The 437,552-nt window shown below is 66.7% G+C and carries 399 protein-coding genes, 4 tRNA genes and 1 pseudogene; 224 read left to right on the forward strand and 180 right to left on the reverse strand.

All coding sequences use genetic code 11. The features are described 5' to 3' along the window. Nucleotides 1–532 precede the first annotated feature (532 nt). From SLQ30_RS14180 to SLQ30_RS14255, 16 genes are all read left to right on the forward strand, one after another. Nucleotides 533–1,996, forward strand: a complete 1,464-nt coding sequence (locus SLQ30_RS14180; RefSeq protein WP_319450297.1) for an EspA/EspE family type VII secretion system effector — start codon at nt 533–535, stop codon at nt 1,994–1,996. A gap of 25 nt (nt 1,997–2,021) precedes the next feature. Continuing rightward, entirely contained in the window at nt 2,022–2,339 is a 318-nt protein-coding gene (locus SLQ30_RS14185) for a type VII secretion target (RefSeq protein ID WP_319450296.1), read from the forward strand. A gap of 16 nt (nt 2,340–2,355) precedes the next feature. Continuing rightward, nucleotides 2,356–3,189 carry an ESX secretion-associated protein EspG gene (locus SLQ30_RS14190; protein ID WP_319450295.1) on the forward strand — a complete coding sequence of 278 codons (834 nt, stop codon included), beginning with the start codon at nt 2,356–2,358 and terminating at the stop codon, nt 3,187–3,189. A 16-nt stretch (nt 3,190–3,205) separates the two neighbouring features. Next, nucleotides 3,206–3,763, forward strand: coding sequence for a YbaB/EbfC family DNA-binding protein (locus SLQ30_RS14195; protein ID WP_319450294.1), 558 nt, complete (start codon nt 3,206–3,208; stop codon nt 3,761–3,763). After that, nucleotides 3,756–5,477, forward strand: coding sequence for a type VII secretion AAA-ATPase EccA (gene eccA, locus SLQ30_RS14200; RefSeq protein ID WP_319450293.1), 1,722 nt, complete (start codon nt 3,756–3,758; stop codon nt 5,475–5,477). Before SLQ30_RS14195 ends, eccA begins: the two co-directional genes overlap by 8 nt. Before the next feature lie 4 nt (nt 5,478–5,481). Beyond that, entirely contained in the window at nt 5,482–6,942 is a 1,461-nt protein-coding gene (gene eccB, locus SLQ30_RS14205) for a type VII secretion protein EccB (RefSeq protein ID WP_319450292.1), read from the forward strand. Next, nucleotides 6,942–9,170 carry a type VII secretion protein EccCa gene (gene eccCa / locus SLQ30_RS14210; RefSeq protein WP_319450291.1) on the forward strand — a complete coding sequence of 743 codons (2,229 nt, stop codon included), beginning with the start codon at nt 6,942–6,944 and terminating at the stop codon, nt 9,168–9,170. The genes eccB and eccCa overlap by 1 nt, the downstream gene beginning before the upstream one ends. Then, entirely contained in the window at nt 9,167–10,921 is a 1,755-nt protein-coding gene (gene eccCb / locus SLQ30_RS14215; RefSeq protein WP_319450290.1) for a type VII secretion protein EccCb, read from the forward strand. Before eccCa ends, eccCb begins: the two co-directional genes overlap by 4 nt. A gap of 168 nt (nt 10,922–11,089) precedes the next feature. Further along, on the forward strand, nt 11,090–11,386 hold the full coding sequence (locus SLQ30_RS14220) for a PE domain-containing protein (protein WP_319450289.1): 297 nt from the start codon (nt 11,090–11,092) through the stop codon (nt 11,384–11,386). 45 nt (nt 11,387–11,431) lie between these two features. After that, nucleotides 11,432–12,754, forward strand: a complete 1,323-nt coding sequence (locus SLQ30_RS14225) for a PPE family protein (RefSeq protein ID WP_319458320.1) — start codon at nt 11,432–11,434, stop codon at nt 12,752–12,754. Nucleotides 12,755–12,848: 94 nt separating this feature from the next. Further along, a complete protein-coding gene (locus tag SLQ30_RS14230; protein ID WP_319450287.1) occupies nt 12,849–13,151 on the forward strand; it encodes a WXG100 family type VII secretion target in 303 nt (100 codons plus the stop codon). A 28-nt stretch (nt 13,152–13,179) separates the two neighbouring features. Further along, nucleotides 13,180–13,467: a WXG100 family type VII secretion target gene (locus tag SLQ30_RS14235; protein ID WP_319450286.1), complete on the forward strand. Its 288-nt coding sequence runs from the start codon at nt 13,180–13,182 to the stop codon at nt 13,465–13,467. 93 nt (nt 13,468–13,560) lie between these two features. Continuing rightward, complete coding sequence (locus SLQ30_RS14240) at nt 13,561–14,976, forward strand: MinD/ParA family protein (protein WP_319450285.1); 1,416 nt, start codon at nt 13,561–13,563, stop codon at nt 14,974–14,976. Further along, nucleotides 14,973–16,499: a type VII secretion integral membrane protein EccD gene (gene eccD, locus SLQ30_RS14245; protein WP_319450284.1), complete on the forward strand. Its 1,527-nt coding sequence runs from the start codon at nt 14,973–14,975 to the stop codon at nt 16,497–16,499. The genes SLQ30_RS14240 and eccD overlap by 4 nt, the downstream gene beginning before the upstream one ends. A gap of 3 nt (nt 16,500–16,502) precedes the next feature. Further along, nucleotides 16,503–17,537 carry a hypothetical protein gene (locus SLQ30_RS14250; RefSeq protein WP_319450283.1) on the forward strand — a complete coding sequence of 345 codons (1,035 nt, stop codon included), beginning with the start codon at nt 16,503–16,505 and terminating at the stop codon, nt 17,535–17,537. After that, nucleotides 17,534–17,797 carry a type VII secretion target gene (locus SLQ30_RS14255; RefSeq protein ID WP_319450282.1) on the forward strand — a complete coding sequence of 88 codons (264 nt, stop codon included), beginning with the start codon at nt 17,534–17,536 and terminating at the stop codon, nt 17,795–17,797. Before SLQ30_RS14250 ends, SLQ30_RS14255 begins: the two co-directional genes overlap by 4 nt. Nucleotides 17,798–17,889: 92 nt before the next feature. Here SLQ30_RS14255 and SLQ30_RS14260 read toward each other — a convergent pair whose 3' ends face one another. The 11 genes from SLQ30_RS14260 to SLQ30_RS14310 all read right to left on the reverse strand — a co-directional run bounded on the left by SLQ30_RS14260 (nt 17,890) and on the right by SLQ30_RS14310 (nt 30,842). Next, entirely contained in the window at nt 17,890–19,140 is a 1,251-nt protein-coding gene (locus tag SLQ30_RS14260) for a secretion protein EccK (protein WP_319450281.1), read from the reverse strand. 1,036 nt (nt 19,141–20,176) lie between these two features. Next, a complete protein-coding gene (locus tag SLQ30_RS14265; RefSeq protein ID WP_319450280.1) occupies nt 20,177–21,139 on the reverse strand; it encodes a hypothetical protein in 963 nt (320 codons plus the stop codon). Between the two features lie 339 nt (nt 21,140–21,478). Continuing rightward, nucleotides 21,479–21,763 (reverse strand): hypothetical protein, encoded by a 285-nt coding sequence (locus SLQ30_RS14270; RefSeq protein WP_319450279.1) that lies wholly within the window; start codon nt 21,761–21,763, stop codon nt 21,479–21,481. Nucleotides 21,764–21,880: 117 nt separating this feature from the next. Further along, the gene (locus SLQ30_RS14275) at nt 21,881–22,216 is read right to left on the reverse strand and encodes a YbaB/EbfC family nucleoid-associated protein (RefSeq protein ID WP_319450278.1); all 336 of its coding nucleotides are present in this window, start codon (nt 22,214–22,216) and stop codon (nt 21,881–21,883) included. Continuing rightward, nucleotides 22,213–23,781: a PPE domain-containing protein gene (locus tag SLQ30_RS14280; RefSeq protein ID WP_319450277.1), complete on the reverse strand. Its 1,569-nt coding sequence runs from the start codon at nt 23,779–23,781 to the stop codon at nt 22,213–22,215. Before SLQ30_RS14280 ends, SLQ30_RS14275 begins: the two co-directional genes overlap by 4 nt. Nucleotides 23,782–23,806: 25 nt before the next feature. Next, nucleotides 23,807–25,204, reverse strand: a complete 1,398-nt coding sequence (gene eccE, locus SLQ30_RS14285; RefSeq protein ID WP_319450276.1) for a type VII secretion protein EccE — start codon at nt 25,202–25,204, stop codon at nt 23,807–23,809. Further along, on the reverse strand, nt 25,201–26,550 hold the full coding sequence (gene mycP / locus SLQ30_RS14290; protein ID WP_319450275.1) for a type VII secretion-associated serine protease mycosin: 1,350 nt from the start codon (nt 26,548–26,550) through the stop codon (nt 25,201–25,203). The genes eccE and mycP overlap by 4 nt, the downstream gene beginning before the upstream one ends. A gap of 218 nt (nt 26,551–26,768) precedes the next feature. Next, nucleotides 26,769–27,026 carry an HPr family phosphocarrier protein gene (locus SLQ30_RS14295; RefSeq protein ID WP_319450274.1) on the reverse strand — a complete coding sequence of 86 codons (258 nt, stop codon included), beginning with the start codon at nt 27,024–27,026 and terminating at the stop codon, nt 26,769–26,771. A gap of 36 nt (nt 27,027–27,062) precedes the next feature. After that, nucleotides 27,063–29,066 (reverse strand): fructose-specific PTS transporter subunit EIIC, encoded by a 2,004-nt coding sequence (locus SLQ30_RS14300; protein ID WP_319450273.1) that lies wholly within the window; start codon nt 29,064–29,066, stop codon nt 27,063–27,065. A 4-nt stretch (nt 29,067–29,070) separates the two neighbouring features. Further along, complete coding sequence (locus SLQ30_RS14305) at nt 29,071–30,066, reverse strand: 1-phosphofructokinase (RefSeq protein ID WP_319450272.1); 996 nt, start codon at nt 30,064–30,066, stop codon at nt 29,071–29,073. Continuing rightward, on the reverse strand, nt 30,063–30,842 hold the full coding sequence (locus tag SLQ30_RS14310) for a DeoR/GlpR family DNA-binding transcription regulator (protein ID WP_319450271.1): 780 nt from the start codon (nt 30,840–30,842) through the stop codon (nt 30,063–30,065). Before SLQ30_RS14310 ends, SLQ30_RS14305 begins: the two co-directional genes overlap by 4 nt. 42 nt (nt 30,843–30,884) lie before the next feature. Between SLQ30_RS14310 and SLQ30_RS14315 the strand changes: the two genes are divergently transcribed. Then, entirely contained in the window at nt 30,885–32,666 is a 1,782-nt protein-coding gene (locus SLQ30_RS14315; protein WP_319450270.1) for a putative PEP-binding protein, read from the forward strand. Between the two features lie 86 nt (nt 32,667–32,752). Next, a complete protein-coding gene (locus tag SLQ30_RS14320) occupies nt 32,753–33,730 on the forward strand; it encodes a pirin family protein (RefSeq protein WP_319450269.1) in 978 nt (325 codons plus the stop codon). 35 nt (nt 33,731–33,765) lie between these two features. Here SLQ30_RS14320 and SLQ30_RS14325 read toward each other — a convergent pair whose 3' ends face one another. Continuing rightward, nucleotides 33,766–35,922, reverse strand: coding sequence for an FUSC family protein (locus SLQ30_RS14325; protein WP_319450268.1), 2,157 nt, complete (start codon nt 35,920–35,922; stop codon nt 33,766–33,768). 88 nt (nt 35,923–36,010) lie between these two features. Then, nucleotides 36,011–36,592: a TetR/AcrR family transcriptional regulator gene (locus SLQ30_RS14330; RefSeq protein WP_319450267.1), complete on the reverse strand. Its 582-nt coding sequence runs from the start codon at nt 36,590–36,592 to the stop codon at nt 36,011–36,013. Nucleotides 36,593–36,783: 191 nt separating this feature from the next. On the opposite strand from SLQ30_RS14330, the gene SLQ30_RS14335 reads away from it, so the two are divergent. From SLQ30_RS14335 to SLQ30_RS14370, 8 genes are all read left to right on the forward strand, one after another. After that, a complete protein-coding gene (locus SLQ30_RS14335; protein ID WP_319450266.1) occupies nt 36,784–37,419 on the forward strand; it encodes a TetR/AcrR family transcriptional regulator in 636 nt (211 codons plus the stop codon). A gap of 111 nt (nt 37,420–37,530) precedes the next feature. After that, entirely contained in the window at nt 37,531–38,463 is a 933-nt protein-coding gene (locus tag SLQ30_RS14340) for a class I SAM-dependent methyltransferase (RefSeq protein ID WP_319450265.1), read from the forward strand. A 131-nt stretch (nt 38,464–38,594) separates the two neighbouring features. Next, on the forward strand, nt 38,595–40,013 hold the full coding sequence (locus SLQ30_RS14345) for an aldehyde dehydrogenase family protein (RefSeq protein WP_319450264.1): 1,419 nt from the start codon (nt 38,595–38,597) through the stop codon (nt 40,011–40,013). Between the two features lie 61 nt (nt 40,014–40,074). Then, the gene (locus SLQ30_RS14350; protein WP_319450263.1) at nt 40,075–40,938 is read left to right on the forward strand and encodes an SDR family oxidoreductase; all 864 of its coding nucleotides are present in this window, start codon (nt 40,075–40,077) and stop codon (nt 40,936–40,938) included. A gap of 4 nt (nt 40,939–40,942) precedes the next feature. Next, nucleotides 40,943–41,908: an NADPH:quinone oxidoreductase family protein gene (locus SLQ30_RS14355; protein ID WP_319450262.1), complete on the forward strand. Its 966-nt coding sequence runs from the start codon at nt 40,943–40,945 to the stop codon at nt 41,906–41,908. A 388-nt stretch (nt 41,909–42,296) separates the two neighbouring features. Continuing rightward, on the forward strand, nt 42,297–43,145 hold the full coding sequence (locus SLQ30_RS14360) for an FAD-binding protein (RefSeq protein ID WP_319450261.1): 849 nt from the start codon (nt 42,297–42,299) through the stop codon (nt 43,143–43,145). Between the two features lie 41 nt (nt 43,146–43,186). After that, on the forward strand, nt 43,187–43,909 hold the full coding sequence (locus SLQ30_RS14365; protein ID WP_319450260.1) for a haloacid dehalogenase type II: 723 nt from the start codon (nt 43,187–43,189) through the stop codon (nt 43,907–43,909). Between the two features lie 10 nt (nt 43,910–43,919). After that, nucleotides 43,920–44,402, forward strand: a complete 483-nt coding sequence (locus tag SLQ30_RS14370) for a DUF456 domain-containing protein (RefSeq protein WP_319450259.1) — start codon at nt 43,920–43,922, stop codon at nt 44,400–44,402. 24 nt (nt 44,403–44,426) lie between these two features. Here the strand turns inward: SLQ30_RS14370 and SLQ30_RS14375 are convergent, their stop codons facing one another. After that, nucleotides 44,427–45,143, reverse strand: a complete 717-nt coding sequence (locus SLQ30_RS14375) for a cutinase family protein (RefSeq protein ID WP_413468037.1) — start codon at nt 45,141–45,143, stop codon at nt 44,427–44,429. A gap of 177 nt (nt 45,144–45,320) precedes the next feature. Here SLQ30_RS14375 and SLQ30_RS14380 point away from each other — a divergent pair, with 177 nt between their 5' ends. Both SLQ30_RS14380 and SLQ30_RS14385 read left to right on the forward strand, forming a co-directional pair. After that, on the forward strand, nt 45,321–45,644 hold the full coding sequence (locus tag SLQ30_RS14380; RefSeq protein ID WP_319450258.1) for an EthD family reductase: 324 nt from the start codon (nt 45,321–45,323) through the stop codon (nt 45,642–45,644). After that, nucleotides 45,644–45,946 (forward strand): DUF503 domain-containing protein, encoded by a 303-nt coding sequence (locus tag SLQ30_RS14385; RefSeq protein WP_319450257.1) that lies wholly within the window; start codon nt 45,644–45,646, stop codon nt 45,944–45,946. The genes SLQ30_RS14380 and SLQ30_RS14385 overlap by 1 nt, the downstream gene beginning before the upstream one ends. Here the strand turns inward: SLQ30_RS14385 and SLQ30_RS14390 are convergent. The 4 genes from SLQ30_RS14390 to SLQ30_RS14405 are packed head-to-tail and all read right to left on the reverse strand — an operon-like array spanning nt 45,943 to nt 62,915. Then, nucleotides 45,943–46,758, reverse strand: coding sequence for a tyrosine-protein phosphatase (locus SLQ30_RS14390; RefSeq protein ID WP_319450256.1), 816 nt, complete (start codon nt 46,756–46,758; stop codon nt 45,943–45,945). The genes SLQ30_RS14385 and SLQ30_RS14390 overlap by 4 nt on opposite strands. Next, the gene (locus tag SLQ30_RS14395; protein WP_319450305.1) at nt 46,758–47,996 is read right to left on the reverse strand and encodes an acyl-CoA dehydrogenase family protein; all 1,239 of its coding nucleotides are present in this window, start codon (nt 47,994–47,996) and stop codon (nt 46,758–46,760) included. The genes SLQ30_RS14390 and SLQ30_RS14395 overlap by 1 nt, the downstream gene beginning before the upstream one ends. 33 nt (nt 47,997–48,029) lie before the next feature. Further along, nucleotides 48,030–50,417, reverse strand: coding sequence for a PEP-utilizing enzyme (locus SLQ30_RS14400; protein ID WP_319450255.1), 2,388 nt, complete (start codon nt 50,415–50,417; stop codon nt 48,030–48,032). Between the two features lie 6 nt (nt 50,418–50,423). Continuing rightward, nucleotides 50,424–62,915, reverse strand: coding sequence for a type I polyketide synthase (locus SLQ30_RS14405; RefSeq protein WP_319450254.1), 12,492 nt, complete (start codon nt 62,913–62,915; stop codon nt 50,424–50,426). Nucleotides 62,916–63,551: 636 nt separating this feature from the next. Here SLQ30_RS14405 and SLQ30_RS14410 point away from each other — a divergent pair. Continuing rightward, entirely contained in the window at nt 63,552–64,196 is a 645-nt protein-coding gene (locus tag SLQ30_RS14410) for a response regulator transcription factor (protein WP_319450304.1), read from the forward strand. A gap of 1 nt (nt 64,197) precedes the next feature. Further along, the gene (locus SLQ30_RS14415) at nt 64,198–65,388 is read left to right on the forward strand and encodes a sensor histidine kinase (protein WP_319450253.1); all 1,191 of its coding nucleotides are present in this window, start codon (nt 64,198–64,200) and stop codon (nt 65,386–65,388) included. Between the two features lie 70 nt (nt 65,389–65,458). On the opposite strand, the gene SLQ30_RS14420 is transcribed toward SLQ30_RS14415, so the two are convergent. From SLQ30_RS14420 to SLQ30_RS14430, 3 genes are read right to left on the reverse strand one after another with little or no spacing between them, the layout of a single operon-like run. Next, on the reverse strand, nt 65,459–66,604 hold the full coding sequence (locus tag SLQ30_RS14420; RefSeq protein ID WP_319450252.1) for an acyl-CoA dehydrogenase family protein: 1,146 nt from the start codon (nt 66,602–66,604) through the stop codon (nt 65,459–65,461). Between the two features lie 24 nt (nt 66,605–66,628). After that, nucleotides 66,629–68,077, reverse strand: coding sequence for a Re/Si-specific NAD(P)(+) transhydrogenase subunit beta (gene pntB / locus SLQ30_RS14425; protein ID WP_319450251.1), 1,449 nt, complete (start codon nt 68,075–68,077; stop codon nt 66,629–66,631). Between the two features lie 2 nt (nt 68,078–68,079). Next, nucleotides 68,080–69,612, reverse strand: a complete 1,533-nt coding sequence (locus SLQ30_RS14430; protein WP_319450250.1) for a Re/Si-specific NAD(P)(+) transhydrogenase subunit alpha — start codon at nt 69,610–69,612, stop codon at nt 68,080–68,082. Between the two features lie 153 nt (nt 69,613–69,765). On the opposite strand from SLQ30_RS14430, the gene SLQ30_RS14435 reads away from it, so the two are divergent. Genes SLQ30_RS14435 through SLQ30_RS14465 form a run of 7 tightly spaced genes read left to right on the forward strand, consistent with a single transcriptional unit; the run spans nt 69,766 to nt 75,056 of the window. After that, on the forward strand, nt 69,766–70,098 hold the full coding sequence (locus SLQ30_RS14435) for a hypothetical protein (protein ID WP_319450249.1): 333 nt from the start codon (nt 69,766–69,768) through the stop codon (nt 70,096–70,098). 38 nt (nt 70,099–70,136) lie between these two features. After that, nucleotides 70,137–71,306: an acyl-CoA dehydrogenase family protein gene (locus SLQ30_RS14440; RefSeq protein ID WP_319450248.1), complete on the forward strand. Its 1,170-nt coding sequence runs from the start codon at nt 70,137–70,139 to the stop codon at nt 71,304–71,306. A 6-nt stretch (nt 71,307–71,312) separates the two neighbouring features. Then, the gene (locus SLQ30_RS14445; protein WP_319450247.1) at nt 71,313–72,473 is read left to right on the forward strand and encodes an acyl-CoA dehydrogenase family protein; all 1,161 of its coding nucleotides are present in this window, start codon (nt 71,313–71,315) and stop codon (nt 72,471–72,473) included. A gap of 23 nt (nt 72,474–72,496) precedes the next feature. Further along, on the forward strand, nt 72,497–72,982 hold the full coding sequence (locus SLQ30_RS14450; protein WP_319450303.1) for a MaoC family dehydratase: 486 nt from the start codon (nt 72,497–72,499) through the stop codon (nt 72,980–72,982). Continuing rightward, complete coding sequence (locus tag SLQ30_RS14455) at nt 72,982–73,425, forward strand: MaoC/PaaZ C-terminal domain-containing protein (protein ID WP_319450246.1); 444 nt, start codon at nt 72,982–72,984, stop codon at nt 73,423–73,425. Before SLQ30_RS14450 ends, SLQ30_RS14455 begins: the two co-directional genes overlap by 1 nt. A gap of 13 nt (nt 73,426–73,438) precedes the next feature. Then, entirely contained in the window at nt 73,439–74,650 is a 1,212-nt protein-coding gene (locus tag SLQ30_RS14460) for a thiolase family protein (RefSeq protein ID WP_413468038.1), read from the forward strand. Nucleotide 74,651: 1 nt separating this feature from the next. After that, complete coding sequence (locus tag SLQ30_RS14465; RefSeq protein ID WP_319450245.1) at nt 74,652–75,056, forward strand: Zn-ribbon domain-containing OB-fold protein; 405 nt, start codon at nt 74,652–74,654, stop codon at nt 75,054–75,056. 17 nt (nt 75,057–75,073) lie between these two features. Here the strand turns inward: SLQ30_RS14465 and SLQ30_RS14470 are convergent, their stop codons facing one another. Then, nucleotides 75,074–75,709: a PadR family transcriptional regulator gene (locus SLQ30_RS14470; protein WP_319450244.1), complete on the reverse strand. Its 636-nt coding sequence runs from the start codon at nt 75,707–75,709 to the stop codon at nt 75,074–75,076. A gap of 91 nt (nt 75,710–75,800) precedes the next feature. Here SLQ30_RS14470 and SLQ30_RS14475 point away from each other — a divergent pair, with 91 nt between their 5' ends. From SLQ30_RS14475 to fadD1, 4 genes are read left to right on the forward strand one after another with little or no spacing between them, the layout of a single operon-like run. Next, entirely contained in the window at nt 75,801–76,745 is a 945-nt protein-coding gene (locus tag SLQ30_RS14475; protein WP_319450243.1) for an alpha/beta hydrolase, read from the forward strand. Further along, nucleotides 76,742–78,337, forward strand: a complete 1,596-nt coding sequence (locus tag SLQ30_RS14480; protein ID WP_319450242.1) for an NAD(P)/FAD-dependent oxidoreductase — start codon at nt 76,742–76,744, stop codon at nt 78,335–78,337. Before SLQ30_RS14475 ends, SLQ30_RS14480 begins: the two co-directional genes overlap by 4 nt. After that, nucleotides 78,334–79,032 carry an SDR family NAD(P)-dependent oxidoreductase gene (locus SLQ30_RS14485; RefSeq protein ID WP_319450241.1) on the forward strand — a complete coding sequence of 233 codons (699 nt, stop codon included), beginning with the start codon at nt 78,334–78,336 and terminating at the stop codon, nt 79,030–79,032. The genes SLQ30_RS14480 and SLQ30_RS14485 overlap by 4 nt, the downstream gene beginning before the upstream one ends. A gap of 18 nt (nt 79,033–79,050) precedes the next feature. Continuing rightward, nucleotides 79,051–80,649, forward strand: coding sequence for a fatty-acid--CoA ligase FadD1 (fadD1, locus tag SLQ30_RS14490; RefSeq protein ID WP_319450240.1), 1,599 nt, complete (start codon nt 79,051–79,053; stop codon nt 80,647–80,649). Here the strand turns inward: fadD1 and SLQ30_RS14495 are convergent. From SLQ30_RS14495 to SLQ30_RS14505, 3 genes are read right to left on the reverse strand one after another with little or no spacing between them, the layout of a single operon-like run. After that, entirely contained in the window at nt 80,633–81,781 is a 1,149-nt protein-coding gene (locus tag SLQ30_RS14495; protein WP_319450239.1) for a cytochrome P450, read from the reverse strand. The genes fadD1 and SLQ30_RS14495 overlap by 17 nt on opposite strands. Beyond that, the gene (locus SLQ30_RS14500; protein ID WP_319450238.1) at nt 81,768–83,177 is read right to left on the reverse strand and encodes an AarF/ABC1/UbiB kinase family protein; all 1,410 of its coding nucleotides are present in this window, start codon (nt 83,175–83,177) and stop codon (nt 81,768–81,770) included. The genes SLQ30_RS14495 and SLQ30_RS14500 overlap by 14 nt, the downstream gene beginning before the upstream one ends. Continuing rightward, nucleotides 83,164–84,579, reverse strand: a complete 1,416-nt coding sequence (locus SLQ30_RS14505) for an AarF/ABC1/UbiB kinase family protein (protein ID WP_319450237.1) — start codon at nt 84,577–84,579, stop codon at nt 83,164–83,166. The genes SLQ30_RS14500 and SLQ30_RS14505 overlap by 14 nt, the downstream gene beginning before the upstream one ends. A gap of 79 nt (nt 84,580–84,658) precedes the next feature. On the opposite strand from SLQ30_RS14505, the gene SLQ30_RS14510 reads away from it, so the two are divergent. Next, nucleotides 84,659–85,261 carry a TetR/AcrR family transcriptional regulator gene (locus SLQ30_RS14510; RefSeq protein ID WP_413468052.1) on the forward strand — a complete coding sequence of 201 codons (603 nt, stop codon included), beginning with the start codon at nt 84,659–84,661 and terminating at the stop codon, nt 85,259–85,261. Nucleotides 85,262–85,307: 46 nt separating this feature from the next. On the opposite strand, the gene SLQ30_RS14515 is transcribed toward SLQ30_RS14510, so the two are convergent. Further along, nucleotides 85,308–86,318 carry a magnesium transporter CorA family protein gene (locus tag SLQ30_RS14515; protein WP_319450235.1) on the reverse strand — a complete coding sequence of 337 codons (1,011 nt, stop codon included), beginning with the start codon at nt 86,316–86,318 and terminating at the stop codon, nt 85,308–85,310. Nucleotides 86,319–86,481: 163 nt separating this feature from the next. Here SLQ30_RS14515 and SLQ30_RS14520 point away from each other — a divergent pair, with 163 nt between their 5' ends. From SLQ30_RS14520 to SLQ30_RS14530, 3 genes are read left to right on the forward strand one after another with little or no spacing between them, the layout of a single operon-like run. Continuing rightward, a complete protein-coding gene (locus SLQ30_RS14520) occupies nt 86,482–87,345 on the forward strand; it encodes an ABC transporter permease (protein ID WP_319450234.1) in 864 nt (287 codons plus the stop codon). Then, the gene (locus SLQ30_RS14525; RefSeq protein WP_319450233.1) at nt 87,342–88,370 is read left to right on the forward strand and encodes a glycine betaine ABC transporter substrate-binding protein; all 1,029 of its coding nucleotides are present in this window, start codon (nt 87,342–87,344) and stop codon (nt 88,368–88,370) included. Before SLQ30_RS14520 ends, SLQ30_RS14525 begins: the two co-directional genes overlap by 4 nt. Further along, nucleotides 88,354–89,139, forward strand: a complete 786-nt coding sequence (locus SLQ30_RS14530; RefSeq protein WP_319450232.1) for an ABC transporter ATP-binding protein — start codon at nt 88,354–88,356, stop codon at nt 89,137–89,139. Before SLQ30_RS14525 ends, SLQ30_RS14530 begins: the two co-directional genes overlap by 17 nt. A gap of 91 nt (nt 89,140–89,230) precedes the next feature. Here SLQ30_RS14530 and SLQ30_RS14535 read toward each other — a convergent pair whose 3' ends face one another. Further along, entirely contained in the window at nt 89,231–89,341 is a 111-nt protein-coding gene (locus SLQ30_RS14535; protein WP_241402460.1) for a hypothetical protein, read from the reverse strand. Nucleotides 89,342–89,484: 143 nt separating this feature from the next. On the opposite strand from SLQ30_RS14535, the gene SLQ30_RS14540 reads away from it, so the two are divergent. From SLQ30_RS14540 to SLQ30_RS14550, 3 genes are read left to right on the forward strand one after another with little or no spacing between them, the layout of a single operon-like run. Then, nucleotides 89,485–90,141 (forward strand): TetR/AcrR family transcriptional regulator, encoded by a 657-nt coding sequence (locus SLQ30_RS14540; protein ID WP_319450231.1) that lies wholly within the window; start codon nt 89,485–89,487, stop codon nt 90,139–90,141. Between the two features lie 44 nt (nt 90,142–90,185). Further along, on the forward strand, nt 90,186–90,926 hold the full coding sequence (locus SLQ30_RS14545) for a metallophosphoesterase family protein (protein WP_319450230.1): 741 nt from the start codon (nt 90,186–90,188) through the stop codon (nt 90,924–90,926). Nucleotides 90,927–90,947: 21 nt separating this feature from the next. Next, nucleotides 90,948–92,744: an acyl-CoA dehydrogenase gene (locus tag SLQ30_RS14550; protein ID WP_319450229.1), complete on the forward strand. Its 1,797-nt coding sequence runs from the start codon at nt 90,948–90,950 to the stop codon at nt 92,742–92,744. On the opposite strand, the gene SLQ30_RS14555 is transcribed toward SLQ30_RS14550, so the two are convergent. Continuing rightward, on the reverse strand, nt 92,741–93,631 hold the full coding sequence (locus SLQ30_RS14555) for a mechanosensitive ion channel family protein (protein ID WP_319450228.1): 891 nt from the start codon (nt 93,629–93,631) through the stop codon (nt 92,741–92,743). The genes SLQ30_RS14550 and SLQ30_RS14555 overlap by 4 nt on opposite strands. A gap of 109 nt (nt 93,632–93,740) precedes the next feature. Between SLQ30_RS14555 and SLQ30_RS14560 the strand changes: the two genes are divergently transcribed. After that, nucleotides 93,741–94,598, forward strand: coding sequence for an adenylate/guanylate cyclase domain-containing protein (locus SLQ30_RS14560; protein WP_319450227.1), 858 nt, complete (start codon nt 93,741–93,743; stop codon nt 94,596–94,598). A 19-nt stretch (nt 94,599–94,617) separates the two neighbouring features. On the opposite strand, the gene SLQ30_RS14565 is transcribed toward SLQ30_RS14560, so the two are convergent. Both SLQ30_RS14565 and SLQ30_RS14570 read right to left on the reverse strand, forming a co-directional pair. After that, the gene (locus tag SLQ30_RS14565; protein WP_319458321.1) at nt 94,618–95,979 is read right to left on the reverse strand and encodes an HNH endonuclease signature motif containing protein; all 1,362 of its coding nucleotides are present in this window, start codon (nt 95,977–95,979) and stop codon (nt 94,618–94,620) included. A gap of 53 nt (nt 95,980–96,032) precedes the next feature. Continuing rightward, nucleotides 96,033–96,494, reverse strand: coding sequence for a nuclear transport factor 2 family protein (locus SLQ30_RS14570; RefSeq protein ID WP_319450225.1), 462 nt, complete (start codon nt 96,492–96,494; stop codon nt 96,033–96,035). A gap of 61 nt (nt 96,495–96,555) precedes the next feature. Here SLQ30_RS14570 and SLQ30_RS14575 point away from each other — a divergent pair, with 61 nt between their 5' ends. Together SLQ30_RS14575 and SLQ30_RS14580 are read left to right on the forward strand one after the other, a co-directional pair. After that, the gene (locus tag SLQ30_RS14575; RefSeq protein WP_319450224.1) at nt 96,556–97,791 is read left to right on the forward strand and encodes a thiolase family protein; all 1,236 of its coding nucleotides are present in this window, start codon (nt 96,556–96,558) and stop codon (nt 97,789–97,791) included. A gap of 16 nt (nt 97,792–97,807) precedes the next feature. Next, nucleotides 97,808–98,608: a class II aldolase/adducin family protein gene (locus SLQ30_RS14580; protein ID WP_319450223.1), complete on the forward strand. Its 801-nt coding sequence runs from the start codon at nt 97,808–97,810 to the stop codon at nt 98,606–98,608. On the opposite strand, the gene SLQ30_RS14585 is transcribed toward SLQ30_RS14580, so the two are convergent. After that, nucleotides 98,605–100,533, reverse strand: coding sequence for a heavy metal translocating P-type ATPase (locus SLQ30_RS14585; RefSeq protein WP_319450222.1), 1,929 nt, complete (start codon nt 100,531–100,533; stop codon nt 98,605–98,607). The two genes, SLQ30_RS14580 and SLQ30_RS14585, sit on opposite strands and share 4 nt — an antisense overlap. A 90-nt stretch (nt 100,534–100,623) precedes the next feature. On the opposite strand from SLQ30_RS14585, the gene SLQ30_RS14590 reads away from it, so the two are divergent. Next, a complete protein-coding gene (locus SLQ30_RS14590) occupies nt 100,624–100,980 on the forward strand; it encodes a metalloregulator ArsR/SmtB family transcription factor (protein WP_319450221.1) in 357 nt (118 codons plus the stop codon). A gap of 36 nt (nt 100,981–101,016) precedes the next feature. Here SLQ30_RS14590 and SLQ30_RS14595 read toward each other — a convergent pair whose 3' ends face one another. Together SLQ30_RS14595 and SLQ30_RS14600 are read right to left on the reverse strand one after the other, a co-directional pair. Beyond that, the gene (locus SLQ30_RS14595) at nt 101,017–102,267 is read right to left on the reverse strand and encodes a hypothetical protein (RefSeq protein WP_319450220.1); all 1,251 of its coding nucleotides are present in this window, start codon (nt 102,265–102,267) and stop codon (nt 101,017–101,019) included. Nucleotides 102,268–102,336: 69 nt separating this feature from the next. Beyond that, nucleotides 102,337–102,918 (reverse strand): helix-turn-helix domain-containing protein, encoded by a 582-nt coding sequence (locus tag SLQ30_RS14600; protein WP_319450219.1) that lies wholly within the window; start codon nt 102,916–102,918, stop codon nt 102,337–102,339. A 74-nt stretch (nt 102,919–102,992) separates the two neighbouring features. On the opposite strand from SLQ30_RS14600, the gene SLQ30_RS14605 reads away from it, so the two are divergent. Beyond that, nucleotides 102,993–103,928 (forward strand): TauD/TfdA dioxygenase family protein, encoded by a 936-nt coding sequence (locus SLQ30_RS14605; RefSeq protein ID WP_319450218.1) that lies wholly within the window; start codon nt 102,993–102,995, stop codon nt 103,926–103,928. A 58-nt stretch (nt 103,929–103,986) separates the two neighbouring features. Here SLQ30_RS14605 and SLQ30_RS14610 read toward each other — a convergent pair whose 3' ends face one another. Further along, entirely contained in the window at nt 103,987–104,841 is an 855-nt protein-coding gene (locus SLQ30_RS14610) for a ketopantoate reductase family protein (protein WP_319450217.1), read from the reverse strand. A 110-nt stretch (nt 104,842–104,951) separates the two neighbouring features. Further along, nucleotides 104,952–105,785, reverse strand: a complete 834-nt coding sequence (locus SLQ30_RS14615; RefSeq protein ID WP_319450216.1) for a hypothetical protein — start codon at nt 105,783–105,785, stop codon at nt 104,952–104,954. A 117-nt stretch (nt 105,786–105,902) separates the two neighbouring features. Here SLQ30_RS14615 and SLQ30_RS14620 point away from each other — a divergent pair, with 117 nt between their 5' ends. Both SLQ30_RS14620 and SLQ30_RS14625 read left to right on the forward strand, forming a co-directional pair. Continuing rightward, nucleotides 105,903–106,586 (forward strand): phosphatase PAP2 family protein, encoded by a 684-nt coding sequence (locus tag SLQ30_RS14620; protein WP_319450215.1) that lies wholly within the window; start codon nt 105,903–105,905, stop codon nt 106,584–106,586. A 29-nt stretch (nt 106,587–106,615) separates the two neighbouring features. Continuing rightward, nucleotides 106,616–108,034: a HAMP domain-containing sensor histidine kinase gene (locus tag SLQ30_RS14625; protein ID WP_319450214.1), complete on the forward strand. Its 1,419-nt coding sequence runs from the start codon at nt 106,616–106,618 to the stop codon at nt 108,032–108,034. Here SLQ30_RS14625 and SLQ30_RS14630 read toward each other — a convergent pair. The 4 genes from SLQ30_RS14630 to SLQ30_RS14645 form a co-directional block, all read right to left on the reverse strand. Further along, nucleotides 107,995–108,684, reverse strand: coding sequence for a response regulator transcription factor (locus SLQ30_RS14630; RefSeq protein WP_319450213.1), 690 nt, complete (start codon nt 108,682–108,684; stop codon nt 107,995–107,997). The two genes, SLQ30_RS14625 and SLQ30_RS14630, sit on opposite strands and share 40 nt — an antisense overlap. Nucleotides 108,685–108,793: 109 nt before the next feature. Further along, the gene (locus SLQ30_RS14635) at nt 108,794–109,099 is read right to left on the reverse strand and encodes a hypothetical protein (RefSeq protein ID WP_319450212.1); all 306 of its coding nucleotides are present in this window, start codon (nt 109,097–109,099) and stop codon (nt 108,794–108,796) included. 90 nt (nt 109,100–109,189) lie between these two features. Continuing rightward, the gene (locus tag SLQ30_RS14640) at nt 109,190–109,942 is read right to left on the reverse strand and encodes an ABC transporter permease (protein WP_319450211.1); all 753 of its coding nucleotides are present in this window, start codon (nt 109,940–109,942) and stop codon (nt 109,190–109,192) included. A 110-nt stretch (nt 109,943–110,052) separates the two neighbouring features. Then, nucleotides 110,053–110,259, reverse strand: coding sequence for a hypothetical protein (locus SLQ30_RS14645; RefSeq protein WP_319450210.1), 207 nt, complete (start codon nt 110,257–110,259; stop codon nt 110,053–110,055). A gap of 467 nt (nt 110,260–110,726) precedes the next feature. Here SLQ30_RS14645 and SLQ30_RS14650 point away from each other — a divergent pair, with 467 nt between their 5' ends. Next, nucleotides 110,727–111,314, forward strand: coding sequence for a sigma-70 family RNA polymerase sigma factor (locus tag SLQ30_RS14650; protein ID WP_319450209.1), 588 nt, complete (start codon nt 110,727–110,729; stop codon nt 111,312–111,314). A 1-nt stretch (nt 111,315) separates the two neighbouring features. Here the strand turns inward: SLQ30_RS14650 and SLQ30_RS14655 are convergent, their stop codons facing one another. The 4 genes from SLQ30_RS14655 to SLQ30_RS14670 all read right to left on the reverse strand — a co-directional run bounded on the left by SLQ30_RS14655 (nt 111,316) and on the right by SLQ30_RS14670 (nt 115,208). Next, complete coding sequence (locus tag SLQ30_RS14655) at nt 111,316–112,503, reverse strand: acyl-CoA dehydrogenase family protein (RefSeq protein ID WP_319450208.1); 1,188 nt, start codon at nt 112,501–112,503, stop codon at nt 111,316–111,318. An 84-nt stretch (nt 112,504–112,587) separates the two neighbouring features. Further along, nucleotides 112,588–112,782, reverse strand: coding sequence for a long chain fatty acid-CoA synthetase Faa4p (locus SLQ30_RS14660; protein WP_319450301.1), 195 nt, complete (start codon nt 112,780–112,782; stop codon nt 112,588–112,590). Nucleotides 112,783–113,058: 276 nt separating this feature from the next. Continuing rightward, nucleotides 113,059–113,844, reverse strand: coding sequence for an SDR family oxidoreductase (locus SLQ30_RS14665; RefSeq protein ID WP_319450207.1), 786 nt, complete (start codon nt 113,842–113,844; stop codon nt 113,059–113,061). Nucleotides 113,845–113,852: 8 nt separating this feature from the next. Next, nucleotides 113,853–115,208 carry an FAD-dependent oxidoreductase gene (locus tag SLQ30_RS14670; RefSeq protein ID WP_319450206.1) on the reverse strand — a complete coding sequence of 452 codons (1,356 nt, stop codon included), beginning with the start codon at nt 115,206–115,208 and terminating at the stop codon, nt 113,853–113,855. Nucleotides 115,209–115,407: 199 nt separating this feature from the next. On the opposite strand from SLQ30_RS14670, the gene SLQ30_RS14675 reads away from it, so the two are divergent. Beyond that, the gene (locus SLQ30_RS14675; RefSeq protein WP_319450205.1) at nt 115,408–116,598 is read left to right on the forward strand and encodes a metallophosphoesterase; all 1,191 of its coding nucleotides are present in this window, start codon (nt 115,408–115,410) and stop codon (nt 116,596–116,598) included. A gap of 4 nt (nt 116,599–116,602) precedes the next feature. On the opposite strand, the gene SLQ30_RS14680 is transcribed toward SLQ30_RS14675, so the two are convergent. Beyond that, complete coding sequence (locus SLQ30_RS14680) at nt 116,603–117,640, reverse strand: CobW family GTP-binding protein (RefSeq protein ID WP_319450204.1); 1,038 nt, start codon at nt 117,638–117,640, stop codon at nt 116,603–116,605. 44 nt (nt 117,641–117,684) lie between these two features. Between SLQ30_RS14680 and SLQ30_RS14685 the strand changes: the two genes are divergently transcribed. Beyond that, nucleotides 117,685–118,299 (forward strand): DUF3159 domain-containing protein, encoded by a 615-nt coding sequence (locus tag SLQ30_RS14685; protein ID WP_319450203.1) that lies wholly within the window; start codon nt 117,685–117,687, stop codon nt 118,297–118,299. Nucleotides 118,300–118,302: 3 nt separating this feature from the next. Next, entirely contained in the window at nt 118,303–118,791 is a 489-nt protein-coding gene (locus tag SLQ30_RS14690; protein ID WP_319450202.1) for a nitroreductase/quinone reductase family protein, read from the forward strand. Between the two features lie 136 nt (nt 118,792–118,927). Here the strand turns inward: SLQ30_RS14690 and SLQ30_RS14695 are convergent, their stop codons facing one another. After that, entirely contained in the window at nt 118,928–120,124 is a 1,197-nt protein-coding gene (locus tag SLQ30_RS14695) for an alpha/beta hydrolase family protein (protein ID WP_319450201.1), read from the reverse strand. 170 nt (nt 120,125–120,294) lie between these two features. Continuing rightward, nucleotides 120,295–122,124, reverse strand: coding sequence for a fatty acyl-AMP ligase (locus SLQ30_RS14700; protein WP_319450200.1), 1,830 nt, complete (start codon nt 122,122–122,124; stop codon nt 120,295–120,297). A gap of 77 nt (nt 122,125–122,201) precedes the next feature. Between SLQ30_RS14700 and SLQ30_RS14705 the strand changes: the two genes are divergently transcribed. The 7 genes from SLQ30_RS14705 (at nt 122,202) to SLQ30_RS14735 (ending at nt 130,688) form a co-directional block, all read left to right on the forward strand. Then, on the forward strand, nt 122,202–123,209 hold the full coding sequence (locus tag SLQ30_RS14705) for an NADP-dependent oxidoreductase (protein WP_319450300.1): 1,008 nt from the start codon (nt 122,202–122,204) through the stop codon (nt 123,207–123,209). Further along, nucleotides 123,206–123,670: a hypothetical protein gene (locus SLQ30_RS14710; RefSeq protein WP_319450199.1), complete on the forward strand. Its 465-nt coding sequence runs from the start codon at nt 123,206–123,208 to the stop codon at nt 123,668–123,670. Before SLQ30_RS14705 ends, SLQ30_RS14710 begins: the two co-directional genes overlap by 4 nt. A 237-nt stretch (nt 123,671–123,907) precedes the next feature. Then, nucleotides 123,908–126,202: an MMPL family transporter gene (locus SLQ30_RS14715; protein WP_319450198.1), complete on the forward strand. Its 2,295-nt coding sequence runs from the start codon at nt 123,908–123,910 to the stop codon at nt 126,200–126,202. Continuing rightward, complete coding sequence (locus tag SLQ30_RS14720) at nt 126,199–127,257, forward strand: type III polyketide synthase (protein ID WP_319450197.1); 1,059 nt, start codon at nt 126,199–126,201, stop codon at nt 127,255–127,257. Before SLQ30_RS14715 ends, SLQ30_RS14720 begins: the two co-directional genes overlap by 4 nt. 4 nt (nt 127,258–127,261) lie before the next feature. Then, complete coding sequence (locus SLQ30_RS14725) at nt 127,262–127,771, forward strand: isoprenylcysteine carboxyl methyltransferase family protein (RefSeq protein ID WP_319450196.1); 510 nt, start codon at nt 127,262–127,264, stop codon at nt 127,769–127,771. Next, on the forward strand, nt 127,768–128,784 hold the full coding sequence (locus tag SLQ30_RS14730) for an NAD(P)/FAD-dependent oxidoreductase (RefSeq protein WP_319450195.1): 1,017 nt from the start codon (nt 127,768–127,770) through the stop codon (nt 128,782–128,784). Before SLQ30_RS14725 ends, SLQ30_RS14730 begins: the two co-directional genes overlap by 4 nt. 164 nt (nt 128,785–128,948) lie before the next feature. Then, nucleotides 128,949–130,688, forward strand: a complete 1,740-nt coding sequence (locus SLQ30_RS14735; RefSeq protein ID WP_319450299.1) for a CocE/NonD family hydrolase — start codon at nt 128,949–128,951, stop codon at nt 130,686–130,688. Here SLQ30_RS14735 and SLQ30_RS14740 read toward each other — a convergent pair. Next, a complete protein-coding gene (locus tag SLQ30_RS14740) occupies nt 130,685–131,347 on the reverse strand; it encodes an SIMPL domain-containing protein (protein WP_319450194.1) in 663 nt (220 codons plus the stop codon). The two genes, SLQ30_RS14735 and SLQ30_RS14740, sit on opposite strands and share 4 nt — an antisense overlap. Nucleotides 131,348–131,447: 100 nt before the next feature. On the opposite strand from SLQ30_RS14740, the gene SLQ30_RS14745 reads away from it, so the two are divergent. From SLQ30_RS14745 to SLQ30_RS14790, 10 genes are all read left to right on the forward strand, one after another. Continuing rightward, nucleotides 131,448–133,925: an FAD-dependent oxidoreductase gene (locus tag SLQ30_RS14745; protein ID WP_319450193.1), complete on the forward strand. Its 2,478-nt coding sequence runs from the start codon at nt 131,448–131,450 to the stop codon at nt 133,923–133,925. Between the two features lie 28 nt (nt 133,926–133,953). Continuing rightward, complete coding sequence (solA, locus tag SLQ30_RS14750; protein WP_319450192.1) at nt 133,954–135,096, forward strand: N-methyl-L-tryptophan oxidase; 1,143 nt, start codon at nt 133,954–133,956, stop codon at nt 135,094–135,096. Further along, on the forward strand, nt 135,093–136,274 hold the full coding sequence (locus tag SLQ30_RS14755) for an aromatic ring-hydroxylating dioxygenase subunit alpha (RefSeq protein ID WP_319450191.1): 1,182 nt from the start codon (nt 135,093–135,095) through the stop codon (nt 136,272–136,274). The genes solA and SLQ30_RS14755 overlap by 4 nt, the downstream gene beginning before the upstream one ends. Next, nucleotides 136,271–137,764, forward strand: a complete 1,494-nt coding sequence (locus SLQ30_RS14760) for an aldehyde dehydrogenase family protein (RefSeq protein WP_319450190.1) — start codon at nt 136,271–136,273, stop codon at nt 137,762–137,764. The genes SLQ30_RS14755 and SLQ30_RS14760 overlap by 4 nt, the downstream gene beginning before the upstream one ends. Nucleotides 137,765–137,800: 36 nt before the next feature. After that, complete coding sequence (locus SLQ30_RS14765; protein WP_319450189.1) at nt 137,801–139,363, forward strand: APC family permease; 1,563 nt, start codon at nt 137,801–137,803, stop codon at nt 139,361–139,363. Continuing rightward, the gene (locus SLQ30_RS14770) at nt 139,305–140,912 is read left to right on the forward strand and encodes a GMC family oxidoreductase (RefSeq protein ID WP_413468039.1); all 1,608 of its coding nucleotides are present in this window, start codon (nt 139,305–139,307) and stop codon (nt 140,910–140,912) included. The genes SLQ30_RS14765 and SLQ30_RS14770 overlap by 59 nt, the downstream gene beginning before the upstream one ends. Next, nucleotides 140,885–142,741, forward strand: a complete 1,857-nt coding sequence (locus SLQ30_RS14775; protein WP_319450187.1) for a putative nucleotidyltransferase substrate binding domain-containing protein — start codon at nt 140,885–140,887, stop codon at nt 142,739–142,741. The genes SLQ30_RS14770 and SLQ30_RS14775 overlap by 28 nt, the downstream gene beginning before the upstream one ends. Nucleotides 142,742–142,752: 11 nt before the next feature. Continuing rightward, nucleotides 142,753–143,574 carry an IclR family transcriptional regulator gene (locus tag SLQ30_RS14780; protein WP_319450186.1) on the forward strand — a complete coding sequence of 274 codons (822 nt, stop codon included), beginning with the start codon at nt 142,753–142,755 and terminating at the stop codon, nt 143,572–143,574. Nucleotides 143,575–143,600: 26 nt separating this feature from the next. Beyond that, a complete protein-coding gene (locus SLQ30_RS14785) occupies nt 143,601–145,070 on the forward strand; it encodes an amidase (RefSeq protein ID WP_319450185.1) in 1,470 nt (489 codons plus the stop codon). Nucleotides 145,071–145,219: 149 nt separating this feature from the next. Next, a complete protein-coding gene (locus SLQ30_RS14790) occupies nt 145,220–147,376 on the forward strand; it encodes a PE-PPE domain-containing protein (protein ID WP_319450184.1) in 2,157 nt (718 codons plus the stop codon). Nucleotides 147,377–147,404: 28 nt separating this feature from the next. Here the strand turns inward: SLQ30_RS14790 and SLQ30_RS14795 are convergent, their stop codons facing one another. After that, the gene (locus SLQ30_RS14795; protein WP_319450298.1) at nt 147,405–149,399 is read right to left on the reverse strand and encodes an MFS transporter; all 1,995 of its coding nucleotides are present in this window, start codon (nt 149,397–149,399) and stop codon (nt 147,405–147,407) included. Nucleotides 149,400–149,784: 385 nt separating this feature from the next. Here SLQ30_RS14795 and SLQ30_RS14800 point away from each other — a divergent pair, with 385 nt between their 5' ends. Further along, the gene (locus SLQ30_RS14800; protein WP_319450183.1) at nt 149,785–150,570 is read left to right on the forward strand and encodes an alpha/beta hydrolase; all 786 of its coding nucleotides are present in this window, start codon (nt 149,785–149,787) and stop codon (nt 150,568–150,570) included. Nucleotides 150,571–150,579: 9 nt separating this feature from the next. Here SLQ30_RS14800 and SLQ30_RS14805 read toward each other — a convergent pair whose 3' ends face one another. Next, nucleotides 150,580–152,037 (reverse strand): protein adenylyltransferase SelO, encoded by a 1,458-nt coding sequence (locus SLQ30_RS14805; RefSeq protein ID WP_319450182.1) that lies wholly within the window; start codon nt 152,035–152,037, stop codon nt 150,580–150,582. Between the two features lie 42 nt (nt 152,038–152,079). Next, nucleotides 152,080–153,315, reverse strand: coding sequence for a cytochrome P450 (locus tag SLQ30_RS14810; RefSeq protein ID WP_319450181.1), 1,236 nt, complete (start codon nt 153,313–153,315; stop codon nt 152,080–152,082). A 220-nt stretch (nt 153,316–153,535) separates the two neighbouring features. On the opposite strand from SLQ30_RS14810, the gene SLQ30_RS14815 reads away from it, so the two are divergent. Beyond that, the gene (locus SLQ30_RS14815; protein ID WP_319450180.1) at nt 153,536–154,429 is read left to right on the forward strand and encodes a mycobacterial-type methylenetetrahydrofolate reductase; all 894 of its coding nucleotides are present in this window, start codon (nt 153,536–153,538) and stop codon (nt 154,427–154,429) included. 160 nt (nt 154,430–154,589) lie between these two features. Here SLQ30_RS14815 and SLQ30_RS14820 read toward each other — a convergent pair whose 3' ends face one another. After that, entirely contained in the window at nt 154,590–155,831 is a 1,242-nt protein-coding gene (locus SLQ30_RS14820) for a glycosyltransferase (RefSeq protein WP_319450179.1), read from the reverse strand. Further along, nucleotides 155,828–156,457: a helix-turn-helix domain-containing protein gene (locus SLQ30_RS14825; protein WP_319450178.1), complete on the reverse strand. Its 630-nt coding sequence runs from the start codon at nt 156,455–156,457 to the stop codon at nt 155,828–155,830. Before SLQ30_RS14825 ends, SLQ30_RS14820 begins: the two co-directional genes overlap by 4 nt. Nucleotides 156,458–156,672: 215 nt before the next feature. Between SLQ30_RS14825 and SLQ30_RS14830 the strand changes: the two genes are divergently transcribed. The 5 genes from SLQ30_RS14830 (at nt 156,673) to SLQ30_RS14850 (ending at nt 163,343) form a co-directional block, all read left to right on the forward strand. Then, entirely contained in the window at nt 156,673–157,080 is a 408-nt protein-coding gene (locus tag SLQ30_RS14830) for a hypothetical protein (RefSeq protein ID WP_319458322.1), read from the forward strand. Nucleotides 157,081–157,118: 38 nt separating this feature from the next. Further along, complete coding sequence (locus tag SLQ30_RS14835) at nt 157,119–157,502, forward strand: VOC family protein (protein ID WP_319448309.1); 384 nt, start codon at nt 157,119–157,121, stop codon at nt 157,500–157,502. Between the two features lie 25 nt (nt 157,503–157,527). Beyond that, nucleotides 157,528–161,427 (forward strand): ATP-dependent RNA helicase HrpA, encoded by a 3,900-nt coding sequence (gene hrpA / locus SLQ30_RS14840; RefSeq protein WP_319448310.1) that lies wholly within the window; start codon nt 157,528–157,530, stop codon nt 161,425–161,427. A gap of 158 nt (nt 161,428–161,585) precedes the next feature. Beyond that, complete coding sequence (locus SLQ30_RS14845; protein WP_319448311.1) at nt 161,586–162,038, forward strand: SRPBCC family protein; 453 nt, start codon at nt 161,586–161,588, stop codon at nt 162,036–162,038. A 24-nt stretch (nt 162,039–162,062) separates the two neighbouring features. Continuing rightward, nucleotides 162,063–163,343: a wax ester/triacylglycerol synthase domain-containing protein gene (locus SLQ30_RS14850; RefSeq protein ID WP_319448312.1), complete on the forward strand. Its 1,281-nt coding sequence runs from the start codon at nt 162,063–162,065 to the stop codon at nt 163,341–163,343. Between the two features lie 159 nt (nt 163,344–163,502). On the opposite strand, the gene SLQ30_RS14855 is transcribed toward SLQ30_RS14850, so the two are convergent. From SLQ30_RS14855 to SLQ30_RS14870, 4 genes are all read right to left on the reverse strand, one after another. Beyond that, the gene (locus SLQ30_RS14855; RefSeq protein ID WP_319448313.1) at nt 163,503–164,192 is read right to left on the reverse strand and encodes a hypothetical protein; all 690 of its coding nucleotides are present in this window, start codon (nt 164,190–164,192) and stop codon (nt 163,503–163,505) included. A gap of 65 nt (nt 164,193–164,257) precedes the next feature. Then, nucleotides 164,258–165,907 carry an NHL repeat-containing protein gene (locus SLQ30_RS14860; protein ID WP_319448314.1) on the reverse strand — a complete coding sequence of 550 codons (1,650 nt, stop codon included), beginning with the start codon at nt 165,905–165,907 and terminating at the stop codon, nt 164,258–164,260. A gap of 13 nt (nt 165,908–165,920) precedes the next feature. Then, nucleotides 165,921–167,165: a hypothetical protein gene (locus SLQ30_RS14865; RefSeq protein ID WP_319448315.1), complete on the reverse strand. Its 1,245-nt coding sequence runs from the start codon at nt 167,163–167,165 to the stop codon at nt 165,921–165,923. A gap of 75 nt (nt 167,166–167,240) precedes the next feature. Then, nucleotides 167,241–167,579: a DUF732 domain-containing protein gene (locus SLQ30_RS14870; RefSeq protein ID WP_319448316.1), complete on the reverse strand. Its 339-nt coding sequence runs from the start codon at nt 167,577–167,579 to the stop codon at nt 167,241–167,243. A gap of 449 nt (nt 167,580–168,028) precedes the next feature. Here SLQ30_RS14870 and SLQ30_RS14875 point away from each other — a divergent pair, with 449 nt between their 5' ends. Then, complete coding sequence (locus tag SLQ30_RS14875; RefSeq protein WP_319448317.1) at nt 168,029–168,196, forward strand: hypothetical protein; 168 nt, start codon at nt 168,029–168,031, stop codon at nt 168,194–168,196. 55 nt (nt 168,197–168,251) lie between these two features. Here SLQ30_RS14875 and SLQ30_RS14880 read toward each other — a convergent pair whose 3' ends face one another. Further along, nucleotides 168,252–168,902, reverse strand: a complete 651-nt coding sequence (locus SLQ30_RS14880; RefSeq protein ID WP_319448318.1) for an MOSC domain-containing protein — start codon at nt 168,900–168,902, stop codon at nt 168,252–168,254. 85 nt (nt 168,903–168,987) lie between these two features. Between SLQ30_RS14880 and SLQ30_RS14885 the strand changes: the two genes are divergently transcribed. After that, complete coding sequence (locus tag SLQ30_RS14885; protein ID WP_319448319.1) at nt 168,988–169,671, forward strand: GAP family protein; 684 nt, start codon at nt 168,988–168,990, stop codon at nt 169,669–169,671. Nucleotides 169,672–169,689: 18 nt separating this feature from the next. On the opposite strand, the gene SLQ30_RS14890 is transcribed toward SLQ30_RS14885, so the two are convergent. Beyond that, nucleotides 169,690–170,844, reverse strand: coding sequence for an acyl-CoA dehydrogenase family protein (locus SLQ30_RS14890; protein ID WP_319448320.1), 1,155 nt, complete (start codon nt 170,842–170,844; stop codon nt 169,690–169,692). Next, nucleotides 170,837–172,030, reverse strand: a complete 1,194-nt coding sequence (locus SLQ30_RS14895; RefSeq protein WP_319448321.1) for an acyl-CoA dehydrogenase family protein — start codon at nt 172,028–172,030, stop codon at nt 170,837–170,839. The genes SLQ30_RS14890 and SLQ30_RS14895 overlap by 8 nt, the downstream gene beginning before the upstream one ends. Before the next feature lie 98 nt (nt 172,031–172,128). Between SLQ30_RS14895 and SLQ30_RS14900 the strand changes: the two genes are divergently transcribed. Beyond that, on the forward strand, nt 172,129–172,560 hold the full coding sequence (locus SLQ30_RS14900) for a PPOX class F420-dependent oxidoreductase (RefSeq protein WP_319448322.1): 432 nt from the start codon (nt 172,129–172,131) through the stop codon (nt 172,558–172,560). A gap of 3 nt (nt 172,561–172,563) precedes the next feature. On the opposite strand, the gene lipE is transcribed toward SLQ30_RS14900, so the two are convergent. After that, complete coding sequence (lipE, locus tag SLQ30_RS14905; protein ID WP_319448323.1) at nt 172,564–173,802, reverse strand: lipase LipE; 1,239 nt, start codon at nt 173,800–173,802, stop codon at nt 172,564–172,566. Beyond that, nucleotides 173,799–174,284 carry a peroxynitrite isomerase gene (locus tag SLQ30_RS14910; RefSeq protein WP_319448324.1) on the reverse strand — a complete coding sequence of 162 codons (486 nt, stop codon included), beginning with the start codon at nt 174,282–174,284 and terminating at the stop codon, nt 173,799–173,801. Before SLQ30_RS14910 ends, lipE begins: the two co-directional genes overlap by 4 nt. 77 nt (nt 174,285–174,361) lie before the next feature. Between SLQ30_RS14910 and SLQ30_RS14915 the strand changes: the two genes are divergently transcribed. The 4 genes from SLQ30_RS14915 (at nt 174,362) to SLQ30_RS14930 (ending at nt 178,788) form a co-directional block, all read left to right on the forward strand. Continuing rightward, nucleotides 174,362–175,477: an FAD-dependent oxidoreductase gene (locus tag SLQ30_RS14915; protein WP_319448325.1), complete on the forward strand. Its 1,116-nt coding sequence runs from the start codon at nt 174,362–174,364 to the stop codon at nt 175,475–175,477. 127 nt (nt 175,478–175,604) lie between these two features. Then, the gene (locus SLQ30_RS14920; RefSeq protein ID WP_319448550.1) at nt 175,605–176,750 is read left to right on the forward strand and encodes a fused response regulator/phosphatase; all 1,146 of its coding nucleotides are present in this window, start codon (nt 175,605–175,607) and stop codon (nt 176,748–176,750) included. 50 nt (nt 176,751–176,800) lie between these two features. Next, nucleotides 176,801–178,351, forward strand: coding sequence for a sensor histidine kinase (locus tag SLQ30_RS14925; protein WP_319448551.1), 1,551 nt, complete (start codon nt 176,801–176,803; stop codon nt 178,349–178,351). Continuing rightward, nucleotides 178,348–178,788 carry a response regulator gene (locus tag SLQ30_RS14930; RefSeq protein WP_319448326.1) on the forward strand — a complete coding sequence of 147 codons (441 nt, stop codon included), beginning with the start codon at nt 178,348–178,350 and terminating at the stop codon, nt 178,786–178,788. The genes SLQ30_RS14925 and SLQ30_RS14930 overlap by 4 nt, the downstream gene beginning before the upstream one ends. A 2-nt stretch (nt 178,789–178,790) precedes the next feature. Here SLQ30_RS14930 and SLQ30_RS14935 read toward each other — a convergent pair whose 3' ends face one another. Further along, entirely contained in the window at nt 178,791–179,159 is a 369-nt protein-coding gene (locus SLQ30_RS14935; RefSeq protein WP_319448327.1) for a hypothetical protein, read from the reverse strand. A 112-nt stretch (nt 179,160–179,271) separates the two neighbouring features. Here SLQ30_RS14935 and SLQ30_RS14940 point away from each other — a divergent pair, with 112 nt between their 5' ends. The 7 genes from SLQ30_RS14940 to SLQ30_RS14970 are packed head-to-tail and all read left to right on the forward strand — an operon-like array spanning nt 179,272 to nt 184,845. Further along, nucleotides 179,272–180,189 carry an SDR family NAD(P)-dependent oxidoreductase gene (locus tag SLQ30_RS14940; RefSeq protein ID WP_319448328.1) on the forward strand — a complete coding sequence of 306 codons (918 nt, stop codon included), beginning with the start codon at nt 179,272–179,274 and terminating at the stop codon, nt 180,187–180,189. A gap of 11 nt (nt 180,190–180,200) precedes the next feature. Then, a complete protein-coding gene (locus SLQ30_RS14945) occupies nt 180,201–180,671 on the forward strand; it encodes an SRPBCC family protein (RefSeq protein WP_319448329.1) in 471 nt (156 codons plus the stop codon). 51 nt (nt 180,672–180,722) lie between these two features. Beyond that, on the forward strand, nt 180,723–181,673 hold the full coding sequence (locus SLQ30_RS14950) for a DUF4129 domain-containing protein (protein WP_319448330.1): 951 nt from the start codon (nt 180,723–180,725) through the stop codon (nt 181,671–181,673). Next, nucleotides 181,670–182,155 (forward strand): hypothetical protein, encoded by a 486-nt coding sequence (locus SLQ30_RS14955; protein ID WP_319448331.1) that lies wholly within the window; start codon nt 181,670–181,672, stop codon nt 182,153–182,155. Before SLQ30_RS14950 ends, SLQ30_RS14955 begins: the two co-directional genes overlap by 4 nt. A 14-nt stretch (nt 182,156–182,169) precedes the next feature. Next, nucleotides 182,170–183,129 carry a MoxR family ATPase gene (locus tag SLQ30_RS14960; protein WP_319448552.1) on the forward strand — a complete coding sequence of 320 codons (960 nt, stop codon included), beginning with the start codon at nt 182,170–182,172 and terminating at the stop codon, nt 183,127–183,129. Between the two features lie 37 nt (nt 183,130–183,166). Then, nucleotides 183,167–184,411 carry a DUF58 domain-containing protein gene (locus tag SLQ30_RS14965; protein ID WP_319448332.1) on the forward strand — a complete coding sequence of 415 codons (1,245 nt, stop codon included), beginning with the start codon at nt 183,167–183,169 and terminating at the stop codon, nt 184,409–184,411. Next, nucleotides 184,408–184,845 (forward strand): hypothetical protein, encoded by a 438-nt coding sequence (locus SLQ30_RS14970; protein ID WP_319448333.1) that lies wholly within the window; start codon nt 184,408–184,410, stop codon nt 184,843–184,845. The genes SLQ30_RS14965 and SLQ30_RS14970 overlap by 4 nt, the downstream gene beginning before the upstream one ends. Before the next feature lie 24 nt (nt 184,846–184,869). Here the strand turns inward: SLQ30_RS14970 and SLQ30_RS14975 are convergent, their stop codons facing one another. Further along, the gene (locus tag SLQ30_RS14975) at nt 184,870–185,589 is read right to left on the reverse strand and encodes a DUF4189 domain-containing protein (protein ID WP_319448334.1); all 720 of its coding nucleotides are present in this window, start codon (nt 185,587–185,589) and stop codon (nt 184,870–184,872) included. A 168-nt stretch (nt 185,590–185,757) separates the two neighbouring features. Further along, nucleotides 185,758–187,290, reverse strand: coding sequence for an RNA polymerase sigma factor (locus tag SLQ30_RS14980; RefSeq protein WP_319448335.1), 1,533 nt, complete (start codon nt 187,288–187,290; stop codon nt 185,758–185,760). Between the two features lie 216 nt (nt 187,291–187,506). Here SLQ30_RS14980 and SLQ30_RS14985 point away from each other — a divergent pair, with 216 nt between their 5' ends. After that, nucleotides 187,507–188,301 (forward strand): acyl-CoA thioesterase, encoded by a 795-nt coding sequence (locus SLQ30_RS14985; protein ID WP_319448336.1) that lies wholly within the window; start codon nt 187,507–187,509, stop codon nt 188,299–188,301. A 119-nt stretch (nt 188,302–188,420) separates the two neighbouring features. Further along, nucleotides 188,421–189,155, forward strand: a complete 735-nt coding sequence (locus tag SLQ30_RS14990) for a rhomboid family intramembrane serine protease (RefSeq protein ID WP_319448337.1) — start codon at nt 188,421–188,423, stop codon at nt 189,153–189,155. Between the two features lie 2 nt (nt 189,156–189,157). Here the strand turns inward: SLQ30_RS14990 and SLQ30_RS14995 are convergent, their stop codons facing one another. Then, nucleotides 189,158–189,535 (reverse strand): heme-binding protein, encoded by a 378-nt coding sequence (locus tag SLQ30_RS14995; protein WP_319448338.1) that lies wholly within the window; start codon nt 189,533–189,535, stop codon nt 189,158–189,160. A 255-nt stretch (nt 189,536–189,790) separates the two neighbouring features. Between SLQ30_RS14995 and SLQ30_RS15000 the strand changes: the two genes are divergently transcribed. Beyond that, nucleotides 189,791–190,846, forward strand: coding sequence for an esterase family protein (locus tag SLQ30_RS15000; protein ID WP_413468040.1), 1,056 nt, complete (start codon nt 189,791–189,793; stop codon nt 190,844–190,846). 27 nt (nt 190,847–190,873) lie between these two features. Further along, the gene (locus tag SLQ30_RS15005; RefSeq protein ID WP_319448339.1) at nt 190,874–191,302 is read left to right on the forward strand and encodes an SRPBCC family protein; all 429 of its coding nucleotides are present in this window, start codon (nt 190,874–190,876) and stop codon (nt 191,300–191,302) included. Nucleotides 191,303–191,318: 16 nt separating this feature from the next. Here the strand turns inward: SLQ30_RS15005 and SLQ30_RS15010 are convergent, their stop codons facing one another. The 4 genes from SLQ30_RS15010 to SLQ30_RS15025 form a co-directional block, all read right to left on the reverse strand. Further along, on the reverse strand, nt 191,319–191,975 hold the full coding sequence (locus SLQ30_RS15010; RefSeq protein WP_319448340.1) for an O-methyltransferase: 657 nt from the start codon (nt 191,973–191,975) through the stop codon (nt 191,319–191,321). Between the two features lie 56 nt (nt 191,976–192,031). Beyond that, complete coding sequence (locus SLQ30_RS15015) at nt 192,032–192,685, reverse strand: nitroreductase (RefSeq protein WP_319448341.1); 654 nt, start codon at nt 192,683–192,685, stop codon at nt 192,032–192,034. Nucleotides 192,686–192,724: 39 nt separating this feature from the next. Continuing rightward, on the reverse strand, nt 192,725–193,543 hold the full coding sequence (locus tag SLQ30_RS15020; RefSeq protein ID WP_319448342.1) for an alpha/beta hydrolase: 819 nt from the start codon (nt 193,541–193,543) through the stop codon (nt 192,725–192,727). Nucleotides 193,544–193,621: 78 nt separating this feature from the next. Further along, nucleotides 193,622–194,407, reverse strand: a complete 786-nt coding sequence (locus SLQ30_RS15025) for an oxidoreductase (protein WP_319448343.1) — start codon at nt 194,405–194,407, stop codon at nt 193,622–193,624. Between the two features lie 176 nt (nt 194,408–194,583). Between SLQ30_RS15025 and SLQ30_RS15030 the strand changes: the two genes are divergently transcribed. The 7 genes from SLQ30_RS15030 to SLQ30_RS15060 all read left to right on the forward strand — a co-directional run bounded on the left by SLQ30_RS15030 (nt 194,584) and on the right by SLQ30_RS15060 (nt 201,602). Beyond that, nucleotides 194,584–195,384: an esterase gene (locus SLQ30_RS15030; protein ID WP_319448344.1), complete on the forward strand. Its 801-nt coding sequence runs from the start codon at nt 194,584–194,586 to the stop codon at nt 195,382–195,384. Between the two features lie 136 nt (nt 195,385–195,520). Beyond that, the gene (locus SLQ30_RS15035) at nt 195,521–196,804 is read left to right on the forward strand and encodes an MFS transporter (protein WP_319448345.1); all 1,284 of its coding nucleotides are present in this window, start codon (nt 195,521–195,523) and stop codon (nt 196,802–196,804) included. Between the two features lie 110 nt (nt 196,805–196,914). Further along, nucleotides 196,915–197,895 carry a LacI family DNA-binding transcriptional regulator gene (locus SLQ30_RS15040; protein ID WP_319448554.1) on the forward strand — a complete coding sequence of 327 codons (981 nt, stop codon included), beginning with the start codon at nt 196,915–196,917 and terminating at the stop codon, nt 197,893–197,895. Nucleotides 197,896–198,006: 111 nt separating this feature from the next. Further along, a complete protein-coding gene (locus SLQ30_RS15045; protein ID WP_319448346.1) occupies nt 198,007–199,209 on the forward strand; it encodes a cytochrome P450 in 1,203 nt (400 codons plus the stop codon). Then, nucleotides 199,206–200,276, forward strand: coding sequence for a phosphotransferase (locus SLQ30_RS15050; RefSeq protein ID WP_319448347.1), 1,071 nt, complete (start codon nt 199,206–199,208; stop codon nt 200,274–200,276). Before SLQ30_RS15045 ends, SLQ30_RS15050 begins: the two co-directional genes overlap by 4 nt. A 24-nt stretch (nt 200,277–200,300) precedes the next feature. Then, nucleotides 200,301–200,561: a hypothetical protein gene (locus SLQ30_RS15055; protein WP_319448348.1), complete on the forward strand. Its 261-nt coding sequence runs from the start codon at nt 200,301–200,303 to the stop codon at nt 200,559–200,561. A 144-nt stretch (nt 200,562–200,705) separates the two neighbouring features. After that, nucleotides 200,706–201,602 (forward strand): DMT family transporter, encoded by an 897-nt coding sequence (locus SLQ30_RS15060; RefSeq protein WP_319448349.1) that lies wholly within the window; start codon nt 200,706–200,708, stop codon nt 201,600–201,602. 1 nt (nt 201,603) lies between these two features. Here SLQ30_RS15060 and SLQ30_RS15065 read toward each other — a convergent pair whose 3' ends face one another. Both SLQ30_RS15065 and SLQ30_RS15070 read right to left on the reverse strand, forming a co-directional pair. Continuing rightward, nucleotides 201,604–202,221, reverse strand: a complete 618-nt coding sequence (locus SLQ30_RS15065; protein ID WP_319448350.1) for a hypothetical protein — start codon at nt 202,219–202,221, stop codon at nt 201,604–201,606. A gap of 63 nt (nt 202,222–202,284) precedes the next feature. Further along, a complete protein-coding gene (locus tag SLQ30_RS15070) occupies nt 202,285–203,217 on the reverse strand; it encodes a class I SAM-dependent methyltransferase (protein WP_319448351.1) in 933 nt (310 codons plus the stop codon). Nucleotides 203,218–203,401: 184 nt separating this feature from the next. Between SLQ30_RS15070 and car the strand changes: the two genes are divergently transcribed. Further along, nucleotides 203,402–206,872, forward strand: a complete 3,471-nt coding sequence (car, locus tag SLQ30_RS15075; protein WP_319448352.1) for a carboxylic acid reductase — start codon at nt 203,402–203,404, stop codon at nt 206,870–206,872. Nucleotides 206,873–206,929: 57 nt separating this feature from the next. Here the strand turns inward: car and SLQ30_RS15080 are convergent, their stop codons facing one another. The 4 genes from SLQ30_RS15080 to SLQ30_RS15095 all read right to left on the reverse strand — a co-directional run bounded on the left by SLQ30_RS15080 (nt 206,930) and on the right by SLQ30_RS15095 (nt 209,652). After that, on the reverse strand, nt 206,930–207,994 hold the full coding sequence (locus SLQ30_RS15080; protein ID WP_319448353.1) for a dihydrodipicolinate reductase: 1,065 nt from the start codon (nt 207,992–207,994) through the stop codon (nt 206,930–206,932). A 71-nt stretch (nt 207,995–208,065) separates the two neighbouring features. Beyond that, entirely contained in the window at nt 208,066–208,365 is a 300-nt protein-coding gene (locus tag SLQ30_RS15085; RefSeq protein WP_319448354.1) for a hypothetical protein, read from the reverse strand. 260 nt (nt 208,366–208,625) lie between these two features. Next, nucleotides 208,626–209,024 (reverse strand): TIGR03668 family PPOX class F420-dependent oxidoreductase, encoded by a 399-nt coding sequence (locus SLQ30_RS15090; RefSeq protein WP_319448355.1) that lies wholly within the window; start codon nt 209,022–209,024, stop codon nt 208,626–208,628. 10 nt (nt 209,025–209,034) lie between these two features. Further along, on the reverse strand, nt 209,035–209,652 hold the full coding sequence (locus SLQ30_RS15095; RefSeq protein WP_319448356.1) for a hypothetical protein: 618 nt from the start codon (nt 209,650–209,652) through the stop codon (nt 209,035–209,037). Between the two features lie 216 nt (nt 209,653–209,868). Here SLQ30_RS15095 and SLQ30_RS15100 point away from each other — a divergent pair, with 216 nt between their 5' ends. From SLQ30_RS15100 to SLQ30_RS15115, 4 genes are all read left to right on the forward strand, one after another. After that, entirely contained in the window at nt 209,869–211,017 is a 1,149-nt protein-coding gene (locus SLQ30_RS15100) for an ABC transporter substrate-binding protein (RefSeq protein ID WP_319448357.1), read from the forward strand. Next, nucleotides 211,014–211,877 carry an ABC transporter permease gene (locus SLQ30_RS15105; RefSeq protein WP_413468053.1) on the forward strand — a complete coding sequence of 288 codons (864 nt, stop codon included), beginning with the start codon at nt 211,014–211,016 and terminating at the stop codon, nt 211,875–211,877. The genes SLQ30_RS15100 and SLQ30_RS15105 overlap by 4 nt, the downstream gene beginning before the upstream one ends. A gap of 65 nt (nt 211,878–211,942) precedes the next feature. Further along, nucleotides 211,943–212,632, forward strand: coding sequence for an ABC transporter permease (locus tag SLQ30_RS15110; RefSeq protein ID WP_319448556.1), 690 nt, complete (start codon nt 211,943–211,945; stop codon nt 212,630–212,632). Next, entirely contained in the window at nt 212,629–213,669 is a 1,041-nt protein-coding gene (locus tag SLQ30_RS15115) for an ABC transporter ATP-binding protein (RefSeq protein WP_319448358.1), read from the forward strand. Before SLQ30_RS15110 ends, SLQ30_RS15115 begins: the two co-directional genes overlap by 4 nt. On the opposite strand, the gene pyrE is transcribed toward SLQ30_RS15115, so the two are convergent. Continuing rightward, on the reverse strand, nt 213,666–214,241 hold the full coding sequence (gene pyrE, locus SLQ30_RS15120) for an orotate phosphoribosyltransferase (RefSeq protein WP_319448359.1): 576 nt from the start codon (nt 214,239–214,241) through the stop codon (nt 213,666–213,668). The two genes, SLQ30_RS15115 and pyrE, sit on opposite strands and share 4 nt — an antisense overlap. A 32-nt stretch (nt 214,242–214,273) precedes the next feature. Beyond that, entirely contained in the window at nt 214,274–215,074 is an 801-nt protein-coding gene (locus SLQ30_RS15125; RefSeq protein WP_319448360.1) for a HugZ family protein, read from the reverse strand. A 112-nt stretch (nt 215,075–215,186) separates the two neighbouring features. On the opposite strand from SLQ30_RS15125, the gene SLQ30_RS15130 reads away from it, so the two are divergent. Next, on the forward strand, nt 215,187–216,470 hold the full coding sequence (locus tag SLQ30_RS15130) for a maltokinase N-terminal cap-like domain-containing protein (RefSeq protein ID WP_319448557.1): 1,284 nt from the start codon (nt 215,187–215,189) through the stop codon (nt 216,468–216,470). A gap of 41 nt (nt 216,471–216,511) precedes the next feature. Next, nucleotides 216,512–218,404: an ArnT family glycosyltransferase gene (locus tag SLQ30_RS15135; RefSeq protein WP_319448361.1), complete on the forward strand. Its 1,893-nt coding sequence runs from the start codon at nt 216,512–216,514 to the stop codon at nt 218,402–218,404. Nucleotides 218,405–218,407: 3 nt separating this feature from the next. On the opposite strand, the gene SLQ30_RS15140 is transcribed toward SLQ30_RS15135, so the two are convergent. Genes SLQ30_RS15140 through SLQ30_RS15150 form a run of 3 tightly spaced genes read right to left on the reverse strand, consistent with a single transcriptional unit; the run spans nt 218,408 to nt 220,486 of the window. Next, nucleotides 218,408–219,229: an ABC transporter permease gene (locus SLQ30_RS15140; protein WP_319448362.1), complete on the reverse strand. Its 822-nt coding sequence runs from the start codon at nt 219,227–219,229 to the stop codon at nt 218,408–218,410. Beyond that, entirely contained in the window at nt 219,219–220,040 is an 822-nt protein-coding gene (locus SLQ30_RS15145; protein ID WP_319448363.1) for an ATP-binding cassette domain-containing protein, read from the reverse strand. The genes SLQ30_RS15140 and SLQ30_RS15145 overlap by 11 nt, the downstream gene beginning before the upstream one ends. After that, nucleotides 220,037–220,486: a MarR family winged helix-turn-helix transcriptional regulator gene (locus tag SLQ30_RS15150; RefSeq protein WP_319448364.1), complete on the reverse strand. Its 450-nt coding sequence runs from the start codon at nt 220,484–220,486 to the stop codon at nt 220,037–220,039. The genes SLQ30_RS15145 and SLQ30_RS15150 overlap by 4 nt, the downstream gene beginning before the upstream one ends. Before the next feature lie 131 nt (nt 220,487–220,617). Between SLQ30_RS15150 and SLQ30_RS15155 the strand changes: the two genes are divergently transcribed. Further along, the gene (locus tag SLQ30_RS15155) at nt 220,618–220,962 is read left to right on the forward strand and encodes a hypothetical protein (RefSeq protein WP_319448365.1); all 345 of its coding nucleotides are present in this window, start codon (nt 220,618–220,620) and stop codon (nt 220,960–220,962) included. A 6-nt stretch (nt 220,963–220,968) separates the two neighbouring features. On the opposite strand, the gene glgX is transcribed toward SLQ30_RS15155, so the two are convergent. Continuing rightward, the gene (gene glgX / locus SLQ30_RS15160) at nt 220,969–223,131 is read right to left on the reverse strand and encodes a glycogen debranching protein GlgX (RefSeq protein ID WP_413468054.1); all 2,163 of its coding nucleotides are present in this window, start codon (nt 223,129–223,131) and stop codon (nt 220,969–220,971) included. A gap of 126 nt (nt 223,132–223,257) precedes the next feature. Here glgX and SLQ30_RS15165 point away from each other — a divergent pair, with 126 nt between their 5' ends. Beyond that, nucleotides 223,258–224,109, forward strand: coding sequence for an enoyl-CoA hydratase/isomerase family protein (locus SLQ30_RS15165; protein ID WP_319448366.1), 852 nt, complete (start codon nt 223,258–223,260; stop codon nt 224,107–224,109). 59 nt (nt 224,110–224,168) lie between these two features. On the opposite strand, the gene SLQ30_RS15170 is transcribed toward SLQ30_RS15165, so the two are convergent. Then, on the reverse strand, nt 224,169–224,717 hold the full coding sequence (locus tag SLQ30_RS15170) for an isochorismatase family protein (RefSeq protein WP_319448367.1): 549 nt from the start codon (nt 224,715–224,717) through the stop codon (nt 224,169–224,171). Nucleotides 224,718–224,934: 217 nt separating this feature from the next. Here SLQ30_RS15170 and SLQ30_RS15175 point away from each other — a divergent pair, with 217 nt between their 5' ends. Further along, entirely contained in the window at nt 224,935–226,563 is a 1,629-nt protein-coding gene (locus SLQ30_RS15175) for a virulence factor Mce family protein (RefSeq protein WP_319448368.1), read from the forward strand. Here the strand turns inward: SLQ30_RS15175 and SLQ30_RS15180 are convergent. From SLQ30_RS15180 to SLQ30_RS15205, 6 genes are all read right to left on the reverse strand, one after another. Further along, nucleotides 226,560–227,891 carry a hypothetical protein gene (locus SLQ30_RS15180; RefSeq protein WP_319448369.1) on the reverse strand — a complete coding sequence of 444 codons (1,332 nt, stop codon included), beginning with the start codon at nt 227,889–227,891 and terminating at the stop codon, nt 226,560–226,562. The genes SLQ30_RS15175 and SLQ30_RS15180 overlap by 4 nt on opposite strands. Then, nucleotides 227,888–228,307, reverse strand: coding sequence for a hypothetical protein (locus tag SLQ30_RS15185; RefSeq protein ID WP_413468041.1), 420 nt, complete (start codon nt 228,305–228,307; stop codon nt 227,888–227,890). Before SLQ30_RS15185 ends, SLQ30_RS15180 begins: the two co-directional genes overlap by 4 nt. After that, entirely contained in the window at nt 228,304–228,492 is a 189-nt protein-coding gene (locus SLQ30_RS15190) for a hypothetical protein (protein WP_319448370.1), read from the reverse strand. The genes SLQ30_RS15185 and SLQ30_RS15190 overlap by 4 nt, the downstream gene beginning before the upstream one ends. After that, on the reverse strand, nt 228,489–230,312 hold the full coding sequence (locus SLQ30_RS15195) for a hypothetical protein (RefSeq protein WP_319448371.1): 1,824 nt from the start codon (nt 230,310–230,312) through the stop codon (nt 228,489–228,491). The genes SLQ30_RS15190 and SLQ30_RS15195 overlap by 4 nt, the downstream gene beginning before the upstream one ends. A 118-nt stretch (nt 230,313–230,430) precedes the next feature. Continuing rightward, nucleotides 230,431–231,810, reverse strand: coding sequence for an acyl-CoA dehydrogenase family protein (locus tag SLQ30_RS15200; protein WP_319448372.1), 1,380 nt, complete (start codon nt 231,808–231,810; stop codon nt 230,431–230,433). A gap of 56 nt (nt 231,811–231,866) precedes the next feature. Then, nucleotides 231,867–232,079, reverse strand: coding sequence for a TOBE domain-containing protein (locus SLQ30_RS15205; protein WP_319448373.1), 213 nt, complete (start codon nt 232,077–232,079; stop codon nt 231,867–231,869). A gap of 60 nt (nt 232,080–232,139) precedes the next feature. Here SLQ30_RS15205 and SLQ30_RS15210 point away from each other — a divergent pair, with 60 nt between their 5' ends. From SLQ30_RS15210 to SLQ30_RS15235, 6 genes are all read left to right on the forward strand, one after another. Then, nucleotides 232,140–232,688 carry a hypothetical protein gene (locus SLQ30_RS15210; protein ID WP_319448374.1) on the forward strand — a complete coding sequence of 183 codons (549 nt, stop codon included), beginning with the start codon at nt 232,140–232,142 and terminating at the stop codon, nt 232,686–232,688. A 7-nt stretch (nt 232,689–232,695) separates the two neighbouring features. Next, nucleotides 232,696–232,998 (forward strand): hypothetical protein, encoded by a 303-nt coding sequence (locus SLQ30_RS15215; protein WP_319448375.1) that lies wholly within the window; start codon nt 232,696–232,698, stop codon nt 232,996–232,998. A gap of 10 nt (nt 232,999–233,008) precedes the next feature. Next, entirely contained in the window at nt 233,009–233,464 is a 456-nt protein-coding gene (locus tag SLQ30_RS15220) for a PPOX class F420-dependent oxidoreductase (protein ID WP_319448376.1), read from the forward strand. Nucleotides 233,465–233,659: 195 nt separating this feature from the next. After that, nucleotides 233,660–234,895, forward strand: coding sequence for a glycosyltransferase family 4 protein (locus SLQ30_RS15225; RefSeq protein WP_319448377.1), 1,236 nt, complete (start codon nt 233,660–233,662; stop codon nt 234,893–234,895). Then, a complete protein-coding gene (locus SLQ30_RS15230) occupies nt 234,889–235,614 on the forward strand; it encodes a class I SAM-dependent methyltransferase (RefSeq protein WP_319448378.1) in 726 nt (241 codons plus the stop codon). Before SLQ30_RS15225 ends, SLQ30_RS15230 begins: the two co-directional genes overlap by 7 nt. Beyond that, nucleotides 235,607–236,680, forward strand: a complete 1,074-nt coding sequence (locus SLQ30_RS15235) for a prenyltransferase (RefSeq protein WP_319448379.1) — start codon at nt 235,607–235,609, stop codon at nt 236,678–236,680. The genes SLQ30_RS15230 and SLQ30_RS15235 overlap by 8 nt, the downstream gene beginning before the upstream one ends. Before the next feature lie 6 nt (nt 236,681–236,686). On the opposite strand, the gene SLQ30_RS15240 is transcribed toward SLQ30_RS15235, so the two are convergent. Next, a complete protein-coding gene (locus SLQ30_RS15240) occupies nt 236,687–237,355 on the reverse strand; it encodes a class I SAM-dependent methyltransferase (protein ID WP_319448380.1) in 669 nt (222 codons plus the stop codon). A 53-nt stretch (nt 237,356–237,408) separates the two neighbouring features. Here SLQ30_RS15240 and SLQ30_RS15245 point away from each other — a divergent pair, with 53 nt between their 5' ends. Then, a complete protein-coding gene (locus SLQ30_RS15245) occupies nt 237,409–237,978 on the forward strand; it encodes a TetR family transcriptional regulator (RefSeq protein ID WP_319448381.1) in 570 nt (189 codons plus the stop codon). On the opposite strand, the gene SLQ30_RS15250 is transcribed toward SLQ30_RS15245, so the two are convergent. Continuing rightward, complete coding sequence (locus tag SLQ30_RS15250; RefSeq protein ID WP_319448382.1) at nt 237,975–238,586, reverse strand: helix-turn-helix domain-containing protein; 612 nt, start codon at nt 238,584–238,586, stop codon at nt 237,975–237,977. The two genes, SLQ30_RS15245 and SLQ30_RS15250, sit on opposite strands and share 4 nt — an antisense overlap. A 101-nt stretch (nt 238,587–238,687) precedes the next feature. Between SLQ30_RS15250 and SLQ30_RS15255 the strand changes: the two genes are divergently transcribed. After that, a complete protein-coding gene (locus tag SLQ30_RS15255) occupies nt 238,688–240,055 on the forward strand; it encodes a cytochrome P450 (RefSeq protein WP_319448383.1) in 1,368 nt (455 codons plus the stop codon). Here SLQ30_RS15255 and msrA read toward each other — a convergent pair. Continuing rightward, nucleotides 240,052–240,561, reverse strand: a complete 510-nt coding sequence (gene msrA / locus SLQ30_RS15260) for a peptide-methionine (S)-S-oxide reductase MsrA (protein ID WP_319448384.1) — start codon at nt 240,559–240,561, stop codon at nt 240,052–240,054. The genes SLQ30_RS15255 and msrA overlap by 4 nt on opposite strands. Further along, complete coding sequence (gene msrB, locus SLQ30_RS15265) at nt 240,558–241,019, reverse strand: peptide-methionine (R)-S-oxide reductase MsrB (protein ID WP_319448385.1); 462 nt, start codon at nt 241,017–241,019, stop codon at nt 240,558–240,560. The genes msrA and msrB overlap by 4 nt, the downstream gene beginning before the upstream one ends. A gap of 168 nt (nt 241,020–241,187) precedes the next feature. Here msrB and SLQ30_RS15270 point away from each other — a divergent pair, with 168 nt between their 5' ends. The 3 genes from SLQ30_RS15270 (at nt 241,188) to SLQ30_RS15280 (ending at nt 243,645) form a co-directional block, all read left to right on the forward strand. Next, on the forward strand, nt 241,188–241,706 hold the full coding sequence (locus tag SLQ30_RS15270) for a nuclear transport factor 2 family protein (RefSeq protein ID WP_319448386.1): 519 nt from the start codon (nt 241,188–241,190) through the stop codon (nt 241,704–241,706). Further along, nucleotides 241,703–242,752 (forward strand): NAD-dependent epimerase/dehydratase family protein, encoded by a 1,050-nt coding sequence (locus SLQ30_RS15275; protein ID WP_319448387.1) that lies wholly within the window; start codon nt 241,703–241,705, stop codon nt 242,750–242,752. Before SLQ30_RS15270 ends, SLQ30_RS15275 begins: the two co-directional genes overlap by 4 nt. Before the next feature lie 107 nt (nt 242,753–242,859). After that, a complete protein-coding gene (locus SLQ30_RS15280) occupies nt 242,860–243,645 on the forward strand; it encodes a class I SAM-dependent methyltransferase (RefSeq protein ID WP_319448560.1) in 786 nt (261 codons plus the stop codon). Between the two features lie 54 nt (nt 243,646–243,699). Here SLQ30_RS15280 and SLQ30_RS15285 read toward each other — a convergent pair whose 3' ends face one another. Together SLQ30_RS15285 and map are read right to left on the reverse strand one after the other, a co-directional pair. Further along, entirely contained in the window at nt 243,700–244,110 is a 411-nt protein-coding gene (locus tag SLQ30_RS15285) for a nitroreductase family deazaflavin-dependent oxidoreductase (RefSeq protein ID WP_319448388.1), read from the reverse strand. A 70-nt stretch (nt 244,111–244,180) separates the two neighbouring features. Then, nucleotides 244,181–244,969 carry a type I methionyl aminopeptidase gene (gene map, locus SLQ30_RS15290; RefSeq protein WP_319448389.1) on the reverse strand — a complete coding sequence of 263 codons (789 nt, stop codon included), beginning with the start codon at nt 244,967–244,969 and terminating at the stop codon, nt 244,181–244,183. Nucleotides 244,970–245,054: 85 nt separating this feature from the next. Here map and SLQ30_RS15295 point away from each other — a divergent pair, with 85 nt between their 5' ends. Continuing rightward, a complete protein-coding gene (locus tag SLQ30_RS15295) occupies nt 245,055–245,321 on the forward strand; it encodes a helix-turn-helix transcriptional regulator (protein ID WP_319448390.1) in 267 nt (88 codons plus the stop codon). Nucleotides 245,322–245,324: 3 nt separating this feature from the next. Here SLQ30_RS15295 and SLQ30_RS15300 read toward each other — a convergent pair whose 3' ends face one another. Then, nucleotides 245,325–245,981, reverse strand: coding sequence for an enoyl-CoA hydratase-related protein (locus SLQ30_RS15300; protein ID WP_319448391.1), 657 nt, complete (start codon nt 245,979–245,981; stop codon nt 245,325–245,327). A gap of 41 nt (nt 245,982–246,022) precedes the next feature. On the opposite strand from SLQ30_RS15300, the gene SLQ30_RS15305 reads away from it, so the two are divergent. Next, nucleotides 246,023–247,396, forward strand: coding sequence for an FAD-dependent oxidoreductase (locus tag SLQ30_RS15305; protein ID WP_319448392.1), 1,374 nt, complete (start codon nt 246,023–246,025; stop codon nt 247,394–247,396). 3 nt (nt 247,397–247,399) lie between these two features. Here the strand turns inward: SLQ30_RS15305 and SLQ30_RS15310 are convergent, their stop codons facing one another. Further along, entirely contained in the window at nt 247,400–247,873 is a 474-nt protein-coding gene (locus tag SLQ30_RS15310; RefSeq protein WP_319448393.1) for an SRPBCC family protein, read from the reverse strand. 98 nt (nt 247,874–247,971) lie between these two features. Between SLQ30_RS15310 and SLQ30_RS15315 the strand changes: the two genes are divergently transcribed. From SLQ30_RS15315 to SLQ30_RS15325, 3 genes are all read left to right on the forward strand, one after another. Then, nucleotides 247,972–248,343 (forward strand): DUF427 domain-containing protein, encoded by a 372-nt coding sequence (locus SLQ30_RS15315; RefSeq protein WP_319448394.1) that lies wholly within the window; start codon nt 247,972–247,974, stop codon nt 248,341–248,343. A gap of 58 nt (nt 248,344–248,401) precedes the next feature. Further along, nucleotides 248,402–249,262, forward strand: coding sequence for a DNA-3-methyladenine glycosylase family protein (locus SLQ30_RS15320; RefSeq protein WP_413468055.1), 861 nt, complete (start codon nt 248,402–248,404; stop codon nt 249,260–249,262). A gap of 64 nt (nt 249,263–249,326) precedes the next feature. Beyond that, nucleotides 249,327–249,884, forward strand: a complete 558-nt coding sequence (locus SLQ30_RS15325) for a DNA starvation/stationary phase protection protein (protein WP_319448396.1) — start codon at nt 249,327–249,329, stop codon at nt 249,882–249,884. Between the two features lie 54 nt (nt 249,885–249,938). Here the strand turns inward: SLQ30_RS15325 and aqpZ are convergent, their stop codons facing one another. From aqpZ to SLQ30_RS15340, 3 genes are all read right to left on the reverse strand, one after another. Continuing rightward, nucleotides 249,939–250,706, reverse strand: a complete 768-nt coding sequence (gene aqpZ / locus SLQ30_RS15330) for an aquaporin Z (protein ID WP_319448397.1) — start codon at nt 250,704–250,706, stop codon at nt 249,939–249,941. A 127-nt stretch (nt 250,707–250,833) separates the two neighbouring features. Further along, nucleotides 250,834–251,478, reverse strand: a complete 645-nt coding sequence (locus SLQ30_RS15335; protein WP_319448398.1) for a DUF2461 domain-containing protein — start codon at nt 251,476–251,478, stop codon at nt 250,834–250,836. Further along, entirely contained in the window at nt 251,475–252,896 is a 1,422-nt protein-coding gene (locus SLQ30_RS15340) for a chloride channel protein (protein WP_319448399.1), read from the reverse strand. Before SLQ30_RS15340 ends, SLQ30_RS15335 begins: the two co-directional genes overlap by 4 nt. Before the next feature lie 99 nt (nt 252,897–252,995). Here SLQ30_RS15340 and SLQ30_RS15345 point away from each other — a divergent pair, with 99 nt between their 5' ends. The 3 genes from SLQ30_RS15345 to SLQ30_RS15355 all read left to right on the forward strand — a co-directional run bounded on the left by SLQ30_RS15345 (nt 252,996) and on the right by SLQ30_RS15355 (nt 261,495). Then, nucleotides 252,996–255,035 carry a heavy metal translocating P-type ATPase gene (locus SLQ30_RS15345; RefSeq protein ID WP_319448400.1) on the forward strand — a complete coding sequence of 680 codons (2,040 nt, stop codon included), beginning with the start codon at nt 252,996–252,998 and terminating at the stop codon, nt 255,033–255,035. A gap of 399 nt (nt 255,036–255,434) precedes the next feature. Further along, nucleotides 255,435–260,036 (forward strand): glutamate synthase large subunit, encoded by a 4,602-nt coding sequence (gltB, locus tag SLQ30_RS15350; protein WP_319448401.1) that lies wholly within the window; start codon nt 255,435–255,437, stop codon nt 260,034–260,036. Continuing rightward, nucleotides 260,029–261,495 carry a glutamate synthase subunit beta gene (locus tag SLQ30_RS15355; protein WP_319448402.1) on the forward strand — a complete coding sequence of 489 codons (1,467 nt, stop codon included), beginning with the start codon at nt 260,029–260,031 and terminating at the stop codon, nt 261,493–261,495. The genes gltB and SLQ30_RS15355 overlap by 8 nt, the downstream gene beginning before the upstream one ends. Before the next feature lie 437 nt (nt 261,496–261,932). Here SLQ30_RS15355 and SLQ30_RS15360 read toward each other — a convergent pair whose 3' ends face one another. After that, complete coding sequence (locus tag SLQ30_RS15360) at nt 261,933–262,778, reverse strand: LLM class F420-dependent oxidoreductase (RefSeq protein WP_319448403.1); 846 nt, start codon at nt 262,776–262,778, stop codon at nt 261,933–261,935. Between the two features lie 65 nt (nt 262,779–262,843). Here SLQ30_RS15360 and SLQ30_RS15365 point away from each other — a divergent pair, with 65 nt between their 5' ends. From SLQ30_RS15365 to SLQ30_RS15375, 3 genes are read left to right on the forward strand one after another with little or no spacing between them, the layout of a single operon-like run. Then, the gene (locus SLQ30_RS15365; protein ID WP_319448404.1) at nt 262,844–263,419 is read left to right on the forward strand and encodes a TIGR03086 family metal-binding protein; all 576 of its coding nucleotides are present in this window, start codon (nt 262,844–262,846) and stop codon (nt 263,417–263,419) included. A 29-nt stretch (nt 263,420–263,448) separates the two neighbouring features. Further along, nucleotides 263,449–264,459 (forward strand): PHP domain-containing protein, encoded by a 1,011-nt coding sequence (locus SLQ30_RS15370; protein ID WP_319448405.1) that lies wholly within the window; start codon nt 263,449–263,451, stop codon nt 264,457–264,459. Beyond that, nucleotides 264,456–264,884, forward strand: coding sequence for a hypothetical protein (locus SLQ30_RS15375; RefSeq protein ID WP_319448406.1), 429 nt, complete (start codon nt 264,456–264,458; stop codon nt 264,882–264,884). The genes SLQ30_RS15370 and SLQ30_RS15375 overlap by 4 nt, the downstream gene beginning before the upstream one ends. On the opposite strand, the gene dinB is transcribed toward SLQ30_RS15375, so the two are convergent. Further along, the gene (gene dinB, locus SLQ30_RS15380) at nt 264,881–266,101 is read right to left on the reverse strand and encodes a DNA polymerase IV (RefSeq protein WP_319448407.1); all 1,221 of its coding nucleotides are present in this window, start codon (nt 266,099–266,101) and stop codon (nt 264,881–264,883) included. The genes SLQ30_RS15375 and dinB overlap by 4 nt on opposite strands. A gap of 70 nt (nt 266,102–266,171) precedes the next feature. Further along, a complete protein-coding gene (gene pip / locus SLQ30_RS15385) occupies nt 266,172–267,149 on the reverse strand; it encodes a prolyl aminopeptidase (protein WP_319448408.1) in 978 nt (325 codons plus the stop codon). 252 nt (nt 267,150–267,401) lie between these two features. Between pip and SLQ30_RS15390 the strand changes: the two genes are divergently transcribed. Next, the gene (locus tag SLQ30_RS15390) at nt 267,402–269,000 is read left to right on the forward strand and encodes a PE-PPE domain-containing protein (RefSeq protein ID WP_319448409.1); all 1,599 of its coding nucleotides are present in this window, start codon (nt 267,402–267,404) and stop codon (nt 268,998–269,000) included. A gap of 2 nt (nt 269,001–269,002) precedes the next feature. Here SLQ30_RS15390 and SLQ30_RS15395 read toward each other — a convergent pair whose 3' ends face one another. After that, nucleotides 269,003–269,644 (reverse strand): TetR/AcrR family transcriptional regulator, encoded by a 642-nt coding sequence (locus SLQ30_RS15395; protein WP_319448410.1) that lies wholly within the window; start codon nt 269,642–269,644, stop codon nt 269,003–269,005. A 76-nt stretch (nt 269,645–269,720) separates the two neighbouring features. Between SLQ30_RS15395 and SLQ30_RS15400 the strand changes: the two genes are divergently transcribed. Continuing rightward, nucleotides 269,721–271,190: an NAD(P)/FAD-dependent oxidoreductase gene (locus SLQ30_RS15400; protein WP_319448411.1), complete on the forward strand. Its 1,470-nt coding sequence runs from the start codon at nt 269,721–269,723 to the stop codon at nt 271,188–271,190. A 33-nt stretch (nt 271,191–271,223) separates the two neighbouring features. On the opposite strand, the gene rraA is transcribed toward SLQ30_RS15400, so the two are convergent. From rraA to SLQ30_RS15445, 9 genes are all read right to left on the reverse strand, one after another. Further along, a complete protein-coding gene (gene rraA, locus SLQ30_RS15405) occupies nt 271,224–271,709 on the reverse strand; it encodes a ribonuclease E activity regulator RraA (RefSeq protein ID WP_319448412.1) in 486 nt (161 codons plus the stop codon). Nucleotides 271,710–271,761: 52 nt separating this feature from the next. Beyond that, nucleotides 271,762–272,187: a hypothetical protein gene (locus tag SLQ30_RS15410; RefSeq protein ID WP_319448413.1), complete on the reverse strand. Its 426-nt coding sequence runs from the start codon at nt 272,185–272,187 to the stop codon at nt 271,762–271,764. A 78-nt stretch (nt 272,188–272,265) separates the two neighbouring features. Then, nucleotides 272,266–273,186: a copper resistance D family protein gene (locus SLQ30_RS15415; RefSeq protein WP_319448414.1), complete on the reverse strand. Its 921-nt coding sequence runs from the start codon at nt 273,184–273,186 to the stop codon at nt 272,266–272,268. Beyond that, on the reverse strand, nt 273,183–273,695 hold the full coding sequence (locus SLQ30_RS15420; RefSeq protein ID WP_319448415.1) for a copper resistance protein CopC: 513 nt from the start codon (nt 273,693–273,695) through the stop codon (nt 273,183–273,185). Before SLQ30_RS15420 ends, SLQ30_RS15415 begins: the two co-directional genes overlap by 4 nt. Next, on the reverse strand, nt 273,692–274,372 hold the full coding sequence (locus SLQ30_RS15425; protein WP_319448416.1) for a YcnI family protein: 681 nt from the start codon (nt 274,370–274,372) through the stop codon (nt 273,692–273,694). The genes SLQ30_RS15420 and SLQ30_RS15425 overlap by 4 nt, the downstream gene beginning before the upstream one ends. A gap of 37 nt (nt 274,373–274,409) precedes the next feature. Beyond that, complete coding sequence (locus SLQ30_RS15430) at nt 274,410–274,943, reverse strand: hypothetical protein (RefSeq protein ID WP_319448417.1); 534 nt, start codon at nt 274,941–274,943, stop codon at nt 274,410–274,412. Nucleotides 274,944–274,950: 7 nt separating this feature from the next. Beyond that, complete coding sequence (locus SLQ30_RS15435) at nt 274,951–275,607, reverse strand: DUF6474 family protein (RefSeq protein WP_319448561.1); 657 nt, start codon at nt 275,605–275,607, stop codon at nt 274,951–274,953. Between the two features lie 581 nt (nt 275,608–276,188). Next, nucleotides 276,189–276,386: a hypothetical protein gene (locus SLQ30_RS15440; protein WP_319448418.1), complete on the reverse strand. Its 198-nt coding sequence runs from the start codon at nt 276,384–276,386 to the stop codon at nt 276,189–276,191. Nucleotides 276,387–276,401: 15 nt separating this feature from the next. Further along, nucleotides 276,402–276,656: a hypothetical protein gene (locus SLQ30_RS15445; protein ID WP_319448419.1), complete on the reverse strand. Its 255-nt coding sequence runs from the start codon at nt 276,654–276,656 to the stop codon at nt 276,402–276,404. A gap of 162 nt (nt 276,657–276,818) precedes the next feature. On the opposite strand from SLQ30_RS15445, the gene SLQ30_RS15450 reads away from it, so the two are divergent. The 3 genes from SLQ30_RS15450 to SLQ30_RS15460 all read left to right on the forward strand — a co-directional run bounded on the left by SLQ30_RS15450 (nt 276,819) and on the right by SLQ30_RS15460 (nt 278,996). Beyond that, nucleotides 276,819–277,319, forward strand: coding sequence for a hypothetical protein (locus tag SLQ30_RS15450; RefSeq protein WP_319448420.1), 501 nt, complete (start codon nt 276,819–276,821; stop codon nt 277,317–277,319). Nucleotides 277,320–277,386: 67 nt separating this feature from the next. Beyond that, on the forward strand, nt 277,387–277,878 hold the full coding sequence (locus SLQ30_RS15455; RefSeq protein ID WP_319448421.1) for a DUF955 domain-containing protein: 492 nt from the start codon (nt 277,387–277,389) through the stop codon (nt 277,876–277,878). Next, on the forward strand, nt 277,875–278,996 hold the full coding sequence (locus tag SLQ30_RS15460) for a hypothetical protein (protein ID WP_319448422.1): 1,122 nt from the start codon (nt 277,875–277,877) through the stop codon (nt 278,994–278,996). The genes SLQ30_RS15455 and SLQ30_RS15460 overlap by 4 nt, the downstream gene beginning before the upstream one ends. Before the next feature lie 49 nt (nt 278,997–279,045). On the opposite strand, the gene SLQ30_RS15465 is transcribed toward SLQ30_RS15460, so the two are convergent. From SLQ30_RS15465 to SLQ30_RS15475, 3 genes are all read right to left on the reverse strand, one after another. Beyond that, on the reverse strand, nt 279,046–279,444 hold the full coding sequence (locus tag SLQ30_RS15465) for a transcriptional regulator (RefSeq protein ID WP_319448423.1): 399 nt from the start codon (nt 279,442–279,444) through the stop codon (nt 279,046–279,048). Nucleotides 279,445–280,041: 597 nt separating this feature from the next. Then, a complete protein-coding gene (locus SLQ30_RS15470) occupies nt 280,042–280,575 on the reverse strand; it encodes a peptidase (protein WP_319448424.1) in 534 nt (177 codons plus the stop codon). Nucleotides 280,576–280,669: 94 nt separating this feature from the next. After that, nucleotides 280,670–281,011, reverse strand: a complete 342-nt coding sequence (locus SLQ30_RS15475; protein WP_319448425.1) for a S24/S26 family peptidase — start codon at nt 281,009–281,011, stop codon at nt 280,670–280,672. Nucleotides 281,012–281,033: 22 nt separating this feature from the next. Between SLQ30_RS15475 and sodN the strand changes: the two genes are divergently transcribed. Next, nucleotides 281,034–281,456 (forward strand): superoxide dismutase, Ni, encoded by a 423-nt coding sequence (gene sodN, locus SLQ30_RS15480; RefSeq protein WP_319448426.1) that lies wholly within the window; start codon nt 281,034–281,036, stop codon nt 281,454–281,456. 72 nt (nt 281,457–281,528) lie between these two features. Here the strand turns inward: sodN and SLQ30_RS15485 are convergent, their stop codons facing one another. Further along, entirely contained in the window at nt 281,529–281,687 is a 159-nt protein-coding gene (locus tag SLQ30_RS15485) for a hypothetical protein (RefSeq protein ID WP_319448427.1), read from the reverse strand. A gap of 383 nt (nt 281,688–282,070) precedes the next feature. Between SLQ30_RS15485 and SLQ30_RS15490 the strand changes: the two genes are divergently transcribed. The 3 genes from SLQ30_RS15490 to SLQ30_RS15500 are packed head-to-tail and all read left to right on the forward strand — an operon-like array spanning nt 282,071 to nt 284,338. Further along, nucleotides 282,071–282,418, forward strand: a complete 348-nt coding sequence (locus tag SLQ30_RS15490) for a rhodanese-like domain-containing protein (RefSeq protein WP_319448428.1) — start codon at nt 282,071–282,073, stop codon at nt 282,416–282,418. Nucleotides 282,419–282,437: 19 nt separating this feature from the next. Continuing rightward, a complete protein-coding gene (locus tag SLQ30_RS15495; protein ID WP_319448429.1) occupies nt 282,438–283,496 on the forward strand; it encodes a DUF4328 domain-containing protein in 1,059 nt (352 codons plus the stop codon). Nucleotides 283,497–283,501: 5 nt separating this feature from the next. Beyond that, on the forward strand, nt 283,502–284,338 hold the full coding sequence (locus SLQ30_RS15500; RefSeq protein WP_319448430.1) for a glycerophosphodiester phosphodiesterase: 837 nt from the start codon (nt 283,502–283,504) through the stop codon (nt 284,336–284,338). On the opposite strand, the gene SLQ30_RS15505 is transcribed toward SLQ30_RS15500, so the two are convergent. The 4 genes from SLQ30_RS15505 to SLQ30_RS15520 form a co-directional block, all read right to left on the reverse strand. Next, complete coding sequence (locus SLQ30_RS15505; protein ID WP_319448431.1) at nt 284,335–284,880, reverse strand: ferritin; 546 nt, start codon at nt 284,878–284,880, stop codon at nt 284,335–284,337. The genes SLQ30_RS15500 and SLQ30_RS15505 overlap by 4 nt on opposite strands. A 116-nt stretch (nt 284,881–284,996) precedes the next feature. Continuing rightward, entirely contained in the window at nt 284,997–286,286 is a 1,290-nt protein-coding gene (locus SLQ30_RS15510; protein ID WP_319448432.1) for an LCP family protein, read from the reverse strand. Between the two features lie 37 nt (nt 286,287–286,323). Next, nucleotides 286,324–287,088 (reverse strand): CPBP family intramembrane glutamic endopeptidase, encoded by a 765-nt coding sequence (locus SLQ30_RS15515; protein WP_319448433.1) that lies wholly within the window; start codon nt 287,086–287,088, stop codon nt 286,324–286,326. A 67-nt stretch (nt 287,089–287,155) separates the two neighbouring features. Then, on the reverse strand, nt 287,156–287,947 hold the full coding sequence (locus tag SLQ30_RS15520; protein ID WP_319448434.1) for a DUF2470 domain-containing protein: 792 nt from the start codon (nt 287,945–287,947) through the stop codon (nt 287,156–287,158). 116 nt (nt 287,948–288,063) lie between these two features. On the opposite strand from SLQ30_RS15520, the gene pheA reads away from it, so the two are divergent. Both pheA and SLQ30_RS15530 read left to right on the forward strand, forming a co-directional pair. After that, nucleotides 288,064–288,975, forward strand: a complete 912-nt coding sequence (gene pheA, locus SLQ30_RS15525; protein WP_319448435.1) for a prephenate dehydratase — start codon at nt 288,064–288,066, stop codon at nt 288,973–288,975. A gap of 28 nt (nt 288,976–289,003) precedes the next feature. Next, nucleotides 289,004–289,687, forward strand: coding sequence for a histidine phosphatase family protein (locus SLQ30_RS15530; RefSeq protein WP_319448436.1), 684 nt, complete (start codon nt 289,004–289,006; stop codon nt 289,685–289,687). Between the two features lie 4 nt (nt 289,688–289,691). Here the strand turns inward: SLQ30_RS15530 and SLQ30_RS15535 are convergent, their stop codons facing one another. The 3 genes from SLQ30_RS15535 to SLQ30_RS15545 are packed head-to-tail and all read right to left on the reverse strand — an operon-like array spanning nt 289,692 to nt 291,760. Next, nucleotides 289,692–289,880 carry a hypothetical protein gene (locus SLQ30_RS15535; protein ID WP_319448437.1) on the reverse strand — a complete coding sequence of 63 codons (189 nt, stop codon included), beginning with the start codon at nt 289,878–289,880 and terminating at the stop codon, nt 289,692–289,694. Between the two features lie 60 nt (nt 289,881–289,940). Then, complete coding sequence (locus tag SLQ30_RS15540) at nt 289,941–290,291, reverse strand: metallopeptidase family protein (protein WP_319448438.1); 351 nt, start codon at nt 290,289–290,291, stop codon at nt 289,941–289,943. Nucleotides 290,292–290,296: 5 nt separating this feature from the next. Then, nucleotides 290,297–291,760 (reverse strand): septum formation family protein, encoded by a 1,464-nt coding sequence (locus tag SLQ30_RS15545; RefSeq protein ID WP_319448439.1) that lies wholly within the window; start codon nt 291,758–291,760, stop codon nt 290,297–290,299. Between the two features lie 129 nt (nt 291,761–291,889). Here SLQ30_RS15545 and serS point away from each other — a divergent pair, with 129 nt between their 5' ends. Both serS and SLQ30_RS15555 read left to right on the forward strand, forming a co-directional pair. Further along, entirely contained in the window at nt 291,890–293,143 is a 1,254-nt protein-coding gene (serS, locus tag SLQ30_RS15550; protein ID WP_319448440.1) for a serine--tRNA ligase, read from the forward strand. Nucleotides 293,144–293,145: 2 nt separating this feature from the next. Then, the gene (locus SLQ30_RS15555) at nt 293,146–293,967 is read left to right on the forward strand and encodes a DUF5718 family protein (protein WP_319448562.1); all 822 of its coding nucleotides are present in this window, start codon (nt 293,146–293,148) and stop codon (nt 293,965–293,967) included. Here SLQ30_RS15555 and SLQ30_RS15560 read toward each other — a convergent pair whose 3' ends face one another. Genes SLQ30_RS15560 through SLQ30_RS15570 form a run of 3 tightly spaced genes read right to left on the reverse strand, consistent with a single transcriptional unit; the run spans nt 293,968 to nt 296,559 of the window. Further along, entirely contained in the window at nt 293,968–294,300 is a 333-nt protein-coding gene (locus SLQ30_RS15560; RefSeq protein ID WP_319448441.1) for a hypothetical protein, read from the reverse strand. After that, nucleotides 294,297–295,847 carry an MBL fold metallo-hydrolase gene (locus SLQ30_RS15565; RefSeq protein ID WP_319448442.1) on the reverse strand — a complete coding sequence of 517 codons (1,551 nt, stop codon included), beginning with the start codon at nt 295,845–295,847 and terminating at the stop codon, nt 294,297–294,299. The genes SLQ30_RS15560 and SLQ30_RS15565 overlap by 4 nt, the downstream gene beginning before the upstream one ends. Before the next feature lie 55 nt (nt 295,848–295,902). Beyond that, nucleotides 295,903–296,559: a phosphotransferase gene (locus SLQ30_RS15570; protein WP_319448443.1), complete on the reverse strand. Its 657-nt coding sequence runs from the start codon at nt 296,557–296,559 to the stop codon at nt 295,903–295,905. 954 nt (nt 296,560–297,513) lie between these two features. Between SLQ30_RS15570 and pks2 the strand changes: the two genes are divergently transcribed. The 8 genes from pks2 to SLQ30_RS15610 all read left to right on the forward strand — a co-directional run bounded on the left by pks2 (nt 297,514) and on the right by SLQ30_RS15610 (nt 312,118). After that, nucleotides 297,514–303,750: a sulfolipid-1 biosynthesis phthioceranic/hydroxyphthioceranic acid synthase gene (pks2, locus tag SLQ30_RS15575; RefSeq protein WP_413468056.1), complete on the forward strand. Its 6,237-nt coding sequence runs from the start codon at nt 297,514–297,516 to the stop codon at nt 303,748–303,750. A 13-nt stretch (nt 303,751–303,763) separates the two neighbouring features. After that, entirely contained in the window at nt 303,764–305,206 is a 1,443-nt protein-coding gene (locus tag SLQ30_RS15580) for a condensation domain-containing protein (RefSeq protein WP_319448445.1), read from the forward strand. Further along, nucleotides 305,206–306,546 (forward strand): hypothetical protein, encoded by a 1,341-nt coding sequence (locus tag SLQ30_RS15585; protein ID WP_319448446.1) that lies wholly within the window; start codon nt 305,206–305,208, stop codon nt 306,544–306,546. Before SLQ30_RS15580 ends, SLQ30_RS15585 begins: the two co-directional genes overlap by 1 nt. 35 nt (nt 306,547–306,581) lie before the next feature. After that, a complete protein-coding gene (locus SLQ30_RS15590) occupies nt 306,582–307,925 on the forward strand; it encodes a hypothetical protein (RefSeq protein ID WP_319448447.1) in 1,344 nt (447 codons plus the stop codon). 6 nt (nt 307,926–307,931) lie between these two features. After that, nucleotides 307,932–309,266, forward strand: coding sequence for a hypothetical protein (locus tag SLQ30_RS15595; protein WP_319448448.1), 1,335 nt, complete (start codon nt 307,932–307,934; stop codon nt 309,264–309,266). Further along, nucleotides 309,263–309,769 carry a DUF2505 domain-containing protein gene (locus SLQ30_RS15600; protein ID WP_319448449.1) on the forward strand — a complete coding sequence of 169 codons (507 nt, stop codon included), beginning with the start codon at nt 309,263–309,265 and terminating at the stop codon, nt 309,767–309,769. The genes SLQ30_RS15595 and SLQ30_RS15600 overlap by 4 nt, the downstream gene beginning before the upstream one ends. A 117-nt stretch (nt 309,770–309,886) precedes the next feature. Next, nucleotides 309,887–311,623, forward strand: a complete 1,737-nt coding sequence (locus SLQ30_RS15605) for an AMP-binding protein (RefSeq protein ID WP_319448450.1) — start codon at nt 309,887–309,889, stop codon at nt 311,621–311,623. 6 nt (nt 311,624–311,629) lie between these two features. Then, entirely contained in the window at nt 311,630–312,118 is a 489-nt protein-coding gene (locus SLQ30_RS15610) for a hypothetical protein (protein ID WP_319448451.1), read from the forward strand. Between the two features lie 29 nt (nt 312,119–312,147). Here the strand turns inward: SLQ30_RS15610 and SLQ30_RS15615 are convergent, their stop codons facing one another. Continuing rightward, the gene (locus SLQ30_RS15615) at nt 312,148–313,218 is read right to left on the reverse strand and encodes a GAP family protein (protein ID WP_319458323.1); all 1,071 of its coding nucleotides are present in this window, start codon (nt 313,216–313,218) and stop codon (nt 312,148–312,150) included. Nucleotides 313,219–313,245: 27 nt separating this feature from the next. Here SLQ30_RS15615 and SLQ30_RS15620 point away from each other — a divergent pair, with 27 nt between their 5' ends. Further along, entirely contained in the window at nt 313,246–314,244 is a 999-nt protein-coding gene (locus tag SLQ30_RS15620) for a hypothetical protein (RefSeq protein WP_319458324.1), read from the forward strand. 5 nt (nt 314,245–314,249) lie between these two features. Here SLQ30_RS15620 and SLQ30_RS15625 read toward each other — a convergent pair whose 3' ends face one another. After that, nucleotides 314,250–317,285, reverse strand: coding sequence for an RND family transporter (locus SLQ30_RS15625; protein WP_413468057.1), 3,036 nt, complete (start codon nt 317,283–317,285; stop codon nt 314,250–314,252). 207 nt (nt 317,286–317,492) lie between these two features. Between SLQ30_RS15625 and SLQ30_RS15630 the strand changes: the two genes are divergently transcribed. The 3 genes from SLQ30_RS15630 to SLQ30_RS15640 are packed head-to-tail and all read left to right on the forward strand — an operon-like array spanning nt 317,493 to nt 319,832. After that, nucleotides 317,493–318,269: a 1-acyl-sn-glycerol-3-phosphate acyltransferase gene (locus tag SLQ30_RS15630; protein ID WP_319448454.1), complete on the forward strand. Its 777-nt coding sequence runs from the start codon at nt 317,493–317,495 to the stop codon at nt 318,267–318,269. A gap of 4 nt (nt 318,270–318,273) precedes the next feature. Next, nucleotides 318,274–319,020 carry a lysophospholipid acyltransferase family protein gene (locus SLQ30_RS15635; protein ID WP_319448455.1) on the forward strand — a complete coding sequence of 249 codons (747 nt, stop codon included), beginning with the start codon at nt 318,274–318,276 and terminating at the stop codon, nt 319,018–319,020. Continuing rightward, the gene (locus tag SLQ30_RS15640) at nt 319,020–319,832 is read left to right on the forward strand and encodes an HAD family hydrolase (RefSeq protein ID WP_319448456.1); all 813 of its coding nucleotides are present in this window, start codon (nt 319,020–319,022) and stop codon (nt 319,830–319,832) included. Before SLQ30_RS15635 ends, SLQ30_RS15640 begins: the two co-directional genes overlap by 1 nt. 14 nt (nt 319,833–319,846) lie before the next feature. Here the strand turns inward: SLQ30_RS15640 and SLQ30_RS15645 are convergent, their stop codons facing one another. Further along, nucleotides 319,847–321,460, reverse strand: coding sequence for an N-acetylmuramoyl-L-alanine amidase (locus SLQ30_RS15645; protein ID WP_319448457.1), 1,614 nt, complete (start codon nt 321,458–321,460; stop codon nt 319,847–319,849). Nucleotides 321,461–321,595: 135 nt separating this feature from the next. After that, nucleotides 321,596–322,552, reverse strand: coding sequence for a hypothetical protein (locus tag SLQ30_RS15650; protein ID WP_319448458.1), 957 nt, complete (start codon nt 322,550–322,552; stop codon nt 321,596–321,598). 230 nt (nt 322,553–322,782) lie between these two features. On the opposite strand from SLQ30_RS15650, the gene glf reads away from it, so the two are divergent. From glf to SLQ30_RS15720, 14 genes are all read left to right on the forward strand, one after another. Then, nucleotides 322,783–324,003 carry a UDP-galactopyranose mutase gene (gene glf / locus SLQ30_RS15655; RefSeq protein WP_319448459.1) on the forward strand — a complete coding sequence of 407 codons (1,221 nt, stop codon included), beginning with the start codon at nt 322,783–322,785 and terminating at the stop codon, nt 324,001–324,003. A gap of 47 nt (nt 324,004–324,050) precedes the next feature. Beyond that, entirely contained in the window at nt 324,051–325,970 is a 1,920-nt protein-coding gene (locus tag SLQ30_RS15660) for a glycosyltransferase (RefSeq protein WP_319448564.1), read from the forward strand. Beyond that, the gene (locus tag SLQ30_RS15665) at nt 325,951–326,496 is read left to right on the forward strand and encodes a phosphatase PAP2 family protein (protein ID WP_319448460.1); all 546 of its coding nucleotides are present in this window, start codon (nt 325,951–325,953) and stop codon (nt 326,494–326,496) included. Before SLQ30_RS15660 ends, SLQ30_RS15665 begins: the two co-directional genes overlap by 20 nt. A gap of 28 nt (nt 326,497–326,524) precedes the next feature. Beyond that, on the forward strand, nt 326,525–327,442 hold the full coding sequence (locus tag SLQ30_RS15670) for a decaprenyl-phosphate phosphoribosyltransferase (protein WP_319448461.1): 918 nt from the start codon (nt 326,525–326,527) through the stop codon (nt 327,440–327,442). Next, the gene (gene zomB / locus SLQ30_RS15675; protein ID WP_413468043.1) at nt 327,420–329,432 is read left to right on the forward strand and encodes a flagellar motor control protein ZomB; all 2,013 of its coding nucleotides are present in this window, start codon (nt 327,420–327,422) and stop codon (nt 329,430–329,432) included. Before SLQ30_RS15670 ends, zomB begins: the two co-directional genes overlap by 23 nt. 200 nt (nt 329,433–329,632) lie before the next feature. Continuing rightward, nucleotides 329,633–330,790: an alpha/beta hydrolase gene (locus SLQ30_RS15680; RefSeq protein WP_413468044.1), complete on the forward strand. Its 1,158-nt coding sequence runs from the start codon at nt 329,633–329,635 to the stop codon at nt 330,788–330,790. A 103-nt stretch (nt 330,791–330,893) separates the two neighbouring features. Next, nucleotides 330,894–331,886, forward strand: coding sequence for an alpha/beta hydrolase family protein (locus tag SLQ30_RS15685; protein ID WP_319448462.1), 993 nt, complete (start codon nt 330,894–330,896; stop codon nt 331,884–331,886). A 151-nt stretch (nt 331,887–332,037) separates the two neighbouring features. After that, nucleotides 332,038–332,925 carry an alpha/beta hydrolase-fold protein gene (locus SLQ30_RS15690; RefSeq protein WP_413468045.1) on the forward strand — a complete coding sequence of 296 codons (888 nt, stop codon included), beginning with the start codon at nt 332,038–332,040 and terminating at the stop codon, nt 332,923–332,925. Nucleotides 332,926–332,979: 54 nt separating this feature from the next. Beyond that, nucleotides 332,980–333,429: a DUF732 domain-containing protein gene (locus SLQ30_RS15695; protein WP_319448463.1), complete on the forward strand. Its 450-nt coding sequence runs from the start codon at nt 332,980–332,982 to the stop codon at nt 333,427–333,429. Nucleotides 333,430–333,457: 28 nt separating this feature from the next. Continuing rightward, complete coding sequence (locus tag SLQ30_RS15700; protein WP_319448464.1) at nt 333,458–334,477, forward strand: cutinase family protein; 1,020 nt, start codon at nt 333,458–333,460, stop codon at nt 334,475–334,477. A gap of 245 nt (nt 334,478–334,722) precedes the next feature. Next, nucleotides 334,723–336,612, forward strand: coding sequence for a long-chain-fatty-acid--AMP ligase FadD32 (gene fadD32, locus SLQ30_RS15705; protein ID WP_319448465.1), 1,890 nt, complete (start codon nt 334,723–334,725; stop codon nt 336,610–336,612). 35 nt (nt 336,613–336,647) lie between these two features. Then, nucleotides 336,648–342,038: a polyketide synthase Pks13 gene (gene pks13, locus SLQ30_RS15710; RefSeq protein WP_319448466.1), complete on the forward strand. Its 5,391-nt coding sequence runs from the start codon at nt 336,648–336,650 to the stop codon at nt 342,036–342,038. Nucleotides 342,039–342,042: 4 nt separating this feature from the next. Further along, entirely contained in the window at nt 342,043–343,623 is a 1,581-nt protein-coding gene (locus SLQ30_RS15715; RefSeq protein WP_319448467.1) for an acyl-CoA carboxylase subunit beta, read from the forward strand. A gap of 24 nt (nt 343,624–343,647) precedes the next feature. Then, entirely contained in the window at nt 343,648–344,697 is a 1,050-nt protein-coding gene (locus SLQ30_RS15720) for a class I SAM-dependent methyltransferase (protein ID WP_319448468.1), read from the forward strand. A 3-nt stretch (nt 344,698–344,700) separates the two neighbouring features. On the opposite strand, the gene SLQ30_RS15725 is transcribed toward SLQ30_RS15720, so the two are convergent. The 4 genes from SLQ30_RS15725 to SLQ30_RS15740 are packed head-to-tail and all read right to left on the reverse strand — an operon-like array spanning nt 344,701 to nt 349,123. Next, nucleotides 344,701–345,768 (reverse strand): DUF2855 family protein, encoded by a 1,068-nt coding sequence (locus SLQ30_RS15725; protein WP_319448469.1) that lies wholly within the window; start codon nt 345,766–345,768, stop codon nt 344,701–344,703. 16 nt (nt 345,769–345,784) lie between these two features. Beyond that, nucleotides 345,785–347,239 carry an SDR family NAD(P)-dependent oxidoreductase gene (locus SLQ30_RS15730; RefSeq protein ID WP_319448470.1) on the reverse strand — a complete coding sequence of 485 codons (1,455 nt, stop codon included), beginning with the start codon at nt 347,237–347,239 and terminating at the stop codon, nt 345,785–345,787. Further along, nucleotides 347,236–348,129, reverse strand: a complete 894-nt coding sequence (locus SLQ30_RS15735) for a hypothetical protein (RefSeq protein WP_319448471.1) — start codon at nt 348,127–348,129, stop codon at nt 347,236–347,238. The genes SLQ30_RS15730 and SLQ30_RS15735 overlap by 4 nt, the downstream gene beginning before the upstream one ends. Before the next feature lie 31 nt (nt 348,130–348,160). Beyond that, complete coding sequence (locus SLQ30_RS15740; protein ID WP_319448472.1) at nt 348,161–349,123, reverse strand: hypothetical protein; 963 nt, start codon at nt 349,121–349,123, stop codon at nt 348,161–348,163. A 137-nt stretch (nt 349,124–349,260) separates the two neighbouring features. Between SLQ30_RS15740 and SLQ30_RS15745 the strand changes: the two genes are divergently transcribed. Beyond that, nucleotides 349,261–350,148 carry a hypothetical protein gene (locus SLQ30_RS15745; protein WP_319448473.1) on the forward strand — a complete coding sequence of 296 codons (888 nt, stop codon included), beginning with the start codon at nt 349,261–349,263 and terminating at the stop codon, nt 350,146–350,148. Here the strand turns inward: SLQ30_RS15745 and SLQ30_RS15750 are convergent. The 8 genes from SLQ30_RS15750 to SLQ30_RS15785 all read right to left on the reverse strand — a co-directional run bounded on the left by SLQ30_RS15750 (nt 350,145) and on the right by SLQ30_RS15785 (nt 354,702). Then, the gene (locus tag SLQ30_RS15750) at nt 350,145–350,405 is read right to left on the reverse strand and encodes a hypothetical protein (RefSeq protein ID WP_319448474.1); all 261 of its coding nucleotides are present in this window, start codon (nt 350,403–350,405) and stop codon (nt 350,145–350,147) included. The two genes, SLQ30_RS15745 and SLQ30_RS15750, sit on opposite strands and share 4 nt — an antisense overlap. Beyond that, entirely contained in the window at nt 350,402–350,779 is a 378-nt protein-coding gene (locus SLQ30_RS15755; RefSeq protein ID WP_319448475.1) for a hypothetical protein, read from the reverse strand. The genes SLQ30_RS15750 and SLQ30_RS15755 overlap by 4 nt, the downstream gene beginning before the upstream one ends. Nucleotides 350,780–350,802: 23 nt before the next feature. After that, the gene (locus SLQ30_RS15760; protein ID WP_319448476.1) at nt 350,803–351,906 is read right to left on the reverse strand and encodes an oxygenase MpaB family protein; all 1,104 of its coding nucleotides are present in this window, start codon (nt 351,904–351,906) and stop codon (nt 350,803–350,805) included. A gap of 40 nt (nt 351,907–351,946) precedes the next feature. Next, nucleotides 351,947–352,579, reverse strand: a complete 633-nt coding sequence (locus tag SLQ30_RS15765; protein ID WP_319448477.1) for a TetR/AcrR family transcriptional regulator — start codon at nt 352,577–352,579, stop codon at nt 351,947–351,949. 114 nt (nt 352,580–352,693) lie between these two features. Further along, on the reverse strand, nt 352,694–353,065 hold the full coding sequence (locus tag SLQ30_RS15770) for a DUF1801 domain-containing protein (protein ID WP_319448478.1): 372 nt from the start codon (nt 353,063–353,065) through the stop codon (nt 352,694–352,696). Next, complete coding sequence (locus tag SLQ30_RS15775) at nt 353,062–353,475, reverse strand: VOC family protein (protein WP_319448479.1); 414 nt, start codon at nt 353,473–353,475, stop codon at nt 353,062–353,064. Before SLQ30_RS15775 ends, SLQ30_RS15770 begins: the two co-directional genes overlap by 4 nt. A gap of 68 nt (nt 353,476–353,543) precedes the next feature. Further along, nucleotides 353,544–354,116: a YdcF family protein gene (locus tag SLQ30_RS15780; RefSeq protein ID WP_319448480.1), complete on the reverse strand. Its 573-nt coding sequence runs from the start codon at nt 354,114–354,116 to the stop codon at nt 353,544–353,546. A 130-nt stretch (nt 354,117–354,246) separates the two neighbouring features. Then, a complete protein-coding gene (locus SLQ30_RS15785; RefSeq protein ID WP_413468046.1) occupies nt 354,247–354,702 on the reverse strand; it encodes a helix-turn-helix transcriptional regulator in 456 nt (151 codons plus the stop codon). Between the two features lie 141 nt (nt 354,703–354,843). Between SLQ30_RS15785 and SLQ30_RS15790 the strand changes: the two genes are divergently transcribed. After that, on the forward strand, nt 354,844–355,083 hold the full coding sequence (locus SLQ30_RS15790) for a hypothetical protein (RefSeq protein ID WP_319448481.1): 240 nt from the start codon (nt 354,844–354,846) through the stop codon (nt 355,081–355,083). Nucleotides 355,084–355,090: 7 nt separating this feature from the next. On the opposite strand, the gene SLQ30_RS15795 is transcribed toward SLQ30_RS15790, so the two are convergent. Continuing rightward, nucleotides 355,091–355,969: an MBL fold metallo-hydrolase gene (locus SLQ30_RS15795; RefSeq protein WP_319448482.1), complete on the reverse strand. Its 879-nt coding sequence runs from the start codon at nt 355,967–355,969 to the stop codon at nt 355,091–355,093. Between the two features lie 39 nt (nt 355,970–356,008). Between SLQ30_RS15795 and SLQ30_RS15800 the strand changes: the two genes are divergently transcribed. Further along, nucleotides 356,009–356,872 (forward strand): PhzF family phenazine biosynthesis protein, encoded by an 864-nt coding sequence (locus tag SLQ30_RS15800; protein WP_319448483.1) that lies wholly within the window; start codon nt 356,009–356,011, stop codon nt 356,870–356,872. A gap of 74 nt (nt 356,873–356,946) precedes the next feature. On the opposite strand, the gene SLQ30_RS15805 is transcribed toward SLQ30_RS15800, so the two are convergent. Next, the gene (locus tag SLQ30_RS15805) at nt 356,947–360,162 is read right to left on the reverse strand and encodes an arabinosyltransferase domain-containing protein (protein ID WP_319448484.1); all 3,216 of its coding nucleotides are present in this window, start codon (nt 360,160–360,162) and stop codon (nt 356,947–356,949) included. Continuing rightward, a complete protein-coding gene (locus SLQ30_RS15810; protein ID WP_319448485.1) occupies nt 360,159–363,428 on the reverse strand; it encodes an arabinosyltransferase domain-containing protein in 3,270 nt (1,089 codons plus the stop codon). The genes SLQ30_RS15805 and SLQ30_RS15810 overlap by 4 nt, the downstream gene beginning before the upstream one ends. 179 nt (nt 363,429–363,607) lie before the next feature. On the opposite strand from SLQ30_RS15810, the gene SLQ30_RS15815 reads away from it, so the two are divergent. After that, entirely contained in the window at nt 363,608–364,441 is an 834-nt protein-coding gene (locus tag SLQ30_RS15815; RefSeq protein ID WP_319448569.1) for a class I SAM-dependent methyltransferase, read from the forward strand. On the opposite strand, the gene SLQ30_RS15820 is transcribed toward SLQ30_RS15815, so the two are convergent. The 10 genes from SLQ30_RS15820 to SLQ30_RS15865 form a co-directional block, all read right to left on the reverse strand. Continuing rightward, nucleotides 364,438–366,327, reverse strand: a complete 1,890-nt coding sequence (locus SLQ30_RS15820) for a glycosyltransferase (RefSeq protein WP_319448486.1) — start codon at nt 366,325–366,327, stop codon at nt 364,438–364,440. The genes SLQ30_RS15815 and SLQ30_RS15820 overlap by 4 nt on opposite strands. Nucleotides 366,328–366,474: 147 nt before the next feature. Beyond that, nucleotides 366,475–369,783, reverse strand: coding sequence for an arabinosyltransferase domain-containing protein (locus tag SLQ30_RS15825; protein WP_319448487.1), 3,309 nt, complete (start codon nt 369,781–369,783; stop codon nt 366,475–366,477). Further along, nucleotides 369,780–371,657, reverse strand: a complete 1,878-nt coding sequence (locus SLQ30_RS15830) for a galactan 5-O-arabinofuranosyltransferase (protein ID WP_319448488.1) — start codon at nt 371,655–371,657, stop codon at nt 369,780–369,782. Before SLQ30_RS15830 ends, SLQ30_RS15825 begins: the two co-directional genes overlap by 4 nt. 14 nt (nt 371,658–371,671) lie before the next feature. Continuing rightward, nucleotides 371,672–372,454 carry a decaprenylphospho-beta-D-erythro-pentofuranosid-2-ulose 2-reductase gene (locus SLQ30_RS15835; protein ID WP_319448489.1) on the reverse strand — a complete coding sequence of 261 codons (783 nt, stop codon included), beginning with the start codon at nt 372,452–372,454 and terminating at the stop codon, nt 371,672–371,674. After that, nucleotides 372,455–373,828: an FAD-binding oxidoreductase gene (locus tag SLQ30_RS15840; RefSeq protein WP_319448490.1), complete on the reverse strand. Its 1,374-nt coding sequence runs from the start codon at nt 373,826–373,828 to the stop codon at nt 372,455–372,457. Nucleotides 373,829–373,847: 19 nt separating this feature from the next. Beyond that, nucleotides 373,848–374,243 carry a GtrA family protein gene (locus SLQ30_RS15845; protein WP_319448570.1) on the reverse strand — a complete coding sequence of 132 codons (396 nt, stop codon included), beginning with the start codon at nt 374,241–374,243 and terminating at the stop codon, nt 373,848–373,850. Between the two features lie 24 nt (nt 374,244–374,267). Continuing rightward, nucleotides 374,268–374,711, reverse strand: coding sequence for a hypothetical protein (locus SLQ30_RS15850; protein ID WP_319448491.1), 444 nt, complete (start codon nt 374,709–374,711; stop codon nt 374,268–374,270). Between the two features lie 88 nt (nt 374,712–374,799). Continuing rightward, nucleotides 374,800–375,561, reverse strand: coding sequence for a GAF and ANTAR domain-containing protein (locus SLQ30_RS15855; protein ID WP_319448492.1), 762 nt, complete (start codon nt 375,559–375,561; stop codon nt 374,800–374,802). A 15-nt stretch (nt 375,562–375,576) separates the two neighbouring features. Further along, nucleotides 375,577–376,284 carry a GAF and ANTAR domain-containing protein gene (locus tag SLQ30_RS15860; protein WP_319448493.1) on the reverse strand — a complete coding sequence of 236 codons (708 nt, stop codon included), beginning with the start codon at nt 376,282–376,284 and terminating at the stop codon, nt 375,577–375,579. Nucleotides 376,285–376,402: 118 nt separating this feature from the next. After that, nucleotides 376,403–377,812: a PLP-dependent aminotransferase family protein gene (locus SLQ30_RS15865; protein WP_319448494.1), complete on the reverse strand. Its 1,410-nt coding sequence runs from the start codon at nt 377,810–377,812 to the stop codon at nt 376,403–376,405. 49 nt (nt 377,813–377,861) lie between these two features. On the opposite strand from SLQ30_RS15865, the gene SLQ30_RS15870 reads away from it, so the two are divergent. After that, nucleotides 377,862–378,332 carry a carboxymuconolactone decarboxylase family protein gene (locus SLQ30_RS15870; protein WP_319448495.1) on the forward strand — a complete coding sequence of 157 codons (471 nt, stop codon included), beginning with the start codon at nt 377,862–377,864 and terminating at the stop codon, nt 378,330–378,332. A gap of 10 nt (nt 378,333–378,342) precedes the next feature. On the opposite strand, the gene SLQ30_RS15875 is transcribed toward SLQ30_RS15870, so the two are convergent. Beyond that, nucleotides 378,343–378,729 carry a VOC family protein gene (locus tag SLQ30_RS15875; RefSeq protein ID WP_319448496.1) on the reverse strand — a complete coding sequence of 129 codons (387 nt, stop codon included), beginning with the start codon at nt 378,727–378,729 and terminating at the stop codon, nt 378,343–378,345. A gap of 58 nt (nt 378,730–378,787) precedes the next feature. Here SLQ30_RS15875 and SLQ30_RS15880 point away from each other — a divergent pair, with 58 nt between their 5' ends. Beyond that, nucleotides 378,788–379,225 (forward strand): DoxX family protein, encoded by a 438-nt coding sequence (locus SLQ30_RS15880; RefSeq protein WP_319448497.1) that lies wholly within the window; start codon nt 378,788–378,790, stop codon nt 379,223–379,225. Between the two features lie 24 nt (nt 379,226–379,249). On the opposite strand, the gene SLQ30_RS15885 is transcribed toward SLQ30_RS15880, so the two are convergent. Genes SLQ30_RS15885 through SLQ30_RS15905 form a run of 5 tightly spaced genes read right to left on the reverse strand, consistent with a single transcriptional unit; the run spans nt 379,250 to nt 384,314 of the window. Beyond that, nucleotides 379,250–380,080, reverse strand: coding sequence for an ABC transporter permease (locus SLQ30_RS15885; protein WP_319448498.1), 831 nt, complete (start codon nt 380,078–380,080; stop codon nt 379,250–379,252). Continuing rightward, nucleotides 380,077–381,000, reverse strand: a complete 924-nt coding sequence (locus SLQ30_RS15890; RefSeq protein ID WP_319448499.1) for a glycosyltransferase family 2 protein — start codon at nt 380,998–381,000, stop codon at nt 380,077–380,079. The genes SLQ30_RS15885 and SLQ30_RS15890 overlap by 4 nt, the downstream gene beginning before the upstream one ends. After that, a complete protein-coding gene (locus SLQ30_RS15895) occupies nt 381,001–381,822 on the reverse strand; it encodes an ABC transporter ATP-binding protein (protein ID WP_319448500.1) in 822 nt (273 codons plus the stop codon). Nucleotides 381,823–381,832: 10 nt separating this feature from the next. Beyond that, nucleotides 381,833–382,354: a bacterial proteasome activator family protein gene (locus SLQ30_RS15900; protein WP_319448501.1), complete on the reverse strand. Its 522-nt coding sequence runs from the start codon at nt 382,352–382,354 to the stop codon at nt 381,833–381,835. 16 nt (nt 382,355–382,370) lie between these two features. Next, nucleotides 382,371–384,314 carry a DUF6541 family protein gene (locus SLQ30_RS15905; protein WP_319448502.1) on the reverse strand — a complete coding sequence of 648 codons (1,944 nt, stop codon included), beginning with the start codon at nt 384,312–384,314 and terminating at the stop codon, nt 382,371–382,373. A 111-nt stretch (nt 384,315–384,425) separates the two neighbouring features. On the opposite strand from SLQ30_RS15905, the gene SLQ30_RS15910 reads away from it, so the two are divergent. Then, on the forward strand, nt 384,426–385,622 hold the full coding sequence (locus SLQ30_RS15910) for a cysteine desulfurase-like protein (protein ID WP_319448503.1): 1,197 nt from the start codon (nt 384,426–384,428) through the stop codon (nt 385,620–385,622). Nucleotides 385,623–385,640: 18 nt separating this feature from the next. Here SLQ30_RS15910 and SLQ30_RS15915 read toward each other — a convergent pair whose 3' ends face one another. After that, nucleotides 385,641–386,624, reverse strand: a complete 984-nt coding sequence (locus SLQ30_RS15915) for an NAD(P)H-quinone oxidoreductase (RefSeq protein ID WP_319448504.1) — start codon at nt 386,622–386,624, stop codon at nt 385,641–385,643. Nucleotides 386,625–386,669: 45 nt separating this feature from the next. Here SLQ30_RS15915 and SLQ30_RS15920 point away from each other — a divergent pair, with 45 nt between their 5' ends. Next, nucleotides 386,670–387,182, forward strand: a complete 513-nt coding sequence (locus SLQ30_RS15920) for a MarR family winged helix-turn-helix transcriptional regulator (RefSeq protein ID WP_319448505.1) — start codon at nt 386,670–386,672, stop codon at nt 387,180–387,182. A gap of 18 nt (nt 387,183–387,200) precedes the next feature. Here the strand turns inward: SLQ30_RS15920 and SLQ30_RS15925 are convergent, their stop codons facing one another. Both SLQ30_RS15925 and SLQ30_RS15930 read right to left on the reverse strand, forming a co-directional pair. Continuing rightward, nucleotides 387,201–388,859 carry a hypothetical protein gene (locus SLQ30_RS15925; protein WP_319448506.1) on the reverse strand — a complete coding sequence of 553 codons (1,659 nt, stop codon included), beginning with the start codon at nt 388,857–388,859 and terminating at the stop codon, nt 387,201–387,203. After that, a pseudogene (locus SLQ30_RS15930) lies at nt 388,849–389,418 on the reverse strand (IS607 family transposase). The gene SLQ30_RS15925 and the pseudogene SLQ30_RS15930 overlap by 11 nt, the downstream one beginning before the upstream one ends. A gap of 84 nt (nt 389,419–389,502) precedes the next feature. Here SLQ30_RS15930 and SLQ30_RS15935 point away from each other — a divergent pair. Continuing rightward, a tRNA-Ser gene (locus SLQ30_RS15935) sits at nt 389,503–389,592 on the forward strand. 6 nt (nt 389,593–389,598) lie between these two features. Here the strand turns inward: SLQ30_RS15935 and SLQ30_RS15940 are convergent. Together SLQ30_RS15940 and SLQ30_RS15945 are read right to left on the reverse strand one after the other, a co-directional pair. Continuing rightward, nucleotides 389,599–390,534, reverse strand: coding sequence for a 2-hydroxyacid dehydrogenase (locus tag SLQ30_RS15940; protein ID WP_319448507.1), 936 nt, complete (start codon nt 390,532–390,534; stop codon nt 389,599–389,601). After that, complete coding sequence (locus SLQ30_RS15945) at nt 390,531–391,046, reverse strand: nitroreductase family protein (RefSeq protein WP_319448508.1); 516 nt, start codon at nt 391,044–391,046, stop codon at nt 390,531–390,533. Before SLQ30_RS15945 ends, SLQ30_RS15940 begins: the two co-directional genes overlap by 4 nt. Before the next feature lie 184 nt (nt 391,047–391,230). On the opposite strand from SLQ30_RS15945, the gene SLQ30_RS15950 reads away from it, so the two are divergent. The 3 genes from SLQ30_RS15950 (at nt 391,231) to SLQ30_RS15960 (ending at nt 393,400) form a co-directional block, all read left to right on the forward strand. Further along, a complete protein-coding gene (locus SLQ30_RS15950) occupies nt 391,231–391,440 on the forward strand; it encodes a hypothetical protein (protein ID WP_319448509.1) in 210 nt (69 codons plus the stop codon). A gap of 89 nt (nt 391,441–391,529) precedes the next feature. Beyond that, nucleotides 391,530–392,738 (forward strand): sensor histidine kinase, encoded by a 1,209-nt coding sequence (locus SLQ30_RS15955; protein ID WP_319448510.1) that lies wholly within the window; start codon nt 391,530–391,532, stop codon nt 392,736–392,738. Continuing rightward, nucleotides 392,735–393,400, forward strand: coding sequence for a response regulator transcription factor (locus tag SLQ30_RS15960; protein WP_319448511.1), 666 nt, complete (start codon nt 392,735–392,737; stop codon nt 393,398–393,400). The genes SLQ30_RS15955 and SLQ30_RS15960 overlap by 4 nt, the downstream gene beginning before the upstream one ends. Nucleotides 393,401–393,418: 18 nt before the next feature. Here SLQ30_RS15960 and SLQ30_RS15965 read toward each other — a convergent pair whose 3' ends face one another. Further along, a complete protein-coding gene (locus tag SLQ30_RS15965; RefSeq protein ID WP_319448512.1) occupies nt 393,419–394,009 on the reverse strand; it encodes a TetR/AcrR family transcriptional regulator in 591 nt (196 codons plus the stop codon). 84 nt (nt 394,010–394,093) lie between these two features. On the opposite strand from SLQ30_RS15965, the gene SLQ30_RS15970 reads away from it, so the two are divergent. The 3 genes from SLQ30_RS15970 to SLQ30_RS15980 all read left to right on the forward strand — a co-directional run bounded on the left by SLQ30_RS15970 (nt 394,094) and on the right by SLQ30_RS15980 (nt 396,434). After that, on the forward strand, nt 394,094–395,035 hold the full coding sequence (locus tag SLQ30_RS15970) for a hypothetical protein (protein ID WP_319448513.1): 942 nt from the start codon (nt 394,094–394,096) through the stop codon (nt 395,033–395,035). Between the two features lie 83 nt (nt 395,036–395,118). Beyond that, on the forward strand, nt 395,119–395,412 hold the full coding sequence (locus tag SLQ30_RS15975) for a hypothetical protein (RefSeq protein WP_319448514.1): 294 nt from the start codon (nt 395,119–395,121) through the stop codon (nt 395,410–395,412). 467 nt (nt 395,413–395,879) lie between these two features. Further along, a complete protein-coding gene (locus SLQ30_RS15980; RefSeq protein WP_319448515.1) occupies nt 395,880–396,434 on the forward strand; it encodes a hypothetical protein in 555 nt (184 codons plus the stop codon). Here the strand turns inward: SLQ30_RS15980 and SLQ30_RS15985 are convergent. Further along, complete coding sequence (locus tag SLQ30_RS15985; RefSeq protein ID WP_319448516.1) at nt 396,382–396,891, reverse strand: GtrA family protein; 510 nt, start codon at nt 396,889–396,891, stop codon at nt 396,382–396,384. The two genes, SLQ30_RS15980 and SLQ30_RS15985, sit on opposite strands and share 53 nt — an antisense overlap. A 113-nt stretch (nt 396,892–397,004) precedes the next feature. On the opposite strand from SLQ30_RS15985, the gene SLQ30_RS15990 reads away from it, so the two are divergent. The 4 genes from SLQ30_RS15990 (at nt 397,005) to SLQ30_RS16005 (ending at nt 401,884) form a co-directional block, all read left to right on the forward strand. Beyond that, on the forward strand, nt 397,005–397,775 hold the full coding sequence (locus SLQ30_RS15990; protein WP_319448517.1) for a class I SAM-dependent methyltransferase: 771 nt from the start codon (nt 397,005–397,007) through the stop codon (nt 397,773–397,775). Nucleotides 397,776–397,911: 136 nt separating this feature from the next. Beyond that, nucleotides 397,912–400,113 (forward strand): adenylate/guanylate cyclase domain-containing protein, encoded by a 2,202-nt coding sequence (locus tag SLQ30_RS15995; protein WP_413468047.1) that lies wholly within the window; start codon nt 397,912–397,914, stop codon nt 400,111–400,113. After that, entirely contained in the window at nt 400,110–401,516 is a 1,407-nt protein-coding gene (locus tag SLQ30_RS16000) for a mechanosensitive ion channel family protein (protein WP_319448518.1), read from the forward strand. Before SLQ30_RS15995 ends, SLQ30_RS16000 begins: the two co-directional genes overlap by 4 nt. 74 nt (nt 401,517–401,590) lie before the next feature. Further along, nucleotides 401,591–401,884 carry a putative quinol monooxygenase gene (locus tag SLQ30_RS16005; protein WP_319448519.1) on the forward strand — a complete coding sequence of 98 codons (294 nt, stop codon included), beginning with the start codon at nt 401,591–401,593 and terminating at the stop codon, nt 401,882–401,884. 8 nt (nt 401,885–401,892) lie between these two features. On the opposite strand, the gene SLQ30_RS16010 is transcribed toward SLQ30_RS16005, so the two are convergent. Continuing rightward, the gene (locus SLQ30_RS16010) at nt 401,893–403,524 is read right to left on the reverse strand and encodes an acetolactate synthase large subunit (protein ID WP_319448572.1); all 1,632 of its coding nucleotides are present in this window, start codon (nt 403,522–403,524) and stop codon (nt 401,893–401,895) included. A gap of 84 nt (nt 403,525–403,608) precedes the next feature. Between SLQ30_RS16010 and SLQ30_RS16015 the strand changes: the two genes are divergently transcribed. Continuing rightward, on the forward strand, nt 403,609–404,013 hold the full coding sequence (locus SLQ30_RS16015; RefSeq protein ID WP_319448520.1) for a hypothetical protein: 405 nt from the start codon (nt 403,609–403,611) through the stop codon (nt 404,011–404,013). Between the two features lies 1 nt (nt 404,014). On the opposite strand, the gene SLQ30_RS16020 is transcribed toward SLQ30_RS16015, so the two are convergent. Genes SLQ30_RS16020 through SLQ30_RS16035 form a run of 4 tightly spaced genes read right to left on the reverse strand, consistent with a single transcriptional unit; the run spans nt 404,015 to nt 406,801 of the window. After that, a complete protein-coding gene (locus tag SLQ30_RS16020; RefSeq protein ID WP_319448521.1) occupies nt 404,015–404,839 on the reverse strand; it encodes a crotonase/enoyl-CoA hydratase family protein in 825 nt (274 codons plus the stop codon). Nucleotides 404,840–404,850: 11 nt separating this feature from the next. After that, nucleotides 404,851–405,258 (reverse strand): hypothetical protein, encoded by a 408-nt coding sequence (locus SLQ30_RS16025; protein WP_319448522.1) that lies wholly within the window; start codon nt 405,256–405,258, stop codon nt 404,851–404,853. Nucleotides 405,259–405,275: 17 nt separating this feature from the next. Further along, the gene (locus SLQ30_RS16030; RefSeq protein WP_319448523.1) at nt 405,276–405,749 is read right to left on the reverse strand and encodes a DUF4334 domain-containing protein; all 474 of its coding nucleotides are present in this window, start codon (nt 405,747–405,749) and stop codon (nt 405,276–405,278) included. Continuing rightward, entirely contained in the window at nt 405,746–406,801 is a 1,056-nt protein-coding gene (locus SLQ30_RS16035; protein WP_319448524.1) for a pyridoxal phosphate-dependent aminotransferase, read from the reverse strand. Before SLQ30_RS16035 ends, SLQ30_RS16030 begins: the two co-directional genes overlap by 4 nt. 131 nt (nt 406,802–406,932) lie before the next feature. On the opposite strand from SLQ30_RS16035, the gene SLQ30_RS16040 reads away from it, so the two are divergent. Continuing rightward, a tRNA-Ser gene (locus SLQ30_RS16040) sits at nt 406,933–407,024 on the forward strand. A 32-nt stretch (nt 407,025–407,056) separates the two neighbouring features. After that, nucleotides 407,057–407,129 (forward strand) — tRNA-Arg (locus SLQ30_RS16045). A gap of 61 nt (nt 407,130–407,190) precedes the next feature. Here the strand turns inward: SLQ30_RS16045 and SLQ30_RS16050 are convergent. Next, on the reverse strand, nt 407,191–407,595 hold the full coding sequence (locus tag SLQ30_RS16050) for a type II toxin-antitoxin system VapC family toxin (RefSeq protein WP_319448525.1): 405 nt from the start codon (nt 407,593–407,595) through the stop codon (nt 407,191–407,193). Then, nucleotides 407,592–407,870, reverse strand: a complete 279-nt coding sequence (locus SLQ30_RS16055; RefSeq protein ID WP_319448526.1) for a type II toxin-antitoxin system Phd/YefM family antitoxin — start codon at nt 407,868–407,870, stop codon at nt 407,592–407,594. The genes SLQ30_RS16050 and SLQ30_RS16055 overlap by 4 nt, the downstream gene beginning before the upstream one ends. A 73-nt stretch (nt 407,871–407,943) precedes the next feature. On the opposite strand from SLQ30_RS16055, the gene SLQ30_RS16060 reads away from it, so the two are divergent. The 6 genes from SLQ30_RS16060 (at nt 407,944) to SLQ30_RS16085 (ending at nt 415,150) form a co-directional block, all read left to right on the forward strand. Then, nucleotides 407,944–408,510 carry a M15 family metallopeptidase gene (locus SLQ30_RS16060; RefSeq protein WP_413468048.1) on the forward strand — a complete coding sequence of 189 codons (567 nt, stop codon included), beginning with the start codon at nt 407,944–407,946 and terminating at the stop codon, nt 408,508–408,510. 516 nt (nt 408,511–409,026) lie between these two features. Further along, nucleotides 409,027–410,352: a nucleotide sugar dehydrogenase gene (locus SLQ30_RS16065; protein WP_319448527.1), complete on the forward strand. Its 1,326-nt coding sequence runs from the start codon at nt 409,027–409,029 to the stop codon at nt 410,350–410,352. 137 nt (nt 410,353–410,489) lie between these two features. Further along, on the forward strand, nt 410,490–411,884 hold the full coding sequence (locus SLQ30_RS16070; protein WP_319448528.1) for a glycosyltransferase: 1,395 nt from the start codon (nt 410,490–410,492) through the stop codon (nt 411,882–411,884). Then, nucleotides 411,872–412,876, forward strand: a complete 1,005-nt coding sequence (locus tag SLQ30_RS16075) for an NAD-dependent epimerase/dehydratase family protein (RefSeq protein ID WP_319448529.1) — start codon at nt 411,872–411,874, stop codon at nt 412,874–412,876. Before SLQ30_RS16070 ends, SLQ30_RS16075 begins: the two co-directional genes overlap by 13 nt. A 13-nt stretch (nt 412,877–412,889) precedes the next feature. After that, nucleotides 412,890–414,407, forward strand: a complete 1,518-nt coding sequence (locus SLQ30_RS16080; RefSeq protein WP_319448530.1) for a polysaccharide deacetylase family protein — start codon at nt 412,890–412,892, stop codon at nt 414,405–414,407. Beyond that, nucleotides 414,404–415,150, forward strand: coding sequence for a hypothetical protein (locus tag SLQ30_RS16085; protein ID WP_319448531.1), 747 nt, complete (start codon nt 414,404–414,406; stop codon nt 415,148–415,150). Before SLQ30_RS16080 ends, SLQ30_RS16085 begins: the two co-directional genes overlap by 4 nt. A gap of 23 nt (nt 415,151–415,173) precedes the next feature. Here the strand turns inward: SLQ30_RS16085 and SLQ30_RS16090 are convergent, their stop codons facing one another. Then, on the reverse strand, nt 415,174–417,684 hold the full coding sequence (locus SLQ30_RS16090) for a phosphoketolase (RefSeq protein ID WP_413468049.1): 2,511 nt from the start codon (nt 417,682–417,684) through the stop codon (nt 415,174–415,176). Nucleotides 417,685–417,707: 23 nt separating this feature from the next. On the opposite strand from SLQ30_RS16090, the gene SLQ30_RS16095 reads away from it, so the two are divergent. Beyond that, the gene (locus tag SLQ30_RS16095; protein WP_319448533.1) at nt 417,708–418,100 is read left to right on the forward strand and encodes a nuclear transport factor 2 family protein; all 393 of its coding nucleotides are present in this window, start codon (nt 417,708–417,710) and stop codon (nt 418,098–418,100) included. Here the strand turns inward: SLQ30_RS16095 and SLQ30_RS16100 are convergent. Then, nucleotides 418,097–420,424, reverse strand: coding sequence for a putative bifunctional diguanylate cyclase/phosphodiesterase (locus tag SLQ30_RS16100; RefSeq protein ID WP_319448534.1), 2,328 nt, complete (start codon nt 420,422–420,424; stop codon nt 418,097–418,099). The two genes, SLQ30_RS16095 and SLQ30_RS16100, sit on opposite strands and share 4 nt — an antisense overlap. Nucleotides 420,425–420,582: 158 nt before the next feature. Between SLQ30_RS16100 and SLQ30_RS16105 the strand changes: the two genes are divergently transcribed. From SLQ30_RS16105 to SLQ30_RS16115, 3 genes are all read left to right on the forward strand, one after another. After that, on the forward strand, nt 420,583–421,074 hold the full coding sequence (locus SLQ30_RS16105) for a metallophosphoesterase (RefSeq protein ID WP_319448574.1): 492 nt from the start codon (nt 420,583–420,585) through the stop codon (nt 421,072–421,074). Nucleotides 421,075–421,110: 36 nt separating this feature from the next. Continuing rightward, a complete protein-coding gene (locus SLQ30_RS16110; protein ID WP_319448535.1) occupies nt 421,111–421,947 on the forward strand; it encodes an SDR family oxidoreductase in 837 nt (278 codons plus the stop codon). A 74-nt stretch (nt 421,948–422,021) separates the two neighbouring features. Further along, nucleotides 422,022–423,899 carry an alkyl/aryl-sulfatase gene (locus SLQ30_RS16115; RefSeq protein ID WP_413468050.1) on the forward strand — a complete coding sequence of 626 codons (1,878 nt, stop codon included), beginning with the start codon at nt 422,022–422,024 and terminating at the stop codon, nt 423,897–423,899. A gap of 64 nt (nt 423,900–423,963) precedes the next feature. On the opposite strand, the gene SLQ30_RS16120 is transcribed toward SLQ30_RS16115, so the two are convergent. Then, on the reverse strand, nt 423,964–425,016 hold the full coding sequence (locus tag SLQ30_RS16120) for a putative zinc-binding metallopeptidase (protein ID WP_319448537.1): 1,053 nt from the start codon (nt 425,014–425,016) through the stop codon (nt 423,964–423,966). A 19-nt stretch (nt 425,017–425,035) separates the two neighbouring features. Between SLQ30_RS16120 and SLQ30_RS16125 the strand changes: the two genes are divergently transcribed. The 3 genes from SLQ30_RS16125 (at nt 425,036) to SLQ30_RS16135 (ending at nt 427,585) form a co-directional block, all read left to right on the forward strand. After that, nucleotides 425,036–425,635 (forward strand): histidine phosphatase family protein, encoded by a 600-nt coding sequence (locus tag SLQ30_RS16125; RefSeq protein WP_319448538.1) that lies wholly within the window; start codon nt 425,036–425,038, stop codon nt 425,633–425,635. Between the two features lie 9 nt (nt 425,636–425,644). Then, nucleotides 425,645–426,664, forward strand: a complete 1,020-nt coding sequence (locus tag SLQ30_RS16130) for a phosphotransferase family protein (RefSeq protein ID WP_319448539.1) — start codon at nt 425,645–425,647, stop codon at nt 426,662–426,664. 93 nt (nt 426,665–426,757) lie between these two features. Further along, nucleotides 426,758–427,585: a transglutaminase family protein gene (locus SLQ30_RS16135; RefSeq protein WP_319448540.1), complete on the forward strand. Its 828-nt coding sequence runs from the start codon at nt 426,758–426,760 to the stop codon at nt 427,583–427,585. A 4-nt stretch (nt 427,586–427,589) separates the two neighbouring features. Here SLQ30_RS16135 and SLQ30_RS16140 read toward each other — a convergent pair whose 3' ends face one another. Then, the gene (locus tag SLQ30_RS16140; protein WP_319448541.1) at nt 427,590–427,997 is read right to left on the reverse strand and encodes a lipopolysaccharide assembly LapA domain-containing protein; all 408 of its coding nucleotides are present in this window, start codon (nt 427,995–427,997) and stop codon (nt 427,590–427,592) included. 104 nt (nt 427,998–428,101) lie between these two features. On the opposite strand from SLQ30_RS16140, the gene SLQ30_RS16145 reads away from it, so the two are divergent. Genes SLQ30_RS16145 through SLQ30_RS16165 form a run of 5 tightly spaced genes read left to right on the forward strand, consistent with a single transcriptional unit; the run spans nt 428,102 to nt 432,262 of the window. Then, entirely contained in the window at nt 428,102–429,052 is a 951-nt protein-coding gene (locus SLQ30_RS16145) for an ABC transporter substrate-binding protein (protein ID WP_319448542.1), read from the forward strand. Nucleotides 429,053–429,095: 43 nt separating this feature from the next. Beyond that, nucleotides 429,096–430,205 (forward strand): ABC transporter ATP-binding protein, encoded by a 1,110-nt coding sequence (locus tag SLQ30_RS16150; protein WP_319448543.1) that lies wholly within the window; start codon nt 429,096–429,098, stop codon nt 430,203–430,205. Nucleotides 430,206–430,209: 4 nt separating this feature from the next. Beyond that, entirely contained in the window at nt 430,210–430,884 is a 675-nt protein-coding gene (locus SLQ30_RS16155; RefSeq protein ID WP_319448544.1) for an ABC transporter permease, read from the forward strand. Beyond that, nucleotides 430,881–431,666 carry an ABC transporter permease gene (locus SLQ30_RS16160; protein ID WP_319448545.1) on the forward strand — a complete coding sequence of 262 codons (786 nt, stop codon included), beginning with the start codon at nt 430,881–430,883 and terminating at the stop codon, nt 431,664–431,666. The genes SLQ30_RS16155 and SLQ30_RS16160 overlap by 4 nt, the downstream gene beginning before the upstream one ends. Next, nucleotides 431,663–432,262: a putative glycolipid-binding domain-containing protein gene (locus SLQ30_RS16165; protein WP_319448546.1), complete on the forward strand. Its 600-nt coding sequence runs from the start codon at nt 431,663–431,665 to the stop codon at nt 432,260–432,262. Before SLQ30_RS16160 ends, SLQ30_RS16165 begins: the two co-directional genes overlap by 4 nt. Here the strand turns inward: SLQ30_RS16165 and SLQ30_RS16170 are convergent. Continuing rightward, the gene (locus SLQ30_RS16170; RefSeq protein ID WP_319448575.1) at nt 432,204–433,169 is read right to left on the reverse strand and encodes a prephenate dehydrogenase; all 966 of its coding nucleotides are present in this window, start codon (nt 433,167–433,169) and stop codon (nt 432,204–432,206) included. The two genes, SLQ30_RS16165 and SLQ30_RS16170, sit on opposite strands and share 59 nt — an antisense overlap. 105 nt (nt 433,170–433,274) lie before the next feature. On the opposite strand from SLQ30_RS16170, the gene SLQ30_RS16175 reads away from it, so the two are divergent. The 5 genes from SLQ30_RS16175 (at nt 433,275) to SLQ30_RS16195 (ending at nt 437,081) form a co-directional block, all read left to right on the forward strand. Further along, nucleotides 433,275–433,793, forward strand: a complete 519-nt coding sequence (locus SLQ30_RS16175; RefSeq protein ID WP_319448547.1) for a tRNA adenosine deaminase-associated protein — start codon at nt 433,275–433,277, stop codon at nt 433,791–433,793. Beyond that, the gene (locus SLQ30_RS16180; RefSeq protein ID WP_319448548.1) at nt 433,790–434,239 is read left to right on the forward strand and encodes a nucleoside deaminase; all 450 of its coding nucleotides are present in this window, start codon (nt 433,790–433,792) and stop codon (nt 434,237–434,239) included. The genes SLQ30_RS16175 and SLQ30_RS16180 overlap by 4 nt, the downstream gene beginning before the upstream one ends. 55 nt (nt 434,240–434,294) lie before the next feature. After that, nucleotides 434,295–434,385, forward strand: a tRNA-Ser gene (locus SLQ30_RS16185). A gap of 822 nt (nt 434,386–435,207) precedes the next feature. Then, on the forward strand, nt 435,208–436,530 hold the full coding sequence (locus SLQ30_RS16190) for a cytochrome P450 (RefSeq protein ID WP_319448576.1): 1,323 nt from the start codon (nt 435,208–435,210) through the stop codon (nt 436,528–436,530). A gap of 284 nt (nt 436,531–436,814) precedes the next feature. After that, entirely contained in the window at nt 436,815–437,081 is a 267-nt protein-coding gene (locus tag SLQ30_RS16195; protein ID WP_319448549.1) for a hypothetical protein, read from the forward strand. The last annotated feature ends 471 nt before the right edge of the window (nt 437,082–437,552 follow it).

Consider the following 437,552-nt stretch of genomic DNA (forward strand, 5'->3'; position numbering starts at 1 on the left):
CGGTCAACTCCACCACTGCCTGCACACCGGCCTGCACTACGACGAACACGTTGCGTTCCCACCTCCTCTCCAACTCGCGGCTTGACTCTTAACTTCGTGAGATGTCTTTCTCCGTCGGATCGGACGACGCGACTGTCGGGGTTTCTCCAAGTATCAACTACGGCGCAGTGATGGCGAGTGAGCGAGCTGCGAGCGGAGGCGTCAAAAGCCACTCCAGCAAACTCGAGTCCGGCTCTATCTTCTGTATCGGCGGGCGAACCCGTTGACGCCCCGCGTGGGCGAGCGACCGATCTGCCGGCCCGTTCGGGCATCGGTAGCTGCGGAATCGGTTGGCGCGGCTCAATCCGGCAAAGCGGCCCGGAATCGATCGAAAATGGGTAGCTGCACATCGAAAATCCCTTTTGAACCCGTTCGCTGACGTTGCCACCCGGCCCCGCGAGTGGCCCGCTCTCGTCGACCAGAGCAGCGGAATTGGTGCGTGAAGCACCGAAATCCGCTGGTACGCTCACATCCGGAGAAGGGGTTGAATCGCATGGGGCTGTGGGATGTCGTCGAGGATGTGGGCGACCTCGTGACCGACGTTGGCAAAGACGTCGGCGAGACCGTCATCGATGTCGTAGACGTCTTCGGCGACACCCCGTTGATCGATCTGGTCAACCCAGGGGTCGGGATCCTGGCTCAGCTGAACGAAGTGGTCGGGCTCGGTGGAAAGCTCGTCGACTGGGCCAGCAACATCGGCCTGGACAAGTTCTTGCTCGCGGCGACCTCACCGATTCTCGCCGCGGGCCAGGCCGCCATCGCAGACATGCGTGAGACGACTGGTAGTGGCGAGCCCGAAACGGGCGACCGTTTGGGCGACGCCGAACAACGCTTCCGCCAGGCGACCGACTTGCTGACGTCCGCACATCCCAGCGGGGATTGGTCCGGCTCCGGGTCGGACGCATACTCCGCCGCCGACACCAGGCAGGAACGACGCACCACCAAGCTGGCCCTGCTCGACCACCAACTTCATCAGGTCATCGCGCGCGAAGCCGGACAAATCGCGCGCACCAGAGCCAAGCTCGACGACGAATCCAACGGGCTCGCCGAGTTCGGGCTGACCAGCTTCGGTTATGGGCTCATTCCCGGAGTGGGACCGGCCCTCAAGCAAGCCGCGGAGTTCCAAGCTGTCCTCAAGGCGTTGAGTGCCTGCTCGGCGGAGCTTCAGAAGTTGGCCGCCGAGGTCGACGCCAACGCGGCCGCGGGACAGCAACTCGCCGGGCAGTACTCGAGCGCGGCAGGGGATACGGGCGATCCTGGCTGCGTTCCGGAGCACGGCGGCACGTATGGCGGACCTACCCGCTCCCAGCCGGATTCGAGACCCGGCCCAGGGCCCGGTTCCGGCCCAGGGCCACGTGCCGGTTCAGGTCCAGGCACCGGCGCAGGTTCAGGTACCGGCGGCGGCACTGGCTCGGGCGGTGGTTCGGGTTCGGGTGGCGCAGCGCGGTCCTCGGACACGCCCACCATGCCGGACATCCCCACCCCGACGATGCCCGAGCAGCCAGCGTCGGGCGAGGCGTCCGACGGGTCCGGTGGCGGCCCGGCCGGCGGGCTAGGGGGCGTGCCTTCGGCTTTGGGCGGAACACCCGCTGGTGCTGGCGGCGGTTTGGCGTCCCTGGTGGCCGAGGTGATCAAGGCCGCGACGAAGCATTCTTCGGACCCGAAGAGCCCCGAGGAACAAGCGGCCGAGCAGAAGAAGCTAGAGGAGCAGGCCGCCAAAGACGCTGAAGCAGCCGAAGCCGCCAAGGCTGGGCAAGAAGGCGCTGGGCAAGAAGGCGCAGAGCAGGACGACAAGGACGAGCACGGCAAGCCCGTTGCGGCGCCCGGTGATGTGCTTGGCGGGCGCGCACCCATCCACGTCGAGTTGGACGTCGATCCGGCTCGGCTTGACCAGCCGATGACAGTCACCTTGGATCGGGATCATCCGATCGTGCTGCCGTCCGCGACAACGACATAGCAAGATAGATAGAAGGGGGTTGTCCATGTCCACCGAGTTGCGCGTCACCGAGGCGCACCTGCGCGAGTTGGCGGCCAAGCAAGGTGACGCGGCCGCCGTAATCCGGTCCGCCACCGACGCGGCCGACGGCGTGGCCGGTGCGGTCGGCACCACCCACGGTCCGATCTCGTCGGCTACGGCGGTCGCGGTTGCGGCTGCCGAAAGCGCCCGCGCCAAGGCCGGTGCGCAAACCGCCGCGGAGTCGCGCCACATGCAGGATCGGTTGGAGGCGTCCGCCGCCTCCTACGCGGGTGTCGACAAGGCCGTCGGTGGCGCGATCAACGCACAGCTGCGTCCGGCCTAGAAGTAAGGGTTATGGCATGAGTAGCAATGGAGCCACCCACCTCGACGACGTGGTCGCCGTCGAGGTCACCATCGACGGGATGCTCGTCATCGCGGACAAGCTCCACCTGATGGAGTTCCCGCCCGCGCTCGCAATCCGGAACAACATCCCGCAGCTCGAACTGCGGAACATCGTCTGGGAACAGGTTGGCCGCGACCTGGCCGCGCAGGGGGTGCTCGACGTCTTCGGGACCCCGCACCCCGAGGTGGCGGCCATGGTCGACACGCTGAGTCGGGCCGATCGGACCCTGGAGGGGCGTTGGTGGCGGCGCAACCTCGGCGGCAAGATGGTGCGTTTCGTGGTGTGCCGCAAGGGCGATCGCCACGTCGTCGCGGCCCGCGACAACGAGCTGCTGGTGCTGCAACGCGTCGCACCGCAGATTGGGCTGGCAGGCATGGTGAACGTGGTGCTCGGCTCGGCGACTCCGGTCGACGTGGAACCGCTCACCGCCCCGTCCAGCATGTTGGCCGACGCGAAGACCGCAAACCAGTTGGGGCAGTTCGGCATCAATCCGGTGTCGGCTCGCACGTATGCGAATCTGATCACCGATCCGACCAGCTGGGTGGAGCTCACCGCCACCGAGCGCCATCCCGGCGGCACCACCACCACCACCGACGTTGCGGCCGGGGTGTTGGATTCCGGCCAGGGCCGCATCGTGTCGATTCCGCGCAGGGTCAACGGCGAGCTGTACGGAAGCTTCCTGCCCGGGAGCCCGGAGAACCTCCAGCGCGCAATCGACGGGTTGGTGGAATTCCTCCCTTCCGGGGCCTGGTTCGATCGGGCCGACGCCGACACCGCCTACCCGGACTGAGAAAGGCACTCCCTTCGTGGATGACTATCCGCCGCGTGACGACGACGATCACGACGAGCTCGCGGCCCTGGCGTTCTACGCGCCCGAGCAGACCGACGCGCCCGAGCAGTCGGACGCCTCGGGCCTCGATGCGCTGGAGGAATACGCGCCCACCTACGACGGCGGGGTGGCCGACGACGCCGCCGAAGACGACTACTTCGGCCCGGCCGACGAGGCTGCACCCAGCGCCGACCAGCCGGCGGTGCCACTGTTCACGGTGACGAACCCACCCGGAACCGTCACCGTGACTACGTTCACGGACGGACGCGTCCACGAGATCGACCTATCCCCGAAAGTAACCACCTTGACCGAAACGCAGCTAGCAGAGGAGATCGTCGTCATCGCCCGGCTCGCCACCCAGGACGCCCGAGCGGCGCAGTTCTCCTTCATGCTCGAGGGCATGAACCAACAGGGCCATGACGAGGTCGCGACGCGCGACTTCCTCAACCGGGACCTCGACCTACCCTCTCCGGAGCAGGCGACGGCGACGCGTGCGGAGGTCTTCGCGCACCGGTATGCGAGCGACCATGAGTGACCATTTGGCCGGGCTCTTCGGCAGCGCCGTGGGCATGCTCGAGAATTCCCCCGCGCGTTCGCTTGAGGTGTTCAGTGAGATCACGAGCCTGGATGAAACCGCTTGTGACGCATGGGTCGGGCGCCTGCGGTGCGGGGACGCCGACCGGGTGACGTTGTTCCGGGCGTGGTTCTCGCGGGCCAACTTCGGACGGCTGGCCGGCGCCGCCGAACTGTCGATGAACAGCCTCAACGCCCGCGTTCCCATCGGCGGGTTGTTCGGTGACATCACCTATCCGATCATCTCACCGCTGGCGATCACCATCGGCTTCGCGGTTCGCGAGGCCGCGGAGGGCAACTACGCCGACGCCATGGAGGCCCTCGACAGCGCGCCCACCGCGGGGGCCGATCACCTGGTGTCCTGGGTCAAGGCCGTCATCTACTCGGCCGCCGAACGCTGGACGGACGTGATCGACCAGGTCAAGGGCTCCGCGCAGTGGCCGGACAAGTTCCTCGGGGCCGCCGGTGGGGTCGCGCACGGGGTGGCAGCGGCCAACCTCGGACTGTTCACCGAATCCGAACGCCGGCTCACCGAGTCGAACTCGTCTCCCGCGGGAGAGGCGTGCGGAGTCGCGATCGCGTGGTATCTGGCGATGACGCGTCGCAGCCAAGGCAACGAAGAGTCCGCCGTCGCATTGCTCGAATGGTTGCAGGCCACCCATCCCGAGCCCAAAGTCACTGCCGCGCTGAGAGATCCGACCTATCGACTGGTCACCACGACGCCCGAGAAGATCGCGTCCCGCTCCGATCCGTGGGACCCGTCGAGTGTGTCCGCGGACAATTCCGGCCGCGAGCGACTGCTGGCGGAGGCCCAGGCTGAGCTCGACCGCCAAATCGGACTGAGTCGCGTCAAGGAGCAAATCGAAAGATATCGCGCCGCAACACAAATGGCGCGCGTGCGGGCCGCCCGCGGAATGAAGGTCGCGCAGCAGTCCAAGCACATCATCTTCACCGGACCCCCTGGTACCGGCAAGACGACGATCGCCCGCGTGGTCGCCAACATCCTTGCGGGACTGGGCGTGATCGCCGAGCCCAAGCTGGTCGAGACGTCGCGCAAGGACTTCGTCGCGGAGTACGAAGGTCAGTCGTCGGTCAAGACGTCACGGACCATCGACCGTGCGGTCGGCGGGGTGCTGTTCATCGACGAGGCCTACACGCTGGTGCAGGAGCGCGACGGGCGAGCCGACCCGTTCGGCACCGAAGCCCTCGACACCTTGCTGGCCCGCATGGAGAACGACCGCGATCGCCTCGTCGTCATCATCGCCGGGTACAGCGCCGACATCGATCGGCTGCTGGAAACCAACGACGGCCTGCGGTCGCGGTTCTCTACCCGGGTCGAGTTCGATTCGTATGGCCCGAACGAGATCGTCGAGATCGCGGAAGTGCTTGCCAAGGGCAATGATTCGACTTTGAGCGAGGAGGCCTCCAAGCGCATCCTCGAGGCCGCCACCTTACTCAGCCAGCGCACGCTCAACAACAAGCCCGCACTCGACATCGCAGGCAACGGCCGCTACGCGCGCCAGCTGGTGGAGGCCGGCGAGCAGGCGCGCGACATGCGCCTGGCCCGCTCGGTCGACTTCGAGACCCTCGGGGTCGAGCAGCTCAGCGAGATCGATGGCGAGGACATGGCCGCAGCCATCGACGGCGTCCACGCACGACTGAACGTCGGCGACTGAACACATGGCAGGCTTTCGACTCACCACCAAGGTTCAGGTCAGCGGCTGGCGCTTTCTGCTCCGTCGCGTCGAGCACGCGATCGTGCGCCGGGATACTCGCATGTTCGACGATCCACTGCAGTTCTACAGCCGGGCGGTGTCGGTCGGCATCGTGATCGCGGTGCTGGTCTGCCTGGGCGCTGCGCTGCTGGCGTACTTCAAGCCACTGGGCAAGCGTGGTGAGGACAGCCTGCTGGTCGACCGGACCACCAACCAGCTCTACGTCATCATGCCTGGCAGTGGCCTGCTGCATCCGGTGTACAACTTGACGTCCGCGCGGCTGGTGCTCGGAAATCCGGGGACGCCCAACGCGGTCAAGTCCGAAGAGTTGAACCGCATGCCGAAGGGCCAGCCGATCGGCATCCCTGGCGCGCCGTACGCAACACCCACCGCGAGCGCGCCCGAATCGATGTGGACGCTGTGCGACATGGTGACCAAGGTCGAGAGCGTCGCCCCGTCCATCGAGACGTCGGTGCTGGTGATGCCGCTGGTCTCCGACGGAGCCGTCGGGCCCATGCGGCCGGACCAGGGGCTGCTCGTCTCGTTCAAGGATCAAGACTGGCTCATCACGAAGAACGGCAGGCACTCCATCGACCTGACCGACCGGGCGGTGACCTCGGCGGTGGGCATTCCGGTGACCGCGAAGCCGACGCCCATCTCGGAGGGACTGTTTAACTCCTTGCCGAACGCGGGCCCGTGGCAGTTGCCCGCCATCGCCGGCGGAGGCCCGAATACCCTTGGCCTGCCGCCGAATCTGGTGATCGGGTCGGTGTTCCAGACTGTCACCGACGCGGGTGATCAGAAGTACGTGGTGCTACCCGACGGGGTGGCGAAGGTCAACGACACCACCGCTGCCGCGTTGCGCGCCACCAACTCCTTCGGGTTGGTCGCACCACCTTCCGTGGAATCCAGCGACGTGGCCAAGGTGGCCGAACAGGTCTACCCGTCGCCGCTACCCGACCAGCCGCTCAGCGTGATCCTGCGCGAGGAAGCGCCTGCGTTGTGCTGGTCGTGGCAGCGCGAGCCAGGTGACCAGGCTCCGAAGACGGTGGTCATCACTGGGCGCAGGCTACCCATCTCGGCCGGCTCACTGAACACCGGTATCAACCAGATCGGTGGCGACTCAACGGTGTTCATCAGCGGCGGCCAGTTCATCCGGCTGCAGTCGCCCGATCCCCGATACGGCGAGAGCCTGTATTACGTCGACCCTCAGGGCGTGCGCTACGGCATACCCAACCAGGACACCGCCAACGCGCTGGGGCTGACGGCTCCTACGACGGCGCCGTGGCAGGTCGTCAGCCTGCTTGTCGACGGTCCGGTGCTCTCCAAGCAGGCCGCGCTACTCGAACACGACACGTTGCCTGCCGATCCCAGCCCACGAAAGATGCCTGGCGGCAACTCACCGGTCCCAGCGGGAGGCGGCTGATGACAACGAAGAAGTTCACTCCGACCATCAAGCGCGGGCCACGGCTGACGCCCGGCGAGATCAACGTGACGCCACCCGACGACCTCGGGATCGAGATCCCGGCGTCGGGCATACAGAAAATGCTGCCGTACGTGATGGGCGGCGGCATGCTCGGCATGATCGCGATCATGATCTTCACTGGCGTGCGGCAACTTTCGCCCTACATGCTGATGATGCCGCTGATGATGATCATGGGCACCGTCGGGTTCATGGCGGGTGGCGGTCCAGGTGGCAAGAAAGTCCCCGAGATCAATGCGGATCGCCGAGAGTACCTGCGCTACCTCTCCGGGCTCCGTACCCGCGTGACGTCTTCGGCGGCAGCGCAGGTGACGTTCTTCAATTACAACGCACCACATCCGGACGATCTGCTGTCGCTCGTCGGGACCAACCGGCAGTGGTCGCGGCAGGCCAATGACGGCTTCTACGCTGCGACGCGCCTCGGGCTTGGCACCGCGCCCGCCGTCGACCGATTGTTGAAGCCCGCAGTCGGCGCCGAACTCGTCGGCCCGCAGGCCGCTCCGCAGCCTCACCTCGAGCCGGTCAGCCACATGTGGCTGACCAAGTTCTTGCGCACCCACGGCTTGATCCACGATTGTCCGAAACTCCTTCAGCTGCGCACCTTTCCGACCATTGCCGTGGGTGGCGACCCGGCAGGCGCCGCGGGTCTGCTGACGGCGATGGTCTGCCACCTGGCCGTGTTCCACCCACCGGACCTGCTCCAGATCCGCGTGCTGACCGACAACCCGGAGGACCCGGCCTGGGCCTGGCTGAAGTGGTTGCCGCACGTCCAGCACCAGACCGATTCCGACGCAGCGGGCGCCACCCGGCTGGTCTTCACTCGCCCGGACGGCCTCTCGGATCTGACGGCGCGTGGTCCGCATACCGCCGACGCGATGCCGACCGGTCCGTACGTCGTGGTCGTCGACCTGACTGGCGGCCGGGCCGGCTTCCCCGTCGACGGACGCGCAGGTGTCACGGTGCTCACCCTCGGCAACCACAAGGGTTCGGCCTACAAGCTGAAGGTCAACCCCGACGGCACGGCCGACGACAAGCTCCCGAACTCGCCGTTCCGGTTGACCACCAGCACTTCTGACTCCATGACGCCCGAACAGGCTGGCCGGATCGCGCGCAAGCTCGCGGGATGGTCCATCACGGGCACCATCATCGACAAGGGCAACCGGGTGCAGAAGAAGGTCGCCACCGAGTGGCACCAGATCGTCGGCGCCCAGACCATCGAAGAGGTGACGCCCAACCGGTGGCGCATGTTCAGCGACACCGACCGCGACCGGCTGCGCGTGCCCTTCGGGCACGAACTCAAGACCGGCGACATCATGTACCTCGACATCAAGGAGGGCGCTGAGTTCGGTGCCGGACCTCACGGGATGCTCATCGGTACGACGGGTTCGGGAAAGTCGGAATTCCTTCGCACGCTTATTCTTTCGCTGGCGGCCACGCATCATCCCGACCAGGTGAACCTATTGCTCACCGACTTCAAGGGCGGTTCGACATTCCTCGGCATGGAGAAGCTGCCGCACACCGCGGCGGTGGTCACGAACATGGAAGAGGAAGCCGAACTCGTCAGCCGCATGGGCGAGGTGCTCTCCGGCGAGCTGGACCGACGCCAGACGATCCTGCGGCAGGCCGGCATCCAGGTCGGTGCTGCGGGTGCGCTCTCTGGCGTCGCGGAATACGAGAAGCATCGCGAACGTGGCGCCGAACTTCCGCCGTTGCCAACGCTTTTCGTCGTCGTCGACGAGTTCGCCGAGTTGTTGCAGAACCACCCGGACTTCATCCAGTTGTTCGACCGGATCTGCCGCGTCGGCCGCTCGTTGCGCGTGCACCTGCTGCTCGCGACGCAGTCGTTGAACACCGGTGGCGTGCGCATCGACAAGTTGGAGCCCAACCTGACCTACCGCATCGCGCTGCGCACCACGAGTTCGGCGGAGTCGAAGGCCGTGATCGGAACGCCTGAGGCGCAGTACATCACCAACAAGGAAAGCGGCGTCGGATTCGTGCGGGTCGGCATGGAGGACCCGGTGAAGTTCCAGAGCGTCTACACCGGAACCAATTACGTGCCAACGGAGACGGTGGACGACGTCGGGGAGGTCGTGCCAAGGCATGCCGCCCAGGGTCGGGTGCGGATCCATCAGTTCACGGCAACCCCGATCGCAGAGGCGGTGACATTGTGACAGTAGAGCCCGAACAGCGCGTCCTACGCGAGGTTGTGTTGAGCCAGCTGGCCACCGGGGAGATCCGCGCCTACCGAATGTGGTTGCCGCCCTTGACGGATCCGGCACCGGTGAACGAGTTGGTCGAACGCGACCGTCGTCAGCCACTGCGGTTCGGGCTGGGCATCATGGACGAACCGCGCAGGCATCGCCAGGAAGTGTGGGGCATCGACGTATCCGCCGCGGGCGGCAACATTGCGATCGGTGGCGCACCCCAGACCGGTAAGTCCACGTTCCTGCAGACGATGCTGCTGTCGGCGGCCGCGACGCACACGCCGCGGCAGGTGCAGTTCTATTGCATCGACCTCGGTGGTGGCGGCTTGATGTACCTCGAGGACCTGCCGCACGTCGGTGGCGTCGCGACGCGGTCCGAACCCGACAAGGTCAACCGCATGGTCGCCGAGATGAAAGCGGTGCTGCGGCAACGCGAGGCGATGTTCAAGCAGCATCGGGTTGGGTCGATCGCCACGTATCGACAGCTGCGCGACGATCCCAGCCACCCGGCATCCGCCGACCCGTTCGGTGACGTCTTCCTGGTGATCGACGGGTGGCCGGCCTTTGTGTCGGAGTTCCCCGACCTCGAACCCGTCGTGCAGGACATCGCGGGCCAGGGCCTTGCGTTCGGCGTGCACACCGTCATCTCGACACCGCGCTGGACGGAGCTGAAGGCTCGCGTGCGCGACTATCTGGGTACCAAGGTCGAGTTCCGACTCGGTGACGTCAACGAGACGCAGGTCGACCGCATCACGCGCGAGATCCCGTCCAACCGGCCCGGTCGCGCGATCTCGATGGAGAAGCACCACCTGATGATCGGGGTGCCACGTCTGGACGGCGTGCACAGCGCCCTCGACATGGTGCCTGCCATGACGGCGGCCGTGCAGCACATCGGCACGCTGCACACCGACCAGGCACCCCAGGTGCGGGTGCTCCCCGATCGCATCTACCTGCGGGACCTCGATCCGGCGCCGCCAGGACCCGAGAGCGACTACCGCACGCGGTGGACGGTGCCGCTCGGGCTCCGCGAGTCCGACCTGTCGGTGGCGTACAACCCCATGCACACGACGCCGCACCTGCTGATCTTCGGCGCCCCGAAGTCCGGCAAGACGCGCATCGCGCACGCGGTCGCGTCGGCGATCTGCGCCCGCAACAGTCCGCAGCAAGTGCGGTTCATGCTGGCCGACTACCGGTCGGGCCTGCTCGACGCCATCCCGCAGAGCCATCTGCTGGACGCGGGCGGGGTGAACCGCAACAACGCCTCGCTCGAGGAGGCCATCAAGGCGCTGGCGACGAACCTGCAGAAGCGGTTGCCTCCGGCAAACCTCACCACCGCGCAGCTGCGGGCCCGTTCGTGGTGGACGGGTCCGGACGTCGTGCTGGTCGTCGACGACTGGCACATGATCGTCGCGGCCAGTGGTGTGATGCCGCCGATGGCACCCCTGTCACCGCTGCTACCTGCGGCGGCAGACATCGGGCTGCACGTCATCGTGACGTGCCAGATGAGTCAGGCGCACCGCGCCACCATGGACAAGTTCGTGGGGGCCGCGTTCGGGGCGGGTTCGCCGACGATGTTTCTTTCTGGCGAGAAGACGGACTTTCCGTCGAGCGAGATCAAAGTCAAACGCAGGCCTCCTGGCCAGGCGTTTTTGGTCACACCGGATGGCAAGGAAGTCATTCAGGCGGCCTATGTGGACCCACCCGAAGAAGAAGTGTAAGCACCACCCCCAAAGGGCCGGTAATATTTCCCGCAGACGTTCAGCAACGCTGGCGACAACGATGTAGCAAACGGATCGGGGGACGATCCAATGCGCATGACGCAAAGTCATCGTGTTCCCGATTCGGTGAACCTGTAGTCCGCTCGAATTACAAAGGGAGTATTCGCTATGCAACCCATGTCCCACAACCCAGCAGCAGTGGCAGTCGGCTCTCAGGTCGTCGCCAACGGCGCTCGCGGGCTCGCTGGCGGCACGGCCGCAGGGGCCGCGGTCACGGCACTCGTTCCCGCAGGTGCAGAAGAGGTTTCGATGCAGGCGGCGATGGCTTTCGCCACCGAGGGCATGGAGTCGATGGCGCTCAATGCACTGGCTCAGGAAGAGCTGACCAGGACCGGCGCGGCGTATGCGGAAGCGGCTGGTGTCTACACCACCGTTGACGGCGCCAACGCCACCGTCCTGTCGTAATAGACACATCACCTCTCTGACTTCGAGACGAGCCTCCAGCAAATCATGGTCGCACTACCCGCAATTCCCACCATGGATTGGCACGCGATGCCGCCCGAGGTAAACACCTCGCGGTTGATGGTCGGTGCCGGTCCGGCGCCGATGCTTCAGGCCGCGGCGGGGTGGGAGGCGTTCTCGATCTTGCTGGAGACTCAGGCCGACGAATTGCAGGCCAGCCTCGCCTCCTTGGCGTCGGCCTGGTCGGGTGCGGCAAGCGAGCGTGCGGTGTCGGCCACCATGCCGATGGTGATCTGGCTCCGCATGACGTCATTGCAGGCGATGAAGCGGTCGTTGCAGGCGGCGGCCCAGGCCACGGCGTACACCACCGCACTGACCACCACGCCACCGCTTCCCGAGATCGAGACCAACCGCGTCACGACGCAGGTGCTGTACGACACCAACTTCTTCTTCGTGAACACCGTGCCAATCGGCGTCCACGAGGTGGACTACTGGGTCCGGATGTGGACGCAGGCGGCCCTGGTGATGGACAGCTACGCGGCGGAGACGGGCCTGAACACGGTGTTCGAGCCGATCATGCCGCTGCAGCCGATGGTCATGTCGGGCGTCGGCGAGGGCACGGCGGCCAGCGCTGTGGGCATGACGGCGGCCATGGCGCCGGGTGCTGCGGTACGGGAGGCGTCCTTCGCTCACGTCACGGCGCAGGCCACCGTCGAGTCCGTCGGTTTGACGACGGGGCGGATGGTCGGCCAAGGCAACATGGTGGCTGAGCGAGGCGAGGGCGCGGCCCGGCAGGGGGCAAACGCCGGGCAGCAGGCCAGCCAGCAGAGCCAGCAGTCGCAACAGCCGGCTCAGATGGGTGTCCAGATGGCCACGCAGATGGCGTCGCAGCTGGGTTCGACGTTGGTCCAGCTCCCACAGCAGATGGGCCAGATGGTCACCCAGCCGATGCAGCAGTTGATGTCACCGCTGCAGCAGGTCACTTCGATGTTCAGCGGGTCCAACCAGCAGGTTGGCCTGATGGGGGCCAGCCCGCTGTCCAACCACCCGCTGGTCGGTGGCACGGGGATGAGCTCCGGCGCAGGGTTGGTGCGCGCCGCGTCCCTTCCCGGGGCGGGCGGAATGTCGTCGCGCACGCCGCTGATGTCCAACCTCGTCGGCAAGCCGGAAGTTCCGTCCACGCCCGTCGAGGCGGAGCCCGTCGGTGCCGCACCAGGGGCCAACGGCGCGGGCAAGGCACCCGTCGGGTCGGGCGGCGGCAACCCCGCGGGGATGGCCGGCGAACGCGGCAAAAGTGGCGGCACCCGGCAGGCGTTGCTTGCTCCGGCGCCGCTGCCCCAAAGCTTCGACGATGAAGACGACGAGTGGTAGCTCGTCACACAACAAAGACTTCCCGGCCCTAGGGGGCGGAAGGACTCGCCATTTCCCGTGGTGAGGACACAGGAAAGAGAAAAGGTAAATCACGATGGCACAGATGAATACCGATGCCGCTGTCCTCGCCAAGGAGGCAGCGAACTTCGAGCGGATCTCGGGTGAGCTCAAGAGCGTCATCGCTCAGGTCGAGTCGACGGCAGGGTCGCTGGCTGGGCAGTGGCACGGCCAGGCGGGTACGGCCGCTCAGGCCGCCATGCTGCGTTTCCACGAGGCGGCCGCCCGTCAGGTGCAGGAGTTGAACGACATCTCGTCCAACATCCACCAGTCCGGCACGCAGTACACCTCGACCGATGAGGATCAGCACTCTTCGCTGTCCTCGGCCATGAACCTCTGACCACCACACCAAGAAACGGAGACAGAATATGAGTGAACAGCTTTGGAACTTCGCAGGCATCGAGGGCGGATCGAGCGAGATCCAGGGGTCCGTCGCGACTACCGCGGGCCTGCTCGACGAGGGCAAGGGCTCGCTGGCCGCGCTGGGCGCGGTCTGGGGTGGCTCGGGTTCGGAGGCCTACCAGGCCGTCCAGCAGCGCTGGGACAGCACTTCGAACGAACTGAACCAGGCGCTGCAGAATCTGGCGCAGACTATCAGCGAAGCTGGTTCCACCATGTCGCAGACCGAAGCCGGCGTGACCGGGATGTTCGCATAACACGAACGAACATGAGGGTGGGCGGGCCGGTACTCTGGTTCGCCCACCTCATGTGCGCTTCGGCGTACACACACAACTCTTGAGAGGTTCCCCATGTCGGCCGACTATGACCGGCTCTTCCACTCCTCGGATCCGGCGCAGGTCGAAGACGAGACGGTGACGGTCGATCGCGAGTCCGTGGTTGGCGCCACACCCGCACCCAAGCCCGCAACACCGGGGCGCACCGACGGGCCGTCCGGCCCGATGCCTGTGGCGCCCACGCAGACCCAGGCGGCCGCCGCGCCGAAGACCGCGCCGCCGCCGCCGAACCCGGCCGAGGTCACCAGTCAGATGCGCCCGGCCGCCGGAACGCCGCGCGTCCAGAACGGGATGATGCGAGCGCCGCAGGCGCCGACGTCCGCGGGAGCGCGTTACGAGCCGGCCCGGCCGACGCAGGCCTCGCAAGCCCGGCAGGCGGCCACGCCGTCGCCGTCGCAGCACTTCGCCGAAGCGCAGGCCGAGACCCGGGCAGTGTGGGGCACGGCCGCGCAGCAGCAGGCGTCGGGCCCAGTGCCGACCTCGGCCGCCAGCATCGGCAATCACCGTGCCATTGACGCACTTTCACACGTCGGCGTGCGGTCGGCGGTCAAGATGCCGTCCCAGCACGGCTGGCGTCACGTCATCTACATGCTCACGCGGATCAACCTCGGCCTGTCGCCGGACGAGCTGTACGAGATGGATCTGCACGCGCGGATCCGCCGCAACGCACGCGACTCTTACCAGATCGGCGTCTTCGGGTTGAAGGGCGGCGTCGGCAAGACGGCCACGACGGTGGCACTCGGTTCCACGCTGAGCAAAATCCGCGGCGACCGGATTCTGGCCGTCGACGCCGACCCGGATGGCGGCAACCTGGCCGACCGGGCCGGACGGCAGTCCGCGGCCACCGTCGCAGACCTGCTTTCGGACAAGGAACTGAACCGCTACAACGACATTCGCGCATACACGAGCATGAATGGCTCCAACCTCGAGGTGCTGTCGTCGGAGGAGTACAGCGGCGCCCGCCGTGAGTTCAACGACGACGACTGGAAGGGCACCGTCGACGTCGTCTCGCGGTACTACAACCTGGTGCTGGCCGACGGCGGCGCAGGGTTGTTCCAGCCCGCGTCGCGCGGGGTGTTGTCGACGGTCGCTGGTTTGGTGATCGTCGCGAGCGCCTCGATCGACGGCGCGCGGCAAGCCGCGGTGACCATGGACTGGTTGCGGCAGAACGGATATCAGGATCTGCTCGGCCGCTCGTGCGTGGTCATCAACCACGTCGTACCCGGTAAGCCCAACATCGACGTCGAAGATCTGGTGCAGCAGTTCGAACGGCACGTGCCTCCTGGCCGCGTCATCGTGCTGCCCTACGACAAGCACATCGCCGCGGGCACCGAGATCCAACTCGATCTGCTTGGCGAAACGTTCCGCAGACGGATCACCGAGTTGGCCGCCGCGTTATCCGACGACTTCGACAGGCTCGAACGCCGTTGACCACCACGGCCGCCGCAACCAGCACGCCGGGCGTGACGCCCGGTCGGCCGTCGACGACCCGGGTCACGATCCTGACGGGCCGCCGCATGACAGACCTCGTTCTGCCTGCGGCGGCCAACATCGAGACCTACATCGACGAAACCGTGACGGTACTTGCCGACCTGTTGGAGGACTCTCCCGCAGATGTGTTGGCGGGCTTCGACTTCAAGGCGCAGGGTGAGTGGGCGTTTGCGCGGCCCGGGGCTCCGCCGCTGAAGGCCAGCGAATCGCTCGATGACGCCGGGGTGGTCGACGGTGCGCTGCTGACCCTGGTGTCGGTCAGCCGCACCGAGCGGTACCGACCGCTCGTCGAGGACGTCATCGACGCGATCGCGGTGCTCGACGAGTCGCCAGAGTTCGACCGGACGGCGCTGAATCGGTTCGTCGGACTGGCGATTCCGATCATTGCCTTCATCATTACGGGCTTGGCCCTGCGCGCATGGTCGGCGACGAACCACAGCTGGTGGTGGACGGTGGCGCTCGCGGTGGTCGGGCTCGGCGTGCTCGGCGGCAGCATGCTTGCGCAGAGCCGTTTCGGCAACATCGACATGACCGAGAGCCTGCTGGTGGCGGCGCTGCCGCTGCTCGCAGGCGCAGCGGCGCTGGCAATTCCGTTGCCGCAAGGGGTCGACGGGCTTGGTGCGCCACAGCTGGCGGGAGCCGCCGCCGTGGTGCTGCTCCTCGTCTTGGCAACTCGCGGTGGTCCGCGCAAGCGCGCCGAGGTCGCGTCGTTTCTTTCGGTGGCTGCCGTTGCGGCTACCGCGGCAGGCATCGCGTATGGCTACGGATGGCAGGAATGGGTGCCTGCGGGCGCCATCGCGTTCGGCCTCATCGTCGTCACGAACGCCGCCAAGCTGACTGTCGCGGTGGCCCGAATCGCCCTGCCGCCGATCCCGGCGCCGGGTGAGACCGTTGCCAATGACGAACTGCTGGATGCGGTTTCGAGTCGTGACGCGGAAGGCGAAACCCCGACGTGGCAGGCGATCATCGCCTCGGTTCCGGAGTCCGCCGCGCGGTTGAGCGAGCGCAGCCAGCTGTCGAAGCACCTGCTCATCGGGTTTCTGACGGCGGGCGCGCTGGTATTGGCGATGGGTGCGATCGCGGTGGTGGTGCAGGGGCACTTCTTCCTGCACAGCCTGATCGTGGCCGGCCTCGTCACCGCGGTCTGCGGGTTCCGCTCGCGGCTGTACGCCGAACGTTGGTGTGCCTGGGCGTTGTTGGGTGCCGCGGTCATCATCCCGACCGGCGTCACGATCAAGCTGTGCGATTGGTATCCGCAGAGCGCCTGGCTCGTCATCGCCATCTACGCGGTGCTGGTCGTCGTGGCGCTGATTTTGGTGGGCGCCACCGAAGGGGTGCGCCGGGTGTCCCCGGTGACCAAGCGGATCCTCGAGCTACTCGATGGCACCACCATCGCAGCGGTGATCCCGATGCTGCTCTGGATCGCCGGCGTCTACGACGCCCTCCGGAACATCAGGTTCTGATATATGCGTGGCACGGGTGGTTCGGCTGAGACGCTTGGTGTAGATGGAAAGTTGCTGAACAATGTGGGCAACGACCTGGTTTCCTCGGCGGGTAATATTCCCGCTCCCCCAGCACCTTTCGCCACTGCCGGCACCGACCCCATCTCGGCCAAGATCGCGACAGGATTGGCGAAGCTCGAGACTCCCATTCAAACCGGTCTGCCGGAACTAAAGACCAGCGCCACCCAGATCGGGGGCAAGATCGCCGCTGCCGGCGGAAAGTACGACCAGACGGACGAGCAACTGGCGAAGCAAATCGAACAGCACACGTTCGACAAGTCGGGTAGCCCCAGCGTTGGCGGCGGCCTCGGTGGTGCGCAGGGCGTGGTGGGTTTCAAGGGCGGCGGCCCGGTGGAGCGCACGGGCTTTTCCACCCCGAATCACGTGGGCGGCAAGGTCGGTGGGGATGCGCCCGTCAGCGCCCCGCCTGCCACCGCTAGTGCGCCTGCTTCCGTAGGCGGTGGGACGCCCGGTGCTGATGCGCCTGCTTCCGGTGCTCCGGGTTCGGGAGCGGCTGGGGCTGGGACGTCCAGTGGTGCGCCTGCAGCCGGGACGGCCGCCGCCGGAGCGCCCGGCGCCGCGACAGCCGCGTCCGCCGCGGGCGGCTCGGCCGCTTCGGGGGCGGGCGCAATGGGCCAAATGGGCCAGATGATCAGCATGCCGATGCAGATGGCGGGGCAGGCGGTCGGCATGGCGGCGGCGGTGCCGCAGACCGTCATGCAGGGCGTGGAGAGCGCGGTGCAGCAGGTCAGCCAGTTGACCGGAGGACTCGGGCAGGACGGCGACTCCTCCGTCAGTGATGCTCAACTGACCGGTGAGCACAAGGGCGACGAATCACGAACGCGTCCAGACGAACCGGCGAAGGCCGAGCAAGCGCACGAAGGCGCGGCTGCCGACCAGCCGCACGCCGCGGAGCAGGCTCCTGTCGCGCCGCCCGCGGACCAGAAGCCGCCCGCTCAGACCCGGCCCGCTGAATCAGGACCGGAGACGTTCGTATGACCACGCCCGGAGGCCCGGTACTCAAGGTCGAACCGAGCGTGCTGCGGTCCACGGGTGCACAGTTCGAACACGTCGGCAACGAGCTTTCCGACCTCCGGGCCGACGAGCCGCTGCACAATGCCGCATCAGGAGTGGCCCAATTGGCCACGGGCCCAGCGTGCTTGACGGCGGCGGAGAACATCGCTACGCAGATGAAATCTCTTGCGGACGGCGCGCGAACCTACGGACAGAGCTTGGAAAGCGCTGCGCAGCAATATTAGTCGACCGATCAATCGTCGGCCGGGGCACTCGGTGCGGTCGGTTTCTCGAACTAGCTTGCCGCTACTTCGGAATTGTCTGCAGTACTGACTTACTAGACGGATGCCTCGGCGCTGAGGGCGTCTGACATCAGCACGCCGAGGTGTTGCCAGTAGACCCAGTCGGCGATGGCTGCCCGTTGAGTTGGCCCGTCCAGTGCGGTGTGGGCCCGGTAGAGCGCGAGGTCTTGGGCGTGTTCGGCGTAGGTGACGAAGGCTTCGAGGTGCGCCACGCCGCGGTCGGGCATCGTGCTCATCAACGGCTTACACAGGTCGAACCACAGCATCGCCGAGTCGTCGGCCGGTGGTTGCGGATCCGCAGGCGCCGGGGGCAGCAGCTCCATCAGACCGCCATCGCTGACCGAGGCCAACCGCGACGCCGCTGCAGGTGCGATGACCTCGAGTCGGCTGCGGCCCTCCATCTTTCCGGTCTCGGGAATGTCGTCGGGCTGCAGCACTACCTTCGCGGTGCCCGGATCGAAGCTCGCGAACTGCGCCTCGGTCGCGATGATCGCGCGCAGCTTCTGGCTGTGCGCCTGGGCCCAACCCTGGATCGCCAGAATCGGATAGGTCGCCCACTTGGCCCGCTCACTGGGCGCAATCGATTCATCAGCGGTCACCAGCTGAACCTGGGCGGGCAGATTGACACCGTCGGGGACGTAGCCCAGGCCGTAACTGTTGGCCACCACGACGGTCCCGTCGGCACACAGCCCCGTCACCCAGAAGAACCCGAAATCCATCACCCCGACGTTGAGCGCGGCACCGATTCGCCGAGCCAATGTCAGCGCGTCGTTTCCGCCGTTCTTCTGACGACGCGCCGCACCCGCGGCCGCCGACGCAGCCATCGCATCGCGCTCCATGCGGGCCGCCGATACCGGAATCGGCGCCGGCGCAGCGATACCCGCCGCCGACGTGTTGGCCGTCGACGCAGCGTGCACGCCCGGACCGGTCGGCGTCGAACCCGGAGTACCGCTGACGGTGCCACCACTGCCGCTTCCGCTGCCGACGGGTGCCGCCGGTGTCGGAGTGGCCGGGGGACCCAGCGGCATCGGCGTCGGCGCAGGACCCGACATCCCACCGACCGGCGCCAGACCGGAGCTACCGCCGCCGCCGCTGGAAAGGCCTGTGCCGCTGGGCAATCCGCCCCCCGTTGCGCTGGGCCCCGCAGTGGCCGGCGGCGCAGCGGGCGCATCAACGGGAACTTGAGGATTGACGGGTAGTTGGGCAGCGTTGGCGGGCGAGACCATGGGGTTGGCCTGTGCGGCCTGAGTGCCTTGGTCGATGCCCTTGGAAATGTCGCTGAGCATCTGTTGCTGTTGCTGGGCGGGAGTCAAGTCAGCGTTCGGCGTCGTTGTGCTTTGGGCATTGTCTTTCTTCAGATCCGTCAACTGACTGGACTGCCCGGGTCCTGACGGCGAATTCGTTGTCGGGTTGGACGAGATGCTGCCAGGACCTGACGGCGAGGGTCCGCCTCCGCCACCGCCTCCGGGTCCAGACATCACGCTCGGTCCTGCTGTAGGTGTTCCGGGGTCAATAGGAGATGACCCCGGGCCTGGTTCTGCAGGTATGGCACCTGACCCGCCCGGGTGGCCAGGGCGATGCGGGGGCGGCGTACCGGATTCCTGAGGCGCCACCTGCTGGGTCGGGGTGGCGACGTGGGGGCGCGGTGGAGGACCTGCTGGCACTTGCGGCGTTTCGGCGGCCTCGGGAGCGACCGCTCTTCCTTGCTGGTTGAGGTGGCTTATCGGTGAGACCGTCGGGTCGGGCGGTAGCTGCTTGCCGGGAGGTCCACCCGGTCGAAAGCCGGCGGATACGAAACGATTGGGGGCCTTAGGCCCAGGCTCTCTTGCGTCAAGAGTGTTGGATTGAGAAGCTACGGTCTCTGTGTTTTTTTGATGAGTCTCGCGGACCTTGCTCTCGACCTTGTCGGCGAGCTCGATGGAATTTCCGACACCTTCTTGGTCTTCCAATTCATCGATATAGTCTTGGGCCGCGTTGGTGTCAGCGATTATCTCGTTCTTAGCATCCACGACAGCTTGTCTTGCCTTCGCGCAGAGGTCGATAGCATCTGAGAGGCTCTGCTTCATAGCCTCCATCTTCGCGATTTCCGCGTCGACCGTCCGTTCAGCTGCGTTTGCGGCTCCGCCGAACCAGCCGTTGTGATTAAAAATCGACTTTTTCTTACCGTTCCATGTATCCAACACTCCATCAACTTCGGTACGCAGATTTTGGAGCAGATCGATTCGTTGTTGAAGAGTGTCCTCGTCAGTTTCGGGCCATGCGGGCGGTGCTGTCATCTCGTCTCGCCGCCCCCCAGTGGGTTTAGGAATACTAGACATCTTCCTAAACCCCCGAGGCCTGACATGCAGATCTAATGACATTCTTCAGATCAAAACCGACATTTACCACATACGAATCGGCAACCGTATAGTTCTGTATCGCGTTGGCGAAAACCTGAAAGTAGAGCGCGGCTGTACCAGCAAAATCCGCGAATACGCCATTGCCGCTCGCCGAGCCTAGGGCTTCGATGTCGGAGGCGTATGCACCAATGGTTTTGGCTGCCGACTCCTGCAGATCACGTTGTTCAGGAGTCCATTGATCGGCCGAAATTGTCGTGTCAATATTCGACCACGCTTGTAAATTTGAATCAAATATCGCAGTTTTCTTGACCCAGTCATTACACACAGCGAGCGGTTTGGTCAAAAATCGAGCGGGCTTACTCAGATCACCGATATCTGCAATCTCAGACGGCATTGCAGCTGATGGTGCAGCAGCTGTCTTGCCGATGACTTCGCCGTGCTTAATCGCGTCACAGACCGACGATATCGCTGTGGACAGGCTCACATTGGTCTGCGCGAGGAAGTCGTCGCTGGGTTTGTAGGCAGCGATCGAATCGGCGTATGCCCGGCCGTAGGCGATGAACTGTTCGTAGAGTTCACGCATTACGCGATGGGGCGTCTGCCGGGCCAACGTCACGGCCTGGTCGGCGGCGGAGCGCATCCCGGTTCCTGCAGCTTCAAACTGCGAGCGCTGAACCGGAGTCCATTGTGACGAAGGAATCGACGGGTCGCGATTGCCCCACGCGTCGGACTGCGAGGCGGCAAGTGCGCTCTGTATTGGACGCCAGCTATCGCACGTCGGCTCAACGGTAATTATCGCAACCGGCCCCGTGTCGTTCGCACTGGCAATGTCGCTCGCTGCAGGCGTTGTCGTCCCACCACCGGAACCACGCGTGAAGAACAGCGTCACCCCAACGGTGATCGCAATGACGAGGAGCACCGCGACGGCAATCAGCAGCCACTTCAACCCACTGCCCTGCTTCGGGGGCGGAGGACCCCATCCCGGCTGCGGGTAGTAGCCAGGCGGCTGCTGCGGAGGACCGGGCGGCGGCTGGTAACCCTGCGGGGGACCTGACGGCGGCGGGTTACCAGGGCCCCATTGACCCGGTTGCGGTGGCAGACTCATGCGCCCACCCTCACCTGACGGCGACCCAATTTCATACTCCCCAAGTCCACGCAATGCTCGCGCTCGAACGTACTGGACAACATTGGGTACCAGCCTAAAGGACGGATAGCTGCGCAGTCCGCGGCAATCGGCCGACTGTTATCCAAAGGGTTCCGAGAATGGCACCGACGTGGCCATGAACTAAGCCCCGACGGTATCCAGGAATGAATGTGAAGCCGCCGGCGAAACAAAGCTGGCCGCGCCGGCACTACTCGATCCGCCGCTCACCAACACCGCGATGACGACCGCGACGACCACTACCACCACGGCGATCACCAACAGCGCCCACTTCAACCCGCTGCTCAACCCGCTGGACTTCGGCTTCGGCTCTTGCCCGGGCGCAAAGTAGAACCCTGGCGGCAACTGCTCCGGGTCGACGGGCTGGATGTCCTCATCCCAAGGATCCTGTGGTGCCGACATCGTCATGCGACCACCTGAATTCGTTGCGCGCGCATACACACTCCCGTTGGCATCCAGTACTCAATCGAGCCTAAGGGGTTTGCGGGCACCCCAAACGCAGCAATTTCCCTGGCTCGAAAGAACCTAGGTCCACGAGCTGTCGTTGTTGATCTCCGTGATCGCCTCGTCGATGCGCTCACGGTCGGCGTCAATCGAGAGCGACGCCTGGGCCGTCGCCTTCTGTAGCGCCTCGTTCACCCGGCTCTGGACGACTTCGGCACCGAGGCGCAGCAGCCCCGCTTCGATGTACACGTCCGTCAGCCAGTGATGGCCGTTGAGCGTGACCTCGACGGTGTCGGACTCGTCGGCCGCGGTGAACGTCTCGGCGTTCATCTTGGTGAGCTGCTCATCCATCAGCGACTGCAAGCGCTGGGCCTGCTTCAACACCGCCGCCACCTCGGGGTGCATGTCGTCGCTCACTTGGTGTCCTTGCCGTCAGCGGACGCCCGTCGCTTGGCCTGCTGACCAATGTAGTTCTCAGTCCACTCCCGATCCTCGGTGTAGATCACCTCGTCGGGAGTCAAACCGGGGGCGCGGCGCTTCTCCTTGGCGCCGCCGCCACCTTGGCCGTGCCCGCCCATGGGCATGCCACCGCCACCCATGCCGCCGGCCATGCCCCCGCCTGCCGATGCCGCGGCGGGATGACCTCCACTCGCGCCGCCCCCCGTCGGTGAGGTCCCGATGGCCGGACCGCTCGCGGCGGGCTGCAAGGGCATCCCGCCCCCGCCTCCAGCGCCGCCGCCACCCGACCCGCCGCCGCCACTACCGGCGGCCGCCGGCGACAAGTCCGGACTGTCGGGCAAGCCGGGCATGTCCGTCGACGGATCGCCACCGGGCAGGCTCGGCATACCGCCGCCCGACCCGCTGCCTCCGGACGGCGAGCCACCAGAGGGGGAACCGCCGGACGGTGAACCGCCGGACGGTGAGCCACCCGAAGGTTTTTCGCCCGACTGGGGTTGCTCCGCCGCCGGCGAAGTCGGCGCGGTCGGCGGCTGAGGCGATTCAGGTGATTGAGGTGCTTGGGGCGAATCGGGAGACCCTCCACCCTTGCCCGGCGTCTCGCTACCCGGCCCCTTCTGGTTCGGGTCGTTCATCTTGTGAATATCGGAATCCCGCGGATCGCCGTTCTCGGTGACCGGTGGCAGGCTGGGCGATCCAGACGGTGGCTTCGGAGGTTGGCACACCGGGATCTTCGCGCCGTTGGCGTACGCGGTCTGCACTTCATCTGACTTCGTCTGCAGCGCCTGGTAGGCCGCCATTGCCTCGGGACTGAACCCGTTGATCTGCATCGCCTGCATCAGCTGCTTGATCTGTTCGGTGGTGGGGTGATTGCTCTTGGCAATGCTGTGCGCATCGGCGAGGTCCTGCGCGCGATCAGCCAAATCGCGTGTCGTGTCGACTATTTGGAGCAACCAGGATCGGTGCTTGTCCAACGCAGCCATGGCGTTGTCGGCGGCTGGCCCGCTCCAGCTGAGGCCTGAATCCTTGAAATTGTCGGCGTGGACGATCAGGTCGTGCGAGTACATCTTCAGGTTGTCTGCGTAGTGCACGAGCGACGCGGCCTGGTCGGGTTGCTCGAGTTGCTGGGCAACCTGTTCCACGCTCGCGTAGGTCGCGACGGGGTCGCTGTTGAGCCCTGCGAAGTCGCCCGGAACCGGCAGTGAGTCCGACAGGATGGGCCTGGGCGTGACCGGGGAGATCTGGGGAGCGGTCTCGCCGTTCGCCAGTGCGGTGGCGGTCTCCACGTCTACCTGGCGGTAGGCTTCCGCGGCGGCGGTGAACGATTCGGAGAGCCGCTTGGCCTCGCGCTCGCCGGATTCCAGATAACCCTTGATCTTGTTCGCGCCCGATGTGAGTTGTTCCAGGCCGTCGGTGGCGATCTGCGTGCCATCGGCCGCGACCGGCTGCTCCGGCATCGCGGGCATAGGTTCGGCGATTGCGCGCGCCTTCCAGTCCAGCGTGTAGGGCTCGACTCTCACCGCCATGATGCTTCCTCCCCCGATCTGCACCTCATTGCTGCAGCGCCATCTGGTAACGACTCTCCTCACGCGGATTGATCAGCCGGATGGGCAGCTGACGATGCCGCGGTGTGTCAATGAAGTTGTGCCGCAGCACTACTCGGCCGATGCCAGGGTGCGGGCCCAGGTACGTCGTCGAGTTGGGCCACGCCACCTTGGCCGCCGCGCCCACGCGTGCGTTGATGAAGCCTGCGAATTCCCGGAACTGCGGACCGAGCGTGACGACCGCCCCGCACGCCGCCGACCGCACCACGAACTGGGTGAAAAGCCTTGCGTCACCGAGGTTGATGCTCACGTCGACGTCGTCGAACGGCATGTACACCGGGTATCGGTCGGCGGTCTCGCCCACCAGCACGCCCGCGGAGCCGATCGGAAGCTCGTAGTGGCGGTCGGTCAGCGGGCTCTGACCGTGCAGGGCGGCCCGCTGACCACCGAACAGGCAGGAAAAGCCGCGCGGTGTCGAAGGATTCGCCAGCGTGGTGAGCAACACCGTGGCAGTCGGGGCGGCGCCCGGCCGGATCCGGACCTGGGTGATGGTGTGGTCGGCGCGCGCAGACCACCAGACGTTGGGACCACCGGCCGCGGTGTAGGCCGCCGTGAAGGTGCTGCGGCCCTTGATGAAGGACCACGACTCACGCTCGAAGCTGATCTCGGTGGCGCGGTCGAAGTCGTCGAAGCTGCGGCCGCAGCGCGCGTCGATTCCGTTGCTGGCCAATTGATCTGCGATGCGGGTGGTCGACGCGACCAGGTATCGAGCCAGCCCGGCCACCCCGGCCTCGCGGCGCTGCGCAGCCTTGCGCGTCTCTTCGGGCTTGGCGCGCAAGACGATCCAGGTTCGCCGGTTCGCCGGTGCGGGATACGGCCCGACGACCTGTTCGTACAGCGCGACAAGGCTGGACGGCGCCGTCTTGCCCATGCGATAGCCGGCGGACACGACGTCGGCCTCAAGGTCGGGGCAGTACGCGGCGACGAGCTGCTCGACGAGCCTGGTGTCGACGACGTCGTCGGTGAAGGCCTCACCACTGACGATCACCGTCGGCGTGAACGGCCGCGGAACGAGTTCGATGACCGAGAGCAGATAGTCGCCCTGCCACCGCACCGCGACGTGGTCGCCGGGCATGACCGTCGCCCCGACCGCGGGTTCCGACGGTGCGTCGGGGTTGACGCGGTGCCTGCGCCGCCAGGCGAAGATGGCCGCAATCCAGCCGGTGAACCTACGGCCGCGCACGGTCAGTACGGCGCCGATCGCAATGAGTACCGACAGCGTGATGCCGAGCCACAGCAGGTGGAGTGGCAGGAACAGCGCGACGCAGGCAGGAATCAGGGCCGCCGCCCACAGCAGGTGCCCCGTCGTGATGCGCAACCCGAATTGAGCCAGGAAGTTCTTCATCGGCGCCTCAACGCACGTCGGGCCAGGGCTCCGAGTCCGAGCACCAGCGCAAGGCCGGCTCCGGCGATGACCACGATGGTGATCGGGCCCCGGTCAGGCGGCGGAATGTAGACCGGCGGAGGCAGCTGCTTCACCTTGAACGGCGCGGTCTTCGGCCCCTCGGGGACGTCCCACGTCAACGCGGCGACCGGGTCGATGGTGCCTGCGCCGACGTAGTTGTCGACGCCGCCGCCAGGATGCCGGGCCGTGGCGGTGATCCGGTTGATGATCTGGATCGCGTTCAATTCGGGGTACTTCTGGCGCACCAGCGCGGCGACCCCTGAGGCGTAGGCCGCGGCGAACGACGTTCCGTTGATCGGAATCGGACCGTCCTGTCCGGGTAAGGCGTTCACCGGGTTGCCATCGTATCCGAGGGCGGTGATGTTCTCCGCCGGTGCGGCGGCGCCGACCCACGGACCGGACATCGAGAAATTGCTCGGCTGGCCGTTCTGCGCGATCCCGCCGACAGTGAGCACCAACGGCGAGTACCAGGCCGGCGAGACGATGGTGCTCACCTGCTTCCAGCCGCGCGGATCGGCGGGAATGGACGGATCCGGCGGCGGATTCTGATTGCAGTCGGCGCCCGTGTTGCCCGCGGCGACGACGACCACCGCGTTCTTGACGTTGACCGCGTACGCGATGGCGGCACCGAGCCCCGTCTCGTCGATGCGGCGGGTGATCTTGTAGCAGGCCGCCTCGCTGATGTTGATCACCTGAGCGCCCAAGTTGGCGGCGTGCACGATCGACCGGGCGAGGCTGCGCAGCGAGCCCGCCGTCTGCGTGGTGTTGGGATCGTTCGGATCGGTGCGCGACCCGACGGGCTGGAAGTTGTCCGAGGTCTGACGCAGCGAAAGGATCCGCGCGGCGGGAGCGACCCCGACGAAGCCGTCGGTAGGCGAGGGCCTGCCCGCGATGATCGACGCGGTCAACGTGCCGTGCGCGTCGCAGTCGGACAAGCCATTGCCGGACTTGTCGACGAAGTCGCCGCCAGGCTCGGCGGGGACGCGCGGCGAGCCGTTCACTCCGGTGTCGATGACCGCGACGGTGATGCCGTCGCCATTGGCGAACTTCTGCGCGTCCGAGAGCCTGAGGTAGTCGCTGGCCCACGGCTTGTCGGCAAAGTTCGAATTGGGGAAGACCAACGGCGCACCGCACTGCCTGCGCAGTTCGGTGGGCTGATCTGGACCCGTTTCGTCGGGTGGAAGCGCACCAGGGTCGATGACCGGCGGCTCGATGGCAACGGCTGGTGGCGCACTGAGCAGCGCCAGCATCAGCACGGCGATCAGCACGCAGATGCGCCGTACCATTCGTCACCCCCTCCGACCCGAACGTTGATCATGGCCCGCTGAACTGGCCACAGCAAACTAAAGGCCGCCCCTTGGGCGGCGCTTCGGTTGACGTCAAGCCCCTCGACCTCTTGCACTGTGCAATCTTAAGGGGGCGCGAGGGGGTACAGCTCCGGTTTCTCTGGGGGGTGGCCGACGGCCCTGTTCAGACCGCCGCCGCAGCCGACGTTCGGACTAACTCACGCGTCGAGATCCTGCTGGACCAGCGCAGCGACGGCATCGAGCGCGGCCTGGTCGTCGGAGGCGACGGTGACCTGTGCGCCGTTGCTTGCGCCGAGAGTCATGATCATCAACGCCGAACCCGCGTCCACTGGCTCGCCACCGTCGACGGACAAGGTCACCGGGACCCCGGCGTTGACGACGGCCTCAGCGATGATGGCTGCGGGGCGGGCGTGCAGCCCGATTGACGATCCGACGATGACAGTCTTGGTGGGCATTGCTGGCTCCTCTTGGTGGTGGGTTTGGGTTCGGATTCAGGCGGCGACGAGTTCGGCAGACGTCTCGGCGCCCCCCTTCGGCTGGCTGAGTTGCTTTGCGGCGATGACCGCGATGGCAGCGACGACGGTTCCGGCGATGAGCGAAATCAACCACCCCAGCTTGTTGTCGATCGCGAAGAGCACGAAGATTCCGCCGTGGGGCGCCCGGCAGGTCACGCCGAACGCCATGCTCAACGCACCGGTCACCGCGCCCCCGGCCATCATGGATGGGATCACCCGCAACGGGTCGGCGGCCGCGAACGGGATGGCCCCTTCGCTGATGAACGATGCACCGAGAAGCCATGCGGCCCGGCCATTCTCACGCTCGGGCTCGGTGAACAACTTCGGACGCACGGTCGACGCCAGGGCCATGGCCAGTGGCGGCACCATGCCTGCCGCCATCACGGCGGCCATGATCGTGAAGGACGCCGTGGTGGCCGCCGCCAAGCCGGCGGTGGCGAACGCGTAGGCCGCCTTGTTCACCGGGCCGCCGAGGTCGAAGCACATCATCAGGCCAACGATCACGCCCAGCACGACGGCCGACGTGCCGGACATGCTGTTCAGCCAGCTGGTCAGGCTGGTGTTGACCCACGCCAGCGGGCGGCCCAACAGCATGAACATCAACAGGCCCATGACCAACGAGGCGAACAGCGGGATGATCACCACCGGCATCAGCCCGCGTAGCCACCGCGGCACGTCGAACCTGCTGATCCACAGTGCGACGAAACCGGCCATCACGCCCGCGACGATGCCGCCGATGAAGCCGCCGCCGACAAATACGGCCACCGCACCTGCGGTGAAGCCCGGTGCGATACCGGGGCGATCGGCGATGGCGAACGAGATGTAGCCCGCCAGTGCAGGCACCAGGAAGCCAAACGCCAACCCGCCCAACGTGAACAGGATTGCGCCGAGGTATTGCATGAACCCGCCGCTGGGCAGGTTGGTCAACGAGTTGTTCAAGGCGATGATGTTGCCGAGCGACTGCGTTGCTCCGTCCGGCTTGTTGGCGATGTCGTAGCCCGCGAACAGGAAGCCGAGCGCGATGAGCAGCCCGCCGGCGGCGACGAACGGGATCATGTAGCTGACGCCGGTGAGCAGGATCTGCCGGGTGCGGGTGCCCCAGCCGACGCCGCCCCCCGACGCCGCTGCGGTTGCGGGTGCGCCGCCTGCGGAGCCCTCGACGCGTGCGGCGTTGGGATTGTCCACTGCGGCAACGGCTTCGGCGATCATCTTGGCGGGTTCGTTGATCGCGCGCTTCACGCCGGAGGCGATGACGGGCTTGCCGGCAAAGCGGCCCTTGTCCTTGACGCCGACGTCGGTGGCGAAGATGACGGCGCCTGCGCCTGCGATGGTCTCGGCCGACAGCGGGGTGCTGCCCGACGAGCCCTGCGTCTCGACGTGCAGGGTGACGCCGGCTTCCTTGGCGGCGGCGGCCAGCGCGTCGGCCGCCATGTAGGTGTGGGCGATACCGGTTGGGCATGCCGTGATCGCCACCAGCGTCTTGGTCTGCTGGGGTGCGGCCTGTGCGGGTTCGGCCTGGGCGGCGGCAGGCGCCGGATTGACGACACCCTCGACCAGCGCCACCACCTCGTCGGCCGACGAGGCGTTGCGCAGTGACTCGACGAAGTCCTTGCGCACCAGCGCCCGCGCCAGACTGGACAGCAACTTCATGTGCTCGGCACCGCCGGCATCGGGCGCTGCGATGAGGAACGCGAGGTCGGCGGGGCCGTCCGGGGCGCCGAAGTCAACCTTGGGCGACAGCCGGGCGAACGCGATCGTGGGCGCGTCGACGTATGGCGAGCGACAGTGCGGGATGGCGATGCCGCCGGGCAATCCAGTGGCGGACTGCGCCTCGCGCGCCATCGTGGCTGCGACCAGACCGTCGCGATCGGTGGCGCGTCCGGCTGCGGCGAGTCGGGCGGCGAGCAGGCTGATGACGGCCTCCTTGTCGCCGCCTGCGTCGACGTCGAGGGCGACCAGGTCTCCGGTGATGATTGACATCTCGCTACTTTCCTGTCGGCAAATGGGGAAGGGTTGGTGCGGGCGTAAGTGCGTACACCCGAACGGCTTTGAGGTCGAGCTGGTCCGGTGACGGCAGTGCCGAACCCGGTAGTGCGGCGGCGGCGCTGCCGTAGGCCACGGCCATTTGAAGCCGTTGCGGCGGCTCTGCTCCTCCAACTTCGGCGCGGAGGTATCCGGCCAGCGAGCTGTCGCCTGCGCCGACGGTGCTGCGCGGAGTGATCGGCGGAGGAGCGGCCATCCAACTGCCGGTGCTGTCGACGAGCACCGCGCCAGCGGCGCCGAGGGTGACCAGCACGGTGCCGACCCCGTCATCGATCAACGTCCTGGCCGCGGCCACGACGGGCTCCGGATCTCCTTGAGCAGCCGCGGTTTCCAGCGCAGGGCCGGAGGCCCCGACGAGTCCTGCGAGCTCTTCGGCGTTGGGCTTGATGAGGTCGGGCGCGTGGCGACCGAACGCGGCCGCCAACGCGGCGAGCGGGCGTTCCGACGTGTCGACGGCCACGCGGCACGGGAGCGTGGCGAGCATGGCGACAACCTCGGCATACCAGTCGTCCGGGAGCCCGGGTGGCAGGGAGCCGGACAGCACCACCCAGGCGGCGTGTCGAGCCGCGTCGAACACTGCGCTCATGAGCGCGCCGCGGCCTGCTTCGTCGAGGTGCGCGCCAGGTTCGTTGAGTTTGGTTGTGGTGCCGTCGGATTCGGTGATGGCGAGGTTGGTACGGACCGCCCCGCCGGCGGGCACCAGCTGAAAGGGCACGGCGCTTGCGTGGAGGGCCGCGACGACGGGGTCGGACTCGGCGGCCGGGAGCAGGGCGACGGCGTCGACCGCGGCCAGACTCAGGGCGCGCGCCACGTTGACGCCCTTGCCGCCGGGCTCGCTGGTGACCGACGTGACGCGGTGGACGGCGCCGCGGGTCAACGGCGCGGCCAGCGTGACCGTGCGGTCGATGCTCGGGTTGGGCGTGACGGTGACGATCACGGTGTCGCTCCGGCGCAGACGACCTCGACGCCCTGTTCGGTGAACAGAGCGCGGTCGGCGTCGTCGAGTTCGGTGTCGGTGATGAGCGTGTCGACACTCGAGATGGGCGCGAAGCTGACGAAGTCCTCCCGGCCGACCTTGCTGGAGTCGGCAGCGACCACGACGTAGTTGGCGGCGCGCACCATCGCGCGTTTGACGGCCGCCTCCTCGCCGTCCGGGGTGGACAAGCCGTGCCGCACGCTGATGGCGTTGGTGCCGATGAACGCGATGTCGACGCGGATCGAATCGAGCACGCGAAGCGTCTGGTCGCCGACGGCGGCCTGGGTCACCCCGCGCACGCGACCGCCGAGCAGTTGCAGCGACACCGAGTTGGTGGCGGCGAGCCTGGCGGCGATGGGCACGGAGTTCGTGACGACGACGAGCTCGCGGTCGGTCGGCAGTAGGGCCGCGATGCGCGCCGTCGTGGTGCCGGCGTCCAGCAGTAGCGTGGCGCCCGTGCGGGGCACGTAGTCGATGGCGGCGGCTGCGATCGCGTCCTTGAAGTCGGCGCGGGTGGTCTCCCGTTCGCCGACGCCGGGCTCGACGAGGTGCAGGGCACGCGCGGGCACTGCGCCGCCGTGGACTCGTCGCACCACCCCGGCCTTGTCGAGGGCGGCCAGGTCCCGACGCACGGTCTCGGTGGTGACGTCGTAGGTCTGAGCGAGCTCGGCGACCGATGCGCGACCCTTGCTGATCACCAGTGCGGCGATAGCCTCTTGGCGCTCTTCGGCGTACATGCGTCTCCGTACGTGTGGGAAATTCGCTTCTGAAATGTTGATATGTGTTGTTTTACTCCCGACTGTGTTGACTTGTCAATCAATTCTTGTAATCTGACTCACATGAGTACGTCGCCCTCGACAACGTCACAGCACGCCGAGTCGCAGCCCACCCAGCTCGCCGCGGGCACCGTCCTGCACGGGGTGCCAGCCGTGGCAGGCGTCCAGTACGCACCGGTCATCAGGCCAGGGGCCAGGCCGCCCGTCGAGCAGGGCACCGCGCCCGCGCTGGAACAGTCCGCACGTCCGGCCGAGGCCGCACGCTTCGCGGGCGCCGCGGCTGCGGTCGCGGCCCGGCTCAGGGAGCGGGCCGCACACGCCACGGGGTCGGCCTCGGAAGTCCTCGCGGCGACGGCAACGTTGGCTCAGGACAGGGCGTGGATCGGCGCGGCGGAGAAACGGATCGGCGAAGGTAGCCCGGCGGTGGGCGCCGTCGTGGCAGCCGTCGAACAGTTCGTCACGATGTTCACTCAGCTCGGTGGCCTGATGGCCGAGCGGGTCACCGACCTGCGCGACATCCGCGACCGAGTCGTCGCCGAGCTCAACGGGCTGCCCGAACCAGGGGTGCCGGTGCCCGGCGTGCCGTCGATCCTGTGCGCCGAGGACCTCGCGCCGGTCGACACCGCGGGCCTCGACGCATCCTTGGTCGTCGCGCTTGCGACGACGCTCGGCGGCCCCACCAGCCACACCGCGATCATCGCGCGCCAGCTCGGCATCCCGTGCGTCGTGGCCGTCGACGGTCTGGACGCAGTGCCGGTTGGCACGATGGTCATGGTCGACGGAACGCTTGGCACCATCACCGTGTCGCCTGACGCAACCGCCGCGACCGAGGCGGTCGCCGTCGCACAGCGCGGCGCCGACCTTGCCAAGCAGTGGGCTGGCCCCGGTGCCACCGCCGACGGCCACCGGGTCGCGATCCTGGCCAACGTGCAGGACGGCGCGGCGGCGCGGTCGGCCAGTGCGACCCCGGCCGAGGGCGTGGGGCTCTTCCGCACCGAACTCTGCTTTCTCAACCGCGACACCGAACCCACCGTCGACGAGCAGGCGGCCATCTACGCCGAAGTGCTGACCGCGTTCGCGGGCCGCAAGGTGGTGGTCCGCACCCTCGACGCCGGGTCCGACAAGCCGCTCAAGTTCGCCGGGCACCCCGACGAGGCCAACCCGGCGCTCGGTGTGCGCGGCATCCGCATCGCCGACGGGAATCCCGGAATCCTGACGCGGCAACTCGAGGGCATCGCCGCGGCCGCGCAGGCGACAGGCAACGAGCCGTGGGTGATGGCGCCCATGATCGCCACCGCAGCCGAGGCCGCGGACTTCGCCACGCAGTGCCGTGCGCACGGGCTGACCCCAGGCGTGATGATCGAGGTGCCCGCAGCCGCGCTGCTGGCCCATCGCATCCTCGAGCACGTCGACTTCCTGTCGATCGGGACCAACGACCTGACCCAGTACACGATGGCCGCCGATCGGATGTCGGCCGAACTGGCGACGCTCACCGACCCTTGGCAACCGGCGGTGTTGGCCCTGGTGCGCATGGCGGTCGACGCCGGTGTCGCGGTGAACAAGCCCGTAGGCGTCTGCGGTGAGGCCGCGGCGGATCCACTGCTGGCGTGTGTGCTGGTGGGGCTGGGGGTGTCCTCACTGTCGGCGGCTGCAGCGGCCGTCGCCGGGGTGGGGGCCAAGCTGGCCCAAGTCACGCTCGCGCAGTGCCAGGCCGCCGCGACGGCCGCGCTGGATGCGGCGACGGCCGCCGATGCGCGCGCGGCTGCGATCCACGCGCTGGGTTGACCCCTACTCGCGGGGAAGACACCCCGGAATAAACGGACTGTAGTCCGGTTGTATCGGGTAGCTCTTCAACTCTCCAGGAGGTACCGATGCCCGCCGTGACCGCAGATACGTTCACCCTTCCCCGAATCGCCGCTCCCACGGTGACGCAAAGTGACCGCCCGGTGCGGTCGATCACCACCGGGCCCCGCGGCTACGAGGGCGAGGGCTTCCCAGTCGTGCGCGCGTTCGCAGGAGTCAGCGCGGCCGACCTCGACCCGTTCGTCCACATGGACCAGATGGGTGAGATCGAGTACCAACCCGGCGAGCCACGCGGCACCGACTGGCATCCGCACCGGGGCTTCGAGACCGTCACCTACATGATCGACGGGCGCTTCGCCCACCAGGATTCGCACGGTGGCGGCGGGCTCATCACCGACGGCGCCACGCAGTGGATGACGGCAGGCGCGGGCATTCTGCACATCGAGACGCCGCCCGCCGAACTCGTTGACAGCGGTGGCCTGTTCCACGGCATCCAGCTGTGGGTCAACCTGCCGCGAAAGGACAAGTTCGCGACGCCGAGCTACCAAGCCATCGAGGGCGGCGACGTGAAGCTGCTGGCGTCCGAGGACGGCGGCGCCCTGGTGCGGATCATCGCAGGCGACGTCGAGACGCAAGAAGGAGCCCGGCGCGGGCCAGGTCTAACGCACACGCCAATCAGCTTGGTGCACGCCACCATTCAACCTGGTGCGCGACTGAGTGTGCCGTGGAACCCGGGCTTCAACGCGCTGGTCTACGTGCTATCCGGCCGCGGCGCGGTGGGACCGGCTGCCCAACCCATCGAGCAGGGTCAGCTGGCCGTACTCGGTGCGGGCGACCGCATCACGATCAACGCTGCGGCGCAACAGGATTCACACCGTCCCGCGCTGGAGGTGCTCATGCTCGGCGGCCGGCCCATCCGGGAGCCCGTATTCCACTACGGACCCTTCGTGATGAACTCGAAGTCCGAGGTGGTCCAGGCGCTTGAGGACTTCAACGCAGGACGGTTCGGCACCATCCCGCCAGGCGCGCTGCGGCCCCACCGTTAGACGATTTCGGCGCGCTCAGTTGCGCTCACCGCAACTCAGCGCGCCGAAATCGCAAGGGGGGCCTCGGGTTCGGGGTATAGCAGTTCGAGCTCGCCGAGGCTGGCCGCGACGGTGACGAGCGGGAGCGCCGCCGACACCGACAGCGCACTACCGTCGGATTCGGCCCGCAAGGCCAACACGAAGTCGTCGCTGATCGGGCCACTGTCGTCGAAGGGTTCGGTGCCGCTCAACCGTGCGCACACCGAGGAGGAATGCTTCTCAAGCACTTGCCGCACCCGGGGGTAGGCCGTCAACGGTGGCGGCACGACGTCGGCGATCAACTCGGCGACGGCCCGGAGTCGCACCGCGCGGTTGGCCGCGCGAATCACCGGAGCGCGGCGATCCGTCGACCCGCCGCTTTCCGAAAGGTATTGCCGCACTGCGTCATCAAGCGTTCTCGACGCGGTCAACGCATCGTGACCGAGCGCACTGACCTGGTCGTTGGCGCCCTCGTATGCACCGCGGGTGACACGCCGCACCGTCGCCTCGAGGTACTGCGCCCCGACCGTGTAGGCCGCGTCGACGATCCTGGCCACCCGCGACGCGGCGCCTCTAGGCCACAGCAATGCCGACACGACCGCACCCACGGACGCGCCGACGACGACGTCCTGGATGCGGATGAGTCCGACGCTCCACCCGGTCGGCACGATCAGATTGAAGATGATCAGCACCATCATGGTGAACATCGCCTGGCCTGCAACGAATGACGCCACCTCGGGCACGTAGGCGGAGCCGAACGCGACCAGCGGCAGCATCACCCACATGACCGGGGGATCCACCCCCATCAACTCGATGAAGACCGCGCCGAGCACGAATCCGATCGCCGTGCCACCGACGGCGCGCACGACCCTGGTGCCTGTGGTGAGCGCGCTGCTCCGCAGCACCGACATCGCGCCGAGCACCACCCAGAAGCCGTGTTGCACGGGGAAGACGTGCGTGATCGCGACGGCCGCGGCCAGCCCGAGGCCGGTGCGCAGGCTGTTGCGCACGACCACCGCGCGGGTGGCGACGAAGCCGGTCGTCAAGGAGGCGATGGCCTGCGATTCCGACAGCACCCGATCGGATGCTCCGCTCACCGGTAGCCGCCGGCCCAGCACCCTGGCCCACACTGGGCGTGCGTCGGCCGCCGCCGCCAGCCGGATGACGCGTCCGGTCGCGCCGACGCACGCGGAGATGGTGCGCAGGCTCAGCAGCCGGCGCGCCGCTCCGATCGCGGCGGCGTCGCTCGGCTCGCCGAGTATCTCGACGATGTCGTCGCGATAGCGGCTCTGCGCCAAGGTCCGCTGCTCGTCGAGTGCCGACAGGAGTGCGTCCTGGTGGGCAGCCCGGTCGGCACCCTTCGGCGCGCGCAGCACGTCGGCGCTCTCGCGCAGCACCCGGACGATGGGGACGCGTAGCGCGAACAGCAGGGTCCCGGTGTTGTCGGCGATGCGATCCGACAACCACTGCAGGTCGTCCACGACACGCACCAGCGCCCGGCTGCCCGCGGTCAGCCCGACCGGCCGGTAGTCGGCGCCGAGGAAGTTGGCGCGCAGGTCGCCCATTGCGGTCGAGACGTCCTCGGCGGACGCATTGCCTTCGAGCCGGTCGGCCAGGGTTCGGCACACCTGCGCGGCGTGCCTGCGCAGTTCGTCGTGATGTCGCGGCGGCAGCAGGAACAGCGCCGCGGGCACGGCCAGCGCCAACGCGATCGCCCAGCCGAACAGCCGGTCCGGGATCGGGCCCACAGGTGTGCACGCAGGCAGTACGAACGTCAGCAGCGTCGAGCGTTGCCCGGCGGCCACGATTTCGCTGAGCACCCCCGTGAACGTCACGGCGACGCCAAGTACGAACATCGTCGCAACGGCCAGCCACGGGATCGGCGCGACCAACGAGCCCAGCGTGATCAACACGGCGCCGTTGAAGCCGAGCCCGCAGTAGGCGAGCGCCCGCGCAGGCCGGTTGCCGGGGAAGTCGACGGTGATCAGCAAGGACACCGAGCCGAAGATGGCGAACATCGGGGTCTGCGATCCGCCGCCCACCGCGAACCCGACGGCCGCGGCGATCGGCAGCACGATCGCCGCGCGGATGGCCCGTCTGAACGCGTCGCGCTCAGGGTCACGCTCGTCAATTCGATCGACTGTCCGGCGCCACACGACAGCCGCGGTCAGCATGCTCGCAGATGCTAGCCGGACCCGCCCGGCGACCTGGTCAGTCTGAAACGCTGGTCAGTCTGAACCGCTGGTCAGTCTGAACCGCTGGTCAGTCTGAAACGGTGGGAGTGACGTCGGAGATCGGACCGAACCGACCCGCGTCCAATGCCCCGAGCAGCTGTGCGGCGATCCAGGTCAGGTCGTCGTGATTGCGCGGTAACAACGTCTGCTCGTAGCCCACCAGCAGGTAGAGCCCCCACGCGGCGAACCGGCGCGCTTGGTGTTCGGAGTGCAGGAGTTCGAGCGCCGACTCGCGGAGCACGTCGAAACGCTGTTGGTCGACGGCGGCTTGCACGGCATACACCTCGGCGTCGATCGAACTCCACACCCGGATCGCGGCCTCAGCGCCGTGGGGGAGCGCCAGGGCTTCCTTGATGAGCGTGTCGATGCGCACGCGAGGGTCGGATTCGGACTGGACGGCCTCGATGATGCCGACGGTGCGGGCTTGGACCCAGTGCGCGACGAGGTCCGTCGTGTAGGCGGACCAGTTGGCAAAGTAGTGATAGAAGGAGCCAGTCGTGACGCCGAGGCGATTGCACACCTCAGCAAGCTTCAACCCGCCGTAACCGAGGTCGGACAGGACCTCGAGGCCGGTGCCGAAGTACGCCTCCCGAGAAACGACGGTGGCCATGGCAGGACACGATAGTTGGCCACCCCGCCGACGCGCCTCAATGTACGGGTGCCCAGCTACGTCGGACATTCGTAATATTTCGTGCCTCGACGTCAATATTGTGCGGAAGATAGTTTGCTGAGCGCCTTTCGTTGACGGCCCCGCAACCTATTCGCGTCGAAAGGCCAGGTGACATGTGGCACAATTTGACCGTGCCGTATACCGCGACCCGGGGTCCAGGACGTCCACCTGCAGCGAAGGCAGCTGAGACCCGTGAGCGCATTGTGCGGGCGGCGCGCGAAGTTTTCAGCGAACTTGGCTATGACGCAGCGACATTCCAAGCCATTGCGATTCGCGCCGATCTGACCCGCCCGGCAATCAATCATTACTTCGCGAGCAAGCGCGTGCTCTACCGCGACGTGGTCGAGAAGACCAACGAGTTGGTGGTTGCCGCGGGCATGGAGAAAGCGCACGGCGAGACCGGGCTTCTCAAGCGACTTACGGCGTTCTTCTCGGCCGCCATGCAGGCCGAATCCCGGGATCGTTCGGCCGCCGCATTCCTGGTGACGTCGGTACTCGAGTCCCAGCGGCACCCCGAGTTGAGCCGCGACGAGCACAACTCCTTGAAGGCGTCCCGCGCCTTCGTCACCTGGGCCGTTACCGATGCGATCGAGCGCGGTGAGCTCACCACGGACACCGACGTGGCCACCCTGGTCGAGATGTTGGTCGCCGTGATGTGGGGCATGGGTTTCTACGCGGGATACGTCGGTGGCCACGACGAGTTGGTCGTCATCGTCGAGACGCTGGAGAAGCTCTTGGCCAACAAGCTCTGGACGATTGCCGGATAGCTTTCTGTCACTGCCACGACGCTCCACCGCATAGCTAACCTAAGTTTTGCTCGCTACCATGGATAGCACCTTCCCGGCGCCGTGCCATGCGCCCGACTCGACTGGAGACACATGAGTTCGTTGCGCTCGCATGACGACACGTGGGACATCGCCACCAGCGTGGGATCGACGGCGGTGATGGTGGCGGCCGCGCGTGCGAAGGAAACGGCGCAACCCCAGCCGCTGATCCGTGATCCGTACGCCAAGCTGCTAGTCGCGGGCGCGGGCGCCGGGGTTTGGGAGTCGATGCTCGACGACGAGTTCATCGCCAAGGTCGCCAGCGAGGACGCCGAGGCCGCCGCGGTCTTCGAGCACATGAGCAACTACCAGGCCGTGCGGACGCACTTCTTCGACGAGTTCTTCGCAGGAGCGACCGCCGCAGGAATCCGCCAGGTCGTGATCCTCGCGTCGGGGCTGGATTCGCGGGCCTACCGGCTGGACTGGCCCGCGGGCACCACGGTGTACGAGATCGATCAACCCAAGGTGCTGGAGTACAAGTCGGCAGCGCTCGCCGAGCACGACGTGCAGCCGACCGCACAGCTACGCCACGTCGCTATCGACCTGCGGCAGGATTGGCCAAATGCGTTGCGCCAGGCCGGTTTCGACGCATCGGTGCCGACGGCCTGGTTGGCTGAGGGGCTGCTGATGTACCTGCCGGCCGACGCGCAGGACCGCCTCTTCGAGCAGGTCACCGAGCTCAGCGCGACGGACAGTCGCATCGCGATAGAGACCGTCGGCGTCCAGGCCGAGGACCGGCGCGAGCTGATGCGCGAACGGTTCCAGCAGCTTCGAGAGAAGTTCGGCATGGAAGAGCAGGTCGATGTCGCAGAACTCATGTACCACGACCCCGACCGCGCCGACGTCATCGAATGGCTGGATTCGCACGGGTGGGCGGCTGCGGGTGTGACGTCCCTGGAGGAGATGCGTCGGCTCGATCGCTGGGTGCTGCCCGAGGACACCGACCAGCGCGCGTTCTCGACGTTCGTCACGGCGCAGCGGCACTGACGGCGCGCAGCTCACCGAGCTGACGATCCGACCGCGCCCTGTTCGCCAACCACCCTGTTCGCCAACCACCTAGTTGGTTAGGATCGTGCGCATCCTCAGGGTCAGGATTTGACGTCAGGAAGGGCCTTGCCATGACCGCCGAAGCCGCCGCACCCCCCAGCGTCCCACCCACCTCGACGCAGGCCGTCGACATTCCCACCGTCGTCGCCCGGTTACGGAAGACCTTCGCCAGCGGCCGCACCCGCGACGTCGCGTGGCGCAAGCGGCAGCTGGAAGCCCTCGAGAAGTTGATGGTGGACAACGAACCCGCGATCGCGGCCGCGCTCGAGCAGGACCTGGGTCGCAAGCCGTTCGAGTCGTGGTTGGCCGACATCGCCAGCACGGCGAGCGAAGCGGCCGACGCCGCCAAGAACGTCGGCAAGTGGACCAAGCGCAAGCACCGGCTGCTGGAGAAGGCGCAACTGCCGGGCCGCGCCTGGATCGAGTACGAACCGTTCGGCACGGTGCTCGTCATCGGTGCCTGGAACTTCCCGTTCGCGCTGACGCTCGGACCGGCGGTCGGAGCCATCGCGGCGGGTAACACCGTCGTACTCAAGCCGTCGGAGGTGTCGCCGGCGTCGTCGGCGTTGATGGCCGAACTGATCCCGCGCTACCTGGACAACGACGCCATCGCCGTGATCGAGGGTGACGGCGCGGTCAGCCAGGAACTCATCGCGCAGGGCTTCGACAAGCTGTGCTTCACCGGAGGCACCGACATCGGACGCAAGGTCTACGAGGGTGCGGCGAAGCACCTGACGCCGGTCACGCTCGAGTTGGGCGGCAAGAGCCCGGTCATCGTGGCCGCCGACGCCGACGTCGAGGTGGCAGCCAAGCGCATCGCCTGGACCAAGCTGATCAACTCGGGCCAGATCTGCATTGCGCCGGACTACGTGCTGGCCGACGCCACGATCCGCGACGAACTCGTCAGCAAGATCGCCGACGCGGTCGCGACCTTCGAAGCGGGCAACTCGGGCGGCAAGCGCATCGTCAACGAGCGGCACTTCAATCGCCTAACCACGGCACTCGCCGCCACCAAGGGCACCGTCGCGCTCGGCGGAGGCTCGGATGCGGCGACCATCGAGATCCAGCCGACCGTCGTCGTCGATCCCGCCGTTGACGAGCCGTTGATGACCGATGAGATCTTCGGGCCCATCCTGCCGATCGTCACGGTCCAATCATTGGACGAGGCAATCGATTTCGTGAATTCGCGGCCCAAGCCGTTGGCGGCCTACTTGTTCACCAAGGCCAAGAGTGTCCGAGAGCGGGTCATCAAGGAGGTGCCGGCCGGCGGCATGTTGGTCAACCACCTGCTGTTCCAGTTCTCGACCACCAAGCTGCCGTTCGGCGGTGTCGGCCCGTCCGGGATGGGCGCCTATCACGGCAGGTTCGGCTTCGAGGAGTTCAGCCACCGCAAGTCGGTGCTGACCAAGCCCACCCGACCCGACTTAACTGCCATGATCTACCCGCCGTATACAGAGAAAGCGTGGAAGCTGGCGCGCAGGCTCTTCTGAGCCGACCCGCTTGCCGCTCAATCAACGAAGAGCTTGACCATCTTTAATCGAAAGGAACTTCATGTCCGGAGTGCAGGATCGCGTCATCGTCGTCACCGGAGCCGGTGGCGGACTGGGCCGTGAATACGCCCTGACCCTCGCCCGCGAGGGCGCCAGCGTCGTGGTCAACGACCTGGGCGGATCCCGTGACGGCTCAGGCGCCGGACACAACATGGCCGACGAGGTCGTCACCGAGATCAAGGAAGCGGGCGGCCGTGCCGTCGCCAACTACGACAGCGTCGCAGAGGCCGCGGGCGCCGAGAACATCATCAAGACCGCGATCGATGAGTTCGGCAAGGTCGACGGTGTGGTGAGCAACGCAGGCATCCTGCGCGACGGCACGTTCCACAAGATGACGTTCGAGGCCTGGGACGCCGTGCTCAAGGTGCACCTCTATGGCGGCTACAACGTGCTGCGCGCCGCATGGCCGCACTTCCGCGAGCAGAGCTTCGGCCGCGTGGTCGTCGCAACCTCGACCAGCGGCCTCTTCGGCAACTTCGGCCAGGCCAACTACGGCGCCGCTAAGCTCGGCCTCGTCGGGCTGATCAACACGCTGGCCCAGGAAGGCGCCAAGTACAACATCAAGGCCAACGCCGTCGCGCCGATCGCCGCCACCAGGATGACGCAGGACATCCTGCCGCCCGAGGTCTTCGAGAAGCTGACGCCCGAGTACGTCGCGCCGGTGGTGGCCTACCTGTGCACCGAGGAACTGCCCGACACGGACTCCATCTTCATCGTCGGTGGTGGCAAGGTGCAGCGCACGGCGCTGTTCCAGAACGACGGCGTGACGTTCTCCTCGGTGCCGTCGGTCGACGACGTCGCCGCCAAGTGGGGCGAGATCACCGACCTCTCGGCAGCGCAGTCAGCCAGCTTCAAGCTCGGCTGAGTCAGTGAAAGCGCTTGTTGCGCGAGAACTTTCGGGGCCGTCAGGCCTGGTCTACACCGACGTTGACGAGCCGGCCGGCGACGGCTTGGTCGTCGTCGACGTCGGTGCAGCCGGGGTCAGCTTCCCCGACCTGCTGCTGATCAAGGGCGAGTACCAACTCAAGCTCGATCCGCCGTTCGTCCCAGGGACCGAGGTCGCGGGCGTGGTGCGCTCCGCCCCCGCGGACTCGGGCTTCGCGGTGGGACAGCGAGTTACCGGACTGAGCATGCTCGGCGCATGGGCGCAGCGGGCGGCGCTACCACCGGCCAGCGTGACGCCGACTCCCGACGGCATCGACGACGGTGCAGCGGTGTGTCTGCTCGGGAACTACTACACGATGTACTTCGCACTTGCGCGCCGCGCTGCCCTCCAGCCTGGCGAGACCGTGCTGGTGCTGGGCTCGGCAGGCGGGGTGGGCACCGCGGCCATCCAGATCGCCAAGGCGATGGGCGCCACGGTCATCGCGATGGTGCACCGGACCGGGGCAGAAGAGTTCGTCGAGTCGTTGGGCGCCGACGTCGTACTGCCGCTGACGGAAGGCTGGGCCAAGGCGGTCCGTGACCACACCGGAGGACGCGGCGTCGACGTCGTGGTCGACCCGGTCGGCGGGGACGCGTTCGATGACGCGATTCGGGTATTGGCGACCGAGGGTCGGCTGTTGGTGCTGGGCTTCGCGTCGGGTGGCGGGATTCCGGCCGTCAAGGTCAATCGGCTGCTGCTGCGCAATGTCAGCGTGGTCGGCGTCGGACTGGGCGAGTTCATCAACCGCACCCCTGGCGCGCAGGCCGAATTCGGCGTCGGATTGGGCAAGCTCGTCGACGCAGGCTTGCGGCCGCCGCCACCGGTGCGCTACCCGCTGTCCGAGGGCCGCGCCGCGTTGGAGAGCCTGGCCAGTGGCGGTGTGCTCGGCAAGGTCGTGCTCGAGCCCTGAGCTTCCTGCGCTGAGCTTCCTGCGCTGAGGTGAGGCATTCGGTAGGTTTCGGAATGAATTTGCCCGCTCGCCAGACAGCCAAGCACATTTCGCCGAGCTCCGGCAGGCATCGCAGTGCTCTGGGCGGCAGGTTGCGGCTGGCCGCCCGACTCGCGACCGGTCTGTGATGCCGATCACCATCGCTCTACCAGTGCCGACGTGGCGCAATCGTCAATATATCGAGGGTTGCTAATCATTGCGGAAACCATCCGAATGGTATGTAATGAGCGAGTCCGCGACGCCAGCGCCCGGTAACTAGCAAATTACTGAGGCTGCGCTACAGAACGGACAGCGACACCGTGGGGCGACCGCCTCGGACCTGTTCACTCGACCTAGACAGCGGTAGGTAATGCGAACTACAGACGAACTGGAATGGGATCTGACAGTCGACTTCGTGTGTGTCGGCGCAGGCGCAGGCGGATTGGCCGCCGCGATCGTGGCGGTGGACGCAGGCGCGAGTGTGTTCGTCGCGAACTTCGCCCGACCGCTCGCTCGCACGCCGTCAGGCGGTTTGGGTCACGCGTTGGAACTAGAGGTCGCAGACGACGAGACCAGCGCCTACCTCGCTGCGTTGGTCGAGGACCTCGATGTGCCCGTCGCGACCGATGACGGTGTGCCCGTGCTGGCTGCGGGTGAGCTAGTGCCCGTCAGCACCAAGAAGCCCGGTAAGCGGGACCAAATCCCGCCGTTCTTTGGCGCCCGCCTGGGTGACTGGGCAGCAGAGTGCGTCGCATCACCGCTCGGGATCGTCTACAGCCGGGTGATCACGGACGCGACCACGCCGAAGCGGTCTCGCTCGGGCGCGATGGTCGAGGTCGCGCGGATCGGTTCGATCGAACTCGATCCCGACGCACCCGCACCGGCGCTCGACCAATGGTTGTCCGCCGTGGCCCACGCCCGCGGTGTCGACGTGGAGCATCAGAGCCGGTTGCGCCGCCTGGTGTTCGAGGGGGGCCAGGTCGTCGGTGCGGTCTTCGATACCCCGACGGCTACCTTCGCCGTTGAGGCCAGGCACGGGGTGATGTTGGCTTGCGACACCGATGGCGCCCAGCTCGCGCCACAGGTGGCAGCGTCAGTGCGCGAGCCGACCAACGCGGAAGTGTGCCTGGTACGCGAACCCCTCAGCCGCTTCAGCAGGATCGAACTGCACGTCACGGAATCCAGCGTGCAATCCTTCGTCAGCGCACCGGGTCGTTAGCCTGACTCCGCCGATGGTCGCGCTGTGACACTCTTGGCGAGATGACCCCATCGAATAAGCCGCGGGCACTGGCCTTCGACGTCTTCGGAACCGTGGTGGACTGGCGCAGCAGCATCATCGGTGAGCTCGAGATGTTCGGGGAAAGGCATGGGCTGGCGGAAGATTGGGCGAGGTTCGCAGACGACTGGCGGGCCGGCTACCCGTCGGCGATGGATCGGGTTCGCAAAGGCGAGCTCCCGTGGCTGAAGATCGACGCCCTGCACCGACTGATCCTCGACGACCTCCTCGACGCGGCCGGAATCGAACCCATCCCCGACGTGGACGTCGACGAGCTCAACCGGGCGTGGCACCGGCTGGACCCGTGGCCGGATTCGGTGGCGGGGCTGACCCTGCTCAAGCAGAACTTCGTGATCACGACGCTGTCGAACGGGAACGTTTCGCTGCTGACCAACATGGCCAAGCGGGCGGGCCTGCCGTGGGACTGCGTGATCTCCGCAGAACTGTTCCGTCACTACAAACCGGATCCCGAGGCCTACCTCGGATGCGCGGACGTGCTCGACGTCGCGCCGCACGAACTCATGCTGGTGGCCGCGCATCCCAGTGATCTACGGGCGGCGCGGGACTCCGGCCTGATGACCGCGTACGTCGCCCGCCCGCTCGAACGCGGCCCAGGTCGCGCGCTGCCCAGGGCGCAAGACGGCGAATTCGATTTCACCGCAGTCGACTTCCTGGACCTGGCGCGACAACTCGACGCAGCCCAATAGGCTCTTGCCAATGGACACCATCGGGCTCATCGGGGTTGCGGTGGCCATCGCGATCGGTCTGGTCGGCATCCTGGTGCCGTTGGTGCCGGGCAGCATCCTGGTGTTCGCGGCCATCGCGGTGTGGGCGTTCGTCGAGCGGACGACGCTGGGGTGGGTGACGCTCGGCGTTGTCGCGGTGGTTCTCGGCGCGGCGCTGCTGGTGAAGTACCTGTGGCCGATGAAGCGGATGCGCAGCGCCGACGTCGGTACGTGGACCCTGCTTACGGGCGGGGTACTCGGCATCATCGGATTCTTCGTCGTCCCGGTGGTCGGGCTGGTGCTGGGGTTCGTGCTCGGGGTGTACCTCGCCGAGCTGGCGCTGCGGCGCGACCACCGGCTGGCCTGGGCTTCGACGGTGCACGCGATCAAGGGCGTCGTGCTGTCGGTGGGCGTCGAGTTGGCCGGCGCGCTGCTGGCGACGGTGGTGTGGGTGGTCGCGGTGCTTACGTCCTAGGGCTGGCGTCCTAGGGCTGGCGTCCTAGAGCCTGCCAACTGCGAAGCTAGCCGCTTGCGCCGTCAAGCCGTTGGCCACGTAGGAACCGTGTGCGGCGGTCGGCGGCCCAGGGGGCGCGCCATTGCAGATGGTGTCGCCTTGCGCGCACAACTCGGTGGTCTTCGGAACGTACAGCGGGCCGATGGTGATCACCGGTGCGCCCGAGTCGCTCAGGAATCGATTCGAGGGCGTGCCGAAAAGTGCGACCGCGGCCACGTGGTTGGCCACCTCGGGAGGCATCGGCGGGGGCACCAAGAACGCGGGCACACCTGCCGGCACGTCGGCCGCCGTGACGAACGCCGCCACCGCCGCGCCCTGTGAGAAACCGCCAAGCACGATGCGGGTGTTCGGGCAGTCCGACACCGTCGCCTCGATGCGGTTGGTGGCGTCCCTGATGCCGTCGATGACCGTCAGGGCGAACTGCATGGTGTCGGAGAAGTCGGCGGCGGCGGCGTAGTTCACGGGGTAGACGTCGACGGACTTAGTTCCGGTCTTGGACCGCAACGCGTCGACGAAGCCCTGCCCGATCCCACCGACGCCAGGGGGTTCACCCGTGCCTCGGGCGAACACCACCTGCACGTCGGGGCACGAATCCGCGAGCGCGCGCGGCGCGGCCACGCCCAGCACCGCGCAACTTGCGAGCAGGGTGGCCACCACCAGGGCAAAGAGCCGGCCGAGGGGCGATGTGCGTCGGGCATCCACGGTGTCGATCTCCTTCTCGGTTTCCTCACGCGCGCAAGGCGTTTCCGGCCCCCTCCGGCATACCCGAGCCGCTGCCGTTCGTAACCCGCGATTCGGGGACATTCATTCCGGATTCACAGATTCACAGGAGACGTCCAGCCGACCCCGACTCGATGAGCCCGCGGCTAAGGTAAGTGTATGTCCGAAACCAAGATCACGGTCATCTACGACAACCCCACCGACCCGAACGCCTTCGAGACTGCTTACGAGGCAGAGCAATTGGAGGCAGCCCGCAAGATTCCCGGATACCTCCGACTCGAGGCGTCCAAGGTATGGCCCAAGGAGGACGGCTCACCGACCCCGGCCTACCGGATGATCGACCTCTACTACCCGAACTACGACGCCGTCAGCGTGGCCGTGACCACGCCGGAGGCCGGTGCGTTCTTCGAGGCGATGGGCCGGCTGTCCACGGGCGGCGTGCGGGTGCTGGTCTCGGATGTCGAGGTGCCCCAGACGCGCTGATGTCGACGTGGATCGGTTGGCTCGAATTCGACCTGCTGCTCGGTGACGTGCATTCGCTGAAGCAGAAGCGGTCGGTGGTGCGTCCGGTGGTGGCCGAACTACAGCGGCGGCTGAGCGTCTCGGCCGCCGAGACCGACGCCTTGGACCTGCACCGCCGGGCCGGTATCGCGATGGCGGTGGTGGCAGCCGACCGAGCGCACGTCGTCGACGTGCTCGATGCGGCCGAACGGCTGGTGGCCGCCCGCCCGGAGCTCGAACTGCTCTCGGTCAAACGGAGGCTGCATAACAGCGAAGACTTCTAACCGCGCAGGTTGACCCGCAGCCGATCCACTTGATCGGTCGTCACCCCGAGCGCCGCAAGATAGTTGGCCGGCGAGCTGTACTCCTCGTCGATGGTGCGCCATGCCGCCTCCAGGTAGTCCTCGCGCACCCCGAGCACCTCTTCGTTCAAACGCGCCTCCGCGAACGTGACGATCTCGTCGGTCGGCGGTTCTGCGTTGCGGTTGCGCATGGACTCGAGGATGCGCTCCCGCAGCTGTGGCACGGCGTCGTTGCTCCGTAGGAAGTCCGACACGATGACGTCACGTTCCACGCCCACCGTGTCGAGTACCAACGCCACGGTGAACCCGGTGCGGTCCTTGCCCGCGAAGCAATGCGTGATGACGGGCCTGCCCTCGGCCAGCAGCGAGATCACCTGGCGCACCGCGAGATGCGCGCCGGGCAGTGTCGGGAAGCGCTGATACTCCTCGGTCATGAAGCGGGCCGCGGCCACCGCGACACCCTCGTCGTCGGGCTGCTCGGTCATCATCTTCTCGAAGGCGCTCTCATGCGGCGCCTCGCCCGGGCTGGACTGGCTGGATGACAGCTCGTGGAACGGCAACAGGTGAACCTCCACGCCGGCGGGCACCAGCCCGGGTCCGCGCCGCTCGAGCTCGCGTACTGAGCGAAGGTCCGCGACGTCGGTGATGCCGAGGCTCGACATCGCCGCGCGGCCGCCGTCGTCGAGCGCGCTGAGTTCGCTCGACCGGAAGAACTGGCCGGGACGGATACCCGCTTCCTCTGCGACGTCGCGAAAGTTCCACGCGCCTGCCAGTTCCCCACCGCTGCTGCGCATTAGGGGGTCACCGCTTTGCTTGATGGGCCGCACACCGCCGCCGCGAATGCCGACTTCTCACGGCCGAGTTCGGCGCGCGCGATGCTGCGGATGTGCACCTCGTCGGGACCGTCGAAGAGCCGCATCGCGCGGTGCCAGCCGTAGAGCCGGGCCAGCACCGTGTCGTCACTGACCCCGGCCGCGCCGTGCACCTGGATGGCCCGGTCGATCACGTTGCAGGCCATCTGCGGTGCGACGGCCTTGATCATCGCGACCTCGTTGCGGGCCTCCTTGTTGCCCTTCTCGTCGATGACCCAGGCCGCCTTGTGACACAGCAACCGAGCCTGGTCGATCTCGTTGCGGGACAACGCAACCTGTTGCTGCACCACACCTTGCTCAGCCAGCGGCTTGCCGAACGCGATGCGCTTGTTGACCCGGTCGACCATCAGTGCCAGCGCTCGCTCGGCCACCCCGATGGCGCGCATGCAGTGGTGGATGCGGCCGGGGCCGAGGCGAGCCTGGGCGATCGCGAAGCCGCCGCCCTCCTCGCCGAGCAGGTTGCTCACCGGCACCCGCACGTTGTCGAAGACGACTTCGGCGTGCCCGTGCTGGTCCTGCCAACCGAACACCGGAAGCGAACGGACGATCGTCACGCCAGGGGTGTCCATCGGCACCAGGATCATCGACTGCTGCTGGTGACTAGCCGCGTCGGGGTTGGTGCGGCCCATCACGATCAGGATCTTGCAGCGCGGATCGTTGGCACCAGAGGTCCACCACTTGCGACCGTTGATGACGTAGTCGCCACCGTCGCGCAGCATCGTGGTCTGGATGTTGCGCGCATCGCTGGAAGCCACCGCGGGCTCGGTCATCGCGAAGGCGCTGCGGATCTCCCCGTTGAGCAACGGCTCGAGCCACTGCTTGCTCTGCTCCTCGGTCGCGAACAGGTGCAGCGTCTCCATGTTGCCGGTGTCGGGGGCCGCGCAATTGGTGGCCTCGGGGGCGAGCTCCATGCTCCAGCCGGTGAGCTCGGCCAGCGGCGCGTACTCGAGGTTCGTCAGCCCCGACTCCGAAGGCAGGAACAGATTCCACAGCCCGCGGTCCCGCGCCAGCTTCTTGAGCTCCTCGACGACCGGCGGGACGGTGTGGTCATCGGGGCCTGCGGCGTGCCGGTAGGCGTCGTACGATTCCTCGGCTCCGAAGACGTGCTCCGTCATGAACTCGGAGAGCCGATCGTGGTAATCCTGACCCTTGGCTGACATCGCGAAGTCCATGACCGTCACGATAGACACCCGTCAATCGTCGAGAACCGTCACCTCTCCCGTCGCGCCGTCGACCTCGATCAGGGCACCCGTGGGCAGCCGTGTTGCCGCGCCACGTGCGTTCACCACGCACGGCACTCCGAACTCCCGCGCGACGATCGCCGCGTGCGATATCGGGCCGCCCAACTCGGTCACCACCGCGGCGGCGTAGGCGAAGGCCGGGGTGTATCCGATGTCGGTGACCTTCGCGACCAGGACCTCGCCCGGCTGCAGGTCATCGATGTTCCACGGTTGTACGACGCGTACCCGCCCGCGAGCACGGCCTCCGCCTACGCCCAGGCCGTGGAGGGTTTCTCCGCCGCCAAGCGCGGCCGAGGGAGCGGGCGTCGGCCGCCATTGGCCGCTGAACGCCTCGGGTGGCAGCAGCTCTTCGAGCGCATGCTGCTGCGCCCTGCGCCTGGCCACCACGGCGGCGATGTCGGGTGGCGGCGCGTCGAGTTCGTCGACGAGCAGATAGAAGATGTCGTCGACGTCGGCCAGTTGGCCGGCCGTGATGAGTCGGCGGCCGTACTCCCGCAGCAGGTTGCGCAGTACCCAGATGGCCCGCACCATCCGATCGCGCCGCACCTCGCGTTCGCGCAGCTGGCTGGCGGCCGCCGCGCCGACCGGGAACATCCACTTCGGGACGCCGGACTTGTCGGCGACGCCCCTTGGCCCCGACGTCAACGCCTTGGCCACGATCCTCATCAACAGCGCAGGGTCGTCGGCATAGGTGGTGCTGCGCATTTCTACCTCGCCGGGGCCGCGATGACCGATGAGCCCTAGCTCGCGGTGCAATGCCGCTACGAAATGTGGTGCGCCCGTCGACAGGGTCTCGAGGTCGACGTCCGGGTCGGCCAGCAGTTCGGCGGCGGCCGGGTCGCTGCGGGCTACTGCGACGAGGCGGTGCACCGCCTCGAGCGACTGCGCGCTGGCCAACGCGGGCCCGGTCGTTGGCATCACGCCGCGGCCGGACAGCAGGCGCAGGATCACGCCGTATGCCGTGGACACCAGGATCGACGCCGAGGCCAACACCCACCCGTGCACCACGTCGTCGCGCGCGCGCAGTATCAGCGTGCGTAGTTGGCCGTCGTCCAGCTTGGCGGCGTCGGCCGCCGCCGACTCGAGCTTCGCCACGTCGCCGACGAAGTCGCGGGTGTCACGGAAGGAGCCCGCCGACAGGACGAGCAGGTTGTTCGCAAATGTCGCGACGGCGCGCAGCTGCTTGCCCACTCCGCGCGGCTCGACCGGCGGACGCTCGGCTCCGAAGAGTTCGAGCCCCTCGGCGGTGCGTCCGAAGAACCCCGACAGGATCAGTTCGGGGTCCACAAGCGGCACGGTCTGCGCCATGAAGTGGCCCGACGTGATGCCCGCATACAAGCGATGCCCGAAGACTCCCGTCGTGCGGACCGACATCTCGCGCTGTACTACGCCGCCTGGTCGCAGGCGCGCGGCGATCACCATGGCCGCCGCCCGTGTCCCGAGCACCGACACCGACGCCGACGACGGCGAGAAGGGCCCAGGCAGCGCTTCGGACAGGTTGGTCGCCACGAACGCTGGGAAGCGCGGATCGATGGGTGTGTCGAACTCGCCGTTGGCGTTGACCACCCCGGCCGGCACCGGCGCCACGCCGTCGGGCGCAGGTGCGTCGAACGCGGGGATCTGGCGGACCCTAGGTAGCCGCCAGGGCAACGCAAAGACCTTGCCGCCGAACGTCATCCGCCCGCGGGCGACGAGTGCGAAGTCGGCGACGCACTCCGCAGCACTCCAAGCCGTCGGCGCGTCGGTGTCGAGCAGTGGCGTTTGGTGCGAGCGCCGTCCCGGCACCCGCAGCACCGGACGTCCGATGGCCCTGGCGATTTCGCGCACGGTGGTGAACCCGTCGGATGTGACGTCGACGGTGCCCGGGGCGCGGTCCGGTTCGGTGAGTGCGCGCACGAACGCGCGCTGGACGTCCTCCGGGTGCACCACCTGCAGCGGAGCATCCGGCGAAGGGGCACGAACCACCGGGCCGACGAACGGGCGCAACGTCGCGTCGTCGACGTTGCGGCCCAACGTCATTGCTGAGCGAATCCGAATCACGCCAGGCTGCGCTGCCTCCGACACTACGACGATGCGGTCGATCCCCGCGGCGGTCGCGGTATCCACCAGCGCCGCAGTGCCTGCCGGGTCATGCCCGCAATGCGCGACCGCGTCGGCGCCGACGACCACGTGCTTGAGCGTCGCTGCGTCGGTGACGTCCGCCGTGATGAACACGACTGAGCCCGGCCAACTCTCGGGCCGACGGGGACCGATTCCGACGACGTCGTGTCCGAGGCTCACCAGACGCGCGGCGACACCCTGGCCGACGGGACCGTCGACCCCTGCGATGACAACTCTCATCGGCACCTAGTCGGCATCGGATTCGTCGTCGAACGCCGCGAGCAGGTCCTGGAGGTCCATGTCTGCGATGTCTTGCGTACGTCCGTCCGGCGCGGAGGCGGCCTCGGCGCTGCCTCCTCCAATACTGCTGTCCCCCGCGAGGTTCAGCAGCATGTCCAGGACGCCGGCCTGGCGCAACCGCTTGATCGGTATGGACGCCACGACGCGCTGCAGTTCGGCCTCGACGGCGTTGGCGGTGGGACCGACCTCGGGTTCGTCGCTGAGCTGGGTGCGGAAGTACTCCGCCAGCGCCGCTGGGTTGGGGTAATCGAAGATCAGCGTCGGCGACAACGTCAGCCCCGTCGCGGCCTTGAGCCGGTTGCGCAGTTCGACCGCCGTCAACGAATCAAAGCCGTGGTCCTGGAACGCCAGGTCGGCCCCGATCGCCTCCGGCGACGGCAGGCCAAGGACCGTCGCCATGTGCGAACGGACGAGGTCCAGCAGCACGCCGTGCTGTTCGTCGACGGGCAGCCCGGTCAACTGCGCCGCCAGCGCCGAACGCGATTGCGCCGCGGCCAACGAGTCTCCGACCTGGCGCCTGGCAGGGCCTGAGATCAACTCGACGAACATCGGTGGCAGCGTCCCAGCCGACGACTTGACGCGCAACGCGCCGCGGTCGATGCGGGCGGGTACCAGGAACGGCTCGTCGACCACCAACGCCTGGTCGAACAGCGCCAGCGCGTCGTCCACCGGCAGCGCGAGGATGCCGTCGCGGCCCAACCGGGCCAGGTCCGCCGACTCGAGGTGGCCGGTCATTCCGCTGGCCTGTTCCCACAGCCCCCACGCCAGCGACATCGCGGGCAGGCCGCTGGCCCGGCGGTGCGCAGCGAGCGCGTCGAGGTAGGCGTTGGCCGCCGAGTAGTTCGCCTGTCCCGAGCCGCCGACCAGCCCGGCCATCGACGAGAACAGCACGAACGCCGAGAGTTCCAGCTCGCGGGTCAACTCGTGGAGGTTGTCCGCCGCATCGACCTTGGCGCGGAATACGGTGTCGACCCGATCAGGGGTCAGCGAGGTCACGACCGCGTCATCGATGACGCCTGCGGTGTGGAAGACCGCCGACAGCGCGCGGCGGTGATCGATGCCCGCCAGCACCTTGGCCAGCGCGTCACGGTCGGACACGTCAGCCGCGACCACCGCGACGTTGGCGCCGGCCTCGGTCAGTTCGGCGACGAGCTCGGCCGCCCCATCCGCATCCGGGCCGCGGCGCGACACCAGCAGCAGTTCGCGCACGCCGTGGTGGGTGACCACGTGGCGCGCCACCGCGGCACCTGCCATGCCGGTTCCACCGGTGATCAGCACGGTGCCCGCCGCCCATGCGTCCGGCATCATCAACACGACCTTGCCGATGTGGCGGGCCTGGCTGAGATACCGCAGCGCGGCGGGCGCACGACGGACGTCCCAGGTGGTCACCGGCAACGGACGCAGCACCCCGGTGTCGTTCAATGTCGAGACGCCGGAAAGGATTTGAGCGACGCCGTCGGCCCCGGCTTCGAAGAGGTCGAAGGCCCGATAGCGCACACCGGGGTGGTCCGCCGCGACGGTGTCGGCGTCGCGGATGTCGGTCTTGCCCATCTCGAGGAACGCTCCCCCTCGCGGCAGCAGGCGTAGGGACGCGTCGACGAAGTCTCCGGACAGCGAGTCCAGCACCACGTCGACACCGCGACCGCCAGTGACGGTGCGGAACTTCTGCTCGAACTCCAAGCTGCGCGAGTCGCCGATGTGGTCGTCGTCGAAGCCCATGGCGCGCAGCGTGTCCCACTTGCCACGGCTGGCGGTTGCGAACACCTCGAGGCCCCAGTGCCTGGCCAGCTGGACGGCGGCCATGCCGACGCCGCCGGTCGCCGCGTGGATGAGCACCGACTGTCCGCGCTGCACGTCGGCCAGCCCGCGCAGCGCGAAGTACGCGGTGGCGAAACCGACCGTGAAGCCCGCGGCCTGCGCATCGCGCCAATCCGGTGGCACCGGCAGCACGACCCGCGCATCGGTGGTCGCGACGGTGCCCGTGCCTTCGGGGAACAACCCCATCACACGATCGCCGACCGCCACTTCGGTTACCGCGCTACCGATCTCGGTGACGATACCGGTGGCCTCGATACCCATGACCGCGTCACCGGGGTACAGCCCGAGCGTGATCATGACGTCGCGGAAGTTCGCGCCGATGGCGCGGATGGCGACCCGGATGCGGTCGGCAGGTAGCGGCGCGTCGGCGTCCGGAACCTCCTCGAGCACCAGGTCCTCGAATGTTCCCGACGTGCTCGCCGCATTGACCGCCAGCCGCCACGGCACGGCGGCCGGCGGTGGGGTCAGGAGCGCGTCGGCCGCCCGGCTGGGCAGCACGCGTGCGACGTGCGTGACACCACCGCGGATGACGACCTGCGGTTCGCCGGTGGCGACAATCGAGGCCGCGTCAACCGTATCGACCGGGCCGTCAACGTCGGTGTCCACCAGGATGATTCGGCCCGGATGCTCGGTCTGGGCCGCCCGGATGAGCCCCCATGCGGCCGCCCCCGCCAGGTCGGTGAGGTGTTCACCCGGAAGGGCCACCGCGCCTCGCGTCACGACGACCAAGGCGCCGGCGGGCTCGGCCAGCCACTGCTGGACCCGGTGGAGCGCCTGGTGGGTGGTCGTGTAGACCCCGGGCACGCCGTCGTATTCGGTTGCGGCGGAGCGCAGGTCGAACGTCGTCGGCTCGGCTTCGTGCTCGGGTAAGGGCACGGACTCGGCCGTCGAAGCGAGCGGGGTCCATACGACTTCGAACAACTCGCCGGAACTGGTGGCGCCACCGACGGCGGCCGCCAACTGCTCCGCTGAGACCGGGCGGGCCACCATCGCTCCCACGGACAACACCGGAAGCCCGAGGCCGTCGGCCAGCTCGATCGACATGGAACTCGGCCCGGTCTTGGCAATCCGTGCCCGCACCGCCGAGGCGCCGGACGCGTGCAGCGACACCTTCTGCCAGGAGAACGGCAGCTGGATTTCATTGCTGTCCATGCCGAGCACGACCGCATGCAGGGCACCGTCGAGCAACACCGGGTGCACGCCAAAGCCATTGGCCTGCAGATCCTTCGACAACGTCACTTCGGCGAACACCTCGTCGCCGCGCCGCCACATCGCCGTCAGCCCCTGGAAGGCCGGTCCGTATTGGTAGCCGCGCGCCGCGAGCTCGGCATACGCATCTGCGACGTCGACCTCACGTGCGCCGACCGGCGGCCACACCGCGAGTTCGGCGCCCGGCGCGGACACCTCGGTCCCGAGCTCACCCTCTGCGTGCAGCGTCCAGGTCGCTGCCGCAGTGGAGCCGTCGCCGTCCTGGCGCGAGAACACCGAGACGACCCGAGCGCCACCGGCGTCGGCCGCGCTCACCACGACCTGAACGGCTACGCCTTCCGGTGGCAGCACCAGCGGCGCGTGCAGCATCAGTTCTTCGACGACGCTGCATCCGACTTCGTCGCCGGCGCGGATGGCCAGTTCGACGAACCCGGCGCCTGGGAACAGCACGACGCCGCCGACCGCGTGGTCAGCCAGCCACGGCTGCGTCGCCACCGCGAGCCGGCCGGTCAGCACGACGCCGCCGGATTCCGGGTTCTCGATGACGGCGCCAAGCAGCGCGTGCTCGGCACCGCTCTGCCCCAATCCGATCACGTCGGTCGCGCCCGACCCACGGCCGGACAGCCAGAACTGGCGGCGCTGGAACGCGTAGGTCGGCAAGTCGAGCAACCGGCCAGGTCCGGACGAGCCGCACACGCTGCGCCACGCCACGTCGACGCCGGACACCGCCAGTTCGGCGAGTGCGGTCAGCAGTGTGGTCGGCTCGGGGCGGTCCTTGCGAAGCACCGACGCCGCTAGGGGTTCGGACGTGACAAGCGTCTGCTCTACCGACGCGGTGAGGCCGCTCACGGGTCCGACTTCGAGGAACCGCGTCACGCCCGCGGCTGCGAGCGCGGTGACGCCGTCGGCGAAGCGCACCGCCTGGCGGACGTGGCGACCCCAGTACTCGGCCGTACCGAAGTCCGGCCCCGCGACCGCGCCGGTCAGGTTGGACACGATCGGGATCGTCGGTGCCGAAACCGTCATGCCGCTGGCGACGGTGTTGAACTCCAACAGCATCGGCTCCATGAGCGAGGAGTGGAATGCGTGCGACACGGCGAGCCGGTGCACGCGGCAACCCCGCGCGCGCAACGTCTCCGCGAGCGCCGAGACGGGCTCTTCCGGCCCGGAGATGACCACCGAACCAGGCGCATTGACGGCCGCCACGTCTACTTGCGGGCCGCCGCCATCCGCCAGCAGCGCACGCACCTCGTCCTCGGTGGCCGCCACCGCCACCATGGCGCCGCCCTCGGGTTGGCGCTGCATCAGCCTGCCCCTGGCCACCACCAGCGCGGCGGCGTTCTCCAGCGACAGCACGCCGGCCACGTGGGCCGCCGACAGTTCACCGACCGAGTGGCCGATGAGGTAATCCGGTCGCACACCCCATGATTCGAGCAGGCGGAACAACGCGACCTCGACCGCGAACAGTGCGGGCTGCGCGAACTCGGTGCTGTCCAGGAGGGCCTCGTTGGCACCCCACATCACGTCGCGGATCGGGCGGAGCAGGTGCCGGTCCAACTCCCGTGCGCATGCGTCGAGCGCTTCGGCGAACACGGGGTAGGCGGCATGCAGTCCGCGGCCCATGCCCAGCGCCTGACTGCCCTGGCCGGGGAAGACGAAGGCGGTCTTGCCCGACACCGTGGCGCGGCCGCGGATCACGGTGTCGGAGGCCTGATCGTCGGCCAGGCTCGTCAACCCGTTCAGGAGCTCGGCGCGATCAGAGCCGAGCACCACGGCGCGATGGGCGAACGAGGCCCGGCCCCCGAGCGTCCAGCCGACGTCGGTGACGTCGAGGTCCGGTCGGGCACCCACGTGTTCGGCGATCCTACGGGCCTGAACTGCCAGTGCCTCAACAGATTTCGCGGACAGTGTCCACGGGGTCAGCGGCGCAGGGTGCTCGGTGCGCGCCGGTTCGGTCACCTCGGGCGGCTGCTCGATGATGACGTGGGCGTTGGTGCCGCTGATACCGAACGACGACACACCGGCCCGGCGCACGTGGCCGTTGGCGGGCCAGGCGACCGGCTCAGTGAGCAGCGAGATGGCGCCCATCGTCCAGTCCACGTGCGGGCTCGGCGCGTCGACGTGCAGCGTCGCGGGCAGGGCTTCGTGCCGCATCGACATGATCATCTTGATGACGCCCGCGACACCGGCCGCGGCCTGGCTGTGCCCCATGTTCGACTTGATCGAGCCCAGCCACAGCGGGTGCGGTCGGTCCTGGCCGTAGGTCGCGAGCAGTGCCTGCGCCTCAATCGGGTCGCCCAGCGTGGTGCCTGTGCCGTGACCCTCGACGACGTCGACGTCCGCAGGCGACAGCCCCGCGTTGGCCAGCGCTGCGCGCACGACGCGCTGCTGGGACGGGCCGTTGGGCGCCGTCAACCCGTTGGACGCTCCGTCCTGGTTGACGGCCGATCCGCGCACGATCGCGAGTATCTGATGGCCGAGCCGCCGTGCATCCGAAAGCCTTTCGACCAACAGCACACCGCCGCCATCGGCGAAGCCGGTGCCGTCGGCGGCGCCCGCGAACGCCTTGCAGCGTCCGTCGGAGGACAGTCCGCGCTGCCTGCTGAACTCGACGAAGATGTCGGGGGTGGCATTCACCGTGACGCCGCCTGCGAGGGCGAGGTCGCACTCGCCGAGGCGCAGCGCCTGTACCGCCATGTGCAGCGCGACCAACGACGACGAGCACGCGGTGTCGATCGACACCGCGGGCCCCTCCAGCCCGAGCACGTAGGACACCCGGCCCGACGCGACGCTGGCGGCCTGCCCGGTCAACCGGAAACCCTCGGCCCCAGCCGCACCTCCAGCCCCCATGCCGTAGCCCTGTGCGATCACGCCTGCGAAGACGCCGGTGGCGCTGCCGCGCAGCTGCGCCGGGTCGAAGCCGCCGCGTTCCAGTGCCTCCCAGGACAATTCGAGGAACAGCCGCTGTTGGGGATCCATCGCGAGTGCCTCGCTGGGCGACACCCCGAAGAACGACGCGTCGAAGCCTGCGACGTCTTCGAGGAAGCCGCCGGTGCGGGCATACGACTTACCGGGTGCATCGGGGTCGTCGTTGAACAGCCCGGCCAGGTCCCAGCCGCGGTCGGTCGGGAAGTCGGTGAGCACGTCGCGACCCTCGGCGACCATGTCCCACAACGACTCCGGTGAGTCGACGCCGCCGGGATAGCGGCACGACATGCCGACCACCGCGATCGGCTCGTCGATCACGGACAGTGCGCTTGGCGTCAGCTCGACCGCCTGGGTGGCGCCCGCGAGCTCGCCGCGAATGTAGCCGGCCAACGCCGCAGGCGTTGGGTAGTCGAAGATCAGCGTCGGTGACAGCGCGAGGCCGGTGGCGACCTTGAGCCGGTTGCGCAGTTCCACCGCCGTGAGCGAATCGAAGCCGTGGTCGGAGAACGCGAGTTCGGCGGCGATGGTATCGGGCTCCGTGTTGCCGAGCACCGTAGCCATGTGCGACCTGAGCAGGTCGAGCACGACCGCCTGCTGTTCCTGCTCGGAAAGCCCCTGAAGCCGTTGGGCCAGCGCCGATTTCGACTTGGCAGCGTGCAGTGAGTCGTCCACCCGCCGGCGTGCCGTCGAGGTAGCCAACTGAGCGAACATCGGGGGCAGCACGCCTTGCGCGGACCGGGCACGCAGGGCTCCGCGGTCGACGCGGGCAGGGGCGAGGAAGGGTTCGCCGACGATCAGCGCCGTGTCGAACAGCGCCATCGCGTCGGCGGTCGACAGTGCGAGGATGCCGTCGCGGCCGAGCCTGCTCAGTTCGGCCTCGGCGAGGTGACCGGTCATGTCGCTGGCCTGTTCCCACAGCCCCCACGCCAGTGACGTGGCGGGCAGGCCATGAGCGCGCCGGTGGGCGGCCAGCGCGTCGAGGAACGTGTTGGCGGCGCAGTAGTTGGCCTGCCCCGCCGAGCCGACGACACCGGCCATCGACGAGAACATCACGAAAGCAGCGAGATTCGATCCGGCAGTCAGCTCGTGCAGGTTCCACGCGGCGTCGACCTTGGCGCGCAGCACGGTGTCGACGCGCTCTGGGGTCAACGATCCGATGACGGCGTCGTCGAGCACGCCGGTGGCGTGCACTACTGCCGACAGCGGGACGTCCACCCCGGCCAGTACGGCTTTCATCGCGTCACGATCGGCGACGTCCGCGGCGACGGTGCGCACGTGCGCACCCGCCGCGGTGAGTTCGGCGATCAGATCCGGGGCGCCCGGTGCGTCCGACCCGCGCCGCGACACCAGCAGCAGGTTCTTCACGCCGTGGTTGGCGACGACGTGGCGCGCGACCGAGCCGCCTGCCATGCCGGTGCCGCCGGTGATCAGGACGGTGCCCTTGGCCCACGCGTCGGGCAGCGTCATGACGACCTTGCCGATGTGGCGCGCCTGGCTGAGGTAGCGCAGTGCGGCGGGGCCGCGGCGCATGTCCCACGTCGTGACGGGTAGCGGCTTCAGGATGCCCGCGTCGAACATCGAAGACAGTTCGACGATGAACTCGTGCATCCGGGGGCGACCCGGTTCGAAGAGGTCGAACGCGCGGTAGTTCACTCCGGGGTGAGCGGCGGCGATCGCGTCGGCATCGCGGATGTCGGTCTTGCCCATCTCGAGGAACATCCCGCCGCGCGGCATCAGCCGCAATGACGCGTCGACGAACTCGCCTGCCAGCGAGTCGAGCACGACGTCGAAGCCACGGCCACCGGTGACGGTCATGAACTTCTGCTCGAAGTCCAGCGTGCGCGAGTCGCCGATGTGGTCGTCGTCGAAACCCAACGCCCGCAACGTGTCCCACTTGCCGCGGCTGGCGGTGGTGAACACCTCCATGCCCCAGTGCCTGGCCAGCTGAATGGCCGCGAGCCCGACTCCACCGGTGGCGGCGTGGATGAGGATCGACTGGCCAGGTTGCACGTCGGCGAGTTCGCGCAGCCCGAGGTAGGCGGTGGTGAAGACGACCAGCACGGCCGCGGCCTCGGGGTCGGTCCAGCCGGCCGGGATGGGCGCGATGAGTCGCGCGTCGGCCGCGACGAGCGTGCCGGTGCCCTCCGGGAACAGGCCCATCACGCGCTGGCCGACGACGAAGTCCGTGACATCGGAGGCGATCTCGGTGACGACACCTGCGGCCTCGCTGCCGATCAGTGCATCGTGGGTGAACATGCCGAGCGTGATCATCACGTCGCGGAAGTTGGCCGCCACGGCGTGCAGTTTCACCCGGATGTGCCCCGGCGGTAGCGGCGCACCGGAGTTCGGCACCTCTTCGAGCGCGAGGTTGTCGAACGTGCCCGCGGTCGTGACGCCCAGCCGCCATGGTTTGCCGGAGTCCGGCGGGGTGAGGATGCCATCCACGCCGCGGCTGCGCACGACTCGCGCGGCGTACGCCGCGCCGTCGCGGAGCGCGACCTGAGGTTCGCCGAGCGCCAAGACGCCCGCTACGTCGACGTCGGTAGTGCTGTCGGCCAACACGATCCGACCCGGATGCTCGGTCTGCGCGGCCCGGACGAGGCCCCACACCGCGGCGCCGGCCAAGTCGGACACGTCCTCGCCGGGCAACGCCACCGCTCCGCGGGTGACGACGACGAGCACCCCGGCCGGTCCGGCCAGCCAGCTCTGCACCCGCTCGAGCGCGCGATGGGTGGCGCTGTGCACCAAGGACACCAGCTCAGCGGAATCGGTTGCCACGGGCTCGGATTCGAAGACCACTACACCGTCGGGCAGCGGGGGCACGGTCTCGGGCGCCGTCACGGGCACCCATTCGACCTCGAAGAGTTCACCGTCGGCGCTGCGCCCGGCGTGCGCCAGTTGATCGGCGGATACCGGACGGGCCGTCATCGATCCGACGGACAGCACCGGCAGCCCCAGGCCGTCCGCGAGTTCGATCGACACCGAGTTCACGCCCGTTGGCGCTATCCGTACCCGTACCGCCGACGCCCCCGCGGCGTGCAGCGCGACGTGCTGCCACGAGAACGGCAGCGCGAGCGCGTGTTCGTCGGCGGCCACTGCCACGGCGTGCAGCGCGGCATCGAGAAGTACTGGGTGGACGCCGAATTCGCCCGCTGCCAGATCCTGGGGCAGGGCTACCTCGGCGAACACTTCGTCGCCGCGCCGCCACATCGCGGTCAGGCCATGGAACGCGGGCCCGTACTCGTAGCCGCGTGCGGCGAGCGAGCCGTAGGCGTCCGACACGTCGACGGCGACGGCGCCAGGCGGCGGCCAGGCGGTGAGATCGGCGGCAGGGGACTGGGTGCCGGAGCCAACGACCGCCTCGGCGTGCAGGGTCCAATCGCCATCGGCATCAGTACGCGAGAACACTCCGACCGCACGTGAGCCGGCTTCGTCGGCGGACCCGACGACGACCCGAAGCGGAACCCCGGAGGGGTCGATCACCAGCGGGGCCTGCAGCGTGAGTTCTTCGATGACGGGGCAACCGACTTCGTCGCCTGCGCGGATGACCAATTCCACGAATCCGGCACCGGGGAACAGCACCACCCCGCCGACCGCGTGATCGGACAACCAGGCCTGCGACGACACCGCGAGCTTGCCGGAAAGCACGACCTGGTCGGAGTCGGGCACCTCGATGACCGCGCCAAGTAGGGCGTGCGACGTGCCGGCCAGTCCGAAGCCCGAGGCGTCCGAGGATCCGGAACCGCCGCCGGACAACCAGAAGCGACGTCGTTCGAATGCGTACGTCGGAAGGTCGACGAGTTCGCCGCCGGAGCAGGTTTCGCGCCACGCCACCGAAATTCCTGAGACGTAGGCCTGCGCGGCCGAAGTCATGAACCGGTCGAGTCCGCCGTCGTCGCGGCCCAGCGACGGCACCACGATCGGCTCGGCGCCGCAGTCGGCGACCGTGTCCTCGACGCCTGCGATCAGCGCCGGGTGCGAGCTGGCTTCGATGAACGCCCGGTAGCCATGCGAGCACGCGGTCCGGACGGCCTTGTCGAACTCGACGGTCTGGCGGATGTTGCGGTACCAGTAGTCGGCGTCCAACGTGGTGGTGTCCAAGAGTCCACCGGTGACCGTAGAGATGAAAGCCGTTCGGGTCGAACGTGGTTCGATGTCGGCGAGCGCTTCGATCAGCTGCTCGCGAATCGGCTCGACCTGCGCGGAGTGCGAGGCGTAGTCGACGTCGATGCGGCGCGCCCGCAGCTCGAGCGCCTCGCACTGCCGAACCAGCTCGTCGAGTGCAGAGCTTTCCCCCGACACCACGACGGCGTTGCGTCCGTTGACGACGGCGATGCCCGCCCGGTCACCGAGGTCGACCAGCAGTTCCCTGGCGCGTTCGGCGCTGCACGCCAGCGAGACCATGCCCGCGTCGCCGGCCAGCGCCACCAGGAGTCGGCTCCGCAGCGCGACGACCCGGGCGGCGTCGCGCAGGGACAGCGCGCCCGCCACGTACGCGGCGGCGATCTCACCCTGCGAGTGGCCGATCACGGCGTCCGGCGTCACGCCGAGCGAGCCCCACAACCGGGCCAGCGACACCATGATCGCGAACAGTGCGGGCTGCACGACGTCCACCCGGTCCAGTCCTGGCGCGCCGGGTGCGCCTCGCAGCACGTCGATCAGCGACCAGTCCACGAACTCGGACAGTGCTTCGGCGCACGCGTTGAGCTCAGCGGCGAAAACCTCTGAGCTGTCGAGCAATTCGACGCCCATGCCTAGCCACTGGCTGCCCTGGCCGGGGAACACGAAGGCCGTCTTGCTGGCGGGCGTGCCGTGCCCACGGATGGTGTGGGCGCCGAACTCGTCGGTGGCCAGTTCGGCCAGCCCGGCCATCAGCGCGGTGTGATCGGCGCCGAGCACCACGGCACGGTGCTCGAAGGTGGCCCGTCCGGCCAGCGTCCAGGCCACGTCGCGGTCGTCGACGCCGTGCTTGTCGATGTCGTGCTTGTCGATCCCTGAGTGGGCGTCCAAATGCGTTGCCAGCCGGGTGGCTTGGGCCGCAAGGCCGGTCGGGGACTTGGTCGAGAGCACCCACGGCAGGATGGGCGGTTTCGGCTCGGGCGTGGACTCAGCCGCGGCAGCCGCCTCCTCGACGATCACGTGGGCGTTGGTGCCACTGATGCCGAACGACGAGATGCCGGCCCGACGTGGCGCCGCCGACGACCACGGCAGCGCCTCACTCAACAACCGAACCGCACCGGCGGTCCAGTCGACGTGCGGGCTGGGCTCGTCGACGTGCAACGTCGCAGGCAACGTCTGGTTGCGCATCGCCATGATCATCTTGATGACGCCTGCCACGCCCGCCGCCGCCTGGGTGTGGCCCATGTTCGACTTCACCGAACCAAGCCACAGCGGCGCCGAGCGGTCCTGCCCGTAGGTCGCCAACAGCGCCTGCGCCTCGATCGGATCGCCGAGCGGGGTGCCAGTGCCGTGGCCCTCGACGATGTCCACCTGCGCGGTCGAGAGTCCGGCGTTGGCCAGTGCAGCGCGCACCACGCGCTGCTGCGACGGGCCGTTGGGCGCGGTCAGCCCGTTCGACGCGCCGTCCTGGTTGACCGCGGAACCCCGGACGACCGCCAACACCTGATGGCCATTGCGTAGCGCGTCCGACAGCCGCTCGACGGCGAGCACGCCGCCACCCTCGGCCCAGCCGACCCCGTCGGCCGCCCCGGCGTAGGGCTTGCAGCGGCCGTCGGGAGCCAGCCCGCGGTGACGGCTGAACTCCACGAAGATGGTCGGGGTCGCGTTGACCGTGACGCCGCCCGCCAGCGCTAGGTCGCACTCCCCGAGGCGAAGCGCCTGCACCGCCATGTGCAGGGCCACCAACGACGACGAGCACGCGGTGTCGATCGACACTGCCGGACCCTCGAGGCCGAGCACGTAGGCCACCCGGCCCGAGGTGACGCTCGAGGTCATGCCGGTCAGGCGGTAGCCCTCGATGCTGTCGGCGGACATGCCGTAGCCGCCCGCGATGACGCCTGCGAACACGCCGGTTGCGCTGCCCCGCAGCGAAGTTGGGTCGATACCGGCGCGCTCCAACGCCTCCCACGACAGCTCCAGCAGCATGCGCTGCTGGGGGTCCATCGCGAGCGCCTCGCTTGGGGCGATGCCGAAGAAGGCGGCGTCGAAGTCGGCCACGTGATCGACGAACCCGCCCGTCTTGGCGTACGTCTTTCCCGGGGCATCCGGATCCGGATCGAACAGCGAGGCCGTGTCCCAGCCGCGGTCGGCGGGGAACTCGGAGGTGACGTCACGCTGGTCGGCCACCATCTGCCAGAGGCTTTCGGGTGAATCGACCCCACCCGGGTAGCGACACGACATCCCGACCACCGCAATGGGCTCACCGGAGCGCTCCAGGAGCGTCCGGTTCTGGTTCTTCAGGCGCTCGACCTGGACCAGGGCCTTTCTGAGCGCTTCCGTTGCGTGTTCGAGTTGGTTGACCATGCGGTCCTATCTGTCGTCTGATCTGTCGTCTGATCTGTCGTCTGGTCTGTCGTCGGGCCGTCGTACCTGGACTATTCGACCCCCGAGTATTCGGTGCCGGGCCCGGATTGGATGAGCCCGCGCCTGCGTTGGGTACCCGGTTGGCAGCGCGGACCCGACCCGGACCGAGGACGGGGTGATGGGATGCCGATCGGCGAGGCAGCGGCTATTGCGGAGCTGTCGCGGACGGATTTCTTGGCCAGGGGTCATGAGCTTGGGCAAATGGTACGTAGGGCGTCGCCGACGGTGCCCGGCCCCTACGGCTTTTCTGGGGCTTTCCACCGGCTGCCGAGGGGGATCCAGACGGTCCAGTGAACTCGGCGCCAACGCCGACACCCCGCCACGTTGCTCATGACAGGTGCGGGGTGCTTCGGCGTTCACGTCACCAAGTCTCTGTCGGCTGCGGGGTATCGCGCTCTGGATGCGGAGTCGTCGCAGGTCGTGCAGGTGATGGCGAAGGCGCGCGGCCACGGTGACGGGTAAACCGTGCGCGCGCCCGCCCCTTCCCCGCCGAACGCGGATTACCGCCACGGTCCTGACGCCGGACGCGTGACGGTAATCCACGTTCGGCCCAAGCTGGTGTGGGAAGCTGTCGCCGTGACCGGTCCGGCGAAGGTGACCGTGGTGGTGGGGGATGACCACCCGCTCTTCCGCGACGGTGTGGTGCGCGCGTTGGCGTCCAGCGGAACCATCGACGTGGTCGGCGAGGCCGAGGACGGACTGGCCTCGCTGGAGCTCATCCGGGCGCACCGGCCCCAGGTGGCACTGCTCGACTACCGGATGCCCGGCCTTGACGGCGCGCAGGTCGCCGCCGCGGTGCGCCGCGATGAACTGCCGACCCGCGTGTTGCTGATTTCCGCACATGACGAGTCGGCGATCGTCTACAGCGCGTTGCAGGAGGGCGCCGCCGGATTCATCCCCAAGGAGTCCAGCCGCAGCGAGCTCATCGACGCGGTGCTGAACTGCGCGAAGGGCCGCGACGTCGTCGCCCCGAGCCTGGCCGCCGGACTCGTCGGCGAGATCCAGCGTCGCAACGTTGACGACACCCCGACGCTGAGCGCCCGTGAACGCGAAGTGCTGGCGCTCATCGCCAGCGGCAAGACCATCCCGGCGATGGCCAAGGAACTGTTCCTGGCGCCGTCGACGGTGAAGACCCACGTGCAGCGGCTGTACGAGAAGCTCGGCGTCGGTGACCGTGGCTCCGCCGTCGCCGAGGCCATGCGCCGCAAGCTGCTGGAATAGCGTGGAACGCCTCCCTTGGCGGATCGTCGACTACTTCGCCTCAGAACCAGTCCGGGTGTCGGCGCTGCTGCGGCTGCCGCTGATCGCGTTGATGGGGTTCCTGGTCTGGCTGTGGGAGGTCGACAGCTGGTTGCCCGAGGTCTACACCGTGATCCTCGGTGCGTACGCGTTGGCTGCGGCGCTGTGGGCCGTCGCGGTGTTCACCGGCTCGATGCCGTGGTGGGGCGGCTGGGCGTCGACGGCCGTCGACGTGTTGGCGGTCGTCGCGCTGTGCGTGGTGTCCGGTGGCGCCACCGCGGCCCTGCTGCCGGTGTTCTTCCTGCTGCCGCTTTCGGTGGCGTTCGGTGACCGCCCGATCCTGACGGGCTTTCTCGGCGTCTTCACGGCCATCTGCTACCTGGCGGCGTGGCTGATCTACGCGGTGCGCGACAACCACGTCGACATGCCCGACGTGGTGTACCTGCAGTTCGCCTTCCTGTTGTGGCTGGCGGTGGCGACGACGGCGCTGTGCCTGGTGCTCTCGCGGCGGGCCAACCGGGTGAGGGCGCTGCAAGAGGTGCGCCAGCGGCTGGTGTCAGAGGCCATGCAGGCCGACGACCGGCACAACCGCGAACTGGCCGAACACCTGCACGACGGTCCGTTGCAGACCCTGCTCGCCGCCCGGCTCGAGCTCGACGAGGCGCGCGAACGCAACCCCGACCCCGCCTTGGACCGGGTGTACTCCGCGCTGCAGGACACGGCGAAGGGACTCCGGTCGACTGTCACAGAGTTGCACCCTCAGGTGCTCGCCCAACTGGGGCTGACACCGGCGGTGCGAGAACTGCTCCGGCAGTACGAGACTCGCTTCGACGTCGTCGCCGACCTCGAGGACGTCGGGAAACCGGCTTCGCAGACGCTGATGTACCGAGCGACGCGCGAACTGCTGGTCAACATCAACAAGCACGCCCGCGCGACCACGGTCACCGTCCGGCTGTTCCGGCGCGACGACCGGATCGTGATGACCGTCGCCGACGACGGCACCGGGTTCGATCCGGCGAACATCGACAGTGCCGTCGCCGAGGGCCACATCGGGCTTGGCTCGCTGCTGGTGCGCTTCGACGCGATGGGCGGCGCGATCGACATCGACTCTCAGCTCGGCGGCGGGACGCTGGTGACCGTGACGTCGCCCCCCGAGGACGCGCTCACCGCCTAGCCCTACCACCCGCCGAGTGGCAATTTGGCGACGTTTTCGGGCCTGCGACGTCGTGAGGTTCCCACTCGCGCTAAGAACTCAGCCCCCGGGCGATGACCAACCGCTGAATCTGGTTGGTGCCCTCGAAGATCTGGGTGATCTTGGCTTCGCGCATGTAGCGCTCGACGCGGTAGTCGCGGGTGTAGCCGGCGCCGCCGAACACCTGTACCGCGTCGGTGGTCACCTTCATCGCGGCGTCGGTGCACACCAGCTTGGCCACACTGGCTTGCGACGAGTACGGCCGTTCGGCGTCCTTGCGGCGCGCCGCGTCGAGGTACGTCGCCCTGGCGCTCCCCACGGCGGCAGCCATGTCCGCCAACAGGAATCCGAGTCCCTGGTGGTCGATGATCTTGCGGCCGAACGTCGTTCGCTCGTTGGCGTAGCGCGTCGCTTCGTCGAGGGCGGCCTGCGCGATTCCCGTCGCGACCGCGGCAATGCCCAGCCTGCCGGAATCCAGTGCGCTGAAGGCGATCTGCAGGCCCTGGCCCTCGGCCCCGATGAGCCGGTCGGCGTCCACCCGTGCGTTGTCGTAGAACGCCGACGTCGTGGGCACGGCGTGCAGGCCCATCTTCTCCTCGGGCTTGCCGAAGCTCAGCCCGCCGAGGTCGCCGGGCACCAAGAAGCAGCTGATCGACTTCTCGCCGGTGCGCGCGAACAGCGTGTAGAAGTCGGCGATGCCGCCGTGGGTGATCCAGGCCTTGGAGCCGTTGATGACGTAGCCAGGCGTCGGCCCGGCAGCAACAAACTCAGCCGCGCATCGCAGTGCGGCGGCGTCGGATCCGGCCTGCGGCTCGGACAGGCTGTACGCGCCGATCTGCTCACCGGACAGCATGCCGGGCAGCCAACGCTGCTTCTGCTCGTCGGTGCCGAACGTCAGCAGTGGATGTGACGACAGGCTGTGCACGCTGACGGCCACCGCGACCGCGGCCCAGCGGGCGGCAAGTTCCTCGAGCACCTGGAGGTAGACCTCGTAGGGTTGCCCGCCGCCACCCCACTCCTCAGGCTGCGGCAGGCTCAGCAGACCCGCGGCGCCCAGTTGGGCGAAGACGCCGCCGGGGTACGTCTCGGACTTCTCGTGCTCGTCGACGATGGGATCGAGCACCTTGTCGGCCACGTCGCGGGTCAGCGCGATCAACTCGTCGGCTTCGGAGGACGGCAGCAACCTGTCGACTGGCATGGTTGCAGATCCTAGTTTCCGGTCCTAATGGCCTACCGTGGCAGCTTCCGACAGCTCCGCGTTGATCGCGTCCACCCGGTCCTTGGCGTCACCAAAGAGCATCTGGGTGTTCTCCCGGAAGAACAGCGGGTTCTGCACGCCGGCGTAGCCCGAGGCCATGGACCGCTTGAACACGATCACGTTGGCGGCGTTCCAGACCGTGAGCACCGGCATGCCGGCGATCGGGCTGCTCGGATCCTCGGATGCCGCCGGGTTGACGGTGTCGTTGGCGCCGATGACCAGGACGACGTCGGTGCTGCCGAAGTCGTCGTTGATCTCGTCCATCTCCAGCACGATGTCGTAGGGCACCTTGGCCTCGGCCAGAAGCACGTTCATGTGGCCGGGCAGCCGTCCCGCGACGGGGTGGATGCCGAACCGGACGTCGACGCCGCGATCGCGCAGCTTTCGGGTCAGGTCGGCGACGCCGTACTGGGCTTGGGCCACCGCCATGCCGTACCCCGGCGTGATGATTACCGAGTGGGCCGAGGCGAGTAGGTCGGCGGCACCGTCGGCGTTGATCTCGCGGTGCTCGCCGTAGTCCACATCGGACCCAGCCCCTGAGCTTTCCATCCCGAAACCACCAGCTATGACGGAGATGAACGACCGGTTCATCGCCCTGCACATGATGTAGGACAGGTACGCACCCGAGGAGCCGACCAGCGCGCCGGTGATGATCAGCAGGTCGTTGCCGAGCAGGAAGCCCGAGGCGGCCGCGGCCCAGCCCGAGTAGCTGTTGAGCATCGACACCACCACCGGCATGTCGCCGCCGCCGATCGAGGCGACCAGATGCCAGCCCAACAGCAGCGCCAGCAGGGTGACCACCCCAAGCAGCCACAGCTGCGGATCGATCACGAACCACACCGTGAGCGCTGCGAAAACCACGAGCGCGCCGACGTTGAGGAGGTTCTTGCCCGGCAGCATCATCGGGGCGGACTTGATGCGGGCCGAGAGCTTCAGGTTGGCGACGATCGAACCGGTGAACGTCACCGCGCCGATGAACACACCGATGACGACCTCGGCGGAGTGGATGCCGCCAAGGCCCTGGCTCTGTAGCAGGGCGGCTTCGGCGCCGCCGGGGTCGCCTTCCACCAGTAGGTAGCCGTTCCAGCCCACCAGCACCGCGGCCAGGCCGACGAAGCTGTGCAGCAGCGCGATCAGCTCGGGCATGCCGGTCATCTCGACGACCTTGGCGCGCCACAGTCCGATCGCGGCGCCGATGACCATGGCGCCCGCGAGCAGCGCCAGGCCGATGGGCTCGATGTGCCGGGCCAGCGCGAGTGTGATGGTCGCGACCAGCGCGATGGCCATGCCGGTGATGCCGAAGCTGTTGCCTGCCCGCGACGTCTCGTGCTTGGACAGGCCGGCCAACGCCAGGATGAACAACAGCGCGGCTACGACGTAGGCCGCGGTGGCGGCGGTTTCTACGGTGAACATGGTCAGCTCCTCGAGAACATGGCGAGCATGCGGCGCGTGACCGCGAAGCCACCGAAGACGTTGATGCTGGCGAGCAGGATCGCGACCGAGGCGATGGCTGTAATCACTGTCTCGCCGTGGCCGATCTGCAACAGCGCGCCGACGACGATGATGCCGGATATCGCGTTGGTCACCGACATCAGCGGCGTGTGCAGGGCGTGGTGCACGTTGCCGATCACGTAGTACCCGATGACGATCGCCAGCGCGAAGACCGTCAGGTGCACTTGCAGTGCGGCCGGCGAGAACGCGATCAAGGCGAACAGCACCGCGGCCGCGGCGAAGGTGATGCCCAGCCGGCGGCCCGTCGTCATCGGCACCTTGGCGGGTTTCGGCTCGACCGAAGCACTGACCGCTGCGGCCGGCGCGGCCGACACCTGTACCTGTGGCGGCGGCCAGGTGACCTCGCCGTCACGCACGACGGTCACCGACCGCTGCACCACGTCGTCGAAGTCCAAGGTGAGCAGCCCGTCCTTCTCGGGAGTGAGCAGCTTGAGCAGGTTCACAAGGTTGGTGCCGTAAAGCTGGGAGGCCGTTGCGGGCAGCCGCCCGGCGAGATCGGTGTAGCCGATGATCGTCACACCGTTGTCGGTGACGACGGACTGATCCTTGACGGTGCCCTCGACGTTGCCTCCGTTGGCCGCGGCCATGTCGACGATCACGCTGCCCGGCTTCATCGAGGCGACCATCTCCGCGGTGATGATGCGGGGCGCAGGCCGTCCGGGGATCAGCGCGGTGGTGATGACGATGTCGACGTCCTTGGCCTGCTCGGCGTACAGCGCCGCCTCGCGGACCTTGTAGTCGTCGCCCATTTCCTTGGCGTACCCGGTGGCCGAGACCTCTTTTTCCGCGGACTCGACGGACAGGTACTCACCGCCGAGCGACTTGACCTGATCGGCGACCTCGGGCCGCGGGTCGGTGGCCAGCACGATCGCGCCCATGCCACCTGCCGCGCCGATGGCGGCGAGTCCGGCCACTCCCGCGCCGACGACGAGCACCTTGGCCGGCGGCACCTTGCCCGCTGCGGTGACCTGCCCGGTGAAGAACCGGCCGAAGGCGTGGGCGGCCTCGACGACGGCCCGGTACCCGGCGATGTTGGCCATCGATGACAGCACGTCCAGCGACTGCGCCCGCGAGATGCGCGGAACGGCGTCCATCGCCAGCACCGTGATCGGGCGGGCGGACAGCTTCTCGACCAGGTCTGGGTTCAGTGCCGGTGAGATCAGGCTGACCAGGGTGGCCTTGTCCTTCAACGAGGCAATCTCGCTGTCGGACGGCGCGTTGACCTTGAGTACTACGTCGGCGGACAGTGCCTCTCCGCGATCACCGACACTGGCGCCGGCCTCGACGTAGGCGGCATCGGAGAAGGTGGAGGCATCGCCGGCACCGGACTCGACGACGACGGAGTAGCCCAGTTTGAGCAGTTGTCCGACGGTCTGCGGCGTGGCGGCCACACGCGTCTCACCCGCGTGAGACTCGCGCGGTATCCCGATAATCATGCGAAGAGTCTCCCATCTGCTCCCGGGGCACGCGCGAACCCCTCGGGCGGTAAGCGGTGTGCTTACCCACGCTGATCTCGGTTGCACACCGAATTCGCATCGAGATCCCCCGGTTGGGTGCATCAGCCGTTCCCTGGCTGGACGATTGCTGTCATGAACATCGTGGTCGAACGAGGCTTGGCGCGGTGTCCTCGGTGTGCGGCCTCCGCTGACTACTGCTTCACCGAATGCGGCACCGAAGCGATCCGCTACGAGATCGAGTGTCGGATGTGCGGGGAGCAGTACTGCGAGGAGAATTCCACCTCCCCAGTCACATTCAGCATCGCGAGCTTCGTGCCTCCGGCGCCGGCCGTCGAGCCCGCCCCTGGCGCTTCGGCCCAACTGGTCACCGAGCTACGGCGGTGGTGGTCCGCGGCTTCCAGCGCGACGGCCAGCGCAGCGTCGCGCGTGCGACGCCAGATTCGCCAGTCGTTCTTTTCGGAATAGTCCGTTAAGCACTAAGGCCGCGACTACTCTGACCGCTCGTGGACTTCGAACTGGATGCCGCGCAAGAGGCTTGGCTGGCCGAGGTCCGCGACTTTCTGGACGAGCACGTCACCCCCGAGCTGCGCGCCGAGCTGGCGGAACACGACCTCGAGTTCCCCGGTGGTGAGATTGCGGCCTTCCGGCGCAAGGTCGGTGCAAAGGGCTGGTTCGGGCTGAACTGGCCGACGGACTACGGCGGGCTTGGCCTCGGCGCCGTCCATCAGCATCTGCTGATGCGCGAGTTCGAATACGTAGGTGTCCCGGGGCCCGACCTGACGGTGACCTCCGTGGCGCCGATGATCATGCGGCACGGCACCGAGCAGAACAAGTTGGAGTTCCTGCCACCGATCGCCAGGGGCGAAATGATTTGCGCGGTAGGGTATTCGGAGCCCGACGCCGGAACCGACCTGGCCAGTCTGCGCACCAGGGCCGTCCGCGACGGCGATGAATGGGTCATCAACGGCGCGAAGATCTGGAACAGCGGCGCGCAACGCTCAACTCACGAATGGCTGTGTGTCCGTACCGATCCGAACGCCGCCCGCCACCGCGGCATCTCGGTGATCATCGTGCCCGTCGACCACCCTGGCGTGGAGATCCAGCCGCTGTACGCCTGGTCGGGCTACCGCACCAACGAGGTGTTCTTCCGTGACGTGCGCGTGCCTGTCAGCAACCTGATCGGCGAGGAGAACCGCGGCTGGACCTACATCACCGGCGCGCTCGATCTGGAACGCGGGGCGCTCACCAACGCGGGCCCGATGCGCCGCGCGCTCGACGACTTGCTGGCGCTCACACTTCCCGACGGCAGCAAGCCTGCCGATAACCCGGTGTTCCGGCGCAGGCTCGCGCAGGCCGAAGCCGACGTGGAAGTCGCCATGCTGATGGGATACGAGGCCGCGTCGATGCTCGACAGCGGCGTGATTCCGACGGTGGAGGTCAGCGTCGAGAAGATCTTCACCAGCGAACTTCGGCAGCGCATCGCCGACCTCGCGATCGACGTGCTCGGCACGGACGGACTTCTGGCGCACCGATATTCGGGTGCGCCGGAAGGTGGTCGGTTCGAACGGCTCTACCGCGCCTCACCGCTGATGAGATTCGGCGGCGGCACCAACGAGGTACTGCGGGACGTCATCGGGCAGCGCGGCCACGGCATGCCGTCGTACGGACGGTGATCTGACATGAGACTGCTGCCAGACCAGGATGAGCGCGACCTCGCCGCTGCGTTGCGTGGCCTGCTTGCCGCCGAGTGCCCGACCACCGTCGCCCGGCAGTGGAAGGACGCCCAAGCGCCGAGCGTGCCGCCGACGTTGTGGAAGGCGCTCGCGGCAGCGGGGGTGCTGGGTCTCGCGGTATCCGAGGAGTACGGCGGGTCGGGCGGCGGGTTGACCGACCTCGGCGTGTTCTACATCGAGGCGGGCCGCGCCCTGTGTCCCACGGTGGTGCACGGCACCGTGCAGGCGGGGTTGGCGATCCAGGCGCTCGGAAGCTCGGCGCAGCGCGCGACGTGGTTGCCCGGCCTGTGCGACGGAACCCGAACGGCGACGACCAGCCTCTGGAATCCCAACGACGCCAGCGTCATCACGCCCACGCTACGGGCCCATCGCGAGTCCGATGGCGGGTGGCGGTTGGACGGCAACGCGGAGTTCGTCGCCGACGCCGACGCGGCCGACCACATCGTCGCGTCGGCCGCGGACGCCGAGACCGGACGGACCATGGCGTTCGTCGTGCCCTTGCGGACCGAAGGCGTTCGCACCGAGGCACTTTCGGTGATGGGCGGGTACCGCGCGTTCCGCGCGCACTTCGCCGATGCCGCGGTCACCGACGAACGAGCGGCGCTCGGTGAGGTCGACGACGATGCGTTGCGGCGCTTGGCGAACACTGCGGTCGCCCTGTCGTCACTCGATCTGGTCGGGGTCGGTGAGGCAGCGTTGGCGCGCACCGTCGACTACACCAAGATGCGCCACCAGTTCGGCCGGCCGATCGCATCGTTTCAGGCCGCACAGCATCTGGTGGCCAACATGCACATCGCATTGAGCGCGGCCAGGCTGGCCGCGCGCTCGGCCGTGTTCTGGCTCGGGCGCGGTCACGTTGCGACGCGGGAAACGGCGATCGCGCGGATGCACGCCGCAAGCGCGGCCAAGCTCGTCACCCTGGACGCCCACCAATTGCATGGCGGCATGGGCTTCGTCGTCGACACCGACCTGCACCTGTTCTCGGAACGGGCCCGCGTGTTATCGACCATCGGAGGTGGCGCCGACGTGGCGGCTACCTGGTTGGACGAGGACGAGTTGGAAGAGGACAAGTTGGAAGAGGACGGGTTGGAGGAGGACGGTTCGTGACCGACGACGGTGTGATCGACAGTCTGATCGACGAGGAGTCCGCAGCGCAGGTCGGCACCGTCGCGGCGACCGCGACCGGCGAGGTCAACCGGCGGGACTGGCAGCGCTGGGCGGCCTCGGCCGGCGACCACAACCCGCTCTGGTTCGACGCCGTTTACGCCCGCACCAATGGATACGACGACGTCATCTGCCCGCCGCTGTACCTGCAGTACTGCGTGCTGCCGGTGACGTCGTTGCAGGGGCTGCGGCCGGACGGCTCGTCGGGCGCCGTGTCTGGCGGCCTGGCCTTCCCGCGCGCACCCAAGCGGATGGCGGGCGGTGAGCAGTTCACCTTCCACCTCCCGTCGTATCACCGCGACGAGATCGAAATGGTGCGCACGATCTCCTCGATCGTCGAAAAGCACGGCAGATCAGGACAATTCGTGTTGGTCACGTGGCACACCAGCTACCGCAACCAGCGCGACGAACTGGTTGCCGAGGCGACGACCTCGATGATTGCGCGGCCGTGATGACTGCTAGGACCCAGGTCTACTACGAGGACGTCGAAACCGGCGACGAGCTGCCCGCGCTGACCGTCAGCGTTGACGAGACGCAGATGTTCTTCTTCAGCGCGGCGACCTACAACGGCCATCGCATCCACTACGACAAGCAGTGGGCACGCGAGGTCGAGGGGTACGACGACGTGCTCGTCCAAGGCCCGTTGCAGTCGGCGCTGCTGGCGCGCGCGCTCACCGACTGGATCGGCGGGCGGGGCCGGCTCGTCGAGTACTCGGTGCAGAACCGCGCCGTCGCACATCCGGGTCAGGAGCTCGTGTTCGGTGGTGTGGTCACCGGAAAGCGCTTGGCGGACAACATGGGTCTGGTCGAACTGGACATCGCGGGTAGGCGCGGTGACACCGTGCTGATGCCGGGTACGGCCACTGTCGCGCTGCCGTTGCGGGGCGGGTCCTAGTGGCGGGGTTCTGATGGCGTTGCAGGGAACCGCCGCGATCATCGGCATCGCCGAGCTGCCCGCCGAGAAGAAGCAGACCGGTCCGCCGCTGTTCACGCTCGACCAGTACGCCCGACTGGCCAGGATGGTCGTCGAGGACGCCGGGGTCGACGCCACCCTGGTCAACGGTTTGATCACCCACGGCGTCGCCGAATCGACGATGTTCGCGCCCGCCACGCTGAGCGAATATTTGGGCCTGCCCTTGGATTTCGGCGAGCGGGTGGACCTCGGCGGCGCCTCGTCGGCCGGAATGGTGTGGCGGGCGGCGGTGGCCGTCGAACTTGGATTGTGCGACGCGGTGCTCGCGGTGGTGCCCGGCTCGCTGACAGTGCCGCTATCTCAGCCCCAGGCCCAGCGTGGCGCTGCGCCGACACCGGGCTGGTACGGGGCGTCGAGCAACGTATTCGGTTCCCCGCAAGCCGAATACGAGATCCCGTACGGCAACGTCGGACAGAACGCGCCGTATGCCCAGATCGCCCAACGCTACGCGGCGCAGTACGGATACGATCCGACGGCGCTTGCGAAGATCGCGGTCGACCAGCGCACCAACGCCTGCGCTCATCCCGGTGCGGTGTTCCACGGCAAGCCGTTAGTGGTCGACGACGTGCTCAACAGCCCGATGATCGCCGACCCCATCCACATGCTGGAGACCGTCATGCGAGTGCAGGGCGGCACCGGAGTACTCATCGCCAACGCCGACCTCGCCCGCAAGGCGCGGCATCGTCCGGTATGGATCAAGGGCTTTGGTGAACACATCGCCTTCAAGACCCCGACCTACGCGCAGGACCTGTTGACCACACCGGTGGCGCGCTCGGCCGAAAGGGCTTTCGTGATGGCGGGACTCGAAAGGTCGGACGTCGACATCGCGTCGATATACGACTGCTACACCATCACGGTGCTGATGACGCTCGAAGACGCCGGCTTCTGCGGCAAGGGCGAAGGCATGGCGTGGGTGCAGTCGCACGACCTCACCTTCGCTGGTGACTTTCCGCTGAACACTGCGGGCGGCCAGCTGTCGTTCGGCCAGGCCGGGATGGCGGGCGGCATGCATCACGTCGTCGATGCCGCACGGCAGCTGATGGGCCGATCCGGGGATGCGCAAGTCGCCGAATGCAATACGGCGTTCGTCAGCGGCACCGGAGGCATCATGAGCGAGCAGGTGGCCCTGTTGCTGGGAGGCGACTGACGTGAGTGAGTTTCCGCTCCCCGAGCCGACGCCCGTGTCCGCGCCGTTCTGGCACGGCCTCACCGAGCACCGGATCGTCATCCAGTTTTCGCCATCGCTGGACCGCTACGTCTTCTACCCGCGCACGCTGGCGCCCGGAACGCTGGCCGACGATCTCGAGTGGCGCGAAATCGATGGCGCCGGCGAGCTTTACACGTTCACCGTGGCGGACCGGCCGACGGGACCGCCGTGGGCCGACGCGCTTCCGCAGTTCCTTGCGGTGGTGCAGTGGGACGTCGGCCCGCGCATCAGTACGGAACTGGTCGACGTCGCGCGCGAGGACATCCGAATCGGAATGCGCGTGGCACCGGTGTTCTGCGACGTGCCGGACGCTGGCGTCACGCTGCTGCGGTACCGCCCGGCGTGACGGCTGGGGCTTGCGGCTCAGGGCTTGCGGCGCTTCTTCCCGGGTTTCGCAGCCCGGGCCGCGGCGAGCCTGTCCAGGTCGGCGAGCATCGTGTCGGCGCGCCGGCATTCGTCCTCGTAGTACTGCACCGACCAGTTCAGCACGACCTCGGGGTAGGCCCATTCCGGTACCGGGGCGGCCCCCTTGGCGTCGGCGAGCGCGCGGACCCGCATGCGTTCCGACTGCGCGCGATGCGCGACGAGCACCTCACGTAGCTTTTCCGGATCGGCCGTGTGGCCCAACCACATTCGCAACATCACGCCATGCTTGAGCACGGCGGGTTCGGCAGGCGACTCATTGGCCCAAGCCGTCACGGCCCGCTCGCCTTCCTCCGAAATCCGGTACAGCCGCTTGCCACGCACGTCGTTCTTGTCGACGATCCGCGACGTGACTAGCCCGAGCTCTTCCAGCTTCTTCAGCTCGCCGTAGATCTGGCTGTAGGACGGCGCCCAGTAGAAGAAGCGCAGGCTCCAGTCGGCCCACTTCTTCATGTCGTAACCCGAGAGTTCCTCGCCGAACGACAGGATGCCGAGCACCGCCCAACTCGTCGCCCGCAAGGCGGGATACGCCGGGGGATTCGCCGTGGGACCCGGCACAGTGCCCTCGTCAGCCATTGCGACACCATAGTTGAGCAGGATTCACCGATCGGGGATATCGCCGACATAGTTCTGATAGAAATAGTCCGCTTCGGAAGGAGGGCGGGCGATGGACGATGCGGTTTCGGCGATGCTGCAGACGCTCAACGACGGGTTCCCGCCGGTGGAGCGGATGTCGGCGGGCGACGCGCGTGCGGCGGTGGCCGCCAGGCGGCAGCCCGTGCGCAACCTCGACGACGTCGCGGCAACCCGCAACGCCCTCATCGACGGACCCGGCGGAGGGCTCGCGCTCCGGATCTACCAGCCACACCGACCTGACGGCGGCGCCGTCGTGTTCTGCCACGGCGGCGGATTCGTGCTGTGCGACATCGAAAGTCACGACGGCTTCTGCCGGGAGTTCGCCAAGGAGTGCTCGGCCGTCGTCGTCTCGGTCGGCTACCGGCTGGCGCCCGAACATCCGGCGCCAGCGGCCGCCGAGGATGCTTTCGCAGCGTTCCAATGGGTGGTCGAACACGCAGCCAACCTCGGCGTCGACCCGGAGCGAGTGGCCGTCGCCGGCGACAGCGCGGGTGGCAATCTCGCCGCCGTCACCGCCCTGATCTGCCGCAGCCGCGATGCACCCACGCCCGCGGCCCAGGTGCTGCTGTATCCCGTCATCGACCCATCCTTCGACACTGACAGTTACCGCACCCGCGCAGAAGGATTCTTCAATACCCGGGTGGCGATGCAGTGGTACTGGCGGCAGTACCTCGGCGGCGACGTGCTGCCCAAACCGTCGTGGTCGGTAGCACCGGCCCGCGCCGAGTCCCACGCGGGGCTGGCGCCCGCGGTCGTGGTGACGGCCGAATTGGACCCACTGCACAGTGAGGGCGTTGCGTATGCGGCCACGCTGAGGGCCGCTGGAGTTACCGTGGTGCACCGCGACTTTCCCGGACTGTTCCACGGATTCCTCACGATGATGCCGTTCGCCCCTGCGGTCGCGGCAAGGGCGCTGCTGTGGGGCGATGTCCGCGACCTCTTGGCGGTGTCCGCCGGTGCGGAGCCGGCGCGGTGAATTACGACGCGATCGTGATCGGTGCGGGGTTCGCCGGGCTGTACGCGGTACACCGACTGACAACGGCGGGCCTGTCGGTGCTTGGAGTCGAGGCCGCGAGCGGCGTCGGAGGCACCTGGTTCTGGAACCGCTACCCCGGCGCACGCTGCGACGTCGAAAGCGTGGACTACTCGTACTCCTTCGACGAGGAGTTGCAGGACGCGTGGACGTGGAGCGAGCGGTTCGCTGCCCAACCGGAGATTCTGGCTTACCTGGAGCACGTCGCCGACCGGTTTGAACTGCGCAGGCACTATCGGTTTGACACTAAAGTCGTTGGCGCGCAATTCGACTCGTCGCGGGGCGGCTGGAGCGTGCATACCGCAGCAAGTGGCGCGCACACGGGCCGTTTCCTGCTGTGCGCGACGGGGTGCCTTTCGGCGCTCAACCGCCCCGACATCGCAGGGGTGGACACCTTCGGTGGCGAGGTCCACTACACCGCTGATTGGCCGCGCGAGGAGCCGGACTTTCGCGGCAAGCGCGTCGGCGTCATCGGCACCGGATCGTCTGGCATCCAGGCGATTCCGCTCATCGCCGCGCAGGCCGAGGCGCTGGTGGTGTTCCAGCGCTCGCCAAACTACAGCGTCCCGATGCCCAACCGGCCGTGGAGCGCCGAAGACATCCAGCGGATTCGCACCGAGTATCCGGAGCGCAGGCACAAGTCCGCGTACGCCCCCGCCGGTACTCCGCACACCACCGACACCAGACCGGCCGCCGAGACCGATGAGCGCGAGCGGACCGAGGCCCTGTCGCAACGCTGGGCACAGGGCGGCGTGCTGTTTGGTAAGACCTTCCCGGATCAGCTGACCGATCAGGCCGCCAACGACATCGCCCGCGAGTTCGCCGAGGCCCGCATCCGCGACGTCGTCGACGATCCACGCGTCGCCGACGATCTGATCCCCACCGATCACCCGATCGGGACCAAGCGGATTTGCACCGACGTTGGCTACTACGAGACGTTCAACCGCGACAACACCCGGCTGGTCAACCTGCGCCGCGAGCCGATCGACGCGATCACCGTCGACGCCGTGCGCACCAGTGCGGCCACCTATCCTTGCGATGCACTGGTGTTCGCCACCGGGTTCGACGCGATGACCGGCGCGCTCACCCGTATCGACCCGGTCGGCCCGGCAGGCGACCGACTCACCGACATGTGGGCCAACGGACCCCTCACGTTTCTCGGTCTGATGGTGCCCCGACTGCCGAACCTGTTCAGCCTCAGCGGCCCTGGAAGCCCGTCGGTGCTGGCCAACATGGTGTTGCACGCCGAAGTTCAGGTCGACTGGGCCGTCGGGCTCATCGAGATGGCCACGGCCCGCGGCATCGACGAGGTCGAACCGCGTCGCGACGCAGCGCAGGCGTGGACCGACCACGTCGCCGACGTCTCGGAACGGACGCTGTTCCCCAAGGCACAGTCGTCGTGGTACTTGGGCGCCAACGTCGAAGGGAAGAAACGGGTATTCATGCCGTACGTGGGCGGGTTCGGCGTCTACCGGACGCACTGTGACGAGGTGGCCGAGCGTGGCTACGCAGGGTTGGTGTTCACGACGCGATGAAACCGGATCTGCTGAAGGACCTCGAGGGCAAGGTCGTCCTGATCACCGGCGCCGCTCGCGGGCAGGGCGCCGCGGAGGCCGAATTGCTGACAGCGCTCGGCGCCAGGGTGGTGGCCTGCGACGTGAGCGACGCCGACGGGAAGGGTCTCGTGCGCCTCGACGTCACCGATGCTGCCGCGTGGACGGCGGTGGTGTCCGACGTTGCCGCCACGCACGGCCGGATCGACGTGCTGGTGAACAACGCAGGCGTCTACCGCAAGGCGCCGCTCGGCGAATGGTCTGCCGACCAGATCCGAGACATGCTGGACGTGAACCTGGTGGGACCGATTCTCGGCATGCAGGCGGTGTCGACGGTGATGCCGTCGGGCGGAGCGATCGTGAACGTGGCCTCGATCGCTGCGCTGCGTGGGTTCGGGGGCGCGCTTCCGTACGCATCGTCGAAGTGGGGGCTGCGCGGTGCAAGCCGGTCGGCCGCACAAGAATTGGCGCCGTTGGGTATCCGAGTCAACTGCGTCTGCCCCGGCTCGGTCGACACGCCGATGATCGACGCGGCCGCGCTAGACCTCTCGCACCTGCCGATGCCACGCGTCGGCCGCCCGAGTGAGGTGGCGCAACTCGTCGCGTTCCTGGCCAGCGCGGCAAGCAGCTACTGCACTGGCGCCGAGTTCGTCGTCGACGGTGGCGCGACGGCATGAAAATCACGGAGCAACAGGATGTTTGAGACGGTTCAGGCGTTGCTGCGCAGCCGGGCCACCGACGACACCCCGGCCGTCCTATACGGAGACCGCACCTGGACCTGGCGCGAGCACCTGGCCGAGGCGGCGGCCGAGGCCGCCGCCTTGATCGGACTGGCCCACCCGGCCCGACCGCTGCACGTCGGTGCGCTGCTGGGCAACTCGCCCGCGATGCTCCGCGCCATGGCCGGGGCGGCATTGGGCGGCTATGTCTTGTGCGGGTTGAACACCACGCGCCGCGGGGACGGCCTGCTTTCCGATATCCGCCGGTCCGATTGCCAACTGCTGCTTGTCGATCCGGAGCATCAGCCCCTGCTGGCAGGGCTCGACCTTACGGACGTCGTCGTGATCGACGTGGCATCACCGCTGTATTGTGATCTCGCTGCAAGCGCCCCGGCGCTGGTCCCGCACCGCGAAGTCGGTCCGCACGATCCCTTCATGATGATCTTCACCTCCGGCACCAGCGGCAACCCAAAGGCCGTGCCGTTCGCCCATGGAATGTCGGTGATGTGCGGGGGCAGCCTGATCGCGCAACTTGACATCACGGCCGACGACGTCTGCTACCTGGCGATGCCGCTGTTCCACTCCAACGGTGTCGCGGCAGGCTGGTCGGTGGCGACCGGTAGCGGCGCGGCGATGGCGCCGGCGAAGTTCACGGCGTCTGGCTTCCTGTCTGACATCAGGCGGTACGGCGCGACGTACATGAACTACGTCGGCAAGCCGCTGGCACTGGTGCTGGCCACGCCGGAGCGACCCGACGACGCCGACAACACGCTGCGGGCCGCGTTCGGCAATGAGGCCACCGACCGCGACATCGAGGTATTCACACGGCGATTCGGCTGTCGCGTGCTCGACGGGTTCGGCTCCAGCGAGTTTGCGGTGATCATCTACCGCGAGGACGGCACGCCGCCCGGATCGATCGGGAAGGGCTACCCAGGGGTGGCGATCTACCATCCAGATTCCGTAACCGAGTGTGAGACTGCGGTGTTCGACGAGAGCGGGGCGCTGGCGAACTTCGACGACGCGGTCGGTGAACTTGTGAACACCGAAGGCTCTGGCCCGTTCGCCGGGTACTACAACGATCCGACCGCCACGGCCGAGCGGGTACGGCACGGCATGTACTGGTCGGGCGACCTGGCCTACCGGGACGCCGAAGGGTGGATCTACTTGGCCGGCCGCACCGCGGACTGGATGCGCGTCGACGGCGAGAACCAGGCCGCCGCACCGATCGAACGGATTCTGCAGCGGCTGGCCCCGGTCACCCAGGTCGCGGTGTATGCGGTGCCCGACGAGCGCGTCGGCGACCAGATCATGGCCGCCTTCGTGCTCGGCGACGGGCTGACGCTGGCGCCGAACGACCTAGCGGAATTCCTTGCTGCGCAACCCGACCTGTCGTCGAAGGCCTGGCCGCGATTCGTGCGGATCAATCGCACGTTGCCGCAGACCGCCACCAACAAGATCCTCAAGCGTGAGCTGATCAGGGAAGGCGTGACGGCGAGCGATGGGGTGCTGTGGCAGCGCCCCGACCGCACCAACAGCTACGTCCCGATGGTGCCCGCGGCTAGCCAAAGCGAATAGGCACCGTCAACGGTCCGCGAATGGCAGGGGTGTCCCGCCACGTCGGTTGACCGCACAGCACGGGCCGACGGGCCAGCACGTGCCGCAACGCGATGCCGATTTCGAGCCGGGCCAGTGCGGCCCCGAGGCAGTAGTGCGCGCCGTAGCCGAATGTCAGCGGGGCTGCGCAGGTGCGTTCTGGGCGAAATTCCGCGGGGCGATCGAAGACGGCCGGGTCACGGTTGGCTGCCGCGATGACCACAAGCGCAGGCGCACCGGCGGGAATCGTGACGCCGTCGAATACGTGGTCGCGCGTGGCGGTCCGTCCGATGGCCTGAACCGGACCGTCGAGGCGGAGCAGTTCGGTGATCAGTCCGCCGTCGGCGGTCGCGACATCGTAGGAGCCGGGTCCGAAGAGCCGGATCACCGCCGCGCCCAACAGATTTGCGGTGGTTTCATGGCCGGCGACCGCGATGATGACGGCAGTGACGACGACGTCGTCGAGTTCGAGGTCAGGGTCAGCGGAGATGAAACTGAGCAGGTCGTCGCCAGGATGTCTGCGTCGGTCGGCCGCCAGCGGCAGCAGTTCGGTCATCAGCGTGGCCAGGGCTGCCATGCCAGCGTCGACCGCCGCAGGGTCGCCAGGGTCGCCGAGCAGTCTGCTGATCGCCGGAGATTCCTCGCGCAGCAGTCGCGCCGACTCCACGCTCAGTCCCAACCAGGACGCCGCCACCGCGATGGGCAGCGGCAACGCGACTTCCGCCATGAAGTCGAACGTCACACCTGCCGGAATGACGTCGACGGTCTCTGCGGCGATCGCCTCGATGCCCTCCTCCAGCCCGGCGACGAAGGTGCGGGTGAAGACGTCGCGCACGGAGCCGCGCAGCCGGTGGTGGTCCGCGCCGTCAGCAGTCAACATGTTGCGGCGTAACAGGTCCGGATCTAGTTGCGGCCCCCTCGAATTGGCAGGCGGGACGCTGGTCCAGCCCGCGCCGCCGAGGATCGCCCGCGCGGGCTGATAGCCGAGTACCAGCCACGCTCCGGCCGCGTCGTCCCAGACCACGTCGCCGTCGCGGCGCCGACGCTCGTAGTAGGGGTAAGGATCTGCCGCACTCCACGGCAGCCTGGGGAGCGCGGTTTCAGGGATGGTCATGGTGGTCCAATGCTCCGGGGAGTCCGCGCTCGCGCACCCAGGCGTGGTGCAGCTTGCCCAACTCGGTGATGGGTTCGGCGACGCCGTCCATGTCGTCCATGATCGCTCGGACCGGCACGGTCGCTTGCAAGCCGGCCGCCACGCTGGCGGACGCCAGCATGATTCGAGACGTGAACGCATACGTCGCAGGCACCGAGATCTTGGTTACTGGATGACTGCCGTCGCGAACGTCGAAGAACCCACGGATGATGCGCGCGGCGGCTTCGGAGCCATAGGTGACCGGTTGAGGCATGGTGGATTCGCGGCCCATATCTGAAACCCATTGTTCCAGTTCGTCGTCCGTGAGCGATGAGTCTTCAGCGAGGAACCCCATCTGTTCCAGCAGGTCGCGGTAGTCGTCGGTGCGTCCCTCCATGGCGGCGCGCAGAAAGCGGACCCACCGCGCGCGCTGCCGCTCGGGAAAGATCTGCACGCAGCCGAAATCGAGGAACCCGACGCTGCCATCGGCGCCAAAGCGATAGTTGCCTGGATGAGGATCGGCATGCACTAGGTTCGCGTGCCGGTAGTTGCCATTCATGAACCGCGACATCACCTCGGCCCAGGTGTCCTTCAAGTCTTGGTCGGCCTGTTGCGCTGCCGCCCAATCCATCCCGTCGAGATGGGACATCGTCAGGACCCGGTCACTGGATACCTCGGGCACCACCTCTGGGATGCGGATGAATGGGTGACCGCGGTAGAGCTCGCGGAACGCGGTGATCATGGCGGCTTCGTGGCGGTAGTCGATCTCCTCGGCGATCCTTGCCGAGGCTTCCTGGGCGAGCGCACGGACGTCGACCTTCATTCCGGAGGCCGCCATGACGAAGCGCAGGAATGTCGCTACCAGCTCCGAGTTGGCGAGGTCGTCCCGGATCGCCTGCGCCACTCCCGGATACTGAACCTTGACGACGACTGCGCGACCGTCTCGTAGCGTTGCCGTATGCACCTGACCGACCGAGGCAGCCGCAAGTGGGTCGTCACTGAACTCGGCGAAGTGCTCGACGGCAGCGCCGATTTCGTCATTGAGCACTTCGCGGACCAGTGCCGGATGCATCGGTGGCGCGTCAGCTTGCAACCGGGTCATGGCTCTTTGATACGGCGAGAAGCCACCGGTGCCCAGCGCGCTGGTGTCAATCATCGAGAAGATCTGGCCCGCTTTCATCAACACGCCCTTGGAGTGGCCGAGCAGGTCGGCGTACCGCTCGGCGGTGCGTTCGTGGAACTCCTCGACCGCGCCGTCCCGGCCGGTCTTCTCCCGCAGCCCGGCGACGAGCCGGCCCCCGGCAGCGCGTGCGGTGAAGCCAGCCAGCGGCATCGTGCGCCGAATCCTGCCGTGGGGCACGGGGTCACGGGTGGTCATGATGATCCAATGCCCCGGGCAGGCCGCGTTCACGGACCCACGCGTGGTGGAGCTTGCCCAGTTCGGTGGTCGGTTCGGCCACGCCGTCCATGTCGTCGGCGATCGAGCGGGCGGCCAGTGTCGCGTGCAGGGCCCCACAGACACTGCTCAGCGCGGTTTGAACGCGTGGGGCGAAGGCCAGGTCGCCCGGTGCAGCCATACGGGTCAACGGGTTGCTCGAGTCGTGCAGCCCGAAGACGAAGTGTGCGGTGCGCGAGGGGCTCTCGGGTGAGTAGGTGGCAGGCTGCGGTGCAACCACGATCTCGTAGAAGACCTGCGCCCAGTACGCCTGAAGTTCAGCCGCCGTCAGCGAAGAGTCGGTGGTGATGAAGCCCGCTTCGACCATGGCGACTCGCAAGTCGGCACTGCGGCGCTCGATCGCGTTGCGGACGATGGCGATCGAGACCTGGCGCATCCGTTCGGGCAGCACCGTCACGCAACCAAAGTCGACGAAGCCCACCGTTCCGTCGGGGTGAAAGCGATAGTTGCCGGGATGCGGATCGGCGTGCATCAGGTTGGCGTGGCGGTAGTTGGCGTTACTGAAGCGGGTGATGACCTCGGCCCAGGTGTTCTTCAGGTCCTGGTCGGCCTGTTGGGCTGCCGTCCAATCCATTCCGTCCAGATAGGTCATGGTTAGCACGCGGTCGGCGGACACTTCGGGCACCAGTTCCGGAACTCGGATGAAGGGGTGGCCCGAGTAGAGCTCGTGGAACGTCGAGATGGTGGCAGCCTCGCGCCGATAGTCGACTTCATCGGAGATACGCGACGTCAATTCCTGCGCCAGCGTGCGTGCGTCGAACACCATCCCCGACGCCGACATCACAAACCGCAGAAATGTCGCCACGAGTTCGGTGTTGGCCAGGTCATCACGGATCGCCTGTCCGACCCCGGGGTACTGGATCTTGACCACGACCTGACGACCGTCGCGCAGTACGGCCCGATGGACCTGACCGATGGAGGCAGCAGCCATCGGCTTGTCGTCGAATTCGGCGAATTGTTCAACCGCAGCACCGAGTTCGGCGTGCAAGACCTCGTGAACCAACGCCGGGGCCATCGGCGGGGCGTCGGCCTGCAGCCGGATTAGGGCCTTCTGATACGGCGCAAACCCGCCCGTCCCCAGCCCGCGGGCATCGATCATCGAGAGCAACTGCCCGATCTTCATCAGGGCGCCCTTGGAATGGCCAAGGAGATCGGTGTAGCGCTCGGCGGTGCGTTCATGGAACCGCTCGACCGCGCCGTCATTGCCGGTTTTCTCCCGCAGCCCAGCGACGAGCCGGCCCCCGGCAGCGCGTGCGGTGAAGCCAGCCAGCGGCATCGTCCGCCGGATTCGTCCGTGGGCCACGGGCTTGTCCTGGTACGGCATCGAATTACCTCCATGCGGCCAGCTGAGTAGTAAAGTGGAGTCATACGTAGCGTAAGTGATCACTTTGGAGAGGTCAATGATTGCACCGGCACCGACGCGTGATCGGCTGGTCACCGAGGCAATGCGGCTGTTCAGCACAAAGGGTTTCGAGGCCACCAGCGTCTCCCAGATCGAAGCGGCCGCGGGTCTGGCGGCGGGCTCGGGTGCCCTATACCGCCACTTCAAGTCGAAGGACGCGCTGCTGGCGGCGGGCATCGACCGCCAACTGGACCGCCGCCGCGCCATGCACGACATCCGCGCATTGTTCGCCGGACTCGGCGACCTTCACGCCGAGCTCACCGTCCTTGGCCGCTACTTGCTGACCGTCGTCGACGAGGAACTCGAGCTTCTGCAGATCGCGGCCCGCACCCCGGCAGGCCGCTCGCCGCGCCTCGACACCGCCTACGCCGCACTGATCGACGGACTCAATGCCGAACTCGCAGAATGGATCACCGCCTGGGCGCCCACCTTGGCAAAGGAGGACTGCAGCGTGCTCGCAGCGCTCGGGCTCAACAGCATCCTCGGGGCCCGCTTCGCGACCAGCCTGTTCCACGAAGCCGAGCCGCGCATCCCCGACGACCGTTATCTGGCCGAGTGGACGGCGCTGCTCGCCGGACGCATAGCAGCGCTTCGCCAGCGCTGAAGCATTGCGGCGCTGAAGCATTACGAGCGCTAGAGCATTACGAGCGCTAGAGCCAGTCCCGCCGTTTGAAGCTCACGTAGAGGATCGCGACCAGCAGCACGATCATCGCAGAGCTGACGATGAAGCCCGCGACGGTGTTGATGCCCGGATATGTGACGTTCTGGCCGTAGAAGCCGGTGATGGCCGTCGGCACGGCGATGATCGCCGCCCAGCCGGTCAGCTTCTTCATCACGGTGTTCAGCCGGGCGTCCTGCAGCGACAGGTTGGTCTCGAAAACCGTTGTGACCATGTCGCGCAACGACTCCGTCCACTCCGACGCCCGGAGTACGTGGTCGTACAGATCGTCGTAGAGCGGGTCTAGTTCCGGTGAGATCTTGGAGTCCAGCCGACGGCTCTTGATCGCCGTGACCACTTCTCGCATGGGCAACACCACCCTGCGCAGTTCGACGAGGTCCTTGCGATAGCGGAAGGTGCGCCGCTGCAGCCCGCGTCTCGGCCCGCCGTCGGCGAACAGCTCGTCCTCGAGTGATTCGATCTCGTCGTCGAGTACCTGAACGGCTTCGAAGTGCCCGTCCACGACGACGTCGAGCAGCCCGTGTACCAAAGAACCGACGCCGTACTGCTGGCCGCCCAGCTCGTCGAACCGCTGCGAGACTTCGTCCATTGCGAAGCCGGGGTCATCGCCCGCCAGCGGGGGCAGGCGCACCGTGATCAGTCCCCGCGGCAAGACGAACGCCGAGATGCGGTGCTTCACCAGAGTCGACGTGGTGTCGTCGTCTGCTGCCGGCGTCACCGTCTGAATGGCGTAGACCGTGAAGAAGGTATGCGTGCGGTAGACCGTGGCCTTGGTGCGTTCCTTCGGTGCGGTCGCATCCTCGACCGCCCAGACGTTGAGCCCGAGTTCCTCGGCGAGTGCTGTCAGCGCATCGTGGTCAGGGTCGTAGATGTCGGCCCACACCAGGGTGTCGTCGGACTCGAGACAGTCCGAGATGGCCGAGAACGTGAAGCCGTCGATGGGCTTTCCGGCCCGCCACATCCGTCCGCGCACCTCGGTCATCGGACCATCATCCCGCAGTCGACTAAAACTCAGGTTGAGCACAGGACTTCTCCAGCTGGCCGCGACCGCGTAGCAATGACCCGGTGCACACCACACCTGCGGACTCCTGCTGTCGCTGACACGGTCCCCGTCAGTCCCCCGGTAGAAGAAAGTCGCAGGCAAAGTGTCCGTCTTCGTCGATATCGTGCCCGGCGAGTCGCAGGTCGACTCGCCGGTTGACCGTGCGCCGCGCAACAAGTGGCGCAGCCGACTGGTCAAGGCGGCCCTGCCGCTGTTGTCAGTCGTCGTCTTCCTGATCGTGTGGCAGCTCGCCGCCGCCGCAGGCATCTGGAACCCAACGTTCGTGCCATATCCGGCCACGGTGTGGCGGGCGTTCATCGATGTCTCGACGACCCATGACGGAGTGCGGGGTTACGCCGGCTATCTGTTGTGGGAACACCTCTACATGACGTTGCGCCGCGTGTTCGTCGGCGTCGTGATCGGCGTAGTGCTCGGCGTCGGTCTCGGGCTCGTCATGGGCTCCGTCGGCTGGGTGCGCAGCGTGCTCGAGCCGTGGCTGACGTTCCTGCGCGCGCTTCCGCCGCTGGCGTACTTCTTCCTGCTCATCATCTGGCTCGGCATCGACGAGGCCCCCAAGATCACGCTGCTTGCGCTGGCTGCCTTGCCTCCCGCGGCGGTGGCCACGACGGCTGCCGTGGTCGCCGCGCCCGTCGGATTGACCGAGGCGGCGCGCGCGCTTGGTGCAACGCGGCTGCAGGTGATCCGCGACGTCGTCGTGCCGTCCGCACTACCGGAGACGTTCACCGGCATCCGCCTGGCCGTCGGCATGGCGTACTCGTCGGTGGTCGCCGCCGAGTTGTTCAACGGCATCCCCGGAATCGGCGGATTGGTCAAGGACGCAAGCAATTACAACAATACCCCCGTGGTGCTGGTCGGCATCTTTGCGATCGGGTTCTCGGGCTTGGTGATCGACGGTCTACTGCGCTCCGTTGAGCGGCGTGCAGTCCCTTGGAGAGGAAAGATATGAAGTTCAAGGCACTGCTGGCGGCAACCGCCGTCACCACCCTGGCGCTGGCGGGCTGCTCGGTGGACCACTCTGGGCAGGACGCGAGCAAGCCCACTATTCGCATTGGCTACCAGACGTTTCCGAGCGGTGATCTCATCGTGAAGAACAACAAGTGGCTGGAACAAGCCCTGCCGGACTACAACATCAAGTGGACGAAGTTCGACTCCGGCGCCGACGTCAACACCGCGTTCATCGCCAAGGAACTCGACTTCGGTGCGCTGGGCTCCAGCCCCGTGGCACGTGGACTGTCCGCGCCGCTGAACATTCCCTACAAGGTGGCGTTCGTGCTCGACGTGGCCGGCGACAACGAGGCGCTGGTGGTTCGCCACGCCAGTGGCATCAACACCATTGCCGAACTGAAGGGCAAGCGTATCGGGACGCCCTTCGCGTCCACCGCGCACTACAGCCTGCTCGCCGCACTGGCGCAGAATGGGTTGTCCGCCACTGACGTTCAGCTGGTGGACCTGCAGCCGCAGGCGATCCTGGCGGCGTGGGACCGCGGCGACATCGACGCCGCCTACACGTGGTTGCCAACGCTGGACGACCTGCGCAAGACCGGCAAGGATCTGATCACCAGCCGCCAGCTCGCCAAGGACGGCAAGCCCACGCTGGACTTGTCCGCGGTAGCCGACGACTTCGCCCAGGCGCATCCCGACGTCGTCAACACCTGGCGCCAGCAAGAGGCCCGCGCGCTGACCACCATCAAGGACGATCCCGATGCGGCCGCCAAGGCCATTGCAGCCGAGATCGGGCTGTCTCCGGAAGTCGTTGCAGGACAGCTAAAGCAGGGTGTCTACCTCACCCCGCAGGAAGTCGCCTCGCCCGAATGGCTCGGTTCGGACGGCGCGCCAGGCAACATCGCGGTGAACCTGCAGAGTGCGTCGCAGTTCCTTGCGGATCAGAAGCAGATTCCGACCGCCGCTCCGCTGAAGACGTTCCAGGACGCCATCTACACCAAGGGTCTGCCCGATGCCCTCAAGCAGTGATAGCGAAGGTGCGGCGCCCGGGGAGTTGCGGATTCAGAACGTCGCGCACCGCTACGGCGACGTAACCGCCCTTGGCCCAGTGGATCTCGACGTCGAGCCGGGCGCCTTCCTGGTGCTGGTCGGGGCGTCCGGGTGCGGCAAGAGCACGCTGCTGCGGCTCATCGCCGGCTTCGAGTCGCCGAGTGCGGGCGAGGTCCAGGTTTCCGGCCAGGCACCCACGCCCGGCGTGACCGCAGGCGTCGTCTTCCAGCAGCCGAGGTTGTTCCCGTGGCGGTCCGTCGGCGGCAACGTCGAATTGGCGCTGAAGTACGCGAAGGTGCCGCGGGAGCGCCGCGGGGAACGACGCGATCAGCTGCTGCAACGCGTCGGGCTGGAAGGCACCGCCGACCGCAAGATCTGGGAGATCAGCGGCGGGCAGCAGCAGCGCGTCGCGATCGCCCGCGCCTTGGCCGCCGAGACGCCGCTATTTCTGCTCGACGAGCCGTTCGCCGCGCTCGACGCGTTGACGCGGGAGCGGCTTCAGGAGGACGTGCGGCAGGTCAGCGCGGAGTCCGGCCGGACGACGGTGTTCGTCACGCACAGCGCGGACGAAGCGGCGTTCCTTGGTTCGCGAATCGTCGTGCTGACCCGTCGGCCCGGTCAGGTGGCATTGGATCTGCCTGTCGACTTGCCGCGCACGGGGGTCGACCCCGACGAGCTCAGGCGCTCTCCGGAGTACACCCGGTTGCGCGCGGAGGTAGGGCGAGCCGTGAAGGCCGCAGCAGCTTGATGAGATAGTTCGGTGACTGGGCGCTAACCGATAGGGCTAGCGCCCTTTTGCTTGAGCCTGGCGCTTGAGCCCAGCGCTTGAGCCTGGCGTTTTAGACCGGCGGGTACGCGGGGGGTGGATAGACGCCGCGCAGACCCCAGGGCAGCCACTGGAAGAAGTATTCGATCTCGTCGCTCGCGTCGTAATCCGGGTTCGGATCCATCGTGCCTCCTGCGTAACGAGTGTTGAACCGGAGTCTAGCCCCAGAAGCTGGGGGGTGGGCAACGGCTACGGACGATTGCCTAAACTGGCCAACCAGTTGATTGGTACCCGGGCTCCGGCCCGGCCTGCATATAGTGAGTCGCCATGTCGGAAGCACCTGCAAACGGGTTGACCCGTCGGGAAGAGCTGCTGGCCGTCGCCACCAAGCTGTTCGCCGCGCGGGGCTATCACGGCACCCGGATGGACGACGTGGCCGACGCCGTTGGGCTCAACAAGGCCACGGTCTACCACTACTACGCGAGCAAGTCGCTGATTCTGTTCGACATCTGCAAGAGCGCCGCCGACTTCACCGTCGACGCGCTGCACGACGACCCGACGGCGTCCGCGCGCGAGATGATCTATCACTTCACGCGCCGCCTGCTCGTCGGGATCGCCAGCGACATCGAGCGCGGGGCGGTGTACTTCCAGGAAGCCCCCTACATCACCGAATGGTTCACCGAGGAGCAGGTCGCCTACATCCGCAAGGCCGAGACGTCGGTGTACGAGCACGTGCGCGACGTCATCGACCGCGGTATCGCTAGCGGAGAGTTCTACGACTGCGACTCGCACGTGCTGGCGCTCGGATACATCGGGATGACGCTCGGCTCCTACCGTTGGCTGCGCCCGCAGGGCCGCCGCACCGCGCAGGAGATCGCCGTCGAGTTCAGCACCGCACTCCTGCGCGGGCTGATCCGCGACGAGGCCGTGCGCGCGGACGAGCCGCTGGGCCTGGACCCGCGAGACATCGCCACATCGAAATAGGCCAAAACCGGCGATGTGGGCATCGGGTGGGTATGGGTAAGGACATGGATCCCGACCCCACGCGCCTGATGCTCGCCGGCGATTGGCACGGCAACCTGACGTGGGTCGAACGAGTCATTCGATACGCCGCCAGCCGTGACGTCGACACCATCCTTCAGCTCGGCGACTTCGGATACTGGGTCGACGATCCGAGGACCGCGATCTACTTGTCGACGATCGATGCGATGCTCGCGGATGCGGGCATCCGGCTGTTCTGGATCGACGGAAACCACGAGGACCACACGCGCGTCGCGGAATGGGCCGACGCGACGCGCTACCCGGGCGTCAGATACCTCGCCAGAGGCTTCCGGTGGGAGTGGTGGGGCAAGACCTGGATGAGCGTCGGTGGCGCGATGAGCGTCGACAAGCGCTATCGCGCCGAGGGCCTGAGTTGGTGGCCGCAGGAGGAACTGACCGACGCCAACGTCGAGTACGCCCAGCGGGCCGGCGCCGTCGACGTCATCGTCAGCCACGACTGCCCGCGCGGAGTGGACATCCCCGGCGTCGGACCCGACACCAAGGGCGGCGTCCGCGGCGACTGGCCGCCCGACATCCTGGCCGAAGCCCAGCTCCATCGCGACAAGCTCACCACGATCTGCCGTGCGACGACGCCGGACTGGCTCTTCCACGGGCACTACCACATCCCGTACGCCTCGAACCTCGACGCGACGTCGGTCATCGGCCTCGGCGACGACCACGCACTGATGGAAGACCACACCCTGATGCTGGACCGCAAGGATCTGTAAACCGTTCCCAGGAGGAGCCGAATGAAGTCCACCCTGCTGTCGCGTCGCGATCTCGACTTCCTGCTGTACGAATGGCTGGGCGTGGAGGCGCTGACCAAGCGGGCGCGGTTCGCCGACCATTCGCGGGACACCTTCGACGGGGTGCTGGACCTCTGCGAGGAACTGGCGACGCGATACTTCGCCCCGCACAACAAGCTCAGCGACGCCAACGAGCCGACGTTCGACGGAACCCGCGTCACCGTCATCCCCGAGGTTGGGGAAGCGTTGGAGGCGTTCGCGAAGGCCGACCTGATCGGCATGAGCGCGGATGAACCGCTTGGCGGCGCGCAGTTGCCGATGTGCGTGGCGCAGGCCGGGTTTGCGTGGATGTCGGCGGCCAACGTCAGCACGTCGGGTTACGTCATGCTGACGATCGGCAACGCGAACCTGGTCGCCAAGTTCGGCACCGACGAGCAGATCGAAACCTACGTCAAGCCGATGTTGGCGGGCCGCTTCACCGGGACCATGGCGCTGTCGGAGACGCAGGCCGGCTCGTCGCTCGCCGACATCACGACGCGTGCCGAACCCCAGGAGGACGGGACCTACCGACTGTTCGGCGCGAAGATGTGGATCTCGGGCGCGGAACACGAGATGTCCGACAACATCGTGAATCTGGTGTTGGCCAAGATTCCCGGCGGGCCCGCGGGCACCAAGGGCATTTCATTGTTCATCGTGCCGAAGTTCCTCGTCGACGGCGACGGTGCCATCGGCGAGCGCAATGACGTGGCCTTGGCCGGGCTGAATCACAAGATGGGCCAACGCGGTATCACCAACACGGTGCTCAACTTCGGAGACGGCACCTTCGCGCCCGGCGGGGCGGCCGGCGCGGTGGGCTACCTGGTGGGCGAGCCACACCGCGGCCTGGCCTACATGTTCACGATGATGAACGAGGCGCGCCTCGGCGTCGGGATGGCCGCAGTGTCGTTGGGCTACACCGGCTATCTCAAATCCCTGCAGTATGCGCGCGAACGTCCTCAGGGCCGCCCGGTGACCGCGAAGGATCCTTCGGCGTCGCAGATTCCCATCGTCGAACACGCCGACGTCAAGCGAATGTTGTTGGCGCAGAAGTCCTATGTCGAGGGCGGCTTGGCGCTGGCGCTGTACTGCGCCAGGTTGATCGATCTTCAACACACCGCCGAGTCGGATTCCGAGCGCGACGAAACCACGCTGTTGCTGGACATCCTGACGCCGGTCGCCAAGAGTTGGCCCTCGCAGTGGTGTGTGGAGGCCAACAGCCTGGCCATCCAGGTGCACGGTGGATACGGCTACACCCGGGAGTACGACGTCGAGCAGCACTACCGCGACAACCGGCTCAACCCCATCCACGAGGGCACGCACGGCATTCAGAGCCTCGACCTGTTGGGCCGCAAGGTGACTCAGCGCGGCGGCGCCAGCTTGGTTGAGCTCGGTAAGCACGTCACGGGCGCCGTCGAACGAGCCACGGCCTCCGGTGGCGACGCCGCCGCGCTGGCGGCGCAGTTGGCAGCCAGTTGGCAGCGTCTGGTCGGTGTCACGGCGGCGATGTTCGGCGCCGGCGACGCGGAGGCCGCGATGGCGAACAGCGTGATCTACCTCGAGGCGTTCGGGCACATCGTGCTCGCGTGGATGTGGCTCGAGCAGGTCGTCGCCGCCGAAGGGCACTCCGGAGACTTCTACGACGGGAAGCGTCAAGCGGCGCAGTACTTCTTCCGCTACGAGCTACCCAGGACCGCACCGCAACTGGACTTATTGGAGAGCCTGGATCGCACCACGCTCGACATGCGCGACGCCTGGTTCTAGAGCGTGCTTACGCCCTGAGCGGGGACACCAACCCCGCGCAATCCCGAGACGACGAGAGCGCGTAGTTCGCGTCCGACTTCGAACTGCTTGCCAGGCAGCGTACGGGCCACCATTCGGACATTCACGGAGTCGACGCCGATGCTGTCGATACCCATCACCTGGGGCTCGTCGAGCAGGAGGTTCGGCAGCCCGTCCTTTTGCGTGGCATCCCTCGCGACCTGCCGGAGCACCTCGTTGACCTCGTTGAGGTCGGCCGACTTGGGCACCGGGATGTCGACGACGGCCCGGGCCCAGTCCTTCGACAGGTTCAATGCCTTCATGATCTGGCCGTTCGGAACCGTGAACATCTCACCGTCGGCGGTGCGCAGCTTGGTGACGCGCAGTGTCACGTCCTCCACCGTGCCCCGGGCAGTGCCGGCGCTGTTGACGCTCAGTTCGACGAGATCGCCGAAGCCGTACTGCTTTTCGGTGATCAGGAAGAACCCGCTCAATAGATCCTGGACGATGCGTTGGGCACCGAACCCCAGCGCTGCACCCAGTACTGCCGCGGGTGCGACCAGAGAGCCGACCGGCAGGCCAAGTTGGTCGAACACGTCGACCGTCACCATCGTGTAGAGCACCGCGATGACGACCGAGGAGATGACCGATGCGAGCGCCTGGCGGTGCTTGACGCTCTCCGAGCGCACGACGGAGTCGGGATCGTCAGTCGCGGCGAGCCTTTTGCTGATCCGGGAGGCCGCCGACCGGATGATCCGTGTGGCCACCACTGCGAAGACGATCAGCAGAAGTATGTGGAAGCCCTTGGTAAGTAACCAGTGCCCGATTTCGCCGTGCCAAAAGTCGTTCCAGCGATTCTCGGACGCGATGAGTTCAGGAAGATTCGGCATCCATGCGAGCGTGCCCGAGCGTCCGCTTGATCAAACCCCAAGCGTCGACGGGCGAACGCCCAGCCGACACGGCGCGGGTTCAGCGGACCCAGCCGACGATAATCGGCTAGTGACCGTCGCGCTCCTGATCGTCGTCCTGCTGGAGACCGCCGGCCTGATCGCGCTCGGTGTCGTCTTGATCGTGTCGCGGCGGGCGCTTGCGTCGACCCGCCGCGCGCTCAAACGGCAGCGGAGCGGCGCCGACAACGGGCGACGCAGATCCAAGCCGCTGGCGGTGGGGCCAGCGGCGGTCAAGGCGGTGGTGAACACCGTGCAGACCGCCGACGCGATCCTCCGCAAGGGCATCGGCGGATCGGTGCGCACGTCGATCGAGGACCTCGCCGGATGGGCCCGGGTCGAGCGGCCCAACCTCGGGAAGATCACCGCCGGGGACAGAGTCGTCCTGGTGTTCTCCGACATCGAAGGATCGACCGAACGCAACGAGAGATTGGGCGACCAGAGTTGGGTGAAGGTACTCGAACGGCACAACCAGCTGATCGAGAAACGCGTCGCAGACCATCGGGGCTACGTGGTGAAGAACCAAGGCGACGGCTTCATGATCGCGTTCGCCGAGCCCGTCGATGCGATCCGGTGTTGCATCGCGGTGCAACGGGCGCTGCTAAAGGCCACCGAGATGGAGGCCACCGAGTTGCAGGGGACCGACCGATGGGACGGCATCAAGGTCCGCATGGGTGCGCACGTCGGTACGTCGGTGCGACGCGGTGACGATCTGTTCGGCCTCGACGTCGCCATGGCCGCTCGGATCGCCGACCTCGCGGCGGGTGGGCAGATCCTCGTCAGCGAAGCGATGCGAGCGTCAGTCGGGGCAATCGACGACATCGAGTTCGGCGCGCCACGCGAGGTGGACTTGAAGGGCATACGCGGTGGGCAGAACGTCTACTCGGTGGATGTCCCGTCCCTCGTGTGAAGAACCCGGAGCCGAGCGTCTATGCGGCGTCGGGTTTTGGTCGTCGTCGTTTGGGTCGGCGGTGGTAGCGGTTGGTTTGGGGTTGTCGGGTGGGATCAACGGATTTCGGTGGGTACCACAGTGTTTGGCCGAGGGACTCTTCGTCGTAGCGGCGGCGGGCTTGCCACTGTTCCTCGGTGGGTCCGGCGCACAGGTTGGCGTCTTGGCAGGCCAGGGCGAGTCTGTCGATGTCGGTGGTGCCCTCGGGGTCCCATTCGATGAGGTGATGGACCTCGGAGTGGTAGCCGGGTTGGTCGCAGCCCGGGGCGGTGCACCCGCCGTCGATGGCGTGCAGCACGATGCGTTGATCGGCGGAGGCCAGCCGTTTGGTGCGGCCCAGATACATTGGCCGCCCAGACTTCTGGTCGTAGATGTAGAGGTAGTGATGCGCGTGGGCGGCCATTCGGATCGCCACTTCGATCGGGACGGTGGATCCGCCGCCGGTCAGCGCGAGCCCGGAGGCGGACTCCAAGTCCTGCAAGCTCATCGTGACGATGGCAGTCACGGGCAGTCCGCGGTGTTGACCCAACTGTCCGGAGGCCAGCAGGGCGCGCAGCATCGCGGTGACGGCGTCGTGTTGACGTTGGGCCGTGGTGCGGGTGTCACCGGCGGCGGCAACCGGGTCGGGTTCCCCGTCGACCGCCGGTAGCGGGTCGGCGGCATTGCACATGCCGGGGCGGGCCAGTTTGGCCAGCAGGATTTCTAGGTAGGAGCGGGTTTCGGGGTCGATGCAGAACCGGCCGCGGCTCATTCCGTCGGCGTCTTGTGGGCCGAGCACGAATTCGCGACGGGCTTTGCGGGTGCGAGCCCGGGTGTCGGGGTCGTCGCGGGTGGCGTCGTATTCGGCCAGTAGCAGTGCGGCGTCGCGGCGTAGCACTTCGGGGCGCTCGGCGACCGCGACCCCGGTCAGTTCCAGATCGAAGCGTGCCCGCTCGGATTCGGTCGCAGTGTCGGGGAGTTTGGCGAGGGTGTCGCGGATGATGCGGATGTGCTCGGACCCGATGAGTCCGTGGCGGGCGGCCGCGGCGGTCTCGGGCAACACCGGCGCCTCCGCCGCCAGGTCGGCGGCGGTCGCGATCCGGGCTCCGGCCTCGTAGCCCGACAGGTGCAGCAGGTTGGCCAGCCGGTCACGCAGCCGGCGGCTACGGCGGGGATGGGCGCCGCGCAACGCGTTGATCGCGTCGAATCCGATGAGTTGCTGACGACGTGCGGCGGCTTCCAGAGTGGCCAGTACCGAGTCGGTGACCTCGGCGGGCAACTCCGCGAACGGCAACTCAGCAAGCTCGGCGACTGCTGAGCGCAGCCGGGACTCCCGCGCTGCCACCTCCTGCAGATCCACCACCGCCAGCCCTCCGATCGAATGTCTGTTCGATTATAAGACCCGGGTCCGACATGTCACTCCAGCGGAAAATCCAGCAGGTGTTCGTCCACCGGACGCGGCCCGAAGATGCGGCGGTCCGCTTCATCGATGCGTAGATCGTTGATCGAGGCCTCGCGGCGGCTCATCAGACCGTTGGGGTCGAACTCCCACAGTTCGTTGCCATAGCTGCGCCACCATTGGCCGCCGTCGTCGTGGCACTCGTATTGGAAGCGCACCGCAATGCGGTTGGCGTCGAACGCCCAGAGCCCCTTCCGCAGCGCGTATTCGTGTTCGCGTGCCCACTTGGCGGTGAGGAATTCGATGATGGCGGCCCGACCGGTGACGAACGTGTCGCGATTGCGCCAGACGCTGTCGGGGGTATAGGCCAGCGCGACCCTTCCGGGATCGCGTGTGTTCCAAGCGTCCTCTGCGCCTTGAACTTTCTGCAAGGCGGTCGACGTGTCGAACGGGGGAAGGGGCGGCCGGGCCTCAGTCATGTATTGACGATATGCGGCCGAACACTGGTGTGGATGAACAAATACCGCCATCGTTGACCCCATGACTGATGCATTCATCCTTGGCGGCGTACGCACTCCATTCGCACGGTATGGCAGCACGTTGTCGCACATCCGCACCGACGACCTACTCGGCATGACGATGAAGGGCGCCTGCGAACGCGTCGGCCTCGAGCTAGACCAGATCGAGGACATCGTCGCCGGCTGTGTGAACCCGGCCCACGAAGGCATGGGCGACGTCGGCCGGTGGGCCGCGCTGGCCGCCGGGTTTCCCGACAGCGTCGCGGGGGCGACGATCAACCGGTTCTGCGGCTCGTCGCTGAGCGCCACGATCAACATCAGTCACGCGATCAAGGCCGGCGACCTCGGCGTCGGGATCGCCTGCGGCGTGGAGTCGATGTCGCGTTCCGGGTGGGCCCTGATGAAGGGCGACGCGCCGTTCAGTCCACGGGGGCCGGTGTTCATGCTCGACACCATGTGGGCAGGAGCGGGCGGTCCGCCGAACCCGAAGTTGTTGGCGCGCAACGCCTATATCGGGATGATCGAAACGGCCCAGAACGTCGCGGACCGGTACGGCCTGACGCGCGAGGAGATCGACGCGTTCGCGCTGCGTTCGCAGCAACACGCCAAGGCGGCCCGTGACTCGGGCCGGCTGGCCAAGGAGATCATGCCGGTGACGATCGCGGCCACCAGGAAGACCCCGGAAACGGTCTTCGAGCACGACGAGTTCATCCGCGACGACACCACCGCCGAATCGCTGGCCAAGCTGCCCGCACAACCGGGCACCACCCAGATGACCGCCGCCAACTCCACCCCCTTGACCGACGGAGCCAGCGCCATCGTGCTCGCATCGGGGGAGCGGGCCGCGGAACTCGGCGTCGAACCCCTCGCGCGGGTGTTGTCCTCGGCGGTCTACGGCATCGACCCGCTCTTCATGGGATTGGCGCCGGCGTGGGCGATCCCGCTGGCGATCCGGCGCGCCGGACTGAGCCCGGAGCAGATCGACGTCTGGGAGGTCCACGAAGCATTCAGCGCGCAAGCGCTCGGGGTGTTGCGTGAATTGCCGAACCAGTTGGACGGATTCGTCGTCCCCGACGACAAGCTGACTCCCAACGGCGGCGCGGTCGCCATCGGGCACCCGTTCGGTGCGACGGGAACCCGCTACGTCCTGACGCTGGCGACCGAACTGCGTGAACGCAACGTCCGCTACGGAGTCATCGGCGTGTGCATCGGATCCGGCCAAGGTGTGGCCGTCGTACTAGAGAATCCCAACGCGTAGTGGGAGCCTAAAAGGCATGAGCACTACTGACATCGAACAAGCGGCCAAACTCGTGAGTGGCGACGCTGCTGCGGTGCTGCCGCAGGGCGAGCGGACGATCGAAGAAGAACGGCTCCACCGAAAGCAGAACCTCGCGGCCGCGTTCCGATTGTTCAGTCGCTTCGGCTTCGACGAGGGCGTGGCGGGGCACATCACTGCTCGCGATCCGGAGTTGACCGACCACTTTTGGGTCAACCCGTTCGGCATGCACTTCGGGCACATCCGCGTCAGCGATCTGTTGCTCGTCCGCCATGACGGCACAATCGTCGAGGGCGACCGTCCGCTGAACCAGGCCGCATTCGCGATCCACTCCCAGGTGCACGCCGCCCGCCCCGACGTGATCGGTGCCGCCCACTCCCACTCGGTGTATGGCAAGACTTGGTCGACGCTCGGTCGGCTACTCGACCCGATCACCCAGGACGCGTGCGCCTTCTATGACGACCATGCGTTGTTCGACCAGTACTCGGGTGTCGTGCTCGACCTCGAGGAGGGCAAGCGCATCGCGCACACCCTCGGCGACCGAAAGGCCGCGATCCTGCGCAACCACGGATTGCTGACCGTCGGACATTCCGTGGAGGAAGCCGCGTGGTGGTTCATCACCATGGAGCGGTCGTGTCACGCGCAGCTGATGGCCGAGGCCGTCGGCAAGCCAGTGCTGATCGACCCCGACATGGCCAAGCTCACCTCTGGCCAGGTGGGCACGCACTTCGCGGGCTGGTTCAGCTTCCAGCCGTTGTTCGACCGGATCACTCGGGAGCAGCCCGACCTGTTCGACTAGATTCGCCACGCCTTGCTTCGGAGTAGCCGGAGTCCATTGAGCGCGACGATGATCGTGGAGCCTTCGTGCCCCGCGACGCCGAGCGGGAGTGGCAGGTGGCCGACGAGGTCCCAGGTGACGAGCACGGCGATGAACGTCGCAGCGATCGCGAGATTGGCCACGACGACGCGGCGGGCGTGGCGGGAGAGTGCGATGACGGCCGGGATGGTCGAGATATCGTCCCTGACGATGACGGCGTCGGCGGTGTCCAGCGCCAGGTCCGCGCCTGCCCGACCCATGGCGATTCCGGTGTGTGCGGCGGCGAGCGCGGGTGCGTCGTTGACGCCGTCGCCGACGAACAGGACGTTGGCTCCCGCGGCTTCGAGTTCACGTACGGCGGTCACCTTGTGCGCAGGCATTAGGCCGGCCCGGACGTCCGCGATCCCAAGAACCGCGCCGAGATGTGTTGCGGCGCAGGCATTGTCGCCGGTGAGCAGCACTGGAACGACGCCGGTCAACTCCGTCAGGCGGCGGATCGCGTGGGCGGCGTCGTTCCGCACCCGGTCCCGGAGTCCCAGTGCGGCTGCCGGTCGACCGTCGACGGTGACCACCACGACCGTGCACCCCGCGGCTTCGAGCTCGGCGACATGTTCGCAGGCTTCGGCCCGGGTTGGGTTGCCGACCTGAACCTGGCGGCCTGCGACCACGGCGTGAACACCCCGGCCCGGCAACGAGCCGAATTGCTCGGCGGGGGGCAGTTCGATGCCGCGGTGCTGGGCAGCGGCAACGATGGCCCGGCCCAGCGGGTGTTCGCTGGATCGCTCTGCACTGGCGGCCAACTGGAGCACGCTGCGTTCGTCCATGTTGGAGCCAGGCAACGCGTGCGCATCGGTCAACACAGGCCGCCCCTCGGTCAAGGTGCCGGTCTTGTCGAATGCGACGACCGTGGTGTCGCCGAGTCGCTCCATGACGACCGCGGACTTGATGAGTACGCCGTGACGACCGGCGTTCGAAATGGCGGAGAGCAGCGGTGGCATGGTGGCCAGCACGACCGCGCAGGGCGACGCGACGATCATGAAGGTCATGGCCCGGAGCAACGTCGGTTCCAGGGCGGCTCCGAAGAGCAGTGGACCACTGAACAGTGTGAGGGTCGCTGCGACCACTCCGACCGAATAGCGCTGCTCGACCTTCTCGATGAACAGTTGGGTCTTGGCTTTCGTCGCCGATGCCTCGGCCACCATCGCGACGATTCGCGCGATTACCGTCCGCGACGGCTCGCTGGTGACGCGTATGCGCAGTGCGCCGGTGCCGTTGAGGGTGCCCGCATAGACCTGATCGCCAGGCAATTTGGCTACGGGCAACGGTTCGCCGGTGATGGTGGCCTGATCGACATCGCTTGTGCCATGGACGATTTCGCCGTCGGCGCCGATGCGCTCACCAGGCCGAATCAGGAGCTCGTCGCCGATGGCGAGGTCGGCGGCGTTCACCTGCCGCTCACCGTCGTCGTGAGTCAGCAGGGTGGCTTGAGCCGGTGCCAGGTCGAGTAGCCCTCGCACGGAGTCCTCAGTGCGCCGGGTCGCGACGGCCTCCAAGGCGCCGGACGTGGCGAAGATGACGATCAGTAGCGCGCCGTCGAAGATCTGACCGATCGAAGCGGCGCCGATTGCCGCCACGACCATCAACAGGTCGACGTCGAGCGTCCTCCGGCGAAGCGCTTGCAGGCCGGCCCACGCCGGTTCCCATCCACCGGTCACGTAGCACACCAGATACAGTGCCCACCAAAGCCATTCGGGTGCACCAGTGAACTGCGCTGCGACCCCCGCGAGGAACAGGGCGGTGGCGGCGCCGGCCCACCACACTTCGGGCACCGCCAGGAATCCGGTCCGGCGTTGTCCGCCACGGCGCGAAATGGGTCCGGCATCGGTGGCTGTCACGGCGGTAGTCATCGAGCCCTCGGGGCCGAGGTGTCGGGGTTACGCCCCAACGTTGCGATATATGTAGACGTCTTCATATATGCCACAAGCTACCATTTACGGATGGGCCACGGCGTTGAGGGCAGGGACACCCCCGCCGCGGTGCTCGATGCCGAAGGCGCGGCCAATGTCGCCGAGACACTCCAGGCGCTCGCATCTCCGCGCCGGTTGATGTTGCTTACCCGTTTGCGCCAGAGTCCGTGCTCGGTCAACGACCTCGCAGAGGCCATCGGGATGCAGCAGTCGGCGGTCTCACACCAACTTCGCCTGCTGCGTGCACTCGGGCTGGTTACCGGCACCCGCACTGGACGCAGCGTCGTGTACAGCCTCTACGACCGCCACGTCGCCCAGCTTCTCGATGAGGCCGTCTACCACATCGAGCATTTGCGACTCGGAACTCGCGACACGACTGCAGTTTGAGCTGAGTTCGTCAGTTACCTTGCAGGTCTGAGGAATTCACCGTAGTGCGGTCAGCAGGTCGTTGAGCGCCTGCTGCTCGGTGGCAGGGTCGGGAGTGCTGGCGCGCAACGCCTTGAGCACGGTGTCGATCCGCCCATCGATGGCGGTCCAGGTGGTGCCGTCCATCGGCTGCAGCGTCGCCTGATCGTCGTCCCATGCGGTTTCGAGGTCCTTGATCCGTGCCGTTGCGCCGGCCTGGTCGCCGGCCTGAACCTTGCTGAGTGTGTCCGCGGTGATGGTGCGGTAGTTCGCCACGTCGGCGGCCGGGAAGTGCGCGGCAACTTGGCCCTGGGCCACCGGTATGACCACCGCGGGACCACTTTCGGCCTCTGCCGATGGGCTGGCGTGCGGCTGCGTGTTGGCCCATCCGAGCAGGGCGCCGGTGGCGACCACGATGGCGGCGAAGTACCCGAGCATCACTCGTTCGCGGCTCGGAGTCGTCGAAACCTCCTGGGGCGCCTCAGTTTGCGGTGTGTCGAGGACGTCGGCCCGGGTGATCGTGAGATAGATGACCGTGGCCAGAATCGCGGCAAGGAAGATCACGCTGGTGACGGCCACTCCCAGCCCAAGGCCGTGCTCGGCCTTCGGGAGCCCCAGCCAGTCGCCGAGGTTCGCGCCCAGTGGGCGGGTCAGGATGTAGGCCAGCCAGAAGGACAGCACGGCGTTGGCGCCCAACCGCCAGCCGACGACGATCGCTGCGATCAGGCCTGCGGGTAGCAGGACCGCCATGCCTGGACCCCAGCCGGTGAGCTCCAGAGTCCAGTCCCCGACCGCGGTGCCGAGGGCGAAGGTGACCAGAATTGCAAGCCAGTAGAACAACTCTCGCGGCGTGGTGACGATGCTGTGGATCGAGAGGGTGCGTTCGCGGGCGTACCAGACGCCGAACACGACGGCGAGCACCGCCGCGAACACGCCCGTGCTCACTGCCAGTGGCACGCCAATCTGGTCGGTGAGGATGTCGGTGTAGAGCGTGCCGGTCACGCTGAGCACGACGACCGTCAGCCAGTACGGGAACGGCTGGTAGCGATGCAGGCTCAACTGCCAGCCCAACGCCACGGCGAGCACGACGGTGAAGATGACCGCGGTGGGGACGAGCCCGACCCCCAAAGTCATGTTGATCCAGTCGGCGAAGCTCTCGCCGACCGTGGTGCACAGGATCTTGATGATCCAGAACCACACCGTGATCTCGGGAACCTTGCTCAGCATCGTCCGCGGGGACTTGACCGCCACACTCGTCAGCTCGCTCATAACGCCGGAAGGTATCGGCGCCCCGCTGAGGGCCCGCTGAGAATGCAGGCGCGCCTGGGCCGTCGGGTGCTAGGTCGGTGGTGCGCTCAGTATCGCCGCGGCGCAGGCGTCGATGTCCTTTCGCAGTTCGACTTCGGCGACGTCGCCAAGGCCGGTCGCCGAACGCAGGAAGGGCCCGAACAGTCGCCAACCCAGTTGCAGTGCAAGCGCATTGGCTGCGGCGACCCGAGCGGCGTGCTCGTCGACGTGAGCTTCTTGGGCGCGTTCGACCACCCTGGCCGCCCCAGGGAAGCGCTGTTGGAGTTCGCCGACCGGAAAGCCATCGAGGATGGCCCGCGCCAGCACCTTCCAGTGGCGCTCGCCCTCGGCCTCGAGGGTCGCGAACGAGGCCCCCGACTCCAACCGGGCCGACATCTGCTGGGCCAGCTGGTCGAGCACGGCCCCGACGAGCTGATCCTTGGTGCCGATGTGCCGGAAGATCAGCCCGTGGTTGACCCCCGACCTGGTGGCGATATCGCGGATGGACGTGGCGGCCGGACCCCGCTCGGCGAATAGGTCGGCCGCGTGGGCCAGCACCGCGGCCACCACCTCATCGCGTCCGACCGGCGTCTTCTCGTCGTTCTGAGCGCGCGTTGCCCCCGGTGTAGTCATGTGACTACACTAGCGGACACGGCGCTGTAGTCAGGTGACTACACGCGGCAAGCAACAAGCGAATGGAGAACTTCGTGACCGCACCGATGGGGTTGGGCACCGAGCCGCTGCCCGTGCAGGGCTTCCCGATCATCGCTGGCCCGTTCACTCATCTGACCGAGGAACGCGACCGGTTGCGTGCCCTGACGTGGCGCAACTTCGAGGCCCGCCAACTGAGTGCCACCGTCGGCGCCGAACTCTCCGGCATCGACCTGACCTCGGCGTTGAGCGACGACGCCATCACCGAACTTCGCAAGGCGCTCCACGACTACAAGGTCATCTTCTTCCGCGACCAGCCGTTCACGCCTGCCGCGCAGGTGGCCTTCGCGCGCCGGTTCGGTGAGCTCGAGACCCATCCCGTGATTCCCGGCAACGCGGTTGAACCGGAGTTGGCTCGCTTCGAGAAGAGCGCGGCCGTCGGGGGTTACGAGAACCAGTGGCACCACGACGTCACCTGGCGGGCACTTCCGTCCATGGGGACGGTCCTTCACTCGGTGACCGCGCCCGCCCTTGGCGGCGACACGTTGTTCGCCGACATGTACGCGGCCTACGACGCGCTGGACGACGACACCAAGGCCACCATCGAAAACCTCTACGCGGTACACGATTTCACCAAGGCGTTCGGAAGGTTCATGCCGCCGGACCGACTCGAGCAGATGCAGTCCGAGTTTCCACCGGTTCGACATCCGGTGGTGTGCACCCACGCGGTCACCGGCCGGCGTCATCTCTACGTCAACCGCATCTTCGTCAGCCACCTTGAAGGCGTGGAACCCGACGAAGGCGTGCGCCTGCTCGACCGGCTGTGTCGCCAGGCCGACTACCCGGAGCACCAGTGTCGGTTTCGTTGGACGACGGATGCGGTCGCGTTCTGGGACAACCGCGCCGTGCAGCACTACGCCGCGAGCGATTACTGGCCCGACACTCGGATTATGGAGCGGGCGTCGATCATTGGTCCGCCGCCCGCCCGCTAGATGGGCCGCTCTTCGCTGCCGGTTGTCGGAGTGCTTGGCGGCCTGGCGCGTGTGAGTCTCAAGGTCTGACCGCGAGCAGCGCAGGCGTGCGCCCTGGACATGTGGAGGTCATCTCGTCGATCAGCAGGCGCGGCTCGTCGGCGGGCGCAACGGCAACCGTTCTGGTGAACGCGTCGAGCCTGCTGAGGGTCCAGAGCAACACGGCCAACACCGGTGCCGGCGAGTGGCTGACGATGGCGATAGGTGCGGGCGTGATGGAGTTACCGAGGTGGCGCACCAGCGCAAATCCTTCTTTCATGGCGCGTGCCAACCTGACCGCTTCTACCCGGGAGATACCGGTCCCACGTCGGAGCGCGGTGCTGCCGGCGATAACCATCGGCACCATTGCCGCGGCATGGCTGCGCAACCAGCTCTGCATGTCCGGATGCACTGTCGCGGGAATGCCCGCGTCGGTAAAAACCTTGGCCCAGAAAAGATCTGAAACCGTCGTCAGCTGTCCTCGGCGAAGGATCGTCGCGGACAACCTGCCATCGTGCAGGCCCGCGCCGATCGCTGGGAAACCGAACGCGAAGCGTTGCGGTCCGACGGCGTCGCGCAGCCGATCCAGCGATCGGAAGGTGTTGAACATGAACATCACCGACTTGGCTGCGCTGGCGCTCAGCGCGGGTAACAACACGTCCACCTGCGACGCCAGGACCGTGACAAGGACCAGATCCCAGTGCGTTGTCGTATCAAGTTCGCCACTGACGTCGACGCTCGCACGTTCGCCTTCGACGGTGACGATCGCCCCAGCGTGGCGCAACTGCTCAAGTCGGGTGCCACGCGCGATGACCGTCACATCGTGACCAGCCTCGGACAGCTGAAAGGCGAACGTACTACCGATACCGCCCGGCCCGACTATCGCGATCTGCACCTCCCCACCAATACCAGCACACGGGCCGGGCCGAAGGACCCTGACAGCTTTGTCCCCCTGCAAATCGGCATCACGTAAGTCCGTGTAACCAACGGGTTGATACATCACAGCTAGAGGTTGCCGCCGTACGCGGACCGGACCAGCACGGCGTAGCCGAAGTACAGATGGCACAGTCCGAGCACGCTGATCATGAACACGTGCTCCTGGTAGGGCTCGGGTGGATCGAGCATCGACGTTCGGTCGGCGAACACGCTGCCGCAGTCGAACTCGGCGAGCACGTCATCAGGGCGCACACCGTCGTACTTCGCCTCACCCGGGGAGCGTCGATGCCGTCGCAGCGTGGACCGCGCTGCCACGTTCTTGAGTGGTCGCTGGCGCAAAACGCTTCTGGCCTGATTCCACTGAGCCAATGTCTCGACGCGGTCCGCGCAGTGAGCGTCTTCGGTGCGACGTGCGTGACGATCCAGAATCGAAGCGACGGAATCGAATCCGGGGCCTCCGTCGTGGCCGAAGTGAAGCTGTCGAAAGCGCGTCGCGAACCCTTCGAACGCGGATGGCGCTGGGACGGGCTCGTAGCTCACGTGCCCATCGACTGCGTTGACGGCCATGCCGCCGTGGTGGCGCAAGACCGACGATCCTGCGACCTCCGCACACACCGTCGCGTACCGGTTGAGCCCAGCGAGCTCCTCGGCGCTGAAGCCGCTCATCGGAGGAAACGCCGCTGGGTCCGGCAGCGAGAAGGCGAGCGTCAACAGTTGCCAGTGATACTCGAACGGTCCCGCCCAGCCGAGCTCCACAAGCGGCGGCGCGAACCGCAACTCGACGGGCAAATCGGCGTCTTCCCAGGCGAGCACGTACGCGTCGACCCCGCGCCGCTGCGAGCGGTCGAAGGACGAGCCCAGCCGCCAGTGCGCGCTGCGCGGACGCGTCGCCTTCTTGGACATCAGAGCCTCACCGACACACTGGCAGTGTGGTCTGCGATCGCTGAGACACCGCTGAGAGGACATCGCTGAGAGCCCATCCTCAGCGTGACCTCAGCGGGCGTTGACCACGCTGGGTACGTGTTCAAGACAGAGCGGCGAATGCTTTTCGCGACGACGCTGCTTCTCGGCTTCGTCGGACTCGCCATCGTCGCGCATTCCGCACGCCACGGAACCGCGTTGGACCATGCGGTGCTCGACTGGATGATCGACCATCGGCGCGGGTGGCTGACGACGGTGGCGATCGTCATCACCAACGCAGGCAGTCCCGTGGCAGTCGGCCTGCTGGCCGCCGCGGCGGCCGCGCTGCTGTGGTGGCGCCGCAGTTCGCCGACGTCCGCCGTGGTCGTCGTGGCGACGCTCGCCGTCGCCACCGGGGTGAGTACGGTGACCAAGGTGATCGTCGGGGCGCAGCGGCCCACTGGCGCAGTGCAATTGCTTCGCGAGGTCGACCCTTCGTTCCCTTCCGGACACGTCACCGGCACGCTGGCGCTCGTCGGCATTGTCGCCGTCGTCGTCGGTCGCGGCCGAAGGCTCATCATCCGGATCGCGTCGGCGTCCGCCGTCGCCGTGGCGACCGCGGCAGTCGCGCTCACCCGTTTGTATCTCGGCGTGCACTGGCTGACCGACATCGGCGGCGGACTGCTGCTCGGTGGCGCAGCGGTACTCGTCGGGGCGGTAGCCCACGACACGGTCAGACGGGCGGGTTCCGAAAGTGGGCGCCAGTCTGATGCGCCCACGCCCCCGGTGGCTCGGGTGGCATGATCCGCACAGTCGCACCGCGACGGATGTCCATGGCCGAGGGAGCACTTTTGCCGCGCGTGAGCCAGCCCCGAACCTGGTGGCGGCCGCGCTACTGGGGAATCTCCGCGCGCTCCGCGTTCGTCTCCGCGTCGGTGGTGCTGGTGGCGGTCCTGGTCGCGGGTGCCGGGCTCGCGTTCATCCTCTACCGCTCGCTGCTCTCCGGTGTCGACGACGCCGCGGCAGGCCGCGTGCGGGACATCGTGGCGGCTTTGCAGTACGACACGGCGGCTGAACTCGATGCCGCCCTGATCACGACGGATCAGCGCATCGTCGCCGTTCAGGTGATCGGCAGCTCCGGAGATGTGATCCAACATTCGCAGTCGGCGCCGGGGCCGCCGTTGCTTGAGCCGGACTCGATCGGCGCGAGGTTGCAGACCGGACTGTCCGACCACTCGCCCGACGGCGACATGCGCATCAGCGGACAGAAAGTCGACGGTGCGGGCGGCAGGTACACGGTGCTCGTTGCCGCGGGTAGTGAAGCCGTCGAATCGACTGTCAAGACCGTCATCGTGCTGCTGGGAGGGGCGGCGCCGATCGTCATCGCGGTCGCTGCGGTGGCCACTTACCTGTTGGTGGGACGGTCACTTCGGTCTGTCGACGCGATCCGGACGCGAGTCGCCGACATCAGCATGTCCGACTTGGGCGAACGCGTTCCGGTCCCCGAAAACCACGACGAGATCTCGGCGCTCGCGCTGACCATGAACGAGATGCTGGCCCGGATCGAGGCGGGCCACGACGCTCAACGCCGGTTCGTCGGCGACGCGTCGCATGAGTTGCGCAGCCCCATCGCCGCCATCATTTCCGCGCTCGACGTCGCGGCGGTGCATCCGGAGTTGCTCAACACCGACCTTGCCACGACCACGTTGCGGCCCGAAGCGGAGCGCATGCAGGCCCTCGTCGAAGACCTGCTTCTGCTGGCGCGGGCCGACGAGGGCGGGCCCGCGTGGCGGCGCCGCGATGTCGACCTCGACGACGTCGCGGCCAGCGAATTGGACCGGTTGAGCCGGGAGACGTCGGTGACGATCGACGCCATGCTGGTGCCCACCCGGCTGGTCGGCGACCCCGGCGGGCTCTCCCGGGTCGTGCGCAACGTGCTCGAGAACGCGGTGCGGCACGCCTCGTCGCGCGTCGAGCTTGCGGTCCGACCCAACGGCCCCAATGCCGTGCTGGCAGTGGGCGACGACGGTCCCGGAATTCCCGAAGGCGAGCGAAAGCGGGTGTTCGACAGGTTCGTCCGGCTGGACTCCGACCGCGCCCGTAGCGGCGGGGGTACCGGGCTCGGCCTGGCAATCGTGGCCGAAGTCGTTGCCGCGCACGGAGGTAGCGTCGCCATCGGCGACCGACCCGGTGGGGGAGCGTTGGTGACGGTTCAGTTGCCGCGGGAGTACGCGCCGGAATCCAGCCGATAGCCTGCACCGCGGATCGTCTGAATCGTGTTGGTGCCGAAGGGTATGTCGATCTTCTTGCGCACGTAGCCGACGTACACCTCGACGACGTTGTCTGGTCCGGAGTAGTGAGCGTCCCACACGTGCTGCAGCATGTCGGTCTTCGTGACGACGGTGTCCTTGTTGCGCATCAGGTATTCGAGGACGCCGTACTCGCGGGGCGTCAACTCGATCGGCGTCGAATCGCGTTCCACCACCCGCCGTGCGGAATCCAGGGTCAGCGTGCCCGCAGTCAGTACGACCGGACGCGAAGGGGCCCCGCGCCGGACCAGCGCGCGCAGCCGAGCCAGCAACACGATGAACGCGGCGGGCTTGGTGAGGTAGTCATCGGCGCCCAGGTCGAACGCGTCGGTCTGGTCGTAGTCGCCGTCCTTGGCGGTGAGCATCAGGACCGGCGTCCACACTTCCCGCTCGCGCAGCTTGCGCAACACCTCGTAACCGTTCAGGCCCGGCAACATGATGTCGAGGACGATCACGTCGAACGCGTGCTCGGTGGCCTCCCACAGGCCGTCGACACCGTTGTCGGCGTGCACGACCACGAAGCCCTCGGCGCGTAAACCCATCGTGAGGGTCGCCGCGAACCGCGGTTCGTCCTCCACGATCAAGACCTTCACGAAACCCATCCTCCGCTCGTCGAACTGGTGTTGCCAGGGTGTCGGATCAGCAAGTCGCGGTCGGCGCGCCAGGAGGCACGTCGACCGCGACCAGATTCGTCGGCAGGCTTTACCGAGGCGCTGGCGCCGCAGGCGGCGGTGCGTCCGGGGTGTCGCCGGGTTCGGGCAGATCGGGCTGCCCCGGAACGTCGGGTCCATCGGCTACGTCCGGGGTGTCACCTGGCTCGGGCGTGTCAGGCACGCCGGGAACGTCGGGTCCGTTGCTTGGGCCCTGAACGATGACCGGGGCCTGAGGCGCCGGTTGATTCGACGGTTGCGCGGACGCGACCGCGCCTGCACCGCCGAGAAAGCCTGCACTGCCGAGAAAGAGGGCCGCTGCTGCCAGGCCCGCAAGAATCGTGTGCCGTTTCTCCATGTTGGGTGTGCTCCTTTCACCACGCCGCGGGAAGTGCGGCTGTGATGCCACCGTCGCAGTGGTCGACTGTGAGGACGCTGAGGTCGGCGATCACGCCGGACCGGATCGGGTGATCCAGCCCCTGGCGACGAGCTCGCCCGTCACGGCTACCCCGCAGGCCTGGGACAGCAGCAGCGAGATGAGCACCAGAACTTGGACCGCGGCAGCCTGAGTCGCCGAACCCGTGGCAAGCAGCACTCCGACGAAGGCCCCCGGCAGCGTGACGAGGCCGGCGGTGCGGGCCTGGTCGAGATTGGGAATCAGCGCATCTACGAGCGGCCGATCGATGACCTCCATCCGCGAATCCCGCTCGGAGAAGCCAAGGCTCAACGCCGCTTCGACCTCACCTGCGCGCATGCGCAACGTGTCGAGCGCGCGTCGGGACGCCATCGCGACCGCAGTCATCGTCCCGCCGAGCACGATCCCGAACACCGGAACGATGGCGACCCCGGTCAGCGGCACGACGCGACTCACCAGAAGGAGCGGTATGACGGCGGCCATTCCGGTGGCCAAAGCCGTTGCCAGCCAACGGGAGCCGCGATCGGCCTCACTCCGGCGTGCGGCGGTCACGGTGGCGACGACGAACATCACGGCGAGCACCAGCACCGAGGACCATAGCCGCATCATCGCCGCGGCCAACACCAAAGCGACCCCAGCCAATTGAATGGCCGCACGCACGCCCGCGACGGGCACCGTCCACGGCGAAGTCTTGAGAACCAAGCGGCAGACGAGACCCGCTGCGACGGCCATGATCACGCACACGACGACGAGGGAGGGGCTCAGCAGTGGTTCGGCGTTGCTCACTCCCAAAGTGTGCGCACTCCTGGCAGTAGTGGTGTCGGAACGAACGGTCGTGGTGTCGGAACGCAAAGGAGGGGCGCCCGGATGGGCGCCCCTCCTTGTGTCGGAGACCGTCAGCGGCTCTGGTGCACGCTGGTGTCGACGTGGGGCACGTTGACCTTCGGGCCGATCTGGTCGAGCCACACATGGTGGTCCACCCCGTTGGTAAGGGTCGACACTGAGTCGGCCACGACCTCCGCCTGTGCGGCGGGCGCGGTGACACCGAGCACACCGGCGATCAAGCCGCTGGCGATGACGGTGGCAAATGCGAACTTCTTCATTGCGATACTTCCTTCTTTCCCTCTTCTGGCTCGAGCCCGAGGCGAAATGTCCTCTGCTCTGCCAGTCGCTCGCGATCGGCTGAAATTTCTTCCGGCTCGATCTGATAGCTCAAACGCCAAGGTCAGCGCCTAAATTCCATTGGCAGGATCTGATGGATGGGTGGCAGCATCGACCGCTGCGCGAGCTGGCTAAGTCGGCTTGAGCGCAATCACGAGCGTTTGACGGTTGGGGCGTTTGTCGGTTGTCGCGCACCATCCAGAACGCCGCCACGCGGAAGGCATTTTCCTCGAGCCGAATCCGTCGGCGACGGGATGGAACCGGCTTGGTCCAACCGTTGTGAGTGGCCCGGTGTCCGTAGTCCGGAGGTTGACCACGGACTTCCCGGGGTTCGAACGGCGCACCAAACCACCAGGCTGAATTCACCAGATCAGCACAGGCCGACAAGCAGAACGTTGGAGCACCCATCATGACGACGACACTCGAATTGGACGCCCGCTTCACGAGTGACGCGCTGCCGTTGCTCGACGTGCTGCACCGTGGCGCCAGGCGGCTGACCCGCAACGAGGCCGACGCGGAGGATCTGCTTCAGGACACTCTGCTGCACGCGTACGCAGGCTTTCGAACCTTCAAGGCGGAGACCAACCTTCAAGCGTGGCTCTTCCGGATCCTGCACAACCGGTGGGTCAGCACGTATCGCTACAAGCAGCGGCGCCCAACCGAGGTGCCGGTCGACGGGATCACCGAACACGAACTGGCCGCCAACGTTGCGCGGGGCTCTTCTGGTGCGCGCTCGGCGGAGGCGGAAGCGCTGGATGCGTTCCCGGACAACGAGATCAAGGCCGCGCTCGACGCGCTGCCGGAGGGCTTTCGGCTGGCGGTGTACTACACCGACGTTCAAGGGTTCACCTACGCTCAGACCGCCGCCATCATGAACGTGCCGTTGGGCACCGTCATGTCGCGAGTGGCGCGAGCCCGCCAGCGGTTGCGCGTATCGCTGGCCGACGTGGCGAGCCGTCGGCGTATCCCCGAGGTAGCGGAGCGGCAGATCGCGTGAGTCAGAGCGAGAAGTGATCCTCGATGACGCCGAGCCAGACCTGCGCCGAATCGATGGCCACCTTCTCGCTGATGAAGGCGTGCTGGGTACCGGTGTAGACGTCGCGGAAGGCGCGCTCCAAACGGCTGCCCTCACGGATCGCCGTGGTGCCCGCCACCAGGTGGGCCCACTGCGCGCACTCACGCGCGACGTCGGTGGCGTAGACCGCCGCGACCCGCATGTCCACGCGCAGGGTGGGCGTGAGCTCTTCGCCTGCGGCGACGACGGCCTCGGCGGTGGTGAAGGCATCGAGCACCAATAGGCGCGCGGCTCGCCAGGCGGCCACGTGATGGGCCAGTCCCTTCTGGAAGGTCGGACGGCTGGCCAGCGATTCTCCGACGTCACTCATCCGGTACTTGGTGGCGGCGAGTTCCTCGACGTCATCGAGCATGCTCTTGGCCACGCCGAGCGCCCACGCCGCATGGCCCGCCGCAGTGATGGCCATCATGCCCATCCGTCCCGCGGGTGAGCTGCCCCGCAGGGGCTCGCGGGTGAACAGCCGGAAGGCACGGTGCTCGGGTACGAACGCGTCCGCGACGTTGTAGTCGTAGGACCCGGTGCCCTTGAGGCCCTGTACATTCCAGCCGTCGGTGAACTCAATCTCGGCGCGCGGCAGCAAGGCCACCATGAGCTCGGGGACGCCCTCGCTGATCCAGCGAATCTCGCCGTCGTCCATCGGGATGAAGCCGGCCGCCACGTACTGGGAGTGCCCGGTGCCTGAGCCGAAGCTCCATGCCCCCGTCAGACGGTAGCCGCCGTCGACGACCACGCCCTGCCCGTTGGGCGCGAACTGACCGCCCATCGTGACGCGATTGTCGTTGGCGGTGAACACTTCTGCGAAACCCTGGTCGGGGAGGTAGGCCGCCGCGGCGAACGACGACGGCATGTTGGCAATTCCGATCCAGCCGAATGAACCGTCTTGCCAAGCCATTTCGATCCAGGTCTCGATCATCTCGGCGAACGACGGCTCGAGTCCGCCCGCGACCTTGGGGTTGAACGACGTCATCAGGCCGCAGGCCCACATCTCGTCCACGACCGCCGGTGCCAGCGTGCGCAAGGTCTCGGACTCGGCGGCGTGCGCCCGTACCAGGTCGCGCATTCCGCGTGCCAATCCGACTAGTCGGTCCCGCGGATCGGCCAGCGACGTCATCGTCGTCCCTTCGTCACATGAATGACTGCAGGCTAGCGGTGGACCTGCCGCTCATCACGCGATTCGGAATCTCGTGAAGGAGGGCTAACCGTGCTCGCTGGTGACGAAGATGGCGACGTAGCCGATCGGAATGCCGGTCTGGGTCGCGATGCACTCGCGGGCCGCCAATTCGACGGTGGCCCGGCGCCTGGCGCGGGTGGAGGCTCCGATCTCGGGGATCTCGATCAGCCACCCACCCAGTTCGCGAGTGAGCTCGATGTCGAAGCTCTGGCCGACGATCGGGAAGTTCATGCGGGGAGCGATGCGCCGTCTGCGGGCGGACGGCGCACGCAACAGGGCGGGTTGAGTAGGCATATGGGAGTTCCTGAGTCGACGACAAACCGCGCGCAACGATAATGCCTGGTGGGTCGGAAGTCATAATCAGTCGCGAATTGTTCTTCTGCGACGGTTTCCTGTGCCGGATGCCGCGGCAGGCGCTGGGCGTGGTCACCGTGAAAATCCCGTCAGCGCAATACCTTTGGGTCAACCGATGCGGATCAGCTGTTCACCAGATGTTCACCAGGCTACGACCTTGTCAGGGCGGGACGCGAGGTAGTCGGGGCCGCCGACGTAGACGGTGTCGGCCAGCAGGTCTCGCGCCAGGGCGGTAGACACGATCGTCGACGCGAACTCGCCGACGGTCGGCAGTGCGCCATGTGCCCGTCGGGCCGCCACCGCGGAGGGATCGCGACGCCCGAGGAGCCGGATGATGATCGTCCCGTCGATCATGTCGCCGGAGACCACGACCAGCTTGATGCCTCGTGCGTCGAACTCCGCCCGCATGTCGCGCAACGCGTCTTCACCGGCCCGCTTGCTCTTGGCGATCGGCACGTAGTCCTCGGGCACGGGCTTGCTTGGGTAGAAGTGGGCTTGGTGGCTGGTGACGAACACGATGCGCCCTCCGACGGGCATCAGCGGCAGGGCCATGCGTGCGAGCCGAAGTTGTGCGTCGTGGTTGATCCGCATGGCGTAGCCGGGGTCGGCGCCACGCTCCAGGCCTCCAGAAGCGTTGAGTATCAACGTGTCCAAGCGACCGAACCGCACGGTCAGTTCGTCGATCATCGCTTTGACCGCGGCTTCGTCGGACAGATCGGCTCCGGCGAGCGAGGCCTGTCCGCCGGAGTGGCGGATCGCGTCCACGATCCCGCTGGCGCGCTTGGCCTTTTCCCGGTAGTTCACCAGGACGTGGGTTGCGGGGTCGGCCAGTTGCTGCGCGACCTCCGCGCCGATGCCCCTGGACGCACCGGTCACCAGTACCACGCTGGGCTCCTTTGTCGAAGGTCCCGTTGTCCTTGGTTGCATGTCGTTCCTTACTTGATCGGATGCCGGAGCTTGGCGAACAGGATTCGGGGAAGCAGCGCCCGGTTCTGGAGGCGGGCCGGTGGATCCACGAGGTTGTTGACGCGTAGGAGTTGTTCGGCCACCGCGACGTTGGTCGAGGCGGCCTGCAGCACTGCGTCGAGGGTCCAGCGCCCCAGTCGTCGCGTCACCGACCGTGAGCTGCGGGCGGAACTCGCGCCACCGTCGTTGACTCGGTTGACGGACCACACGGGGCCAATGCGCTCGGCGGCCAGCGCGAAGAAGCGCCGCGCGAGGTCGGCACGTCCTGCCCGTAGACAGTCGCGCAGGGCCAACGCGTCCAGCGCGGCCATCGTCATGCCCTGTCCGTAGATCGGATTCAGGCTGCACCATGCATCCCCGACCACCAACAGGCCGGCCGGAAAGCGGTTCAGCTGGTCGTACCGTCGCCACACGGAGACCGAATTTCGAAACACCGTGACGTCGGCAAGGGGCTTCGCGCTCCGGAGCCCTGCCGCGATCGACGGCGGCATGACTTCTTCGGCGGCGGCGAGCATGCCGGCAAAGTCCGTGGGCGGTGCTCCGGTGTGGCTGGCCCTACCGACGGCCAGCATCCATTGTCCGTGCTCGTTGGCCACCAGCAGCGCCCGTGGTTTTCCGGTTCCCGGATTGACCATGGCCATCCGTTCGACGAACTCGCCGTCGGGAATGCTCATCAGCTGGCTGGAGTATGCCCAGTTCGCCGCGCTGCGCTGCTCGCTGGGCGCCGGGTATCCGAGCGACTCGAGCAGCGCCGGAATGCGGGAGGCCCGGCCAGTGGCGTCGACGACCAGGTCGGCCTCGAGCTCCATCCCGACACCGTCGCTGTCAACAGCCTGCACCCCGGTGATGGAGCCTGCGTGCGCGACGGGTTCGACCAGCGTGTGGTTGTCGAGAATCGCGACGTTGTCGAGCAACCCGACTCGCCTGCGGACGTGAAACTCCAGAAACGGCCTACTCGCGAGGTGGAGTACCAGCGCGGCAGGGTCGGCGAAGCGCCCCGATGGGTTGAACTCGTGGCGACCCACTCGCGCGTGTATCCGACTCAAGTCTCCGTCGTCGATGACGACCGCGCCCGCCTCCGCCAGCTCGTCGAGTAACCCGGGGAACATCTCGCCCATCACCTGCGTACCGCGGCTCAGGCAACTGTGGATGTGGCGGCCCTGCGGAACGCCCTTGCGCGCCACCGGAGCGCCGGGGAGCACGTCCCGCTCGACTACGATGACCGTTCGGTAGAACTCCGAAAGCACCCGGGCGACAAGCAAACCCGCCATTCCTGCGCCCATGACGACGGCGTGTTCACCGGTGGACTGCTTAGCCGCTTGCATGCGTCGCCGCTCCCGTCACGCTCGGCGGCCGTTGCGCCGCGTGGAACCCACCCTAGCCCAAAATTAAGAAAAGTAAGGGAAACTTAAGGTAACGCTAAGGTGGCCACCACGCTGGCTGCCGCACTGCACGCCCGGACCGGGGCGCGCGACGTAGGTACCCTCGCGGTAATCCCGACGACCCGGATAGAGGCGTTCCGCGATGTCAGACCCCCACACCGCTGCGCTGGAATCGGCTCCGCCCGCACGTTCGCGGCGCCGGTGGCTGCGCCTGGTGCCTGTGTTCGTGATCCTGCTGCTTCTGCTCGGCGTGCCATGGTGGACGCTGCTCTCGGCGGGGACCCGGTGGCCGGCACCCGTCGTGGTCGTCGGCACGCTTGCCTTCGCGGCGGCCTTCGTCGGGCTGCCCGCGATGATGATGCTCGGGCACGGCCGAAGGCGCCTGGACTGGGCGGCTGTTACCGGTGACGCGCTGCTCGGCGCGATCTGGGTGCTGTTCGTCTGGTCGGTGCTGGCACAACTGCTACGGCTCGCACTGCTGGGCTCCGGTGTCGATGATCCGGACAGGTCCCGGATCGCGGCAGCCGCGCTCGTCGGCGTCGTGGTGGTGCTGTTGGGGTGGGGCTATGCCGAGGCAATGCGAGTGCCCCGCACCAGACGCGTCGACGTCGTCGTCCCCCGCCTCGGCGCTGGGCTCGATGGCCTCCGGGTCGTATTGATCACCGACACGCACTACGGACCGATCGACCGCACCCGTTGGTCGGCAGCGGTGACGGACCGGGTCAACGAGCTCGACGCCGACATCGTCTGCCACGTAGGCGACATCGCGGACGGGACCGTGGCTGTGCGGGAGGTTCAGGCCATGCCGCTGGCGTCTGTGCGGGCGAAGCTGGCCCGCGTCTACGTCACCGGCAACCATGAATACATCTACGAGGCGCAGGAGTGGCTCGACTACATGGAGCGCATCGGCTGGGAAGCGCTTCACAACCGGCACGTCGTCGTCGAACGCGGCGGTGACAAGCTCATCGTCGCTGGCGTCGACGACGCGACGGCCAAGGGGTCAGGCGACGTCGGACACGGTGCGAACCTGGCTGCGGCACTGGACGGCGCATACTCGGAGGCGCCGGTGCTGCTGCTCGCGCACCAGCCCAAACAGATCACGCGCGCGGTCGCGGCAGGCGTGGACCTGCAAGTCTCCGGGCACACGCACGGCGGGCAGATCTGGCCGTTCAACTTCCTGGTGCGACTCGATCAGCCGGTGGTACGCGGGTTGAGCAGGCACGGCGAGCGCACGCAGCTCTACACCAGCCGAGGTGCCGGGTTCTGGGGCCCGCCGTTCAGGGTGTTCGCCCCGAGCGAGCTCACGGTGTTGACGCTGCGCGCTAAAAGCTGAGCCTCTAAAAGCTGAGCCGCCGGTACCGCTGCAGTCGCCGCAGGCCCGCGGTCACCGGGCCGTCGTGGGGACGCAGTGCGGCTTCGACGCGGGCGCGCACATCGTCGACGTCGAAATGGGTACCGATGGCCACCAGGCAGTTCGCGCGCGCCGTCGATGGTGCCGTCGCGACGTGAATCGACGAGCTGACCAGGTTGACGACGTAGTTGCGTTCACGCTCGCGGTAACGCACGGCGACGGTGCCCTTGACCCGGTACACGCCCGCAGGGGGTTCTTCGAGTAGGTCGAGCAGCGCGCCGGGGTCGATGCCGCCGGTGCTGGTCACCGTGACGGAGTCGGCGTGGACGTGGTCGTGATGATCGGCATGTGCGGGGGCGCCGTCGTCCTCCACAGCGTCGAGGAGCAGTTCCCGAAAGGTCAGTTGCCCTGGGCCCTCGTCGGTTTCGGACACGTCGTACAGCAGGCTGGGATCGATTCTTGCGCCGATCGCGCCGACGACGTGCGCGTGCGGATTGCGTTCGCGCACACGCTTTTCGATGCGTTCCACCTCGGCGGCCCTGCTGTGCTCGGGGAACTGGTCGAGCTTGTTGACGACGACCAGCGACGCCGCCCCGTACCGGGCCAGCGGCAGGCCGCCTTGGTCGACGACGTCGAAGTGGGTGACGGCGTCGATGACGTCGACGACGCCACCTGGCCGGACCCGTTCGACTCCGCTGAAGCGGATCATCCGCGACACCGCGACAGGATCGGCGAGCCCGCTGGCCTCGACGATGATCGCGTCCAATTCCAGCCGGGGGTCCGTCAGCTTTTCGAGCGCCTCGTCCAGACCGCCGTCGTCGGGCAGGCAGCAGACGCAGCCACCTGCGATCGAGACGGGTTCGTCGACCTGGCCGCTCACCAGCGCGGCGTCCACGTTGATGTCGCCAAAGTCGTTGATGACCACGCCGATCCGGGCGCCTGGCGCGCGCAGCACGTGGTTGAGCAGGCTGGTCTTGCCTGCGCCGAGGTACCCGGTCAATGCGATGACGGGGATGGCGCTCACGCGAGGAGTCTAGGTCTATCGGGCACGCACGTATTCTCGGTGGGATGGACAGTCCCACGCCCATCGCCGCGTTGTTGGCACGCGCAGGCGGGGTCAGCGGACTGGTCTATTCGTCGCTGCCGGTGACCACGTTCGCCGTGGCGAATGCCTTCCTCGACCTCGAGTGGGCCAGCACTGCAGCACTTGGCGTCGCGGCACTAGTGCTGGGGTGGCAGCTGGTGCGGCGCGAGTCGATTCGGCCCGCCCTGTACGGATTCGCCGGTGTCGCGCTCGGCGCCGGCCTTGCGTTCGTCACCGGCCAGGCCAAGGACTTTTATCTGCCTGGCATCTGGATGTATCTGGCGCTGGCTATCGCATTCACCGCATCGGTGCTCGTCCGGCGCCCGCTCGTCGGGGTCGGCTGGGCGTGGGTAACGGGTCGTGACGACTCCTGGCGACGGGTGCCTCAGGTGCTGCGGGCCTTCGATCTCGTCACCATCCTGATGGCCGCCGTGTCGTGGATGCGGTTCGTCGTGCAGTACTACCTGTACGACACCGACCAGGCGGGCCTGCTCGCCGCGGCGCGGATCGCGATGGGATGGCCGATCTTCCTGGTGACCTCGTCGCTGATCTACCTCGCAATCCGGACCGCCATTCGGGCGCTGCCACGTACGGTCTGAGCCATGGGCAACACAGACGCTGATGAGATCCGGGCCGACCGGGGCGACTTCATGAAGGAGCACCTCGAGACCTATCTCAGCTCGGGCGGCACCGAGGGCCACATCCTGGACCTGCGCGCGGTGGGTGGCCGGGAAATGACGACGCACTGTTTGATCAGGTGCGTAGGACGCAACTCGGGCAAGACGTATATCAGGGCGTTGATCTACGGAAACGTCGGCGGCGAACTCGTCGTCGTCGCGTCCAAGGGTGGCGCCGATGCCCATCCCGAGTGGTACCTCAACATCGTGGCGAGCGAGACCGTCGGCGTCCAGGTCGCCACCCAGGCGTTCGAGGCCACCTGGCGCGAGCCCGAGGGCGACGAACGGCACGACGTGTGGGCGTACATGACGCATCTGTACCCGCCCTACCTGGCCTACCAGCGGTCGACGAGTCGACATATCCCCGTAGTCATGCTGCAAACGGTGCGCCCCATCGACGTCTTCACCGCGTGACGTTCGTGGCCTAGCCTCACGAGTCGCATCAGTCACGAGCGTGGGAGGACACATACTCCTGGGATGCAGTATCGCCGGCGATACTGCATTGCGGAGCGGGTGTGCTGTCGGAGCGCGGCGTGAAAGGGCCGGCCGCTTACCGCAGCGTCTTGGCCAGGTAGTTGAAGACGGTCTGATGGAGCAGGTACATCGCGCCTTCGTGGCAGTGCTGGCCCGCACCGTCTGCATCACGCATCACGATATGTTCGTGGGGCGCCCGTAATTCGGCGGCGACCACCGCGGCCTGACCCGCGAACACCTTGTCGTCCTCACCCTCGAGCAAGAGCACCGGCGTCTCGATGCTCCGGATGTCATCCAGGGTCAGGCTGTAATCGGCTGTGCTGCGGACGTATTCGGCGAAGTTGGCCACGCCGTTCACCCACACGCCGTTCTGCAATCCCCAGCGGGCGTTGGTGTCGTCCTTGATCATCGTGTCGAGCAACGGCATCGCCTCGGCGTCGCGGCCGTCCTCGATCAGGCACAGCACGTCGTCCGGAATGGGTGGGTAGGAGGCGTAGAACGTCGTCATCCCGTCGTTGCAGACGATCGCCGCCGAACGGTGGTCGTGGGCTGCGTACCGCGCCACCAGATAGCCGCCGAGGCTGTAACCGAAGTGCACGATCCTGTCGGCGTCGATCTCGGGAAGTGTCAGCGCGTAGTCGACGACCGGGCCGAGCACGTGCTCCCAGTCGGGCCGGTACGGCACGTGCGCTTCGCGAATCATCGCGCCCTGACCGGGGCCGTCGTAGGCGAGGAAGTTGTAGCCGCGGCGGAGTGCGGCAGCGCCGATGACGAAGTAACCCTCCTCGCGCGTCGAGTCGAAGCCGTTTGTGTAGATGACGGTGGGACGAGGCTTTCCGCTGTCGTCGACGAGATACAGGTAGCCGGGCATTTCACCGTCGGCGTAGGGAATGGTGACTTCCCGGAACGGCCCATCGAGCAGGTTGCCCGCCTCGACCATGTAGTCCTTGGACAGCCGCGAGAGTTCAAGGACTGCAGGGTCATTCAATGGATCGGCCCGGCGGTAGAACTCCGCGGAACGGTAGTAACTCGAGGCGCGGAGGAACGCCTCGCGAGCGCTGACGGTATCGCCGACCTTCAACGAGGCCTCGCCGCGTCGGGCGGTGCGGTCGGCGGTCGCTCGCCAGGCCGCGGTCCAGGCGTCCTCGTCGCCCTCGGGGATCTGCGCCGTGGTGACGATGACCTCGCCGATGTCTGCGCCGGCATCACCTGCGAAACCGGCGGCGCGCAACGTCTCGAACTTGAATGCCTCGTCCTTGAAGATGAATTCCACGACCTGGCTCCATTCCTGGGGCCCGCACCACGCAGGCCTATCGAGTTGACGTGGTTAGCCTTTCGCGGTTGACGAGCGATGTCGTCACGGCCTGCTGCCATTCGCACTACCGGCTAGCGGTAACCCGGGTGCGCCGTCGTCGAGATCTGCGCAGCGGTCGTGGCCGCGCGCTAGTGCACGCCCAACGTCTGATCGAGGTATTGGGTCCGGCACGCCTGACGGGCGAGCTTGCCGCTGGTGGTGCGGGGAATCGTGCCCGCTGGGACGATGCGGACGTCGGCAACGGCTAGCCCATGCCGACGTGACACCGCCGCTTCGATCGCCTGGATGGCCGGCTGCGGATCGGCGCGCCCGTTGCCCGTCGCGCGCTCGGCGATGACGACCAGTCGTTCGTCCGGCACGGTGAACGCCGAGACGTAGCCCTGCCGCACCATGGGCGACGCCTGCGCCACGGTGGCCTCGATGTCCTGCGGATAGTGGTGACGGCCCTCGAGGAGCATCTGGTCCACCAGCCGACCGGTGATGTAGAGCTCACCGTCGAGGTACACCCCAAGGTCGCCGGTGCGCAGCCAGGTCCGCTCCGTCGCCGACCCGTCCGCGTGACTGCCCGCGTCGAGCCGCGACCGCAGCCTGGCCCCGAACGTGTGCAGGGTCTCCTCGGGCCTTCCCCAGTAACCGCGGCCAATGTTGTTGCCTTGCAACCACATTTCGCCGACTCGCCCGTCGGGTAGTTCGTCGCCGGTGTCGGGGTCGACGACCACGCCCCACTGGCTGCGAGCCATCTGCCCGCACGACACTTGCGCGACGGCGCCGGGGGAGTCGGCGGCGACGGTGACCGCGCGGCCGACGGTCAGCTGGTCCCGGTCGAAGTACGTCACCGTCGGCTCCGCGGCGGGATCGGTGGTCGAGACGAACAGCGTGGCCTCCGCGATGCCGTACGAAGGCTTCATCGCCGTCGGCGGCAAACCGTAGGGCGCGAACGCCTCGTTGAAGGTCTTGATCGCGTCGGCACTGACCGGTTCGGAGCCGATGATCAGCACGACGTTGCTCAGGTCGACCTCGTCGCCGGGCCCCGGCCGCCCGCGCTGGGCGGTCCACTCGTAGGCGAAGTTGGGTGCCGCGGTGACGGCGCGGCCGCCCCGCGACTCGGCCGACAACGCGTGGATCCACCGCTGCGGCCTTCGGATGAACGCCGTCGGTGACATCAGCGTCGAGTGCCCGCCGTACACCGCAGGGAACCCGATCATCGAAAGCCCCATGTCGTGATACAGCGGTAACCAGCTGACGCCGTGGGTGTTTCGATTGAGCAGGTCGATCGAGAGGATCATCTGAATCAGGTTGGTACCGACGGCACGGTGGGTGAGCTCCACACCGACCGGCGCTCGGGTCGAGCCCGACGTGTACTGCAGGTGCGAAACGTCGTCGACGTCGATCCGGACGGGGACGAACGCGTCCGCCTCGGAGTCGGGGATCTCATCCACGACGACGAGCCGCGGCCTCCGGTCACTCGGGACGTTGTCGAGAAACCCCTCGACGGCCTCGGTCGCCGCAACCGTCGTCAGCACGACCGACGGCCTGCAGTCGCGCAGTGCGGTGTCGAGACGTTCGGCGTGGCCCGGTAGTTCGGGTGCGAACAGCGGCACCGCGATGTGCCCCGCCTTGACCGCCGCGTAGAACGCTGCGACGTACTCGAGGCCTTGCGGCGCGAGGATGGCCACCCGTTCGTCGCGAGTCGCGACGCGTTGCAGACGAGCCCCGATGGCATGCATCCGAACGCCGAGCTGGGCCCAGGTCAGTTCGACGGGCTGGCCTTCGTCCGAGCGGCTGAAGTCCAGGTAGCGGTAGGCCACCGACGAGCCGACGTTCGCGATGTTCCGGTCGATGAGCGCACTCAACGTGACGCCGGGCGGCAGGAGGACGCCGCCGTCGGGACCCAGGCAGTCCTCGATTCGTAGCAGCCCGCTTGGCGCATTGAAGTCCTGCAGGGCACCGCCTTCCATGGGCACATTCTATGTGAACTCGCTTTCGGCCCGAAACAACCAGCGTTTCAGGTACTTTCGGCTACGTGTCCGAGCTGATGAACCGCCAGATCTTGCTGCGCCGCCGCCCGACCGGGTTGGTCCAACGCGAGGACACCGAACTGGTCACCTCGCAGGCGCCCGAACCGGCCGAGGGCGAGGCGCTGGTCCGGACCACCTACGTCGGACTCGACGCCGCGGCGCGGACCTGGCTCAACGACGTGCCGGGGTACCTGCCGCCGGTGCAGCTTGGCGAGGTCATCCGTGCGGCGGGCATCGGCGAGGTGGTGGCCTCACGGTGTGCCGCCTATGCCGTCGGCGACGTGGTCACCACGCTGACGGGGTTCCAGGAGTACGTGGTCGTCCGCGACGACATCTTCTGCACCCCGGTCACCGGCATGGATGACATCGACCAGCCCGCGGTGATGTCCATTTACGGGCCGACGGGCGCCACCGCGTACTTCGGCATGAACGACATCGGACGGCCTCAGGCGGGGGAGACGGTGGTGGTATCCGCCGCGGCGGGCGCAACGGGATCGGTGGCCGGCCAGATTGCCAAGATCGCGGGCGCGCGCGTGATCGGCATCGCGGGCGGGGCGGAGAAGTGCCGCGCCGTCGTCGACGACTTCGGGTTCGAGGCGTGCATCGACTACCGCGAGGGGGGCGTCGCGGCGGCACTCAAACAGCACTGTCCCCGCGGAATCAACGTCTATTTCGACAATGTCGGCGGCCCCATCCTCAACGCAGCGCTCGGCCGGCTGGCGCCCAAGGCCAGGGTCGTGCTGTGCGGGGTCATCTCGAGCTATCTGAGCGGCGAGCACCCCGGGCCTGCCAACTACGTCAACCTCCTGGCCAAGACCGCGTCGATGCAGGGTTTCAACGCGCTCGACGAGTGGGGACGCTTCGACGAGGCGTTCACCGCACTGCGGAAGTGGGAGGAGCAGGGCCTGCTCGTCCACCTGGAGACCACCTACGACGGCATCGAGTCATGTGTCGATGCCCTCAACGGGCTGTTCACCGGGGCGAACATCGGCAAGATGTTGGTGAAGATCAGTGAACCGACATGAGTGAGCGGCCCTTCGTGCCCGCCGATTTCGTCGTGCCGCTGGAGCTCGCCGGGCACGGCTTCCACCTGGCGCCGCTAGGTCCGGAACACAATGCCGCCGACCACGCCGCGTGGGCTTCGAGCATGGAGCACATCAGGGCCACCCCGGGCTTCGCGGGACGGCCGTGGCCGCACGGCATGCCTGCCGACCAGAACCTGGCCGACCTGGAGCAGCACGCGGTCGACTTCGCCGCGCGGACGGGTTTCACCTACACCGTCCTCCCGCCGAACGATGCGGACGCCTCCGAGGTTCTGGGCTGCGTGTACATCTACCCGCCCGAGCCGGGCGATCCGCACGATGCGTCGGTCCGTTCTTGGGTGCGCGCCGACCACGCCGCGCTGGACGCCGTGCTCTACGCCGCCGTCCGTGATTGGTTGGCCCGCGCATGGCCGTTCGGCACGGTCGCGTACGCGGCTCGCTGACATAACCCGCTGGCGTAACCCGCTGACGTAGCCCCCACGAACCGAAGTCGCCAACGTAAGTTCGTGGCGTGATCGCGCCCGACGCTCCGACCGTAGTCGCCTCCATGACCTGCGGGTATGCCGCGGCGCAGCAGCCAAGCCGCCACTAAGTCACCAACTGTTGACATGGTGTCCGCGGTGGCCTAGTGTCTTAAGTCACCACTTGTTGACATAGCGCAACCGCGTGAGGAGCCGATCATGAGCCATCCCGCCCACGCACGCACCGCACTGCAGCGGATCGCGCTGCACGCCATCGCATCACCACGACGGTTCCTGGTGATCGCCGCGCTGGTGACCATCGCAGCAGGCCTTTTCGGCGTACCGGTCGCGAAGACGTTGTGCGCGTGCGGATTCGAGGACCCGACGTCGCAGTCGGCCACCGCGACCAAGCTGATGACCGACAAGTTCGGTCAAGGCGATGCGCAGCTGCTGATCATCGTCTCCTCCCCGGACGGCTATCAGAGCGGCCCGGCACGCGCCGTCGGCACCGACATCGTCGAGATGTTGAAGCGCTCGCCGCACGTGGCCGCAGTGTCGTCGGTGTGGACGTCGCCACCCCAGGCCGCCGCCGAATTGGCAAGCAAGGACGGCAATTCCGGACTCATCGTCGCCGGGATCACCGGCGGCGAGCAGAAGTCCCAGGACTACGCGAAGGCGTTGTCCGACGTGTTGGTCCACGACCGCGACGGCGTGACCGTCCGGGCCGGCGGGTTGGCCATGGTCAACGCCCAGATCACCGAGCAGTCGCAACGGGACCTGTTTCGGATGGAATCCTTGGCGATTCCGCTGAGCTTCCTGGTGCTGGTTTGGGTGTTCGGCGGACTGCTCGCGGCCGCCGTGCCCGTCGCCGTTGGAGTCATGGCGGTCGTTGGCGCGCTCGCGGTATTACGCGGCGTGACGTTCTTCACCGACGTGTCGATCTTTGCGCTCAACCTCAGCGCTGCGATGGGCCTGGCGCTGGCGATCGACTACACGCTGCTGATGATCAGCCGCTACCGCGACGAGTTAGCCGACGGCGCCGGCCGCGACCAGGCGCTCATCCGAACGATGGAGACGGCAGGCCGCACCGTGCTGTTCTCGGCCACGATCGTCGCGTTGTCGATGGCGATGATGCTGGTCTTCCCAATGCACTTCCTCAAGTCCTTCGCCTACGCCGGAGTGGCCACGGTGGCGTTTGCCGCGCTGGCCGCCCTGTTCGTGACGCCCGCTGCCATCGTGCTGTGTGGAGATCGGTTGGACGCGTTGAACATTCGACGGGTGCTGGGCAAGGCCGGCCCCCCACGCCTCATCGAGCAACAGCTTCTGTACCGGTCCACCAAGCTGGTCATGCGCCGCGCCGCGCCCGTTGGCGTCGCCGTCGTGGCGCTCCTGCTGCTGCTCGGTGCGCCCTTCCTCGGCGTGAAGTGGGGCTTCCCCGACGACCGGGTACTGCCCCACACCGCGTCGGCGCACCAGGTCGGTGACCAGTTGCGCAACGAGTTCGTCGACAACTCCGCGACAGCGGTCACGGTCGTCATTCCCAACACCGCGGGGCTATCTGCCGGCGACCTCGATCGGTACACCTCCGAGTTGTCGCGAGTGCCCGACGTCTCGACGGTGTCACCACCGACGGAGGCACGTGGAAGTGCGTATCTGACCATCTACAGCACGGCTCCGCTGTTCTCCGACCGCTCGCAGGACCAGCTGGATCGGCTGCACGCGCTGCCGACCCCTGGTGATCGGCCGGTGCTGCTCACCGGAACCGCGCAAGTCAACGGCGACAGCGTGCACGCCATCACGTCCCGGCTGCCAGTGGTGCTCGGATTGATCGCCGCGGTTATGTTCACCTTGCTGTTCCTGCTGACCGGCAGCGTCGTGATGCCTGTGAAAGCGCTGGTACTGAACCTACTTTCGCTGACTGCGGCGTTCGGAGCCATGGTGTGGATCTTCCAGGAGGGGCACCTCGGCGGCCTTGGCACCACGGCGACCGGGACCCTCGTCGCGAACATCCCGGTACTGCTCTTCTGCATCGCCTTCGGGCTGTCCATGGACTACGAGGTCTTCCTGGTGTCGCGGATCAGGGAGTACTGGCTCGCTTCCGGAAAGACCGGAGCCGACAGTGACGGGGCCGTCGCGCTGGGGATCGCGCGCACCGGTCGCGTCGTCACCGCCGCTGCCGTTGTGATGTCCATCTCGTTTGCCGCGCTGATCGCCGCCGAAGTGTCGTTCATGCGGATGTTCGGGCTCGGCCTGACGCTGGCCGTGCTGGCCGACGCCACGTTGGTCCGAATGGTGTTGATGCCCGCATTCATGCACGTCATGGGCGACTGGAACTGGTGGGCACCCAAGTGGCTGAGCCGAATTCACGATCGATTCGGGCTCGATCACGGTGACGGAGTGAAGACGAGAGACCACAGCATCGCCGGAGCGACCAAGGGTGCCCGCTCCGAGCTTCAGGGTCCGTTGAACGAAGAGGTTGCGGACGTCGTGTCCACATTGAGGAGGATTCCATGAGCGTGATCGCCGCCGTACGAGGAGAACTACCCCCGCACCGCTATACGCAGGCCGAGGTGACCGAAGCACTACTGCAGATTCCGGGCTACGCGCAGTACGCCGAGCCAATCCGGAAGCTGCACGCCAGCGCCAAAGTGGACAGCCGCCACATGGTGCTGCCGCTCGAGGACTACGCCGAGCTCAACGACTTCGGCCGAGCCAACGACGTCTTCATCGAACATGCCGTCGAGCTCGGTTGCGCCGCCGTATTGGGCGCGCTGGAGGAGGCCGGCCTGGAACCTTCCGATGTGGACGTCATCTTCACGACGACGGTCACCGGCCTGGCGGTGCCAACGCTGGACGCCCGCATCGCAGGGATTATCGGGCTACGCCCCGACGTGCGTCGAGTTCCGATGTTCGGGCTTGGTTGCGTCGCGGGAGCCGCCGGAGTGGCCCGGGTCCACGACTATCTGCGGGGTGCACCCGACGGTGTCGCAGTGCTACTCGCCGTCGAACTGTGTTCTTTGGTGCCAAAGCGCGATCCGTCGATGGCTACCGTGGTCGGCAGCAGTCTCTTCGGCGACGGGGCGGCCGCAGTCGTCGTGGTCGGGGACCGGCGGGCCGAGCAAATCGGCGCATGCGGTCCGGAGGTGCTCGATTCGCGCAGCCACCTCTACCCCGATTCGCAGCGCACGATGGGCTGGGACGTCGACTCGACCGGCTTCCGGTTGGTGCTCTCCCCCGACGTGCCGAAGGTGGTCGAGAAGTACCTCGGCGACGATGTCACGAATTTTCTTGCGGCCCACGGCATGGAGGTCGACGACATCGGCACCTGGGTCAGCCATCCCGGTGGGCCGAAGGTCATCGAGGCCATCACGGCCACCCTCGGGTTGTCCGACGACGCACTCGAACTGACCTGGCGCTCGCTGGCCGAGGTGGGCAACCTGTCGTCGGCGTCGGTGCTTCACGTCCTGCGGGACACCATCGCCAAACGCCCTGAAGCGGGTACCCCCGGCCTGATGATGGCGATGGGCCCGGGGTTCTGCTCCGAGCTAGTGCTGCTGCGCTGGCGGTGATCGCATGACTTGGTATGTACTGCTGATCGCCGTGGTCGGCGTCGAGCGACTGGTGGAACTGGTTGTCTCCAAGAGGAACTGGGCCTGGAGCCAGGCCCGCGGTGGCTCCGAGTTCGGGGCCGGGCACTACCCGGTGATGGTCGTGCTTCACGTCGGGCTGCTGGTGGGTTGCCTCGTCGAGCCGCTCGTCCTGCACCGGCCCTTCATCCCCGAACTCGGCTGGCCCATGCTGGCCGTCGTGGTGGCCGCTCAAGTCCTGCGCTGGTGGTGCATCACCACGCTCGGCCCACAGTGGAACACCAGGGTGATCATCGTGCCAGGAGCGTCCCGCGTTGAGGGCGGCCCGTACCGATGGGTGCCGCATCCGAACTACGTCGCGGTCGTCGTCGAGGGCATCGCGCTGCCGCTGGTGCACACCGCCTGGATCACGGCGCTGGTGTTCACGGTGCTCAACGCGGCGTTGTTGCGCACCAGGCTCAAGGTCGAGAACGACGCGCTGGCGAGCCTGACGTGATCGACCTGCTCGTCGGCGGAGGGGGTCCGGCGGGGCTGGCCACTGCGCTGTATGGCGCCCGCGCCGGGCTCGAGGTCGTGGTCGTCGAGCGTCGGGATGGCGTGCTGGACAAGGCTTGTGGCGAGGGCATGATGCCGCACACGCTCGCTCACCTCGATCGACTTGGCGTCGTCGCCAAGGGCAGGACCCTGCGCGGGATCACCTACGTCGACGGAGCCAAGCGCGTCGATTCGACATTCCGGGCGGGGACAGGGCTCGGGGTCCGCAGGACGGTCTTGCACGCGGCGCTGCGGGAGGCCGCCGAGGATGCGGACGTACGGTTCGTCCACGGTGACATCGGCGAGGTAACCCAGGACACGGAGTCGGTGCGTGCAGGCGACCTTCGGGCCAGCTATCTCGCAGCGGCCGACGGGCTGCATTCGCCGATCCGCTCGGCACTTGGCCTGTCGCAACCGTGCTCGGGTCCGCGTCGGTGGGGCATCCGCCGTCACTATGAGCTCGCGCCGTGGACCGAGTCGGTCGAGGTGCACTGGGCCCCCGGCGCCGAGGCGTATGTGACGCCAGTGGCCGATGACTGCGTCGGCATCGCGATCCTCAGTGCTACCCGTGGCGGTTTCGACAGTCACTTCGACGAATTCCCCGCACTCAAGGACCGGGTCGACGGGCTCGCCCACGGGCAGGACCGGGCGGCAGGCCCGCTGCGGCAGAAGGCCAGCAGCCGGACGGCGGGCCGGGTGCTGCTCGTCGGCGACGCGGCCGGATACATCGACGCGTTGACCGGTGAGGGGATGGGTCTGGCGTTCGGCGCCGCCGAACTGTTGGTGGACTGCATCGTCGCCGGCAGCACGGCGGACTACGACCGCCGATGGCGCCGAATGACGCGGCGTTACCGGCTGCTGACCGCCGCGCTCGTCGGGGCCAGCGCCCACGCGTCGATCCGGAGCCGCATCGTGCCTGCCGCGACCGCGTTGCCCCGCGTGTTCGCTCATGCGGTGAATCAGCTCGCCTACTAGCCCAGCGCCGTAGCGTGATCGGGGTGCGTCTGATTGCTGCCCGCGGCTGTTCGCTCGCCCTCTGCGTGGCCTTGGTGCTCAGCGGTTGCGGCAAAGCGCAACCGCCGCAGGCCACCGGGCGTGGGCCCTGCGCGGTGACTAAGCAGGAGGACGTCCCGGCTCGGATGCGCGACGGCACCGTGCTGCGGGCCGACGTGTATCGGCCCAAGACCTCGGAGCCCAGCCCCGTCATTCTCATGCGCACGCAGTACGGCAAGAGCGGCGCGCAGGTCACGCCATCGCGATATCAGCCGCCGGAGTGGTTCGCGTCGCACTGTTATCTCGTTGTCGTGCAGGATATCCGGGGTCAGGGCAAGTCCGACGGGGTGTTCAGCGAGTTCACCCACGACCAGAACGACGGTTACGACTCGGTCGAGTGGGCTTCCGCGCTGCCGGGTTCAAATGGCAAGGTCGGCATGTACGGGTCCTCGTACGTCGGCGCAACGCAGTGGCTCGCGGCCGTCACCACGCCACCGCACCTGGTGACCATCGTGCCTGCCAACACCGCCTCCGACTACTACGACGGCTGGACCTACGAGGGCGGTGAGTTCCGACTGGCGTTCGTCCAACCATGGTCCATCGCGGCGATCGCGACCACGGCCGCCGAGAACCGCGGCGACACCGCGACGGTCGCCGAACTCAAAGCGGCCGCGGCCAATTCGACGCAGTGGCTCGACCACCGACCGTTCAAGGACCTGCCACCGCTGCAGCCGAACAACCCTGCGGTCGCACCGTGGTACTTCGACTGGATCCGCCACTCCACGCGGGACGACTTCTGGCGGCAGTTCAGCATTCGTGACCGATACTCGGCGGTCAAGGTTCCAGTGCTGGCCTTCGAAGGCTGGTACGACGCGTTCCTCGCGGGCGGCGTCGAGAACTTCACCGGGATGGTCGAGCACGGTGCAACCGCCAACGCGCGGAACAACCAGCGCCTGGTCATCGGGCCGTGGGACCACGTCGATTGGGGCCGTGCGGATTCTGAGCCCGCACCCATGCTGAAGGACATCGGTCCTGTCGCCGACAGCCCCATCAACGAGCTGATGCTCGACTGGTTCGACCACTTCCTCAAGGGCTTGAACAAGGGTAGTGACAACGGGGTGTCGACCAAACCGCGCGTCGACTACTTCCTGATGGGTGCGAACAAATGGAAGACCTCGACGAGTTGGCCACTGCCCCAGACGCAGTGGACCAAGTACTACTTGTCCGGCGTCGGAGGCATGCCCGACCACGAGGGCGCGCTCGGTACCGAGCCACCAGGTGCCGAGGATCCCGACCGCTACGTCTACGACCCGGCCTACCCTGCCCCGAGCCTGGGCGGTCACTCGTGCTGCGGCGCACACTCCGGCCCGCAGGGTCCCTACGATCAGACGCCCGTCGAACAGCGGTCCGACGTATTGGTCTACAGCAGCGTGCCGCTGGCAGCCGACACCGAGGTGACGGGTCCCGTCACCGTCGACCTGTGGGCCGAGTCATCAGCTCCTGACACCGATTTCACCGCGAAGCTGACGGCCGTGCGCCCGGATGGCGAAGTCATCAACCTCAACAATGGCATCATCCGCACTCCGTTCCGGCAGTCGTTGTCGCAGCCCGAACCGGCGGTACCCGGGCAACCGTACGAGTACCGGATCCAGATCTGGCCGACGAGTTACGAGTTCCGGTCCGGCGACCGCATCCGGCTCGAGATTTCGAGCAGCGACTATCCGCAGTTCGCCCCGAACCCGAATACCGGGGAGCCGTTCGGGCAGAGCACCGCTCAGCGGCCCGCGACCCAGGCGATCCTGCACGACGCGGCGCGTCCGTCGGTGCTGACGCTGCCGGTCATCCCGGCGGGCGACGCTGGCGCTGACGCCTTTCCGATGCCCTAGCGTTCCTCGGCAAGGAAGCGCGCGTCGACTTCCGCCGCGACCTCGATGTCCGCGGGCACGAATTCGACGTCGGGGACACTGCGCGCGGCCGACATGGCGCGAGGCTGGGGAGCCATGAAACCTCCGTCCGCCTTGAACATTCCGACATCGGCGATCGCCACGGGCACGACCGTGCCGAGCCCGAGTGCGTCGGCATACTGCTGCGCGCGGGTGACGGCATCGTGCACGGCCCGGGTGCGAACCTCCTTGGCCAACTCGTCACGCCGTTTCACCGTGAGCGCCCACTCGACGCGAGCGAGCCGGAAGCCCTCGGTGTCCGCGACGTGCTGGCCCACCCAGCGGGAAAGCGCTTGGAAGTCAAGGAACTTCACCTGGACACCGACGCTGGCGTGATGCACCAGCGGAAGTTGCTCGCCGTCGGAGTTCCACGGATGCGCCGACCAGGTGCGCAACTGTTCGGCCGACCACCAGGTGACCGGGCCGCGCTCACCATCGAGGAGCGGGAGCACCGAGGCCTTGACTGCCTCCAGGTCGGTTGCCACCCGCTCGTAGACGGGCTCCATGTCGGCGCCCTCGTAACTGATCGAAACGTGGGCTGTCCCGCGTTCGGGCTGCTGGAAAGCGGCGTATGACCCGCGGACGGTGATTTCAGTCGACATCACGCCACCGTACCTAGGCAAAATCGCAGCAGATTCCCAGTTGACGTGCGAGGCAAGCGGGAGAATCATGTGTTGCGTACCGCACTACTCGTTGCGCATCATGCAACAACCGGAGGATCGCTTGGCCGCCCCCAAAGTCGTCGTCATTGGTGCGGGAATCGTCGGTGCCTCGTTGGCCGACGAGCTGACTGCACGAGGGTGGACCGACGTCACGGTGCTCGACCGCGGCCCGTTGTTCGCCACCGGTGGATCGACGTCGCACGCGCCTGGTCTGGTGTTCCAGACCAATCCATCGAAGACGATGTCCGAGTTCGCGAAGTACACGACGGAGAAGTTCGCAGCGCTCGAACACCCAGGCGGGTGGGCGTTCAATCCGGTCGGCGGCCTCGAAGTCGCGTCGACGCCGGAACGGTGGGCGGACCTGCACCGAAAGGCCGGCTGGGCCCAGTCCTGGGGCGTCGCAGGCGAACTTCTCACTGCCGGGCAGTGCGCAGAGTTGCATCCGCTGCTGGACGCAGGCCGCATACTCGGCGGGTTCCACACGCCCACAGACGGTTTAGTGAAGGCGGTGCGCGCAGTCGAGGCGCAGGCAGCAAAGGCGATGGCGCGAGGGGCGCAGTTCCGGCCCCACACCGAGGTGCTCGGCATCGTCGACGACGGCAAGCGGGTGACCGGCGTCCAGACCGCTGACGGTGTCATCGCCGCCGATGTCGTCGTGTGCTGCGCCGGATTCTGGGGCGCGCGGCTCGCCAAGCAGGTGGGCCTCGTCGTGCCACTGGTGCCGATGGCGCATCAGTACGCGACGACGGGACGCATCGAACCCCTTGTCGGCCGCAACTCCGAAACGGCCGAGGCCGGGCTGCCGATCCTGCGCCACCAGGATCAGGACCTGTACTTCCGCGAGCACGTCGACCGCATCGGCATCGGCTACTACGGGCACGCTCCGATGCCGGTCGACATGTCGACCCTGGAGGCCGACACCGCGGGCGAGCAGATGCCGTCGATGTTGCCGTTCACCGACGACGACTTCGCGCCGGCCTGGCGCGAGTCGCTGAAACTTCTGCCTGTCCTGGGTGATTCGAAGATCGAGCAGGGCTTCAACGGCATCTTCTCGTTCACCCCGGATGGCTTCTCCATCATGGGTGAGCATCGCGAGCTGAGTGGCTTCTGGGTCGCCGAGGCGGTGTGGGTCACGCATTCGGCGGGCGTCGCAAAGGCCACCGCAGAGTGGATCATCGACGGCACCCCGAGCACCGACGTGCGCGAATGCGACCTCTACCGGTTCGAAGACGTGGCCCGCAGCGACGAGTTCATCCTCACCACCAGCTCGCAGGCGTTCGTCGAGGTGTACGACATCATCCACCCGCACCAGTTCCGCGAGGCGTTGCGCGGGCTGAGGACCAGCCCGTTCTACGCGCGGCAACAAGATCTGGGCGCCTTCTTCTACGAGGGTGGCGGATGGGAACGCCCGGCCTGGTACGAGGCGAACGCCGAACTGGCGCAACGACTCCGCGCCGAGGGCCTGCCGTTCCCCGAGCGCGACGAATGGGCGGCCAAGTTCTGGTCACCGATCTCGATCGCGGAGGCGCAGTGGACCCGGGAGCACGTCGCGATGTACGACATGACGCCGCTAACCCGCTACGAGGTCGCGGGCCGCGGCGCGGCGGCGTTTCTACAGCGACTCACCACCAACAACGTCGACAAGAGCATCGGGTCGGTCACGTACACGATGCTGCTCGACGAAACCGGCGGCGTGCGCAGCGATCTCACCGTCGCACGGCTAGCCGCCGACCGCTTCCAGGTGGGCGCCAACGGGCCCATGGACTTCGACTGGCTCACCCGCCATCTGCCCGATGACGGCAGTGTCACCGTGCGCGACATCACCGGGTCGACGTGCTGTGTCGGAGTGTGGGGCCCCGCGGCCCGCGCGGTGGTCCAACCGCTGTGTCATGACGACCTGTCGCACGACGGGTTCAAGTACTTCCGCGCCCTGGCCACCCACCTCGGCGCCATCCCGGTGACCATGATGCGGGTGTCCTACGTCGGCGAACTCGGCTGGGAGATTTACGCCGACGCCGCGTACGGTGCCGCGCTCTGGGACCTGTTGTGGGCCGCCGGTCAAGAGCACGACGTGATCGCCGCGGGCCGAATCGCGTTCAACAGTCTCCGGATCGAGAAGGCCTACCGGTCATGGGGGACCGACATGACCGCCGAGCACCTGCCCGGCGCGGCCGGGCTTGACTTCGCCGTCCGCATGAACAAGGACGACTTCGTCGGTAAGGCCGCCTTGGAGGCGGCGTCCCCGCCGACGAAGGTGTTGCGCAGCGTCGTCTTCCACGACCCGAGCGCGGTGGTGCTTGGGAAGGAACCGGTGTACCTCGGCGGGCAGGACTGTGTGGGGTACGTGACCAGTGCCGCCTACTCGGCCACCGTCGGCCGCTGCATCGCCTACGCGTGGCTACCGGCATCGACCGCGCCCGGCGACGTGGTCGCCGTCGACTACCGAGGCAGTCGCTATGGCGCGACGGTGCACGAAGAGCCGGTAGTGGATCCCGAGATGAACCGGATTAGGCGGTGATGAGCGCTTGCGCGAAGAACAGAGTGCGATGAGCGACAACGCCTACGACGTGATCGTCATCGGCCTGGGTGGCATGGGTAGCGCCGCGGCCTATCACCTGGCCGCGCGTGGTCAGCGGGTGCTCGGGCTGGAGAAGTTCACCCCCGCCCACGACCGGGGGTCCAGCCATGGCGGCTCCCGGATCATCCGGCAGTCCTACTTCGAGGACCCCGCGTACGTTCCACTCCTGCTGCGGGCATACGAACTCTGGGCGCAGCTGGCGCAGGACTCCGGTCGCGAGGTGTACCGGATCACTGGCGGCTTGTTCAGCGGCCCGCCCGACTGCCTCACGGTGGCGGGAAGCCTGCGCGCTGCACGGGAGTGGGGGCTGGAGCACGAGGTGCTCGACGCGACGGAGATCGCGTCGCGGTTTCCGAACTTCACTCCGCAGCAGGGGAATATCGCGATCTACGAGGGCAAGGCCGGCTTCGCCCGTCCGGAAATGACCGTTCAGGCGCACGTCGACCTCGCTGAGCGGGCAGGTGCGACGCTGCGCTTCGGTGAATCGGTCCTCGAGTGGACCGAGACGTCCTCCAGCGTGCGGGTGACGACCGACCGCGGGAGCTACACCGCGGGCCAGGTGGTGATCTGCCCCGGTGCGTGGGCGCCTCAGCTGCTGGCCGAGTTCAACATCCCCATCACCATCGAGCGCCAGGTGCTCTACTGGCTCGACCCGATCGGCGGCACCGCGCCGTTCGAGGGCCAGCCGATCTTCATCGACGAGAACGCCAAAGGTATGCAGATCTACGGCTTCCCGGCCATCGACGGACCTGCGGGTGGTGTCAAGGTCGCGTTCTTCCGCAAGGGCATCGTCTGCACACCCGAATCGATTGACCGCGTGGTACATCCGCAGGAGATCGCTGAGATGCGCGACCGAGTAAGCGAACTGCTCCCGGCGCTCGACGGTCCATGCGTGCACTCGGCTACCTGCATGTACTCCACCACGCCGGACGAACACTTCGTCATCGCCCGCCACCCGGACTGCGCGAATGTAACAGTGGCGTGCGGATTCTCGGGGCATGGGTTCAAGTTCGTGCCCGTGGTCGGCGAGATCCTGGCTGAGCTCGCGATGACGGGGTCAACGGAGCACCCCATCGATCTGTTCGATCCAAGGAGGCTGCTGACCACATGACTGCCGCTTTCCCACCCCAGCTTCGGCCAACGCCCGCCGATCAGTCACCCGCGCTGCTCGCTACGCTCGGCGGTGACTTCTACACCAGCCCAACGGTGTTCGCCACCGAGCAGGATCAGATATTCGAGCGCATGTGGTGCTGCGCGGTCCGGTGCGACGAGCTCGTCGCGCCCGGTCAGTTCAAGACGATTCACGTAGGCCGGGAGAGCGTGCTGGTGGTCCGCGGTCGCGATGGGGCGCTGCGGGCGTTCCTCAACGTCTGCCGTCACCGCGGCGCCACGCTGTGCACCGAGGCCGCAGGCGAAGTCAAGCGGAACCTCCAATGCCCGTACCACGCCTGGACCTACGCACTGGACGGCAAGCTCGTCGGCGCGCCAAACATCGGGACATTGCGCGACGCCTCGGGCGCGGGCATCGACCGGTACAAGTACGGACTGGTGCCCGTCGCGCTGACTGAGTGGCTCGGCTACGCCTGGGTGTGTCTGGCCGACGACCCGCCGCCGTTCGTCGACCAGGTGGTCGGCGAGGTCACCAGGAGACTCGGTGACGCGGCCGCCATCGACCACTACGGAATTGACAGGCTGACCGTCGGACGGCGGGTGGTGTACGACGTCGCCGCGAACTGGAAGCTCATCGTGGAGAACTTCATGGAGTGCTACCACTGCGCCACGATCCATCCCGAGCTCACGGAGGTACTCCCGGAGTTTGCCAAGGGGCTGGCCGCTCAGTACTACGTCGGACACGGGGCCGAGTTCGGCTCCGAGGTATCGGGTTTCACCATCGACGGCAGCGCCGGCTTCGAGACGTTGCCAGGCGTCACTGAAGACCAGGACAGGCGCTACTACGCGATCACCGTCAAACCGACTGTGTTCATCAACCTCGTGCCCGACCACGTCATCTTCCATCGTATGTACCCCATGGCGCCCGACCGCACCGTCGTCGAATGCGACTGGTTGTACACCCCGGACGTGGTTGCCGAGGGACGCGATGTGTCGCACTCGGTCGAGTTGTTCCACAGGGTCAACGAGCAGGACTTCGAGGCGTGCGAACGTACCCAGCCCGCCATGTCGTCGCGGGCCTACCGCAATGGCGGGGTACTCGTTCCTTCCGAACACCACATCGCGGAGTTCCACGAGTGGGTAGTGTCCCGGCTCTCCACACAAAGTGAGTGCCCATGAACGGTGAACCCGACCTCTACATCGCAGCGGTCTGGCGTCATGCGTCCGACGGCGGGACGCGGCAGATCATCAACCCGGCCGACGGAAGTGTCGCCGCCACCGTCGACGAGGCCACCGATGGGGATGCGCGCGAGGCCGTGAGCGCCGCCAGGGCTGCCTTCGACGACGGGGCCTGGCCTGCGACGCCGGCAGGCGATCGCGCGGCGTTGCTCGACCGCATCGCCGACCTGCTGCAGCGGGACAAAGAGTCGTTGGCGGTCCTGGAAACGCGTGACACTGGAAAGACCTTGGTGGAGAGCGGGATCGACATCGACGACGTCACGTCGGTGTTCCGCTACTACGCCAAGTTGGTCGGAGTCGAATCTGACCGGGTGGTCGACGTCGGCGATCCCGCCGTCATCAGCCGGGTGGTCCGAGAGCCGATCGGCGTATGCGTGCTCATCGCGCCGTGGAACTACCCGCTGCTGCAGATGTCGTGGAAGATCGCGCCCGCGCTCGGCGCAGGTTGCACCATGGTTGCCAAGCCCAGTGAGGTGACGCCGCTGTCCACCATCGCGTTCGTGCACCTGTTGGAGGAGGCGGGCGTGCCGGGCGGGGTGGTCAACCTGGTGCAGGGCAGCGGCGCAGCGCTCGGCAGCGCGCTGACCGACAATCCGGACGTCGACTTCATCTCGTTCACCGGCGGACTGGCCACCGGACGGACCATTTCGAAGGTAGCGGCCGAGCACGTCACGAAGGTCGCGGTCGAACTCGGCGGGAAGAACCCTCACATCGTTTTCGCGGACATCGGATCGGGTGACGACTGGGAAAGCGCGGTCGACCACGTGCTCACCGGGGTGTTCCTGCACTCCGGCCAGGTGTGCTCGGCGGGTACCCGGCTGATCGTCGAGGAGTCCATTGCCGACGACTTCGTCGCCGCGCTCGTCGAACGCGCCGAGAAGATCCGGATGGGTGACGGAATGGATCCGGCCAGCGAGACCGGTCCGTTGGTGTCCGAGCAGCACCGCGCCAAGGTAGAAGGGCATGTCGCAGAAGCGATCTCGGAGGGCGCGAAGCTGTTGACCGGCGGCGCTCGCCCCACCGATCCGGCGCTCGCCAAGGGCAGCTTCTACCTGCCGACGATCTTCGACCGATGCGACCGGTCGATGGGAATCGTCCGAACCGAAACCTTCGGACCGATCCTCACGGTGGAGCGATTCACCGAAGAGGCCGAGGCGATCAGGCTCGGCAACGACACGGAATACGGTCTCGCGGCGGGCGTTCGTACGTCCGATTCGGCGCGGGGCGAACGTGTGGTGCGCGCTTTGAGGCACGGCACGGTGTGGCTGAACGACTTCGGCTACTACACCGCGGCAGCGGAGTGGGGCGGATTCGGGAAGTCTGGTAACGGTCGCGAGCTCGGACCCACGGGGCTCGCGGAATACCAAGAGCTCAAACATATCTGGCATAACACCGCGCCGAAACCCGCAGGCTGGTTCAAAGGTGAATGACCTCCGGCGGCAAGCACTTGACGAGAGGATGCCTCAATGACTGTTGAAGCAGGTTCACCGGGAGCCGATAGCGGCGGCCTGGACGATTTCGGCTACAAGGAATCCCTTGACCGCAGCATCGGCAAGTTCGCCAGCTTCGCGGCCGGGGTCAGCTACATCTCGATCCTGACCGGAACCTTCCAGCTGTTCTACTTCGGCTTCAGCAGCGCAGGCCCCGCGTACCTGTGGTCGTGGCCAATCGTCTTCGTCGGCCAGATGGCCGTCGCACTCTGCTTCATGGAACTCGCGGCGAAGTATCCCGTCGCCGGTTCGGTCTACAACTGGTCGAAGAAGCTGGGCAGCAGGATCGTCGGGTGGTCGTCGGGCTGGCTGATGCTCACCGCGTCGATCGTCACGATCTCGGCAGTCGTGCTGGCCTATCAGCTCAACCTCCCGCGGATCTGGAGCGGATTCCAGATCGTCGGCGACGGCACCGGTAAATACGACTTCGCCGCCAACGCCGTGGTGCTTGGCACCATCTTGATCGCCTTCACGACAGTCATCAACGCGCTCGGCGTGAAGCTCATGGCGAGGATCAACAGTGCTGGTGTATTCATCGAGCTAATCGCGGCGGTGCTCATCGCAATCATCCTGGCGTGCAACACTACCCGCGGTCCGGGGGTGTTCTTCCAGACCGGCGACTACGGCGCAGGTCTGCCCGGCGGGTATCTCGGTGCGTTCCTGATCGCCTCGTTGGCATCGGGCTACGTGATGTACGGCTTCGACACCGCGAGCTCACTGGGCGAGGAGACGGTGGAACCTCGCCGCACCGCACCGAAGGCCATTCTGCGGGCGATCCTGGCGTCCTTCGTGATCGGTGGCGCGATCCTGGTGTTCGCCGTGATGTCGGCGCCCGATCTCAACGATCCCAAGATCGGCGAGAGCAATGGCGGTCTGCAGTACATCGTCGAGCAAGTGATGTGGGGGCCGTTGGGCAAGATCTTCCTGGTCTGCATCGTGGTCGCGGTGACGGTCTGCACGCTGGCCGTACACACCGCCGCCATCCGGTTGACCTTCGCGATGGCGCGCGACAACGCACTTCCGTTCGGTGAGAAGCTCGCCCGCGTCAACCCGAAGACTCAAACCCCGATCATCCCCGCCGTCGTGATCGGCGTGATCGCGGCCATCATTCTGGTGATCAACATCGGCCAGCCCAAGATCTTCACCGTGCTGACCTCGATCGCGATCATCATGATCTACATGGCCTACCTGATGGTGACCGGCCCGATGCTGAAGAAACGCTTCCAAGGTCATTGGCCGCCTAAGGATCTCAAGGAGGGCGGATACTTCACAATGGGCAAGTGGGGCATGCCTGTCAACATCCTGGCGGTTGTCTGGGGCGTCGGGATGGCGGTGAACCTGGCCTGGCCGCGCGTGGCGGTGTACGGCGAGCCTTGGTACAACACGTGGGGCGCGTTCGTCTACATCGGCGTGATCCTCGGCTTCGGATTGCTGTGGTATGGCCTCAAGGGCCGTCACCACATCGGCACCCTGGAATCGCATGCGGTGGCCACCAAGTCGGAGGCAGACACCTTGGATCCGGGTCCGATCGGTGTCTGACGCAGGCACATTCGACTACGTCATCGCCGGCGGCGGGACGGCCGGCTGCGTGCTGGCCGCCCGCCTGTCCGAGGACCCGGACGTGACGGTCTGCCTCGTCGAGGCCGGGCCGTCGGACGTCGGGGACGACAACATCCTCCCGCTGTCCGAGTGGATGCATCTGCTGGACTCCGGCTACGACTGGGACTATCCGGTCGAGCCACAGGAGCGCGGCAACAGCTTCATGCGGCATGCCAGGGCAAAGGTGCTCGGCGGCTGCTCGTCCCACAATTCGTGCATCGCGTTCTGGCCGCCCGCCGAATGCCTGGACGAATGGGTAGAGATGGGCGCGACGGGTTGGAGTGCCGCTGAAATCCTGCCGTTGGTAAAGCGTTTGGAGACCAACGACGCCCCCGGCGAGCATGGACACGACGGCCCTGTCCGCTTGCAGGACGTCCCACCGAATGACCCGTGTGGCGTGGCGGTGCTCGAGGCCGCCGCGCTGGCAGGGCTTCCAACGGTGGCGTTCAACCGCGGCGAGACGGTACACAACGGGGCGGGGTGGTTTCAGATAAACGTGGGGGAGGACGGCACCCGCATGTCGACCTCGCACGCGTACCTGCACCCGATCCTCGACACCAGGCGCAACCTCGAGGTCCGCACTGGCTGCTGGGTCTCCGAGATCCTGTTCGACGAGGCCAAGAACGCCACGGGTGTGCGCTATCAACGGCCGGATCTCACGGGCTATGACACCGTGTCGGCCCGACGCGAGGTCATCGTCACCGCCGGATCCATCGATACGCCGAAACTGTTGATGCTCTCCGGCATTGGGCCGACCGCGCACCTGCGGGAGGTCGGCATCCCGGTTCGGGTGGACTCGCCGGGCGTCGGATCGAATCTCGACGACCACGTCGAGGGGCTTGTGTTCTGGGAGGCGTCCAAGCCAATGGTCACCACCTCGACACAGTGGTGGGAGATCGGCTTGTTCACCACCGTCGACGCAGGAACCCCCCAACCCGATCTGATGATGCACTACGGCAGCGTGCCGTTCGACATGAATACGCTGCGCCGCGGCTACCCGACCACCGACAACGGATTCTGTTTGACGCCCAACGTGACGCAGGGCCGCTCGCGTGGCACGGTCCGGCTGCGCAGTGTGGACTTCCGGGACCGTCCGAAGGTGGACCCGCGGTACTTCACCGACCCCGAGGGCTACGATGAACGCATCATGCTCACAGGCGTACGGTTGGCTCGCACCATCGCCGAGCAGACGCCGTTGAAGGGTTGGGTGGCAAGGGAACTGGCCCCTGGGCCCGACGCGACAACTGACGACGAGCTACTCGACTACATCCACCAGACGCACAACACCGTGTACCACCCGGCGGCCACCGCCAGGATGGGCGCGGTCACGGACCCGATGGCGGTGCTCGACCCGCAGCTTCGGGTCAAGGGCGTGTCCCGACTGCGGGTGGTCGACGCGTCGGCGATGCCCAAATTGCCCGCGGTGAACCCGAACATCACCGTGATGACCATGGCCGAGAAATGCGCGGATCTGATCCGCAAGAGCTAGCCGAACTCGCGTCCTTCCTCGGCGAGCACACGCCGTTCCAGTCGATGTCACCCGACGAGTTGGCTGAATTGGCGGCCGGGTCGGTCCGAGTGGAGTTTCCCGCCGACGCGGTGATCGCCGACTACTCGGTGCACGTGCCCGACGACATCTGGATGGTCTGCGCCGGAAACGTCGTGCTGCAGGCCGGCGCCGACGGTTCGGCGATCGACGGCATCGAACCGGGCGGCATATTCGGATACGCGCCGCTGCTCACCGGTGGCGGCATGGAGTTCGTCGCGCGGGCCACGGAGCCGAGCACGCTGATCCGGCTCCCCGGGGACCAGGTCCGTGCGCAGTTCGCCAAACCGGCGGGGCTGGCGTTTTTGGCTTCGTCAGCGTGGACCACGTCGCCAGGCAACCAACCCGCACTGGTGCCGGTCGCCGACACCAGACCGGTCGGCGAACTGGTGCACGGCGACGTGTTGTTGGTGGCGCCCGACGACTCGGTGCGCGATGCAGTCATCAAGATGACCGAACACCACGTCTCCTACGCCCTGATCCGGCTACCCGACGGTGAACTCGGCATCTTCACCGACCGCGACCTGCGCACGCGCGTCGTTGCTGCGGGCCTTCCGGTGGACGTGCCGATCGCCAAGGTGATGAGCGTGCCTGCGCGCCGTGTCACCGCGGACCTCACCGCCGAGACCGTGCTGATGGACATGCTGGAATGCGGGCTGCGGCACATGCCCGTCGTCACCACGCGCGGCGAGGTGCTCGGCGTGCTCGAAGACGCCGACCTGCTGGCGGCGTCGGCCAGGCAGAGCTTCATGCTGAGGCGGTCCATCGGACTGGCCGCCGATGCGACCGAACTACAGGCTGCTGCGCAGCGCGTGACACACACCGCCAGCGCGCTGTTCCGCAGCGGAACAAAGGCGTCGGCGACAAGCGCAATTCTGTCCGTCGTCATCGACAGCGTGGTGCGTCGGGCGCTCGAGCTCGCGCTCGTCGAAGCGGCCGCGGAACCCGGCATGCCGACGTCCGGGTTCGCGTGGCTCACGCTCGGCAGCATCGCGCGGCGCGAGGCCATGCCGTCCTCCGACGTCGACAGCGCGCTGTCGTGGCGCGACGCGCTGACCCCGGAGAGTCGTCGGTTGCGTGCGCTCGCACAGCGCACCCACACCATCCTCGACGGGTGCGGGTTGCCGTCCGACAGCAATGGGGCGATCGCGGCCAGCCCGAACTTCGCGCGCTCCCAAAGTGATTGGGCCAGCGCGGCCAAGGGTTGGCTCGGCGATCCGCTGAAGGACAAGGGGTTGATCCTGTCCTCGCTGCTGCTGGACGGCCGCGTCGTCTGGGGTGACGCCGCGCTGCATACGGTGCCTGCGGCCTACCGCAGGATGCGGACCGAGCACCCGAATGCGCTCCGGCTGCAGCTGCTCAACGCGCTCGCCGACCGGGTGCGCACGCGGTCGCTGCGGGACGTATTGGCGCGCCGTGGCGGCACCTTCGACTTGAAGAGCCATGCGGTGACGCCGATCGTCAACCTGGCGCGGTGGGGCGGTCTCGCAGGCGACGTCGCGTCGGCGTCGACGCCCGCGCGCCTTCGGGCGGCCGCGGCCAACGGCGCGCTCTCCGAACGCGACGCGTCGACGCTGGGCGAGGTCTTCGTCATGTTGCAGCGCCTGCGGATGACCCATCAGGTGGAGCAGCTCGCGCTGGGAAATCGGCCCGGCGACGTCATCACCATGTCCGAGCTGTCGCCGTTGAACCGCAGCCTGCTCAACGACGGCCTCCGTGAGATCGCCGCGGTCCAGCGGCGGGTCGGCAACTTCGGCATTCCGGCGATATAGGGTCGGATTCGATGAATGCGGGCACCGAAGACGGCGGGCGTTCCACCACCGTGCAATCGGTCGACCGCGCGCTGCTCCTGATGGAGATCCTGGCGACGTTGGGGCAGGCGGGCGTGACCGAACTCGCGGTCGAACTCGGTGTGCACAAATCGACGGTCTCCCGGCTCATTTCGGTGCTGGAGGCTAGGGGCTTCGTCGAACAGATCTCCGAACGCGGCAAGTACCGGCTCGGCTTCGCCATCACCCGGTTGGCCCGCTCGACGAACGCACAACTCGACCTGGTCAAGCAGAGTCAGACGGCGTGCGATGCGCTGGCCCTGGATTCTGGTGAGACGACGAACATCGCGATCCTCGACGGCGACCGCATCGTGAACGTCGCCGAGGCCGTCGGGCCGAACGGCATCGCGTTGCGCACGTGGATCGGCCAGATCTGCCCCGCCCATGCGACGTCGAGTGGAAAGGTGCTGCTCGCCGCACTGGGTGGCGGTGAGCTACGCGAGCGCCTGGCCGCCAGACTGGAGTCCTTCACCGACGAAACGGTGACGACGCGCGCCGACCTCGAAGCGGAGCTGCGAATTGTCCGTGAGCGCGGATGGGCCTGTGTCCATGAGGAACTCGAGGTCGGGTTGAACGCCGTCGCGGCGCCCGTCTACGACAACAGCGCCGAGGTCGTGGCAGCGCTCAGTGTGTCGGGACCGTCCTACCGGCTGGGGCAGGACGAGTTCGAGGACGTCGCCAAGCGCACGATCGCCGCGGCCGAGCGGATCAGCAGGCGCTTGGGTTGGGTCGAACCCGCGATTTCGGCGCGGAAATCGGCGCGTAGGTCCGATTAACGCGCCGAAATCACGGAGGAGGATAGATGAACTTCGAGGAGTACCGCACCTACGACGCGACCGGGCTCGCCAAGCTCGTCGCGGACAAGGAGGCGTCGGCTGCGCAGTTGCTCACGCTGGCGCGGGAACGGGCGGCCGCGGTGAACCCACGGATCAACGCGATCGTGCGCGACGTCCCCGCGGAGCCGTCGGACGCACACGATGGCCCGTTCGCCGGCGTGCCATTTCTGATCAAAGATCTCGCGCAGGACTATGCGGGGCTACCCACTGCGGCCGGGTCGCGCGCACTGATGTCCACGCCGGCCCCAGCGCATGCCACGATCGTTCAACGTTGGATCGATGCAGGCCTGGTCATCTTCGGCAAGACCAACACCCCGGAGTTCGGGGCCAAGGGCATCACCGAGTCAGACGCGTGGGGACCGGCGCGAAATCCCTGGGACCTCGGGCGGACTCCGGGGGGATCCTCGGGCGGGTCCGCAGCCGCGGTTGCGGCAGGGATCGTGCCGTGTGCGGGCGCCAACGACGGCGGCGGATCGATCCGCATCCCTGCGGCGTGCTGCGGGCTGGTCGGCTTGAAACCTGGCCGCGGCCTGACCCCGTTGGGTCCGGCGACCGCTGAATCCATGCATGGCGCCGCCGTGCAGGGCGTGGTGTCACGCACGGTGCGCGACACCGCCGCGATGCTCGACGTCATCAGTGGCGGTGAGCCTTTCGGGCCGTTCGTGCCGGGGCTACCCGAGTCGTCGTTCGCGTCGAACGTGGGAGCCGACCCTGGCCGGTTACGCATCGGCGTGCGAATACCCTCGGCGATCACCCCGAAGCCGCACCCGGAAGCCGTCGAGGCCGTCGAGGCGACGGTGCGCGCGCTGACGGAGCTGGGACACCACGTCGAGGAGTTGCCGCAGGCGCCGTACGACGACGCCGCGCTCGCCAAGGAGTTCCTACTCGCCTGGTTCGTCTACGTCGCTTGGGAACTCGCGGAGGCCAAGCGGTTGACGGGTGCAGGTGACGAGTCCTTCGAGCGCGACACGCTGATCATGGCGGCCCTTGGGCGCGCGACCAATGGCGTCGACTACCTGGACGCCGTCCAACGCCGCCATGAGCACACGCGTCGGCTGAGCGCGTTCTTCGAGTCCTACGACTTGCTGCTGACGCCCACCTTGGCCACCCCGCCGCCGAAGATCGGTCAGTTCGACCTACCGGTTGTGCTGCAGCGGGCGTCGGACGTACTGCTCAAGACCCGAACCGCGAGTCTGCTGCGCTTCACCAAGGTCGTCGACGACATGGTGGATCAGAATCTCGGCTGGGTGCCGTACACGCAGCTGGCCAATATCACTGGCCGCCCGGCAATTACGTTGCCGCTGCACTGGACCGGCGACGGGCTCCCGCTCGGAGTTCAGTTCGTCGCGCCGCTCGCGGGCGAATCGCTGCTGATCCGGTTGGCCGCGCAACTCGAACAGGCCCTGCCGTGGGCCGACCGGGTGGCCCCGGTCTAGCGGTCATCGGCGACTGTTATTGACAGCAACGTCAGAAATTATCGGGTGTGCTGCAACGATGAACATTTCAGCTATCGACTACCCCTAACAAATCACACGTGTTACGGTCCTGAGATTATCCTGAGAGCTTCAGAAAAAGGACCGTTCACATGGCATCTAAGCATCGCAAGCGCTCTCGGGCAGCAAAACGGATCGCCACCGTGGGCGCTGCCACCGCAACCGCCGCGGCGGTAGTGGTCGGTGCGGCTCCGCCGCCCGTGGCAAACGCCGCCGCCACGACGGCCACGCCGGGACTGCCGTCCATGCCGCTTGCCCCGGGTGCACCTGACCCGGCCTCGATCCCCGATCTGACCTTCGGCTACGGCTCGCAGGCCTACAACCAGTTCCAGACGTCGGGGGCAGCGCTGGAAACGGCGTTCCTGAACAACGTCAACCTGTCTGGGTTACTGCAGCGCCTTGGCTACGACCCCGCCGACATCAACACGGCGTTGGGCACCGCGCTGACGGGGGCCTTGGCCGGCCTCCCGATCGATCCCAGCGGCGTACCCGTGCTGGGCCCCATCCTCAAGAACGCCGGTATCACCAACGTGGCGGCCGTGCTCAAGCTGCTCGGGTTCGATCTCGCCGATCCGTTGGGGGATGTCGACGGGCTCAACATCATCACCGTCGGACCGCCGTTCACCCTGCTGAAGTTCGTGGGCATCGACCTCGGGTGGGTGCCAGGTTTCCCGAACTCGGTGGCCGACGACATCAACGGCACGCCCTACCTCGGCATCAGCCCGGTCTCCGTGCTCGAAACGCTCAAGGACACTCCCGGGGTTACCGACCTGCAAAAGATCACCCTGACGACGGCGATCGGCATCGTGAGCGGTGTGGTCGGTGACGGCGACGCTGTCGACGTCCGTGTACCGATCGTGCTCGGATTCGGGCTCGGCGCGTTCGCGGCCGGGATGGCCTACCCGCAGGTCGTCGCCGACCTGCCCAACCAACCTGGCGGCGCGGACTACACCGGCACCAGCCCACTGGCAGGCAGCATCACGATCCTGCCAATGATCCTGCTGCGCAACCCAGGTCGGGCCAACGGCGGACTGTTCGCGCGGTTCTATCCCGAAGCTGCATTGCTCGGCATCAACACCATCACCCCCGACACCGAGGTGAGCAGCAGCACCAATCCGAACAACGCGCTCAACATTCCGGTCGGCAATACCGGCATCGTGCTCGGTGGGGCGAACCTCATCCCGATCAAGGTCGACGGCACGGTCGAGTACGACCCGCTGTCCGACTTCCCGGCCTGGCCGAACCCAATTGCACTGGCCAATTCAGCTGCCGCATTTGCCTTCCCGACGTACATTCTGCGCGGCGTGACGGCCGACAGCCTGACCGCTGTCGAGGGCCAGGCGACGGACCAACTCGGCGACGCGCTCGGCAACACCTCCGGCCCGCTTGCGTTGAACCTGTACCTCACCGTCCCGGTCAACGACGCGCTGCCGCTGCTGGAACCGGTCAAGCTGCCGGTCGACGTGATCAACCTGTTCACCGGCGCCAACCTGAACAACCCCGTCGCCACCGCGCTAGAGCCCGCGCTGACCAGCCTGGTGAACCTCGGATACACCGACGTGACGCGCAAAGTCGACCCCGTCACCGGTGTCCCGGAATACGACCGCACCCTCGACCAGGCCGGGGTGATCACCCCGTTCGGCACGCTGCCATCCGGCGTCAACTGGGTGCAGGTGCCGGGAGACCTCATCGCTCAGTTGGCGGCGGGCACGGAGACCGCGATCGGCCAAGGGGTTGTCAGCAGCACGCCAGTCGCCAATCCGCTTGCGACCCTTGCGAATCTGCTCGGACTCAACCTCCCCGGTGCGGCCAACGACCCGAGCCCGTTGAGCGGCCTGACTAGTCTTTCCGGGCTCACTGACAACGCCGTCAATGCCGCGGCAGGCGCCACGGTCCCGGTGGCGCAGCCGCAGGCTCCAGAACCGAACGCCGCGAAGGTGTTGGCGGACAACAACGTTGCCGACACCCCAACCGTCGTCACTACTACGACCAATGCCAAGCCCGATGACCCCATCAAGGCCGCGACGGCGCGCACCCAGGCGTCTGCCAAGAAGGCGCAGGCCCGCCTGGACGCCTCGGCCAAGAAAGCCGGCGACCGGCTTGACAAGATCGCCAAGGATGGCGAGAAGCAGATTCAGAAGGTCGCCAAGCACGTGGCCGATGACGTCAAGAAGACGGTGAAAGCCGTGACCGGGGCCGCTAAGCCAGCTGATAAGGACAAGAAGGACAGCCCCAAGTCCGGCGAGTAACAAGTCCGGCGACTGACAAGTCCGGCGACTAAAAGGCATCTCGCAGGGTCGTCGCGCAGGCATGGCCATTGACTGTCTGCGGTTGGGGGATCACGAGCACCGGAGTGGTGGAGTGGGCGACTACGGCGGCCGCGACGCTGCCCTGTAGGTGCCCCAACAGCCCACTACGGCGGTGGGGTCCGAGCACGATCAGACTCGCGTTGTGCTCGTCAGCCGCCGCGACGATGCCCTTCCAGGTCGGCGCGGCCTCAACCGCCACACTGCGCGCCAGAAAGCCTGCCTCGGTGGCGAGCGCTGCCCCATGGGCGGCGGTCTGCTCGGCGGCGCGTCGGACTTCGGTGGCCTTGTCGGCATCGAAATGTGCTGTGCCGGTTGGCGTGAACCCGACGTCGACGGGCTGCCAGACGCACACGATCAGCGCGTATCGCCGTAGGGTCAGCTGGGCTGCGGCCGCTGTGATCGCGAACGCGGCGAGTTCGGATCCGTCGTAGGCGAATAGCACGGGCGCCGCATCGCGGTGGTGATTCGCCGTCGCCACGGCCGGCGCACGTTCGGTCGTTGAGGGCGCGAGCTGGATGCCTCGGACCCGGGCCAGCAGCGGGGGCGAATACCAGGCGGGGTCGTCGCCGTCGAGGAACTCGTCGAGATCGGGCTTCTGCGGTCGGGCGCCACTCAGCGCGTAGACGGCGACCCCGAAGACGGCGCCGCCGACCGCCAGGCCGAAGCCGATCCACAGGGCCTTGTCGGTACCCGCGTTGAGATCGGCCGCCGCCGTCATCGCGAAGTGCGCCAGGATCGGCGCGACCATGAAGGCCGCCACTGCCCGGAAGAGTTCGATGATCGCGAAGACGCGCTGCAGGCTGTTGGACTGAAGCGAGAAGCCCGCGACGAACAGCGCGGGTGCGACGGTGGCGCCCAAGGCAAGTCCGGTCAGGGCCGCGGCGACCATGACGAGCGGCTGGTTGGCGGGCAGGGCTATCTTGAACACGACGATTCCGGCTGCGAGCAGCACCATCCCGATCAGCGGCAGGAAGTGCATCGCCCGTTTCGTGATGACGATTCCGAACACGACCGCCATCACGATGGCGCCGCCGAGCTCCGGCAGATACAGCAGCCCGACGTGAACCGGGCTGTAGGTCTGCAGCAACACGTTGGCGGTCAGTGCGGTCGCCGCCACCGAGGCGGCCGCCGCGAACAACGCGACGCCCACGCCGGCGACCGGAATCGAACTGGTGAGCATCGTTCGAACGGTCAGCAGCGGGCGGGGCGCCAGGAACTGGTAGACGACCAGCACCACGATCACGGCCAGGCCACCGAACATCGGGATCGTCACCGCAGCGTCGCCGAAGCCGTGGCTGGTCAGCTGCGCGGCGCCGATGAACGCACCCGCGCAGCCGACCGCCGCAAGGCCGATGGCAGGCAGGTCGCGTGGTGCGTCACGATCAGCGGGCGGCGCGTCTTCGAACGTCAACGCGGCCATCACCAAGGCCAGCAGCGCGATCGCGGCGATGATCCAGAACAGCGGTCTCCAGGCGTGCGATTCGGCCTGCACGCCGCCGAGGAACGGGCCGAGCGCGACCGCCCCGAACACGCACATGTTCATGATCACGGCCGTGTTGCGCAGTTTGTCCTTCGGGAAGCCGATCGTCAGCGGTGGCGCCGCGGCGATCAGCAGCATGCTGGTGGCCAGGCCCTGCAGCACGTGTCCACTGATGAACATGCCCGCGTTCAGCGCCGACGCCGAGAGCACGGATCCAACGACGAGCACCACTGCGTAGCTGAGCAGCATCCTGCGCTGCGGCAGGTGTTGCGCGAACTGGACCGCGAGCACGGTCCCCACGGCGTACGCCGCGTTGCCCAGACCCGAGCTCAGGCTCATCGCCTGAGTGCTCATGTGGAGTTCGCCCGAGATGATCGGCACCAGCGGGTCGAGTGCCGCCGACAGGGCCAGGTATGGGATCAGCGCCAGCGTGACCATGGCGGCGACGGCGGGATACCGCCCCGCGAGCGGACCTTGCCGCATCAGTGCTGCCCGGGAACGTGCGTCGGAGCCCATCGGCTCAGGCATGTGGTCAACGGGAGCGGGGCGGGCACGTGTGCCTCCAACTTCTTCGGGGCGGGGTTTGTTCCCGCGCAGCGGTCTTTTCAGGGACTGGCTGTTTCGCGCCCGAAGCACCTACGGTTCCGGCTCAACCTATAGTGACCCTATCTAACTTTCGTCCGATCGGCCTACTTGGTGGCGTGTTCGGCAAAGCCGCCGTGCGTGCGACGCACTTCACGTGCGAATCGTTCAGCTACTGGCGCCCGCGTTGCCCGGCCAGCCAAAATCCCTGCAGTTCAGGGCAATACGATCGGACAAGGGTTTCGACTCGGTCGGGAGGTTGCTGTCGTATAACCTTCCGCATGTGGTGAACTTGGCGTTTGACGACCGCGGCAACGGACAGTCAGTCCTTTTCATAGCTGGTCAGGGCGCTGTTGGACGCACCTGGCTGCTCCACCAGGTGCCTGCATTTCTGGCCAAGGGCTATCGCGTCATCACGTTTGACAACCGGGGAGTCGGCGCAACCGCGAATGCCGACGGTTTCACGACGGCATCGATGGTGGCCGACACCGCGGAACTGATCGAGGATCTCGACGGTGGTCGGGTCCGAATCGTGGCCACCTCGATGGGCTCGTACATCGCCCAAGAGTTGATGCTGGCCCGTCCTGATTTGGTGCGCCAGGCAGCGTTGATGGCGACCCGTGGACGCCACGACCGTGCGCGCGACTTCTTTCGCACCGCGGAAAGGGATTTCGCCAACTCCGGTGTTCAACTACCGCCGAGCTACGAAGCGAAACTTCGCTTGCTCGACGGGTTTTCACCAAAGACCCTGAACGACGATCGGGCCGTTGGGGACTGGATCGACACGTTCACGATGTGGCCAACGACGACGACTCCGGGAGTTCGCGGTCAGTTCCGCATCGCGCCGGAGGAGAGCAGGCTCACCGCTTACCGGGCGATCACCACACCGGTGTTGGTGATCGGATTCGCCGACGACCTCGTGATGCCCCCGCACCTCAGTGCCGAGGTGGCCGCAGCCATCCCGAATGGGCGGTATCTGGAGATCGCCGACGCCGGACATCTGGGCTTTCTCGAACGGCCGGACGAGGTGAACTCGGCGATCTTCGATTTCTTCGCCCAGGGCCGCGTGTGACGCCGGACCCTAAGTGCCGCAGAAGGTTTGGTAGTTGCCGAAGTCGCCGGGGGCCCGCTCTGCGTACCGGTCGAGGCCTGGCCGCGCGTCATACGGCGCGGTGACTGCCACCAGCAGCTGCTCGAAGGGCACGAGGTCACCGGATGTGGCGGCCGCGAGCGCCTCTTCGACGAGGTGATTGCGCGGGATGTAGACCGGATTGACCCGATCCATCGCGGTGGCATCGGGCTCCAAGGCCAGCCAGCGGGTCGCCCAGCCGTCGAACCCGGCGAGGTCGGCGAACAATCCGCGGGCGGGTTCGGCGTCGCCGCGGGCACTGTCGCCGAGGGCGCGGAAGAACGACGTGTAGTCGACACCGTTGTCCCGCAACAACACCAGCACGTCCTCGACGAGCGAGTCGACGTCGGCGCCGCCCGTCGACAACCCGAGTTTGGCCCGTAGCCCGCTCGACCAGGCGGACTCGTAGTGGATGCCGAATCCGCGCAGCGACTCGGTCGCAAGCGCGACGGCCTGGTCCTGGTCATCGGCGAGCAGAGGTAGCAGCGTCTCGGCGAACCGGGCCAGGTTCCAGGCCGCCACCGCAGGCTGATTGCCGTAGGCGTAGCGCCCGCCGTGGTCGATCGAGCTGAACACGCTGTTCGGATCGAACCCATCCATGAACGCGCACGGACCGTAGTCGATGGTCTCGCCTGAGATCGTCATGTTGTCGGTGTTCATCACGCCGTGGACGAAGCCGACCAGCATCCACTGTGCGATCAGGCGCGCCTGCACGGCGACCACCCCGTCGAGCAACGCGAGGGATGGATTGGAGGCGCCCGCGGCTGCGGGGTAGTGCCTCGTGATCGCGTAGTCGGCCAGCCGGCGCAGCAGGTCCACGTCCCCCGTCGCCGCCACGTACTGGAACGTCCCCACCCGCAGATGGCTGCTGGCGACGCGGGCCAGCACCGCCCCCGGCAGCGGTGTGTCCCGGTAGACCTGTCGGCCCGTCGCCGCGACGGCAAGCGCCCGCGTGGTGGGGATGCCCAACGCGTGCATCGCCTCGCTGATGACGTACTCGCGCAGCATGGGGCCGACTGCGGCGAAGCCGTCGCCGCCGCGGGAGAACGGCGTCGCGCCGGAGCCCTTTAGATGCAGGTCGCGGCGGGTGCCGTCCGAGTCGACGAACTCCCCGAGCAGAAGCGCCCGGCCGTCGCCGAGTCGAGGGCTGTACCCGCCGAACTGGTGACCGGAATACGCCTGAGCCACCGGGGCGGCGCCTTCGGGCACGACGTTGCCCAGCACGAAGCGCACACCGTCGGGGCCGCGCAGCCAGCTGACGTCGAGCCCCAACTCGAGAGCCAACGCCTCGTTGAGCGCGAGCAGGCGAGGTACAGGGGCGTCAGCGGCTTGCCACGGAATCGCCAACTCGGGCAGCTCGCGGGCGAACTCCGCCTCGAGCACGACGGTGGTCTCCTGGGCGCTGGTCACCCCACCGAGGCTAGCTGCGGTGGGGTGCCGTGGGTGGAATGCTCAGTATCCGGCGTCGAACTCGATGGGCAGCGTGTGAGGTCCACTGAGCCCGGTGAGCGGCTTCCACGGGGCCGGGCCGGTGCGTCGGGCGTTGGGCATGCGTCGCGTCATCACCGTCAAGGCCTCCGCGAGCTCGAGCCGGGCCAGGTGGGCGCCGAGACAGTAGTGCATGCCGCCACCGAACGTGAGCAAGGCAGGCGCGCCCGTACGGGTGATGTCGAGGACGTCGGGGTCGTCGTAGACGGCGGGATCGCGGTTGGCTGCCCCGGTGTTGGCGATGACCGTGGTGCCTGCCGGGATCCGGACTCCTGCGAGTTCGACGTCCTCAAGCGCAGCGCGGAACGTGGCGAACGTGATCGGGGAATGGCGCATGGTCTCCTCGACGGCGCCCGCCGCGAGTTCGGGGTGCTCGGCGAGGAGCCGCCACTGGTCGGGCTGGTCGCAGAGCACCTGTATCGACGCGGCCACCTGGTTGCGGGTGTCGGTGCCCGCGGTCAGCAGCCCGGCGGCGAGCATGCGGAGCTCGTCGGCGTTGAGGCGATCGCCGTCGTCCTCGGCGCGGATCAGCTCGGAGATCAGATCGTCGGTCAGGGTGTGGCGTCGTTCGGCGACCATCTCGTCGACGTAGGCGTCGAGCGCGCTCCATGCGGTCAGCACGGCGGACTCGTGCTCGGCGGCGTTCCATGTGAAGGCCTTGAAGATGTCGTCAGTCCAATCCGAGAACAGTTGCCAGTCTTCAGATTTCGCACCGAGCAGCGCGCAGATGATCGGAATCGGATACTGGCGCGCGATATCGGACACGACGTCGCAGCGGCCGTTGGCGCTCTGGCGGTCCACCAGGTCGCCGATGACGTCGACGACGGTCGTGCGGAGCCGGGCGGTCGCCCGCGGAGTGAACGCCTTGGCCACCAGCCGGCGCAGGCGTAGATGCGAGGCGCCATCGAGCGAAATGATGAGGCTGGCCACCCGGTCCCACAGTGGGCCGGACGTGATGCCCTGGCTGGCGAGCATCATGCCCTCGGGCATACGGAATCGTGAGTCGCGCAGCACTGCGCGCACCAGCTCGTAGGTGAGTAACTCTGGTCCGTGCGGCCCGATTGCGATCGGCGCCTGTGCGCGGGCCCGCCGAAGGACGTCGTGCGCCTCGTCGGGGCTTTCGGCCAGCGTGTAATCGATGGTGGGTAGCCCGGCTTCGAAGACGCTCGGGCAATTCGGTCGGTCAATCGTGATGGTCATGGCGGACTCCCTAGTCGTGCTCAAGACACCAGAAGTGTTAATCGCCGCGACCAGGACGAGGTGAGTAGTGCGCTACTCGAATTCGGGCCACTACCTCCGGCAACGCCGAGAACAGGGACGGTAGGTAAGCTCAGCTCTTTGCGGGGGCTGATTCTTCGCCGTGGTCGACACCGTCGTCGGCTGGCCGCAGCCTCCCATCAGTTCGATCAGGAGCAGTCCGTTGAGCCTCAATACCATCGCGCTGGAGCTCGTCCCGCCGAACGTGGAGCGCGGCCGCGAGCAGGCCTTGGAAGACGCTCAGAAGGTGCTGAAGAGCTCCGAAGAGGCGGGGCTCGCCGGCCGAATTCGCCACGTGATGATCCCGGGCATGATCGAGGAGGACGGCGACCGTCCCGTCGAGATGAAGCCGAAGATGGACGTGCTGGACTTCTGGTCGATCATCAAGCCCGAGCTGCCGGGCGTGAACGGGCTGTGCACCCAGGTCACGGCGTTCCTCGACGAGCCGACGCTGCGCGAGCGGCTGACGATCCTCAGCGACACCGGCATCGAGGGCATCGCCTTCGTCGGCGTCCCGCGGACCATGAACGATGGGGAAGGCTCCGGCGTCGCACCCACCGACGCGCTGTCGTTGTTCGATTCTCTGGTCCCCAACCGTGGCGTGATTCTCATCCCCACCCGGGATGGCGAGCAGGGCCGCTTCCAGTTCAAGTGCAATCAAGGCGCCACCTACGGCATGACGCAGCTGCTGTACTCCGACGCCATCGTGGACTTCCTCACGGAGTTCACCAAGACCAACGATCATCGGCCCGAGATCCTGTTGTCGTTCGGGTTCGTGCCGAAGGTCGAGACCAGGATGGGCCTGATCAGCTGGCTCATCCAGGATCCGGGGAACGCCGCGGTGGCCGCCGAGCAGGACTTCGTGAAGACGTTGGCTGGCACCGAACCGGCAGAGCGGCGAAAGCTGATGGTCGACCTGTACAAGCGGGTCATCGACGGGGTCGGCGGCCTTGGTTTCCCGCTGAGCGTCCACTTCGAGGCGGCCTACGGCATCAACACGCCGGCCTTCGACACCTTCGCCGACATGCTCGAGTACTGGTCACCAGACCGCGGCTAGGCCCTTTGGCCGGCGCGTGTTCCATGGGCCATCAGCCTCTCGGCCAGACGACGTTCGAAGTGCCCAGCTCCGAGCGACAGTTCCGATGCATGGACGGTTGTCGCTGCGAGCTGGGCAAGAAGAGCAGGCGATGCCTGCCAGCGGACAATGGGACGTCCTCCTATGCCGATTGGTGAAGCAGGGCTTCGACGACGGAAAGCACCTGTGCGGCACCGTCTTCACTGCCGATTCGGCGGGCAAGCCGCTGCGTGCGCGCGCGCAGTTCGGGGTCGAAGGCGGCGCTGCGCATCGCTTCGGCGAGTCGCTGGGCGTCAAGACGGCGCTGCGGAATCGTGGCGGCACTGACGCCAAGGTCCTGAAGGCGGCGGGCCCAGAACGGTCCGTCGCCGAAGGCGGGCAGCGCAATCGTGGGCACGCCTGCGCGCAGGCCCGCCGCGGTGGTTCCTGCGCCGCAGTGATGCGCAACGGCCGCGACTTGGGGGAACAGCCAACTGTGCGGGACGTCGCCGATGGTCAGCACGTCGTCATCGGCCGCGTCCAAACCAGTCCACCCGGTCTGGACGATGGCGCGCACACCCGCCTGCCGCGCAGCCGCTTGGATGACGCTGGACAGCTCGTCGGCGCGACCGGCGGTGGTCATCATGCTGCCGAAACCCACGAAGATCGGAGCGGGACCGGCGGCCAGGAAGTCCGTCAGCGCGGGTGGGGGCGTCCAGTGGGGTTCATCGGCTGGCCACCAGTAGCCGGTGACGTCCAAACCGGCTCGCCAGTCGACTGGACGCGGCGCGACCGTCGGCGAATAGCCATGCAGGACAGGCCAATGCGTCTCGGCGCGGCGACGGCGTAGGGCCCGAGTGGAGGTCTTGGGCAGACCAAGGTCCCGGCGGAACCCGGCTACGACGCCACCGTAGCTGCGGTCCATCAGCCAGGCGCCCGTGTCGGCGGCGAGCCGGTTGCCTACCGCTCCCGCGGACCAAGCGCCCAGCACCGTGGGTGGGTAGTCCTTGGTGCGCGAAAGCGGTTGCAGCCGTACACCTATCGATGGGATTCCCTTGGCCTCGGCCAACTGGTGGCCGACCAACTCCGAGAACGGTGACAGCAGCATGATGGCCGCCGGCTCGTCGCCGACAGCGGCCAGGACGGCCTCGCCCATGGTTCGCATGCCGGCCGGTGAGGCGAATGCGGCAAGGCTCTTCATCGGGTTCGCATCGCCAGCCGTCGCGGGATCCGGTTCCGCGGGCAACTCGCGAAATCCCAACCCGCAGTGCCTGATCATGTCGGCGAACGGCGTGTACGCGGCGATGGCCACCTCATGCCCAGCGGCTTTCAGGCGTACTCCTATGCCGGTCAGCGGGGCCACGTCGCCGCGACTGCCGATGGCAACGATCACAACCGTGCTCATTGGGCGGCTCCTACCGCGCGGCCGAACAGATCTGCCACGTCCTCGCCGTAGGAGCGCGCGTCGAAATCCGGATCGTGCAAGATCTTCTCCACCACGGCGTTGACGGCGCCGCGAAGTGCGAGCGCCACCGAACCGACTGGGAATGCGCCGAACTCGCCGTCGCTTTGGCCAGCAAGCAGAATTGCGGTGGGATCCAGTACGGCCAGTTCCTTGTTGAGCTCGGGGTTGAGCCCCAGCTGGTCGAAACGGCGTCCGTCGCTCGGGCGATAGCTCGTACCGAGTTGGGTCAGGGCCGCCAAGTGGACACGGTGCGTGTCGAAGTATCCGACGCTGGCCTGGATGTAGGCATTCAGTTTGCCGGCCGCCGTGACCTCGGCGTCGATCGCAGGCCGGACCGCGGCAAGCGCCGCGCGGTACATCTCCTCGATGATCGCGTCGACCAGATTGTCCTTGGTCCCGAAGTGGTAGAGCACTGCGCTCATCGCCACTCCCACCCGGTCGGCGATCTTGCGGATCGATGTCTGAGCCCACCCGACCTCGGCGATCACCTCGATCGCACATCCGACGATCTGCGCCTTGCGCGCGGAGCGGGTGAAGGTCTGCCCGCGTTCGTCGACTGATCGCACAACCTAAACTTAGATCAAGTGATCAGTAAATGAAAGCCGTCCCGGGGATGACTTTCGGTGCGCCGCGGGGTCTACACGAGTAGCCGAACACCAAAAGCCGACCCGACCAGAAGGCGGAGACCTGTGGAAAAAACTCACACCGCGGCCCGGCGGCAGAGCTGGGAAGATTCACCGGAGGGTTATCCGCAGTCGGCCGCGAAACGGGGTGATGCGAAATGAGTGCGCGCATCGCCATGCTGGGACGCCGGGTCTACGCGGCGAGCGCCGTGTGTTCGGCTGTGCTGCACGCAATTTCGCTCGGACACGTCAGCAACGTGATGGCGGCGCTTCTGATGATGGTCATGGTGATCGGGTGCCTCTACTGCGCGCGCGACATCTGGCTGCGTGGAACGTTGCGGGCCTGGGTGCTCGTCGCGTCGATGAACTTGGCCATGATCGCGATCCACCTGCCGATGTCGTTCACGCACCATCACGGTGGCGGCATCGGCGCAGCGGCGCCGATGTCCGACTCGACCGCCATGACCCTGGCCACCGCCCTAGCGGTGCTCGAGGTGACAGTCGCCGCAGTGGTGCTGTTCGCGCGCACCCGCGCCCCGCAGCTGGTGTTCAACCAACCGACGTGACATGAAGTCATGTCATGGTTCGTGCCATGGTGGGGGTCATGACGACACCGCCAGTCGGCCGCCTGGGAGCGACCTCGATCGATTGCCCCGACCCCGTCGCACTCGCCGACTTCTATGGAGCGCTGCTCGGCATGCGCAGGCTCGTCGAACTGCCCGACGGCAGCCTCATCGCCATCACCGACGGCGCCCAAACGCTGGCGATGATGCGCGTATCGGACTACGTCCCTCCGACCTGGCCAGCGCCGGGACAACTCCAGCAGATGCACCTCGACGTCTTCGTAGCCGACTTGGACGACGGGGTGGACCGGGCCGTTGCGTTGGGCGCCCGGCTCGCCGAGCATCAGGCGGACCCGTCCCGGTGGCGGGTGCTGCTCGACCCCGCGGGACATCCCTTCTGCCTCACGACCGTGGGAGCGCACTGAGCACGGCCCGCCTATCCTTGCGCGAGTGTCCGTTACGTCCCCAACCACCGCCTCCGCGCTGCGCGCCCGGCTAGACGGACTCACGATTCGGGACGCCGCCCGGCTTGGCCGCAAGCTCAAGAACGCCAACCCCGACAAGCTGGCCAGCCTCGCGGAGCAGTTCACCGCCGCTGAGGCGCTGGTCGCGTCGCGGCTGGCGGCGGTCCCTGCGATCACCTACCCGGACCTTCCCGTCAGCGAGCGGCGCGACGAGCTGGCCGCCGCCATCCGTGCCAACCAGGTCGTCGTGGTGGCTGGCGAGACCGGGTCGGGGAAGACGACGCAGTTGCCGAAGATCTGCCTCGAACTTGGCCGTGGCATCCGCGGGACGATCGGTCACACGCAGCCGCGCAGGCTGGCCGCACGCACCGTTGCGCAGCGCATCGCAGACGAACTGGACACTCCGCTGGGGGAGGCCGTCGGCTACACGGTGCGCTTCAACGACCACGCCAGCGACCGCACTCTCGTGAAGTTGATGACCGACGGCATCCTGCTCGCCGAGATCCAGCGTGACCGAAGGCTGCTGCGCTACGACACGTTGATCCTCGACGAGGCCCACGAGCGCAGCCTCAACATCGACTTCCTGCTCGGCTACCTCCGCGAACTGTTGCCGCGGCGACCCGACCTGAAGGTGATCGTGACGTCGGCGACCATCGAGCCGGGGCGCTTCGCGGAACACTTCGGGTCGGGCACCCCGATCGTCGAGGTATCGGGCCGCACCTATCCCGTCGAAATCCGTTACCGCCCTTTGGAAGTCCCGGTGCCGTCGTCGGACGACGATGATCCCGACGACCCCGATCACGACGTCGTTCGTACCGAGCTACGCGATCCGACCGACGCGATCGTCGACGCCGTCAAGGAACTGGCGAACGAGCCGCCTGGCGACGTGCTGGTGTTCCTGTCCGGTGAGCGCGAGATCCGTGACACCACCGAGGTACTCCGCGGCGCCCTCGAACACACCGAGGTGCTACCGCTGTACGCCCGCCTCGCTACCGCCGAGCAACAGCGGATCTTCCAGCCGCACACCGGGCGTCGCGTCGTGCTTGCCACCAACGTGGCCGAGACGTCGCTGACCGTCCCTGGCATCCGCTACGTCGTGGACCCTGGGACGGCGCGCATTTCGCGATACAGCCGTCGCACCAAGGTGCAGCGGCTACCCATCGAGCCGATATCCCAGGCATCGGCCGCGCAGCGGGCGGGGCGTTGCGGGCGCGTCGCACCGGGGGTGTGCATCAGGCTGTACTCCGAGGCGGACTTCGACTCACGGCCGCGCTACACCGACCCCGAGATCCTGCGGACAAATCTCGCGGCCGTGACATTGCAAATGGCGGCAATGGGACTCGGCGACATCGAGGACTTCCCGTTCCTCGATCCGCCCGACCAACGCAGCATCCGCGACGGCGTGCTGCTGCTCCGCGAACTCGGCGCGTTCGATCGCGAGGGCGCCATCACCGACGTCGGCAGACGGCTCGCGCAGCTGCCCGTCGACCCGCGCATCGGTCGCATGATTCTGCAGGCCGACGTCGAGGGGTGCGTGCATGAGGTGCTGGTGCTGGCCGCCGCGCTGTCGATCCCCGACCCGCGGGAGCGGCCCGCCGACCGTGAGGCCGCCGCTAGACAGAAGCACGCGCGTTTCGCAGACGAGCACTCCGACTTCGTGTCGTACCTCAACCTGTGGCGATACCTCGGCGAGCAGCGAAAGGAGCGTTCGGGCAGTGCTTTTCGACGGATGTGCCGCGAAGAGTTCCTGCACTACCTGCGCATCCGAGAATGGCAGGACCTCACCGGCCAGTTGCGCGACATCGCCCGTGGGCTCGGTATCAGGGAGGCAGGCGATCGGGAACCGGCCGATCCTGCGCGGGTGCACGCTGCGTTGACCGCTGGGCTGCTGTCGCACATCGGGATGAGAGTGGGCGACACCCGTGAGTTCGCGGGCGCACGCAACTCGCGGTTCGTGCTCGCACCCGGATCGGTGCTGACGAAGCGTCCACCGGGGTGCGTGGTCGTCGCGGACCTCGTGGAGACCAGCAGGCTGTACGGGCGGACCGCGGCGCGCATCGATCCGGCGACGGTCGAACGCATCGCCGATCACTTGGTGCAACGCAGCTACAGCGAGCCGCACTGGGAGGCCAAGCGTGGCGAGGTGGTGGCCTTCGAGCGCGTCACGCTCTTCGGGTTGACGTTGGTGGCGCGCCGCCGCATCGGTTATGCGGCAATCGAACCCGCGCTTGCCAGGGAACTGTTCATCAGGCATGCGCTGGTGGAGGGCGACTGGCAGACCCGGCACCACTTCTATCGCGACAACGTCGCACTGCTCACCGAACTCACCGAGCTCGAGGAGCGGGCCAGGCGGCGCGACCTGCTCATTGGCGATGATGAGCTCTACGCGCTCTACGACGCCCGCATTCCCGCGGAGGTGGTGTCCGTTCGACATTTCGATGCGTGGTGGAAGAAACAGCGGCACCGCACGCCGGACCTACTCACCTTCACTCGCGACGACCTGCTGCGTGCCGACGACGCCGCCGACCGACCGGACAGCTGGGTGGCGGGCGACGCAGTGCTGCCGCTGAGTTACCGCTTCGAGCCGACCGCCGAGGACGACGGCGTCACCGTGCACGTCCCTGTCGACGTGCTGGCGCGGCTGGGTGGGGATGAATTCGCCTGGCACGTACCGGCATTGCGCGACGAGTTGGTCACGGCGCTCATCAAGTCGCTTCCGAAGCAGCTGCGCCGCAACTTCGTGCCGGCGCCCGACACCGCGCGCGCCGTGTTGGCCGACCTCGACCCGGACCGCGAACCGCTACTCGAGGGGCTCGCGAACGCCTTGCTGCGGCGCACGGGAGTACGGGTGCCGCTCGACGCGTTCGACCTCGACAAGCTTCCAGCGCACCTTCGCGTGACGTTCGTCGTGGAATCCACCGACGGCGGCGAACTGGGCCGCGGCAAGGACATCGAAGCGTTGCAGGAGCGGCTGGCCGCGCCTGCGCGGGACGCGGTCGCAGCGGCGGTGGCCGACGGACTCGAACGCACTGGGTTGCTGGCGTGGCCGGACGACCTGGCCGAACTGCCGCACGCCATCGAGCGTCAAGCCGCGGGCCGCACGGTCCGCGGCTTCCCGGCGTTGGTCGATGCGGGTGCAGGAGTCGACGTTCGGGTGTTCGCGACGGAGGCCGAGCAAGCGGCCGCGATGGGTCCTGGTACCCGCCGGTTGCTACGGCTGGCATCACCGTCGCCAGTGAAAGCCGTTGAGCGAGCGCTCGATCCGCGGACCCGGCTCGCGCTCAACACAAATCCCGACGGCACGCTTGCCGCCCTGCTCGAGGATTGCGCGGATGCCGCGGTGGACGTGTTGGCGCCGACGCCCGCGTGGAGTCAGGTTGAGTTCGCCGCGTTGCGTGACCGCGTGACCGCTGCGTTGACGCCAACGACGCTGGACGTCGTCGGACGCGTCGCGAAGGTGCTCGACGCGGCGCAAGAGGTTCGGCTTGGGATGCCCGACACCCCACCTGTTGCACACGCCGACGCGATCGCAGACGTCCGCGCGCAGTTCGACGGGCTGCTGCCCAAAGGGTTCGTCACCGCTACGGGCGTCGCGCATTTGGCCGATCTCGTCCGCTACCTGACCGCCGTTGCGCGCCGGTTGGAACGACTGCCGCAGGGGCTCGCTGCCGATCGCGAGCGGATGTTGCGGGTACGAGCGGTGCAGGACGCCTACGACGAACTGCTCGCGACGCTGCCGAGGGGTCGGGCGGACGCCGACGACGTACGCGAAATCGCCAGGCAGCTACAGGAGTTGCGCGTCAGCCTGTGGGCCCAGCAGCTGGGTACCCCGCGGCCCGTCAGCGAGCAACGCATCTACCGCGCCATCGACGCCATTCCGCGGTAGCTCCTGATCATGTTGCGCTGCTCGCGCCTACGGCCGTAATCGACACCACGGTCGCCAAAACGTGGTGCCGCGCCGTGTTTGGCAGCCCTGGTGGCATGATCGCAGCCGCGGTGTCGTTTTCGCGTGTAGGAATCAAAGCGGGTGCGTACGTTCGAGGCATGAACGGCTCTGTCACCGTCGAAATGGCTGCGCCCGCGCTGGACGTCTGGAACCTGGTGGCCGACGTGCGCAATACGGGGCGGTTCTCGCCGGAAGTGTTCGATGCGGAATGGCTCGACGGCGCCGACGGGCCCGCGCTTGGTGCCCGGTTCCGCGGGCACGTGAAGCGCAACGAACTCGGGCCGGTGTACTGGACGACCTGCCGGGTGACCGCGTGCGAGCCCGGTCGCGAGTTCGGCTTCGCGGTGCTTCTCGGCGACCGCGCCGTCAACAATTGGCACTACCGGTTCGAGCCGAAGGCCACCGGCACCGAGGTGACGGAGTCGTTCTGGACCCCGACGGCCCCACTGCTGAGTCCGCTAGAGCCGCTGTTCTTCCTACGCCGCAGGCGCAACGTGCGCGACATGGGCAAGACGCTGGCGCGCATCAAGGAAGTAGTCGAGACAGGCTGAGCAAAGCCTCCATAGACTGGCCGGGTGGCAGACGATCGGCTCTCCCCGGACGACGCTCACATCCTCAACCTCGAATCGGCAGCCATCACAGGCCACACCCTCAAGCTCGTAATCCTCGAGCCAGGACCCCCGCTGGACGTCGACGCGCTGCGGTCCGCCGTCGCGGCGCGACTCCCGAATCAGCCGCGGGCCACCGAACGGGTGGACACCAGCGGAACCGATGCACGGTGGGTCGAGGCAACGGATTTCGACATCGACGACCACGTGCGGAGCCGCATCGACGGTTCGGCCGCAACACGTGAGGACCTGTGGCGAATCGTCAGCGGACTGATGTCCGAGCACCTCGACCGCAGGCACCCGCTCTGGACGTTCGACGTGATCGGACCGCTCGCCGACGGGCGCGAGGCCATCGCGGCGCGCATCCACCATGCGATGTGCGACGGGATCGCCGCCGTGCGCTTCCTGGACACCGTGCTGTTCGACGCCCAATCACTGACTCCTGCCGGAGCCGGTCGTATCGGCGTGCACGCCGCACCGCCGGCACACTCGCGGCGCGACGAGGCCCGCAGGATGCCGGGCGCAGTAGTCCGTGAGCTCGGACACCCAAGCGCCCGTTCGCCTTTCGACCGTCCGATCACGGTCAGCAGAGAACTTGCCTTCACCGACGTTCCGCTCGCCGGCCTGAAGGAGATCGGCGCGTCGAGGCCAACCCGCGCGACGGTCAACGACGTGCTGCTCACCGTCGTCGGAGGCGGCCTGCGCACCTGGCTCGAACGCCACGAAGGGCTGCAGCGCCATCTGCGCGCCCAGGTGCCGGTCAGCCTGCACCACCGCGACGAGGATGCTGCCGACCTCGGCAACCGCGATTCCTTCATGAACGTCGATCTACCGCTTGGCGTACGGGATCCGCTCACCATGCTCGACCTGATCAGCGCGCAGACGCGGGAGCGCAAACGCCTCGACGACGCCGACGAGATGTACGACCTGCTACACGCCCTCGGCGCCGTGAAGTACGTCGGCAAGGCCGCGAAGCGGTTGACGAACAGCCCGCGCGAGTTCAGCCTCTCCATCTCGAACGTCCCTGGCCCGCCATCGGTCGTCGAGGTTTCCGGCCGCCGCGTCGCGAACCTCTTCTCGTCATCGGAGCCCGCGGCGCACCACGCGCTGCGCATCTCGGCGATCTCGTGTGCGGGAGCCATCGGGATCGGGCTCTGCACTGATCCGCAAGCGCTGCCCCACATCGCCAAGATGGCCGAGGCGGTCGAGGCGGCCTACTTCGAATTGCGCTCTGCGGCAACCCAATAGGAGCATCGACTACATCCACGCCGGGCGCCGATCTGATCGTCGGAGTGGCGCTCTCGTATTCCTCGGGCAGGACTTAGTTGAGCTGGCTGTGTAGCCGGCGGTTGTCGTCCTTATCCAGGTGACCTCGTCAACCTTGGTCAGGTCAGGGTGCTGCGCCCGCTAGTTGGCTCGGTGCATGTTCTGGACAACTACTGTGGAACCGTCCCAACGCAGGTCGGCCATCATCTTCACGGTCGGACAACACATTCCGTCATTCGGACCGTTGGCCATCCATGTCACATGTGCGACACCGTCCGAGATGGACAGGTCGGTAACGATTTCACGGCCGCCGTGGGTAAGGTCGCCGAGGTCGACTCCACCCAGCCGCGTGGGCCCGGCGACATCGAGCTTCGCGCCCGGCGTATAGAGCTCCACGGTCTCCGGCCACCCAACCCCGCCCGCATTGCAGTGGATGACCATAGCGGCGTCGCCTCCGCCCCCAGTCAGGTCTCCAAACGCCACCTTGTAGGCGCCGGTTCCGTAGTTCAACGCGATCCCGACGTTTCCGCGATGCCCCTCTTGTGGCGGCAATTGCATGTTTCTCAGTTGGCCTGGATCATGCTCGCATAGCGCCGGCACGGGCGCGCGCTGCAAGTCATCGAACGTGACCGCGGGGCTACCAGGCGTGGGCACCGGGATCGCAGGATCGGCTTTGGACAGCTCTGTTGTGTGCGCACAAGCGGCCACTGCGACGGCCGACAGAAGGCCGATCAGCTTGACGGCCCGGGACTGAAGCAGCACCCGCCGGTGCGAAACCTCGGCGCACATATCGGGTCCCCTCGGTTGAGGGTGATTATTGATCGCGCCCATCAGTGTCACCGTTATCACTCCAGCTTGTAGGACTTCCGCGAGATGTGGAAAAGCGACCGGTGCTGCTAGCCCGCAGCCAGCTTTACTACCTGATGGTTGGCGCGGTCGGCGACGTAGACATTGCCTGCCGCATCCACTGCCACCGCATACGGATCGCCGAGGCCGACGAAGGGGAGGACGGTCTCGGTGTTCGTCCCGGCCGCAAGCTTGAGCACCCTCTTGTTGCTCTCGTCGGCGACGTAGAGGTTTCCTGCGGCGTCCACCGCCAGGCCGTGCGAGTCGATGGTGTACGGCACGGTCAGAGCTGTGAACTGCAGGTCGGATTGGGTGTAGGACCCGGCTGCGAGCTTGACGCCCCGGTGAATGGAATTGTCGGCGACGTAGACGTTGCCTGCAGTGTCCACCGCGATGCCGTCGGGATCCTCGATGCCGCTAGCGGCCAGCACGGTTTGGGTGTTCGTCCCTGCAGCCAACTTCACCACTCGATTGTTGCGAAGGTCGGTGACGAACACGTCGCCAGCGGTATCGACCGCCACTCCCCGAGGATCGGTACCCGAAAATGGCAGCGCAGTCCAGGTTTTCGCGTCAGACGACACCTTCAGCACTCGGTCGTCGTCGTCGTCGACGACGTACAGATTTCCCGTGGTGTCGACCGCCAGGCTTCTCGGGGAGAAGTCGCGGCCAGCCAACGACAGATTGTGTTGGGTGTTCGACCCGGCCGCCAACTTGACCAAGCGGTTGTCGTTGCCCTCATGGTTGTCGACGACGTAGACGTTGCCTGCAGTGTCCACGGCCACCGCCCACAGGTCGTCGAGGCCGGTGAACGGCAGCACCGTTTGTCGGCAGGGCGGCGGCGCTGACTCCGCTGGGGCCAGTTTCACGACTCTGTTGTTGCCTGCGTCGACCACGTAGACGCTTCCGGCAGCGTCCATGGCCGCACCCTGTGGGCCGGTGAGGCCGGTGAACGGCAGAGCAGTCTGGGTGCATGATCCGGCCGCCAACGTTGTCACCTTATTGTCGAAATAGGTTGCGACAGAAACCCTTCCCGAGGTGTCTACAGCCACGCCGACGGGACCCTGGAGGCCGTCGAACGGCAGCACCTCCGATGACTTCGCCCCAGCCGTCAACTTCACCACGCGGTTGCTACCGAAGTCGGCGACATACAGGGTGCCCGCGGCATCCACCGTCACACCGCGCGGCAATAGGTCGTTGGTCAACGGCAGTACCGCCTGGGTGGTCGACCCTGCGGGCAACGTGACGACTCGGCCGTTGCCGTAGTCGGCGACGTAGACCGTGCCCTTCGCATCGACCGCCACGCCATCCGGACCGCTCAGGCCCGTGAACGGCAGCACCGTCTGGGTGTTCGACCCAGCTGCCAACTTGACTACACGGTCGTTGCGGTCGTCGGTGACGTAGACGGTGCCTGCGGTGTCCACGGCCACGCCGTCGGGGTAGTCGAGGCCGGAGAACGGCAAAACGATAGGGCTCTTGGACCCGGGTTCCAACTTGACGACGCGTTTGTTGCCGCTGTCGGCGACGTAGACAGCGCCGCTGGTGTCGACCGCGACGGCAGCGGGGTGGTTGAGACCGGTGAACGGCAGCACTGTCTGTTGTGGCGCGGGCGTTGACGGCGACGACGCATGGCACGCTGCGACGCCGAGGAAGGCAACGGCGAGTGCGGCGATCACGGCGTTTCGGCGCAGTCGCGCGGGCATGGGCCGTCGCACGCTACTGCTCGCCCACGTACGGAATTGCCTTGATGACCGAGCCGCCGTTGAGCGGCGGCCCCAGGAGCACCGTAGAGGTGCCGGCGGCGGGGTCGTAGTCCAGCAGCGACTGGGCGGGTCCGCAGCCAGCGACCATGGCTTGGAGGTCGAGGTTGCCGCCGTGGGCGCCGATGACGTAGATGCTGTGGCCCGGAACGACATTGGGCACCGACACCTTGGACACCGTGCCGTCGGCGTTGAGCTTGCCGAGATGGATGGCGCCGCAGCCGCCCAGGTACTGCACGTAGGTGCCTGCCGGCAGTTGCCAAGCGTTCACGTCGCCGGTGTCGTGTGATGACGGGTCGGTGATCGGCGCGGTCAGCGCGGTCGGTGGCGTGCCGTCGACGGGGACCAGCCACAGCTGTTGCGGCTGGCTGTCGGCGCTGCAGCTGGCGAGGACGGTTTTCGCGCCGTCGTCCCACCACCGCACCGGAGTGCAGCTAGCGTCCGCAACTGGCAGCGCCTTGCCGACTGTCCCGTCGTTGCCCATCAGTGCAAGGCCTGATTCGGTGCCCAGTACCAGCTGCGTGCCGTCCGGCGTGTAGATGAACCCGCCGGTGAACTTGCCCGCGAGCTTGTCGGTCGGGTAGGTCAACTGCTTGTTGCCGGCAAGGTCGACGCGCTCAAGAGATGATGTCCGGTCATTGTCGGACCGAATGGTCAGCAGCAACGCCTTGCCGTCGGGGCGCGTGAAACGAAGAGACCCGTTGACGGGCAATGTGGTCTGAGCGCCGGTGTGCAGGTCGACCATGATGGCCGTCGGGGGTTTTGCATACTCCGCGTAGAAGAGAGCGTGGCCGCCGTCGCCCGACCAGTCGACCAACTCCGGGCTCGACATGTCGCCGGGAGGCGGGAACGTGGTGATCGCGTAGCGGCCGCCGGCCGGGTTGACGAGGTACAGCGTCTCGGGGACCGTGCCGGGCGACGGCGAGCCTGCGGGAGGCGATTCGCCCGGAGCCACGCGGACGGCCGGGCTCCACATGGCGAGCATCCAGCCCGGACCGACTTGTGACCAGGGCACGTCGCCGATCGGCCCCTCGACGCCGTGAGCCGCCATCTGTGCAGCCGCGGTCGATGTGGATGGCGTCGGGGTTTCCGGCGCGGCGGGGTGCGATGCGGTCGAATCGTTCGACGAGCATCCAGCAGCCAGCAGCGCCGTCAGCGCGACGAGGCCCGCCAGGCCGCGCCATGTCCTGCCCTTGACCATCTTGGCTCCTTTTCCGCGAGCGGTACACGTTCGACAGCAGTCGCCGTTCACTGGTGCTGTGGCAATCACGGTCGGCTAACGACCTAGGTATTGCGGGCAGTAGGCGGTCATCGAGGCAGTGACCATCGCTTCGTCCTGCTGTCGGGTCGCGAACACGTGCTTGGCGGCGAAGGCCGCGATGACCCGGTCAGGGGTAGTAGTGCCCTCGTCGAGGTTTTGGCACACGGCATGTCCCGCCGAGATTTCGGCAGCGGGACTGATCTGCGGGATGCCGGCCTGCGCGAGGGCAGCCACGTAGGTGTCATCGACGGTGTCGGCGTTGGCGCTGCCAGCCCCGGCCATCACGGCGAGTCCGAGCATGCCCGCGGCGAGCATCGTGCCGGCGATCGACTTGGTACAGCGAGTGGTGAACATTGTGGGTCCTTCGGATGGTTGACGTTGGCCTTTGCGGGCAACGTCATCGTCGAGGAGGGCCCTTGGCAGATTCTTGGCGGCAGCGTAATCGGGCGGTTTGCCAGCGTACGCCCCAGATTCTGCCGACCCGGGCCAATTCGGCCAGGCCAACATGGTCCAAGGCCCGACGCGAAGGTCATGCGCGCCGTGACGAATTCGAGTGCACCATGACCCGGTGGCGTGATGACCTCGAACGCGCACACGCCCGCAGCGTAGGGGTGACCCCGGTGTCCGCCCAGTGCAGCAGCCCGGGTTATTTGCCAGACCGATTCCACAACGCATCTGATTGCTGCCACGCGTCGATCAATTTCTGCCATCGGAATTAAGCCGCTGAACAGCACGTTATGAGTGACATACCGGATCGGAAAGACGCGAGCCGGAGTCAGTTCAAAGAAGGAAGAGGCTTCGAGATGAAGAAGTTTGGATTTGCCAGCATCGCCGCCACCGGATTCGCCGCCGCCCTCATCGGGCTGGCAGGCCCCGCGCAAGCCGACATCGGCCACCACGACTGGGTGCACAACAACCAGCAGCACGCGCAGACCGGCGTCGTCACCTCGACGGTCGGCAACGGTCGCTGACGTTCACGAGATAAGAGGGGCATCCGGAAACGGGTGCCCCTCTTTTCGTGTTCGGTCAGCTGACCCGGCGCCGAGCCTGCCGCTTCAGCGGCTCGGGTAGCGCGTCGGCGACGAGCAGACTCGGCATCAGCTCGGGCTCGAGCATCATCGCCCGGTACACGGTGCCGATCGTGATGCCGTGGTCGGGCCGTTGCACCAGCTCGATGTCGTCGCCGGCCTGTAGGTGCCCGGGCTGCACGATCCGCAGATAGGCGCCCGGCGTGCCTCCGTGGGTGAAGGTCTTGATCCAGCCGCGGATTCCCAGCCGCGTCTCGAACGTCTTGCACGGTGTCCGCGGTCGCGTCACCTCGAGCAGCAGACCGTCCGAACCGACCCGCCAGCGTTCGCCGATCACGGCTCCGGTGACGTCGACCCCCAACGTGGTGACGTTCTCGCCGAACATCCCGTTGGTGAGCTCACGGTCGAGGCGCTCCTGCCAGACGTCGAGATCCTCCCTGGCGTAGGCGTACACGGCCTGGTCGTCGCCGCCGTGGAACTTCTTGTTGCCGATGGAGTCGCCGACGATGCCGCTGCCCAACCCGTTGCGCATCGATCCGGGCGGCCGCACCTCTACCGGCCCGTCCACCGGCCGCTTGTCGATCCCCGTCGTCGCGGCCCTGACCCCAGGGCCGACGTGCGCGCTGTTCACCGTCAAGACCGTCGCCACCCCCAGAGCCTAAATGCGCGGCTCATCGGGTGCAGGCCTGGCCGATGCTGCGGTCGGGGTGCCAGCCCCGTAGGTTCGTGACGTCATGCCGGCACTACTACTGCCCCTCGCGGGGTTCGCACTCCTCGACTCGCTCAACGTGCTCAACCTCGGAGTGACGACCGCGGTCGTGTACGACAGCCGGCTGAAGCGCCGGTCGCCGCTGCCCGCCGGGCTGAGCTTCGTGGCGGGGGTGTTCACCGCGACGACCACGTTCGGGATCTGCGCGATTCTCGGGTTGGCGTTTCTGACCCACCGGGTTGACATCGAAGTGACGCCGACGGCCCGCTACTGGGGCCAGCTGATCCTCGGGTTGGCGCTCATCGCGCTCTCGCGAGTCTCGACCTCCGGGGGACCGCGTCCACCCGAGTGGGCGTTGAACGCCGCGCGCCGCAATCCGTGGCTGTTCATCATCGTCGGGTTGGTGGTCGGGCTGGGTCAGGCCGCCACGTCGGTGCCCTTCCTCACCTCGTTGGCGATGATCTCCGCGCGCAATCCGTTGCCGACCGGGTGGCCCGCGATCGTGATCGCATACTGCGCAAGCGCATTGGCGCCGGCGCTTCTGGTGCTCGCGCTGTCGGTTCGCAAGACCATGCGGGCGCGTCGCATGCAACGCCGCGTGGTCCGCATCATGACCCGGTTCGCACCGCTGTTGGTGCGGACGCTCTTCCTGGGGATCGGGCTGGTGCTCGTCGCGGGCGCGTTGTGGAACTACGCCGAACTCTGGTAGTTCACGTTCGGCGACGAGTCAGGCGGGCGTGCCGTTCGCGACCCGCGGCTCACGTTCTGCCACGGCGCCGTCGAGCACCGCCGCGGCTACCCGGTCGCGATGCTGCTCGGCGTTGCCCAGCAACGCGGCGTCGGTGGCCGCGCGCTTGAAGTACAAGTGCGCCTGGTGTTCCCACGTGAACCCGATGCCGCCATGCACCTGGATGGTGTCGGTCGCCGTGTGACTCAACGCCGCCGAGCACACGGCCTGCGCAATGCTCGTCGCGAGCCCAGGGTCATCGGAACCGTCGGTCAGTGCCCACACTGCGTGGTACGCGGTGGAGCGGGCGTGCTCGACGTCGACGAGTACGTCGGCCAGCCGGTGCTTGACCGCCTGGAACGACCCGATCTGCCGGCCGAACTGCAGCCGTGACTTCGCGTATTCGACCGACAGATCGAGCAGATGCTGTGCGGCGCCGACCTGTTCGACCGCCAGGAGCGCCGCACCCACCTGCAGCGCGTGGTCGATGACGCGCTGGGCCTCGCCTGCGCCTGCGATCAACCGGGCTGGCGCCTCGGTGAACTCGACGTTGGCCTGAGGCCTCGTCAGGTCGAGCGTGACGAGCGGCGTGCGCGCGACGCCGTGGCCCGTCGCGTCGACGGCGAATAGTGCGACGCCGTCCGCCGTCTTCGCGGCCACCAGTAGCTCGTCGGCGGCACCCGCGTCGACCACCCGCTCGACGGTGCCGGAGACCGTTTCGCCCGACGCGGTGACCGTCACGTCGGCGGCGTCGAACGCGCCCGCCCGATCGGGTACCGCGAACGCGGCGGTCCGACGACCCTCGACGAGCTCGTTGAGCAGTTCGTCGCGGGCGGGCCCGGAAGAAGCCGCGACCAGTGCCGGGATGGCCAGGTATACCGTCCCGAACAGTGGGCCGCACGCGAGCAGTGCGCCCAGCTCCTCGACTGCGACGGCCTGGTCGACGAGCGTGCCGCCCACGCCTCCGTCGGACTCGGGCACCGACAGCCCGAGCACGCCGAGCTCGCCGCCCAACCGGGCCCAGACCTTGGCGTCGAACGTCGGATCGGACTCCATGAGGCGGCGCACCGTCGCCTCGTCGAAGTTCTCGGCGCCGAACTTGCGCACCGCTGCGCGCAGCTGGACTTGTTCGTCGGAAAACGTGAACTCAGCCACGGGGAATCTCCTTCCACGGCATGCCGGAATCGGCACGCAGGTCGCCAGGCAGCCCGAGGATCCGTTCGCCGAGAATGTTGCGCATCACTTCAGAGGTGCCGCCCTCGATGGTGTTGGCGCGGCTGCGCAGGAACCGCTGTTGGATGGGGCCCTGCCAATCCTTGTCGTTCTCGTCGCGCTCATGCCCGTAGCCGTGGTACAGAATGCCTTCCGCCCCAAGGAAATCCATGCACCACTGGTAGATGTGCTGGTTCAGTTCGGCGCCGACGAGCTTGCCGATGGAGCCCTCCGGGCCGGGCCCTCCGACGCCGGCGCTGGCGCGTGAGCGCTCCGACGTCAGGCGCTGGGCCTCCGAGCGCAGCCACAACTGGGTGAGCCGATCGCGCAGCACGGGAGTCTGCTGTCCAGGCCGCGAGGCCCACAGCGAGACGGCGTCGGAGATGGTGCCCGCTCCGCGCTTGCTGCCGCTGCCGCCCAACGCCGTGCGCTCGTTCATCAGCGTCGTCATGGCCACGCCCCAGCCGTTGCCGACGGCGCCGAGTCGGTGCGCGTCGGGGATGCGCGCATCGGTGAAGTAGACCTCGTTGAACTCGGCCTGGCCGGTCAGCTGGCGCAGTGGCCGCGTCTCGACGCCTGGCCCGTGCATGTCGATGACGAAGTACGTCAGCCCCTTGTGCTTCGGGACCTCGGGATTGGTTCGGGCGAGCAACAGGCCCCAGCGGGCCCGGTGCGCAAGGCTCGTCCACACCTTCTGCCCGTTGATGACCCAGTCGTCACCATCGGGCACCGCGGACGTGGCCAGCCCCGCGAGGTCGGAACCCGCCCCGGGCTCGGAGAACAGCTGGCACCAGAGGTGCTCGGTGGTGGCCAGCGGGCGCAGCCACTCGCGTTTGGTGTCGTCGCTCTGGGCGTGTTCCCGGATGGTGGGGGCGGCCATCCCGAAGCCCATCGGGTTCAGGCCGAGCGCCACCGGGCCACCTGCGCCCTGCAGGATCCGGTCGGCGACGATCTGCAGGCCGCGCGATACCCCGAGGCCGCCGAGCCCCTCGGGGAAGTGCACCCAGGCCAGCCCGGCGTCGTAGACGGCTGCGAGGTACTCGGGAATTGGAACGACCTTCGGGTCGTGCGCGGCGACCACCCCGCGCGCCAGCTCGGCGACCCGTTCTGCATCAGCATCGTTGCTCATCAGCTCACGATAGAAAGTCGACACCCGTCAACTGACACCGGGGGTCGCCACCCACGTTCGGCGGAAGAAACGCGCGGGCTCTGGGGTTGCCACAGGGCATGACCGACATCGAGTTCGATCCACGCACGCTGCTCGCCGAAAGCCGCATCGGCGTGCTGGCCACCATCAAGTCCGACGGGCTGCCCCAGCTGTCGCCGGTCACGCCGTTCTACGACAGGGCGGCCGACGTCGTCTACGTGTCGATGACCGAGGGCCGGGCGAAGACGGCCAACCTGCGCCGCGACCCCCGCGCGGCCTTCGAGGTCACCAGCGCGGACGGGTGGGCATGGGCGACGGCCGAGGGTTCGGTGACGCTCACCGGGCCAGGCACCGACCCGCAGGGCTCCGAGGTCGAGGCGCTTGTCGACTACTACCGCCGCGCCGCCGGTGAGCACCCCGACTGGGCTGAGTACCGGTCGGTCATGGTGTCCGACCGCAGGGTGCTGATGGCGCTGACGGTCAGCCGGGTGTACGGCGCGAAGCTGCGCTGACGCTCACCGGACGCGCGGAAACTCCGCGGCGATGGCGTCGAGCACCGCGGGATAGCGCTTGGCCTCGGGGTGGCCGCCGGGCTTGCCACTGCTGATGACGGCCGCGGCGACGTCGCGTTCGGGATCGGCCCACATGGCGATGTCGGTTAGTCCGGTGTGGCCGAATGCCGCGGGCGCATCGAGGCCGAAGGGTCCAAACCTCTTGGTGCCAAGGATGTATCCGGTACCCCAGCGCATCGGCTTGAGCCCAACCGAGATGTCCGGCCGCAGCCGCCGGGCCTGTTTGGTGGCGGCGCGCAGTGTCTCGGGTTGCATCACCCGGACCCCGTCGAGTTCGCCTCCGCGGCGCAACAACTCGGCGAAGCGAGAGAGTTCGTCGGCGGTCGACACGGTGCTGGACGACGGCACGACGCTGGTCAGGAACATCGGGGTATTCGAGAACGGAATGATCTGTCGCATCGACCCGCCGACGGCCTTGCGGAAGACCGCCGTCATCGCCGCGGACGGTGGCTTGCCGGTGGGGTAACTGGGTGCCACCAACGGCACGTCACCTTCGGCCACACCGTAATTCGTCCACCGGAACCCGAGCGGGTCCAGAATCTCGGTCGCCAGGATCTCGCGGATGTCGCGACCCGTCGCCGCGGACACGATCTCGCGGACTAGTGGCCCCCAGGTCAACCCGTGATACATGTGCACCAGCCCAGGCGGGTAGATCGGCCTCATGTTGCCGAGCATCTCCCTGGCGTACTCGCTGTCGTTCATACGCTTGAGATCCGGCCGGGGACCCGTCGCCAACGGAACACCTGCGCTGTGGGTGACGACGTGGCGGATGGTCGTGCGGTGCTTGCCGTGACTGGTGTAGGTCGGCAGGTAGTCGCAGACGAGGTCGTCGAGCGCGAACGCGCCGCGCTCGACGAGCATGTGCACGACCGTCGTGCTGATCGCCTTGGCCGCCGAGTACACGACAAACGGGGTTTCCGTTGTGACGGTTACCTTTTCGGCCCCGGCATCCTCCTCGGGTCCGTTGCCCCAGCCGTGGCCGATCGCCCGGTTCAGCACCACCTTGCCGTTGCGCCGCACGCACACCTGAATCGCCGGATGCATCCCTGCCGAATACCAGTGCCTGGTCGCCTGCCAGACCCGCTCGACGCCCGCCGGGTCGACCTCGGAATGGTCCTCCGCGCCGATCGTCGTCACGGCGTCGAGGTCGGCCGGGACGCGAATGCGGCCGTCGGCGGTCATGGGGCGGTCCTGCGCAGTGAGGCGGACAAGTGGTGCTGCAGCGGTTGGCCGACTGCGCCCATGCGGACCGTGTAGTCGAGCGTGTCCCCGTCGAATCTGAACGAACGTCCAAGGGCCAGTATTTCTTTGGCGGATGCGGTACGTCCGATGGCCGTCGCCGTCAGCTCGATCACGAGCGCACCTGCGTCGACCGAAAGCGTGCCTTCGAGCACCTCGGTGACACCGGTCGGATGCGCGAGCACCCACTCGATTCGGCCAGGTGCGGGCACTCGCACGTAGCCGGTCTCGGCGTGCAGCGGTCTGCCGTCGCCCGGAGACTTGGTGCGCTGTCCGTAGCTCAGAAACGGCTTGCCGACGTGGCCGAACGTCACTTCTTCGGCGTATTCGAACGGTTCGATCGTCGGGTACTCGCCGGAACCGCGGCCCGCCCAGGTGCCGAGCAGCGGGGCAAGTACGGCCATGTCGGGATGGAGCTCGGGCATCTCGCCAGGGTACGGCGACCCGAGGACGGACAACTAGAACGTGTTACATTTCGGCTACCTTCGATGCCGAGGAGACCATGAGTAGTCCCGTGAGGCGAGTGGTCATTGCCGGACTCGGCGACAGCGGCTTGCTCACTGCGATCCGGCTCGCCAAGAACGCCGAAGTGGTCGGCATCTCGGCGAAGCCCGCGTTGGTAAGCGGCCAGGAACTCGGCTGGCGAATCAGCAGGCCCGACCACTGGGCGCGGCACAACTGGATTTCGTTCGACAGGTTCCGCGGGCTAGACGGGGTCCGCACCGTCCACGGCACGCTGACCGGCGTCGACACCTCGAACCGAACCGTCTCCGTCCGCAGCGCCGACGGATCGACCACATCCGAACCGTACGAGGCGCTCGTCATCTCCACCGGGGTGACCAATGGGTTCTGGCGGCAACCGAGCCTCCAGTCCGCCGACGAGATCGGCGCCGAACTCCACGCGGCTCACGAACGACTGGCCAAGGCCACATCGGTCGTCGTGGTCGGGGGCGGTGCGGCGGCGGTCAGCAGCGCGGCCAACATCGCGATCGCCTGGCCCGGCAAACGCGTCGGCTTGTACTTCCCTGGCGACCGTGCCTTGACGCAACACCACCCGAAGGCATGGGCGCGGGTGCAACGTCGACTCACCGAGGCAGGTGTCGAGCTGCACCCCGGGCATCGGGCCGTGGTGCCGGATGGCTTCACCGGGGACGAGATCACCAGCGCCCCAGTTGAATGGAGTACCGGCCAGCCGTCGACGTCCGCGGAGGCCGTGCTGTGGACGATCGGGCGGGTGCGGCCCAACACCGAGTGGTTGCCGAAGGAGTTGCTCGACGAACACGGCTTCGTGCGCGTGACACCGGAACTCCGGGTGCCCGACCACCCCGGTGTCTTCGCGCTGGGAGACGTTGCCGCCACCGATCCGCTGCGGAGCTCGGCCCGCAACAGGGCCGACGGACTGCTTGCGCACAACATCCTCGCGGAGTTCGATGGCAAGCCGCTGCGCTCGTATCGTGCCCCGAAGGGTCGGTGGGGTTCGGTGATCGGAATCCAGCGCGACGGGCTCGAGGTGTTCGCCCCCAACGGGCGGGCCTTCCGGTTTCCCGCGTGGTCGTTCGAAAGCATCCTGATGCCGTGGATAGTCCGACGTGGGATATACCGGGGTGTGCGCGACTGAGCGCTGTTAAGGTCAGCCCATTTGAAACCGGATCAACCGCACGCCAACGCCACTGACCGTGTCCGCACGCCCCGAGCCGTCCCGCGTGGCCACGCCTGACTTCAACCGGCCGCAGCCCGGTCGCCGGATGTCGCTGCTTCTTGTCGAGGACGATCGCGCCGATGCGCTCCTGGTCGAGGAGTTGATCGCCGACGCGAACATCGACATCGAGATGGACGTGGCCCGTTCGATGGCAGACGCCGAGCAGAAGCTGGGGGTGTCGCGACCGGATTGCGTGCTGCTCGATCTGAATCTCCCGGATGCGAACGGCATCAGTGCGCTCGACCGCATCGCCAAGAAGAACGACAAGCTGCCCATCGTCGTGCTCACCGGACTGTACGACGAACACTTCGGAGTGTCCGCGGTGGCCTCCGGTGCACAGGACTACCTGGTCAAGGGCCGCGTCGACCCCGAGATGCTCAGGCGCGCGCTGTTGTATGCCATCGAGCGCAAACGCGCCGAGCTCACCGCCGCAGAGCTTCGCGCGAGTCAACGGACGGCGAACGAGAACACGCGACTCGCACGGGGGCTGCTGCCCACGCCGCTACTGCTCGACGATCCCGGCGTCGACATCGTCGCGGAGTACCGTCCGAGCCACCATAACGCCATGCTCGGCGGTGACTTCTACGACTTCGTGCAGACGCCCGACCGGACGGTCCACGTGGTGGTGGGCGACGTGGCGGGCCATGGTCCCGATGCCGCGGCGCTGGGTGTCGCGCTGCGCATCGGTTGGCGGGCACTCACGTTCGCAGGACTTCGCGGCAACGAGCGGATGCTTCAGCTCGAGCGGATTCTGCGGGCTGAGAGTCCGGACAAGAGCGGCATCTTCGCCACCGTGTTCAACGTAGCGCTCGCGCCGGACAGTCGCCGCTTCAGTGCGATCCGGGCCGGCCATCCCGGCGCGTTGCTGCACGGCCCGAACTCAGTCGAGTGGTTGGAACCGGCTGCCGGCCCCGCACTCGGGCTCAACGGCACCGAGTGGCCGCTCGAGGAGCTGGAGCTGCCCGAGGGCCACGCGTTGGTGTTGCTGACCGACGGCATGTTCGAGGGACATTCCGGTGAGGGCAACGAGCGGCTGGGCGAGCAGGGCCTGCTCGAGATGGCCCGCTCGCTGGTGCACCTGCCCGGCGCCGAGTTCGGCAACGCCCTCATCGACGGCGCCGAGTTACGTGCCCAAGCGCATGGCGGACTGTCCGACGACATCGCCATGGTGCGGGTGGAGCGAACCTGGTGAGCAGGGCCCCAAAGCTGAACCGGCGGTTGACGGTTCAGGGTTGGCAGAACATGGTGCTCATCGCCATGGGCGTCATCGTGCTGGCCGGGGCCGTCACCGGAGGCGTCCTGATCAACCGCACCGACGACGTCTTGCACGAACTCATCGACGACATCCAGCCCGCCAGGGTCGGGGCGTACCGCCTGCAGACCGCGCTGAGCGATCAGGAGACCGCGACGCGGGGCTACGCGCTCACCGGCAACCGGCAGTTCCTCGACCCGTACTACCAAGGACTGCAGGAAGAGCAGACCGTGGTGGACGGCATGAAGCAGCGGTTGGCGGGCCGGCCCGAACTGCTGGCTGACCTGGACGCGGTGGAGACGGCCGCGACGGGCTGGCGCGCGTCCTACGCCGAGCCGCTCATCGCGAGCGTGCAGCCAGGGGCCGCGAACGTCGTCGACTCCAGGACGGTCGATCGCGGCAAGGTGGAGTTCGACGGCATTCGAAAGCTCTCCGACGCGCAGTCTGCGCATCTGTTGGCGGTGCGCGACACGACGCTGGCCGACATCACCGCGGTGCAGGGTTGGCGCAACCGGGTGCTGTTCGTCATGGTCGCCGCATTCCTGGTGACCGCGATCCTGCTCGCGATCCTGACGCGCAATGCGATCACGCGGCCACTCGGGAAACTGGCCGCGTCGTGCCGGAGGATCACCGATGGCCACTTCGACGAGAAGATCGTGCCGAGCGGGCCCAAGGACATCCGCGCCATCGCGACGGACGTCGAGAACATGCGCCAACGGATCGTTTCCGAGCTAGTCGCCGCGAAGTCGGCGCGGGTTACGCTCGACGAGCAGACCATCGAGCTTCGGCGATCCAATGCGGAACTGGAGCAGTTCGCCTACGTCGCCTCGCACGATCTGCAAGAGCCACTGCGCAAGATCGCGTCGTTCTGCCAGTTGCTCGAGAAGCGTTACGCCGACCAACTCGACGAGCGCGGAACGGAGTACATCGCATTCGCCGTAGACGGTGCGAAACGCATGCAGGTGCTCATCAACGATCTGTTGACGTTCTCCCGCGTGGGTCGGCTCAACTCGACGTACACCGACGTGAACCTCGGTGAGAGTCTGGACGACGCCGTCGCCAACCTTTCGACGGCCATCGAGGAATCCGGTGCCGTGCTGGTGCGACCCGGGTCACTGCCGGTGGTCTTCGGAGATCCGACGCTGCTGACGATGCTGTGGCAGAACCTGCTCGGCAACGCCATCAAGTTCCGTAAACCGGACGTAGCTCCCCGCATCGTGCTCGAGGCCCAGCCGGGTGCCAGTGAGTGGTCGTTCAGTGTGTCGGACAACGGAATCGGCATCGGCGAGGAGTTCGTCGACAAGGTCTTCGTCATCTTTCAGCGGCTCCACGCCAGAGAGGTGTACAGCGGAACTGGCATCGGGTTGGCACTCTGCAAGAAAATCGTGGAGCATCACGGCGGGACGATCTGGATCGACACGTCCTACACCACCGGAACTCTGTTTAGATTCACCCTGCCCGTCAAGCCGATGGCGTCCGCAGACTTCGATGCCGCGCAGGAGAAGCCGCCCGCGGCCGTGCTGGAAGGAACGCCTGAATGACACCTGCAGGACGTGCGATCGACATACTCCTCGTCGAAGACGATCGAGGAGACGAGTTGATCACCCGAGAGGCGTTCGACCAGAACAAGATCAAGAACAAGCTGCACGTCGCGCGCGACGGCCAGGAAGGGCTGGACTTCCTATATCGGCGGGGGGCATTCGGGGACGCGCCCGAGCCGGACCTGATCCTGCTCGACCTGAACCTCCCGAAGTACGACGGCAGGCAGCTACTCGAAAAGATCAAGTCCGACGCCGACCTGTGCCACATCCCGGTGGTCGTGCTCACCACCTCTTCGGCCGAAGAGGACGTTCTGAAGAGCTACAAGCTGCACGCCAACGCGTACGTGACCAAGCCGGTCGACGTCGATCAGTTCATGAGCGCGGTGCGGCAGATCGACGAATTCTTCGTCCAGGTGGTCAGGCTGCCGCAGAACTAAAGCTACAGCGGGATGACCTTCTCGCTGTTGAGTTCCCGCCACAGCCGTCGGCAGGCCGCCTTGATGCCCCGCAGTAGCGGAAGCTCGGCCAGATGATCGATTAGTTCTCCGTCGGCGATGACGTAACCGCCATATCCGTTGGTGGTCCGATGCCACAGGCCGGCCAGGCACAACTCGACCGCCGCCATCGTGGTGACATGGCCCGGTGCGATGGCGTCCAGGCCTGCATCGGAGATGAAGGCGGGGTTCGCGGTGCGGACGCTGCGGCTGACCGCGCGCACGTGGATCTCCAGCGCAAGCGGCGATACGTCGCGCATATTGTTACGGCACAGAAGTGTCTCGACCTCAGTGAACACGCTCTTCACCCGCATGAGGCCAGCATACGGGTAACACCGTCGTAACACAGAATTTACGTCGGACTCGGTCGGGGGCGGGCGGGGCCGCAGGAGGGTCGCCACGCGGCCCAGCCTCTACGCTCGACCCGTGACATCTGAGTTCTCGAAGTGGTCGCCGCAAAGACTCGGCAACCTGACCGGCAAGCGCATCATCGTGACCGGGGCGACCAACGGCGTGGGGCTCGGCACCGCCCGCGTGCTCGCGAAGGCGGGGGCCCACGTCATCTTGGCCGTCCGCAACACCGAACTCGGTGCGCAGCGGGCGGCGGAAATCGGCGGGTCGACGTCGGTGCTGAAACTCGACCTCGCCGACCAGGCGTCGGTCAAGGCGTTTCCCGCATTGCTCGACGCACTGTTCGACGACGGTGTCGACATCCTGATCAACAATGCCGGTGGGCTTACCCAGCATCGCAGCGACACCGTCGACGGCTTCGAGACGACGATCGGCACGAACTTCCTCGGGCCGTTCGCACTGACCAACCTGATCTTCGACCGCGTGCGCGCACAGATCATCAACGTGGGCTCCGACGCACACAAGTCGGCCACGCTGCGGCTCGACGACATGCACCTGCGCACGCACGACTGGAAGGTGATGGGCGCTTACGCGCGCTCGAAACTCGCGGTCATGCTGTGGGGTCTCGAGTTGGATCGTCGGCTGCGGGCCGCGAAATCACCTGTGGTAAGCCAACTCACGCATCCCGGTTGGGTCGCGTCGAACCTGTCTCAGGTCTCCGGCAAGCCGTTGATGGCTGCTGCGCATCGAGTCGTGCACGCGGCCGCGAACGCGCTCGCCAACGACATCGAACAGGGGGCGGCGCCGACGCTGTATTGCATCAGCGAGCCCATTCCGCCGGGCAGCTACGTGGGCGTCGACGGGATACGCGGCCTGCGCGGCGGCCCCGTGCTCATCGGCCGGTCAACCCTCGCGTGTGACTACGACGCCGCGGCGCGGGTGTGGGAGTTCGCGGAACGGGAGACGGGCACCAGCCTGCGGCTGCCCGGGTAGGGTCTCGCACCATGTCCGATCGCAGGTTCTCCTTCGAGTTCAACCGCACCAGTAGCGCACCGCCCGAGGTGCTGTTCCGGCTCGAGACCGACGGGGCGGGCTGGTCCACGTGGGCAGGCCCGGCGATCGTCCAGTCCAGTTGGGAACGCGAAGGTGACCCCGCACCCGCGGGCATCGGGGCCGTCCGCAAGGTCGGACTGTGGCCGGTGTTGATGCGCGAGCAGACCATCGAGTACGAACAGGACCGCAGGCACGTCTACACCTTCGTCGGAGGGGGCCCCGCGAAGGACTACCGCGCGGAGGTGCTCTTCACCCCGAACGCCGCGGGTGGTACCGACCTGACGTGGACGGGAACCTTCAGCGACGGCGCGATCCCTGGTACCGGGCCGGTCGTGCTCGCCATCATGCGCCTTGCGATCAAGGACGTCTCGAAGCGGTTGGTCAAGGCCGCCGACCGGGAAGTCGCGGGCCCACCGAAGTAACGGACTGAGCCACCGCCCGGGCCTAGTATCGGGATTGCCAGGAGGTCGCTGATGGCAAGCCGGACGGATGGGTCCACGGGACGCGCGCTCGCACTCGCGGCGCTTCTGTTCGTCGCCGCGCTGACGCTCCGGGGCTACCTCCCCGGGGTCGAACGCGTAGCCCGCGAGGCCCCTGCCGACAATCCGGTCGCGCTGGTGGTCGTCGTCGTGCTGCTCCTTGCGTCGGTCGGCGTCGTCGCGGTGGCGGTCGTGGTGCGGGCGCGCAACCGCAATGCGGCGCCCGGGGGCACCGCGAGCAGACCCGACTGGCTCCGCCGTGACGTCGGACGACCGTCGTGGCGGGCTACGCTCATCGCATTCGCCGTCGTGCTGGCGTGGATGTTGGTGGCGATGCTGCTCAGCAGGCTCGGTGGCGGCGGCGGCATGGAGGCGCCGGGGTTCGTACCTGGACAGCGCCCGGAGGCACCGCCACCGACACCGAGCCCAACCACCACTCGGCCGACATTGCCAGTGCCACAGGCTGATTCGAACCTGATCAGCTACTTCTACGCGGCCACGGTCATCTTTCTCGTGGTGCTGGTGGTTGGCACGATCGTGACGTCGCGGCGTTCACATCGAAGTCTGGTGGCCGGACCTGAGTTTCAACCAACGGTGCTGTCACCCGACGTCGGCTCCGAAGCGCTGGTCCGTGCGGCCGAAGTCGGGTTGGCCGAGGTGGAGGACCCGAGCCGGGAACCGCGTAAGGCGATCATCGCGTGCTACGCGGCGATGGAACGCGAACTGGCCCGCGTGCCCGGCGCCGCGCCTCAGGACTTCGACACCGCATCCGAGGTGCTGGCGCGCGCGGTCGACCAACATGCGCTCGGGCCGAACAGCGCGACGCAACTGGTCGACCTCTTCGACGAGGCGCGGTTCAGTCCGCACGTCATGAACGAGGGGCATCGGGAGACCGCGGTTGCGGTGTTGCAGCAAGTGCTCGCAGAACTGCCGAGTCCAGCGTGAAAGCGCTTGTCGCCCTGTCGGTCTGCGTGATCCTCCTGATCGAGGCACTCGTACTCAAGGTGCCCGAGCGGGACGTCGTGTTGACGGCGGCGGCAGCTGTCGCGGCGTTCGGTCTGCTCGGTGCACGGTGGCTGCTGGCGCGCGAGGAGGCGGACGGCGTCGACGAGTCCCAGCCGCGTGACCCCGCTGAGTCGTTGCGGCGCTGGCTGGCGAGGACCCAGACGTTGGTCGCGTGGTCGGAGACCACCCGGTCGGACTGGGACAAGCACCTGCGGCCCATGCTGGCCCGACAGTTCGAGCTCGCTACGGGTCAACGAAAGCTCAAGGATCCAAGGGCATTCCACGCGACCGCCGAGATGGTCTTCGGCGCCGAACTTTGGGCGTGGGTAGATCCCGACAACGTGTCTCGTACGGGCGTCCACGAACCCGGCCCCGGCCGGGCGGTGCTCGACGATGTCTTGCAACGATTGGAGCGAGTATGACCCCAGCTGCGCCGATGCCGGCGCCTACCACCTCCGCGATGTGTGATGCGGTGCTCGACGAGATCCAAAGGGCGGTCGTAGGCAGGCGCGCCGCGTTGAGACTGATCCTCACGGCGGTGCTGGCCCGCGGACACGTGCTCATCGAAGACCTTCCAGGCCTTGGCAAGACCCTGATCGCCCGATCCTTCGCTGCGGCACTGGGACTGGACTTCACGCGCGTACAGTTCACGCCCGATCTGCTGCCCGCCGACCTGCTCGGCTCGACCATCTACGACATGCAGTCGGGCCGGTTCGACTTTCGCCGCGGGCCGATCTTCACCAACCTCTTGCTGGCGGACGAGATCAACCGGACCCCGCCGAAGACGCAGGCCGCTCTGCTCGAGGCGATGGCGGAGGGTCAGGTGAGCATCGACGGCGTCACTCACCAGCTGCCCGATCCGTTCATCGTGCTGGCGACGGACAACCCGATCGAGTACGAGGGCACCTATCCGCTGCCGGAGGCGCAGTTGGACAGGTTCACCATCAGGCTGGAGCTGCGTTACCTCTCGGATTCAGAAGAGGTTTCGATGTTGCGGCGCCGACTCGACCGGGGCACGCCGGAGCAACCGGTCGAACGCGTCGTCGACGCGCACGACGTGATCGCGATGCGAGACGCGGTGGAGCAGGTGACCGTGCACGAGGACGTGCTGCGCTACGTGGTCGCGCTCGCCGCGGCGAGCAGGCAACATCCCCAGGTCGCCGTCGGGGCCAGCCCGCGCGCCGAACTCGACCTCGTCCAACTCGCACGGGCCAGCGCGCTGCTGTCCGGCCGCGACTACGTGATTCCCGAGGACGTCAAGTCCCTGGCCAGCTGCGCGATGGCGCACCGGATCAGCCTGCGCCCGGAGATGTGGGTCAGACAGGTGCGCAGCACGGACGTCGTCGCGGAACTGCTGCGGCGTGTGCCAGTGCCGCGCACTGGAGGCACGGCATAGCGCACTGGAGGTAAGACATAAAGGGCTGCGACTCAACGTGATCGAGCGGCGGTCGACGGACGTCGAGCTCGAGTGGCGGACCTCGCCGTTGACGCGGGCCCTGGCGACCTGCGCGGCGGTGGCGCTGGGCGCCGCGGTGCTGGGTTCGCAGTGGCAGCTGATCGCGTTCACTGCGCCGTTGCTGGGGGTGCTGGCGTCATTGCGGTGGCAGGCGGCCGTGCCGACCGTCCGAGTGCACGGGAAACCCGGGCTGTCACGGTGTTTCGAGGCCGAGGAGGTGCTCTTGACGGTCTGGGCCGAGGCCGGGGATGGAAGTGCGGTCGACTTCGACTTCGAACTCGTCGACGGCATGCGGCTCGACCGCACCTCCGAAGGCAACGAGACTCGGCTCAGGGTCTCGGCCGAGCGTTGGGGGCGCTATCCCGTTCGGGTTCGGTTCAGGGTGCCTGCCCGCGGCGGTCTGCTGATGGGGACGGCGACGGTCGACGCGGCCGAGGTCTTCGTGTTCCCTGTTGCGCCACCGCAACCCACGGCGCTGCCGCGCACCGATCTGCCCGACCGGCTCGGCACCCACCTCACGAGGTACGTCGGCCGTGGGGTCGAGTACGCCAACATCCGCTCCTACCTTCCCGGCGACCAATTGCGAGCCGTCAACTGGCCGGTGAGCGCGCGACGGGGCAGCCTGCACGTCACCGAGCGGCTGAGCGAACGTGCCGCCGATGTGGTGGTGCTCGTCGACACGTACGACCAGCCCGCGGGGCCTGCCACCGAAGCGACCGAACGCACCGTCCGTGGCGCGGTGCAGGTCGTCCAGAGTGCGCTGCGAAGCGGCGACCGTGCAGGCGTCGTGGCACTGGGGGGCCAGCCGCGGTGGCTCGGCGCCGACATCGGGCGCAGGCAGTTCTACCGCGTGCTCGACGCGGTGCTCGGCGCAGGGGACGGATTCGAGGTCACCTCGGGCACGCTCGCGCCGCGCGCCGCCTTGCCGTCGGGCGCCATCGTGGTGGCGTTCTCCACACTGCTCGACACCGACTTCGCGCTGGCCCTCATCGAACTCTGCAGGAGGGGCCACGTAGTGATCGCGGTCGACGTGCTCGACGGTGCTCCGTTCGATGAGCCGGACCCGCTGATTCGTCGGATGTGGACGCTGCAGCGCTCGTTCATGTACCGAGACATGCGCACCATCGGGGTCGACGTCGTGTCGTGGCGTGGGGACGCCGCGCTGCATCAGGTGATGCAGTTGGTGCCAGAGCGCAGACGACGCGTGCGGGGGAAGCGATGACCTCGATCAGGGTGCTCTCCACCGCATTTGGGCTCTTGATGGCCGCCGCCGTCGCCGTACAGGCCGACCAGCGGGCGTTGGTAGCGGCGTTGGTGGCCGCCGTCGCGGTGCTGGTTTCAATCCAATTCTCCACGGCTGCAACGCTTGCGGTCATCGCATGCGTGATGGCGATCGCACTGTCCGATCCGAATCCGATGCTCGCCACCTTGGCCGGGCTGAACGCGACGGCCTATCTGCTACTGCGGCACGCGGGCGCAAGGGAGTCGCTCACCCGGCCGACGATGGTCGCGGTGCTGGGGTTGTCGGCGCTCGGTTTGGTCGCGACGACGATCCCCGTCGAGCTGCCATGGGTGCCGCTGCTGGCGCCGTTGGTGGTGCTCGCGGTGTTCGTCATCGCCATCCGGCCGCTCATCGGAGCGGGCCGGCGGGGCTAGCGGGCGTGTTCAGAAGTACCGTGCTCAGAAGTACGTAGTGGCCTGAGTGCTGGTGCCGTTGTCGCAGGTGATGGTGACGTTCCAGTTCCGGAATCGCGGTACGGCCGGAACGATTTTGAGGTCGTAGCTGGAGTTGGCTGCCAACGCGAAGCTGCGGTTGAAGTCATCGGTGGCGTAGGTGCATTGCGAGGAGACACCGCTGCGGTCGGTGATATGAGCCTGCAGACCACCGACGATCGTCTTGAACGAGACCGTCGGTCCTTGCTTTGGAGGCGCGGGAGGCGGGGACGACGGAGGCGGTGGTGGCGACACCTGCCCATTGGCGCAACCCGATACCACGACGTGTGCGCCTTGCTGATTTTGCAGCTTGCTCATGGCAGCGCTTTCGGCGGCTTGAACCGACGCGTTCTGCGCCGCCTCGATCTCCCCGTAATCGTTCGCTGCGGCCGCGGCGCACGAGTTCGTGGCACTGACTTCGAATACGCAATGGTTGCCGCCATTGTTTTGGCAGTTTGATAGCGATGCGATTCTCGCCTGGTCGGCATCCGGCCCGATCGACATTCCCCCGATCGTCACAACGGGTGGATTGTCGTTGCCGAGTCCAACGGAAATGGCGACGTACGCGTCAGGGGCGGCGTTGGCTGACGTCGTTGTGCCGAACAGGCTGACGACGGCCGCTCCGAGCGCGACGAGCGTGAGGGTCGCCGCGCTGCGCAGGCGTAGTCCCGGGTTGTTGGTGGTCATGACGTTGTCCTTAGCTCACGTGCGGCCCGGGAGGGCCACACTCATGTACTGGAGCAATGAGGCACTCGACTTCCCTCACTTTCTTCCCTGGCAGATGTCGCTGCCGTGCTATGTGGTGGGTGAGTATTCGCTGATTCGGTTTCGATACAGGCGAATCCGCACTTCCGCTCAGCTGAACACCGGGCCGCTGTTGCAGTTGGGACTGGACACCGGGCACTCCGGGCTCTGCTTAGGTGGCACCTGCTGGCCTGGCTTAGGAGGTGTCGGTTTGACCGGTGGTGGCTTGGCGGGCGGCTCTTCAGGTTGCGATGGCTCCGGCTCCGGCGGCGGCGGGGTCCCTTGTGGTGGCTCGCTGGGCTCGTCGGGCGGCTGTGGCTTCGGCTTCGGGCGGGAATGAGTGGTGGTGGGCACCTCGGTGCTTGGCTCGGGTTCGTGCGTCTGCGGCAACTGGGGCGCGGGCGACGGCGGCTCAGTAACAGCGGGCTCTGGGATGGCCGGCGTGCTGATGACCGGCGTGCTGATGACCGGCGACGGCACCGTGGAGGGCACTTCGGAGGGCGGAGGCGGCGGCGCGATCCGAGGTACTGCCGACGGGATGGTCGTCGTGCTGACCGGGGTAGTGGCGGTCGGGCTAATGGGCTTCGGGGCGTTGACCGGATCTACGCGCATCGCGGCCGGACGTGAAAGCACCAGCGCCGCACCAATGCCCAACGCGACCAACCCAACGCCGAGCCCGGCGCGGGCCTTCGGCCTCGGGCGGGCGGCCCCCGCCGGGGCCCCGCCGCCAGATGGGGGTCCGGCGAGATCGCTGACGTCGAGATCGGCCTCGGGCCACCAGGATTGGCCGGATGTCGGACCGGATGCCGGACCAGGTGCCGTACCGGGCGTCGGAGCAGGGGCCAGCGCGTGCTGGAGGGTCCGTGCGCGCAACCAGGCCGGAGCGGGGATGACGATTGGCGCCGCACCGAGTAACGCGGCCGGGCTGACCATTTGGGCGCGGTCCTGCTCGCACACCGCGCAGCCCTCGATGTGTCGCGCGACCCGTTTGCGCATCAGCACCGTGAACTGGCCGTCCCAGCCGGCCAGCACCTCGGCGAGCTCGGGACATCTGTCGGGATCGGCCTTCGCGCGGCGGCACACCAGCAGCGCTCCGAGTGAGCGGGCGATGGTGTCGCGGAGTCGTTCGACGAGCGTGTTCGCGTTCTTGTGCGTCACGCCCAGCGCGTCGGCGAGCTCGGGCCCGTCGAGGCTCTTGCGGTAGGCCAACTCGTAGACGAGCCGGTCGCGGTCGGTCAACCCGCCGCAGGCTTGCGCGATGAGGTCGGCGAGCTCGCTTCTGGCCGCCAGGGTGGGCAGATCGGCTTCAGCGGTGGGCATGTCGGGGAGTTCCTCGCTGGGCATTTCGCGTTTGCGGGCCCGGATCCGGGCGAGTGCCTCGGAACGGGCGATGGCGTACAACCACGATCGCAATCGGTCCGGCTCGCGCAGCTGGACCAATTTCGTTGCCGCGGTGACGAATACGTCCTGCACGCAGTCTGCCGCCGCCTCCCGGTCGCGCAGCATGCCGATGCAGAAGTCGTGTAGCCGATCGGCGTAGCGGTCGTAGATCGCGGCGAACGCAGCACGATCGCCCGCGGCCGCCGCGCGAGCAAGCGCGGCGTCGTCGAGTCCCCCAGCCTGTGACGTCGCAAAAGTCGTCATCACACCACCCCCAGTGCGCACTTGACGTTCCCAGGATCAACATCATCGTCGTTGCCTTCCCATGCTGGCAATGAATTGGCAAGGCCGGTCACAGAAGCTCCCTTCCAGGTGCGCGGCCGTCCGCCGCGTCCACATGTAGGAGGGCAGCGCCGCCCGGATTCCCACACTTTTTCCCGGTGGGCCTGCTCCGCGGCCGCTCCGCTAGGGTGACGCCCGATGACAGCGCACGATCGAAGTTGGATTGCCCGCCTGTTGGACTTCGAGCGTCGCGGCGATCTGTTCATCGCGCCCAACCCGAGCAGTGGTCCAGGCAACAGGCTCTTCGGTGGGCTGATCGCTGCCCAATCGCTGGCGGCCGCGGGCGCCACGGTCGATGCCGAGAAGCTGCCGCAGTCGCTGCACCTCTACTTCGTGCGCGGCGGCGAATACGGCGTCGACGTCGAACTGCAGGTCGAGCGGACCAGGGACGGCCGGTCGTTCGACACGCGACGGGTGACCGCCGTCCAGCACGGCAAGACGATCCTCGAGCTGATCGCGTCGTTTCACCGACCGGAATCCGGCGCGGACTGGCAACCGCCCAGCGTGCCTGCCCTGGAATTCGATGCGGCCGTTGCGAAGTCTCCCGACTTGGGGTTCGCCAGGCGGTTCGACATTCGCACCGCGCCCGGCGACGACTCCGTGTTCGCGGTGCCGCCGTTCTGGATCAGGACCAAGGACGCCATCGAAGCCGATCCGCTGATCCGAGCCTGCACGTTGACCTTCATGTCCGACTTCGGACCGGTGCCGGTAGCGCGTCCACCCGGCACGCCACTGGACCCGGACGGCGACTACGCGGCCAGCTTGGATCACGCCGTCTGGTTCCACCGCCCGTTCTGGCCCGAACATTGGCACCGCTACGAGGTGCGGTCGCTCAACAACTCCGACTCCCGCGGGCTGGTCGTCGGATCCCTTTACGACCGCACCGGCGCCCTGGTGGCGAGCACCAGCCAGGAGGCGCTGTGGAGGTTTTGACACAATGAATCGTGAGCATCCCGAGCACACCACCGCAGGCGCCGCATTGTTATCGGCATCCTGACCGCGAGACCTACATCAGCTGTACCCGGTGTCAGCGCAGCATCTGCCCTGACTGCATGCGGTCGGCGCCGGTCGGGCACCAGTGCCCCGAGTGCATCCAAGAGGGTGCTCGTTCGGTACGGCAGCCCACCACCGCATTCGGCGGACGGGCGGTCAGCAGGCCGTGGGTCAGCTATGTGCTCATCGCGCTGAACGTCGTGATGTTCGTGCTGCAGAAGGCGAACGACGACGTCTACCGGCAGCTCGTGCTGCAGGGGAACGTCATCGCGTACTACGACGAGTACTACCGGTTGGTGACGTCGGGGTTCCTGCACGCAGGCCTGACGCACATCTTGTTCAACATGGTCGCGCTGTACTTCACCGGCCCCGCGCTCGAGCGGGCGTTGGGGCATGCACGCTTCATCGGGCTCTATGCGCTCAGCCTGCTCGGCGGGTCGGTACTGGTCTACCTCTTGACGCCGCCTGGTCAGGCGACGCTGGGTGCGTCGGGCGCCATCTTCGGACTCTTCGGTGCGACGTTCGTGTTGGCCCGCAAGCTTGACTTCGACGTGCGCGGGATTGTCGGACTCATCGTGATCAACCTCGCCATCACCTTCATTGCGCCGGGCATCAGCTGGCAGGGCCATGTCGGCGGACTGCTCACGGGCGCGGCGGTGGCCTGGGTATACGCCTACGCTCCACAAGCGAAACGGACACTGATCCTCGTTGGGTGCGCGGCCGCCTTGTTGCTGCTATTCGTGGTGCTCGTCTGGTGGCGCACCACGGCCATCCTCACCGCGATCGGCGTCTGACGCTACGGGCTTGGGGGTGCCCCGCAGCGATCCTTGATGTCGACCAACGGCTGCCGGATGCCGGTCAGGTCGGCCTTGGTATCGGGATGAGCCGTCAGGTAGGCCTTCACCTTCTTGCCGACCTGCGCCCGGTTCAGGCCCTCGAGGCTGGTCATGAAGTAGTTGAAGTCGGGGTGCGTGAACAGGTAGGTCGACGTCGCGGCGGACACGCCTGCCCGCACGCCTTCGAGGTCGGCGGCGGTGCAGTTCGGCGGATCGGCGGCAGGATCCTGGTCGGCCAGCGCGGCGGGCACCCCACCGAACAGCGCGGCGGCCGTCAACGCGCCCGCGACGAGACTGCTGCTCGCCAGTAGCCGCACGGGGTTTGCAGTGAACGACATGGCCAGCTCCTTCATTGTTTGACCTGAGTTTGACGCCGCCGACGAGCTCCGGCATGCCCTGCAAGGTAATTCACAGGTTATTCAGGTGGCACGTTCAGCCGGCGACTGGGCGGCTCACAACCGATGCCAACAACACGATTCACCGAACACCTTGATAACAAGGCGATTACGGGCCGCGTGGGGGAAGTAGGGCCTGCTCAACGGACTGTTAGCTTGCCGAAGACGCGATAAGCAGAAGAGGGGTTGAGGACGTTGATGCTACGGACGGCTCGCGGGCTGGTACGCCGGGCGGCGCTCACCGTGTTGGTCGGCATGATGCTGCCGGGGCTCGTCGGCGTCGCAGGGCCAACGCCGGTCGCCGGGGCCTACTCCCGCGATGGCCTGCCCGTCGAGGTGCTCGAGGTGCCATCGCCGTCGATGGGCCGCAACATCAAGGTTCAGTTCCAAGGCGGCGGCCCGCATGCCGTCTACCTGCTTGACGGCCTGCGCGCCCAGGACGACGCCAGTGGCTGGGACATCAATACCGCTGCCTTCGAGTGGTACTACCAGTCCGGGCTGTCCCTGGTCATGCCCGTCGGCGGGCAGTCGAGCTTCTACACCGACTGGTACCGCCCCGCGACGGGTAGTTCGGGCGCGCTGACCTACAAATGGGAGACGTTCCTGACCCAGGAGCTGCCCGGGTACCTGTCCGCCAACAAGGGCGTGACACCGACGGGCAACGCCGTCGTCGGGCTGTCGATGTCGGGCGGCGCTGCGCTGGTGCTGGCGGCCTACTATCCGACGCAGTTCATCTTCGCCGGGTCGCTGTCCGGATTCCTCAATCCGTCAACAGGCTTGTGGCCCACCATGATCGGCTTCGCCATGAAGGACGCTGGCGGATACAACGCCAACGACATGTGGGGCCCCACCAGTGATCCGGCGTGGAAGCGCAACGACCCGATGTTGCTCATTCCGACGCTGGTGGCCAACAACACCGCGATCTGGGTCTATTGCGGAAACGGCAAGACCTCCGACCTCGACGCGCCCGGCGACTTCGGGGTGCAGTACGCCGCGCAGTTCCTCGAGACCGTCACCGTCGACACGAACAAGCAGTTCCAGAAGAACTATCTGGCCGCCGGTGGGCGCAACGCCATCTTCAACTTCCCGGGCGACGGAACCCACAGCTGGGGGTACTGGGGCGCACAGTTCCAGGCGATGAAGCCGGACTTGCTGCGGGTGCTCGGAGTGGGCGTCCCGCCGCCGCCCCCGCCCGCTGCACCGCCCGCTGCACCGCTCGCGGTGGCGCCTGGCCTGGTCCTACCACCTGCTTAATTCCCCGCGATTGGGTACAAGTGACAGATGGCGAACGTCGACGTGTCGGTTTCCTCGAAGCTCTCTCCCGAGCAGGCGTGGAAGTTGGCGTCGGACCTACCACGGTTCCATGAGTGGCTGACCATCTTCGGCGGGTGGCGCAGCGCGGTGCCCGACGTCGTTGAGCAGGGCACCCGCGTCTCGTCGCTGATCAAGGTGAAGGGCTTCCGCAACACCATTCGCTGGGAGGTCACCGACTACGACGCGCCCAAACGGCTCACGATGCAGGGCAGTGGGTTCGGCGGGGTCCACATCGCGCTGAACATGGCCATCACCGACGACGATCCAGGCTCGACGTTTCACCTGCAGGCCGCACTCTCGGGTGCGTTGCTCAACGGTCCGGTGGGCGGGCTCGTCGCGCGGGTGTTGAAGTCCGACGTCGAGAAATCCGTCCGGAATCTCGCCGCGCTGACCTGAGCGCGGACATGAGAGCTCAAGCCCGGCAGCTGAGCTCCATGCTGTCGCTGTCTCTGGCCAGGAAGTTGACGCTCACATATCCGTTGGCCGGATCACGCACGTAGTCGAGGTAGGGCTGCGTCTCGGGCATGTTCGTATTGTCGGCGACGATCAGAGTGCCCGGCGAGAAGCGTGGTTGGAGGAGCTCGAGCACCGGAAGGTAGAACTCCTTCCACCCGTCGAGCAGGACGAAGTCGACCTCGGAGTCCAGCGTCTTCAGCGTCTCGAGAGCGTCGCCTTCGAGCACGGTGATCACCCCGGAAAGGCCGGCGTCGGCAAAGTTCTTCTTCGCCGTCGCGATCTTGGCGGCACTCATTTCCGTCGTCACGACGCGGCCGCTTCCGTTGTCACGGACCGCCGAGGCCAAGTGAATGCCGGACAGGCCCAATGACATACCGAACTCGACGACGGTCTGTGGGCGGGTGGCGCGCACCAGCGCGTACAACAGCCGACCGGCTTCGGGGGTGACGGGCATGTAGATGTCGCTGAGTGCGTCGGCGCGTTCCTGCGCGGTGGCGTTGGCGAGGTCGGCGAACCGGCCGCTTCCGTTGCGCAGCGCTGTCATCTGCTCATGGGATTCGGCGTACATCCGGTCCAGTGCGGAAGCGATCTTTGGGTCTGTGAGCGTGGACATGGCTGCGACGGTACGCCGCGACCTCGTGCGTGTCCGGTGCCCGTTGGGGACGCAGTTCAGCTGTCGACGAAAACCATGTTGTGCTCGAGCGGACTGCGCGGCGTGTGCAACCCGTTGCCGGGAAAGTCCGGGTCGGGGTAGCCGATCGAGAGACCGCACAGGATCCGCAAGTCCTCGGCGACTCCGAGTTGCTCGCGGATGACGTCCGGGTAGCCCGCGATCGACACCTGCACGCAGCTTCCGATGCCCCTTGCGGTCAGCGCCAGGATGAAGGTCTGCAGGAACATCCCGACCCCGAGCGCGTCTACGTGGTCGAGGTCGCGATGCATGCAGACGATGGCGCCCAACGGCGCCCGAAAGAACTCCCAGTTCCGCAGTACCGCGACACGTCTGGCTTCCGGATCATGGCGCGGCACGCCCATCGACCCGTAGACCAGCGCGCCCAGGTCGCTGCGGAAGTGGTGGAACTCCTCAGGAAGTGGCGGGACCTGAGGCTCGCCCTTTTCCGCTTCTTCGAGCAGGGCTTTCACCAATCGGTCGCGGGCCGGACCGGAGTTGAACACCAGTCGCCAGGGCTGAATGTTCGAGTTGGACGGCGCCCTGATGGCGAGTTCGAGGGCTTCGATGACGAGCCCCCGCGGTACCGGCTTGTCCCGCAGGAACAGTCGGGTCGACCGCCGGGCGAGAATGGTTTCCTCGAGGTCGTACATCGTTGTGTCCCCTAACTTCTCGCGGCCGTCGCCGATGCATCAGAAACCCTTGGCCGCGAACCAGTTCAGAGCCACCTCGGCGACGTCGCGCCAACCGTTGTCCATCGTCAACGAGTGGCCGCGGCCCTCGAACTCGTGGAACTCGGTGTCGGAGCCGCCCTTGGCGTACAAGCCGAACACCTCCTTGGTGACCTTCAGCGGCACGGTGTGGTCCTCGGTACCCGACGTCAGCAACAGCGGTCCGCGATCGACCAGGTGCGTGTCGACCTTCGCGGGTGAGTTCTTGGAGAAGTTGGCGCCCGCGTCCTCGAACAGAGGCTTGCCAGGCCCGGGGATCGTCCACTTGTCGTGGAGGTCGTTGGACTCCTCCTCGGTGAGCATGTTGCCGAAGGCGTAGTGAAACTGCTTGGCAGTCAACGACACCGTGCGATGCCGATTGGCCGGGTTCCCCAACACCGGGAAGGCGGAACGCAACTGCGCGAGCGGCAGCGCCTTGACGCCCTTGATGGCCGCGGGGTCGATCGCGACGGCGGCGGCGACGTGCCCGCCGGCCAGCAGTTCCTGGGCGATCAGGCCGCCGAACGAGTGGCCGACGACTATCGGCTTGGCCTCGTGCTTGCCATCGGCGGAATCGATCAGTTGGACGTAGTGGTCGACGATTTCGCTGATGCCAGTGGCGTTGAGAGCGTCTGGGTTGGCCCGTGTCGCCTCGACGGTTTCGCCGTCGCCCGGCCAACCCGGCGCCGAGACGTCGTAGCCGCGCTCGGTGAACAGGTCCAGCCATGGCTGCCAGGCGCTGGCGTGGATCCACAGGCCGTGGATGAAGATGACGGGGTTGGTCTTGCTGGGAGTGGCCATTTCGGGTTCCTTTCGTTGTGATTTCGGCGTGTTTGGTTGCGATCAACGCAACTCAACACGCCCAAATCGCGAGGGGGGTTAGACGGTGGTGACGTATCCGCCGTCGATGCGGACGTCGGAGCCGGTGGTGTTGCCCGAGCGGTTGCTAGCCAGGAACACCGTAAGGTCGGCGACCTCTTGCGGCGTGGTGAACCGTCCGGTCGGGGCGCCTGCGGATACCGAGGCCACCACGTCGTCGGGGGTGGCGCCGGTCGCCGCGGCGAACTTGGCGGCCACTCCGTCTTCGGCCAGCCAGAGGCCGGTGGACACCGGGCCGGGGCTGATGGTGTTGACGCGAATCCCCTTGGGGCCGAACTCCTTCGAAAGACTCTTCGCGTAGTTGGCCAGCGCGGCCTTGGTGGCGCTGTAGTCCACGATGTTCCACTCGGGCAGCGTCGCGTTGACCGAGCCGATCATCACGATCGCGCCGCCGCCGCGGGCCAGCATTTGCGGTACGGCGTCGCGCGTGATGCGCACCGCCGAAAGGAAGTTCAGCGCAAGGGAGGCGTCCCACTCCTCGTCGGTGACCGACAGGATGCCCTCGAAGCGGGTGGCCACCGCCCCGGCGTTGTTGACGAGCACGTCGACCCCGCCACGTTCGGCCGCCGCGGCGATCAGCGCCCGCGGCCCTTCCGGCGTCGAAAGGTCGGCGGCGACGAAGGTGGCCGATCCGGCGGCTTCCAAGGCCTGTAGTTCCGCGGTGTTGTTGCGGGCGCCCGCGATCACGTAGGCGCCTGCGGCGACGAAGGCCTGGCTGATGGCCAGACCGATGCCCTTGCTCGCGCCGGTGACGACGACGACCTTGTCGGTGAGATTCATGTCCATGCCCATAGCTTGCTGCACCGCCGCACCAACTGTGGGCCGTGCCGTAGAAATGGCGGCCGCCGCCAAGTTTGTGACTGTGCCGACAGGCGATACCCCAAGGATCCGCCAAGGCGAAGATCGCAAGCTATGTGCGCGCCCCCACGGTCGCACCAAACATTTCGAGCTAGGACACCGACATGACCAGGACGCCGCAGCACCTCGGCAAGGTGTTGATTGCCCTCATCAGCGCGGCCGTCGTCGTGGCCGCGGCGGGTTGCGGCACGTCGAGTAGCCCCGGTGCTCCCGGGAGGCCCACGGCCGGTGCGCCTTCCGTGTGCGGTGAGCTCGGCGGCACGTTGGGTCTCGACCAGCTCTGCCAGGTTCACGCGTCGGCCGCCGACTACACGCTCGACATGAGCTTCCCGGTCGACTACCCCGAGCAGCAGGCGGTGACCGACTACCTCAAGAAGCAGCGTGACGACTTCGTGGACTACGTGAAGAAGTTCCCGTCGACCGGACGGCCGGCGCCGTATTCACTCGACGTCAAGGGTGAGACGTACCGATCCGGCACGCCCGAATCCGGCACGCAAAGCCTGGTATTCGATGTCGACGACGACGAGGGCTTGGCCCATGAGGGTCACCCGGACACCTCCTACGACGTGTTCAACTACGACCTCGACAAGCACGCTCCGATCACGCTGGACACCCTGTTCAAACCGGGCGTGAATCCGGTGGACCTGCTGTCGCCGATCGCAGCGCCCATTCTGACGGAACAGTTTGGCGCAGAGCTCATTCCGGCCCTGCACGAAGCCGGTACGAAGGCCTACCAGAACTTTGCGATCACCGACGACGCCGTGACCTTCTTTCTCGGCGAGAGCCAGCTGCGCGTAAGCAACTCCGGGCCGTTTCAGTTCTCGGTGCCGCGCGACGAACTCGACTCAGCGCTGGCGATCACACGCGGGCCACGCGTGCACGCGAGCGCGCGCAGTCGGGGGTGACGTGCACCGACAGCAGCACCGGACACTTTTTCACGGTGTCGCGAGACACGCTGCGGCTCGGTTGAGTTCGGGCATGAAGAATCGCGTAGGCAGGCGCTAAGCAAGCTGCTCAATTCGGCGCTGATACCTTCCCCGGATGGCTGACGACCCCGCCGCGACCCGTAAGGCCATCGTCGGCGCCTCGATCGGGAACGCCGTCGAATGGTTCGACTTCGCCATCTACGGATTTCTCGCGACGATCATCGCGGCCAACTTCTTCCCGACGGACGACGACACCGCCGCCCTGCTGAAGACGTTCGCGATCTTCGCCGCCGCGTTCTTCGTGCGCCCACTCGGCGGGCTGTTCTTCGGGCCGCTCGGCGACCGGATCGGCAGGCAGCGGGTGCTGGCCGTCGTCATCCTGTTGATGTCCGGCGCGACGCTGGCGATCGGCCTGCTGCCGACCTACGCCGCCATTGGGATCGCCGCACCTCTGCTGCTGCTGTTGTTCCGCTGCCTGCAAGGCTTCTCGGCCGGCGGCGAATACGGCGGAGGGGCCGTCTACCTCGCGGAGTACGCATCCGATGAGCGCCGCGGCCTGGTCGTGACGTTCATGGTGTGGTCCGGTGTGCTCGGGTTCTTGCTCGGCTCGATCACCGTCACCCTGCTACAGGCCGCCCTGCCCGCGGCCGCGATGGCGAGCTACGGCTGGCGGATTCCGTTCCTGCTCGCGGCGCCACTGGGATTGATCGGGCTGTACATCCGGCTGCGCCTGGACGACACCCCCGAGTTCACCGAACTTCGCAAGGAGCACAAGGTCGCGAAAAGACTGCTGCGCGAAGCAGTCACGACGTCGTGGGTGCCGATTCTCCAGGTGTTCGGCCTGTTTCTGATCTTCAACGTCGGCTACTACGTGGTGTTCACATTCCTGCCCAACTACCTCATCAGGCCACTGGGCTACGGCACCACGCAGGCCTTCGTGTCCATCACCATGGCCAGCGTCGTCGCGCTGGTGTTGACGTTGCCGTTCGCGGCGCTGTCGGATCGAATCGGGCGGCGGCCCATGCTGATCGCGGGCTCGGCGTGCTTCGTCGTGTTCGCGTATCCACTGTTCCTGATGGTTAATTCGGGCTCACTGGGCGCGGCGATCACGGCGCATTGTGCGTTGGCGGCGATCGAAGCCGTGTACATCTCGGCGGCCGTCACCGCGGGTGTCGAACTGTTCGCCACCCGGGTGCGCTACAGCGGGTTCTCGATCGGCTACAACGTCGCCGTCGCGGGGTTCGGCGGCACCACGCCGTATGTGGTCACGTGGCTGACCGCGCATACCGGCAACGTCATGGTGCCCGCCTTCTACCTGATTGCCGCGGCCGTGGTTTCCCTGGCGACGGTGCTGCTGCTTCGCGAGACGGCAGGCACTCCGTTGCGGGCGGCGAGCTAGGTCCAATTCCGCTCGCACGATTGTTGACTCACTTCAATCTCGCGACTTGGCAGTTTCGTGTGCCCACGCGGAAAAGCGCGTACACGTGCCACGATGACCCGGTGAGCGGGATGCGAGCGGCGAGGCCGACCAAGGCCGACGTGGCCCGTCTTGCCAATGTCTCGGCGGCCACCGTCAGCTACGTGCTCAACAACGTCGCGGGCCAGACCATCTCGGCGCAGACCCGCGCGGCCGTGCACGCTGCCGCAAAGGAACTCGGCTACCGGCCCAACCTCGCCGCACGCAACCTCGCCGTCGGAGCCAGCGGCGTCGTGTTGTACATCGTGCCGCGCATCGCGCTCGGCGAACTGCTGCTGGAGGTCGGCAGCCGGATGACCGCAGCACTCGCGCGCCACGGTGTCGTGCTCTCCATGCAGTTCGAAACCGATGACGGGCAGAACGTCGTCGACGCCGTGGCGGACCTCAACCCCATCGCGGTCACCAGCGTCTTCCCGCTCAGCGGCGCCGCACTCGAGGCCGTCACCGCTGCAGGCATCCCGCAGATCCACCTCGGCAGCGCGCAACTCCACGCGATGGGTGCCCTGCACATGACCATCGGTGAGCTGCGCATCGACCACCTGGTCGCGCGCGGCCACCGCAAGCTCGCCTACGCCACGTCGAACGTGGCGGCGCTGCGCCCGCTTGGGGATTACTGGCTCGAGGGACTGCGCGTCGCGGCCCGCAAGCGGGGGCTGCCGGAGTTGACCACGAGCACCGTCGCGGCGGATGGCTCGGATGCCTCCGACGTGGTGACTGATTGGGTGAGGGCAGGCATCACCGCCGCATGTGCCCAAAGCGACGAGACGGCGTTCGTGGTGCTGCACGGGGTGCGTGCGGCCGGCTTGCGCTGTCCGGACGACCTCGCGGTGATGGGCGTGGACGCAGGCGCGCTTGGCGCGGTCAGCGCGCCACCACTGACGTCGGTGGGGTTCGACGCCGCGACGATCGTCGACGTGTCCGTCGCGGCGATGATGACGGAGTTGGGCTACCCGACCGAGGGCGAACCGAGCAGTGCAGGAGTCGCGCGACTGATCCAGCGCGCGTCCACCTGATCACGAGAACTTCTTGTAGGGCAGTCGCTCAGCCGTGTAACTTACGCGGGTAAGCAATGCGCCGCAGCCCTCGCGGACGCGAGCGAAAGAAATGTGTGAGAGGCGGACTCCGTGAGCGTTGACGCAGCCAGCGACGTGTACTTCGACCCGTACAGCGTGGACATCAACGCCGACCCGTACCCGACGTTCGCGCGGCTGCGCGAGGAAGCGCCGCTGTACTACAACTCCCAGCACGACTTCTACGCGGTCAGCCGGTACGAGGACGTCAACCGCGGCATCGTCGACCACGGCACGTTCAGCTCGGCCAAGGGTGCGATCGTCGAACTCATCAGGGCGGACTTCCCCATCCCCTCCGGCGTGCTGATCTTCGAGGATCCGCCCGTGCACGACATCCACCGCAAGCTGCTGGCACGCATGTTCACCCCGCGCAAGATCGCCCTGCTCGAGGAGAAGATCCGCCAGTACTGCGTCGAGAGCCTCGACCCGGTCGTCGGCACCGGCAAGTTCGACTTCGTCACCGATCTCGGCGCCCTGATGCCGATGAAGACCATCAGCGCGTTGATCGGCATCCCCGAGCAGGACCAGCAGGCCGTCCGCGACCACGTCACTGATCAGATGAAAACCGAAGCGGGCCAACCCATGAAGGCCGCCGAGCAGGGTCTGGTCAGTGGCGACATCTTCGCCGACTACATCGATTGGCGTGTCGACCACCCGTCCGACGACATCATGACCGAACTGCTCAACGTCGAATTCGTCGACGAGACCGGCACCACCCGCAAACTCACCCGCGACGAGCTGCTGATCTACCTGAACGTGGTCGCAGGAGCGGGCAACGACACCACCACCCGGCTGATCGGCTGGGCGGGCAAGGTGCTGGCCGAACATCCAGACCAGCGCCGCCAACTCGTCGAGAATCCGGACCTGATCCCTACGGCCGTCGAGGAACTCGTCCGGTTCGAACCGCCCGCCCCGCACGTGGCGCGCTACGTGACGCGCGACGTCGAGGTTCACGGCCAGACGGTGCCGCAGGGCGCCATCATGATGATGCTCATCGGCGCCGCCAACCGCGACCACCGCCAGTTCGCTCCGGACGGCGACGTGTTCGACATCAACCGCGAACAGCGGGCGCACCTCGGCTTCAGCGTGGGCGCCCACTACTGTCTGGGCTCCGCACTCGCGCGACTCGAGGGCCGGGTGGCGCTGGAAGAGGTGCTCAAGCGGTTCCCGGAGTGGGACGTCGACCTGCCGAACGCTGTGTTCTCCACGACGTCGACCATTCGTGGCTGGGACTCGATGCCGGCGTCCATTCCGTGACCGCCGCGCTGACGGTCCCCAAGGACTGGGCAGAGCTCACCCCGGAGTGGATCACGGTGGCCCTGGCCGAACGGCATCCCGACGCGACAGTCGACACCGTCACCGTGGTCCTGCGCGACGACGGCACCAACCGGCGCGCGCGACTAGGCCTGACGTATGCCGACGGCCCGACGGGACCTTCGACGGTCTTCGTCAAGGCCGTCGACCCGGACCACAAGTTCTTGATCAAACTGACCAGTGGGCTGCTGCACGAACCACGGCTCTTCAACGCGAAAATCGAACTGCCGCTTGAGCATCCGCTTGTCTACGCCGCCGTGATCGACGACGTCGACGAGGACTTCCTTCTGGCGATGGAGGACCTCACAACGCGCGGCGCCGACCCCCGCGATGCGACCAGGCCGTTAACCGTGGAGCAGGCCGCCAACGGCGTGCGCGGGCTCGGCCGGATGCACGGACGCTACTGGGGCCGCCGCGTCGAGCTGCCCGAGCTCGACTGGCTGGAGCCGTTCGTGCCGTGGGAGGGCATGGGCGCGGCGCCCCTGCCCGCTGCACTCGACCGGCTCGGCGACGACGCACCCGCGTCGGTGCACGCGCTCACCATCGACGGGCTGATCGAGGACGTCTGGAAGCCCTACATCCGCACGCTCACCGTCGGCCCCCCGACCCTGTTGCACGGCGATGCTCACGTCGGCAACACGTATCTGCTGCCCGACGGGGAGCTCGGCTTCCTGGACTGGCAGGTCGCCCGCCGCGGGAACTTCTCGCTCGACCTCGGCTACTTCCTGCAGGGCGCGCTGACCACCGAGGATCGCCGACGCCACGAGCGCACCCTGTTGGAGACCTATCGCGACGCGCTGGAGTTGCCCGCCGACGAAATGCCTTCGGCGGACGAGGTCTGGACGGGCTACCGGGCGTCGGTGGCACATGGGCTGACGCTGTGGCTGTGCACGGCCAGCGCCGGTGAACTGTGGCAGCGACCCGACATCGCGCTGGCGTTGGCGCAGCGGTATTCGGCGGCCTACGAGGACCTTCAGACCGCGCAGGCCATCGCCGACCTGATTGGCTAGGCCGGCTCAACTACGCTGGACGGCATGCGGCTCAAGGTTCTGCCCTTCGTAACCGTTGAAGTCGACGACCGCGTGCGACGCAGGCTGCGTTCGAAGGCGGAGCGGCTGCGGCTCAACGTCCGGGCCTACCTGCTCAGCGCGGCCGACGACGTCGACTCCGCAGGCGACAAGGTGCGTGGCATGTGCGATGCCGCGGTCCATCGCGTCGACGACGCGGTCGGCAGGGTCACCGACCGGCTCGGGCCCGAAGGCGCCGACTCGGATGCTCGACTCGAAGCTAGCTGAGGACCCCTCTACGGTGTAGGCGGCGGGGGTCATCGCACGAACCGATGAACGCATGAGCCGATGAACGCACGAGCCGATGAAGGAGTGTCCGGAACGGTGGTAGCGCGCTCTTGATGGGACACCTCTCATGATCGGGCATGGCTCTTGATCGGGCATGGCCTCGTCATCGTTCTTGCGCTGTGCGCGGCAGGCTTCATGGCCGTCGGCATCGTGGTCCGCCAGCGCGCCACCATGGACCTGCCCGCCGAAGACGGCGTCAGCGCCGTCATGTTCACCACGCTCCTGCGCCGCCCGATCTGGTGGGCGGGCACCGGAGCGGCCGTGCTTGGCTACGCCTTCCAGGCGCTCGCGCTGATCAAGGGCTCGCTGATCCTGGTGCAACCGATCCTGGTGTCCGCGCTGCTGTTCACCCTTCCGCTGAGTGCGCGGCTGGCCGGGCGCCGCGTCACCCGCTCCGAATGGCTGTGGGCCGGCCTGCTCACCTCTGGCCTCGCCGTGTTCGTGCTACTGGCCCGCCCCGGTCCGCAGGACACTCCCGCGTCGCTGCCCGTGTCGACGATCGTGGCCGTCGGCTGCGGCGTCGTCGTGCTGGGCTGCGTGGTGGCAGCCATCCGCATCGGCGGTTGGCAACGCGCCGCATTGTTGGCCGTCGCCGTCGGCGTGCTGTTCGGCGTCGTCGCCGTGACCACGAAGATCGTCATGCACGTGGCCGCCGCTCGCGGTCCGCTGGCGCTGTTGGCCACGCCCGCTCCATACGCCCTGATTGTGCTCGGGATCATCGCAACGCTGTTGCAGCAGTCGGCCTTTCATGCCGGCGCATTGCAGATGACCGTGCCGACGATGCTGGTGCTCGAACCCGTCGTCGCAGTGCTGCTTGGCGCCATCGTGCTGGGGGAAGAGCTCGAGGCGGGCCGGTATCAGGCCATCGCGCTCACCGTCGCCGTTGTCGCGATGGCCGCGGCCACCGTCGCGTTGGGCCGCGAAGAAGGCGCCTACGAAGAAGGTCTCGAGATGAAGCGCGCGCGCGAAGCGGCGGCCTGAGTCAGTGCGCCCCGCCGACGCGGTGGGACATATATGCGGAGTAGGCGAACACCACGGCCAGGATCACCACCACGATCACGGCCGACATGACCCATTGCCTGCGGGTTCCGGCCACGTGGTCGGGCGCACACATCGTGACCGGGAACCCGAGCGCGACCAAGATCTCGGCAGCCGCATCCTGGCTGCCAGGATTGATGTTCAACTGACCCCTGCGAGTCATGAGTTCCACCGTCAACGGGTATTTCGGTAGGTCCAACGAGTACGTGGTTGGCACCGACCCGCCGTAATTCCAGTGCCGCGAGGTGCGGGCGGTCAACGCGGGCCGGATGTACGCCGCAGTGATGTCCTCGCGGAGCGCATATGGCGCGTCGTCGGCGTACACGCCACTGTCATCCACGTAGAGCGAGACCCGGTCGGGCCGCGGTACGAGCGCGCGCGAGAGCATCCTCGGGTAGACGACGAGCATTGCACCGACAACCACGACCACCGCGACGAGCTTCGTCTTGCCGGGCAGCACGATGCATGCCGCACTCAGCAGAAGGCACGCGGCCACGCCCGATCCGAACACCCACTTCACCATGGGGTTCGTTTCCATCAGCTTCGCTTGCCCGCGATACATCGAGGAAAATCTACGGCCCGTGCTGTGCGTCGGCTGCGGGTTGGGCTGTGAATGCCCTGGCAATCAGCCCAATATCGACGTGTAGTACACGACGTCGGCCATGGTCGAGGACCCGTCGTCCGTCGTCGGCATGGCGGGGAAGCCGTATTCGGTCAGCAGGGTCCCCATCGAGGTGCCCAGCGAGCGCCAGCCGCGCACGTCGAGGTATGCGCCGACCTCGTTGCGCTCGCCCTCGAACCCCAATTCGGAGAAGTCGAGGTCGAACCCGTGGTCGCGCCACTTCGCGCTGGACTCACGCATCTTCTCCCTGGCCGCTTCGAGGTCGACGTCGGGGTTGTGCGGGATGGTCTCGGTGGCCAGCCTGCTGCCGGGTGCACTGAGTGCGGTGACGGCGTCGAGCAGCCGGTCCTGCGCGTCGGGGGGCAGGTAGCCGAACAGGCCCTCGGCGATCCACGCGACGGGCTGGTCGGGGTCGAAGCCCGCCGCCTTGAGTGCGGTCGGCCAGTCGTCGCGCAGGTCGATGGCGACGTGGCGGAGCGTGGCCGTCGGCTCGGCGCCCAGACCGGCGAGCGTCGTGGTCTTGAACTCGATGACCTCGGGCTGATCGACCTCGAACACGGTCATGCCGTCGGGCCACGACAGCCGGTAGGCCCGCGAATCGAGCCCGGCTGCCAGGATGACCGCCTGGCGGATGCCGGTCTTGGCGGCGTCGGCGAAGAACGCGTCGAAGTACCGCGTGCGGGCCGCCATCGCCGCAGGCATGTTGGCCAGGCCGAAACCCGCTTCGTCACCCTCGATGGCCTCGGTGGTCAGTTCGCCGCTCGCCCAGCGAGTGAGAAAGTCCACACCGACGGCACGCACCAAGGGCTCTGCGAAGGGGTCGTCGATGAGTGGCTCGTCGGCGTTGGTGGCTACTGCCCTTGCCGCCGCCACCATGGTCGCCGTCACTCCGACGCTGGTGGCCAGGTCCCAGCTGTCGTTGTCGGTCCGAGTCATCGTCTACCTCCATAGTTGAATACTTAGACACTATAACAAATGATCGGGAGTGGCCGTCGTCACACAGCAAATCAGCAGGTCAGCCATTTGGGGCATATCTTTAGTTTTGCTAACGTTATGAGTGTACGTGAGGGCGACGAGGCCCCCGAGACAAATAATTCCAAGTAGTAGTTAGAGGCTTTTCATGTCGAGCAATACCCGCGAAGCACGGCTCGCACGCCGCGTCGCCGACCTTTACGCAAACGACCAGCAATTCGCCGCCGGCAAGCCCGACCAGGCCGTCGCCGACGCAGCCAACCAGCCAGACCTACGCCTGCCCGAGGTCGTCCGCGTCGTGATGGAGGGCTATGCCGACCGGCCCGCCCTCGGCCAGCGCGCCGTCGAATTCGTCACCGACGCCGCCGGGCGCACGACGGCCCAACTGCAGCCCCGTTTCGACACCGTGAGCTACGGCCAGCTGTGGGAGCGCGTGCAGGCGTTCGCCGCAGGTGTGCGGGGTACGCCAGTCCACCCCGGCGACCGGGTCGCCATCCTCGGCTTCACCAGCGTCGACTACACCGTCGTCGACACGGCGCTTACCCAACTCGGGGCGGTGTCCGTGCCACTGCAGACCAGTGCGCCGCTGAGCCAACTCCAACCCATCGTCGCCGAGACCGAGCCGACACTGATCGCGTCGAGCATCGACTACCTGGAGGACGCCGTCGCGCTGGTGCTCAGTGGGCCTACGCCGGCAAGACTCGTCGTATTCGACTTCCGGCCCGAGGTCGACGACCAGCGTGAGGCGCTCGAGGCGGCCAAGGTCCGGCTTGACGGTGTCGTCGTGGAGACCCTGGGCGATGCGCTCGCTCGCGGGCGCGCACTGCCCGCGCTGGAAACCGTTGCCGCCGAAGGTGACGACCCCATCGCGATGCTCGTCTACACCTCTGGCAGCACCGGCGCGCCCAAGGGCGCGATCTACCCCGAGAGCAAGGTCGCCACCATGTGGCGGGCCGCCGCCAACACCCACTGGGACGAGAAGCAGGGAGTGGTCCCGGGGATCACGCTGAGCTTCCTCCCGATGAGCCACGTGATGGGCCGCGGCGTCCTCTTCGGGACGCTATCCAGCGGCGGCACGGTCTATTTCGCCGCCCGCAGCGACCTGTCCACCTTCCTCGAGGACCTGGCCCTGGTGCGGCCAACGCAGATGAACTTCGTGCCGCGCATCTGGGACATGTTGTATCAGGAGTACGTGTCATTGGCCGATAGGGGCGCGACTGATGACGAGCTTCGCCGGAGTCTGCTCGGCGGACGCTTCGTCACCGCGATGACCGGTTCGGCCCCGATCTCGCCCGAACTCAAGGCGTGGGTGGAGGGCTTCCTCGACATGCACCTCGTCGAGGGTTACGGCTCCACCGAAGCGGGCGCCGTCTTCGTCGACGGTCAGATCCGCCGCCCACCGGTGCTCGACTACAAGCTGGTCGACGTGCCCGACCTGGGCTACTTCGGAAGCGACGTACCGCACCCGCGCGGCGAGCTACTGGTCAAGTCCGACCAGCTGTTCCCCGGCTACTACAAGCGGCCCGAGGTCACGGCCGAGGTCTTCGACGCCGACGGTTACTACCGCACCGGAGACATCGTCGCCGAGCTCGGTCCGGACCAGGTGCGCTACGTGGACCGCCGCAACAACGTGCTGAAGCTCTCCCAAGGCGAGTTCGTCGCCGTCTCCAAGCTCGAATCGGTCTTCAACGACAGCCCGCTGGTGCGGCAGATCTACCTCTACGGAAACAGCGCCAGGCCCTACCTGCTGGCCGTCGTCGTGCCCACCGAAGACGCCCAATCCCGTTACGCCGGAGCCGAACTCAAGTCGGCGATCAGCGCATCGCTCAAGGAGGCGGCGCGGACGGCGGCGCTGCAGTCCTACGAAGTGCCCCGGGATTTCCTCGTGGAGACCAACCCGTTCACGTTGGAGAACGGGCTACTGACCGGCATCCGCAAGCTGGCCTGGCCCCGGTTGAAGGAACGCTACGGCGCGGAGCTCGAGCAGTTGTACGCCGACCTGGCCGACGGTCAGGCGGGCGAGCTACGCACGCTACGCCAGAGCGGCGCCGATCGGCCGGTGCTGGAGACCGTCGGCAAGGCCGCGAGCGCGCTGCTGAGTGCGGCGCCCTCCGACGTGCAGCCCGATGCCCAGTTCACCGACCTCGGCGGAGACTCGTTGTCGGCGTTGACCTTTGCCAACCTGCTGCACGACATCTTCGACGTCGACGTCCCCGTCGGCGTGATCGTCAGCCCGGCCAGCGACCTAGCCGCCATCGCCGCGTACATCGAGGCGCAGCGTGCGGGTGGGGCCAAGCGACCGACGTACGACGCGGTGCACGGCCGCGACGCGACCGAGGTGCACGCGAGCCAGCTGACCCTGGACAAGTTCCTCGACTCGGAAACCCTTGCCACGGCAACGTCGTTGCCCGGCCCGGCCTCCGAGATCCGCACCGTATTGCTCACGGGTGCAACCGGATTCCTCGGCCGCTACCTAGCCCTGGACTGGCTGCAGCGGATGGACCTGGTCGACGGCAAGGTAATCTGCATCGTCCGCGCCAAGGACGACGCCTCCGCACGCGCCCGACTGGACGCGACGTTCGACAGCGGAGACCCCAAGCTGCTCGCGCACTACCGTGAACTGGCCGCCGAGCACCTCGAAGTGTTCGCAGGCGACAAGGGCGAGGCCAACCTCGGCCTGTCCGACGACGTTTGGCAGCGGCTGGCCGACACCGTCGACCTGATCGTCGACCCCGCGGCGTTGGTCAACCACGTACTGCCCTACAGCCAGCTGTTCGGGCCGAATGTGCTTGGTACTGCGGAGCTCATCCGCATCGCGCTGACGACGAAGATCAAGCCGTTCGTCTACGTGTCCACGATGGCCGTCGGGGCGGGGATGAACCCGGCCGACAATACCGAGGACGCCGACGTCCGCGAGGTCAGTGCCACCCGCAAGGTCGACGACAGCTACGCCAACGGCTACGGCAACAGCAAGTGGGGCGGTGAGGTGCTGCTACGCGAAGCCAACGAGCACCACGGCCTACCGGTCTCGGTGTTCCGCTGCGACATGATCCTGGCCGACACCACGTACGCCGGACAGCTCAACCTGCCCGACATGTTCACCCGCATGATGCTCAGCCTGGTTGCGACAGGCGTTGCGCCGCAATCGTTCTACGAACTGGCCGCCGACGGCCAGCGGCAGCGGGCGCACTACGACGGGCTGCCCGTCGAGTTCATCGCCGAGGCCATCTCGACGCTCGGATCCCATGTGCAAGAGGGCTTCGAGACCTACCACGTGATGAACCCGTACGACGACGGCTTCGGCATGGACGAGTTCGTGGACTGGCTGATCGACGCCGGCTACCCGATCCGGCGCGTCGACGGGTACGCCGACTGGCTGGCCCGCTTCGAGACCACGCTGCGGGCGCTGCCGGAGCAGCAGCGCAACGCGTCGCTGCTGCCGCTGCTGCACAACTACCGGAGCCCGGAGCACCCGATCAACGGGTCGATCGCCCCGACCGATCGGTTCCGTGCTGCGGTCCAGGACGCAAAGATCGGTCCCGACAAGGACATTCCGCACGTAACCCCGCCGGTGATCGTCAAGTACGTCACGGACCTGGAGTTGCTCGGCCTGCTCTAACCCCGTGATTTCGGCGCGCTTTTCGGAGTTGAGACCCGAAAAGCGCGCCGAAATCGCTTAGTTGCCGAAGCCGATGAGACTGCGGACCGGCGGGAGGTCCGCGATGGTCGCGAACCCCGGCGCCGCCGCACACACCGCGGGCACGGCGTTGAGCACCTGCATCCCGGTGGCGACGTTCGCCGAGTTGACGTGCTCGAGCATCGAAGCCTCCCGCTCGAAGCTCGCCAACGAGAAGAAGTGCGCCTGCATCGACGGGTCGCCCTCGATGGTCAACGTCCAACCGTGCCGCGGCTTGGGCCAATGCTTCGGATACTCGTTGCCGACGGTCCACAGCGTCTCGATCTCGACCAACGGCTCACCCTGCCTGCGGCCGACCCAGTTCCACCGTTGCCCAGCGGTGGTTCCGGCCTGCAGCACGTGGTCGAAGATCTCGTGGTCGTGCTCGGCGGCGACGGCTTCGACGGAGGCCGTCACCTCGTCGATGCCCGCGTTCAGCGCGTCGGCCAGCAGCCACACCTGCTCGGTGAAGATCGACGAGTTGAACGCCAGGAAATCGTTTGCGGTAACGCTGATTTCGTCGACGGGCTGGCCGAAGCGCATGTTGTCGAACGTGATGGCGGTGCTGTCGTAGACCGACCAGTCGGCCCGCTCCTGCACTGTCAGCTTCTCGATGGTGCGGCTCATGCCGGTCAATGCCAGCGGCAGCGCCCCGGACAAGTTGCCGGGGTTCAGCCCGCAGCCATGCACGGTGGTGCCGCCCTGCTGACACGCTGCCAGTACGCGATCGCGGTCGGCAGCGGCGATGCGCTTGGGATGGAACAGAAACGCCGTCGTGACAACGTTCTTCCCGCTCGCGAGGATGGCACAGACGTCGTCGACGGACGTCAGCCGCGGCGTGTAGACCACGCAGTCCGCATCGAGCGCCAGGATCGCGGCGTTGTCGGTGGTCGCCGTCACGCCGACCGGATCGCGCCCGATGAGCACGCCTGCGTCGACGCCGTTCTTGTCGTCGGAATACACCTTCACACCGGCCAGTTCGAGCCCGGAGCGGGGATCGAGGATGGTGGCGAGCAGTTCCTTGCCGATGGCTCCCGTGCCCCATTGCACGATGCGAAGTGTCATGGCGGCTGATTCTGGCACGAAAGAGGGGCATCCCTTACGGGATGCCCCTCTAACGGCCCAGTCAGGTTGGGCTACTTGACGTCGACGTAGACCGTCTTGTCGGTGACCGTGGTCAGCAGGTCGTCACCCGGGTTGCCCGAGTCGGTCCTGCTGTAGGTCTGTCCAGGCCGCACCGCAACGACGCTGGCCTGGTCGAGTGGGGTGTTGCCTACGCGATTGACGATCACCTTGTAGCCGCGCGCTTGAAGCGAGCTGATGGTGTCTTGCGCGTTGCCAGGACCGCTCGGCGCGGCGACGGCCGGTGCGGCGAGCCCGAGGACGGCGGCGGTCAACCCGCTCGCGATGATGGTGGCAAATCCAAACTTCTTCACTGTGCAACTACCTCTTCTTATACGTCTGCTCGCGAACCACGCCGTCGGTGGCGTTGCCCGGAGGCATCCCGCTGCCGGCTCGGGGGCCTTTCCCAACCCGGTCACAGGTTTCAAACCAACAGGTCAGCGGGTTTAATTCCGTTGGCAGAAATTGATCGACGGATGGCAGGAATCGAGCTAAGCGCGCGTCGCGTTCCGAGGCTTCGGCTCACCACGGGGTGTCATCGCTACCCGCACTCGAAAGAGCTCGTCAGCTATTTTCATGCCTGCCAGGAGGACCAGCGTGCGATGTCGACCGAGACGACGGGGCCGTCGAGCGCGATCCGTTCGTACTGCGGGTACTTCTGGCGCAACAGCGCGTAGCCGGTGGCCATCTGCTCGCCCCTGTCGTGAATCGCGGCAACCCCGTCAACGCGCACCCACCACAGCTGCGTCCAGTCCGCGTCGTAGTGGTCGACGAGCAGGCTGACCCGCGGGTTGGCTGCGATGTTAGCCAGCCTGCGTAACCGGTGGGTGGTCTTGCGTTTGGCGTCGACCGCCGTATAGAGCACATCGCCGCGCACCGCGAAGACCACCGGCACGGCGTGTGGGACGCCGTCTGCCCCTGCCGTCGACAGGACCGCGACCGGGGCGGCTGCGAACGCTTCGGCGGGGATCATCGCGCCGGGGTCACCGCGGCCCGCGAGGTTGGGGGGCGACGCTGATGGGATTGCGGGTGACGTTGATCTCGGGCTTCTTCGTCGGCCGGTTCTGATACCGCGGCGGGTAATACGCCGGCGCCGATGCCGACGGTGGTGGAGGCGGGGGCGGCGGAGGAGGTGGCGGCGGGAGCACGGAGCTGGCGGTGGCCGTCGTCGGCGCGTCCGTCGTCGGTGTCGTCGACGTCGCGGGCGAAGGGGACTCCTCATCGGACGGTCCGCGCACCGTCAGCAGTACCACCGCAACGACCAGCGCCACGACGGCGAGCGCCACCAAGGCCATTCCGAGCACGGCCTGCCGGGTCTGATACCAGGGCGTCGGTGCGGGCTTGAAGTGCCATGTGTCCGCGTCGAAGGCGTCGAACCGATCCGTCAGAACCTGTTGGTCGTGCGGCGGATCCGGCCAATAGTCGACGACGTCCTCGGGCGTCGGGTCCGGTTCGGCCTGCGCTTCTGGGTCTTCGGCCTCGTCGAAGAGATACTCGAACTGGCCGTCCGCAGGGTCGCCGCCGGGCGCACCGATGTCCAGCCGATCGGTGTCGTCCGGCGCCTCCAACCTGGAATCCGCCGAGGCCTCGCTATCGGGCACCCCATGATGCTAGGCGGCTACCTGGACAAACGTGCGGTGGTAGGCAAATCGACGCGCCGTGGTCGGGGACCTGCGTCCCGTGCCCGGAACATCCGCCGGTGGTGACGGCCCCCCGGTATCGTCCCTGACGATGTGTTCACAGCGGCGTCCCAGCAGCGTCACCTCCCGGTGGGCTGCGCTTCATGGCCGCGCTTCCCGCCCATAAGAAGGTTCGGCATGACTCTTTTTCGGCTGACACGTGTCCGGCTCGCAGCGGCCGCGAGTGCCCTTGTCCTCGTCGGCGCAAGCGGGCTGACCGCCTGCGCCCCTCCCACGAAGGAGTCGGGTGGCGAGCAGACCCAGTCGGGAGTCAAGGCCGGCGAGGCGAAGTCGGTGGCCGACTTTGGAGGCATGGACGGCCTCGTCGCGGCGGCCAAGAAGGAGGGCGAGCTCAACGTCATTGCGCTGCCACCAGATTGGGCCAACTACGGTGCCATCATTGCGGCGTTCGAAGCCAAGTACGGCATCAAGGTCAACTCACTTCAGCCCGATGCCGCCAGTCAGGACGAGATCAACGCCGCCACCCAGCAGAAGGGCAAGTCGACCGCGCCGGACGTGTTCGACCTCGGCCAGTCGGTGGCGCTGGCCAACACCGCCTTGTACGCGCCGTACAAGGTCGAGACGTTCGACGACGTCTCCGAGGCCTACAAGGATCCCGACGGCAAGTGGGTCAACGACTATGGCGGCTACATGTCGATCGGCTTCGACTCGTCGAAGGTGCCTCCCATCACGGGCGTCGACGACCTGCTCAAGCCCGAGTTCAAAGGCAAGGTCGCGCTCAACGGCGACCCGACGCAGGCTGGCGCGGCATTCTCCGGCGTGATGATGGCGGCCCTAAGCCAGGGCGGCTCGCCCGACGACATCGCGCCCGGCGTCGAGTTCTTCCGGAAGCTCAACGAGGCGGGCAACTTTCTGCCGGTCGATCCGACGCCTGCCACCATCGAATCCGGTCAGACGCCGGTGGTGATCGACTGGGACTACCTCAACGTCGCCGAGACCAAGAAGCTGCCGAGCTGGCAGGTCGTCATCCCGCCGAACGCCGCGATTGCGGGCTTCTACTTCCAGGCCATCAACAAGGACGCACCACATCCGGCCGCGGCGCGGCTCTGGCAGGAGTTCCTCTACAGCGACGAAGGTCAGAACCTGTTCCTGCAGGGCGGTGCCCGACCGGTGCGGGCCACCACGATGGCCGCCAAGGGCAGCATCGACCAGGCCGCGTACCGGGTGCTGCCACCCGTGGACGGGGAGGCGATCTCCGTCACCGTTGACCAGAACACAGCGGCCTCGAAGTACCTGGAGGCCAACTGGGCGAAGGCGATTGGCTGATCGCGGTGCGCCGATTGCGTGGCCGCGCGGTGGCGGCCCTGCCGCTCCTGCCGTTCTTCGCGGTCGTTGCGATCTTCCTGATCGTGCCGACGATCACGGTCATCGTCAGTGCGGTGTTCGACGGAGGCCGGTTCTCGCTCGCCCGCCTGCAGGCCCTGTTCTCCGAGACGGCACTGTCGGCGCTGGGCAAGAGCGTGCTGCTCTCTGGTAGCACCGCCCTGCTGGGCGCGCTGCTCGGAGCCTTGCTCGCGTGGCTGATCGTGACGCGTCCCGCCGAGTCACTGGTGCGTCGCACCGTATTGTCGCTGTGCAGCGTGCTCGCCCAGTTCGGCGGAGTCGCACTGGCTTTCGCGTTCCTTGCGACCATCGGGCTCAACGGTGTGCTGACGCTGTGGGTTCAGGAGCACCTCGGGTGGAACCTGGCTGGATCCGGATGGCTGTACGGGTTGCCCGGGCTGATCCTGGTGTACACCTATTTCCAGATCCCGCTCATGGTGATCGTCTTCCTGCCCGCGCTCGAGGGACTGCGCGAGCAATGGCGGGAAGCCGCGGTCAGCCTCGGCGCTTCGACCTGGCAGTACTGGCGCGAGGTGGCCGTCCCGCTGTTGACGCCCGCGTTCCTCGGGTCGGCACTTCTGTTGTTCGCCAACGCCTTTGCGGCCTACGCGACGGCCGCTGCGCTGGTCAGCCAGGGCAGCCCCATCGTGCCGTTGCTCATCCGCTCAGCGCTCACCAGCGAGGTGGTGCTCGGTCAGGCCGGGTTCGCGTACGCGCTGGCACTCGAGATGATCGTCGTTGTCGCCGCGGTGATGGTCGCGTACAACCTGCTGGTTCGGCGCACGGCCAGGTGGTTGAGGTGAGAACCGCTGCGCGGGGCGCACTCTGGCTGCTGTTCGGGGTGTTCTTCCTGTTTCCGCTGTACGCCATGGCGGATTTCTCCACCCGAAATCTCATCAAGGGCGGGCGAACTGGCGCGGCGTGGGCCAATCTGTTCGCCGACGACGCGCTCTACCAGGCCATCGTGACGTCGCTGTTGTTGGCCCTACTGACCGTGGTGGCGATGCTCGTCGTCTTGGTGCCCACGATGATCTGGGTCCGGTTGCGCACGCCGTGGGCGAAGGGCGTCGTCGAGTTCATGTGCCTGCTGCCGTTGACCATTCCCGCACTGGTGATCGTCGTCGGGCTCAAGAACGTGTACCTCTGGGTGACGTATCTGCTCGGCGAATCCGCGCTGACGCTCACCTTCGTCTACGTGGTGGTGGTGCTGCCGTTCGCGTACCGGGCGCTCGACGCCGCGCTGTCGGCCATCGACTTGAAGACGCTTGCGGAAGCAGCGCGCTCGCTCGGGGCGGGCTGGCCGACGACGATGCTGCGCGTGGTGGTGCCCAACATCTGGTCGGGGGTGCTGTCGGCGGCCTTCATATCGGTGGCGGTGGTGCTCGGCGAGTACACCATCGCCTCACTGTCCGGGTTCCAGACGCTGCAGGTGCAGATCGTGGCGATCGGCAAGAGTGACGGCCCGACGTCGGTGGCCGCGTCGCTGGCGGTGCTGCTGTTCGGTTTCGTTCTGTTGCTTGCCCTTTCCTTGTTGACCAGACGGAGGCGGAGCTCATGACGACCGGTGTTGGCGTCGAATTGAACGACCTGACCCGGGTCTACGGCGCGGTGCGTGCGCTCGACGGGCTGACCCTGCACATCGAACCGGGGGAGTTCGTGGCGCTGCTCGGCCCGTCTGGCTGTGGCAAGACCACCGCGCTGCGCATCTTGGCCGGACTGGACGAGGCGACATCGGGCACCGTCTCCGTCGGCGGCCGCGACGTGACGTCGGTACCCGCGAACAAGCGCGACATGGGCATGGTGTTCCAGGCGTACAGCCTGTTCCCGCATCTGACCGCGCTGGAGAACGTGGAGTTCGGGCTCAAGATGCGGGGCCGCGGCAAGGGCGACCGAACCGCTCGGGCCACCGAAATGCTGGACCTGGTTGGGCTTTCCGCGCACCTGAACAAGTACGCGACGGAGCTCTCAGGCGGTCAGCAGCAGCGCGTTGCGCTGGCGCGGGCGCTGGCGATTCAGCCCAGTGTGCTGCTGCTCGACGAGCCGCTTTCGGCGTTGGACGCCAAGGTGCGCGCGCAGCTGCGCGACGAGATCCGCCGGGTTCAGCTCGAGGTGGGGACGACGACGGTGTTCGTCACCCACGACCAGGAGGAGGCGCTCGCCGTCGCCGATCGGGTCGGGGTGATGAGCCAGGGCCGGCTCGAGCAGCTCGCCCCGCCTGCCGAGGTATACGCCGATCCTGCAACGCCGTTCGTCGCCGAGTTCGTCGGGCTCAACAACAAGGTGCCCGCCGACGTGACCTCGGGGCAGGCCCACCTGCTCGGCATGTCGGTGCCGACGCTGGCCGGCTCGATCGCCTCGGGCGCCGGGACCGCGTTGCTGCGGCCCGAATCGGTGACCGTCACCGCCGATCCCGCGGGCACGTCGACGGTGAAGTCGGTGGCCTTCCTCGGCCCGATATCGCGGGTGTACGTGGCGCTCGCCGACGGCGCGGTGATCGACGCGCAGTTGACGAGCGCGGCCGCACGCGGGTTCGAACCTGGTGCGCCGGTTACCGTCGGCGTGGATCAGACGCGCCTGCTAGTGGTACCGAGCTAGACGTCCTTGACGGGTTCGATGCCCAGATCGCGATACGTGACCAGGGCGACGAACGGCACGCCGCGCTTTGCGAAGCGCTTGGCTGCCACCTCGCCGCGGTCGACCATCGGGATGACGCCGGTGACGACCACGCCGAGCGGGGCGATCCGCTCGAGCGCCAACTCCGTCGATCCGCCGGTGCTGATGACGTCGTCGACGAGCAGCACCCGGGTACCCGCTTGCAATCGGGTGCCCTCGACCCACTGTTCGCGGCCGCGGCTCTTCTGTTCCTTGCGTACCGAGAACCACGCCTTGCCGGTGACCATCGCGACACCGTGTGCAAGCGGGTCGGCGCCCATGGTCAGCCCGCCGACGGCGTCGAACTCGATGCCGTGCTTGGCGGCGAGGTCGGCGACGGCGTGGCTGACGATCGAAAGCCGTTCCCCGGTGTCGACGGCGAACTTGCCGTCGATGTAGTCGTGGCTGAGCTGGCCGCTGGCCAACTTGAACGGTTCCTCGCGGCGTTCGTAACCTCGGGTGCGGATCAGGTCGAACGCGGCCTGCCAGGTGTCTGGGCGCTCGGTCGTTGGCATGCAGCGATCGTATTGCACGATCGGGGGCGGGCTCAGGCCTCCCGGGCCCGTCGAGCCAATTCGACTGTCGCCATCCGCAATTCGTCGATGGAATCGATGGGGTTGGCGTACCCGACCCTGGTGTAGGCCGGTCCGCGCTCGGCGATGACCTTCAGATCCAGCCCGTAGCGGTCGACGCCGGTGCAGGTTGCGGACACGGTGTCGGGGTAACCGCCGAGCGTGCGGGCCATGGCTGCCAGCGACTCTGCGTGGTCGGCGTTGAGGTGCGCGATGGCTCCGGCGGCCACAGGAGAGACCGGATCGGCTTGTGCGCCCGCATAGGACTCCCCGGTGGCCGAGTCCATGCGGCCGTATCCGCCCACCCAGCGCACCCGGTCGACCCGCAGCACCCAGAGCGTGAAGTCGCTGTAGTCGACGTAGTACTTCGCCGCGGGCACCCCGGCCAGGTGGGCGGCCCGAGCGGCCGCCAACTCGTCGCCGGTGGGCCTTTCGGCCACCCCGGCCAGCGTGATCCGCGCGTTGGCCAGCGGATCGGGGTCGGTGGTCGGGGCGACGATCGCGATGCTCGCCCTTGGGTCACCGGCCAGGTTGCGGCCGTGTTCGGCGAGGTTGGAGACGCAGAGCACGGGCGCGCCACCGTGTAGCCCGTAGGCGACGAAGGACGCCCAAGGGTCGCCGCCCGTCGTCAAGCTGGCCAGCGTGCCCGTGTTGGTGGAGGCCGCGATGGTGCGTGCCTCCTCGGCCGCGGACGGCCGGGTGGCATTGGCTATCGGGGTGAGCGGAGGCGGGACCGACGGGGCATCGCCCGGGTCGCCATGATCGCGGTTAGCCACCTCGGAAGACTAGCCCGCCACAGTGGCCCCGCCTGCGCCGCCGGGGTGATTCAAAACCGGCGCCGATGGGTAGGTTTGAAGACCGATGGAACAAGCGACCGAAAGCGCTGCCCTGGACCTGCCGTTCGCCGACTGGCTGCCGAAGCAACGGTGGTACGCGGGCCGGGGCCGTCACATCCGGTCGGTGATTCCGCACATCGTGGTGGCGCTGCGCGATGACCTGGACCTGACGTTGCTCGACGTCGACTACGCAGACGGCTCGACCGAGCGCTACCAGCTGCTGATCCGGTGGGGCGCCACGCCGATCGGGGCGGCCGGCGACGTCGCGACCATCGGAGCCGACGGCGCTCGCACCGCATCCGACGCGCTGTACGACCCGGCGGTCGCGAAATATCTGCTGGCGCTGGTCGACCAGTCCGCCACCGTCGCGGCACTGCGGTTCACCAAGGAGCCGAATGCCCAACTGCCGGTCGACGCCGAAGGGCGCCTGGTGGGCGTCGAGCAGAGCAACACCAGCGTGGTGTTCGAGCAAGCTGCGGTGTTCAAGGTGTTCCGTCGCGTCTCGGCGGGAATCAACCCCGACGTCGAATTGAATCGGGAACTGGCACGCGCAGATAATCCGCACGTGGCCAGGCTGCTCGGCTCCTTCGAGGCGGTGCTCGACGGCGAACGGTACGCACTTGGGATGGTCACCGAGTTCGCCGCCGACTCGACCGAGGGCTGGGACATGGCGACGGCCAGCACGCGCGATCTGTTCGCCGACGGTGACTTCACCGGCGAGTCCGAGCGATTGGGCGCAGCGGTCGCTTCGGTGCACCGCAGCTTGGCGGCCGCCTTCGGAACTTCGCGCGAGCCGTTCCCGACCGACACGCTGCTGGCCCGGCTGCACGCGGTCGCGGCGGCGGTTCCGGAGTTGGGGCGGTACGTCGAACCGATCGAGCAGCGCTACCGAACGTGCGCCGAAGACGGCGTCGTCGTGCAGCGGATGCACGGAGATCTGCACCTCGGCCAGGTGCTGCGGACGCCGAAGACGTGGCTGCTGATCGACTTCGAAGGCGAGCCGGGACAACCGGTGGACGAGCGGCGCAGGCCCGATTCCCCGCTGCGCGACGTCGCGGGCATGCTGCGGTCCTACGAGTACGCCGCCTACCAACAAGTGGTCGGGCGCACTGGTGACGACCGGCTCGGTGCGCGGGCGCGGGACTGGGTGGACCGCAACTGCGCCGCCTTCTGCGCAGGCTATGCCGCGGAAGGCGGCGTCGACCCGCGCCACGAGGCGGGGGTGCTGGCCGCCTACGAACTGGACAAGGCGGTCTACGAGGTCGGCTACGAGGCCAGACACCGGCCGACGTGGTTGCCGATTCCGCTGGCGTCCATAGCGCGGCTGGTCGGCTAACCTCCAGTCGACTCACAGGTTGTCATGCGTCACTGGACAGCGTGACAGCGCAGCTGGCGGATCCCGCAACCGGGGAAGCGTCGACGCTCACGCCCTCACCTCCGCAGGCCGGACCCCGATTCCGGCCCGGCTACCTCGCGGCGCTGCTCATGGCCACGGCCGTGCTCTACCTGTGGAACATCACCATCAACGGCATGGGCAACCAGTTCTACGCCGCGGCCACGCAGGCCGGGTCGCGCAACTGGGAGGCCCTGCTGTTCGGATCCCTTGATCCGCAGAACTTCATCACCGTCGACAAGCCACCGCTGTCGCAGTGGGTGATGGGGCTCTCCGGGCAGCTCTTCGGGTTCAGCAGCGCCAGCATGCTGATACCGCAGGCGCTGATGGCTGTCGCGGCTGTCGCGCTGACGTACGCGGCGGTGGCGCGCATCGGCGGACGGTGGGCGGGGCTGCTCGCGGGCGCGGCGCTCGCGGTGACGCCCGTCGCGGTACTGATGTTCCGATTCAACAATCCCGACGCGGCGATGGTGTTGTCGATGACGGCCGCGGCCTACTGCACCGTCCGCGCGCTGGACCGCCACGGAGCCAGGTGGTTGGCCCTGGCCGGCGCCGCGGTGGGGTTGGCGTTCCTGGCCAAGATGCTCGAGGGCCTCATGGTGATGCCTGCGCTGGGCGCCGCTTACCTGTTGGCCGCGCCCGTCGGACGACGGCTGCGGTGGGTTCACCTACTGGGCGCAGGCGCGGCCTTCCTCGCGTCCGCCGGTTGGTTCGTGCTGCTCACGCTGATGTGGCCCGCGTCGGCCCGGCCGTATCTGGCGGGGTCCGCGGACAACAACTTCATGAATCTGGTGTTGGGCTACAACGGTTTTGCGCGCGTGCTCGGTCACAGCAAGCCCTCGTTCACACCGCCGCCGTCGACCGTCGGGACGTATGCGGGCAGCCAGTTCAATCCGCCGAAGACGGGCTTCGGCGGCTTCGGTAACCAGTCGCCGGGGTGGATGCGACTGGTCTCCGGCGAATTCGGCTACGAGATCGGCTGGTTGCTGCCGACCGCGCTGGTCGCGACCGTGCTGGTGGTCGTCGCCCGCGGCCGCTCGCCCCGCACCGATCTGGTGCGAGCGGGAGCCGTGCTGTTCGGTGGCTGGCTGCTGGTCGACGCGCTGGTGCTGACGTTGATGCACGGCATGACCCACGCCTACTACAGCCTTTCGATCGCCCCGCCGATTGCGGCGATGTTCGCCCTCGGCGTGCAGCAGGCCTGGGTGCACCGCGAATCACGTTTGTACCGAGCAATACTCGCGGCCGTGCTGCTGGCAACCGGAGTGTTCACCTGGTGGATTCTGAACCAAAACGCGTCCTGGTTGCCCGCGCTGCGTCAGACGATTCTGGCGCTGACGGTCGCTGCGGCGCTCGCGCTGTTCAGTGGCCGGTTGAAGCGGGCAGGGCCAGCGGTGTTGGCGATGGCGTTGGTCGGCACGTTGGCCGGGCCTGCCGCGTATGCCATTGCCACCGTTGGGGTCTCGCATCAGGGCGGCGGCCCTACCGTCGGTCCCCGGGAGGCCGGTCCCCACGGCGGTATGTGGGGCAAGGGCGTGGACAGTCAGGAATTGGACGACATGCTCAAGCGGGCCGATACCAAGTGGTCGGCCGCGATCGAACGGTCGACTGCCGCGGCTGGGCTCGAATTGTCCTCCGGAACGGCAGTAATGGCGATCGGCGGGTTCTCCGGCACGGATCCTGCGCCGACCCTTGCGCAGTTTCAGGACGACGTCGCCAAGCATCAGGTCGCGTACTACCTCAGCACCACCTCGGGCAGCCGCAGGCCGGGGTGGAACTCACACCCCCACGCCGACATCGCCCGATGGGTCGCCGACAACTTCCGCGCGATCAAGGTGGGCAAGGCGACGGTGTACGACCTTTCGCAGGCGAAGTGACGCCTAGCGAACCAGCCGACGTAGCAGGGTCGACGCGACGAGCACGCCGAGCACCGCGGCGAACACCAGCACGGTGACGTCGAGCAGGGTGTTGCCCGGCGTGCCGAGCAACAGCGAGCGCAGGGCGTTGACCTCGTAGCTCAACGGGTTGACGGCCGACAACGTCTGCAGCCACGGCGGCATCACGTCCACCGGGTACAGCGCATTCGAGGCGAAGAACAGTGGCATGGTGATCGCCTGACCGAGCCCCATCAGCCGGTCGCGATTGCGCACCAGCCCCGCCAAACTCATTGACAGGCACGCGAAGAACGCCGCACCCAGCATCACGATCACCATGGCGGCCAGAATGCGCAGCGGGTTGAGCGTCAGGTTGATGCCCATGAGATAGGCGATCACCATGACGCCGATCACCTGCGCGGCCGAGCGCACGCCCGCCGCGAAGGACTTCCCGGTGATGAGCGCCGCCGGTGGGGCAGGCGTGACCATCAGCTTCGCCAGGATGCCCGCGTCCCGGTCCCAGACGATCTGGATGCCGTAGAAGATCGAGATGAACAGCGCCGACTGCGCGATGATCCCCGGTGCCAGGAACGCGAGGTAGGGCACGCCGCCGGTGTCGATGACGTGTAGCCGAGAGAAGGTCGTGCCAAAGATCAAGAGCCACAACGCAGGCTGCACCATGCGGGTGAAGAGTTCGCTGCGGTCGTGCGCGAGCTTTTGCAGTTCGACGATCCCGAAGGCGCCCATGCGCCGGAGCAGGCCTGCCACCCGCCGCAGCCCGTGCGGCGCGCGGACGAGCTCTACCTGTACTGCGCCATCAACTGACACGACGCGCCACCCTCCTGCTGGACCGGATCTCCTTGAGCCCCCGCCGCGTGGCGTCCTCCGAGAGGGCAGAGCCCGCGTAGTGCCGGAACACATCCTCGAGCGAAGGTTCGGGGCTAGCCTCGGAGATCAGGCCTGCTTTCAATTCGGTTGGGGTGCCGACGGTTTGCAGCACTCCGTGGTGCATCAGCGCAACCCGGTCGCACAGCGCGTCGGCCTCCTCCATGTAGTGCGTGGTCAGCAGTACCGTCATGCCGTACTCCTGCTGCATGTCGGCGACCTGCGACCAGACGCCGTCGCGTGCGATCGGATCGAGCCCGACGGTGGGTTCGTCGAGCAGCAGCAGCGCGGGCCGGTTCACCAACGCCTGCGCCAGCTCGAGCCGTCGCACCATGCCGCCGGAGTAGGTGCCTGCCAGCGCGTCGGCGACGTCGAGCAGTTGCATCGCGTTGAGGGCTTCGTCGACGCGGGCTCTGCGCTGCTTGCGAGGCACGTCGTACAGCCGGGCGAAGAGGTCGACGTTCTGTCTGCCCGTCAGCGCGGCTTCGATCGAAAGCTGTTGGGGCACATATCCGATGTTGTGCCGGATGTCCATGGTGGCGCGGCGCGCGTCGAGCCCGAAGATCGTTACCGTCCCGTCCTGGACGGGAGTCAACGTGGTGAGCACCCGGACGACGGTGGTCTTGCCCGCCCCGTTGGGGCCGAGCAGGCCAACAGTCTCACCGGCCTGCACGGTCAGGTTCAGGTCGTCCACCGCGGTGAATTCGCCGTAGCGGTGGGTGAGGTGGCTGCATACGATCGCAGCGTCCGTCATTTTTGCACCTCGGCCAGCATGCGGGTCAATTCGGACATGACTTCCAATCCCTTTGTCAGGTCGGTTATTCGGCTGTCGTCGAGCCGGTTCAGTGCGTTGTTCAAGGCGGCCCGCTTGGCCGCGCGCGACTCGTCGGCGAGCAGCTGCGCGGGGGCGGTGAGCCGCAGCCGGCCGACGCGGCGGTCATCGGGGTCGACGGTGCGCAGCAACAGCCCTTCTGCGGACAACTTGGACACCAGGGTCGATGCGGTGTTCGGGGCGAGCCCGAGTTCGGTGGCGGCCTCGCGCACCGAGATGCCCGGCCGTCGCCCGATCAGCCGGAGTAGTTCGGCCTGCGATTCGGGTAGCCCGGTGCCGATCGCGGCGCCGCCGGAACTGCGTACCCTGCGCCGGAACCGGCCCACCGTGCCGAGCAGTTCGGCGGCGAGTTCGGTCCTTGTGTCCACCTCGCCACAATACCTCTGTCACAGAGCTAATTACCAGCGGCGTCGGCGTGATGCGTTGCGTCACCCGCAACTAAGCACGCCCAAAACGCCAGGAATGGAGTTAGGAGTGGCGCGTCGGGCACCATGAGCGCATGACTGACGGCTTCGACGACAACCCGCTCGACACCACCGAATCGCTCGACTCCGACGAGGTGCGCAACGACGACGGCGACGAAGTGGCCGACCCGCCCGAGCGCTGGATCGAGGCCAAGGACGACGAGACCCTCGACGAGCGACTGGCCGAAGAGGAGCCCGACGTCAGCGAGGACGACGAAGACGATGGGTCTGAAGCGCACGACTCCGACGAGGGTGGCGGGCTGAGGTTGGTCAGCAATGACGAACTCGACCGCATCGACCCGAGCGTGCACGGCCAGGAGCAGGGTCAGATCGACGGCACGCCCGAGGACGGCGACTCGTTCTTCGACATCGTCGAGTGACTCGGCCTACTCGGTTTCGGCCGCCTGCAGCACGATGACCGATCGGGCTTCCACCGTCAGTGCAGCACCTGCCGCCACCGGCTTCGAGCCCTCAATCACAGCGCCGTCGACGGTGTAGATCACGGGTTGCCACGCCGGGCCGAATTCCTTTGGCGGAAGCGTGAAGTCGATCGGTTCGAAGTGCGCGTTGAAGCACAGCACGAACGAGTCGTCGGTGACGCGCTGACCCCGCGGATCGAGATCCGGGATGCCCTGGCCATTGAGGTAGACGGTGATCGACTTGCCGAAGCCAGAGCCCCAGTCCTCGTCGCTCATCTCCGAACCGTCGGGGCCGAACCACGAGATGTCGGGCAGCCGTTCCGAACCGCGGATGCGCACCGGCAGCCCGTCGAAGAACCGGCGCCTGCGGAAGATCGGATGCGCGGCCCGCAGCGCGGCGACCGACTGGGTGAACTCGATCAGCGCCGCGTCGGCCTTGGACCAGTCGATCCAGGTGGTCGCGTTGTCCTGGCAGTAGCCGTTGTTGTTGCCGCCCTGGGTGCGGCCGAGTTCGTCGCCGTGGCAGATCATCGGCACGCCCTGGCTCAGCAGGGTGGTGGTGATGAAGTTCCGCTCCTGCTGGGCGCGCAGCGCCAGGATCTCGGGGTCGTCCGTCGGCCCCTCCACCCCACAGTTCCACGACCGATTGTGGCTCTCGCCGTCGTTGTTGCCCTCGCCGTTGGCGTCGTTGTGCTTGTCGTTGTAGGACACCAGGTCGCGCAGCGTGAACCCGTCGTGGGCGATGACGAAGTTGATGGACGCGACGGGCCTGCGCCCGGTGTGTTCGTAGAGGTCGGCCGACCCGGTGAGGCGGGACGCGAACTCATCGAGCGTGGCGGGTTCGCCGCGCCAGAAGTCCCGCACGGTATCGCGGTACTTGCCGTTCCACTCGGTCCACTGCGGCGGGAAGTTGCCGACCTGGTAGCCGCCGGGACCGACGTCCCACGGCTCGGCGATCAGCTTCACCTGGCTCACGGTCGGATCCTGCTGAACGAGTTCGAAGAACGTCGACAGCTTGTCGACGTCGTAGAACTCACGGGCCAGGGTGGACGCCAGGTCGAAGCGGAACCCGTCGACGTGCATCTCGGTGACCCAGTACCGCAACGAGTCCATGATCAGCTGCAGCGCGTGCGGATGGCCTGCGTTCAGGCTGTTCCCGGTGCCGGTGTAGTCCATGTAGTAGCGCTTGTCATCGTCAACCAGGCGGTAGTAGGCCGGGTTGTCGACACCGCGCATCGACAGCGTCGGGCCCATGTGGTTGCCCTCGGCGGTGTGGTTGTAGACCACGTCGAGGATGACCTCGATGTCCGCCTCGTGCAGGGCGCGCACCATGGCCTTGAATTCCTGCACCTGGCCGCCGGGCGTCGGGCTTGAGCCGTACTTGGAGTCCGGCGCGAAGAACCCGATGGTGTTGTAACCCCAGTAGTTCGACAGCCCCTTGTCGATAAGCGTGGAGTCATTGGCGAAGTGATGCACCGGCATCAGCTCGATCGCGGTGATCCCGAGCCCCTTGAGGTGCTCGATGATCGCGGGATGGGCGATGGCGGCGTAGGTGCCGCGACTGCGCTCGGGGATGTCGGGATGCGTCTCGGTCAGACCCTTGACGTGCGCCTCGTAGATGATCGAGTCGGCGTACTCGTGCTGCGGCGGGCGATCGGTGCCCCAGTCGAAGAACGGGTTGATGACCACCGACTTGGGCATGCTGGCCGCCGAGTCGTCATCGTTGCGGCTGTCGGGATCGCCGAAGTCGTAGCCGAACAGCGACTGATCCCAGTGGAACGTGCCGTCGATCGCCTTCGCGTACGGGTCCAGCAGCAGCTTGTTCGGGTTGCACCGCAGCCCATTGGCCGGGTCGTAGGGGCCGTGCACGCGGTAGCCGTAGCGCTGGCCCGGCTCGACGTCCGGCACGAAGCCGTGCCACACGAAGCCGTCCACCTCGGGCAATGCCAGCTTGGTTTCGGTGCCGTCGGCGTCGAACAGGCACAGCTCGACGGATTCGGCCACCTCGCTGAACACCGCGAAGTTGCCGCCGGAGCCGTCGTAGGTGGCGCCGAGTGGGTAAGCCTTGCCGGGCCAGATCTCACGCAGGACCGCGTCCTTAAGAGGTGCGTCGGGCTGCGCGACCGGGATCACGGCAGGCGATGCGGTTTCCTTGGAACTGGCGGCGGGGGTCAAAGACGCACCTTCTGGCTTGGAGGATCGGTTCGTGCGGTTTATGGATGAAGGCGACGATACGGTGCGCCCGGGTGCGAGAGCATGGCGGGCGAGCCGCTCGGATTGGAGGTACACCCGTTGACGAACCCCGCTGATCTGCCCGTTTACCGCACGCTGCAAACCTCCATCGCCGCTGGTGTGGCCACTATCACGCTCGATCGGCCGGGTCAGCGCAACGCGATCGGCGACGGCATGCGGGAGGAACTGGCCGACGCGTACACCCGGCTGAACGGTGACGATGCGGTGCGGGTGGTGGTGCTGACCGGCACCCCGCCGGCGTTCTGCGCGGGCGCCGATCTAGGCGCGGGCGACGCCACGTTCGCGGCGCCTGGGCCGGGCTTCAGCGCGGCGGGGCTCGACGTGCCCGCATGGGCGCTGAGCAAGCCGGTGATCGCCGCGATCAACGGGCACGCATTGGGCTTGGGGCTGACGCTTGCGCTGCAGTGCGACATCCGGCTGTTCGCGGCCGACGCCAAGTACGGCGTCGTGCAGGTGCGCCGTGGGGTCGTCGGCGACGCCTACTCGCACTGGGTGCTACCGCGGCTGATCGGTATCGCGAACGCTGCCGAGGTGCTCCTCACCGGAGCCACGTTCGACGGAAACCGGGCAGTGGCGCTGGGGCTTGGCAGCCGGGTGTTGCCCGCCGACGAGGTGTTGCCCGCCGCTTTGGAGCTGGCGCGCGACATCGCCGCCAACACCGCGCCCATGTCGGTGGCGGCCAGCAAGCGGCTGCTGTGGGACTCGTTCGAGCTGGACCGCGACGCAGTTGGCAAGCGTGAGACCGAGATTCATCTGGCCGTGATGGGCCACGCGGACGCGGGGGAGGGTGTGCGCGCGTACCTCGAGCATCGGTCGCCGCGCTGGACCGGCAGGCCCGTCGACCCCACGCTTTGAGTGATTTGCGGAGTATTTCCGGTGCCCACCGCTGGAAACACGCCACAAATCGCGGGGGGCTAGGCGACTAAGACGCCCGCGGCGCGCAAGGCCTCGACGGCCTCCGCGGTCGACGTCGGGGCCACGCCTGCGGTGAGGTTCAACAGCACGCGGGTGTTGAAGCCCGCGGCGACCGCGTCGGCGGCAGTGGCCTTCACGCAGTAGTCGGTCGCGATACCGACCACGTCGACACTGTCGACGCCCCGCGCCCGCAACCAGTCCTCCAGCGTGGTGCCGTCCTCGTCGGTGCCTTCGAAACCGCTGTAGGCCGCGGAGTAGTGGCCCTTCATGAATACGGCCTCGACGACGACGGGATTGAACGCCGGATGGAAGTCCACGCCTGGCGTCCCGACCACGCAGTGCGGTGGCCAGGAACTCTGGTAATCGGGGTGATCGGAGAAGTGGTCACCGGGATCGATGTGATAGTCCTTCGTAGCGACGACGTGCGCATAGTCGTGCTCGATCAGCAGCTCGGTGATGGCCAGCGCGACGTCGGCGCCACCGGCGACGGCCAGCGAGCCGCCCTCGCAGAAGTCCTTCTGTACGTCAACGACGATCAGCGCGCGCATGGGCCAAGTATCACCAATCCGCACGCGGCCAAACGTCTCCGGAGGCGATCGGCTCCCCGAACTCGTTTTGCGGAATGTGCGGAGGCGTCAAAAATTGCGGCTAACATCGTGCCGAATAGCGATTAACATCATTCAAGCTTGGGTCGTTGACGTGTTCGGGGCACGTCTGCGACATAACTGACGCCTCGGGTAACGAAGCTCCGACGGGGGGCGTGAGATGTCGACGATTTTCAACGTGCGCAACATGAAGATGCCTGCCCTGACCAAGGCGACGGTGGCCATTGGTGCACTGATCGTGGTCCTGGCGTTGCTCGCCGCCTACGCGGGTTATTACGTGTACAACAAGCTGACCACCACCACGGTGACCGCGGAGTTCCCGCAGACGCTGGCGCTGTACCCAGGCGACAGAGTTCAGATCATGGGCGTCAAGGTCGGTCAGATCGACACGATCGAACCGGCCGGCGACAAGATGCGGGTCAAGTTTCACTTCGACTCGAAGTACAAGGTGCCGGCCAACGCGACGGCGTCGATTCTCAATCCGAGCCTGGTCGCCTCGCGCACCATCCAGCTGGCCCCGCCCTACACCGGCGGCCCGGTGATGGAAAGCGGTGCGCTGATCCCGATGGACCGCACGCAGATCCCGGTGGAGTACGACGAATTGCGGGATTCGATCAACCGCATCCTGACCGATCTGGGACCGACCAAGGAGCAGCCCCAGGGTCCCTTCGGTGACGTCATCGAGTCGTTCTCCAACGGGCTCGAAGGCAAGGGCGAGCAGATCAACAAGACGCTCAACGGGCTCTCGGAGGCGTTGACGACGCTGAACTCGGGGCGCGGGGACTTCTTCGGGGTGATCAAGAGTTTGGCGCTGTTCGTCAATGCGCTGTATAAGAACGATCGGCAGTTCGTGGCGCTGAACGACAACCTGGCGCAGTTCACGAATTCGTTCACCAACACCGACAACGAGGTCTCCAAGGCGCTACAGGACCTCAACCAATTGCTCACCACCACAAGGGCTTTCCTGAACGAGAACGGTTCGGTGTTGACGAAGGACGTCAACAACCTCGCCGACGTGACCAGTGCGATCCTGCAACCCGAGCCGCGCAACGGTCTCGAGACCTTCTGGCATGTGTACCCAAACCTCGGGGCCAACCTGATGAACATCGCGTCGCCGAATTCGGGTGGAATCGTGGGTCTGCCAACCATCAACAACTACGCGAACCCGATGCAGTTCCTGTGTAGTGCAATTCAGGCGGGCAGCCGGTTGGGTTATCAGGACTCGGCGGAAATGTGTGCGCAGTATCTGGCGCCGATCCTGGATGCCACCAAGTTCAACTATCCGCCGTTCGGGCTCAATCAGATCACCGCGGCGATGACGTTGCCCAAGCAGATCGCGTACTCCGAGCAGCGGTTGCAGCCGCCGCCGGGCTACAAGGACACCACGGTGCCGGGCATCTTCTCCCGTGACACGTTGTTCTCCCACGGCAACCACGAGCCGGGTTGGACGGTGGCGCCGGGGATGCAGGGCGTGGACGTGCAACCGTTCACCCAGAACATGCTGACCCCGGAGTCGTTGTCGGAGTTGATGGGTGGCCCTGACATCGTCGCGCCGGATGCGCCGTACGCATTCGGGGTCAACGACGGCCGGCTGCCTGGGCCGCCGAATGCCTACAGCGAGAACCAGCCGTTGCCTCCGCCGTGGTACCCGCAGCCTGGCCCGCCGCCGATACCCGCGCCGGGTGTCATTGCTGGCGATCCACTTGGCGCCATCGCGCCTGCCGCTGGGCCGCCCCCGGCGCCCGCAGCCGCGGGTCCGGCACTGCCGGCTGAAGCAGGAGCAGGTTAGCCACCGAAGAGCAGATACAGCCCGGTGAACGTATAGCCGACCATCACCAGCATCATGGCCAGCTGCCCCGTCAGCTGATGACGCTTGGGTAGCAGGTGGAGCGCACGGTCGTGGGCGGCCATCACGCCCGCGACGTGTCCGCCCAGCACGAAGCAGACCTTGAGCGTCGCCAGCACCGAAGGGTGAAGGGACAGTGCGTAGTTCACTTCGGCGTGGCCAAGGCCGAGCAGGTTCCAGCCACGTCCCAGCGGGTCGGCGAGCCGGAACACCGTCTGCTGGCCACGTTCGACCAGATACGTCAGGTAGTGGGCGAACACGTACCCGATGACGATCGGGATCAGCGAGTGCGCCATCAGCCCGGGTAGCGTCCGCCGGGTCTCCCGCGTCACGCCACCGGTGGCCCGCGCGGCCAGCCAGAACGTCGTGCCGACCACCGCCACGAACACCAACAGGCCGATGCTACGGATCGCCACGGCGCCGAACGGCAGCGAATCAGCTTGGGCGTCAACGAAGTTGCGCCACTGTGGCATCGCCGAGAAGCTGTCGAACGCCGTCGACCCCAGCAGCACCGCCAACACCGCAAGGGTGCCCGGACGCACCGGCATCGACGGCAGGTGGTCGAACGGGTTGCCAAGCGCGATACGACCGTCGGGGTTGCGGCGCATCGGTGACAGCCGGGAGGCCACCACCCCGTACACCTCGAACGGATCGGCGTTGCTTGGCCAGCGGGTACCGAACACGATCGTCCCAGCCATCGTCACCGCCAGGTACAGCAGCAACCAAACCTTCGCCGCAGCAAGCGAACCCGGGTCATGGCTGGCCAACTCCAACCAGACGAAGGCGAACAAGCCCAGCGCGGCGGGCCAGTACCCCCAGCGCGCCGGATACGTGCTCGGCGGCGCTTGCCGCGACAACGGAAGCAGCCGGTAGACCGTGCGGACCGGCGACATCGCCCGCCACACCGGACCGATGGCCAGCGAGACCGCAACCAGCCCAACCCACATGAGCACGTAGAACACCCCGAGCAGTGGGTTCTCGGAGTTTTGCGGGCCGAACGCCGCCGCCGCCGTCACCCAACCCGTGAACAGCAGCGCCGCGACCGCCACCCCCCACCGCGTCACAGGAGCGTCGACGACCGAAGTCACCCATCGAGGCAGCGGACGACCCGGCTTGGCAGCGTCGAACCGTGGCCGCCGCCACGCCAGCGCGACGACGGCGAACGTGAACGTCAGCGCCCACGCCGCGCCGATCAGCGCGTAGGTGTACGGGATCGGAAGGTCGTTCGATCCGCCCAGGCCGTGGGCAAGTATCGACCGACCCGTCGTCACTGCACCGTGATGGTCGCGACGGTCTTGTTCAGTTCGTGGAGCTCGACGTCGACCTGGCCTGGCACGGCGACGGTGAACTGGAACGACTGGTTCGGCTTCGGCTCGACGTTGAACGTGTGCTCCGGGTTGGAGTGAACGTGCAACTGGTCGGCGGCGTCGCTGTTGACCTTGACGACGATCGGCTCGCCGACACCGCTCTTCACCTGCGCGTTTGTCGGCGTGACTTCGCCACCCTTGATGGTCACCTCGATCACCAACCGGGCGGGCGGCTTCTGCTGGTCGGTGAATGCGGGCGCCGCGGTTGACGAGGGCGCGGCATTGGTCCCGCTAGTGGTGTTCGAGTTGGTCGATCCGCCGCAGCCCGCGGTGATCAGGGCGACGGCGGCAAGCGTGGGCATGATGGGGGAGATCTTCACGGTGACCCATCATCGTCGGCGGACGCGGACTGCTCAATTTGAGCGCCGGCTTCCGAGTCGCCGTCGTCGGGCTTGCGCCGGTCGCGCATCGCCACGAAGATCACCACGCCGACGACGACCACCGCCGGGATGAACGCCGGGATGGCGAGCAGCAGCGTGTGATCTGCCAGCACCTGACCCGTCATGTCTGCGCTGACGGCTGCAATTCGGGCTTGCTTCCGGTCTGCTCGGCCTTGTTCAGCCGGCCCGCGCCCCACGACAGCCCGCCGATGAGAATCAGCGTGCAGACCAGCACCACGAGGCAGCCGACGAGCCACAGCGCCTGTGGGATGTCCGGGTTGCGCTCACGCTGCAGGATGGTGGCCTCTCCGACGAACGGACGGGTCATCTGCGCCTCGGCAGGCACCTCCTTGGCGCCGATCCCCGGGTCGCCCTGCAGATAGATCGGCACTGCGGTGAGCACCCGTCCGTCGTGCACGCGCAGCAGGGTCTTCCACTTTCCCGACACCGGCATCGGCTTGGTCGAGCGGTAGTGGCCGGGGCCGACCTTCTCCAGCTTGTCGACGAAGATGCCGCGCTGGTTGGCCAGTCCGCCTTGCCAACCCAGGACCGAGACCCAGTTCGGGTCTGCGCTGACGAGGTCGGGCGGATTGATGCGGATGTCGGCGGTGGCCATCCGCTGGTCGCCGATGCTCGGCGCATCCGTCAGCGCGATCGTGGCGGTCGCGTGCCCCGGCACCTCGTACCGCAGCCCGTTGGCCGTCGCGCCGCCGATCGCGAGCACCGCGAGTACGACGATGCCGACGCTGATCGCGCGGCGCGGCAACTGCTGACTGGTGAGCACCATGCCCACCATCGCGCCGCACGCACCGATCAGTGCGGCGGCGGGTATCGCCATCGCGAGGGCCTCGGGCCAGAGGCTGGCCGGCCACGGATAGTCGTACACCGCGTCGATCCACAACGACTCCAGCCACAGCCCGACGGTCGCGATGCCGATGCCGCCGACCGCGCCGAACACCATGGGCCGCTTGATCAGTGGGGTCAGGGCCAGGAGTTCGATGACGAGCGCCGGGCCCAGGTAGAGCGCGAACCAGTTGATGGGGCCGCCGAGCGCGGGTCCGACGATGAGCGCGACCACGCCGCGCAAGACGATCGCCAGCAGCGCGGCGATGATCGCGGCGCCCCGGCCCAGCATGACGCGGGCCGCAACCAGACCGAGTGAAGCGGCCGAGGCAATCAGCATGGGCTCGAACACCTGTCGGAACTGCATCACCCCGAAGTCGAACTCGATCTGGAACACCGACATGCCGATGATGAGCCCGCCGAAGGCCAGGTACTGGATGAACTTGATGCCCAGCCCATCCTTGGGGGCGTCGTCCCCGGCCGCGCGCCGGCCCTCGTGTTCCAAGAAGAGTGCGGTCAGCGTGGAGAAGCCTGCGCCGCCGATCATCATGAGGTGGGTCGGGCCCCACAGCGTGACGTCCTGACCGAAGATTCGGTGCCAGATGTCGTCGAGCGGAAAGCCGATCAGCGCGTACAGCCCACAGCCGGCCATCAGCAGGCCGCCCACCGGCGCGTACCAGTTGCGGGTGATGCGCACCGCGGCAGGCCCGGGCTTGTCATACGGCAGGATGCACGCCAAGCAGCCCGCGACGAAGAGCACGAACAAACCGAACAGGATGAAGTAGTGCGCGGGGTTGGCCAGCGGACCCGGGTCGCGACCCTTTCCGATGTGCAGGCTGACGTCCCAGATGAAGCCGAACAGCGCGGTGATGATGGTCGTGATGAACAACGCGATCGGCAACGCGACCCATGACGGACGGTGGAACTTGCGGCCCGCCCACTCTCCGAGATTGTGTAGCCAGGTGATCTTGCGGGCCCGGTGCAGGTAGCCGATCCATAGCAGCCCGGCGGAGATGATCGCCGCCACGATCGACATGCCGATGACTTGATCCAGCGCGGCGCCGCCGCCTTCGGTGCCCTGCGCAACAATGCTCATCGTCATCCCCACCTCGTCGTGCCGGACCGACCCAAACCTACTCGTCGGTAATGTTGCCAGAACGCTGTATGTGTGACCAGAGGTACCGCTTTACCCGTTCCGTGAAAACCACTCTTCGTATTGCTCAGCCCTTCTTCTTCGGTGGCCGCAGTACCTTCATCGCCAAGTTCATGACGGGCCGGGGCACTCGGTCCCGCACACCCAGCGCGGCGTCGCCGAGTCGCGTGCGCGCAGGGGTGCCGCGGCCGAACAGTGCATTGAGCGGGCCGCCCGTCGGTTCGAGGTCGACGTGCATGGGCGGCTTGCCGTCGGCGGCGCCGAGCGCATTCGCGATGACGATGCGCTGGATCTCGCTGGTGCCCTCGAAGATGGTGTACAACTTGGCATCCCGGTACCACTTCTCGACGGGGTGGTCCTTGATGTAGCCGTACCCGCCCATGGTCTGGACGGCGCGCTCGGTGGTGGCGACGGCGACTTCGCTGGCGGCGAGCTTGCACATCGAGCCCTCGCCGCGTTCGAACGGCACCCCGGTGGCGGCCATCCACGATGCCCGCCAGGTGAGCAATCGCGCCGCGTCGATCCTGGTGGCCAGGTCGGCCAGCGGGAAGCCGATGCCCTGGTTGTCGATGATCGGTGCGCCGAACGCCTCCCGGCGGTTGGCGTACTCCGTGACATATTCGAGTGCGGCCCTTGCTATTCCGAGGGCCTGCGCCGCGACCATCGGCCTGGTCTGTTCGAAGGTGCCCAACGTCGCCGAGCCCGAGCGCTTGGCGCCCTCGCGGGCCTTGGCCAGCTTGTGCTCGAGTTTGTCCTGACCGCCGAGCAGGTTGGCGCCGGGAATGCGGACACGAGAGAACTTCAGCTCGGCGGTGTGGGAGGCGCGGCAGCCCAGCTTGTCGAGCTTGCGCACCAGATCCAGTCCGGGGGTGCCGCCAGGGACGACGAACAGCGCCTGCCCGCGGTGGCCAAGCTCCTGGTCGACGACGGCGTTCACGACGTGGACGTTGGCGATGCCTCCGTTGCCGATCCACATCTTGTGGCCGTCGATGATCCAGTCGTCACCATCGCGGCGCGCGGTGGTGCGCAGGTTACGGACGTCGCTGCCGCCCTCGGGTTCGGAGATTGCCAGCGCGGCCAGTTTGAGGTCGCCGGGACTGCCGAAGCATTCCGGCGCCCACTCCAGCATCTGCTCGGGTGTCGCTGCCTGTCCGATCGCGGACAGCGCCAGTGCGGGCATGACGATCGCCAACCCGATGCCCGCGCACCCCCAGAACAGTTCCTCCATGAACGTCGGCAGCGAAAGGCCCGTCGGGTCGCCGATGAGGTCGCGGTAGAACAGCGGGCTGTAGAACCCTCGGGTAGCGGCCTCCTCGAGCACCGGCCACGGGAACTCCTGGCGTGCGTCGTAGTCGGCGGCGACGGGCCGTATCACCTGTTCGGCGAACTCGTGGGTACGTCGGGCCAGCTCGTGCTGCGCGATGGTCGGGGTGAGGTCGAAGCTCATCGCCGCAGACCGGCTTCGGTAGACATGTGTTCACCAATACCCACATGTCCGGGTCGTTACTCGACCCCGATGGATACCTCGGTCGACTTGATCAGCACCGTGGCGGGCTGGCCGACCGCGAGCCCGAGCTCCTCCGCCGCGTCCTTGGTGATCGACGCGGTGACGATCTGGTCGCCGCCGTCGAGGCGGACCTTCACGGTCGCCATCACGGTGCCTGGCGTGACCTCGGTGATGGTGCCGGTGAGCTGGTTTCGGGTGGAGAGGCGCATGGCGGAAAGCGTAGGCGGATCGGCACCGGCAACAGCGACGATCGGCTTAGCCTGGACACGATGAAGCTCGCGGGGATGCACCTGACGCAGCGCGACGGGGTGACGTGCGGCCCCGCCGTCGCCGTGGTCGCGGGCGCGCTGCTCGATCCGGCGTACCGCGGGAAGCTCACGCACGGGACCGTCGGGCGGGCGTGGTTCGCAGGCGAGCAGGGGCGCGTGCACGACGTCGTCAACCGGGTCTGGCCGCAGCGGCTGGGCACGACGCCGATGGGCGTGGCCCGGGCCATCAGCGCGCACAGCGCGCGCTACGGCGTGCGGTATCGCTGGCGGTGGTGCCGAGGGCTGTCGGGGCGCCGCGACCAGCTGGCGGACGTACTGGCGGCGGTCGATGCGCACTGGCCCGTCGGCATGCTGGTCGGCAATCACATCCCGCGGCACTGGGTGCTGATCGTCGAGCGCGCGCCTGAAGGTGTGCGCTGCTACGAGCCGTCCTCCGGACAGGTGCGGGTGGTCGAACTCGCTGCGATACGCGGTGCCACGCTGGCCAATATGGGGTTTCCGCGGCCGTTTGCGTTCGTGCTCCCAAAGGCGCCCTATTCGAACATATGATCGATAGGTGGGTGAGCTCCAGTCGATCGGATACCACGGCCAGCCGGTGCCGCGGGCGTTCCGCCGCGTCGATCCGCCTGTCGACGTGCTCGTCGATCTGATGGCCGTCTTCCCGCGGGAACCGCACCGGGCGGGCGGCTACCACCCCGCCGGACTGCAGATGCACACCGTCGTCGAGGGCAGACTCAGCTGTTGGGGCATGTGCGAGCAGGGCTTCTGGTGGGGTTGGGTGACGTACGAGGTCGCCTATGGCACGCAACGGCGTTCGGTGACGCACTGGATTCCGGCGTGGACGCTGCGGCGTCGTTAATGTGGGAGCCATGGCCCGCAAGTTGGCGACCGCGGACGCCGTCGCACTTCCCGAACTCCTCGAGTTCGTGCGGCCCCGCCACCGCATGGTGCTCACCACGTTCCGGGCCGACGGCTCCCTGCAGAGTTCGCCGGTCAGCGGCGGCGTCGACGAGGCCGGCCGGATCGTGATCGCCACCTACCCGCAGCGGGCCAAGTCGGCCAACGTCCGCCGCACGCCACGGGCGAGCGTGACCGTGCTGTCGGAAGAATTCAACGGGCCGTACGTGCAGGTCGACGGCGACGCCGAAGTCATCGCGCTGCCCGAAGCCGTCGAGCCCCTCGTCGACTACTACCGGGCCATCGCGGGTGAACATCCCGACTGGGACGAGTACCGCCAAGCCATGGTCGATCAGGGAAAGTGCCTGATCAGGGTCACCCCGACGCGGTGGGGTCCGGTCGCAACAGGTGGGTTCCCTCCGACCTAGCCGCGAGGCTCGGGGAGGCGTCACCAGGGCGCTCGTGGTAGTCAGAGTAAATCGGCCGCGTTGCGGAGGATAGCTCGTCAAACTATAGTCTGGACACATGTCCAGAGCCCATTTTTTCCGACTCTGGCGTAGTGGCCAGACTCTGGCCGCGGCGGTTGACTCCTCGCGCAAGCGCTCGTCGGCGGTGAACTGACCATGCGCATTGCTCTGCTGTCGTACCGAAGCAAGACGCATTGTGGTGGGCAGGGCGTGTACGTCCGCCACCTCAGCCGGGGCCTCGTCGAGCTTGGTCACGACGTCGAGGTGTTCTCCGGCCAGCCCTACCCCGAAGGTCTCGACCCGCGGGTTCGGCTCACCAAAGTGCCCAGCCTCGACCTGTACCGCGAACCCGATCCGTTCCGGATCCCGCGACCAAGCGAACTCCACGACCGCATCGACGTGCTCGAGTTGCTGGCGACGTGGACGGCCGGCTTCCCAGAGCCCAAGACGTTCTGCCTTCGCGTGGCGCGGCTACTCGCAGACCGCCTCGACGACTTCGACGTCGTGCACGACAACCAGAGCCTCGGCACCGGGTTGTTGACGATCGCGGCGCTCGGACTACCCGTCGTCGCGACGGTGCACCATCCCATCACCCGCGACAAGGTGCTCGACGTCGCGGCCGCCAAGTGGTGGCGAAAGCCGTTGGTACGCAGGTGGTATGGCTTCGCGGAGATGCAGAAGCAGGTAGCCCGGCGCATTCCGGAACTGCTCACCGTGTCGTCGACGTCGGCCGCCGACATCGCCGAGGACTTCGGAGTATCGCCAAGCCAACTGCAGGTGGTCCCGTTGGGTGTCGACACCGAACTGTTCACTCCTGCCGAGCACCGGGTGCGTAACCGCATCATCGCGATCGCAAGTGCCGACGTCCCGCTCAAGGGCGTCAGCCACCTGCTGCACGCGGTCGCCAGGCTCCGCGTGGAACGCGACCTCGAGCTCCAACTCGTCGCGAAGCTGGAACCCAACGGGCCAACCGAGAAGTTGATCGCCGAGTTGGGCATCTCCGACATCGTGCACAGTTCCAGTGGGGTGACCGACGCCGAGCTTGCTGCGCTGCTCTCGTCGGCCGAGATGGCCTGTATCCCTTCGCTTTACGAAGGCTTCTCGCTGCCCGCGGTGGAGGCGATGGCCAGCGGAACGCCCATCGTCGCCAGCCGTGCGGGCGCACTGCCCGAGGTGGTCGGCCCCGACGGAGAGTGCGCGCGGCTGGTCAATCCCGGCGACGTCGACGACCTGACCCGTGTGATGGGCGAACTGCTCGACTCGCCGCTGGAACTGCGTCGGCTCGGCGCGGCCGGACGTCGGCGTGCCGTCGATGTCTTCAGCTGGGAATCGGTGGCGGCCCAAACCATTTCGGTGTACGAGCGGGCCATGATGGAGGCCAAGACATGCTGACCGTCGACTTCGACCGGCTAGGCGTCCGCGCGGGCACGTCGGTGATCGACGTGGGCTGCGGTGCGGGCAGGCATTCGTTCGAGGCCTTTCGGCGCGGAGCGGACGTGGTCGCCTTCGACCAGAGTGCCGAGGACCTGAACGACGTCGACGCCATCCTGCAGGCCATGCAGGACCAGGGTGAGGCGCCCGGATCGGCAAAGGCGGAGGCGGTCAAGGGCGACGCGCTGGACCTGCCCTACGAGGACGGCTCATTCGACTGCGTGATCGCCTCGGAGATCCTCGAGCACGTGCCCGCCGACGACCGCGCCATCGCGGAGCTCGTCCGAGTCTTGCGGCCCGGCGGCCGGCTGGCCGTTACGGTGCCGCGCTGGCTGCCGGAGAAGGTCTGTTGGATGCTGTCCGACGAGTACCACGCCAACGAGGGTGGTCACATCCGGATCTACCGCGCCAACGAGTTACACGACAAGATCGTCGCGCACGGGCTGCAGTACGACCACACCCATCACGCGCACGCCCTGCACGCACCGTTCTGGTGGCTGAAATGCGCAGTGGGCGTGGAGAAGCCGAATCATCCTGCCGTCGCGGCGTACCACAAGCTGCTGGTGTGGGACATGATGTCGCAGCCGTGGCTGACCCGAAGTGCGGAAGCGGTACTGAATCCGCTCATCGGAAAGAGCGTCGCGCTGTACTTCACGAAGCCGGCGGTGCACGTTGCTTAGGCCAGAACTGCCCGGCGTGCCTGGCGTACTGACCCCCGCGCAGTGCAGGCAAACGGCGGAAGCAATTGCTGCCGAACAAGAGTCGTCGGGTGCGTTGCCGTGGTTCACCGGTGGGCACACCGATCCGTGGGATCACGTCGAGAACGCGATGGCGCTGACCGTCGGCGGACTGTGGGAGCAGGCCAGGGCGGGCTTCGACTGGTGCCGGGCTACCCAGCGCGCGGACGGCTCTTGGCCGATTCAATTCCGTAACGGCGTCGTCGAGGATGCCAACAGCGACAGCAACTTCTGCGCATACATAGCGACCGGCGTGTGGCACCACGTGCTCGTCACCGGTGACCGCGGCTTCGCCGAGACCATGTGGCCCGTCGTCAGCAGAGCCATCGACTTCGTCTTGACGATGCAGCTCAGTGGCGGCGAGATGTCCTGGGGCAGAAGCGAATCAGACATCATCCAGCAGGCGCTGCTCACGGGGAGCGCAAGCATTTACCACAGTATCCGGTGTGCGTTGGCGCTCGCGAACTACGTTGACGAGTCGCAGCCGGAGTGGGAAGTCGCCGTCGGGCAACTCGGCCATGCCATCACCGAGCACCCAGAAGCGTTCCTGGCCAAGGACGATCACGCGATGGAGTGGTATTACCCGGTGCTCGGGGGTGCGCTGCGTGGCGCGGCCGCCACGGCGCGCATCGAGGCACGCTGGGACGACTTCGTGGTACCGGGCCTAGGCATCCGCTGCGTCGATCACCGGCCATGGGTGACCGGTGCGGAGACGTGTGAGCTGGTCATGGCGCTCGACGCCATCGGTGACACGAAGCGGGCACACGAGCAGTTCGCGGCCATGCACCACCTGCGCGAGCGGGACGGTTCCTACTGGACCGGACTGGTATTCGCAGACGGCAAGCGGTGGCCCGAGGAGCGCACCACGTGGACGGGCGCCGCGATGATCCTTGCGGCGGACGCACTTTCGTCGACGACGCCGGCGAGCGGCATCTTCCGCGGCGCCGACCTGCCACGCGGACTCGAGGGCGAGTTCGAGGTCGACTGCGCCTGCGCCGACACCTTCTAACGCCCGCTACTCCGCCGTTCGGCGGGGCGCGACGCGCTCCAATACCCGCAACGTGCCCGTCGCGCTGACCTCGCGGAACTCGCCCGAATCCAACGCGCGCTGGTAGATGTGGAACGGCGCCTGGCCGCCCTCGTCGGGGTTGGGGAACACGTCGTGGATGACGAGCCCGCCACCGACGGCCACCCACTTCGCCCAGCCGGCGTAGTCGCGCTGCGCCGCCTCTTCGGTGTGTCCACCGTCAATGAACAAGAACTGCAACGGAGTTCGCCAAGACCGCGCGACGACGACCGACTTGCCGACCACGGCGACGACGTGTTCGTCCAACCCCGCCGCGTCGAGGGTGTGCCTTAGCGTCGGCAACGTGTCGAAGAGGCCGGTGACCGGGTCGACCATGGACGTGTCGTGGTACTCCCAGCCGGGTTGGTGTTCTTCCGAGCCGTGGTGGTGGTCGACGGTGTAGACGACGCCGCCGGTCTGCTGGGCGGCCGCGCCGAGTAGGACCGTCGACTTGCCGCAGTAGGTGCCGATCTCGACGCCGGTGCCGTCGCCCAGATACCGGACCGCCGCGTCGTACAGTGCGCGACCCTCGTCGGCGGGCATGAATCCGATTACTTGCTCGGCCAGGGTGAAGAGGCGCGCGGCGGGCGGCGGTAGGGCAGTATCGGCAACGCTCATGCGGGCTAACTTACCGTTGCCGCTCATGCGCTGTTGTAGTAGCGTCCAGACACGTGTCCGATCCGGCTTTGGAGTCGACTCGGCGCCGACTGACCGCCAAGCAGGCCGACACCGTCGATCGCCTCGGTAGGGCCGCACTCGAGCTTCTCAATCGCGAGGGTTTCTGCGGGCTGACCGTGCGCCGGGTGGCCGCCGAAGCGGGCGTTGGGGCGGCCACGGCCTACACGTACTTCTCGTCGAAGGAACATCTGGTCGCGGAGGTCTTCTGGCGGCGGCTGGCGGCTGCGCCACCGGCGGGCCATGAATCCGACGACCGAGCCACCCGGGTGATCGACGTCTTGAGCCACATCGCCTTGCTGGTGGCCGACGAGCCCGAGTTCGCAGGCGCCGTCACCAACGCCCTGCTCGGCCGCGACCCCGACGTCGAGGTGCTGCGGCAGCGCATAGGCCTCGACATCCACGAACGGCTCCTCGCCGCGCTCGGACCCGACACCGACCCGGACGTCATCGAATCGCTGGAGATGCTCTATTCGGGGGCACTGGTGAGAGCGGGCATGGGCTACGCCTCATACGAGGACATCGCGCGTCGACTGGAGAAGTCGGCGCGGCTGATGCTGAGCTAGACGTCCAGCCCGAGCAAGGCGCGAGTGGCCGCCACGGACGCGTCGGCGATGCCGCGAACGTCGCGTCCGTCCTCGACGTAGGAGGCCGTGAGCTCCCGCAGTCCGCCGAGCAGTATGAGCGCCAACTCTCGCGAAACCGGTTGCAGCCCAGCGCGTTCGAACCCGGGGCTGACGCTGATTCCGACCAGCATGTCGGTCAGGTGGTCCATCGCGAGCCGATGCAACGCCCTGGCGGCTTCGCCGAGTGCCGGTGCCTCGCGAATCCAACTCAGCGTAATGGCGGGCCGGGCCGCGATGTGATCGATGTAGGCGGTGAGCGCGGCGTCGACCTGACCGAACGGGGCTGCCTCGAGGTCGACCGCGGCGAGGATGCTCGCGATCATCTGTTCGTTGTTGGTGCGAAGGAGCTCGATGAAGCACTCCTCCTTGGTGGCGAAGTGGTCATAGAAGGTGCGCTTGCTGGTCTTGGCGTGCCGGACGACGTCGGCGACGGTGGTGTCGCGGTAGCCACGTTCGACGATGGATTGTGCAAGCCCATCGAGCAGCCTGCCTCGAAAGGCCTCGGCCGCCGAGCCCGCGTGTGCGGGGTCGTTCAGCGTGGTCGTCATGCGTTCACCTCCAACCCTTGCGCATTTGCGGTACCAACCGGTACCGTACCGTACTAACCTGTGGTACACCGCGGTACCGCACTACGGCTGGGGAGCGTGCCATGACAGAAGCCACTATCGCCGAAGCGCAGGCAATTGGGTCGGACACACCCGAAACGTCAAGCCAGCCAATCAACTTGCCGCCTGGTCCGAAGGCGCCCAAGTTCCTGCAGGGCTTGGCGTATGCCGTCTCGAGGACGTGGACCGTCGAGCGGCTGGTACGGCGGTACGGCGACGTCTTCACCATGACCCTGCCGGTGTTCGGTCGGGCCGTCGTGGTCGCCAATCCGCAGCTGGCCAAGCAACTCTTCACCGCCAATCCCGACGATGTCGGAAACATCCAGCCCAACCTGAGTCGCGTCCTCGGACCGGGCTCGGTCTTTGCGCTCGACGGACCCGACCACAAGCGCCGCCGTCGGCTGCTGACCCCGCCGTTCCATGGCAAGAGCATCAAGAATTACGAACGAATCTTCGAGGAGGAGACGCTGCGCGAGGCCGCGTCTTGGCCGCAGGGCCAGCAATTCGAAACGCTCGAACCGATGATGCGGATCACGCTCAACGCCATCCTGCGGGCGGTGTTCGGCGCCGACGGCGAACAACTCGACGAGCTGCGGCGCATCATCCCGCCGTGGGTGACCCTGGGCTCCCGGCTGGCCGTACTGCCGTCGCCGTCCCACTCGTACGGTCGGTTCAGCCCATGGGGCCGACTGGCCCGATACCGGCGTGACTACGACGCCGTCATCGACCGGCTCATCGACGCAGTGAAGGCCGACCCCAACTTCGAACAGCGCGACGACGTGCTCGCGCTGTTGCTGCGGAGCACCTACGAGGACGGCTCGGCAATGTCCCGCCGCGACATCGCAGACGAACTGCTGACGCTGCTCGCCGCGGGCCACGAGACCACCGCATCCACGCTCGCGTGGGCGTTCGAACGCACCACCCGGCACCCCGAGGTACTTGCGAAGCTGGAGGCCGAGGCGGCGACCGATGGCAACGAGTACCGCCAGGCCGCCATCCTCGAGATACAGCGCGTGCGCACCGTCATCGACTTCGCCGGCCGCCACGTGTACGCGCCGACGTTCGAACTCGGCGAGTGGGTTATCCCGAAGGGCTATTCGATAACCGTCGCGATCAACCAGATGCATGGGCGGACTGACGAATTCGCGGATCCGGACCGCTTCGACCCGCAGCGGTTCATCGGGTATCGGCCGTCGGCGTCGTTCATTCCGTTCGGAGGCGGTACCCGGCGCTGCGTCGGAGCGGTGTTCGCCAACGTAGAAATGGACGTCGTGTTGCGAACCGTGCTGCGCCACTTCGTGATCGAACCCACCGATGCCCCCGACGAGAAGATCCACTCGCGCGGGGTGGCCTACACGCCGAAGGCCGGCGGTCGCGTGGTGATGCGCCGCCGGCCCATTCCGCTGGCCTAGACCTCGGCCCGCTTCGGCAGCTTCCAGCCGGCCCGCGGGAAATGACAGGTGTACCCGTTGGGGTACTTCAGCAGGTAGTCCTGATGCTCCGGCTCGGCCTCCCAGAATTCGCCGGCAGGCGTCACCTCGGTAACGACCCGTCCTGGCCACAACCCCGAAGCGTCCACGTCGGCGATGGTGTCCAAGGCAACCCGCTTCTGCTCGTCGTCGACGTAGAAGATCGCCGACCGGTAGCTGCTGCCGACGTCGTTGCCCTGACGGTTCTTCGTGGTCGGGTCGTGGACCTGGAAGAAGAACTCCAGCAGGTTGCGGAAGTCGGTTTGCGTTGGGTCGTAGACGATTTCGATGGCCTCGGCGTGACCGGGGTGGTTGCGGTAGGTGGCGTGCTTGTTCTCGCCGCCGGTGTAGCCGACGCGCGTCGACACCACCCCGGGCTGCCTGCGGATCAGGTCCTGCATGCCCCAGAAGCAGCCGCCGGCCAGGATCGCCTTCTGATTCTCACTCATGCCTGTGCGTCCTCCTGAATGAAGAGTTTCTTGTACTCGCCGTACCCCTGCGCTTCGAGGTCGTCGAGGTGGATGAACTTCAGCGAAGCCGAGTTGATGCAGTAGCGCAACCCTCCCTCGGCGCGCGGACCGTCCTTGAACAGGTGTCCGAGATGGCTGTCGCCGTGTGTCGAGCGAACTTCGGTGCGCAACATGAGGTGGCTGAAGTCGCGCTTCTCGACAACGTTGTCGGAATCAACGGGCTTGGTGAAGCTCGGCCAGCCGGAGCCGCTCTCGAACTTGTCGACAGAGGCGAACAACGGCTCACCGGAAACCACGTCGACATACAGGCCCGGTTCGTGGTTGTCCCAGTACTCGCCGGTGAACGCGCGCTCGGTGCCGCTCTCCTGTGTGACGTGGTACTGCTCGGGCGACAGCGCGTCGACGGCGGTCGGGTTCTTGTGATACTCCGTTGCCACTGATCCTCCTAGGGTTGGCACTTCTACAACCTCAAGTGGGGTTCGGATAGTTCCTCGTTACGGCTGGTTTCGCGGGTAATGGTCCGTCGTCATGGTTTGGTCAGAATTGCCGATCGCCGATGGGCGCGTGCTCGACAAACCGAGGTAGAACGTGTTCTAGTTCTGGATGTGACGGGCAGCACTTTCAGTCGTGACGAATTGGTGGCGGCGTTCGAGAAGTTCGAGCAGACGGTCGACGATGCGGCGCAGACCAGAAACTGGGATCCATGGGTCGACCAGTACTCCGACGACATCGTGTACGTCGAACACGCGGCGGGCACGATGCGCGGTCGCGAGCAGGTTCGGCCCTGGATCTGGCAGACCATGGAGACCTTTCCCGGCAGCTACATGACGGCGTTCCCGGCGCTCTGGAAGGTCTACGACGAAGCGACGGGCCGGGTGATCTGCGAACTCGACAACCCGATGCGCGACCCCGGCGACGGCACCATCATCAGCGCCACGAACATTTCGATAGTGACGTACGCGGGCGACGGACTGTGGTGCCGCCAAGAGGACATCTACAACCCGCTACGCTTCGTGTCCGCGGCGATGAAATGGTGCAAGAAGGCCGGGCAACTGGGCACCCTGCCCGACGAGGCCGCGGCGTGGATGAAGCAGACGAGTAGTCAGATGGGTTCGGCCAAGTGAACGCACCCAAGTTGGTGATCGGTGCCAACGGCTACCTCGGCTCACACGTCGCCCGTCAACTCGTCAACGACGGCCACGACGTCCGGGTGATGGTGCGCGAAGGTGCCAACACCATCGGCATCGACGACCTCAAGGTGACGCGGTTCGTCGGCGACATTTGGAACGACGACGTGCTGCGTGCGGCGATGTACGGCTGCGACGACGTCTACTACTGCGTCGTCGACACCAGGGGCTGGCTCAAGGATCCGGCGCCGCTGTTTCGGACCAACGTCGAAGGCACCCGCAACGTGCTCAAGATCGCGCTCGAGTTCTCCCCGGGTCGCTCCGCTCCTGCCCCAGGTACTGCTGGGCTGCACCGCTTCATCTTCACCAGCAGTTACGTCACCGTCGGCCGCAAGCGTGGGTTCGTCGCCACCGAGGACGATGTCATCCGCGACCGCGGGCTGACGCCGTACGTGCGTTCGCGGGTGCAGGCCGAAAAGCTGGTCATGCAGTACGCGTACGACCACGGCCTGCCTGCCGTCGCGATGTGCGTGTCGACGACCTATGGCAGCGGCGATTGGGGCCGTACCCCGCACGGGGCGATCATCGCGGGGGCGGCCTTCGGGAAGCTTCCGTTCGTGATGAAGGACATCGAGCTCGAGGCCGTCGGCATCGACGACGCTGCCCGCGCGCTGATCTTGGCCGCGGAACGGGGCGAGGTCGGTGAGCGCTACCTGATCTCGGACAAGATGATCAGCAATGCCGAGGTCGTCCGCATCGCGGCCGAGGCGGCAGGCGTGCCGACGCCGACCAAGTCCGTTCCGCTGATGACGTCGTGGGCGATGGCGACCCTTGGCAGCGTCAAGGCCCGACTCAAGGGCACCGACGAGCAGTTGTCGATTGGCTCGCTGCGGCTCATGCGCGCGGAGGCGCCGGTCGACTGCAGCAAGGCCCGGCGTGAACTCGGTTGGCAGCCAAGGCCTGTTGAGGAGTCCATCCGCGAGGCCGCCAGGTTCTGGGTCGGGCTGCGGGCCGCCAAGCGAAGGAGCAAGCAGGCGGGCTGAACGACGCGCTGGCGTCGTTCAGACGGCTGGCGTGTGGCCGCGGCGCGCCTAGCGTGGGAGCCGTGACCGACAAGCTCAACGTCGACCTGTCCGGTGCGCCCCAGACAATGCTGGCGACGCTGTATGCCAAGGCGCTCGATGCCGACCGCGCGCAGCCGATCCTGGCCGACCGCTACGCCAAGGACATCGTCGCGCGACTCGACTACGACTGGTCGCAGACCACGATCACCGCGCGCACGTCTCCTTCGGTGACGACGCGCAGTGCCCACTTCGACCTCTGGACCTGCCAGTTCCTCGCAGTCCACCCGAAGGCGACCGTCTTGCATCTCGGGTGCGGTCTGGACAGCCGGTACTTCCGCATCGATCCCGGCCCCGACGTCGAGTGGTACGACGTCGACTACCCCGACGTGAGCGCGCTTCGGGCGCAACTGTTTCCGGCTCGGGAGCACTACCACGTCGTCGCCGCGTCAGTCACCGACGCGGGCTACCTCGCCGACATTCCGGCCGACCGTCCGACGCTGGTGATCGGGGAGGGCCTGACGATGTACCTCACCCGCGACGACGGGGTGGCGCTGCTGCGCCGCGTCGTGGAGCGCTTTCCCTCCGGTGAGCTTCAGTTCGATGCGTTCAGCCGCATCGGCATCAAGACGCAATGGAGCAATCGGGTGGTGACGCGCTCCGGGGCGACGTTGCACTGGGGTATCAACGGCCCGGACGAAATCCTCGCGGCGGTGCCCGGCACGCGACTGTTGGCATGGGTGTCGGTATTCGACGCGGAGTCGTTCCGGGCGATCTCTGGCCCCTACCGGCTGATGGGCAAGGTGATGTCCACCGTGCCCGCACTGCGGTATATGGCGCAGTACCACCGCTATGCGTTCGGTCCACCGGGCTAAGCCGCCCCCTTGCCGAACACGGGCTGTGGCCTGCGACCGTCGTCGAATCCAGGCTCAGCCGAGCTTCACCTTCAGATATTGGGCGATGCCTACGCGCTCGAAGGTTCGTCGTTGTTTCGGCGGGAGCCACGGCAAGGCCGTCGCCGCGTCGATCACCTCGGGGTCTGTCACGTCATGGGTCTCACCGTTGACCAATACTGTGGCCCGCCCGGCGGCGATCACGTTCTGCAACCAGTCCACCTGAGTCCCGTATCCCAGCGGAATGATGAACCCGTCTTGCACACGCTCTGCCCCGACCGGCGTCGAGTACTGCTTGCCCGACTTTCTGCCGGTATGCCGGATGACGGCGGCGTACGCGTTCTTGCGCCCGGCACGCGTGCGCATGAGCGGGTTGAGCATGTACTTGTTCGAGACCCGAATTGCGCTCAGTAGCGGACGGGGCCAGGTTCCTGGTGCTAGCGCCATCCCACCGACGATACTCAGCTGTCGACTGTGGTTCTAAGACAGCCGTTTTGGGACAGCCGCAGTGCGACCGTCACTTCGCCTCGAGTGCGCAGCGTGCAGAAGTCAGTATGCGCGGGCCATTTTCGGTGATGGCAATGGTGTGCTCGGAGTGCGCGGTGTTCGACCCGTCCGCCGAGCGCAGGGTCCAGCCGTCGGCATCCATCACCAGACGATCACTGCCGCGGGCCCACCACGGTTCCAGTGCGAACGTCATGCCTGCCCGCAGCAGCAGTCCGCGTCCACCCCGTCCGCGGTTGGGAATGTGCGGGTCTTCGTGCATGGTGCGCCCCAATCCATGCCCACCGAATTCGGCGTTGACGCGATATCCGGCGGCGGTGGCGACCTCGCCGATGGCGGCGGAGATGTCGCCGAGTCGACCGCCGGGTACCGCTGCGGCGATGCCCGCGTCGAGTGCTCTTTGCGTCGACTCGATGAGCGCCCTGTCCGCGTCGTCGGCGTGGTCGCCGACGATGACCGTCACCGCAGAATCGGCTACCCAACCGTCGATCGACACCGCAAAGTCCAGGCTCAACACGTCGCCGTCACGTAGCACGTAGTCGCGCGGTTTACCGTGCAGCACAGCGTCGTTGACCGACAGGCAGATGACATTTTGGAACGGGCCGCGACCGAAGGAGGGCGCGTAGTCCCAGTAGCACGATTCCGCGCCGCGGTCGGCGACCAGCGCTCGGGCATGGTGCTCGAGCTGCATCACGTTGACCCCCGGCTGTGCCTCGATCGACAGCGTCGCCAGCGTTTCCGCGACGAATGCACCAGTGACTGCCATCTTGTCGAGCTCGTCGGCAGTCTTGAGTTCGATCATGTTGGGGCTCCGTCCAGCGTCGGTATTCTTATACCGCTACGACGGTACCAGCATCGGTATTTGAATACCGGCTATGCTGACCGGCATGGTGCGTGTACCTCTGAGTCCAGAGCAGGTGAAGGCCGGGCAACGCCTCGGCGCGCTGATGCGGACGGCCCGTGCCGGTCGCGACCCCGAGCTGATCGCGCGCACCGCAGGCATCTCGCCGGAGACACTGCGCAAGATCGAGGTCGGAAGAATGCCCAGCCCGAGCTTCGGCACGGTCATCGGACTCTGCAACGCGCTCGGCCTGCCCCTGGAGCATGCCGTCGACGCGTGGCATGGCGCAGCCGACCAACGGATCGCGATCTAGCCCCTAAGACGCCGTCAACGCCTCCACGACCTCGCCGTACAGCCGCGCCTTGATGGCGCCCATCGTCGGGCCGGCCTTTGCGGCGCGCTCCTCGGCGCGGGCGACGGCGATGTCGAGCACCTCATGCTCTGTGCCGACACCTGCGACGATGCCGACCCCGTGAGCCTCATCGCCGCCGTAGCGGCGTCCGGTGGTCATCGCCTCGTGCGCCGTCGCAATCGGCAACCGAGCGCGGATCAACGCGTTCATGCCCGGAGTGAACGGAATCCCGAGGTCGACCTCTGGCAGGCAGAAATACCCACGGTCGGACCGCATCACGGCCAGGTCGTGTGCCAGGGCGAGCATCGCCCCAGCCGCGAACGTGTGGCCCTGCAGCGCAGCGACGATCGGCGCGGGGAACGTCAGTACCCGCGCGAACAAGGCGTGCACGTCGTGCAGATTCGATTCTGCTGCAGCTGGATTCGCGGCCATGAAGTCGAGGTCAAGGCCATTCGAATAGAACTTGCCGACGCCAGTGGTGACCACGGCCTTCGGCCCCTCGGCGGCATCGACCTCGTCCAATGCGGCGTTGATCGCCGTCAGCCGATCGGGGTGGAAACGGTTCTCGTCCTCGCCGAGGGTCAACACGAAAACGTTGCCGCGGCGGTCCAGGCTCGTCATGTCCCGATTGAACCACCAAGGTGTGATGCCAGAATCTGACGGTGTCCACTCCGATCAACGGTCAGGTCTCCCACTGGTTCGACGCGTACCCGTCGCCGCGCCCTCAACTTCCTGGTGACCGCGACGCTGACGTCTGCATCGTCGGCGCCGGCTACACCGGGCTGTGGACGGCGTACTACCTGAAGCGGGCGGATCCGACACTGCGGATCGTCGTGCTCGAAGCGCGGTTTGCGGGGTTCGGCGCATCCGGGCGCAACGGTGGCTGGTTGTCCGGACTGGTGCCCGGCGACCGCAACGCGATGGCCAAGCAGTACGGGCGCGACGGCGTGGTGGCCTGGCAGCGCGCGCTCAACGACGCCGTGGACGAGGTCGTCCAGGTCGCCGAACGCGAGCACATCGACGCGGGCATCGTCAAGGGCGGCACCCTGGAGATCGCGCGCAACCCCGCCCAGGCCGGGCGGCTCGCCGCCGGCCTCGACGAGGAACGTGAATGGGGTAACGACGGCATCGTCGCGTTGACGGGAAGCGAAGCAGCACAACATATTCGGTTCGACGGCGTGGTGTCCGCCTACCACACGCCACACTGCGCCCGCATCCAACCTGCGCACCTGGCGCGCGGATTGGCCGACGCCGTCGAGAGGCTCGGCGTGCAGATCTACGAAGCCACCCCCGTCACCGGCATCGAGCCGGGCCGAGCGCTGACGCCGGCGGGCACCGTCACCGCACCGATCGTGCTGCGCGCCACCGAGGGATTCACCCCGGGACTGCCAGGGCTGCGCCGTCGCTGGCTCCCCATGAACAGCTCGATGATTGCCACCGATCCCATCCCGCACGCGCTCTGGGCCGACATCGGGTGGGACGGCCGCGAGACCGTCGGCGACACCGCACACGGCTTCTTCTACGCACAACGCACCGTCGACGATCGCATCGCCATCGGCGGCCGCAGCGTGCCGTACCGCTACGCCTCGCGCACCGATGTCGACGGCCGCGTGCCCGTGCGCACCATCCGCCTCCTGAGCGAGGTGCTGCACGACGTGCTGCCGCAGGTCCGCGACGTTCCGATCGCCCACGGGTGGTGCGGTGTGCTGGCCGTACCGCGCGACTGGGAGGCCACCGTCACCCTGGACCGTGCGACGGGCCTGGGCTGGGCTGGCGGCTACGTCGGGCACGGCGTCACGGCGACCAACCTGGCCGGCCGCACATTGGCCGATCTGGTGCTCGACCAGAAGACTCCGCTGACGGAACTGCCCTGGGTCGGGCACCGGTCTCGCCAGTGGGAGCCCGAACCGCTGAGGTGGCTGGGCGTGCGTGGGCTCTACGTCGCCTACAAGCTCGCGGACCGCCACGAAGCGCGTGGCCGTGCGACGACGTCGCCCATCGCCAGGATCGCCGACCGCATCACCGGACGGCCCTGAGCGTCAGGCCTGAGCTTCGGCCTTCGCCTTGAGTCGCTCGAGAGTGAGCTCGATGTTCTTCGCGTTGGCCCTGGGGCGGTCCTTGACGCCGGTCGCCATGCCCGCGGGCCCTCGAAACCAACCCGGCCGCTTGTCCCAGGTCTGCTCGGTCACCTGACAGCCTCCGTCGACGGGCTTGATGTCGTAGCGCCAGTGGGCCACCGGAACGACGAGGCTCTTGACGCTGAAGGCGAACACCCTTCCCGGTTCGGCGTCGGTCACGGTGCACGTGGTGGTCCATTTCTTGTTGCCGCTCCGGTTGTGGCCCTTGAAGACGTTGCCCGGAGACACACAATCTCCCTTGTGCCAGTCCATCGCGTTGGCCTCCTCGGCCAGCGTCGCCAACGTCGGCAGATCCGTGATGAGGGCGTACACCGCCTCCGGCGGGGCCGAGATCGTCACTGAAGCCTGCGCGCAGGGCTGTGCAGATTCGCTCATGTCGCGCATCGTAGCCAGCCTGGACACATTCCCGGGTCGCTTCGCTCCTGCCCTCCGATAGAGGAATCCTTGGCCGTTCCGCACCGTTGGTCACTTACATGAGCGAGCGCGAAATCCGACAACCCACCGCCGAGCACCCCATCACCGTCGTGCCCACCGGTAAACACGTCACCGTCCGTGTGAACGGTGCGGTCGTCGCCGAGACGGACGACGCCCTGACACTGCAGGAGTCCACGTATCCGGCGGTTCAGTACGTCCCGCTGACCGACGTGGTCGGAGATGCGCTCAGCCGCAGCGAATCGACCACGTACTGCCCCTACAAGGGCGAGGCGAACTACTACCACGTGACCGCCGCGGGCGACACCGTCGACGACGCGATCTGGACCTACGAGCAGCCCTACCCCGCGGTCGCGGCCATCGCAGGCCACGTCGCCTTCTACGCCGACAAGGCAGACGTCGTCGTCGCTTAACCTCAAGGCGGTGACCAGTTCCGCGAGCGTGGTGTTCGGGGGTCCCGCCAATCCGGCGATGACCCTGTCGCCACTGCGTCGTGGGCCGGGCGACCCGTGCTATCAAGTGGTCGACGGCGCGATCTGGAAGACCACGCTGATGCCAAGCGGGCCGGTGAGCGCGCGCATCACGACGTCGGCGCGCACCACCGTCGACTGCGAGGCCTGGGGCTCTGGCGCAAGCGAATTCGTCGAGCGGTTGCCCGCCTGGCTGGGCGCCGACGACGATGCAACGGGCTTCGCCCCCACCGAACCGACCGTCGCCGCCGCGTTGAAGAAAGTGCCACATCTGCGGCTCGGGCGCACCGACCGCGTGCTCGAGGCGCTCATCCCTGCGGTGCTCGAGCAGCGTGTCGCGGGCAAGGATGCCTTTCGCGCATGGCGCCTGCTCGTCACCAAGTACGGCGCACCGGCCCCCGGTCCGGCGCCTGCGCGGATGCGCGTTCCGCCGCCGTCGGACGTGTGGCGGCGCATCCCGTCGTGGGAGTTTCACCTGGCCAACGTCGACCCGGGGCGCGCTCGCACCGTCGTCGGATGTGCGGTCCGTGCGGACTCCCTCGAGCGGCTGACGACGCGCCCGCCCGAGCAGGCACGCACGGCGCTGCGGTCGCTGCCAGGCGTTGGTGAGTGGACCGCCGCCGAGGTCGCGCAGCGCGCCTGGGGCGACGCGGATGCCATCTCGGTCGGCGATTATCACCTGTCCAACATGGTCGGATGCACGCTGCTCGGGCATCGGATCGACGACCAGGAGATGATCGAACTGTTGGAGCCACTGCGCCCGCACAGGCAGCGCGCGGTCCGGCTACTGGAGGTGAGCGGGCTGGCGCGCAATCCCCGCTTCGGGGCGCGGCAGGCCATCCCGAACCTGCGTGCGTTGTAGCCTTGACGGTTAGCCCGCGGTTGACACGGGTAGGCCTCCTAGTGACGAGCCAAAGGAGGCATACATGCCAGGATTCACCATTCCCGGAATTTCGGACAAGGACAGCCGCGAGGTCGCGGGACTGCTGCAGAAGCAGCTCAGCACGTACAACGATCTGCACCTGACCCTCAAGCACGTGCACTGGAACGTCGTCGGCCCGAACTTCATCGGCGTCCACGAGATGATCGATCCGCAGGTCGAGTTGGTGCGGGGCTACGCCGACGAGGCCGCCGAGCGCATCGCGGCATTCGGCGTCTCACCGAAGGGCACTCCCGGCGCGATCCTCAAGGACCGCACGTGGGACGACTACTCGGTCGGCCGCGACACCGTGCTCGCGCACCTGGCGGCCCTGGACCTGGTGTACACCGGAGTCAACGAGGACACCCGCAAGGCCATCCATACCCTGGAGGACCTCGACCCCGTCTCGCAGGACATGCTCATCGGCCACGCCGCCGAACTCGAGAAGTTCCAGTGGTTCGTCCGCGCGCATCTGGAGAGCGCAGGCGGTGAGTTGTCCAACGACGGCGCCACGACGGAGAAGGCGGCCGCCCGCACGGCAAAGAAGAAGGCCACGGCCAAGTAGCTCGCCGAAATCGGGCCCGCATCCCTACTGGGATGCGGGCCCGATTTCGTTCGGCTAGTTCACCTCCTCCAGTGCATCGTCGCGAACCGGACGCTCGGCGAGTTCTTCGTTGCGGCCGAACAGGAATGGATACGCGGCACCTGCGATCGCGGCTCCGACCAAGGGTGCCAACCAGAACAGCCACAGTTGAGCGGGGGCGCCGTTGCCGTTGAAGAACGCCACGGCCGTAGATCTGGCCGGGTTGACCGACGTGTTGGAGATCGGGATGGAGATGAGGTGGATCAGCGTCAACGTCAACCCGATCGCCAAGCCCGCGAAGCCCTTTGGCGCCCTGTCATCGGTGGAGCCAAGGATGACGAGTAGGAACACACCGGTCAGCACGATCTCGGCGATCAACACCGCGACCAACGAGTAGCCGCCAGGGGAGTGTTCGCCGAAACCATTTGCCGCCATGTTTCCTTCGGCCGTCCAACCGTCCTTGCCCTTTGCGATCACGTAGATCACCAGGCCGGCCACGATGCCGCCTACGACCTGGGTGATCCAGTACGCCGGCAGGGCCTTCCACTCGACGCGGCGGGCGATCGCTGCGCCCAATGTCACCGCGGGGTTGAAATGACCCCCCGATATCGTTCCGAACGCGTACACGCCGGTGAGCACCGTAAGGCCGAACGCCAATGCGACGCCGAGGAATCCGATTCCCAGCGAGGTTCCGTCAGATGTGAACTTTGCGGCAAATACGGCACTGCCGCATCCGCCGAGCACTAGCCAGAAAGTGCCGATGAACTCGGCCGCGAGCCGATGAGCCATCGTAGGTGTGGTCATTTGTCCGTCCTCCTCCGTAACTCAGCGGTGAGTTAGCGGTGAAGTGAGGGTGACACGCGCCCAATCGGTTTCGAAACGATGTTGACCGAATCTTTCCCCGATGGTGACCGCAACGGATGTCTAGTCGTTACCCGAGGCGTGCGCTGACCCAGTCGACCAACGGCCGGGTCGCCTTCCAATCGGCGCGGACCGCGTCGAGCAGCTCGGGTGTGTGGATGATCGGCTCGAAGCCGTAGTCCCGCATCACCGTCAGGGAGCGGTGCCGCAGCAGTTCGATGCGCGGATGGTCGGCGTCGTACCCGCGCGGTGAGGTCTTGAGCCGGTCACCGCCGACCTCGAACCCGGCCCGCTCCAGCTTGGCCAGGATCTTCTGCAACTGCTTGCCTTTGGTCTCGTCCGCGCACGCCGCCCGGATGCGGGCCAAGTCGGAGGCGCTGGCATCGTAGAAACCGGCCCCCGTGCGAACGCCGCGGGCGGCGATCTCGACGTACCAGCCGCAGGCGGGGCCTACCCCGACGAAGGCGCCCTGGTTCGTCTTGTACGGCGTCTTGTCCTTCGCGAACCGGACGTCGCGGAAGGGCCGAAAGACCTTGGCCGGGCCGAAGTCCGGCTCCAGCGCGGCGGTCAGGGCGGACATCGGCGCCCGCACGCTCGTCAGGTAGACGTCCTTGTGCGCTTCCCAGAACGACTTGGTGTTGTCGATTTCCAGATCGTCGTAGAAGTCAAGGGCGGCCTCGGTGAAGCCGGTGAATCCCGGCGTCGAGTCGGTCACGGGTCGATGGCCGGCTCGGCTTGAGTGGCCCGCCCGGCCGTGGCGGCTTCCCGATTGAGCCGCTGCGCCTTGTAGATCGAGACATCGGTGCGCGTGATGAGCAGGTAGGCAATGCCGACGGTGATCATCGCGCCTGGGAGCACCGAGAACGAACTGGTCATCTCGGCCACCATGATCATCACCGCCAACGGGGCGTGCGCGACGCTGCCGAAGCACGCCATCATCGCGGCGATGACGAAAACACCTGGGCCATCGGGAATCCCGGGGAGCTCCGCCAGATCGGCCAGCCGCCAAATCGAGGCGCCGACGAACGCGCCGATGACGATTCCCGGCCCGAAGATGCCGCCGGAACCGCCGGTGCCGATGGACAGCGAGGTCGCCAAAATCTTCGCGAACGGCAGGATCAGCACGATCCAGAGTGGGAGCTTCATCAGCGTGTCCGTCGCGGTGGCGAACTGGACCCAGCCGTATCCACTGGACAGCACCTGCGGGATCAGCAGGGCCAGCAGTCCGACCAACAATCCACCGATGGCAGGCTTGAGCACCTTGCCGCCAGGAAGCCGGTTCGTCAGTGTGACCGTGCCGTAGAACGTCCGTGCGTACAGGTATCCGATTGCCGCAGAGACGATTCCGATGAGCAGGAACCAGCCGAGTTGCGCGGGGTCGAAGACGTAGTTCGGCGCGACCGACCCGAAGAGCCCGTCGAATCCGAGGAACAGGCCGTAGATCGTGTACGCGGTACCGGAGGTGATGAAACCGGGGATCAGCGAGCGGTAGTCGAAGTCTTCGCGGTAGATGATCGACGCGGCCAGGACGGCCCCGCCGAGGGGTGCACCGAAGATCGCCCCGATGCCCGAGCCGATGCCGAGCGACACCGCGACGCGGCCGTCTTCGTTAGACAGGTCCAGCCGCCTGGCGAGCAGCGAACCGAACCCCGCTGAGATCTGCGCCGTCGGCCCCTCGCGACCTCCTGAACCGCCCGAGCCGATCGTCAACGCACTGGCCACCATCTTCACCAGGACGGCCCTGGCCCGGATCGACCGCGGGTCGGTGTGTACCGCCTCGATGGCGTCGTCGGTGCCGTGGCCCGCGGCCTCCGGGGCGAACCTCGCCACGATCAGCGCCGAAAGCAGCGCACCGCCGAACGTGACCAACGGGATGGCCCAAGCCCTGCTGAAGCCCGTCGAACCCGTGCTTCCGCCGTCACCGGCGGCCTTCGGCACGTGGTAGCCGCCGAGGTAACCCAGCAGGAACTGCCCGGTGTAATCGAGCGCGAGATAGAACACCACCGCTCCGAGCCCGGCGATGATCCCGATGGCGACTCCGAGGATCAACCACTTGCGCAGGTAGCCGGAGTTGCGGATGAAGGCGCCCCCGATCTCGTCGACACGACCGAGGAAGTGCCGCGCTCGAGGCATGAAGCGGATGTTAGTCGAGAGCTAGTTGCGAACGCACAGTTGCTTCGGTCGTCATCGCGCTGGACGGTCGAGTATACCCCCAGGGGGTATACTGCCGATATGAATCAGCACTCGGGACACTCAGGCCACGCCGACCACGTCGCTCAGTTCCGCCGGCTGTTCTGGATCATGCTGGTGCTGGCGGTCCCCACGGTGGCGCTCTCCGGAATGTTCGCCATGATCGTTGGCTACCAGCTGCCCAGTGGGTCAGTCGTGACGTGGGTGTCACCTCTGCTGGGCACGGTCATGTACGTGTGGGGTGGGCGCCCATTTCTCGCCGGAGCCGTCGACGAAATACGTTCGCGGAAGCCGGGAATGATGCTTCTCATCGGACTGGCGATCACCGTTGCCTTCGTGTCGTCGTGGGGTGCGGCGCTTGGCCTCTTGCACCACGAACTCGACTTCTGGTGGGAACTCGCACTGCTCATCGTGATCATGCTGCTCGGCCACTGGATCGAGATGCGCGCGCTCGCACAGACGTCCTCCGCGCTGGACTCACTCGCGGCGCTGCTGCCCGATACGGCCGAACGCATCGGTCCGGACGGCGATCAGGTCACCGTCGTCGCCCCGGCCGACCTACACGTCGGCGACGTCGTGGTCGTCCGGCCTGGCGGAAGCATCCCTGCCGACGGTCGCATCGTCGCCGGCGCCGCGGAGGTCGACGAGTCGATGGTGACCGGCGAGTCCCGGCCGGTGCCGCGTGGCGTGGGAGACGCCGTCGTCGCCGGGACCGTCGCGACCGACTCCGGAATCCGGGTCGAGGTGACGGCCATCGGCTCCGATACCGCGTTGGCCGGCATCCAGCGGTTGGTCACCGAGGCGCAGAACTCGTCGTCACGTGCCCAGCGGCTAGCCGACCGGGCCGCGGGCTGGCTGTTCTGGTTCGCGTTGGGTTCGGCGCTGGTGACCGCGGCGGTCTGGGGCTTCGTCGGACTGCCGCAAGACGCCGTGATCCGCACCATCACCGTGCTCGTCATCGCCTGCCCGCACGCGCTCGGGTTGGCCATCCCGCTGGTTGTGTCCATCGCCACTGAACGGGCGGCCCGCGTCGGCGTGCTCGTCAAGGACCGGATGGCGCTCGAGACCATGCGCACCGTCGACACCGTGCTGTTCGACAAGACCGGAACGCTGACCAGGGGCGAGCCTGCCGTGATCGCGACCGCAGCGGCCACCGGCTGGACCGAGGACGACGTGGTCGCCGTCGCCGCTGCCGCAGAATCCGACTCCGAACACCCGCTGGCCCGTGCGATCGTCGAGGCCGCCCGCAGCCGCGGCGTCGCCGTCGCTTCCGCCAGTGACTTCACGTCGGCACCTGCGCTTGGCGTCACGGCCGTCGTCGGTGGCCGCGTCGTGCGGGTGGGCGGGCCGGGGCTGCTCGCGGAGGCCGGCGAGGGCGCGCTGCCTGCGGCCGGGCCATGGGCTGCCGAGGGCTCCACCGTGCTCCACGTGCTGGTCGACGGTGCCGTGGTGGGGGCCCTGGCGCTGGCCGACGAGGTCCGCGACGAATCCCGGCAGGCCGTGGCGGCGTTGAACCGGGCAGGCATCGAAGTGGTGATGATCACGGGCGACGCCGAACCGGTCGCCAAGTCGGTGAGCGCTGGGCTCGGCATCGAGCGGGTTTACGCAGGTGTGCGGCCGGAGCATAAAGCGGCAAAGGTCACAGAGCTGCAGCGCGAAGGGCGGATCGTCGCGATGGTCGGGGACGGGGTGAACGACGCACCCGCGCTCGCCCAAGCAGATGTCGGGATCGCCATCGGGGCGGGCACCGACGTCGCGATCGCCTCGGCCGGGGTGATCCTGGCCAGTTCGGATCCGCGCTCGGTGGTGTCGGCCATTGCGCTGTCGCGAGCGTCCTATCGCAAGATGAAGCAGAACCTTTGGTGGGCAGCGGGTTACAACCTGGTGGCCGTACCGCTTGCCGCCGGGGTATTGGCCCCGATCGGGTTCGTCATGCCGATGTCGGTGGGCGCCCTGCTCATGTCGATGTCGACCGTCGTCGTCGCGCTGAACGCTCAGTTGCTCCGGCGGTTGGACCTGAGCCCCGATGCGAGCGTCGAGACCGTCGGCCCAGCCGTCTCTAAGAAAGCGGTCAGGCTTTGAGCAAACTTATTTTGCGTGATAATCAGAGATAGAACCGGGGTGAACTTTGCACAGCAAACTACCGAGTCGGACCGCTTCCGTGGGCCGGCTGGGCGGCCGGCTCGACGCGGGGCCGGAAAAATCACCAAAGATCAATCGGCGCAACGACATTGGACGCCGCGGGCGGTGTTCTTGGCGATCGCATGGCGCACTGCCGAAAGGGCCTAGTTAGGTTGGACTAAGTTGGCATGTCAGGCGGTGTTTGTCATATCGTTTCACCACTCGAGGCGAATGGGACAAGGCCCGTCGTTCAGTGCTGCACAAAGGCACCCCTTCGCCCAGGCCAGGCAGACGCCAGCAAGACGCTGGGGCGACGGCTGCATGCATAGAGGCTTCCGTGTCTTGAAGGGTCAGGTGGGAATGGCGCCCCAAATACAAGGGCTGTACAACCCCGCGTATGAGCACGACTCGTGCGGTGTCGCGATGGTGGCGGACATCCATGGGCGTCGCAGTCGCGACATCGTCGACAAGGCGATCACGGCACTGTTGAACCTGGAGCACCGCGGGGCCCAAGGCGCCGAACCGAACACTGGTGACGGCGCGGGCATCCTGCTGCAGGTGCCCGACGCGTTCCTGCGTGCCGTCGTCGACTTCGAGCTCCCCGAAGAAGGGTCCTACGTCACCGGCATCGCGTTCCTCCCGCAGTCGTCCCGGGATGCCGCTGCCGCGTGCGAGTCCGTGGAGAAGATCGCCGAGGCCGAGGGCTTGACCGTGCTCGGCTGGCGCGACGTGCCGACCGACGATTCCTCCCTCGGTGCGCTCGCTCGCGACGCCATGCCGACGTTCCGTCAGGTCTTCATCGGTGGCGCTTCCGGAATGGACCTGGAACGCCGCGCCTACGTCGTGCGCAAGCGGGCCGAACACGAGCTCGGCACCAAGGGCCCGGGTCAAGACGGTCCCGGCCGGGAAACCGTCTACTTCCCAAGCCTTTCCGGTCAGACGTTCGTCTACAAGGGCATGCTGACCACGCCGCAGCTCAAGGCGTTCTATCTGGACCTCCAGGACGAGCGGCTGACCAGCGCGCTCGGCATCGTCCACTCCCGCTTCTCCACCAACACGTTCCCGTCGTGGCCGCTGGCACACCCGTTCCGGCGCGTTGCCCACAACGGCGAGATCAACACCGTCACCGGCAACGAGAACTGGATGCGCGCACGTGAGGCGCTCATCACCACCGACGTGTTCGGCTCCTACGCCGACGTCGACAAGATCTTCCCCGTCTGTACGCCCGGGGCATCGGACACCGCCCGCTTCGACGAGGTGCTCGAGCTTCTTCACCTGGGTGGACGCAGTCTCCCGCATGCGGTGCTGATGATGATCCCCGAGGCGTGGGAGCGCCACGAGTCGATGGATCCCGCCCGGCGCGCCTTCTACGAGTACCACTCGTCGCTCATGGAGCCGTGGGACGGCCCGGCCGCCGTGTGCTTCACCGACGGCACGGTGATCGGCGCGGTACTCGACCGCAACGGGCTGCGTCCGTCGCGCATCTGGGTCACCAAGGACGGGCTCGTCGTGATGGCGTCGGAGGCCGGAGTGCTCGACCTGGACCCGTCGACGGTGGTCAAGAAAATGCGCCTGCAGCCGGGCCGCATGTTCCTGGTCGACACGGCGCAGGGGCGCATCGTCTCCGACGACGACATGAAGGCCGAGCTCGCTGGCGAGCAGCCCTATCAGGAATGGCTCGATGCGGGCCTGTTCAAAATCGACGATCTCCCGCAGGGCGACTACGTTCGCATGCCGCACGATCGCGTCGTGCTGCGGCAGCAGGCCTTCGGCTACACCTACGAAGAGCTCAACATGCTGGTTGCGCCGATGGCGCGCAACGGAGCTGAGGCGCTCGGCTCGATGGGCACGGACACCCCGGTGGCCGTGTTGTCGGCGCGCCCACGGATGCTCTACGACTACTTCCAGCAGCTGTTCGCTCAGGTGACCAACCCGCCGCTGGACGCCATCCGCGAAGAGGTCGTGACGAGCCTGCAGGGCACAGTCGGCCCGGAGGGCGACCTGCTGAACCCGAACGCGGACTCTTGTCGCCAGATCGTGTTGTCGAACCCGATCCTGCGCAACGCCGAACTGTCGAAGCTGATCTGCGTCGACCCCGACCACGAGATCCGCGGCCACAAGCACGGACTTCGCGCGGCGGTCATCCGCTGTCTCTACCCAGTGGCCCGTGGCGGCCAGGGGCTCAAGGAGGCGCTGGACGACGTGCGCGCCAAGGTCTCCTCGGCCATCCGCGACGGCGCGCGCATCATCGTGCTGTCCGACCGTGAGTCGAACGAATCGCTCGCCCCGATCCCGTCGCTGCTGAGCGTGTCGACCGTGCACCACCACCTGGTGCGCGATCGCACCCGTACACAGGTCGGGCTCGTCGTGGAAGCAGGCGACGCCCGCGAGGTGCACCACATGGCCGCGCTCGTCGGCTTCGGCGCTGCCGCGATCAACCCGTACATGGCGTTCGAGTCCATCGAGGACATGGTGGACCGCGGCGTCATCGCGGACATCTCGAGCGACAAGGCCAAGGCCAACTACACCAAAGCTGCAGGCAAGGGCGTGCTGAAGGTGATGTCCAAGATGGGCATCTCGACGCTGGCGTCCTACACCGGCGCGCAACTGTTCCAGGCCATCGGCATCAGTCAGCAGGTGCTTGACGAATACTTCACCGGGCTGAGCTGCCCGGTCGGTGGCATCGACCTCGACGACATCGCCGACGATGTGGCCACGCGGCATGCACTGGCCTACCTGGACCGCCCCGACGAGCGCGCACACCGCGAGCTCGAGGTCGGCGGCGAGTACCAATGGCGCCGCGAGGGCGAGTACCACCTGTTCAATCCCGACACCGTGTTCAAGCTGCAGCACGCCACGCGCACCGGTCAGTACTCGGTCTTCAAGGAGTACACCCAGCTCGTCGACGACCAGAGCGAGCGGTTCGCGTCGCTGCGCGGCCTGCTCAAGTTCCGCACGGGTGACGACGCCGTGCGTCCTCCGATCCCGTTGGACGAGGTCGAGTCCGTCAGTGACATCGTCAAACGGTTCTCCACCGGCGCGATGAGCTACGGCTCCATCTCGGCCGAGGCGCACGAGACCCTGGCCATCGCCATGAACCGGCTTGGCGGCCGGTCGAACTCGGGTGAGGGCGGCGAGAGCGTCAACAGGTTCGAGCCCGACGAGAACGGCGACTGGCGCCGCAGCTCCATCAAGCAGGTTGCCTCGGGCCGGTTCGGCGTTACGTCGCACTACCTGACCAACTGCACTGACATCCAGATCAAGATGGCGCAAGGCGCGAAACCCGGTGAGGGTGGCCAGCTTCCGGGCCACAAGGTCTATCCGTGGGTGGCCGAGGTACGACACTCGACACCGGGGGTCGGCTTGATCTCGCCGCCGCCGCACCACGACATCTACTCGATCGAGGATCTGGCACAACTTATCCACGATCTGAAGAACGCCAATCCTTCGGCGCGCGTGCACGTCAAGCTCGTCAGCGAGAACGGCGTCGGCACCGTCGCCGCGGGCGTATCCAAGGCGCACGCCGACGTGGTGCTGATCTCCGGGCACGACGGAGGCACCGGCGCCACGCCGCTTACCTCGCAGAAGCACGCAGGCGCACCGTGGGAGCTGGGCCTTGCGGAGACACAGCAGACGTTGCTACTCAACGGACTTCGCGACCGCATCGTGGTCCAGGTCGACGGGCAGCTGAAGACCGGCCGCGACGTCGTGGTCGCCGCACTGCTCGGCGCCGAGGAATTCGGGTTCGCGACCGCGCCACTGGTCGTCGCCGGATGCATCATGATGCGCGTCTGCCACCTCGACACCTGCCCGGTCGGCGTGGCCACCCAGAATCCGCTGCTACGCCAGCGGTTCAACGGTCAGCCCGAGTTCGTCGAGAACTTCTTCCTGTTCATCGCCGAGGAAGTTCGGGAACTGATGGCGCAGTTGGGCTTCCGCACCGTCAACGAGATGGTCGGACAAGTCGGCACGCTGGACACCACACAGGCCGCCGAGCACTGGAAGGCCCACAAGCTGGACCTCGGCCCGGTGCTGCACGAGCCAGAGTCGGCGTTCATGAACCAGGACCTGTACTGCAGTTCGCGTCAGGACCACGGGTTGGACAAGGCACTCGATCAGCAGCTGATCGCCCAGAGCCGCGAGGCGATCGACAATGGCACGCCGGTCAGGTTCGCCACGAAGATCGCCAACGTCAACCGCACGGTGGGCACGATGCTCGGCCATGAGGTGACCAAGGTCCATGGTGGACAAGGGCTTCCGGACGGCACCATCGACATCACCTTCGACGGTTCGGCGGGCAACAGCTTCGGTGCCTTCGTACCCAGGGGCATCACGCTGCGGGTATACGGTGACGCCAACGACTACGTCGGCAAGGGATTGTCCGGCGGTCGCCTGGTGGTGCGGCCGTCCGATGACGCGCCCGCGGATTACGTCGCCGAGGAGAACATCATCGGCGGCAACGTGATTCTGTTCGGCGCCACCAGCGGCCAGGCCTTCCTGCGCGGCGTGGTCGGCGAGCGCTTCGCCGTGCGCAACTCGGGCGCGCACGCGGTGGTCGAGGGCGTCGGAGATCACGGTTGCGAGTACATGACCGGCGGCAAGGTCGCCATCCTCGGTGCGACGGGCCGCAACTTCGCCGCTGGTATGTCCGGCGGCATGGCCTACGTCTACGACCCCGACGGCGCGCTGCCCGACAATCTCAACGCCGAGATGGTCGAACTGGAACGACTCGACGACGTCGACATCGAATGGCTGAAGAACATGCTCGTTGCGCACGTCGACGCCACCGATTCGGCGGTGGGCCAACGCATTCTGTCCGATTGGGAGAATCAACTGAAGCACTTCGTCAAGGTGATGCCGCGCGATTACAAGCGAGTGCTCGCCGCCATCGCCGCCGCCGAACAAGAGGGTGCGGACGAGAACGGTATTGCCACCGCGATCATGGCGGCCGCCAGTGGCTGATCCGCGCGGTTTCCTCAAGATCACTGTGCGCGAGACCCCGCAACGTCGGCCGGTCTCGCTGCGTCTCGGCGACTGGAATGAGGTCTACGAGGACTTCTCCCACGACGCGTTGAAGGGCCAGGCCTCCCGCTGCATGGACTGCGGGATTCCGTTCTGCCACAACGGGTGTCCACTGGGCAACCTCATTCCCGAGTGGAACGACCTTGTCTACCGGGACCGTTGGCGCGATGCCATCGAACGCCTGCACGCCACCAACAACTTCCCCGAGTTCACGGGGCGGCTGTGCCCGGCGCCGTGTGAGGCGTCGTGTGTGCTTGGCATCAACCAGGATGCCGTGACCATCAAGCAGGTCGAGGTCGAGATCATCGACAACGCCTTCGACAATGGCTGGGTGGTGCCGCTGCCGCCGAACAAGCTGACCGGCAAGAAGGTCGCCGTCGTGGGTTCGGGCCCGGCCGGGTTGGCCGCCGCGCAACAGCTCACCCGCGCCGGCCACGAGGTCACGGTGTTCGAACGCGCTGACCGCATCGGCGGCCTACTGCGCTACGGCATACCGGAATTCAAGATGGAGAAGCGGCAGATCGACCGCCGGCTGGCACAGATGGAAGCCGAAGGCACCCAGTTCCGCCCTGGCGTCAACGTCGGCGTCGACATCACCGCGGCCGAGTTGCGTGCCGAGTTCGACGCTGTGGTGCTGTCCGGCGGCGCGACGGACGCGCGTGACCTGCCGATTCCCGGCCGCGAGCTCGATGGCATCCATCAGGCGATGGAATACCTGCCATGGGCCAACCGCGTCCAACAGGGCGACGAGGTGCTCGACGCCGACGGCCAGCCGCCGATCACGGCCAAGGGCAAGAAGGTCGTCATCATCGGCGGCGGCGACACCGGGGCCGACTGCCTCGGCACCTCGCACCGCCAAGGTGCGGCAAGCGTGCATCAGTTCGAGATCATGCCGCGGCCGCCGGAGACCAGGGCCGACTCGACGCCGTGGCCGACCTACCCGTTGATGTTCCGGGTGTCGTCGGCACACGAGGAGGGCGGCGAACGCGTCTTCTCGGTCAACACCGAGGAGTTCGTCGGATCCGACGGTCACGTCACTGCGCTCAAGGTGCACGAGGTCGTGATGAACGCAGGCAAGTTCGAGAAGGTCGAGGGCAGTGACTTCGACCTCGAAGCCGATCTGGTGCTGCTCGCGATGGGCTTCGTCGGACCCGAGAAGCCGGGTCTGCTGACCGACCTGGGCGTCGAGCTGACCGACCGTGGCAACGTCGCGCGAAACAACGACTTCCAGTCGTCTGTGCCTGGTGTCTTCGTTGCCGGCGACATGGGACGCGGGCAGTCGCTCATCGTGTGGGCGATCGCCGAGGGGCGGGCCGCCGCGGCAGGCGCGGACCGCTACCTGATGGGTTCGACCGCGTTGCCCGCGCCGATCAAGCCGACGGCGGCGCCGCAGCGCTGAGCGCAGTTGCTTGGTGGTGAGCCGTCGGCTCGACCCGCTCCCAGACACCCCAATAGCAACATTGGCCCCATAAGAAACATCAGACTTAATTTGGGCGCGCCTCTTGATGTTAGCCAGATCACAGGTGTCTAATTGTCGGACGGGTTCTTGCGCTAATGTGAGCCCACGGTGCAGCCATCACCGACCGCAGGAGTGAGCGTTATGTACATCAACACGTTGTCCAGGTCCAGAATGAGTCGAATCGCCTGGTCACTGTTCCGTCACCCGGTGAAGTGCCGCGAGTTTCCGGCCAAGCACGAACGTCTGGTCACCGCGGACGAACTCCTGCGCTACGGAGTCTGACCGTCGCCTAGCGACTTCGTGCAGTCGCAGCGATCGCTGCGGTGAGCATTTGCTTAGCCCCCATATCTACTTCTGCGTTATTAAGAGCGGCGTCCTCACGTCAGCCCCGAATCCCGAATCGCCTCCGCTAGCGGCTCCAGCACCGCCACGTCATAGGGCGGCGGCAAGTAGATGATCGCCAGGTCGAGGCCCTCCTTGCCGAGCGCGCCTGCCTCGTCGACGACCTTGGCGTAGTCGCGGTCCTCGCCGAGCCGCACATGCGCGGAGAGCGTGATCTCCTTCGGGTCGCGGCCGATGTCCGCGCATCGCGCAGCCAACACGTCGCGCTTGTGGGCGAACTCCGCTGGTGTGCCCCCGACGAAGTTCCAGTGGTCGGCGTACTTCGCGGTGATGGGCAGCGTGCGCTTCTCGCCGCTGCCGCCGATGCAGATCGGCGGGTGCGGCTGCTGCGGGCCCTTCGGCTCGTTGCGCGCGTCCTTCAGCTGGTAGTACTTGCCGTCGAACGTGGTGGTCTCGTTGGTCAGTAGGCTGGTCAGCACCTGACAGGCCTCTTCGAAGCGGTCGAACCGCTCCTTGATGCTGCCGAGTTCGATGCCGTAGGCGCCGGACTCCTCCTCGTTCCAGCCTGCCCCGATGCCGAGCTCGAGCCGCCCGTTGGAGATGACGTCGAGCGCCGCAGCCATGTTGGCCAGTACCGCGGGATGTCGGTAGTGGATGCCGGTGACGAGCACGCCGACGCGCAATCGCTTGGTGGCCTGCGCCAGCGCGGTGAGGGTTGTCCAACCCTCCAGGCATGGCCCGGTGGAGTCGGAGAAGATCGGATAGAAGTGGTCGAACGTCCAGCCGGACTCGAAGACGTCGATGTCGTCGGCCGTCTGCCAGATCGGCAGCATCTCGGCCCATGTGGTGTTTTGCGGGGAGGTTTTGAAGGCGAATCGCACTCAATCAACCCTAGACCCGCCGATGAGTTTGGGCACTGCGGCCGGTCGGTATGGACATGATCGACATGACTGCCCCCTGCCGAAGCACCGCGAAGATCCTGGACGGCGTGGCCGACGACCAACTCGCCGGACCGACACCGTGCGAGCGGTTGACCTTGAGCGAAGTCGTCGCTCACGTGGGCGGGCTGGGGGTGGCGTTCGCCGCCGCCGCCCGCAAGGACCTCGGTGAGTTGACCGACTCACCGCCCGGCGACGAAGGCTATCTCCTGGACGTCGACTGGCGCGCGCAGTACCCGGCGAACCTCGCTGCACTCGCCGACGCCTGGACGCGCACCGACGCGTGGGACGGCATGACCAGGGTCGGCGGGGTCGACCTTCCAGGTGAGGTGTGCGGCATGGTCGGATTGGCCGAGGTCGTCATTCACGGGTGGGATGTCGCGGTGGCCACGGGGCAGGACTATGCGGTCGACGACGACGTCGCCGAGGCAGTGTTGGCGCACATGGCAGGGTTCGCGGCCGACGGCCCGGTCGAGGGGCTGTTCGGACCTGCGGTCGAAATCGCCCCCGGCGCATGTGCTTTCGATCGCGCGCTCGCGCTCAGTGGGCGTGATCCGGGGTGGCGACTAGGTCGGCGGCACTAGCGAGAACAACTCGGTGCCACACTGGTCCCATGGATCCGGTGAAGGCCCTGCGCCAGATCGCGTTCTACAAGGACCGCGCCCGCGAGGAGTCCCGTCGCGTGATGGCCTACCGCAACGCAGCGGACACCATCGAGCGGCTCGACGACGCCCAGCGCGAGAAGCACGGCAAGGCCAACAGCTGGCAGACGCTGCCCGGCATTGGCCCGAAGACCGCGTCGGTGATCGCACAGGCGTGGTCGGGGCGCGAACCCGATGTGCTCGTCGAATTACGCGCGGCAGCAGGTGATCTCGGTGGCGGGGAGATCCGAGCCGCACTCAAGGGTGATCTTCACCTGCACTCCAACTGGTCGGATGGATCGGCGCCCATCGAGGAGATGATGGCCGCCGCACAGTCCCTTGGCCACGAATACTGCGCGCTCACCGACCACTCGCCGCGGCTGACGATCGCCAACGGACTGTCCCCCGAGCGGTTGCGCAAGCAACTCGACGTCATCGACGAACTGCGCGACCAGTTCGCCCCGATGCGCATCCTCACCGGCATCGAGGTCGACATCCTCGACGACGGGACTCTCGACCAGGAGCCCGAGCTACTCGAGCGCCTCGACGTCGTGGTGGCCAGCGTGCACTCGAAACTCAAGATGGAATCCGCGGCGATGACGAGACGCATGGTGCGGGCCGTGTCGGAGGGATACGCCGACGTGCTCGGCCACTGCACCGGTCGGCTGGTCACGGGTGGGCGCGGCACCCGCCCGGAGTCGCAGTTCGACGCGGAGAAGGTATTCACTGCGTGCCGCGACCACGGCACCGCCGTCGAGATCAACTCCCGTCCCGAACGCCGCGACCCGCCGACCCGGTTGCTCAAGCTGGCGCTCGACATCGGCTGCGACTTCTCCATCGACACCGACGCGCACGCGCCCGGCCAGTTGGACTTCCTGGGCTATGGTGCCCAGCGGGCACTGGACAACGACGTGCCCGTCGACCGGATCGTGAACACCTGGCCGGCCGAACGTCTCCTCCAATGGACCGGAGCCCGCCCATGAACGCCCTGGGGATCGACACGATCGTCACCATCCTGGCGGCGGGCCTGATCTTCTTGCTCGCGTTGGTGCTCGGAATCTGGAAGTACCGGCAGATGGCCACTTCGGAGAACCATCTCGCCCACCCGTACGTGGACATCGCACACCGGGCCGCGCTGCTGTATTCGTTCGCGACGATGCTGGTGGCGGTCTTCGTCGAACTCAGCGCATGGCCCACCTGGGTAAATCTGACCGCGGCCATGGTGTTGGTGTTCTTCTTCGTCGCCGCGATCTTCGAGTACATCGTCCACGGGATGCGCCGCGACACCACCAACCAGTTCGAGCACCCGACCACGGCGCTGACCGTGGGCATGGTCGCCTTGATCATCGGGGAGATTGGCGGATTCGTGGTGTTGCTCGCGGGATTCGTTGCAGGACAACTGTTCTAGTCCGGCAGCATCGGCATCTCGAGGCCGGGATCGCGGCCGAGCAGCACGCCACGCATGACCGCCGCGTTGCCGAAGCGCTGGCGCACCTGGTCGACGGCGCCGTCGAGTGCGGTGAAGTCGACCTGAGGCGGGTAGGGCAACTCCAACTGCTGGGCGCCGTCGCGGTCGATGTTCGACACCGCGAAACCCACTAGTGTCAGCCCTCTTTCGGAGATCAACGGGGCCGAGACTGCCACCAGCGCGCGGGCCGTCGCCAGGACCACGTCCGTCGACGCGGTGGCGCGGGGCATGGTGTGCGACCGCGTGACCCGGGTGAAGTCGTCGAATCGCAGCCGCAGCACGACGGTCCGGCCGGTGCGCTCGGACTTGCGCATGCGCCGCGTGATGCGGTCGATCAGGTTGACGACGATGGCGTCGAGCTCGCTGTGCGACATGGTGTTTCCCGCGCGGCCGACGGCACGCTGCGCGCCCACCGACCGGCGGCGTACCCCGGTGACGACGCGCCGCCGGTCGATGTTGCGTGACAACGCGAACAGCTGACCCCCCATGGCGCCGCCGACCATCGCGCCCAGCGTCGACTCGCTGAGCTCGGCCACGTCCGCGACGGTGTGGATGCCGTGCGCCTGCAATTTCTCCGCGGTCTTGGCGCCGACGCCCCACAGCCGCCGCACCGGAAGCGGGTGCAGGAAGGCCAGTTCCCGGTCCGGCGGGACGAGCAGCAGCCCGTCTGGCTTGCCAACCTGGCTGGCCACCTTGGCGAGGAACTTCGTGCGGGCGATGCCGACCGTGATGGGCAGCCCGACGTCGACGCGGACGCGTTCCCTCAGCCGGGCCGCGATCTGCACGGGGGTGCCGGACACGCGGGCCAGCCCGCCCACTTCGAGGAAAGCTTCGTCGACGGACAGCGGCTCGACCAGGGGAGTGGTGTCCCGGAACACCGCGAACACGTCGGCGCTGGCCTGTGTGTACGCCGACATCCGCGGTGGCACCACGACGGCGTCCGGACACAACTGCCGAGCCTGCCGACCGCCCATTGCCGTGCGCACGCCGTATGCCTTCGCCTCGTAGCTGGCGGCGAGTACGACCCCACCGCCGACGATGACCGGCCGCCCACGTAATGCGGGGTCGTCGCGCTGTTCGACGGAGGCATAGAACGAGTCGAGATCAGCGTGCAGGATGGTCGCCGCGTTGCGCGCTGGGAGGTGTGACTGCACCACGGCCTTACCTCGGGTGTCTTCGACGTAGGAGCTTTATCCAAGGAACTGTCTCACTGCCTACCGACAACGTCTAGAAATGAACCCGCGCCGGGTCGAACGTGGCGATGGCGTCCAGGATGGCGGTCCCCATGGCGGGGCTGCCAGTGTGGCCTGAGTCCTCGATGATCATCAGTTCGGCGTCAGGCCAGGCCTGAGCAAGCTCCCATGCCGTAAGCAGCGGGGCCGACAGGTCGAGGCGTCCGTGGATCAAGACTCCGGGAATGCCCTTGAGACGGTGGGCATCTCGCAACAATTGCCCATCATCCAGCCATGCGCAGTTGGCAAAGTAATGCGTGCAGATGCGCACGAACGCCAGTTTCGCCGCGTCGAGCTTGCCGCCGTATTGACCAGGACTGCCAAGGGTCTCGTGGGCGATCACGGCGTCTTCCCATGCACACCAGTCGTGCGCACCTTGCTGTCGTACCGCGATGTCCGGGTGCTCCATCAGCCGTCGATAGGCCTCGACGAGGTTCCCGTCTCGATCTTGAGCGGGCACCCCGGCACGCAAGCGCTCCCATTCGGCCGGAAGCAACAGGCGCAGACCGTGGTAGAGCCACTCGATCTCGCGCGGCCTGGTCATGGTGACCCCAACCAAGATGATGCCGATCACCCGGTCGGGATGACGTTCGGCGTAGGCGAGGATCAATGTGGACGCCCACGACCCGCCATAGAGCAGCCAACGGTCGATGCCCAGATGCACCCGCACCGCTTCCATATCGGCGAGCAGGTGTTCGGTGGTGTTGTGTGCCATCTCGGTCGATGGATCAGCGGCGCTGGGCACACTGTCACCGCACCCACGCTGGTCGAACAACACGATCAGGAACACGTTGGGGTCGAACCCTTTGTGGGCGCCGCGCGGCTTCCCTGCTCCCGGTCCGCCGTGGACAACTAGCACTGGCCGACCATTCGGGTTACCCCTGGCCTCCCAGTACACGAGGTTGTCCGCACCCACATCGAGCAGTCCGTGGTCATACACCTGCGGCTCGGGAAAGGATCGACGGTCAGACACAACCGAACACGCTAACGCAAGACAGGAGGCAAGCTGGTCGAATCCTCCTTCAGGCAAACGATTCTCGGGCATCAATCAAATCCGCACTTCCGAATTTCCGACCAACACACGTGCGGGCCGCATTGATCGCTGGTAACTTTCGGGCGCTACGAGCGGAGGAAACGACACTCGTCACATTCCCCCGTCCGCGTCGGCAGCGCTAGACGTTGCGGTCACCCCGGGTCCCCACGGTGGGGAAAGAAAGGTGCAGGAATGACGGGTCGGGGTCGCCGAGGGATGCCGCCGCGCAGTGCGCGTCGCAAGCGCAGTTCAAGTCGATGGGGGTCGATGTTGTTGGCCGGCAGCGTCGTCACCGCCGCGTCGGCAGGAGTCAGCGTCACCACCCCATCGGCCACCTACAGCGCTGCGGTTCGACTCCTCGGCACGACGATCGGCGTAGGCCCGTCCTTCGAAGGATTCGGGTTGACCATCCCGCTGCCCTTTTACGGGAGCGCCGTTCCAGAAGGCGATTCCTTCCACACCGTCCCCTATCCGGCGCAGATGACCATCAGCTTGCCGATCATCTCGGATCTGCCCGGTTTGTCGGCCCTTCCGTACTGGCCGCAGTCGCTGAAACGATCCGAGTCGATCGGGGCCGGTCTCCTGTTGCAGGATATCGCCGCCACGCCGACCGACGGCAAGGTGACGATCATTGGCTTGTCGCAGGGCACCATGGTCGGCGAGGTCGCGCGTGCCGCGATGGCCAAAGACCCGAATTCCGTTGCCAACGCCGATGATTACGAGTTCGCCTTCATCGGAGATCCCTATCAACCCAACGGCGGCCTGCTCACCCGCTTCGCCTCTTGGAGTGACCTGCCGATACTGGGTGACCTCTTCCCGTTCGGCCGTCCCGGGCCATCCGACAGCCCCTTCAAGACCACCGTCTACCAGAATCAGTACGACGGCGTCGACGACTTCCCGGCGTATTTCAACGTGCTTGCCATCGCCAACCAGGAAGCCGGGATGCTGTTCGGGCACGTCTTTCCCGGCTATGTGCTGGAGCGTCCCGACGCCCCCAACGCCGTCACCACTCAGGTCGGCAACACCACGTACGTGATGCTGCCCCAGTATCTGCCCCTGCTCGCACCGCTGCGCATACCCGCATCCCTGATCGGAGCAGAGCGATTCGTCGACGCCATCGATCCGGTGTTGCGGGTGTTCGTCGAGATGGGATATGACCGCACCGCAGATCCCAGCCAGGTCAAGGAATTCAGCTGGGTCACCCCTGAGGCGAAGATACAAGAAGCCCGCGACGCACTCCCGGGAGCGTTCGCGCAGTCGCTGGCGATCCTGGGCGGCGAACCCTACACACCGACATTGCCCCAGCCGGTGGTCTCCGCCACCGAACCCGTCACTCCGGTAACCGAGCATCCGATTCAACCGGTGGACAACTCACCGTGGGCACAAAGCGTGCGCCACGCAGTGGAGGACGTGTCTGCAGCGTTGTCGGATGCCACCCGGCCATTGGCCAAGGTGTTTCAGGCCATCGGCGGTGCAACGTCGCCGGTCGACAACCCCGTGGACAGCAAGATTGCCGCGAAAGCCGATACCGATGCTGACCACGAGGTGAAGCTCAGCCGGTTCACTGGTCGCGCACGGGCGCTCCCGGACGCGGACGGTACCGGGAGGCACCGGAAACTCGATGCACCCGCCGCCGAGTCGAGCCGCGACGAGCCCGCGCCGAGCGCTTCGCCGGGAGGCAAGCACTCTGCTTCGGCTCGCTCAGCGAGGGACGCCGCCAAACAGACCACGAAGTCACCAGGCGCTCAACACAATCGCCACTCGGAGCACAAGCGGCCCCACGCAAGCTAAACCTACGGGGATTCGCCGTAGATGCTGGTCAACCAGACGTGGGTCAACGTCTCGACGATGCGATCCCGTGCCACCGCGCCGGCCTCGTCGGAGAGCGTGGCCATGATCATCCGCTCGTTCATCAGGTTGAGCGAGGTGGCAAGGTCGAGCGCCGGGATGGTGTCCGGGGCAGCGCCGCGGTCGCGCTCGGCCTCGATGAGGGCCGCGGTCTGGTTGATCCACTTCTGCATGAAGCCGACCCACATCTCGCGAGCCTCGGGACTAGTGGACACGGCGTCGGTGCCGGCCCTAGCGATCACCGGAAATGCCGCGAACGCGTCGAAGAACATCCGGATGCCGACACGGAAAGCGCGCCGCGGGTCGGCGGGCAACTTCTCCATCGCACCGTCGAAGCCCTTGTCCGCTTGCTGAATCAGCGGATCCAGCAGCGACAGCAGCACCGCTTCCTTGGAGGCGAAGTAGAAGTAGAACGTGGGCCGCGACAGGCCCGCGCCCTTGGCCAGATCGTCGACCGAGATGTCGTTGAACTTCTTCTGCTCGAGCAGGCGGACGGCGGTGCCCAGAATCGCGGCTTGCCGGTCGTCGCCAGAGGGCCGCGCGGAGCGGCGACCGCGGGCGGCGCGGGCTGGATTCGTGGTGCTCACGGCAGGTACCTTACCCGGTGTTGAGTTTTTCAACACACTGTTGACCTATTCGACATGCTGTTGATAGCGTGTGCTCATGACCGAACACCTCGACGTCCTGATCATCGGCGCAGGCATCTCCGGCATCAGTGCCGCCTGGCATCTGCAGGACCGTTGCCCGTCGAAGACCTACGCCGTGCTCGAGCGCCGCGAAAACCTGGGCGGAACCTGGGACCTGTTCAAGTACCCCGGCATTCGCTCCGACTCCGACATGTTCACGCTGGGCTTCCGGTTCAAGCCGTGGAAGTCCGACATTGCCATCGCCGGCGGTCCTTCGATCCTCGAGTACGTGAAGGAAGCTGCTTCAGAGAACGGCATCGACAAGAACATCCGCTTCAACCACCGCGTCGTCGCCGCCAATTGGTCCGATGCCGACAATAGGTGGACCGTCACCGTCGACCGCGACGGCCAGAAGGAAACGCTGACCTGCTCGTTCCTGTTCGCGTGCAGTGGCTACTACAACTACGACGAGGGCTACTCGCCTAAGTTCGAGGGCTCCGAGGACTTCGCGGGCACCATCGTGCACCCGCAGCACTGGGACACCGACCTCGACTACGCGGGCAAGAAGATCGTGGTGATCGGCAGCGGCGCCACTGCGGTGACGCTGATTCCCGCACTGATCAAAAATGGGGCCGGGCACGTCACGATGCTGCAGCGCACGCCCACCTACATCGCATCGCAGCCTGAAGTCGACCCCATCGTCACGCAGATCAACAAGTGGCTGCCCGAGAAGGCCGCCCACGTGGTGAACCGCTGGAAGGCGATCGGCTACAGCACGATCCAGTACCAGCTCGCCAGGAAGTTCCCGAACTACTTCCGGAAGATCCTGCGGACGATGGCTGAGCATCGTCTGCCCGAGGGCTACGACTTCGACAAGCACTTCAGTCCCACGTACAAGCCGTGGGACCAGCGAGTGTGCGTCGCCCCCAACGGTGATCTGTTCAAGGCCATCCGCAAGGGCACCGCCGACGTCGTCACCGACCACATCGAGCGGTTCACCAAGACGGGAATCAAGCTGACCTCGGGCGAGGAGCTCGACGCCGACATCATCGTCACCGCAACGGGACTCAACATGCAGCTGCTCGGCGGCCTTGTGCCCACGCGCAACGGCGAGTCAATCGACCTGACGTCGCTGATGACCTACAAGGGGCTGATGTTCTCCGGCATCCCCAACTTCGCCATCACCTTCGGGTACACGAACGCATCATGGACGCTGAAGGCTGACCTGGTGTCCGAGTTCGTTTGCCGCGTACTGAATTACATGGACGCAAACGGGTTCGACAACGTCGTGCCCGAACATCCCGGCGATGCCGTCGACGAACTGCCGTTCATGGACTTCACCCCGGGTTACTTCCAGCGGTCGATGGACCTGCTGCCGAAGTCCGGTTCGAAGGCCCCGTGGCGACTCAAGCAGAACTACCTGCTCGACCTGCGCCTGATTCGTCAGGGCAAGGTCGACGAAGAGTCGCTGCACTTCACCAAACACCGTGCGGCAGTGGGTGTTTAGTTCCCCACTGCTCGCGCAAGGAAAGTAAGCGGGTTAGTGCGGTGCTGCTACGACGACGATCCCGTCCTCGTCGCAGTACGCGACCTCGCCGGGATGAAACGTGACACCGCCGAAGGTGACCGCCACGTCGCGGTCACCTTCGCCGGTCTTGGTGCCCTTGCGTGGGTTGGTGCCGAGCGCCTTGATGCCGATGTCGATGGTGCGCAGTGTCGACGCGTCCCGCACCGCACCGTGCACGACGATCCCCGCCCAGCCGTGCTCGGCGCCCAAACCGGCGATGAGGTCGCCCACCAGTGCGGTGTGCAGTGAGCCGCCACCATCGACCACCAACACGCCGCCGTGGCCGGGCTCCCCGAGGATCGATTTGAGCAACGCGTTGTCCTGGAAGCAGCGGACCGTGGTGATCGGTCCAGCGAACGTCGCCCTCGCGCCGTAGTTCTGCAGTTGCAGGTCGCAGCTTCGGACGTCCGGATAGATGTCGTCGACGAGGTCGGCGGTCGCGCGCGGTTCGATGGTCACTTCTCGATGCTAGCCACCACGATGTCGGGTACGAACCGCCCGAGGCGCGACGTCAGTCGTCGGCGGAACTGCGTCGGGACAGCAGCACCACAAGGATGGCAAGCACGCCCGCTGCGATGGCGGCAGCGATGGGCAAGTTGGACCGCTCGGGTCCGGGTTGCCGGACGAGCGTCGGAGGGACCGCGGTGGTGACCGTCGACTTCGCTTGTGCGGCCGTCTCCCTGGCGGCCGACGAGCCGTTGGTTTCGGCCAACTTCGGAGCGGGTTCCGCTGCTTTCTTGGCAGGAGCGGCTTTCTTCGCCGGGGCTTTCTTGGCCGGCGGCGCCTTCTTCGCGGGGGCCGCTTTCTTGGCCGCCTTGGCCGGAGTCTTCTTGGCCGGGGCCTTCTTCGCGGGCGCCTTCTTGGCAGGCGGCTGTGGGGCGGGTGGCCCGTTCGTCGGGTCGGGCTCCGAGACCGGTGGGTCCTGCTCGTCCGCCATGTGGCTGCTCCTTTGCAGTTCTCGTCCGTCGGGATGAAAGCTGGCAGTGCTCCCCATCATGCCAGTTCGGTTTCGGCGCTAACCCGTCACGGCTAGTGCGGCGGCGAATGTCAACGCGACGCCCATCAGTGCGAGCTCGACGCGCGACCGAAACTGCGATACGTCGGCGGTGGCGCGGTGGCTGCGGGCGGCCGGGAGCCAGCGGGCGCGATTGCTCCACGCCAGTGCCGTCAATGCGACGGTGACGACGATCTTCGCCAGCAGCAGGCGCCCGTAGCCGGTCGAGTACAGCGCCTGCGGGGAGCCCAGTTTGACGATGGCGCCCGCGATACCGCACACCAGCAGCACGACCACGCACGCCAGCGAGAGTTGGGAGAACCGTGGAAGCACCCTGGCCCATTGGCCGCGCCGCTCCACGGTGAGCACGAGTGCCGCCAGCCCGCCGCACCACACCGCCGCCGCAAGGCCGTGAAGCGCAATGGCAAATCCACCGCCGCCGCTCGCGGACAGGTGGCCGACCAGGGTCCTGCCCACGAGCCCGAGCGCCGCCAAGCCCGCCGCCGCAATACCGGTCGCCGCGGTCCTGGGCAGGGCAGCCGCGACGACGCACGCCGCGGCCGCGGCCAGGCACACCAGCCCGGATCGACCCGCTGACGTACTCACGGCGAACTCAGTCGCCGTGCGCACGTCCAGCGCTCCGACCGCTACCCCGGCCTCCTCGGTCGCCGTGACGAACAACCGCACCAGCTCGGTTGCCGTCCATATCCCCGCACTCAGGACGAGCGGGCCCGCGGCCCTGCGCGCCAACTCGACGCGGAACCGCTCGTCGTCGAGTCTCGGCACCAGGGTCAGCCCGAGTGTCACCACCGCTACGATGTCCGAGAAGGCACGAATCATGCTGGTGCCCAATGGGTTCTGCGGGTAGGCCAGCGACCACGCGGCGACCGCGGTCGTGACCACGACGACGCAGGCCGCGGCCACCGTCCGCCATCGCGTCACGTGCTTCGCCGGGCCACCCACCAGGCACCTGCTCCGATGATGACGACCGCCGCAGCGATGAACGGCCATATCGGCAGGCCGCCGTCAGCAGCCTCGCCCGCGGCCACGGGTGGGCCTGGGGTTCCCGTTCCGGCCTCCGTCAGCCGAAACGACCACGCCCCCGAAACGACGTGTCCGTCCGCCGAGGTCACCCGGTAGTTGACGGTATAGATGCCAACGGGACCAAGCGGCCGTAGCTCGACTGACACCACCGCGCCCTGGACCTGCGGCGCTGCCCCGTTCGACCACAGGTTGCCGTCCGGACCAACCACGGTCATCGCGGCGAACGTCGTCTGGAGTTGCTCGTTGAACGTGGCGCTCACCCGTGGCGGCCCCTTCGCGAGCGAGGTGTCAGGCGCGGGATCGGTGGAGATGCGGACGGCGTGCGCCGACGCGGGCCCCGCGCCGACGAGCGCCAGCAGGCCAAGCGCAAAGGCCACCAGCGCGCCCGCCAGCAGGCGCCTGGTCATGCTCGCCGTGCTCTGACGAACGCTGCGACGACTCCGACCGCCGCAAGGATCAGTGCGGCGCCGGCCAGCCAACGCGCGGTGTCGTCGGACGTCGAGGGTGCAGGCGGTGCAGCGGCCGGTGCGGCCGTGGCAGTCGCGGCGGGGGCGGGCGCCATGTCGTGCGCGGCCGGCGCCTCGCCAGTCAGCGTGAGCACCGGGGCCGGGTGCTCGGGTTCACCGCCGTTCGGAAGTGCGGGCTCGTCCCACTTCACGACCATTCCGTCGGAGTAAGTCTGGGTGGCGGGCAACGTCACCGACTTCTCGTCGGGCAGCTTCACGGAGATGCGGAACAGCCCGAACTGATCGGGTGCGATGCCGACGCCCGGGGCTGCGGTCCACGTCGCCGAACGCACCGTCCCTGCCGCGCCGTCCCGGTCGAGCTTTACCGTCCAGCCGGGCATCGCCTCCGTCGCGGCGGACGCCACGTTTGGCAGGGCGACGCTCAACTGGGTTGTAAGAGCGCCGGTTTCGGATTCATTGGGGACCTGAAACGTCAGTATGGACGTGCTGCCCGGGGCGGCGTCGTCGGCGTGCACGTGAACGTGCGCCCACGCAGGGGTGGCACCGAATAGCAGTGCGGCGGTGGCCAGGCCAGCCGCGAAGAGGGCGCGTCGGGGCGCCCGATGGGTGGTACTCATGCTGTTGTGTCTCTCTGTGTGTCGGGGGTTGGGTCGGTCAGCTGGCGAGGCGGACCGGCGGACCCCGATGTGAGACAGAAGCTGCCAGCAGCAGGCTGGACTGGAGTGGTTGGTCGTCGCCCTCGAATGCCGGTGCCGGCGCGCAGCCGACGGGCACGCGTTGGGGAGCGATGGCCGAGCGCACGGCACGCGACAACGCCGCGCTGAGCCGCCCCGCTGCCGCGATGAGCGCCGCACCCGCGATCACCGCGACCACGTGCGCGGCAGTCATGACAGCCGCGTGGTGCCCGGCCATCATCGCCGAATGTTGGTGACCCGCGCTGCCCAGCAGTACGTGGCCGAAGAGCTGCCCCGACGCCAAAAGCGCCAGCAGGCCCGGCCAACTGGCCAACTTCGGGATCGCCGTGGCGAGGGCGCCGAGCGTGATTGCCATGACACCGACAACGGCGGCCCCCGCGCCAGAAGGCGTCGGCCCGCCCGCGGCCCCGTGGGCGGCGACGGCGAGCGCCGCGGTCAGCGCCGCCGTCGCTATCCCGCGCCAGCGCGCGGTGAGGGGCGGGTCGGATTTCACGAACGGGTCAGACGACGCCGAGGCGCGCCAGCAGGTCCGCGTCGATGCCGTCGAGCTGCGCGGTGATCGCGCCGTGGGCGGCCCGACGGCGGGAGGTGGGCATGTTCTCGGCAGCCGTGACCGCCGCAGACAGATCGGTGAGCTTGCTGGTCATCGCCGAGACGAACTGCTTGGTCTCGGCGTCCTTGGGGTTCTTCTCCGCGACCTGGCGAAGCGACCGTTCGGCCCCATTGATGCGGGCCGATAGGGCGCCGCCGTCGCCGGAGAATTGCCCGAGCTGAGTGAGTGGAACGCCGAGCCGGTCGGCGCGGCGCTGGTCCAGAAGTCCGCGCGCGCTGATGGCTGCGCGGTAGACGATTGGCACCACGACGGGTGCGAGAATCCGCGATACCGTCAGCACGCGGCGAATGCGCGTCGGGGAAAGTAGCTTACCTTCCTTGACCGCCTTCAAGTGTGTCTCAGCAACCTTCAGCGCGGCCTTGTCGCTGTTGCGCTGGGCCTTTAGCCCGGACTTCATGGCGGCCGTCTGACGCCTGCCGTCCGCCTTGATCCGACGCTTCTCGTTCCTGGCGCCCAGCTTGGCCTCCAGCTTGGCCTTGGCCTTGATGGCGCGGGCCTCGGCCCGTCGAGTTGCCCGGCTCTTGCGCCGTGTGAACAGGCCCATCCCGGCCGCCTCCAGGTCATCTCGTTGCGATATTGCGATCGTGGCTCCGCTGGTGGGGCTCACACTATCGCCGTTCGACGACCAGGCTGGCTCCGACCCCCGCGAGAATCGAGTCATCGAGGGCCTCAGCAAACACGCGGCGCCGATTGTGCGACAATCGATGACACGTCGGCTGAGCCGACTGTTCGTGCCGGAGGGGTGGTGACGACGTGGCTTCGCGAATGAGCATCGCCGCGGCCGCCGCTATCCTCGCTTCTGGCCTGCTCGTGGGTGGTTCCAGCTTCTCGTTGGCCTTTGCCGAACCGAACAAGTCGCCGGGTAACGACGCCAGGGACTCCCAGCCTAATGATTCGCCAGGGCCAGCTGATTCATCAGGACCTTCTACAGGTCAACGGCCTCAGACTGGCCGGGGGCACTCCGGGCAAGAGGGGTCGAAGTCCGACGGGAACAAGACCGACGGCGCGTCGGGCACCCCATCGAAGCCCGGTGGTCAGGTCGGCGACGGACGAAACGGACGGCCAACCGACGGGCGCGGGCCTGGCTCGGACGGTGGCCCCTCCAGCAAACAATCGCACGACGGCTCAGGGGGTGCCTCGCAAACAGGCGCCCAAGGAGCTGGCGAAGCCGGTGAAGGGGCTGGCCAGGAAGGGCCGGACGGCCGCCACGGAACGGGCCATCAGCCGGACGGACCACCGGACCGGCAACCCAGCGATCCGACGGGCCAGGACGGCGCGGACGGTACGAAGCAGCCGGACGGCCCCGGCAGGTGGCGCGACCACGACAAGGACGGTCAGTCAGGCAAGGGTGACGAGCCGGGCAACGGCGACGATCCCGGCAAGGGTGAGGGCCCCGGTAGGGATGGATGGCCCGGTCACGGCGACGGATGGCCCGGGCACGGCCACGGTGACGGTGACGGTGACGGCGAAGGTCACGGTCACGGGGACGGGGACGGGTCCGGCGGTGACGGATGGCCCGGCCATGGCCACGGGGACGGCCACGGGGACGGCCACGGGGACGGTGGGGACGGGGAGCATCCGGGTTGGCCCCACGATCCCGGCCATCCGTGGTGGGGCGACTGCGGCGGCGATCCGGGTGATCCGGGTCAGCCGCCAGGTCAGCCTCCGGGCAAGCCACCGGTCAGTAGCGGCGGCGGAGGCGGCGGGAGCGGGATCGGCGGCCTACAGCCCGTTCGGCACCCAACCGTCCCCGAGATGCAGTTGCCTGCTCCGCTACCCACCGAGGTACTGCCTGCCGTTCCAGGCGTTCCGGTTGAGCCAGCGGTCGAAGCGGCCGCTGGACTTGCCACCGCGGCGATCTCACTTCCGTTTGCTCCGCTCACACTGCCGGTGATCGTCATCCCGTCCGTGGGCGGTCCCAGTGGTGCGGGAGCAGCGGGCGCGGGTGGGGCAGGAGGCCCGGGACTCGGGCCGCGGCCGGGAGCGAGTGCACCGGAGGCGCCGCGAGCTCCAAGCGGAAAACCGGGCAAGGCGGAGGCGTCACCAAGTCTCGCCGAGACCCTCAACTCACCTTCCTACCGGGCCGGATACGGTGAATACCTGCGCGCGGCGGGGCTCGGCCAGGTTGCTGCCGTTGCGGTGCCGGGGCTTACCGGCATCCTGGCGATCACTGCCGCGGGTGGACTCCTTGGCTATCGACAGGCGAGGGCGGGGCACGCGGTTCGGGTCGGCGGAACAGGACGCTTCGTGAGTTGATCGAAATAGTGCGGTTAGGGCGTTGGCCGGGGGGTCATAGTTGGAGTGTCATCGAGAGGGGTGAGAGATGTCTGCCAGCCGTCGCGTTACACGCGCCGTGAACGGCGTGCTCGATCTTGCTCCGCGAAGCGGAGAGGTCTCGCTCGCCCGCTTGGTGGAAGCCGTCGCCGATGATCGTGGGCGACCCATCGAGCTCAAGATGGCCGAATTGCCTTCAGGTGTGTGTGGTCAGTGGCGCCAGTACGTCGACCGTGACGTCTTTCTGATCCAGGAAGGCCTGCCTGCCGGTGACCGCACGCTCGCCCATGAGCTCGGTCATCTGGTGCTGGGCCACGAGGGCATCTCGGTCGTCGAGGCGGCGCGCGAGAACACGGAATTCGCGAGCTCCGAGCTGATCGGTTACATGCTCAATCAGCGCACCGGGTGCATGGGCCCCAGTGGAGAAGATGCCGAGCAGGAGGCTGAAGACTTCGCGGCATTGCTGATCTATCGACTCGGCCGATTGCCATCGGATCGATCGTCGATCGTCCAGGTTCGGCTCGGAGAGGCGTTTGGTTGATCATCTGGGTGATCGCCGGCCTGTTGGGGCTGGCGACCGGCCTTCGCATCGGCTGGGCACTGGTCAATAAGCAATCCCTGGTCAGCTCCGCGATGATCATCGCCCTTGGCAGCCTTGGCATCGTCGCCGCGCTGAATTGGCAGCCGTTGACGCTGCTATTGGACACGCTGTTGCGATGGCCGAACGTCTCGACCGTGCTGAGCCAGGTCGCGCTCATCACGTGCGCCGCCGGAAGTTGCGTGATGATCATCTCGGCCTCGTCGGGCCGCGGGCCGACGACCATCCGGCGAATCGCGATGGTGCAGTACGGCTTTGCGGCCGTCGTCGCCGGCGTGACGCTGGTGGCGTTCTTCACCAGCCCCCAACAACCCGAGATGGCGCCGGAGGAGTATCTGCGCCGCAACCTGGGGCCCGGCGCGACTGCGTTGTCGTGGCTACCGCCGCTTCTGTACGTGTTCTTCGCTCTGACACTCGTTGTCTGGGCCGGAGTGCGCCACTCCAATCGCACGCGACGTGGGCGCGCGTTGTTCGTGTTCACGCTCGGAATCGTGCTCATCGTGCTGGCTAGCGCGTTCTTCCTGCTTCGCGCCGCAGGCAACACCCAGTTCGTCGGGGTCGGCTCCGCGGCGACGCTGCTTGGATGCGCAATGTTGGTGGTTGCCAGCGGGTCGCTGCTCCCCAGCGTCGAAGACTGGTTCGGAGCGCGGCGCGAGATGCGGATGATCCGACCTCTGCTCGACGAGCTACACCGAAGACATCCCAATGTGGGGATCGGGGTCCGGCCGCGCGGACCGTTGCTGTTCCGCGTCGCCGAGCAGATGTCGCTGATCTCAGATGCGCTCTACCTCGAGGCAATTCGTGCGCTGGGCGATGACGTCGAGCGGTCGGCCCGCGTATCCGACCCCGAGCTGAGCAGCACGTCGCCCGACGAGCAAGCGCGTCGGATCGCCGGATGGATTCATGCAGGTCGCGATACGGATCGTGACTCGGCAAACATTAAGTTCCCTGGGGCGGATTGGCTACGTCAACCCGCGGCCTACTCCGACCGTGAATGGATACTTGCCATCGCCGACCAATACCGGACGCTAGCGGGCAACGCCAACGTTGCGGTGGGCTGAGCGCAACACCGCGGTTATTCGCCAGGTGGCGCAAAAGCGCCCCTGCGGGCTAATCGTCGAGGTGTTCCTGGCGGCGTAGCTCGTCGGCCTTCGAGACGAGGTCCTGCTGGGCCTCGGGGGACAGTCCAACGGTGCGTGCCGCAATACGTCGGATGCCCTCGTCACGCATGTTCGCCAGCCACGTGAGTTCCTTATCAAGCTTCTCGTAGTACTCGTCGTCGGTGAAGTAAGCACCCTTGATGCGGAAGAAATTGGCGAGTGCCGCCATGGTTGCGACAGACGGGTTGGTCCGATTGCCGGAGCGCAGCTGAGAAAGGTACGGAGCCGACATGGTGACGCCCTCGGCCTTGAGCGCCGCGATGACTTCCGCTGAGGTGTGGGGACCGCGTCCTGGCGGGTAGACGGTATCGAACAGACGGTTCAACCGTGCGGCGAATGTCATGCTCATCGATTATTCCTCCACTTAGCTTCACGAGCGGTAGTCGTTGTCGGCCTATTTGCTGATCATCGTAGCGAGTGATGTGCTGGAGGCCAAGTGCAAACCACCGAAAAGTCTCTCCAACCCAGTAGTTCTACCACTTTCGATGCCATCTAGCAGCACTTATTCTGCAAGGCGGCAACGGGTGGTCTGGCCGGCGCGAAGCTAATACTAACGCTCGGGTAGTTTTGCCCGGGATGCCGGTACCCGGAGGTTTGATCACACGCGACTCATCGTTAACTCCCGGCTATCGACGAGCTCGCCTGGGCCACGCAAACCGTCCTTTGCTCAGAAAGTGAACCACTCGGAGCTCCGGTAGCTGTGGAGCCAGCTTTATCGCATGTCCTCCGGTAGCGAAGATTCCGATAAGCCGTGGTCAGTCCTTTGACCAACAGTAGCCAGCCGGCCCAGCCGAGGAATCTGGCGATGATTTGCGTGCCCCGAGCCAGGCCCAGTCGAACAAGGGCGGGAAAGCGGCAACCGCGCAGCCGAACGCCCCCGGAGCCGAACGTCACTGAGTCTCCCGGTGCATCCCCACGTCTGGAGGACTGTTGGGGTCCGAAGCTCCTATGCGGCCAGCAACATCGCGAGGATGGCGGTGTCGGGATGGCTGATGGGGTCGAGACCGACACGGCTGACCATCGACGTGATCGTGCCGTCCGACTCCGCTTCGACCCATGCGGCGCGATGGTCGAGTCCGAGGTGAGGTAGCCCGGGTAGCAGCACGCATCCAGACGCAGCACCTGCGCACTCCGGAAGTGACGGCATGGTCTCCGACGGGGGATGGAGCATCAAGAGTGCCGGTGGCTGGCGGGACGCGAAATAGCCTGGGGGAATGGCTGATTCGCCGACAACCGTGCCCTCGGCGAGAACCAGTCCGACAGTCCCGGGTACCGGCTCGTCTGGCAACTCTTCGCGCACCCCGAATATGGTCGTGGTCGCAAGCAGTCCTGGTAGCGAGGCCACCCGGACGGCGACCATGAGCAGCTGGGCCCACTCCTTCGTCGAGTCGGGCCACCTCCCCGAGACCACGAAGCCCTTCAGTGCTCCGCCGGAGTGGAACGGCGCGACTTCGATCGTGCCGCCGGATCCTGTGTCCATGCCGCCTCCACGTGGTCGCCCGCCTGCCGACACGGCTGTGGGTCGATCTGTCCAGAATGAAGTAGGTATCCGCCACCGGCAAGCGGGACACGCCTCAGGCGGGTCGGTCGCGTGCGGCTCGCTCCGTCCACACCACGCGATACGTGCCTGCCGCAGATATCGGACCGAACTCGTCGACAGCGCCCGACGCCCGGGGGTTGTCCGAGTGGACCTCGAAGATCACGCCCTGTTCTCCGCGGTACACATCGCCGACGCGTTTGACGCACCAGCGCGTGGAAAGGCGCGGGTCGCGGAACAAGCGCAACTGGCCGTGCCGAGGTGTGCCGCCGCGCAGGGCCAGCAGAGTGTCGCCCGGGTTGAGCGTCGGACGCATCGAGTCCTCGGTCACTCTGAAGACTCGAAGCGGCCAGCTTCGCGAGGGATGGTTTCCGCGCATGGCAGAAGGGTAGGTTAAGGAAATGCTTGATCGACTCTTCCCCAATGCCACTCCCGCCCATGCCCACTGCGACCTCTACTGCGGTGTCTACGATCCAGCGCAGGCCAAGATCGAGGCGCTCTCCTGCCTCAAGACGCTGAAGAAGTACCACGACTCCGACGACGACCACTTCAAGACGCGCGCGATCATCATCAAGGAGCAGCGCGCCGAGGAGGTCAAGCATCACCTGACGGTGCTGTGGGCCGACTTCTTCACCAAGGAGCACTTCGAGCAGTTCCCGAACCTGCACCAGTTGTTCTGGGACGGAGTCCACGGCGCCGGTGACGTGAAGAAGTCACTCGACGTCGCGGTGGCCGAGAAGCTGCTCAAGACGATCGACGACATCTCCGAAATCTTCTGGAAGACAGAGAAGTCCAAGGACATGGGCGTCTACCCGCCCAAGTAGTCAACCCCGACATACAGGCGGGCCTGCTCGATGCGATCGAGCAGGCCCGTTTTTCGTGTGCGCCTTGTGCGCTCAGAACCAGACGATGAGGGCGAGTACGCCAAGAAGAACGAGCGCGATGATGCCTGCGCGCATACAGGACATCAGTTGAGCGTGCGTGTGGGCGTGCGCGGAGGATTGCCACTCCGAGGACGGCGCCGGGGACCCCGATCCAAGCGGATGCGATGACATCTACCCCTCCTGACCAGCGCGACTCACCCTGTCCCTCGGTGAGATCTGTCACAACACGTTCGTTGTGACGCCGATCATAACCGTTGTGGCCGCTGCGGGAAAATCGGCACCCGCGAGACGCCGAACCCCACCTCCGACGCGACTTTGTTAGCCTGGCAAGCCTTTTCGCTCGACGCCCTCGGGGCCTGTTGAGAGTTGGCCTCCGCCGCTTTGGTTTATCCACAGTTGACTGCCAGTGGTTCACAGCTTCTGCGGTTCAGGCGGCGTGTCCGCCTCAGCGGCCTGTGGATGAACCTGTGGAAACTGTGGATAGCCGTCCGATTGCTGAGTCGGCTCGGCGGGGGTGGATGCGCAAGCGAACGGCGCGTGCCAGCATGGTCCCCATGAGCGCTAGCGAGGGCGAAGTCTTGGAGGCGGGCGTCGCGGACGTACCCGTTACGTTCGATGAGTCGGTGATTCTGCTCGACGTGCGTGAGGACGACGAGTGGCAGCGGGGGCACGCGCCGGGTGCGCTGCACATCCCGATGGGCGACGTGCCCGCTCGGATTGGCGAAGTCGACACGGAGGCCAAGCTGTTCGTCGTGTGTCACGCAGGCGGCCGGTCACTGCGGGTTTCCCAATACCTGGCCCGCAACGGGTACGAGCCCATCAACGTCAGCGGCGGAATGCTCGCGTGGGCTGGTGCGGGCCGTCCCGTGGTCACCGACGACGGCGCCGCGGGCACCGTTTGAGAACCGTAGGCTGGTCGGCGTGATTCAGGTCTGTTCGCGATGCGCAACGCGGTGGAACGTCCGCGACCGACAGCGCGTCTGGTGCCCCAGGTGCAACGGCACCCTGCTGGCGCCGTCGGACGCTGCGCCTGACCAGCAGTGGAGTCAACACCTGAGTGCACCGCCGCAGGCCAAGGCCGGCGAGCGCACCGCAACGCGTCCGCCGCCGGGATATCGATGGATCGCCGTCCGACCGGGGGCGCCGCCACCACGCCGCCGACGGGTTCCGACGCTGGGGCCGACACCCCGTTACGCGACGACCCCGCGGTGGGGCCTCCAGGACCACATCGAGCCCACCGAAGCCGCTCCGGCGCAGGTGGTGCGCACCGGACCGTCGGTGCGCTTCGTGCGCGCCACGCTGTTCGTCACGATGGTGCTCTTCGGATTCGCGGCCCTCGTGCACGTGGTGCGCTACGGGCTGCTGCTGATCAACCGATCGATTCTGCTGCCTCCCCTGGTGGCAGGGGCGGCGACCTGGGTAGGCGTGGCCGCCAGCGTGCTCGCGGTGTTCGCGATGATCGCGACGGCGGTCGTGATGACGAACTGGCTGATCGGACGGCGTGCGGCCGCATTTGCGCGGCTCGAACGCGACGAGACGCGCTCCACGTGGCAGCTCTACGCCGGCTGCCTGATACCCGTGATCAACCTGTTCTTTGCGCCGGTCTACGTCGTCGAGCTGGCGATCATCGAGGCACGGGCGCGCGACCTGCGTCGGACCATCGTGGTCTGGTGGTGCGCCTGGGTGCTGAGCTTCTTGCTGTCGGCTTACGCTTCGGTATCCGCGTTGCCCTTCTTCACCCGTGACACGCAGAGCGTGGCCGACAACACCGTGACCACGGCCATCGCGTATTTGGCTGCGCTGGCCGCCCTGCTGCTGCTCAACAAGGTCTTCGGAGGCTTCGAAAGCACGCCCGTCGGGCGGCCGCTCAAGAGGTGGGTCGTCGCCCGCGACGACCGGCAGACCGCCGGAGCTGCCGAACCCGTGGCGAGGGAATCGGCGATTCCGGTTGAGTCCGAACGGCAAGACCCGGCAGCATAGGCGTCATGAACTCGGGCGGCGGTGCGCTCGGCGCCCACCCATACGTGGTGGCGCACCGGGGGGCATCCGCGGAGCGCCCCGAACACACCGTCGCCGCCTATGAGCTCGCGCTGCAAGAAGGCGCCGACGGTGTCGAGTGCGACGTGCGGCTCACGCGCGACGGGCATCTGGTGTGCGTGCACGACCGCCGCATCGACCGCACGTCGACCGGCACCGGACTGGTCAGTGAGCTCACGCTCGGTCAGTTGCGCGAGTTCGACTATGGCGCTTGGCATTCGAGTTGGCGTTCGGATGGCGCGCATGGTGATACCGGGCTGCTGACGCTCGACGATCTGATCAAGCTGGTGCTTGACTGCAATCGTCCGGTGAAGCTGTTCATCGAGACCAAGCACCCCGTGCGCTACGGCGCGCTGGTCGAGAGCAAGGTGCTCGCCCTGCTCCACCGGTACGGCATCGCGTCACCCGCGTCCGCCGATCTGGCCCGTGCGGTGGTCATGTCGTTCTCGGCGGCCGCGGTGTGGCGGATTCGACGGGCCGCGCCCATGTTGCCGACCGTGTTGCTCGGCGAAACGTCCCGGGTGCTCGGCGGCAGTGCAGCGACGACGGTCGGGGCCACCGCGGTGGGGCCGTCGATCGCGACGCTACGCGAGTATCCGGCGCTTGTGGACCGGGCCGCCGCTCACGGCAGGGCGTTGTACTGCTGGACGGTCGATCACTACGAGGACGTGCGGTACTGCCGCGAACTGGGCGTCGCGTGGGTCGCGACGAACCATCCCGGCCGCACGAAGGAGTGGCTACAGAACGGGCTGACCGAGGCCGGCCTAGACCAACCAGAGGACTAGAGGTTTCCCCCGGCGGCCTTTGGCGCGTTGGGGTCGGCCGCAGCGGCCGCCAGTTCGCGCGCGACGAAATCCTCCAGGTTGAACAGATTCGTGCCGGCGCGATCGGCGACCCGCACCAGCGTCGTGGTCAGCGCGACCTCCTCGACCTGCTCCTTGAGGAACCACTGCATGAACTGCTCGCCCAGGTAGTCGTGCTCCTCGCGCGCGACGCTGGCGAGTCGGCTGACCTGTTCGGTCACCGTCCGCTCCTGATCGAGCGCGAGCCGCAACGCCTCGGTCGGCGAATCGAAGCGGTTGCGCACCGCATCGGTGCCCGGGATCTCGACTTCGACGTCGCGGTCGAGCAGATACTGGACCAGCATCATGGCGTGATTGCGCTCCTCGACGGCCTGGCCGTAGAAGTGTTTAGCCAGCTGCGGCAGGTCTGCGCCATCGAAGTAGACGGCGATCGCGATGTATTGCTGCGACGCATTGAACTCGCTGCGGATTTGGTCGCGGAGCAAGTGGTGGAATTTCGTGTCGAGTGCGGTTGCGTCGTTCATGAATCGAAGGATAGTGCAGGTCAGGACACTCTGTCAGCAAAGGTATGCCTTATTAAAGCAAGCATTCCCTAACTGGTGTGTCGTGGGCAACACCGCGGCACCACAGTTTGCTGAGGCTAGCCTTGGCCCGCTTTCAGCACGTCGGGAGGCACCGCCGAATCGCTGGCCAAGGCGTGGAAGAGCTGGCTGGCAGCGTCGCCGTCCCACACCACGACGGAGCCCGAGTCGCTACCCGTGAACTCGCCGATCGGCACGGTGGTCGTCGTGACGGTGCCATGCAACGCCCATGCCAGCCGGGCCAGGTCCCACACGTGCGCTCCGGTATCGACGGTCACGGCCTGTGCCGCCGCATGTGCCATCGGGTACCAGCGCAGGGGGTTCATCAGCACGGCCGGGCTCGCGGAACGGTGCATCAGCGCCGACATGAACAGACGCTGATTGGTCATCCGATCCAGATCCGCGCGCGGGGTCGCGCGAGTGCGGACGTAGCCGAGTGCGTTGCGCCCGTCCAGCATCTGACAGCCGGCGGGCAGGTCGATGCCGGCGAGCGGGTCGACGACGGGCTCGGGCGGGCACATCGTGACGCCTCCGATGGCGTCCACCATGGCGGCGAAGCCTTCGAACCCGACCTCGGCATAGTGGTCCAGCCGGATGCCGGTGGCCTCCTCGACCGTCTGGGCCAGCAGTGGGGCGCCGCCGATGGAGAACGCCGCGTTGATCTTGTCCTCGCCGTGCCCGGGAATGTCGACGTAGGAGTCGCGGGGGAGCGACACCATCGTGGTCGACGTGTCCGACCCGAAGCCAGGGACGTGCACCACCAGAATGGTGTCGGTTCTGCCGTTTCCGATGTCGTCGCCGGTGGTCAGCTCGGCCTGCTGCTCGGGGGTGAGCCCCTGTCTGCTGTCCGATCCGACCAGCAGCCACGTCGTCCCGCGCCCAGGGGTGGGCCGTTCCGGATAGTCGGCCAAGGCGGCCGTGCGTTGCAGCGACGTGTCGATCCAGTAGCCGGTGCCGACGACCGCGACCACGGACACCAGCAGAAGCGTGAGCACCGTCGTGAGCACGATGCGGCCCCAGCGCCGCTTGCGGCGGGGCTTGGGGGTCTTCGGCGGGGCGGGTGGGCGGCCGGCAGGCGGGGGTGGCGGCGGTCGGTGGGCCGATGCGGGTGGTGGGCGGCGGCGTGGGACCGGAGGCGCCGGAGGGGGTGGAGGTGGCGGAGGGGGTGGAGGTGGCGGCAGGGGCCGCGTCGCACCGGGGGGCGGAGGAGGCGGCGGCACGGGCCGGGCTGCGCCGGGGGGTGGCTGGCGGTAGCGCGGATCTCTGCGAATCACCTGCGGCGGCTCCGACCGAATCGGCCCTGGCCGACGAGGGTCGGGCCCGGGCGCGGCCGGCCGGTCGCGGTTCACAGCATGAATGTACGTCCAGTCAAGGGCTGATCGGCGCTCAATGCAGCCAGCCGAGGTGACCCGCAAGCAGCGCGTAGCCGACGAACGCCACGGCGTCGATCAGCCCGTGCGCAATGATCAGCGGCCACAGCCGGCCCGTGCGTTGCCACGTGTAGCCGAACACCAGGCCCATCACCACGTTTCCGAGCCCCGCTCCGAAGCCCTGGTAGAGGTGATAGGTGCCGCGCAGCAGGCTGGACAACAGCAGGGCCTTGCTGGACGTCACTCCCAATTGGCGTAGCCGCGTCAGCAGATACCCGACCACGATGACTTCCTCGGCCCACCCGTTGGCGAACGCGACGCACAGCAGCACGGGGATCCGCCACCAGGTGTCGGTCAGGGTCGACGGCACCACCTCGACGCCGATGCCAAGCGCCCGGCCTGCGACGTACAACGCAAGCCCGGGCAGCCCGATCAGGGCGGCCAGCCCGAGTCCACCGAGCAGGTCCGGCCGCCAGCGGAATCGACCAAGCCCGATGCGCGCTGGCCCGAATCCGGTGCGCCACAACAGGTAGAGCCCAAGGGTGCCCCAGGCGATCAGCTGAAAGACGGCCGCAAGGTTCAGCCCCAAGTTGATGAGGTCGATGGGGGAGAGCTTCCGGTTGAGCGCCACTTTCTGGCCGGCCAAACCCAGGATGACGGCTTCAGTCAGGCGGAGCAGCGCGGTGTAGGCACTGACCCCGAACGTCACGGCTAGGACGACGAGGAGCTCGATGCGCAAGGTGCGCGGCGGAGGCGTCGCTTCGTCGGGAGCGGCGGTCACCGCAGCTACGGTAGCCGCCGGCGGCGTACTTTACTTTCCCCGTGTCGCTGCGCTCGTGCCCGCCGAACTAGATGCGGCGCGCGCGCAGGCCGTTGAGGAACGGGCAGCCCATCAGCACGCGAATTGCTTGGCTTAGCCCGGTGACGTCGTCGACGGGCCTCGGGAACGGCAGCCGCACGTCGTGGTCGCCGTCCTCGTTCTCGACGCGAAGTTGGACGCCGTAGCGATCCAACCCGAGTGGGCGGACCCGCCCGTGCCGCAGTGGGCTCGGGAGCCTATCCGCGAGTCGGTCGACGACCTCGCGATGGGCCGACTCGAGGTGTTGGAGCCAGCAGGACTCCAGTGCGTAGAACGGGTCGGGTACGGCGTCGAGCAACGTGCTGACACAGACGGACTCGGCGCCCGTCGAGTCGGCGACGACCACCGATTCGATCTCGAGCCGCATCAGCGCGTACGGGGTGTCACCGCGCACGGCCGCAGCCTCGCCGGTGTTCACCTGCAGCAGTGCGGGATTGGGGCTCTCGGTGGCGATGAGGTCCAGTAGGCTCGACACGTCGCCAGCGGATACGTGCTGCAGTCGGCCGCGGATCCACACCAGTGAGCGCACGGGTTCGCGCAAGGGCAGCGGTGCATAGTCGGTCAGCTCGAGGACCGCCTGCACGCCGTGTGCACCCGCCGCGACGACCATGCCGTTCAACAGGCCGTGCGCAGGCACGGTGATGGCGAAGGAGCCGTCGGCGAGCAGGTGGTGCACCGGCGTCGCCCGTGGCTCGAGTCCCTCGACCGCGAGCATGGCCCCGCCACCGCGAGCGCAGGCGCTCCGAATCCGCTCAGCTGTCGTCGGTGCCAGCACGGTCATCGCGTCACCCTTCAGTTAATGAGGTAAACCTAACTTAGGCTAGCCTCACCAAATTATGCAAGCTTTGCCGAATTGCTTCCGGGATCGGCGACTCCGGAGCCGATAGGCTTGCGTCCGTGCCACGCGTCGCCTACCTCGGTCCGCGTGGAACCTTTTCTCAAGCGGCCCTGATGGAGATGTCGGCCCGCGGAATGCTGACCGGCACGGCCGAAGAGGTCCCCACCGTCAGCACGCCTGCGGCGCTGGACGCCGTGCGCGGCGGCGATGCCGACTACGCGTGCGTGCCGATCGAGAATTCAATCGAGGGATCGGTGTTGCCCACGCTGGACAGCCTCGCGTTCGGGCCGCCGCTGCAAGTCTTCGGCGAGCTCACCTTGGACGTCGCCTTCAGCATCGTGGTCGCAGAACACAAGACGGCCGACGACGTGCGCAGCGTCGCGGCGTTTCCGGTGGCGGCGGCCCAAGTCCGGCGCTGGCTGGCCGCGCATCTACCGGAGGCCGAAGTAGTACCCGCCAGCTCGAATGCCGCCGCAGCAGCGGACGTCGTGCACGGCCGTGCCGACGCCGGGGTGAGCACGGCGCTGGCTGCTGAGCTCTACGGACTGGGCACCCTCGCCTCGGGCGTCGTCGACGAGCCGAACGCCCGCACCCGGTTCGTGCTGGCCGGTCCTCCGGGTCCGCCGCCCGAGCGCACCGGCGCCGACCGCACGTCGGTGGTGTTGCGGCTGGACAACGTGCCGGGCGCACTGGTTTCGGCGATGACGGAGTTCGCCATTCGCGACATCGACCTGACCCGCATCGAATCGCGGCCCACCCGTACCGAATTGGGTACCTACGTGTTCTTCCTCGATTGCGTCGGCCACATTGACGACACGCCGGTGGCCGAGGCACTCAAGGCGCTGCACCGACGTTGTGCAGACGTGATGTATCTGGGCTCCTGGCCGACCGGTGCTCCTGCCGGAGCGGTGCCGCCGACGACGGATGAGGAGTCGAGTTGGTTGGAGCGACTCCGAAGGGGACCGCGATGAGCGCTTGCGCGAAGAGCCGAGTGCACCGATGAGTGGGCGTTTGGTCCTGGTCCGGCACGGCCAGTCACATGCCAACGTCGACCGTCGACTCGACACCCGTCCGCCTGGCGCCGCCCTGACGGACCTGGGTCACGAGCAGGCCCGCGCATTCGCCGCCCAGTGGCCGCACCACGTCGGGATGGTCGCGCACTCCGTGGCGTTGCGGGCGACCGAGACCGCGGCCGACATCGGAGCCGAGCTCGGGCTACCGACGCTTCGCCTCGAGGGCATCCACGAAGTACAGGTCGGCGATCTGGAGAACCGCAACGACGAGCCCTCCGTCGAGGAGTTCAACTCGATCTATCAGCGCTGGCAAGAAGGCGAGCTCGACGTGCCGATGCCCGGCGGAGAGAGCGCCACGGCCGTGCTGGAGCGCTATCTGCCGGTGGTGAAACAGCTGCGGGTGCGCTTCCTCGACGACCACGCCTGGACGGGTGACGTCGTCGTCGTGAGCCACGGAGCCGCGATTCGCCTTGCGGGCGCAGTGCTGGCCGGCGTCGACGGCGGCTTCGCCCTCGAGCACCACCTCGCGAACACGGAATGCGTGGTGCTGACACCCATCACCGACGGGCGGTGGAGTTGCGTTCAGTGGGCGGCGCTCACTCCGCCGTTCGAACCGACGCCCGTCAGTGCCGTCGACGATGCGCTGCACGGCGCCGATCCGATGGGTTGACGCGTCAGATCGCCACGGCGGTCGTCACGGCACAGCGGCACCCGATGGCGTCGCACTCGAGCCGGTACGAGTGTGCGAGCTCGGGTTGTGTGCAGTCGGCTTCGGTGCATTCGGGTCCGAACCCGACATGCACGATGACGGTGCCGTGACAGTGTTCGAGGCCGGCCCGACACTCGCGACACTGAATGGTCATGAGCCGTTCATAGCACTCGGGGGCGACAATTCGGCGGTGCCGCGCGGCCATTAGCACCGTTCAGGCCCAACCGAGTTCGTGAAGGCGTTCGTCGTCGATTCCGAAGTGGTGGGCGATCTCGTGGACGACGGTCACTGTCACTTCCTCGGTCACCTCGGCCTCGGACTCGCACATCTCGAGCAACGGATCGCGGTAGATCGTGATGGTGTCCGGAAGCGAGCCCGCATACGACGAGTCGCGTTCGGTCAGGGCGATGCCCTCGTAGAGGCCGAGCAGGTCGGGCTCGTCGGGATGAAAGGGCTCGACCAGTACGACGACGTTCTCGAGCGCAGCGGTCAGCTTGGGCGGAATCTGGTCCAGCGCATCGGAGACCAATTCATCGAACCGTTGCGGGCTCATCCGCACGGCCATCGCGGCTACTGACCCGGCGGCAGCACCGGACCGGGCGGGGGTGCGCCTGGCGCAGGTGCCGGTTCCGCAGGCGGTCCCGCGGCAGGTGGCGGCGCCCCTGGGGGTGGGCCATCGAGCGGCGGGCCATCGCCAGGCGGTGGGGCGTCCTGGGGCGCGCCCGGCGCGGGTGGGGTTCCGTTGAGGAACGTGTTGCCCGGCGGCGCGGGAGCGGTGGAGGTCCCGCTGGCGCCGCCCGTTCCGGTCGACTGGTTGTTCTGATTGTTCTGCGTCGCGGGCGACTGACCAGGTAGATGCTGATTGCCCGTGGGCTGTTGGTTCTGTTGGCTCTGTGAACCCTGCCCGCTGAGGTCGATCTGCGACTGTGACGACGTGTCGACCGACGGCATCGGGATGGGTGGCATGTTGAGCCGCTCCGGCGGGATGGCTGGCGGTGGAACGACCGGCTGCCCGTTGATGAGCAGCGGACCCTTGGCGCTGTTGAGCAGTGTCGACCAGCCGCCGTTGCCCAGGGTGGCGCCGATGTTGCAGGACACCTGGTGGCTGCCCGCCGTCCAACTCGGCAGCGAGAGCGTGCTGTACATCAGCGTGAGGGTCGTGGCTCGCAGCTGAGTCGGGGCCAGGTAGGCGTCGGCCATCTTGGTGCAGCTGTCCTTGACGAAGGCGTCCTGATCGGGATCGGCGGGCATCTCACCCGGGAACTTCTCGCCAAGGTTGACCGAGCCGGTGACTTCGATCGCGTGCGGGGTAGTGCAGTCGACCGGGATGTCGGTCGGTTGGTTGGTGGCCGGGTCGATGCCCAGGCACGTGCCTGCCGACCAGACCTTCGACTGGTCCACGTCGGCGACCTTGCCCTTGTGCGACAGCTGCTGGCCATTGGGGCCGGGCAGTTGCAGTCCGCACATCATGCGGCGCTCACCGGACTCGCGCCACTGCCGCTCACCAGACCACAACAGGCTGACGACGAACCGGCTGTCGGGGTCGTACTTCGGGCCGAGGTACTGGCGGGCGGCGGCCTGGCACTGCTCTTGCGTGATCTGCTGGATCCGGGCCGTCGAGGGCGGCGCGGCGTCCGGGCCGTACTCACTGCCGGGGAAGGTGCTCATGTCGATGGTCTCGGCGACCTCGAAGCGATGCTCGTCCTTGCACGTGACGATCTGCGCGGCGTCCGGCGTGCGCTCCGGCCAGTTCAGGCAGTCGCCGCTCTTGACGTGGCCGAACGTGTCGTTGCCGCGCGAGCCGAGGGCCTTCGCGCCCACCGTGAGTGCACTGGTTCCGTCCGCCCCGCGGGGGAGTGCGGTGATCAGCCCCGCGATCAACAGCCCGCCCAGCGCTGTCAACAACAGCCCACGACGCGTCGAGGTGGCTTGCAAGCTCTGCCACCACGGTGATCGTTTCGGCGACTGCTCGGCGTCCCCAGACTCTGAGACGCCAAGTTCCTTGGCCGTTGGTGCGTCCAACATCGGTTCCATTGTGACAGGCGCGCCAAGCGCTGTGACAAGGGATGCAGTTGTAAAGTTATGTGGTTGTGCCCTGGCGACGCGACGCCCTCGGCTGACCTCCGAATAATCTCCCGCACCACCAAAAGTAGGGTTGCGGTCGTGATCGACCTCAAGCTGCTGCGCGAAGACCCCGATCGGGTGCGCGCTTCACAACGTGCGCGCGGGGAGAATCCGGCGTTGGTCGACGCCCTGCTGCAGTCCGACGCGGCGCGTCGCTCCGCCATCTCGACCGCCGACAACCTGCGGGCCGAGCAGAAGGCGGCGAGCAGGGATGTCGGAAAGGCCTCGGCCGACGAGCGGCCCGCGCTACTGGCGCGCGCCAAGGAACTCGCAGAACGGGTCAAGTCCGCCGAAGCCGGGCAGGCCGCCGCCGAAGCTGCGTTCACGGCTGCGCACATGGCGATCGGAAACGTCATCATCGACGGCGTCCCGGCCGGTGGCGAGAACGACTTCGTGGTGCTCGAGACGGTGGGTGAGCCGACGGCGATCGCGGACCCGAAGGACCACCTGGAACTCGGTGAAGCGCTCGGCATGATCGACATGGAACGCGGCGCAAAGGTATCCGGTGCGCGCTTCTCCTTCTTGACAGGATTCGGCGCACTGTTGCAACTCGGCATCATGCAGCTCGCGGTGCGACTGGCGACCGAAAACGGCTTCACGCTGATGATCCCGCCGGTGCTGGTGCGGCCAGAGGTCATGGCAGGCACCGGCTTTCTCGGCGCGCATGCCGACGAGGTCTACCACCTCGAGGCCGACGATATGTATCTCGTTGGAACGTCGGAGGTTCCGCTCGCCGGCTACCACGCCGACGAGATCCTCGACCTCTCCGACGGGCCGAAGCGCTACGCCGGATGGTCGTCGTGCTTCCGCCGCGAAGCGGGCAGCTATGGCAAGGACACGCGCGGAATCATTCGCGTGCATCAGTTCGACAAGGTCGAGGGCTTCGTCTACTGCAAGCCGGAGGACGCAGAGGCCGAGCACCAGCGGCTGCTCGGCTGGGAGAAAGAGATGCTCGCGCAGATCGAGGTGCCCTATCGCGTGATCGACATCGCCGCAGGGGATCTCGGGTCGTCGGCCGCGCGCAAGTTCGACTGCGAGGCGTGGGTGCCGACGCAAGGCACCTACCGCGAGTTGACGTCGACGTCGAACTGCACCACGTTCCAGGCGCGCAGGCTCGCCACCCGCTACCGCGACGAGAACGGCAAGCCGCAGATCGCGGCGACGCTCAACGGCACGCTGGCCACCACGCGCTGGATGGTCGCCATCCTGGAGAACCACCAGCAAGCGGACGGCAGCGTCCGCGTGCCCGATGCGCTGGTGCCCTACGTCGGAAGGTCGGTGTTGGAACCGTGAGTATGTTCGAGGTCGATTTCGACGAACTTCGCACGTGGTTCGGATTCGGAGTGGCAGGCAACTTCGCCGGTCACCTCGAGCAGGCGGGGGAGGCCGCGGACTTCGTGAACGTACGCTCCGGAGCGGATGACGGAATTGAAGCCCCGAAGGGCATCTTCCCTTGGTACGCACCGGGTTACGACAGTTTCCTCGGAGAGTTCCCGTTGTCGCACGACGAGATCAAGCTGCCCGAGAGTGACACTCCGCTCAACCTCCAGATCGAGCCCGAGGTGGGGCTGGCCTGCGAAGTGAAATGGCAGGGCGACACCGTGGTCTCGTTGCAACCCTTCGCGCTCGGGGCGTTCAACGACTGCTCGATCCGGCGGCCCAACGCCCCGAAGATCAGCCACAAGAAGAACTGGGGCCCAGCGTCCAAAGGCGTTGCGGCGCAGTTCTTTGGCATCAGCGACCTGACGCCCGACGGGCCGACGGCCACGCTTCGCCTGGTGTGCCACCTGCGTACCGCCGACGGTCAAGAGCACGAGTACGGGGTCGACAGCCCACTGCTCGGCTATTCGTACTACGGCGAGGTCTTGCTCGACTGGATCGTCGAGCGGTTGGCCTACCAGAAGGGTTCGCCCGACACGCCGTTGGAGGATGTCGGCGCACTGATGGTGGCCAGCGGCCACCCGCAGAAGCTACTCATCGGCATCGGTGCGACGCGGTACACCGAACTGGGTGAGACGACGTTCCTGCAGCCGGGAGACCAAGCCATCGTGCGCGTCTACGACACCGCAGGCGATGGATATTCCGAACTGCGGCAGACGGTCTCGGGCGGTCGCTAGTCAGTCGCTCAGCAGTTCGTCGAGCACCGCGCAGAACTCCGTGACCCGCAACGGGGTGAAGGCCGGACTGGGTTTGGTCCCTGGCACGTCCAAGGTGACCAACGTCGACTTGATGGGGCGCCAGATGTCCATCGGAAGCCAGCGCCGCAGGTCCGAGGATCCCCAGATGCGGAACCGGTTCATGAAGAGCCCGAGCGACTCGGTCTGGTAGCCGCGAATGTCAGGCAGCGGAATGATCTTCGACGTACCCGACGGAAAGTGGTACCGGCGCAACGTCAACGCGTGCTGGTCGAGTTGCACCAGTCCGTCGTCGTAGGACGGTGTAGCGCTCACGCCCGCGCGCTCCTGAGCTCGTGGCCCTTGGACGTCAGGCACCGCCCGTTCTCCAGGTTCCATTGCCAACCGTGCAGGTTGCACGTGAGCGTCGTACCTTCAACCACGCCGAACTTCGACAGGTCGGCCTTCAGATGGGGGCAGCGACGCTGAATCTCCCAGCCGTCCAACTGGATCGACGCGGAATCGTCGTGTGTCTCGGCGAACCAGCCGTCGGCGTAGGCGATGCGCTCGTCGGTGAGGCACTTGAAGAACGTGTAGAGGTATTCGTTGTATCCGCCGACCCGCCAGGCCTTGAAGCGGGTCGACAGGAAGATGGTGTTGACCCAGTCGGGTTCGTCGTCGCGCAGCACGGTACGCACCATTTCGGGCGCCAGCTCGAACCCGTATCGGAACTTCTCATGTGGAATCGGTTCCCGGACAGTGCGTTTCGGGAAGTCGAGCACCACAATTTCGCCACCGATGCGCAATTCGACGGGGTAGCCGATGCCGTCGCAGATCTGGTCGCTCTGACTCATGATGGGTTCGAAGCGTGCCCGTAGTGGTTCGAGCAGTGGCTCACCGTCGGCGGGCGCCCAACTTGCCTTGAGCGCGGCCAGCACAGGGGCCATCCGTTGGGCGTATGCCTCGATGTACTGCGCCTTACCCGTGGTGAAGACGGCTTCGGCATCCTGCTGTGACACTGGGTGGATCAGCGAATTAAGTTGGGAGCCAGTGAATTCGGCGGTGGTACCCGGAATCATCAGCAGCCCGCGGTCATGCCCGTGCGTGCGAAGCTGCTCGAGGAAGACCATCTGGTCGGGGAAGATATTGGCGGGGTCGCCGTGGTCGTCGTTGAGGTCCCGCAGTTCGGGATCGAGAAAGCACGGCGGACCGGCCGACGGGATCACCCAGGTCGCGTCGACCTGCGCGATGTACTGGCGACAGCGGTCCATCTGGCGCTGGCGCTTCTGCGTTCCGAAGGCCTCCTTGGCCCGTGCAGGCATGTCGTAGACCATCGGGTACCAGATGGCCCCCGAGTACTGCAGCATGTGTACGTCGACGTGGCCGAAAGAGGACTCAAGGGCCGCAAGATCAGTGGGGCGCGCGTCGTTCATGTTGAACACGACGGTCTCGCCGTCCGACACCACCAGTCCCGAGTCGCCGATGGGGCCGTCGGCGGGGGCCCGCAACGCGATGATCATCACGTCGAGGTCGCCCTTGGGCCCGCTGACGTGGTGCTTGACCGAATCCGTCGTCTCGACGAACCGATGGAAACCGAGGTCCTCCAGCGCCCGGCGCAGGTCCGGGACCGGGAAGTCCGGCAACAGCACGACGGCGTCCTTGTTGACGTGTGCCCGCAGGTGGGTGGCATCGAAGTGATCGGCGTGCAGATGCGAGACGTAGAGGTAGTCGCAGTCGCCTAGCTGGTCCCAGTCCAACTGGCTGTTGTCCGGAAATGGAAACCAGGACCCGAAGTACGCCGGGTTGACCCAGGGATCGCACAGGATGCTGCCCGCCGTCGTCTGGATCAGAAAGCCCGCGTGGCCGACGCTGGTGACCTGCACAGATGCCCTTTCCGGTGGGGGATGTTCACCGTGGAGTCTAACCGGCGGCGGCCCGTTACTCCTCCCAGCGCAGACGGTAGTAGGCGATGCGCTCGTGGTCCGGCGCCACCCCGTAAGCCTCGAACAGCACGTCCTCTTCGACTCTCGGGTAGTTCCACGAGAGCGACAACGTCGCGACGGCGAGGTCCGACCAGCGGTCGGCGACCCCGAGATCGCCGAGGTCAACGTGCCCGGCAGGGGAACCGCCGTCCGAGATCAGCGTGTTCGGCGCGCATGCGTCACCGTGGCAGACCACCAAGAGATCGGCCGGCGGGGCGTCGCGGGGTATCCACGACGGCGTCTCGAACGGGCAGTCGGCCACCGGAAGGGCGTCGTGAAGCAATCGCAAGCCCGCGCCGATCGCACGTGCGGCGGCCTCCGGCCTGGCGGCCCAGTAGGGGTCGACGGCGCTGCGGCCTGGCAGCCCCGCGGTGTGCATCCAGCCAGGGCCGACGCCCAAGACTCGGGGCGCGGCGGTGAACCGTCCGGCCCAGTTCAGTCGTAGCACCTCGCCGGTCAGGTCGGTCGGGGAGACCTTCACGTACTCGGCACCCTCGGCGACGGAGAAGGTGGTGCCGCCCAATTCGTTGAGCCACACCGCGCGTATCGGCCGGCCCGCCGCGATCCGTTCGACGACATCGGGTACGGATACGGGTCCGGTGGGGAAGTTCACCGCGTTCGGTGATCCACGAGGTGAACCTTCACTTGTGCCCTTACGTCTTAATGAGGAGGCGACTTCTTGTGCCAATCGAGCCTAGCTGGGGCGGGTAGAACCGCGAATTTACGTTCAGGCCTGCAGGTTTGCGGATCAGACTTTTGACCGGACATGGGCGACGCCGTGCACGGCCCTTGGCGAACGCTCGCGTTGGGGCCCTGGCTTCGATGCACCCACCTGTGGGCCTCGGCGTCCAAACCGAACGGTTAATGCTGGCTGCGTCCAAGTGAACTCATTTGTGATGCAGGGCGCACGTAGGGAGAGATTTCAGCAAACTAAAAATAAATGACAACGATTCATTTCACTTGTGCGAAATGAAGCCCTTCCGCATCACAGAAATTTCACAGCAGGTACCCATATTTCAACGTCGGTCGAATAAACTACGTGCAGCTCAGATGATTGCTAACGGAAGCATCGCCCCAGTATGTGCCGTCGTTCAAGGCCGCTGCAGGTGGTCGCTAGAGCGGTCAGGCGATCCTGCTGACTTAATGGTTTCGCGGTAAACCTGCACGTGGGTTGCTACGAGGCGACGCCGCGAGCCCTTTCCGACGCCGAGGTTCTTGGCCAGCGCAGCCCCTTACTGCGGGTCAAGATCGGCCGACGCTGCGGCGTCAGTGATCTTCGCGGGGGGTGTGCGGCGCGAGTTCGACAAATAATCGTTATTTGCTAGTGCGCACATTTTGCGGCCGATAACTAGTTCAAGCGCAGAACATACTGCTGCCAACAGAATGGACATCAGCTAAGGTTTGCGCGTTCCACTAGATAGCGGTCTTGTCGGTCAGGACGAAGCAGCCGAAACGCTGCCCGGGGGTTCGATCCGATGCCACATTTCCCGGTATTCGGTGCCCGCACGCTAGAGAGGGTGAAACGTCCTTGGCAGAGAAGACTGTAACGCCGGTCGCTGTGATCGGGATGGCCTGCCGACTCCCGGGCGGCGTGCACTCACCCGAACAGCTCTGGGAAGCCTTGTTGCGTGGTGAGGACTACGTGACCAAGGTTCCGTCGGACCGGTGGGACGCAGACGAATACTACGATCCTGAACCCGGCGTGCCCGGTAGGTCGGTGTCCAAATGGGGCGCCTTCCTCGATGACGTCGCAGGCTTCGACGCCGCATTCTTCGGGATCAACGAGCGTGAAGCGACGGCGATCGACCCCCAGCACCGGCTGCTGATGGAGACCTCCTGGGAGGCGGTGGAGCATGCCGGGTTGGACCCGGCGGCGCTGAATGATTCATCGACAGGTGTCTTCGTCGGGCTGACCCACACGGACTACTCACACACGGTCGCCGACGCGCACGCGCTGGACGGTCCATACGGGTTCACCGGTACCAACTTCAGCCTGGCGTCGGGCCGGATCGCGTACACCCTCGGCCTACGTGGGCCCGCCTATACGGTCGACTCCGCGTGCTCGTCGGGTCTGCTCTCGGTGCACTTGGCTTGTCGCAGCCTGCATGACGGCGAAAGCGACCTCGCGCTGGCCGGCGGCGCCAACATCTTGTTGGAACCGCGCAAGCTCGTCTCAGGCTCAGCGCAGGGGATGATGTCGCCCACCGGGCGATGCCATGCATTCGACGTGGCAGCCGACGGATTCGTGTCCGGCGAAGGCTGCGCGGTGCTCCTGCTCAAGCGACTGCCGGACGCACTCCGTGATGGCGACCGAATCCTGGCCGTGGTGCGAGGCACCGCCGCCAACCAAGACGGTCGCACCGTGAACATCGCAACGCCGTCGCTCGACGCGCAGCTCGCCTCGTACCGCGCGGCGCTGGCTGCGGGCGGTGTCGACGCCGACACCGTGGGAATGGTTGAAGCGCACGGCACCGGAACCCCCGTGGGCGACCCCATCGAATACGCAAGTCTCGCAAAGGTCTACGGAGCCGACGGGCCTTGCGCGCTTGGATCATTGAAGACCAACTTCGGGCACAGCCAGTCAGCATCTGGAGCGATCGGTCTGATGAAGACCGTGCTCGCACTGCAGCACGGCGTGATCCCACAGAACTTGCATTTCACCGCACTGCCGGACGAGCTGGCTGGCATCGACACCGAGCTTTTCATTCCGCAGGCCACCACCGATTGGCCGGATACCGATGGACACCCTCGACGCGCAGCGGTGTCGGCGTATGGACTATCTGGCACGAACGTCCACGCCGTCGTTGAGCAGGCACCCGAGCGCGTCGCAACCGATCGACGGTCGGTCGACGCACCGGTGGGCATTGGCGCACTGCTCTTTCCGCTGTCGGCGACATCGGCCGAAGAGTTGCGCCTCACCGCGAGTCGCATGGCGGACTGGGTCGCGGACCGCGCGGACCTGGAGCTCGGCGAGCTCGCATACACCCTGGCCCGCAGGCGGGGGCACCGTCCGGTGCGGACGGTGGTGCTGGCGAGCAGTCGCGCCGAGCTGATCGAGGCGCTCCGCGAGGTCGCGGTTGGCGACGCTCCATTCCAGCCCGCAGTCGGACTGGACGATCGTGGCCCGGTCTGGGTGTTCTCCGGTCAGGGTTCGCAGTGGACGGGGATGGGCGCAAGCTTGCTCGCCACCGAGCCCGCGTTCGCCGCGGCCGTTGCAGAGCTCGAGCCACTCATCGCCCGCGAATCCGGTTTCTCGGTCACCGAGGCAATGTCCTCGCAGCAGCCGCTCGTCGGGATCGACCGCGTTCAACCGACCGTTTTCGCGGTGCAGGTTGCGCTGGCCGCGGCGATGAAGGCGTACGGCGTTACTCCCGGTGCAGTCATCGGTCATTCGATGGGAGAGTCGGCGGCGGCGGTCGTTGCCGGAGCACTGTCGGCCGAAGACGGCGTGAAGGTAATTTCCCGGCGGTCGAAGTTGATGGCGAAAATCGCCGGTTCCGGAGCGATGGCGTCGGTGGAATTGCCTGCGCAGCAGGTGCTCTCGGAACTCGCGGCGCACGGCGTGGGAGATGTCGTGCTCTCGGTGATCGCCTCGCCGCAGTCGACGGTGGTCGGCGGCGCCAAGGATTCGATTCGCGCACTCGTGGCGGAATGGGAACGCCGCGAGATCATGGCCCGTGAGGTGGCCGTGGACGTCGCATCGCATTCGCCTCAGGTCGATCCGATTCTCGACGACCTCGCCGTCGCGCTCGAAGACCTGGCGCCGATGGAACCCACCGTCGCGTACTACTCGGCGACCGAGTACGACCCCCGAGATCAGCCGGCGTGCGATGCCTACTACTGGGTCGACAACTTGCGCCACGCCGTGAGGTTCTCGGCGGCGGTGCAGGCGGCGCTCGAGGACGGCTACCGCGTATTCGCCGAGCTGGCACCGCATCCGCTGCTCACGCATGCCGTCGACCAGACCGGCCGCGGGCTGGACATGTCACTGGTCGCGTTGGCCAGCATGCGCCGCGAGCAGGAGATGCCGCACGGGCTGCGCGGATTCGTCGCCGATCTACACAATGCCGGTGCGGCGGTTGACTTCTCCGTGCTGTACCCCTCCGGAGTGCTGCTCGACGCACCGCTGCCAACGTGGACCCACACCCAGCTAATGCTGACCCGCGAAACCGATACGCAGGGCAGTCATTCGTTGACGGTCCATCCGCTGCTCGGAGCCCACGTGCGGCTACCAGAGGAGCCGGAACGCCACGTCTGGGCCGGCGAGGTCGGCACGGTCGCGGAGCCGTGGCTCGCCGATCACAAGGTGCACGATGTCGCCGCACTGCCTGGCGCCGCCTACTGCGAACTCGCGCTGGCGGCTGCCCAGGAGGTCATCGGAGTGCATTCGGAGGTCCGTGACGTCACGTTCGACCAGCTCCTGTTGCTTGATGCCGAGACGCCGATTTCGGCCGTTGCGTCCGTCGTCGCGCCCGGTAGCTTTGAGATGTCGGTGACGACGGCGCACGACGGCGAGCAGATCCGGCGTGCGGGCGCCGTCCTGCAGGCCGCTGAAAAGCTCACAGCACCAACGGCTTACGACATCACCGCACTACTTGCCGCACACCCCGAGGAACTCCACGGTGCCGAGCTGCGGGCAGCCTTCGACGAGCGGGGTATCCAGTACGGCCCCGCATTCGCAGGCTTGGCAGCTGTGTACCTGTCATCGTCGCCGACCGATTCGGTGGTGGCCAAGGTTGCACTGCCCCGCTCCATCCGCACCCAGCAGGCGTCGTACGGCGTGCACCCTGCCCTGTTGGATGCGTGCTTCCAGTCCGTCGCCGCGCATCCCGCCGTTCGGGAGGCAGCCGATGGGCTGCTGCTGCCGCTGGGAGTCCGGCGGCTCACGGCGTACGCGCCCGCACGCAACGTGGGGTACTGCCACGTGCGGGTGACCAACATCGACGCAGCGGGAGTTGAAGCTGACCTCGACGTGCTCGATGAGCAAGGAAACGTGCTCTTGACGGCGCACGGTCTGCAGCTCGGCACTGGCGGCTCCGAAAGCGGACGTAAGAACCGACAACTCAACGAGCGGTTGCTCACCGTTGATTGGCAGCGGCAGGACCTGCCTGAGTCTGCTGACGCCGCGGAGGGTCCGCTGCTTCTGATCAGCACCACCGCGGGCACCGCCGACATGTTGCCCGCGAGCTTGACCGACGCGCTCAAGGTCAGGTACGCCGACGCCACGATGATGTCCTGGCCGCATCACGAAATTGACCAGGCCAGTACCGAGCTGTTGACGTCGCACCTCGCCAGCGGTGAGTTCGCCGGCGTCGTGATCATCGCCGGGCCGAAGAATGGCAATCCGGATGCGGAGTGCGCGGCCAGGGGCGCGGCGTACGTGCGTTCGGTGGTTCGGATCCTTCGCGAGATCCCCGAGGCAAAAGGGGCGCCGTCGCGGGTTCACATCGTGACCAGAAGCGCTCAGTCGGTGTTGCCTGGTGATGTCGCCAACATGGAGCAGGCAGGCTTGCGGGGGCTGATCCGGGCCGTCGGGACCGAGTACCCGCACCTTCGGATCACGCAGCTCGACATGGACGCGGCCACGGATCCGGAACTGATTGCAGCGCAACTGTTGTCGGGTTCTGAAGAGGACGAGACCGCCTTCCGGGACGGCCAGTGGTACACCGCACGTCTGGCGCTGAGTCCGCTGAGTCCGCACGAGCGCCGAACCACCGTCTCCGACCATGCAGTCGATGGAATGCGGCTGCAGACCAGGACCCCTGGTGACCTGGAGTCCCTTGAGCTCGTCGCATTCGATCGCGTGCCGCCAGGGCCCGGGCAGATCGAGGTGGCCGTCAGCGCATCCAATCTGAACTTCGCCGACGTGCTCGTCGCGTTCGGCCGCTATCCGAGCTTCGAAGGGCGGCTACCGCAGCTGGGCGCCGACTTTGCAGGCGTCGTCACCGCTGTTGGACCGGGTGTCACCGATCATCGCGTGGGCGACCGAGTCGGTGGAATTTCGGCGAACGGCGCGTGGGCCACGTTCGTCACCTGCGACGCCAACCTGGCGGTGACGCTGCCTGCAGGCCTGTCCGAGGGCCAGGCCGCCGCGGTACCGAGCGCACACGCCACCGCCTGGTACGGCCTGCACGACTTGGCCAGAATCTCCTCACGGGACAAGGTGCTGATCCACTCTGCCACCGGTGGAGTCGGCCAGGCCGCGATTGCGATCGCGCGCGCCGCGGGCGCCGAGATCTACGCCACCGCAGGTAGTCCCGGGCGCCGAGAACTGCTGCGTGACATGGGTATTACTCACGTCTACGATTCGCGCACCGCGACGTTCGCAGACGAGATCCGGCGTGACACCGACGGCTACGGCGTCGACATCGTGCTCAACTCGCTGACCGGGGCTGCGCAGCGCGCCGGCCTGGAATTGCTCGCCTTCGGCGGACGGTTCGTCGAGATCGGCAAGCGTGACATCTACGGCGATACCAGGATGGGACTGTTCCCGTTCCGGCGGAACCTGTCCTTCTTCGCCGTCGACCTAGCACTGCTGACGCTGACCAATCCCGACGTGACACGCGGCCTGCTGACGAAGGTTTATCAGCAGATGGCCGACGGTGTGCTGCCGCCGCCCGAAACCACGCACTACCCACTCTCCGACGGCGCCACCGCCATTCGCGTGATGGGCGCGGCCGAGCACACGGGCAAGCTCGTCCTCGACATCCCGCGCACCGGGCATCGCACGGTGGTGTTGCCGCCGGCGCACGCGAAGGTATTCCGCCGCGACGGGGCGTACCTCGTCACCGGTGGGCTAGGTGCACTCGGGCTGTTCATCGCCGAGCAGATGGCCACCGGGGGCTGTGGCCGGATCGTGCTCAATAGCCGGTCGGAGCCCACTACCGAAGCGCAGGAGGTCATCGAACGCATCCGTCGGCTCGGTACCGACGTCGTCGTCGCGCGCGGTGACATCGCGAATCCGAAGACGGCGGAAGCGCTCGTGATGGCCGCAACGACGACTGGTCTGCCGCTACGCGGCGTGTTGCATGCGGCGGGCGTCGTCGAGGACGCCACATTACCCAACATCACCGACGAGCTGCTCGAACACGACTGGGCGCCAAAGGTTTACGGTGCGTGGAACCTCCATTGCGCCACCGCAGACGAGTCGTTGGACTGGTTCTGCGCGTTCTCCTCGGCGGCCGCACTGGTGGGCTCGCCAGGGCAGGGCGCGTATGCCGCCGCCAACAGTTGGCTGGACGCCTTCACCTCTTGGCGCCGCGCGCACGGGCTACCCGCGAGCTCGATCGCGTGGGGCACCTGGTCGGGCATCGGTCGTGGTCAGGAAATGGCGGAGGCGAGCGCCATGGCAATCGAGCCCGAGCAGGGCGCATACGCCTTCGAAGAGTTGCTGCGTTACGACCGTGCCTACACCGGCTATGTGCCGATCGTCGGGTCGCCGTGGTTGACCGCCTTCGCCCAGCGCAGTCGCTTTGCCGAAGCGTTCCTGTCGACGGGGAGCCCTCGCACGGACACCAGCCAGTTCCTCGGTGAGCTCTACGAGTTACCGCGCGAGGAGTGGCCGGCCCGGCTGCGCAAACTCATCTCCGAGCAGATGAGTTTGATTCTGCGCCGCTCCGTGGATTCCGACCGACCGCTCTCGGAGTACGGCCTGGACTCATTGAGCAGCCTCGAGCTGCGGACCCGCATCGAAGCGGAGACCCGCATTCGCATCGGTTCGATGGACATCACGACAGTCAGAGCGTTGGCCGACAGCGTTGTCGAAAGGCTCATGGAAGCATCGCCGGGCGCGGCTGTGAAGTAACGGAGGAGCGGATATGGTTGCGCTACAACCGATTCACGACTGGGTGGATCAGCCTGGTCTCGTCATCGCGTGGGACCCTGCACCGTCGACGTTGGCGAAGGTACGGCAGGCTCCGGTCAGTTCGGTGCCCGTCAGCTATCAGCAAGCCCAGCATCTGCGTGCGTTCACCGAACACGCTGCCGCGGGCGCCGAGATGGCCCGGCTGAACATTCCGTCGTGGAACATCGCGGGGCGGTGTGATCGACGGGCCATGACGTATGTCATCAACTCCTACCTTCGTCGGCACGACACGTTTCACAGCTGGTTCGAGAAGGACGACGACGGCCGTGTCGTACGGCGAACCATCAACAATCCTGCCGACCTCAAGTTCGTCCCGACCGAATACGGCGAGATGTCGGCGACGCAACTGCGCGAACACGTGCTGTCCACCCCAAATCCTTGGCAGTGGGACTGCTTCAGGTTCGGGGTCGTCCAACGCGCAGACCACTTCACCATCTACGTGAGTGTCGATCACCTGCACGCCGACGCCATGTTCATGGGCGCGCTCTTCGTCGAGATCCACATGATGTACACCGCGCTGGTCGAAGGCGGGGCACCGCTTGCGCTGCCTGCTGCGGGAAGCTATGCCGACTACTGCAGGCGTCAGCACGAGTACACCTCGGCGCTCACCAAGGATTCACCAGAAGTGCTCGCCTGGGTCGACTTCGCGGGTAACAACGCAGGCACCCTGCCGAAATTTCCGCTGCCGCTGGGAGATCACTCGGTGCCGTGCACTGGCGCGCTCATCACGGTGCCGTTGCTGGACGCCGAGCAGGGCGACCTGTTCGAAATGGTGTGCCTCGAAGCGGGTGCGCGGTTCTCTGGCGGCGTGCTTGCCTGCGGCGCACTCACGGAGCACCGGTTCACCTCGGCGCCAACATATTTCGTGATCACCCCCACGACGACACGTAGCACTCCGGCAGAGTTCATGACGACGGGCTGGTTCACGGGCCTCGTGCCGATCGCCGTTCCGATCAGCGCGACGTCATTCGCAGACATGGCACGCGCCGCCCAGGAGTCCTTCGATTCGGGTATCGACCTCGCCAACGTGCCCTTCGACCGCGTGCTCGAGCTGGCGGCGGGCGAACGGGGCTTGCGCAAGCCCGACCCAGGCGTTCCGATGCTGTCGTACCTTGACGCGGGGCTGCCTCCGCTCTCCTCGGAGATCATCGCGCACTGGATTGGGTTGAACGGCAAGGTTTACAGCGATGTCGGGGCTGCCCATCAAGTGGGTATGTGGGTGAATCGGGTAGCGACCGGAACCACGCTGACGGTGGCCTTCCCGAACAACCCGATCGCCCGCGAATCCATCATCCGCTACGTGGACGTGATGACGTCGATCTTCCTCGACGTACTCGATGGCGGCGGGGTGGCGGCGCCGTTGGCCGACGCCGCCCGCAGCGTCGCGGCCGGCTGATGGACAACCGGCTCTCGTTCACCGATCAGGCCTTGTTCCTCGGCCTGCGCGCGACGGGCCAAGAGTTGGCCATGCAATCCGTGTGGATCTACGACCACCCCGTTGACTTCGACGGACTGAGGCGTTTTCACAAGAACTTCGGTCACGGCTTCATGGGCAGGCTCATCGAACCGTCACCGCTTCCGTTCGGCAGGCATCGATGGGTGGCCTCGCAAGGACCGGCGTCAGCCTTGGACATCGAATCGCGCGCACGCCCGCGCACCGAAGTCGCCGATTGGGCCGATGAACGCGCACAGCTTCCCATCGACCCCGAATGGGGTCCGGGGTGGCATCTCGGGGTGCTGCCGCTAGCTGACGGGGGGACCGCCATTTCATTGGTCGGTTCCCACTGCCTGACTGACGGTGGCGGAGCCGCGCTGACGGTGCTCGAGGCGGTCAGCGGCCATACTCGTGACTTTGGATATCCGCCGCCGGGAGCACGGACGAGGATGCGCGCCGTGAGCGCGGACCTCTGGGACACCGTGAAGGGTGTGCCCGAGGTCGTTCGGACGCTTGTCGAAGTGGCGCGACAGGCACGACGTCGCAGGCGTGACATCTCCCGCTCGGCACAACCGTTGCGAGCTCCGGTGAGTGGTGATGATCTCGATCGCACGTTCGTGGCGCCTGCCATCACGGCATTCGTCGACGTTGACGCCTGGGATGCCCGTGCGAACGCCCTCGGTGGAACCAGCCACGCGTTGGTCGCCGGGTTCGCGGCCAAACTTGCCGAACGAATGGGCCGCGTGCGGGCCGACGACGGCCTAGTAACGCTGAACGTCCCTATCAACGACAGGACACTCGAGGACACGCGGGCGAACGCGGTCACCCTCGGTGACATCACCGTCGATCCGACGAACCTCACGACGGACCTGTCCGTCCTGCGCTCCTCGATCCGGCGAAGTCTGAAGTCCCGCAACGAATTATCGGATGAGAACGTGAAGCTCCTTCCGCTGATTCCGTTCCTCCCGAAGCGCATCGTGCGTCGGACGGCCGATGTGATGTTCAACTTCGCCGACCTGCCGGTTTCGTGCTCCAACATGGGTGAGCTCCCGGCGTCCATCAGACGAGTCGACGGTACTGAAGCCGAGACCGTGTACATGCGAGGAATCGACAGGGCAGTGACGAAGCGATTCCTCGAACGTCGACGGGGGTTGCTCACCGTGATCTCCGCTCGAATCGGCAGTCGTCTCATGTTGACCGTCGTCGGTTATCGGCCGGGCGCGGACAACACCAAGCTCGAGATGTGCGAGCTGGTGGGAAAAACGCTGGCAGAGTTCGATCTCGATGGTGAGATCGCCTAGCGATGGTAGTCGTTGCAAAATCCAGAACCGTTGCGGTGCAGGATAATCGGATCGACCTGCTTGACCAGGCGACGTGGCTGTCGATGCGCGCCACCGGTCGCGGGCAACTCATGCAGGTCTCATGGGTGTACGAGCATCCCGTCGACCTCGACGCGGTGCGACGTTTTCATGCCAACATCGGCTACGGGTTACTGGGCCGGCGGATCGAGCGTTCGCCGCTGCCGTTCGGCAGGCACCGGTGGGTCTCCACCCCTGGGCCCTCATCCGGGCTCGACATCGCGGGGTGCCCGCGGCCCCGCGCCGAGTTCAGCGACTGGGCGGACGAACGCGCTGAGCTGCCAATCGATCCGGAAACCGGACCCGGCTGGCATATCGGTGTGCTTCCGCTCACGGATGGATCAACCGCGATCAGCCTGGTGATGTCACACTGCCTGGCGGACGGCGTCGGCGCATTGCTCACCATTGCCGACGCGGCCAACGGTGAACGATGTGAATTCGGCTATCCACCACCGCAATCCCGCCAACGGCTGCGCACCGCCCTCGCCGACGTCGGACACCTAGTGCTGAGCCTGCCTTCGATAGCACGCGCACTGAGCATCGCGACGATGATGGCGGTCCTTGGCCGCCACGATGCGGCCGCGCCAGCCCCGGGGACGCTTACCGTCAGGACGCCTGACGAGGATGCCGATCGCATCGTCGTCGTGCCCGCGGTCACCCTCTTCGTGAGTGCCGATGAATGGGATGCGCGCGCCAATGCTCTTGGTGGAAACAGCTATTCACTATTGGCTGGCTTCGCCGCCCAGCTGGCGGAGCGAATGGAGCGCCGTGCCGCCGACGGCACGATCAGCTTGCTCGTCGCGGTGAGTGATCGGACGACTGACGACACGCGTGCCATCGCGATGTCGATGGCGAACGTCAGCCTCGACCCGAAGCTCGTCACGGTTGACCTGTCTGGATCCAGGGCCACGCTCAAGTCGGCGCTCCAGAAGCTGCGTGGGGGTCCCGCTGATTCCGCGCGATTCCTATCGGTGATCCCGTTGGTGCCCGAGCGGGCCGTGAGACGAGGGGGAGAGGCGTTCTTCGGCTTCGCGGGGCTACCCGTGTCGTGCTCCAACCTCGGCGACCTCGATCCCGCCGTCGGCTGCCCCGACGGCACCCCCGCGGAGTACGTCTATCTGCGCGGGGTCGACCGGCCGATGACGCGGCGCGAACACGACCGAGCCAAGGGCCAGTTGGTGCTGGTCTCGGGCCGCATCGGGGGCAAGGTCACCATCGGGGTCGCGGCTTACCAGCCGGGTGGGGACAATTCGAAGCCCGCGTTGCGCGCGCTGGCGATGCGCACGCTGGCGGAGTTCGACCTCACCGGTGAGCTCGAGTAGCGCACCGTGACTGTCGACAACACACTGGCGTACATCGATCAGGCGTCGTACCTATGGGTGCGCGCCAGCGGTCATGTGCATGGTCTTCAGGCCACGTGGGTGTATCGCCGCGATGTCGACGTCGACGGATTGAGTCGGGTGGTCGACAACCTGGCGCGCGGACTGCTCGGCCGTCGAGTTGAGCGTTCCCCGTTGCCGTTTGGGCGGCACCGGTGGGTCGCCCAGCAGGAGTCCGCCGGACTGCATTTCTCGCCGCCCGCGGCGTCGCGCGGTGACCTGGCCGCCTGGGTGGTCGCGCGGGCTGAAGTGCCGATAGACCCGGAGTGGGGACCCGGCTGGCACATCGGTGTGCTGCCGATCAGGGACTACGGCACCGCGGTCAGCTTGGTGGTCTGCCACACCGTCATAGACGCGATGGGTCTGTGTCTTGCGGTGGCGGATGCGGTCAACGGAGTGACGCACGACTTCGGCTATCCGCTGCCTCGATCCCGACGTCGGGCGCGCGCGCTGGTCGTCGATGCCAGGCAGGCGGCCAAGGACGTGCCCGACATGCTGCGCGCGCTCGCCGCGATCCCGAAGCAGGCCCGCCGAGCCAAACGCAGCCCCGACCGGCCTACGGGTCGCTCGTCTGCCGCCACCTCGGTGGTGCAGGAAGAGCTGTGCTTGCCGACGGCGACGGTATACGTCGACCTGGCCGACTGGGATGCGCGCGCGGAAATCCTTGGTGGTACCAGTAATTCGCTGTTTGCCGGATTCGCCGCCAGGCTCGCCGAGCGGCGGGCGCGGATCCGGGCCGATGGCCTGGTGAACCTGACCTATCCCGTCAACGACCGGACCGCCCATGACACGCGTGCCAATGCGCTGAAGTCAGTCGAACTCGCCGTCGACCCCAAGATCGTCACGACGGAACTGCGGGCGGTCCGAGGGGACATCAAGCAGGCCCTCACGTTGGGGCTTGGGAATTTCAAGGATCAGGAAGCCCTACTCCCGCTCACGCCGCTCTTGCCGACGGCGGTCGCCAGACGGGTGCCCGCCGAGGCCGCCGGCGCCGCAGACCTGCCGGTCGGATGCTCGAACACTGGCGATGTCGACCCAGCGACGGCGAGCGTGGACGGCACCGCCGCGGACTACTTCTCGATTCGCCTTATCGCGCAACATCTTCGGACCAACAGCACCGAACTCGCCTTCGGCGAACTGTATTTCCTCTCGGGTCGAAGCTGCGGAAGGTTGTTCATCACTGCGCGGGCGTACCACCCCGGCAAGGCGAATTCTCGGGAAGAACTCTGCCAGTTGATATCTGTGACACTTGCCGACTTCGAACTGATCGGCGAGATCGAATGACGCGCTCATTCGATATGGACGCCGAATCATCGGCCACAGTCCAACAGGCTCACTCGGCGTTCGGCGACGCGAGCTATTGGGCGTCGAGGTTGACTGAAAGTGCCGACGGCACAGCGACGCTCGAGCGGCTGGCGGTCGACGCGGACGGAACCGTGAACGTGGCGACGTCGGTGAGCCTGCTCCGCGATCGACTGCCAACACTGGTAACCTCCCTGCTGCCAGGTGATTTGGAGCTCGCTCACGCCGAGACGTGGCGCTGGGCCGGTGACGGCAGGCTACGAGGTGAGCTCGGCTACACCGTGCGCGGCGCGCAGGCGTCTGCTCGCGGCGTGATTCTGCTGACTCCGGCGGGGACTGGCATGCGGCAGGAATGCACCGTGCTCACCCAGGTCAAGATCCCTCTGGTCGGCGGTGCGATCGAGCGACTCATCTGCACCCAAATGCCGGGCGGGATCCTTGCCACCCAGCGCTTCACCACCGAGTGGATCGACCGTAATGGCTGATCCCCGGGTTGCCGAGTTGCCCAGCGGGCGGCTCACTCCGGCAGCGCAGTCTAAACTCCCATGCGGCCGGGGTCGGGCGCGTGCGATGGCCCAATATCCGACAGAAGGTCAACCCCTGTGACGTACTCCTCCGTGAACGGCGTGCTGCGTGAACGCGCGAGTCTGCAGCCCGATGACATCGCCTTCACCTTCCTCGACTACGAGCAGGACTGGGAAGGTGTCGCCAAGACCCTGACATGGGCGCAGCTGTATCGCCGCGTGCAGAGCCTGGCGTACGAAATCCGGCAGCGCGGTGCGGTGGGCGACCGGGCGGTGATCCTGGCGCCGCAGGGGCTCGAGTACATCGTGGCGTTCCTCGCCTCGATCCAGGCCGGACTCATCGCGGTGCCACTGTCGGTGCCGATGGTCGGGGCACACGACGAGCGGGTCTCCGCGGTGTTGTGTGACGCATCGCCGTCCGTGGTGCTCACGACTTCTGCCGTCGCGGGCGAGGTTTCCGAATACGCGACGTCGGTAGGTGACGCGCCTGCGCCGAGCGTTTTCGAGGTCGACGCGCTGGACCTGGACTCACGACGGGGTCCGATCCCCAAGGGTGAGGCACCGCCGCAGACGGCGTATCTGCAGTACACGTCGGGGTCGACCAGGACACCGGCCGGAGTGATGATCTCCAACGACAACCTCACCGCCAATTTCGGGCAGATGATGTGCGACTTCTTCCCGGAGCACGGAAAGGTGGCGCCCCCGAACACCACGGCCGTGTCGTGGCTGCCGTTCTACCACGACATGGGTCTGTTGCTCGGTGTGTGCGGACCCATCCTGGGCGGCTGGCACACCGTGGTCACTAGCCCGATGTCGTTCCTCCAGCGACCGGCCCGATGGATACAGCTGCTGGCTAGTTACAGTCGTGCGCTGACCGCCGCCCCGAACTTCGCCTTCGAACTGACCACCCGCCGGACGACCGACGAGGACATGGCCGGATTCGATCTCGGGGACGTGCTGGCTATCAACAGTGGCAGCGAGCGGGTGCACGCGACGACCCTGAAGCGTTTCAGCCAGCGATTCGCCGCCTTCAACCTCCGCGAGGAGGTGGTTCGTCCGTCCTACGGGCTGGCTGAGGCGACGCTCTATGTCGCAACGCGAGCCCCGGGTAGTCCGCCGACGGTGGCACACTTCGAACCCGAAAAACTCTCCGCTGGCCTGGCCCAGCGCAGTGTGGGCCGCGACGGCACGCCTCTGGTCAGTTATGGGACGCCGCAGTCGCCACAGGTACGGATCGTCGACCCCGACGACAGGACCGAGCGTCCGGCCGGGATGGTAGGCGAGATCTGGACCATCGGCGACAACGTCAGCGCAGGCTACTGGAACAAACCAGACGAAACCGAGCACACGTTCGGCGGAACGTTGGTGGCCCCCTCGGAGGGCACGCCGCAAGGCCCGTGGCTGCGGACCGGAGATCTGGGCTTCATGTCCGACGGCGAACTCTTCATCATCGGCCGCATCAAGGACCTTCTGATCGTGCGCGGCCGCAATCACTACCCGGACGACATCGAGACCACGATTTCAGCGATCTCGAAGGGCCGCGTCGCGGCGATCTCGGTTCCGGACGGTCATGAGGAGACGCTCGTCGCGATCGTCGAGCTCAAGGAGCCACGCGATCCCCTGGTGAATCTCGCGGAGACCATCGACGGGGTGAAAGATGCTGTCACCTCTGCGATTTCGACGTCGCACGGTTTGAGTGTCGCCGACCTGGTGATGGTCGCCCCCGGCTCGATTCCGATCACCACCAGCGGCAAGATTCGGCGGGCCTCCTGCGTCGAGATGTACCGGAACCGCCAGTTCAAGCGGATGGAGTAGGTCAACATGGCTTTTCGTAGCGCCGCGATCGCCGTCACGATGGGTGCGGCCGTATTCGGCGGCCTGGCCGGCGTCGCGACGATCGTCACTGCGCCGCCCAGCCAGGCGGCCTGTCCACCCGGGCTCGTGCAGGGCTTCAGCGGCTGCCTGCCGTCCTGCCCCGACGGCAGAGTGTTCGACAAGCCGTCCGGCGACTGCCTCGATCCGGTGTCGGCCATCTACTCGGTAGTGGGCCCGCCCGAGGACTGGCCGCCGCCACCGGAATGGCCGCCAGGTGTCGGCGTGCCCGGTGTCGGGGTGCCGGGTCTCGGAGTGCCGGGGGTGCCCCTTCCGCCGCTGCTGCCCGGTCAGGATCTCCCGTCGCTACCGCCGCCCCCTCCACCGTTGCCGCCCCCGCCGCCTCCGCTGCCCCCGTTGCTGCCACCACCGCCGTTCCTACCGCCGCCACCGCCCCCGCCTCCTCCGCCGCCACCACCACCGCCGCCGCTGTGGTGAGGTTGTCGTGGTCGAGCCGATGGCCCGACCTACAACCTGCTGATCCCCATCGCGATCATGAGGCAGCCCGCAATGGCGAGGATGATCGCGAAGTCCCGACGCCGGCGCGCCCTGACCCAGTCGTGCAGCCGGCCGACCAGCACGCGGGTCCGCTCTGGGGCCATCAAGTAGCCCACGATCGGGATCGCCACCACGATGTCTCCGACGATGATGAACGTGAGCAGGGCACTGGTCTGGGCCACGGGCGTGGCCCCGGAGGCAGCGATCAGCACCAAGAGCGCCATGTAATCGATCGACGGCAGTGCAATGCCGACGCCCATCGCCCCCGAGAACCACGGCGAGCCGCCCTGCAGCAGATTTCGTCCGCGGTTGGACAACCTGTCCAGCCGGCGTAGCGAGGTGGGCTGGAATGCGACCCAGCTCGGATCGTCGCTCACCGCGCCCCGCAGCGGCTTGCGGGAGAAGCGACCCACTGAGACGTTCGACGCCAGTAGCGCCGCGCCAGCGAAGGCGAAGAGCCCGATCGCGATTTGGATCTTGGCGCCGTTGAAATCGGCTTCCCCAAATAGGCCGTGATGGAAGACCAACAGTACGAGGAGGCCGACGCTAGTGGTCATCGCGAAACTGCCGCACAGAAACGCCAATAGCTGCAATAGCGGCCGCGGCCGGCTCAGCGCGACGGTTATCAGACCGATCCGGGTTGGTTCGAAGTTCACCGCGATGGCAAGTACCAACACGGTCGTCCACATGGGCGCCAACGTTACCCGTACGGTTGTGTTGCCGATCCGAATGAGAACGTCATGAAATACATTGCGCTCGATGAAAGGCGCAAGCGCACCTACGCCATCGTATCGATTGCGCTGCTTTTCTGGGCTGCGGCAATATTGTTGCTGGCCCTGTTCGTGGTAAACCTCGACAGCTATTGGTTCTCGTACTATGTCGTCGACTATTCGTTCGGGTTCGTGCGCCGAGGTCTTGCCGGCGAGCTCGTCGACCTGTTTCCCGCCGACGAGTACTTCGTCGGCATGCACATCATGCGCTGGGCGGCCACGGCCGCCTTCCTCGCCAGTCTGGCTGCACTGTCTTGGCTGATCCTGCATCGAGGTGGGCGCTCCGAACGACGAATCATGCTCGCGCTGCTGGTCCCGGTCCTGCCGTTCGGGCTGGCATTCGCGTTCTACTCCGCCCGCCCCGACCTGTTCGGAGCCGCGGCGCTAGTGGCGTTCGTGATCGCGATGGCCTTCGTGCGGTCTGCTCGATACGCCGTGCTGTGCAGCGGGCTCTACGGAATCGCCATCGCCGTGCTCGGCCTGATGCACGAGGCCATCACGCTGGAATTCGCGCTGGGCGCCATTCTCGCCATTCTGGTGCTAGCGCGAAATATCGCGCCCGCAGTGCAACGCGTGAGCATTGTGGTGGCCATCGCACCGGGTTTGATTGTGGCGCTGGCCGTCTCGTTGCTGGGTCAACAGGGTTTTGGTGCGCGTGCGTGCGCGAAGGTGCCGCACCGGTATATTGACGATTTGCAAATGAAGAATTCACTTTCGGGTTTCGTGGACTTCTTTTTTCTGGGCCGCAAGCATCAGACCGACTTCCACGAATGGATATGCCGAAACATCACTCCGCTTTACGACTATGACGTGCGGCATGCGATTAATGTCGTCGCATCCGTAGGCGCGGGTTTATTGCTGATGTCGTTGGTCTTTGGAATAGCCCTAATCGCAATGACGATATACCTCGTCAGCCGTTTCTCGGGTGTCCCGTTCGCCGAATTCCGAGCCGTTCTACGGGGCAGGATGTATTGGCCGGCGTTGGGACTCGCCATGGTGGTACCGGTATTCCTGACCGCTCACGATTGGGTGCGGTGGTGCGTGCTCATCGCGTTCAATATCGGGATCGTCTTCCTGCTGTACGCCACCGATTCCCCGCAATTGGCCACACCACCGACGCCGCGGGATGTGCGGGCACTGGTCTGGGTAGTGGCGGTGCTCGCACTGATTCCAGTGGGGATCGTGCCCGGCTTCGCACCGCCGGTGCCGACGACGACGAGTCCCGCCTGGTGTTCGGCGACCGACCGCGTCTTCGATGGCTGTGCTCGCTCGGCCGTTCAGCTATCGCGCCGCTGACGTTGTCATCGGGCGGTTGCCGCCGTGAACTCCTCGTCCAGCTGGAGGCCCTCGGACTCCTCGTCCCACTGACCGTCCGCGTCCGGCGGAGTCACGGCAGGCGTCGTCGGCCGCCAGCGGGAAGGCCACCAGTTGCGGTGGCCGAACAGCACCGCGATGGCGGGCACCGTGACGGTGCGGACCAGGAAGGTGTCCAGCAAAATCCCGACGCCGACGACGAAGCCGGCCTGCACGAGGGTGCTGATGCTGGCGAACAGCAGGCCGAACATGGATGCGGCGAAGATGAGGCCCGCCGCGGTGATGACACCGCCGGTCGCGCCGACGGTGCGGATGACGGCGGTCCGCACACCCAGCGCGGATTCATCACGAATCCGCGAGATGAGCAGCAGGTTGTAGTCCGCACCCACCGCGACCAAGATGATGAAAGTCAGACCGGGAACGCTCCAATGGAGTTCCTGTCCGAGGATGAACTGGAACGTGATGATTCCGATGCCCAGCGCCGAGAGATAGGAAACCACCACCGAGGCGATCAGGTATACCGGCGCAACAATGGCGCGTAGCAGGATCATCAGAATCATCAGCACCACCAAGACGGTCACCAGGATGATGAATCGGATGTCGTGGTTGTAATAGTCACGGGTGTCCCGCAGGGTCACGGGATATCCGGTCATCGAAATCGAGGCGTCCGACAGCGTGGTGTTCGGCTGGGCTCCACGCGCGGTATCAGTTATCGCATTGACCTGGTCCATCGCATCGGTGCTGAACGGGTTCAGTTTCGTTTGAACCAAATACCGTGCGGTGTGGCCGTCCGGCGATATGAAGAGTCCGGCGGCTTTCTTGAAATCTTCGGTGCCCAGTAGCTGCGGTGGAATGTAGAACCCCGACATCGACGGCGTGGTCGCTTCGTTCTTCATTCCGAGCAGGAACGAGGACGCGTCGCCCAGCCCCGAGCCCATCGTTCTGGTTTGGTCGACCAAAAGCTGTACGCCGTCGGCCACCTTGCGGCTCGCGTCGGCGAGCGTCGTTGCGCCCTGCCGCAGGGTGGCCATTTTCTGCCGCATACTCGCGGGATCTTGCAATCCGGCCGCCTTGAGCGAGTTGACCGCGGTATCCAGCGCGCCACGGAGTCCGGAGGCGGTCGCACCGAGGGTTTGGCTGCCGTCAGTCGCCCGCAGCTGTTGGGCCAGCTGAGCGATTTTGTCGAGCGTACCGTCGTCCCGCGCAGTCATCAGGCGCCGCAATTGCAGGCGACTGTTGTTGCACGACGCGTCGGCGTCGCAGATGGGACTCGCATCGAGTGCGGTCAGAATTGGGCCGAGTCCTTGAAAGGAGTCGTTCGTGTTGGCGAGGTTGACTCCGATGGTGTCACCGAGGGAACGCATGGCGGTGACGAGTTCGGCTGCGCTGTCGAACTGTTCGAGCGTCTTGTCGCCCCCGAACTGCTTTTGCATGTAGGTGAGCGCGTCGACGAGGCCGCTGACCGTGGAGATCGCTTGCGTGACCTGGCCATTCACTGCACCCAGGGTGTCGGCGATCTGGCCGGAGCCGCTCGTGAGCAGGTCGAGATCGGCGCTGTGGCTGTTGATCACGTTGTTGGCGTCGTCGAGCTTGGTACCCACCGCGCCGGCCTGGTAGGACAGCCGGGCTTGTTCCAGGGACTCACCCGTTGGCCGCGTGATGCCCCTGACTGCGTCGACGCCGGGCAGTTGGCTGACTCGGTGTGCCATCTGCTCCATGTCGGCGAGCGCATGCGGTGTGCGTAGGTCCTGCGGCGACTTGACGAGGAGATATTCGGGAAGGCTGGAGTTCACCGGAAAGTGTTGGCCGATGATGCCATAACCCTGGGTGCTCTCGACCGCGGGAGGGAGCGCCTTGCGGTCGTCGTAGTTGTAGTGGACAAGGCTCACGCAGCTGGCCAGGGTGATGAGCACCAGCAAGCTGGCAACGAGGTGGGCTTTGGGTTTGCGCACGATGCGGATCCCCGAGCGGCGCCAGAACCGACTCGTGAGATCGCGTCGCGGCGCGATCCATCCGCGGCGCCCGACCAACACCAACACCGCGGGCAGAAAGGTCACCGCAGCAAGGAATCCCACTCCGATCGCGATCGACAGCGCCAGGCCGACTGACGAGAACACCGTCAGCTTGGTGAAGACCATCCCCAGGAACGTCACTGCAACGGTGGCCGCGGACGCCGCGATCACCTTGCCGATGGACGTGAGCGCCTTCTTGACCGCTTGGTCGGAGGGCTCGCCCAGCCGCAGATAGTCGTGATAGCGGCTGATGAGGAAGACGGCGTAGTCGGTGCCTGCACCCGCCATCATCGCGCTGAGGAAGACGATGGTCTGTCCGGACACACTGAGGCCCATTGACCCGAAACCGGCCACCACGCCCTGCGCGGTCACCAGGGATACGCCGATGGTCAGCAACGGAAGCATCATGGTGAGCGGGTTGCGGTAGATGATCAGCAGGATCGTCAGCAACATCAGTGCGGTGGCGATCTCGATGTGCACCCGGTCCTGCTCGCCGACGTCGGTGATGTCCGCGAGGGTGGCGGCAGGCCCTGTCACGTGCGCCTTCACTGACGTGCCTGCGACGGTCTCCCGCACGATGTCACTTGCGCGGGTGGTCGCCTCGTAGGACTGTGGTGAACCCAATTCGCCGGCGAGGCTGACGGGCAGGAGCCACGCCTGACCGTCCTTGCTGGTCATGACATCGCGCAAAGCGGGCGTACTGATGAAGTCCTGCAGCATGACGACGTGTTTGGTTTCGCCGCGGAGGCGGTCGGCGAGCTTGCGGTAGACGTCCTCGTCGGCGGGACCGAGTCCGTGCTCGTCAGTCAGGACGACGAGCAGGACGTTGTCGGACGCCGATTCGTGAAACGCCTCCTTCATCTCCTGGGCGCTGACGGATCCGGGCGCGTCGGCCGGCAACATCGCACTGGGGCTCTTCTGGGACAGCTGCGTCAGTGACGGGAACATCGGCGGTAGCGCTACCGCCAGCACGATCCAGCAGCCGATCACCCACCAGGGGAAGCGCACCACGAGGTCGCCGAGGTGTTTGAAGACACCGGTTGTTGGCGCCGCGTGGGTCTCGCGCGTCCGCTCCAATACTCTGTCAGTCCTCACTGGCCTGCCGCCGTCTGAAGCACGATCGCATGGCCTTCAGGTGTGCAGTTTAGGGGCTGCGCCGCAGTAGTGATGGTGGTCGTGAATGTGGGCCGATCAATCCAGGGCATAGGCTGGTCAACTGTGGAACCGGTTTACGGAACAGTCATCCAGGCAGCCCGCCTGGTGTGGCGGCTGCAGGGGCTGAAGTTCACGATCACGGGCGTGGACAAGCTCCCCGTCACCGGGGGCGCGGTTATTGCCATCAACCACACCAGTTACTTCGACTTCACCTTCGCGGGCTTGCCCGCCTACCAGCAGCACCGCGGCCGCAAAGTGCGCTTCATGGCCAAGAAGGAAGTGTTCGACTCCCACGTCAGCGGCCCCATCATGCGCAGCCTGCGCCACATCCCGGTGGACCGGGACAGCGGCGGCACCTCGTTCGTCGAGGCGTGCCAAAGGCTCAAGGAGGGCGAGTTGGTGGGGGTCTACCCGGAGGCCACCATCAGCCGCAGCTTCGAGATCAAGGCATTCAAGTCCGGCGCCGCCAGGATGGCGATCGCTGCCGACGTGCCCATCGTTCCGCACATCGTCTGGGGTGCCCAACGCATCTGGACAAAGGGCCATCCACGCAATATGTGGCGGCCCAAGGTGCCGATCTCGATCACCGTCGGCGAACCGATCTACCCGACGCTTCCACCCGCGGATCTGACGGCACTCCTGCATTCGCGGATGCAACACCTGCTCGAGCAGGTGCAAGACGCGTACGGCTCGCATCCGCCCGGTGAGTTCTGGGTTCCGCGCAGGCTTGGCGGTGGGGCGCCATCGCTCGCCGAGGCCAACCAATTGGACCTCGACGAGGCCAATGAGAAGGCCGCGCGCCGCGCAGCGGGCGAACAGACTGGCGAGGCCACGGAGTAGAAATATGGAACCGGTCTTCCGCATGCTGGAGATCGCGGGCAGGACTGCGGTTAGGGCTACCGGCACCCGGATCACTTACCAAGGGCTGGAACATATTCCGGCTTCCGGCGGCGCGGTGGTGGCCATCAACCACACCGGCTACATCGACTTCCTCCCCGCAGCCTTGGCTGCGACGTACCGAAAGCGACGGATGCGTTTCATGATCAAGGCCGAGATGAAGGACGTGAAGATCGTCGACTTCCTGATCGAGCATTCCAAGACTATCCCGGTGGACCGGCGTGCCGGTGCGGACGCATACGGCGTCGCGGTGGAGCGGTTGCGCGAAGGTGAAATCGTCGGTGTGTACCCGGAGGCCACGATCAGCCGTAGCTTCGAGTTGAAGGAGTTCAAGTCCGGCGCGATCAGGATGGCCCAGGCTGCGCAGGTGCCGATCGTTCCGTTGATCGTTTGGGGTGCCCAACGCGTATGGACCAAGGATCATCCGAATAACTTGGGCCGCAGGAAACTTCCGATCACCGTGGCAGTCGGACCACAATTCGAACCTCCGGAGTCGGTCCCGGCGGCCATGGCGCAGCTACGCGAGACGATGACAGCGTTGCTCCACCAGGTCCAGGAGGAGTATCCGCATCCCACAGGGGAGTACTGGGTGCCGCGCCGACTCGGTGGTAGCGCACCAACGCTCGAGGAAGCCAGCGTGATAGAGGAGGCGGAGCTCAGCGAGCGGGCGCGCAGACGAGCGGAGCCGAGCTAGTGCTACCCGCGCTCATCGCCAGCGACGTGGACGGCACCCTGCTTGACGAAGACGAGCACGTCACGCCGCGAACTCGAGAGGCCGTGCATGCCGCCGTCGCCGCAGGCGCCCACTTCGTCCTGGCGACCGGGCGGCCGCCGCGCTGGGTGCCGCAGATCGTGGAAGCGCTTGGGATCGCGCCAATGTCGGTGTGCGCCAACGGCGCAGTGATATACGACTCGGCCACCGATCGGATCGTATCGGCGCGGACGTTGTCACCCGAAGTGTTGGCCGAATTGGCTGAGGTGGCGATGCGGGTGATCCCGGGATGCGGGCTGGCCGTCGAGCGGGTCGGCCGCAGTGCGCACGACGCGGCGACACCGCAGTTCGTGAGCTCGCCAGGCTACGAGCACGCGTGGCTCAATCCCGACAACACCGAGGTCTCCTCCGAAGACCTGTTGAGCGCACCTGCGATCAAGCTGCTCATCCGCAAGGCTGGGGCCCGTAGCGCGGACATGTTCGCCGCGCTGTCCAAACACGTTGGCATCCAAGGTGATATCACGTACTCCACCAACAACGGACTCATTGAAGTGTTGCCGTTGGGCATCAGCAAGGCCACCGGGGTGGCAGAGTTGGCGCGTCCGCTGGGCATCGCCGCAGAAGACGTGGTGGCCTTCGGCGACATGCCGAATGACGTCCCGATGATCCTGTGGGCCGGACTGGGTGTCGCGATGGGCAACGCACATCCCGAGGTGATCGAGGCGGCGGATGAAGTTACGACACCGAATTCCGACGACGGGGTGGCCCGCGTCTTGGAGCGGTGGTGGCTGTAGCCACCGGGCGGGCACTACTGCGCGATGGGCGTGAAGCGCTCCAGCTGGACCGGCGCCGGACCGGACGTGGATGGCGGAAGCTCCAGTGCGACACCGTCGATCACCCGGGTGACGGTGCTCTTCTCCCGGTCGAAGTTCAACGTGCCGTGCTGGAAGTTTTGGACGATCCATTGCGGTTCCTGGAGCTCGCCGCTGGTCGGTAGACCAAGGGCGCCACGCTCGAAGCCGAGGTTGGCCCACGCCTCGTAGATGGCGCCGGTGACGGGTTGGGCGCCGCTTTCCGGCGACCAGTAGACCGCACCTCTGTCGAAGGTCACGTAGCGTGCCGCACCTTCTCCGGAACCCTCTGGTGACGTAGGCGCGCCCAAGGTGCTGGCCTTCCCGCCCAGCGTCGCCCACTTGTCGTAGATCGCGCCACCGCGCAGCGAGTCGGCCAAATCCTTGGGTCCGAACGGGTCGTTGAAATGTGCTGCGATGTCGCGGAGTTCGGGCATGGCGGCGTAGGCGGCATTGCCCGGGCAGTCGGTGATTCCGACGTCGCGATGGGTGAAGATCGTCGGCAGGTTCGCGACGACGCCCCGCGGGACGAAGGTGTACTTGGAGCCTGCCGAGGCCAATGACACTCCGCCCTTGGGGTCCACGTGGTCCAACCCGAGCCGCCACCCGATCAGCCGACCGGTGTTGCGCAACTGGATGGCGGTCGGCGGGACGGTGTCGAAGTCGCCCATCATCGCGACGCCCCAAGTGTTCTCGTTGAACCCGCCGGTGTGGGAGCCTTCGACCGGCCGGGTCATGCCGCCTGCGCGTCCTTCGAAGACCTGTCCGAACTTGTCGACGAGCGCGTTGTAGGCGATGTCGCACCAGCCGAGCGTGCGGGTGTGGTACTCGTATATCGACCTGACGATTCCGGCTGAGTCGTCGGGCGTGTAGTCATTGCTGCCCGCGGTGTGGTGCACGATGGCGGCACGAATGCCGTTGTCGTACACGGTATTTCCGCAGCGCATCGATTCGTCCGCGCCCCATTGCGCCCGGCCGATGATGGCGGGCGGCTGCCCAGGGGCCGACACCGCTTCCGGGGCAGGCAGCTGATCACCGACGGGCCCCTCGGGCGGGCTGATCAACACGGCGTTGAAACTCTGGCCAAGGGCCTGCTCGACATTGGCAGGCACGTAGCCGAGGCCAGGCTTGGTGGCGTGGGCGGGCGGGGGTTGGGACGCCTTCAGCGCATCTGCCGGCCTGCGGATGGCGAGTTGGACGTCGGTGGTGCGGCCGACGAAGACCGGATCGGTGCCGTTCTTGGGGGAGGTGGGGTCGCCTCCTTCGAGGGTTTCGGCCTGGTACCACGGACCCCAGGATCCGTCGGGTTTCTTGGCGCGCACGCGCGCCTCGGTTCCGGTCAGATCGGTGGCGGTCAGCGCGACCATCGAGAAGGGCTTGTCCTGGTGGAGATCGCGGATCGTCTCGCCGCCGCCGATGCCGGCGAGTGCGCGTTCAACGATGAGCGGCGTCGTGTCGACGTGCTGCTGGTCGCCGCGCTCGGGCGGGAGCCCGTTCACGGCCCACGGCAACATCACTACCGTCGCCGCGACGGCAGAGAACAGCAGCGGCGCAGGGTGACGAAACGGCACCGTCTGATGTTACGTATGAGACAGGTGTTACCTATGTTTCGACACGGGAAACCTCTGCGTCAAAACTTCGGTGGCTACTGCAACGGCACCGCAGAGCTCATTGCCGCTTTCTGCGGTGCCGTTCAGCAGCAGGATCTACTGGGGCAGCACTGCCGCCGCAGCTGCCGGTGCCGCCGCCGCGGGCGCTGCCGCGGCCGCCGGTGCACCGGTCTTGATGGCACCCATGATCGCGGGCATCACCATGCCCTTGAGCAGGTCGATGGCCTGTCCGGCCCCGAGCGTCTGTGCCGCGCTGCCGAGGTCGCCGAGCAATCCGCCGCCACCGCCTCCGCCACCGCCGAGGCCAGTGGGTGCACCCAGCGACGGATCGCCGCCGCCGAGCAGCGGATACGTGCCTGCCGATGGGTCGAGCCCGACGGGCGCCGAGATCGGCACTTCGCCGGGCAGGCCGGTGGGGCTGGTCAATCCGCCCAGACCCGCGGGAGTGGTCAGTCCGCCGGGCGCGCCCAGTCCGGCCGCACCGGTGGGACTGGTCAGCGCCGGATTCGAGAGCGCCGGGTTGGTCAGCGAGGTGTCACCCAGTCCGGGGGTCGTCAAACCTGGCGTCGTCAGTCCTGGTGTCGTGAGGCCCGGTGCCGTGGCGCCAGGCGCCGTGAGGCCGCCCGGTGCCGTGAGCCCCGGCGAGGTCAACCCCGGCGAGGTGAGGCCACCCGGCGCCGTGAGGCCGCCTGGTGCTGTGAGCCCCGGCGAGGTGAGCCCCGGTGACGTGAGTCCTGGGGACGTGAGCCCCGGCGAGGTCAACCCCGGCGACGTCAAGGCCGTCGAGGCCGAGTCGCCCGAACCCGTGAGCAGGCCCGTAGGCATCGGCGGCAGGTTGACGCCGAACTGGGAAAGGCCCTGAGTCAAGGCCCCGATCAGTTCGTTGGGCAGGTCGGTGACCATCGCGGCCTGAGTGAACTCGCGGTGCTCGGGCGCTGCGGTAGTACTTGTGGTCCCCTGGCTCAAGGCCACCACTGCAACTGGACTTGCGACGGCCACGGCGGCGACTGCGCGCATGGCTGTCGAGAGCTTGCGTCGACGTCGGTTCGGCACGGAAGTCTCCATTCGATGTCTGTCCGTTTGAATCTGTGTAGGTCGTGCTTGCCGGCGGGCGGAATGGAACTTCCAATCCGTCAGTACCGACGTGGTCGATGGTACGTATGTGATTGGTGAGACTGGAGTGACGATGCGGAATCGTGAGCGAATTGCGACCTGCGAGCCGTGAGCGACCGGCCGACCTCGCATTCGGGGCGGGACCTTCCCGTCGGATACCCTTGCTGCCGATGACCTCCACTGATCCCCGGGTCGACGAGCCCGCCGGTCCGTTCGATCTCCTCGTCGTCGGTTCCGGATTCTTCGGCCTGACGATCGCCGAACGCGTGGCCACGCAGCTCGACAAGCGCGTTCTCGTGCTCGAGCGCAGGCCGCACATCGGCGGAAACGCGTACTCGGAAGCTGAGCCAGAGACCGGCATCGAGATCCACAAGTACGGTGCTCACCTCTTCCACACCTCGAACAAGCGGGTGTGGGATTACGTCAGGCAGTTCACCGACTTCACCGGCTATCAGCACCGCGTCTTCGCGATGTACGACGGGCAGTCCTACCAGTTCCCCATGGGGCTCGGCCTGGTGTCGCAGTTCTTCGGCAAGTACTTCACACCTGACGAGGCCCGGGCGCTGATCGCCGAGCAGGCCGCGGAGATCAACACCGACGAGGCCAAGAATCTCGAGGAGAAGGCGATCTCGCTGATCGGCCGCCCGCTCTACGAGGCGTTCGTGAAGGGTTACACGGCCAAGCAATGGCAGACCGACCCCAAGGAACTGCCCGCGGCCAACATCGCCCGGCTTCCGGTCCGCTACACCTTCGACAACCGCTACTTCAACGACACCTACGAGGGCCTGCCCGTCGACGGCTACACCGCGTGGCTGGAGAACATGGCCGCCGACGACCGCATCGAGGTCCGGCTGGACACCGACTGGTTCGACGTACGCGACGAACTTCGCGCGGCAAGCCCCGACGCGCCCGTCCTGTACACCGGCCCGCTCGACAGGTACTTCGACTATGCCGACGGCCAACTCGGGTGGCGCACGCTCGACTTCGAACTCGAAGTGCTGAACACCGGCGACTTTCAGGGCACCCCGGTGATGAACTACAACGACCCGGACGTGCCCTACACCCGCATCCACGAATTCCGTCACTTCCACCCCGAGCGGGAGTATCCGACGGACAAGACCGTGATCATGCGGGAGTACTCGCGGTTCGCTGCCGGCGATGACGAGCCGTACTACCCGATCAACACCGATGCCGACCGGGCGCTGCTGGCGATCTACCGGGAGCGGGCCAAGGCCGAGACCGCCTCGGCGAAGGTGCTTTTCGGCGGCCGACTGGGCACCTACCAGTACCTGGACATGCACATGGCCATCGCCAGCGCGCTGAACATGTACGACAACACCCTGTTGCCGCATCTGCGCGACGGTGTTGCGCTCGAAGGGGACAAGCCGTGAGCGTGACCGCGGCGACACCCGTCGCGGCCGACACGACGCCATCGTCGATGGCCACCAACCTGCTGCAACGGGTGATCTTCCCGCGGGCAGGCGAACCGCTCGACGTGCGCTCGCTGTATCTGATCGAATCGCCATCCAACTCTGGTCGGGCACACGCGCCGACCAGGACGTCAGTTGTGCTCGGAGCCGAGTCCGAAGTCAGCTTCGAGACGTACTTCAACGGTTTCGCCGCGTCGTACTGGCGGCGCTGGTCGATCCTGACGTCGGTGGTGCTGCGGGTCGAGGTGCGCAGCGACGCGAGTCGGGGACAGACCCGGCCCGACCGGGTGGCGTGCCGCGTCGACGTCTACCGCTCCAAGAGCGACGGATCCCGGATCGGGATCGAGGGCGGCCTGGTGCACCTCGACGACGACAACCGCGGCGTCATCGAGTTCGAGGTCGACCTCGGGCCGTTCGAGGACGGCGGCTGGATCTGGTTCGACGTCACTTCCGACATCGACATCGAGGTGGTCGCGGCAGGCTGGTACACATCGGTCGACCCGCCCGCGGGGCCCGACTCCAACCGCATCACCGTGGGCATCCCGACCTTCAATCGCCCCACCGACGCGGTGAATGCGTTGCGCGCGTTGACTTCTGATCCATTGGTCGACTCGGTGATCGATGCCGTGATGATGCCCGACCAGGGCACCAAACGGGTAAGCGACGAGCCAGGGTACACCGAAGCCGTTGCGGCCCTTGGTGACCGGTTTCATCTGTTCGAGCAGCCCAACCTCGGTGGATCCGGTGGTTACTCGCGCATCATGTATGAGGCGCTGCGCCAGACGGACAGCCCGTACGTGCTGTACATGGATGACGACATCTTCATCGAACCGGACTCCATCCTGCGCGCGCTGGCACTGTCCCGGTTCGCCAAGACCCCCATGCTCGTCGGCGGACAGATGCTGAACCTGCAGGACCGCAGCCACCTGCACTCCATGGGCGAGGTCATCGACCACCACAGCTTCATGTGGACCTCGGCCCCGTTCGTCGAATACGACCACGACTTCGCCAAATACCCACTGCGCGACCGCATCAAGTCGAAGAATCTGCACCGGCGCATCGACGTCGAGGGCAACGGGTGGTGGATGTGCATGATCCCGCGGGCCTGCGCGGAGACCATCGGACTGCCGATGCCGTTGTTCATCAAATGGGACGACTGGGAATTCGCGTTGCGCGCGGGCAAGGCCGGATTCCCCACCGCCACCGTGCCCGGCATTGCGATCTGGCACATGGCGTGGAGTGACAAGGACGACGCGATCGACTGGCAGGCCTACTTCCATCTGCGGAACCGGCTGGTGGTTGCGGCCATCCACCACGACGGCCCCATTGACGGAATCTTGCGGTCGATGACGAAGGCCACCGCCAAACACCTGATCTGTCTTGAATATTCGACGGTTGCCATCCAGAACGAAGCGATGAGGGACTTCCTGAAGGGCCCCGAACACATCCGGGCCATCCTCGGAACGGCACTTGGCAAGGTGGCCGGTATCCGCAAGGAGTTCCCGGACGCCGTCGTATTGGACTCGGCCACCACGCTGCCCCGCACCAGCGGTGAGGCCACCGAACTCGGGGTCAACGAGCCCAAGGGGCCGGTGGCCAAGGCGAAGGCCCTTGCCGCCGTGCTGGCCAACAACCTGCGGGCCGCCGACCCGCGCCACCACGAGGTGCCGCAGGCCAACTATCCGCCGATCGAGGCCCGCTGGTTCAGCCTCGGCCGGGTCGACGGGGTAACCGTCACCACCGCCGACGGCCGCGGTGTGGTCTACCGCCAGCGCGACCGCCAGAAGATGATCGCGCTGCTGCGCGAATCACGGGCCTTGCAGCGGAAACTCAGCGACGAGTTCGACGCCATGCGCGGGCGCTACCGCGCGGCCGCATCCGAGCTGACGAGTGCAGAGAGCTGGGAACGTGTCTTCCGGGGCGAGTGAAACGAGCATCCAGGCGGGTGAAGTCCAGGCGCTCGTCGCCGTTCAGGCCGCGCTCGTCGGTAAGCCCGGAGTGTTGGCGGGGGCGCGGGCGCTCTCCCACTTCGGCGAGCACAGCATCGGCTGGTTGGCCGTCTCCGCGCTCGGCGCCGTGCTGCAGCCCGCCAAGCGACGCGACTGGTTGGCCGTCGGGGCAGGCGCCTTCCTCGCCCACGCCGCGGCAGTGGTGATCAAACGGGTGGTCAAGCGCCCGCGTCCGCACGATCCCGCCGTCGCCGTCAACGTCGGTGTTCCGAGCAAGCTGAGCTTCCCGTCCGCGCACGCCACGTCGACCACCGCCGCATCGATCTTGCTGGCCCGTGCGACTGGCTTGCCGCTGCCGTGGCTATTGGTACCGCCAATGGCGTTGTCCCGCTTGGTCCTTGGTGTGCACTATCCGAGTGACGTATTGACTGGAGTGGCAGTGGGTGCAGTCGTGGCGAAGACCGTCGGCGCGATCGTGGACGGTGTCGAGGTCGGTGGCCGATGAGCGCTTGCGCGAAGAGCAGAGGGTCGAGATGAGTGAAGAAGCTGCACCAGCGGGCGCGCCGCCGAAGAACTTGGCGACCGGCATCGTCAAGGCGGTGCGGCCACGCCAGTGGGTGAAGAACCTGCTGGTCTTCGCCGCACCACTGTTCGCCTTCGGTGGCGACGTCCATTACGACATCCGCGATGTGCTGATCAAGGTCAGCATTGCGTTCGTGACGTTCAGCATGGCTGCGTCGTGCGTCTACCTGGTCAACGACGCCCGAGACGTCGAGGCCGACCGGCAGCATCCCACGAAGCGCTTCCGGCCGATCGCCGCGGGAGTGGTGCCCCCCTCGCTGGCCTATGGATTGGCAGTGGTGCTCGGCGCGGCGTCGCTCGCCATCTCGTGGCTGGTCTCGCCGAACCTCGCAATCGTGATCGCGGTGTACATCGCCATGCAGATGGCGTACTGCTTCGGGTTGAAGCATCAGCCGGTGCTCGACATCTGCATCGTGTCGTCGGCCTATCTGATCCGTGCGATCGCCGGCGGCGCCGCCGCCAACGTCCCACTGTCGCAATGGTTCCTACTCGTCATGGCATTCGGATCGCTGTTCATGGTGGCAGGCAAGCGCTACGCCGAGTTGCAGCTGGCCGAGCGCACCGGCGCGAAGATCCGCAAGTCGCTGGAGAGCTACACCACGTCCTACCTGCGCTTCGTGTGGACGTTGTCGGCCACCGCGGTCGTGGTCTGTTACGGGCTGTGGGCGTTCGAGCGGGACCGGATCACCGGCGGGTCGTGGTACGCGGTGTCGATGATTCCGTTCACCATCGCGATCCTGCGGTACGCGGTCGACGTCGACGGCGGCATCGCCGGCGAGCCAGAGGACATCGCATTCCACGACCGGGTGCTGCAGCTGCTGGCCGTGGCCTTGATCGGAACCGTCGGTGCCGCAGCCTTCTTCAGCTGACCGAAGCCGGGTCAGAACGCCGCCGCCGCAGGTGTTGCGTTGGCCCGCTTTTCCGTACGACGTCACCGTCCGGATCAGCCTGTGGGTGAGCGTGCTGGTCGTCATCGCGCTTTTCGGGTGGGGTTCCTGGCAGCGTCGTTGGATTGCCGACGACGGCCTGATCGTGTTGCGCACGGTGCGAAACCTGTTGGCGGGCAACGGCCCCGTCTTCAACCAAGGCGAGCGCGTGGAGGCCAACACGTCCACCGTCTGGACGTATCTCGTCACGCTGGGCGCCTGGCTCGGCGGTCCGGTGCGGTTGGAGTACGTGGTGTTGGCCCTGGCCCTGGTGCTCAGCGTGGCGGGTCTGGTATTCGCGATGTTGGGTACGGCCAGGCTCTATGCGCCCAGCCTGCGCGGGCGGCGCGCACTGCTATTGCCTGCGGGTGTGCTCGTATACGCCGCGCTCCCGCCTGCGCGTGACTTCGCGACGTCCGGTCTCGAAAACGGTTTGGTGCTGGCCTATCTCGGCTTGTTCTGGTGGATGATGGTGTGCTGGTCGCAGGCGCCGCGGATCAACCCGCCCCCTGGGCTCAGTCCGCACGATGCCACCAGCAGACGCTTCGACGGCGCGTTGGCGTTCGTGGCCGGACTGAGCGTGCTTGTGCGTCCGGAGCTTGCTTTGATCGGCGGGCTCGGGCTGGTGATGATGCTCGTTGCGGCCAGCGACTGGCGGCGACGGCTCCTGATCGTCATCGCTGGCGGACTGCTCCCGGTCGGCTACCAGATCTTCCGGATGGGGTATTACGGCCTGTTGGTGCCGGGCACCGCGGTGGCCAAGGACGCGTCGGGATCCAAATGGGCGCAGGGCTTCGTCTACCTGACCAACTTCAACGGGCCGTATCTGCTCTGGGTGCCATTGGTATTGCTGGTCGGGCTGGCCCTGTTGCTGCTGGCGGTCCGTGGGCTGCTGTGGGGCACGCGCGCCCGCCCGCCGCGGAATCAGGGCCGGTGGGCGCGGATCGCCCAGAGCCCCAACACCATCGTGTTCTTCATGCTCGTCAGCGGTCTGCTCCAGGCGCTCTACTGGATCAGGCAGGGCGGCGACTTCATGCACGGCAGGGTGTTGTTGACGCCGGTGTTCTGTCTGCTGCTGCCGGTGGCCGTCATTCCAATCGTGTTGCCGCAGAACGCAAGAGCCACTCGTGGCCCCGGTTATCTGTTGGCGGGTGCCACCGGCGTGATCTGGCTCGCGGTGATCGGATGGGCCTTGTGGGCGGCGAACTCACCTGGGCTGGGCGCCGACGCGACCCGCGTCACGTACTCCGGAATCGTCGACGAGCGGCGGTTCTACGCGCAGGCCACCGGGCATGCTCATCCGCTCACCGCGGCCGACTACCTCGACTATCCGCGCATGCGCGCAGTGCTGACCGCCATCAACAACACTCCGGTCGGCGCGCTGCTGCTCCCGTCGGGCAATTACGACCAGTGGGACGTGGTGCCCGCGATTCCGCCGCCCCCCGATGTGCCGCAACCGCCAGGCGGGCCAAGGGGTCCGCACACCGTGTTCTTCACCAACATGGGCATGCTCGGCATGAACGTGGGCCTGAATGTCCGCGTCATCGATCAGATCGGGCTGGCCAACCCGTTGGCCATGCACACGGCCCGGCTGGAGGACGCCAGGATCGGGCACGACAAGAACCTCTTCCCGGACTGGGCGGTGGCGGAGGGGCCGTATCTCAAGGAGCCTCCGTACATCCCGGTCTACCTCGACGAGGATTGGATCGCCCAGGCCGAGGCGGCGCTCAAGTGTCCGGAGACCGAGGCCATGCTCACGTCGGTCCGCGGTGAGCTGGGCCCGCGCCGCTTCCTGTCGAACCTGGTGAACTCCATGAAGTTCACCAGCTACCGCATCGACCGCGTTCCCGAGTTCGAACTCGCGCGCTGCGGGCTGCCCAAGCCGCCGCCGAAGAGCCCTCCGTATGCCGGGTTGCCGGCCACCGGGCCGTGAACAAGGCATGACGAGCTCGTGACGCACGCCACGAGGATTTGCTGGTCAGCTGGGAGTTCTGCTTTGGTAAGGCGTTCAGTAACGCTTTGATCACGTCGGAACGATATGCAGTTGAGCGCCTCGCGCGCGTCATGCCCTATGCCACGGAATTCGCAGTGCACGCTGCGCCGGACATACGAATTGGATGGTACGACCAGCAAATGCGTACGACATCGCCATCGAGCATGCGCTCGACCCCACGCTTCCGTACGTCGTCCCGGCGTTTCGGCGTCGTGCTCGCGTCAGTATTGACGCTGCCCATGCTGGGGGTGCTTGGCGACGCCATGCACGCCACCCCGCGGGCCGCCGCGTTCTCGAAGCCCGGCCTGCCAGTCGAGTACCTCGACGTGCCGTCGGCGTCGATGGGGCGCACCATCCGCATCCAGTTCCAGCCCGCCCACCCGCCGGTCGTGACCCCGCCACCCGTGCTCCCGGCCGAGGGCGCTCCGGCGCCGACGCTTGGACCTGCTCCGGGCCCCGCCGAGGTAGCTGCTCCGAGCAAGGCGCTCTACCTGCTCGACGGGTTGCGCGCGCAGGATGACTTCAACGGTTGGGACATCAACACCCCCGCATTCGAATGGTTCAACGACTCCGGCGTCGCCGTGGTGATGCCGGTCGGCGGGGAGTCGAGCTTCTACACCGACTGGTACTCGCCGTCGAATCGCAACAACCAGACCTACACCTACAAGTGGGAGACGTTCCTCACCAGCGAACTTCCGCGGTGGCTGGCGACCAACAAGAACATCTCGACGACCGGCAACGGCGTCGTCGGGCTGTCGATGGCGGGCGGTGCCGCGCTCATCCTCTCGGCCTATCACCCGTCGAACTTCAGCTACGCGGCCACGCTGTCCGGGTTCCTGAACCCGTCGACGCTGTTCATGAAGCAGGCGATCCGGTTCGCGATGATCGACGCCGGCGGCTACAACGTGGACAACATGTGGGGCTTGCCGTGGAACGACGCGTGGAAGCGCAACGACCCCGTTGAACAGGCGGACCGCATCGTCGCCGCGGGCACCCGGTTGTGGATCTATTGCGCGCCCGGCGGTGGCCCGTTGGACGACAGCGTGGCACCGGATCAGCGGTTCAACGCCGACAGTCTGGAATCGCTCGCAATCGGTCAAAACAAGAAGTTTCAAGAGAAGTACACCAAGGCAGGTGGCAGCAATGCCACGTTCGTGTTTCCCTCCGAGGGGAACCACTCCTGGGCTTATTGGGCAGCGCAGCTCCAAGCCCTCAAACCCGATCTGATCGCCACTCTCAACGGTTCGTCAGCAGTTGGCGGACCACCCCCGGTGACCAGCGCGGGACCTTCGCAGTAGAGGTCAAACGCACGACTTGTGGTTGACTACAGGTTGCAACACGGCCGTTCCACAGGAACGGATCCCGTGTGCGGCTGATGACAAAGATGGGATAGGTAGCACTATGGCTTTTGTAGGAAAGATGCGGGGCGCGTGGGCCCGTCGGTTGGCCGTTGCCGCCGTGACGGCCGCTGCGCTGCCGGGGCTCATCGGCATCGTCGGAGGCAGCGCCACCGCAGGCGCGTTCTCGAAGCCGGGACTGCCGGTTGAGTACCTCCAGGTGCCGTCCGCTTCCATGGGCCGCGACATCAAGATTCAGTTCCAGAGCGGTGGCGCGAACTCGCCGGCGCTGTACCTGCTGGACGGTCTTCGCGCCCAGGACGACTTCAACGGCTGGGACATCAACACCCCGGCGTTCGAGTGGTACAACGGCTCGGGAATCTCCGTGGTGATGCCCGTCGGTGGCCAGTCGAGCTTCTACACCAACTGGTACAAGCCCGCATGCGGCAAGGCCGGCTGCTCCACGTACAACTGGGAGACGTTCCTGACCTCGGAGCTGCCCGCGTACCTGGCGGCCAACAAGGGCGTGAAGTCGACCGGCAGTGCCGCGGTCGGACTCTCGATGGCCGGTGGCGCTGCCCTCGTGCTGTCGGCGCACCACCCCGACCAGTTCATCTACGCGAGCTCGATGTCGGGCTTCCTCAACCCGTCCGAGGGTTGGTGGCCAGGCCTGATCAACGTCTCCATGGGTGATGCTGGCGGCTACAAGGCCAACGACATGTGGGGACCGGCCGAGACCGATCCGGCGTGGAAGTACAACGACGCAATGGTGCAGATCCCGACGATCGTCGCCAATGGCACCCGCCTCTGGGTGTACTGCGGCAACGGCACACCGAGTGAACTGGGCGGCAACAACGTGCCCGCCAAGTTCCTCGAGGGCCTGACCATCCGCACCAACCGGACCTTCCAGCAGAACTACATCGCTGCTGGCGGCAAGAACGCTGTGTTCAACTTCCCGGACAACGGCACGCACGACTGGCCGTACTGGGGCGCGCAGCTGCAGCAGATGAAGCCCGACTTGCAGCGGGTGCTCGGAGCTACGCCGACGGCGCAGTAACCAGCGAAGTCTCGAGTCGACGGCGGTGATCCCCATGGGGTCGCCGCCGTCGGTCGTTTCCGGCGCGACCCGTCGCGGGGATGTGATTCACTACACGTCGGGCTGGGACGAACGTGCACATGGTGACTGGCGGCGAAAAGTTGAGGTTGGTATGAAGTTGCTCTCGAATTTGTTCCGGACGATGGGCGCGATCGCACTGGCCACGGCATTGTGGGTGGCCAGCCCGCAGGTCGCGAAGGCCGCGGGCGTCGAGTTCCTGCAGGTGCCTTCTGCGGCGATGGGGCGCGACATTCCGGTGGCGTTCCAGGCCGGCGGCCCCCACGCCGTCGTACTGCTGGACGCCTTCAACGCAGCCCCCGACGTCAGTAACTGGGTGGGCGCTGGCGCGTTCAACACCCTGGCGGGTAAGGGCATCTCGGTGGTCGCGCCCGCCGGTGGCGCCTGGAGCATGTACACCGACTGGGAGGCCGACGGCAGCAAGCAGTGGGACACCTTCCTGTCCAGCGAACTGCCTGACTGGCTGGCCGCGAACAAGGGCCTTGCCCCCAACGGGCACGGCGTCGTCGGCGCCGCCCAGGGCGGTTACGGCGCGATGGCGTTGGCGGCGTTCCACCCCGACCGGTACCGCTACGCAGGTTCCCTTTCCGGCTTCCTCACCCCGTCGTCCACGTCCATGAACGGTGCGATCACCGCGGGCCTGAACATCTTCGGCGGCTCCGACACCCAAGCCATGTGGGGCGCCGCGCAGTTGGGCCGCTGGAAGTGGCACGACCCCGACGTCCACGTGAACTTGCTCAACGACAACAACACTCGGCTGTGGGTGTACAGCCCGGCGGTCATGGAATGCGCGGATCCCCCGGCGATGATCGGCTACTGCGACCAGGCCGCGGGCAGCAACCGCACGTTCTATCAGCACTACCGCTCGGTGGGTGGCCACAACGGGCACTTCGACTTCCCGACTTCGGGTCAGCACAACTGGGGCAGCTGGGCGCCGCAGATCGGAGCGATGTCGGGCGACCTCGTCGCCGCCATCAAGTAAGCCGCCAGCAACGCGCGCACCGGGTTGCCGCGCGGCAGCCGGTACCTTGGAGGCGTGCGACTCGAGGTACGACGAACGGCGGAGCTGGCGACCTGTGCCGCGCTCTTGGCGTCGGGTTGCGCGATGGGTAACGGGGTCGTCGCAAGCATGGGAATGCCGCCCTCGGAGTCCGAGTCGGCCACCTCGGGAATTCAGTCGATCGCGCAGCCGCCCAACGGTGGCGAGCCCGCCCTCGTGGTTACCACGAAGCAGCGTGGCTACCTCGATGCGTTAACTGGCGCGGGGGTGCGGCCATCCAGTGAACTGGTGGCACTGAGCATCGGCTCGTACGTGTGTCAGGCTCGCGCCGCCCATCAGACCGATCAGGCGGTCTGGGATTTCGTGTTGCCGATGGTGCGTGGCGACGTGCGTGACTCAGGGGTCCGCTCGGCGGCTCCGCCTACCGGCGAGGTCAACTCGGTGACCGCCGACTACATTCGCATCGCGACTGACAAGCTCTGCTAGACGCGCGAGAAACTAGGAACCCACATCCATGGCAAACACCGGCCGCCGCAAGCGGCACCGCATCCTCGGCGTCGCCGCAGCCATCGCCGTGACGGTGCTCGTCGGCGTCGTGGTGGCCGCGCTCGTGGTGTGGATGCGCCAGCCCGCCAGCCCACCGCCATCGGCCAACGCGCCAGGCACGTCCATCCCCGGCGCCGTGCCACCCAGTTCGTCACCATCGAAGCCGCGGCCCGAGTTTCAGGACGCAAGTTGTCCGGACGTCCAGGTGATCTCGGTGCCTGGCACGTGGGAGTCCTCGCCGCAGATGGACCCGCTCAATCCGGTGCAGTTCCCGATCGCACTGCTGTTGAACGTGACAAATCCGCTGCGGGACGCCTTCGGCGCCGACCGGATGGCCGAGTGGACCACCCCGTACACCGCCCAGTTCCACAACCCCTTCTCGGCCGACAAACAGATGTCCTACAACGACAGCCGGAAGGAGGGCTTCGATGCCACGGTCAGGGCCATCACCGACATCAACAACCGCTGCCCGCTGACCAGCTTCGTGCTGTTCGGGTTCTCCCAGGGCGCAATCATTGCCGGTGACATCGCCAGCGACATCGGCAACGGCCGCGGACCCATCGATCAAGACCTCGTGCTCGGCGTGACGTTGATCGCCGACGGCCGCAGGCAGGACGGGGTCGGCCAGGACATCGGACCCAACCCCCCGGGGCAGGGTGCCGAGATAACGCTGCAGGAGGTTCCGACGCTGTCCCAGCTCGGCCTGACGATGACGGGTCCGCGTCCTGGCGGATTCGGTGCGCTCAACGACCGCACGAACCAGATCTGCGGCGCTGGCGATCTCATCTGCGCGGCGCCCGAAGGGGCCTTCTCCATCGTGAACCTGCCGCAGACACTCGAAACCCTCACCGGCGCGGCCGGACAGCCCGTGCACGCGATGTACAACACGCCAGACTTCTGGGTGCTCGACGGACAGACCTCGACGATGTGGACCAAGAACTGGGCGCAGGGCCTCATCGACAATGCGCCACATCCGAAGCACGGTTGAGTTACGCAGAGGTATCCGTCGGGTCCGGGATTTGTCGGCAACCGACTCGTCGCCTAACATTAAGAGAAATGTAAGAGCAGTAGTCGACGGCCCGCCTTGAGGTCCTGATCAGCACCCCTGACGGGGTGTCCGATGGTTGGTCCCGGAGTGGCCGCCTACTCCTCTGTACGATCTTGGGGTTTGGCGTTGCACCGTTCGTCGAACACTTGACGCTCAAGAAATGGGCACTGACAGGAGAGTGAAGAATGGGCTTCCACAACCCGTTCCTGAAGGACGGCCTACTTCGGTTTCCCGACAACGGCAGCGTCGTCAAGCACGTCGAGAAGTGGGCGAAGGTGCGCGGCGACAAGCTCGCCTACCAGTTCCTCGACTTCTCCACCGAGCGTGACGGGGTGGCCCGCGACCTGAACTGGGCGCAGTTCAGCCTCCGCAACCGCGCCGTGGCCGCACGCCTGCAGCAGGTCACACAGCCGGGCGATCGCGTGGCGATCCTGTGCCCGCAGAACCTCGAGTACATGGTGGCGTTCTTCGGCACCTTATATTCCGGTCGCATCGCAGTGCCGCTGTTCGATCCGGCCGAGCCAGGACACGTCGGCCGACTGCACGCGGTGCTCGACGATTGCCAGCCCACCGCCATCCTGACCACCACCGCCTCCGCGGAGGGCGTGCGGAAGTTCTTCCGCAGCCGTCCGGCCAAGGAGCGCCCCCGCGTCATCGCCGTCGACGCGGTGCCCGACGAGGTCAGCGCGACGTGGGAGCAGGTCCACGTCGACATCGAGACCGTCGCCTACCTGCAGTACACGTCCGGCTCGACGCGCATCCCGACCGGTGTCCAGATCACCCACCTCAACCTGGCCTCCAACGTGGTTCAGGTCATCGAGGCCATCGGCGGCGACGAGGGCGACCGCGGCGTGACATGGCTGCCGTTCTTCCACGACATGGGGCTCATCACGGCGATGGTGTCGCCGATGATCGGCCACTACGTCACGTTCATGACCCCGGCTGCCTTCGTGCGTAGGCCGGGACGGTGGATCCGTGAAATGGCGCGCAAGGAGGGTGACGTCGGCGGCGTCATCTCGGTGGCACCCAACTTCGCGTTCGACCACGCCGCCGCGCGTGGCGTGCCGAAGGACGGCGAGCCGCCCATGGACCTGTCCAACGTCAAGGCGGTGCTCAACGGCAGCGAACCGATCTCGGCGGCCACCGTGCGCCGGTTCAACGAGGCATTCAGCCCGTTCGGGTTCAATCCGAAGGCGATCAAGCCGTCCTACGGGCTGGCCGAGGCCACGCTGTTCGTGTCGAGCACCCCGGTGGACGAGCCGCCGAAGATCGTCTACGTCGACCGCGACGACCTCAATGCGCACCGCTTCGTCGAGGTCTCCGCGGACTCGCCGACTGCCGTCGCTCAGGCGTCGGCGGGCAAGGTGGGCGTGGCCGAGTGGGCCACCATCGTCGACGCCGAATCGGCCAGCGAGCTGCCCGACGGCCAGATCGGCGAGATCTGGATCAGCGGCCAGAACATGGGCACCGGTTACTGGGGCAAGCCAGAAGAGACCGTCGCGACGTTCCAGAACATCCTGAAGTCGCGCACCAGCCCGTCGCACGCCGAGGGCGCGACCGACGACGCGACCTGGGTGCGTACCGGCGACTACGGCGCGTTCTACGACGGCGAGCTCTACATCACCGGCCGCGTCAAGGATCTGGTGATCATCGACGGCCGCAACCACTATCCGCAGGACCTGGAGTACTCGGCGCAAGAGGCCAGCCGCGCGTTGCGGACCGGCTTCGTCGCGGCGTTCTCGGTGCCTGCCAACCAGCTGCCCGACGAGGTGTTCGCCAATGCGCATGCGGGCCTGAAGCGCGACACTGAGGACACGTCAGAACAACTCGTCATCGTCGCGGAGCGGGCGGCAGGCGCCAACAAGATGGACCTCGCGCCGGTGGCTGACGAGATCCGCGCCGCCATCGCCGTGCGCCACGGCGTCACCGTGCGCGACGTACTGCTCACGCCCGCCGGAGCGATTCCGCGGACGTCGAGCGGCAAAATCGGTCGCCGGGCCTGCCGCTCGGCCTATCTCGACGGCAGTCTGCGCAGCGGGAAGGTCGCCAACGACTTCCCCGACGCGGTGGACTGACGCGACCCAAGCCGCGCAGCGGCGGAAGAGTGAAAATGGCTGACGCAGAAGAGAATTCGCAGATCGAACCGGTGTCGCCGGAGGTTCCAGAGCCGCATCGCACCGACATGTCGGTGCCGGAGCTGCGGGCGTGGCTGCGCAACTGGATCGCCGACGCCACCGGACAGGCCCCCGACGGCATCGACGAGTCCGCGCCGATGGTCGAACTCGGTCTGTCGTCGCGTGACGCCGTGGCGATGGCCAGTGACATCGAGGACCTCACGGGCGTCACGCTGACGGCGACGGTCGCGTTCCGCCACCCGACCATCGAATCGCTGGCGACGGTGGTAGTCGAAGGCGAGCCGGAAGACGACACACCCGTCGACGAAGGGTTCGACTGGTCGCGTCATGCCGATGAGTCCGAAGAGGGCCTGCTGAACATCGCCATCATCGGCGTCGGCACCCGCTTCCCCGGCGACATGAACACCCCCGACGAGATGTGGAAGGCGCTGCTCGAGGGCCGCGATGCCACCTCCGACCTGCCAGAGGGCAGGTGGGAGGAGTTCCTCGTCGAGCCTCGCCTCGCCGAGCGCGTCGCCAGGGCTCACACCAAGGGCGGCTACCTCAGCGACATCAAGGGCTTCGACGCCGAGTTCTTCGCGCTGTCGAAGATGGAAGCCGACAACATCGATCCGCAGCAGCGGATGGCGCTCGAGCTGACGTGGGAAGCGTTGGAGCACGCCAGGATTCCGGCGTCGAGTCTGCGTGGCGAGAGCGTCAGCGTCTACGTCGGCAGTTCCAACAACGACTACATCTACCTGGGGCTGTCGGATCCGACGACCGCGCATCCGTATGCCATCACGGGTAACGCGAGTTCGATCATCGCCAACCGGGTGTCCTACTTCTTCGACTTCCGCGGTCCTTCGGTGTCGATCGACACGGCCTGCTCCAGTTCGATGGTCGCCGTCCACCAGGCCGTCAGGTCACTGCGCTCCGGCGAGTCCGACGTCGCGCTTGCCGGCGGCGTGAACGCTTTGATCACCCCGATGGTCACCATCGGATTCGACGAGGTCGGCGGCGTGCTGGCGCCGGACGGCCGGATCAAGTCCTTCTCGCAGGACGCCGACGGGTACTCCCGCTCCGAGGGCGGCGGCATGCTGGTGCTCAAGCGCGTCGCCGACGCCAGGCGCGACGGCGACGAGATCCTCGCCGTCATCGCGGGCAGCGCGGTCAACCACGATGGCCGGTCCAACGGACTGCTCGCCCCCAACCCCGACGCTCAGGCCGAGGTGCTGCGCAAGGCCTACAAGGACGCGGGCATCGACCCGCGCACCGTCGACTACATCGAGGCCCACGGCACCGGCACCATCCTCGGTGATCCCATCGAGGCCGACGCGCTGGGCCGCGTCGTCGGCAAGGGCCGCGCCGCCGACCGGCCCGCGCTGCTCGGTGCGGTGAAATCCAATGTGGGACACCTGGAATCGGCTGCTGGTGCAGCAAGCCTCGCCAAGGTGGCGCTGTCGCTCAAGAACGACAAGCTGCCGCCGTCGATCAACTATGCGGGGCCCAACCCGTACATCGACTTCGAGCGCATCCACCTCAAGGTCAACGACACGGTCTCGGACTGGCCGCGCTACAGCGGGCACGCCATCGCCGGCGTTTCGGGCTTCGGCTTCGGCGGGGCGAATGCCCACCTGGTGCTGCGCGAGGTGCTGCCAAGCGACCTCGTCGAACCCGAACCCGAGCTCGCGCCCGTTGCAGCGCAGGCCACGCCGGACGCCGACGCCGTCTACGTGGGCGGCGTCAAGATGGACGAGTACGGCGAGTTCATCGATGACACAGACGACTACGGCGACCCGGCCTTCACCGCCGCGACATTCGACGACGAGCCCGATCTGCCTGGCCTGACGGACGAGGCGCTGCGTCTGCTCGAGGTCGCCCGCGAAGAGTTGGCCGCCGAGCTCGACGCCGCCGAAGAACCCGCCAAAACACTGGTGCCGCTGGCTGTTTCGGGGTTCCTGACCTCACGCAAGCGCACCACGGCTGCTGAACTCGCCGACTGGATCGACGGTCCGGAGGGCCGGGCGAGTTCGCTCGAGTCGATCGGCCGGTCGTTGTCGAGGCGCAACCACGGTCGCTCCCGTGCGGTGGTGCTGGCCCACGACCACGACGAGGCGGTCAAGGGGCTGCGGGCGTTGGCCGAGGGCAAGCAGACCCCGCTGGTGCTCGCCGCCGACGGGCCCGTCACCAACGGACCGGTGTGGGTGCTGGCCGGATTCGGCGCACAGCATCGCAAGATGGGCAAGAGCCTGTACCTGCGCGACGAGATCTTCGCCGAGTGGATCAACAAGGTCGATGCGCTGGTGCAGGACGAGCTCGGCTACTCCGTCGTCGAGCTCATCCTGGACGATTCGCAGGACTACGGCATCGAGACCACGCAGACCGTCATCTTCGCGATTCAGGTCGCGCTCGGCGAACTGCTCAAGGCGCACGGAGCGAAACCCGGTGCACTCGTTGGGCAGTCGCTCGGTGAAGCCGCGGCGGCGTACTTCTCCGGGGGCCTTTCGCTGGCCGACGCCACCCGTACCATCTGCTCGCGCGCCCATCTGATGGGCGAGGGCGAGGCCATGTTGTTCGGCGAGTACATCCGCCTGATGGCGCTCGTCGAGTATTCCGCCGACGAGATCAAGACGGTCTTCTCGGACTACCCCGACCTCGAGGTCTGCGTCTATGCGGCGCCGACGCAGACGGTCATCGGTGGCCCACCGGATCAGGTCGACGCGATCATCGCCAGGGCCGAGTCGGAGGGCAAGTTCGCCCGCAAGTTCCAGACCAAGGGTGCCAGCCACACTCAGCAGATGGACCCGCTGCTCGGTGAACTCGCGGCCGAGTTGCAGGGCATCGAGCCGCGGCCGCTGCAGACGCCCTACTTCTCGACCGTGCACGAGGGCGGCTACCTCCGCCCCGGCGGCGAGCCGATCCACGACGTCGACTACTGGAAGAAGGGTCTGCGGCACAGCGTGTACTTCACGCACGGCATCCGCAACGCGGTCGACAACGGCCACACCACCTTCCTGGAGTTGGCGCCGAATCCCGTGGCGCTCATGCAGGTTGGGCTCACCACCGCATCGGCGGGCCTTCATGACGCACAGCTGATCGCGACGCTGGCGCGCAAGCAGGACGAGGTCGATTCGATGACCACGGCCATGGCGCAGCTGTTCGTGCATGGCCATGACCTGGACTTCCGCACCCTGTTTTCGCGTGGCGAGTACGCCCACATCCCGCCGACCCGATTCAAGCGCAAGCCGCACTGGCTCGAGGCCAGGTTCTCCGCGGACGGCTCGGCGCTCGCTCCGGGCGCACACGTCGCCATGCCCGACGGCAGGCACGTGTGGGAGTTCGCGCCGCGCACTACCCCTGATCTCGTTGCGTTGGTGAAAGCCGCTGCCACGCAGGTACTTCCGGATGCCAAGGTCACGGCTTTCGAGCAACGCGCGGTACCTGCTGATGACGGCAGGCTGGTGACCACGCTGACGCGTCACCCAGGCGGCGCGACAGTGCAGGTGCATTCGCGCATCGGCGAGTCGTTCACGTTGGTCTACGAAGCGATCGTCACCCGCGGCGGCCAGGCGACCGCATTGCCGACGGCTGTCGGAGCCGGCACCGCCGTCGCGGCATCGGCGGCCCCGGCCGTGGAAGAGCTCGACGAACCCGAAGACGATGCAGCCATCCTGCAGGACAACCTCACCGCGGGCGCGGGGCTTGCGGCGGGCTTCAAGAAGTGGTCGGCCTCCTCCGGCGAGCCCATCGCGCAGCGGCTGGGCACCATCGTCGGCAGCGCCATGGGCTACGAGCCCGAGGACCTGCCGTGGGAGGTGCCACTGATCGAGCTTGGCCTGGATTCGCTGATGGCCGTTCGCATCAAGAACCGCGTCGAGTACGACTTCGACCTGCCGCCGATTCAGCTGACGGCAGTCCGCGACGCGAACCTCTACGCCGTCGAGAAGCTCATCGAATACGCCATCGAGCACCGCGACGAAGTTCAGGAGCTTGCGGACGTTCAGAAGACGCAGACCGCCGAAGAGATTGCCGCGGCCCAGGCCGAGCTGATGGGTGGGGCCACGACCGTGGCCGAACTCGAGGAGCGGCTCGCGCAGAAGACGGCCGAAGCCGAGGCGCCCGTCGAGACCGAAGCGCCAGTGGAAGTGCTCGAAATCCCGCCGCCACCAACCAATCCGGGCGGACCATCGACGTCCGACACCAAGCCGACCGCGGCGGGTGCGGCGGCTGGGGTATTGAACCAGCAGGCCGTTGCGGACGCGCTCAATTCCGACGTCCCGCCTCGCGACGCCGCCGAGCGCGTCACGTTCGCGACGTGGGCGATCGTCACCGGCAAGTCGCCTGGCGGCATCTTCAACTCGCTGCGGGCGCTGTCCGACGACGAGGCGCAGAAGATGGCGCAGCGGCTCTCCGAGCGCGCCGAGGGCACCATCACTGCCGACGACGTCAAGAAGGCCAAGACCATCGAAGAACTCGCCACCACGGTGCGCGAATTCCTCGAGGCGGGTGAGCTCGACGGCTTCGTGCGGACCATCCGTCCAAAAGCGGCAGGTCCGGAGGGGGAAGCCCAGGTTCCGGTGTACGTATTCCACGCGGCAGGCGGATCGACGGTGGTTTACGAACCGCTGCTGAACCGGCTCCCGGCGGCCACGCCGATGATCGGCCTGGAGCGCGTCGAGGGGTCCATCGAGGAACGCGCCGCGCAATACGTGCCGAAGCTGTTGGAGCTCAACGGCTGGGCGGGCGGGGAAACCAGGGGCAAGCCGTTCGTGCTGGCCGGCTGGTCGTTGGGTGGCGCATTGGCGTACGCCTGCGCGATCGGGCTCAAGGCGGCAGGCGCCGACGTGTCGCTCGTCGGCCTCATCGACTGTGTCCGGCCGGGTGAGCCGATCCTCCACACCAAGGAGGAGACCAGGAAGCGCTGGGACCGCTACGCGAAGTTCGCGGAGAAGACGTTCAACGTGGAGATCCCCGAGATCCCCTACGAGCATCTGGAAACCCTCGACGACGCCGGGCAGGTGCAGTTCGTGCTCGACATGGTCAGTCAGAGCGGCGTGCAGATCCCCGGCGGCATCGTCGAGCATCAGCGCACGTCGTACCTGGACAACCGCGCGCTGGACACGGTCGACATCAAGCAATACGACGGGCACGTGGTGCTCTACCTGGCCGATCGGTATCACGACGACGCGATCACGTTCGAACCCGCTTACGCCACCCGCGCGCCGGACGGCGGCTGGGGCGAATTCGCGTCGGACCTCGAAGTCGTGGCCATCGGGGGCGAGCACATCCAGGCCATCGACGAGCCGTACATTGCGAAGGTTGGCGCACACATGAGCCAGGCGATCAACAAGATCCAGAGCGACATCCAGAGCGACGAGGAGCAATAGCCGCGTGACCGCAGAAGCAGCCCTCCCGCCAAGCCCGCCTGCCACCACGGCAGAGAAGCTGGCCGAGCTCCGCGAGAAGTTGGAACTGGCCCGCGACCCGGGCGATGAGAAGGCAAAGGCGCGCCGCGACAAGAAGGGCATCCCTTCGGCCAGGCAGCGTATCTACGAGCTGCTGGACCCCGGCACCTTCTTCGAGATCGGTGCGTTGGCGAAGACGCCCGGTGACCCGAACGCGTTCTACGGTGACGGCGTCGTCACCGGTCACGGCGCCATCAACGGTCGCCCCGTCGGGGTTTTCAGCCACGACCAGACGGTCTTTCAGGGCTCGGTCGGGGAGATGTTCGGCCGCAAGGTCGCCCGACTCATGGAATGGGTGGCGATGGTCGGCTGCCCGATCATCGGCATCAACGATTCGGCGGGCGCTCGCATCCAGGACACCGCGACGTCGCTGGCCTGGTACGCCGAACTCGGCAGGCGGCACGAGATGCTGCGCGGCCTGGTGCCGGAGATCTCGCTGATCTTCGGCAAATGCGCAGGCGGAGCGGTCTATTCGCCGATCCAGACCGACCTCATCGTCGCGGTCCGCGACCAGGGCTACATGTTCATCACCGGGCCCGACGTCATCAAGGACGTCACCGGCGAGGACGTGACCTTCGATGAGCTCGGCGGTGCCGACGTGCAGGCGCAGCGCGGCAACATTCACAAGGTGGTCGAGAGCGAGACTGCGGCTTACCAATACGTGCGCGACTACTTGAGCTTCCTGCCCGCCAACCACTTCGACGACCCGCCGATCGTCAATCCCGGTCTGGAGCAGGAGCTCACGCAGCACGACTACGAACTGGACACGATCGTGCCGGACGCCGACAACATGGCGTACGACATGCACGAGGTGCTGCTGAGGATTTTCGACGACGGCGACGTGTTCGAGATCGCCGACCAGCGCGGCCCAGCCATGATCACCGCGTTCGCGCGCGTCGACGGCCATCCGGTCGGAGTGCTCGCCAACCAGCCGATGGTGCTGGCGGGCGCGGTTGACAACGAGGCCTCGGACAAGGCGGCCAGCTTCATCCGGTTCTGCGACTCGTTCAATCTGCCACTGGTATTCGTTGTCGACACCCCGGGTGCGTTGCCGGGAGTCGAGCAGGAGAAGGGCGGCATCATCAAGCGCGGTGGGCGGTTCTTCAACGCCATCGTGGAGGCCGACGTCCCGAAGGTGACGGTCATCGTGCGCAAGGCCTACGGCGGCGGGTACGCGGTGATGGGCTCCAAGCAGCTGTCCGCGGACCTGAACTTCGCGTGGCCGACGGCGCGCATCGCGGTGATCGGCGCAGAGGGTGCGGCGCAGTTGCTGGTGAAGAGATTCCCCGATCCGACTTCGCCCGAGGTGCAGAAGATTCGCAAGGACTTCATCGAGGGCTACAACCTCAACCTGGCCACGCCGTGGATCGCGGCCGAGCGCGGCTACATCGACGGCGTCATCGAGCCGCATGAGACCCGGCTGCTGCTGCGGAAGTCGCTGCGGCTGCTGCGGGACAAGCAGAACTTCCCGAAAGTGCTGCGGAAGCACGGCCTGCTCCCGATCTAGCGCTAGCCGGGCTACCTTTGTCCGGTGGCGCCCGACCCGCACTCGACGGCATTCGACCCGGAACTGCTGCGGGAGGCCGTCACTAGACGGCTGTATCGCCGCTCGGCCGTCACGGGGCAGGTCACCTTGCCCGCGGTGCCGGGCATGCTCGACGAATACGTGGCGATGTGCGCCAAACTCTTTGTGGGCGTGGGTAGGGCCTTCACGGACTCCGAACTCGACCACCTCAGGGAGGTGCTCGCCGATCAACTGGCGCAGGCCTACGCAGCGTCTCCGCGTTCGACCATCGTCATCTCCTACGAAGCGCCCGTCGGCACCGTGTTGAACTACCTCGTCAAGGCCGAATGGTGGACGGTCGAAGGGGCTTACGAGAACTGGATCGGAACCCGCGAGCCGCCGCTGTTCGGGGCCGACCCCGACGCCCTGGTGTGGACGTTGTCGAGCGAAGCAGCCGATCCCACAACGCATCCGGTGCTCGATGTCGGCGCGGGCACCGGGCGCAACGCACTGGCCCTTGCCCGACGCGGACACCCGGTCGACGCGATCGAGTCGACGCTCAAGTTCGCCGAAATGATTCGCACCGACGCGGACCGCGAGGCGCTGAACGTGCGCGTCATCGAACGTGACGCCTTCGCCGAGCTCGCCGAGCTTCGACGGGACTATCAGCTAATCGTGCTCTCCGAGGTGGTTAACGACTTCAGGACCCCGCAGCAACTGCGGGCCATCTTCGAACTCGCCGCCGACCGCCTTGCGCCAGGCGGGCGGCTGGTGTTCAATGCCTTCCTGGCGCGGCCCCCGTACGTCCCAGACGATGCCGCGCTCGAACTCGGACAGCAGTGCTACACATCGATTTTCACGCGAGCCGAGCTCAGGGCCGCCGCCTCCGAATTGCCGCTGCGGTGGATCTCCGACGACTCGGTGTACGAGTACGAGCGGTCGCATCTGCCGGAAGGCGCGTGGCCGCCCACGAGTTGGTACGCAGATTGGGTCAGCGGGCTGGACGTGTTCGACGTGCCGCGTGAGCAATCACCCATCGAGCTGCGCTGGCTCGTCTACCAGAAGCTGAGCGACTAGCTCCTAGACGCTCACGATGGTGCCCGCGGTGGGGTCGACCTTCCCGTCGAGCAGTTCGAGGTAAGCCCGTCGGATGTCGTCCTCACCGGAGATGCGCTCGACGCGAAGCCATCTCGAGGCCCACTCCGCGAACGGACCCCACGCGTCGGCGACGTTCTGGTCGAGCGTGGCGGTGCCCCAGTCTCTGCCGCGCTTGGTGATGCGGTCGGGCGCGAAGAAGAACACGGGGCTCGGGCCCGCGAGTTCGGCTGCGCCAGGGGCCATCTGGGTCCAATGGGTCGCGCCGACGGTGGAACTGTGGGCGAGCCGGTCACCGTAGTGGGCGTGCACGTCGGTGCGGACGCCGCCGTCCCCGGAGATGTCGACGTAGACCGCCCGCTCCCCGGGGAGTTGGGCAACGTCGTCGTACAGCACCACCGAGTCGTACACGTTCAACCCCTCGACGAACTCGCGGTTGCCCGCCGAGGTCAGGCCGACGACCTCGATGCCGTCGCGCTTGGCCAGTAGGTAGGCGGCGATGATCGCGGTCTTCGACGAGGCGCTGGAGATCACGATGGTGTCCGCACCGAAGAACTCCTCGTCGGCGAGGAGGTCATCGATCAGGAATGAGGTGAAGAAGAGCGGGAAGAAGATGACGTGCTCGGCCTCGCGGTCGGCCGAATAGACGGGGTCGGTCTCGACGTTGCGGTAACCCTGGTAGGCCGAGGGCAGCTGAGCCCGGTGCGGGGCGCCGTCGACGAAGCCCTTCTCGTTGACGCGTGTTGGCGCCACCAGCAGATGGCTGGCGCAGGGCAGGTAGCCGTAGACACGCAGGCCCTGCGGGAGCCCGCTGTTGCGTGACTCTTCGACGTGCGCGTAGCCCCAGACGTTCAGCTTCCCCCAGTCGGGGTCCGACGCCGGGAAGAAGTCCCAGTACTTCATGGTGTCGCCGAATACGGCGTAGGTGATGTTGTTGGCGGTCAATCCGAAGGATTCGATCGCTAGCAACGCTTCACCCTCGCCGGGTGACGGCGGGTCGGCGGTGACGAATCGGCTTTGATGGAGATCCTTGCGGTTCAGCTCGAAGTCCACGCGCCCAGCGTATGCGCTACCAATTGCTTGGCGCGTAGTCCTTCAGGAAGCACCCGTACACGTCCTCGCCGGTCTCCCCGCGCACGATCGGGTCGTACACCCGGGCGGCGCCGTCGACGAGGTCGAGCGGGGCATGGAACCCTTCGTCGGCGAGCCGCATCTTGGTCGGGTGCGGGCGCTCGTCGGTGATCCAGCCGGTGTCCACCGCGGTCATGAGAATGCCGTCCTGCTCAAGCATTTCGGCCGCGCTGGTACGGGTGAGCATGTTCAGCGCGGCCTTCGCCATGTTGGTGTGCGGGTGTCCGGGGCCCTTGTAGGCGCGGCTGAACTGACCTTCCATCGCCGAGACGTTCACGACGTACTTGCGCCGTGCGGGCGACGCGGCCATCGCTGGGCGCAGTCTGCTGATCAGAATGAAGGGCGCGGTCTGGTTGCACAGCTGCACTTCCAGCAGCTCCATCGCGTCGACCTCGTGCACGCGTTGCGTCCAACTGTTGATCGAGGCGGTGTCGGGCAGCAGCCCGCCCGCGTCGATGGCGGTGCCCGCGGCGATCCGGTCGGGCGTTGCACTGCGGGCGGTGAGGGCCAGTTCGGTGACCGGAGGGCAGGAGCGAAGCGACCCGGGAATTGACGGCGCGTGCGGCGTCTGGTGCTCGGCGAGGCTTCCTGCGAGCGCGGCCGGGTGGGCGTCGCTGACGTGGTCGAAGGTGATGACGTCGACGAGTGCCGGTGGCGGCGTGCGCTCCGCCTCGACGAGCGCGGCGTAGGAACCGGGGGAGCGACGCACCGTCTGCGCCGCATTGTTGATCAGGATGTCCAGTGGACCTCGCTCGGCAACGGTGTCGGCCAGTGCGACGACCTGAGCCGGGTCGCGGAGGTCGACGCCCACGATGCGCAACCGGTCCAGCCACGCGGCGCTGTCCTCCATGGCGGCGAATCGGCGCACGGCATCGTTCGGGAAGCGGGTGGTGATGGTCGTGTGCGCGCCGTCGCGGAGCAACCTCAGCGCGATGTACATGCCGATCTTGGCGCGGCCGCCGGTGAGCAGGGCGCTGCGGCCGGTGAGGTCGGTGCGCGCATCCCGCTTGGCCTGGTTGAACGCCGCGCACTCCGGACAGAGTTGGTGGTAGAACGCGTCGACCACGGTGTAGCGGTTCTTGCACGTGTAGCAGGCTCGCGAGCGCAGCAGCGTGCCCGCCGAGGCGCCGACCGCGGTGGACACAAGTGGCAGGCCCTGCGTCTCGTCGTCGATGCGACCGGGCGCACCGGTGGCGGTGGCTGCGGTCACGGCGTGGTCGGCGGCGGAGACCGCATCCCGCTTGGCGTGGCGGCGGGCCAGCTTGACCGACTTCCACAAGCCCGCGGTGGCGCGGCGCACCGCGACGGCATCGGGGTGCTCAGGGGGCAGCGACTCGATGTCGGACAGCACCTGCAGACAGGTGTTGAGCTTGTCGGGGTCGATCGCGGTCACCTGGGAAGAGTACTGGCGTCGTCGGCAAACGCCCTCCTCATGTTGAGCAAACCCTCCTCACGCCAGGCCAGGTAGGCCCATAGCGCGACGATGAGCGGCAACGGACCAAACGCCGCCCACCAGCGCGCCGACGGCGGCAGCAGGTCGGCGATGAGCTCCGCCCGTGGCGTCCCATCCACGAAGGGGGGCAGCCAGTCGTTCAGCAGGATCTCGAGCATCCGGGTTGTCTCGAACGGCCCGATCACCGTCGACAACGACCACCCGATCACCGCGATCAGCAGCGCCCACGGCCAGGCCAACAGCAGCGACTGGTCATCGACGATGTCGGCCGCACAGCGGATGGATTCGGCGAGAAACGCGATCGACAACGCCACCACGAGGCATGCCACCTGGGCGGTCAGCAGGTCGTCGAGCACGCTGGTGGCGCGTTCGGGCCCCGTGCTGCGGGGAAGTCCGATGGCGACCGAAAGCAAGCCAGCCACCACGGCAAGCAATGCAATGCGTCCGGTGAGGTCTTCGATCCGGTAAAAGGATTCGAGCATGGTCCGGATGACGAGCTTGGAAGCCGCCCGTGGGCGGGTGCGGTACAGGCCCATGACGACGACCCCCGACAGCACGTTGGCCGTCAGCCAGGCCACCACCGCGGCACAGATCGCGGTCAGCGCGAACGAACCCGCCAGTGGAATCAGCACGGCGTCGGTTTCGGCGCTGCTACGCACGACGATCAGCGGCACCACACCGATGGCGAGCACCCCGACCAGCCCGAGCACCAACGGGATGCTGAAGACCGTGACATCGCCTGCGTCCAGATCGGGCTCGCGCTCGCGGACCGCGGCGAGCTCCTTCGACAGCGCCGAACGCGCGTTCCTGAACGACATCTTGGCCGGCACCACGTGATGGTAGGCCGGGCCGGCGTCGCGGTTACGCCTTCGAGCGGCGGTGCGCACCCGGTTCGCGGCGGTGGGCGCCGGTGCTCCCGTTGGCGAGGCTGCGAAGGGCGTGGGAGAGCTTCTGCGTCGCGGGTTGCTGCGTGGCGGGCTTCTTGCCCGCCGCCGGGGCCTTCCGCGCGACCGCAAGCGGAGAGGGCTGATGGACTGAGCCGCGAATGTCCTTCACCGCGGTGTTCACCGCGGCCGTGACGAAACCGCTCGCCGTCTTGAGCGACGCGGCCGCAGCGGCGCCACCGGCGGCGAGCGCCACGCCAGGGTTGCCGGTGTCCGCCAGTTCGGTGGCGGTGACGTTGGCCGTGTGGACCCCGCCTTCCAATAGGAACTCGCCCGCCTGGAACGCGACGGCGACGGGGATGCTCACGCCGGCGACGGCCACGTCCTCCAGCACCCCTTGAGCGCCGGTTGGCAGGTTGGAGGGCGGGTCCGTCGCCGGTTGATTGAGGGCCTCGAGGATCTTCTCCCTGGCGGTCTGGACGGCGCCGGGCAGTTGGCCCGGCCGCAGGAAGGACTCGCCGACATTGATGGCCTGGACCACCGTGACCTGCAGGGTCTTGCCGACCGCCTTGGGTACGACGATGAACACGTCGGGCGTGATGATGCCGGTCGTGGCGATGTCGGCGGGGCTGGTCACCGATTCCGCTGCCGCGCCGACGGCCTTGAGCAATGAGCCCGATGGAAGCGCTGCGAGGAATCTCAACGGGGCCTCGGCCGCGCCGATCGGAACTGTGGTGACGAGCTGCACGATGGACGGGCAGATCAGCCCGCAGAACGTCAACTGATTGCGCAGGAAGGCCGCGGGGATCGCGCCGAGCGGCACCGAGTCGGCGGCGAGCCGGACGTCTGGTGCGGCGGGCCGCTCTGGCGGTGGTGCAGACGGCGTAATGGCAAGTGCCCCAATGCTTGCCGCGACGCCAACAGTCATCAACGAGTTCATGTCACCTTCCCGGGCATGTCGTGGGGTTCACCATTGACAACGACGTAGGCCTTGCTTGCGTTCAAGGCCGGGCGGAATTCGAGGCGTTGCGGCGATACTGGGCACCGATGATCGCGACCTCGGAGGGGAACTAGACGGTGTTGATCGGTGTACTGGCCGCGCTGCTGGCATGTTTCGGCTACGGCACCGCGTCGGTCCTTCAGGCCTATGGTGCGCGCCGCTCGGCCGCCAAGGAGGCGGCCAGCGGAACGGGCACCTTGGTCACCGCGACCGGCGCCCCGACTCTGACGGCGACCATTGCCGCCGCGCTGACTCCGGCATTCATCTGCGGGATGCTGCTTGACGGCATTGGCTTCCTGGGAAGCGTCGTCTCGGCCCGGCTGATCCCGCTGTTTCTGTCGCAGACGATCATGAGCGCCAACCTGGTGGTGACGGCGGTGCTCGGCGTCATCGTGCTCGGAGTGCGGTTGCACACCAGGGACTGGGTGGCCATCGTCGCGGTGGTGTTGTCCCTATGTGTCCTGGGCGCCACTGCGGGTCACACTGGCGAGGGCAACTCGGCGCCCGCCGTGCACTGGGGTGTGCTGGTTGGCGCGGTGGTGCTGCTCGCGATTGGCATCGTGCTGATCCGGCTGCTCGGCGCACGCGCGGCGATCCCGGCCGGCTTGGTCGCCGGGCTGCTGTTCGGGGCGATGGCGATCGCGGTGCGCATACTCGCTGGGGTCGACCCGTTCCGGCTGGGCGTCGTGCTGGCCGACCCGGCATCGTGGACCATCGCAATCGCAGGCGTCGGGGGCTTCTACCTGTTTACGGTGGCGCTGCAGATCGGTTCGGTCAACGGTGCGGCCGCGGCGCTCGTCGCCGGTGAGACGGTGGTGCCTGGAATCGCAGGCGTCGTCCTACTCGGTGACACCACCGCACCCGGACTCGGCTGGTTGATGGTGGTGGCCTTCGTCGGCGCCGTGGCGGGGGCGGTGGCCGTGGCCGTCTTCGGCGCCGAGCAGAACGCCGATGCCAAGCGTTAGCGGGTGGCGTGGCCCAACACGTGGGCGCCGTAGCCAATGCCCGCGACGGCCGCGAGCGCGCGGGTGCGGCGGTGTGTGATGCCCAGTCCCACTGCGGTTCCGACAGCGCCGTTGAGGTAGGTGTGAAGCCGGGCCCGCCGCGGTGACCGGCCACGCGTCAGCGGTGCGAACAGCCGCGGGTTGGTGAAGTGTGCGGCGCCGACTCCGGCCAGCGTGAGTCCGGCGATTCGTGCCGCGCCACCGCGGTGTGTGCTCACGTTTCCTCCATGCCGTGCGACCCGGCCGTGGACTTGGTCGACGTGTCGCTGACCTTCGCGTGCCGTGGGATCAGCGCAATCAAGGCCGCCGCGCCGAGCAGGACCAGACTGCCTGCGGCGACGCGGCGCCATACGATCGCCGACCGGCACTGGCCGGTGTAGTCGGTGCTTGTCGTCGGGCCCGCGGCGTCGTCAGCACGGGTGGCCTGGTCGTAATCCGCCTGCAACCCAGTCCCGCACCCGATGTGAAACCCCCACCGGTCATAAGCGGCCAAATGGACCTGCCACTGCAGCGCAATGACGCCGGCCAGGATCACCGCGGCCGCGATCACACCGATGGTGAACCGGTCACGCAAGACTTCAACCCACTTCATCGTTCGTCCCGAATTCTGCGCGTTCAGTTCATTGCGCCCAGGATGGGCTCCGACTCGACGAGGCCTTCGTCGCTGGGCGCGGCGCCCTCGCCGAACACGCGCGCCGCTTGCCGCGCACGTAGGTCTCGATGGGCGACGGCAGGCGCTTCGAAGCCATAGCGCACTTGAGCTTCGGCCGGGGTCAGCGTTTGCGAGTTGACCGGCGGCACACCGAGTTTGATGGGCGCGACGACAGGATAGGTCATCGGGGCCAGCACCTTCAAAAACGCCAACTCGGCATGCGGACTGATGCTGAGCAGGTGGAAGCCCACCCAAAGGATCGGCCGGACGACAACGTCGATGAACCTAGGCTGGTCGATGCCGCTCATCTCACGCATCCAGCGGGGCATCGTGGCGATCGACCCCGCCCGCAGGGTCCCCGTCACCAAGCCTGCGACGAAGCGGGCCGGCTTGGGCATTCGCGGGAGCATCACGTCGGCGTCGAGCAGGTGATTCATCGCCGACACCGCAATTGGGCTGGCCGCCAACTGCGGCCGCATGGCTTCGAAGTACTCCCGAATGCCCTCCCGAGTGCGGGGCACGTCGGCCGGATCGCACGTCTGCAGCTCGGCCGCGACGGCGCACTCGTCCCAGTAGCGTGCCTCGTCCTGCGCGGAGAGTGGTCCGGGCCCGTACTTCTCGTAGGCGTAGAGGATCGAATGCCATGCGGTGAGGTGTATCCACAGTTGTGAGGCCGGATCGTTGGCGTCATAGCGTCCGCCTCCGTACGGCTCGTTGCCGATGGCCTTTGAGTGAATTTTCACCAGAACATCAGCAGCAGTGGAGGTTTCCCGTGAGCCGCCAAAGGCCACCAGCGCAAAGTAGTGCAGTGTGCGGTCATAGCGGGTACGGGGCCGCTTGTAGATGTCGTGGGTCTTGTCCACCGCGGCAACGAGATTGGGATCAAGTTCTTCGACCACCACCGCACGCTGGAAGCCGATCGACACGCTGGTGGGGTATCCCCACACCTTCCACGCGATCGAGTCGGGGCCGAAGAACCCGTAGTCTTCGTGGGGCACAGGCTGGTGGCCGCGGGGAATTCGGCGTGTCACTGCGCGCAGGCGGCCTCGTGTGGGAAAACGTGTCATCGATCTTCCTTCTCCTCGCGTGAGTAAACGGGTGTCGGGGTTAGGCGGCGGCAGCGAACGCCTGGCACACCATGCGTCCGTAGAGTCTGCCGAGTTCCTCGGCGTCGTAAGCGGTGTCGGGGTCCAGAAGGGAGCGGGCCGCGGCAACCGATGACGACACCAGGAACTCGACGAGGATCGGCAGTTTCGCCTCGATGTCGTCCATCGACCACCACTTGGTCAACACCGGGCGAATCCACGTCGCGGCGGCCTCGGCCAGTTGCCCGCGGACACGGGTGAAGCGGTCGGCCACGGCGGCGTCGGGGGTGGCGAACAGCACCCGCCATGAGTTTGGCCGGTTCGTCACCACCCGTAGCAAGGCCTGAAACCCGGCGATGAAGGCATCTTCGGGAGTGTCGCCTTGCGCGGAGTACAGGGACTCCACCAGCCCCTCTCGCAACGCCGCCGTTTCCCGCTTGAGCAGCGCGCTCAAGATATCGATCCGGTCGGCGAAGCAGGCGTACACCACCGGCCGGGTGACTTTCAGGCGCTTTGCGATGGCGCCGATGGTGACCTCGCCGACGCCCTGTTCGACGGCGATCACCAGCGCCGCGTCCAGTACCTGGGGGCGACGGCGGTCAGGACCCAGATGGGCGGCGCGGGCTCGCGGTGCGCGTTTGCTGAGCACGGGCATGGAGCGAACCTAACACGCTTTGCTACATGTGTGAAGCTTTTTCATGCATGACTGTAGGAAATTCCTTCAATATTGTAGCTTTTCAGCAGGCAGCTAACCGCCTGCGCGGCCGACCTAGCGGGCGTTGAGTGCGACGGCGGCGCGCACGAGCGCCGTGAACGACTTGTCGTCGAACTCGTCGCCCTCGCCGATGTCGATGGCGCGCCGGGTGTTGCCGCCCAAGCTCGAGTTGAACAGCCCAGTCGGGTCGTCCAGGGCGGCGCCGTTGGCGAACGTCACCTTGACCTTGTCCTTGTATGTCTCACCGGTGCAGATCATTCCGTCGTGATACCAGGTTGGAACGCCTCGCCACTTCCACTCCTCGACCACGTCGGGGTCGGCCTGCTTGATCAGCTTTCGGATCCGCGCCAGCACGTCGCCACGCCAGTCGGCCAACTCCTTGATCCGCCCGTCGATCAGCTGGGCGGGTGTCTCGCTCGTCGTCATGCTGGTACCTCGTTGATGCGGATCAGCGTGCCCGCGGGATCGCGGACGGCGCAGTCGCGCACACCGTACGGCTGCTCGGTTGGCTCCTGGACGATCTCGGCGCCGCTCGCTTGCAACCGGTCGAAGGTGCCGTCGAGGTCTGGGGTGGCGAAGGTGATGATCGCGTAGGTGCCCTTGGCCATCATCTCGGCGATGATGCGGCGTTCGTCGTCGGTGGTGCCGGGGTAGGCGGCGGGCGGATGCAGAACGATCGAGGTACCAGGCTGATTCGGGGCACCGACCGTGATCCAGCGCATCTTGCCGCCACCGACGTCGAGGCGAACCTCGAAGCCGAGAATGTCGCGATAGAACGCCAGCGAGGCTTCCGGATCGTCGTGCGGCAGGAACGTGTTGTGAATCGTGATGTCCATGGGTTTCACGCTAGGGGCAGTGCGGTGGCGGACGCTTCTCGATTCCTGATCGATGCCGCCGAACGCGTTCAACCGGCGGCGATGAACGGGCTGATGGCGTCGCGCGCGAACTGGATGACGTTGACCGACGGATTCCCATCCGGGTAGCTCACCGTGGCGAGCAGATTCGCGCCCGCGTCGACGAAGTCCCCGTCGGCGCGACCCTGGTGCGTCGTCGAGGTCACCAGGATGATGCCCGAAGTACCGGCTTGCTTCGCGAGCGGCACCGAGAACTGCGCGTTCTGCACCGTGCTGTTGGCCCTGTCTTCGGTGATGATTCTGTTGGCTGGAAAAGCGAACAGCTGCAAGAGGTTTCGCATCTGCTCGGCTTCGGTGTGGCCGTTCTGCGGGTTGCCGCCGGTGACGATGATCGGGGACTGGGGAAAGAACTGGGCGACGGTCAGTCCCGTGAGTACGCGGCGGCGAAGGATCGTACGCATCGTGCCGTCCGGGTTCAGTCCGTATCCCAGGATGACGATGGCAGGCCTGGTGAAGTCCTTTACTTGGGGGACAGCCTGGGCGGAGGTGGGGCTGAGGCCACCGAGGGCGATGACGACGGCGAGCATCGAGACAAGGGCTTTCGAATTCCACCGGCCGCGCATTCGTCCTCCACAACTGCAGTGACAGACGAGGTTGATGTTACTGGTGGTGCTGCGGCTGCGAAACCCCGCTGCTTGCCCCGCGCGAGATTGGGCTCAGGTAAGTGGCCACTCGCACGTTCGTTACCTGGCTTCAATCTCGCGGTCTTCCGACCGTGGGCAGTGCCGGCTCGGCGTCGGAATTCCTGACGGGCCGGGTTACCTGTTTCTCCACGCACGCCGGTAGCCCCGCTGATGCGTGCGCGACCTGATCCCGGTAAACGCTCGGCGGCATGCCGACGAGTTCGGCGAAACGCGTGCTGAAGGTGCCAAGCGACGAGCACCCGACCGCGAAGCACACCTCGGTGACGCTGAGGTCCCCGCGACGCAGCAGTGCCATCGCGCGCTCTATCCGCCGCGTCATCAAGTACGAATACGGTGGTTCGCCGTAGGCCAACCGGAATTGGCGGCTGAGGTGACCGGCCGACATGTTCACACCGCGCGCAAGCTTTTCCACGTCCAGCGGCTGTGCGTACTCCCGGTCGATCCGGTCGCGCACGCGGCGTAGTAGCGCGAGGTCGCGCAGGCGTGGGTCGGGAATGTCGGCCACCCGTGCGATGCTGCCACGCGGCGGGGGAGTTTCCGAGCGGGGCAAGGGCGGGCTCTCGTCGAGTTCGCCCCATCTGGGGTCGGGCGAATAGCTTGTTGAGCTAATGTTTGCGTGTTGTCTGAGGGGGAGAGTCGGTAACTCATGAAATTCAGTCGGCTACTGTGCGGCGCCGCCGTCATCGCGCTGGGAATGTCGTTCACGTCTGCGATACCCGCTTACGCCGTACCCGATCCGGGGTGCGTGCGGCCCGACGGGACGCCGTGCCCGCCCCTGCCGCCTGGGTGCGTTCAGGACAACGGATTGCCGTGTTCGCCTGCCCCGCAGGACCTTGCCGCCGCATGTGCGCGCAATCCCGTTGCGTGCATGTGGCTGACCCGGTAGTGGTCGGCTAGATCCCGGGCAAGGCCAGCCAGTCGTCGACCTCGAAACGGTCGCCGCGCGCCACGATGGTGGCTCCGCCGTGGCCCGGGTAGTGCGCGGGGATCACCGAAGCGCGGGCCCGTGCGGCCTCGGTGAACACCCGCTTGCGGGTCACCGCAGCCGCGGCCGGATCGACGTCGAACCCGCACGGATCCTGCGGCCGCGGAATCTGGATGGGGCAGTGCGTGAGATCGCCGACGAATACCGCGGGCTTGCCGGCATCCAGCCACAGCACCGAGGACCCAGGGGTGTGGCCGGCCGCCGGACGCAGCCGAAGCGACTCGCTCAGCTGCAGGTCGTCCGACCACAACTCCATCTGGTCGGCGATGGGAAAGACGCTGTCGTCGAACACGATTCGCGCGCCCTCGCTGTCCCCGGGACCGTCGGGCGCGAAGTGGTAGTAATCGGCCTCGGGCACCAGGTAGCGCGCGTTCGGAAAGGTCGGCACCCAGGCGCCGTCGTCGAGTCGGGTGTTCCAGCCCACGTGGTCGGTGTGTAGGTGGGTGTTGACGACGGCGTCGACGTCGGCAGGGTCGACCTCGGCCCGGGTCAGCGCGCCGAGGAAGTCGGTCTGCAGGTTCGCCAGTCCGGGGAAGTGCGGGCGCTGGCGGTCGTTCCCGACGCCGGTGTCGACGACGACGGTCAGGCCGTCGACCTCGATCACCCAACTCTGCAGGATGACGCGCCACCGCCCCGTCTCGGGATCCAGGAATGTCGGCACCAGGAGTTCGGCGTTTTCCTGCCAGGCTTCCGGCGGCGTTTCGGCGAACACGTTCGTGCCAACGTCGAACTGCGACTCCACGACCCGGGTGACGACGGCGTTGCCGAGCCGGATCCGGTCAGTCATGGCTTGACCCTACGACACGCCGGTGCGCACAGTAGCGAGGTGAAGCTCACCTACCGCCACGTCGACGTCTTCAGCCCGACCCCGTTCGGCGGCAACGGCCTGCCCGTCTTTCCCGACGCTCGGGACTTGAGTGCGGACCAGATGCTCCGGATCACTCAGGAGTTGCGACATTTCGAGGCCATCTTCCTGCAGTCGACGGACCAGCCGAACACCTTCGGCGCCAGGATATTCGACCTGTTCGGCGAACTACCCTTCGCCGGTCATCCGATCATCGGTGCGGCCGCGGTCGTGCACAAGCGCTCCGGGGTGCGCGATCCGCAAGGCTGGCGATTCCAAATCGGCAGCAGGACAGTGGAAATAACGACACAGGTCACGTCGTCGGGCTACTTCGGCTTGCTGGATCAGGGTGTTCCACAGTTCTTGGGCACACCGGAGGACGGGGCGCCCGTCGCCGGTGCGTTCCAGCTCTCGCCGCGCGACCTTGCCGACGACCTTCCGCTGGAAGTGGTGAGTACGGGGCTTCGCTACCTGATCGTGCCGGTCCAACCGGGAGCCTTGGCGCGCGCCAGGATCGCCAGCGACATCACCGATTTGCTGAAGGGCGTCGGCGCCGAGTTCGCAGTACTGCTCGACGAATCAGCGCTCGAGATCCGGCATTGGAACAACGACGGAGTCATCGAGGACGTGGCAACGGGCAGCGCCGCCGGTGCGATCGGAGCCTACCGGCTGCGGCACGGACTGGCCCGCGGCGGCGACACCTTCGTGCTGAACCAGGGCCAGTTCACCGGGCGCCCAAGCGAATTGCGCGTATGCCCAGAAGGCAGTCCCGATCGGGTGGAATCGGTGAAGGTCGGTGGCGACGTGTCGTTCGTCGGGCACGGCGTCATCGAGGCTCGCCCCTAAGCCCCCGCCGAGTGGGAACCTCACGACGTTTCGAAGCCCGCAAACGTCGTCAGATTCCCGCGCGGCTAAGGGGATTAGGGCTTGATGCGGATCTTGCCCGGGCTGTACCACCCCATCCGGGTGGCGGTCCCGAGGTCGATCACCGCGGGCTTGGCCTCGTCGACCGTGTCGAACTTACGCAGCGAACCCCAGTCACGACCCCAGTCGTGCGACAGATACGTGGCCATCACGTGGGCGCGCAGCAGCAGGTCGGTAATGCCGAGCAACCCGCCGTTGATGCCGTCCTCCCAGGTGTCGGTGTCGAGCTTCTTGGCGCTGTAGTCCGGGGTGATGCGGAAGTTCGGGATCTGAGTGACGCCGTCGGCGTGCAGCATCGGGTGCTGGCACGGGAACGCCAACCCGACCGCCCAGTCCATGAGCACGGGCTGTTCCGACCCCACGTACTGCTGAATGGTGCGCAGTTGTGGGACGCGAGGTGGCGTCACCGCGATCCAGTCGCCGGGCGTCAACGATTTGTCCTCCGCGACCACTCGCACGGCGGTGGCGTCGGCCGGGATTCTCGAACGGTCGAAGCGCAGGTTGCGCCACGAGGGCGTCGGGCCGAGGTCGTAGGGGGCGACGCGACCCGCCGCGGCGAGGTTGCCGTCCGGTCCTGGCCGGCCGTACTCCAACTCGACCGGCTGCCCCTCGGTGTGTCCGTTGAACACGCTGTTGCCGGTGATGGTGCCCGCGGCGGTGATCACCACCAGCGGATGCGCGGCGTCCGGTGACGGCAGTCGGTACCACGACGACGTGAGCTTGGCCTGCTGCTGAGGACCGTCGACCCAGGTGCCCGCCATCGGCACGCGGGCGGGATCGAGCCCGTAGGGCAGCGGCACGGTGGAGCCGTTGAGGCCAGGCGTCTTCGACTTGACCGAGGCGTCCCAGTCGTAGTCGGTACCGGGCATCGGAAGTGGCATCCGAATCGATTCGGCCACAATGTGTTCCGGTACGCCGTTGGGCGTGAACCCAACCGGGGCAGCGCCGCCGAGCGGTCCGAGCGGCCCGTAGTCGCCCTGAATCGGCGTCAGGAAGCCTTGGTTCGCGTCGGGTTCGACCAGCACGTCGTCAGCCAGCCCGCAGCCGCCGCCCAACGCCTTCAGGTTCGACGAGCCGTTGGAGAAGGTCGGATACTGGCGCACCACCCCCGCCAGCATCGAGCCGACGAACACCAACACCATGAACGCGGCGGTCACGGGTATCGGGGCAGCGGTCACGATGCGCGCGAGCCTGCCCTCCGGCCGCTCCCCTTCGGTGAAGTGCAACCAGAACGCCCACAGTGCGGCAATGCCGAAGAGCGCGAACAAGATCAGGCTGATCGTGACGCCACCGATGGCCGGTTGGGCGTTGTTGAACGGCACGCCGTAGCTCGAGACGTACCACCAGCCGTTGGTGGTGGCGAAGCACAACGCGATCACGAACAGCACCGCCGCCGTGAACGTCATCCGGTTGCGCGCCGAACGCAAGACCACCCGTGAAACCAGCACCGTCGCCACCGCCGCCATCGCGGCGCCGACCGCGGCGAACAGCCCGAAGTGGTGCACCCACTTCGTCGGCGTGAACATCAGGAAGAACATCGTGCCGAAGATGACGCCGATGAGCCGCCACACCGGTCCGCGCGCCACCCCGGGGATTCGCTTGCGGCGCAACATGATGAACATCGAGGAGAACAGGCTCAGCGCGGTGATGAGGAAGCCGAATCGACGGGACAGCGAGCCGTCGACGGTCGGCAGGATCAGGTAGTAGTAGCGCAGGTTCTCGGTGTACCACTTCTGGCTTGGACCGATCTCGGTGCGAATCCTGGTGGCCTCCAACACGGTTGCCAAGGTCTGATCCGCGAACACCACCGTCAGGATCACGGTCCCCGCGGCCAGCAGCGGCAGCACCAGCGGCCAGGTGCCGACGACGCGGTGCCGCCGGACCAGGATGCGCAGCAGTGGGCGACCGCCCGCCAACAGCGCGGCGACGGCGATGAGCCCCGTCGGCTGGATGCCGAGTGTGAACGCGGCGGCCACGATCGCCAGCGCGGCGGGCGTGAGCCTGCCGGAAATGATCGCTCGTTCGATGAGTACATAGGTGATCAGTGCGCCGGTGGCGATCTGACCCTCGGGGCGCAGTCCGTTGTTGAACGGCATCCACGCACCCATGAGCACCAGCCCGGCTGCCCACAGCGCGGGCCTGCTGGCCACGACGGCGGGGCCGAGCCTGGGCAGCACCTCGCGGGACAGCAGCAGCCAGCACACCAGCGCACAGATCAAGTCCGGCAACCGAATCCAGATGCTGTTGTCGCTGACGTGCGTCATGAGCGCCAGCAGGTTGTAGTACCACCCGAACGGGTCCTCGGGACTGCCGAACCAGCGGAAGTAGTTCGACATGTAGCCGGCCTGGTCCGCGACGCGAGCCATCTGAAGGATGTATCCGTCGTCGGATGAGTTGGCGCCCATCACGTGCCAGAGCAGGAAGCCGCCGATCACTACGCCGTCGACGGGTGTGAACGTGCGCCAGCGGGCGGGGATCAGCCGCTGCATCCGCCTGCCGTCGAGTTGGTCGAGCCGCCACAGCGCGACCAGCGCCACGACGGTGGCCAGCATCGCCACCACCATGGCGGTCAGCTTCAGGGCGGTTGGCGAACTGGTGAAGCGCGTGTCGATGGTCGCCGATAGTGAAAGGCCTTGCGGCGCAGCACCGGTCAGGTCGGTGAAGACGCCGACGATCGACGGGCGCAGGTTCGGGTCGGGGAATCCGCTGCGCAGCACGTTGCCGTCCGCACCGGTCAGCCCCACGAACGTCGCGAACGTCCCTGCCTCCGTGGACACCAACTCGATGCGAGAACAGCCGGGGGTGGTGGCGGTACCCACCACCTTCGCCCGCGGAGCGCTGGCCACCACGACGTTGCGGTCGGTGATGTCGACCCTGGTGGCGGTCACGTTGACGAACAACGCGTTCAGCGCGGCCTGCTTGCCATCGGCGGGAGCGGTGCCGAGCACCAGGCCGCCCGACGGCGGCAGGCCGCGGATGACGTCGCACGGCACCGTCACGGTCATGTTGACGGGGGTCTGGGTGATGAGTGGCGCGGTGACGTTGGTCAGCTGCCCACCCTGTGGCCAGTTCAGTGTGGCGGTGGTCTGCACCACCGGCAGCAGCGGGGTCAGCACGGACAGAACGAAGCCGATCAGGCCTGCGATCATCGCGACCCAGCGGGCCACCTTGACGTCTTTGCTACGCGCGACGGCGTCCATGGTCACTGTCATGGCAGCGCCCTGATCGGGCCGCGCCTGCTCCAGCCGTACACCTGCTCGCTGCCCTGTTCGACGACGGCGTTCGGCGCCTGCGTGGCCGGGACCCTGCGCTCATACCGCTCGATCGAGCCCCAGTCGCGGTACCAGTCGTTGCGCAGATACGACGGGACCGTTGCATTGCGCAGCAGCGCCTGGATGAACAGGAAGGGCCCGCCCTTCTCGGTGGCTTGCCACATGTTCGACGACACCAAGGTCTGCTTGAAGTTCGGCAGGATGCGGTAGTCCGGCAGTTCGGCGACGCCGAGGTGTTCGGAGAACGGGCGCTGGCACGGGAAGTTCGCGGCGGTCGCGATGTCGAGCAGCACTGGCGTCTGGGATCCGATCAACTGTTGGACGGTCTCCAGTACCGGTACGCGCGGCGGGGTGAACGCGAGCCACTGGTCGTTGGACAGGTTGGGATCGTCGGCGACGATGCGGACCACGTTGGCCTCCGGCGGGGCGGCCGCCAGCGGGAAGCGCAGGTTGCGCCAGGCCCGTTGTGGAGCGATGTCGATGGGCTGCACGGCGGCGAGTGCGGTGAACGTGCCGTCGGGCTTTCCGACTCCCCACTGCAGTTTGAGCGACTGCCCGTAGTTGAACACGCCCTCTTCGTCATAGGACCAGATGGCCCCAGCCGCGGCGATGGTGACGAGCGGCCGGTCGGGCGTGCGGGGCGGAAGCTGGTACCAGGCCGAGGTGGCCTTGGCGGCGATGGTGTTCTCCTTGAAGCTGCCCATCACCGGGGTGCGGGCGGGGTCGAGACCGAACGGCAGGAACACGTTCGATCCGTTCACCCCGACGGGTCCGTAGCCGCCGCCGGTGCCCGCCGAGTAGCCGACGCCGACGCTCGGCTTGTTCGGCGAGCCGTCGGAGTTGACGGTGCCTGGGTTGGCGATAACCGGCTCCGGCGGATCCAGCGAGTCGCTGACGCCGTTGGGTGTGAAGCCTGCCGGGTCGACGCCGCCTAGCGGTCCGTCCGGTCCGAAGCTCTGGCCTGAAACCGGTTGCAGCAGGCCCGCATTGGTGTCGGGTTCGACGAGCACGTCGTCGGCCATCGCGCAGCTAGGTGCCGACCCTGAAGCCAGCCCGGACTTCAGCGCGGAGACGTTGGCGCTGGCGATGGTGTAGTTCGGGTAGCGGGCCGCGGCCGCCTTGGCCATCGAACCCACCTCGAGCACCACCATGATGATCGCGACGACCAGCAGCGGCGTCGACGCCAACGTGCGGTTGCGCGCGGTGTTCTCGACCTCGGTGTGCCCGGCGTAGTCGAGCCGGAAGTGGAAGTAGCCGGCGAGCAGGCCGGTGATGATGGCGAGCACCAGGAAGATCGTGGTCACCGGTTGGCCCACGATCACCGGCGGCTTGTCGAACCAGGGCACCCCGTAGTTGGCGGTGTAGAACCAGGCGTTGAGCCCCGAGGTGGCCCACGCGAGCACGAACAGCAGCGCGGTGACGTACAGCGCGAGGTTGCGGCGACTGTGCAGCCCGACGCGGGCGAACGTGAATGCCGTGACGGCGGCCAGCGCAGCGCCAAGCCCGGCGAACGCACCGAACTGGACGGCCCACTTCGTCGGCGTGAACGTCAGCAGCAACAACCCGATCGCAGTGGTGCCAAGCAACCGCCAGACCGGGCCGGTGGCGACGCCGGGGAGGCCGCCCTTCCGCAGCAGCATCGCGATGGTGCCGAACATGCAGAGCAGGAGCACCAGCACGGCGAAGCGCCGGGTCAACGAGCTGTCGGCGCTGTCCTCGACGGTCAGGAAGTAGTACCGGAGCAGTTCCTGGTACCAGGAGATCGTCGGGCCGACGGAGTACTTGATGCGGGCGGACTCGGCGACCGTGGCCAGTGTCTGGTCGCGGAACACGATCACGAACAGCAGCGACGCGGACGCCGCCAGGGCAGCGATGGGGGCAAGCAATCCGCGCTCGGTGCGGCGGGTGCGGATGATGTTCACGATTCCGCGGGCTCCCACCAACAGCGGAGCCAGCGCGATCAGGCCCTGAGGTGCCAGCGTGAGGGTGAACATCGCGACCACGATGGCCGCCGCAGCGGGCCACAGCCGGCGGGTCCCGATGGCGAACTCGACGAGCACCCACGTCAGCACCACGCCGAAGGCGATGAGCGGTTCGGGACGCAACCCGTTGTTGAACGGCAACCAGCTCGCGAGGAACACCGCGCCTGCGGTCCACACGGTGATGCGGTTGACGGCGAGTCGACGGCCAAGGCGGGGGATCACCCACCGGCTGAGCAGCAGCCAGGTGGCGATGCCCGCCAGGGTCGCGGGCAGCCGCATCCACACCCCGGCGGTGCTGAAGGCTGCCAAGTGGGCGAGCACGCTCTGGTACCAGTCGAACGGGGCCTCCGCGGCGCCGAAGTACCGGTAGTAGTTCGTGGCGTATCCGGCCTGGCCGGACACGCGGGCGATGGTGAGGTTGTAGCCGTCGTCCGACGACGTGGCGCCGATGACGTGCCAGAGCAGCAGCGTGCCGATGACGCCGAAGTCGGCCAACCACGTGCCAAGCCCAACCCGCCAGAACCGCCGCCAGGCGCCCCGCACCCGGCTACCCAGCCGCCGGTCCTGCACTGCCAACGCCACCACCGAGGCCAGCGTCGCCAGCACTCCCAGGGCCATCAGCACCGCCTTGAGCGGCGTCGGCGCCGTGACGAAGCGGGTGTCGACGTCGATCCGCGCGCCCAGCCCCTGCTGCGGGGCCACCTTGAGGTCGGTGAAGACGCCCGCGATCTGTGGCTTCTTCTCGACCGGCACGGTGCCCGTGGCCGCGGGGAGGCCTGCAAAGTCGGCGCCGACCTCGCCGGAATTCGCCCAGATGTGCAGGGTGCTGCAGGCCCCGGATTCGACCGCCTTGCGTGGCGCGACGGCGGCGACCGAGTCGCGAAATGCGACGACGACCGCGTCGGCGGTGGCCCGGACGAACAGGCCGTAGCGGCTGGCGTCGGCGCCGTCGGGCGGAATGGTGGACAGCACCAGCCCACCCGCGGCAGGCAGGGTCGCGACAGCCCGGCAGGGGATCGACACGTCCAGTGCGAGCGGCGCGCCGGAAACCAAGGGAGCAGTGACGTCGGTGATCAGGCCGTCCGCGCCGACTCCCTGCGGCCAGGTGATGGTCGCGGTGGTCTGCGTGACAGGCAGCAGCGGCGTCAGGCCGCAGAGCACTACCCCGGCGATGCCTGCGACCACGGCGACTAGACGCACGATGCGATCTCGTCCGGGGGGCACGGGGGTCGATGTTATGCGAAGCGCCTGCGGATCCAACGGTGCCTGGGGTAGACCCGTCGCTACGTGTTTGCCGCGACGGTCTCCCGTTGCCGGTTAAGGTCGTGATCAAGGGTGCCCCGGGCCATGGCTCTTTGCGCAAGCGCTCACCGGCGGGCCGCACGTGTGGAAGGACATTGGGAATGCTGGACCGGCTCAAGGTGGCCGCGAGGCAGAAGCTTCAGCGCGCGGTGAGAGAAGTGGTCGGAGAAGAACTGGCCGCGACGCGCCAGCGGTTGGAAGACATGCACGCCGAGAGCCTGGCGAAGACCCAGGCACTGAGCGATCAGCTCAGCGCGGTCAACGACCGCTTCGGTCCCGTCTTCGACCGGCTACACGAGTTGGAATGGCGTGCGCGGCGCGACATCGCCTACGCCCTCGACATCGGTGCCAACGCGGACAGTGCGGCCTTCGTGCTGCAGCACATGCCCAAGGCGCAGCGGTTCTGGCACCCTCACGACACGCTGCGGTTTGCGCTGGGCAAGGTCAAGGGGACCGGCCTGGCCCTTGAGTTCGGGGTCGCTTCTGGCACCACGCTGACGATCATCGCGGAAGCGTTGTCCAAGGAGCTTCGCGTGGTGGGCTTCGACACCTTCGAGGGGCTGCCCGAGGACTGGCGCACGGACTTCCCTGCGGGCGAGTTCGCGCAGGAGTCGCTTCCCGAGGTGCCCGGCGCAGAGTTGATCGCAGGGTTGTTCGAGGACACGCTGCCAGGATTCCTGGCGGGGTGCGACGACGCCGTCGGGTTCCTGCACCTCGACGCGGACCTGTACTCGTCGACGAAGACGGTGCTCGACCTGATCGGTGATCGACTCCGGCCGGGCGCCGTGATCGTCTTCGACGAGTTCTTCAACTTTCCCGGCTGGCAGGAGCACGAGTATCAGGCGTGGAGCGAGTTCGTCGCGAACTCGGGCCGCAGCTTCGAGTACGTGGCCTACACCGGCAGCAATGAACAGGTCGTTGTCCGCCTGGATTAGCTGTTGAACAGCCGCGCCCAATTCTCACGGCTGGTCAGTTCGGGCAGCGCGTCGCGGTACTGCTGTTGCAGCACAGGCGCTTCCGCGCGGAACTCTCGGATGGCCTTGAACAGGCGCACGGACAGCTTCCTGATGTTCCGCTTGTCGCGTCGCAGGACCCTGACCCCCGCTTGCGACGCATCGGTGACGACTGCGTAGTCGAATAGCGAGACATGCCACCAGTGCGCGTCGACGGCCGGGATCATCACCGGTCCTGGCGCCGTGCGTCCGAGCCATTGGTACACCGCCCGTTTGGCGAGCACCAGGTAATAGCGATCGTTGCGCGGTAAGAACCCGGCAGGATGCGTGCGCGGCAGCGCGTTGGTCAACTCACCGGTCTTGACGGCCGGGTGCGTGGTGGTCTCGGAGTACTCGTTGCGCTCGCCGCGAATGCTGGACCCGGCCGCCATACCGCCGTCCGCCAGCTCCGAAGGACCCTTGAGGAAATCTTCCAGCGCGCGAATCATGGTGTGCGCCAGTCCATATCGCATGGAGATGATCGCCTCTGCGATGACGCGGGCCAGGATCGTGCCCGTCGGCGACACGTCGATGTCGCTGTGCAGCGCGGCGGTGATCAGCGAGTTCCGGACGATGAAGTAGTGCGTCCAGTCGTCGAGGTCTTTCCAGTGGAATTCGGCATGCCATACGCCCGCGTTCGGCAGCGTGACGGTGGGGAAGCCCGCCGCACCGGCGCGGAGGCTGTACTCGACGTCATCCCACTTGATGAAGATGGGAAGCGGAAGCCCCACTGCAGCAATGAGTTCCGCGGGTATTAGGCAGGTCCACCAGCCGTTGTACTGGGCGTCGGTGCGTTTCTTCTGCTTGTGCTTGACCATGTCGCTGCTGTGCAGCGAGTTGGGTGCCCACCGGCCGGGCTTCAGTGTCGTCAGATTCACTTCCTCGGCCCCGACGTGCAGGTAGCGAGGGTTCTTCAGGTTGAGCATCTGGGCGCCGACGATCGTTGGCGTCGGCGTCAGGTTGGCGAAGGCATTGAGCCGCAGCACGGCTTCGGGTTCGCAGAGGATGTCGTCGTCCATCAGGATCACGTTGGCGTGGTCGCTGACGCTCGAAACCTCGTACAGCCCGCGTGTGAAACCGCCGCTGCCGCCGAGATTCGCCTGCTGCAAATACACCAACTTGTCGCCGATTTGGGCGGACACGTGATTGAACAGCGGCTGGTCGGCGACGGCCTGGGTGCCCTGGTCCACCACGTAGATGGCGTCGATCTCGTCCAACAGGCCCTTGTCGTCGGCAATGGCGGCGAGGGTGTTCGCGCAGTCGACCGGCCGGTTGAACGTGCAGATCGCGATCGCCGCCGGGCGGATCCGCTCGGGGGATGGCGCCGTCCACTCGAGGTTCGTGATCGTGACCGGGCCGCCGACCGCGGTGCATTCCATCCACAGCGATCCGCCGTCGACGAACTCGTTCAGCCGCGCCGACAGCACCGTGGTGCCGGTGCCATCCACCTCGGTGGAGGCGATAGTGCGGGCATTGCCGTCCGAGTCCGATCCGCGCAAGGCCAACTGGGTCGAGGTCGACGTGTCCAGCACCAGCCGCAGCTGCACCTCCGCCACGTTGGTCCAGCGCTGGAAGTAGCTCGCGGGTAGCCGCCCGAAGTACGTGTTGGTGTCGACGGTCGCGCCCTTTTCGAGGTGCAACGCATGTCGTTCTCGACGGGCCTTGCCCTTGACGACACGCGCGTACATCTCGTCGGACACCTGCACGTTTGGACCGGCGAACACGCCGCGCGCGACCACCAATCGGTCGGCTGCGGCATGGTCGGTCAACCGCTGCTTGAGCACGTCAGGGCTGGTCTGGCCCGGTGCAACCGGTCCGCGCTCGCTCATGATGCTCCTAGGCCAAAATGGTCTTCGTTGTTTGGAAGTGTCTGTGAATGCTGGCTGGGTGATGCCTTGAAGGAGGGTAACAAGGTCGCACAGTTAGGACACCTTGCCGCGGCCGCGAGGGGCTCAGCTGGGCTGACTTGAGCTCCGCTAGCTCGGTCTCAGTGGCGCCGGACTCCACAATCCGCTGCGGGTCGCGGTGCCCAGGTCCAACCGGGCCGGCTGGGCGGTCGGGTACCACGGCGTCAACCGCTGCAGTGCACCCCAGTCGCGGAACCAGTCGTGCTCGAGGTAGGTCGGCACGGGGACCGCCCGCACCAGCAGTTCGGTGATGCCGAGCGGCCCGCCACCGAGGTAGTCCATCACCGGCGAGTTCGCCTCCGCGCCGAAGCGGTCGGGCAGGATCCGCCACTTGGGCACCTCGGTGACACCGTTCTGGTGCCCGAACGGCCGTTGGCACGGGAAGGCCAGGCCAACCAACCAGTCCAGCAGCACGGGATCGGTCGAGCCGACGACGGCCTGCAGCGTGCGCAGCTTGGGTATGCGCGGCGGCGTCACCGCGATCCAGTGCTGGGGAGCCAGGTCATCGTCCTTGGCGACGAGTCGCACCTGGGTGGCGTCGGTCGGGATGGCGTCCATCGGCGCACGCAGGTTGCGCCAGGCGGGCACGGCGCCGACGTCGCCGAAGCCCAGGCTGCCACCTGGCTGGTTCTTGGTGGCCTGCTCGTCGGTGGCCCACTGCACGATGACTTCGCCGGGGTCGAACCTGCCCGCGGCGGCCACCACGAGCAGTGGTCCGACCTGATCGCGCGGCGGCAGTCGGTACCACGCAGAGCGCAGGATGGCGGGCTGCTGTGGGCCTGCGCGCCAGCTGCCCATCACGGGGACGCGGCGTGGGTCGAGGCCGTAGGGCAGCCTGGCGCGGGAACCGTTGACGCCTGCCGCTGCGGTGGTGCCGCCCTCGGTGCCGGGTTCACTTCCGGTCACCGTGGCGCCGTCGGTGTCGGCGAAGTTGCTACTGCCCTGGGGTTCCATCACCGGGTCCGCGGACACGTCGGCCGGTATGCCGTTGGGGTCGAAGCCTTGTGCCGTGACCTGACCGAGCGCGAGTTGTGCCGGAACGTCGCCTGCGGGTTGAAGCAAGCCCGCGTTCGGATCCTCTTCGACCATCACGTCGTTGGCCAGGCCGCACGTCTTTCCGGTGAGCGCCTCGAGGTTGGACCGGCCGACGGTCCACGCCGGATACTGCCCGACCGTCGCGATCGTCAGCGACGCCACCTCGAAGATGACGACTACCCACACCGCGATCGCCAAGGGCGCCTGCACTATTCGTGACGCTCGCCCTTCACCAGGCGGAGCGTTGCCCCGGCTGACGCGCTTTCCCGGGTCGCTGCGCTCCTGCCCTCCGGAGAAGTGGAACCACGTCGCCAGCAGCAGGGCCAGCACCGAGAGCCCGAGCAGGAAGGTAGAGAAGCCGAAGTGCCACTGGGGGAACTGATTCGACCAAGGCACGCCGAAGTTCGCGACGTACCACCAGCCGTTCACGCTCGCGAACGACAGCCCCATCATGAACAGCACCGCCGCGGCGAACACGGTGCGGTTGCGGCGTGAGCGCATGGCAGCCGCGGTGACGGCGACAGCGGCCAGCGCACCGAGTGACCCCGCGAGTCCGGCGAACACGCCGAAGTGATGCGTCCACTTCGTCGGGGTGAACATCATCGCCAGGAACGAGATGATCGTGATGCCGATGATCCGGCGACTGGGGCCCGCGGCGGTGCCGGGAATGCGTCCACGGCGCAACCCCATGGCCACCGATACAGCCAACGCCAGCAACAGCGTGAGCACGGCGAAGCGGCGCGCGATCGAACCGTCGGGGCTGGCCATGAAGAGTCGCTCGTAGCGGATGTGCTCGTCGAACCAGGCCAAGCTGGGCCCGACGGTCGACTTGAACGAGCTGGCCTGGATTTCGCCTGCCATGGTCTGATCGCGGAAGATCAGGATGATCGTGACGGTGCCAGCGGCCAGAATGGGCGCCAGTAGGGCCAGGTATCCGAAACGCGATACGTGTTGGCCCACAATGGTCTTCAGCGGACCGATGGCGACGAGCAGCGCGCCGACGGCGGCGATGCCCGTCGGTCCGGAGAACAGCGTCAGCGCGCCGATGATCAGCGCGATCGCGACGGGGAGCAGCCTGCTTGTGGCGACCCCGCGCTCGACCGAACACCAGGTCAGCAGGATGCCGAGCGCGATGATCGGTTCCGGCCGCAGCCCGTTGTTCAGCGGCAGCCAAAAGGCAAGGAACATGCCCGCGGCCGTCCACGCCGCCGCACGGCTGTGCTTGACCGCGTGCCCAAGTCGGGGGATGACCTCACGGCTGATCACCCACCAACAGGCCAGCCCCATCAACAGGGTGGGCAGCCGTACCCAAACGCTGGCGGTGCTGACGTGGGCCCACAGCGCGAGCAGGTCGTAGTACCAGCCGAATGGCGCCTCGGGCGTGCCGAACCACCGGTAGTAGTTGGCCATGTAGCCGGCGTGCTCGGACACCCGGGCCATGGTCAGGATGTAGCCGTCGTCGGACGTATTGGCGCCGACGAAGTGCCACCAGATCAGTGCGGCGCTCACCAAGCCGTCGAGCGGCGACATCGACCACCACCGGGGCGGCAGGAAGCGGCGGTGCCGCATGCCATCCGCGGAGTCGAGCAGGTGCAGCGCGCCGAGGGCGATCAACGTCACCACGACGCCCAAGATCATGACGAGCATCTTCAACAGCGTCGGCGACGTGCTGTAGCGCGAGTCGATGGTCGCGGAGAACTCGAGGCCGGGCGGCGCGGGGCCGGACAGGTCGGTGAACACTCCGACGATCTGCGGCCGGAAGTCGTAGCCGCTGCGTTCTCCCCGGCGCGGCTGGTCGGGCTTGGTCGGGTTGTCGGGATCGGGGTCCGCATTCAGCCCGACGAACTCACCGGTGACCTTGTCGGCGTGCGCGGTGAAGGTGACTCGCTGGCATGCGGGGCTGAGCACCTGGTCCAGCGGAGCGCTGACGACCGGGGTGTTCCTGACGATGACGAGCAGGTCAGTGCCGACGCGCTCGATGAGCAGGCCGCGGTCGACGGCCTTCGGGGCCTGTTTGGGCACGGTCGACAGCAGCACGTTCGCAGGTCCGGTGAGCCCGGCGGCGGCCCGACAGGGGATTGATACGTTCAGATCGGTCGGCACATACCCGAGCAGAGGGGCGTCGACGCTTTGCAGCACGCCGTTCTGCGGCCAGTTGAGGTGGGCCGTGGTCTGCGTGACGGGGAGGAAGGGCGTGGCGATCGCGAGCGCCGCGCCGAGCAGGCCGGCAACGATGGCGATGAGCCTCACGGTCCGGTGGTTGGCTCCCGCCTCCACACCCTGCTGGCTCACGTTGCTAGATGTTAATGGTCCGGCCTGCGCTGATATGCCGTCGCGTGTCATTTCCGGATCGCGAGCACGAATGGCCCCACATCGGACACCGACCAACGGGGGTCGTCGAACAGGGCCGAGTCCAGCGTGACCTGATAGCGACGGACGTTCGGTTGGTTCGGGTAGACGTCCGCGGCCAGCCGCAGGGTGTAGGTGTCGTTGGCGCCGTGGCGCATGAGGAAGACCGTCGGCGGCGCCCACGGCAGCGCGTCGAGGGCGGCCATGAACTGGTCGGGTTTCGTCAACGTGGCCCAGCCCTCGATGGCCTTGCTGCGCTCGGTGAACTGAGCGAGCGGATTGGCGTAGTGCGAGGTGAGGCCTTGGAACCCGTAGTACGGATAGAAGGCAAGGAAGCTGTAGTCGGCGGTCATCACCACGGTCTCGTTCCGTGGTCGGCCAGTGGTCTCGCGGATCTTGGTGTCGAGTTCGGCGTAGTAACGCTCGGCCCCAGGGGGCCGCCGGTCCGCGCGCTGCCCGGAGCCGTCGGTATCGGTGTAGGCCACGGCGATGTCGGACCGCAGCACGTCGGGGATGTCCTGACTGAAGGTCATCGCCCCGATGGCGCCCAACGCGGTGGCGGCGACGACGATGCGCCGCGAACGTGTCTCGAAGCGCGCCGCGAGCGCACGGGTGACCTCGAGAAAGCCGAAAGCTCCTGCCGCGCTCAGCAGCACGGTGAGCGTCGGTTGCAGCCGGAACGACAGCAGGGTGGTGCCCACCAGCGTGGTCAGCATCGACAGCAGTGACCAGGCGTAGACGGCCAGCACGGCGATGGCCAGTGCACCGGCGCGGGTCGACGAACGCGCGTACACCACCAGCCACAGCGTGCTCAGCATGCACAGCGCACCCAGCAGCGTGAAGTGCAGCATCGGGAACGCCAGCTGCGCGCCGTCGATGGGCAGGTAGTGCAGCGCCGTACCCGCGTCGGCAGGCGAGCCCTTGGCGGCCGCCAACAGGTATGGGCCCCAACCGATCAGCGCGATGGCGCCCGAGATCGCCGCGATGACGGCGAGCCGCAGCAGCGGATCCCACCTGCTCGATCGAATGTCGCCGCCGGAGCGGCTCCGGCGACTGACCGCGACCAGCAGCCCCATGATGCCGACGGTGAACGCGGCGTAGCCGAACAGCAATGTGTAGAAGAGTGCGGTGGCACCTAGGAAGACGCCGACCCCGACGACAGCCGCCCACCCGCCGTGTCGATTCCCGCCCCTCAGCCCCGACCACGCCAACACGAACACCGGAGGCAGCAGCACCGTGATGATTGCCGAGTAGGGCTCAGCGGAGGCGTATGCGAGCGTGGTGGCTGCGGTGGCGGTCGTCACGACCAAGGCGAATTCGAAGCGGATCATGGCCGCCCACAACACGAACGCAACGGCGACGGCGATGGTGATCGAGACGATGGCCCACGGTTTGAAGGCCTCCCACGCGGGTGTCCCCGTGAACGCGGCGACCCGTCCACCGATCCAAAACCAGCCCGGTGGGTAAAAAGGTGGCAGACCCAGATAGGTCATGTCGTGCGGCGTGACGGTGTCGGCCAGCCTGGTCAGGTACTCCGTGCGGAACTGCTGGTCGACCGAGACGCCGAAGAGGTACAGCTTGGTGGCGCCGAGCGGCATCGCGAGAGTGACGACCGAGAACGCCGAGAGGAACACCACGGCGCCGGCCCTCGCCAACCAGATGCGGCCGCGTCGCCAGAGCAGTCCGGAGCCTAAAAGTCCAGCCAGACAGACGAATTGGCCGACCGTGGTGAGGGCGTACAGCTGATTCGATGAGTTGAACGCAGGCCACTGGACGCGCGCTATCGCCATCAACGCAACGACTGACACCACCACCGCCACCGCAGCGGCGGCCAGTAGCTGGCCGAAGACAGTCGGCGCCGGTCGCATGCGTGCGCCCGGCTTCAGATCGGCAGTTTGCGGAAGATCGGCCGCGGAACGTGCCGCAGCACCATCATCACGTACCTGAACGCCCCTGGCGCCCATACCAATTCCTTGCCCTTCGCGGACGCCGTGACGGCGAGCTCGGCGACGTACTCCTTGTCGACCGTGAACGGGGCCTCCTTGGCGCCGGTCGCCTTCAGGTAGTCGATCGTGGTTTGTGTGCGCACCTGGCCCGGCCGGATGACGAGCACTCGGACTCCGAACTCGCGCAGGGCTTCCCCGAGTCCGAGGTAGAAGCCGTCGAGCCCGGCCTTGGTGGAGCCGTATACGAAGTTGGACCGGCGGACGCGCTCCCCGGCCGCCGAGCTCATCGCGATGATGCGGCCGGAACCCTGGGCGCGCATGTGCTCGCCGAGCAGCACGCCGACGGAAACCGCTGCGGTGTAGTTGATCCCGGCGATTTGGACCGCCTTGCGCTGGTCCTGCCAGAGCTCCTCGGCATCCCCGAGTAGGCCGAAGGCCACGATCGCCACGTCGACGTCACCGCCGCTCCAGACCTTCTCGATCACCGCCGGGTGCGTATCGGTCTTGACGCCGTCGAAGTCGATCCACTCGACCGACTTGGCGCCGGCCGACGTCATCGCGGCGATGGCCTCGTCCTTGCGCGGATGGTTCGGCAGGTCGGCCAGGATCACCCGGGCCTTCGCGTCGCGCAGGTAGCGCTCGGCGATCGCCAGCCCGATCTCGGAGGTGCCGCCGAGGACGAGAATGGCCTGCGGATTACCGACGGCGTCAAACACCATTTACAGCAACTCCAAACGTCGGGCCATGTCCGAGGCGAAGACGCCTTCGGGATCGACCTTGCGGCGCACCGCAATCCATTCGTCGATGCGTGGGTACATGGCGTGAAACATCTCGGCGGTGGTGCGGTTGTCCTTGGCGGTGTACAGCCGCCCCCCGAACTCGAGCACGCGCTTGTCGAGTCCGTCGAGGAACTCTCCGAGGCCGGGTTTGATGGGGAAGTCGACGCAGACGTTCCAGCCGGGGATGGGGAAGCTCAGTGGCGCGTCGTTGCCGGGGCCGAACAGTTTGAACACGTTGAGGAACGAGTAGTGGCCGGAGCGCTGGATGTCAACCAGGATCTTCTTGAACTCCTCGACGGCCTCGGTCGGCACGACGAACTGATACTGCCCGAAACCCGCTGGGCCGTAAGCCCTGTTCCACTCACCGAACATGTCGAGTGGGTGGTAGAACTGCGTCAGGTTCTGGACCTTGCCGCGGTAGGTGCCCGACTTGCGGTACCAGAGTTCACCGATCGGTCCGAAGGTGTACTTGCCGACCAAAATGCCGTTGGGCACGATGTCGGGGAACGTGAGCAGTTGCGGCGCATCGAATTTCAGCGGGTTCTTAGCCAGCTTGTCGGGCAGTTGGTCGAGCGTGGCAAGCGAGCCGCGGGAGATGGCGGCGCGGCCCAGTTTCGGCGGCGCGCTGATCGCGTCGAACCAGGCGCTTGAGTAGGTGTAGTTGTCCTCCGTGCCGTCGCTGTGGAATGCGATGGTCTCGTCGAGGCTCGCGGTGACGTCGCCGTCGGCGATGAAGTACGCCGTCTCGGTGGGGGTCATCGCAATGGTGGCGCGCAGGATGATGCCGGTCAGCCCGTTGCCGCCGACGGTCGCCCAGAACAGTGCAGAGTCCTCGCCGTCACCCCCGGAGGGCCTCAGCGTGCGTACCTCACCGTCGGCGGTCAGCAGGTCCATCGACAACACGTGGTTGCCGAAGCTGCCCGCACTGTGGTGGTTCTTGCCGTGGATGTCGCAGGCGATGGCGCCGCCGATGGTGACCTGCCGGGTACCGGGCAGCACGGGTACCCACAGTCCAAGCGGCAGCGCGGCGCGCATCAACTGGTCGAGGTTGACTCCCGCGTCGACGTCGACGACGTGGGTGTCGCGGTCCATCGAATGGATCTTGTTGAGCGTCGACATATCGACGACGAGGCCGCCGCCATTCTGGGCGTTGTCGCCGTAGGAACGGCCCAACCCGCGGGCGATCACGCCGCGGTCACCGGCCTTGATCACGGCGTCGACAATGTCGCCGGGGTCGCGGGTGGTCAGCACCGATGCGACGGTGGGTGCGGTGCGCGCCCAGCCCATCAGACGCTTCGTAGTCACGGTTGACATCGTGACGAGGGTACCGCCATCACTTCAGCTTGAAGATCACCGCGCGCTGCACCACGAAGTTGATCACGGTCGCGGTGCCCTGGGCGATGACGAATGCGACGGGGATCCCCCATGGCTTGTCTGCCCACACCGTGTACAGCACGTGGTTGATGCCAACCTGAACGACGAACGTCAGCGCGTACAGCACACAGACGGCGATGAAGCGGGCGGTGCTGGGCGGCGCCTGGAACGTCCACCTGCGGTTGATCAGATAGGCGGTAGTGGTGCCTGCGATGAAACTGATCACCTTCGCGAGGTCGCGTTGTAGTCCGAGCGCATGCAAGCCGACGTACAGCCCATAGTCGACGACCGCGGAGAACCCGCCCGTGACGACGAACCGCCAGGCCTGCGTCGCCAGGCTCAGGTTCGGCGACATCGGGGGCTCGGCCACGCGGGCAGCTTACGGGCTGCGTCGTATCCACTCGTCGACGGTTGAATTGCGGCAGCTCTCCCAGAGCCATTCGGTGATGTCGGTGATGCCGACCAGCAGCAATTCCTCGGAGCACCGAAGCGACAGCGGAGCCGACACGATGGTCCTGACCACGTGGCCCTCGGAGTGGTTCCACTCCACGATGGGTGGCGCGACGCGCAGCGTGGCCACGCAGTCGACGGGCGTGCGCGCCGCGTGCCCGGCCAGCAGCCCCGGCAGAGAGAGCCCGGCCATCGAGTCGCCGTCCGCGTAGCCGAGCAGGTCCGCGCACGCCTGATTGGCGTACTCGACGTTGCCGAGCGTCCCGATGCCCAGCATCGCCGTCGGCATGCGGTACAGAAGTTCCAAGGCAGGTAGTTGCTGAAGATATCCGGCCGCGTCGGTCGGCTGCGATTGCCTACGTAGGTCCTGCACTCTCGAATCCCTCCCCGGACAGCCTCTGTTGAGTCGGCGCCGGGAGTCTGGGGCAACCTCGGGTCAAAGTTTAGCCCGGGAGGCGAGCTCAGGAGAGCGAGTTGCCCCCAGGTGAGACGGTGCCGCTGGAGTTCTCGATGACGGCACGCGCGGTGTCACTGAGGTGCCGGTTGGTGCTGCGCGCCATGTTGCGCAGTGACACGAACGCCTGGTCCATGTCGAGCCCCAGCCGTTCGGCCAGTACACCCTTGGCCTGCTCGATCACGACGCGGCTGTTCAACGCGGTCTGGAGTTGACTGTTCACCTGGGCGCCCCGCATGAGCACCCGCTGGTGAAGAATGCCGATGGTCGCGACGTCCGCGAGCGCCTGGGCCACCAGTAGGTCGGAGCTTGAAAGCGGGCCCGGCTTCGCGCGGAACATGTTGAGGGCTCCGATCCGTTCACTGCGTAGGCGCAGCGGTATTGCGAAGACCGCTCCCAAGCCTTCTCGGGCCGCGCGAGCGGCGAATTCGGGCCAGCGGTCGACGTCCGTGGCGAGGTCTTCAACGTGCACCTGCCGGCCGGTGTCGTACGCCTGCAGGCACGGTCCGGCTTCGGATTGAATCTGAAGCAGTTCGAGTAGCCGGGTCTGCTCGCTGGTGGACGCGAGCACATGTAGTCCGCCGCGCGGGTCCGCAAGGAGCAATCCTGCAGCGTCGACGTGCAGCAGCGAGACGCAATCCTCGACGAGCTGCTGCGCGAACTCGACCACGTCGTAGTCGTCCACCAACGTGTCCGCCAAGGCAACGAAGGCATGTACCAGTGGACCCTCACGGTCGTCCATCGCGCTCTCCTCTCCTTCTATCGTCATCGATGATCCTCCAGTTCAGCGTTCGTCATCAGGGGTAAATCGCAGACGCCGCTCGATCACGTCGAGCGCCACGGTCGTCAGCGGAAGGTCGTTTGCGAAGGCATATGCCCGCAGGCGCAGATACGCGATGCGCGGCGGCACCGCGAGCTGGGCGACCACCATGCCGGTGGCCTGGTGAATCTCGCTCGACGCCGGAGAGGGGACCCACCACGCCTCGGCAGCGTCGGTTGCGACCTCATGTGGTGGCGTGCGGGATAGCAGCACCATGGTGACGATGTCGGCCACGGCGAGCATCGCCGTCATGTCTTCCGGCTCGAGCGACAGCGGCTCGACGCGATACAGATCGAGCACCCCGACCACGATGGCTCCGATCTGCAAGGGGAAGGCGTACATCGCACCCTTGGCGTCGGCGCCGAGCGCCGACGTGAAGCCCGGCCAGCCTGCGAGCTGCTTGGCGAGGTCGTCGACCAGTACCGGACCCGCGCGCGTCAAGGCGTCGACGGACGGTCCCTCGCCGGTCAAGGACTGTTTGGCCTCGATACGAGCCGAGGTCTCATCGGAGGCCCCCAGCAGCTCCCACGTGTCCGACGCGAGGCCGACCGTGATTGCCGCCCGGTCGATGGGGAGCACCTTCACGCACGACAGGCAGAGTTCGGTGGGCCCGAGCAACCCGTCGGGGTACTCGGCGAGTGCGGTCATGAAGTCCTGTGCCGTCGACGTCACGGGGCCGCACCCCCCAACTCACCCAATCGAAGAACACGACGCGGCGATCTGCGCGAGGTGTTGACCCAATTATTGGGCACGGCACTGAGTCTGCCACCGTGGCGCGTGTGAGTCGGCACTATTGCATGCCGGCCAGCACCTCGCAGAGCGCATCGACTGCGGCGCCGAAGGCGTGCTCGGCAGGAGCGCCGAAGTTGACCACGATGCCGTCCGCATCTTCGACGTCCGGGCCCGCGAGGGGATGGCGCAGCCGCGAGAGGCCAGCGATCGCAACCCCCGCCTCGCCCGCACGGCGAAGCACCTCGTGCTCGGTGCCGTCGGGGAGTAGTAGCAGAAGGTGCAGGCCCGCGGACAGACCGCTGATCTGGACGTCGAAGGGCCGAAGACGCTGCACCAAGGCGTCGCGCCTGCGGCGGTAGCTGTTGCGCATGCGACGAATGTGCTTGTCGTACTGGCCCGTTGAGATGAAGTCGGCCATGGTCAGCTGGTCGATTGCGTTGACATAGAACTGTTGTCCGCCCGCTGCGTCGATGACGGCGTCGACGAGGTCGTCGGGCAGCGCCATCCACCCCAGTCGCAAGGCAGGTGACAGGCTCTTGCTCGCCGACCCCAGGTAGCACACGCGCTGCGGGTCGAGCCCTTGGACGGAGCCGATGGGTTGGCGGTCGTAGCGGAACTCGCCGTCATAGTCGTCCTCGAGCACGTATCGCCCTGTGCGACGGGACCATTCGACCAGGGCGTGGCGCCGGCCCGAGTGCAGTGGCACGCCGTGCGGGAAGAAGTGCGCCGGGGTGAGCAGCGCGGCGGCGGCGTCACTGTGTTCGAGTTGGTCGACACAGGCACCGTGTTCGTCGAAGCCGATCGGCGTGGTCGCGACCCCCATCGCCGCGATGGCCTCACGAAAGATGAAGAGCCCGTACGCTTCCACCGCGATCGGCCCACGCTTGGCGAACACCCTCGCGAGCAGCTCAACGGCGTTGCGGGTGCCCGCGCAGATGACGACGGCATCGGGTGACGTGCGCACTCCCCGGACGCGGCCGAGGTATTCGGTGAGTGCTTCCCGCAGTTCGGGTCTTCCGCGCGGGTCGCCGGTCCGTAGCGCCTCGGTGGGGGCGGCGGTCAAGGCGCGGCGGGCCGAGGCGAGCCAGGCGCTGCGCGGGAAGGCTGACACGTCGGGGGATCCGGGCATCAAATTGTGGGCGGGCTGGCCGGGCGTGCCGCGGGGCCGGTTCGGCGACCGGATGTCGCGGGTGTTGACGACCCAGGTGCCCGCACCCTGGCGGGAAGCAAGCCACCCTTCGGCCACCAGGTCGGCGTACGCCTCGGCGACGGTGTTGCGAGCCAATCCGAGGTCCGCAGCGAGTGATCGCGAGGGCGGAAGCATGCTCCCGGTCGCCAGCCGGCCGGACCGTACCGCGTCGCGCAACGCGGTGACGAGCAGTTCCCTCGCCCCTCGCGTGCCCGGCGCGATGGCGGCTCCGAGCTCGAGGTGCAGATCCCAGCTCTCCGAATTGGCCCACGTAACCATGACTGAATTGAACCACCAACATGGGTGTTTCGGCACTACGTTGGTCTACATGACCACCACAGTGCAAGACCAGACCACCGTCGACCGCATCAAGATCTACAAGGTGTCGCCCGAGTTGTACGACGCCATGATGACGCTGAGCACGGCGGCGGCAAAGGACACCGACGTCACACTCGGCGAGTTGATCAAGATCCGCGCATCGCAAATCAACCACTGCGCGTTCTGCCTCGACATGCACGTCAACGACGCCCGCAAACATGGTGAGACCGAGCAACGGCTAGCCCTCGTCGCCGCGTGGGAGGAAGCGGGCGACCTGTTCACCGAGCGCGAGCGCGCGGCGCTTGCACTGACCGAGGCGATCACCGAACTGCACGACGGCCACGTCTCCGACGAGGTGTATAGCGCTGCCGCGCAAGTGTTCTCCGAGCGGGAACTGGGTCAGGTGATCGCCATGGCCGTCACCATCAACGCCTGGAACCGCATCAACGTGGCCACGCGCCTGCCCGCACCGCGCCGCTGAACTGGGCTGGCTACCGGTAGCTGGCGACCTCGATCAGATTGCCGTCCGGGTCACGGCAGTAGTGCGATGTCATCGGACCTTGGGCACCCGTCTTGGCGACCGGCCCCTCGGTGATCTCGACACCGACCGACCGCAGGTGTGCACCGATGGCTTCGGGGTCGGCGTCGGCGACGAAACACAGGTCGAGCGAACCCGGCGCATCCGTCGCCGCCGTCACCCAGTTCGGTGCACCGGTGGGCCGGACGTTGATCTTCTGCGCCCCGAAGGCCAACGCGATGCGACCGCCGCCGAACACCACGCGCTGCATGTCGAGCACCTTCACGTACCAGTCCACGGTGGCGTCGACGTCCCGGCAATTGAGCACGACGTGGTCGATGTGATCGATGTTCAGGGCCATACTTCACGCTACTTGCAGACCTGTGAATTTCCTGGCGGGTCGCGCGTACGGTCGGCACATGATCACGCGATTCGACGCCAGACTCAATCCACAAGCCCCCGCCGCGCTGAGTGTGTTCCGCATCGTCTTCGGACTGCTGTATTTCCTGCACGGCACGTCGAAGGTGTTCGGCTGGCCTGCTCCGCAGCAGGCGCCGACGGGCACCTGGCCGTTCTGGTGGGCAGGCCTGATCGAGACCATCTTGGGTGCGCTCATCACCGTCGGCTTCGCCACCCGACCGGCGGCATTCATCGCGGCAGGCGAGATGGCGTTCGCGTTCTTCACCCAACACCTGCCAGCGGGCTTCTGGCCGATCAACAACGGCGGTGAGTTGGCCGTCTTGTACTGCTTCGGCTTCCTGCTGCTGGTGTTCTCCGGGTCGGGTGTCTACGGCGTCGAGGGCCGACGCCGGGTCGCGGTTCGGACTGCCACCCCGCGCCGCCGCTGGCGCCGATAAGGGTCGCGGCCAGCACCGCCACCGTCACACCCAATAGGGCACGCGCGCGCGGTACTTCCGCATCGCGAAGGCCGTGACGGTCCAGCCGACGATGGTCAGCACGATCACGACGATCCAGTGCCGCAGTTCCTGATCGGCGCCGAGCAAAGGTGCGCGCAAGATGTCCACGTAGTGCAGCAGTGGGTTGAACTCGATGATTCTGGCCCACCCTCCTGCGCCCTGTTGTCGCAGCGTCTCGTCGTTCCAGATAATCGGGGTCATGTAGAACAGCAGCTGCACCAGGCTGAACAACAGTGGGCTGATGTCGCGGTAGCGGGTCGCGAGGATGCCGAAACACAGTGCCACCCATATGCAGTTCAGCACGATGAGTGCGAGCGCCGGAATGAACGCGAGGTCGGTCCACTTCCACGGCTGCGGAAAGACGATCGCGATCACGATGAAGATGACGATGTTGTGTCCGAACAGGATCACCTGCCGCCACACCAACCGGTAGACGTGCACCGAGAGCGGCGTCGGTAGTTGCTTGATCAGACCTTCGTTGGCGACGAAGACGTCTGCGCCCTCGAGAATGGCCGCGTTGATCAGGTTCCAAATGATCAGGCCCAGCGTGACATAGGGCAGGTGCTTGGACAGTTCGAGGTGAAAGAGCTTGGAGTACAAGCCCCCAAGTGCGACTGCCATGGTTCCGGTGGCGATCGTGATCCAGAACGGTCCAAGTACCGAGCGTCGATAGCGCTGCTTGATGTCCTGCCAGCCGAGGTGCAACCAGAGCTCGCGCTTGCCGAATCCCTCGGACAGGTCGCGCCACGCGCGAGCGAAGGTCCGCGACTGCGCGGCCGCGTCGGTGAACGTCATGCTCTACCCTTCCCGTCGCTTCGCTCGCCCCGGATGAACCTTTCTCGCCTACCCAAGCGGCGCAACCGGATCCACTCGCGGAAGCCAGCGGGGTCGCGCCGGGTGATCAGGAAGAACCACCCGAACCGCAGCCACTCCTGGGCGACCAGCCGCCGCATGCCGCGTTGGGCCTGCAGGTACCCCCGGTTGCGGTAGGTGAAGTACCGCTTGGTGTCGTCCGACGGGTACTGGGTGTGCATCCGTCCGCCAAGGATGGGCTTGAACTCGTCGGAACCCTGGGGATGAAGGTAGACGGCGTCCAGGCAGGTGCCGAACGGAAGTCCCGACAGCACCAGCCTGCGGTGCACGTCCACCTCGTCACCTCTGACGAACAGCCGAATGTCCGGCACCCCAACCGCTTCCAATGTGGAGGCCCGGAACAGGGCGCCGTTGAACAGCGACGCGATACCGGGTAGCAGGTCCCCAGCACCGTCCACGCGCAACTCGGATACCCAACGCCGCCAGACCAATCCTCGGCGCAACGGGAAGGCGAGTCGGGAGGGGTCGTCGAGATCGCACACCATCGGAGACACCTCGGCCAGGGAATGTCTTGTCGCGCAGGCCAACAACGTCTCGAGCACTGTGGAGTCGGCTGGCCGGCCGTCATCGTCGGCCAGCCACACCCAGTCCGCGCCCAGCGCGAGCGCCTGCAACACGCCGAGTGCAAAGCCGCCTGCGCCGCCGAGGTTGCGGCGGGATCCGATGTAACTGGTCGGAATAGGTTGGCCCGCAACGAGTTCACGCACCCGTCCGTCGTCATCGTTGTCGACGACGATGAGGTGGTCGGGTGGGCGGAGCTGACCGCTGACGGCGTCCAACGACTTGGTCAGCTGATCGACGCGCCGGTGAGTCACCACGACGGCGCACACGGTTTCGCTCATCTACGGTTGCTCTCGCGCCAGCTTGTCGTCGCGCGCGTCTTCCTCGAGCACCTCGCGCACGTGCCGCGCGGCGTCGTCCCCTTCGTACGCGCGCACGACGTCTTCGATGCCACCGGTCAGCTTGATGGTTCCGTGGTCGATCCACATCGCCGACTTGCACAACCGGGCGAGGAATTCGTTTGAGTGACTTGCGAATACGAGGATGCCGGAGCGCGCCACCAGATCTTGCAGGCGCGTGCGGGCCTTCTTGAGGAAGTCCGCGTCGACGGCACCGATGCCCTCGTCGAGCAGCAGGATCTCGGGGTCGATGCTGGTGACGACGCCCAGCGCCAGGCGCACCCGCATTCCGCTGGAGTACGTCCGTAGCGGCATGGCCAGGTAGTCACCGAGTTCGGTGAAGTCTGCGATCTCTTCGACCTTGGCCGCCATCTGCTTGCGGGTCTGTCCGAGGAACATCCCGCGGATGATGATGTTCTCGAATCCCGAGATCTCGGGGTCCATGCCCACGCCGAGGTCGAACACCGGCGCCACACGGCCTCGGACGGTGGCCGATCCGCGGGTCGGTTCGTAGATGCCGGACAGCAGTCGAAGCAAGGTCGACTTCCCGGCTCCGTTGTGGCCGACCAGCCCGACTCGATCGCCCATCTCGAGTGACAGCGTGATGTCGCGCAGCGCCTCGATGACCACGACGTTGGACTCGTTGCGTCCAATGGCGCCACCGGCCTTGCCGAGAAACGCCTTCTTCAGCGAGCGGGACTTGGCGTCGAAGATCGGAAACTCGACCCACGCGTTGTGGGTCGAGATCGACGGCTGGCTGGTCACTTCCGACGCTCTATAGGTACTGGCCGGTCCCGGTCGGGCCGCGCTGGCCGGGCGCGCCGGTGCCGGGAGGCAGCGCCCCCTGACGCATCTGCTCCAACTGCGCGCGCGCCGCCATCTGCTGGGCGAAGAGCGCGGTCTGGATGCCGTGGAACAGCCCTTCGAGCCATCCGACGAGTTGGGCCTGCGCGATGCGCAGCTCGGCGTCTGACGGCAACGCATCCTCGGTGAACGGCAGCGTCAGCCGCTCGAGTTCTTCGCGGAGTTCCGGGGCAAGGCCCTCCTCCAGCTCGCGGACGCTGCGGGCGTGGATCTCGCGTAGCCGGGTGCGGCTGGCGTCGTCGAGCGGGGCGGCGCGCACCTCCTCGAGCAACTGCTTGATCATCGTGCCGATTCGCATGACCTTCGCAGGCTGCTCGACGAGGTCAGTCAGGGACCGACCATCCGAATCGGCGTCCCCGGCGCCCAGTGCCGCCAGGTCGCCGCCGACGAACTCGATGTCGTTGTCGCTGTCATTTTCCGAAGGGCTATTCATCTTCGTGTTCAAACTCCTACGGTCCTTGCCATTCGTAGATGCGGTCCTCGCCGTTGTCGTAGATCTGCTTCCACGACCGCGACTTGTCTAGCGACACTAGCCCGTCGGGCATGACGAACCCGCGGACCACCGGGGTGCTGGTGATGACGTAGCGGATGTTCAGCGCGTGCACGGCCTCCGCGACGCGTGGATCGGTATCGGCCTTGCTTGCATACGCCCAGAAGTTGAAGCGGTGAAGCCCCGGGCCCTGCTGCTGTGGAAAGTCGTAGTGCGTCCACAGCGGGTGCAGCCCGTTGACGGCATACATCCACGCGGTGCCATCGGTGTTTGCGTTGCCGATGAGGGTGTCGCGCGCTCCGGGCAGCGTGGCCAGATAGTCGAAGGCCTGGATGTCCTTGTCGTCGATGATCACCTTGTCGTACTTCTCGCCGATCAGGTGACGGTGACGTGGGAAGTAGTGCCATGCCGAACCGATCGACACCGCGACCAGGATCGCCGCGGCCAGGCCGTACCCGACCCGCGGGCTGATGCGCGGCGCGACCCGACGCAGCCTTCCCACCACGAACAACGTCATCGTGGAAAGCGCGATGCCCGCCATCGGGGCCAGCAGAAGGGTGATCACGGCGGAGAGCCGGCGTGGGTCGCTGTAGAAGAGGTCACTGAACGTGCCCGTCACCGCACCGACGGGGCCACCGAACGGCGCCGAGGAATGCACGACCGACACCACCAGCAGCGCCCAGACCGCCAGCGGCCACCACAGTCGCCGCACCAGCAGGATCAGCCCTCCGATCGCGGTCAGCGCGATCAGGATGTTCTGGATCGGATAGTCGTTGAGGTGCCGGGTGTGCTGCACGATCGCATCGAACAGGGCCTTCTTCTTGCCCTCGTGGGTGACGAACGCGTGCCCGACGATGATCTCGGCCTGCTGCAGCACTCCGACGAACTGTGGAAGCAACAACAGCACGGTCGGGACGCCCACCCACAGCAGCGTGACGAAGTCGGCCACCCGCCCGCGGATGGGGCGCCAGAGTGCGTCGCAGAGCCACCAGGCCGCCACGAACACGACCGTGACGACGCCCCCCGTGATGTGGACCGAGAACACACCGAGCAGCGCGATGATGCCGAGCGGGATGCGGTCGCGGTGCCGCAGCGTCGAGGCGATCAGCACCATGGTGGGTACGGCGACGCCGTATGCGGCCATGTTGGGCATCGAGGCCGTATCGAACTCGACGTACGGGACTGCGGTGAACGACGCGGACAGCGCCGCGGCGGTGGCCGCTGCGGCCGCAGTGCGCCATGGATCGACCCGCGAGCGCATCAGCTGCCACGTGAGCACGGCTGCGCTCGCGGGGAAGAGCCAGACCGCCGCCGCGAGGGAGTTCAGCGTGTAGGCGGTCGTGGGGGTCGCACCGGTGAGTTGCACCTGGATAGCTGCCAACGCGTGGAACGTGGACGGGTAGTAGAGCGCGTCGTGGGTCTCGACGTTGCGCAAATCGCCCATGTGCGTCGGAGAGGCCTGCCCGGTATCGAGGATGAATCGGACCGTGTTGGCGTGCCAGACCGCGTCCCAGGTGCTGGGAATCGATTGCCAGTTGGGCATCCCGCGAATTGCTGAATACCCGATGAACGCTGCTCCGAGTACGACGCCGGCGGCTACCACCAGGCCGGGCCCCGTCGAGGGCGCGCGACCTTCGGCGGGGCGGTCGCGGAAGCGGGAAAGCGCGATGTGCGCAATCGTGACGAGGATCACGACGAGCACTAACGCGAGCAACGCCGTCCATGCGTTCCATGGGATGCCGACCGCGCCCATCGGAAGAATGGCGAGTGCGACGACGCCGTAGGTGAGCGCTGGACCCACCGCGACGGCTACCGGCCAGGTTAGCTGCGCGGCCCTTGCAACGATTGCTCCCGGAACAACCAGCAACAGCAGTGCGATTAGCACTCCGGACGCCAAGCTCACTGGACTAGTATGGCTGCCCAGGTGACCTGGTCTGCCGCGGCACACGCGCGGGCGGGCACCTCCGAAATCGTGTCGGGTCGCGGTATTCACAGACACTCGAAGGTGGCTGGCATGGCATACGACGTCGCCCGGGTGCGTGGTCTGCACCCGTCGCTGGGCGACGGCTGGGTGCATTTCGATGCTCCGTACGGCATGCTGCTGCCGGATTCGGTGGCCACCACGGTCTCGACGGCCTTCCGCGGATCGTTGACGACGGACATCGGCCCGCACCCCGCCGCGCAGCGCAGCGCGGGGGTGCTCAAGGCCGCGCGACAGGCCGTCGCCGATCTCGTCGGCGGTGATCCGCGTGGCGTCGTGCTCGGCGCGGACCGCGCCATCCTGCTGACCGCGCTGGCCGACTGTGCGTCGTCGCGAGTCGGGCTGGGCCAGGAGCTCATCGTCACGCGGCTCGACGACGAAGCCAATGTGGCCCCGTGGTTGAGGGCGGCCAGTCGCTACGGCGCCAAGGTGAAGTGGGCCGAGATCGACATCGAGACCGCCGACCTTCCGACCTGGCAGTGGGAGACGCTCATCGAGAAGCCCACGCGGCTGATCGCGATCGCGTCGGCCTCGTCGTCAGTGGGCACCGTCACCGATTTGCGGCCGGTCACCAAGCTCGCACACGAGAACGGGGCGCTCGTCGTCGTCGACCATTCGGCCGCCGCGCCGTACCGGTTGATCGACATCGAAGAGAGCGAGGCCGACGTCGTCGCGCTGAACGCCGTCGCCTGGGGTGGTCCGCCGGTGGGCGCGTTGGTGTTTCGGGATCCCGAGGTCATCGGCTCGTTCAGTTCGATGTCCGCCGATCCGTTCGCGACCGGCCCCGCCCGGCTGGAGGTCGGCACCCATCAGTTCGGGATGTTGGCGGGCTTGGTCGCCAGCATCGAGTATCTGGCCGCGCTCGATGAATCGGCCACCGGCACTCGTCGCGAAAGACTCTCCGTTTCAATGCAATCGGCCGCGACCTACATGGATCGGCTGTTCGACTACCTGGTGACGTCGTTGCGGTCGCTGCCGTTGGTGATGGTGATCGGGCAACCCGAGGTGCGGATACCCGTGATGAGTCTGGCGGTGCACGGGGTGCCTGCCGAACGGGTGGTGCAACGGCTCGCCGACAACGGCGTGCTCGCGGTGTGCAACACCAGTTCGCGGGTGCTCGACGCGATCGGCGTCAATGACATCGGCGGCGCGGTCACCATCGGGCTTTCGCACTACAGCACGGTGTCGGAGTTGGATCAGCTGGTGCGCGCGCTGGCGTCGTTAGGCTGAGCTCGGCTGGCTGAACGCTCAATCCGACACGCGCAGAAGCACTTTCCCGGTCACTTCGCCGGACGACAGCAACCGGTGGGCTTCACTCGCCTCCTCGATGGGCAACTCGGCGCCGACGATGGGTCGCACCCTGCCGTCGGCGATCATCGGCCACACGTTGGCGACCACAGCGTCGACGATCTCGCGCTTGCCGCCTGGCCCGTCGACGGGACGGGAGCGCAGCGCCGTCGAGATGACGCCGGCGCGCTTGGCCATCAGCGCGCCCAGGTTGAGTTCAGCCGTGAGCCCGCCCTGGAACCCGATCACGATGAGTCTTCCGTCGGGCGCCAGTGCCTCGATGTTCCTGGCTAGGTAGGACGCCCCCATGATGTCGAAGATGACGTCGGCCCCGGCCCCTCCGGTCTCCGCCCTGATGCGTTCGACGAAGTCTTGCTCGCGGTAGTCGATCGTGATGTCTGCGCCGAGTGTGGTGCAGACGTCGAGCTTCTCGGCGGACCCGGCGGTGACCGCGACGCGGGCCCCGAGCGTGCGGGCCACCTGGATGGCATGCGTGCCGATACCGCTTGCGCCGCCGTGGATCAGGAGTACTTGGCCGGTCGACAGATGCGCCGTCATCTCGAGGTTGGACCACACGGTGCAAGCGACTTCGGGGAGTGCGGCGGCCTGATCGAGCGCAACACCCTCCGGAACGGGCATGACTTGCCCTGCCGGCACTGCGACCTTCGTTGCGTACCCGCCGCCTGCCAGCAAAGCGCACACCTCTTGGCCGACTGACCATCCGTCGACGTCGGGGCCGACCTCCGCGATGCGCCCCGACACCTCGAGCCCGATGGTCTCGCTGGCGCCCGGCGGTGGCGAGTAGTGGCCGGCGGCCTGCAAGAGGTCGGCCCGGTTGACGCCTGCGGCTACCACTTCGATGACTACTCCGCCGCGTTGAACTGCGACGTCGGGAACTTCTCGCAAGGACAGCGTGGACTCGTGTTCGGCAACGATTGCGAGCATGTCAATAACGCTACTACTCGCGAGGCTTAGCTCTAATATGTCGCCATGGGGGACACAATTGAGGGGCGTACAGCTAGTAGGATGCCGAGCCTCGACTACGCGGAACAGCGATCGTGGCAAAACTATCTGGATTCGGCGCTGGGGGTCTACGCCGCACTGAATCGGTCACTCGTCGATGCGCATCACTTGACGCTGAACGACGTGCGGCTGCTTGACGTGCTCGAACGGGCACCGAACGGTTCAGCGCGCATGGGCGACCTCGCCGACGAGCTGATGTCGTTGCCTAGCAGGGTAACTCGGCAGATCAACAGGCTGGAGGCGCACAACCTGGCCCGCCGTCATTCGAGCCCCGAGGACGGCCGCGGCGTCGTGGCCTGCATCACCGAGGAAGGCCGCGCGCTGCTCTCCGCGGCGATGGTGACGTACGGCCAAGGGGTGCGCGCGCACTATCTGAACAAGTTGTCGCGCTCCCAGGTCGCCTCGCTCGGCGAGAGCTGCCGCCGCATCGGGGCCGCGTTGAAGGCGGAAGCTGCGCCCGCCCGGTTGGGCCGGGTCTAGCGCGCCCCTTACCGTTCCTTATGGGTGAGCAGCAGCGTGTGCTGTTCGGTTGCGGCCCGAACGGTGTTGGCCGCTGGCGGCGGGTGTTCTCCGGTGGACCGGTACCCATCGTGTGGGTGGCGGTGGGCCGGAACTGCCGTGCCTGCCAACGTGGCTCGGTGGACGTTTGGGCCTGGCCGGTGGTGTGCCCGCAACGGTCCGCTGTCCGTTGCGGGGTCCTGCCGGCCGTCGCCTGATCGGTAGTCCGAGGCCACGTCTGCCGATCGCGGTCGCCGCGCCGTGATGGCGGGTGACCGGTTCGGAAGTCTGTTGTTGTAGCGGTTTACGCCAGTGCTGGTTGCCCCATGTGCTGGTGTACGCCGGATCGACCCCGATGATTGCGATGCCGCGGCGGGCGGCCATCGCGGTCAGGCGGGTTCGGAATCGCGCGGTCGGGATACCGGCCACGGTGCGCCGGAACGACTTTCCGCGTCTACCGCGGCCCATCGTGTCGCGGCCGACCGCGCGGGCATCGGCGAAGTCGAGGTGCTCGATGACTACCGCCGTGCACGCAGCCTGGGTAGCAGCATCGAGTAGGGCGGTGATGGCCGCGCGGACCCGCCCATCACGGCGCGACGCCGCTAAGCCGGCGGTCTCGATGGGGATCGTGATCGGGTCCCCGACCGGATTTCCGGACCTGTCGAGCACGCAGCAGGCGAGGTGGTCGGCGTTGAGATCGACGCCCAGCACCGGGCCGGTGCGCAACGCATCGAGCGAGGGTGCCACCTCCGCCGTGTCCTGTTTCCAGGACGCGTCGAGATACCAACGGCCCTTGGCCGGGTCGAAGGTGATGTCATAGCGCACCGCGCGCCGCGCAGCGACCCGTGCCTTCCACTCGGTGCCGCGGTGGCTGAACGCCACCGGTGCACCCACATCGAGATGTGAACCCAGCTGGTCGACCAACGCGGCCGGGACTTTGATCCGCAACCGGCCCGCTTCATCGACGCGGATGGTTTCATTGCCGCCAGCCTTGCCCGATTCCCCATCCGCGGTGAAGAACATCCGGGCGCCATCCCAACGGTCGCGCCACTGCGGTTCGGTCAAGCCCGCCGTATCGAGGTGGGTGCGGTTGCGCCACAACCGTTTCCCACCCACCACGATCGACGGACGCCCAGCAGCCAACGCGTCCTCGGCTGCCTCCAGGCGGGCCCGCAACACCGCCAGCCGCCGCGTCTTGGCGAACCGCTCACCAGCCGTGCGGTATCCACGACCACGGCGGCGGCCCGCTGCTGCCGGTGCCAGATCCTGCGCACCGGGGCGCAGTGCACACCGCTGCTCCACCACCTCGATCCCTTGGCGTAGATCGGTGACGTGAGCGCTCAGGGCGCGCATGCCCAGCTGGTATTGGTCCTCAACCGCACGGGTGATCGCCCCCGCCCAGCGCGACGACGACACCGCAGTCAGCGCCCGCTTACGCCGGGCCCGCCAGGCCGCGTGCGCCTCATGGTCCAACCGACCGAACCCCACACGGGCCGCCAACTCCGTGCGGTACACCGATCCCAGAAACGATCCGACCGCCCCCAGCGCCGAAGCCTCGGCATCGGTCAGGTGAACCCGGGTCCGGATACGCACCCCCGCCGGCCCAGCTGCCAGCACCGGATCGGCGATCCGGCGCAACGCCCGACGTTCACTGGCCATCACCGACATCCTGACCACTGGCACCGACAAACACCGCCGGACCCATATCACGGCGCGCGCAACCCACCGCCGTGATCGCCCGATCACGCGCCGACCGTCGCCCGTACAACCGGGCACACAACCAGGTCAACACCTCCACCATGTCGCCAACCAGATCGACGGTCACCTCACCAGAATCGAGCACCGCCAGGCGACAGCCATGCGCCGACAGTGCTCCCTCCACCAACTCAGTGTTCATCCGCCCCAACCGATCCCGGTGCCCACCACCACCACCACCACCGCGGCCACCTTCGGGTCAGCCAACAACCGGCGCAACTTACGATTGGGCCCCGTTCATCCCACACCCGACGTCGGCCTCCACCCGCACCACCGCCATCCCAGCCGCCAGCCGCCCACTGAACCAGCCAGGCAACCGGCCTACCTAAATCCCCCCGCTGATCATGCGAAGACACCCGCGCATCAAACCCACCCCGCACCGCAGGCACCGGCAACGTGCCCTCCCGAAACCAGCGGTACCCGTCTGCGGATGAACACCCTCCGACCGCGCCCAATCCGTCAGATTTACACCACCAGCCCACTCACTGGAACACCCCAACGATCACTACCACTCACTACCCGACCACCTGCCGTTACCCTTGTCGATGGTGGCGTGGCAGAGCGGCCTAATGCACTCGCCTTGAAAGCGAGAGTCGGCTAACACCGACCGGGGGTTCAAATCCCTCCGCCACCGCCATTTTCGTCAGCTGCCGGTGCCCGCGACCAGGTTCGGCGGATCGGTACCGCGCGCATAGGCCTCGAGTTGCCGCAGCGCGACGGCCCACGCCCGTTGCCACGCAGCCTCGGTGCTACCCGCCACGTGTGGGGTCAGTAACAAGCCTGGCGCGGACCACAGTGGGTGGCCCGGCGGCAACGGTTCCGGATCGGTGACGTCGAGTGCGGCGCGCAGTCGGCCCGACGTCAACTCCGCGAGCAGTGCGTCGGTGTCCACCAACCCGCCGCGGCCCACGTTGACCACGATCGTGCCGGTCCGCAGGCGGGCCAGGAATTCGGCATCGACGATGTGGTGGGTGGCTTCGCTCTCGGGCAACATCGCGACCACCACGTCCGCGGTGGGCAGGAGTTCGTCGAGCTCGTCGAGGGCGTGCACTCCGGGCCTGGCTCGCCGTCCGACCAGCACCACGTCGGTCTCGAACGGCATGAGCCGGGCGGCCAGATTCACCGCCAGATCCCCGGCGCCGAGCACGACGATACGCTTGCCGATCAGGGTCTCGGTGTCCTTGCGCCGCCATTGACCATCGGCCTGCTGCTTGGCGAAGAGGCCGAGGTCCCGGTAGATGGCAAGCAACGCCGCCACCACCCATTCGGCCGACGAACCTCCGTGCGCGCCACGGCCGTTCGAGAGCAGCACGCCGTCCGGGAGCACGGCCAGCCACTGTTCGTAACCGGCGTTGAGCGTCTGGACGAGCCGCAGGTTGGGCAACTCGGCGAACCGCGCCCCGACTGCGGCAGCCTTGTCGTATCCGACGACGACGACGGAGGCGTCGAGGTGTCCGGCGGGCCACAGCTCACCCGGCTGGTACTGCACCGCTTCGATGTTGGGTGGGGTGTCCGACACGTCGAGCCCCAGGTTGCCGGGGACGAGCACCTTCAACCGCGCCCGTTCGGCGCTACTCACCAGTGCCCGCGGTGGACGACTTCGGCGAAGGGCCGACGATTGGGCTTGAGGATCGGCTTGAGTGGACGATCGGCGGGATACCCGATACCGAGCAGGTACGAGACGAGGTGATCGGCTGGCACGCCGAGGATCGCGCGCGCCTTCTGCTGATCGCCCACCGACGAGTGCCCGGTGCCGATGCCGAGGTCAGTCGCGGCGATCGTCATCGCCATCGTCGCCTGCCCTAGGTCGTACTGGTCGATGAGCTTCGTGCGCTCGTCGGGAGGTTCGGGGACGATCAGGGCGATCGCCGCCGCGGCCGCGGCGATGTGTACCGCGCCACGCCACACGGTGGACAGTTCTTGAAGTTGGCCACGATCGGTGACGATGACGAAGTCCCAGTGCTGGTCGTTCTTGGCCGACGGCGCCCGCCACCCGGCTTCTGCGATGCGGTCCAGCGCGCTGTCGGGAACGGGGTCGGGCAGGTAGCTTCGCACATTGCGTCGGGCACGGATCGCGTCCCAGGCTTCCATCTCGTCTCCTCTATTTCGCTTTCACGACTCAACCACGCCTACGTAAGCACTATTTCCCGCACGGCCCTCGTCGAGCCTGGTACGTGCTGCCACGGTCGTAGGTCAAGATCGGCCTCCGGCACGATGCGCACCGGCGGCGACACTTCATAGCGTCGAGTCATGACACGAGTAGAAGCACAGACCGATGACTGACGCAGCCGCCGGATCGGGTATTCCGTTTCCTGGCAGCCACACTGGTCGCCGAATCGCCTCCTGGGCACGAATGTTCATCGAATCCGTCGGTGCAACGCGAAGGGCCCAGCGCGCACCTCGACGCGAGCGGTCGCCTGAGCCGCCGCTTCGCGCCCGCTTCATGGAGGACGCATCGATGGCCCGCGAGATGTGGCGGCTGTGACGCGCGACCGCGACCTCCTACCGCGGTAGTACAGCGGTACCCCTCTCCGGGATGAGGTGACGTCCGGCCGAGCGTTCTACGATGTCGGGATGTCGACCGCGGTGAAGCGGCACCTCCGAGCGTGGGTCACGCGCAAGGAGCGGTTGCTGCCAGCCGGCTTCAGCTGGCCGTTCGTCGTCACCGTTGACGTAGCGATGATCGTCATCGGCGCCGTCGCCACCGTTCAGCGTCCGGTGTCGGACTGGCCGATCGCCATAGTGGCGATGGTGATCGCATTCAGTCCCTGGATAGTGTTCTTCCTCTGCAACGTCGTCAAACACGAAGGGCCAGCACTGTGGACGGCGTGGATGCTGGCCACCGCCATCATGCTCTTCGCGACGTCGACGCCCATCAACGGCGACTTCGCGCCATTGCTGCTCATTCTCAGTGTCGGTGTCATTAGCGCCATCACCTCGACCCGCGGCGGCGTCGTGGCCGCATCCTCGGCCACAGCGCTACTGGGGTGCGCTGCGGCGCTGCACCGCCTGGACACCCCCGTGCTCTACCTGGCGTTCGTCGGAATCGGTTGGCTCGTCGGCTATCTCATGCGCATCCAACAGGAACTCCTGCTCGAACAGCGGCAGATGCAGGCCAAGTTAGCCGCCCTTGCCGCCGCCGACGAACGCCGTCGCATCGCCCATGAAGTGCACGACGTCATCGCGCACACGCTGAGCATCACCCTGCTACACCTCACCGGTGCGCGACACACCCTCGAGCACGACGGTGACGCAGCCGCCGTCGTCCGCGCACTGCACCAGGCTGAGCGCCAGGGCCGCCAAGCCATGGCTGACATCCGCCGCACGGTGGGACTCCTCGACGCCGACCCCACCGCACGAGCACCCGAGCCCGGCATTTCCGACATCACCGCACTCACCGAAGACTTCTCGCGGGCGGGTCTCGACGTAGTCCTCACCGCGAGCGGCCCGATCGAGCACGTCTCGGGCGCCGTCGGCCTGGCGCTATACCGCATCACCCAGGAGTCCCTGTCCAATGTCGCCAAGCATGCGTCGGACTCCCAGGCCGCAGTGACACTCACGATTTCTCCTACGGCAGTGCAACTTTCGATCGTCAACCAGTTGCCGCAGCCGGGCACACCAGTCGGTGCGGCAGGTCGCGGACTGCGCGGGATGCGGCAGCGGATCGAACCCCTCGGCGGCACCATCGATGCGGGACCATCCAACGGTCAGTGGGCCGTGCACGTCGCGGTGCCCGCAGGCGCCGACGACCCCTACTGGACCCATCGGAAGGCCGCGTCGTGACCGACGAGCGCCAGGTCATACGGGCCCTGATAGTCGACGACCAGGAATTGGTGCGCTCTGGACTCTCCCTGATCCTGCGGGAAACACAGGGCATCGTGGTCGTCGCCGAGTGCTCCGACGGCGACGAGGTCGTCGACGCCGTCGCCCGGCACCGCCCCGATGTGGTGGTGATGGATCTGCGCATGAAACGGGTCGACGGGATCGAAGCGACTCGGCTGCTGGCCGAGGCGGAAGGCCCACCGGTGCTTGCGCTGACGACGTTCAACGACGACGATCTGCTCTCCGGAGTATTGCGCGCCGGTGCTGCGGGTTTCGTCCTGAAGGACTCACCGGCCGAGGACCTGATCCGGGCCGTTCGGGCGGTGGGCAGCGGTGCCAGTTACCTCGACCCCTCGGTGACCGCACGAGTGCTCACCGCCTACCGCAGTACGGCCGCGGCGACCGCGGAAATCGCCGACCTGGATGAACTGACCCCACGCGAGTACGACGTGCTCTTGCTGATCGCGCGGGGACACACCAATGCCGAGATCGCCGATGTACTAACCATTTCGGGGCTGACCGTGAAGACCCACGTCGGCCACATCTTCATGAAGCTGGGCCTCCGTGATCGTGCGGCCGCAATCGTCTTCGCCTACCAAAACCACCTCGTCGAACCGCGCTGACCATCCGTCGTGTCGGTCTCACGCCTGCTGCGATCCGACGGCCATCAGTGCGTCGCCGAGCTTCTCGGCGGCGTCCCGGTCGAGCGAAGCATGACCCAATAGCAACCGGTTCCAAAGGAATCCGTATGCCACGTCGGCAAGCACGTCAATGTCGATCACACTGGACAGAGCGCCGCGGGCACGACCCCGTTCGAGCAGCGCCCGCAGCGGCGCCTGTCGTGACACGGCGAAGTCCGGAGCGACCGCGGCAAGCTCTGGGTCCTGTTGGGCCAGTGCCATGAACTGGCGCAGCGTCTGCGCGTTGTCGACGGCGTCGGCAAACGATGCAGTGAGAAAGCCAACGAGGTCATCACGGAATGAACCGGTGTCTGGGATGGCGACGACGGTGCGCGCACGCTCGGCCAAGGCTTCGGCGATGAGTGCCCCTCTGTTGGGCCACCAGCGATAAATGGTCTGGCGGCCGACCCCAGCGGCGGCGGCGGTGCCTTGCACCGTGACCCCAGGCCCACCTGCCTCCTGAAGCAAGGAAAATGCAGCGTCCAAAATGGCGCGCCGCGCATCTTCGTTGCGCCGTCGGCCGCTGTGCGGCCGCGACGCACGTTCTGACATGGCAACGAATCTAACACTTGACAAGACACACTGTCTCGACAAATCTTGTCTAGACAGTGTGCCTTGACAACGTGGGAGAAGCCGATGACCGTGTCCTGGTCGACCCAACTCGATGGAGTACTCGCCGGAGACCAGGTGGTCGGCGTCGCGGCGGTCACTCCGGCGCGCGGAGTCGTGATAGCACCGATGACCAACTTCGCCGTCCACGATCGCCAGGCCGGGGTGGTCGGGGTGAACAGCTCGGTCGGAGCGTCGAAGAAGATTGAACGGATGCGGCGAAATCCTCACGTGGCGGTCGCATTCCATAGTCGTGACCACAGCACCGCCGACGGCATGCAGTACGTCCTCGTTCAGGGCTTCGCCACCGTGTCGGCGCCGGTACCCGACTTCCCGGCGACCATCGGCACTCGGTGGGACGATAAGGACGGCGCACCGCCGAGCGGGCTGTGGGGACGGTGGCTCCGCGTCTACTACACCCGCATACCCATCGACATCGCCGTCGAGCGCATCATGAGCTGGCCTGACCTGCGGGCGTCCGGCGAACCGGAACTGCTCGGCACCCCACTGCCACCGCCAGCGGCGTCGCAAGCATCCCCGCTCGGCGGCACAGGCACTCGCATCGACTGCGCCCGGGCGGCCCGCAGGGCCCGACGTCTGCCGCACGTACTGCTCGGCTGGGTCGGCGAGGACGGCCTACCCATGGTGGTTCCGGTGTTGATCACCGGCTTCGATGACGTCGGCATCCGACTCGGGACTGCCGGGCCCGTGTTGCCATCTGGGCACCGCCGCGCCGGCCTGACCGCGCACTCATTCAGCCACCACGGCCTCGGCAACCACGGAAACCACCAACGGCTGCACACCGGGTGGCTGGAAGTGGACTCGCCGCACACGGCCACATATCGTCCGCACACCAGCGCCGGATTCCGCATGCCGCCATCGACGTGGCTCTACCGGCTGGCGGTGGGCTTCGCCGCTCGGCGAGGAGCCAACGACTACACCGAAGTGGCGCTCGGGGCAACGCACTGAAAGCTGCCTAGACCGGACCACGACATAGCAGATTCAAAGCCAACGCATAGTGGCTACCCTGATCGTCTGGTCAAGCTGGGTACATGACTGAAACACCTGAGCAGACAATCGAACCCACCTCTGAGTCGCACGCAGTCACCCCGCGGGCCGACGAATCGCCGCGACGCTGGCGCAAGCGTGACGGACATCCCAGGGTCTATCGCGTTGCCGCGGCGGTCATCACAGTCGCCGCGACCGTCTTCGTCATCGCCGTGATCTTCTGGAGCGGTTTCATCTTGGGCGCTCACGGCGGCGGCGGTGGACACCATGGGCACGGCGGCGGCTCCGCGCACGGCGCCGCAATGATGCACCACGGTCACGGCGGACAGGGACACTAGTCCGTCACCTCAAAGCGGGCCCGGTTCACAGGAATTCGCGACACGCGCGAAAGCTAGCAGCCGGGCTCGCTTAGCGGTATCCACTTGCCGTGGAATGAGAAGCCCACTGCTGCGAGCCCGGATCGATTGTCGGAGTAACCGTTTGGCCGTGATACTGGAACGCCTGCGGAGGCCGACCGCCCGCCGGTGGGGCGGGTTCACACGTCGGCGGCTCGTCGTCTTCTGGGAAGTCCGGTATCGGCGTGTCCGTCGGTAGCGGCGGAATTGGCGGTGGCGGTCGATGCCACGGTGGCGGGTGAGGACCCCGCCCGGGAGGCCCGCCGCTGGGAGGCCCGCCGCCGTTGGGCGGTCCACCGTGTCCTGGCGGAGGCCCATCGGAAACGTGGCCGGCGGGCGACCCACCCTGACCAGGTTCTCCGGATTTGCCGGGGTTGCCGCTCGGGGGCCCACTGGCGGTGCCGGGACTCATGTCTGGCGGTCCGGTGGGCGCACTGGGGTCTCGGTCTGCGGGTCCGGTCGCCGACCCGCCGGCACTCGAATCCGGTGGTCCGGTCGGCGGCGAGGGCGGCTCGAGCCCCGGAGCGGGCTGCTCCGGGGCGCTCGAGCCACCCGCCGCTGGGGCACCCGAATCGCTCGGGCCCGATGGTGGGGACCCGGAATCGCTTGAGCCGCCCGAGGATGGCTCCAATTCGATCCCGCCGGAAGACGAGCCCGAGTCGCTCGACGACGTTGAGCCCGACGACGATGAGGCCGAGGACGAGGAAGACCCGGAATCACTCGACCCGGCCGACGACGAGCCTGAATCGCTGGACGATCCCGAATCGCTTGGCGCCATGGGGAATGGCGGCGGCGCGGCGGCGGACAGGGCTTCGGAACTCAATCCGAGCAGACTGGCCTCGACGCAGCAGGTGACTGCGATGCCTGCTAGTAACCGTCTCGCTTGCAAGGTGACCTCCGGGCGACTGTGCTTCAGTGCGTCCGTCGGGCGAAGACCCAGGTGCGCAGTAGTACGAATCGGATGAGGGTCGCTGCGAGATTGGCCAGCACCAGCATGCCGACCTCTACGGTTCGGGACGGATCGGCGACGAGGCCGTGCAATGCATCCAACGCTCCGCTGGTGATGCCCAGCGTGATCGCGAAGACCACGAGTCCCTGGACCTGATGGCGCGCGGCTCCGAGCCGGCCCCGCACGCCGAACGTGAACCGCCGATTGGCCGACGTATTGGCGACCGCGGTGATGAGCAGCGCGACTAGGTTCGCGACCTGGGCACCCAGGAGTCCCTGCAGCATGACGAACAGCACCAAATAGGCGGCGGTGCACGCAACTCCGATCGTTCCGAAGCGGAGCACCTGGCCCAGCGGCGACACCGATGCCGGGACGGGGCCGGTGGGTGCGAGCTCGGCTGCGATCGCGTCAACCGGTACCGCCCCGAGCGTCAGATCGTCGTCGATGTCGTGTGCGAGCGCCGTGTCCGTCATGGCACTGATCGTGGACCGCGTGGATGTGTGACGGTTTGGTCCAACCTACGATTCCGCTATGAGGGCTTCACTCGTGGGCACCTGGCAGGCGGTTCACATTCAGGGTGGATACGATGGGTGAGGTGCCACCAGGACTGAATCTCTACACCAACCGATTGCGCGCCAACTCATTTGGCGGCGAAGCCACTGCTTACGACACGCACCGCCCGCGTTACCCCGACGACCTCGTCGATGAGCTCCTGAGTTCGGGCGCACGGTTGGTACTCGACGTCGGCGCCGGTACCGGGATCGCATCGCAGCAGCTGACCGAACGCGGGGCCGACGTGCTGGCCGTCGAGCCCGATGCCAGGATGGCCGCGCTGGCGCGGCTGAAGGGGATACCGGTCGAGCTCGACACGTTCGAACGGTGGGAACCCGCCGGGCGCAGCTTTGATCTGGTCGTGTTCGCGGCGTCCTTCCATTGGGTCGATCCCGCGGTCGCCCTGCCGAAGATACGCACCGTGCTGCGGTCCGGTGGACGCCTCGCGTTGATGTGGAATCGACTGTCCCCCACCAAGCCGACGCGGGCGGACTTCGCCGCCATCTACGCCGACTACATGGATGACGACATCACCCGCCCGCACCACGACCCCGCGGACCTACGCGCCACGCTTGCCGCACACGGTTACGCCGTTGAGCAGCACATCTATCCGCGCAGCCTCCAGTACTCCCGAGACCAATGGCTGGACTATGCGTTCACCCATTCCAACCATTTGATTCTGACCGCCGAGCAAGCCGCCGAACTGCGCGCACGGCTGGCTGATCGCATCGGCCCGGACGGTGTGACGGTCGGGGGCGACGCACTCGTCGTCATCGCGACTCCCGATCAGCGAATCATCAGCTGACTCACAGGAATACGGCCGTCGGCGCTCCTTTGGCGTCGATTCGGTAAATCCCATCTACCACTAGAACCACATCTGTCACAGCGGTGTTAATGTGCGCCGAGGCCGCCGCGCGAGCCGGGCCGGCGAAGGGATGCCGATGTTGCACGTGTCTGAGCCAGCCGCTGCCAGCCTGGAGCCTGCGCCCGAGGAGGCGCTGAAGCCACACAGGTTCGACCGATTCCAGCGCAATCGCCTGCTGTCCAAGGTGAGCATCCAGAGCAAGCTCGTCGTGATGATGGTGGTGTGCACGATCGTGGCCGCCACCGTAGTCGGGATCATTGGCTTTGAGGCCGGCCGCAATTCGCTTCGCGACTCGGTGTTCAGCCGGCTAACCGAGGTGCGCGAGTCCCAGGCTCGGTCCCTGCACGACCAGCTGACGGACCTCAAGAACTCGATGATCGTCTACACACGCGGAGCCACCACGGCGGACGCGCTAGAGGCATTTACCGCCGGCTTCGCTCAGCTACAAAATCAGCCCATCAGCCCCGCCCAGGCTCAGTCGATAACCGATTACTACAACAACGGTTTCATCAAACAGGTGGAGCAGTACAGCGACGACAAGCTGAACGTCGCGCAATTACTTCCGACCAGCAACGCGCAACGGTATCTACAAGCCAACTACACCGCCCAGCGCAAGTCTGACGACGTGGCGCTGACGATGAACGATGCCCACGACGGGAGCGCGTGGTCGGCGGCCAATGCGCGTTACCAAGACTTCTTCCGGGAGATCGCCACCCGCTTCGAGTTCGAGGACGCGCTTCTGCTGGACGCCGGCGGCAACGTCGTCTACTCGGCCTACAAGGACGTCGATCTCGGCACCAACATCCTTGCGGGACCGTACAGCGGATCGAAACTGCGCGGGGCATTCGAGGACGCGCTGTCGTCCAACGCGCTGGATTACGTGGGATTCACCGACTTCGAGATCTATCAGCCTGCGGAGAACGTCCCCACCGCGTGGATGGTCACCCCCATCGTTGCCAACGGTCGCGCCGAGGGCGTGCTCGCGCTGCAGTTCCCCGCGACGAAGATCAACCGGCTGATGACGTTCGACAAGCAGTGGGCGGCTGCGGGTCTCGGTGAAACGGGCGAAACCTATCTGGCCGGGCCGGACGGTCTGATGCGGTCGGACTCCCGGATGTTCCTCCAGGATCCGCAGGCCTACAAGCGCGACGTCGTCCAGGCAGGCACTCCCGCGGACGTCGCCGATCGAGCAATCCGGCTGGGCGGCACCACTCTGGTACAACCGGTTGCGTCGGAAGCCACCGAGGCTGCCGAGCGTGGGCAGTCCGGGACGTTGATCACCACCGATTATCTCGGACGCGAGACGCTGCAAGCCTATGCGCCCGTGGTGGTTCCGGATTCCGACATCCACTGGTCCATCGTCGCGAAGCTCGACACTTCGGAGGCCTTCGCACGTGAGTCGACGTTCACCAAGACGATGGTGTTGTCGACAGTCGGCATCATCTTCATCGTCTGTGTCGCGGCCGTGTTCCTCGCCCAACTGTTCGTGCGGCCGATCAGACGCCTGGAGGCTGCCGCGCGACGGATCAGCGCCGGCGACTACCACGTCTTGATACCGGTGGAAACCCGGGACGAAATCGGTGATCTCACCAAGGCTTTCAACGAGATGAGCAGAAGCCTGACGGTCAAGGAGGAACTGCTCAACGAACAGCGCAAGGAGAACGATCAGCTATTGGGGTTGCTGATGCCCGAACCGGTCGCCGCGCGATACCGGCAGGGCGAGGACATCCCCGCAGAAGAGCACCAGGACGTCACCGTGATATTCGTCGACGTCATGGGGCTGGACCGGCTGCAGGCCGAACTGACGTCCGAACGATGGCTCACGATCGTCGACGACCTCGAACGCCAAATCGACGCGGCCGGAGACGGTCTCGGCATGGAACGCATCCGCTCGGTCCGTAACGGCTACCTGGGAAGCTGCGGGCTCAACGTGCCTCGGCTGGACAATGTCCGAAGAACGGTCGACTTCGCGCTGGAGTGTCAACGGATCATCGACCGCTTCAACACCGAGACGAACAGCAGTCTCAGCTTGCGGGCGGGGGTGGACACCGGCACGGTCAGTAGCGGACTCAGCGGTCGCCCGTCGGTGGTCTACGACATGTGGGGGGCGGCAGTGAACATCGCGTATCAGGTGAAAAGCGGTTCCCGCCAACCTGGTATCGACGTCACCGACCGGGTGTACCAAGCGCTCCGGGAGACCATGAGCTTCACGTCGGCCGGTTCCGTCACGGTCGAGGGACAGGAGCAGCCGAGCTGGCGGCTGGTGGAGCCGAGGTGAGCACCGACGTGTTCACTTCGTCGTGGTTCTACTGGGCGGTGGGGATCGCGGTCGGGCTACCGGTCGGACTGGTGGCGCTCACGGAGTGGCAGCACGCGTTACGGCGGAGGGACAGCTTCCTCGTCCGGCCGGTGACACTTCTGCGCAACTACCTGCTTCCGCTCGGTGCATTGCTGCTGCTGATGATCGAAGCCAAACAGGTGCCGCCCGGGGCTACTCCGGTCCGGATGGTAGGCACTCTCTTTGCCTTCGTCGTGCTGGTGCTGCTGCTCTCGGGAGTGAACGCCACGCTCTTCCAGGGCGCCCCTGCTGGAACGTGGCGGAAACGGGTTCCGACGATCTTCATCGACGTCGGGCGGTTCCTCGTCATCGCCGTGGGCCTTGCGCTGATCTTCTCGGTCATCTGGGGTGCGAACGTGCGCGGCCTGTTCACCGCGCTCGGCGTGACGTCGATCGTCATCGGTCTGACGCTGCAGAACTCCGTCGGTCAGATCATCTCGGGACTGCTGATGTTGTTCGAGCAGCCGTTTCAGCTGGGCGACTGGTTGGAGACGCCGGCGGCCCGTGGCCGCGTCGTCGAAGTGAACTGGCGGGCAGTACATCTGGAGACCAGCACCGGACTGCAGATCACGCCTAACTCGGTGCTGGCCGGGGCTTCGTTCACCAACTTGAGCCGGCCCGAGCGCAAGCACGAGATCACCGTGACGACGACGTTCGCGCTCGACGACCCGCCCAACCAGGTGTGCGCCATGTTGGCGAGAGTGGCTGCCGACCTGCCGCAGCGACGGCAGGACGCCACGGTCTCGGCGTCGCCATCGGGTGGTCTTGAGTACCGGACCAAGATTCCGCTGAGCTCCCCGGCTGACGATGGTGCGGCGAGAACTGTTTTTCTGCAATGGGTTTGGTATGCCGCGCGCCGAGCTGGTCTGCATCTCAACGAGACCGGGGGGCAGTTCTCTACCCCCGAGATGGTCGCCGAAGCAGTACGCAACGTCGTCGCGCCGACACTGCGGCTCAGCATCGACGATCAGCAGGCCGTCGTTCCGAATGCCACGCTGGAGCGCTACGGAGCCGACGAGGTGATCCAACGCTCCGGAGTGGTTCCCGAGCGGATGACGTTCATCGTCTCGGGCGCCGTACGGCTCACCGGGGGCGGGGACGATGGTTCGGAGATTCCGATCGGCACCCTCGAGGAGGGCGGCTACTTCGGGCAGAGCACCCTGACGCGGCAGCCCGTGATAGGTAATGCGCAAGCCATCGACGAGGTGACGGTCGTGCAGGTCGACCGCGGGCACATCGAGATGTTGGTGCAACGCAACCCGTTGTTACTGCAGGAGTTCGGCCGCACCATCGAGGAGCGGCGGGCCAACGCCCGCAAGGCGCTGACCGCCCAGGCTGACTGACCGACGGGTCTGGCAGTCTTGTGGTAGCGCGTGTGGGCTGCGCGCGAGGCCGTCGACCACTAAGGAGCGCATTCATGCCAGTCACCGTGCTACTCGAGTTCAGGTTCAAGCCCGAATCGCTCAGTGAGGGAACCGAAATCTTCCGGCGTGAGCTCGTCAAGACGCGGGCCTTCGACGGAAATCTCGTGACGGACGTGCTCGTCGACGAAGATGACGAGACACACTGGGTCATCTACGAGGTCTGGGAATCCGTCGAGGCCGACGAGGCTTATCGCAGGTTCCGCGCCGGGGAGGGCAAGATCACCGATCTTCCTCCGCTGCTGGCCGGGCCGGCGGTCAAGACCAGGTACACCACGTCCGACGTCTGAACGTCGGGCTACGACCAGGACTCGTCGAGTTCCCCGAGGGACGCGACGAGTTCGCTGTTGGCGCTGTAGTCGACGGGGCAGGCCACGATGCTGACGGTGTCGGCCGCCAAGGCCTCGCGCAGGGTGGGGAGCAACTCGGCTGCTGAGGCGATGCGGTAGCCCTTGGCGCCGAAGCTCTCGGCGTAGGCCACGAAATCCGGGTTGCCGAAACGGGTGTCGACGTTGTGCCCGATTTCGAGGTCCATCTTCCAGCTGATCAACCCGTAGGCGTCGTCCACCCAGATTAGGACGACCATGGGGGTGCCGACCCGCAACGCCGTCTCGATCTCCTGCGAGTTCATCAGGAACGACCCGTCGCCGGTCGCGACGAGAACGTTGGCGGTCGGCCGTGCGATCTTGGCCGCGATCGCCCCCGGCAGCGTCCACGCCATGGTGGACAGCCCGTTGGAGATCAAGCAGGTGTTGGGCTCGTAGGTCGGATAGAGCCTGGCCATCCACATCTTCAATGCGCCGGTGTCGACGAGCACGATGTCGTCGCGCCCGAGCGCCGCACGCGTGTCGGCCACGATCCTGGCCGGCGTCAACGGGAAGCTGTCGTCGGCCTGGCCCTTGCCGAGTTCGTCGGCCAGCAACGCCCGGATGCGCTCGTCACCCGACGTGTACGGCTTGTCGAGCTTGACCGCATCGGCGAGCGCGTCGAGCGAACGCCCGATGTCGGCGTGCAGACCGACCGCGACGTCGTAGTGGGTGTCCACTTCGGCCGGGAACCGGTGGATGTGAATGATCTTGGTGTCGCCGCGCGGATTGATGCGGACCGGATCGAACTCCTGCAGCTCATATCCCGCGGCGACGATGACGTCGGCCTGATCGAAGCCGAAGTTGACGTAGTCGTGGCGCATGAAGCCGACGGCGCCGAGCGCCAATGGGTGATCGTCGGGCATGACGCCCTTGCCGTGGAACGTGGTGGCCACCGGCATGCCAAGCGTCTCGGCGAATCGGCGTACCGCGTCCGACGCGTGCGCACGCGCCGCCCCGTGGCCAGCCAGCAACACGGGATTGCGGGCCGAACGCAGGATGTCGGCGGCTCGCTCGACCTGGGCGGCGGACGGGTCGTCCGGACGAGGAACGTTGACGTGCAACGGGATCGCGGTGTCGGGCGCGTCCGCGGCTTCGACGTCCTCCGGGACGGCGAGGTATACCGCCCCTGGCCGCTCGGTCTGCGCTAGCTTGAACGCCTTGCGCACCATCTCCGGTACCGCGCCCGGTGTGGCGACCAGCGCCGACCATTTCGTGACGGGCGCGAACATCGAGACCAGGTCGACGCTCTGGTGCGACTCCTTGTAGCTGCGCCGCATGCCGACTTGTGCCGAAAGAGCAAGTACCGGAGTGGAATTCGTGGAAGCATCGGCTACGCCAAGCAACAGGTTGATGGCGCCAGGGCCTAGCGTGGCCGAGCACACCCCGGCGTTGCCGGTCAGCCGACCGTAGACCTCGGCCATGAACGAGGCGCCTTGCTCATGACGGGTCAGCACGTACTCGATCGATGATCGCGACAGCGCGTCGACCAGTCGGATGTTCTCTTCGCCTGGAATGCCGAAGACGTGCGTGACGCCCTCGTTCTCGAGGCAGGCGACGATCAGTTCGGCCGTGGTCCGGCTGGCTTCTGGCACCCTCCGAGCCTAAACCGTCGAATTCGGCGCGCGGGTCGCCCTAGGCTGCAAAGTATGGACACTCGGTTCAAGACCCGCGTCGTGGTCGCAGTGTTGCTGATATACGGCGTGTACTCGACGGTGCTCGGCTTGGTGATGATGTTCGCGCCCGGATTCTTCTTCGATACGGTCGGCGGCTTCGGGATCCGCAACGGGCACTACATCTTCGACCTGGCCGGTTTCGAGCTGCCACTGGGCCTGATGTGTCTGGCGGCGGTCAAGTGGCCGGGTTGGCGGGTGCCGACGCTGGCGTTCGCCACGGTGCACTACGTGTTGCACTCGGTGAGCCACCTGATCGACATCGGCAACGCGTCCACCGCCTGGATCGGGGTGTTCGACTTCGTCGCGCTCGCCGTCGGCACCGTCGTGCACGCGATCGCCCTGTGGTTCAGCGTTCAGGTGGCCGCAGTTCGCCGATGAATCATTCGCCTTTGAACTCGGGTGCCCGCTTGGCGAACACGGCGCTGATGCCCTCGGTCAGATCCTTGCTCGGGAGGAACGCGGAGTTCCACGCCGCGACGTAGCGCAGGCTCGCCGCTACCTGCGCGGTGCGCTGCTCGTCGAGCACGTCCTTGACGCCCTGCACGACGAGCGGCGGGTTGGCCGCGATCTCGGCGGCGGTGGCATGGGCCGCGGCCAACGAGGCGTCGGCGTCGGCGTAGACGTCGTTGACCAAGCCGATCTTCTCGGCCCGCGAAGCATCTATGTCTTTGCCCGTCAACGCCAATTCGCGAAGGTGGCCCTCGGACAGGATCAACGGGAGCCGGGCCAGGCTGCCGACGTCGGCGACGATGGCGAGCTTCACCTCGCGTACCGAGAACTTCGCATCCGCACTGGCATACCGGATGTCGACGGCGGAGATCAGGTCGACGCCGCCGCCGATGCACCAGCCGTGCACCGACGCGATGACCGGGGTGCGGCAGTCCGCGACCGCGGTGATGGACTGCTGCATGCCGCGCAGGTGGGTGTGGAAGTCGGTGCGCGGGCGGGCCAGCGCACCGTCGGCCATGATCGGTGCCAGGGTGCCGCCCATCGCGGCCAGATCGAGGCCGTAGCTGAAGTTCTTGCCCGACCCGGTGAGCACGATCGCCCGCACGTCGGGGTCGGCGTCCAGCGCTTCGAACGCAACGGGCAACTCGGCCCAGAACGCGGGTCCCATGGCGTTGCCCTTGCCTGGCCCGAGCAACGTGACCTGAGCGACGTGCCCGTCGACGTCGACGGCGAGGGATTCATAAGTTGTGCCCATGAAATGGAAGGCTAGCGGGGCTGCGGTGGCCCTCCAAAAAGAATCTCGCTGAGCACGGCATCGGGCAGGAACCCACAGGTCGCGTCGGCCAGCGTCTTGGCGAGCTCGGCGTTCTCCGGGCCGATCAACGAGCCCTCCTGGCCGATGATTTCGTCGATGACGGCTTGCTGGGTGTCCTCGTCGAGGTCTGAGTACTCCTTGCACGTCATGGTCATCGCGTCGTCGGGCGCTGGTGCGCCGGGGGTCGACGGCGCTGACGATGTCGGGCGGTCTGACGTCGGCGTGGGCTTCGAACTGCGCGTCGTCGTCGGGCCAGGCTCGGTGGTCATCGCGACGGTCCCGGTGGTCGTCTGGCTGCAGCCGGCGAGCACGCCGACGGTGATCAGGGCGGCCGCCGCAGTCCGAACGTGCGCGTTCATCTGCGCAACGATATGCGCTAAGTACGCTCGAGGTAGAAGTACAGATGCCGCGATGATCCGGAGCTGTCGTCGATTGCGCCCTTGCCGTTCATGATGCCCATCACCGCGTTGTCATCGACCTTCTTGAAGTGGTCGTGGATGGGCGCCCCGTCATAAACCATCGACGCGGTCACCTCGCCGCGGAACTCTTCGAGCCAGAGGCTCGCCTCACCCTTCATGGCCTCGGTGTTGGAGAACTTGTTCCCGTCGGCGTCCAGGCATACCAACGGTTTGGCGTCGGAGGCGGAGACGAACGTCTTGCCAAACCAGTTGAGCTTCTTCATGAATCCGTTGGCGCGGTGACCGGTGTGGAACTCGCCGCCTTTCCATTCGCCGATCATGAAGTCGATGGACGCCGGCTCCAGCGCCGTCCAGAACGCGTCGAGTGCGGCGTCCGGGATCACGTCGGTGCGGGCGGTCAGTTCGGTGAACGTCTTGCGGGCGAGGCTCATTGGTCTTCTTTCCAGTGGGTGGCGAAGTCGAGGAAGGCGTCGTTCTCATGTGTTACGGACACCGTGACGCGGACGCCGTCTTCTCCGTAGGGCCTGACGATGACGCGGTTGTTCGCGGAGTCTGCTGCGAACTCTTGGGCGCGTCCCGGAAGCGGCAGCCAGACGAAGTTGGCCTGTGACGGCGGGACGGTGAAACCCGCCGCCCGAAGCGCCGTGCTCACCCGCGTGCGCTCGGCGACGACGGAATCGGTGCGGGCCAGCAGCTGGTCTGCGGCGTCCAATGATGCGATGGCAGCGGCCTGCGAGATGCTGGTCGCAGTGAACGGTACGTAGACCTTTCCGAGCGCGGTGATGAGCTCCGGGTCGCCGACCGCATATCCGATGCGCAGCCCGGCCAGCCCGTAAGCCTTCGAAAATGTCCGTAGCACAACGACATTGGCATTGTCGCGGACCAGCTGAAAGCTGTCGGGCGCCAGTCCGTCGCGGATGTACTCGACGTAGGCCTCGTCGATGGCGATCAGGATGTCCGAGGGCACTGCGGCCACGAACCGGGCCAGTGCGTCGGGGTCGACGACCGTGCTGGTTGGGTTGTTGGGGTTGCAGACGAAGATCAACCGCGTCCGGTCGGTGACGGCGGCGAGCATCGCGTCGAGGTCAAAGGTGTAGTCGAGCAGCGGCACCTGCACGGGCGTGGCACCGGCCGTGCGGACCTGCAACGGGTAGATCTCGAAGCTGCGCCAGCCGAACAGCACCTCGTCGCCGACGGTGCTGGTGATCTGGATGAGCTGCTGGCACAGGCTGACCGACCCGCTGCCGACCGAGATGTGCTCTGGCGCGAAGTTCACGTACTTGGCAAGCCGGTCCCGGAGCTCGGCATAGCCGTTGTCGGGGTAGCGGTTGATGAGCTCGGTCGCCTGCTCGATGGCGATGCGCACGCTGGGCAGCGGACCGTCGACGGTCTCGTTGCTCGCGATCTTTATCGCCCCGGGGACGTTCCGGCCCGGGGTGTAAGCGGGCAGGTCAGCCAGCTCGGGGCGCAGACGGGCGGTCACCGGGCCAGTCTAGGGGCGGGCTCGGCGTGCCCCGAAGATGGCTCAGCCAAGTGCTTTGCCTTCCGCAGGTTGGGCTGTGTACGCTTCACCCTCGGCGGTCAGGCTTGGGTCCGGTACCCTCGGATCGTTCAGGAGGCGTGCCAGAGCGGCCGAATGGGACTCACTGCTAATGAGTTGTCCGTCTTAAAGCGGACCGGAGGTTCAAATCCTCTCGCCTCCGCCACGCTGGCCCGCCAGCGTTATAACTGAAGACGAGCGCCCGTAGCTCAACGGATAGAGCATCTGACTACGGATCAGAAGGTTAGGGGTTCGAATCCCTTCGGGCGCACTCAGCACCAGCGCAAACGGCACCAGCAACACGCCCGGGAGCCGCTACTTTCCCAATACTTTCAGGCGCCTGGTGATGCGGTCGCGAAGCCGACCTCCCGGCAGCCACTCAGCAAGCGCTGGTCGTACGTGACGAAAGCTGTCAGTTCCAATTCGAGATGGGCAGCGGCGGCGAGGTGCATCGCGTCGAGCGAGCGCAGGCTCGCCGGCCCGATTGTTTCAGCGAGCGCGATCACCGGTTCGGTGAGCGGAAGGATGTCGAGCCCGTCGAGTAGGTAACGCGCACGCTCGGCCTGCCCTGGTTCTCCGTATCGGGCAACGACTCTCATCAATTCGATCCTGGCGAGCGCACTCGTCACGGCATATTCGCCCTCACCGGTTTGCGCGGCGAGCCATGTCTGCAGTGCACATGTCTCAGGCTCGGTGATGAGCAGCTTGGTCAGCGCCGAGGTGTCCAGGTAGATCACTGTTCGTCGCGCATCTCGTTGAGTACATCGGACAGATTGCGCTTGCGGTCTCGTGCCGGTGCGTCCGTGACGTCGAGGAGGTTGCGTGGGCGGCGCGCCGGAATGAGGGCGCCAGATCCAATGAGGGCTTCGCGGGAACGTGCCGCGGCCCGCACGGGGACGAGTCGGGCCACCAGCCGTCCGTTGTTGGTGACGCCGAGTTCCTCGCCCGCTTCGACCCGGGCGAGGTATCGCGATGCGTGCTGTCGCAGTTCTCGGACCCCAATCTCCTCCATGTACCAAATGTAGCACCCGATGTGCTACCCCGGCTCGAGGTGCACCGCCAGGACGGTTGGCTAGGGTTGGACCATGCGATCGATTGCGGGGGTCTTGGCGGCGACAGCCGTCGTGGCCGCGGCGTACGGCGCACTGGTGCCCGCTGATCCCGGTCCCCAGGTGAGGCTTGCCGACCACACCGTCACCATGGATTCGCCCACCGACCCGGGTGACGGGTCGCTGTCCGGCCCGGGCACGCTAACCCCGTTCGACGTGCAGGACCCGGCGGTCGGGCGGCTCGACCCGCAGTTGCTGAGCGCTATTCAGAATGCCGCCACCGCGGCCGCCGCCGACGGCGTCACCATGACCATCACGTCGGGCTGGCGGTCGCCGGAGTTTCAGCAGCGGCTGCTCGACAACGCCGTGCACACCTACGGCAGCCTGGCAGTGGCGCGGCAGTACGTGGAGACGCCGGAGGGGTCCAGGCACGTCGTCGGCCAGGCGGTCGACGTGGGTGGGGTCGGCGCCGACCAATGGCTGATCGCCAATGGTTCGCGGTTCGGGTTGTGCCGGATCTACGCCAACGAGTTGTGGCATTTCGAACTGGCCACCGACGCGCAGGGGAACTGCCCGCCGCTGCTACCCAACGCAGCAGGCTGACCGAACGGTTTCCCGGCCGCGCGTCAGCCCACCGAACAAGTCCGGGGGTCAGCCGCCGTGCCCCCTCGGCAGAGCCGTATTTTCCTTTGCTGATATCGCTATGGGCGATCTTGCATACTGCCGCGTCGCCCATCCAGCCAATGCCGATGCATGAGTGCACAGGTAGTTGGCAGGCTACTGACAGAAATTGGCTAGCAGTCCATCAGCAACGGAATGTGTGTCGTCGCGAACTTCTCGGCGTCGGGTGATCGGTCCGCAGGCTCCGGCCGTCCGGTGGCGATGCTTCGGATCGATTTCGCCTCGAGCGCCGCTGCTCTACCCAGCCAAATCAGTCCTACCTAACGCTCATGAGACTCGCCACAGCGCGGGCGCCAGTACCACCGAATCCGCTATGGTTCCCCGGTACCGCAAAGAATCTCTTTACGTAAATGTTTAGCTTTAGCGAACTCAAAACAGTTTGCTTTGAGGTATGGTCTCGTCGGGGGGGCATCTGAGTCTCGTCATTAGGGGACCCGGATGACGGTGCAAACGCTCTCGATCGAGGCCAAAACAGCAAAGATTCAATCGAATGCCTCGGACCCCGATGTGCCGGTGCGTGTCGCCGTGGTTGGTTTGGGTTACGTGGGACTGCCGACCGCCCTATCGTTTGCGAACGAGGAAGCCGAGGTCATCGGCTTCGATGTCGATGAAGCCCGCTTGACAGCTATCAAGGCCGCCCGTGTCGACTTGCCTCCGCTGGGTCGGACCCGGCTAGGGAGAGCGCTGGAAAATGGACTGCTCCATCTGACGACGGAACCATCGTCTCTTGCCGCGGCCGATGCGGTAGTGGTGTGTGTACCGACTCCCGTCGATGCGCATCTGACACCCGATCTCAGAGCCTTGTCCGCAGCGTGCGCGACAGTGGTCGAACATGCCCATCCGGGGCAGACGATCGTCCTGACATCCACTACGTATCCGGGATGCACCGCAGACCTATTGGTGGGACCGTTGCAATCCCGGGGTTTGGAGGTCGGCCGGGATGTCTTCGTCGCGTTCAGTCCGGAGCGGATCGACCCCGGCGTGATCGACCACGCGCCGGAGCGCACCCCGCGGGTCGTTGGCGGCGCTACTACGGCGTGTGGGGAAAAGGCGGCTAGTTTCTTGGCGCGTACGGCCGCCGCAATACATATGGTGTCCTCACCCGAGGCCGCCGAGCTGACGAAGTTGTTCGAAAACACGTTCCGGGCCGTGAACATCGCTCTTGCCAACGAGTTCGCGGACGCCGCTTGCGAACTGGACCTCGACGTCATGGAGGTCATCTCCGCGGCAGCGACCAAACCGTATGGATTCATGCCGTTCTATCCCGGCCCTGGCGTGGGCGGGCACTGCATCCCTTGTGATCCGCACTATCTGCTGTGGCAGCTGCGTGCTCGGCGTGCGAATTCACCGGTGGTGGAGGCGGCTATGACGGCTATCGCGGTGCGACCACGCGATGTCGTCGCAAAGGCCCGGCGGATCCTCGGAGATTCCGGCCATCCCCTGCGCGGCGCTCGAGTACTGATGGTGGGGGCAACGTACAAACCCGGCGTTGCCGATATTCGAGAGTCGCCAGCGCTGGCGATCATCGACCTGCTCGCCGCCGAGGGCGCCCACGTCGCCTACACCGACCCGAAGGTCGACGTGATTCAGACGCGGGCCGCCGGCCGACTTTCACATCTGTCGCATCCCGCTGAGGAGCAGTGGGATCTGGTGGTGGTCCATACAATTCACCCCGGCCAAGACTACGGATGGCTTTCCAGCCAGCCCGCAGTGCTGGACACCACCTACCGGCTTGCCGAATCTGCCGGACGCCACACCCTATGACGGCTGTCGCCGAGCGAACTACGACGGCTGTCGCTGAGCGAATCGACCGCAGACGTCAGGGTGCGCCGCGTCATCGCTTGGGGAAACCACGTCATCGCCATCAGAAACCCGGCACGACCGGGCCGATTCTGTGTGTGGTGCTGAGTGCCGCCCTTGGGGCGATCGTGGTGTTCGTCTGCCTCTTCCAGGTGGCCAGTGGGACATTGACCGCACTCCTGCTGGTGTTGATCGTCTTGGGTATGAACACGGTGTTCTGGAGCACCGTGGGAATCGGCCGCTTCCTGGCCGAGCACCTGCCCTCCTCCATGCCGCGACACCGCCCGGATACTGCCGACCCGGTCGAAGGGGACTCCCGGCACCGATTCCGCCCCGAGGATGTCGCGGTCCTCATTCCCGCTCACAACGAAGCTGCGGTCCTGGCGAACTCGCTCCGGGCCGCTTCCGCCCTGCTACCGATCTCGAACATCCACGTCGTCTCGGACGGCTCGACGGATGACACCGCCGCCGTCGGCCGGGATTTCGGGGTGCATGTCCTCGAACTGTCACCGAACCGGGGCAAGGCCGGCGCGCTGCTGGAAGGGATCCGGCACTTCGAACTTGCCAGCAACTTCGCGGTCGTGCTGTTTCTCGACGCGGACACCAGGCCCGCCCGGGACTACCTGGAGACGGGTCTGCCCGAATTCGATGAACCCGACGTGGTGGCTGTGGCCGGACGCGTGAAGTGCCTCCTGGACCCACCACCCCGGACCCGGACGGGGCGTTTCCTCGTCGCCTATCGAGCCAGGCTCTACGTGGTCGTGCAACTGCTAGTGAAGTACGGGCAGGCCGCGCAATGGGCGAACGTGGTGTCGATCGTGCCCGGGTTCGCGAGTATGTACCGGACCGACGTCCTGGCCCGGATCGACATCGCCGCACCGGGTCTGGTGATCGAGGACTTCAACATGACCTTCGAGGTCCACGCAAAGAGACTGGGCCGCATCGCCTTCCGTCCGGATGTCGCGGTCGCCTATACCCAGGACCCGGACACGCTGCACGACTACGTGCACCAGATTGGCCGCTGGTCACTGGGGTTCTGGCAGACGGTTAGGTCGCACGGTCTCCACGCTGGGCGGTTCTGGTTGGTACTCGCGGTGCAGATCGCCGAATTGCTCTCCAGCAGCGTCATTCTGCTCTTCATGCTGCCGCTGATGTTGTTCGCGGTGTACAGCAACACCCTCGCGGACACCTACGGATATCCGCGGGTGATGGGTCGGGAGCTCGTGGGCACGCTGGGTCCGCAGTACGTCCTGATCGGTTTCCTCCTGCCAGACCTGCTGCTGACGGCGTTCGCCGCGATCGCGATGCGGCGGGGGAGTCTGCTGTTGCTCGCTCCCCTTTTCCCCGCGATGCGCCTCGTGGACGCCTACGTCTGTCTCCGCTCCATAGCGACGGCGTGGCGCACACACTCCAGCGGCAGGTGGATCAGTCCCGCCCGGCGGGAAGGTCTATCACCCTCATACCCCACCTTAGGAGTACTGACATGCGAACCGTGATCACCGGCGGCGCCGGTTTCATCGGCAGCCACCTCACGGACCTTCTGCTTGGGACGGGAGACAGCATCACCGTGCTGGACGACTTCTCCACCGGTTCCCGGGCAAATCTCATCGAAGCCGCCCGGAATCCTCGATTCCGTCTGATTGAAGGGTCCGTGCTCGACCGCGCTCTCGTGCTCGAGATCGTCGCCGGAACGGACCGCGTATTCCACCTGGCTGCCGCGGTTGGCGTCAGGCGCATCATCGAGCACCCTCTGGAGGGCCTGCGGACCAATATCCACGGCACCGAGAACGTCCTAGACGCCGCCCTCGACGCGGGCGCGGTCATGGTCCTGGCCTCGACGAGCGAGATCTACGGCAAGAACACCGCCGACAGCCTCTCCGAGGACTCCGACCGCATCCTGGGTTCCCCACTGACCTCGCGGTGGACCTACGCGGCGGCGAAGGGCATCGACGAGGCCTTCGCCCACGCTTACTGGTGCGAGTTCGGGCTTCGGGTTTCCATTGCCCGGATGTTCAACACGGTGGGGCCACGTCAGACCGGCCGTTACGGAATGGTGGTGCCGAACCTCGTCGGCCAGGCACTGCGAGGTGAGCCACTGACCGTGTTCGGGGACGGACGGCAAACGCGCTGCTTCTCCTATGTCGGAGACATTGTGCCTGCGCTCGTACGTCTGGCGGAGGAATCCGCGGCATACGGTCAGGCCTTCAACCTCGGTGGGGCCCAGGAGATATCGATCCTCGGACTCGCCGAGCGGATCATCGAATTGCTCGGCAGCAGCAGCGGCATCGAGTTCGTCCCTTACGAGCAGGCCTACGGTGAGGGCTTCGAGGACATGCGTCGCCGCGTACCGAACAATTCCCGAGCAGAGCAGTTGCTCGGGTTCCGTCCGGCCACCGGGTTGGACGAGATCATCCACGCGGTCGCTGCCGGTCTTCGGACCCGTCCCTTCCATGATGACGCGGTTGCCCTCGCTTCACGGCACAACTGAGATCGGTACTGTGATGGAGCGAATTTCGGCGACGGGCGCGTCCGCGTGCCGCCGCATGGGGCGACAGTTCGCCTTGGCTGGCCCTCTCATCGCGGTCTGCGTGTTGGTTGCCGGGTGCGGCATCACGCTCCGCACCCCCGCCCACCCAGAATCCCCGACGCAGACGGTCGCCGCCGTGCCCACCGATCCCTACGTCAAGCCCGACGGCAAACCTGTCCCGTTGCCGGCATCCACCGAACCCCTGATCCTGGATCCCGGGCAGACCGTCGTGAGCATCACCTTTGACGACGGCTGGGCCTCTGCCGCGACGGCCGCCGAGATCATGACCGCACACGGCCTGACCGGCACGTTCTACGCGAACTCGGGAACAATCGGAAGGCCAAACTACCTTTCGTTGGCGGGTCTCAAGTCGATTGCCGCGTCTGGCCAGGAGGTCGGCGGCCACAGCCTGACCCATCCCGACCTCGCCGATCTCCCTGGCGACGAAGCCCGTCGACAAATCTGCGACGATCGAAAGACGTTGCTCGGCTGGGGTTTTGCCGTCCGCAATTTCGCGTACCCGTTCGGTTCGGCAACCCCGGAGATCGAGGACATGGTCAGGGCGTGCGGCTACAACAGTGCCCGCAGTCTCGATGAGCTGCGGCCACACCGAGTCGCCGAACTTCCACAGCGCCAGCACTGTCAACTGTGCGACGTCGCTGAGGCAGTGCCCCCAGTGGACCCGATGAACACGAGGGCCCCGCGCGAAGTGGAGGGCGATTGGACGATCGCGGATCTGGAGGGACAGGTCGAAGATGCGATGGCGGTCGGCGGTTGGCTACCGCTGACCTTTCACAAGTTGTGCACCACCGACTGCACGGACGCGAGCAATCAACTGCCGGACAGTGCCAGTGTTGCCACGCCGCAGGCGGAGTTCGAGGACTTCGTCAGCTGGCTAGCGACCCAGCAGTCCCAGGGTTCGGTGCTGGTCCGCACGGTCGGCGACGTCATCGGTGGCCCGGTTCAGCCCGCGGTCGCCGGTCCCGTCGCCCCGCCCGCCCCGTCCGGAACGAACGGCGTGGCGAACCCCGCGCTGGAAGAGCCCGGACCCGACGGCGTTCCGGCGTGCTGGGCACGTGGTGGCTTCGGCACCAATTCGCCCGAATTCTCCTTGGTCCCCGGCGCTCACAGCGGAGCGACGGCCAGCCGGCTGGTCATGCGCGACTACGTCGACGGGGATGCCAAACTCCTGCAAACGATGGACCTGGGAACCTGCGCCCCCGCAGTGTCACCGGGAGGGACGTACACCATTCAGGCGTCGTACACCGCTACGGTCCCGACGGCGTTCTCCGTCCAATACCGACTGGCTCGCGGGATCTGGGTCTATGGAGTGTCGAGTCCGGAGTTCGCCCCGGCAACGCAGTTCACCGCCGCCCGCTGGACGCTGCCTCCCATTCCCGAGGGAGTGACGGCCGTCAGCTTCGGGCTCACCCTGACCCAAAACGGCGAATTGGTGACCGACGACTACTCATTGGTCGCGGGCACCCCATGACGCTCGATCGACCGCAGGTCGTATTGGTCGGCGTGTTGGCTGTCGTGCTGGTTGCGTGTGGCACGGGGTCGGCTCAGCCGCAGACCCGCGAGTATCCCTGGCACCGGAACATCGTCGCCACCACCTTTTGGGTCGGTGAAGTCATCGACCGCTCGTCTTCCGACGGCTCGCAGGAATACTCGACCTACGACGCGAACTGGCTGGCGAACTACGGTGGATGCGATGGCATCGTCGAGGACGGCGTGTGCCGAACCGAGCGCCGTGACGCGTCGAACGGGTTCTTCCCGACTGGGATGACGCCCCGCCAGAATCCGTTCTACCTGGACCTGCCGTTCGACGACATCAACAACCCCGCCGCGTTCTCGATGCGTGCGAAGGTGATTCCGTGGGCTGACGATTCCAGTTACCGGGGCCGCGCCGACGACCCCACGTTCAGCTTCATGAAGAACCGCTGGGTGCAACTCAGCAAAGGCGCTACCACCTGTTACGGCCAAATCGAGGACGCGGGTCCCGCCGTATACGACGACGCCGCTTACGTTTTCGGCGCCGACGACCGCCGTCCCGTGAATTCCCGCTTCAACGGCGCCGGCCTCGATGTCTCACCCGCCGTCAACGGCTGTCTCGGCTTCGGCCAACTGGACGGACAGCACGACCGAGTCGACTGGCGATTCATTGACGACGTGGACGTCCCCGACGGCCCCTGGAACCGTGTCATCACCAGCCGGCCCCTGGTCCTGGGCTGATACGCGAGCGACGACATAAAACGTCATTCGTTGTCGCCGCCAGTCGAGGCGGTGGCAGCAACGTCGTCGCCCGAAAGCACCCCTCGCGCAGCGGGCCACACCCAGTCGCGCACCGCGGGGACGTCGTCGCCGTGTTCACGGGTGTATTCGCGGGCCGCGAGCCGTTCGTCGACCATCTCTTGGCGGAACGTGGCGTACTTGGTCTGCAGCGACGGAACGCGGTCGATGACGTCGATCACCAGATGGAAGCGATCGAGATCGTTCAGCATCACCATGTCGAACGGCGTCGTCGTGGTGCCTTCCTCCTTGTAGCCACGCACGTGGAAGTTGGCGTTGCCGGTGCGGCGGTAGATCAGCCGATGGATCAGCCACGGGTATCCGTGATAGGCGAAGATCACCGGCTTGTCGGACGTGAATATCGCGTCGAACGCCTGGTTCGACAGGCCGTGCGGATGTTCGCCCTCGTCCTGCAGTCGCATCAGGTCGACCACGTTGACGAACCGGATCTTCAGGTCGGGCAGGTTCTGCTTGAGCAGGTCCACCGCCGCGAGCCCCTCCAGCGTGGGGACGTCGCCGCACGACGCGACCACGACGTCCGGCTCCTCACCGATCGTCTCGCTGCCCGCCCACTCCCAGATGCCAAGGCCCCGGGTGCAGTGTGCGACGGCTTCTTCCATCGTCAGGTAGTTCGGGGCGGGCTGCTTGCCCGCCACCACCACGTTGACGTACTGGCGCGAGCGCAGGCAGTGGTCGTACGTGGACAACAGCGTGTTCGCGTCCGGTGGTAGGTAGACCCGGACGACCTCCGCGCGCTTGTTCACGACATGGTCGATGAATCCAGGGTCCTGGTGGCTGAAGCCGTTGTGATCCTGACGCCAGACATGGCTGGAGAGCAGATAATTGAGGCTGGCGATCGGGCGCCGCCATGGGATGTGGTTGGTCACCTTCAGCCACTTGGCGTGCTGGTTGAACATCGAGTCGATGATGTGAATGAACGCCTCGTAGCAGTTGAACAAGCCGTGCCGCCCGGTAAGCAGATAGCCCTCGAGCCAGCCCTGGCACTGGTGTTCGGACAGCATCTCGACGACCCGACCGACGCGGGCGAGATGTTCGTCGGTTTCCGGCCCGAAGAACTCGGCATTCCACTGCTTATCGGTGGCGTCGAACACGCTCTGCAGTCGATTCGACGCGGTCTCGTCGGGTCCGAAGATCCGGAAGTTGTCCGGGTTGAGCCGGATGACGTCGGTCAGCCATCCGCCGAGCACCTTGGTCGCCTCGGCAACCGTCGCGCCGGGGGTGGGTACGTCCACGCCGTATTCACGAAAGTCGGGTAGCCGCAGATCCTTGAGCAGCAGGCCGCCATTGGCGTGTGGGTTGTCGCTCATCCGTAGCGATCCCGACGGGGCCAACGCGGCTATCGTGGGATCGAGCACGCCGTTCTCGTCGAAGAGTTCTTCGGCCCGGTAGGAAGCCAACCAGTCCGCCAGGACCTGGAGGTGCTCGGGGGTGTCGCGTGCGCTCGCCAGCGGAACCTGGTGTGCGCGCCAGGATCCCGTGGTCTTTTTGCCGTCGATGTAGGCCGGACCGGTCCAACCCTTCGGTGTGCGGAAGACGATCATGGGCCAGCGCGGTCGCGTTTCGTCACCCGCGGCGGCCCGCGCCTTGATGTCCGATATCTCGTTGAGCACCGTGTCGAGCACGATTGCGAATCGACGATGCGCGTCGGCATGATCCTGCGCCTCGGCCCCGTCTTCGACCTCGAAGAAATGCGGCTGATGCCCGTAGCCGATCATCAGGCTGCGCAACTCGTCAGTCGGAATCCGGTCGAGCACAGTAGGATTGGCGATCTTGTAACCGTTCAAATGCAAGATCGGCAGTACGACACCGTCTTTGGCGGGGTTGGTGAACTTGTTGGAATGCCAGCTGGTCGCCAGCGCTCCGGTCTCCGCCTCGCCATCGCCGATGACCGCTGCGACCAAGAGGTCCGGATTGTCGAACGCCGCCCCGTACGCGTGTGAGAGCGCGTAGCCAAGCTCGCCACCCTCGTGGATGGAGCCGGGAGTCTCGGGAGCGACGTGCGACGGTATGCCGCCAGGGAAGGAGAACTGCCGGAAGAGTCGCCGCATGCCCTCCGCGTCCCGGGTGATATCGGAGTAGACCTCCGAATAGGTGCCATCGAGGTATGCGCTGGCGACCAGGCCGGGGCCGCCGTGGCCTGGACCGGTGACGTAGAGCGTCGACTGGTCGCGTGCCTTGATGACCCTGTTGAGATGCGCGTAGATGAAGTTGAGGCCGGGCGTGGTGCCCCAATGGCCGAGCAAGCGCGGCTTCACGTCCTCGCGCGCCAGCGGGGTTCGCAGCAATGGGTTGTTCAGCAGGTAGATCTGTCCCACCGACAGGTAGTTGGCGGCGCGCCACCAGCCGTCGAGTTGGGCGACCGCGTCGTCGCTCAGCTCGGGCAGGTCCGCGGAAGGCCAGGTGGTTGTCGTGGTGATGCTCATCAGTCCATCCAAGCCCCATTCGCCGTGAAGCATTGGGCGGGGGCAGGATGGCCCCCATGACACCACCGGTGATCCAGCGCTGGATCGACATCATCGACAACCACCGGCCGGCTGAGCTCGACGGCTTGCTGGCCGAGGACGCGGTCTTCTATTCGCCTGCGGTGTTCACCCCGCAGGAGGGCAAGGCGAAGACGGCGATGTACCTGAGCGCCGCCGAGAAGTTGTTCTCGGGTACGGACTTTCAGTACGTCGGCCAATGGTTCGGGGAGCGCTCCGCCGTGCTGGAGTTCACCGCCACGATCGACGGCATCCACGTCGACGGCATCGACATGATTACGTGGAACGACGACGAGAAAATCGTGTCGTTCAAGGTAATGATGCGGCCCTTCAAGGCACTTCAGGTGATCATGCCCAAGATGGCGGAGTTGCTCGCCGCGTCGGCACCCTAGGTGACGATGCCGAAGACGGGCGAAGTGCTGCAGCCGTCCTGACACCGAGCCAGCAGCGCGTCGGCCGACATCGGGCGGGAGAAGTAGTGGCCCTGGGCGATGTCGCAGCCGTACTCGCGGAGTCGATCCGCGGTGGCCTTGTCCTCGACGCCCTCTGCCACGCAGGCGATGCCCAGTGCGTGCGCCAGGTCGATGACCGACCGGACGATGGCCGCGGCACGTTCACTGCGCAGGATGGGCGCGATGAACTGGCGGTCGAGTTTCAGTTCGTCGATCGGCAGGTCGCGCAGGTAACTCATGGTCGCGTAGCCGCTGCCGAAATCGTCGATGGCGATGCGGAGTCCTCTGGCGCGCAGCTGGTCGATGATGGTTCTGGCCCGGCGGATGTTGGCCAACAGCAGATGTTCGGTGAGTTCGAACGACAGTGCGGCGGGCGGCAATTCGGCTTTCTCGAGTGCGGCGCTGATGCGGTCGGGCAGCGTCAGATCGTTGAGCACAGGTGCGAACAGGTTGATCGCGACCGGCACGTCGCACGTGTGCGGCGCATACCACCTAGCCGCATCACTCACCGCTGTCGTAAGCACCAGGTCGGTGACCACGTCCATCAGCCCGTTCTGGCGCACCAAGGGCAGGAACTGGTTAGGCGTGAGCAGCCCCAGTTCGGGATGCGGCCAGCGGACGAGCGCTTCGACGCCGACCATGCAGTCGGACAAGAGGTTGATCTTGGGTTGATACACGAGGATGAGTTCGCGTTCGTCGATCGCCCGCCGCAGCTGGCCAAGTAGTTGGATTCCGGCGACTGGCGCTCGCCGGCTCCGCTCGTCGTTGGACGGGGCAGTCCGGACTTCGGCGCGGTCGTCGTGGCGCATGCCGGTGGTGAACTCCTGCACGCCTCCTACCCCTGCGCGTTTCGCCGTGTGCCTGGCGAGGTCGGCGCGCTTGGAGAGCTCGTCCGCTGAGATCCGCCCGTCGGCGTCCGAAGCGGTGGTCGCGAGCCCAACGCTCGGGTGCATGTACACGTCCTCGCCGTCGAGGAAGAACGGCTTGTCGAACATCTCGACCACCCGTTGTGCAAGCTCCTCGGCGGGCAGGGACCCCTCTTCGATCACGATGGCAAACTCGTCCCCGCCGAGTCGCGCGAGTGCGTCGCCCATCGGCACGATGCTCAGCAGCCGGTCGGCGACGGCCTTCAAAAGCGCGTCGCCGGAAGGGTGTCCAAGGTTGTCGTTGACGAGTTTGAAGTCATCGAGATCCAGTGACAACACGGCGACCTGCCGCCCGTCGCGCTGGCGCAACTCCATGGCGTGAGAGAGCCGGTCGGAGAACAGTCGCCGATTGGCCAGGCCGGTGAGCGGGTCGCGCAACGCCTGTTCGGCCACCGTCGCGCGGAGGCCGCGGTTGTCGCCCAACACGATGAGCTGCCGGATCAGCGCGACGGCCATCAGGACCGTGCCTACGACGAGGAGTGGCCGGTCGACTGCGGACCAGAGTCGGACCACGCCGAGCACCATCGCAAAGGGCATGGGCAGGTACGGAAGCCAGCTCAACCTCCGCGACAGGTGCGGGTCGGCAACCGTACTGAGTGGCGGCTTGCCGAGTGTGCTCAAGGCGCTCGTAGCCATCAGCAGTAGCCCGATGGCCCACCCGATGACGGCCACGTTCCCGCTGCGGATCCCGTGGAAGTTGAGATAGGCCAACGCGGTATCTGCGAGCGCAACGGCAATCAATCCGGCGGTGAGCAAAGCGATTGTTCGACGCTGCGATTTGGGAGCGTTCATCATGATCACCAGCGCCATGGTGATCATGACGATGTCTCCGAGCGGGTGCGCCAGCGCTAACGCGAGCTCCAGATTGTTGCCTCTGCTGGCTTCGAACATGTCCTTTAACAACAACACCCAGCAGATTAGGAACAGTGCTCCGGCGACGATCAACCCGTCCAGCAATGGCCGTACCCGACCGAGTCGACCCTCGCCGGTAATGGTCATGGTCCATGCGGCGCAGACAATGATGGTCGGGACAAGGTATGCCGCGTCGGCGACGGGCGAGGCGGGTGGTAGCGAATCGTGCGCGATGGCGTAGTACGCCCAGACTGCGTTTCCCATGGACCAGGCGAGCAATGCGAGCGCCAGCCCGCCCCAGGCCACGCGTGCTCGCCCGGTCGTCGTGAGCGCAGCCGTACCAGTGCATGCCAATGCGAAGAGCGTGAACGTGAGCGATCCGAGCGGCGTGATGACGGCGATGGTCGCGGGCCCACCCCAACCGAAGAGCAGCCAACAGGCAAACGCCAGCAGGACGACCGCCGCCGCCCCGACGATCAACTGCATTCTGCGTGTTAGCAAACAAAACTCCCAGTTTGAATCAATCGTTCGGGAGTTGCTTGGCAAAGTCAAGCCTATCTTTGCACCAATCGGTGCACGCCTTCGTCGAGTGCCAGCAACCAAATGGCCGGATCGGGCTGGTTTCGTCCACTAGCTTCGTGAAGGTGCAACTGCTGCTGATCGCCGACACACACGTTCCGAGGCGGGCGAAGGACCTTCCCGCCACGGTCTGGGAGGCAGTGGCCCGCGCCGACGCGGTGCTGCACGCGGGCGATTGGATCACGCCCGCCCTGCTCGACGCGATGGAAGGTCGGGCTCAGCGGCTCGTCGGCTGCTGGGGCAACAACGATGGCGACGAACTCCGGCGACGGCTGCCAGAGCGGGCCGACGTGACGCTCGAAGGGGTGCGGTTCACCGTCGTCCACGAGACGGGCAAGACGGCAGGCCGCGACGCGCGGATGGCAGCGCAGTATCCCGACACCGATGTCCTGGTATTCGGCCACAGCCACATTCCGTGGGACACCACGGCGGAGACCGGTCTACGCCTGCTCAATCCGGGTTCGCCGACGGACCGGCGGAGCCAGCCGTTTTGTACCTACATGACGGCGACGGTCGCGGATTCCGTACTGCACGACGTGGTGTTGCATCGTGTCTGAACGGGTTGGCCAGTCGTCGAGACGAACGGAGGCACCATGGCAGCTGGGACGGTGATCAACGGAAAGGTCGTCGCCATCACCGGCGGGGCGAGAGGCATCGGATTGGCTACCGCGACGGCCTTGCACAGGTTGGGCGCGAAGGTGGCAATCGGCGACATCGACGAGGTCGCGGTCAAGGAGGCGGGCACCCAACTAGGGCTCGATGTGTACGCGAAGCTCGACGTCACCGACCGCGCGTCCTTCGAGGCGTTTCTCGACGAGGTCGAACGCCAGCTCGGCCCACTCGACGTACTGATCAACAATGCCGGCATCTGCCCGACCGGAAAGGCGGTCGAGGAATCCGACGCTGTCAGCCAGCGCACTATCGCCATCAACGTGTTCGGTGTCATCCTCGGGACGAAACTCGCGGCCGCGCGAATGATCAAGCGCCGCAAGGGCCACATCATCAACGTGGCGTCGCTCGCGGCCATCACGCCGATGCCAGGAATCGCGACCTACGTTGCCACCAAGCACGCCGTACTGGGCTACACGGACACCGTCCGGCTCGAGATGCGCGGCACGGGCGTCGCGTTCTCGTCGGTGATGCCCACGCTCACGAACACCGCGATGGTGGACGGGGTGTCGAGCGCGCGGGGTCTGCGCAACGCCGAGCCGGAGGACATCGCCGCCGGGATCGTCGGATTGATCGCCAAGCCCAAACCTCACCTGATGGTGACGAAGGCGGCCGGGCTCACCACGCTGTTCATGCGCAATTTCACGCCACGACGACTGAACGAAGCCGTCCGCAGGCTCATCCGTGCGGACGTCATCTTCTCCGACGGCGTCGACGTCGACAAGCGCAGGGACTACGAGGAACGGGCCCGACACACCTAGCCGCTCGCGTAGAGGCAGTGCGCAACGTGTCGGTTCCGCTCCGATCACGTGACGGTGGTGGCACTGTCGTGGCCATGGATCAGCAACCACCCAGTGCCGTCATCGAAGCCGCGCACGCCGATCACCTCGCCGAGCTACCGCTGGCGGACACCCGTGACTTCGCCGACGCCGACCGCGGATTCATCGGCGCACTCGAGCCGTGCGTCGTCACCGCCGCCGACGGACGAGTGGTGTGGGACAACGACTCCTACGCGTTCTTGGTCGGGGACGCCCCTGCCACCGTGCACCCCAGCTTGTGGCGGCAGTCGCAACTGTGCGCCAAGCAAGGCCTCTACGAGGTCGTCGAAGGTGTCTACCAGGTTCGCGGCCTCGACCTGTCGAACATCAGCTTCATCGAGGGCGACACCGGAATCATCGTCATCGATCCGCTGATCTCCACCGAGACGGCCGCCGCGGCGCTCGCGCTCTACCGCGCGCATCGCGGCGATCGGCCCGTGGTCGCCGTGATCTACACGCACAGCCACGTCGACCACTTCGGTGGGGTGCTGGGCGTGACGACCCAGGCCGACGTCGACGCGGGCAAGGTCGCGATCATCGCGCCCGAACACTTCACCGACCACGCCGTCCAGGAAAACGTCTATGCGGGAACCGCAATGGCGCGGCGGGCCTCCTACATGTACGGCGCCGTGCTGGCGCGGGGGCCGCAGGGGCAGGTCGGCTGTGGGCTCGGGCAGGTCGGCTCGACCGGGGAGGTGGCGCTCATCGTCCCGACCGTCGACATCCGTGCGACCGGTGAGACGCACACCGTCGACGGCGTCGAGATCGAGTTCCAGATGGCACCGGGTACCGAGGCGCCCGCCGAGATGCACTTCTACTTTCCGAAGTTCCGGGCGCTGTGCATGGCCGAGAACGCCACCCACAACCTGCACAATCTGCTCACCCTGCGCGGAGCGCTGGTGCGTGACCCGCACGGGTGGGCTGGCTACCTGACCGAGGCCATCGACACGTTCTCCGACCGCGCCGACGTCGTGTTCGCGTCGCACCATTGGCCGACATGGGGCAAGGAGCGCATCGTCGAATTCCTTGCGCTGCAACGGGATCTGTACTCCTACCTGCACGACCAGACGCTGCGACAGTTGAACCAGGGCTTCACGGGCATCGAGATCGCCGAGACCTTCCAGATGCCACCCGCGCTCGAGGCGGCATGGCACACCCGCGGCTACTACGGGTCGGTCAGCCACAACGTCAAGGCGGTCTATCAGCGCTACATGGGTTGGTTCGACGGGAATCCGGGGCGGTTGTGGGCACATCCGCCGGAGGCGATCGGACCACGCTACGTGGAGGCGATGGGTGGCCTCGACCGTGTGGTCGAGTTGGCGCAGCACGCGTTCGACGACGGTGACTTCCGTTGGGCCGCAACGCTTCTAGATCATGCCATCTTCACCGACCAGGAGCACCCCGGGGCCCGCGCGTTGTACGCCGCCACGCTCGAGCAGCTGGCCTACGGTGCGGAGAATGCCGTGTGGCGCAACTTCTTCCTGTCCGGCGCGACCGAACTGCGGGAAGGAAACTTCGGCACCCCGACGCAGAGCGCGTCGCCGTCGATCATGGGCCAGCTGACGCCAGAGCAGATGTTCGACACCTTCGCCATCAGCATCAACGGCCCCCGGGCGTGGGATCTCGACCTCGCGCTCGACATCACGTTCACGGACGTCGCAACCAACTACCGGCTTGCCCTGCGCAACGGGGTGCTGGTGCACCGCAAGGTAGTCGCCGACCCCGCGACCGCGACGGCGACCGTCACGCTCGCCAACAAGACTCGGCTCCTGATGTTCGCCGCGGGCGACGCGTCGTCACCAGGTGTGGAGATCAGCGGGGACGCGGGAGCGATGGCCGCGCTGATGGGCGTGCTCGACCGACCCAACCCGAACTTCAACATCGTTACCCCCTAGGCCCCAGGCGATTTCGGCGCGCTGTTCCGGGGTCAGCTCGGAATAGCGCGCCCAAATCGCTGGGTCAGGGCTCGCGAATCACCTTGTGGACGAAGCCGAGCTTGGTGGCAACGGCTGGGGGTATGTCGAACGGGTACAGCGGACTCTTGCCCATGGCCGTGTTCACGCGATTGAAGAGCATCGACATCCAGTGCCAGTCGAACAGCAGCCGCTCGACGGGCACGTCGGCGTACGAATCGAGCGGCACGATGTCACGCGGCGCGGTGAACCGAACCCGCTCGGCCAACAGCACCATGCCTGCCTCGCGGCTGGTGTCGATGGTGTCGGTGATGTGCAGGTAGTGGGCGAAGCACTCCGCGAAGTCCTCCCACGGATGCATCGTGGCGTACTCGGAGATGAACGAATCTTCCCAGCCGGCGGGCGCGCCCATCTTGTAGTGCCGCGCGATCGCGTCGGAGTAGCTGTCGCGCTCGTCGCCGAACAACGCGCGGCACTCATCGAGGTATTTCGCTGCGCCGGAACCGGTTTCGACGAGCACGTTTTGGTAGTAGTGCCCGACCTCGTGGCGGAAGTGGCCGAGCATCGTCCGGTACGGCTCGCCGAGCTTCACCCGCAGCGACTCTCGGTAGTCGTCGAGCGACTCGACCACGTCGATGGTGATCACCCCGTTCGCGTGGCCGATGATCACCTTCTCCCGGGTGGTGCGGCTCGACAACAGGTCGAAGGCCAGCCCGCCGTCGTGGCGCCAGAACGGATCGATCGGCAGCCCGATGTCGTCGAGTTGATAGACCATGCGGCGCAGTGCGGCGGCCGTCGGCACCAGCTTCTCGCGGGCCAGCGTGTCATCAGCGGCGGGTTCGCGGCGGATCAACGAATCCGCCAGGCAGCGGCCGCGTTCGTACTCGGTCTGCTCGTCAGGCGCCAACCAGTTGCAGCCCAGCGGCTGATACTGCGTGCACCTCACCCAGCGCTGGCCATCGATGAGCGCGCCGCCGTCGACGATCGGGACCATCGTCTTGGTCGGCACGTGAAAGCCGAGGGTCGTCCCGCAATTGGCACACCCATCGGACTCGAACGGGGCGAAGTCATTGCACACCGGACAAGCGAATGCGCGCACAGGCCATATGGTGTCACGCATGCAGCTGCTGGTGATCAGACATGCGCTTCCCTTGCGCAGTGAGCCCGGTCAGGGTTCGGACCCCAACCTGTCCGAGGACGGCATCGAACAGGCCAAGCGACTCCCCGACGCGTTGGCTCGATTTCCCATCAAGCGGCTGGTCAGCAGCCCGCAGCGACGCGCGTTACAGACAGCGCAGCCGGTAGCCGACGCGCTCGGGCTGACGGTGGACGTCGACGAACGGCTGGCCGAGTACGACTACGGGCTTTCGCACTACACGCCGATCGAGGAGGCCTCGCAAGAGGATCTGCAGCGGCTCATCGACGGCCATCTGCCCGGCGGGGTCGACGAGGAGGCGTTCATCGCCAGGGTCAACGCCGGGGCCGCGGACCTCGTCGCCGCTGCCGCTCACGAGGACACCGTCGCCCTGTTCAGCCACGGCGGCGTGATCAACGCGCTGGTGCACACCATCATGAAAACGCCGCGGCTGCTGTGTGTGCAGGTCGACTACGCAGGCGTCACCCGGCTGCTGTCGTCCCGCGACGGAAATCTCGGCGTCGCGTCGATCAACGGGACCGAACACGTATGGGATCTGCTGCCCAGAAATCAGCGATGGTAGACAAGTCCCGTGACTTCTTTGGAGGGCCTCGACGTCGGCGCACTCGACCGGCACCTTCAAGACATCGGTCTCCCGCGTGCCGGTGAGCTCCGCGCGGAGCTCATCTCAGGCGGCCGCTCCAATCTGACGTTCCTGGTGTTCGACGATGCGTCCAAGTGGGTGCTGCGCCGACCGCCGCTACACGGACTGACGCCGTCGGCCCACGACATGGCCCGCGAGTACAAGGTGGTGGCGGCGCTGGCGGACACCCCGGTACCCGTCGCGCACGCCGTGACGATGCGCAACGACGACTCGGTGCTCGGCGCCCCGTTCCAGATGGTCGACTTCGTTCCCGGCCGCATCGTCCGGCACACCGCCGAACTCGAGGCGCTGGGCGACCAGGCCACCATCGAGGCCTGCGTCGACGCGCTCATCAAGGTGCTGGCCGACCTGCATTCCGTCGACCCGGAGGCCGTCGGGCTCGGCGACTTCGGCAAGCCGACGGGCTACCTCGAGCGGCAGGTCAAGCGTTGGGGTGGGCAGTGGGACCTGGTCAAAACAGAAGATGACCTCCGCGACGCCGACGTAAAGCTGTTGCACACCAAGCTATCTGACGCGATTCCACCGCAGAGCCGCAGTGCGATCGTGCACGGCGACTACCGCATCGACAACACGATGCTCGATGCGAAGGACGCCACCAAGGTGCGGGCGGTGCTGGACTGGGAGATGTCGACGCTGGGCGACCCGCTGTCCGACGCCGCGCTGATGTGCGTGTACCGGCACCCGATGTTCGACATGGTGCACGCCGACGCCGCATGGTCGTCGCCGCAGATTCCGTCGGCCGACGAGTTGGCGCAGAAGTACTCACGCGCAGCCGACCTGCCATTGGCGCACTGGGACTTTTACATGGCGCTGGCCTACTTCAAGCTGGCGATCATCGCGGCGGGCATCCAGTTCCGCGACCGGATGGGGGGCGGCACCGAATACGGAGACAAGGTCGGGGAGGCCGTCGCCCCGCTCATCTCGATGGGGCTCACCGAGCTGTCCTAATCCACGGCGCGCGGATTGGACCGCCGCGTGGTGGGGTACATGGAAGCGCACTCCCCGCACGTTCGCGGGTTACCGGATTTGGAGAGGTTTCGTATGTCGTCGTGGCCAGACAGTGGGCTCAAGCGTGAGGTCGGCGCGCAGCTCGACGTGTGGATCGACGCACCCACCACGCTCGAATTTCAGATCGCGGTCGCCCCGCAGCCGGGTGCAGAAGTTACCGAACAGATCTCGTTCACGTTGAACGGCAACGAGATTGAAGCAAAGGAACTGATCGGTGAGCACGGCAACCGGATCCACAAATTGGACGTCGACGGAGGCAGCCTGTGGGTCAACTACTTCGCGACCGTCGTCGGCCAGGCGGATCCCGCGCCCATCGAAGAGATCGACCTGACGACGTACCTGCGGCCGAGCCGCTACGCCGAAGCCGACAAGTTCTTCGGCTTCGCCGCCACTGAATTCGGCGATTTCTCCGATCCCGCGGATCTGCTGGAAAAGGTCTCGTCGTGGGTGGGCTCCCGGTTGTTCTACGTGCCAGGGTCGTCCGACCCGATCGACGGCGCGGTCGACACCCTGCTGGCCGGACGGGGCGTCTGCCGGGACTACGCGCACCTCGTCGTCGCATTGCTACGTGCGGTCAACGTGCCTGCCCGGCTGGTTGCGGTGTACGCGCCGGGCTGCCAGCCGATGGACTTCCACGCGGTCGCCGAGGCCTACGTGAACGGGGAGTGGCACGTGGTCGACGCGACATGTCTGGCACCGCGTCAGACGTTGGTGCGCATCAGCACCGGACGCGACGCGGCGGACACGGCCTTCCTGGACAACCACCGCGGCAGCATCACGCTCAACTCCAGCGTGGTGTCGGCGTGGGTCGAAGGTCCGCTGCCGTATGACTCCGTCGACGAACTGGTGGCCATTCGCTAAGCGATTACAGCCCCGCCTTGAGGTTCTTCTTTGCCGCGCGGCGCAGCTGAATGATGCGCGCCGTTCCGACGAGGAATGTCACCAGGCCGCCTGCGATCGCCGCGAGTAGCAATGCGATACCGGTCGGAAGACTCCACGCCCACCCAAACAAGTGAACGGTCGTGGGGTCCCCGTTCTGCATGATGAAGACCAGCAACAGGACGAGCACCAAGAACCCGAGCGCGAGCGCCGACCAGAGCGCCCCGGCCCTGGTGAACTTGCTGGCCTCGTTGGGCGGGACGACGGGCTTGGTCTTCACGGCAGGCGGTTCGCCCGGCGTATCGGATGGAAGCGGCTCGGGCTGGAACGAGTGTGGTGGCAGCGGTTCGAGGTTGGACTCCGGTGACACTGGCGGTTCGTTGCTGCTACTCATACCCCCATCTTGCCCCTTACGGGCCGGTTCGAAACCCAAACCAGGGCATGAGCACGCGTCGGCGGCTAGGGTCGGGAAAACCTGGTGACGCCGAAGGGACATCCATGACCTCCCCGCGACGAACTGCGTACTGCCGTGGATTGGCGCTGTTGACGGCGATACTCGCGTTCGTCGCCACCGCGTGCGGCAGTGCCAACCCGCTCGGCGGCGGTGCCGTCTCCGGGGATCTGAAGTCGATCAAGGTGGGCTCGGCCGACTTTCCGGAGTCCAAGATCATCGCCGAGATCTACGCACAAGCGTTGGAGGCCAACGGTTTCACGGTGGGCAGGCAGTTCGGCATCGGCAGTCGCGAGACCTACGTGCCCGCCGTCAAGGACCACTCCATCGACCTGATTCCCGAATACACCGGAAACCTGTTGCAGTACTTCGACAAGCAGACCAAGGCCACCGATCCGGACTCCGTCCTGCTGGCGCTGTACCGCGCGCTGCCCGGTGACTTGGCGATCCTCAACCCGTCGCCTGCCAACGATCAGGACACCGTCGCCGTCACCTCCGAGACGGCCGCGAAATGGGATCTCAAGACCATCGGCGACCTCGCCAAGCACTCGGCGGAGGTGAAGTTCGGCGCCCCGTCGGAGTTCCTGAACCGCGCCGAGGGCCTGCCCGGGCTGAAGAAGAACTACGGCCTCGACATCGCTCCTGCCAACTTCGTCTCCATCAGCGACGGCGGTGGCCCGGCCACGGTGCGTGCGCTCGTCGACGGCACGGTGACGGCCGCCGACATCTTCAGCACCTCGCCCGCCATTCCGCAGAACAAACTCGTCATGCTCGAGGATCCGAAGAACAACTTCCTGGCGGCCAACGTCGTGCCACTGGTGGCCTCGCAGAAGATGTCCGACCAACTCAAGACCGTGCTCGACGCCGTCTCGGCCAAACTCACCACCGAAGCGCTCATCGAGATGAACACCGAGACCTCCGGCAATGCCGGCATCGACCCGGACCAGGCGGCGGCGAAATGGGTCAAGGCCAACGGTTTCGACAAAGCCATCGGATGAGCGCTTGCGCGAAGACCAGACAAGCACAGGGGAGTCTGAGCAGTTGATCACCTTCGAGAACGTCACCAAGAAGTACCCGGACGGCACCGTCGCCGTCGACGAACTCAGCCTGGACGTGCCCGCAGGCACGCTTGCGGTGTTCGTCGGCCCGTCTGGCTGTGGCAAGACGACGTCGATGCGGATGATCAACCGGATGATCGATCCGACGTCGGGCACGCTGACCGTCGACGGCAAGGACGTCACCAAGGTCGACCCCGTCAAGCTCCGGCTGGGCATCGGCTACGTCATCCAGAGCGCCGGACTGATGCCGCACCTGCGGGTGGTCGACAACGTCGCGACGGTGCCGGTGCTCAAGGGCGAGTCTCGGCGCTCGGCGCGCAAGGCTGCCCTCGGGGTGCTGGAACGCGTTGGGCTGGACCCCAAGCTGGCCGACCGCTATCCGGGGCAGCTGTCGGGTGGTCAGCAGCAGCGCGTCGGGGTGGCCCGAGCGTTGGCCGCGGACCCGCCGATCCTGTTGATGGACGAGCCTTTCAGCGCGGTCGACCCCGTCGTGCGGGAGGACCTGCAGACCGAGATCCTGCGGCTGCAAAGCGAATTGCGCAAGACCATCGTGTTCGTCACCCACGACATCGACGAGGCGATCAAACTCGGAGACAAGGTCGCAGTGTTCGGCCGCGGTGGGGCTTTGCTGCAGTACGCCGAGCCCTCCTTCGTCTTGTCCAATCCGGCCAACGAGCTCGTCTCGGGCTTCGTCGGCGCCGATCGCGGCTACCGCGGGCTGCAGTTCTTCAAAGCGACGGGCCTTCAGCTGCAGGACGTCCGGACCGTCGCCGAGTCGGACATCGACCGGCTGGAGCTTGGCCCGCAGGAGTGGGTGCTTGTCACAAAGTCGGACGGCAAGCCGTTCGCGTGGATCAATGCCGACGGCGTCGAGGTGCACCGCAAGGGGGCTGCGCTCTACGACAGCACGGTCGGCGGCGGCTCGTTCTTCCATCCCGACGGATCCTTGCGGCTGGCGCTGGACGCCGCGTTGTCGTCACCGGCCGGACTGGGCGTCGCCGTCGACCAGGACGGGCTTCTCGTCGGTGGCATCGACGCCGACGACGTGTTGCAGGCATTGAAGAAGCAGCGCCGCGTACCCGAGGTGGGGTAGCGGCGTGAACTACCTCTTCCATCACCTACCCCAGGCCTGGAAGCTGTCGCAGGTCCACCTGTGGCTGTCGTTGCTGCCGCTGGTGCTGGGGTTAGTGATCGCCGTGCCGCTGGGAGCGTTGGTGCACCGGACCAAGCTGCTGCGCAGGCTGACCACGGTCGCCGCGAGCATCATCTTCACGATTCCGTCGCTTGCGTTGTTCGTCGTACTGCCGCTGATCATTCCGACCACGATCCTGTCGCCCGCCAACGTCATCGTGGCGCTGACGCTGTACACCGTGGCGCTGTTGGTGCGGGCCGTGCCGGAGGCCCTGGACGCAGTGTCACCCGCGGTGCTCGACGCCGCCACGGCCGTTGGCTACAGGCCGCTCACGCGGATCTTGAAAGTCGAACTGCCGCTGGCGATTCCGGTACTCGTCGCCAGCTTGCGCGTCGTCGCCGTCACGAATATCTCGATGGTGTCGGTCGGCTCGGTGATCGGCATCGGCGGGCTTGGCACCTGGTTCACCGAGGGTTATCAGTCGGACAAGAGCGACCAGATCATCGCGGGCATCGTCGCGATCTTCATCCTCGCGATCCTCGTCGACACCGTGATCATGTTCGCTGGCAAGGCGATCACGCCGTGGACCAGGGCCGGCCGAGTGAGCAAGCGGGCCAAGGGGAAGGTCGCGCCGGCATGAACTTCCTCCACGAGGCGCTGGCCTTCATCTTCACCGCCGCCAACTGGGGTGGCCCGGCCGGCTTGACCGCGCGGATCCTCGAGCACCTGCAGTACACCTTCGTCGCGGTGATCTTCTCCGCGCTGATCGCCATCCCCATCGGGATGGTCATCGGCCACACGGGCAAGGGCACGTTCCTCGTCGTCAGCGGTGTCAACGCCCTGCGCGCATTGCCGACCCTCGGCGTGCTGTTGCTCGGGGTACTGCTGTGGGGGCTGGGGCTGGTGCCACCGACCATCGCACTGATGCTGTTGGGCATTCCGCCGTTGCTGGCCGGTACCTACTCGGGCATCGCGAACGTCGACCGCAACGTCGTGGATGCGGCCAGATCGATGGGCATGACCGAGGCGCGGGTGCTGCTGCGCGTAGAGGTGCCCAACGCGCTGCCGCTCATCGTGAGCGGACTGCGCACGGCGACACTGCAAATCGTGGCGACCGCCACCGTTGCTGCGTACGCAAGCCTCGGTGGCCTGGGCCGCTACCTCATCGACGGCATCAAGGTGCGCGAGTTCTCCCTGGCGTTGGTTGGCGCGCTGATGGTGACGGCGCTCGCGCTGATCCTCGACGCGATCCTGGCGCTCGCGGTGTGGTTGTCCGAACCGGGTGCCGACAGATTCCGGCGGATGCCTCAGCCGCTGCTCGGTGATGAGGTTGCGCTTCAGTCAGCAGGAGCGTCTCGATCTGACGGCTCTTCCCAAGGCGGCTACGAAGCGAGGGGTCCGTCGCCTACGGTAGATGAGTGAGTGCAGCCCAATCCGCTCCAAGCGAAACCGTATGGCCCGCGATCCTGACCTGGCGTGCGCACGACGTTCCGCGGATGGAATCCGTCCGCGTGCAGGTGTCGGGCAAGCGCATCAAGGCCTACGGACGGATCGTCGCCGCCGCCACCGGATCACACCCCGCGTTCAGCGCGTCCTACGACCTCGTCACCGACGACCACGGCGCCACCAAACGCCTGTCGCTGACGGTGACGCTGGCCGAGCGCGAACGTCAGCTGTCGATCGCGCGGGACGAAGAGAACATGTGGCTGGTGCAGGATCACTCGAACCAGTCCAAGCGGGCGGCGTATGACGGCGCGCTGGACGTCGACGTGGTCTTCAGCCCGTTCTTCAACGCGCTGCCGATCCGGCGGACCGGGCTGTATCAGCGGTCCGAGTCGCTCTCGCTGGCCGTGGTCTACGTGAACCTGCCGGACCTGTCAGTGGATGCCGCGACGATCAGTTACAGCAGCGCAGACGGCGCAGGCATCAAGTTGAAGTCCCCGGTGGCGGACACCGTCATCACTGTCGACGACGAGGGCTTCCCGCTCGACTACCCAGGACTGGCAACGCGGATCTGATCACGCCGCCCGAACGGCCCGCTGCCGCGAGTTCGGCGCGCCAGTCGTCGGCGCCCACGACGGTGGTGATGATCTGCGGCCTGGCGAAGCTGTCGTAACTCACCCGCGCGGCGTGGCCGGCCTCGACGAGCTCGGCCACCGATCCGGTCGAGTTCAACCCGTCGCGGGCCGCAACCAGCAGATCGATGGTTCGATTCAGGGCTTCTTGAAGTGGCTCGGAGTTCGCCTCGCACATGGCGCGCACCAGGTCGGGTGCGGTGGCCGCGACGCGGGTGCCGTCCCGGAACGAGCCTGCAGCCAGCGCGAACGCAAGTGGCACGTCGGCTGCGGTCACTGCGAGCGCTTCGGCGAGCAGGTGAGGCAGGTGCGAGATGGCCGCCGCGGCCGCGTCGTGCTCGTCGGAGCGCGCGGGGACGACGACGGCCCGGCAGTCCAGCGCCAGGTGCATGACGTCGGCCCACACGTTCGGATCGACGTGATCGTCCACGCTGATCACCCACGGTGCGCCCGCGAACAGGTGGGGAGTGCCCGCCGCCCACCCCGAGCGCGCCGTACCGGCCATCGGATGTCCCCCGACGAAGCGCTCGAGCAAGCCGTGATCGCGAACCAACTGCAGCACTGCGCTTTTGACGCTGACGACGTCGGTGAGCGGGCAGTTCGGGGCGGCGCTGCGGATGTGCTGAAGCAAGATCGGTAGGGCGGGCACCGGGACGGCGAGCACGATGAGCGCCTGTGCGGCGGCGGCCCGGGCAAGCACCGCGTTGATGTCGCCGGACGCATCGAATCCGTCGAATCGGGCGGCTTCGACCCCATCGATCGACCTGTTGTAGCCGAAGACCTCCCGGCCGGAGTCCTTCAGCGCGCGCATCACCGACCCGCCGATCAGGCCCAAGCCCAGCACGCACACAGAAGTCTTCACAGGTCAAGGTTGGCACATCGAACGCGTCCCGCTGACGTCGGGCTTGGGCCCGAATTCTGGTCAAAGCCCTGGGTGGGGGCTAGCGTTATGTCCATGGGAGCACAGCGTGCGCAGGCGAAAAACGAGGCCGCGGATCTCCCCGACGGCTTCGGTGTCGCCGTCGTCCGGGAGGACGGAAAGTGGCGTTGCTCGCCGCTGCGCCGCGCCGCGTTGAGCAGTCTCGCCGCCGCTGAGACCGAATTGCGGGAATTACGCAGTGCCGGAGCGGTTTTCGGGCTGCTGGACGTCGACGATGAATTCTTCGTGATCGTGCGGCCCGCACCCGCCGGGGCCAGGCTGTTTCTTTCGGACGCGACGGCCGCGCTGGACTACGACATCGCGAAAGAGGTGCTCGACAAGCTCGACGCCGACGTCGATCTGGACGAACTCGAGGACGACGACCCGTTCGAAGAGGGCGACCTCGGCGTGCTGTCCGACATCGGGTTGCCCGAGGGCGTGTTGGGCGTCATCCTCGCCGACGACGACTACGCCGACGAGCAGTTGGCCCGGATCGCCCAGGAGATGGGCTTCGGTGACGAGATGTCGGCGGTGCTGGACAAACTCGATCGGTGACCGACGAGGAGCTCATCCGGCGGGCGCTCGAGGCGGCCGCTGCGGCCGATGAGCGTGACGTGCCCATCGGGGCCGTCGTATTCGCCGCCGACGGCACCGAACTGGCTCGCGCCGCGAACGCGCGCGAGCAGCTGGGGGATCCCACCGCACACGCCGAGATCCTCGCGTTGCGCGCCGCTGCCCAGGTTGTCGGCGACGGGTGGCGACTCGAGGGCGCGACCCTGGCGGTGACCGTCGAGCCCTGCACGATGTGTGCCGGTGCGCTGGTGATGGCGCGGGTGGCTCGGCTGGTGTTCGGCGCCTGGGAGCCCAAGACGGGTGCGGTCGGGTCGCTGTGGGACGTGGTTCGGGACCGGCGGCTCACCCACCGGCCGGAGGTTCGGGGTGGGGTGCTGGCCGACGACTGCGCTAGGCCGCTTGAGGAGTTCTTCGCGCGGCAACGGTGATCGACGCGCGGCGGCGATTATGGGCTGCGGCTCGGCCCCCGGTAAGCTTCCCGGCGGTGGCGTGTCCGAGCGGCCTAAGGAGCACGCCTCGAAAGCGTGTGACGGGTAACCCCCGTCCGAGGGTTCAAATCCCTCCGCCACCGCCATAGCCCCGATCCTGTTCGCGCAGGTGAGGGGCTATTTCTATGGTTGCGGAGTGAGGATCTGCTCATTTTCTGCCCACACTTTGCCCACACCCGAGCGCGAATAACGGCTATGTAGCGTGACTGCAACGGCATTGAGGTCGTGGAGATCGCGTCGGAGCATCATCGACGAGTTTGAGCGCAATAGACCACGGGTGCTCGAACTCTTGAATCTCTGCTCGGCTTGGCACTTGGCACCTCATAATCTGTTCGCGGGCCGTGTCTGTCGAAGCAAAAGCTAGATCAATCGTCAGACATAAACCGATTCGGCTCTGATTATTTGGATCTACCTGCAGCCGCCAATGAGTGCCTCTAGAGCATTCTTCTGCCAGTCTGCGACAACCCTTTCGAGGCCATGCCTGTCCTTGGACCGATGGCGACTGTCCGCCGAAGTAGGTGGTGCCGCCGGGGGGCCACTGCGGAAACAGATCAACGGTACCCACACTGTGCCCACAATCTACTCACAGTTACACGTATCTAGCATGAACTGCGGTGATGAATTTCAGCAGTTCAACTGGGTTGAGCGGGGTTAGGGTGATTCAGGAATAGGGTTCAAATCCCTCCGCCACCGCCATAGCGCCGATCCTGCTCACGCAGGTGAGGGGCTATCTCGCTTGGCAACAGATCACCGATCTCCGCGAAAGCGTTTCGGTGGCTGCGCCCTCCGCTGAAAAGCTGACAGACTCGCCTGCTCGAAACCGAATACGGCTGCTCGTTCGCCGCTAGCCTCGCCGGTAGTCAATTAAACACGGGGGGAACAATATGAATGCAGCAGAAGCGAACAACATGAATGCGGATATTTCGACTCGGGCGCATTGGCTGATGGGATATGGACTGCCGCGTGCGACGCTGAAGCTGCTCGCTCGCACGGGTGATCCGTTTGCCCAGCTGTTGATCGATAGCAGCCAGCCCAAAAACGTGTATCACCTTGTTGAGCAGATACGCGAACGGGGGCGTATGTATGCGGCGGTGGGCGGGAGCGTGTGGGTCACGGCTGACGGGCAGATTGTCCGTGACGTGCTACGTGACAACAGGTTCCGGACCATTAACCCGTCGGAGCGGTCACCGTTTCGTGTCGTTCGGCGCATGCTCGCGAAAACCGACCCCAACCCCGACGGGCTGAATGGTATGGAATCGCGGTCACTGCTCGTCACTGATCCACCCGAGCATGCGCGGTTGCGAAGCCTGGTGTCGCGGGCGTTTACCCCTCGGGCGATCGACGGACTTCGTCACCGCATCCAGGAGATTGCCAACACCCTGCTCAACGATCTCAACGACAACACCCACTGCGATTTGCGCGCCGACTACGCTTCTCGAATCCCCATCGAAGTCATTGCCGAGATGCTGGGCATTCCTCGTGACGAGATACCCGAGCTCTACGCGTTGGCCGAACCCGGCACCAGACTGCTCATGACCACGGCGCCCTCCTGGCAGGATTTCCGTACCGGCATGGCAGCGTTGCGCGGGTACGAAGGCTCCATCGCCGCGCATATCGAGCGGCTCCGTCGTCACGGCGGCGACGACAGCATCTTGTCTGCCGTCCTACAGGACGGCGATCTCACCGACGCCGAGGTCAAGATGTTCGGGTCGGTACTCCTTGGCGCCGGGTTCCTCACCACCGCCCATTCATTCGGCAACGCAATCGTGGCGCTTGTCAGCCACCCTGATCAACTGGCCCGCCTTCAGGCACATCCCGAGGGCTGGCCCAACGCGGTCGAAGAGACGCTGCGCTACGACTCCGTCCTCCAAGTCGCGGTCAGGGTGGCCACCGAAACAATTCAAATCGACGGCCACACCGTGCGGGAAGGCTCAGCCATCAACCTTCTCATCGGCGGCGCGAATCGTGATCCGGCCATCTTCGAACGTCCCGACGAATTCGACACCACCCGTGCCAACGCCCGCGACCACATCAGCTTTGGCACCGGTATCCATGTCTGCCTCGGCGCGGCGCTTGCTCGCATGGAACTGCAGATCGGCCTGCAAGCACTCTTCGAGCGCTTCCCCCAGCTAACCCTCGCCGGCGAACCGACCCTGGACAACATCACCCTGATGCGCGGAATAAAACAACTACCCGTCAACCTCGGACCCGCAAGGGTCAACACTGGCTAGCCATGTTCATGGCCGACCTGATCTGTGAACCTGGCAAGTATTGCTGGTTTTTGACGTTTGCCACCTGGACGAGCCGCGCTCGCTGACAACATGATTGAGCATGAGGGCTCGACGTTCCGAGCCCGCAGGCGCAGTGGGAATCTTTGCTCATGCAAGCATTCACGGAACGCCAGAAATGAGCGCGCAAGTCGACATCCTGCAGTTTGAGTCCGACATGCATTGACAAGAACCTCAATCTGGGAGTTTGCTATTGGGCGGGTCGAAGAAACCTAGGAGAAGACATAATGAGTACTTCCCGGCTTCACACATTTGGCGCGGCCACGTTCGCGATCGGCGCGTTGATCGCAATGGCTCCTGGCGCGGGTGCGACGGCGTTCGGCGACGGATGCCTTGCGACCCACGGCAAACGTGGCTCGAGCGTTGAGGGAAACACCTTGCATGAATCGTGCACGTGGGGAAATGGTGGGTGGACCGAGTACCAGGACTCGCCAGTGAAGCCCAGCGCCCCGACCGCTCAGCCCGTACCGCCGCAGAATTCGTCGCAGCGGTGACTCTCGTGTAGATGAATCGTTCGGTGTAGACGGCCGGTGATATTTGAATGTGAAAGCGTCATCGACAACCGTTGGATTTGGTCAGAAGATTCTTCGCATGAAGCTGCATTACGTGGATCCGCATGAGCAGCATGGACGTCGGTATGACGCCTTCGTACGCTTCGGTCGCTCGCGCGGCGGCCAGTTTTTCTCTCGGCACGTTTTGTTTCGCATCGACCCCTGGCTGTATCGCGCAACTGGAGGGCGCTACCCGTGGATCCTCGGCGGCGCAGCCACAGCGCCGCTGATCAGCACCGGTGCGAAGTCACGCCTTCCGCGAGAGCACCAATTGACTTACTTCCACGACGGGCACGATCCAATTGTCAGCGGTCACATAATTCCTCCAGCTTGAGGGGTTGTCCGTCACGGAATTCCCCCACCTCGTCTGTCACGTAATTCCGCCACCCGGGCGGTGTGGCAGCCGGTTGTGGG

Origin of the sequence: Mycobacterium sp. RTGN4 (genome assembly GCF_033804635.1) — a bacterium.
Taxonomy (GTDB): Bacteria; Actinomycetota; Actinomycetes; order Mycobacteriales; family Mycobacteriaceae; genus Mycobacterium.

What these genes read in the sequence shown, in the direction of transcription:
- SLQ30_RS14180 (WP_319450297.1), top strand. Translation starts at nt 533, where the DNA reads ATGGGGCTGTGGGATGTCGTCGAGGATGTGGGCGACCTCGTGACCGAC.
- SLQ30_RS14185 (WP_319450296.1), top strand. Translation starts at nt 2,022, where the DNA reads ATGTCCACCGAGTTGCGCGTCACCGAGGCGCACCTGCGCGAGTTGGCG.
- SLQ30_RS14190 (WP_319450295.1), top strand. Translation starts at nt 2,356, where the DNA reads ATGAGTAGCAATGGAGCCACCCACCTCGACGACGTGGTCGCCGTCGAG.
- eccA (WP_319450293.1), top strand. Translation starts at nt 3,756, where the DNA reads ATGAGTGACCATTTGGCCGGGCTCTTCGGCAGCGCCGTGGGCATGCTC.
- eccB (WP_319450292.1), top strand. Translation starts at nt 5,482, where the DNA reads ATGGCAGGCTTTCGACTCACCACCAAGGTTCAGGTCAGCGGCTGGCGC.
- eccCa (WP_319450291.1), top strand. Translation starts at nt 6,942, where the DNA reads ATGACAACGAAGAAGTTCACTCCGACCATCAAGCGCGGGCCACGGCTG.
- SLQ30_RS14220 (WP_319450289.1), top strand. Translation starts at nt 11,090, where the DNA reads ATGCAACCCATGTCCCACAACCCAGCAGCAGTGGCAGTCGGCTCTCAG.
- SLQ30_RS14225 (WP_319458320.1), top strand. Translation starts at nt 11,432, where the DNA reads ATGGTCGCACTACCCGCAATTCCCACCATGGATTGGCACGCGATGCCG.
- SLQ30_RS14230 (WP_319450287.1), top strand. Translation starts at nt 12,849, where the DNA reads ATGGCACAGATGAATACCGATGCCGCTGTCCTCGCCAAGGAGGCAGCG.
- SLQ30_RS14235 (WP_319450286.1), top strand. Translation starts at nt 13,180, where the DNA reads ATGAGTGAACAGCTTTGGAACTTCGCAGGCATCGAGGGCGGATCGAGC.
- SLQ30_RS14240 (WP_319450285.1), top strand. Translation starts at nt 13,561, where the DNA reads ATGTCGGCCGACTATGACCGGCTCTTCCACTCCTCGGATCCGGCGCAG.
- SLQ30_RS14250 (WP_319450283.1), top strand. Translation starts at nt 16,503, where the DNA reads ATGCGTGGCACGGGTGGTTCGGCTGAGACGCTTGGTGTAGATGGAAAG.
- SLQ30_RS14255 (WP_319450282.1), top strand. Translation starts at nt 17,534, where the DNA reads ATGACCACGCCCGGAGGCCCGGTACTCAAGGTCGAACCGAGCGTGCTG.
- SLQ30_RS14260 (WP_319450281.1), bottom strand. Translation starts at nt 19,140, where the DNA reads ATGCTCAGCGACATTTCCAAGGGCATCGACCAAGGCACTCAGGCCGCA.
- SLQ30_RS14270 (WP_319450279.1), bottom strand. Translation starts at nt 21,763, where the DNA reads ATGACGATGTCGGCACCACAGGATCCTTGGGATGAGGACATCCAGCCC.
- SLQ30_RS14280 (WP_319450277.1), bottom strand. Translation starts at nt 23,781, where the DNA reads ATGGCGGTGAGAGTCGAGCCCTACACGCTGGACTGGAAGGCGCGCGCA.
- eccE (WP_319450276.1), bottom strand. Translation starts at nt 25,204, where the DNA reads ATGAAGAACTTCCTGGCTCAATTCGGGTTGCGCATCACGACGGGGCAC.
- mycP (WP_319450275.1), bottom strand. Translation starts at nt 26,550, where the DNA reads ATGGTACGGCGCATCTGCGTGCTGATCGCCGTGCTGATGCTGGCGCTG.
- SLQ30_RS14295 (WP_319450274.1), bottom strand. Translation starts at nt 27,026, where the DNA reads ATGCCCACCAAGACTGTCATCGTCGGATCGTCAATCGGGCTGCACGCC.
- SLQ30_RS14300 (WP_319450273.1), bottom strand. Translation starts at nt 29,066, where the DNA reads ATGTCAATCATCACCGGAGACCTGGTCGCCCTCGACGTCGACGCAGGC.
- SLQ30_RS14310 (WP_319450271.1), bottom strand. Translation starts at nt 30,842, where the DNA reads ATGTACGCCGAAGAGCGCCAAGAGGCTATCGCCGCACTGGTGATCAGC.
- SLQ30_RS14315 (WP_319450270.1), top strand. Translation starts at nt 30,885, where the DNA reads ATGTGTTGTTTTACTCCCGACTGTGTTGACTTGTCAATCAATTCTTGT.
- SLQ30_RS14320 (WP_319450269.1), top strand. Translation starts at nt 32,753, where the DNA reads ATGCCCGCCGTGACCGCAGATACGTTCACCCTTCCCCGAATCGCCGCT.
- SLQ30_RS14325 (WP_319450268.1), bottom strand. Translation starts at nt 35,922, where the DNA reads ATGCTGACCGCGGCTGTCGTGTGGCGCCGGACAGTCGATCGAATTGAC.
- SLQ30_RS14330 (WP_319450267.1), bottom strand. Translation starts at nt 36,592, where the DNA reads ATGGCCACCGTCGTTTCTCGGGAGGCGTACTTCGGCACCGGCCTCGAG.
- SLQ30_RS14340 (WP_319450265.1), top strand. Translation starts at nt 37,531, where the DNA reads ATGAGTTCGTTGCGCTCGCATGACGACACGTGGGACATCGCCACCAGC.
- SLQ30_RS14345 (WP_319450264.1), top strand. Translation starts at nt 38,595, where the DNA reads ATGACCGCCGAAGCCGCCGCACCCCCCAGCGTCCCACCCACCTCGACG.
- SLQ30_RS14350 (WP_319450263.1), top strand. Translation starts at nt 40,075, where the DNA reads ATGTCCGGAGTGCAGGATCGCGTCATCGTCGTCACCGGAGCCGGTGGC.
- SLQ30_RS14360 (WP_319450261.1), top strand. Translation starts at nt 42,297, where the DNA reads ATGCGAACTACAGACGAACTGGAATGGGATCTGACAGTCGACTTCGTG.
- SLQ30_RS14365 (WP_319450260.1), top strand. Translation starts at nt 43,187, where the DNA reads ATGACCCCATCGAATAAGCCGCGGGCACTGGCCTTCGACGTCTTCGGA.
- SLQ30_RS14370 (WP_319450259.1), top strand. Translation starts at nt 43,920, where the DNA reads ATGGACACCATCGGGCTCATCGGGGTTGCGGTGGCCATCGCGATCGGT.
- SLQ30_RS14380 (WP_319450258.1), top strand. Translation starts at nt 45,321, where the DNA reads ATGTCCGAAACCAAGATCACGGTCATCTACGACAACCCCACCGACCCG.
- SLQ30_RS14385 (WP_319450257.1), top strand. Translation starts at nt 45,644, where the DNA reads ATGTCGACGTGGATCGGTTGGCTCGAATTCGACCTGCTGCTCGGTGAC.
- SLQ30_RS14390 (WP_319450256.1), bottom strand. Translation starts at nt 46,758, where the DNA reads ATGCGCAGCAGCGGTGGGGAACTGGCAGGCGCGTGGAACTTTCGCGAC.
- SLQ30_RS14395 (WP_319450305.1), bottom strand. Translation starts at nt 47,996, where the DNA reads ATGTCAGCCAAGGGTCAGGATTACCACGATCGGCTCTCCGAGTTCATG.
- SLQ30_RS14400 (WP_319450255.1), bottom strand. Translation starts at nt 50,417, where the DNA reads ATGAGAGTTGTCATCGCAGGGGTCGACGGTCCCGTCGGCCAGGGTGTC.
- SLQ30_RS14405 (WP_319450254.1), bottom strand. Translation starts at nt 62,915, where the DNA reads ATGGTCAACCAACTCGAACACGCAACGGAAGCGCTCAGAAAGGCCCTG.
- SLQ30_RS14420 (WP_319450252.1), bottom strand. Translation starts at nt 66,604, where the DNA reads ATGCCAGTCGACAGGTTGCTGCCGTCCTCCGAAGCCGACGAGTTGATC.
- pntB (WP_319450251.1), bottom strand. Translation starts at nt 68,077, where the DNA reads ATGTTCACCGTAGAAACCGCCGCCACCGCGGCCTACGTCGTAGCCGCG.
- SLQ30_RS14430 (WP_319450250.1), bottom strand. Translation starts at nt 69,612, where the DNA reads ATGATTATCGGGATACCGCGCGAGTCTCACGCGGGTGAGACGCGTGTG.
- SLQ30_RS14435 (WP_319450249.1), top strand. Translation starts at nt 69,766, where the DNA reads ATGAACATCGTGGTCGAACGAGGCTTGGCGCGGTGTCCTCGGTGTGCG.
- SLQ30_RS14445 (WP_319450247.1), top strand. Translation starts at nt 71,313, where the DNA reads ATGAGACTGCTGCCAGACCAGGATGAGCGCGACCTCGCCGCTGCGTTG.
- SLQ30_RS14455 (WP_319450246.1), top strand. Translation starts at nt 72,982, where the DNA reads ATGACTGCTAGGACCCAGGTCTACTACGAGGACGTCGAAACCGGCGAC.
- SLQ30_RS14460 (WP_413468038.1), top strand. Translation starts at nt 73,439, where the DNA reads ATGGCGTTGCAGGGAACCGCCGCGATCATCGGCATCGCCGAGCTGCCC.
- SLQ30_RS14470 (WP_319450244.1), bottom strand. Translation starts at nt 75,709, where the DNA reads ATGGCTGACGAGGGCACTGTGCCGGGTCCCACGGCGAATCCCCCGGCG.
- SLQ30_RS14475 (WP_319450243.1), top strand. Translation starts at nt 75,801, where the DNA reads ATGGACGATGCGGTTTCGGCGATGCTGCAGACGCTCAACGACGGGTTC.
- SLQ30_RS14485 (WP_319450241.1), top strand. Translation starts at nt 78,334, where the DNA reads ATGAAACCGGATCTGCTGAAGGACCTCGAGGGCAAGGTCGTCCTGATC.
- fadD1 (WP_319450240.1), top strand. Translation starts at nt 79,051, where the DNA reads ATGTTTGAGACGGTTCAGGCGTTGCTGCGCAGCCGGGCCACCGACGAC.
- SLQ30_RS14495 (WP_319450239.1), bottom strand. Translation starts at nt 81,781, where the DNA reads ATGACCATCCCTGAAACCGCGCTCCCCAGGCTGCCGTGGAGTGCGGCA.
- SLQ30_RS14500 (WP_319450238.1), bottom strand. Translation starts at nt 83,177, where the DNA reads ATGACCACCCGTGACCCCGTGCCCCACGGCAGGATTCGGCGCACGATG.
- SLQ30_RS14505 (WP_319450237.1), bottom strand. Translation starts at nt 84,579, where the DNA reads ATGCCGTACCAGGACAAGCCCGTGGCCCACGGACGAATCCGGCGGACG.
- SLQ30_RS14515 (WP_319450235.1), bottom strand. Translation starts at nt 86,318, where the DNA reads ATGACCGAGGTGCGCGGACGGATGTGGCGGGCCGGAAAGCCCATCGAC.
- SLQ30_RS14525 (WP_319450233.1), top strand. Translation starts at nt 87,342, where the DNA reads ATGAAGTTCAAGGCACTGCTGGCGGCAACCGCCGTCACCACCCTGGCG.
- SLQ30_RS14530 (WP_319450232.1), top strand. Translation starts at nt 88,354, where the DNA reads ATGCCCTCAAGCAGTGATAGCGAAGGTGCGGCGCCCGGGGAGTTGCGG.
- SLQ30_RS14535 (WP_241402460.1), bottom strand. Translation starts at nt 89,341, where the DNA reads ATGGATCCGAACCCGGATTACGACGCGAGCGACGAGATCGAATACTTC.
- SLQ30_RS14540 (WP_319450231.1), top strand. Translation starts at nt 89,485, where the DNA reads ATGTCGGAAGCACCTGCAAACGGGTTGACCCGTCGGGAAGAGCTGCTG.
- SLQ30_RS14545 (WP_319450230.1), top strand. Translation starts at nt 90,186, where the DNA reads ATGGATCCCGACCCCACGCGCCTGATGCTCGCCGGCGATTGGCACGGC.
- SLQ30_RS14550 (WP_319450229.1), top strand. Translation starts at nt 90,948, where the DNA reads ATGAAGTCCACCCTGCTGTCGCGTCGCGATCTCGACTTCCTGCTGTAC.
- SLQ30_RS14555 (WP_319450228.1), bottom strand. Translation starts at nt 93,631, where the DNA reads ATGCCGAATCTTCCTGAACTCATCGCGTCCGAGAATCGCTGGAACGAC.
- SLQ30_RS14570 (WP_319450225.1), bottom strand. Translation starts at nt 96,494, where the DNA reads ATGACTGAGGCCCGGCCGCCCCTTCCCCCGTTCGACACGTCGACCGCC.
- SLQ30_RS14575 (WP_319450224.1), top strand. Translation starts at nt 96,556, where the DNA reads ATGACTGATGCATTCATCCTTGGCGGCGTACGCACTCCATTCGCACGG.
- SLQ30_RS14580 (WP_319450223.1), top strand. Translation starts at nt 97,808, where the DNA reads ATGAGCACTACTGACATCGAACAAGCGGCCAAACTCGTGAGTGGCGAC.
- SLQ30_RS14585 (WP_319450222.1), bottom strand. Translation starts at nt 100,533, where the DNA reads ATGACTACCGCCGTGACAGCCACCGATGCCGGACCCATTTCGCGCCGT.
- SLQ30_RS14590 (WP_319450221.1), top strand. Translation starts at nt 100,624, where the DNA reads ATGGGCCACGGCGTTGAGGGCAGGGACACCCCCGCCGCGGTGCTCGAT.
- SLQ30_RS14595 (WP_319450220.1), bottom strand. Translation starts at nt 102,267, where the DNA reads ATGAGCGAGCTGACGAGTGTGGCGGTCAAGTCCCCGCGGACGATGCTG.
- SLQ30_RS14600 (WP_319450219.1), bottom strand. Translation starts at nt 102,918, where the DNA reads ATGACTACACCGGGGGCAACGCGCGCTCAGAACGACGAGAAGACGCCG.
- SLQ30_RS14615 (WP_319450216.1), bottom strand. Translation starts at nt 105,785, where the DNA reads ATGTCCAAGAAGGCGACGCGTCCGCGCAGCGCGCACTGGCGGCTGGGC.
- SLQ30_RS14625 (WP_319450214.1), top strand. Translation starts at nt 106,616, where the DNA reads ATGGCCGAGGGAGCACTTTTGCCGCGCGTGAGCCAGCCCCGAACCTGG.
- SLQ30_RS14635 (WP_319450212.1), bottom strand. Translation starts at nt 109,099, where the DNA reads ATGGAGAAACGGCACACGATTCTTGCGGGCCTGGCAGCAGCGGCCCTC.
- SLQ30_RS14645 (WP_319450210.1), bottom strand. Translation starts at nt 110,259, where the DNA reads ATGAAGAAGTTCGCATTTGCCACCGTCATCGCCAGCGGCTTGATCGCC.
- SLQ30_RS14650 (WP_319450209.1), top strand. Translation starts at nt 110,727, where the DNA reads ATGACGACGACACTCGAATTGGACGCCCGCTTCACGAGTGACGCGCTG.
- SLQ30_RS14655 (WP_319450208.1), bottom strand. Translation starts at nt 112,503, where the DNA reads ATGACGTCGCTGGCCGATCCGCGGGACCGACTAGTCGGATTGGCACGC.
- SLQ30_RS14665 (WP_319450207.1), bottom strand. Translation starts at nt 113,844, where the DNA reads ATGCAACCAAGGACAACGGGACCTTCGACAAAGGAGCCCAGCGTGGTA.
- SLQ30_RS14670 (WP_319450206.1), bottom strand. Translation starts at nt 115,208, where the DNA reads ATGCAAGCGGCTAAGCAGTCCACCGGTGAACACGCCGTCGTCATGGGC.
- SLQ30_RS14675 (WP_319450205.1), top strand. Translation starts at nt 115,408, where the DNA reads ATGTCAGACCCCCACACCGCTGCGCTGGAATCGGCTCCGCCCGCACGT.
- SLQ30_RS14685 (WP_319450203.1), top strand. Translation starts at nt 117,685, where the DNA reads ATGGACAGTCCCACGCCCATCGCCGCGTTGTTGGCACGCGCAGGCGGG.
- SLQ30_RS14690 (WP_319450202.1), top strand. Translation starts at nt 118,303, where the DNA reads ATGGGCAACACAGACGCTGATGAGATCCGGGCCGACCGGGGCGACTTC.
- SLQ30_RS14700 (WP_319450200.1), bottom strand. Translation starts at nt 122,124, where the DNA reads ATGGAAGGCGGTGCCCTGCAGGACTTCAATGCGCCAAGCGGGCTGCTA.
- SLQ30_RS14705 (WP_319450300.1), top strand. Translation starts at nt 122,202, where the DNA reads ATGAACCGCCAGATCTTGCTGCGCCGCCGCCCGACCGGGTTGGTCCAA.
- SLQ30_RS14710 (WP_319450199.1), top strand. Translation starts at nt 123,206, where the DNA reads ATGAGTGAGCGGCCCTTCGTGCCCGCCGATTTCGTCGTGCCGCTGGAG.
- SLQ30_RS14715 (WP_319450198.1), top strand. Translation starts at nt 123,908, where the DNA reads ATGAGCCATCCCGCCCACGCACGCACCGCACTGCAGCGGATCGCGCTG.
- SLQ30_RS14720 (WP_319450197.1), top strand. Translation starts at nt 126,199, where the DNA reads ATGAGCGTGATCGCCGCCGTACGAGGAGAACTACCCCCGCACCGCTAT.
- SLQ30_RS14725 (WP_319450196.1), top strand. Translation starts at nt 127,262, where the DNA reads ATGACTTGGTATGTACTGCTGATCGCCGTGGTCGGCGTCGAGCGACTG.
- SLQ30_RS14735 (WP_319450299.1), top strand. Translation starts at nt 128,949, where the DNA reads ATGCGCGACGGCACCGTGCTGCGGGCCGACGTGTATCGGCCCAAGACC.
- SLQ30_RS14740 (WP_319450194.1), bottom strand. Translation starts at nt 131,347, where the DNA reads ATGTCGACTGAAATCACCGTCCGCGGGTCATACGCCGCTTTCCAGCAG.
- SLQ30_RS14745 (WP_319450193.1), top strand. Translation starts at nt 131,448, where the DNA reads ATGCAACAACCGGAGGATCGCTTGGCCGCCCCCAAAGTCGTCGTCATT.
- solA (WP_319450192.1), top strand. Translation starts at nt 133,954, where the DNA reads ATGAGCGACAACGCCTACGACGTGATCGTCATCGGCCTGGGTGGCATG.
- SLQ30_RS14755 (WP_319450191.1), top strand. Translation starts at nt 135,093, where the DNA reads ATGACTGCCGCTTTCCCACCCCAGCTTCGGCCAACGCCCGCCGATCAG.
- SLQ30_RS14760 (WP_319450190.1), top strand. Translation starts at nt 136,271, where the DNA reads ATGAACGGTGAACCCGACCTCTACATCGCAGCGGTCTGGCGTCATGCG.
- SLQ30_RS14765 (WP_319450189.1), top strand. Translation starts at nt 137,801, where the DNA reads ATGACTGTTGAAGCAGGTTCACCGGGAGCCGATAGCGGCGGCCTGGAC.
- SLQ30_RS14770 (WP_413468039.1), top strand. Translation starts at nt 139,305, where the DNA reads ATGCGGTGGCCACCAAGTCGGAGGCAGACACCTTGGATCCGGGTCCGA.
- SLQ30_RS14775 (WP_319450187.1), top strand. Translation starts at nt 140,885, where the DNA reads ATGCGCGGATCTGATCCGCAAGAGCTAGCCGAACTCGCGTCCTTCCTC.
- SLQ30_RS14780 (WP_319450186.1), top strand. Translation starts at nt 142,753, where the DNA reads ATGAATGCGGGCACCGAAGACGGCGGGCGTTCCACCACCGTGCAATCG.
- SLQ30_RS14785 (WP_319450185.1), top strand. Translation starts at nt 143,601, where the DNA reads ATGAACTTCGAGGAGTACCGCACCTACGACGCGACCGGGCTCGCCAAG.
- SLQ30_RS14790 (WP_319450184.1), top strand. Translation starts at nt 145,220, where the DNA reads ATGGCATCTAAGCATCGCAAGCGCTCTCGGGCAGCAAAACGGATCGCC.
- SLQ30_RS14795 (WP_319450298.1), bottom strand. Translation starts at nt 149,399, where the DNA reads ATGCGGCAAGGTCCGCTCGCGGGGCGGTATCCCGCCGTCGCCGCCATG.
- SLQ30_RS14810 (WP_319450181.1), bottom strand. Translation starts at nt 153,315, where the DNA reads ATGACCATCACGATTGACCGACCGAATTGCCCGAGCGTCTTCGAAGCC.
- SLQ30_RS14820 (WP_319450179.1), bottom strand. Translation starts at nt 155,831, where the DNA reads ATGAGCACGGTTGTGATCGTTGCCATCGGCAGTCGCGGCGACGTGGCC.
- SLQ30_RS14830 (WP_319458322.1), top strand. Translation starts at nt 156,673, where the DNA reads ATGAGTGCGCGCATCGCCATGCTGGGACGCCGGGTCTACGCGGCGAGC.
- SLQ30_RS14835 (WP_319448309.1), top strand. Translation starts at nt 157,119, where the DNA reads ATGACGACACCGCCAGTCGGCCGCCTGGGAGCGACCTCGATCGATTGC.
- SLQ30_RS14845 (WP_319448311.1), top strand. Translation starts at nt 161,586, where the DNA reads ATGAACGGCTCTGTCACCGTCGAAATGGCTGCGCCCGCGCTGGACGTC.
- SLQ30_RS14855 (WP_319448313.1), bottom strand. Translation starts at nt 164,192, where the DNA reads ATGGGCGCGATCAATAATCACCCTCAACCGAGGGGACCCGATATGTGC.
- SLQ30_RS14860 (WP_319448314.1), bottom strand. Translation starts at nt 165,907, where the DNA reads ATGCCCGCGCGACTGCGCCGAAACGCCGTGATCGCCGCACTCGCCGTT.
- SLQ30_RS14865 (WP_319448315.1), bottom strand. Translation starts at nt 167,165, where the DNA reads ATGGTCAAGGGCAGGACATGGCGCGGCCTGGCGGGCCTCGTCGCGCTG.
- SLQ30_RS14870 (WP_319448316.1), bottom strand. Translation starts at nt 167,579, where the DNA reads ATGTTCACCACTCGCTGTACCAAGTCGATCGCCGGCACGATGCTCGCC.
- SLQ30_RS14875 (WP_319448317.1), top strand. Translation starts at nt 168,029, where the DNA reads ATGAAGAAGTTTGGATTTGCCAGCATCGCCGCCACCGGATTCGCCGCC.
- SLQ30_RS14885 (WP_319448319.1), top strand. Translation starts at nt 168,988, where the DNA reads ATGCCGGCACTACTACTGCCCCTCGCGGGGTTCGCACTCCTCGACTCG.
- SLQ30_RS14895 (WP_319448321.1), bottom strand. Translation starts at nt 172,030, where the DNA reads ATGAGCAACGATGCTGATGCAGAACGGGTCGCCGAGCTGGCGCGCGGG.
- SLQ30_RS14900 (WP_319448322.1), top strand. Translation starts at nt 172,129, where the DNA reads ATGACCGACATCGAGTTCGATCCACGCACGCTGCTCGCCGAAAGCCGC.
- lipE (WP_319448323.1), bottom strand. Translation starts at nt 173,802, where the DNA reads ATGACCGCCGACGGCCGCATTCGCGTCCCGGCCGACCTCGACGCCGTG.
- SLQ30_RS14910 (WP_319448324.1), bottom strand. Translation starts at nt 174,284, where the DNA reads ATGCCCGAGCTCCATCCCGACATGGCCGTACTTGCCCCGCTGCTCGGC.
- SLQ30_RS14915 (WP_319448325.1), top strand. Translation starts at nt 174,362, where the DNA reads ATGAGTAGTCCCGTGAGGCGAGTGGTCATTGCCGGACTCGGCGACAGC.
- SLQ30_RS14920 (WP_319448550.1), top strand. Translation starts at nt 175,605, where the DNA reads ATGTCGCTGCTTCTTGTCGAGGACGATCGCGCCGATGCGCTCCTGGTC.
- SLQ30_RS14925 (WP_319448551.1), top strand. Translation starts at nt 176,801, where the DNA reads ATGGTGCTCATCGCCATGGGCGTCATCGTGCTGGCCGGGGCCGTCACC.
- SLQ30_RS14930 (WP_319448326.1), top strand. Translation starts at nt 178,348, where the DNA reads ATGACACCTGCAGGACGTGCGATCGACATACTCCTCGTCGAAGACGAT.
- SLQ30_RS14935 (WP_319448327.1), bottom strand. Translation starts at nt 179,159, where the DNA reads ATGCGGGTGAAGAGCGTGTTCACTGAGGTCGAGACACTTCTGTGCCGT.
- SLQ30_RS14945 (WP_319448329.1), top strand. Translation starts at nt 180,201, where the DNA reads ATGTCCGATCGCAGGTTCTCCTTCGAGTTCAACCGCACCAGTAGCGCA.
- SLQ30_RS14950 (WP_319448330.1), top strand. Translation starts at nt 180,723, where the DNA reads ATGGCAAGCCGGACGGATGGGTCCACGGGACGCGCGCTCGCACTCGCG.
- SLQ30_RS14960 (WP_319448552.1), top strand. Translation starts at nt 182,170, where the DNA reads ATGCCGGCGCCTACCACCTCCGCGATGTGTGATGCGGTGCTCGACGAG.
- SLQ30_RS14970 (WP_319448333.1), top strand. Translation starts at nt 184,408, where the DNA reads ATGACCTCGATCAGGGTGCTCTCCACCGCATTTGGGCTCTTGATGGCC.
- SLQ30_RS14975 (WP_319448334.1), bottom strand. Translation starts at nt 185,589, where the DNA reads ATGACCACCAACAACCCGGGACTACGCCTGCGCAGCGCGGCGACCCTC.
- SLQ30_RS14980 (WP_319448335.1), bottom strand. Translation starts at nt 187,290, where the DNA reads ATGACGACTTTTGCGACGTCACAGGCTGGGGGACTCGACGACGCCGCG.
- SLQ30_RS14985 (WP_319448336.1), top strand. Translation starts at nt 187,507, where the DNA reads ATGACAGCGCACGATCGAAGTTGGATTGCCCGCCTGTTGGACTTCGAG.
- SLQ30_RS14990 (WP_319448337.1), top strand. Translation starts at nt 188,421, where the DNA reads ATGCGGTCGGCGCCGGTCGGGCACCAGTGCCCCGAGTGCATCCAAGAG.
- SLQ30_RS14995 (WP_319448338.1), bottom strand. Translation starts at nt 189,535, where the DNA reads ATGTCGTTCACTGCAAACCCCGTGCGGCTACTGGCGAGCAGCAGTCTC.
- SLQ30_RS15000 (WP_413468040.1), top strand. Translation starts at nt 189,791, where the DNA reads ATGCTACGGACGGCTCGCGGGCTGGTACGCCGGGCGGCGCTCACCGTG.
- SLQ30_RS15005 (WP_319448339.1), top strand. Translation starts at nt 190,874, where the DNA reads ATGGCGAACGTCGACGTGTCGGTTTCCTCGAAGCTCTCTCCCGAGCAG.
- SLQ30_RS15010 (WP_319448340.1), bottom strand. Translation starts at nt 191,975, where the DNA reads ATGTCCACGCTCACAGACCCAAAGATCGCTTCCGCACTGGACCGGATG.
- SLQ30_RS15015 (WP_319448341.1), bottom strand. Translation starts at nt 192,685, where the DNA reads ATGTACGACCTCGAGGAAACCATTCTCGCCCGGCGGTCGACCCGACTG.
- SLQ30_RS15020 (WP_319448342.1), bottom strand. Translation starts at nt 193,543, where the DNA reads ATGGCCACTCCCAGCAAGACCAACCCCGTCATCTTCATCCACGGCCTG.
- SLQ30_RS15025 (WP_319448343.1), bottom strand. Translation starts at nt 194,407, where the DNA reads ATGGACATGAATCTCACCGACAAGGTCGTCGTCGTCACCGGCGCGAGC.
- SLQ30_RS15030 (WP_319448344.1), top strand. Translation starts at nt 194,584, where the DNA reads ATGACCAGGACGCCGCAGCACCTCGGCAAGGTGTTGATTGCCCTCATC.
- SLQ30_RS15035 (WP_319448345.1), top strand. Translation starts at nt 195,521, where the DNA reads ATGGCTGACGACCCCGCCGCGACCCGTAAGGCCATCGTCGGCGCCTCG.
- SLQ30_RS15040 (WP_319448554.1), top strand. Translation starts at nt 196,915, where the DNA reads ATGCGAGCGGCGAGGCCGACCAAGGCCGACGTGGCCCGTCTTGCCAAT.
- SLQ30_RS15055 (WP_319448348.1), top strand. Translation starts at nt 200,301, where the DNA reads ATGCGGCTCAAGGTTCTGCCCTTCGTAACCGTTGAAGTCGACGACCGC.
- SLQ30_RS15065 (WP_319448350.1), bottom strand. Translation starts at nt 202,221, where the DNA reads ATGTATCGCGGGCAAGCGAAGCTGATGGAAACGAACCCCATGGTGAAG.
- SLQ30_RS15070 (WP_319448351.1), bottom strand. Translation starts at nt 203,217, where the DNA reads ATGACTCGGACCGACAACGACAGCTGGGACCTGGCCACCAGCGTCGGA.
- car (WP_319448352.1), top strand. Translation starts at nt 203,402, where the DNA reads ATGTCGAGCAATACCCGCGAAGCACGGCTCGCACGCCGCGTCGCCGAC.
- SLQ30_RS15080 (WP_319448353.1), bottom strand. Translation starts at nt 207,994, where the DNA reads ATGACACTTCGCATCGTGCAATGGGGCACGGGAGCCATCGGCAAGGAA.
- SLQ30_RS15090 (WP_319448355.1), bottom strand. Translation starts at nt 209,024, where the DNA reads ATGATCCCCGCCGAAGCGTTCGCAGCCGCCCCGGTCGCGGTCCTGTCG.
- SLQ30_RS15100 (WP_319448357.1), top strand. Translation starts at nt 209,869, where the DNA reads ATGACTCTTTTTCGGCTGACACGTGTCCGGCTCGCAGCGGCCGCGAGT.
- SLQ30_RS15110 (WP_319448556.1), top strand. Translation starts at nt 211,943, where the DNA reads ATGGCGGATTTCTCCACCCGAAATCTCATCAAGGGCGGGCGAACTGGC.
- SLQ30_RS15115 (WP_319448358.1), top strand. Translation starts at nt 212,629, where the DNA reads ATGACGACCGGTGTTGGCGTCGAATTGAACGACCTGACCCGGGTCTAC.
- pyrE (WP_319448359.1), bottom strand. Translation starts at nt 214,241, where the DNA reads ATGCCAACGACCGAGCGCCCAGACACCTGGCAGGCCGCGTTCGACCTG.
- SLQ30_RS15145 (WP_319448363.1), bottom strand. Translation starts at nt 220,040, where the DNA reads ATGACGGACGCTGCGATCGTATGCAGCCACCTCACCCACCGCTACGGC.
- SLQ30_RS15155 (WP_319448365.1), top strand. Translation starts at nt 220,618, where the DNA reads ATGACTGACGGCTTCGACGACAACCCGCTCGACACCACCGAATCGCTC.
- SLQ30_RS15165 (WP_319448366.1), top strand. Translation starts at nt 223,258, where the DNA reads ATGGCGGGCGAGCCGCTCGGATTGGAGGTACACCCGTTGACGAACCCC.
- SLQ30_RS15170 (WP_319448367.1), bottom strand. Translation starts at nt 224,717, where the DNA reads ATGCGCGCGCTGATCGTCGTTGACGTACAGAAGGACTTCTGCGAGGGC.
- SLQ30_RS15175 (WP_319448368.1), top strand. Translation starts at nt 224,935, where the DNA reads ATGTCGACGATTTTCAACGTGCGCAACATGAAGATGCCTGCCCTGACC.
- SLQ30_RS15190 (WP_319448370.1), bottom strand. Translation starts at nt 228,492, where the DNA reads ATGACGGGTCAGGTGCTGGCAGATCACACGCTGCTGCTCGCCATCCCG.
- SLQ30_RS15195 (WP_319448371.1), bottom strand. Translation starts at nt 230,312, where the DNA reads ATGACGATGAGCATTGTTGCGCAGGGCACCGAAGGCGGCGGCGCCGCG.
- SLQ30_RS15200 (WP_319448372.1), bottom strand. Translation starts at nt 231,810, where the DNA reads ATGAGCTTCGACCTCACCCCGACCATCGCGCAGCACGAGCTGGCCCGA.
- SLQ30_RS15205 (WP_319448373.1), bottom strand. Translation starts at nt 232,079, where the DNA reads ATGCGCCTCTCCACCCGAAACCAGCTCACCGGCACCATCACCGAGGTC.
- SLQ30_RS15210 (WP_319448374.1), top strand. Translation starts at nt 232,140, where the DNA reads ATGAAGCTCGCGGGGATGCACCTGACGCAGCGCGACGGGGTGACGTGC.
- SLQ30_RS15220 (WP_319448376.1), top strand. Translation starts at nt 233,009, where the DNA reads ATGGCCCGCAAGTTGGCGACCGCGGACGCCGTCGCACTTCCCGAACTC.
- SLQ30_RS15225 (WP_319448377.1), top strand. Translation starts at nt 233,660, where the DNA reads ATGCGCATTGCTCTGCTGTCGTACCGAAGCAAGACGCATTGTGGTGGG.
- SLQ30_RS15230 (WP_319448378.1), top strand. Translation starts at nt 234,889, where the DNA reads ATGCTGACCGTCGACTTCGACCGGCTAGGCGTCCGCGCGGGCACGTCG.
- SLQ30_RS15240 (WP_319448380.1), bottom strand. Translation starts at nt 237,355, where the DNA reads ATGAGCGTTGCCGATACTGCCCTACCGCCGCCCGCCGCGCGCCTCTTC.
- SLQ30_RS15250 (WP_319448382.1), bottom strand. Translation starts at nt 238,586, where the DNA reads ATGACGACCACGCTGAACGACCCCGCACACGCGGGCTCGGCGGCCGAG.
- SLQ30_RS15255 (WP_319448383.1), top strand. Translation starts at nt 238,688, where the DNA reads ATGACAGAAGCCACTATCGCCGAAGCGCAGGCAATTGGGTCGGACACA.
- msrA (WP_319448384.1), bottom strand. Translation starts at nt 240,561, where the DNA reads ATGAGTGAGAATCAGAAGGCGATCCTGGCCGGCGGCTGCTTCTGGGGC.
- SLQ30_RS15280 (WP_319448560.1), top strand. Translation starts at nt 242,860, where the DNA reads ATGCTGGCGACGCTGTATGCCAAGGCGCTCGATGCCGACCGCGCGCAG.
- SLQ30_RS15285 (WP_319448388.1), bottom strand. Translation starts at nt 244,110, where the DNA reads ATGGCGCTAGCACCAGGAACCTGGCCCCGTCCGCTACTGAGCGCAATT.
- map (WP_319448389.1), bottom strand. Translation starts at nt 244,969, where the DNA reads ATGATCGAACTCAAGACTGCCGACGAGCTCGACAAGATGGCAGTCACT.
- SLQ30_RS15295 (WP_319448390.1), top strand. Translation starts at nt 245,055, where the DNA reads ATGGTGCGTGTACCTCTGAGTCCAGAGCAGGTGAAGGCCGGGCAACGC.
- SLQ30_RS15300 (WP_319448391.1), bottom strand. Translation starts at nt 245,981, where the DNA reads ATGACGAGCCTGGACCGCCGCGGCAACGTTTTCGTGTTGACCCTCGGC.
- SLQ30_RS15310 (WP_319448393.1), bottom strand. Translation starts at nt 247,873, where the DNA reads ATGAGCGAATCTGCACAGCCCTGCGCGCAGGCTTCAGTGACGATCTCG.
- SLQ30_RS15315 (WP_319448394.1), top strand. Translation starts at nt 247,972, where the DNA reads ATGAGCGAGCGCGAAATCCGACAACCCACCGCCGAGCACCCCATCACC.
- SLQ30_RS15320 (WP_413468055.1), top strand. Translation starts at nt 248,402, where the DNA reads ATGACCCTGTCGCCACTGCGTCGTGGGCCGGGCGACCCGTGCTATCAA.
- SLQ30_RS15325 (WP_319448396.1), top strand. Translation starts at nt 249,327, where the DNA reads ATGCCAGGATTCACCATTCCCGGAATTTCGGACAAGGACAGCCGCGAG.
- aqpZ (WP_319448397.1), bottom strand. Translation starts at nt 250,706, where the DNA reads ATGACCACACCTACGATGGCTCATCGGCTCGCGGCCGAGTTCATCGGC.
- SLQ30_RS15340 (WP_319448399.1), bottom strand. Translation starts at nt 252,896, where the DNA reads ATGCCTCGAGCGCGGCACTTCCTCGGTCGTGTCGACGAGATCGGGGGC.
- SLQ30_RS15345 (WP_319448400.1), top strand. Translation starts at nt 252,996, where the DNA reads ATGAATCAGCACTCGGGACACTCAGGCCACGCCGACCACGTCGCTCAG.
- gltB (WP_319448401.1), top strand. Translation starts at nt 255,435, where the DNA reads ATGGCGCCCCAAATACAAGGGCTGTACAACCCCGCGTATGAGCACGAC.
- SLQ30_RS15365 (WP_319448404.1), top strand. Translation starts at nt 262,844, where the DNA reads ATGACTGCCCCCTGCCGAAGCACCGCGAAGATCCTGGACGGCGTGGCC.
- SLQ30_RS15370 (WP_319448405.1), top strand. Translation starts at nt 263,449, where the DNA reads ATGGATCCGGTGAAGGCCCTGCGCCAGATCGCGTTCTACAAGGACCGC.
- SLQ30_RS15375 (WP_319448406.1), top strand. Translation starts at nt 264,456, where the DNA reads ATGAACGCCCTGGGGATCGACACGATCGTCACCATCCTGGCGGCGGGC.
- SLQ30_RS15390 (WP_319448409.1), top strand. Translation starts at nt 267,402, where the DNA reads ATGACGGGTCGGGGTCGCCGAGGGATGCCGCCGCGCAGTGCGCGTCGC.
- SLQ30_RS15400 (WP_319448411.1), top strand. Translation starts at nt 269,721, where the DNA reads ATGACCGAACACCTCGACGTCCTGATCATCGGCGCAGGCATCTCCGGC.
- SLQ30_RS15410 (WP_319448413.1), bottom strand. Translation starts at nt 272,187, where the DNA reads ATGGCGGACGAGCAGGACCCACCGGTCTCGGAGCCCGACCCGACGAAC.
- SLQ30_RS15420 (WP_319448415.1), bottom strand. Translation starts at nt 273,695, where the DNA reads ATGACCAGGCGCCTGCTGGCGGGCGCGCTGGTGGCCTTTGCGCTTGGC.
- SLQ30_RS15425 (WP_319448416.1), bottom strand. Translation starts at nt 274,372, where the DNA reads ATGAGTACCACCCATCGGGCGCCCCGACGCGCCCTCTTCGCGGCTGGC.
- SLQ30_RS15435 (WP_319448561.1), bottom strand. Translation starts at nt 275,607, where the DNA reads ATGGGCCTGTTCACACGGCGCAAGAGCCGGGCAACTCGACGGGCCGAG.
- SLQ30_RS15450 (WP_319448420.1), top strand. Translation starts at nt 276,819, where the DNA reads ATGCAGTTGCCTGCTCCGCTACCCACCGAGGTACTGCCTGCCGTTCCA.
- SLQ30_RS15455 (WP_319448421.1), top strand. Translation starts at nt 277,387, where the DNA reads ATGTCTGCCAGCCGTCGCGTTACACGCGCCGTGAACGGCGTGCTCGAT.
- SLQ30_RS15465 (WP_319448423.1), bottom strand. Translation starts at nt 279,444, where the DNA reads ATGAGCATGACATTCGCCGCACGGTTGAACCGTCTGTTCGATACCGTC.
- SLQ30_RS15470 (WP_319448424.1), bottom strand. Translation starts at nt 280,575, where the DNA reads ATGGACACAGGATCCGGCGGCACGATCGAAGTCGCGCCGTTCCACTCC.
- SLQ30_RS15475 (WP_319448425.1), bottom strand. Translation starts at nt 281,011, where the DNA reads ATGCGCGGAAACCATCCCTCGCGAAGCTGGCCGCTTCGAGTCTTCAGA.
- sodN (WP_319448426.1), top strand. Translation starts at nt 281,034, where the DNA reads ATGCTTGATCGACTCTTCCCCAATGCCACTCCCGCCCATGCCCACTGC.
- SLQ30_RS15485 (WP_319448427.1), bottom strand. Translation starts at nt 281,687, where the DNA reads ATGTCATCGCATCCGCTTGGATCGGGGTCCCCGGCGCCGTCCTCGGAG.
- SLQ30_RS15490 (WP_319448428.1), top strand. Translation starts at nt 282,071, where the DNA reads ATGAGCGCTAGCGAGGGCGAAGTCTTGGAGGCGGGCGTCGCGGACGTA.
- SLQ30_RS15500 (WP_319448430.1), top strand. Translation starts at nt 283,502, where the DNA reads ATGAACTCGGGCGGCGGTGCGCTCGGCGCCCACCCATACGTGGTGGCG.
- SLQ30_RS15505 (WP_319448431.1), bottom strand. Translation starts at nt 284,880, where the DNA reads ATGAACGACGCAACCGCACTCGACACGAAATTCCACCACTTGCTCCGC.
- SLQ30_RS15520 (WP_319448434.1), bottom strand. Translation starts at nt 287,947, where the DNA reads ATGACCGTGCTGGCACCGACGACAGCTGAGCGGATTCGGAGCGCCTGC.
- SLQ30_RS15530 (WP_319448436.1), top strand. Translation starts at nt 289,004, where the DNA reads ATGAGTGGGCGTTTGGTCCTGGTCCGGCACGGCCAGTCACATGCCAAC.
- SLQ30_RS15535 (WP_319448437.1), bottom strand. Translation starts at nt 289,880, where the DNA reads ATGACCATTCAGTGTCGCGAGTGTCGGGCCGGCCTCGAACACTGTCAC.
- SLQ30_RS15540 (WP_319448438.1), bottom strand. Translation starts at nt 290,291, where the DNA reads ATGGCCGTGCGGATGAGCCCGCAACGGTTCGATGAATTGGTCTCCGAT.
- SLQ30_RS15545 (WP_319448439.1), bottom strand. Translation starts at nt 291,760, where the DNA reads ATGGAACCGATGTTGGACGCACCAACGGCCAAGGAACTTGGCGTCTCA.
- SLQ30_RS15555 (WP_319448562.1), top strand. Translation starts at nt 293,146, where the DNA reads ATGTTCGAGGTCGATTTCGACGAACTTCGCACGTGGTTCGGATTCGGA.
- pks2 (WP_413468056.1), top strand. Translation starts at nt 297,514, where the DNA reads ATGGCCTGCCGACTCCCGGGCGGCGTGCACTCACCCGAACAGCTCTGG.
- SLQ30_RS15580 (WP_319448445.1), top strand. Translation starts at nt 303,764, where the DNA reads ATGGTTGCGCTACAACCGATTCACGACTGGGTGGATCAGCCTGGTCTC.
- SLQ30_RS15585 (WP_319448446.1), top strand. Translation starts at nt 305,206, where the DNA reads ATGGACAACCGGCTCTCGTTCACCGATCAGGCCTTGTTCCTCGGCCTG.
- SLQ30_RS15600 (WP_319448449.1), top strand. Translation starts at nt 309,263, where the DNA reads ATGACGCGCTCATTCGATATGGACGCCGAATCATCGGCCACAGTCCAA.
- SLQ30_RS15610 (WP_319448451.1), top strand. Translation starts at nt 311,630, where the DNA reads ATGGCTTTTCGTAGCGCCGCGATCGCCGTCACGATGGGTGCGGCCGTA.
- SLQ30_RS15615 (WP_319458323.1), bottom strand. Translation starts at nt 313,218, where the DNA reads ATGCAGGATCAGCCAAGACAGTGCAGCCAGACTGGCGAGGAAGGCGGC.
- SLQ30_RS15620 (WP_319458324.1), top strand. Translation starts at nt 313,246, where the DNA reads ATGCTCGCGCTGCTGGTCCCGGTCCTGCCGTTCGGGCTGGCATTCGCG.
- SLQ30_RS15635 (WP_319448455.1), top strand. Translation starts at nt 318,274, where the DNA reads ATGGAACCGGTCTTCCGCATGCTGGAGATCGCGGGCAGGACTGCGGTT.
- glf (WP_319448459.1), top strand. Translation starts at nt 322,783, where the DNA reads ATGACCTCCACTGATCCCCGGGTCGACGAGCCCGCCGGTCCGTTCGAT.
- SLQ30_RS15660 (WP_319448564.1), top strand. Translation starts at nt 324,051, where the DNA reads ATGGCCACCAACCTGCTGCAACGGGTGATCTTCCCGCGGGCAGGCGAA.
- SLQ30_RS15670 (WP_319448461.1), top strand. Translation starts at nt 326,525, where the DNA reads ATGAGTGAAGAAGCTGCACCAGCGGGCGCGCCGCCGAAGAACTTGGCG.
- SLQ30_RS15680 (WP_413468044.1), top strand. Translation starts at nt 329,633, where the DNA reads ATGCGTACGACATCGCCATCGAGCATGCGCTCGACCCCACGCTTCCGT.
- SLQ30_RS15685 (WP_319448462.1), top strand. Translation starts at nt 330,894, where the DNA reads ATGGCTTTTGTAGGAAAGATGCGGGGCGCGTGGGCCCGTCGGTTGGCC.
- SLQ30_RS15690 (WP_413468045.1), top strand. Translation starts at nt 332,038, where the DNA reads ATGAAGTTGCTCTCGAATTTGTTCCGGACGATGGGCGCGATCGCACTG.
- SLQ30_RS15700 (WP_319448464.1), top strand. Translation starts at nt 333,458, where the DNA reads ATGGCAAACACCGGCCGCCGCAAGCGGCACCGCATCCTCGGCGTCGCC.
- fadD32 (WP_319448465.1), top strand. Translation starts at nt 334,723, where the DNA reads ATGGGCTTCCACAACCCGTTCCTGAAGGACGGCCTACTTCGGTTTCCC.
- pks13 (WP_319448466.1), top strand. Translation starts at nt 336,648, where the DNA reads ATGGCTGACGCAGAAGAGAATTCGCAGATCGAACCGGTGTCGCCGGAG.
- SLQ30_RS15740 (WP_319448472.1), bottom strand. Translation starts at nt 349,123, where the DNA reads ATGAACTCGTTGATGACTGTTGGCGTCGCGGCAAGCATTGGGGCACTT.
- SLQ30_RS15755 (WP_319448475.1), bottom strand. Translation starts at nt 350,779, where the DNA reads ATGAAGTGGGTTGAAGTCTTGCGTGACCGGTTCACCATCGGTGTGATC.
- SLQ30_RS15760 (WP_319448476.1), bottom strand. Translation starts at nt 351,906, where the DNA reads ATGACACGTTTTCCCACACGAGGCCGCCTGCGCGCAGTGACACGCCGA.
- SLQ30_RS15765 (WP_319448477.1), bottom strand. Translation starts at nt 352,579, where the DNA reads ATGCCCGTGCTCAGCAAACGCGCACCGCGAGCCCGCGCCGCCCATCTG.
- SLQ30_RS15770 (WP_319448478.1), bottom strand. Translation starts at nt 353,065, where the DNA reads ATGACGACGAGCGAGACACCCGCCCAGCTGATCGACGGGCGGATCAAG.
- SLQ30_RS15775 (WP_319448479.1), bottom strand. Translation starts at nt 353,475, where the DNA reads ATGGACATCACGATTCACAACACGTTCCTGCCGCACGACGATCCGGAA.
- SLQ30_RS15780 (WP_319448480.1), bottom strand. Translation starts at nt 354,116, where the DNA reads ATGCGCGGCCGGTGGAATTCGAAAGCCCTTGTCTCGATGCTCGCCGTC.
- SLQ30_RS15790 (WP_319448481.1), top strand. Translation starts at nt 354,844, where the DNA reads ATGAAATTCAGTCGGCTACTGTGCGGCGCCGCCGTCATCGCGCTGGGA.
- SLQ30_RS15795 (WP_319448482.1), bottom strand. Translation starts at nt 355,969, where the DNA reads ATGACTGACCGGATCCGGCTCGGCAACGCCGTCGTCACCCGGGTCGTG.
- SLQ30_RS15805 (WP_319448484.1), bottom strand. Translation starts at nt 360,162, where the DNA reads ATGACAGTGACCATGGACGCCGTCGCGCGTAGCAAAGACGTCAAGGTG.
- SLQ30_RS15815 (WP_319448569.1), top strand. Translation starts at nt 363,608, where the DNA reads ATGCTGGACCGGCTCAAGGTGGCCGCGAGGCAGAAGCTTCAGCGCGCG.
- SLQ30_RS15820 (WP_319448486.1), bottom strand. Translation starts at nt 366,327, where the DNA reads ATGAGCGAGCGCGGACCGGTTGCACCGGGCCAGACCAGCCCTGACGTG.
- SLQ30_RS15825 (WP_319448487.1), bottom strand. Translation starts at nt 369,783, where the DNA reads ATGACACGCGACGGCATATCAGCGCAGGCCGGACCATTAACATCTAGC.
- SLQ30_RS15830 (WP_319448488.1), bottom strand. Translation starts at nt 371,657, where the DNA reads ATGCGACCGGCGCCGACTGTCTTCGGCCAGCTACTGGCCGCCGCTGCG.
- SLQ30_RS15835 (WP_319448489.1), bottom strand. Translation starts at nt 372,454, where the DNA reads ATGGTGTTTGACGCCGTCGGTAATCCGCAGGCCATTCTCGTCCTCGGC.
- SLQ30_RS15840 (WP_319448490.1), bottom strand. Translation starts at nt 373,828, where the DNA reads ATGTCAACCGTGACTACGAAGCGTCTGATGGGCTGGGCGCGCACCGCA.
- SLQ30_RS15845 (WP_319448570.1), bottom strand. Translation starts at nt 374,243, where the DNA reads ATGTCGCCGAACCTGAGCCTGGCGACGCAGGCCTGGCGGTTCGTCGTC.
- SLQ30_RS15855 (WP_319448492.1), bottom strand. Translation starts at nt 375,561, where the DNA reads ATGACGATAGAAGGAGAGGAGAGCGCGATGGACGACCGTGAGGGTCCA.
- SLQ30_RS15865 (WP_319448494.1), bottom strand. Translation starts at nt 377,812, where the DNA reads ATGGTTACGTGGGCCAATTCGGAGAGCTGGGATCTGCACCTCGAGCTC.
- SLQ30_RS15870 (WP_319448495.1), top strand. Translation starts at nt 377,862, where the DNA reads ATGACCACCACAGTGCAAGACCAGACCACCGTCGACCGCATCAAGATC.
- SLQ30_RS15875 (WP_319448496.1), bottom strand. Translation starts at nt 378,729, where the DNA reads ATGGCCCTGAACATCGATCACATCGACCACGTCGTGCTCAATTGCCGG.
- SLQ30_RS15880 (WP_319448497.1), top strand. Translation starts at nt 378,788, where the DNA reads ATGATCACGCGATTCGACGCCAGACTCAATCCACAAGCCCCCGCCGCG.
- SLQ30_RS15885 (WP_319448498.1), bottom strand. Translation starts at nt 380,080, where the DNA reads ATGACGTTCACCGACGCGGCCGCGCAGTCGCGGACCTTCGCTCGCGCG.
- SLQ30_RS15890 (WP_319448499.1), bottom strand. Translation starts at nt 381,000, where the DNA reads ATGAGCGAAACCGTGTGCGCCGTCGTGGTGACTCACCGGCGCGTCGAT.
- SLQ30_RS15900 (WP_319448501.1), bottom strand. Translation starts at nt 382,354, where the DNA reads ATGAATAGCCCTTCGGAAAATGACAGCGACAACGACATCGAGTTCGTC.
- SLQ30_RS15910 (WP_319448503.1), top strand. Translation starts at nt 384,426, where the DNA reads ATGGCATACGACGTCGCCCGGGTGCGTGGTCTGCACCCGTCGCTGGGC.
- SLQ30_RS15915 (WP_319448504.1), bottom strand. Translation starts at nt 386,624, where the DNA reads ATGCTCGCAATCGTTGCCGAACACGAGTCCACGCTGTCCTTGCGAGAA.
- SLQ30_RS15920 (WP_319448505.1), top strand. Translation starts at nt 386,670, where the DNA reads ATGGGGGACACAATTGAGGGGCGTACAGCTAGTAGGATGCCGAGCCTC.
- SLQ30_RS15925 (WP_319448506.1), bottom strand. Translation starts at nt 388,859, where the DNA reads ATGGCCAGTGAACGTCGGGCGTTGCGCCGGATCGCCGATCCGGTGCTG.
- SLQ30_RS15945 (WP_319448508.1), bottom strand. Translation starts at nt 391,046, where the DNA reads ATGGAAGCCTGGGACGCGATCCGTGCCCGACGCAATGTGCGAAGCTAC.
- SLQ30_RS15950 (WP_319448509.1), top strand. Translation starts at nt 391,231, where the DNA reads ATGACTGACGCAGCCGCCGGATCGGGTATTCCGTTTCCTGGCAGCCAC.
- SLQ30_RS15955 (WP_319448510.1), top strand. Translation starts at nt 391,530, where the DNA reads ATGTCGACCGCGGTGAAGCGGCACCTCCGAGCGTGGGTCACGCGCAAG.
- SLQ30_RS15965 (WP_319448512.1), bottom strand. Translation starts at nt 394,009, where the DNA reads ATGTCAGAACGTGCGTCGCGGCCGCACAGCGGCCGACGGCGCAACGAA.
- SLQ30_RS15970 (WP_319448513.1), top strand. Translation starts at nt 394,094, where the DNA reads ATGACCGTGTCCTGGTCGACCCAACTCGATGGAGTACTCGCCGGAGAC.
- SLQ30_RS15975 (WP_319448514.1), top strand. Translation starts at nt 395,119, where the DNA reads ATGACTGAAACACCTGAGCAGACAATCGAACCCACCTCTGAGTCGCAC.
- SLQ30_RS15980 (WP_319448515.1), top strand. Translation starts at nt 395,880, where the DNA reads ATGTCTGGCGGTCCGGTGGGCGCACTGGGGTCTCGGTCTGCGGGTCCG.
- SLQ30_RS15985 (WP_319448516.1), bottom strand. Translation starts at nt 396,891, where the DNA reads ATGACGGACACGGCGCTCGCACACGACATCGACGACGATCTGACGCTC.
- SLQ30_RS15990 (WP_319448517.1), top strand. Translation starts at nt 397,005, where the DNA reads ATGGGTGAGGTGCCACCAGGACTGAATCTCTACACCAACCGATTGCGC.
- SLQ30_RS15995 (WP_413468047.1), top strand. Translation starts at nt 397,912, where the DNA reads ATGTTGCACGTGTCTGAGCCAGCCGCTGCCAGCCTGGAGCCTGCGCCC.
- SLQ30_RS16005 (WP_319448519.1), top strand. Translation starts at nt 401,591, where the DNA reads ATGCCAGTCACCGTGCTACTCGAGTTCAGGTTCAAGCCCGAATCGCTC.
- SLQ30_RS16015 (WP_319448520.1), top strand. Translation starts at nt 403,609, where the DNA reads ATGGACACTCGGTTCAAGACCCGCGTCGTGGTCGCAGTGTTGCTGATA.
- SLQ30_RS16020 (WP_319448521.1), bottom strand. Translation starts at nt 404,839, where the DNA reads ATGGGCACAACTTATGAATCCCTCGCCGTCGACGTCGACGGGCACGTC.
- SLQ30_RS16025 (WP_319448522.1), bottom strand. Translation starts at nt 405,258, where the DNA reads ATGAACGCGCACGTTCGGACTGCGGCGGCCGCCCTGATCACCGTCGGC.
- SLQ30_RS16030 (WP_319448523.1), bottom strand. Translation starts at nt 405,749, where the DNA reads ATGAGCCTCGCCCGCAAGACGTTCACCGAACTGACCGCCCGCACCGAC.
- SLQ30_RS16055 (WP_319448526.1), bottom strand. Translation starts at nt 407,870, where the DNA reads ATGGAGGAGATTGGGGTCCGAGAACTGCGACAGCACGCATCGCGATAC.
- SLQ30_RS16060 (WP_413468048.1), top strand. Translation starts at nt 407,944, where the DNA reads ATGCGATCGATTGCGGGGGTCTTGGCGGCGACAGCCGTCGTGGCCGCG.
- SLQ30_RS16065 (WP_319448527.1), top strand. Translation starts at nt 409,027, where the DNA reads ATGACGGTGCAAACGCTCTCGATCGAGGCCAAAACAGCAAAGATTCAA.
- SLQ30_RS16075 (WP_319448529.1), top strand. Translation starts at nt 411,872, where the DNA reads ATGCGAACCGTGATCACCGGCGGCGCCGGTTTCATCGGCAGCCACCTC.
- SLQ30_RS16080 (WP_319448530.1), top strand. Translation starts at nt 412,890, where the DNA reads ATGGAGCGAATTTCGGCGACGGGCGCGTCCGCGTGCCGCCGCATGGGG.
- SLQ30_RS16085 (WP_319448531.1), top strand. Translation starts at nt 414,404, where the DNA reads ATGACGCTCGATCGACCGCAGGTCGTATTGGTCGGCGTGTTGGCTGTC.
- SLQ30_RS16090 (WP_413468049.1), bottom strand. Translation starts at nt 417,684, where the DNA reads ATGCTTCACGGCGAATGGGGCTTGGATGGACTGATGAGCATCACCACG.
- SLQ30_RS16095 (WP_319448533.1), top strand. Translation starts at nt 417,708, where the DNA reads ATGACACCACCGGTGATCCAGCGCTGGATCGACATCATCGACAACCAC.
- SLQ30_RS16100 (WP_319448534.1), bottom strand. Translation starts at nt 420,424, where the DNA reads ATGCAGTTGATCGTCGGGGCGGCGGCGGTCGTCCTGCTGGCGTTTGCC.
- SLQ30_RS16110 (WP_319448535.1), top strand. Translation starts at nt 421,111, where the DNA reads ATGGCAGCTGGGACGGTGATCAACGGAAAGGTCGTCGCCATCACCGGC.
- SLQ30_RS16115 (WP_413468050.1), top strand. Translation starts at nt 422,022, where the DNA reads ATGGATCAGCAACCACCCAGTGCCGTCATCGAAGCCGCGCACGCCGAT.
- SLQ30_RS16125 (WP_319448538.1), top strand. Translation starts at nt 425,036, where the DNA reads ATGCAGCTGCTGGTGATCAGACATGCGCTTCCCTTGCGCAGTGAGCCC.
- SLQ30_RS16135 (WP_319448540.1), top strand. Translation starts at nt 426,758, where the DNA reads ATGTCGTCGTGGCCAGACAGTGGGCTCAAGCGTGAGGTCGGCGCGCAG.
- SLQ30_RS16140 (WP_319448541.1), bottom strand. Translation starts at nt 427,997, where the DNA reads ATGAGTAGCAGCAACGAACCGCCAGTGTCACCGGAGTCCAACCTCGAA.
- SLQ30_RS16145 (WP_319448542.1), top strand. Translation starts at nt 428,102, where the DNA reads ATGACCTCCCCGCGACGAACTGCGTACTGCCGTGGATTGGCGCTGTTG.
- SLQ30_RS16160 (WP_319448545.1), top strand. Translation starts at nt 430,881, where the DNA reads ATGAACTTCCTCCACGAGGCGCTGGCCTTCATCTTCACCGCCGCCAAC.
- SLQ30_RS16175 (WP_319448547.1), top strand. Translation starts at nt 433,275, where the DNA reads ATGGGAGCACAGCGTGCGCAGGCGAAAAACGAGGCCGCGGATCTCCCC.
- SLQ30_RS16190 (WP_319448576.1), top strand. Translation starts at nt 435,208, where the DNA reads ATGAATGCGGATATTTCGACTCGGGCGCATTGGCTGATGGGATATGGA.
- SLQ30_RS16195 (WP_319448549.1), top strand. Translation starts at nt 436,815, where the DNA reads ATGAGTACTTCCCGGCTTCACACATTTGGCGCGGCCACGTTCGCGATC.